General features: G+C 71.3%; 387 protein-coding genes, 18 pseudogenes and 1 riboswitch (2 of these 406 running past the window's edge). Of the genes and pseudogenes, 183 read left to right on the top strand and 222 right to left on the bottom strand.

Features of this window, described 5'->3' with window-relative positions:
• A protein-coding gene (locus AC3IYI_RS36170; protein ID WP_489407657.1) for a sigma-70 family RNA polymerase sigma factor crosses the window boundary here: on the bottom strand, positions 1 to 336 show its 5' portion. 267 nt of this gene lie to the left of the window's left edge; the window shows 336 of its 603 coding nt (coding positions 1-336); its start codon is at positions 334 to 336; the stop codon falls past the left edge of the window.
• Positions 337 to 435: 99 nt separating this feature from the next.
• Here AC3IYI_RS36170 and AC3IYI_RS36165 point away from each other — a divergent pair, with 99 nt between their 5' ends.
• Positions 436 to 1263: an alpha/beta fold hydrolase gene (locus AC3IYI_RS36165; RefSeq protein WP_489407656.1), complete on the top strand. Its 828-nt coding sequence runs from the start codon at positions 436 to 438 to the stop codon at positions 1261 to 1263.
• 14 nt (positions 1264 to 1277) lie between these two features.
• Here AC3IYI_RS36165 and AC3IYI_RS36160 read toward each other — a convergent pair whose 3' ends face one another.
• Genes AC3IYI_RS36160 through AC3IYI_RS36150 form a run of 3 tightly spaced genes read right to left on the bottom strand, consistent with a single transcriptional unit; the run spans position 1278 to position 4602 of the window.
• Positions 1278 to 2402: an acyl-CoA dehydrogenase family protein gene (locus AC3IYI_RS36160; protein WP_489407655.1), complete on the bottom strand. Its 1125-nt coding sequence runs from the start codon at positions 2400 to 2402 to the stop codon at positions 1278 to 1280.
• The gene (locus AC3IYI_RS36155) at positions 2399 to 3607 is read right to left on the bottom strand and encodes an acyl-CoA dehydrogenase family protein (RefSeq protein ID WP_489407654.1); all 1209 of its coding nucleotides are present in this window, start codon (positions 3605 to 3607) and stop codon (positions 2399 to 2401) included. Before AC3IYI_RS36155 ends, AC3IYI_RS36160 begins: the two co-directional genes overlap by 4 nt.
• The gene (locus tag AC3IYI_RS36150) at positions 3604 to 4602 is read right to left on the bottom strand and encodes an NADPH:quinone oxidoreductase family protein (RefSeq protein WP_489407653.1); all 999 of its coding nucleotides are present in this window, start codon (positions 4600 to 4602) and stop codon (positions 3604 to 3606) included. Before AC3IYI_RS36150 ends, AC3IYI_RS36155 begins: the two co-directional genes overlap by 4 nt.
• A 324-nt stretch (positions 4603 to 4926) precedes the next feature.
• On the opposite strand from AC3IYI_RS36150, the gene AC3IYI_RS36145 reads away from it, so the two are divergent.
• The 4 genes from AC3IYI_RS36145 to AC3IYI_RS36130 all read left to right on the top strand — a co-directional run bounded on the left by AC3IYI_RS36145 (position 4927) and on the right by AC3IYI_RS36130 (position 8735).
• Complete coding sequence (locus AC3IYI_RS36145) at positions 4927 to 6033, top strand: hypothetical protein (RefSeq protein WP_489407652.1); 1107 nt, start codon at positions 4927 to 4929, stop codon at positions 6031 to 6033.
• A 133-nt stretch (positions 6034 to 6166) separates the two neighbouring features.
• Positions 6167 to 7066, top strand: coding sequence for an SDR family oxidoreductase (locus AC3IYI_RS36140; protein ID WP_489407651.1), 900 nt, complete (start codon positions 6167 to 6169; stop codon positions 7064 to 7066).
• Between the two features lie 175 nt (positions 7067 to 7241).
• Positions 7242 to 7844 (top strand): TetR family transcriptional regulator, encoded by a 603-nt coding sequence (locus AC3IYI_RS36135; protein ID WP_489407650.1) that lies wholly within the window; start codon positions 7242 to 7244, stop codon positions 7842 to 7844.
• Between the two features lie 87 nt (positions 7845 to 7931).
• A complete protein-coding gene (locus tag AC3IYI_RS36130; protein WP_489407649.1) occupies positions 7932 to 8735 on the top strand; it encodes a hypothetical protein in 804 nt (267 codons plus the stop codon).
• On the opposite strand, the gene AC3IYI_RS36125 is transcribed toward AC3IYI_RS36130, so the two are convergent.
• Positions 8722 to 9555: an enoyl-CoA hydratase/isomerase family protein gene (locus AC3IYI_RS36125; RefSeq protein WP_489407648.1), complete on the bottom strand. Its 834-nt coding sequence runs from the start codon at positions 9553 to 9555 to the stop codon at positions 8722 to 8724. The two genes, AC3IYI_RS36130 and AC3IYI_RS36125, sit on opposite strands and share 14 nt — an antisense overlap.
• A 23-nt stretch (positions 9556 to 9578) precedes the next feature.
• Positions 9579 to 10343, bottom strand: coding sequence for a PIG-L deacetylase family protein (locus AC3IYI_RS36120; RefSeq protein ID WP_489407647.1), 765 nt, complete (start codon positions 10341 to 10343; stop codon positions 9579 to 9581).
• An 18-nt stretch (positions 10344 to 10361) separates the two neighbouring features.
• On the opposite strand from AC3IYI_RS36120, the gene AC3IYI_RS36115 reads away from it, so the two are divergent.
• A complete protein-coding gene (locus AC3IYI_RS36115; protein ID WP_489407646.1) occupies positions 10362 to 11183 on the top strand; it encodes an MBL fold metallo-hydrolase in 822 nt (273 codons plus the stop codon).
• Positions 11184 to 11268: 85 nt separating this feature from the next.
• Positions 11269 to 11772 carry a DUF3887 domain-containing protein gene (locus AC3IYI_RS36110; RefSeq protein ID WP_489407645.1) on the top strand — a complete coding sequence of 168 codons (504 nt, stop codon included), beginning with the start codon at positions 11269 to 11271 and terminating at the stop codon, positions 11770 to 11772.
• 20 nt (positions 11773 to 11792) lie between these two features.
• Here the strand turns inward: AC3IYI_RS36110 and AC3IYI_RS36105 are convergent, their stop codons facing one another.
• From AC3IYI_RS36105 to AC3IYI_RS36090, 4 genes are all read right to left on the bottom strand, one after another.
• A complete protein-coding gene (locus tag AC3IYI_RS36105; protein WP_489411798.1) occupies positions 11793 to 13142 on the bottom strand; it encodes an alpha/beta fold hydrolase in 1350 nt (449 codons plus the stop codon).
• A 139-nt stretch (positions 13143 to 13281) separates the two neighbouring features.
• The gene (locus tag AC3IYI_RS36100) at positions 13282 to 14208 is read right to left on the bottom strand and encodes a phosphotransferase (protein ID WP_489407644.1); all 927 of its coding nucleotides are present in this window, start codon (positions 14206 to 14208) and stop codon (positions 13282 to 13284) included.
• A 20-nt stretch (positions 14209 to 14228) separates the two neighbouring features.
• A complete protein-coding gene (locus AC3IYI_RS36095) occupies positions 14229 to 15314 on the bottom strand; it encodes an S-(hydroxymethyl)mycothiol dehydrogenase (RefSeq protein ID WP_489411797.1) in 1086 nt (361 codons plus the stop codon).
• A 309-nt stretch (positions 15315 to 15623) separates the two neighbouring features.
• Positions 15624 to 16709 (bottom strand): LysR family transcriptional regulator, encoded by a 1086-nt coding sequence (locus AC3IYI_RS36090; protein ID WP_489407643.1) that lies wholly within the window; start codon positions 16707 to 16709, stop codon positions 15624 to 15626.
• Positions 16710 to 16779: 70 nt separating this feature from the next.
• On the opposite strand from AC3IYI_RS36090, the gene AC3IYI_RS36085 reads away from it, so the two are divergent.
• Complete coding sequence (locus AC3IYI_RS36085) at positions 16780 to 17733, top strand: dihydrodipicolinate synthase family protein (RefSeq protein WP_489407642.1); 954 nt, start codon at positions 16780 to 16782, stop codon at positions 17731 to 17733.
• Positions 17734 to 18374: 641 nt separating this feature from the next.
• Entirely contained in the window at positions 18375 to 19049 is a 675-nt protein-coding gene (locus AC3IYI_RS36080) for a LysM peptidoglycan-binding domain-containing protein (RefSeq protein WP_489407641.1), read from the top strand.
• A gap of 33 nt (positions 19050 to 19082) precedes the next feature.
• Here the strand turns inward: AC3IYI_RS36080 and AC3IYI_RS36075 are convergent, their stop codons facing one another.
• Positions 19083 to 19727 (bottom strand): MerR family transcriptional regulator, encoded by a 645-nt coding sequence (locus AC3IYI_RS36075; RefSeq protein WP_489407640.1) that lies wholly within the window; start codon positions 19725 to 19727, stop codon positions 19083 to 19085.
• A gap of 98 nt (positions 19728 to 19825) precedes the next feature.
• Here AC3IYI_RS36075 and AC3IYI_RS36070 point away from each other — a divergent pair, with 98 nt between their 5' ends.
• Complete coding sequence (locus AC3IYI_RS36070; protein ID WP_489407639.1) at positions 19826 to 20326, top strand: DUF4188 domain-containing protein; 501 nt, start codon at positions 19826 to 19828, stop codon at positions 20324 to 20326.
• Positions 20327 to 20341: 15 nt separating this feature from the next.
• Here the strand turns inward: AC3IYI_RS36070 and AC3IYI_RS36065 are convergent, their stop codons facing one another.
• A complete protein-coding gene (locus tag AC3IYI_RS36065; RefSeq protein ID WP_489407638.1) occupies positions 20342 to 22009 on the bottom strand; it encodes a serine/threonine-protein kinase in 1668 nt (555 codons plus the stop codon).
• A 163-nt stretch (positions 22010 to 22172) separates the two neighbouring features.
• Here AC3IYI_RS36065 and AC3IYI_RS36060 point away from each other — a divergent pair, with 163 nt between their 5' ends.
• Positions 22173 to 22658 (top strand): NUDIX domain-containing protein, encoded by a 486-nt coding sequence (locus AC3IYI_RS36060; protein WP_489407637.1) that lies wholly within the window; start codon positions 22173 to 22175, stop codon positions 22656 to 22658.
• 13 nt (positions 22659 to 22671) lie between these two features.
• Here the strand turns inward: AC3IYI_RS36060 and AC3IYI_RS36055 are convergent, their stop codons facing one another.
• The 3 genes from AC3IYI_RS36055 to AC3IYI_RS36045 form a co-directional block, all read right to left on the bottom strand.
• Positions 22672 to 22938, bottom strand: coding sequence for a GlsB/YeaQ/YmgE family stress response membrane protein (locus AC3IYI_RS36055; RefSeq protein WP_489407636.1), 267 nt, complete (start codon positions 22936 to 22938; stop codon positions 22672 to 22674).
• A gap of 133 nt (positions 22939 to 23071) precedes the next feature.
• Positions 23072 to 23977 carry a hypothetical protein gene (locus AC3IYI_RS36050; RefSeq protein ID WP_489407635.1) on the bottom strand — a complete coding sequence of 302 codons (906 nt, stop codon included), beginning with the start codon at positions 23975 to 23977 and terminating at the stop codon, positions 23072 to 23074.
• A complete protein-coding gene (locus tag AC3IYI_RS36045; protein WP_489407634.1) occupies positions 23974 to 24831 on the bottom strand; it encodes a phosphatase PAP2 family protein in 858 nt (285 codons plus the stop codon). Before AC3IYI_RS36045 ends, AC3IYI_RS36050 begins: the two co-directional genes overlap by 4 nt.
• Positions 24832 to 25035: 204 nt before the next feature.
• Here AC3IYI_RS36045 and AC3IYI_RS36040 point away from each other — a divergent pair, with 204 nt between their 5' ends.
• Positions 25036 to 25668, top strand: coding sequence for a TetR/AcrR family transcriptional regulator (locus AC3IYI_RS36040; RefSeq protein WP_489407633.1), 633 nt, complete (start codon positions 25036 to 25038; stop codon positions 25666 to 25668).
• A 256-nt stretch (positions 25669 to 25924) separates the two neighbouring features.
• Here the strand turns inward: AC3IYI_RS36040 and AC3IYI_RS36035 are convergent, their stop codons facing one another.
• Together AC3IYI_RS36035 and AC3IYI_RS36030 are read right to left on the bottom strand one after the other, a co-directional pair.
• Positions 25925 to 26461: a TerD family protein gene (locus AC3IYI_RS36035; protein ID WP_489407632.1), complete on the bottom strand. Its 537-nt coding sequence runs from the start codon at positions 26459 to 26461 to the stop codon at positions 25925 to 25927.
• Between the two features lie 151 nt (positions 26462 to 26612).
• Positions 26613 to 27794 carry a hypothetical protein gene (locus tag AC3IYI_RS36030; protein WP_489407631.1) on the bottom strand — a complete coding sequence of 394 codons (1182 nt, stop codon included), beginning with the start codon at positions 27792 to 27794 and terminating at the stop codon, positions 26613 to 26615.
• A 252-nt stretch (positions 27795 to 28046) separates the two neighbouring features.
• Between AC3IYI_RS36030 and AC3IYI_RS36025 the strand changes: the two genes are divergently transcribed.
• Entirely contained in the window at positions 28047 to 28862 is an 816-nt protein-coding gene (locus AC3IYI_RS36025; RefSeq protein ID WP_489407630.1) for a glutamate ABC transporter substrate-binding protein, read from the top strand.
• On the opposite strand, the gene AC3IYI_RS36020 is transcribed toward AC3IYI_RS36025, so the two are convergent.
• Positions 28846 to 29841 (bottom strand): SMP-30/gluconolactonase/LRE family protein, encoded by a 996-nt coding sequence (locus AC3IYI_RS36020; protein WP_489407629.1) that lies wholly within the window; start codon positions 29839 to 29841, stop codon positions 28846 to 28848. The genes AC3IYI_RS36025 and AC3IYI_RS36020 overlap by 17 nt on opposite strands.
• Positions 29842 to 29954: 113 nt before the next feature.
• Positions 29955 to 30527: a DJ-1/PfpI family protein gene (locus tag AC3IYI_RS36015; RefSeq protein WP_489407628.1), complete on the bottom strand. Its 573-nt coding sequence runs from the start codon at positions 30525 to 30527 to the stop codon at positions 29955 to 29957.
• Positions 30528 to 30775: 248 nt separating this feature from the next.
• Here AC3IYI_RS36015 and AC3IYI_RS36010 point away from each other — a divergent pair, with 248 nt between their 5' ends.
• On the top strand, positions 30776 to 31609 hold the full coding sequence (locus tag AC3IYI_RS36010) for an endonuclease I family protein (protein ID WP_489411796.1): 834 nt from the start codon (positions 30776 to 30778) through the stop codon (positions 31607 to 31609).
• Between the two features lie 33 nt (positions 31610 to 31642).
• Here AC3IYI_RS36010 and AC3IYI_RS36005 read toward each other — a convergent pair whose 3' ends face one another.
• Both AC3IYI_RS36005 and AC3IYI_RS36000 read right to left on the bottom strand, forming a co-directional pair.
• Positions 31643 to 33313, bottom strand: a complete 1671-nt coding sequence (locus tag AC3IYI_RS36005) for a beta-N-acetylhexosaminidase (RefSeq protein WP_489407627.1) — start codon at positions 33311 to 33313, stop codon at positions 31643 to 31645.
• 266 nt (positions 33314 to 33579) lie between these two features.
• Positions 33580 to 34227, bottom strand: a pseudogene (locus AC3IYI_RS36000) (MFS transporter); the annotation flags it as partial.
• On the opposite strand from AC3IYI_RS36000, the pseudogene AC3IYI_RS35995 reads away from it, so the two are divergent.
• Positions 34216 to 34479: pseudogene (locus AC3IYI_RS35995) on the top strand (MarR family winged helix-turn-helix transcriptional regulator); the annotation flags it as partial. The pseudogenes AC3IYI_RS36000 and AC3IYI_RS35995 overlap by 12 nt on opposite strands.
• Before the next feature lie 62 nt (positions 34480 to 34541).
• On the opposite strand, the gene AC3IYI_RS35990 reads toward AC3IYI_RS35995, so the two are convergent.
• Both AC3IYI_RS35990 and AC3IYI_RS35985 read right to left on the bottom strand, forming a co-directional pair.
• Positions 34542 to 35084 carry a GNAT family N-acetyltransferase gene (locus AC3IYI_RS35990; RefSeq protein ID WP_489407626.1) on the bottom strand — a complete coding sequence of 181 codons (543 nt, stop codon included), beginning with the start codon at positions 35082 to 35084 and terminating at the stop codon, positions 34542 to 34544.
• Positions 35085 to 35093: 9 nt separating this feature from the next.
• Positions 35094 to 36080, bottom strand: a complete 987-nt coding sequence (locus AC3IYI_RS35985; protein ID WP_489407625.1) for an AraC-like ligand-binding domain-containing protein — start codon at positions 36078 to 36080, stop codon at positions 35094 to 35096.
• 223 nt (positions 36081 to 36303) lie between these two features.
• Between AC3IYI_RS35985 and AC3IYI_RS35980 the strand changes: the two genes are divergently transcribed.
• Entirely contained in the window at positions 36304 to 36960 is a 657-nt protein-coding gene (locus AC3IYI_RS35980; RefSeq protein WP_489407624.1) for a hypothetical protein, read from the top strand.
• Here AC3IYI_RS35980 and AC3IYI_RS35975 read toward each other — a convergent pair.
• From AC3IYI_RS35975 to pdxR, 3 genes are all read right to left on the bottom strand, one after another.
• Complete coding sequence (locus AC3IYI_RS35975; RefSeq protein WP_489407623.1) at positions 36899 to 37561, bottom strand: RNA polymerase sigma factor; 663 nt, start codon at positions 37559 to 37561, stop codon at positions 36899 to 36901. The genes AC3IYI_RS35980 and AC3IYI_RS35975 overlap by 62 nt on opposite strands.
• Positions 37562 to 37569: 8 nt before the next feature.
• A complete protein-coding gene (locus AC3IYI_RS35970) occupies positions 37570 to 38058 on the bottom strand; it encodes an LPXTG cell wall anchor domain-containing protein (RefSeq protein ID WP_489407622.1) in 489 nt (162 codons plus the stop codon).
• Between the two features lie 123 nt (positions 38059 to 38181).
• Positions 38182 to 39735: a MocR-like pyridoxine biosynthesis transcription factor PdxR gene (pdxR, locus tag AC3IYI_RS35965; protein ID WP_489407621.1), complete on the bottom strand. Its 1554-nt coding sequence runs from the start codon at positions 39733 to 39735 to the stop codon at positions 38182 to 38184.
• Positions 39736 to 39764: 29 nt separating this feature from the next.
• Between pdxR and AC3IYI_RS35960 the strand changes: the two genes are divergently transcribed.
• Together AC3IYI_RS35960 and AC3IYI_RS35955 are read left to right on the top strand one after the other, a co-directional pair.
• Positions 39765 to 40769: a DMT family transporter gene (locus AC3IYI_RS35960; RefSeq protein WP_489407620.1), complete on the top strand. Its 1005-nt coding sequence runs from the start codon at positions 39765 to 39767 to the stop codon at positions 40767 to 40769.
• A 32-nt stretch (positions 40770 to 40801) separates the two neighbouring features.
• Entirely contained in the window at positions 40802 to 41782 is a 981-nt protein-coding gene (locus AC3IYI_RS35955) for a helix-turn-helix domain-containing protein (RefSeq protein ID WP_489407619.1), read from the top strand.
• On the opposite strand, the gene AC3IYI_RS35950 is transcribed toward AC3IYI_RS35955, so the two are convergent.
• Both AC3IYI_RS35950 and AC3IYI_RS35945 read right to left on the bottom strand, forming a co-directional pair.
• A complete protein-coding gene (locus AC3IYI_RS35950) occupies positions 41760 to 45197 on the bottom strand; it encodes an endo-alpha-N-acetylgalactosaminidase family protein (RefSeq protein WP_489407618.1) in 3438 nt (1145 codons plus the stop codon). The genes AC3IYI_RS35955 and AC3IYI_RS35950 overlap by 23 nt on opposite strands.
• A gap of 572 nt (positions 45198 to 45769) precedes the next feature.
• A complete protein-coding gene (locus AC3IYI_RS35945) occupies positions 45770 to 46144 on the bottom strand; it encodes a YbjQ family protein (RefSeq protein WP_112451056.1) in 375 nt (124 codons plus the stop codon).
• A gap of 237 nt (positions 46145 to 46381) precedes the next feature.
• Between AC3IYI_RS35945 and AC3IYI_RS35940 the strand changes: the two genes are divergently transcribed.
• A complete protein-coding gene (locus AC3IYI_RS35940) occupies positions 46382 to 46891 on the top strand; it encodes a hypothetical protein (protein ID WP_489407617.1) in 510 nt (169 codons plus the stop codon).
• 25 nt (positions 46892 to 46916) lie between these two features.
• Here AC3IYI_RS35940 and AC3IYI_RS35935 read toward each other — a convergent pair whose 3' ends face one another.
• Entirely contained in the window at positions 46917 to 47282 is a 366-nt protein-coding gene (locus AC3IYI_RS35935) for an NYN domain-containing protein (RefSeq protein ID WP_489407616.1), read from the bottom strand.
• Between AC3IYI_RS35935 and AC3IYI_RS35930 the strand changes: the two genes are divergently transcribed.
• Positions 47245 to 48132 carry a zinc ribbon domain-containing protein gene (locus tag AC3IYI_RS35930; protein WP_489407615.1) on the top strand — a complete coding sequence of 296 codons (888 nt, stop codon included), beginning with the start codon at positions 47245 to 47247 and terminating at the stop codon, positions 48130 to 48132. The genes AC3IYI_RS35935 and AC3IYI_RS35930 overlap by 38 nt on opposite strands.
• Here AC3IYI_RS35930 and AC3IYI_RS35925 read toward each other — a convergent pair.
• The 4 genes from AC3IYI_RS35925 to AC3IYI_RS35910 all read right to left on the bottom strand — a co-directional run bounded on the left by AC3IYI_RS35925 (position 48129) and on the right by AC3IYI_RS35910 (position 51556).
• Positions 48129 to 49097: a phosphatase domain-containing protein gene (locus tag AC3IYI_RS35925; RefSeq protein ID WP_489407614.1), complete on the bottom strand. Its 969-nt coding sequence runs from the start codon at positions 49095 to 49097 to the stop codon at positions 48129 to 48131. The two genes, AC3IYI_RS35930 and AC3IYI_RS35925, sit on opposite strands and share 4 nt — an antisense overlap.
• A 4-nt stretch (positions 49098 to 49101) precedes the next feature.
• Positions 49102 to 50316, bottom strand: coding sequence for an RNA ligase (locus AC3IYI_RS35920; protein WP_489407613.1), 1215 nt, complete (start codon positions 50314 to 50316; stop codon positions 49102 to 49104).
• Between the two features lie 72 nt (positions 50317 to 50388).
• Complete coding sequence (locus AC3IYI_RS35915; RefSeq protein ID WP_489407612.1) at positions 50389 to 51093, bottom strand: Rossmann-fold NAD(P)-binding domain-containing protein; 705 nt, start codon at positions 51091 to 51093, stop codon at positions 50389 to 50391.
• A 28-nt stretch (positions 51094 to 51121) separates the two neighbouring features.
• Complete coding sequence (locus tag AC3IYI_RS35910) at positions 51122 to 51556, bottom strand: VOC family protein (protein WP_489407611.1); 435 nt, start codon at positions 51554 to 51556, stop codon at positions 51122 to 51124.
• 373 nt (positions 51557 to 51929) lie between these two features.
• Here AC3IYI_RS35910 and AC3IYI_RS35905 point away from each other — a divergent pair, with 373 nt between their 5' ends.
• A complete protein-coding gene (locus AC3IYI_RS35905) occupies positions 51930 to 52643 on the top strand; it encodes a YoaK family protein (protein WP_489407610.1) in 714 nt (237 codons plus the stop codon).
• 310 nt (positions 52644 to 52953) lie between these two features.
• Here AC3IYI_RS35905 and AC3IYI_RS35900 read toward each other — a convergent pair whose 3' ends face one another.
• On the bottom strand, positions 52954 to 53976 hold the full coding sequence (locus AC3IYI_RS35900; protein ID WP_489411795.1) for a tellurite resistance/C4-dicarboxylate transporter family protein: 1023 nt from the start codon (positions 53974 to 53976) through the stop codon (positions 52954 to 52956).
• Between the two features lie 176 nt (positions 53977 to 54152).
• On the opposite strand from AC3IYI_RS35900, the gene AC3IYI_RS35895 reads away from it, so the two are divergent.
• The gene (locus AC3IYI_RS35895; protein WP_489407609.1) at positions 54153 to 54593 is read left to right on the top strand and encodes a hypothetical protein; all 441 of its coding nucleotides are present in this window, start codon (positions 54153 to 54155) and stop codon (positions 54591 to 54593) included.
• A gap of 74 nt (positions 54594 to 54667) precedes the next feature.
• Here AC3IYI_RS35895 and AC3IYI_RS35890 read toward each other — a convergent pair whose 3' ends face one another.
• From AC3IYI_RS35890 to AC3IYI_RS35870, 5 genes are all read right to left on the bottom strand, one after another.
• Positions 54668 to 54814 carry a hypothetical protein gene (locus tag AC3IYI_RS35890; protein WP_489407608.1) on the bottom strand — a complete coding sequence of 49 codons (147 nt, stop codon included), beginning with the start codon at positions 54812 to 54814 and terminating at the stop codon, positions 54668 to 54670.
• A gap of 196 nt (positions 54815 to 55010) precedes the next feature.
• Positions 55011 to 55625: an RraA family protein gene (locus tag AC3IYI_RS35885; RefSeq protein WP_489407607.1), complete on the bottom strand. Its 615-nt coding sequence runs from the start codon at positions 55623 to 55625 to the stop codon at positions 55011 to 55013.
• 80 nt (positions 55626 to 55705) lie between these two features.
• A complete protein-coding gene (locus tag AC3IYI_RS35880) occupies positions 55706 to 55909 on the bottom strand; it encodes a heavy-metal-associated domain-containing protein (protein WP_489407606.1) in 204 nt (67 codons plus the stop codon).
• A gap of 8 nt (positions 55910 to 55917) precedes the next feature.
• Positions 55918 to 56955 (bottom strand): urease accessory protein UreH domain-containing protein, encoded by a 1038-nt coding sequence (locus AC3IYI_RS35875; protein WP_489407605.1) that lies wholly within the window; start codon positions 56953 to 56955, stop codon positions 55918 to 55920.
• Between the two features lie 91 nt (positions 56956 to 57046).
• Positions 57047 to 57562 (bottom strand): hypothetical protein, encoded by a 516-nt coding sequence (locus AC3IYI_RS35870; RefSeq protein ID WP_489407604.1) that lies wholly within the window; start codon positions 57560 to 57562, stop codon positions 57047 to 57049.
• 207 nt (positions 57563 to 57769) lie between these two features.
• On the opposite strand from AC3IYI_RS35870, the gene AC3IYI_RS35865 reads away from it, so the two are divergent.
• Positions 57770 to 58231, top strand: coding sequence for a hypothetical protein (locus AC3IYI_RS35865; protein WP_489407603.1), 462 nt, complete (start codon positions 57770 to 57772; stop codon positions 58229 to 58231).
• Here the strand turns inward: AC3IYI_RS35865 and AC3IYI_RS35860 are convergent.
• From AC3IYI_RS35860 to katG, 3 genes are all read right to left on the bottom strand, one after another.
• On the bottom strand, positions 58219 to 60171 hold the full coding sequence (locus AC3IYI_RS35860; protein ID WP_489411794.1) for an NAD-binding protein: 1953 nt from the start codon (positions 60169 to 60171) through the stop codon (positions 58219 to 58221). The two genes, AC3IYI_RS35865 and AC3IYI_RS35860, sit on opposite strands and share 13 nt — an antisense overlap.
• A gap of 127 nt (positions 60172 to 60298) precedes the next feature.
• Complete coding sequence (locus tag AC3IYI_RS35855; RefSeq protein ID WP_489407602.1) at positions 60299 to 60649, bottom strand: hypothetical protein; 351 nt, start codon at positions 60647 to 60649, stop codon at positions 60299 to 60301.
• 146 nt (positions 60650 to 60795) lie between these two features.
• Entirely contained in the window at positions 60796 to 63027 is a 2232-nt protein-coding gene (gene katG, locus AC3IYI_RS35850; protein ID WP_489407601.1) for a catalase/peroxidase HPI, read from the bottom strand.
• 331 nt (positions 63028 to 63358) lie between these two features.
• On the opposite strand from katG, the gene AC3IYI_RS35845 reads away from it, so the two are divergent.
• Positions 63359 to 63769 carry a Fur family transcriptional regulator gene (locus tag AC3IYI_RS35845; RefSeq protein ID WP_243332408.1) on the top strand — a complete coding sequence of 137 codons (411 nt, stop codon included), beginning with the start codon at positions 63359 to 63361 and terminating at the stop codon, positions 63767 to 63769.
• 102 nt (positions 63770 to 63871) lie between these two features.
• Here the strand turns inward: AC3IYI_RS35845 and AC3IYI_RS35840 are convergent, their stop codons facing one another.
• Positions 63872 to 64327 carry a MarR family winged helix-turn-helix transcriptional regulator gene (locus AC3IYI_RS35840; RefSeq protein ID WP_489407600.1) on the bottom strand — a complete coding sequence of 152 codons (456 nt, stop codon included), beginning with the start codon at positions 64325 to 64327 and terminating at the stop codon, positions 63872 to 63874.
• A 94-nt stretch (positions 64328 to 64421) separates the two neighbouring features.
• Between AC3IYI_RS35840 and AC3IYI_RS35835 the strand changes: the two genes are divergently transcribed.
• Positions 64422 to 64754, top strand: a complete 333-nt coding sequence (locus tag AC3IYI_RS35835) for a rhodanese-like domain-containing protein (RefSeq protein WP_489407599.1) — start codon at positions 64422 to 64424, stop codon at positions 64752 to 64754.
• A 109-nt stretch (positions 64755 to 64863) separates the two neighbouring features.
• Here the strand turns inward: AC3IYI_RS35835 and AC3IYI_RS35830 are convergent, their stop codons facing one another.
• From AC3IYI_RS35830 to AC3IYI_RS35820, 3 genes are all read right to left on the bottom strand, one after another.
• Positions 64864 to 65760 carry a geranyl diphosphate 2-C-methyltransferase gene (locus AC3IYI_RS35830; RefSeq protein WP_489407598.1) on the bottom strand — a complete coding sequence of 299 codons (897 nt, stop codon included), beginning with the start codon at positions 65758 to 65760 and terminating at the stop codon, positions 64864 to 64866.
• Between the two features lie 15 nt (positions 65761 to 65775).
• Complete coding sequence (locus AC3IYI_RS35825; RefSeq protein ID WP_489407597.1) at positions 65776 to 67101, bottom strand: family 2 encapsulin nanocompartment cargo protein terpene cyclase; 1326 nt, start codon at positions 67099 to 67101, stop codon at positions 65776 to 65778.
• A gap of 100 nt (positions 67102 to 67201) precedes the next feature.
• Entirely contained in the window at positions 67202 to 68614 is a 1413-nt protein-coding gene (locus AC3IYI_RS35820) for a family 2B encapsulin nanocompartment shell protein (RefSeq protein WP_489407596.1), read from the bottom strand.
• Between the two features lie 613 nt (positions 68615 to 69227).
• On the opposite strand from AC3IYI_RS35820, the gene AC3IYI_RS35815 reads away from it, so the two are divergent.
• Genes AC3IYI_RS35815 through xdhC form a run of 3 tightly spaced genes read left to right on the top strand, consistent with a single transcriptional unit; the run spans position 69228 to position 73991 of the window.
• Positions 69228 to 70727: a xanthine dehydrogenase small subunit gene (locus AC3IYI_RS35815; protein ID WP_489407595.1), complete on the top strand. Its 1500-nt coding sequence runs from the start codon at positions 69228 to 69230 to the stop codon at positions 70725 to 70727.
• Positions 70724 to 73123 carry a xanthine dehydrogenase molybdopterin binding subunit gene (xdhB, locus tag AC3IYI_RS35810; RefSeq protein ID WP_489407594.1) on the top strand — a complete coding sequence of 800 codons (2400 nt, stop codon included), beginning with the start codon at positions 70724 to 70726 and terminating at the stop codon, positions 73121 to 73123. Before AC3IYI_RS35815 ends, xdhB begins: the two co-directional genes overlap by 4 nt.
• Before the next feature lies 1 nt (position 73124).
• On the top strand, positions 73125 to 73991 hold the full coding sequence (gene xdhC, locus AC3IYI_RS35805; protein WP_489411793.1) for a xanthine dehydrogenase accessory protein XdhC: 867 nt from the start codon (positions 73125 to 73127) through the stop codon (positions 73989 to 73991).
• Between the two features lie 60 nt (positions 73992 to 74051).
• Here xdhC and AC3IYI_RS35800 read toward each other — a convergent pair whose 3' ends face one another.
• The 6 genes from AC3IYI_RS35800 to AC3IYI_RS35775 form a co-directional block, all read right to left on the bottom strand.
• A complete protein-coding gene (locus tag AC3IYI_RS35800; RefSeq protein WP_489407593.1) occupies positions 74052 to 75245 on the bottom strand; it encodes an MFS transporter in 1194 nt (397 codons plus the stop codon).
• Positions 75246 to 75283: 38 nt separating this feature from the next.
• Entirely contained in the window at positions 75284 to 75814 is a 531-nt protein-coding gene (locus tag AC3IYI_RS35795; RefSeq protein ID WP_489407592.1) for a hypothetical protein, read from the bottom strand.
• Between the two features lie 132 nt (positions 75815 to 75946).
• Positions 75947 to 77140, bottom strand: coding sequence for a serine hydrolase domain-containing protein (locus AC3IYI_RS35790; RefSeq protein WP_489407591.1), 1194 nt, complete (start codon positions 77138 to 77140; stop codon positions 75947 to 75949).
• Positions 77141 to 77282: 142 nt separating this feature from the next.
• Positions 77283 to 79100: a glycoside hydrolase family 35 protein gene (locus tag AC3IYI_RS35785; RefSeq protein ID WP_489407590.1), complete on the bottom strand. Its 1818-nt coding sequence runs from the start codon at positions 79098 to 79100 to the stop codon at positions 77283 to 77285.
• 173 nt (positions 79101 to 79273) lie between these two features.
• Positions 79274 to 80185 (bottom strand): hypothetical protein, encoded by a 912-nt coding sequence (locus AC3IYI_RS35780; protein WP_489407589.1) that lies wholly within the window; start codon positions 80183 to 80185, stop codon positions 79274 to 79276.
• Between the two features lie 186 nt (positions 80186 to 80371).
• Entirely contained in the window at positions 80372 to 81283 is a 912-nt protein-coding gene (locus tag AC3IYI_RS35775; RefSeq protein ID WP_489407588.1) for a GNAT family N-acetyltransferase, read from the bottom strand.
• A gap of 148 nt (positions 81284 to 81431) precedes the next feature.
• Between AC3IYI_RS35775 and AC3IYI_RS35770 the strand changes: the two genes are divergently transcribed.
• Genes AC3IYI_RS35770 through AC3IYI_RS35760 form a run of 3 tightly spaced genes read left to right on the top strand, consistent with a single transcriptional unit; the run spans position 81432 to position 85526 of the window.
• Complete coding sequence (locus tag AC3IYI_RS35770) at positions 81432 to 83693, top strand: MMPL family transporter (RefSeq protein WP_489407587.1); 2262 nt, start codon at positions 81432 to 81434, stop codon at positions 83691 to 83693.
• Between the two features lie 5 nt (positions 83694 to 83698).
• A complete protein-coding gene (locus AC3IYI_RS35765) occupies positions 83699 to 84880 on the top strand; it encodes a sensor histidine kinase (protein ID WP_489407586.1) in 1182 nt (393 codons plus the stop codon).
• Position 84881: 1 nt separating this feature from the next.
• Positions 84882 to 85526 carry a response regulator gene (locus AC3IYI_RS35760; RefSeq protein WP_489407585.1) on the top strand — a complete coding sequence of 215 codons (645 nt, stop codon included), beginning with the start codon at positions 84882 to 84884 and terminating at the stop codon, positions 85524 to 85526.
• A 29-nt stretch (positions 85527 to 85555) separates the two neighbouring features.
• Here AC3IYI_RS35760 and AC3IYI_RS35755 read toward each other — a convergent pair.
• A pseudogene (locus AC3IYI_RS35755) lies at positions 85556 to 86725 on the bottom strand (collagenase); the annotation flags it as partial.
• 546 nt (positions 86726 to 87271) lie between these two features.
• Between AC3IYI_RS35755 and AC3IYI_RS35750 the strand changes: the two are divergent.
• Entirely contained in the window at positions 87272 to 88153 is an 882-nt protein-coding gene (locus AC3IYI_RS35750; protein ID WP_489407584.1) for a S1 family peptidase, read from the top strand.
• A gap of 330 nt (positions 88154 to 88483) precedes the next feature.
• On the top strand, positions 88484 to 90943 hold the full coding sequence (locus AC3IYI_RS35745; protein WP_489407583.1) for an ATP-binding SpoIIE family protein phosphatase: 2460 nt from the start codon (positions 88484 to 88486) through the stop codon (positions 90941 to 90943).
• A 21-nt stretch (positions 90944 to 90964) separates the two neighbouring features.
• Here the strand turns inward: AC3IYI_RS35745 and AC3IYI_RS35740 are convergent, their stop codons facing one another.
• Both AC3IYI_RS35740 and AC3IYI_RS35735 read right to left on the bottom strand, forming a co-directional pair.
• Complete coding sequence (locus tag AC3IYI_RS35740; protein ID WP_489407582.1) at positions 90965 to 93106, bottom strand: discoidin domain-containing protein; 2142 nt, start codon at positions 93104 to 93106, stop codon at positions 90965 to 90967.
• A gap of 28 nt (positions 93107 to 93134) precedes the next feature.
• On the bottom strand, positions 93135 to 93890 hold the full coding sequence (locus AC3IYI_RS35735) for a type 1 glutamine amidotransferase domain-containing protein (protein WP_489407581.1): 756 nt from the start codon (positions 93888 to 93890) through the stop codon (positions 93135 to 93137).
• A gap of 256 nt (positions 93891 to 94146) precedes the next feature.
• Between AC3IYI_RS35735 and AC3IYI_RS35730 the strand changes: the two genes are divergently transcribed.
• Both AC3IYI_RS35730 and AC3IYI_RS35725 read left to right on the top strand, forming a co-directional pair.
• Positions 94147 to 95166 carry an AraC family transcriptional regulator gene (locus AC3IYI_RS35730; RefSeq protein ID WP_489407580.1) on the top strand — a complete coding sequence of 340 codons (1020 nt, stop codon included), beginning with the start codon at positions 94147 to 94149 and terminating at the stop codon, positions 95164 to 95166.
• A gap of 52 nt (positions 95167 to 95218) precedes the next feature.
• Positions 95219 to 95281: riboswitch (guanidine-III (ykkC-III) riboswitch) on the top strand.
• 75 nt (positions 95282 to 95356) lie between these two features.
• Complete coding sequence (locus tag AC3IYI_RS35725; protein WP_489407579.1) at positions 95357 to 95809, top strand: Ohr family peroxiredoxin; 453 nt, start codon at positions 95357 to 95359, stop codon at positions 95807 to 95809.
• 40 nt (positions 95810 to 95849) lie between these two features.
• Here the strand turns inward: AC3IYI_RS35725 and AC3IYI_RS35720 are convergent, their stop codons facing one another.
• From AC3IYI_RS35720 to AC3IYI_RS35690, 7 genes are all read right to left on the bottom strand, one after another.
• Complete coding sequence (locus AC3IYI_RS35720; protein WP_489411792.1) at positions 95850 to 97187, bottom strand: aldehyde dehydrogenase family protein; 1338 nt, start codon at positions 97185 to 97187, stop codon at positions 95850 to 95852.
• A gap of 118 nt (positions 97188 to 97305) precedes the next feature.
• A complete protein-coding gene (locus tag AC3IYI_RS35715) occupies positions 97306 to 98622 on the bottom strand; it encodes a flavin monoamine oxidase family protein (RefSeq protein ID WP_489407578.1) in 1317 nt (438 codons plus the stop codon).
• 55 nt (positions 98623 to 98677) lie between these two features.
• Positions 98678 to 99856 (bottom strand): ABC transporter ATP-binding protein, encoded by a 1179-nt coding sequence (locus AC3IYI_RS35710; protein WP_489407577.1) that lies wholly within the window; start codon positions 99854 to 99856, stop codon positions 98678 to 98680.
• 5 nt (positions 99857 to 99861) lie between these two features.
• Positions 99862 to 100791, bottom strand: coding sequence for an ABC transporter permease (locus AC3IYI_RS35705; RefSeq protein WP_489407576.1), 930 nt, complete (start codon positions 100789 to 100791; stop codon positions 99862 to 99864).
• Positions 100788 to 101609, bottom strand: coding sequence for an ABC transporter permease (locus AC3IYI_RS35700; RefSeq protein ID WP_489407575.1), 822 nt, complete (start codon positions 101607 to 101609; stop codon positions 100788 to 100790). The genes AC3IYI_RS35705 and AC3IYI_RS35700 overlap by 4 nt, the downstream gene beginning before the upstream one ends.
• Before the next feature lie 148 nt (positions 101610 to 101757).
• Positions 101758 to 102888, bottom strand: a complete 1131-nt coding sequence (locus AC3IYI_RS35695) for a polyamine ABC transporter substrate-binding protein (protein WP_489407574.1) — start codon at positions 102886 to 102888, stop codon at positions 101758 to 101760.
• 128 nt (positions 102889 to 103016) lie between these two features.
• Positions 103017 to 104222 carry an aromatic ring-hydroxylating oxygenase subunit alpha gene (locus tag AC3IYI_RS35690; RefSeq protein WP_489407573.1) on the bottom strand — a complete coding sequence of 402 codons (1206 nt, stop codon included), beginning with the start codon at positions 104220 to 104222 and terminating at the stop codon, positions 103017 to 103019.
• A 409-nt stretch (positions 104223 to 104631) separates the two neighbouring features.
• Here AC3IYI_RS35690 and AC3IYI_RS35685 point away from each other — a divergent pair, with 409 nt between their 5' ends.
• The 7 genes from AC3IYI_RS35685 (at position 104632) to AC3IYI_RS35655 (ending at position 111975) form a co-directional block, all read left to right on the top strand.
• On the top strand, positions 104632 to 105075 hold the full coding sequence (locus AC3IYI_RS35685) for a hypothetical protein (protein ID WP_489407572.1): 444 nt from the start codon (positions 104632 to 104634) through the stop codon (positions 105073 to 105075).
• Entirely contained in the window at positions 105072 to 106379 is a 1308-nt protein-coding gene (locus AC3IYI_RS35680; RefSeq protein WP_489407571.1) for an NADH-ubiquinone oxidoreductase-F iron-sulfur binding region domain-containing protein, read from the top strand. The genes AC3IYI_RS35685 and AC3IYI_RS35680 overlap by 4 nt, the downstream gene beginning before the upstream one ends.
• On the top strand, positions 106376 to 106567 hold the full coding sequence (locus AC3IYI_RS35675; protein ID WP_489407570.1) for a ferredoxin: 192 nt from the start codon (positions 106376 to 106378) through the stop codon (positions 106565 to 106567). The genes AC3IYI_RS35680 and AC3IYI_RS35675 overlap by 4 nt, the downstream gene beginning before the upstream one ends.
• Before the next feature lies 1 nt (position 106568).
• The gene (locus AC3IYI_RS35670; protein ID WP_489407569.1) at positions 106569 to 108644 is read left to right on the top strand and encodes an acetate--CoA ligase family protein; all 2076 of its coding nucleotides are present in this window, start codon (positions 106569 to 106571) and stop codon (positions 108642 to 108644) included.
• Between the two features lie 62 nt (positions 108645 to 108706).
• A complete protein-coding gene (locus AC3IYI_RS35665) occupies positions 108707 to 109882 on the top strand; it encodes an acyl-CoA dehydrogenase family protein (protein ID WP_489407568.1) in 1176 nt (391 codons plus the stop codon).
• A 67-nt stretch (positions 109883 to 109949) separates the two neighbouring features.
• Positions 109950 to 111125 (top strand): acyl-CoA dehydrogenase family protein, encoded by a 1176-nt coding sequence (locus tag AC3IYI_RS35660; RefSeq protein WP_489407567.1) that lies wholly within the window; start codon positions 109950 to 109952, stop codon positions 111123 to 111125.
• A 190-nt stretch (positions 111126 to 111315) separates the two neighbouring features.
• A complete protein-coding gene (locus AC3IYI_RS35655) occupies positions 111316 to 111975 on the top strand; it encodes a TetR/AcrR family transcriptional regulator (protein ID WP_489407566.1) in 660 nt (219 codons plus the stop codon).
• 22 nt (positions 111976 to 111997) lie between these two features.
• Here AC3IYI_RS35655 and AC3IYI_RS35650 read toward each other — a convergent pair whose 3' ends face one another.
• From AC3IYI_RS35650 to AC3IYI_RS35615, 8 genes are all read right to left on the bottom strand, one after another.
• Positions 111998 to 113401 (bottom strand): HAMP domain-containing sensor histidine kinase, encoded by a 1404-nt coding sequence (locus tag AC3IYI_RS35650; protein WP_489407565.1) that lies wholly within the window; start codon positions 113399 to 113401, stop codon positions 111998 to 112000.
• Entirely contained in the window at positions 113398 to 114129 is a 732-nt protein-coding gene (locus tag AC3IYI_RS35645) for a response regulator transcription factor (protein ID WP_489407564.1), read from the bottom strand. The genes AC3IYI_RS35650 and AC3IYI_RS35645 overlap by 4 nt, the downstream gene beginning before the upstream one ends.
• 27 nt (positions 114130 to 114156) lie before the next feature.
• The gene (locus AC3IYI_RS35640; RefSeq protein ID WP_489407563.1) at positions 114157 to 114717 is read right to left on the bottom strand and encodes a hypothetical protein; all 561 of its coding nucleotides are present in this window, start codon (positions 114715 to 114717) and stop codon (positions 114157 to 114159) included.
• A gap of 77 nt (positions 114718 to 114794) precedes the next feature.
• On the bottom strand, positions 114795 to 115568 hold the full coding sequence (locus AC3IYI_RS35635) for a cytochrome c biogenesis CcdA family protein (RefSeq protein WP_489411791.1): 774 nt from the start codon (positions 115566 to 115568) through the stop codon (positions 114795 to 114797).
• A 32-nt stretch (positions 115569 to 115600) separates the two neighbouring features.
• Positions 115601 to 116236: a TlpA disulfide reductase family protein gene (locus tag AC3IYI_RS35630; RefSeq protein WP_489407562.1), complete on the bottom strand. Its 636-nt coding sequence runs from the start codon at positions 116234 to 116236 to the stop codon at positions 115601 to 115603.
• On the bottom strand, positions 116233 to 117021 hold the full coding sequence (locus tag AC3IYI_RS35625) for a thioredoxin family protein (RefSeq protein WP_489407561.1): 789 nt from the start codon (positions 117019 to 117021) through the stop codon (positions 116233 to 116235). Before AC3IYI_RS35625 ends, AC3IYI_RS35630 begins: the two co-directional genes overlap by 4 nt.
• 318 nt (positions 117022 to 117339) lie before the next feature.
• Positions 117340 to 117903: a hypothetical protein gene (locus tag AC3IYI_RS35620; protein WP_489407560.1), complete on the bottom strand. Its 564-nt coding sequence runs from the start codon at positions 117901 to 117903 to the stop codon at positions 117340 to 117342.
• Positions 117904 to 118128: 225 nt separating this feature from the next.
• Complete coding sequence (locus AC3IYI_RS35615) at positions 118129 to 118980, bottom strand: CAP domain-containing protein (protein ID WP_489407559.1); 852 nt, start codon at positions 118978 to 118980, stop codon at positions 118129 to 118131.
• A 452-nt stretch (positions 118981 to 119432) separates the two neighbouring features.
• On the opposite strand from AC3IYI_RS35615, the gene AC3IYI_RS35610 reads away from it, so the two are divergent.
• Positions 119433 to 121460: a glycosyl hydrolase family 8 gene (locus AC3IYI_RS35610; RefSeq protein WP_489407558.1), complete on the top strand. Its 2028-nt coding sequence runs from the start codon at positions 119433 to 119435 to the stop codon at positions 121458 to 121460.
• A gap of 17 nt (positions 121461 to 121477) precedes the next feature.
• Positions 121478 to 122965, top strand: a complete 1488-nt coding sequence (locus tag AC3IYI_RS35605; protein ID WP_489407557.1) for a discoidin domain-containing protein — start codon at positions 121478 to 121480, stop codon at positions 122963 to 122965.
• A 70-nt stretch (positions 122966 to 123035) separates the two neighbouring features.
• On the opposite strand, the gene AC3IYI_RS35600 is transcribed toward AC3IYI_RS35605, so the two are convergent.
• Positions 123036 to 123815, bottom strand: a complete 780-nt coding sequence (locus tag AC3IYI_RS35600) for an IclR family transcriptional regulator (protein WP_489407556.1) — start codon at positions 123813 to 123815, stop codon at positions 123036 to 123038.
• A gap of 119 nt (positions 123816 to 123934) precedes the next feature.
• Here AC3IYI_RS35600 and AC3IYI_RS35595 point away from each other — a divergent pair, with 119 nt between their 5' ends.
• From AC3IYI_RS35595 to AC3IYI_RS35565, 7 genes are read left to right on the top strand one after another with little or no spacing between them, the layout of a single operon-like run.
• Positions 123935 to 125293: a sugar ABC transporter substrate-binding protein gene (locus AC3IYI_RS35595; RefSeq protein ID WP_489407555.1), complete on the top strand. Its 1359-nt coding sequence runs from the start codon at positions 123935 to 123937 to the stop codon at positions 125291 to 125293.
• Positions 125293 to 126216, top strand: coding sequence for a carbohydrate ABC transporter permease (locus AC3IYI_RS35590; protein ID WP_489407554.1), 924 nt, complete (start codon positions 125293 to 125295; stop codon positions 126214 to 126216). The genes AC3IYI_RS35595 and AC3IYI_RS35590 overlap by 1 nt, the downstream gene beginning before the upstream one ends.
• Positions 126213 to 127061: a carbohydrate ABC transporter permease gene (locus AC3IYI_RS35585; RefSeq protein ID WP_489407553.1), complete on the top strand. Its 849-nt coding sequence runs from the start codon at positions 126213 to 126215 to the stop codon at positions 127059 to 127061. The genes AC3IYI_RS35590 and AC3IYI_RS35585 overlap by 4 nt, the downstream gene beginning before the upstream one ends.
• 32 nt (positions 127062 to 127093) lie before the next feature.
• Positions 127094 to 128065, top strand: coding sequence for a 5-dehydro-4-deoxyglucarate dehydratase (locus AC3IYI_RS35580; protein WP_489407552.1), 972 nt, complete (start codon positions 127094 to 127096; stop codon positions 128063 to 128065).
• Positions 128065 to 129315: a glucarate dehydratase family protein gene (locus AC3IYI_RS35575; protein ID WP_489411790.1), complete on the top strand. Its 1251-nt coding sequence runs from the start codon at positions 128065 to 128067 to the stop codon at positions 129313 to 129315. Before AC3IYI_RS35580 ends, AC3IYI_RS35575 begins: the two co-directional genes overlap by 1 nt.
• Positions 129309 to 130493, top strand: a complete 1185-nt coding sequence (locus AC3IYI_RS35570) for a hypothetical protein (protein ID WP_489407551.1) — start codon at positions 129309 to 129311, stop codon at positions 130491 to 130493. Before AC3IYI_RS35575 ends, AC3IYI_RS35570 begins: the two co-directional genes overlap by 7 nt.
• On the top strand, positions 130490 to 131305 hold the full coding sequence (locus tag AC3IYI_RS35565) for an NAD-dependent epimerase/dehydratase family protein (RefSeq protein WP_489407550.1): 816 nt from the start codon (positions 130490 to 130492) through the stop codon (positions 131303 to 131305). The genes AC3IYI_RS35570 and AC3IYI_RS35565 overlap by 4 nt, the downstream gene beginning before the upstream one ends.
• Before the next feature lie 90 nt (positions 131306 to 131395).
• On the opposite strand, the gene AC3IYI_RS35560 is transcribed toward AC3IYI_RS35565, so the two are convergent.
• From AC3IYI_RS35560 to AC3IYI_RS35525, 8 genes are all read right to left on the bottom strand, one after another.
• Entirely contained in the window at positions 131396 to 132877 is a 1482-nt protein-coding gene (locus AC3IYI_RS35560) for a non-reducing end alpha-L-arabinofuranosidase family hydrolase (protein ID WP_489407549.1), read from the bottom strand.
• A complete protein-coding gene (locus tag AC3IYI_RS35555) occupies positions 132877 to 133665 on the bottom strand; it encodes a cupin domain-containing protein (protein ID WP_489407548.1) in 789 nt (262 codons plus the stop codon). Before AC3IYI_RS35555 ends, AC3IYI_RS35560 begins: the two co-directional genes overlap by 1 nt.
• On the bottom strand, positions 133617 to 134477 hold the full coding sequence (locus tag AC3IYI_RS35550; RefSeq protein WP_489407547.1) for a DUF6807 domain-containing protein: 861 nt from the start codon (positions 134475 to 134477) through the stop codon (positions 133617 to 133619). The genes AC3IYI_RS35555 and AC3IYI_RS35550 overlap by 49 nt, the downstream gene beginning before the upstream one ends.
• On the bottom strand, positions 134474 to 135520 hold the full coding sequence (locus AC3IYI_RS35545; RefSeq protein ID WP_489407546.1) for a Gfo/Idh/MocA family protein: 1047 nt from the start codon (positions 135518 to 135520) through the stop codon (positions 134474 to 134476). Before AC3IYI_RS35545 ends, AC3IYI_RS35550 begins: the two co-directional genes overlap by 4 nt.
• Positions 135517 to 136569, bottom strand: coding sequence for a glycoside hydrolase family 10 protein (locus AC3IYI_RS35540; RefSeq protein WP_489407545.1), 1053 nt, complete (start codon positions 136567 to 136569; stop codon positions 135517 to 135519). The genes AC3IYI_RS35545 and AC3IYI_RS35540 overlap by 4 nt, the downstream gene beginning before the upstream one ends.
• Positions 136570 to 136598: 29 nt before the next feature.
• On the bottom strand, positions 136599 to 137948 hold the full coding sequence (locus tag AC3IYI_RS35535) for a glycoside hydrolase family 30 protein (RefSeq protein WP_489407544.1): 1350 nt from the start codon (positions 137946 to 137948) through the stop codon (positions 136599 to 136601).
• Positions 137949 to 138038: 90 nt separating this feature from the next.
• The gene (locus tag AC3IYI_RS35530) at positions 138039 to 138869 is read right to left on the bottom strand and encodes a carbohydrate ABC transporter permease (protein WP_489407543.1); all 831 of its coding nucleotides are present in this window, start codon (positions 138867 to 138869) and stop codon (positions 138039 to 138041) included.
• On the bottom strand, positions 138866 to 139771 hold the full coding sequence (locus AC3IYI_RS35525; RefSeq protein WP_489411789.1) for a carbohydrate ABC transporter permease: 906 nt from the start codon (positions 139769 to 139771) through the stop codon (positions 138866 to 138868). Before AC3IYI_RS35525 ends, AC3IYI_RS35530 begins: the two co-directional genes overlap by 4 nt.
• 259 nt (positions 139772 to 140030) lie before the next feature.
• Between AC3IYI_RS35525 and AC3IYI_RS35520 the strand changes: the two genes are divergently transcribed.
• Positions 140031 to 140900 carry an LLM class F420-dependent oxidoreductase gene (locus tag AC3IYI_RS35520; RefSeq protein ID WP_489407542.1) on the top strand — a complete coding sequence of 290 codons (870 nt, stop codon included), beginning with the start codon at positions 140031 to 140033 and terminating at the stop codon, positions 140898 to 140900.
• Between the two features lie 167 nt (positions 140901 to 141067).
• Here AC3IYI_RS35520 and AC3IYI_RS35515 read toward each other — a convergent pair whose 3' ends face one another.
• The 4 genes from AC3IYI_RS35515 to AC3IYI_RS35500 form a co-directional block, all read right to left on the bottom strand.
• Entirely contained in the window at positions 141068 to 141928 is an 861-nt protein-coding gene (locus tag AC3IYI_RS35515; protein WP_489407541.1) for an IS5 family transposase, read from the bottom strand.
• 18 nt (positions 141929 to 141946) lie between these two features.
• Positions 141947 to 142357 (bottom strand): hypothetical protein, encoded by a 411-nt coding sequence (locus tag AC3IYI_RS35510; RefSeq protein ID WP_489407540.1) that lies wholly within the window; start codon positions 142355 to 142357, stop codon positions 141947 to 141949.
• A 4-nt stretch (positions 142358 to 142361) separates the two neighbouring features.
• A complete protein-coding gene (locus tag AC3IYI_RS35505) occupies positions 142362 to 143345 on the bottom strand; it encodes a DUF6192 family protein (protein WP_489407539.1) in 984 nt (327 codons plus the stop codon).
• Between the two features lie 595 nt (positions 143346 to 143940).
• Positions 143941 to 145233, bottom strand: a complete 1293-nt coding sequence (locus AC3IYI_RS35500) for an extracellular solute-binding protein (RefSeq protein ID WP_489407538.1) — start codon at positions 145231 to 145233, stop codon at positions 143941 to 143943.
• Positions 145234 to 145463: 230 nt separating this feature from the next.
• Between AC3IYI_RS35500 and AC3IYI_RS35495 the strand changes: the two genes are divergently transcribed.
• The 4 genes from AC3IYI_RS35495 (at position 145464) to AC3IYI_RS35480 (ending at position 153256) form a co-directional block, all read left to right on the top strand.
• The gene (locus AC3IYI_RS35495; RefSeq protein ID WP_489407537.1) at positions 145464 to 146477 is read left to right on the top strand and encodes a LacI family DNA-binding transcriptional regulator; all 1014 of its coding nucleotides are present in this window, start codon (positions 145464 to 145466) and stop codon (positions 146475 to 146477) included.
• Positions 146478 to 146486: 9 nt separating this feature from the next.
• Positions 146487 to 148706, top strand: coding sequence for a glycoside hydrolase family 3 N-terminal domain-containing protein (locus AC3IYI_RS35490; RefSeq protein WP_489407536.1), 2220 nt, complete (start codon positions 146487 to 146489; stop codon positions 148704 to 148706).
• Complete coding sequence (locus AC3IYI_RS35485) at positions 148703 to 150205, top strand: glycoside hydrolase family 43 protein (protein WP_489407535.1); 1503 nt, start codon at positions 148703 to 148705, stop codon at positions 150203 to 150205. The genes AC3IYI_RS35490 and AC3IYI_RS35485 overlap by 4 nt, the downstream gene beginning before the upstream one ends.
• A gap of 324 nt (positions 150206 to 150529) precedes the next feature.
• A complete protein-coding gene (locus tag AC3IYI_RS35480; RefSeq protein ID WP_489407534.1) occupies positions 150530 to 153256 on the top strand; it encodes a beta-L-arabinofuranosidase domain-containing protein in 2727 nt (908 codons plus the stop codon).
• Positions 153257 to 153298: 42 nt separating this feature from the next.
• Here AC3IYI_RS35480 and AC3IYI_RS35475 read toward each other — a convergent pair whose 3' ends face one another.
• A complete protein-coding gene (locus AC3IYI_RS35475; protein WP_489407533.1) occupies positions 153299 to 154330 on the bottom strand; it encodes a LacI family DNA-binding transcriptional regulator in 1032 nt (343 codons plus the stop codon).
• Positions 154331 to 154621: 291 nt separating this feature from the next.
• On the opposite strand from AC3IYI_RS35475, the gene AC3IYI_RS35470 reads away from it, so the two are divergent.
• The 3 genes from AC3IYI_RS35470 (at position 154622) to AC3IYI_RS35460 (ending at position 158707) form a co-directional block, all read left to right on the top strand.
• A complete protein-coding gene (locus tag AC3IYI_RS35470) occupies positions 154622 to 155593 on the top strand; it encodes a glycoside hydrolase family 6 protein (protein ID WP_489407532.1) in 972 nt (323 codons plus the stop codon).
• A gap of 46 nt (positions 155594 to 155639) precedes the next feature.
• The gene (locus AC3IYI_RS35465; protein WP_489407531.1) at positions 155640 to 156929 is read left to right on the top strand and encodes a glycoside hydrolase family 6 protein; all 1290 of its coding nucleotides are present in this window, start codon (positions 155640 to 155642) and stop codon (positions 156927 to 156929) included.
• Between the two features lie 335 nt (positions 156930 to 157264).
• Positions 157265 to 158707: an endo-1,4-beta-xylanase gene (locus AC3IYI_RS35460; protein ID WP_489407530.1), complete on the top strand. Its 1443-nt coding sequence runs from the start codon at positions 157265 to 157267 to the stop codon at positions 158705 to 158707.
• 98 nt (positions 158708 to 158805) lie between these two features.
• Here AC3IYI_RS35460 and AC3IYI_RS35455 read toward each other — a convergent pair.
• The 3 genes and pseudogenes from AC3IYI_RS35455 to araD form a co-directional block, all read right to left on the bottom strand.
• Positions 158806 to 159967: pseudogene (locus AC3IYI_RS35455) on the bottom strand (RNA-guided endonuclease InsQ/TnpB family protein); the annotation flags it as partial.
• A gap of 156 nt (positions 159968 to 160123) precedes the next feature.
• Complete coding sequence (locus AC3IYI_RS35450; protein WP_489407529.1) at positions 160124 to 162595, bottom strand: glycoside hydrolase family 9 protein; 2472 nt, start codon at positions 162593 to 162595, stop codon at positions 160124 to 160126.
• Positions 162596 to 162706: 111 nt separating this feature from the next.
• Positions 162707 to 163444, bottom strand: coding sequence for an L-ribulose-5-phosphate 4-epimerase AraD (araD, locus tag AC3IYI_RS35445; protein ID WP_489407528.1), 738 nt, complete (start codon positions 163442 to 163444; stop codon positions 162707 to 162709).
• Between the two features lie 143 nt (positions 163445 to 163587).
• On the opposite strand from araD, the gene AC3IYI_RS35440 reads away from it, so the two are divergent.
• Both AC3IYI_RS35440 and AC3IYI_RS35435 read left to right on the top strand, forming a co-directional pair.
• A complete protein-coding gene (locus AC3IYI_RS35440) occupies positions 163588 to 164886 on the top strand; it encodes an RNA-guided endonuclease InsQ/TnpB family protein (RefSeq protein WP_489407527.1) in 1299 nt (432 codons plus the stop codon).
• Between the two features lie 228 nt (positions 164887 to 165114).
• The gene (locus AC3IYI_RS35435; RefSeq protein ID WP_489407526.1) at positions 165115 to 166191 is read left to right on the top strand and encodes a LacI family DNA-binding transcriptional regulator; all 1077 of its coding nucleotides are present in this window, start codon (positions 165115 to 165117) and stop codon (positions 166189 to 166191) included.
• A gap of 144 nt (positions 166192 to 166335) precedes the next feature.
• Here AC3IYI_RS35435 and AC3IYI_RS35430 read toward each other — a convergent pair whose 3' ends face one another.
• The 5 genes from AC3IYI_RS35430 to AC3IYI_RS35410 form a co-directional block, all read right to left on the bottom strand.
• Complete coding sequence (locus AC3IYI_RS35430; protein WP_489407525.1) at positions 166336 to 167460, bottom strand: aldose epimerase family protein; 1125 nt, start codon at positions 167458 to 167460, stop codon at positions 166336 to 166338.
• Between the two features lie 122 nt (positions 167461 to 167582).
• On the bottom strand, positions 167583 to 168605 hold the full coding sequence (yjfF, locus tag AC3IYI_RS35425; protein ID WP_489407524.1) for a galactofuranose ABC transporter, permease protein YjfF: 1023 nt from the start codon (positions 168603 to 168605) through the stop codon (positions 167583 to 167585).
• Positions 168602 to 169702 (bottom strand): ABC transporter permease, encoded by a 1101-nt coding sequence (locus AC3IYI_RS35420; protein WP_489407523.1) that lies wholly within the window; start codon positions 169700 to 169702, stop codon positions 168602 to 168604. Before AC3IYI_RS35420 ends, yjfF begins: the two co-directional genes overlap by 4 nt.
• Positions 169699 to 171258 carry a sugar ABC transporter ATP-binding protein gene (locus AC3IYI_RS35415; protein WP_489407522.1) on the bottom strand — a complete coding sequence of 520 codons (1560 nt, stop codon included), beginning with the start codon at positions 171256 to 171258 and terminating at the stop codon, positions 169699 to 169701. The genes AC3IYI_RS35420 and AC3IYI_RS35415 overlap by 4 nt, the downstream gene beginning before the upstream one ends.
• Positions 171259 to 171387: 129 nt before the next feature.
• Positions 171388 to 172386, bottom strand: coding sequence for an ABC transporter substrate-binding protein (locus AC3IYI_RS35410; protein WP_489407521.1), 999 nt, complete (start codon positions 172384 to 172386; stop codon positions 171388 to 171390).
• A 503-nt stretch (positions 172387 to 172889) separates the two neighbouring features.
• On the opposite strand from AC3IYI_RS35410, the gene araB reads away from it, so the two are divergent.
• Positions 172890 to 174584, top strand: coding sequence for a ribulokinase (gene araB / locus AC3IYI_RS35405; protein ID WP_489407520.1), 1695 nt, complete (start codon positions 172890 to 172892; stop codon positions 174582 to 174584).
• Between the two features lie 84 nt (positions 174585 to 174668).
• Positions 174669 to 176180 (top strand): L-arabinose isomerase, encoded by a 1512-nt coding sequence (araA, locus tag AC3IYI_RS35400; protein WP_489407519.1) that lies wholly within the window; start codon positions 174669 to 174671, stop codon positions 176178 to 176180.
• A 156-nt stretch (positions 176181 to 176336) separates the two neighbouring features.
• Here araA and AC3IYI_RS35395 read toward each other — a convergent pair whose 3' ends face one another.
• A complete protein-coding gene (locus AC3IYI_RS35395; protein WP_489407518.1) occupies positions 176337 to 179261 on the bottom strand; it encodes a glycoside hydrolase family 48 protein in 2925 nt (974 codons plus the stop codon).
• Positions 179262 to 179525: 264 nt separating this feature from the next.
• Here AC3IYI_RS35395 and AC3IYI_RS35390 point away from each other — a divergent pair, with 264 nt between their 5' ends.
• Together AC3IYI_RS35390 and AC3IYI_RS35385 are read left to right on the top strand one after the other, a co-directional pair.
• Positions 179526 to 179819 (top strand): hypothetical protein, encoded by a 294-nt coding sequence (locus tag AC3IYI_RS35390; RefSeq protein ID WP_489407517.1) that lies wholly within the window; start codon positions 179526 to 179528, stop codon positions 179817 to 179819.
• A gap of 103 nt (positions 179820 to 179922) precedes the next feature.
• The gene (locus AC3IYI_RS35385; RefSeq protein ID WP_489407516.1) at positions 179923 to 181671 is read left to right on the top strand and encodes a glycoside hydrolase family 6 protein; all 1749 of its coding nucleotides are present in this window, start codon (positions 179923 to 179925) and stop codon (positions 181669 to 181671) included.
• A 144-nt stretch (positions 181672 to 181815) separates the two neighbouring features.
• Here the strand turns inward: AC3IYI_RS35385 and AC3IYI_RS35380 are convergent, their stop codons facing one another.
• Positions 181816 to 182883 carry a LacI family DNA-binding transcriptional regulator gene (locus AC3IYI_RS35380; protein WP_489407515.1) on the bottom strand — a complete coding sequence of 356 codons (1068 nt, stop codon included), beginning with the start codon at positions 182881 to 182883 and terminating at the stop codon, positions 181816 to 181818.
• A gap of 411 nt (positions 182884 to 183294) precedes the next feature.
• Here AC3IYI_RS35380 and AC3IYI_RS35375 point away from each other — a divergent pair, with 411 nt between their 5' ends.
• From AC3IYI_RS35375 to AC3IYI_RS35360, 4 genes are all read left to right on the top strand, one after another.
• Positions 183295 to 184641, top strand: a complete 1347-nt coding sequence (locus AC3IYI_RS35375) for an ABC transporter substrate-binding protein (RefSeq protein ID WP_489407514.1) — start codon at positions 183295 to 183297, stop codon at positions 184639 to 184641.
• A gap of 115 nt (positions 184642 to 184756) precedes the next feature.
• Positions 184757 to 185833 carry a carbohydrate ABC transporter permease gene (locus tag AC3IYI_RS35370; RefSeq protein ID WP_489407513.1) on the top strand — a complete coding sequence of 359 codons (1077 nt, stop codon included), beginning with the start codon at positions 184757 to 184759 and terminating at the stop codon, positions 185831 to 185833.
• Between the two features lie 4 nt (positions 185834 to 185837).
• Positions 185838 to 186734 (top strand): carbohydrate ABC transporter permease, encoded by an 897-nt coding sequence (locus AC3IYI_RS35365; protein WP_489407512.1) that lies wholly within the window; start codon positions 185838 to 185840, stop codon positions 186732 to 186734.
• A gap of 109 nt (positions 186735 to 186843) precedes the next feature.
• The gene (locus AC3IYI_RS35360; RefSeq protein WP_489407511.1) at positions 186844 to 188286 is read left to right on the top strand and encodes a GH1 family beta-glucosidase; all 1443 of its coding nucleotides are present in this window, start codon (positions 186844 to 186846) and stop codon (positions 188284 to 188286) included.
• A gap of 23 nt (positions 188287 to 188309) precedes the next feature.
• On the opposite strand, the gene AC3IYI_RS35355 is transcribed toward AC3IYI_RS35360, so the two are convergent.
• Together AC3IYI_RS35355 and xylB are read right to left on the bottom strand one after the other, a co-directional pair.
• Positions 188310 to 189521: an ROK family protein gene (locus AC3IYI_RS35355; RefSeq protein ID WP_489407510.1), complete on the bottom strand. Its 1212-nt coding sequence runs from the start codon at positions 189519 to 189521 to the stop codon at positions 188310 to 188312.
• A 13-nt stretch (positions 189522 to 189534) separates the two neighbouring features.
• A complete protein-coding gene (gene xylB, locus AC3IYI_RS35350; protein WP_489407509.1) occupies positions 189535 to 190965 on the bottom strand; it encodes a xylulokinase in 1431 nt (476 codons plus the stop codon).
• 93 nt (positions 190966 to 191058) lie between these two features.
• Between xylB and xylA the strand changes: the two genes are divergently transcribed.
• A complete protein-coding gene (gene xylA, locus AC3IYI_RS35345; protein WP_489407508.1) occupies positions 191059 to 192231 on the top strand; it encodes a xylose isomerase in 1173 nt (390 codons plus the stop codon).
• Between the two features lie 253 nt (positions 192232 to 192484).
• On the opposite strand, the gene AC3IYI_RS35340 is transcribed toward xylA, so the two are convergent.
• Positions 192485 to 193918 (bottom strand): non-reducing end alpha-L-arabinofuranosidase family hydrolase, encoded by a 1434-nt coding sequence (locus AC3IYI_RS35340; RefSeq protein ID WP_489407507.1) that lies wholly within the window; start codon positions 193916 to 193918, stop codon positions 192485 to 192487.
• Positions 193919 to 195575: 1657 nt separating this feature from the next.
• On the opposite strand from AC3IYI_RS35340, the gene chvE reads away from it, so the two are divergent.
• The 3 genes from chvE to mmsB all read left to right on the top strand — a co-directional run bounded on the left by chvE (position 195576) and on the right by mmsB (position 199580).
• The gene (gene chvE, locus AC3IYI_RS35335) at positions 195576 to 196673 is read left to right on the top strand and encodes a multiple monosaccharide ABC transporter substrate-binding protein (protein WP_489407506.1); all 1098 of its coding nucleotides are present in this window, start codon (positions 195576 to 195578) and stop codon (positions 196671 to 196673) included.
• A gap of 102 nt (positions 196674 to 196775) precedes the next feature.
• A complete protein-coding gene (gene mmsA / locus AC3IYI_RS35330; protein WP_489407505.1) occupies positions 196776 to 198341 on the top strand; it encodes a multiple monosaccharide ABC transporter ATP-binding protein in 1566 nt (521 codons plus the stop codon).
• Positions 198342 to 198344: 3 nt separating this feature from the next.
• The gene (gene mmsB, locus AC3IYI_RS35325; RefSeq protein WP_489407504.1) at positions 198345 to 199580 is read left to right on the top strand and encodes a multiple monosaccharide ABC transporter permease; all 1236 of its coding nucleotides are present in this window, start codon (positions 198345 to 198347) and stop codon (positions 199578 to 199580) included.
• Positions 199581 to 199637: 57 nt separating this feature from the next.
• Here mmsB and AC3IYI_RS35320 read toward each other — a convergent pair.
• Positions 199638 to 199763, bottom strand: a pseudogene (locus AC3IYI_RS35320) (phytanoyl-CoA dioxygenase family protein); the annotation flags it as partial.
• A 259-nt stretch (positions 199764 to 200022) separates the two neighbouring features.
• Here AC3IYI_RS35320 and AC3IYI_RS35315 point away from each other — a divergent pair.
• The 3 genes from AC3IYI_RS35315 (at position 200023) to AC3IYI_RS35305 (ending at position 202418) form a co-directional block, all read left to right on the top strand.
• Positions 200023 to 200943 (top strand): expansin EXLX1 family cellulose-binding protein, encoded by a 921-nt coding sequence (locus AC3IYI_RS35315; RefSeq protein ID WP_489407503.1) that lies wholly within the window; start codon positions 200023 to 200025, stop codon positions 200941 to 200943.
• Between the two features lie 126 nt (positions 200944 to 201069).
• Positions 201070 to 201603, top strand: coding sequence for a SigE family RNA polymerase sigma factor (locus AC3IYI_RS35310; protein ID WP_489407502.1), 534 nt, complete (start codon positions 201070 to 201072; stop codon positions 201601 to 201603).
• Positions 201600 to 202418 carry a hypothetical protein gene (locus AC3IYI_RS35305; RefSeq protein ID WP_489407501.1) on the top strand — a complete coding sequence of 273 codons (819 nt, stop codon included), beginning with the start codon at positions 201600 to 201602 and terminating at the stop codon, positions 202416 to 202418. The genes AC3IYI_RS35310 and AC3IYI_RS35305 overlap by 4 nt, the downstream gene beginning before the upstream one ends.
• A gap of 72 nt (positions 202419 to 202490) precedes the next feature.
• Here the strand turns inward: AC3IYI_RS35305 and AC3IYI_RS35300 are convergent.
• Positions 202491 to 205036, bottom strand: a pseudogene (locus tag AC3IYI_RS35300) (RICIN domain-containing protein).
• Positions 205037 to 205522: 486 nt separating this feature from the next.
• Between AC3IYI_RS35300 and AC3IYI_RS35295 the strand changes: the two are divergent.
• Both AC3IYI_RS35295 and AC3IYI_RS35290 read left to right on the top strand, forming a co-directional pair.
• A pseudogene (locus AC3IYI_RS35295) lies at positions 205523 to 206092 on the top strand (pyridoxal-phosphate dependent enzyme); the annotation flags it as partial.
• A gap of 19 nt (positions 206093 to 206111) precedes the next feature.
• Positions 206112 to 206783 (top strand): annotated as a pseudogene (locus AC3IYI_RS35290) (MFS transporter); the annotation flags it as partial.
• A 246-nt stretch (positions 206784 to 207029) separates the two neighbouring features.
• Here the strand turns inward: AC3IYI_RS35290 and AC3IYI_RS35285 are convergent.
• The 5 genes and pseudogenes from AC3IYI_RS35285 to AC3IYI_RS35265 form a co-directional block, all read right to left on the bottom strand.
• A complete protein-coding gene (locus AC3IYI_RS35285) occupies positions 207030 to 207443 on the bottom strand; it encodes a DUF7144 family membrane protein (protein ID WP_489407500.1) in 414 nt (137 codons plus the stop codon).
• Between the two features lie 264 nt (positions 207444 to 207707).
• Entirely contained in the window at positions 207708 to 207935 is a 228-nt protein-coding gene (locus AC3IYI_RS35280; protein WP_489407499.1) for a sulfatase-like hydrolase/transferase, read from the bottom strand.
• Positions 207936 to 208116: 181 nt separating this feature from the next.
• Positions 208117 to 208848: a haloacid dehalogenase-like hydrolase gene (locus AC3IYI_RS35275; RefSeq protein ID WP_489407498.1), complete on the bottom strand. Its 732-nt coding sequence runs from the start codon at positions 208846 to 208848 to the stop codon at positions 208117 to 208119.
• A 38-nt stretch (positions 208849 to 208886) separates the two neighbouring features.
• Positions 208887 to 209054 (bottom strand): SUMF1/EgtB/PvdO family nonheme iron enzyme, encoded by a 168-nt coding sequence (locus AC3IYI_RS35270; protein ID WP_489407497.1) that lies wholly within the window; start codon positions 209052 to 209054, stop codon positions 208887 to 208889.
• A gap of 74 nt (positions 209055 to 209128) precedes the next feature.
• Positions 209129 to 209299: pseudogene (locus tag AC3IYI_RS35265) on the bottom strand (SUMF1/EgtB/PvdO family nonheme iron enzyme); the annotation flags it as partial.
• Between the two features lie 674 nt (positions 209300 to 209973).
• Here AC3IYI_RS35265 and AC3IYI_RS35260 point away from each other — a divergent pair.
• The 3 genes from AC3IYI_RS35260 to AC3IYI_RS35250 all read left to right on the top strand — a co-directional run bounded on the left by AC3IYI_RS35260 (position 209974) and on the right by AC3IYI_RS35250 (position 211596).
• Positions 209974 to 210618 carry a GAP family protein gene (locus tag AC3IYI_RS35260; RefSeq protein WP_489407496.1) on the top strand — a complete coding sequence of 215 codons (645 nt, stop codon included), beginning with the start codon at positions 209974 to 209976 and terminating at the stop codon, positions 210616 to 210618.
• A 181-nt stretch (positions 210619 to 210799) separates the two neighbouring features.
• Positions 210800 to 211255: a DUF6325 family protein gene (locus AC3IYI_RS35255; protein WP_489407495.1), complete on the top strand. Its 456-nt coding sequence runs from the start codon at positions 210800 to 210802 to the stop codon at positions 211253 to 211255.
• Positions 211256 to 211290: 35 nt separating this feature from the next.
• Entirely contained in the window at positions 211291 to 211596 is a 306-nt protein-coding gene (locus tag AC3IYI_RS35250) for an SHOCT domain-containing protein (RefSeq protein WP_489407494.1), read from the top strand.
• Positions 211597 to 211714: 118 nt separating this feature from the next.
• Here the strand turns inward: AC3IYI_RS35250 and AC3IYI_RS35245 are convergent, their stop codons facing one another.
• From AC3IYI_RS35245 to AC3IYI_RS35225, 5 genes are all read right to left on the bottom strand, one after another.
• Positions 211715 to 212287: a potassium channel family protein gene (locus tag AC3IYI_RS35245; protein ID WP_489407493.1), complete on the bottom strand. Its 573-nt coding sequence runs from the start codon at positions 212285 to 212287 to the stop codon at positions 211715 to 211717.
• Positions 212284 to 212415: a hypothetical protein gene (locus AC3IYI_RS35240; protein WP_489407492.1), complete on the bottom strand. Its 132-nt coding sequence runs from the start codon at positions 212413 to 212415 to the stop codon at positions 212284 to 212286. The genes AC3IYI_RS35245 and AC3IYI_RS35240 overlap by 4 nt, the downstream gene beginning before the upstream one ends.
• A 547-nt stretch (positions 212416 to 212962) precedes the next feature.
• Entirely contained in the window at positions 212963 to 214579 is a 1617-nt protein-coding gene (locus AC3IYI_RS35235) for an MFS transporter (protein WP_489407491.1), read from the bottom strand.
• 211 nt (positions 214580 to 214790) lie between these two features.
• The gene (locus tag AC3IYI_RS35230; protein ID WP_489407490.1) at positions 214791 to 216224 is read right to left on the bottom strand and encodes a DUF2252 domain-containing protein; all 1434 of its coding nucleotides are present in this window, start codon (positions 216222 to 216224) and stop codon (positions 214791 to 214793) included.
• A gap of 152 nt (positions 216225 to 216376) precedes the next feature.
• Positions 216377 to 216703, bottom strand: coding sequence for a carboxymuconolactone decarboxylase family protein (locus AC3IYI_RS35225; RefSeq protein WP_489407489.1), 327 nt, complete (start codon positions 216701 to 216703; stop codon positions 216377 to 216379).
• Between the two features lie 557 nt (positions 216704 to 217260).
• Here AC3IYI_RS35225 and AC3IYI_RS35220 point away from each other — a divergent pair.
• Positions 217261 to 217623, top strand: a complete 363-nt coding sequence (locus AC3IYI_RS35220) for an amphi-Trp domain-containing protein (protein WP_489407488.1) — start codon at positions 217261 to 217263, stop codon at positions 217621 to 217623.
• 36 nt (positions 217624 to 217659) lie between these two features.
• Here AC3IYI_RS35220 and AC3IYI_RS35215 read toward each other — a convergent pair whose 3' ends face one another.
• Positions 217660 to 218970 carry a diacylglycerol/lipid kinase family protein gene (locus tag AC3IYI_RS35215; protein ID WP_489407487.1) on the bottom strand — a complete coding sequence of 437 codons (1311 nt, stop codon included), beginning with the start codon at positions 218968 to 218970 and terminating at the stop codon, positions 217660 to 217662.
• A 376-nt stretch (positions 218971 to 219346) separates the two neighbouring features.
• Here AC3IYI_RS35215 and AC3IYI_RS35210 point away from each other — a divergent pair, with 376 nt between their 5' ends.
• Positions 219347 to 220441 (top strand): carboxylate-amine ligase, encoded by a 1095-nt coding sequence (locus AC3IYI_RS35210; RefSeq protein ID WP_489407486.1) that lies wholly within the window; start codon positions 219347 to 219349, stop codon positions 220439 to 220441.
• A 444-nt stretch (positions 220442 to 220885) separates the two neighbouring features.
• Here the strand turns inward: AC3IYI_RS35210 and AC3IYI_RS35205 are convergent, their stop codons facing one another.
• Entirely contained in the window at positions 220886 to 221686 is an 801-nt protein-coding gene (locus AC3IYI_RS35205) for a CinY protein (RefSeq protein ID WP_489407485.1), read from the bottom strand.
• 727 nt (positions 221687 to 222413) lie between these two features.
• Positions 222414 to 223739 carry a hypothetical protein gene (locus AC3IYI_RS35200; protein WP_489407484.1) on the bottom strand — a complete coding sequence of 442 codons (1326 nt, stop codon included), beginning with the start codon at positions 223737 to 223739 and terminating at the stop codon, positions 222414 to 222416.
• A gap of 720 nt (positions 223740 to 224459) precedes the next feature.
• Between AC3IYI_RS35200 and AC3IYI_RS35195 the strand changes: the two genes are divergently transcribed.
• Positions 224460 to 225299, top strand: a complete 840-nt coding sequence (locus AC3IYI_RS35195) for a class II glutamine amidotransferase (RefSeq protein WP_489407483.1) — start codon at positions 224460 to 224462, stop codon at positions 225297 to 225299.
• A 112-nt stretch (positions 225300 to 225411) separates the two neighbouring features.
• Here the strand turns inward: AC3IYI_RS35195 and AC3IYI_RS35190 are convergent, their stop codons facing one another.
• The 7 genes and pseudogenes from AC3IYI_RS35190 to ppk2 form a co-directional block, all read right to left on the bottom strand.
• Positions 225412 to 226254, bottom strand: a complete 843-nt coding sequence (locus tag AC3IYI_RS35190) for a hypothetical protein (RefSeq protein ID WP_489407482.1) — start codon at positions 226252 to 226254, stop codon at positions 225412 to 225414.
• Positions 226255 to 226308: 54 nt separating this feature from the next.
• Positions 226309 to 226392, bottom strand: a pseudogene (locus AC3IYI_RS35185) (pirin); the annotation flags it as partial.
• A 615-nt stretch (positions 226393 to 227007) separates the two neighbouring features.
• Positions 227008 to 227262, bottom strand: a complete 255-nt coding sequence (locus AC3IYI_RS35180; RefSeq protein WP_489407481.1) for a hypothetical protein — start codon at positions 227260 to 227262, stop codon at positions 227008 to 227010.
• Positions 227263 to 227398: 136 nt separating this feature from the next.
• Positions 227399 to 228898, bottom strand: coding sequence for a pyridoxal phosphate-dependent decarboxylase family protein (locus AC3IYI_RS35175; RefSeq protein ID WP_489407480.1), 1500 nt, complete (start codon positions 228896 to 228898; stop codon positions 227399 to 227401).
• Between the two features lie 239 nt (positions 228899 to 229137).
• Positions 229138 to 231846: a pyruvate, phosphate dikinase gene (gene ppdK, locus AC3IYI_RS35170; protein ID WP_489407479.1), complete on the bottom strand. Its 2709-nt coding sequence runs from the start codon at positions 231844 to 231846 to the stop codon at positions 229138 to 229140.
• A gap of 115 nt (positions 231847 to 231961) precedes the next feature.
• Positions 231962 to 233662 (bottom strand): SulP family inorganic anion transporter, encoded by a 1701-nt coding sequence (locus AC3IYI_RS35165; protein ID WP_489407478.1) that lies wholly within the window; start codon positions 233660 to 233662, stop codon positions 231962 to 231964.
• A gap of 54 nt (positions 233663 to 233716) precedes the next feature.
• Positions 233717 to 234511: a polyphosphate kinase 2 gene (ppk2, locus tag AC3IYI_RS35160; protein ID WP_489407477.1), complete on the bottom strand. Its 795-nt coding sequence runs from the start codon at positions 234509 to 234511 to the stop codon at positions 233717 to 233719.
• 176 nt (positions 234512 to 234687) lie between these two features.
• On the opposite strand from ppk2, the gene AC3IYI_RS35155 reads away from it, so the two are divergent.
• Positions 234688 to 236370, top strand: a complete 1683-nt coding sequence (locus tag AC3IYI_RS35155) for a sensor histidine kinase (protein WP_489411788.1) — start codon at positions 234688 to 234690, stop codon at positions 236368 to 236370.
• Positions 236371 to 236378: 8 nt separating this feature from the next.
• Here the strand turns inward: AC3IYI_RS35155 and AC3IYI_RS35150 are convergent, their stop codons facing one another.
• Both AC3IYI_RS35150 and AC3IYI_RS35145 read right to left on the bottom strand, forming a co-directional pair.
• Entirely contained in the window at positions 236379 to 236879 is a 501-nt protein-coding gene (locus AC3IYI_RS35150; protein WP_489411787.1) for a pyridoxamine 5'-phosphate oxidase family protein, read from the bottom strand.
• Between the two features lie 125 nt (positions 236880 to 237004).
• The gene (locus AC3IYI_RS35145) at positions 237005 to 237331 is read right to left on the bottom strand and encodes an STAS domain-containing protein (RefSeq protein WP_489407476.1); all 327 of its coding nucleotides are present in this window, start codon (positions 237329 to 237331) and stop codon (positions 237005 to 237007) included.
• Between the two features lie 262 nt (positions 237332 to 237593).
• On the opposite strand from AC3IYI_RS35145, the gene AC3IYI_RS35140 reads away from it, so the two are divergent.
• Positions 237594 to 238301 (top strand): response regulator, encoded by a 708-nt coding sequence (locus AC3IYI_RS35140; RefSeq protein WP_489407475.1) that lies wholly within the window; start codon positions 237594 to 237596, stop codon positions 238299 to 238301.
• Between the two features lie 62 nt (positions 238302 to 238363).
• Here the strand turns inward: AC3IYI_RS35140 and AC3IYI_RS35135 are convergent, their stop codons facing one another.
• On the bottom strand, positions 238364 to 239239 hold the full coding sequence (locus tag AC3IYI_RS35135) for a universal stress protein (RefSeq protein WP_489407474.1): 876 nt from the start codon (positions 239237 to 239239) through the stop codon (positions 238364 to 238366).
• Positions 239240 to 239476: 237 nt separating this feature from the next.
• Here AC3IYI_RS35135 and AC3IYI_RS35130 point away from each other — a divergent pair, with 237 nt between their 5' ends.
• From AC3IYI_RS35130 to AC3IYI_RS35115, 4 genes are all read left to right on the top strand, one after another.
• A complete protein-coding gene (locus AC3IYI_RS35130) occupies positions 239477 to 241837 on the top strand; it encodes a phosphoketolase family protein (protein ID WP_489407473.1) in 2361 nt (786 codons plus the stop codon).
• 125 nt (positions 241838 to 241962) lie between these two features.
• On the top strand, positions 241963 to 242427 hold the full coding sequence (locus tag AC3IYI_RS35125) for a Crp/Fnr family transcriptional regulator (protein WP_489407472.1): 465 nt from the start codon (positions 241963 to 241965) through the stop codon (positions 242425 to 242427).
• Positions 242428 to 242470: 43 nt separating this feature from the next.
• Positions 242471 to 243115 (top strand): CBS domain-containing protein, encoded by a 645-nt coding sequence (locus AC3IYI_RS35120; protein WP_489407471.1) that lies wholly within the window; start codon positions 242471 to 242473, stop codon positions 243113 to 243115.
• 111 nt (positions 243116 to 243226) lie between these two features.
• Entirely contained in the window at positions 243227 to 243925 is a 699-nt protein-coding gene (locus AC3IYI_RS35115) for a response regulator (RefSeq protein WP_489407470.1), read from the top strand.
• A 43-nt stretch (positions 243926 to 243968) separates the two neighbouring features.
• Here AC3IYI_RS35115 and AC3IYI_RS35110 read toward each other — a convergent pair whose 3' ends face one another.
• Together AC3IYI_RS35110 and AC3IYI_RS35105 are read right to left on the bottom strand one after the other, a co-directional pair.
• Complete coding sequence (locus AC3IYI_RS35110; RefSeq protein WP_489407469.1) at positions 243969 to 245690, bottom strand: sensor histidine kinase; 1722 nt, start codon at positions 245688 to 245690, stop codon at positions 243969 to 243971.
• Positions 245642 to 246352 (bottom strand): cation transporting ATPase C-terminal domain-containing protein, encoded by a 711-nt coding sequence (locus tag AC3IYI_RS35105; RefSeq protein WP_489407468.1) that lies wholly within the window; start codon positions 246350 to 246352, stop codon positions 245642 to 245644. The genes AC3IYI_RS35110 and AC3IYI_RS35105 overlap by 49 nt, the downstream gene beginning before the upstream one ends.
• A 72-nt stretch (positions 246353 to 246424) precedes the next feature.
• Here AC3IYI_RS35105 and AC3IYI_RS35100 point away from each other — a divergent pair, with 72 nt between their 5' ends.
• Together AC3IYI_RS35100 and AC3IYI_RS35095 are read left to right on the top strand one after the other, a co-directional pair.
• Positions 246425 to 247369 (top strand): Na+/H+ antiporter NhaC family protein, encoded by a 945-nt coding sequence (locus AC3IYI_RS35100; protein WP_489407467.1) that lies wholly within the window; start codon positions 246425 to 246427, stop codon positions 247367 to 247369.
• Positions 247370 to 247578: 209 nt separating this feature from the next.
• On the top strand, positions 247579 to 248502 hold the full coding sequence (locus tag AC3IYI_RS35095; RefSeq protein WP_489407466.1) for a universal stress protein: 924 nt from the start codon (positions 247579 to 247581) through the stop codon (positions 248500 to 248502).
• 378 nt (positions 248503 to 248880) lie between these two features.
• Here the strand turns inward: AC3IYI_RS35095 and AC3IYI_RS35090 are convergent, their stop codons facing one another.
• From AC3IYI_RS35090 to AC3IYI_RS35075, 4 genes are all read right to left on the bottom strand, one after another.
• The gene (locus tag AC3IYI_RS35090) at positions 248881 to 249540 is read right to left on the bottom strand and encodes a universal stress protein (RefSeq protein ID WP_489407465.1); all 660 of its coding nucleotides are present in this window, start codon (positions 249538 to 249540) and stop codon (positions 248881 to 248883) included.
• Positions 249537 to 250169 carry a universal stress protein gene (locus AC3IYI_RS35085; protein WP_489407464.1) on the bottom strand — a complete coding sequence of 211 codons (633 nt, stop codon included), beginning with the start codon at positions 250167 to 250169 and terminating at the stop codon, positions 249537 to 249539. The genes AC3IYI_RS35090 and AC3IYI_RS35085 overlap by 4 nt, the downstream gene beginning before the upstream one ends.
• A gap of 606 nt (positions 250170 to 250775) precedes the next feature.
• Positions 250776 to 250904: a hypothetical protein gene (locus tag AC3IYI_RS35080; protein ID WP_489407463.1), complete on the bottom strand. Its 129-nt coding sequence runs from the start codon at positions 250902 to 250904 to the stop codon at positions 250776 to 250778.
• Complete coding sequence (locus AC3IYI_RS35075; protein ID WP_489407462.1) at positions 250904 to 251806, bottom strand: universal stress protein; 903 nt, start codon at positions 251804 to 251806, stop codon at positions 250904 to 250906. Before AC3IYI_RS35075 ends, AC3IYI_RS35080 begins: the two co-directional genes overlap by 1 nt.
• 636 nt (positions 251807 to 252442) lie before the next feature.
• On the opposite strand from AC3IYI_RS35075, the gene AC3IYI_RS35070 reads away from it, so the two are divergent.
• Together AC3IYI_RS35070 and AC3IYI_RS35065 are read left to right on the top strand one after the other, a co-directional pair.
• Positions 252443 to 253093 (top strand): CBS domain-containing protein, encoded by a 651-nt coding sequence (locus AC3IYI_RS35070; protein WP_489407461.1) that lies wholly within the window; start codon positions 252443 to 252445, stop codon positions 253091 to 253093.
• A gap of 181 nt (positions 253094 to 253274) precedes the next feature.
• Entirely contained in the window at positions 253275 to 254267 is a 993-nt protein-coding gene (locus AC3IYI_RS35065; protein ID WP_489407460.1) for an Acg family FMN-binding oxidoreductase, read from the top strand.
• A gap of 101 nt (positions 254268 to 254368) precedes the next feature.
• Here the strand turns inward: AC3IYI_RS35065 and AC3IYI_RS35060 are convergent, their stop codons facing one another.
• Both AC3IYI_RS35060 and AC3IYI_RS35055 read right to left on the bottom strand, forming a co-directional pair.
• Entirely contained in the window at positions 254369 to 254842 is a 474-nt protein-coding gene (locus tag AC3IYI_RS35060) for an Rv1733c family protein (RefSeq protein ID WP_489411786.1), read from the bottom strand.
• Between the two features lie 9 nt (positions 254843 to 254851).
• Complete coding sequence (locus AC3IYI_RS35055) at positions 254852 to 255355, bottom strand: flavodoxin domain-containing protein (RefSeq protein WP_489407459.1); 504 nt, start codon at positions 255353 to 255355, stop codon at positions 254852 to 254854.
• A gap of 348 nt (positions 255356 to 255703) precedes the next feature.
• On the opposite strand from AC3IYI_RS35055, the gene AC3IYI_RS35050 reads away from it, so the two are divergent.
• Together AC3IYI_RS35050 and AC3IYI_RS35045 are read left to right on the top strand one after the other, a co-directional pair.
• Positions 255704 to 256057, top strand: coding sequence for a CBS domain-containing protein (locus AC3IYI_RS35050; RefSeq protein ID WP_489407458.1), 354 nt, complete (start codon positions 255704 to 255706; stop codon positions 256055 to 256057).
• Positions 256058 to 256518: 461 nt separating this feature from the next.
• Positions 256519 to 256712: pseudogene (locus AC3IYI_RS35045) on the top strand (diaminopimelate decarboxylase); the annotation flags it as partial.
• Here AC3IYI_RS35045 and AC3IYI_RS35040 read toward each other — a convergent pair.
• From AC3IYI_RS35040 to AC3IYI_RS35025, 4 genes are all read right to left on the bottom strand, one after another.
• Entirely contained in the window at positions 256709 to 256843 is a 135-nt protein-coding gene (locus tag AC3IYI_RS35040) for a hypothetical protein (RefSeq protein WP_489407457.1), read from the bottom strand. The pseudogene AC3IYI_RS35045 and the gene AC3IYI_RS35040 overlap by 4 nt on opposite strands.
• 133 nt (positions 256844 to 256976) lie before the next feature.
• Positions 256977 to 258914: an APC family permease gene (locus AC3IYI_RS35035; RefSeq protein WP_489407456.1), complete on the bottom strand. Its 1938-nt coding sequence runs from the start codon at positions 258912 to 258914 to the stop codon at positions 256977 to 256979.
• A gap of 197 nt (positions 258915 to 259111) precedes the next feature.
• Positions 259112 to 261262: a potassium-transporting ATPase subunit KdpB gene (gene kdpB, locus AC3IYI_RS35030; RefSeq protein WP_489407455.1), complete on the bottom strand. Its 2151-nt coding sequence runs from the start codon at positions 261260 to 261262 to the stop codon at positions 259112 to 259114.
• A gap of 269 nt (positions 261263 to 261531) precedes the next feature.
• Positions 261532 to 263415, bottom strand: a complete 1884-nt coding sequence (locus AC3IYI_RS35025; protein WP_489407454.1) for an APC family permease — start codon at positions 263413 to 263415, stop codon at positions 261532 to 261534.
• Positions 263416 to 263633: 218 nt separating this feature from the next.
• Between AC3IYI_RS35025 and AC3IYI_RS35020 the strand changes: the two genes are divergently transcribed.
• The 9 genes from AC3IYI_RS35020 (at position 263634) to AC3IYI_RS34980 (ending at position 273009) form a co-directional block, all read left to right on the top strand.
• A complete protein-coding gene (locus tag AC3IYI_RS35020) occupies positions 263634 to 264386 on the top strand; it encodes a DUF4118 domain-containing protein (protein ID WP_489407453.1) in 753 nt (250 codons plus the stop codon).
• Between the two features lie 110 nt (positions 264387 to 264496).
• On the top strand, positions 264497 to 264640 hold the full coding sequence (locus tag AC3IYI_RS35015) for a hypothetical protein (RefSeq protein ID WP_489407452.1): 144 nt from the start codon (positions 264497 to 264499) through the stop codon (positions 264638 to 264640).
• The gene (kdpF, locus tag AC3IYI_RS35010; RefSeq protein ID WP_489407451.1) at positions 264637 to 264726 is read left to right on the top strand and encodes a K(+)-transporting ATPase subunit F; all 90 of its coding nucleotides are present in this window, start codon (positions 264637 to 264639) and stop codon (positions 264724 to 264726) included. Before AC3IYI_RS35015 ends, kdpF begins: the two co-directional genes overlap by 4 nt.
• A 6-nt stretch (positions 264727 to 264732) precedes the next feature.
• Positions 264733 to 266397, top strand: a complete 1665-nt coding sequence (kdpA, locus tag AC3IYI_RS35005; RefSeq protein ID WP_489407450.1) for a potassium-transporting ATPase subunit KdpA — start codon at positions 264733 to 264735, stop codon at positions 266395 to 266397.
• Positions 266394 to 268499: a potassium-transporting ATPase subunit KdpB gene (gene kdpB / locus AC3IYI_RS35000; RefSeq protein ID WP_489407449.1), complete on the top strand. Its 2106-nt coding sequence runs from the start codon at positions 266394 to 266396 to the stop codon at positions 268497 to 268499. Before kdpA ends, kdpB (AC3IYI_RS35000) begins: the two co-directional genes overlap by 4 nt.
• 22 nt (positions 268500 to 268521) lie before the next feature.
• On the top strand, positions 268522 to 269238 hold the full coding sequence (locus AC3IYI_RS34995) for a potassium-transporting ATPase subunit C (RefSeq protein ID WP_489407448.1): 717 nt from the start codon (positions 268522 to 268524) through the stop codon (positions 269236 to 269238).
• A gap of 123 nt (positions 269239 to 269361) precedes the next feature.
• Positions 269362 to 270051 (top strand): response regulator, encoded by a 690-nt coding sequence (locus AC3IYI_RS34990; RefSeq protein ID WP_489407447.1) that lies wholly within the window; start codon positions 269362 to 269364, stop codon positions 270049 to 270051.
• Between the two features lie 41 nt (positions 270052 to 270092).
• Complete coding sequence (locus tag AC3IYI_RS34985; protein ID WP_489407446.1) at positions 270093 to 272636, top strand: DUF4118 domain-containing protein; 2544 nt, start codon at positions 270093 to 270095, stop codon at positions 272634 to 272636.
• A 49-nt stretch (positions 272637 to 272685) separates the two neighbouring features.
• Positions 272686 to 273009, top strand: coding sequence for a hypothetical protein (locus AC3IYI_RS34980; protein ID WP_489407445.1), 324 nt, complete (start codon positions 272686 to 272688; stop codon positions 273007 to 273009).
• On the opposite strand, the gene AC3IYI_RS34975 is transcribed toward AC3IYI_RS34980, so the two are convergent.
• On the bottom strand, positions 272986 to 273234 hold the full coding sequence (locus AC3IYI_RS34975; RefSeq protein ID WP_489407444.1) for a hypothetical protein: 249 nt from the start codon (positions 273232 to 273234) through the stop codon (positions 272986 to 272988). The genes AC3IYI_RS34980 and AC3IYI_RS34975 overlap by 24 nt on opposite strands.
• A gap of 105 nt (positions 273235 to 273339) precedes the next feature.
• On the opposite strand from AC3IYI_RS34975, the gene AC3IYI_RS34970 reads away from it, so the two are divergent.
• Positions 273340 to 273900, top strand: a complete 561-nt coding sequence (locus AC3IYI_RS34970) for a hypothetical protein (RefSeq protein ID WP_489407443.1) — start codon at positions 273340 to 273342, stop codon at positions 273898 to 273900.
• A gap of 170 nt (positions 273901 to 274070) precedes the next feature.
• A complete protein-coding gene (locus AC3IYI_RS34965) occupies positions 274071 to 276044 on the top strand; it encodes an APC family permease (protein WP_489411785.1) in 1974 nt (657 codons plus the stop codon).
• 19 nt (positions 276045 to 276063) lie between these two features.
• Here the strand turns inward: AC3IYI_RS34965 and AC3IYI_RS34960 are convergent, their stop codons facing one another.
• Positions 276064 to 277425 (bottom strand): APC family permease, encoded by a 1362-nt coding sequence (locus tag AC3IYI_RS34960; RefSeq protein ID WP_489407442.1) that lies wholly within the window; start codon positions 277423 to 277425, stop codon positions 276064 to 276066.
• A gap of 233 nt (positions 277426 to 277658) precedes the next feature.
• Here AC3IYI_RS34960 and AC3IYI_RS34955 point away from each other — a divergent pair, with 233 nt between their 5' ends.
• From AC3IYI_RS34955 to AC3IYI_RS34945, 3 genes and pseudogenes are all read left to right on the top strand, one after another.
• Positions 277659 to 278006: a GntR family transcriptional regulator gene (locus tag AC3IYI_RS34955; RefSeq protein ID WP_489407441.1), complete on the top strand. Its 348-nt coding sequence runs from the start codon at positions 277659 to 277661 to the stop codon at positions 278004 to 278006.
• A complete protein-coding gene (locus AC3IYI_RS34950) occupies positions 278003 to 278986 on the top strand; it encodes a DUF1648 domain-containing protein (protein ID WP_489407440.1) in 984 nt (327 codons plus the stop codon). The genes AC3IYI_RS34955 and AC3IYI_RS34950 overlap by 4 nt, the downstream gene beginning before the upstream one ends.
• A gap of 346 nt (positions 278987 to 279332) precedes the next feature.
• Positions 279333 to 279524: pseudogene (locus AC3IYI_RS34945) on the top strand (CorA family divalent cation transporter); the annotation flags it as partial.
• A 140-nt stretch (positions 279525 to 279664) separates the two neighbouring features.
• Here AC3IYI_RS34945 and AC3IYI_RS34940 read toward each other — a convergent pair.
• Both AC3IYI_RS34940 and AC3IYI_RS34935 read right to left on the bottom strand, forming a co-directional pair.
• Positions 279665 to 280753 carry a magnesium and cobalt transport protein CorA gene (locus tag AC3IYI_RS34940; protein ID WP_489407439.1) on the bottom strand — a complete coding sequence of 363 codons (1089 nt, stop codon included), beginning with the start codon at positions 280751 to 280753 and terminating at the stop codon, positions 279665 to 279667.
• Positions 280754 to 281171: 418 nt separating this feature from the next.
• A complete protein-coding gene (locus AC3IYI_RS34935) occupies positions 281172 to 282137 on the bottom strand; it encodes a pirin family protein (protein ID WP_489407438.1) in 966 nt (321 codons plus the stop codon).
• A gap of 160 nt (positions 282138 to 282297) precedes the next feature.
• On the opposite strand from AC3IYI_RS34935, the gene AC3IYI_RS34930 reads away from it, so the two are divergent.
• From AC3IYI_RS34930 to AC3IYI_RS34905, 6 genes are all read left to right on the top strand, one after another.
• The gene (locus AC3IYI_RS34930; protein WP_489407437.1) at positions 282298 to 282666 is read left to right on the top strand and encodes a tetratricopeptide repeat protein; all 369 of its coding nucleotides are present in this window, start codon (positions 282298 to 282300) and stop codon (positions 282664 to 282666) included.
• A gap of 146 nt (positions 282667 to 282812) precedes the next feature.
• Positions 282813 to 284009, top strand: coding sequence for a methyltransferase (locus tag AC3IYI_RS34925; RefSeq protein WP_489411784.1), 1197 nt, complete (start codon positions 282813 to 282815; stop codon positions 284007 to 284009).
• Between the two features lie 87 nt (positions 284010 to 284096).
• Entirely contained in the window at positions 284097 to 284861 is a 765-nt protein-coding gene (locus AC3IYI_RS34920; protein ID WP_489407436.1) for a MerR family transcriptional regulator, read from the top strand.
• A 124-nt stretch (positions 284862 to 284985) separates the two neighbouring features.
• Positions 284986 to 285615: a DUF6230 family protein gene (locus AC3IYI_RS34915; protein WP_489407435.1), complete on the top strand. Its 630-nt coding sequence runs from the start codon at positions 284986 to 284988 to the stop codon at positions 285613 to 285615.
• On the top strand, positions 285606 to 286061 hold the full coding sequence (locus AC3IYI_RS34910) for a DUF6114 domain-containing protein (protein ID WP_489407434.1): 456 nt from the start codon (positions 285606 to 285608) through the stop codon (positions 286059 to 286061). The genes AC3IYI_RS34915 and AC3IYI_RS34910 overlap by 10 nt, the downstream gene beginning before the upstream one ends.
• Positions 286058 to 286714, top strand: a complete 657-nt coding sequence (locus tag AC3IYI_RS34905; RefSeq protein WP_489407433.1) for a hypothetical protein — start codon at positions 286058 to 286060, stop codon at positions 286712 to 286714. The genes AC3IYI_RS34910 and AC3IYI_RS34905 overlap by 4 nt, the downstream gene beginning before the upstream one ends.
• A 76-nt stretch (positions 286715 to 286790) precedes the next feature.
• Here AC3IYI_RS34905 and AC3IYI_RS34900 read toward each other — a convergent pair whose 3' ends face one another.
• Positions 286791 to 289568 carry a penicillin acylase family protein gene (locus AC3IYI_RS34900; RefSeq protein WP_489407432.1) on the bottom strand — a complete coding sequence of 926 codons (2778 nt, stop codon included), beginning with the start codon at positions 289566 to 289568 and terminating at the stop codon, positions 286791 to 286793.
• Positions 289569 to 289741: 173 nt separating this feature from the next.
• Between AC3IYI_RS34900 and AC3IYI_RS34895 the strand changes: the two genes are divergently transcribed.
• Positions 289742 to 290041 (top strand): DUF2087 domain-containing protein, encoded by a 300-nt coding sequence (locus tag AC3IYI_RS34895; protein WP_489407431.1) that lies wholly within the window; start codon positions 289742 to 289744, stop codon positions 290039 to 290041.
• Here the strand turns inward: AC3IYI_RS34895 and AC3IYI_RS34890 are convergent.
• The 3 genes from AC3IYI_RS34890 to AC3IYI_RS34880 all read right to left on the bottom strand — a co-directional run bounded on the left by AC3IYI_RS34890 (position 290014) and on the right by AC3IYI_RS34880 (position 291836).
• The gene (locus tag AC3IYI_RS34890) at positions 290014 to 290778 is read right to left on the bottom strand and encodes a metallophosphoesterase (protein WP_489407430.1); all 765 of its coding nucleotides are present in this window, start codon (positions 290776 to 290778) and stop codon (positions 290014 to 290016) included. The two genes, AC3IYI_RS34895 and AC3IYI_RS34890, sit on opposite strands and share 28 nt — an antisense overlap.
• Before the next feature lie 139 nt (positions 290779 to 290917).
• Positions 290918 to 291694, bottom strand: coding sequence for a MerR family transcriptional regulator (locus AC3IYI_RS34885; protein ID WP_489407429.1), 777 nt, complete (start codon positions 291692 to 291694; stop codon positions 290918 to 290920).
• A gap of 4 nt (positions 291695 to 291698) precedes the next feature.
• Positions 291699 to 291836: a hypothetical protein gene (locus AC3IYI_RS34880; protein ID WP_489407428.1), complete on the bottom strand. Its 138-nt coding sequence runs from the start codon at positions 291834 to 291836 to the stop codon at positions 291699 to 291701.
• Between the two features lie 197 nt (positions 291837 to 292033).
• Here AC3IYI_RS34880 and AC3IYI_RS34875 point away from each other — a divergent pair, with 197 nt between their 5' ends.
• From AC3IYI_RS34875 to AC3IYI_RS34830, 10 genes are all read left to right on the top strand, one after another.
• The gene (locus AC3IYI_RS34875; protein WP_489407427.1) at positions 292034 to 293263 is read left to right on the top strand and encodes a serine hydrolase domain-containing protein; all 1230 of its coding nucleotides are present in this window, start codon (positions 292034 to 292036) and stop codon (positions 293261 to 293263) included.
• 379 nt (positions 293264 to 293642) lie between these two features.
• Positions 293643 to 294593, top strand: coding sequence for a S8 family serine peptidase (locus AC3IYI_RS34870; RefSeq protein WP_489407426.1), 951 nt, complete (start codon positions 293643 to 293645; stop codon positions 294591 to 294593).
• Complete coding sequence (locus AC3IYI_RS34865) at positions 294574 to 295206, top strand: GAF domain-containing protein (protein WP_489407425.1); 633 nt, start codon at positions 294574 to 294576, stop codon at positions 295204 to 295206. The genes AC3IYI_RS34870 and AC3IYI_RS34865 overlap by 20 nt, the downstream gene beginning before the upstream one ends.
• 4 nt (positions 295207 to 295210) lie before the next feature.
• Positions 295211 to 296311 (top strand): radical SAM/SPASM domain-containing protein, encoded by a 1101-nt coding sequence (locus AC3IYI_RS34860; RefSeq protein WP_489407424.1) that lies wholly within the window; start codon positions 295211 to 295213, stop codon positions 296309 to 296311.
• Positions 296286 to 297320 carry a hypothetical protein gene (locus AC3IYI_RS34855; protein ID WP_489407423.1) on the top strand — a complete coding sequence of 345 codons (1035 nt, stop codon included), beginning with the start codon at positions 296286 to 296288 and terminating at the stop codon, positions 297318 to 297320. Before AC3IYI_RS34860 ends, AC3IYI_RS34855 begins: the two co-directional genes overlap by 26 nt.
• A 2-nt stretch (positions 297321 to 297322) precedes the next feature.
• A complete protein-coding gene (locus tag AC3IYI_RS34850) occupies positions 297323 to 298021 on the top strand; it encodes an iron-containing redox enzyme family protein (RefSeq protein WP_489407422.1) in 699 nt (232 codons plus the stop codon).
• Positions 298018 to 299598, top strand: coding sequence for an MFS transporter (locus tag AC3IYI_RS34845; protein ID WP_489407421.1), 1581 nt, complete (start codon positions 298018 to 298020; stop codon positions 299596 to 299598). Before AC3IYI_RS34850 ends, AC3IYI_RS34845 begins: the two co-directional genes overlap by 4 nt.
• A 127-nt stretch (positions 299599 to 299725) precedes the next feature.
• Positions 299726 to 302839: an AAA family ATPase gene (locus tag AC3IYI_RS34840; protein WP_489407420.1), complete on the top strand. Its 3114-nt coding sequence runs from the start codon at positions 299726 to 299728 to the stop codon at positions 302837 to 302839.
• Between the two features lie 64 nt (positions 302840 to 302903).
• The gene (locus tag AC3IYI_RS34835) at positions 302904 to 304577 is read left to right on the top strand and encodes a B12-binding domain-containing radical SAM protein (protein WP_489407419.1); all 1674 of its coding nucleotides are present in this window, start codon (positions 302904 to 302906) and stop codon (positions 304575 to 304577) included.
• Positions 304578 to 304639: 62 nt separating this feature from the next.
• Positions 304640 to 305326 carry a 2OG-Fe(II) oxygenase gene (locus AC3IYI_RS34830; RefSeq protein WP_489407418.1) on the top strand — a complete coding sequence of 229 codons (687 nt, stop codon included), beginning with the start codon at positions 304640 to 304642 and terminating at the stop codon, positions 305324 to 305326.
• 62 nt (positions 305327 to 305388) lie between these two features.
• On the opposite strand, the gene AC3IYI_RS34825 is transcribed toward AC3IYI_RS34830, so the two are convergent.
• Positions 305389 to 305733 carry a helix-turn-helix domain-containing protein gene (locus tag AC3IYI_RS34825; protein ID WP_489407417.1) on the bottom strand — a complete coding sequence of 115 codons (345 nt, stop codon included), beginning with the start codon at positions 305731 to 305733 and terminating at the stop codon, positions 305389 to 305391.
• A gap of 416 nt (positions 305734 to 306149) precedes the next feature.
• On the opposite strand from AC3IYI_RS34825, the gene AC3IYI_RS34820 reads away from it, so the two are divergent.
• Positions 306150 to 308471, top strand: a complete 2322-nt coding sequence (locus tag AC3IYI_RS34820) for a LuxR C-terminal-related transcriptional regulator (RefSeq protein WP_489407416.1) — start codon at positions 306150 to 306152, stop codon at positions 308469 to 308471.
• On the opposite strand, the gene AC3IYI_RS34815 is transcribed toward AC3IYI_RS34820, so the two are convergent.
• Positions 308468 to 309670, bottom strand: coding sequence for an MAB_1171c family putative transporter (locus AC3IYI_RS34815; protein WP_489407415.1), 1203 nt, complete (start codon positions 309668 to 309670; stop codon positions 308468 to 308470). The genes AC3IYI_RS34820 and AC3IYI_RS34815 overlap by 4 nt on opposite strands.
• On the bottom strand, positions 309663 to 310223 hold the full coding sequence (locus AC3IYI_RS34810; RefSeq protein WP_489407414.1) for a ParH-like protein: 561 nt from the start codon (positions 310221 to 310223) through the stop codon (positions 309663 to 309665). Before AC3IYI_RS34810 ends, AC3IYI_RS34815 begins: the two co-directional genes overlap by 8 nt.
• Before the next feature lie 399 nt (positions 310224 to 310622).
• Between AC3IYI_RS34810 and AC3IYI_RS34805 the strand changes: the two genes are divergently transcribed.
• Complete coding sequence (locus tag AC3IYI_RS34805) at positions 310623 to 312212, top strand: N,N-dimethylformamidase beta subunit family domain-containing protein (protein ID WP_489407413.1); 1590 nt, start codon at positions 310623 to 310625, stop codon at positions 312210 to 312212.
• A gap of 55 nt (positions 312213 to 312267) precedes the next feature.
• Positions 312268 to 313560 (top strand): LCP family protein, encoded by a 1293-nt coding sequence (locus AC3IYI_RS34800; RefSeq protein ID WP_489407412.1) that lies wholly within the window; start codon positions 312268 to 312270, stop codon positions 313558 to 313560.
• Positions 313561 to 313627: 67 nt separating this feature from the next.
• On the opposite strand, the gene AC3IYI_RS34795 is transcribed toward AC3IYI_RS34800, so the two are convergent.
• Together AC3IYI_RS34795 and AC3IYI_RS34790 are read right to left on the bottom strand one after the other, a co-directional pair.
• Positions 313628 to 315058 (bottom strand): dihydrolipoyl dehydrogenase family protein, encoded by a 1431-nt coding sequence (locus AC3IYI_RS34795; RefSeq protein WP_489407411.1) that lies wholly within the window; start codon positions 315056 to 315058, stop codon positions 313628 to 313630.
• A 39-nt stretch (positions 315059 to 315097) separates the two neighbouring features.
• The gene (locus AC3IYI_RS34790; protein ID WP_489407410.1) at positions 315098 to 315505 is read right to left on the bottom strand and encodes a thioredoxin family protein; all 408 of its coding nucleotides are present in this window, start codon (positions 315503 to 315505) and stop codon (positions 315098 to 315100) included.
• Between the two features lie 89 nt (positions 315506 to 315594).
• Between AC3IYI_RS34790 and AC3IYI_RS34785 the strand changes: the two genes are divergently transcribed.
• On the top strand, positions 315595 to 316242 hold the full coding sequence (locus AC3IYI_RS34785; RefSeq protein WP_489407409.1) for a hypothetical protein: 648 nt from the start codon (positions 315595 to 315597) through the stop codon (positions 316240 to 316242).
• A 12-nt stretch (positions 316243 to 316254) separates the two neighbouring features.
• On the opposite strand, the gene AC3IYI_RS34780 is transcribed toward AC3IYI_RS34785, so the two are convergent.
• The 3 genes from AC3IYI_RS34780 to AC3IYI_RS34770 form a co-directional block, all read right to left on the bottom strand.
• Positions 316255 to 317694, bottom strand: a complete 1440-nt coding sequence (locus AC3IYI_RS34780) for an aldehyde dehydrogenase family protein (RefSeq protein ID WP_489407408.1) — start codon at positions 317692 to 317694, stop codon at positions 316255 to 316257.
• 151 nt (positions 317695 to 317845) lie between these two features.
• Complete coding sequence (locus tag AC3IYI_RS34775; RefSeq protein WP_385379119.1) at positions 317846 to 319045, bottom strand: thiolase family protein; 1200 nt, start codon at positions 319043 to 319045, stop codon at positions 317846 to 317848.
• A gap of 442 nt (positions 319046 to 319487) precedes the next feature.
• The gene (locus tag AC3IYI_RS34770) at positions 319488 to 320525 is read right to left on the bottom strand and encodes a LacI family DNA-binding transcriptional regulator (protein WP_489407407.1); all 1038 of its coding nucleotides are present in this window, start codon (positions 320523 to 320525) and stop codon (positions 319488 to 319490) included.
• A 290-nt stretch (positions 320526 to 320815) separates the two neighbouring features.
• Between AC3IYI_RS34770 and AC3IYI_RS34765 the strand changes: the two genes are divergently transcribed.
• The 3 genes from AC3IYI_RS34765 to AC3IYI_RS34755 all read left to right on the top strand — a co-directional run bounded on the left by AC3IYI_RS34765 (position 320816) and on the right by AC3IYI_RS34755 (position 323601).
• The gene (locus tag AC3IYI_RS34765; RefSeq protein ID WP_489407406.1) at positions 320816 to 322066 is read left to right on the top strand and encodes an MFS transporter; all 1251 of its coding nucleotides are present in this window, start codon (positions 320816 to 320818) and stop codon (positions 322064 to 322066) included.
• A gap of 58 nt (positions 322067 to 322124) precedes the next feature.
• A complete protein-coding gene (locus tag AC3IYI_RS34760) occupies positions 322125 to 322820 on the top strand; it encodes an alpha/beta fold hydrolase (RefSeq protein WP_489407405.1) in 696 nt (231 codons plus the stop codon).
• A 172-nt stretch (positions 322821 to 322992) separates the two neighbouring features.
• A complete protein-coding gene (locus tag AC3IYI_RS34755; protein ID WP_489407404.1) occupies positions 322993 to 323601 on the top strand; it encodes a hypothetical protein in 609 nt (202 codons plus the stop codon).
• A 36-nt stretch (positions 323602 to 323637) separates the two neighbouring features.
• Here AC3IYI_RS34755 and AC3IYI_RS34750 read toward each other — a convergent pair whose 3' ends face one another.
• Positions 323638 to 324045 carry a RidA family protein gene (locus AC3IYI_RS34750; RefSeq protein ID WP_489407403.1) on the bottom strand — a complete coding sequence of 136 codons (408 nt, stop codon included), beginning with the start codon at positions 324043 to 324045 and terminating at the stop codon, positions 323638 to 323640.
• Between the two features lie 72 nt (positions 324046 to 324117).
• On the opposite strand from AC3IYI_RS34750, the gene AC3IYI_RS34745 reads away from it, so the two are divergent.
• Both AC3IYI_RS34745 and AC3IYI_RS34740 read left to right on the top strand, forming a co-directional pair.
• A complete protein-coding gene (locus AC3IYI_RS34745) occupies positions 324118 to 324807 on the top strand; it encodes a TetR/AcrR family transcriptional regulator (RefSeq protein WP_489407402.1) in 690 nt (229 codons plus the stop codon).
• Positions 324804 to 325265, top strand: coding sequence for a type II toxin-antitoxin system PemK/MazF family toxin (locus AC3IYI_RS34740; protein ID WP_489407401.1), 462 nt, complete (start codon positions 324804 to 324806; stop codon positions 325263 to 325265). Before AC3IYI_RS34745 ends, AC3IYI_RS34740 begins: the two co-directional genes overlap by 4 nt.
• Positions 325266 to 325341: 76 nt before the next feature.
• On the opposite strand, the gene AC3IYI_RS34735 is transcribed toward AC3IYI_RS34740, so the two are convergent.
• Complete coding sequence (locus AC3IYI_RS34735; RefSeq protein ID WP_489407400.1) at positions 325342 to 326193, bottom strand: TIGR02452 family protein; 852 nt, start codon at positions 326191 to 326193, stop codon at positions 325342 to 325344.
• Between the two features lie 72 nt (positions 326194 to 326265).
• On the opposite strand from AC3IYI_RS34735, the gene egtA reads away from it, so the two are divergent.
• Genes egtA through egtD form a run of 4 tightly spaced genes read left to right on the top strand, consistent with a single transcriptional unit; the run spans position 326266 to position 330837 of the window.
• On the top strand, positions 326266 to 327597 hold the full coding sequence (gene egtA, locus AC3IYI_RS34730; RefSeq protein WP_489407399.1) for an ergothioneine biosynthesis glutamate--cysteine ligase EgtA: 1332 nt from the start codon (positions 326266 to 326268) through the stop codon (positions 327595 to 327597).
• On the top strand, positions 327594 to 328943 hold the full coding sequence (gene egtB, locus AC3IYI_RS34725; protein ID WP_489407398.1) for an ergothioneine biosynthesis protein EgtB: 1350 nt from the start codon (positions 327594 to 327596) through the stop codon (positions 328941 to 328943). Before egtA ends, egtB begins: the two co-directional genes overlap by 4 nt.
• Entirely contained in the window at positions 328943 to 329776 is an 834-nt protein-coding gene (gene egtC / locus AC3IYI_RS34720; RefSeq protein ID WP_489407397.1) for an ergothioneine biosynthesis protein EgtC, read from the top strand. Before egtB ends, egtC begins: the two co-directional genes overlap by 1 nt.
• Positions 329773 to 330837 carry an L-histidine N(alpha)-methyltransferase gene (gene egtD, locus AC3IYI_RS34715; RefSeq protein ID WP_489407396.1) on the top strand — a complete coding sequence of 355 codons (1065 nt, stop codon included), beginning with the start codon at positions 329773 to 329775 and terminating at the stop codon, positions 330835 to 330837. The genes egtC and egtD overlap by 4 nt, the downstream gene beginning before the upstream one ends.
• A gap of 233 nt (positions 330838 to 331070) precedes the next feature.
• On the opposite strand, the pseudogene AC3IYI_RS34710 reads toward egtD, so the two are convergent.
• The 3 genes and pseudogenes from AC3IYI_RS34710 to AC3IYI_RS34700 form a co-directional block, all read right to left on the bottom strand.
• Positions 331071 to 331604, bottom strand: a pseudogene (locus tag AC3IYI_RS34710) (lysophospholipid acyltransferase family protein); the annotation flags it as partial.
• A complete protein-coding gene (locus AC3IYI_RS34705) occupies positions 331601 to 332434 on the bottom strand; it encodes a GNAT family N-acetyltransferase (protein ID WP_489407395.1) in 834 nt (277 codons plus the stop codon). The gene AC3IYI_RS34705 and the pseudogene AC3IYI_RS34710, both read right to left, overlap by 4 nt.
• Before the next feature lie 187 nt (positions 332435 to 332621).
• Positions 332622 to 333881 (bottom strand): extracellular solute-binding protein, encoded by a 1260-nt coding sequence (locus AC3IYI_RS34700; protein WP_489407394.1) that lies wholly within the window; start codon positions 333879 to 333881, stop codon positions 332622 to 332624.
• Between the two features lie 166 nt (positions 333882 to 334047).
• Between AC3IYI_RS34700 and AC3IYI_RS34695 the strand changes: the two genes are divergently transcribed.
• On the top strand, positions 334048 to 334263 hold the full coding sequence (locus AC3IYI_RS34695; RefSeq protein WP_243341332.1) for a dodecin: 216 nt from the start codon (positions 334048 to 334050) through the stop codon (positions 334261 to 334263).
• A gap of 192 nt (positions 334264 to 334455) precedes the next feature.
• Here AC3IYI_RS34695 and AC3IYI_RS34690 read toward each other — a convergent pair whose 3' ends face one another.
• Entirely contained in the window at positions 334456 to 334950 is a 495-nt protein-coding gene (locus AC3IYI_RS34690) for a phosphatase domain-containing protein (RefSeq protein ID WP_489407393.1), read from the bottom strand.
• A 74-nt stretch (positions 334951 to 335024) separates the two neighbouring features.
• On the opposite strand from AC3IYI_RS34690, the gene AC3IYI_RS34685 reads away from it, so the two are divergent.
• Entirely contained in the window at positions 335025 to 336122 is a 1098-nt protein-coding gene (locus AC3IYI_RS34685; protein ID WP_489407392.1) for an LLM class flavin-dependent oxidoreductase, read from the top strand.
• A 10-nt stretch (positions 336123 to 336132) separates the two neighbouring features.
• Positions 336133 to 338531, top strand: a pseudogene (locus AC3IYI_RS34680) (excinuclease ABC subunit UvrA).
• A gap of 1 nt (position 338532) precedes the next feature.
• On the opposite strand, the gene AC3IYI_RS34675 reads toward AC3IYI_RS34680, so the two are convergent.
• The 5 genes from AC3IYI_RS34675 to AC3IYI_RS34655 all read right to left on the bottom strand — a co-directional run bounded on the left by AC3IYI_RS34675 (position 338533) and on the right by AC3IYI_RS34655 (position 343295).
• Positions 338533 to 338904, bottom strand: coding sequence for a cupin domain-containing protein (locus AC3IYI_RS34675; RefSeq protein WP_489407391.1), 372 nt, complete (start codon positions 338902 to 338904; stop codon positions 338533 to 338535).
• Between the two features lie 101 nt (positions 338905 to 339005).
• The gene (locus AC3IYI_RS34670; RefSeq protein ID WP_489407390.1) at positions 339006 to 339653 is read right to left on the bottom strand and encodes a hypothetical protein; all 648 of its coding nucleotides are present in this window, start codon (positions 339651 to 339653) and stop codon (positions 339006 to 339008) included.
• 194 nt (positions 339654 to 339847) lie between these two features.
• Complete coding sequence (locus tag AC3IYI_RS34665) at positions 339848 to 340594, bottom strand: succinate dehydrogenase/fumarate reductase iron-sulfur subunit (RefSeq protein WP_489407389.1); 747 nt, start codon at positions 340592 to 340594, stop codon at positions 339848 to 339850.
• A complete protein-coding gene (locus AC3IYI_RS34660; protein ID WP_489407388.1) occupies positions 340591 to 342570 on the bottom strand; it encodes a fumarate reductase/succinate dehydrogenase flavoprotein subunit in 1980 nt (659 codons plus the stop codon). The genes AC3IYI_RS34665 and AC3IYI_RS34660 overlap by 4 nt, the downstream gene beginning before the upstream one ends.
• Positions 342571 to 342590: 20 nt before the next feature.
• Entirely contained in the window at positions 342591 to 343295 is a 705-nt protein-coding gene (locus tag AC3IYI_RS34655) for a succinate dehydrogenase cytochrome b subunit (RefSeq protein WP_383953475.1), read from the bottom strand.
• A 94-nt stretch (positions 343296 to 343389) separates the two neighbouring features.
• On the opposite strand from AC3IYI_RS34655, the gene AC3IYI_RS34650 reads away from it, so the two are divergent.
• Positions 343390 to 344268 (top strand): LysR family transcriptional regulator, encoded by an 879-nt coding sequence (locus tag AC3IYI_RS34650; protein ID WP_489407387.1) that lies wholly within the window; start codon positions 343390 to 343392, stop codon positions 344266 to 344268.
• Between the two features lie 20 nt (positions 344269 to 344288).
• On the opposite strand, the gene AC3IYI_RS34645 is transcribed toward AC3IYI_RS34650, so the two are convergent.
• Positions 344289 to 344933 (bottom strand): TetR/AcrR family transcriptional regulator, encoded by a 645-nt coding sequence (locus AC3IYI_RS34645; protein ID WP_489407386.1) that lies wholly within the window; start codon positions 344931 to 344933, stop codon positions 344289 to 344291.
• A gap of 106 nt (positions 344934 to 345039) precedes the next feature.
• Between AC3IYI_RS34645 and AC3IYI_RS34640 the strand changes: the two genes are divergently transcribed.
• Positions 345040 to 346170 (top strand): FAD-dependent monooxygenase, encoded by a 1131-nt coding sequence (locus AC3IYI_RS34640; RefSeq protein ID WP_489407385.1) that lies wholly within the window; start codon positions 345040 to 345042, stop codon positions 346168 to 346170.
• A 22-nt stretch (positions 346171 to 346192) separates the two neighbouring features.
• Here AC3IYI_RS34640 and AC3IYI_RS34635 read toward each other — a convergent pair whose 3' ends face one another.
• The 3 genes from AC3IYI_RS34635 to AC3IYI_RS34625 all read right to left on the bottom strand — a co-directional run bounded on the left by AC3IYI_RS34635 (position 346193) and on the right by AC3IYI_RS34625 (position 349888).
• On the bottom strand, positions 346193 to 348388 hold the full coding sequence (locus AC3IYI_RS34635) for a putative bifunctional diguanylate cyclase/phosphodiesterase (RefSeq protein ID WP_489407384.1): 2196 nt from the start codon (positions 348386 to 348388) through the stop codon (positions 346193 to 346195).
• Positions 348385 to 349215 carry an SAM-dependent methyltransferase gene (locus tag AC3IYI_RS34630; RefSeq protein ID WP_489411783.1) on the bottom strand — a complete coding sequence of 277 codons (831 nt, stop codon included), beginning with the start codon at positions 349213 to 349215 and terminating at the stop codon, positions 348385 to 348387. The genes AC3IYI_RS34635 and AC3IYI_RS34630 overlap by 4 nt, the downstream gene beginning before the upstream one ends.
• Positions 349216 to 349669: 454 nt before the next feature.
• Positions 349670 to 349888, bottom strand: a complete 219-nt coding sequence (locus AC3IYI_RS34625; protein ID WP_489407383.1) for a hypothetical protein — start codon at positions 349886 to 349888, stop codon at positions 349670 to 349672.
• A 153-nt stretch (positions 349889 to 350041) separates the two neighbouring features.
• Between AC3IYI_RS34625 and AC3IYI_RS34620 the strand changes: the two genes are divergently transcribed.
• From AC3IYI_RS34620 to AC3IYI_RS34610, 3 genes are all read left to right on the top strand, one after another.
• Entirely contained in the window at positions 350042 to 350332 is a 291-nt protein-coding gene (locus tag AC3IYI_RS34620) for a hypothetical protein (RefSeq protein ID WP_489407382.1), read from the top strand.
• A 39-nt stretch (positions 350333 to 350371) separates the two neighbouring features.
• The gene (locus tag AC3IYI_RS34615) at positions 350372 to 351142 is read left to right on the top strand and encodes a bestrophin-like domain (protein WP_489407381.1); all 771 of its coding nucleotides are present in this window, start codon (positions 350372 to 350374) and stop codon (positions 351140 to 351142) included.
• Between the two features lie 213 nt (positions 351143 to 351355).
• Positions 351356 to 351982, top strand: coding sequence for a hypothetical protein (locus tag AC3IYI_RS34610; protein ID WP_489407380.1), 627 nt, complete (start codon positions 351356 to 351358; stop codon positions 351980 to 351982).
• A gap of 152 nt (positions 351983 to 352134) precedes the next feature.
• Here the strand turns inward: AC3IYI_RS34610 and AC3IYI_RS34605 are convergent, their stop codons facing one another.
• A complete protein-coding gene (locus tag AC3IYI_RS34605; protein WP_389432882.1) occupies positions 352135 to 352650 on the bottom strand; it encodes a hypothetical protein in 516 nt (171 codons plus the stop codon).
• A gap of 352 nt (positions 352651 to 353002) precedes the next feature.
• Between AC3IYI_RS34605 and AC3IYI_RS34600 the strand changes: the two genes are divergently transcribed.
• Entirely contained in the window at positions 353003 to 353692 is a 690-nt protein-coding gene (locus AC3IYI_RS34600; protein ID WP_489407379.1) for a class F sortase, read from the top strand.
• A gap of 66 nt (positions 353693 to 353758) precedes the next feature.
• Here the strand turns inward: AC3IYI_RS34600 and AC3IYI_RS34595 are convergent, their stop codons facing one another.
• Positions 353759 to 354637, bottom strand: a complete 879-nt coding sequence (locus AC3IYI_RS34595; protein ID WP_489407378.1) for a polysaccharide deacetylase family protein — start codon at positions 354635 to 354637, stop codon at positions 353759 to 353761.
• A 121-nt stretch (positions 354638 to 354758) separates the two neighbouring features.
• Entirely contained in the window at positions 354759 to 358073 is a 3315-nt protein-coding gene (gene lysX, locus AC3IYI_RS34590; protein ID WP_489407377.1) for a bifunctional lysylphosphatidylglycerol synthetase/lysine--tRNA ligase LysX, read from the bottom strand.
• A gap of 85 nt (positions 358074 to 358158) precedes the next feature.
• On the opposite strand from lysX, the gene AC3IYI_RS34585 reads away from it, so the two are divergent.
• Together AC3IYI_RS34585 and AC3IYI_RS34580 are read left to right on the top strand one after the other, a co-directional pair.
• A complete protein-coding gene (locus tag AC3IYI_RS34585; protein WP_489407376.1) occupies positions 358159 to 358620 on the top strand; it encodes a universal stress protein in 462 nt (153 codons plus the stop codon).
• A gap of 181 nt (positions 358621 to 358801) precedes the next feature.
• Positions 358802 to 359527: a DUF4328 domain-containing protein gene (locus AC3IYI_RS34580; protein WP_489407375.1), complete on the top strand. Its 726-nt coding sequence runs from the start codon at positions 358802 to 358804 to the stop codon at positions 359525 to 359527.
• 29 nt (positions 359528 to 359556) lie between these two features.
• On the opposite strand, the gene AC3IYI_RS34575 is transcribed toward AC3IYI_RS34580, so the two are convergent.
• Positions 359557 to 360774 carry a CapA family protein gene (locus tag AC3IYI_RS34575; protein ID WP_489407374.1) on the bottom strand — a complete coding sequence of 406 codons (1218 nt, stop codon included), beginning with the start codon at positions 360772 to 360774 and terminating at the stop codon, positions 359557 to 359559.
• A gap of 294 nt (positions 360775 to 361068) precedes the next feature.
• Between AC3IYI_RS34575 and AC3IYI_RS34570 the strand changes: the two genes are divergently transcribed.
• Entirely contained in the window at positions 361069 to 361608 is a 540-nt protein-coding gene (locus AC3IYI_RS34570) for a sigma-70 family RNA polymerase sigma factor (RefSeq protein WP_489407373.1), read from the top strand.
• Between the two features lie 296 nt (positions 361609 to 361904).
• Entirely contained in the window at positions 361905 to 362369 is a 465-nt protein-coding gene (locus AC3IYI_RS34565) for a hypothetical protein (RefSeq protein WP_489411782.1), read from the top strand.
• Positions 362370 to 362398: 29 nt separating this feature from the next.
• On the opposite strand, the gene AC3IYI_RS34560 is transcribed toward AC3IYI_RS34565, so the two are convergent.
• The 6 genes from AC3IYI_RS34560 to AC3IYI_RS34535 all read right to left on the bottom strand — a co-directional run bounded on the left by AC3IYI_RS34560 (position 362399) and on the right by AC3IYI_RS34535 (position 370257).
• A complete protein-coding gene (locus tag AC3IYI_RS34560; protein WP_489407372.1) occupies positions 362399 to 362821 on the bottom strand; it encodes a hypothetical protein in 423 nt (140 codons plus the stop codon).
• Between the two features lie 2288 nt (positions 362822 to 365109).
• Complete coding sequence (locus tag AC3IYI_RS34555) at positions 365110 to 367071, bottom strand: DNA-primase RepB domain-containing protein (RefSeq protein ID WP_489407371.1); 1962 nt, start codon at positions 367069 to 367071, stop codon at positions 365110 to 365112.
• Positions 367055 to 367183 (bottom strand): hypothetical protein, encoded by a 129-nt coding sequence (locus AC3IYI_RS34550; protein ID WP_489411781.1) that lies wholly within the window; start codon positions 367181 to 367183, stop codon positions 367055 to 367057. The genes AC3IYI_RS34555 and AC3IYI_RS34550 overlap by 17 nt, the downstream gene beginning before the upstream one ends.
• A gap of 823 nt (positions 367184 to 368006) precedes the next feature.
• Complete coding sequence (locus AC3IYI_RS34545; RefSeq protein ID WP_489407370.1) at positions 368007 to 368567, bottom strand: hypothetical protein; 561 nt, start codon at positions 368565 to 368567, stop codon at positions 368007 to 368009.
• Positions 368568 to 368627: 60 nt separating this feature from the next.
• Complete coding sequence (locus AC3IYI_RS34540; protein WP_489407369.1) at positions 368628 to 369476, bottom strand: helix-turn-helix domain-containing protein; 849 nt, start codon at positions 369474 to 369476, stop codon at positions 368628 to 368630.
• Positions 369477 to 369504: 28 nt separating this feature from the next.
• Positions 369505 to 370257 (bottom strand): DUF6879 family protein, encoded by a 753-nt coding sequence (locus AC3IYI_RS34535; RefSeq protein WP_489407368.1) that lies wholly within the window; start codon positions 370255 to 370257, stop codon positions 369505 to 369507.
• A 179-nt stretch (positions 370258 to 370436) separates the two neighbouring features.
• Here AC3IYI_RS34535 and AC3IYI_RS34530 point away from each other — a divergent pair, with 179 nt between their 5' ends.
• Entirely contained in the window at positions 370437 to 370673 is a 237-nt protein-coding gene (locus AC3IYI_RS34530; protein WP_489407367.1) for a hypothetical protein, read from the top strand.
• Between the two features lie 190 nt (positions 370674 to 370863).
• Positions 370864 to 371118, top strand: a complete 255-nt coding sequence (locus AC3IYI_RS34525) for a DUF7848 domain-containing protein (RefSeq protein WP_489407366.1) — start codon at positions 370864 to 370866, stop codon at positions 371116 to 371118.
• Between the two features lie 787 nt (positions 371119 to 371905).
• Here AC3IYI_RS34525 and AC3IYI_RS34520 read toward each other — a convergent pair.
• A complete protein-coding gene (locus tag AC3IYI_RS34520; RefSeq protein ID WP_489407365.1) occupies positions 371906 to 372112 on the bottom strand; it encodes a hypothetical protein in 207 nt (68 codons plus the stop codon).
• Here AC3IYI_RS34520 and AC3IYI_RS34515 point away from each other — a divergent pair.
• Positions 372098 to 372997, top strand: a pseudogene (locus AC3IYI_RS34515) (tyrosine-type recombinase/integrase); the annotation flags it as partial. The gene AC3IYI_RS34520 and the pseudogene AC3IYI_RS34515 sit on opposite strands and share 15 nt — an antisense overlap.
• Positions 372998 to 373150: 153 nt before the next feature.
• Here the strand turns inward: AC3IYI_RS34515 and AC3IYI_RS34510 are convergent.
• From AC3IYI_RS34510 to AC3IYI_RS34500, 3 genes are all read right to left on the bottom strand, one after another.
• Positions 373151 to 374011: an Fpg/Nei family DNA glycosylase gene (locus tag AC3IYI_RS34510; protein WP_489407364.1), complete on the bottom strand. Its 861-nt coding sequence runs from the start codon at positions 374009 to 374011 to the stop codon at positions 373151 to 373153.
• A 120-nt stretch (positions 374012 to 374131) separates the two neighbouring features.
• A complete protein-coding gene (locus AC3IYI_RS34505; protein WP_489407363.1) occupies positions 374132 to 376195 on the bottom strand; it encodes a SpoIIE family protein phosphatase in 2064 nt (687 codons plus the stop codon).
• A gap of 7 nt (positions 376196 to 376202) precedes the next feature.
• On the bottom strand, positions 376203 to 377522 hold the full coding sequence (locus AC3IYI_RS34500; RefSeq protein ID WP_489407362.1) for a DUF6777 domain-containing protein: 1320 nt from the start codon (positions 377520 to 377522) through the stop codon (positions 376203 to 376205).
• A gap of 174 nt (positions 377523 to 377696) precedes the next feature.
• Between AC3IYI_RS34500 and AC3IYI_RS34495 the strand changes: the two are divergent.
• The 3 genes and pseudogenes from AC3IYI_RS34495 to AC3IYI_RS34485 form a co-directional block, all read left to right on the top strand.
• Positions 377697 to 378644, top strand: a pseudogene (locus AC3IYI_RS34495) (YndJ family protein); the annotation flags it as partial.
• 126 nt (positions 378645 to 378770) lie between these two features.
• Positions 378771 to 379295 (top strand): annotated as a pseudogene (locus AC3IYI_RS34490) (DUF1990 domain-containing protein); the annotation flags it as partial.
• A 35-nt stretch (positions 379296 to 379330) separates the two neighbouring features.
• A complete protein-coding gene (locus AC3IYI_RS34485; protein WP_489407361.1) occupies positions 379331 to 380794 on the top strand; it encodes a lipase maturation factor family protein in 1464 nt (487 codons plus the stop codon).
• Here the strand turns inward: AC3IYI_RS34485 and AC3IYI_RS34480 are convergent.
• Both AC3IYI_RS34480 and AC3IYI_RS34475 read right to left on the bottom strand, forming a co-directional pair.
• Positions 380780 to 381763 (bottom strand): NAD-dependent epimerase/dehydratase family protein, encoded by a 984-nt coding sequence (locus tag AC3IYI_RS34480; RefSeq protein WP_489407360.1) that lies wholly within the window; start codon positions 381761 to 381763, stop codon positions 380780 to 380782. The genes AC3IYI_RS34485 and AC3IYI_RS34480 overlap by 15 nt on opposite strands.
• 230 nt (positions 381764 to 381993) lie before the next feature.
• Positions 381994 to 382170, bottom strand: coding sequence for a hypothetical protein (locus AC3IYI_RS34475; RefSeq protein ID WP_489407359.1), 177 nt, complete (start codon positions 382168 to 382170; stop codon positions 381994 to 381996).
• 312 nt (positions 382171 to 382482) lie between these two features.
• Between AC3IYI_RS34475 and AC3IYI_RS34470 the strand changes: the two genes are divergently transcribed.
• Positions 382483 to 382845 carry a hypothetical protein gene (locus tag AC3IYI_RS34470; protein ID WP_489411780.1) on the top strand — a complete coding sequence of 121 codons (363 nt, stop codon included), beginning with the start codon at positions 382483 to 382485 and terminating at the stop codon, positions 382843 to 382845.
• A gap of 98 nt (positions 382846 to 382943) precedes the next feature.
• On the opposite strand, the gene AC3IYI_RS34465 is transcribed toward AC3IYI_RS34470, so the two are convergent.
• A complete protein-coding gene (locus AC3IYI_RS34465; protein ID WP_489407358.1) occupies positions 382944 to 384431 on the bottom strand; it encodes an SDR family NAD(P)-dependent oxidoreductase in 1488 nt (495 codons plus the stop codon).
• Between the two features lie 200 nt (positions 384432 to 384631).
• Here AC3IYI_RS34465 and AC3IYI_RS34460 point away from each other — a divergent pair.
• Positions 384632 to 385360, top strand: a pseudogene (locus AC3IYI_RS34460) (DMT family transporter); the annotation flags it as partial.
• Positions 385361 to 385567: 207 nt separating this feature from the next.
• Here AC3IYI_RS34460 and AC3IYI_RS34455 read toward each other — a convergent pair.
• Entirely contained in the window at positions 385568 to 386824 is a 1257-nt protein-coding gene (locus AC3IYI_RS34455) for a transglycosylase family protein (protein ID WP_489407357.1), read from the bottom strand.
• 213 nt (positions 386825 to 387037) lie between these two features.
• Here AC3IYI_RS34455 and gndA point away from each other — a divergent pair, with 213 nt between their 5' ends.
• The gene (gndA, locus tag AC3IYI_RS34450) at positions 387038 to 388483 is read left to right on the top strand and encodes an NADP-dependent phosphogluconate dehydrogenase (RefSeq protein ID WP_489407356.1); all 1446 of its coding nucleotides are present in this window, start codon (positions 387038 to 387040) and stop codon (positions 388481 to 388483) included.
• Between the two features lie 234 nt (positions 388484 to 388717).
• On the opposite strand, the gene AC3IYI_RS34445 is transcribed toward gndA, so the two are convergent.
• From AC3IYI_RS34445 to AC3IYI_RS34400, 10 genes are all read right to left on the bottom strand, one after another.
• Positions 388718 to 389353, bottom strand: coding sequence for an aspartate/glutamate racemase family protein (locus tag AC3IYI_RS34445; RefSeq protein ID WP_489407355.1), 636 nt, complete (start codon positions 389351 to 389353; stop codon positions 388718 to 388720).
• On the bottom strand, positions 389347 to 389709 hold the full coding sequence (locus tag AC3IYI_RS34440) for a GNAT family N-acetyltransferase (protein ID WP_489407354.1): 363 nt from the start codon (positions 389707 to 389709) through the stop codon (positions 389347 to 389349). The genes AC3IYI_RS34445 and AC3IYI_RS34440 overlap by 7 nt, the downstream gene beginning before the upstream one ends.
• 14 nt (positions 389710 to 389723) lie before the next feature.
• The gene (panD, locus tag AC3IYI_RS34435; RefSeq protein ID WP_489407353.1) at positions 389724 to 390143 is read right to left on the bottom strand and encodes an aspartate 1-decarboxylase; all 420 of its coding nucleotides are present in this window, start codon (positions 390141 to 390143) and stop codon (positions 389724 to 389726) included.
• A 96-nt stretch (positions 390144 to 390239) separates the two neighbouring features.
• Entirely contained in the window at positions 390240 to 391214 is a 975-nt protein-coding gene (locus tag AC3IYI_RS34430) for a Gfo/Idh/MocA family oxidoreductase (RefSeq protein ID WP_489407352.1), read from the bottom strand.
• Positions 391207 to 392523, bottom strand: coding sequence for a protocatechuate 4,5-dioxygenase subunit alpha (gene ligA / locus AC3IYI_RS34425; RefSeq protein WP_489407351.1), 1317 nt, complete (start codon positions 392521 to 392523; stop codon positions 391207 to 391209). The genes AC3IYI_RS34430 and ligA overlap by 8 nt, the downstream gene beginning before the upstream one ends.
• A gap of 13 nt (positions 392524 to 392536) precedes the next feature.
• Entirely contained in the window at positions 392537 to 393466 is a 930-nt protein-coding gene (locus AC3IYI_RS34420; RefSeq protein WP_489407350.1) for an amidohydrolase family protein, read from the bottom strand.
• Positions 393467 to 393478: 12 nt separating this feature from the next.
• Positions 393479 to 394168: a 4-carboxy-4-hydroxy-2-oxoadipate aldolase/oxaloacetate decarboxylase gene (gene ligK, locus AC3IYI_RS34415; RefSeq protein WP_489407349.1), complete on the bottom strand. Its 690-nt coding sequence runs from the start codon at positions 394166 to 394168 to the stop codon at positions 393479 to 393481.
• 17 nt (positions 394169 to 394185) lie between these two features.
• Entirely contained in the window at positions 394186 to 395211 is a 1026-nt protein-coding gene (locus AC3IYI_RS34410) for an amidohydrolase family protein (RefSeq protein WP_489407348.1), read from the bottom strand.
• Between the two features lie 35 nt (positions 395212 to 395246).
• Complete coding sequence (locus tag AC3IYI_RS34405; RefSeq protein ID WP_489407347.1) at positions 395247 to 396458, bottom strand: 4-hydroxybenzoate 3-monooxygenase; 1212 nt, start codon at positions 396456 to 396458, stop codon at positions 395247 to 395249.
• A gap of 112 nt (positions 396459 to 396570) precedes the next feature.
• Complete coding sequence (locus AC3IYI_RS34400) at positions 396571 to 397356, bottom strand: IclR family transcriptional regulator (RefSeq protein ID WP_489407346.1); 786 nt, start codon at positions 397354 to 397356, stop codon at positions 396571 to 396573.
• A gap of 105 nt (positions 397357 to 397461) precedes the next feature.
• Between AC3IYI_RS34400 and AC3IYI_RS34395 the strand changes: the two genes are divergently transcribed.
• Positions 397462 to 398127 (top strand): substrate-binding domain-containing protein, encoded by a 666-nt coding sequence (locus AC3IYI_RS34395; protein ID WP_489411779.1) that lies wholly within the window; start codon positions 397462 to 397464, stop codon positions 398125 to 398127.
• 173 nt (positions 398128 to 398300) lie between these two features.
• On the opposite strand, the gene AC3IYI_RS34390 is transcribed toward AC3IYI_RS34395, so the two are convergent.
• The gene (locus AC3IYI_RS34390; RefSeq protein WP_489407345.1) at positions 398301 to 399695 is read right to left on the bottom strand and encodes an NAD(P)/FAD-dependent oxidoreductase; all 1395 of its coding nucleotides are present in this window, start codon (positions 399693 to 399695) and stop codon (positions 398301 to 398303) included.
• Between the two features lie 165 nt (positions 399696 to 399860).
• Positions 399861 to 400727 (bottom strand): PaaX family transcriptional regulator, encoded by an 867-nt coding sequence (locus tag AC3IYI_RS34385; protein WP_489407344.1) that lies wholly within the window; start codon positions 400725 to 400727, stop codon positions 399861 to 399863.
• Positions 400728 to 400883: 156 nt separating this feature from the next.
• Here AC3IYI_RS34385 and AC3IYI_RS34380 point away from each other — a divergent pair, with 156 nt between their 5' ends.
• From AC3IYI_RS34380 to AC3IYI_RS34365, 4 genes are all read left to right on the top strand, one after another.
• A complete protein-coding gene (locus AC3IYI_RS34380) occupies positions 400884 to 401795 on the top strand; it encodes an SDR family NAD(P)-dependent oxidoreductase (RefSeq protein WP_489407343.1) in 912 nt (303 codons plus the stop codon).
• Positions 401796 to 401809: 14 nt separating this feature from the next.
• Positions 401810 to 402679 carry an amidohydrolase family protein gene (locus AC3IYI_RS34375; protein WP_489411778.1) on the top strand — a complete coding sequence of 290 codons (870 nt, stop codon included), beginning with the start codon at positions 401810 to 401812 and terminating at the stop codon, positions 402677 to 402679.
• 9 nt (positions 402680 to 402688) lie between these two features.
• Positions 402689 to 404215, top strand: coding sequence for an acyl-CoA synthetase (locus tag AC3IYI_RS34370; RefSeq protein WP_489407342.1), 1527 nt, complete (start codon positions 402689 to 402691; stop codon positions 404213 to 404215).
• 76 nt (positions 404216 to 404291) lie between these two features.
• A complete protein-coding gene (locus AC3IYI_RS34365; protein WP_489407341.1) occupies positions 404292 to 404747 on the top strand; it encodes a MaoC family dehydratase in 456 nt (151 codons plus the stop codon).
• A gap of 73 nt (positions 404748 to 404820) precedes the next feature.
• Here the strand turns inward: AC3IYI_RS34365 and AC3IYI_RS34360 are convergent, their stop codons facing one another.
• Positions 404821 to 405552 (bottom strand): TetR/AcrR family transcriptional regulator, encoded by a 732-nt coding sequence (locus tag AC3IYI_RS34360; RefSeq protein WP_489407340.1) that lies wholly within the window; start codon positions 405550 to 405552, stop codon positions 404821 to 404823.
• A gap of 90 nt (positions 405553 to 405642) precedes the next feature.
• Between AC3IYI_RS34360 and AC3IYI_RS34355 the strand changes: the two genes are divergently transcribed.
• A complete protein-coding gene (locus AC3IYI_RS34355) occupies positions 405643 to 407280 on the top strand; it encodes an amidohydrolase (RefSeq protein WP_489407339.1) in 1638 nt (545 codons plus the stop codon).
• Here AC3IYI_RS34355 and AC3IYI_RS34350 read toward each other — a convergent pair.
• The gene (locus AC3IYI_RS34350; protein ID WP_489407338.1) at positions 407247 to 408449 is read right to left on the bottom strand and encodes a LacI family DNA-binding transcriptional regulator; all 1203 of its coding nucleotides are present in this window, start codon (positions 408447 to 408449) and stop codon (positions 407247 to 407249) included. The genes AC3IYI_RS34355 and AC3IYI_RS34350 overlap by 34 nt on opposite strands.
• A gap of 131 nt (positions 408450 to 408580) precedes the next feature.
• On the opposite strand from AC3IYI_RS34350, the gene AC3IYI_RS34345 reads away from it, so the two are divergent.
• From AC3IYI_RS34345 to AC3IYI_RS34325, 5 genes are read left to right on the top strand one after another with little or no spacing between them, the layout of a single operon-like run.
• Positions 408581 to 410212, top strand: a complete 1632-nt coding sequence (locus AC3IYI_RS34345) for an ABC transporter substrate-binding protein (RefSeq protein ID WP_489407337.1) — start codon at positions 408581 to 408583, stop codon at positions 410210 to 410212.
• Positions 410209 to 411162 carry an ABC transporter permease gene (locus AC3IYI_RS34340; RefSeq protein ID WP_489407336.1) on the top strand — a complete coding sequence of 318 codons (954 nt, stop codon included), beginning with the start codon at positions 410209 to 410211 and terminating at the stop codon, positions 411160 to 411162. The genes AC3IYI_RS34345 and AC3IYI_RS34340 overlap by 4 nt, the downstream gene beginning before the upstream one ends.
• The gene (locus AC3IYI_RS34335; protein ID WP_489407335.1) at positions 411159 to 412058 is read left to right on the top strand and encodes an ABC transporter permease; all 900 of its coding nucleotides are present in this window, start codon (positions 411159 to 411161) and stop codon (positions 412056 to 412058) included. Before AC3IYI_RS34340 ends, AC3IYI_RS34335 begins: the two co-directional genes overlap by 4 nt.
• 5 nt (positions 412059 to 412063) lie before the next feature.
• On the top strand, positions 412064 to 413059 hold the full coding sequence (locus AC3IYI_RS34330; protein ID WP_489411777.1) for an ABC transporter ATP-binding protein: 996 nt from the start codon (positions 412064 to 412066) through the stop codon (positions 413057 to 413059).
• Positions 413026 to 413877, top strand: a complete 852-nt coding sequence (locus tag AC3IYI_RS34325; RefSeq protein WP_489407334.1) for an ABC transporter ATP-binding protein — start codon at positions 413026 to 413028, stop codon at positions 413875 to 413877. The genes AC3IYI_RS34330 and AC3IYI_RS34325 overlap by 34 nt, the downstream gene beginning before the upstream one ends.
• A gap of 32 nt (positions 413878 to 413909) precedes the next feature.
• Here the strand turns inward: AC3IYI_RS34325 and AC3IYI_RS34320 are convergent, their stop codons facing one another.
• Genes AC3IYI_RS34320 through AC3IYI_RS34300 form a run of 5 tightly spaced genes read right to left on the bottom strand, consistent with a single transcriptional unit; the run spans position 413910 to position 418398 of the window.
• Positions 413910 to 414617 (bottom strand): ABC transporter ATP-binding protein, encoded by a 708-nt coding sequence (locus AC3IYI_RS34320; protein ID WP_489407333.1) that lies wholly within the window; start codon positions 414615 to 414617, stop codon positions 413910 to 413912.
• Complete coding sequence (locus AC3IYI_RS34315; RefSeq protein WP_489407332.1) at positions 414614 to 415372, bottom strand: ABC transporter ATP-binding protein; 759 nt, start codon at positions 415370 to 415372, stop codon at positions 414614 to 414616. The genes AC3IYI_RS34320 and AC3IYI_RS34315 overlap by 4 nt, the downstream gene beginning before the upstream one ends.
• Positions 415369 to 416349, bottom strand: coding sequence for a branched-chain amino acid ABC transporter permease (locus AC3IYI_RS34310; protein ID WP_489407331.1), 981 nt, complete (start codon positions 416347 to 416349; stop codon positions 415369 to 415371). The genes AC3IYI_RS34315 and AC3IYI_RS34310 overlap by 4 nt, the downstream gene beginning before the upstream one ends.
• Entirely contained in the window at positions 416346 to 417224 is an 879-nt protein-coding gene (locus tag AC3IYI_RS34305) for a branched-chain amino acid ABC transporter permease (RefSeq protein WP_489407330.1), read from the bottom strand. The genes AC3IYI_RS34310 and AC3IYI_RS34305 overlap by 4 nt, the downstream gene beginning before the upstream one ends.
• A 1-nt stretch (position 417225) precedes the next feature.
• The gene (locus tag AC3IYI_RS34300) at positions 417226 to 418398 is read right to left on the bottom strand and encodes an ABC transporter substrate-binding protein (RefSeq protein ID WP_489407329.1); all 1173 of its coding nucleotides are present in this window, start codon (positions 418396 to 418398) and stop codon (positions 417226 to 417228) included.
• Between the two features lie 296 nt (positions 418399 to 418694).
• Between AC3IYI_RS34300 and AC3IYI_RS34295 the strand changes: the two genes are divergently transcribed.
• From AC3IYI_RS34295 to AC3IYI_RS34285, 3 genes are all read left to right on the top strand, one after another.
• Entirely contained in the window at positions 418695 to 420326 is a 1632-nt protein-coding gene (locus AC3IYI_RS34295; RefSeq protein WP_489407328.1) for a carboxylesterase/lipase family protein, read from the top strand.
• A 262-nt stretch (positions 420327 to 420588) separates the two neighbouring features.
• Positions 420589 to 421296, top strand: coding sequence for a cyclodityrosine synthase (locus AC3IYI_RS34290; RefSeq protein ID WP_489407327.1), 708 nt, complete (start codon positions 420589 to 420591; stop codon positions 421294 to 421296).
• Positions 421286 to 422470, top strand: a complete 1185-nt coding sequence (locus AC3IYI_RS34285; protein ID WP_489407326.1) for a cytochrome P450 — start codon at positions 421286 to 421288, stop codon at positions 422468 to 422470. The genes AC3IYI_RS34290 and AC3IYI_RS34285 overlap by 11 nt, the downstream gene beginning before the upstream one ends.
• A gap of 80 nt (positions 422471 to 422550) precedes the next feature.
• Here the strand turns inward: AC3IYI_RS34285 and AC3IYI_RS34280 are convergent, their stop codons facing one another.
• The 6 genes from AC3IYI_RS34280 to AC3IYI_RS34255 form a co-directional block, all read right to left on the bottom strand.
• Positions 422551 to 424317, bottom strand: coding sequence for a glycoside hydrolase family 35 protein (locus tag AC3IYI_RS34280; RefSeq protein ID WP_489407325.1), 1767 nt, complete (start codon positions 424315 to 424317; stop codon positions 422551 to 422553).
• A gap of 87 nt (positions 424318 to 424404) precedes the next feature.
• Complete coding sequence (locus tag AC3IYI_RS34275; protein WP_489407324.1) at positions 424405 to 426357, bottom strand: glycoside hydrolase family 5 protein; 1953 nt, start codon at positions 426355 to 426357, stop codon at positions 424405 to 424407.
• 97 nt (positions 426358 to 426454) lie between these two features.
• Positions 426455 to 427300, bottom strand: coding sequence for a carbohydrate ABC transporter permease (locus AC3IYI_RS34270; protein WP_489407323.1), 846 nt, complete (start codon positions 427298 to 427300; stop codon positions 426455 to 426457).
• 7 nt (positions 427301 to 427307) lie between these two features.
• Positions 427308 to 428318, bottom strand: a complete 1011-nt coding sequence (locus AC3IYI_RS34265; protein WP_489407322.1) for a carbohydrate ABC transporter permease — start codon at positions 428316 to 428318, stop codon at positions 427308 to 427310.
• A complete protein-coding gene (locus tag AC3IYI_RS34260; protein ID WP_489407321.1) occupies positions 428318 to 429595 on the bottom strand; it encodes an ABC transporter substrate-binding protein in 1278 nt (425 codons plus the stop codon). The genes AC3IYI_RS34265 and AC3IYI_RS34260 overlap by 1 nt, the downstream gene beginning before the upstream one ends.
• 201 nt (positions 429596 to 429796) lie before the next feature.
• A complete protein-coding gene (locus AC3IYI_RS34255) occupies positions 429797 to 430981 on the bottom strand; it encodes an ROK family protein (RefSeq protein WP_489407320.1) in 1185 nt (394 codons plus the stop codon).
• Between the two features lie 119 nt (positions 430982 to 431100).
• Between AC3IYI_RS34255 and AC3IYI_RS34250 the strand changes: the two genes are divergently transcribed.
• Both AC3IYI_RS34250 and AC3IYI_RS34245 read left to right on the top strand, forming a co-directional pair.
• Complete coding sequence (locus AC3IYI_RS34250; RefSeq protein ID WP_489407319.1) at positions 431101 to 433266, top strand: alpha-galactosidase; 2166 nt, start codon at positions 431101 to 431103, stop codon at positions 433264 to 433266.
• A 65-nt stretch (positions 433267 to 433331) separates the two neighbouring features.
• A complete protein-coding gene (locus tag AC3IYI_RS34245; RefSeq protein WP_489407318.1) occupies positions 433332 to 434174 on the top strand; it encodes an alkaline phosphatase family protein in 843 nt (280 codons plus the stop codon).
• A 34-nt stretch (positions 434175 to 434208) separates the two neighbouring features.
• Here AC3IYI_RS34245 and galK read toward each other — a convergent pair whose 3' ends face one another.
• Together galK and galT are read right to left on the bottom strand one after the other, a co-directional pair.
• The gene (gene galK, locus AC3IYI_RS34240; protein WP_489407317.1) at positions 434209 to 435387 is read right to left on the bottom strand and encodes a galactokinase; all 1179 of its coding nucleotides are present in this window, start codon (positions 435385 to 435387) and stop codon (positions 434209 to 434211) included.
• On the bottom strand, positions 435384 to 436445 hold the full coding sequence (gene galT, locus AC3IYI_RS34235; RefSeq protein ID WP_489407316.1) for a galactose-1-phosphate uridylyltransferase: 1062 nt from the start codon (positions 436443 to 436445) through the stop codon (positions 435384 to 435386). The genes galK and galT overlap by 4 nt, the downstream gene beginning before the upstream one ends.
• A gap of 127 nt (positions 436446 to 436572) precedes the next feature.
• Here galT and AC3IYI_RS34230 point away from each other — a divergent pair, with 127 nt between their 5' ends.
• On the top strand, positions 436573 to 437385 hold the full coding sequence (locus AC3IYI_RS34230) for a DeoR/GlpR family DNA-binding transcription regulator (RefSeq protein ID WP_489407315.1): 813 nt from the start codon (positions 436573 to 436575) through the stop codon (positions 437383 to 437385).
• Positions 437386 to 437442: 57 nt separating this feature from the next.
• On the opposite strand, the gene AC3IYI_RS34225 is transcribed toward AC3IYI_RS34230, so the two are convergent.
• Genes AC3IYI_RS34225 through AC3IYI_RS34205 form a run of 5 tightly spaced genes read right to left on the bottom strand, consistent with a single transcriptional unit; the run spans position 437443 to position 443306 of the window.
• A complete protein-coding gene (locus AC3IYI_RS34225) occupies positions 437443 to 438450 on the bottom strand; it encodes a LacI family DNA-binding transcriptional regulator (RefSeq protein WP_489407314.1) in 1008 nt (335 codons plus the stop codon).
• Positions 438447 to 440210, bottom strand: coding sequence for a glycoside hydrolase family 36 protein (locus AC3IYI_RS34220; RefSeq protein ID WP_489407313.1), 1764 nt, complete (start codon positions 440208 to 440210; stop codon positions 438447 to 438449). The genes AC3IYI_RS34225 and AC3IYI_RS34220 overlap by 4 nt, the downstream gene beginning before the upstream one ends.
• Positions 440211 to 440212: 2 nt before the next feature.
• On the bottom strand, positions 440213 to 441043 hold the full coding sequence (locus AC3IYI_RS34215) for a carbohydrate ABC transporter permease (RefSeq protein ID WP_489407312.1): 831 nt from the start codon (positions 441041 to 441043) through the stop codon (positions 440213 to 440215).
• Positions 441040 to 441972 carry a carbohydrate ABC transporter permease gene (locus AC3IYI_RS34210; RefSeq protein ID WP_489407311.1) on the bottom strand — a complete coding sequence of 311 codons (933 nt, stop codon included), beginning with the start codon at positions 441970 to 441972 and terminating at the stop codon, positions 441040 to 441042. Before AC3IYI_RS34210 ends, AC3IYI_RS34215 begins: the two co-directional genes overlap by 4 nt.
• Positions 441969 to 443306 carry an ABC transporter substrate-binding protein gene (locus tag AC3IYI_RS34205; RefSeq protein WP_489407310.1) on the bottom strand — a complete coding sequence of 446 codons (1338 nt, stop codon included), beginning with the start codon at positions 443304 to 443306 and terminating at the stop codon, positions 441969 to 441971. The genes AC3IYI_RS34210 and AC3IYI_RS34205 overlap by 4 nt, the downstream gene beginning before the upstream one ends.
• A 249-nt stretch (positions 443307 to 443555) precedes the next feature.
• On the opposite strand from AC3IYI_RS34205, the gene AC3IYI_RS34200 reads away from it, so the two are divergent.
• Complete coding sequence (locus tag AC3IYI_RS34200; RefSeq protein WP_489407309.1) at positions 443556 to 445538, top strand: carbohydrate-binding protein; 1983 nt, start codon at positions 443556 to 443558, stop codon at positions 445536 to 445538.
• Positions 445539 to 445665: 127 nt separating this feature from the next.
• Here the strand turns inward: AC3IYI_RS34200 and AC3IYI_RS34195 are convergent, their stop codons facing one another.
• From AC3IYI_RS34195 to AC3IYI_RS34185, 3 genes are all read right to left on the bottom strand, one after another.
• Positions 445666 to 446769, bottom strand: a complete 1104-nt coding sequence (locus AC3IYI_RS34195; RefSeq protein WP_489407308.1) for a glycoside hydrolase family 18 protein — start codon at positions 446767 to 446769, stop codon at positions 445666 to 445668.
• Between the two features lie 199 nt (positions 446770 to 446968).
• Positions 446969 to 448333, bottom strand: a complete 1365-nt coding sequence (locus AC3IYI_RS34190; protein WP_489407307.1) for an MFS transporter — start codon at positions 448331 to 448333, stop codon at positions 446969 to 446971.
• A gap of 468 nt (positions 448334 to 448801) precedes the next feature.
• Positions 448802 to 449683, bottom strand: coding sequence for a LysR family transcriptional regulator (locus tag AC3IYI_RS34185; protein WP_489407306.1), 882 nt, complete (start codon positions 449681 to 449683; stop codon positions 448802 to 448804).
• Positions 449684 to 450085: 402 nt separating this feature from the next.
• Here AC3IYI_RS34185 and AC3IYI_RS34180 point away from each other — a divergent pair, with 402 nt between their 5' ends.
• A complete protein-coding gene (locus AC3IYI_RS34180; protein WP_489407305.1) occupies positions 450086 to 450919 on the top strand; it encodes a hypothetical protein in 834 nt (277 codons plus the stop codon).
• A 276-nt stretch (positions 450920 to 451195) separates the two neighbouring features.
• A complete protein-coding gene (locus AC3IYI_RS34175) occupies positions 451196 to 451609 on the top strand; it encodes a peptidase inhibitor family I36 protein (protein WP_489407304.1) in 414 nt (137 codons plus the stop codon).
• Between the two features lie 152 nt (positions 451610 to 451761).
• Here the strand turns inward: AC3IYI_RS34175 and AC3IYI_RS34170 are convergent, their stop codons facing one another.
• Complete coding sequence (locus AC3IYI_RS34170; protein WP_489407303.1) at positions 451762 to 452487, bottom strand: TetR/AcrR family transcriptional regulator; 726 nt, start codon at positions 452485 to 452487, stop codon at positions 451762 to 451764.
• Positions 452488 to 452597: 110 nt separating this feature from the next.
• Between AC3IYI_RS34170 and AC3IYI_RS34165 the strand changes: the two genes are divergently transcribed.
• Positions 452598 to 453689, top strand: coding sequence for an alpha/beta fold hydrolase (locus AC3IYI_RS34165; protein ID WP_489407302.1), 1092 nt, complete (start codon positions 452598 to 452600; stop codon positions 453687 to 453689).
• A 55-nt stretch (positions 453690 to 453744) separates the two neighbouring features.
• Here AC3IYI_RS34165 and AC3IYI_RS34160 read toward each other — a convergent pair whose 3' ends face one another.
• The 3 genes from AC3IYI_RS34160 to AC3IYI_RS34150 all read right to left on the bottom strand — a co-directional run.
• Complete coding sequence (locus AC3IYI_RS34160; RefSeq protein ID WP_489407301.1) at positions 453745 to 454386, bottom strand: OmpA family protein; 642 nt, start codon at positions 454384 to 454386, stop codon at positions 453745 to 453747.
• The gene (locus tag AC3IYI_RS34155) at positions 454383 to 454931 is read right to left on the bottom strand and encodes a hypothetical protein (protein ID WP_489407300.1); all 549 of its coding nucleotides are present in this window, start codon (positions 454929 to 454931) and stop codon (positions 454383 to 454385) included. Before AC3IYI_RS34155 ends, AC3IYI_RS34160 begins: the two co-directional genes overlap by 4 nt.
• Positions 454932 to 455519: 588 nt before the next feature.
• Positions 455520 to 455576: the end of a PaaI family thioesterase gene (locus AC3IYI_RS34150; protein ID WP_489407299.1), read on the bottom strand. The gene runs 360 nt beyond the window's last position; the window shows 57 of its 417 coding nt (coding positions 361-417); its start codon lies beyond the right edge, outside the window; it ends in the stop codon at positions 455520 to 455522.

Here is a 455576-nt window from a genome sequence, read left to right as displayed (position 1 = left end):
CGGGTACGCCTCGGCGATCTCCTCGGCCAGGCCCCACAGGCGCCCTTCGAGCCACGGTGCGTCGCCCTGGTCGAGGGAGAGTCCGATCGGCGGGAGCGGGTCCTCCTCCTTGTACTTCGCCACCTGTTTGGACACGGCGGGCTGGCTCATGGCGGTGAGCTGGGCGATCTTGTCCTGCGTCCAACCGAAGCCCGCGAACACCTTGATCATCTCGGTGCGCAGCTTGCGCATCTCCTCGCCCGCGCGGATGACCTCGTTCATCTCCGCGAGCATCCGCCCGGCCTGCTCCTCCGTCAGCGACTCCGGGATCCGCCGCACGCCCTCTTCACCTGTCATAGCTCGGTTATACACCGGAACCACGCCACGGCGACATCTTCCATAACCAGGTTGTACAACCCGGTTGTACAACTGGGTTATCGATGGCAGGCTGCAGTCATGCCCACCTTTTGCGCACCCGACGGCACCCGGCTCGCCTACCACACGACCGGAGACGGCGACCCGCTCCTCTGCATCCCCGGAGGCCCCGCGGACTCCCAGTACCTCGGCGACCTCGGCGGCCTGTCCCGCCACCGCCGGCTGATCCGCCTCGACCTGCGCGGCACCGGCCGGTCGGCGGTTCCCGAAGACACCGCCTCCTACCGCTGCGACCGGCTCGTCGAGGACGTGGAGGCGCTGCGCGAACACCTCGGGCTCGCCCGGACGGACGTGCTCGGCCACTCCGCCGGGGCGAACATCGCGATGGGGTACGCGGCCCGCCACCCGCAGAACATCGGCAAGCTCGCCCTGATCGGCCCCAGCACCCGGGCCGTCGGGATCGAGGTCACCGGCGACATGCGGCTCGAACTCGCACGGCTCCGCAAGGACGAGCCCTGGTTCCCGGCCGCGTTCGCCGCCCTGGAGGCCGTCTCCGCCGGCACGGGCAGCGAATGGGACGCCCTCACTCCCTTCTTCTGCGGGCGGTGGGACAGCGCGGCACGGGAGCACCACGCCGCCGGCCTCCCGGTCAACCGGGATGCCATCGCCCACTTCGGCGCCGACGGCGCCTTCACCCCGCAGACCACCCGGGCGACGCTCGCCGCCTTCGCGGCACCCGTCCTGCTGCTCACCGGGGAGTTCGACCTGAACAGCCCCCCTCGGTCGACGGCCGAGCTCGCGGGACTGTTCCCCGACGCCACGCTCTCGGTGCAGCCCGGAGCGGGCCATTACCCCTGGGTCGACGATGCCGGACGGTTCGCGGCGGCCGTCTCGGCGTTCCTGGGGTAATGACCGCCCGCCCCCTACGGCGCCGGGAGCTCCGCGAAGTCCGCGACCAGGCCCCGGTGGTGGCCGGCCGTACCCAGGGCCAGGGAGTCGGCCTTGGCCCGCTTGAGGTAAAGGTGCGCGGGGTGTTCCCAGGTCATGCCGATGCCACCGTGGAGCTGCACGCACTCCTCGGCCGCCCGGACCGCCACGCCCGAGCAGAAGGCCTGGGCCACCGCCACCGTGAGCGGCGCGTCGGCCGCGCCGGTCGCGAGGGCGTCGGCCGCGGCGCGGGCCGCCGCGCGGGCGGAGGCCACGTCGAGCCACAGCCGGGCCAGGCGGTGCTTGATGGCCTGGAAGGACCCGAGGGGGCGGTTGAACTGGTGGCGGGTGCGCAGGTACGCCACCGTCTGCGTCAGGCACCACTCGGCGGTCCCGAGCTGTTCCGAGGCGAGCAGCCCGGCCCCCGAGAGCAGTGCCCCGGCGATGGCCGCGCGGGCGGTGGCCGGGTCGGCGAGCCTGGTTCCGGTGGCTCCGTCGAGGGTGACGCCGGCCAGGGGACGGGTCAGGTCCAGCGCCACGAGCGGGGTCCGCGAGACCCCCGCCGCGTCGGCCGGGACGGCGTACAGCCCGGTGTCGGCGAGGACCAGCAGCACGTCGGCGCAGACCGCGTCGGCGACCGATGTCACGCTCCCGCTCAGCGACCCCGCGCCGGAGTCCCGGACCGGCGCGGGCAGGGGTGCGCCGGGGGCCAGGGTCAGCGGCAGTGCGGGCACGCAGATGCGCCGGCCCGCCGCGAGCTCCCGTAGGAGGTCGGCGGACTCCGTGCTCTCGCAGCCGAGCAGGATCTCCGTCGAGAGGACCGCGCTCGTGAGGTACGGGACCGGCGCCGCGGCCCGCCCGAGCTCCTCCAGGACCACGGCCGCCTCCCGGTGGCCCGCCCCCTGCCCGCCCAGCTTCTCCGGTACGAGGAGCCCCGCCGTACCGATGCCGGCGGCGAGCACCCGCCACAGTTCGGGGTCGTGGGGCCGGCCCCCCTCGATCCGGGCGAGGACGGCCGCGGGGTCGCAGCGGGCGGCGAGCAGGGACCGTACCGCCGTACGGAGTTCCTCCTCCGTCTCGGAGTACAGCAGGTCCAGGGGGGCTGCGGCGGGAGAGCTCATCGGGCCAGGTCCTTCCACGCGAGGTCCTTGTCGTCGCGCGGCTCGGCGGGCAGGCCGAGGACGCGTTCGGCGACGATGTTGAGGAGGATTTCGCTGGTGCCGCCCTCGATGCTGTTGCCCTTGGCCCGGAGGTAGCGGTAGCCGGCGTCGCGGCCGGTGAAATCGACGATCTCGGGGCGGCGCAGGGTCCAGTCCTCGTACAGCAGGCCCTCCTCGCCGAGGAGTTCCACCTCCAGCCCGCTGATCTCCTGGTTGAGGCGGGCGAAGGTCAGTTTCATGCCCGAGCCCTCGGGGCCCGGCTGGCCCTGGGCGAGCTGCTGGCGCAGCCGCTCCCCCGTCAGCCGGGCCACCTCGGCCTCGACCCACAGCTCCAGCAGCCGTCCGTGCAGGTCGTGCGTCCGCAGCTCCGGCCGCTCGCGCCAGGCGGCGGCGACCGGGGCGATCATGCCGCCCTCGCGCGGGATCCGCATGCCGCCGATGGAGACGCGTTCGTTCATCAGGGTGGTGCGGGCCACCGCCCAGCCCTGGCCCACCTCGCCGAGGCGGTGGGCGTCGGGGATCCGGACGCCGGTGAGGAAGACCTCGTTGAACTCGGCCTCGCCGGTGATCTGGCGCAGCGGACGCACTTCGACGCCGGGGGCGGTCATGTCGCACAGGAAGTAGGTGATGCCCTGGTGCTTGGGCAGCGCCGGGTCGGTGCGGGCGATCAGGATGGCCCAGCGGGCGGTGTGGGCGCTGGAGGTCCACACCTTCTGGCCGTCCACCACCCAGTCTCCGCCGTCCTCGCCATCGGCCGCGCGAACCGCACGGGTGCCAAGGGCGGCCAGGTCGGAGCCGGCGCCGGGCTCGCTGAAGAGCTGGCACCACACTTCTTCGCCGGTCCACAGCGGGCGCAGGAAGCGCCGCTTCTGCTCCTCGGTGCCGTAGGCGAGGATCGTGGGCGCGGCCATGCCGAGGCCGATGCCGATCCGGCGCGGGTCGTTGTCGGGGGCTCCGGCGGCCTCCAGCTCGGCGTCCACGACGGTCTGCAGGGAGCGGGGCGCGCCGAGTCCGCCGAGGCCCTCGGGGTAGTGCACCCAGGCGAGTCCGGCGTCGAAGCGGGCCCGCAGGAACGCTCCGCGTTCGGTGGTGGCGGGCGGGTGCGCGCAGAGCAGGTCCCGTACGCGGGCGAGCAGGTGGTCGGCGGTGACCGCGGCGGCCGTCATCGCGAGCCCCCCGCGGGCGAGCCGGGCAGCGTGGCGTCCAGGGACGGTACGACGACCAGCCGGCCGGTGGTGGTCCCGTCGGCGAGCCGCTGCACGGCGTCCGCGGCTCCGGCGAGCGGTACCCGCTCGCTGACCAGCGGTCTGATGGAGCCCTCGGCGGCGAGCCGGGTCAGCTCGGCGTGGCAGGCGGCGATCGCGGCCGGGTCCTTGGCCGCGTACAGGCCCCAGTGCAGGCCGAGGATGGCGTAGTTCTTGACGAGGGCGTGGTTCAGCGCGGGCGTGGGGATGGTGCCGCTCGCGAAACCGACCACGACGATCCGGCCCTCGAAGGCGACGCACTTGGCCGAGGCGGTGTAGGCCTCGCCGCCGACCGGGTCGTAGACGACGTCGGCCCCGCGTCCGCCGGTGAACTCCTTGACCCGGGCCACCAGTTCCTCGCTGGTGCGGTCGATGACGAGATCGCAGCCGAGCTCCTCGGCGGCGCGCACCTTGGCCTTGCCGCCGACGACCCCGATGACGGTGGCCCCGGCGGCCTTGCCGAGCTGGACGGCGGCGCTGCCGACCCCGCCGGCGGCGGCGTGCACGAGGAGGGTCTCGCCGGCCTGGATGCGGGCCCGGCGGTGCAGGCCGAACCAGCCCGTCTGGTAGCCGATGTGCAGGGCGGCCGCCTCGGCGTCGTCGAGGGTGTCCGGGGCGGGGAGCAGGGCGCGCGCGGGGGCGGTCACGTACTCGGCGAACCCGCCGTGGGGCAGGCTCGGGTTGGCGATGACGCGGCGGCCGTCGTCGGTCTCGCCGCAGATCTCGACGCCGGGGGTGAAGGGGAGCGGCGGGCGGATCTGGTACTGGCCGCGCACGAGCAGCGCGTCGGGGAAGTTGACGTTGGCGGCGAGCACCTTGAGCCTCACCTCACCCTCGCCGGGCACCGGTTCGGGAACCTCTTCGAGGCGCATGACCTCGCGGGGCTCGCCGGGGGTGTGTACTCGCCATGCCTGCATCCGGGGCCTCCAGCCGCCGACGGGAACCACGCCTCGCGGGCATACTAAGCGGTCGCTTGCAGCTCTGTGAACCGGTGGGACGGGGTGGAAACCCGGCGCTGACCCGGCGGTGACCCGGCGCTGCCCCTGGCCCTGACCCCGTGGCGACCCGCCGGGAGCCTGCCTGGAACCCGCCGGGAGGAACCCGCGGACCGGGATCCTCCGCAACCACTCCCGTAAATCCGGCCACTTCCCGCACACCTTCGGGCAGCATGTGGCGTGCACGTGTCATGACTTAACGGGGAACAGCACATGTCCAGGGGGAACCGCCATATGAGAAGAAGCATGTCCGCGACCGCCGCCGCCGTCCTGGCGGGTCTGGTCACCGCGGCGGGCCCGGCCGCGGCCGCCGAGGCGAAGTGCACGCCGAAGATACAGGTGTTGGGGCATCTGGCGCCCGACACCTACTACCCGCAGAGCGCGTCCCAGGGGGTGCTCGACCTGGGCGCGGGCAACCTCTCCGTCGGCTTCTCCGGCAACAAGCCGGTGTACTGGACCGGCACCCGGCTCCACCGGGTCCCGCTGGCCGACTCCACCCGCACGGGCGAGGTGATCGCCGTCAACAAGAGCGGCCTGATGCTCGGCCGGGTGACCGGCGAGAGCGGCTACCTCTTCACCTACCGGGCCGGGGACGCGGCGGTCACCCCGCTGCCGGGGAGCGGCTGGCCGGACATCGAGGCCGACGTCAACGACGCGGGGTACGTCGTCTCCACCACCGCGCAGGGGATCGGCACCGTCTGGAAGGACGGCCTGAAGGTGCGGGAGCTCCCGCTGCCCGCCGACAGCGGCCCCGGGACCCGCATCAAGATGGTGACCGCCGTCAACACCGCGGGGGACGTCCTGGGGCTGGCGGAGCAGGACTACGAAGTGCCCGAGACGGGCCATCACAAGTGGTGGAACTATCCGCTGATCTGGCCCGCGGACGGCTCGCCGGCCCGGGCCCTGGCGCCGAGCGGCGGCGGCGGGTTCGACGACAGCTACGTCCAGGACATGGACGAGGGCGGTCGGGTCGTCGGCTACAACTGGCTCGGCCCGTGGTACGAGTACAAGCCGTTCGTCTGGACCCCGCCGCACACCGGCCCCGCCTCCTCCCCCGGGGTGCTGAACACGCACCCGTACGGGACCTTCGAGGCGATCAGCCCGACGACCGGCGTGAGCGTCGGCACGGCCAAGTTCCACCCGGAATCGCAGACCCTCCCCGACCAGGCGCAGCTGTGGCCCGGCACCGGGCCGGTCCTCGCGCTCCCCCGGCTGTCGGCGAACGGTGCCAGCACGGCGGAGGCCGTCTCCGACGGCGACCGGGTCGGCGGATCGGCCGTGAACGCGAACGGCAAGCTCAGGCCGGTCATCTGGACCTGCGCGAGCAAGCAGGCGTACCTGCCGCAGCCGTAGGCTCCAGCGCGTGGCCCGGGGCGGTCCCGGGGGTCGGCCCGGGGCTGACCCGGGGCTGACCCGGTGGGGTCCGCGGCGGGTGCCGGTGTCCCGGCCATGGCGATCTGAGCGTTCGCACGCTATCGATGGCGGTATGACGAACGCTCCGCGCGGTCTGCCCGCGCCCCCGCCGCTCGGTTCCGCCGCCCTGCCGCCCGGCACGTTCACCGGCCGGGCGGTGCTCGTGACCGGCGGCGGGACGGGGCTGGGCAAGGCCATCGCCACCGAGTTCGCGCGGCTCGGCGCGGATCTGGTGATCGCCGGCCGCCGGATCGAGCAGCTGAAGTCGGCCCAGGAGGAACTGGCGGCCGTCCCCGGAGCGGGCCGGGTGACGGCCGCCGTCTGCGACATCCGAGACCCCGAGCGGGTCGCGGAGGTCTTCGACGCGGCCGGGGCGGCCTTCGGCGGGGTCCCGGACGTGCTCGTCAACAACGCGGCCGCCAACTTCCCCTGCCCGGCCGAGGACTTGTCCCCCAATGCATGGCGGGCGGTGGTCGACATCACCCTGACCGGCACCTGGTTCGTGACCCGGGAGTTCGGCCGCCGCCACCTCGCCGCGGGCAGCGCCGCGTCCATCGTGAACATGGGCGCCTCCTACGCCTGGACCGGCGGGCCGGGCTACGCGCACAGCGCCGCCGCCAAGGCGGGGGTGAAGAACCTCGTCGAGACCCTCGCCGTCGAGTGGGGCCCGTACGGCATCCAGATCAACGGCCTGGTCCCCGGACTGTTCCCGCACGCGGACATGACCGAGGACATCCGGGGCGGCCTGGAGCGGGCCGCTCCGGACGACAAGGACACCAGACAGCCCGCCCTGCGGGTCGGCGCACCGCGCGAACTGGGCTGGGCCGCCACCTTCCTGGCCTCGCCCTACGCCCGCTTCATCACCGGCCACACGCTGGTGGTGGACGGGGCGAACTGGCAGCGGCGCTCGCTCGTGAACCCCGAAGTGGTCCCGATCCGCGAGCAGTTGGGGAGGGGACCTTTCATCCCGTGATGTGACGACGTGGCGAGGAAGGGCAAGGGGGAGGAGAAGGGGAAGGGAGCGGAAGGGGACGCGCGCCGTCGGGCCCGTTACGTCATTTCGGCACGATGCGCCATGGTGCGATCGTGTGGCACATTGGCCCCGTCCACAGCCCCAGCCGGCCCCATCCACTCCCGGAGGTGTTGCAGTGAGCACGGTGAGCACGGGCCGCCCGTCGTTGACGGCACGGCGCAGGGAGGCCACCAGGCACGAGATCGCGGAGGCGGCTGCCGACCTGTTCTCCGAGCGGGGGTTCGAGGCCACCACGGTCGACGACATCGCGCGGGCGGCCGGCATCTCGCTGCGCACCTTCTACCGGTACTGCCCGACGAAGGAGGACGCGCTGACCCCCGTCCTGACCGCCGGCGTCTCCACTCTGGTCGAGGAACTCGCCCTGCGCCCCGCGTCGGAGCCCCTCACCGAAGCGGTCCAGGCCGCCTTCACCACCGCCACGGCGGGCACGCGCTACGAGGGGCCGGGCCAGACGGCCCGCCTGATCCAGGTGATGGGCGGCGTCCCGGAGATCCGCATGCGCTGGCTCGCGGCCGCACGCGCGATGCAGGACCGCCTGGTGCCCGTCCTCGCGGTCCGCACGGGGCGCCCGGAATCCGCCCTGGAGACCCGTGTCCTGGCGGCCGTCCTCATCGATGCGGTCACCGTCGCCCTGGAACACTGGGCCGCCGAGGGCGGCCGCGAACCCCTCCCGGCGGTCTCGGCGCGCGCTCTGGCCCTCCTGCGCCTGGAGGAGTAGCGGGGCCGGTGTGGCCGGGCCGGTGTGGCCGGCGGAGCGAGGGCGGCGCGGCCCCGGTTGTCAGTGGTCCGGGGCACCATGGACCTCATGTCCCTCGCTGATCTGACCCTTGACCGGTGGCGCTCGTTCGACCTGCCGGACGTCCACCGGTTCGCCCGGGAAGCCGCCGACCTGGTGGGCGGCCGGGTGAGCCGTGTCGATGCCGCCCCGCACCTCGGCGGCCCGCTGCACCGGGTGCTCGTCGAGCGGGACGGGCGGGAGTTCGCCCTGATACCCGGGGGAACGGTCCGCCTCGGCTTCGACCTGGACGTCTGGGAGCCGACCCCGGAGCAGACCGCCGACTTCGAGCAGAGCCTGACCGAGGAGTTCGGGTACGGTCCCGATCTCAAGGCGCACCTCGCCGAGTTGCTGAGCCCGCCCCGGACGGTCACCCTGGCGACGGTGCTGATGGCCGTGCGGAACGAGCCGCTGAGCGAACCCCCCGCCGACACGCCCGCCGTGCTCGCGGGGCTCGGGCTGCGGATGCCCGGCGCCGACGAGTGGGAGCACGCCTGCGGGGCCGGGGCGCGCACCCTCTTCCGGTGGGGCGACACCTGCCCGATCGGCGAGCCGTCCTACGGCAGCGGCGCGGGCGGGCCGCGCTGCGAGCCGAACGCCTTCGGGCTGCGCATCGCCTACGACTCCTACGCCGCCGAGATCAGCGGCGACCCGGGCGCCGTGCACGGCGGGGACGGCGGCGAGTCCGTGTGCGGCGGGTACGGGGACCTGTGGGCCTGGCTGACGCTGGCCACGGCGAACCGCAACCCCGCGATGGCCGAGTTCGTGTACGGCCCGGAGGGCGAGTCCGCGTGGGAGGCGTTCTCCGTTCGGCCCGTTCTCAGCCTCCGGTGAAGTGCGGGGGCCGGCGCTGCGCCTTGGCGGTGTAGCCCTCGCGGGAGTCCTCCGAGGTGAGGGTGAGGGCCGCCGTCATCGCCACGCGGTCGAGGGCCGCGGGCAGGGCGGCGTCCGCGTAGGAGTCGATCGCACGCTTGATGCCCTGGACGGCGAGCGGGGCGTTGGCCGCGATCTCCGCCGCGAGTGCGCGGGCGACCGGCTCCAATTCCTCGGGCGGCACGACCTGTTGGACGAGGTTCAGCCGCTCCGCCGTCCGGGCGTCGATGCGGCGGCCGGTCAGGGACAGGAGTTTGGCCCAGCCGGCGCCCGCCTCGCGGGCGATGCGCAGGTCGCCGCCCGCGTCCACCGCGACGCCCAACTGGGCTTCGGGCAGGGCGAAGAGGGCGTCCTCGGCCGCCACCCGGATGTCGGCCATCAGGGCCAGCTCGAAGCCGAAGCCGAGGCAGTAGCCCTGCACCGCGGCCACGACGGGCTGCGGCAACCGGGCCAGGACCGCGAAGCGTTCGTGCACCCAGCGGATGCCCTCGTAGTAGTTGCGGTTGCGTGCGGCCGCCGAGGCCCCGGTGATCGCACCGCCCGGGGCCGTCACGTCGATGCCCGCGCAGAACGCCCGCCCCTCGGCCCGCAGCAGAACCACCCGTACGGCGGGGTCGAAGCGGATCCGGTCCGCCAGCAGGCCGAGCTGGCGCGTGGACTCCCAGCTCCAGCCGTTGAGCTTCTCCGGCCGGCAGAGGGTGAGTTCGGCGATCCCGTCCGCGACGTGCAGACGGATCCGTTCCTCACCCTCCGCGATTTCCGTGCTCAGGGTGTCGATCACGCGGACACCCTAGGGCGCCCCGCTCAGCGCGGGAAGACCTCGAACGGCACCGCCGGACGGCCTGCGAACCGGGCCGCCGCCTGCTGGGCGTAGCCCGTCAGGAAGGAGCGTACGTACGTCTGCGGATCCTCGTCCGTCAGCGCCGCGATGTACGCCTTGTGTTCCATCAGGGACTGCACCGACCGCTCCATCCCGGGACCGGCATCGGCCGCGTGCGTGGGCGTCGTGGTGCCGGACACCGCCACCCAGCGCACCCCGTTCCACGGCTCCAGGCCCTGCTCCGTGAGGAGTTCGGGGAAGATCCAGCGGTTGCCCGCGTCGCCGGCCGCGTCCAGTGTGGCCCGGCCGACCGCCTTGTGGTCCGGCGTGTTCCAGTAGCCGCCGCCCTCGGCCCCGCCCCACGTGTCGCGGTGGTTCATCGTGATCACCAGCTCGGGGCGGTGGCGCCGGATGGCGGCCGCGATGTCCCGGCGCAGGTCCAGGCCGTACTCGAGGACCCCGTCGCGGTGGTCGAGGAACTCCACCGTGGGGACCCCGACGACGGCCGCGCTCGCGCGCTGCTCCGCCTCGCGCAGCGGTGCGCACGTGGCGGGGTCGATGGTGTCGATGCCGGCCTCGCCGCGGGTGGCGAGCAGATAGACGACCTCGCGGCCGCCGTCCGTCCAGTCCGCGATGGCCGCGGCGCAGCCGTACTCCAGGTCATCCGGGTGCGCCACGACGGCCAGCGCACGCTGCCAGTCGGTGGGCATGGGCTCCAAGGGCGGAGGCCCGTCCAGTCGTTGGTTCATACGTCGCACAATAGGCGAATGGACACTCAGGGGCAGGTGGTGGCCCTGCTCGACGCCACCGGGTCGTTCTTCGAGCCCGCGGCCACGGCGTTCCCGGGGGCCGGCGCCGCCGCCTGGGAAGGGGCCGCGCTGCTGGATCCGGGCGCGGCCGGGCCCGAGGGCTCCTGGCGGCTGGACTTCCGGTGCTTCGCCGTGTCGCGGCCGGGCGGCCGCTGGGTGCTGATCGACGCGGGGGTCGGCCCGGCACAGGGCCCGGCGGCAGGATGGGCCCCGGTCCCGGGCCGGCTGCCCGCCGCGCTCGCGGAGGCCGGGATCGCCCCGGCCGACGTGGAGTCGGTGGTCCTGACCCACCTGCACGAGGACCACACCGGCTGGACTCAGGACGAGTCCGGCCGGCCGTTCTTCCCCGACGCGCGGTACCTCGTACAGAGCGCGGAAGTCGCGGCCCTGGACCGGGCGGACCCCGTGTGGGACTGGACGGTCGCCCCGCTGCGGGCCACCGGACAGCTCCACGAGGTGACCGGGAAGCACCGGCTCGCTCCCGGCATCACCCTGCTGCCGACCCCCGGGCACACGCCCGGCCACCAGTCGGTGCTGGTGGAGGGGACGGCCGGGCCCGGCGGCGGGGGCCGGGGCCGGGACGTGGTGGTCACCGGTGACGTGCTGGTCCACGCCGTGCAGCTGGCCGATCCGGCGGTCCCGTACTCCCACGAACGCGACCGGGCCGCCGCCCGTGCCTCGCGGGAGGAGCTCCTGTCCCTGGCCGTCCGCCACCGCGCCCTGCTGGCCACCGCCCACCTGACCCGGCCCTTCGTGGAGCCGCCGGAACCGGGTGACTGAGCACCCGGGGCGTCTGCCCGCAGCCGACGTGCGACCGCTGGGGAGGCGCCCTAGCATGAAGGGTGGCGTTCCGAGGGAGGAAGCCATGGTCCCGCGGTCGGACAAGCACATCACGCGCGGCGCGAAGCGGCGGCTCGTTCGGCTCGTACCCGCAGTCCTACTGACCTCCGGCGCCGTGCTGCTGACGAACGGATCCCCGCCCGCGGCGGCCCAGGTCCGCCTCCCCGCGGAGGTCACGGCCCCTGCTGTGACGGCGCTTCCGGGACAGACCGATGACGAGCGGCTCGCACTCGACACCCTCGACGAGGTGGTGCGGGGCGACTTCGCCGCCGTATCGGCCCGCTTCGACGAGACGCTGCGGCACCAAGCGACTCCCGAGGCGCTCGCGCAGTCCTGGAAGGACTACCAGGAGCAGTTCGGGCCCTACCGGTCGCACGGTGACCCCCAGCAGGTCACGTCCGTCCACGGGTCCGTGGTGAACGTGCCCCTCCGGATGGAGAACGGGGCCGGAGATTTCCGCGTCACCTTCAACGAAGGCGGACACCTCATCGGTTTGTACTTCCTCCGCACGGGCATCCCGGTCCCGTAACTCCCCCGGGTTCGGGGAGCTCAGGCCTCGTCGCGTACGAGCGCCAGCAGCCGGTCCAGGACGCGCGGGCCTGAGGCGCGTACCCCGTCGTGCTCGAACTCGTCCGTCACCCAGGTCTTCAGGCCGCGGATCGCCCGGGCGGTGGCCAGGGAGTGCGCGGTGTCCACGTACATGTCGTCGTGGTAGACGGCCGCGGCCACCGGAACCTCGTTGACCGCGAGCCGCGCCGGGTCGTAGAGCGGGGTCCAGCCGGTGCGGGCCAGCAGCAGTTCGGCGGTCTCGCGCAGCGGGGCGAGCGCCGGGTCGCAGTCGAAGTGCCAGGGGTGGATGGTCTCGCCGGTGAAATACAGCGGCTCCGCGCCCGCGAGGGTCTTCGCGGCGTCGAACCGCGGGTGCCCGGAGCGGACCCGCTCGGCGGCCCAGCCGATGGGCGCGCCCGGGTCCTGGGCGTAGATCGCCTCGTGGATCAGGGCGTAGAGGGGATGCCCGGCGAAGGAGAGCTGGGTGTGCACGGCCTCCAGGAAGGCGTCGGAGAGGGCGGGCCCGTCCGGGGTGGGGACGAAGGCGTCTTCCAGCAGGTAGTGCAGCTGGTGGCTGCCGTCGGACACGCCGAGGAGCAGGCCCAGGGACTGGAAGGCCTCGGCCGTCAGCAGGTACCCGCCGGGGAGTTCGGCCGGGCGCTCGACGAGGTGGGCGGCGATGCGGCGGGCCCGCTCCACGTCCATGGGGTAGCGGGCGTAGTGCGCCCGGTTCTTGCGCTCGACGCGGGGGTACGCGGCTTCGTACACCTCGGCGGCGGTGGCGTCGAGGGAGGGCAGCCCGCCGGTGATGAGGGCGGCGGCCAGCCCCTCGGGGGCGGCGCCCAGGTAGTGGGTGACGCAGAAGCCGCCGAAGCTCTGGCCGAGGACCGTCCAGGGCGCGCCGCCGGTGAGGAGCGGGCGGACGGTCTCGGCGTCGCGCACGATGGAGTCGGCGCGGAAGTGGGCGAGGTACTCGGCCTGCTGCGCGGGCCCGCCGCGCAGCGGCAGGGTCTGCCGGTTGACCGGGGTGGAGCGGCCGGTCCCGCGCTGGTCGAGCAGCAGCACCCGGAACTCGGCGAGGGCCCGCTCCAGCCAGGCCTGCCGGCCGACGAACCGGCGGGCGCCGAAGCCGGGTCCGCCCTCCAGGTAGAGCAGCCAGGGCAGCGACTCCGGGTCCTTGCCGGTGGCGACCAGCTCGCGCGCGTACAGGTCGATCCGCTCACCGTCGGGGCGGGCGTGGTCGAGCGGGACGCTGAAGTGGTGGTCGGTGAGGACGACACCGGGCTGGCGGTAGCTGCCGGCGGCTGCGATCTCGGGGTTCACGGAGGTCACGGAGGTCACGGAGGTCACGAGGGTCACGGGAGGTCCCAGGGGTCGGCTCGGTGCGGTGGTGTACGCGGCAGCCGTCCCGGGGCCGGTGGGTGAGGACGACCGGGGCGGCGGGCCCGCCCGAGCTTACGAGAGGCTTCGCCGCTCGCCGCAACCGGCGTCACGGGCTGTGGCGCCACCAGTAGCGCCCGACGATGAGTTCCTCGAGCGAGCGGAGCCTGTCCGCGGCCATGCGTGCGTGGCCGTCGGGGTTTTCCCGTGCGACACGGAGGTCGCCTGCGAGGTGAGTCGCTTCGCGCACCTCGCAGGCCGCGCGGAGGGCTTCCGCGGGAGTCGCCGTCGCGCGGGCGATGACGTCGAGGACGGTCTCCACGTGCGGGCCGCTGAACCGGGCCAGGAAGAACCAGTCGTCGGCCGGTTCTCCGTAGCGCGCCCATTCGAAATCCAGCAGGGCGCTCACGCTTCGGCCGTGCGCGAGCCAGTTACCCCAGTGACAGTCCGCGTGAACGGGGACGGCCGTGCCTGCGTGCAGTGGCGCGCGCTCGGCGATCGCCCTCAGGCCGTCGAGCAGCCGGGGAGGCACGGCTGCGTGCCCGTCGAGACCGGCGAGGCCCTCGATCTCGGCGAAGAGTGCGGCCCGGCCGGTGAACCCCCCGTGATCGGGGGTCTGCCTCAACGTCTGCTCGGCCCGGCCCGAGGGCGCCCAGCCGTGCAGTCGGCCGAGCCGCTCGACCGCCTCCTGCGCCAACGCCCGCGCGGTCGCGCCGTCCACACCGGCCATGCCCATGCCGGGGGCCTCCCCGGGCACGCGGGCGTAGCAGGCATAGCGGACCTCGCGCGTCTCCAGCCGGTGGACCCCGCTGTCGAGCAGCGGGGCCGTCAGGCCGGCGGGCAGGTGGGGTGCGAGCGCGATCTCCCTGTTCAGCCGCGCGTGGGCAGCCCCATCGATGATCTTCACGACCACGTCCGAGCCGACGTACACGTGATGGGAGCTGCTCTCGGCCGTGGCCATGGGGCCGGGGTCGCGCCCCAGAGCCGCGGCCGCGATCGCGCGAGCGACGTCGTGGGCTCGCCCCAGGTCGGTCATCAGCGGTCCCTGGGCGGAGCTCAGAACTCGACCACCGAGCGGAGGACCTCGCCCCGTTCCATCCGTTCGAAGGCCGCCTCGACACCGTCCAGGGCGATGCGCTCGGAGACGAACGCGTCGAGGTCGAGCCGGCCCTGCAGGTAGAGGTCGATGAGCAGCGGGAAGTCCCGCTCGGGCAGGCAGTCCCCGTACCAGGAGGACTTCAGGGCGCCGCCGCGTCCGAAGACGTCCAGCAGCGGGAGTTCGAGCGTCATGTCCGGCGTCGGGACGCCGACCAGCACCACCGTGCCGGCCAGGTCGCGTGCGTAGAACGCCTGCTTGTACGTCTCGGGACGGCCGACGGCCTCGATGACCACGTCCGCCCCGTTGCCGCCGGTCAGCTCCTGGATGGCCTTGACCACGTCCTGCGTACCGCCGTTCACGGTGTGCGTGGCGCCGAGTCCCCGCGCCCACTCCAGCTTCCGGTCGTCCAGGTCCACGGCGATGATGCGGGAGGCTCCGGCCAGCCTGGCCCCGGCGACGGCGGCGTTGCCCACTCCCCCGCAGCCGATGACGGCCACGGAGTCGCCGCGCCCGACGTTGCCGGTGTTCAGGGCGGCGCCCAGGCCGGCCATCACCCCGCAGCCGAGCAGCCCGGCGGCGGCCGGCGAGGCGGCCGGGTCCACCTTGGTGCACTGGCCGGCGGCGACCAGCGTCTTCTCGGCGAAGGCACCGATGCCGAGGGCCGGGGAGAGCGGGGTGCCGTCCTCCAGGGTCATGGGCTGGGTCGCGTTGTGCGTGGCGAAGCAGTACCAGGGGCGGCCGCGCTTGCAGGCCCGGCAGCTCCCGCACACCGCACGCCAGTTGAGGACGACGAAGTCGCCGGGCGCGACGGAGGTGACGTCCGGGCCGACCGATTCGACGACCCCGGCCGCCTCGTGGCCGAGCAGGAAGGGGAACTCGTCGTTGATCCCGCCCTGCCGGTAGTGCAGGTCGGTGTGGCAGACCCCGCAGGCCTGAACCCGTACGAGCGCCTCGCCGGGGCCCGGGTCGGGCACGAGGATCGTCGTGGTCTCCACCGGTGCGCCCTTGCTCCGGGCGATGACCCCTCGTACGCGATGCGTCACTGCTACCCCGATCTCGTTCACGGTCTCGTCGACTGCACCGGAGGTCCCGTCAGGGCTCCGCCGGTCCGGCCAACGTACACGCGCAGTCCCGTGTGCGGGAGTTGCCCCGCGCCCCGGTGCGGTGGGCTGCCGCCGGATCGCGGGGTGCGGCCGGGGCGCGGTACGTTCCGGTGGTGCGCAGACAGGCCTGTGAGCGCCGACCACAGCACCACACTTCACCACGCAGACCCGCTTTCGTCCCCCATCCTTCGCCGAAGCGGCGCCCGGTCAAAGGCCTGACGGGCACATCCCGACGGCCGGGCCGATGATTCAGACGGGCCGGCCGGACAGTTCGGGCGGCAGCGCCGCGCGCAGGGCCGTGCTGAAGGCGGCGACGGCGGGGTGGGCGGCGGCGCCGCTGCGGAAGGCCACGTTCGTGCGGCGCTCCATGACGAGGCGGGTGAGCACGACGGCGGGCTCCGCGTGCCCGGTGATCCCGAGTTGCGGCACCACCGCCACCCCCTGACCGGCCGCGACCAGGGCGAGCACGGTGGCGAACTCGTCCAGCTGGTGGCGGATCCTCGGCATGAACCCGGCGTCCTCGCAGGCCCGTACGGTCATCGCGTGGCAGAGCGTACCGGGCGTGGCGGTGATCCAGGGTGCGTCGGCATGCGTACGGAGCAACGCGCGCTGCCCGGCTCCGCCCACCCCGGCGGCACCGGGGCCCACGGGGCCCTCCTCCCCCACGCTCCCGGGCGCCCACGGCGTCGGTGCCCCCGGCTTCGGTGCCCCCGGCTTCGGTGCCCCCGGCGTCGGTGCCCCCGGCTTCGGTGCCCCCGGCGTCGGTGCCCCCGGCTTCGGTGCCCCCGGTGTCGGCGCCCACTGCGACGGCGTCGCCAGGTACATCGCCTCGCGGTAGAGCGGCTCCGTGGCGAGCCCCGGCTCCTGCGGCGCGGGGACGAAGTCGTACGCGTGGATCAGGGCCACGTCCAGGTCCCCGGCCCGGAGCGCGTGCGCGACCGCCGCCGGGTCGGTCTCGGACACCATCGGCTCCAGTCCCGGGTGCCGGCGGGCCAGCTCGGACAGGGCCGCGGGGACGATGGCCCGGGTCGCGGTGGGGAAGGAGCCGATCCGCAGCGCGCCGGCCAGTCCTCCGCGCGCCTCCGCGAGCTCGGCGTCGGCCCGCTCCAGCAGCTCCAGCACCGCGTCGGCGTGCCGGACCAGGTTCTGGCCGGCCGGCGTGAGCCGGACCCGGCGCCCGGTGCGCTCCAGCAGGGGCAGACCGGCCTCGCGTTCGAGGACCGAGAGCTGCTGGGACACCGCCGATGGGCTGAAGGAGAGCGCCTCGGCCACGGCGGCGATGGTCCCCCGGCGGGCGAGTTCGCGCAGGAGGCGCAGGCGTCGTACATCAAGCATCGGATCAGCTTACGGTTCAGGTAAGAAATGCGAACTGGATTCGACGCTCGGAGCGCGCGAGGCTCGACCCATGATCCAGACGCCGAGCACCGCCACAGCCACAGCCACATCCACACCGTCACCCGCCGCACAGCGCCCGTACGCCCCGCACGGGATCCACGTACCGCTGATCACCCCCTTCAGCGCCGACGGCGAGGTCGCCGCCGAGGCCCTGGAGGCGCTCGCGCACGGGGTGCTCGACGCGGGAGCCACCGGGATCGTGGCGCTGGGCACCACCGGCGAGCCGGCCGCCCTCGACGAGGCCGAGCGCGACCTCGTCACCGACGTCTGCGCGCGGGTCTGCCAGGAGCGCGGGGCGGCGCTGACCGTGGGTGCGGGGGCGAGCGGGACCCGGGCCGCCGAGGAGTCGCTCGGCCGGCTGAAGCGGTGGCCCGAGGCGCGGGCCGCGCTGGTGACCGTGCCCGCGTTCGTACGGCCCTCGGCCGCCGGGGTGCTGGCGCACTTCGAGCGGCTGGCGCGGGTGAGCCCCGTACCGCTGGTCGTCTATCACGTCCCGTACCGGACCGGGCAGCCGCTGGACGCGGCCCTGCTGCGGGAGGTCGGGGCGCTGCCCGGGGTGGCCGCGGTGAAGTACGCGGTCGGCTCGCTCGACGGGGAAGCGGTGGCACTGCTCGGTGATCTGCCGGACGGTTTCGCGGTGTTGGCGGGCGACGACGCTTTCCTGTCGCCCCTCCTCGCGCTCGGTGCGGCGGGCGGGGTGCTCGCCTCGGCCCATCTCGCGACGGCCCGGTTCGCCGAACTCGCGGCCGCCTGGAAGGCGGGCGAAACGGACCGGGCGCGCACTCTGGGCCACGCGCTGGCCCGGCTGTCCGCGACCCTGTTCGCCGAGCCCAACCCAGCGGTGATCAAGGGTGTGTTGTACGCGCAGGGCCGCATCCCGACCCCGGACGTACGCCTCCCCCTGCTGCCCGCGCGCACGGAAACGGTCGCGGCGGCACTGCGGGAACTGGCGCAGCTGCCCTGACCCCCTCCCCCGGGCGCGAGCACCCCTGACGGACGACCGGGCGGTCCGCCGGGAGCCGCTGACCGCCGTCGCCCGGCTGGAGACGGAAGCGGTCGCCTCGGCGACGGCCGGGAGCTGCGGCCCGTCCGGCTGCACCCGGCTGGTGCGGATCGGGCCGGACCGGCCCCAGGGCCCGCGGCCCGGCCGTCCGACGAGGAGAACGTGGAGCAGGACGGGGAGGGACCGGCCAGGATCCACCCCGCGACGGAAGAGGACGGCAGGACGATCACACACGAGGGCTGATTGACCCGGGATGGGCGATTCGCCACCCAACGGGCGGTTCGCCCGAATCGGCCCCACCGAGGGGCGACTTGCCCGGATTGGGCCGTCGCCCGCCGGCCCGTGATGTGAGTCACGCCGGAGGCGCCAACATCATTTCCCCGCGAGAGGTGATTCCCTTTTCCCGGTTGGATATTCGGGAATTCCCGGACCTCTTTTCAAGGTCATCCGCCGGGGCGAATGCGGGAAGTTGATCTCCCGGGCGAATTCATGTCTTGTTCCGGCCCGCCGGAACCGCCTACGTTCACCTCATTCCCGGTGGTAAGCAGCCGAATCCGGTCGCCGCCAGGGCTCTTCCGTCCCCCCACGTGAGGAATTCCGCCATGCCCGCACAGGGAAAGCACCGCCGGCCGAAGCAGCACCACGCACTCACCCGCAAGCTGGCCCTCGCCGGCACGGGCAGCGCGGCGCTGGCCCTCCCGCTGATCAGCGCGACCACGGCCGGGGCGGCCGAGACGACCATCGCCCCTACGACGTACTCCGTGGTCAGCGGCGACACCCTGAGCAAGATCGCGGCCGAGCACTCCATCGGCGGCGGCTGGCAGAAGCTCTACGAGGCCAACAAGAGCATCGTCGGCGCCAACCCCTCGGCCATCCGCCCGGGCCTGAAGCTGAACCTGAACCTCACCAAGTCCGCCGCCGCCGCGCCGGCCGCGGCCAAGGCCGCCACCGGCTACGCCAACAACCTCGACGGCTGGATCCGGGAGTCGCTCGACGTCATGGCGCAGCACGGAATTCCCGGAAGCTACGAAGGAATTCACCGCAATGTGATGCGCGAATCCTCGGGGAACCCGCTGGCCATCAACAACTGGGACTCCAACGCGGCGGCCGGGATACCCTCCAAGGGTCTCCTCCAGGTCATCGACCCGACCTTCAGGGCCTATCACGTAGCCGGCACCCCGCTGGACTCCTACGACCCGGTCGCCAACATCACGGCGGCCTGCAATTACGCGGCGGCCCGCTACGGCTCGATCGACAACGTCAACGGCCCCTACTGAGCTAGTGCTGTGACCGGAAAGGTACGCCCGGCCTCACTCCAGGCCGTAGCGCCGCGCCGACTCCTCCTCCTGTGCCAGCCGGTGCAGGGCCTTCAGTACCGGCTGGACGAGGACGACCGCGGCCACCGCCGTCTCGACCTTCTCCTCCTCGGAGGGATACGTCTCCATGAAGTCGAGGTCGCGCACCGCCGCCTGGTGCATCAACTCGGCGTACGGAGCCATCAGATCGGCGTCCCACGGATAGCCGAGCCGGATGAGGGTGGACACCGCCGAGACGAGCGAGCGGTGGACGGGGGACAGCTCTCCCACCTCACGGGCCGTCGACCAGCCCAGCGTCTCCAGCAGCCGGTCCACCTCGCGCCGAGCGGTGATCACCGCCGGATCCTCGTCGTCCGGCTCGGGCCCCTGCGGAAGCGCCCACAGCGCCGCACCTATCCGCATCGTCCGCCCCAGGGACTCGTCGTCCACGTGCGCGAGCACCTCCCGGGCCGTGGCGACCGGAATCCCGCCGACCTGGATCAGAGCGCGGACCAGCCTCAGCCGCCGCAGATGCCCGTCGTCGTAGTCGGCGGTCGTCGCGCTGACCCGACGGCCCGGAGCCAACAGGCCTTCGCGCAGGTAGTACTTGATGGTCGCCGTGGAGACGCCACTGCGCTCGCTCAACTCCGCCAGTCGCATCTCTTGAGCCTTTCTTTGGAGAGTGCCACTATCCAAGCATGACCGGACGGCACGGCCAGCCAGTGCCGCAATCCAACCAGGCCGTACCTGGAGGCAGAGTGTTCGCCAAGCCGATACCGGGCCGCACCACCGCGGCTGCCGAGGGCGACGTCGTCGTCCTGCTGCTCGGAATGCGCATCAACCACTTCTGGGCCCCGCACCACTGGGTCCCGGTCGTGCTCGCCATGCCCCGCATGCTCCGCGAACTGGCCCGGGACGAGGGCCGGGGCCTGCTCGGCCACGTCATGCTCACGGCCTCGCCCCGCACGTACTACGTGGTCCAGTACTGGGAGTCCAAGGAGAAGCTCTACGCGTACGCCGCGGCCCCCGACATGCTCCACCGCCGGGTCTGGGCGATCATCAACCGCAAGGAGCGCGCGGGCAAGGTCCGCCAGCACGTGGGTCTGTGGCACGAGACCTACATCGTGCCGGAGGGGTCGTACGAGTCGATCTACGCCGACATGCCGCCCGCCGGCCTGGGCGCGGCCACCGGTGTCCTCCCCCTGGAGGCCCGCGGCCGCCGCGCCGCGGACCGCCTGCGCCACCGCTCCGGTTCGTGAAGGCGAGCCCGGCCGTCAGCTCCGGTAGACCTTCTTGATCTTGAAGTCGGTGCCGGCGAGGACGTAGCCGCCCTGTCCGTACTCGTCACTCAGGTAGGGGCGGATCGCGGGGGCGCTCATCCAGGGCGAGACGTTGAGGTAGCGGGAGCTCGGCTTGTCGACGCCGAGCTCCTTCGTCGACTCGGCCAGCAGGGCGGGCAGGGCGTCCCAGTCGAGCGCCGCCATGTCCATGAGCGGCTCGTCGGGCTTCACGGTGCCGGACGGGCCGGTGCGTTTGGCGACGCCGCCTCGGTACTGCCAGGCGTCGACCGTCCTGGCTCCGGCCGCGGTGGGGATGTCGGCGAGCACGTAGTCGTCGTAGACCCTCAGGTCGACGAAGGTGGTGGTGCCCGTCTGCTGCTTGAGCGCTTCGACGGCGGTACGGATGTTGGCCGGGTCGATCATGCTGCCCTTGGGCGGCGTGACCGGCTTCTGCGTGCTCGCCTTCGGGGTGGGGGTGGGGGTCAGGGCCACGGCGGTACCCGGGGCCGGGGAGGCCGGTCCGGAAGCGGACGGGGTGCCCGAGGACAAGGCGCCGCCGCTCTTGCCCTCGGCGCCGCCCGCGTTCCCGTCGGGAAGCCAGTTGACGAGGCCGACAACCCCGGCGGCCAGGACCACCGCGAGGAGTCCGGCGAGCAGGGCGGACCGGCGGCGCCGGCGCGGGGCGGGCGGCGGGAGGAAGGCCGTGGGGACGGTGGGCCCGTACGGGTTGCCCGCGCCCGGAACGAACGGCGCCGGGGTCGCAGGCCCGAAGCTCCCGAGGGCGGGCGGCGGTACCACCGGAGCGGCGCCGCCGAGAGCACTGCTCGCACCGCGGAGCAGCGCTTCCAGTTCCTCGGCGTCGGGCCGCACGGCCAGGTCCCGCACCAGCAGGCGTTCCAGTACGGGTCCCAGCGGGCCGGACCGCACCGGCGCGGGGATCGGCTCGTCGAGCACCGCGACCACGGTGGCCAGGCTGGTGGCCCGGCGCAGTGGGTGCACCCCCTCGGCGGCCACGTAGAGCAGCATCCCGAGCGACCAGAGGTCGGAGGCGGCCAGCCCCTCCGCGCCGCGCGCCCGCTCGGGCGCTATGTACTCCGGCGAACCGATCAGCGCTCCGGTCGAGGTCAGCCCGGTCGCGCCGTGCAGGGCGGCGATCCCGAAGTCGGTGAGCACCGCGGAGCCGCTCGGCCGCAGGAGCACGTTGGCCGGTTTCACGTCACGGTGCAGCACGCCCTCCGCGTGCGCGGCCCGCAGCGCGGAGAGCAGGTCGAGCCCGAGGCGCAGCACGTCCGCCACCGGCATCGGCCCGCCCTCCAGCCGGTCGGCCAGGGAGCCGCCCCTGACGAGCTCCATCACGATCCACGGATGGCCGTCGGAGCCGGGCTCGGGCTCCACGATGTGGTGGATGGTGACCACGTTCGGGTGGGCGAGCCGGGCGAGGGCCCGGGCCTCGCGGACGGCGCGTTCGCGCAGTTGGACGACGAGTCCGGGCTGCGCGGCGGCGGTCGCCGGGTCCGGCGGCCGCACCTCCTTGAGGGCGACTTCCCGGTCCAGCGCGATGTCGCGGGCGCGCCACACCGTCCCCATCCCGCCGCTGCCCAGGGGCCGCGCGAGTTCGAAGCGCCCGTCGATCAACCGTCTGCCGGCCTCACTGCTGTCCATGGCCGGTCATCGTAGGCGCCACCACCGACGCCGGCGCACCCGGACCGGGACGTGGACACCACGGGCCCGGGCCCGGGCGCCGTGCGGCGTGGCCGGTGCGCGGCGTGGGTAGGGTGCCTGTCCGATGTCCCCGAGGGGCTCAGGCCCGGACGGAGGTGGAACGGTGTCCGCATGGCTCCCGCCCGCCGAGTACGTCAACACCATCCAGCGGGCGACCGGTTACGCCTGCCTCTACTTCACCGACACCGCCGGCCGCCCGGTGCAGCTCCGTGCGACGTACTCGACGGAGACCTGGCAGTGGCCCGGCGGGAACATGGACCACGGCGAGACGCCCTGGGAGTGCGCGCTGCGGGAGTGCCTGGAGGAGACGGGCATCGCCTTCGAGGGCGAGCGGAAGCTGTTGGGCACCCAGTTCATCGCCCACCGGGGCGAAAACTGGCCCGCGAACCACATCGGCTTCCTCTTCGACGGCGGCACCCTCACCGACGAGCAGATCGCCGCCATCGTCCTCGACCCCGAGGAGCACAGCGAGGTACGGGTCCGCTCGGTGCGGGAGTGGGAGGCACTCATGACCCCCTCGAACTTCGCGCGCCTGCGCGAGATCGACGCGGCCCGCCGTACCGGCACGGTGGCCTACATGGAGCACTGACCGGGGCAGCCGGTCAGTTGCGGGAGTTGCCGAAGAGGAGCCGGTAGGCGACGAGGAGGACCAGGGAGCCGGCGATGGCGGAACCCCAGGTGGCGAGGTCGAAGAAGTCGTTCTGGATCGACCGGTCCAGGAACTTCGCCGAGAGCCAGCCGCCGGTGAAGGCGCCGGCGATGCCGATGAGGGTGGTGCCGATCAGGCCGCCCGGGTCACGGCCGGGCAGCAGGACCTTGGCGATCCCGCCCGCCAGCAGTCCGAGGATGATCCAGCCGATGATGCCCATGCCCGTTCACTCCGCTTCGATGTGCGCGCCTCTTCGTGCGCGCGACGTCCGTTCAGGTCTCACACGGGGAGACGCGTGAACAGGCGGAACGGTTCTCGGCCACGCCGGAAGGAACCGTCGGCGGCCCTGCGGATCAGGCCGCCACACGGGCCAACGGCGCGGCCTGAGCCGGAACGACCGCCGTCTGTTGCGGGGTGCCCGCCTCCTGCGGGGTCCGCGTCTCCTGCGGGGTCCGCGTGAGCAACAGCACGCCCCGGGCCGCCGCGAGCGCTCCCGCCACGGCCAACAGGATTCCGAACGCGCCGCCTTGGATGCGTTCGCCGAGCAGGATCATCCCGATCGCGGCCGCGGCCAGTGGGTTGGTCAGGTTGACGACCGCGAGCGGGGCGCCCAGGCCGCCCCGGTAGGCCCGCTGGGACAGGAGCATCCCGCCGACCGCGAAGACCACCACGAGCAGGCCCACCGAGACGACCCGGACGCTGAGCAGGGACCCGCCGCGGCCACCCGCCACGGCGACGGTCTGGGTCAGGGCGGAGGCGGCCGCCGAGGCCAGCCCGGACGCCGTCGCGTGGCGCAGCCCCGAGCGGGTGTCGCTCCGCGCGGTCAGCAGCATGATCACCGCGGCCGTGGCTCCGGAGACGGAGAGGGCCTCGGACAGGGTCAGGGTCTCGTCGGGAGACGGGCCGGAGGCGGGCAGCAGGAGCAGGCCGAGGCCGACGACGGTGGCCAGGGTGCCCCGCCACTCGCTGGCCACGACCCGCCGCCCGGCGCCGTGCGCGCCCAGTGGTACGGCGGCGACGAGGGTGAGCGCGCCGAGCGGCTGGACCAGGGTGAGCGGCCCGTACCGCAGGGCGGCGGCGTGCAGGAGCGCGGCGGCGGCGTTCAGGCCCGCCGACCACCACCAGGCGCCGTTGCCGAGCAGCGCCGAGGTGCTGCGGGCGACCGCGCGGCGGGCTAGGCGTTCCTGGGCGACGGCGGCGGACGCGTAGGTGACGGCCGCGGCGAGGCAGAGCAGGACGGCGAGGAGCGTGGAGTTCACCGGACTGCTCCTACGGGCTCCATGGCGTCCACGGCTGCCGCACCGGCACCGGCACCCACACCCGCCGGAACCGGACCCGGACCCGGCACCGCACTCCGCCCCGGCACGCTCCGCCGGGTGACGAGCGAACGGCCGACCGGGCGCGGGACCAGCAGCAGGGCGGCCCCGAGGAGCAGCGTGGCGACGATGGCGTCGATCCAGTAGTGGTTGGCCGTGCCGACGACCACGAGCAGGGTCACCAGCGGATGCAGCAGCCACAGGGCGCGCCACCGCGAAGAGGTCGCGGCGATCATGCCGAGGGCCAGCATCAGAGCCCAGCCGAAGTGCAGGGAGGGCATCGCGGCGAACTGGTTGGCCATGGTGTCGGCGGCGGGCGCGGCCCGGTAGACGGTCGGTCCGTAGACCTGGCCGGTGTCGATCAGGTGGGCCGCTCCCAGCATCCGCGGGGGTGCGAGGGGGAAGGCCAGGTGGAGGACGAGGGCCGCGCCGGTCAGGACGGCCAGGACCCGGCGGGCCCAGAGGTAGTGCGCGGGGCGGCGTACGTAGAGCCAGACGAGGAAGAGCACCGTGGCGGGGAAGTGCACGGCCGCGTAGTAGGTGTTCGCGGTGTGCACGAGGGCGTCGCCGTGCAGGAGCAGTCGCTGGACCAGGCCTTCGCCGGGCAGGTGCAGGGTACGCTCGGCGTCCCAGACCCGGGTGGCGTTGCGGAAGGCCTCGTCCGTGCGGCCGGTGGAAAGCGTACGGCCGCACTTGTAGACGGCGAAGAGGCCCACGACGAGCAGGAGCTCGCGTATGAGGCGACGACGGGCACCCGGCCCCGCGTCGGCCCCGACGGGTGTGGTGTGGGAGGTCATCCCCCGGTCTCGCTTCCTGTACACGGCTACACGGCTCACAATCGACACACCAGTGTATCGATACATTCTCGTATCGATACGAGTGTGTACCGATACGCTCGCGTTCCCGTAGACTTTCACTAGAGGCAGCTGCGGTGCGACCGAAATATCTCGGCCGCGAGCAGCAGCAGAATGTGGCCACGCAGCACCGAGGAGAGCCGCCCCATGACGTCGCCGACGCCGGAAGCCGCCCCGGCCCCCGCGCGCCGCTCCAAGATCACACCGGAGCGGGAGCAGCAGCTCTACGACGCCGTCCTGGAGCAGTTGCGCGAGGACGGCTACGAGGCGCTGACCATGGAGAAGATCGCCGCGCGGGCCACCTGCGGAAAGTCCACGCTCTACCGGCAGTGGAAGACCAAACCGCAGCTCGTCGCCGCCGCCCTGCGCGCGGACCGGCGCGGAACCCTCGCCGCGGTGGACACCGGAACCCTGGCGGGCGACCTGCGCGAGGCGGCCCGCATCGCCGCCTGCACCTCCGGGCGCGACACCCGGCTGATGCAGGCCCTCGGACACGCGGTGCTGAGCGACGAGGAGCTGAAGGCGGCCCTGCGCGAGGCTCTGGTGGAGCCGGAGCTGGCGGCGTTCGACGCGATCGTGGCGCGGGCCGTTGCGCGGGGCGAGCTCGCCCCCGGGCACCCGGCCGTGGAGTTCCTGCCGGCGCAGCTGATGGGCGTACTGCGCATCCGGCCCGTGCTGGAGGGCCGCTACGCCGACGCCGAGTACCTCGTACGGTTCGTCGACGCCTGCCTGCTGCCGGCGCTGGGCGCGGCCCCGCCGGAGGCGGGCCGGGCCCCCTGAACGGGCCCCCCTGAACCAGCGGGCCGCCGTCCCCGATGACCGGGCGGCGACCCGCTCGCGCTGCCTCGTGGGGACGGTGGCAGCGCAGCCCCCGGGCCGGACGGCGGGCACTCCCTCGTGGAGTGACCGCCGACCGGTCCGTGCGGCGGTCGGCCGCACAGCCCTGCGGATCGACTCCGGGCGGACCGGCTCCGGACGCCCGGGCGGATCGACTCCGGCCCGCACAGCCCGCTCGGCTCCGGCCCCCGCAGCCGGCTCAGCTCCGGGCCGCGCCCATCGCCCGCGCGAACTCCTCCGGGTCGGCGTCGAAGCCCCGTAGAACCGGATCCATCGACCAGACCCCCGCGGCGTCGCGGGTGAAATCGGCCACCGTGACCGCGCTCGCCGCGCCGAAGCCCGTGAGGTCGTCCACGGCGAGATCCGTGTAGCCCTCCCGGATGCGCAGCCCCTTTCCCGCGACGTCGGCGAAGGTCAGCGCCGGGCCGCCGCCCGGCCGCTGGATCACCACCCCCACCACGACCCGGACCAGCTCGTCGGAGATCCGGTTCAGTTCGAGGGTCATCACCTCGTCGAAGCCCAGCCCCAGCCCGGTCCTGCTGTCCCGGTTCAGCATGATGGTGCCGTCGGGCGCGCGGCTGCCGAAGTGCACCAGGTGGACGGGCTCCCCGTACGGGTCGGCGGCGGCATACACCGCGGCGAGCAGGTCGAGATCGTGGACGGGCGCTCCCGCCGGGCTGGGATCCCACCGCAGCGCGATCTCCACCTTGGCCAGGCCCTTGCGTACTCCGCTCACCGAACTCCCCCTCCGACCACCGTGTGTTGCCCTCCCATGCTGTCACGGGTCCCGCCCCGGGGCTCGAACGACCGTACGTTCCCGGCCAGTCCGGGGGGCGGGACGACGTCGGCGGGAGGCGGGGGCGGGAGGGGGCGCGAGGGGGCGCCGGCTACCAGTTGCCGTCCTGTACCGGCTTGCCCGGCCGGGGTCCGTTCCCCAGCGGTGCGACCTGGCCGGGGGCGGGTTCCGCCCACGGAGCCTCGTCCGCGCCGAGCCATTCGCCCACCGGCCGCACCCCGCCGAGGGCGTCGGAGGGGGCGAGGTCGGCGGCGTCCTCGTCGTAGTAGTCGAACCACGGCAGCCCTGCCTTGGTGTACGCGGCGCGGTCCACCGGCGAGGGCGGCGGCTCCTCCCCGGTGATCCTTCGCCACGCGGGCGGGGTCACCAGGTGGACGAAGACCCGGGCTGCCGGCTCGGCCGCCCAGTCCTTCGCCTTGCGGTCGTCGCGGTACACCTCCTGGCGCATGGAGCCGCCGACGCCGAGCCCCATCGCGGGCGCCGCCTGCGGGACCGGCCCGCCGCCCGACCGCCGCAGCGGACCCGCGGCCGAGGCGGGGGTCGCCGGCGCCCCGGGAGGCCCTCCCACGGGGCCGCCCGGCGCCGGGGCCGCCATCGGCGCCGGCATCGCCATCGGCATCGCCGGGGGCGCTCCGTAGCCGCCGCCCGCGTAGCCTCCTCCCGGAGGACTGCCCGGCGGCAGGATCCCGTACGGTACGCCGCCGGTCCGGCCGGTCCCGGCCGTGCGCGCCCGCTCCTCCTCCCGCCACCGCTCCAGCGCCTTGGCGCCGAGCGGGAAGGCCTGGAGCTGCACGCCGCCCGCGGTCTCCTCGCCGGTGACCTGGCCCTCCACGGTGGCGCCGAGCCCCAGCGGCACCGCCACGAACTGGCGGACCGTGCCCGTGCCCGAATTGATCCCGTCCAGCCACGGCTGGCGCGGCAGCACGAGGTAGTTCTGCGGCCGGCGCCCGAGCGCGCCCGTCCACCGCTCGCCGGAGACGGCGCACACCTTGCCGACGCCGACCTGGAGCGCGGTGGGCTCCCGGGTCCCCCCGAAGCTGAGCCACATCGCCTCGCGCAGGTACACGGGGAGCATCACCCCGCCCTTGGCCAGCCAGTCCGCCGGAACCGTGTCCGGATAGTCCTCCACCCGCCGCAGCGGAAACTCCCCCAGCCCCGGGGGCAGATTGTGCGTACCGGTCTCCGGCAGCCGCAGCGTCCGCATGAACCGGACCTGCGCCCCCTCGCCCAGCAGCAGTGCGTTCCCCTCGACCCTTACCCCGCCCTTGGCCACCCGACCGGCTCCTCTCCCGCTCAGTACCGGATCCGCCGCAGGATTTGCCGCCGTTCCGGATCGTTACCCTCAAGATTTGCTCAGATGTCGTGACACTGCGCCCGACGTGTTCCTAGCTTCCTCATATACGCGTCCACCAGCCTCCGCGGTTCCCCGCGCCCCCGGCCCGGTCCCGGTGCGCTCCGCGCGCTCCCGCGCGGCTCGGCCCGCCCGCGACCCCGCGTATCCGCGTACCCCAGGAAAGAGTGCAGCATGAAGGTTCCCAAGGCCGGCGCCATCGCCGCAGTGATCGGTCTCGCCCTGACCGCATCGGCGTGTGGCGGTGACGACGACCAGAGGACCTTCTCCGTCGGCATCAAGTTCGATCAGCCGGGCGTCGGCATGCGGGAGCCCGACGGCACCTTCAGCGGTTTCGACGTGGACGTCGCGACGTACATCGCGAAGGAGCTCGGCTACCCGAAGGACCGGATCGCCTTCAAGCAGGTCCTCAGCAACGACCGCGAGCTCCTGATCGAGTACAACGAGGTCGAGATCGTGGCCGCCAGCTACTCGATCAACGACAAGCGCAAGCAGAAGGTCGACTTCGCCGGACCGTACTTCCTCGCACACCAGGATCTGATGGTCCGCGCCGACGACCCCACCATCACCAAAGCCGAGGACCTCAACAACCCGAACAAGAGACTGTGCTCGGTGACCGGCTCGACCTCGGCGGAGAACGTCAGGAAGAACCTGGCCCCCAAGGCGAGCCTCCTGGAGCTCGGCGGCTACTCCGAATGCGTCGTCGCCCTCAGGGACGACCTGGTCGACGCCATGACCACGGACAACTCCATCCTGGCCGGTTACACCGCCCGCAAGGGCAACGAGGGCAAGTTCCGGCTGATCGGGCTGAGCCTGAGCAGCGAGAACTACGGGATCGGCATGAAGAAGGGCAACACCGAGCTCCAGGTCAAGATCAACAACGCGATCCGCAAGATGGTCGAGGACGGCACCTGGGAAGCGGCCGTGAAGAAGAACTTCGGCCCGGACTACAAGTACGAGCCCGCGCCCGCCATCACAACGGGCAGCTGACGACCGTCGAGGCGGTGGCCGGGTCCGACCAGTCGGCGTCGAAGCGGGCGTTGACCACGTAGAGCCGGCCACCGTACACCTCGGCCGTCGTCGGCTCGTCGAAGCGCGGGTCGGTGATCCGCTTGACGAAGCGGGCCCGGCGGCCGTCCCCGCTCAGGGTGAACACGTCCACGGCATAGGCCCAGTTGCGTACGACGTACAGCGTCCGGCCGTGCAGCACGAGCCCGTCGCCGTTGCCCACGGAGCCGCCGTCGAGCACGGTCCGGGTGGCGGCGCCGGTGCGCGGGTCCACGCGGAACAGCGCCTCGGCGGTGTCGTGCACCACGAGCAGGGCCCGGCCGTCGGGGGTCCGCTCGATCCCGTTGGCACCCCAGTACGCGCCGCCGGGCGGAACCGGGTCCCACTCGCCGCCGAGCCGCAGGGCGCGGGGGGCCGCTCCGGGGCCGGTGAGGTCCCGGCCCGCGGGCAGGAAGTACAGGACGTCCGCGAAGGAGTCGGTGAACCAGGCGCCGCCGCAGCCGACGACGGCGTCGTTGACGAAGGCCGTGCCGGTCGCGGCCTGGTGAGTGGCCAGAACCCGCCCGTCCCGGGCGTCGACCACCCGGATCTGCCCGCTGGCGCCGCCCGCGACCAGTAGCCTGCCGTACGGGTCGAGCTTGAGGCCCACCGACATCGGCCCCTCGCCCCGGGTGATGATCCGCCCCGCGCCGGTGGCGAGGTCGAAGCGGTAGACCGAGCCGTCGAGCAGCGAGCCCGTGTAGGCCGTGCCGTGCGCGGAGACGGCGATCCCTTCGGGCTGGAAGCCCGCCGGGATCGCCAACGCGACGGGCCGCGGCAGCCAGGCCGCCTGCTGCGCCTGAGCTCCCTGCGCCTGAGCTCCCTGCGCCTGGGCGAGCGGCGCCGCCGCTCCGACGAGCGCGGCGCCTCCCAGCGCCGCGGCCGCACCGATGAACCCGCGTCGTCCTATGCTCCCCGTCATGACTGACCCTCTCAACTACCGTGCGCAACAGGTGGGTTGACCCTCACACCCCACCACATCGATTGCTCCCCGGCAGCCCCCGGTCAGGATCTTTCACAAGGGGACGGCGAAGCTCACCCCTGCGAAACCGGGGCCTTGACGCGCAGGACGGTCAGGAACTCCCGCATCCAGGCGGAGTGGTCGGGCCACGCGCGGGCGGAGACCAGCGTGCCGTCGACCACGGCCTCGGAGTCCTCGAAGGCGGCGCCGGCCGCCTTCATGTCCAGCTCCAGGGCCGGATAGGCCGTCACCCGACGGCCGTCGAGGGCGCCGGCCGCGGCGGTGATCAGGGGGCCGTGGCAGATCTGCGCGATCGGCTTGTCGCTGCCGGCGAAGGCCGCCAGGATCCGCCGCACCTCGGGGTCGTTGCGCAGGTACTCCGGAGCGCGCCCGCCGGGCACGACCAGCGCCGCGTACTCCCCCGGGTCCACGTCGGCGAAGGCGATGTCGGCGGGCCAGGTGTAGCCGGGCTTCTCGGTGTAGGTGTCGAAGCCGTCCTCGAAGTCGTGGACGACGAACCGCAGCTTCTTCACCGCCGGCGCCGCGATGTGGACCTGGTACCCCTCCTCGATCAGGCGCTGGTAGGGGTAGAGGACCTCCAGCGACTCCGCCGCGTCGCCGGTCACGATGAGGATCTTCGGTGCCATGGGCTGCTCCTGGTCGGGCTGTTCACGGTGTGGCCTCCGCAACCGTGCCCGCGGCGCCCGATCCTGCATAGGGATTCTTGCGCCAATCACCCGGACGATGGCGACACGTGACGCGCGTAGAAAATCAGGGCTCCCGACACGTGCTTTTTACCTGTAGGGCACATGACAATGTGAACCTCGCTCTGCCACCTGATACCCCGCCAATTCCCCGGGCGGGAGCGGTGCGTGTGGAGAGGTACCCCCACGTGATGAGAATCTCGCGCCTTACTCCCTGGGCAGCCGGCCTCGCGGCCGCGTCCCTCATACTGCTGCCGGCCTCCGCCTCGGCCGGCCAGCAGAACAAGAAAGCAGCCCTCACCAACGAGGCCGCCCCCACCGCGGCTTCGGCCTCCGTCGACGTCGACACCTACTACGCCACGGCCGAGGGCAAGACCGGCGCCGCGCTCAAGACGGCGCTGCACAACATCATCAAGACCCAGTCCAAGGTGACGTACGACGGCGTGTGGAACGCCCTGAAGGTCACCGACCAGGACCCCGCGAACTCCAACAACGTCATCCTGGTCTACTCGGGCCGCTCACAGGCGAAGTCCACCAACGGCGGCGACCCCAACGACTGGAACCGCGAGCACGTCTGGGCCAAGAGCCACGGCGACTTCGGCACCGCCACCGGACCCGGGACCGACCTGCACCACCTCAGGCCCGAGGACGTCACCGTCAACAGCACCCGCGGGAACAAGGACTTCGACATGGGCGGCGGCCCGGTCTCCGAGGCCCCCGGCAGCCTGACCGACGCCGACTCCTTCGAGCCGCGGAACGCGGTCAAGGGCGACGTCGCCCGCATGCTGCTCTACATGGCCGTGCGCTACGACGGCGGTGACGGTTTCGCCGACCTGGAGATGAACGACAAGGTCAACAACGGCAGCGCGCCCCTCTTCGGCAAGATCAGCGTCCTGAAGCAGTGGAACCTGCAGGACCCGCCGGACGCCTTCGAGCAGCGCCGCAACCAGGTCATCTACGACACCTACCAGCACAACCGGAACCCGTTCATCGACCACCCGGAGTGGGTCAACTCCATCTGGTAGGCAGCCCTACTGCACGGTCTACAGCCGACCGGTCTACAGCCGGTCGGCCAGGGCCTTGAAGGCCGGCCAGTCCAGGGCCGGAGTGCGGGAGTCCCAGACCTTCTGGGACAGGGCGGCGAGCGGGAGCCGGATGCCCGCCGCGACCTGGGCCTGGGTCTGGGCTCCGGCCAGATCGCACCAGACGGCGAGCCGCGCGCCCAGTATCTGCCCGGCGTACCGCGCGGGCACGGCCGCGGTGCCGCGCAGCACGAGCGGGGTCCACTGCTCGTAGATGCGCCGGCCGTCGGGGTACGTGAACTGGTTCGGCTGTCCCAGCACGTAGTAGAGGTATTCGTCGTTGAGGTTGACGACCTTGCGGCCCTCGCGCAGGTACTCCAGCGGCGGCCGGGCCCTGTTCTCCTTGCCCGTCCAGTACTCGACCTGGATGTCCCGGGCTGGCTGGACGAGCCCTCCGGTGAAGAAGCCGTCGTTCCAGGCCGCCGGTGCCCGGCCCGCCGAACGGACCACGTCCGCCCGGTCGTTCAGCCAGCCCGTCGCCAGGTCCTGCACCCGGGCGCCGGGCCCGTAGCGCTGCCGGGCGGCCGCCGTCAGCTGCGGGAAGGAGGTCTGCGGATCGCGGTAGACCAGGGCCTGATACTCGTCGGCGCCCAGGTTCCAGAGAGAGCCGGGGAACAACGGCAGGTACTCCCGCAGGAGTTCGTCCACGAGCTTCGCCGCGGCCGGGTTCGCGATGTCGACCGCCCCCTTGACCGCCCTGCCCTGCACGTCGCGCAGTTGCAGCCCGGGGTAGGCGCGCAGGACCGCTCCGAGGTGGCCCGGCGAGTCGATCTCGGGGACGACCGCGATGTGCAGCCGGGCGGCGAGCGCGGTGATCCCCCGCACCTGCGCCTTGGTGAGGTGGGGGGTGGAGACGATCTCGGGATGGGTGTCGGACTCGATCCGGAAGGCCTGGTCGTCGGAGAAGTGCAGGCCGAGCTGGTTGAGCTTGAGGTCGGCCATCTCGCGCAGCCGGTCCTCGATCCAGTCCGGGGTGAAGTGCTTGCGGGCGATGTCGAGGTTGAGCCCGCGCTGCGGTTTGGCCGGGGCGTCGCGCACGGTGCCTTCCGGGGCCGAACCGCCTCCGCTCACCTCCTGTTTCAGGGTGCGGGTGCCGTAGAACACCCCGGCCTGGTCGGGACCGGTGATGCGGACCTGCCCGTCGCGCACGGTGAGGGTGTACGACTCGGGCGCGCCGGAGCCCTTCGAGCCGAGGGCGAGTTCCACGTCGCCCTTGCGCGGGGTGGCCGACTCGGCGAATCCGATCCGCAGCTCCCCGGCCAGCAGCTTGCCCTCGTCCGCCAGGGCCGCGCTGTCGGCCGGCGGTACGACGACCCGCGCCCCGGGGCCGGGCCGCCAGCCGGGGCCGTGGGCCGGCACGTGTTCCCGTACGGCCGGGACGGTGCGCGGGGCGGTGGACAGCGGAAACGTCGGCGTCGGCGAGGGCGCCGGGGCTTTCGGGGTGGAGGGGGTGGTCGCGGGAGTGGCGGGGGTGGCGGCGGGGACCGTCGTGCTCGGCTGGGTCCTCGCCGCGGCCGGAGCCCGGGCGTGCCCCGGGCCGGACGCACCGGACGCACAGCCGGGGACGGCGGCAAGGGTGACCAGCGCGGCAACGGTTGCCGTCGCGATGACGTGGCTTCGCCCGTACTTCTTCGTCTCCCGCATCATCCACCTCTCCCCCGTACCAACGTGGCACGGCGGACGGCGCCGCGCGACCGGGCGGGGGATCAGACGAGCAGAGCGAGCGTGCCGAGCGCCGACTCGGCGAACCCGTGGTCCTGGGCCGGGCCCCGCCGCCGACGCCGACGCCGATGGCTCCGACCAGCCGGCCGTCGCGGTGGACCGGTGCCTGTGATGTGTGGCTGTGTGTGTGGGGGGAGGGAGGCGGTGCGGTACGAGGGGTGACGTGCCGGATCAGTGGTGGGCCGGGACGGCGGTGGGCGCCGCCGGGGCGCCGGCCGCGACGACCCGGCTGCTCCCTTCGCCGCCCGCGCGGATCCCGTACGCCGTTCCAGCGCGCCGGAGACCAGGGCGAGGGCCAGGGCGGAGGCGGCCAGCGCCGCGCCGACCCCGTTCGGGGCGGTCCAGCCGAGTCCGGCGGCGATGACGAGTCCACCGAGCCAGGCGGCGAGGGCGTTGCCGAGGTTGAAGGCGCCGATGTTGACGGCGGAGGCCAGGGTGGGGGCGCCGGCGGCCTGGTCGAGGACGCGCTTCTGCAGCGGCGGCACGGTCGCGAAGCCGAGGGCGCCGATGAGGAGGAGGGTGATGGCGGCGAAGACCCCGCCGAAGCCGAGGACGGTCATGCCCATCGCCAGGAGCACCTGGGCGTTGCGGAACGCGGCCGGCTCGTGGCGGATCCGTACGCCCTCGGGGCGGGGCAGGTCGGGAACGAACCGCGCGATGCCGAGCAGTCCGAGGAGGCCGAGCGAGGCGACGATCAGGAAGGTGACCCGCCAGCCGAGGTGCTGGCCGACGAGCGTGCCGAGCGGGACGCCGACGACGTTGGCCACGGTGAGGCCGGTGAACATCATCGCGATGGCTCCGGCCTTCTTCTCGGGGGCGACGAGCTCGGCCGCGACGACCACCTGCGCATGCACCAGGTCGCGGACTCGGTGGCGCTCAGCCAGAGCGCGACGACCCGGCTGGTCAGCCGCCTGGAGGACCGCGGGCTGCTCAGCCGCTACCTCTGCGACACCGACCGCCGGGGCATCTACACCGAGGTCAGCCCGGCCGGCCTGGAGCTCCTGGCCGAGGCCCGCCCCACCCACGACACCGCCCTGCGCGAGGCGCTGGACGCGGTGAAGAACACCCCGGCGGGGAACCAGGGGGACTAGGGCCTGTCGTCAAACTCCCGTCTGCCGCCCTTCGGGCGACGACGGGAGTTTGACGACAGGCCCTAGGACACGCCCTGGATCCGCTGCTCCAGTACCTGGCCCGGCCAGGTACCGGAGAGGAAGGGGGCGGTGCGGGTGAAGCCGTTGCGTTCGTAGTAGGCGACCAGTTCGCCCGTGCCGCCCGCCCAGCAGTCGACCCGCAGCAGTTGCACCCCGGCCCGCCTGGTCTCCTCCGCGGCCCGGACCAGCAGCGCGGCGCCGATGCCCAGGCCGGCGTGGCGCCGGTCGCAGACCAACAGGCGTACGTACCGCTCGGGTTCCCCGGCCGGCGGGATCATCGGCATCTTCGGGCTGGGGCCGGAGTCCAGCACCAGGGCTCCGACGGGCTCCCCGTCCAGCTCCGCGATGTACGGGGAGTTCTCGGTCGTGTAGCGCCGGACCCGCTCCACCGCGCCGGGAAGGCGCGAATGCGGGGTCGTGCCCCACTGTTCGGTGTTGCCGCGGGCGTTCATCCAGGCCACCGCGGAGTCGAGCATGGCCAGAACGGCCGGAACGTCCGCCGGGCCGCCCGGCCGGATTCGCAGGTCGTGTGTGGTGTCGTTCATCGGACGAGCCTATGCGCTCTCGCGGTGCGTGCCCGTGGCGCACAGCGCGCGGTACTCCGTGGGCGTGAGCCCGTACGCCTCGCGGAAGGAGCGGCTGAAGACCATGGGGCCGCTGAAGCCCCAGCGGGTGGCAATGGACTGCACCCGGTGGGTGGTGAGTTCGGGCCGGGCCAGGTCGGCGCGGCACTGTTCGAGGCGGCGCCGCCGGATCCGGGCCCGGACGCTCTCCCCCTGCCCCTGGAAGAGCTGGTGGAGACCGCGCACCGAGATGTTGTGGCGGGCTGCGATCGCGGGCGGGGCCAGCTCCGGGTCGCCGAGGTTGTGCTCGATGAAGGCGTGGATGCGCCGCAGGAGGACCTCCGTGCGGGCTTCGGAGGGGATCCGGTCCTCGGCGTCCAGGTGCTGTGCCAGGCAGGCCGTGGCGAGGTCGACGGCGACCGCGCCGAGCCGGGCCAGCTCCTGCGGCTCGCATTCGGCGGCGTGGTCCTCCAGGGCGGTCATGAAGGAGGCCAGGATCGCGGCGATTCCGCGGTCACCCGGGATGCGGCGGGCCAGCAGCCGTTCCAGCCGCTCGGGACGCAGCGGCAGGACGTCCCTGGGGAGCATCAGGATCGTCGCCCGTACCCGGCCGCCGTCCGCGAGCATCGTGTTGTCGGAGGGGAGCGAGGTGTCCCACAGCATGAGGTCCCCGGCCCCGACCGTGCACTCGTTGCGGTGCTGGGACATCGACGTGACGCCCGTGCGCAGCAGGGCCAACTGGTACTGCTCCGGATCACCGCGCCGGATCAGCGCGGGCGTGCGCCGCGAACGCAGCGGCGACAGGGCGAACTTGGACGCGCGCAGGGGCCCCAGGTCCACTACGGCCGCCTCGCCCTGGAACTCGGCCGGCCGCTCGCTGCTGAGGGCGGCCGGCATCACCTCGCGCGAGATGATGTCGGCGTACCAGTCGAAGCGCTCCCGCGCCGGTACCCCGCCCGACGACACCACGTGCCACATCCCGCGCCCCCTGTTCGAACTCTTCGGCAGGATCCAAGGATGCGGCCAACGGATCGCCGTCGGCGCATGGTTCGAGCCGCGTGGCGCCCCGCGGCCCGAACGGGCAGCCGCCCGCCCGCGCTCCCGTCCCCACTCCCACTCCCGCTCCCGCTCCCGTTCCCGTTCCCGTTCCCGTCAGCGGCGGCTCGGTGAAGGCGTGGGCGGCGGGAACGAAGGCGAAGCCGTGGCCGAGGCCGACGGCGGCGAGACCGCGGCCGACGTGCCCGACGGAGTGGAGGGGGCGGAGGGGGCGGAACTCGGCCGGGGCGCACCCGTACCGGGCTCCGGCGACCGCGACGGGCTCACCGTGGGCACGTACGAGGTCGAGGGCGCGGCCGAAGGCGTGAGCGGCGACGGGGAAACGGACGGGGAGGAACCGTCCGGGACCGGGCTCGGAGCCGAGCCGGTCGGCGAGGGCGACGGCGGCGCGGCCGGCGGCACCGGTACCGGGCCCGGGCGGACCGGAGCGTCCGGAGCCAGTACGGCGTACCCCAGCACCACCACCGCGGCGGCCGCCGTCAGCCCCGCCAAGGGCAGCGTGAAACCGCGCGGCCAGGCCCACGGCAGGCGCCGCACCCCGGGCCCCGGCGGCTGCGCCGGGCGCAGTTCGCGCACGGTGATCCCGGCCGCCCGGGCGTCCAGGGCCTGCCGTAGCCGGTACTCCACCGGCCGCCCGTCCGGCGCCCCGGAGGCTTCGCGCGCCCCGCCGGACGGCTCGTACGGCTCGGACGGCCCGTACGGCTCCCTGCCCGGCCCCGTAGGCGGCTCCTGCCCACCCGTCATATCCGACCCTCCAGAATCCGTTCCAGCGCGTCCAGCCCACGGCTCGCGTTCGACTTGACCGCCCCGCGGCTGATCCCCAGCGTCTCGGCGATCTCCGCCTCGCTGAGGTCGGCCCAATAGCGCAGCACGAGGACCTGCCGCCGCCTCGGAGTCAGCCGCCCCAGCGCGGCGAGGACCTCGCGGTGTGCCTCGTCGAGGACCACGGACGCCTCGGCGGAGGGTACGTCGGCGGGTGCCTGCGGGGTCCACGCGCGGGCCGTCCGGCGACGGCGCAGCACGGACCGGGCGGTGTTGACGACAGCGGTGCGCAGGTAGCCCAGTGCGTTGTCCACCTCCGAGATCCGCTCGCCGTGGCGCCGGTACAACGCCGTGAAGGCGTCCTGCACCACGTCCTCGGCGGTGCCTATGTCGTCCACCAGCAGCACCGCCAGCCGGACCATCCGCAGCCGGTGGGCGTGGTAGAGCTCGGTCACGGTGGGCGGCGGGCCGGCCCTCTCGGAGGGATGGCCGTACGTGTACCCGTGCCGGTACGGCTCCGACGGCGCGGGCGGGGCCTGCGCGCCCGAGCGCTCGCGGCGCAGCAGGAACGACCACAAGCCCCGCCGCGGCCGGTCGAAACCGGACGCGGCGGGGCCCAAGGAGGGTACGAGGTGGAGCACAGGGGTCCTCAGCCGTTGGCGCGGCGCCGCACGGTGTACAGGGTCGCGGCCCCGGCGGTGATCAGCACGGCGGCCCCGGAGCCGAGTGCGACCGTGGTGGCGGAGGAGCCAGTATGCGCGAGCTCGGGCGCGCCGGGCGAGGCGGGGGCGGCGCTGGGGGCGGCGCTCGGGACGGCGGTCGGCGTCCCGTCCGGGGCAGCGGTCGGGGCGGCGGTCGGGGACACGCTCGGGACGGCGCTGGGGGTCGCGGTCGGCTTCGTGCCCGGGGGCAGGCTCACCGAGGGCGCGGGGGCCGAGGGGGCCGAGGGGGCCACGCTCGGCGCCGTGCTCGGCGTCGCGGTCGTCGCCGGTGCGGGCGCGGCGGAGGCCGGCGACACGGACGACGCCCCTTGTGCGGCGGAGGCCGGCCCGGCCAGCGCGAGGGCCGCGCCGGCGGCGGCGACGGCGAGGACCGTCGCCCTGCGGACGGACAGCGGGGCGCGCTTCAGGTTCTTCACGGTGGTTCTCCACGGTCGGCTGCGGGGCGCGGGATCACGCCCTTCACCCCCGCACGACGCGCGAGTGCCCGGGAGGTTGCCGCCGTTCCCGAAAAACTTTTCGCGGCGCAGGCCTCCGCCCGCTCAGGCCCGGCCGGACCCCCGCGTCTCCCGCGTCGCCCGCGGCCGCCGCAGGGCCGTGCCGATGACGGCCACCCCCTCCTCGATCTCCCCCACCGGGCCCGCCGCATAGCCGAGCACCAGGCCCGGGGGTCCCGGGGTCATCCGGTGCCAGGACAGCGGCTGGGCCTTGACCCCGAGGTCCAGGGCCACCGCGGCGAGGGCCGTGTCGTCGAAGCCGCCGGCGCCGTCCGCTCCGTCGAAGGTGACCATCAGGTGCAGCCCGGCCGCCGCCCCGTGCACCCGCGCGCCGGGCAGTTCGGCGGCGATCGCGCGGAGCATCGCGTCCCGGCGGGCCCGGTGGCGGCGGCGTACGAAGCGCAGGTGGCGCTCCAGTTCCCCCGAGGCCATCAGCCGGGCCAGCACCAGCTGGGCGAGGACGGGATTGCCGAGGTCGGCGTAGCGCTTGGCCTCGATCACGGCGTCCAGCCGGCGCGGCGGGACCAGCAGCCAGCCCAGGCGCAGGGCGGGGGCGAGGAGCTTGGAGACGCTTCCGGTGTAGCAGACGGCTTCCGGGAGCAGGGCTCGCAGGGCGGGGACGGGGGCTCGGTCGTAGCGGTGTTCGGCGTCGTAGTCGTCCTCGATGACGACTCCCCCGGCCGCCGCCCAGCCGAGGAGCTCGCGGCGCCGTTCCCCGTCCAGGACGACTCCGGTCGGGAACTGGTGCGCCGGTGTCAGCACCACCGCCTGGGCCGGACCGGCCGCCAGGGCGGCGGTGTCGATGCCGCCCCCGTCCACCGGTACGGGCAGGATCTCCATGCCCCCGTGCTCCAGTTGCTGCCGCGCCCCGAGCGAGCCGGGGTCTTCCACCGCCATCCGCCGCACGCCCTCCGCGCGCAGCACCTGGGCCAGCAGTCCGAGCGCCTGGGCCACGCCCGCCACCACGACCACCTCGTCGGGGGTGGCCCGGATCCCGCGGTTCAGGGCGAGCCAGCCGACGATCGCCTCGCGCAGCGCGGGGGTGCCCTGGGGGTTCCCGTAGCCGAAGTCGGCGGGGGTGAGCTCGGCGAGGACCCGGCGCTCGGCCTGGAGCCAGGCCGTGCGCGGGAACGCGGTCAGGTCGGGCGCCCCGGGCGAGAGGTCGATCCGGCACGGGGCGGCGCGCAGCGCGTCGACGAGTCCGCCCCGGGGCCCCGGTGTGAAGGGGCGGGCCGGATCCGGGGCCCCGGACCGGGCGGGCCGGGACGGGGGCGGCCGCTCGGTCACCGGGGCGGCCACCACGACGGTCCCGGCCCGGCCGCGGCCGGCCACCTGGCCGGTCTCCGCCAGCCGCTGGTAGGCCTCGGTGACCAGCCCCCGGGAGACCCGCAGTTCGGCGGCGAGGACGCGGCTGGCCGGGAGCCGGCTGCCGACGGCGAGCGTGCCGTCGGCGATGGCGGCGCGCAGCCGGTCGGCGAGCCAGTCGGTGCGGCCGCCGGCCGGGGCCCGGCCGATGTCGAGCTGGAGGAAGTCCGACCCGGCTGTTTCCGATGGCACTGTTACGGACCCCTGGATGGCGCTCTCTTTGGACCTGTCCACGGGTCCATTGTGGGCCCAGGCTCGACGGTATGAACACCTCGCCCCCTTCGGACCCTTCGCCCCGGCAGTTGCGCGGCCTCGCCCCCGGTATCGCCGGCATGGCCCTGGTCGGCAGCAGCGTCACCGTCTCCCACTCCCTCGTGGACGCCCCGCTCTTCGGCGTGCAGGCCGCCCGTTACGCGGTGGCAGCGCTGCTCCTGTTCGGCCTGGCCCGCATCGCCCGGGTGCCGATCACGGCCCCGCGCGGCCGGGAGTGGCTGTGGCTGGCCGGGGTCGCCGCGACCGGGCTGGTGCTGTTCAACGTGGCCGTCGTACGGGGTGTCGCGCACGCGGAACCGGCCGTCATCGCCGTCTCCGTGGCCTCGGCACCGATCCTGCTCGGCGTGATCGGACCGCTGCTGGAGGGCCGCAGGCCGATCCCGCGGGTGCTGCTGGCCGCGGTGGTGGTCGTCGCCGGGGCGGTCCTGGTGGAGGGGACGGGCCGGACCGACGCGGCCGGGGTGGGCTGGGCCGCGCTGGCGCTGGGCTGCGAGGCCTCCTTCACGCTGCTCGCGGTACCGGTGCTGCGGCGCCACGGCCCGTGGGGAGTCTCGCTGCACGCGGTATGGCTGGGTGCGGTGATGCTGGCGGTGCTCACGGTGTGCGTCGAGGGGCCTTCGGAGCTCGTGTCGGTGACCCCGCGCCAGTGGGCGGCCGTCGGATACCTCGCCGTCCTGGTGACGGCGGTGGCCTTCCTCCTCTGGTACCGCACGGTGGCCGCGGTGGGCGCCGGCCGGGCCGGGCTGCTGGCCGGGGTGGCGCCGCTCGCGGCGGCCGGCGCGGGATCCGTGACCGGCGGCGGGGTGCCGGGGCCGGCGGTGTGGCTGGGCCTGGCCGTGGTGGTGGCCGGGCTGGCGGTCGGACTCCGGCCGGAGCGTGCCCCGGGCGGTCCGGCGGTCGCGCCGCCTGCCCCGCTCGCGCCACTCGCGCCCGTCGCGCCCGTCGCGCCCGTCGCGCGAAAGCCTCGTAACGCCCAGGAGTCCGCGGCCCCTTGAGCGCTCCCCGCCTTGTGGATCACAATCCGCAGATGGCAACGCCTCCGTACAGCAGCTGGATGCGGTACTTCTCGCCGACCGCCAACCACCGCCGGCTCGGGCTGGTGTGCCTCGGTGTGGGGGTGCAGCAGGGCGAGCTGCCGGTGGTCGGCCCGCGGATGCTCGACCACCACGTCGCGGTGGTGGTCTGCGCCGGCCGGGGCTGGTTCAGCCACGGCGGGCGGGCCCCGCAGCCGGTGACGGCCCCGGCGCTGCTGTGGCTGGTGCCCGGGGTCGAGCACCACTACGGCCCCGATCCGCAGACCGGCTGGGACGAGTGCTTCGTGGATTTCGCCGGCCACAGCGTGGCGGCGTACACCGACCTCGGCTACGTCACCCCCGACCGCCCGCTGGTACCGCTCAGCGGGACGGCCGGGGTGCGGCACGTGGTCGACGGGATCGTACGGGCGGCCCGGCTCGGCGGCCCCCTGCTGGAGGTGGAGGCCGCCGCGGCCGTGCACGGGCTGCTCGTCGCGCTGCGCTACGCCCGGGCCGGGGTGTCGCGGCACGGGGACACCGTGATGGACACGCTGGCCCGGGACGCGCTGCTGCCGATATCGGTGGCCGAGCACGCCGCCCGGCTCGGGATGACCCTCCCCGAACTGCGCGGGGCGGTGCGGGGCAGTACCGGGGAGGGGGTCAAGGAGTACCTCCTCGGTATCCGCCTGAGCCGGGCGAAGGAACTGCTGGCCCGCACCGACCTGCCGGTCGCCGGGGTCGCCCGGCGGGTCGGTTACGAGGACGCCGCCTACTTCAGCAGGCTGTTCAGCCGCCGGGTGGGCGTGGCGCCCGTCCGGTTCCGCCGACAGCAGTCGGCGCAGCAGCAGTCGGCACGGTGGCTCCCGCTGCCCCAGGAGCCGCTGCCCCAAGAGCCGCTGCCCACGGAGCCGTCACCCACCGAGCCGACACCGTCGGCCCCGTCGCCGCCGGCCCCGACACCGCAGGAAGGCGTCACGGCAGGTAGCCGATGTTGAGTTCCGCGACCGCCGTCCACGGATTGCCCGAAACCTCCCTCGTGGCCTTGAGCTTGACGTAGCGCGCGGTGCGCGCCGTGAAGGCGACGTCCTGCTGCGCGGTGGTGTTGGCGAAGGTGCCGGACGCGGCCGCCGGACCCCAGGTGACCCCGTCCGTCGAGGTGAGGACCTGGTAGTCGGCGATGCGCCCGTTGCTCTGCGTCTGGCGGGGAAGGTAGTGCAGGGCGGAGACGTTGTAGGAGGCGCCGAGGTCGAGGGTGATCTCGTGCGGCATCTGCGCGGTGGCCTGGTACCACTGGGTGTGCCAGATCGTCGCGCCGTCCCCGTCGAGCACGTTGGCCGCGGCGCCGTTCTCGCCCACGGTCTCCTGGCTGTCGACGGCCTTGACGCTCATCTGCGTCTGCGGGACGAGGAGTTCGCCGCCGCTCCCGGTGCCCAGGTCGTCGACGGCGAGGTCGTCGAGGATGAAGTCGGCCTCGTTGTGGGAGCCTTCGCCGGTCACCTTCCGTACGCCGATCCAGGCGTCCGTCCCCGCGGTGAAGGTCTTGGTGAAGGTGGTGGCCGTACGGGCCTGGTTCAGCGCGGTCGCCGTCTCGGTGCTGCCGGAGCCGGTGATGAACTGGTAGTCCCCGCTGAAGCCGTTCTCGTAGCTGAAGGTGACCTTGTACGAGCGGCCGGGTGTCAGCCGCAGGGTCTGCGGGAGGGTGCGGTAGACCAGCCCCTGCCGCTCCTCGTGCGATTTCAGCGAGTTCTGCCCGGTGATCACGTCGTCGACCAGCTTTCCGCTCCAGCCGGCCTGCGTGTACGGGGCGTTGCGCTGGGCGATGTGGGTGCGCGGGTCGGTGGCCGAGCCGCCGGCGCCGCCGAAGGCGAAGGGGCCCCAGCCCGCGTCGACGTTCTCGAAGTCCTCGGTGAACCAGTGGCCGTTCAGGGGGGTGCGTGCGGAGCGGACGACCCGTACGTCGTCCAGGTACACGGTGCCTGAGCCGGAGGCCGCGGACAGCTTGAGGGTGGCCGCGGACTGGCCGGCGGGGACGTCGAAGAGCACCTTCATGCGCTGCATCTTGGTGCCGTTCTTCTCGCTGCCGCCGAGGTTGTTGGTCAGCGTCGAGGAGTCGGCGTACACGGAGGCCGCCGTGCCTGCGGCAGGGGTCACGGTGAGGGTGGCGGCGCGTCCGGCCGGGGTGGAGACCCAGACGGAGGCGGCGTAGGTGCCGGGGGTGAGCCCGGTGAGCTGCTGGGAGACGGCGGGCGAGGTGCTCGCGGCCATCGTGAGCTCGTTCTGCCCGTGGGCGTTGCGGGCGACGGCGGCGCCGGTCCCGGTGACGGACCAGGCGTTCAGGTTGCCGGAGAAGAAGGAGGGGTCCTTGACGGGGGCGCCCTCGCCCCAGTTCGGGTCGGCCTGGGCGGGGGCGGCTCCGTTGGTGACGACGTAGGCGGTCCTGGCGGCGGCGCTGATGGTGACCTGCCCGCCGGTGACGGCCAGGTCGCCGACCAACTGGCGGCCGGTGTCGGTCAGTTTGTACAGCTTGGGCGAGGACCAGCCGGCCGGCAGGGTCCAGGTGGTGGAGGCGGCCTTGTCGTTCCAGTGGTAGAGCTTGCCGTCGCGCGGGAGCAGGTAGGCGGAGCCGTCGAGGACGGTCCGGCCGGCGGTGGTGATCTTGCGGGTGTTCCCGGAGGTGGTGACGGTGGTGCCGTTGGCAAGGGTGACCGTGTTGGCGGTCCACTTCACGATCGGGGATTCCTGGAGGTACTTGGTCGGCAGGTTCGTCGCGAAGGTGGTGGTGAGGAAGGAGGTGAAGTCCCGCTTGCCCTGCCAGCCCTCGTAGGCGGTGATCTCCGCGCCGCCGAGCAGCGGGTTGGCGGCGATCCAGTCGTCCTTGGTGTGGTTGGCGATGAAGCGGGCGATGTTCGAGTTGATGCCCTTGAGGTCGGTGCCGCCGTAGTTGACGTCGGTGGCCCAGTGGTGCCAGAGGGACTGCCCGGTCATGGAGGCGGGGAACTCGGTGGCGAGCTGGTAGCCGAGGCCGCCGATCTCGCGTTCGAGCTTGCGCGAGAGGTAGCCGTCGCCGTACCAGACGTCGACGTAGAGGAAGTCCAGGCCGGGGGCGGCCGCCTTGAGGTCCTGGAGCCGCCCCAGGCGCCCGCCGGACTGGCCGTCCTTTCGGGTGTCCACGTAGTACGACTGGTCGAGCCAGTCCCAGCCGAGGCCGCCGGTCTGGTGCGCCGGGTCGAAGGTGGCCGAGACCGGGTACTCCTCGGTGGCGTTGATGTGGACGCCGAAGTCGGCGTTGTAGGTGTGGCCGACGGTGGTGAGGGTGTTCAGGTCAGTGGCGCCGCCGAGCTTGGAGCCGATGTTCTTGTAGTCCATGTGGGCCGAGTCGTGGCCCTCGGAGGCGTACCCCTTGAGCAGGACGAACTGGCCGAGGCCGTCGGTGGCGAGGTTGACCCGCTTGGTCTCGTCGAGGGTCTCGGCGAAGGGATGGGTGGCCGCGGAGGCGAAGTTGAAGGGGATGCGCTGCACGACCCGGTCGGCGGTCTGCTGCCAGCCGGTGGGCGCGGTCCAGATGTCGCGGTAGGCGACCGCCGCGTCCTGCCAGTCCACGGTGGAGTCCGCGTTGCGGTCGGCCGTGATCGCGACGCGGACGTAGGGCAGGGGCTCGGTGTCGGTGTCGGCGGCGCCCGAGGCACGGTAGAGCCAGGATCCGCTCCACAGGCCGGCCCGGCGGTAGGTGCCCTTGTCGGTGACCTGCTTGCTGATCCGGCCGTTCTCGTTGGCGGTACCGCCCGAGGGGGCGTCGTAGTACGAGTTGGAATCGATGGCGGCGGCCAGCTTGCCGGTGTTGACCAGGCCGTACATCACGGTCGTGGCGGAGGCGTCGACCGGGGTGTTCGCGGTGACCGGGGTGAAGGTGTCCCCGGTGCCGGTCGTGGCGGTGTGCATCTTCGCGGTGGAGAGCGCCGCGCCGCTCTGGCTGCTGCGGACGCTGACGAGGTTGTGGCCCGGGATCGCGAAGCTGCGTACGCGCAGAGCTGCCGTGTCCTCGATCGCCGTGACCTTGAACTCCACCACCGAACCGGCCACCGAGAGCCGGGATCTGATGGTCACTCCGGAGAGGGCCAGCGCGTAGTCCACGCCGGAGGCGGAGGGGGTGGCGGTGACGGTGGGCGTGTGGGTGGTTCCGTTGACGACGATCGCGCCGATGGTGTCCTCGTTGCCGTTCAGCACGTCCCCGGTGGCGGTGCGGGTGTAGCTGATGACGCGGGGGAAGGCGCTGTCCACGCTCACGGACAACTCGGGCGAGGTGATCGTCACGGGGGTGGCCGCCACGGCGGGGGTGGCGGGCACGGCCACGACCAAGGTGGCCACGAGACCGGCCACCGCGGCTGCGGCCGGCCAGAGGGGGGTTCGCATCGGACCTCCGGGAGTCGGCGCTTCCTGGGCACAAGACCGCACACCGTGGAGGCCGGCGGTCCGCTCACTGACCTGACAGCCTGCGGACCGCGGACCGGCAGGCCCATGGACAAAGCCGAACCCCGTCGTGGACTTATGTGGCGGGTGGGTCGGGTGGGCGCACGCGCCGCACGCTCCGAAAGAGACGGTCCAGGCCGTCTCGACTCCTTCCGTCCCTCGGGGCCCTCGGAGCCCTCGGGGAGTCCGGGTACGCGGCCACGGGCTCGCCGCGCCGGATCCACAGCAGGGCGCCCGCCCGGAGCATCGCGCCCGACTCGGGCGCCCCGGAGAACGAGGCGGCGCGGCCCGGTGTCGGCAATTCGACGGCGCGAGGGCGCCGCCCCCGGCCGCCGCGCTCAGCAGCACCCGGCGGACGCCCGGCTCAGCCCGGCGGCGACTGCGTCGCCCCGGGCGAGCAGCCGGGGCAGCGCGCCCCCGAGCAGGGTGCCCGCCGCGAGCACGCCGGAGACCGCGGAGCCGGTGCGCAGCTCGGCCTCGGGGGCCTCGGGGCCGGAGTGGGCCTGGACCGAGTCCTAGGTACTCGCCGGCACCAGGACGACGGCCGTCCCGTACGCGCACACCTCGGTGCCGACGTCGGCCGCGTCGGTCACGTCGAAGCGCATCATCAGCACGGCGTTCGCACCGCGCGCCTTCGCCTGTTCGATGAGGCGTTCCATGGCCTGGTTGCGGGTCTCCACCAGGGTCTTGGTGAGGCCCTTCAACTCGCCGCCGATCATCGATTTCAGGCCGGCGCCGATCTGACTGCCCAGGTGGCGGGAGCGCACGGTGAGGCCGAAGACCTCTCCGATGACCTGCTCGACCCGGTAGCCGGGGACGTCGTTCGTCGTCACCACCATGACACCGGTCTGCTGCGCGCCAGGGCCGCCGCCGTAATCCTCGATACCCATGGCATCCACTCTGGCGGCGGCGCGCGGTACCCGCATCCGGAGGAGGGAGCCGCAGCTCCGGGGCAGCCTGGCAGCACCCCGGCCGGCCCCCGCACATTGGGCATATCGGGCTAAGTCACGGTGCGTCAGCCGGACCTCCCGGCCCTCCGTCGCCATAGTCGTCCGTGGCAACCGTCTGGTTGCCACCCCGCGCCGCGTGACGCGGCCGGGCGGACGTCTTCTCGGAGGAGCCGGCTCATGCTGAAGCCCACCAGGACCATCCTCGCCCTCACCGCCGGAAGCCTGGTGCTCGGCCTGGTCGGGGCGGGCACGGCCGTCGCGGCCGACCACTCGGAGCCCCGCGGCCCGGTCCTGACGTCGCCCATCGACCGGGACGACGACGAGGGCGACGACGACGGCCGGGACGACGAGTACGGCAACCGCAGGCACGCCCACGGCGTCGTCATCTCGCGCAGCCCGCTGACCGTCCGCAGCAGGCCGACCACCCACTCCCACAAGGTGGGCCGGGTCCACCCGCACGAGAAGCTCGCCATCGAGTGCAAGACCCGCGGCGAGCGGGTCGACGGGAACAACCTCTGGTACCTGCTGGAGGAGCGGGACGGCCGGGACGAGCAGGACTCCATGGACGAGGACCGCAAGAACGCGATGACCCCGAAGTCGGCGAAGGCCGCCAAGGACCGCGACGACCACTGGGTCTCGGCCCGCTACGTCAAGAACCTGGGCAAGGTCCGCTACTGCCGCTCCTAGGCACCGACCCGCCCCGCGGCGAAGCCTAGGGCCGCACATCCGGGCGTACGGTCCGCGGTCCCACGCACCGCGCTCCGTACGCCCGTACCCGTGCCCGAAGTTCCCGGTCCGCCGTGACCACGACGCACCCGCCGTGCTCCGCGCAGGCGGCCGCGAGCTCCACGATCCGGTCGTCGCCGCTGCCCGGCGCCTCGTCCACCCGTACACCGGGCACCGACTCGACTCCCCGGGCCGCGCCTTCGACGACGAGGACGATGTCCTCGCCCTCGTCGCGCAGCGCCAGCCGGTCCCGCAGCCGCTCGGCGGCGCCGCGCCGGTCGCGCCACCAGCCGTCCGGCACGGACCCGACGACGTTGGCACCGTCCACGATCAGTACGTTCGGCTCGTCCACCTCCCCAGTATGGCGAGCCGGTCCAAACGGGTGCCGCCCATCGGGCAACGCGGGCGTCTCCTTCCCCGCCACCCCGGACCACACCGAAGGCAGAGCCCAGTCCACCGAGATCACCCTCAGCCCCGAGGAACAGGCACTCCTGGAGCGGGAGGCGCAGAAGCGGCGCGGCCGTGCGCGGGCATTGGAGCGCTCCCGCCGGGCGACGAACAGCGCGCAGTACTGCCTGTCGAAGAAGCAGACCCGACGGGCAGGGCAGCGTGCCGCCAAGGGCTTGGAGCCCAAGGCCGTCGTCGTGCCCGGTGGTGCCCGTGCTGCCCGCGTCGATGGGGTGCCGAAGCGGGCGTTCCGCCGTGACCGGCTGTCGGTGAACTACCGGGAGCAGCACGCCCGCCAAGCCGAAGCCGCCGCCTCGAAGGCGGAACACCGCAGCCACCGCGCCCGGCAGATCATCGCCGCCCACGGCCCCGTCCTCGTGGTCGAGGACTGCGACATCCGCACTTGGTACCGGCTGTGGGGCAAGCGCCTCTCCCGGACCACCCCCGGCCTGCTCATCGCCGCCCTCGACCGCGAATGCCAGGCCGCGGGCGGCCGACTCGTACGGGCCTCCACCTGGTCCACCGCCCTCTCCCAGCACTGCCTGTGCGGCGAACGCGTAAACAAGTCACTGCGGGACCGGGAACACAGGTGCATCGCGTGCGGCCTCGTCGGCAAGCGCGACCTCGTGTCCGCCGCCCTGGCCGCGTTCGTCCGCTTCACCGACGCGAACGACCCCACCACCGCGTACCTGGACACCACCGCCCCGGCTGCGATCCGCAGCTCACCCTTTGGTGAATGGCGGACCAAGTCTTAGAAGTCGCCGTAGTTGACCTGCCAGGTGGCCAGCCCCATCCGGCGCCAGATGGCCACCACGCGGTCGCGGTCGTCCAGGGAGACCCGGACCGCGTACCGGTCGCGCACGTGCGCGTTGAACAGCTCCGCCTTGACGATGTCGTCTCGGCGCGTGTCCCCCGCCGCCCGCATCCACAGCTCGTCGTACGGGACTTCGTGCTCCCGCAGCCAGGCCTCCGTCGGCTCCCGGTGCTCCTCGCCCCGCCCGGACAGCAGCACGATGGTGTCGCCGTCGGCCCGCCGGAAGGAGTCCAGCGCGTCGCGCACCGGCGCGTTCAGGGTGTCGAGGCCGCAGCGCGAGAAGTCGTACGGGTTGCGGTCGCCGGTCATCGCGAGCGTGCCGTCGATATCGCACATCACCGCCGTGGGCAGCGCCGGGTCGGGGACGTACGGGGACACGTCCGGCTGGTCGTTGAGCCATTCCGCGGTGAGCCGCCAGCCACCCTTCTTCGCCTTCGCCTGCTTGTCGGCGAGTATCCGGATGATCTCTTCGCCGACCTGGCGCTCGCGCGCCGCGTCACGCCGCAGGCACTCCTCCACGGGCACGTCGGTGTAGTCGTGCACGACGAAGGTGGCCCGTCCCGCTACGGCCGCCTTGAGCCGCTTGGGGATGTACGAGGTCAGGTGGGTGTTGTCGACGACCACGTCGAAGCCGCCCTCGACGGCCGCGCTGACGGCCGCGTCCTGGATGTCCAGCACGGTCTGCTCGTGCTTGTACGAGCGCCCGCGCTCCGGGTCCGGCACGTCGAGCATTGCCCGCAGGTCGTCGAGGTTGACGCGGCGCATCCGGCCGCCGGACTCCGCCTGGAGGGCGCGCGCGGCGGTGGTCTTCCCGGAGGCCGGCAGACCCGTCATGACGTGGACCACCGGCAGCGCGGGGGGCGCGGCCGGGGGCGCGGGGGTCTCGGTTTCGGGTACTTCGGACACGGGTTCAGTTCTCCTCGTCGTCTCGGAAGGGGTCGGACGCCTCGGGCCGCACCTGACGCCAGGTGACCATCTCGGTCGTCCTGCCGTCGAGGCGCTGGAACAGGGCGCCGCGGACCCCGCTGTCGCGGATCACGGTCTTGGCGGCGCGCGCGAACGCGCCCCGGTCGCCGGCCAGGTGGGCCAGCGAGGCGTACGCCTCGTCGATGGCACGCTCGCGGAGCGCGGCCTCGGTCTCCAGACGCTCGATCACCGAGCGCACCCAGTGGTCGAACTCGTCGGGCACCTGCTCCAGCAGTGCGTCGAGCGGCTTGCCGCCCGAGGCCTCGATGTCGGCGACGGTGCAGTTCAGACCCTGGGCGAGCTGCTTGAGGGGCAGGCCGGCGAACCGCTGGATGCCGTGGCCGCGCCAGATGTCCCGCTCGGTCACACCGGTGAGCACCTTGTGGAGGCGTACGTACTCGGCGATCTTGGCCTTGGCCCGGACGCCCGAGGCGAAGCGCAGGACGAAGCCCTCCGCGTCGGTGCCGGTCGCGGCGGCGCCGCCCGGCAGCGTGCTGGACCCGGTCAGCGCGAGCAGCTCGCCCAGCGGCATGGCGGGCCACACCTTGACCACGGAGCCGATGCCCTCCCAGTGGCCGGCGGCCTCGGCGAGCGGCACCTCGGCGCCGTCCGCCCCGTACGCGGCGAGCAGGACCAGGTCGCGGCGGTCCCCGTAGTCCACGACGATGCGGTTCTGCGGGTACACGATCTCCGCGAGGTAGGTGGTGCCGGGGACCAGCGCGGAGGTGTCGCGTCCGTCGAGGCGGCGCTGCGCCCAGACGGCCTGCGTGCTGGTGAAGGAACCCCTGGAGGCGGCCCGCCACTTCCCGGCGTAGTGGAAGAGCACCCCGAGGCTGCCGTCGACCTTGTCGTACACCTCGAACGGCTCGCCGTCCGGCAGGGCCGGTGCGTACGGCCGGCCCGACGCGTGCTCGCCGACGTTGAAGAATTTGGGCAGCGGCAGCGCGACGACCTCGCCGGTGACGTCGTCGGCGACGAGTCCGCGGCAGATCGTGGTGACCTGGTTCCAGACCTGCTCGTACTGGGCGGTCCGGGTGTAGCTGTAGAGGGACAGCGGCAGCTGGGGGTGTGCCTTGCGGGCCACGTATCCGGCGTCGATGGCCTCGGTCAGCGCCTGTGCGGGCATCAGGTCGTGCAGAGTCAGGCGGTCCTGGCTCATGGGGTTCCTCCCGGTTCGAGATGCCCCATTCTCAGGGGCGCACGGCCCCGGCCGAAACCGAATATCCTCCCGTTACCGCAGGTCCGTCGCCCTGCGCGGGCCCTGTCCGCCCACCCGGTTGATGTCGCGGGGCCGCAGGATCCGCTGGGTGTTGGCATCCCCGGGCCCGGCCGCGGCGACGGCGATCATGGCGCGGCCGAGTGCCCGGGTCGTGGTCACGAGGTCGGGCGCGAAGCGCCGCAGGACCGGGAAGAGCGGCGCGGTGACGGCGTAGCCGGCGCGGTACAGCGGGGTCTTGGAGGGAATGCCGCGGTCCGGCTGCACGATCCCCGGCCGGAACATGTACGCCTCGAAGGGAAGCTTCAGCAGGTCGTTCTCGGTCTTCCCCTTGACCCGGGCCCACATGGAGCGGCCGCTCTCGGTGCTGTCGGTGCCCTCGCCGGAGACGTAGGCGAAGGTCAGCCGCGGGTTGGCGGCGGCGAGGGGGCGGGCGGCGGCGAGCGTCAGATCGTAGGTGATCCGCCGGTACTCCTCCTCCTTCATGCGGAAGGAGGAGATGCCGAGGCAGAAGAAGCAGGCGTCGTACGAGGCCAGGTCCGGTCCGGGCACCGACAGGTCGGTCGGATCGGCCCGGACGAGCTCGCTCAGCTTGGGGTGGGTGACGGCGAGGGGGCTGCGGCCGATGGCGAGCACGCTTTCGACGGAGTCGTCGCGCAGGCACTCGCGCAGCACGCCCCGGCCGATCATGCCGGTCGCGCCGAAGAGGATGACGTTCACGGGTCCACCCTAGGACGTGTCTTCCGGCTCAGTGGGAGACGCACAGTTCGTTGCCCTCGGGGTCGGCGAGGGTGGTCCAGGTGGAGGGGCCCTGGCTGCCCTCGTGCAGGTGCACCGCCCCCTTGGACAGGAGCCGCTCGACCAGGGCCCGCGGGTCGTCCTCGCCGGTGCGGACGTCCAGGTGGACGCGGTTCTTGACGGTCTTGGGCTCCTCGATGAACTGGAAGAGGATGCGGGGCGCCCGGTCAAGACCCTCGGGGTGGCGGATCCCCTGACCCGCCTTCCAGACGAGGACGCCCCGGTGGGTGGTGGTGTCCTCCTCGGTCGCCCGCCCGGCGGCGATCATCTCGCGGATGAACTGCTCGTCGCTGGGCTCGACTTCCCACCCCAGGGCCTCGGCCCACCAGTCGGCGAGGGCGTGCGGCGAGGCGGAATCCACGGTGATCTGGAACGTGTAAGCCATGCCGCGACCCTACCCGTGGCACTCCGCGCATCCGCGGCAGGAACGCCGTCGGGGGGCGTGGGAGCCCGGCGGGAACTTCCCTGCCGGGACCCCCGGTTCGAGGACCGGCGGGCTCACCGCTCGCCGGACTGCGGCCCGCCCCGTCCCCGCCGGACTGTTACCCGTCCCGTCCACGCCCGGCCGTGAAAGTCGCGGGCCCACCCCGGGCCCACCCCGGGCCCGCCGGGGCCCGCCGGGGCCCTGCGGGTCGCACCTCCTCACGTACGCCCGGCATCGCTAGCATTTCCGGGGACGATGCCCCCTCCGCTCTCCCTTCCCGGGTGCGCCAAGCCGCCCGTCACGGACCGGCCACGCGATGACCAGAGGTACCCCCATGACCTCCACCCCACCCCGGCGGCGCGGGATCCTGCGCCCCCTGGCCGCGCGGCTGTTCCCGCCGGACGCGGCCGGCGGCGAGTCGCCCCACGGGGTGCTGCCGCCGCTGCTGATCGCCCTCACCTTCGTCAGCGGTGTCGTCGATGCGGTGAGCTACCTGGGCCTCGGCCACGTCTTCGTGGCCAATATGACGGGCAACGTGGTCTTCCTCGGCTTCGCGATCGCCGGGGATCGGTCCCTGTCCGCCCCGGACTCCCTGCTGGCGGTGGGCGCCTTCCTGGCCGGGGCGGCGGCCGCCGGGCGGCTGCGGCGGACCACCGAGGCGGCCAGGATGTTCACGCCGCTGGTGGCGGTGCAGACGGCCCTGGTGGGCGGGGCGCTCGCTCTGACCGCGCTCGGCGCCGGGCCTCCGGGCGTCATCGCCCTGCTCGCCCTCGGCATGGGCCTGCAGAACGCCGTCGTGCACCGGCTCGCTGTGCCCGATCTGACCACCACCGTCGTCACCAGGGCCCTGACCGGCCTGGCGGCCGATCCGTGGGGGCCGGGGCCGCTACGCCGCCTGGTGACGGTCGCGGCCCTGCTGCTCGGAGCCCTCGCCGGCGGTGTGCTGACACTGCGTCATGGTGTGGTGTGGGCACTGGCCTTGGCCGTGGGTCTACTGGGCTGCGTAGCCCTCTCCCCCGGGTGGGACGGCGCCGGGCGGCGGCCGTAGGGCCGGACTCGCCTCCGGTGCGTACCGGCCGCCGCCGGGTACGTCGGGCTCGACAAGCACCCCTCCACGGCGCGCGGTTCCGCCGTCCGCCAGGCCCGCACGCCTTCCACGCCGTACACAGCGGCATTCCTGGTGGCGGCGACACCAAGGCACCCTTTCGGCGCCGGACTGTCGGCGGCGGCACTTCACCTCCGGCCTTCACCTCCGGCCTTTGGTTTCCGGCCTTTACCTTCCGGCCTTTCGGCGGCGCCGTCTCGGTGGCGCCGTCTCGGTGCAGCGTTTCCGGGGGCGACGTTTCCCGGGTGGCGCGTCACGGCCGGAGCCGCCGCCCGCCCGCTGACTTCCGCGGCCGGGCCCGCCCGCGTTCCACGAGGAACGCCACGAAGGTCAGCACCCACGCCCCGACCGCCACCCAGAGCAGCACCGCGCCGAGGGGCCGCAGCCACGCCACCCCGGTCGGTGCGGCCGCCGACAGGCAGGCGGTCGCCGTCATGCCGAGCGGGAAGACGCTCGACCAGCGCCGGATGTCGTAGCGGGGGCGAGGCCGGACCGCCTCGGCGGCGAGGAGCACGGCGTACCAGGCCAGGGAGAGGCCGAGGGCCGCCAGGGTGACGGTACGCAGCCCCGCGTGCGCCCATCCCGTCCACAGCGGTGACGCCGTGAGCCCGGATCCGGCGAGGGCGGTGATGGACAGCGCCCCGCCGGCCACCCAGTGGTCGCCCGCGCCCGAGACGACCTGCCGGAAGTCGAAGCGCACGAGTGCCTCGGCGTAGAGCAGCAGCCCCAGGCAGAAGGCGGCCAGCGCGGCCCGGCCGAGCCAGCCGCGGCCGGTGGCGGCGGCCAGGGTGCCCGCCAGCACGGCGAGCCCCTGGGTGGCCACGCAGACGAGGAACGCCGCACCGGGCATCCGGTAGCCCCAGTGCCGCAGTACGGCGACCATCAGCCCCGGCCAGAGCGCGGCGGCCAGCGCCAGCAGCCCGAGGGCCACGGGCTGCCATCCGAGGAGGGAGAGCCGGGCGCCGAGCACGGTCGTGGCGGCCACGGCGGTGAGGGCCGCCGGGGTGTCCGCCTCGGCGCGGAACCGGCGCCGGTCACCCAGGAGCCGGGCGGCGAAGTCGGCGGCGAGGACGAGCCACAGCGCGGCGGAGACGGCCAGTGCGGCGATCGACAGGGCGTCCCGGCCGATCAGGTGCAGGCCCGCCGAGATGATCCCGGCCGCCATGACGGCGGCGCCGGCGGCCGGCGACAGCTCTGCCCACCATCGACGCCACTCTGAAACTCGCACCCGCCCAGCCGACACCACGGGGCGCGTCCCTCCCGGACGGCACGCCATCACGGCGCGGGCGATGGCCCCTTCGGACGCGCGACACGCCCACCTTCAGGTGGGATTGTCCCAATTCAGCGGTACTGTCGCCGTGAGACAACTCACCATCGGGTCCACCGGTCGGGACTGCCCGCTGACGACGCACCACCGGATCCAAGGGCCCTTCGGGGCCCTACCGGCTGGGCGTGGACGACACCCTGGACGTGGTGGGCATCCACGGCTGGGGCGGCATCGTCGGCATGGTCATGGCCGGCCTCTGCGCGACCGGAACCCTGACGGGCCACAAGGGCCTCTTCTACGGCGGCTCCTGGGACCTGCTGGGCAAGCAGCTCACCGCCACCGTGATCCTCGGCCTGTTCTCGTTCGTGATGACCGCACTGATCGGCAAGGCCATCGAGGTCACCATCGGGCTGCGCCAGCCCGGCGCCATGGTGGAGAAGGAGCAGGCCTACGCCGACGTCCTCTCCGACCACCTCGAGCAGCTGTCGACCGACGGCTCCCGCGCCAAGGGGACCGGCCAGGAACCGGAGAACGCCTCCGCCCTCGTCGCCCGGCTGCGCGAAGTCCTGCTGACGAGTGCGCAGAGCGGCGCCGGCGACCGCCGGGGCGGCGACGACCGCGGCTGAGCACGGCCGCACGGCCGAACAAGATGACCCGGCCCCGGCCCCGGCCCCGGCTGCGTTATGCGGCCGGGGCCGGGTCACGCAGCCCGCCGGACCAGGTCTCCCGCGTCCAGGGGCCGCCGCCACACGATGCGGCGGCGTACGGCGTCCAGGTCGGCCCGCAGCGGACCGGGCGGCACGGCCAGCACCGGGCAGGGGGCGTGCGCCAGGCAGTACCGGGACACCGAGGGATCCGTAGACCCCCACCACGACTCGTCCCCGCAACGTGGCCGTCCTCCCCGTCCGCTGCCGCTCCGTCTCCTCGGTGGAACGGCGACGACGGGACCTTCGGCCCTCACCCGGCGGACTCCTGACGGACCCTTGACGTGGGACCCGGGGGCCCTGACGGGTCCCTGACGCGGGGGCCCGGCGCACGTGCGGTCAGCCGGTGAAGCCGAGGCCGCCCAACGCCTTCTCGATGCGCGCGCGGTGCTGCTCCTCCCAGGCGTCCAGGGACTGCCCGGCCTCCTTGGCCAGCTTGTCCAGGGCGGCGCTCAGGATCTCCTCCTGGCGGGCGGCCGGGGTGACCACGATGCCCTCCTCGTCGGCGACCACGATGTCACCGGGGTGCACGCTCACTCCGCCGACCCGGACCGGGCCGCCGAGCGAGCCGAGCTTCTTCTTGCCGCCCGGGATGGGGATGACTCCGCGGGCGAAGACGGGGAACCCCGCTGCGCGCACCTCCGCGAGGTCCCGCAGGAGCCCGTCGAGCACGAACGCGGCGATGCCGCGGCGCTGGGCGACGGCGCACACGTTGCCGCCGGCGAGGGCGTGGTCGAGGTCGCCGGATTCCACGACGATGACCGAGCCGGGCTCGGCGCGGTAGATGGCCGCGTGCAGCATCAGGTTGTCCCCGGGCTCGCACCGCACCGTGTACGCGGGTCCCGCGACGCGCGGGGCGTCCCACAGCGGGCGGATGCCGATGTCCATGACCTGCTCGCGGCCCAGGAGGTCGGCGAGGGTGGTGGGCGGAACGCCCTTGAATCCGTATGGCATGTCAGTCCTCTTCTCACTGCCGGTTCTCCCGGGCCCACAGGGCACCGTGATCGCAGGGCACCGGGATCGTAGGGCACGGATCACGGCGCGTGCTGCGCCGTGTAGCCCGCGTGGGCGATCGCCGCGATGACGGCGGCCGGGTCGACGGGCCGGTCGGTGTCCACGACGGTGCGTCCGGCCCGGACGCTCGTCGTGCTGGCGGCCACTCCCGCCAGCTCCTCCACCTCGTCGTCGATCAGCAGTCCGCAACTGTTGCAGTGCATGCCGGTGACTGTGAACTCCATGCGCTCCTTCACGAGGTGCCCTCCTGGCTCTCGAAGGTGATCCGCCCGCCGTACATGCCCATGCCGCAGCTGTACTCGAGCGTCCCCGGCTGCCGGGTACCCAGGTCGATGCCGGTGGTCCCGGTCGTGGGGAGGATCTCCTGGACGCCGAGGTCGGGGATGACGAAGGCGCGGACGCAGCCGCCCGTCCCCCGCGTCGCGACGACCAGGGTGGTGGGGACGCCCGCCTTCGCAGTGACGGCGGCCGGTGCGTACGCGTTCGTACGGGCCCGGATGGTCACGGTCTGCGTGCCGTCCGGGTTGAGCACCACCGTCCCGGCCGCCGCCGGGGCGGCGACCGCCGCCGGGGCTCCGGTGGGCCACCAGCCGCCGAGCCGCAGCCCGCTGCCGAGGGTCCACACCGCGACGAGCAGCACCACGACGGCGGTCGCCAGGGTCAGCCGCCCCTGCCACAGCCGGGCGGCGGAGCGCAGGAAGAAGCCGAGGGCGGCGAAGAGCGGGCCGGTCCCGAGGACGAATCCGGCCATGACGACAGCACCCGCGAGGGGGCCGCCGGAGGTGACGGCGAGGAGCTCGACGCTCAGGGTCACCCCGCAGGGGATCAGCACCGTCAGGAAGCCGAGTACGGCCGGGGTGCTGACGGACGTGGACCGGGCCGACCGGCGGACCCGCCGGCCCCAGGAGGCGGGCGTGCGCGGCACGAAGCGGCGTACCCAGCGCACTGCGAACATGTCGAGGGCGAACAGGACCATCAATACGCCCGCGCACAGCATCAGCACGGCCCGGGTGCGCGGACCGGGCTGGACCGCGGCTCCGATCAGGCCGAGGGCGGCGCCGAGGAGGGTGTGGGAGAGGAGCTTGGCACCGAGGAAGGCCCCGACGGGGGCGAAGAGGCCGCTGCGCTGCCACCTCTCCGCGGACCACTCGGTGGACCGGCGGCCGACGGCCCCGGCGAGCAGGCCTCCCTGGACGGCGGCGCAGGACGCGCCGCCGGCGAACAGACCGGTGGAGACACCGGTGACGAACAACGCGGTGGATGAAGCCATGGGAACGGACTCCCTGTACGTCGCAGCGGATCAGGACACGGCGAAGCACCCCGGCCGTCCGGCGAGCGGGCGGGTACGGGTGCGGGGCCCGTCAGGTCCGGCTGACGCAGAGGGAGTCGAGATCCGGCGCTCTCGGGCGGGAGCATTCCGGGGGCGGCCCGGGCCGCGGGTGGCCGTCGGCCACGGACCGCATCGCCCCTATGGCGGAACCCGCGAGATCGCCGGCCGGACCGGCCTGCACGGTGGGCGCGTACGCCGACGCCAGCGGGCAGTCCTGCCCGGAGGCCGGACAGCCCCCGTCGGTGCCCGCGCCCGCGCCGCTGCCCATGTCCATGTCCATGTCCATGTCCATGTCCATGTCCATCGTGGGCGCCCCGGCGATCGCCGGGGCCTCGGACGTCCCAGGCATCCCGGCGGCCATCCCGGCCATCCCGGCCGTCCCGGCCGGCGCAGGCGCCCCGTTCAGCGGCGGCCCGGCCATCCGCATGCCCGCCGCATGCCCCGCGGACGCGGGATGCGTGAACAGCCCGCCGCAGACGAGCAGCAGCACCGCCACGACGCCCGCGGCGACGGCCGAGGCGCGGCGAAGGGCGCGGATGGGCTGCATGTCCGTGATGCTACGACAGCCGTCCGGCCGCCTTCCGAACCGGGGCGGGGGCGGGGCGGGACGGAGCCGCCCTGTCCTGGCCTGTCCGGCATCCGTCGCTCCGGCCGCTCCGGCCGCTCCGCCGGTACCGTGTGGCCATGGAGACCTACACCACCCCACGCGTGAAGTCCGCCGGCGTCCACACCGACCGGGTCTGAGGCCCCGGCCATGGACGCGCCCCGCCACGGCGCCTGGCTCCGCGCCGGAATCTCCCGGAACGGCGGCCCGCTCCGGGAGACCGAGCACATCGTGTGGCTCCAGACCGACACCCTGTACGCGGACAGCCGCGGGTTCGCCGGAACCACCTCGTACGACGGCGCGCTGATCACCTTCCACCACGACGTCGGCGCCCCGGGCCACGACGTCGGCGCCCCGGGCCACGACGTCGGAGCCCTGCGCCCCGACGGCAACGGCCTGATCGAAACGGGCACCAACCTCGACGGCAGCACCTTCCTGGAGGTCTGGTCCCCGCTGCCGCACTCCGGGGGTCCCTCGGGATGCTGGATCGCCTCAGGCACCCAGACCGTGCGCGTGGGCGCCCACGTGGTGCACGTGGACGCCGCCGGCCACGGCACGCACCACGTCCTCCTGCCCACCGGCGACGTCCCGCCGGCGGCTCAGCCGGGCTGACCCGCGCCGGTGTCCGCGGCCCCGGTCGTACGGGCCTGCCCGCGGCCGAGCAGTTCCGCCAGGCCGCGCCGGGTGGCGGCCATGACCACGCGGTCCTGCGGCCGCAGGACGTAGCCGGGGCGCAGGTCCCACACCAGGGCGGGCCCCCCGGCCGCGTCGTAACCCGGCTCCCTGGCGAGGTCGGGGCGGCGGTTCGCCGGGGCGGCGGTGTCCAGGGCGACGACCCGCCAGGCGCCGGGCCGGAACGATTCCGCGATGGTGCGGCCCTCCAGCTGGGGATGGCCCGCCACCTCCAGCACCGCGAACACCAGCACCCTGCGCTCCACCGGGATCGCCCCGAGCACCTGGCGGCCCATCATCGCCCCGGCGAACGCGGGCGCGGCCAGATGGGAGACGCTGCGGCTCCGGGTGAGGGCCGCTGGGTGGGCCTCGCGCAGGGTGCGGTAGACGGCGGTGGCGAACTCGTCGTCGTACAGCCGCATCACCACCCGTACGTCGGGCTTCTCCGAGCGGGCGTAGAGCGCGGCCTCCAGATTGGTGGTGTCCGAGCTGGTCACCGCCAGCAGGGCGGCGGCGCGGTGGATCCGGGCGGCTTCCAGGACCCCTTCGTCGGTGACGTCGCCGAGCACGACGGGTACGTGCAGGCGGCGCGCGAGGGCGATCCCCCGGGCCCCGGGGTCGGACTCCACGCACACGACGGGGATCCCCAGCTCCCGCAGCCGCGCGAGCACCCGGGCGCCGACCTTGCCGAGGCCGAGCAGCACGACGTGGCCGGAGAGTCCGCGCGGCGGTCTGCGCAGGGCCGTGGCGGTGCGGAAGGCGCCCAGTGCCTCGAGCGCCGCCGCGACCAGCACGGGCAGCAGGAGCAGGCCGACGAAGCCGGCCAGGATCTGCAGGAGTTGCCGCTCGGTGGGCTGGTCGAGCGCGGGGTCGTTGATCGCGAAGACGTCGAGCAGGGTCACGTAGACGGCGTGCAGCGGGGTGTCCCCCGTGACCAGGGAGGAGGCCACGGCCAGGGCGCCGACGGCGGCCGTGATCCCGGCCAGTGACCAGCGGAGCCTGCGGGAGAACAGCGAACCCACCGGCAGGGAGACCTGGTTCAGCCGCCGCCCTTCCGGTGCGGCCGTGGCGTGGGAGACCGCTTCCAGTGCGACGATCCCCCGCCCGGTCGCGGCCGCCACGGACCGGGCGTCCGGGAGCAGTTGGGGTCCGCGGTCCCCGCCCAGTTCCGATCCGTCGGCGCCGGCCGGGTCCACGGCGGTGGCGGAGAGCAGGGCCAGGGTGCACAGGCCCGGGTCGGCCACCTCGCCGCGGCCCGGAGGCGTACGTTCCACCGCGCGCAGGAGCAGCCCGTCGGCCTGGACCACCTTGCTGGTGCCGGCGATGGCGGAGGCGACGAGGGCGGGGGCGGCCGTATCGGCATCGGAGAGCACGGTCGTGGCGGAGTCGAGCGCCCTCAGGTCGAGCCCGGGTTCGGCGACGAGCGCCGCCTGGTCGAGCAACTCCTCCAGGTGCTGGCCGAGTTTGCGGTTGTAGAGGCGGATGACGAGCCGCAGCCTGGGGTTCAGCCGCCGGGCCATCAGGGCGGCCCGTACGTTCGTCTCGTCGTCCTCGTAGACGAGCGCCAGCGCGGCCGCCCCGGCCACCCCGGCGGCGGCCAGTGCTTCCTCGTCGGGGGCGGGAGCCTCCAGCACCCGCAGTTCCGGTACGGGCGCCTCGCCCGCGGGGGCCCGGTCCCCGGCGGGCGTACGGATCCGCGCGGCCGGAAACCGCCCCAGCAGCGCGCGCCCGGCCCCGACCCGGGTCCGGCTCTGCCCGGCCCCCGCCCCGGGCCGTACCTCGCGGGCGGCGGGCACGACCAGCGTCACCCGCTCCTCGTACACGTCGCGGAGCTCCGCGGCCAGCCGGTGGGCGAGCCCGTCGTCCCCGCACACGACCATCAGGTCGGCGGAGTCGGTCTGTTGGTGAGGATGCGCGGCAGGAGAAGACACCGCCCCAGCATGCCGTGCCGGCCGGTCCGGCCCGGCGGCGGCCGGCCCCCTGTCGTCGCGGGCGGGCGCCCTCGCGTCAGTGGATGACGGTGAAGCTGCGCCAGGGCAGGGCCTCGGGGGCCGTGACGTTCGAAAGGGTCGTGGCCACGTAGGTGCCGTCGACGCGGTCGATCTTGCGGCAGTCTCTCGTCCGGTACAGGACGATGTCCACGAGGGTGTTGTTCTCCACGTGGGTCGCCCCCCTCGGCAGGGCGATCTTGTGACAGCCCTTGACCGAGGTGTTGCTGTAGCTCACCTCGACCGGCGAGTCGTGGCTGCGGAATTCGAGCATTCCTACGGTGCTCCGGCCCAGGCCCGAGCAGGCGGTGGCCGTCAGCAGCAGCGCTGCCGTTCCCGCGATGATGCTGATACGCCTGCTGTGGGACATGGCGCGGTCCTCGTCTGTGCGGTGATGGCGGTCCTACGCACAGACTGCCCCGGCACGGCGCGCGCGGCTTCCGATGCTCCGCCGTCCGGGTGAAACACGGCCCCGGGCCGGCCGCCGGTCACGGCCGGCCGGCCCGGGCGCCGGGATCAGACGAGGTCGAACCGGTCCAGGTTCATCACCTTGTCCCAGGCGGCGACGAAGTCCTTGACGAACTTCTCCTTCGCGTCGTCGCTCGCGTAGACCTCCGCGAGCGCGCGCAGCTCGGAGTTCGACCCGAAGACCAGGTCGACCCGGCTGCCGGTCCACTTGACCTTGCCCGTGGCGTCGTCGCGGGCCTCGAAGGTGTTCGCGTCCTCGGAGGTCGGCTTCCAGGTCGTCCCCAGGTCGAGCAGGTTGACGAAGAAGTCGTTGGTGAGGGACCCGGGGGTGGCGGTGAGGACGCCGAGCGGCGACTGCTGGTGGTTCGCCCCGAGCACCCGCAGGCCGCCCACGAGGACGGTCGTCTCGGGGGCGCTGAGGTTCAGCAGGTTCGCCTTGTCGAGCAGCAGGTACTCGGCCGGCAGGCGGTTGCCCTTGCCGAGGTAGTTGCGGAACCCGTCGGCGACCGGCTCCAGCGCGGCGAACGACTCCACGTCGGTCTGCTCCTGCGAGGCGTCCACGCGTCCCGGCGCGAACGGCACCCGGATCTCGACCCCGGCGTCCTTGGCGGCCTGCTCGACGCCGGCGCCGCCCGCGAGGACGATCAGGTCGGCCAGCGAGATCTGCTTGCCGCCGCTCTGGGCCGAGTTGAAGGACTCTCGGATCCCCTCGAGCGTGCGCAGTACCGTCGCCAGTTCGTCGGGGTTGTTGACCTCCCACCCGCTCTGCGGCTGGAGGCGGATGCGGGCGCCGTTGGCGCCGCCGCGCTTGTCGCTGCCGCGGAAGGAAGAGGCCGCGGCCCAGGCGGTGGAGACGAGCTGGGACACCGAGAGGTCCGAGGCGAGGACCTTGGCCTTGAGGGCGGTGACGTCCCCGTCGTCCACGAGGGAGTGGGTCAGCGCGGGGAGCGGGTCCTGCCACAGCAGCGTCTCGGAGGGGACCTCGGGGCCGAGGTAGCGGACGACCGGGCCCATGTCGCGGTGGGTCAGCTTGTACCAGGCGCGCGCGAAGGCGTCCGCGAACTCGGCCGGGTTCTCGTGGAAGCGCCGCGAGATCTGCTCGTAGGCCGGGTCGATGCGCAGCGAGAGGTCGGTCGTGAGCATCGTCGGGGCGTGGCTCTTCGACGGGTCGTGCGCGTCGGGTACGGTGCCCGCCCCGGCGCCGGCCTTCGGCCGCCACTGGTGGGCGCCGGCGGGGCTCTTGAACAGCTCCCACTCGTAGCCGAAGAGGATGTCGAAGAAGGTGTTGTCCCAGGCGATCGGGGTGTTCGTCCAGATCCCCTCCAGGCCACTGGTGATGGCGTCGCCGCCCTTGCCGGTACCGAAGGAGTTGGCCCAGCCCAGGCCCTGCGCCTCGATCGGGGCGGCCTCGGGGTCGTCGCCGACGCTCTCCGCCGGGCCCGCGCCGTGGGTCTTGCCGAAGGTGTGGCCGCCCGCGATCAGGGCGACGGTCTCCTCGTCGTTCATCGCCATCCGGCGGAACGTCTCGCGGATGTCGCGCGCCGCGGCGATCGGGTCCGGGGTGCCGTTGGGGCCCTCCGGGTTGACGTAGATGAGGCCCATCTGGACGGCGCCGAGGGGGTTTTCCAGCTCGCGGTCGCCGGTGTAGCGCTCGTCGTCGAGCCAGGTGGTCTCGGGACCCCAGTAGACGTCCTCGTCCGGCTCCCAGACGTCTGCGCGGCCGCCGCCGAAGCCGAAGGTCTCGAAGCCCATCGACTCCAGGGCGACGTTGCCGGTGAGGATCATGAGGTCGGCCCAGGACAGGCTCTGGCCGTACTTCTTCTTGACCGGCCACAGCAGGCGGCGGGCCTTGTCGAGGTTGCCGTTGTCCGGCCAGCTGTTGAGGGGGGCGAAGCGCTGCTGGCCGGCTCCGGCGCCGCCGCGGCCGTCGCTGATGCGGTAGGTGCCGGCACTGTGCCACGCCATGCGGATCATGAACGGGCCGTAGTGGCCGAAGTCGGCGGGCCACCAGTCCTTCGAGGTGGTGAGCACCTCGGCGATGTCCCGCTTGACCGCCGGAAGGTCGAGCGTGTTGAACGCCGCGGCGTAGTCGAACTCCTCGCCGAGGGGGTTGGCCACGGCGGGGTTCTTGGCGAGGATCTTCAGGTTGAGCCGATCCGGCCACCACTGGCGGTTTCCGCCGCCCTGGGTCGGGTGCGGAGCCCGCTCGTGCGCGACCGGGCAGCCGGCGCCGCCCTCGGCCTTCGCATCCGTGACAATTGCATCGTGGTTCTCAGACATGGGGAATCCTTCCGGACCGGACCAGGCGGTCACGGTGATCAGGAACTGCATGCGATGGAACATTTCGGGGCACGGGTACCCGGCAGCGGGCCCCGGTTTCACGGTCGTCCTGACGCCGGGCGGTCACCGTCGCGGACGGTCTCACGTCCAGCCTCGCGCTGCTCCGGACCGTTCCTGTCCCTTGGCTATCAACACAACTGATCCTACGATGGACGGAATCCAAGTCAAGAACGACACCAAGCCCGTATCCAGTCGGATTCCAGACTGTGGGCGGTAAATTCCGGGGGATCCCGCCAACCTGCCCCGCCGAACTCGAAAACGGTGAGCCGATATGAGTGACCTGCTGGAGCGGCTGCGCGAGCGTGGCTGGCGGATGACCTCCCAGCGGCGCGTGGTCGCGGAGGTGCTCGACGGTGACCACGTGCACCTCACGGCCGACGAGGTGCACGCCCGCGCGGTGGAGCGGTTGCCGGAGATCTCCCGGGCCACCGTCTACAACGCCCTGGGCGAGCTGGTCTCCCTCGGCGAGGTCCTGGAGGTCACCACCGACGGCCGGGCCAAACGGTACGACCCCAACGCGCACCACCCGCACCAGCACCTGGTGTGTTCCGGCTGCGGACTGATCCGCGACGTCCACCCCACCGGCGATCCGCTGGCCGGCCTGCCCGCGGAGCAGCGGTTCGGCTTCATGGTGTCCGGGGTCGAGGTCACCTACCGGGGGCTCTGCGCCTCCTGCGCATGAGACGGGGCCGGGCCCGCCGCACGGGGCGGCGGGCCCGGCCCGAATGCGCCCCTACGGGTTCGCGCGCACGGTACGCGAAGTGGACGTCAGCCGAGCCGGACGTCAGCCGAGCTGGACGTCGGTGTCGGGCCGGGCGACCTTGAACAGCGCCCGGGCGATCACGGCGGCGTCCGCCTCGGTGAGGTGCGCGGAGAAGTGCTTCTGGATGCTCCGCATGTAGACCGGGGCCGTCGCCCGATGGGCCTCGGCCCCCTGTGGGGTGATGACGGCCCAGGACGCCCGCTTGTCGTGGGGGTCGGGCAGTTTCTCGACCAGGCCGGCGCGCACCATCTCGTCGATCAGGCGGCTGACCCGGGTGCGGCTCAGGACCACCCGGTTGGCCACTTCCTGCATCCGCAGCCCGTGCTCTCCGGCCGCCTTGAGCTCGAGCAGCACGTCGTACCACGTCAAGGGGATCCGGCCGTCGCGCTGCACGTCGCTCTCGATGGCGCGCACCGCGGTGTTGTGCGCGAGGAGCATCGCCCGCCACGCCTCGAGTCGATCGTCCTGTCCGTTCACACCGCGATCCTACCCCCATTGCGTGCGCCCGCACACACTTGTTAAGGTGCGTGCGTACGCACTTATTGGTCCCTGATTTTCGGAGGCTGGCTCCATGGCGGTTCAAAACCTCTCCCGCGACGAGGTCAAGCAGAAGCTCGACGGCGGTAAGGCCTCGGTCGTCGAGGCCCTGCCGGAGCAGTACTACAAGGAGGCGCACCTGCCGGGGGCGCTGCTCCTCCCCCTCGACGACGTCGACGCACTGGCCCCCGGCCTGCTGCCCGACAAGGACGCCGAGGTCATCGTCTACTGCACCGGTACGACCTGCTCCAACTCGGGGATCGCGGCCGAGCGGCTCGCGGAGCTCGGCTACTCGAAGGTCTTCACGTACAAGGACGGCAAGGAGGACTGGATCGGGGGCGGCCTCCCGACGGAGTCCGGAGCCTGAGCGGCGCCCGGGACGTCACCGCGGCCCGTCGGGCCGCACGGTTGCCGCCCTGAGGGCAAACCGGTGTGCCGGGCCCGCCTGTTGGCGGGCCCGGCACCGGCGTCGGCCGTCAGACGCGGTCGGCTGCGATCAGGAGGTACTGGAAGGAGCCGTCCTTGTAGGACTCGATGAACGCCTCCTCGATACCGGTGACCAGCGAGGACGTGGCCCGCAGCTCCCAGTAGGGCAGCGTCGCCGGGGTCAGGTCGATGACGGCCTGCGGCACGAGCCGGTTGTCCGCCATGGCCCGCAGGTACTCCCGGCGGGAGTGGATGTTGCACTCGAAGTGCGCGTTGATCTGGGAGACCCACTTCGAGGGCTGGCCGTAACGCGGGTTCCAGCAGCCGGTGATGGTCACGTACCGGCCGCCGACCTTCAGGACGCGGGAGTGCTCGGCGAAGAGGTCGTCCAGGTCGACGTACATGCTCGACTCGTTGTTCCAGGACGCCGTGGCCCGCCCGGTCTCGAAGGGCGTGCCGAGCATGTTGCAGACGCGGGCCCGGACGTGGTCGTCGATGCCGAGCTCGCGGGCGCGCTGGTTGGCGAAGTCGGCCTGCTTGGCGGACAGGGTGACGCCCTCGACCTTGCAGCCGAAGCGCTGGTGGGCCATGACCATCGAGCCGCCACGGCCGCAGCCGGCGTCCACGAGGGTGTCCTCGCGGCCGACGGGGCCGAGGTGGTCCAGGAGGAGTTCGGCCTGCGCCGACTCCAGCCGGTGGAGCTCGGCGACGAGCTTCTTCTCGTACGCGCCGTCGCCGGCGTCGCCGAGGGCGGAGTGGTCGACGTCGCCGATGCCGTAGTGGTGGTGGTAGAGGCCGTCCACGTCGCCGAGGCGCAGGTTCACGGGCCTGGCCTCGTTGTTCCAGTAGCGGGCGATGTCCCCCTGGTAGGGGGTCGCCGGCCCCGGAATGATCACGGAGGCCGGGGTGGTGCCGTTGGAGCTGGTGGTCAGATCAATGCTGGTCACGAATGAAGTCCGTCCTTACCAGAAGTCGGGCAGGCTGTAGCGATAGGTATTGGTCTGGTGCCAGTAGTGGTTGCCGTCGACCCAGACGGCGACTCCCCGCAGGAAGCGCAGCACGCTCGGGACGGGGCAGGCCGCGGCCAGGGCGGCGGCCTCCGCTTCGAAGGCGTGCATGAGGTCGTTGTGGACCTCGACCGCCTTCAGGTAACCCTCCTGGTCGGAGGTCCCCTCCCGGTCGGCGATCACCACGGGAAGGTTCATGTGCCGCCCGGGGGCGGCGAGTTCCTTGGTGTAGGAGTACAGGTCGTTGACGATGGTGGCGGCGTTCCCGGCGAGTGAGATGACCCGTTGCATCGGCGCCTGGGCGTGCAGATCGGCCGGGAGTTCGTACCCGCCGACGGTGTCGGTGATGGTGGGGCAGGGGCGGAAGTTGTTGAACTGCCGCATGGCCAGGTACTCCCACACCTCGGGGACGTACTCGGTCTGGCTCCAGGCCGCCTCGGCGAGGTACCCGAGGTGCAGCCGGGCCATGTCGTGCCGGTAGCGGTCCGCCTGCGAGGTACTGGCCTGCGCGAGGAAGTACTCCATGGCGGAGCTGTAGGCGCGCCGGGGCGCGTCGGACTGGAGCGACCGCGCCCACTGCGGCTCGTACTCATTCGTCGTGTGGAGGGGGTCGATGGCGGTGTGCGCCAGCAGAAGGCGTCCGCCGAGGCCGATGGGCGAGCCGCCGTGGTCCTCGCAGTAGTAGTCGTCGACCGCGTTCTCGGCGACCATCAGCCGGGCGGCGACCATCAGGTGCTCGACGGTGGGGGCGTCCGGGTGGCAGGCCACCATGTAGCGGCCGATGTGGAAGCCGTCGAACTGGTTCTCCCAGGCGTCGGGGAACAGATCGACCTCGTCCACCGCCCAGGCCTTGATCCGCCGGCCGACCTCCTCCACCCGCACCGGGTCGGGCTCCGGCACGGGGTGGTAGTAGAGGCCCGGGATCGGGTTTCCGGCCGCCGGCGCCCCGGGCTCCGGAGCCGCCGCGGGCGCGGGGGCTCCCTCCCGGCGGGCCGGGTGCAGGCCCGCCGTGCCCAGGCCGCTGGGTCCGCCCAGGAGCCGCAGGAGGGCGGCGCTGGGGGCCGGCGGGGCGGGCGGGGCGGGCGTACTTGCCGTGGTGGGCGGGGCTGCTGATGGCGGCGGGAAGGACAGGCCGGGCCCTGCGGGCAGGCCCGGCAGTGCGGGCAGGCCCGGCAGGCCGCCGGACGCGTGGGCCTGGGCGCTGCCGAGGACGTGGGCCCCGAACTGGGCCGCGGCGCCGGGCAGGCTCGACTGCAGAGGGGAAGGCCCGGGCTCGGGCATCCGTGACTCCTTGGTGAGGTGGGTGGTCCGTCCCGGATCCCGGGCGCGCAAGACACCCCCTAGAGGGTCCGGGCTGTCGTCGTACGGGGCCTCCGGCCGGTCAGTCGCTCCGGCGGGCGATCTGCACGTTCTCCAGGACTCCGAGCGCGTCGGGCACCAGGATGGCGGCGGAGTAGTAGGTGGTGACCAGGTAGGAAATGATCGACTTCTCGTCGATGCCCATGAAGCGGACCGACAGGCCCGGCTCGTACTCCTCCGGCAGGCCGGTCTGGCGCAGCCCGATGACGCCCTGGTTGTCCTCACCGGTGCGCATGGCGAGGATCGAACTGGTGTTTTCCTTGGTGATGGGGATCTTGTTGCAGGGCAGGATCGGGACCCCGCGCCAGGCCGGGACCTGCTGTCCGCCCACGTCCACGTGGTCCGGGTAGAGCCCGCGGGCGTTCATCTCGCGGCCGATCGCCGCGATCGTGCGGGGGTGGGCGAGGAAGAGCTTGGTGCCGCGGCGGCGGCAGAGCAGCTCGTCCATGTCGTCCGGGGTGGGCGGGCCGGAGTGGGTCTGGATCCGCTGCTTGAAGGCGGCGTTGTGCAGCAGGCCGAACTCCCGGTTGTTCACCAGCTCGTGTTCCTGGCGCTCGCGCAACGCCTCGATGGTGAGCCTGAGTTGCTCCTCGGTCTGGTTCATCGGACCGTTGTAGAGGTCGGCGACCCTCGTGTGGACCCGCAGGACGGTCTGGGCGATGGAGAGTTCGTACTCGCGCGGCTTGGATTCATAGTCGACGAACGTGCCGGGCAGTTCGGCCTCGCCGGTGTGGCCGGCCGACATCGCGATCTCGGCCTCGCCGTGCTTGTTCTGCCGCTGCAGGGGCAGCGAGCTGAACCGCTCGATGTGCTCCTGGAGGTGCGGCGCCCCGGACAGGATCCCGGCGAAGTCGGCGCGGGAGAGCGTGAGCAGGGTGCCGGGGGTCTCGGCGGTGGCGGTGTAGTCCCACCGGGCGTCGGAGTCCAGCAGGGCGTTCTCGCCGAACCGGTCGCCGTCGGCGAGTACCGCGACGGAGATCTCGTCGCCGTACTTGCCCGCGGAGGTCTGGCTGATCCGGCCGTGGGCGATCAGGTGGATCTGCTCGGCCGGAGCACCCCGCTCGACCAGCACCTCACCGGCCCGGAAATCGCGCTGGACGCAGCGGCCGGCGATCGCCGCCAGTACTTCCTCGTCGTCGAAGCCGCGCAGCAGGGCCAGTTCGCCGAGCTCGCGCGGGATCACCTGGACGCGGGCACCGTCCTGGACGAACTCGATGCTCCCGTCGCCGACGGTGTAGCTCAGCCGGCGGTTCACCCGGTAGGCGCCGCCCTTGGTCTCGACCCAGGGGAGCATCCTCAGCAGCCAGCGGGAGGTGATCTCCTGCATCTGCGGGGCGGACTTGGTCGTGGTGGCAAGGTTGCGGGCGGCCGACGTGCCCAGGCTGGACTGCTTGGGCGGATCCAGCTGTGCTTCCGGGCTGGTGTCAACAGTCATCGGTCGAGCTCTCCTTCATCAGCGGGAAAGGAAGGCGAACGTCTGGGCGTCCGTCCAGATCCCGGGGAACCGTAACGGCGGAGATACCGGCCCACCCATGAAAAAACGTTGCCGTTGCTTCGTTCTAGTGATCTTGTCCCGCTCGGGGTTTGTTTGGCGGACCGATGGTTTCCAGCCGGGTCCGCGAGGCTGCCCCGCCCTGTCCGTCGCCCTCAGGGCGCCTCGATGTCGCCGGCCTTCGTCGAATCCACCAAGATGTGCTTGACCGATCAATCCTCGGCACGTAACTTCGACCGAACCTACTCGAGAGCCACTGGAAGGAGGCGAAGCCGGATGTCGACCATCTCCGTACCGCTTCGCCTCGCACACCAGACCGCCTGGGCTCCGGGTCGGGTAGCACACGGCTGCTGAACAGCCCCTTTCCCGGCGTGCCCCATCGCGGCCCCGGAAATTTTCCATCAGTCTGTCATCACCCTGCCACCACGTACGGCGCCTCTTTGCGTGCCGATTTGTCGCGCTCCGGGTCATCGAGCTGCGACCACTGAACGAGAAAGCTCCTGCACATGGCGACTAGGACAGTCCGATCGACCGCGCCCCGGAACGGGGACCTCCCGTGGTAGCGGCGCGGATCACCGTCAACGGGAAAGAAACACCGATCTCTCCGGCCGCAGCCCACACCTCGGTGCTGGATTTCCTGCGCGACCGCGGCCTCACCGGCACCAAAGAGGGCTGCGCCGAGGGTGAATGCGGCGCCTGTTCGGTGCTCGTGGCCCGGCCCGGGGTGAACAAGCCCACCGACTGGGTGGCGGTCAACGCCTGCCTCGTTCCGGTCGCGGCGCTCGACGGGCAGGAGGTCGTCACCTCCGAAGGCCTCGCCACCGTCGACGCGTCCGGCGCGCCCACCGCGCTGCACCCCGTGCAGGAGGAGATGGCCGTCCGCGGCGGCTCCCAATGCGGTTACTGCACACCGGGGTTCATCTGCAGCATGGCCTCCGAGTACTACCGGCCCGACCGCTGCGCCCATGCGGACTCGACCGCGGACCAGGCTGCGGACCCGGCTGCGGACCCGGTCGGCCACGCCGACTCCGAGCACGGCCCGAACGGTTTCGACCTGCACGCGCTGAGCGGTAACCTGTGCCGCTGCACCGGTTACCGCCCGATCCGCGATGCCGCCTTCGCCGTCGGTTCGCCCGCCGAGGACGACGTGCTGGCGCAGCGACGCGAGCAGTCCCCGCCCGAGGCCGCCACCACCGAATACACCCAGGACGACAGTGCGTTCCTGCGCCCGGCCTCCCTCGCGGAGACGGTGCGGCTGCTGCGAGAGCGGCCCGAGGCGGTGGTGGTCGCCGGCAGCACCGACTGGGGGGTGGAGGTGAACATCCGGTCCCGCCGGGCCCCTTGTGTGGTCGCGGTCGACCGGCTGCCCGAACTGCGGGAGCTGCGCGTCGAATCCGGTCACATCGAGATCGGGGCGGCGCAGACGCTCACCGAGATCGAACGCCGGCTCGACGGCAGCGTCCCGCTCCTGGCGGAGCTGTTCCCGCAGTTCGCGTCCCGGCTCATCCGCAACAGCGCGACCCTCGGCGGCAACCTGGGTACCGGCTCCCCCATCGGTGACAGCCCGCCGGTGCTGCTCGCGCTGGAGGCCTCGCTGCTGCTGGCCGGCGCCGACGGCGAGCGCGAGGTCCCCCTGGCCGAGTACTTCACCGGCTACCGGCAGAGCGTGCGCCGTCCCGGCGAGCTGATCCGCGCGGTGCGCATCCCGCTGCCGCTGTCGCCCGTCACGGCCTTCCACAAGATCGCCAAGCGGCGCTTCGACGACATCTCCAGCGTCGCGGTCGCCTTCGCCCTGGACATCGAGGACGGGATCGTCCGCAAGGCGCGCATCGGCCTGGGCGGCGTGGCCGCCACCCCGATCCGCGCCCTCACCACCGAGGCGGCCCTGGAGGGCAACGCCTGGACGGCACAGACCGTCGAGGCCGCGGCCCGGATCCTGCGGGCCGAGGGCACCCCGATGGACGACCACCGCGCCAGCGCCCTCTACCGCTCCGCGATGCTCGGCCAGAGCCTGAACAAGCTGTACGCGCAAACCACCGAGGCGGTGTCGTCATGAGCCAGTTGTCCCAGCGTCCCGAAAAGCCCGTCGTCGGGGTTTCGATGCCGCACGAGAGCGCGAACCTGCACGTCACCGGTGCGGCGCTCTACACCGACGACCTGGTCCACCGCACCAAGGACGTCCTGCACGCCTACCCGGTCCAGGTCATGAAGGCCCACGGCCGGATCACGGCGCTGCGCACCGAGCCGGCGCTCGCCGTGCCCGGTGTGGTCCGCGTACTGACCGGCGCCGACGTGCCCGGCGTCAACGACGCCGGAATGAAGCACGACGAACCGCTGTTCCCGGACTCCGTCATGTTCCACGGCCACGCGGTCGCCTGGGTGCTGGGCGAGAGCGTGGAGGCGGCCCGGCTCGGTGCGGCGGCCGTCGAGGTGGAACTCGACGAGGAACCGTCCGTGATCACCCTGCGGGAAGCGATCGAGACCGAGAGCTTCCACGGCGCCCGGCCCCTGATGGTGACCGGCGACGTCGACGCCGGCTTCGAGGACTCCGCGCACGTGTTCACCGGCGAGTTCCAGTTCTCCGACCAGGAGCACTTCTATCTGGAAACGCACGCGGCGCTCGCTCTCGTCGACGAGAACGGGCAGATGTTCGTCCAGAGCAGCACCCAGCACCCCTCGGAGACCCAGGAGATCGTCGCCCACGTACTCGGCCTGCACAGCCACGAGGTGACCGTGCAGTGTCTGCGGATGGGCGGCGGTTTCGGCGGCAAGGAGATGCAGCCGCACGGGTTCGCGGCCATCGCCGCGCTCGGCGCCAAGCTCACCGGCCGGCCGGTCCGGGTACGGCTCAACCGGACGCAGGACCTGACCATGTCGGGCAAGCGCCACGGGTTCCACGCCACGTGGAAGATCGGCTTCGACGCCGAGGGCCGCATCCAGGCCCTGGACGCCACCCTGACCGCCGACGGCGGCTGGAGCCTGGACCTGTCCGAGCCCGTGGTCGCCCGCGCGCTGTGCCACATCGACAACACCTACTGGATTCCCAACGCGCGCATCGCCGGCCGCATCGCCAAGACCAACAAGGTCTCCAACACGGCCTTCCGCGGTTTCGGCGGACCCCAGGGCATGCTGGTGATCGAGGACATCATGGGCCGGTGCGCGCCGCTGCTCGGCCTGGATCCGATGGAGCTGCGCGAGCGCAACTTCTACCGGCAGGGACAGTCGACGCCGTACGGGCAGCCCGTCCCCCACCCCGAGCGGATCTCCGCCATCTGGCAGCAGGTCCGGGACGACGCGGCCCTGGCCGATCGGGGGCGCGAGATCGCGGCCTTCAACGCCTCGCACCCGCACACCAAGCGGGCGCTCGCGATGACCGGGATCAAGTTCGGCATCTCCTTCAACCTCACCGCCTTCAACCAGGCCGGTGCACTGGTGCTGGTCTACAAGGACGGCTCCGTCCTGATCAACCACGGCGGCACCGAGATGGGGCAGGGCCTGCACACCAAGATGCTGCAGGTTGCCGCGACCACGCTCGGCATCCCGCTGCACAAGGTACGGCTGGCCCCGACGCGCACCGACAAGGTGCCCAACACCTCGGCGACCGCCGCCAGTGCGGGGGCGGACCTCAACGGCGCGGCGGTCAAGAACGCCTGCGAGCAGATCCGCGAGCGGCTGCTCCAGGTGGCCGGCACGCAGCTGGGTACGAACGCCTCGGACGTGCGCATCGTCGAAGGCGTCGCGCGCGCCCTCGGCAACGACGGGGAACTGGCCTGGGACGACCTGGTGCGCACCGCGTACTTCCAGCGGGTCCAGCTCTCCGCGGCCGGTTTCTACCGGACCGAGGGCCTGCACTGGGACGCGAAGGCGTTCCACGGCTCGCCGTTCAAGTACTTCTCCTACGGGGCGGCCGCGACCGAGGTGGAAGTGGACGGCTTCACCGGCGCGTACCGGATCCGGCGGGTGGACATCGTCCACGATGTCGGCGACAGCCTCTCCCCGATGATCGACATCGGTCAGGTCGAGGGCGGTTTCGTGCAGGGCGCGGGCTGGCTGACGCTGGAGGACATGCGCTGGGACTCCGGCGACGGCCCGAACCGCGGCCGCCTGCTGACCCAGGCCGCGAGCACCTACAAGCTGCCGAGCTTCTCGGAGATGCCCGAGGAGTTCAACGTCAGGCTGATGGAGAACGCCACCGAGGAGGGCGCGGTCTACGGGTCCAAGGCGGTCGGTGAGCCCCCGCTGATGCTGGCCTTCTCGGTGCGCGAAGCCCTGCGGCAGGCGGCCGCGGAGTTCGGGCCCGCGGGAATCAGCGTGGAGCTGGCCTCGCCGGCCACGCCGGAGGCGGTGTACTGGGCGATCGAAGGAGCCCGCAACGGCATTGCGTTCCGCGACGGGCAGCCGGCCGACGGCAGCGGAGTCCTCGCCGACGCAAGCGCATTGAGCAATGTCTGACATGAGTTGGGTCGCCGCGGTCGCGCGGTTGCGGGCACGCCGGGAACCCGGCGTGCTCGTGACCGTCGCGGCCGTGCGCGGCCACGCGCCCCGCCGGGCCGGTGCCAAGCTCGTCGTGGGACGGACCGAGACCTGGGGGTCGATCGGCGGCGGCAACATCGAGGCCGTCGCCATCGACCGGGCGCGCGAGCTGTGCGGCGCGGCCGATCAGGAGCCGGAGCTGATGGAGTTCGCCCTGAACGACAAGGTCACCGGCCGGCACGGCGTGCAGTGCTGCGGAGGAGCCGTCACCGTGCTGCTCGAACCGCTGCCGGTGGTCCAGGCGGTGGCCGTCTTCGGCGTCGGGCACGTCGGGCTGGAACTGGCGCGCATCCTGGCCCGCCAGGACCTCGACCTGCACCTCGTCGACAGCCGCCCCGACATGCTCGCCGACGAGCGGCTCGGTGTGCTCATCGACGCGGTGGCGCAGGTCCACGTCCACCACACCCCGCTGCTGCCGGAGACGGTGCTCGGGGAGTTGCCGCCCGGCACCCACGTCCTGATCATGACGCACGATCACGCCGAGGACGCCGCACTGTGCGACGCCGCCCTGCGCACCGACGGTCTCGGCTCGATCGGTCTGATCGGCTCGTCCGCGAAGTGGGCGCGGTTCCGGCAGCGCCTGGCCACCGAGGGCGGTCACGACGCCGGCACCATCGACCGGATCACGACCCCGATCGGATTGACCGAGATCACGGGCAAGGAGCCCGCCACGATCGCGGTGAGCGTCGCGGCGGACCTGCTCCGCACCTTCGAACAGGACCGCCAGTGGGCGGTCCCGAACACCATCGCCGACGTGGCGTACCCGACGGTCGCCGGCGGCGCGTGAGTCCTCGCGGGCGCACGCGCCGCCGGCGGCCGGGCCTGGCCGGGCGGTCCCGCGCGTCGCTCAGTGCGCGGCGGCCCGCGCCGGGCGCCTGAGCAGGTAGCCGGCCGCGCCCAGGACGAGCACCGCCATGCACGCGATGAACACCAGTCCCGCGCCCTCCAGCCCGAGGAGGCCCTCCAGTACGCCCACCCCGATCACGGGCAGCGAGATGCCCGTGTACGCCACCAGGAACAGCGTGGAGATCACGGCTGCCCGCTGGTCCGCGGGAGCCGCCCCGGCCACGGCGGACAGCGCCCCGCGGAAGGCGAGCCCCTGCCCGAGCCCGCTGACGAGGGCACTCAGCACCACCAGCGCCAGCAGGTCCCACCACAGTGCGCCCGCGAGCAGCGCCAGCCCGGCGAGGAGCACGACACACCCCAGCGGCAGCGAGCGGTCCACCCCGACGCGGCCGACGGCCAACTGCCCGGCGGTGGAGGCGAAGAAGGCCAGGGCGACCACCAGCCCGCTCACGGCCCGGTTGTGCACGTCCAGGGACTCCGCGAGGAACGCCGGGCTGACGGAGGTGAACACCCCGAACAGGGCGAAGCCCACGAACGCGGCGGTCGCGGCCGGCCCGAACACCACCCGCACCTGCGGGGGCAGAGCGGGCTTCTGCGGTCGTACGGTGCTCAGCGGCCGCCGCTCGCGCACCGTCTCCGGAAGCCGCAGCAGGACGACGGCCGCGCCCGCCACGAGCGCGAGGTGCACCACGAAGGGGAGGTACAGCGGCCAGGAGGCGTACTGCGCGAGGATTCCGGCGAGCAGCGGGCCGCAGCCCAGTCCGCCCATGTTGGCGGCCGTCGCGACGAACGTGGCCCGCGAGGCGCCGCCGGGCGGTGCCAGCTCCATCACGTACGCCGTGGCGGCCCCGGTGAACAGGCCGGCGGACAGACCGGACAGCAGCCGTCCCGCGTACAGCCAGGGCATCCCGTCGGCGCACAGGAAGCAGACGGCGCTCGCCGCGGCGAAACCCAGCCCCGCCAGCAGTACAGGCCGCCGGCCCACGGCGTCCGAGGCATTGCCCGCCAGCAGCAGTACGCCGATCACCCCGAAGGCGTACACGGCGTACACCACGGTCACCATCAGCGCGGAGAAGCCGAACTTCTCCTGGTAGAGCCCGTAGAGGGGGGTCGGCAGCGTGGTGCCGGCCATGCAGACGGCGAAGACCGCCCCGCCCAGCAGGCACCGGCGCCACCCTTGTCGATCTTGATCCATGCCGCTGACCGTATCCCGGCGGGAGCCCGGGGCTCGCGTCAGTACACCAGTTTGTAGGTCACGTCCTTGGGGACCGGGTCCGGTGCGGTGTCGGTGTAGAGGAGCCGGATCATGGTGAAGCGCCGCAGATCGGGATGTTCCGGCCAGGTCTGCGGATGACTCAGCGTCACCGTGACCGGGTAGGCGCGGAAGCGGCCGGCCGCGCAGTACGGGCGGCAGTCGTTCACCATGTCGGTGCCGGTGGCCGTGGCGCTGCCCGGCCCCCAGCTGTCCCACCGGAGGCCGACGAGCCGGTTGTTCCCGTCGCCACAGGCGAGGATGTACTCCGCGGGGCGCATCTGCGCCTGCGAGAAGCAGTCGACGAGCACCACCGGATCCCGTGGATCCGGGGTCCGCGCCGACGACGCGGCGCCCCCGGTGTGTGACGCGGCGCCGCCGGTGTGTACGGAGGAGGCCGCGGAGGTCGGGAGCACGGCGGCCGTCAGGGCCGCCACCGTGCACAGCAAGGTCGCCGTCCGCACCTTGCGCCGGGATGCGCGTGCGGGGCGGCCACCTGCGGAAACGTTCACGGAAGACCTTCCTTGCCACTTTGCGCACCGCCGGCACCACCGGGGTCTTCCCAGCTTCCCCCATGCGGCTGAAGCCCGCACCCGCGGGAACCGCGCGGGTGCGGGCGCCGGGTCACCGGTGCGGCCGCCGCGTCACTTGCGCAGCAGGGCGCAGACGAAGTCCTCCTGGACCTCCCGGACCTGTTCGAGCAGGTCCGGGTTGACACTCAGGGAGGTCTGCGTGGTGATCGAGAAGGTCAGCGAGCGCCGGCCGTCCGCCGTGGCCGCCGCGAGCTGCGTGTAACCGGCCGTGTTGCCGGTGTGGCCGTACACCGTTCCGCAGCGGGTGGTGTAGCGGAAGATCCCCAGGCCCGCCTCGGAGCGGCCGGGGCCGGGGGGCTGGGACAGGGCGCCGGGGATGAACCTGAACTGCTGGCGCCGGGTGCGCTCCGAGACGAGGGCGCCGCCCGCGTAGCCCCGGATGAAGGCCGTCAGGTCCTTCGGCGTCGAGACGATGCCTCCGGACGCCCAGGCCCCCGAGGCACCCACGGCCTCGCTGACGTCGATGGGCCCCTCCTGCGGATCGATCTGGTAGCCGTGGAGGAAGGGGGTGGGCAGCCGGTATCCCTGGGGCAGGCTCGTGGCCCGCAGGCCCAGGGGCTCGTAGACGAGCTCGCGCAGCAGCGTCTCGTACCGGCGTCCGGTGGCGGCCTCGGCCATGAGGGCGACGGCGATGTTGTCGGAGTTCGAGTACTCGTAGCGGCTGCCCGGGGGGAAGGAGAGGTCCTCGTCGGCGACGAACTCCAGCAGGCGACGGGAGTCGAAGCGGTGACGGGGGTCCTGGGAGATGATGTCGATGAACCCCTGGGAGTTCGAGTAGTCGGGCAACCCGCTGGTGTGATTGAGGAGTTGACGGAGGGTCACCGCATGCCACGCGGCCGGCTGTCCGGGCAGCACCTCGCCGATCGTGTCGTCGAGGTGCAGCCGGCCGCGGTCGACGAGCCGGAGGGCCACCGCTCCGCTGAAAGCCTTGGCGACGCTGGCGATCCGCATGTGGTCCGTCGCCCGCGGCGGCCGGCCGCTCTCCACGTCGGCCACGCCCGCCCGGTAGACCTCCGTACGCTCGCCGTCGCGCAGGACGGCGATGACGCCGGGGGGCCCGTCGGGCCGCTCCACCAGCTCCCGCAGCTCCTGGTGGAGGGCGGCCCCGGGGGGCGGATTTCGGTCCGCTCCGGCCTGGGCGGGCTGCACGGAGACGGCGAGAAGGGCGCCGCACGCGGCGGTGGCGGCGGCCAGGCGCAGCGACGGACGGATCCGACCGGAGTGGCCGTGCGGGCGTCGGGACACGGAGGTACCTCCCGGGGAAGACGGACGCGGTGGCCCACGATGGCAGGGGCCGTACCGGCTCCGGCGACGACGCGGCCGCACACCGGTGCGCCGTGGCCCATCCGGCCCTGACGGGCCGGCCGCCTACGGGCCACCTCCGCGGCTACCAGACGGGAATGGGCGCGGGCGCCTCCGTGCCGAGGTCCGGTGCGTCGCGGAGTTCGACGGTGGCCCCGGGCCGGTGGAGTTCGAGGATCACCAGGGTGTTCTCGCCCGCGCGCCACAGGGGACCCGGCGCGTACAGCGTCTTCTGCGGGCCGCGCTCCCAGAACCTGCCCAGGGCGAAGCCGTTCAGCCAGACCATGCCCTTGGTCCACCCGGGGAGGGCGATGAAGGCGTCGGCGGCGCAGTCCAGCTCGACGGTGACCCGGTGGAAGGACGGGCCGTCCGGGAGCGCGCCGTGTCCGAACTCGAGTCCGGACAGGTCGTCGAGGGGCAGCGGCCTGATCTCCCAGCCGAACTGGTACTGGTTGTCCAGCCTGACTCCGTCGCGGATGCCCTTGCAATCGGCCAGCAGGGGCCCGTAGTTGATGCGCCCCTGGTTCTCCACCAGGATGTCCAGTTCCGCTCCCCCGTCGGGCACGGCAACGGTCAGGGCCGCGAGCGGCTCGTCCCGTTCCAGCAGCCCGATCTCCCGTCCGTCCAGGAAGACTTGGGCCCGGTCGGCCAGTCCGTCGATGCGCAGCGCCGCCTCGGGCAGGGGTCCCCGTAGGCGGGTCCGGTAGTGGATCAGGCCCAGGGACTGGCCCGCTTCCTCCATGGTCAGCGGCTCGACGTGGTGCACGGGCTTGGCGAGCGCGTCCAGGGAGTCGGCCAGCGAGACGCGTGCGTCCACGGAGAGCAGCCGGGGAACCACGCGCGGGGGCAGAGCGGGGGGTTCGTGGGTGACGGGGCCGGTGTGGCGGCCGATGACCTCTCGGAAGAGGTGGAACTTCCGGGTGAGTTCGCCGGCCTCGCCGACGGGGGCGTCGTAGTCGTAGCTGGTCACGTCGGGCTGGTATGTGGTGCCGTCGTGGTTGGCGCCGTTCCACCAGCCGAAGTTGGTGCCGCCGTGCCCCATGTAGATGTTCACCGAGGCGCCCGCGGCGAGCAGGCTGTCCAGGGTGGCGGCGGCGTCCTCGGCGTCGCGCGTGTGGTGCGGCTCGCCCCAGTGGTCGAACCAGCCGTGCCAGTACTCCACGCAGACCAGCGGCCCCTGCGGCTGGTACGTGCGCAGGGTCGCGAGCGAGCTCTCGGGGCGCGAGCCGAAGGTCCCGGTGGTCAGGACGCCGGGGATGCGCCCGCCGAGCTGGAAGCCGTGGTCGGCGCCGTCGGTGGTGAACAGCAGACAGTCCAGGCCCCGTCGGACCAGGCCGTCGCGGAGGTGTTCCAGATAGCCGGTGTCGTTGCCGAAGCTGCCGTACTCGTTCTCGACGCCCACCGCCACGACCGGCCCGCCCCGGCTGCCGAGCAGGGGGACCAGTACGGGGGCCAGGGTGTCGAACCACGCGTCGACCGCGGCCAGGTACGCGGGGTCGCGGCGGCGGATCCGGATCGTGCGGTCGGCCAGCAGCCAGCCGGGCAGTCCGCCGAAGTCCCATTCGGCGCAGATGTAGGGGCCCGGCCGGACGATGACGTCGAGGCCCAGATCGCCGGCGGTCCGGATGAAGGCCGCCACGTCGTTCGGCCCGTCGAAGGTGAACGCGCCGGGGCTGGGCTCGTGGACGTTCCAGGCCACATAGGTCTCGATGGTGTTCACGCCCATCGCGCGCAGGCGCAGCAGGCGGTCGGCCCAGAGGTCCGGGTGCACCCGGAAGTAGTGGATGGCCGCGGAGACGATCCGGTGCGGGCGGCCGTTCCGCAGGAAGCCGGTCTCGTCCGTGGCCAGCGTCGTGATCGGCGTCGCAGTCGGCGTCGCGACCGGCGGGTGGGGTGGCTTCACGTGGGCGCTCACTTTCGGTGACTTCCGGTGGTGCTCGACTCGTCGGCCGACGGGGCTCCGGCGGAAGGAAAGCCCCCGCATAGAAAGCGCTTTCTACGGCCACGGATCACGCTAGGCCGAAGCGGCCCGGGGGGTCAAGGGAGATCGCATGGCGGCTCCGCTCCGCCGACCGGTCACCCGCCGCTGCCCGACTGGAGGAAGAAGTCGGTCTTGCGCACCGCGAGGGACTGGGCCATCGCTCGCAGGTCACCGTCGGAAACGGTGGGTCCGCCTCCGGTGAGGACCACGATGGAGCCCTGTCGTCGCGCGATGTACCGGACGGAGTTGTACGTGTCCGAGCGCCAGGTGTCGGGGGCCACTTGTTCGCAGCGGCCCGTGCCGCTCTGCGTGCTGCCGGCCTTGACCTCACACGCGTCCGGAGGCGCAAAGCCCGGCAGTTGCGGTCCGACGGTCACCCGGATGCCGCGTCGTTCCCGGTCGTCGGCGCTGGTGGGGACCGACGACGGGAGGATCAGGTAGCCGAAGGTACCGCTGAAATCGTCGACCTCCGCGAAGTACAACCGGTAGCCGTCCAGCTCGGGGGCGATCAACGGGACCCGGGAGGCGCCGAGTTCCCGCTCCCTGTACGCGGCCACCTGCTGATCGCCGAGCACACCCGTCACCGGCCACAGGAGTACGAGGACTCCGGCGAGCGCCCCCCAGCGCCACACCGAGCCGACTCCGGGAAGCACGACGGCGGGAAGCACCACGGCGGCCGCGGCCGCGTACACCGCGGCCAGGAGGAGCGGAGCGGCGAGCGAACCCCATAGGCCCGAACCACCCGCCCGGTAGGACAGGACCTCGGCCGGCACCGCCAGCAGCGCGCCCGCTCCGGCCACCCCGCAGGCAGGACGGACCCCCGCCACCCGCAGCCCCACCCAGCCGAGCAGGGCCGCGACGACGTGTACGGCCACCATCAGCATGAGGCCGAACCCCAGGCACCCCCAGCCCTCGCTCCGGCAGAAGTCCTCGAAGCCCCAGGGCACTACGGCCACCAGGATCCACAGACAGCCCAGCAACGCGCCCACGCCGGCGGGCCGGATCAACGACCGGATCGACGACCGGATCACTTCCCGGCCCCGCCACCCCGCCCCACCGGCGCCCCCGCCCCCTTGGTCCTGCGCCGTCACGTCCATGCCTGCCGTCCCCCTCGATGGAGATCCATCCGGGTGACCCATCGTGGTACCGCCGCCGTGCTCGCGCCATGAGTACGGGTACTCATTCGCCGAGCGTCAGAGGAAGTGGCCGCTGGCCAGATACGGAGCCGGTTCGGCCATGCCCCGGAGCGCGAGGTATCCCTCCTGGCCGATGTCGAGCCGCGCGGCCAGACCGACGTCGACCGCCCAGTGGTTGGCGGTGGTGATGCAGTTGACGAGCGTGTCGCCCCGGGAGGCGGCCAGGGCTTCCCACAGCAGGTTCTGGGCGGTCCGCGGCTCCGCCGCGGCGAGGAGCACGGCCCGGTTCTCCTCGTCGTCGATGTACGCGTAGCCCGGCCTGCGCAGGTCCTCGGACACGACGAGCCTGAGGCGGTCCAGCATGTACGCGTGGTCGGGGCCGTGGCCGGCCCCGCGGATCTCCTCGTCCAGCCGGTCCATCCATTCGAGGTCCTCCGGCCGGCCCTCCCGGAGCCCGCTGATCGCGGGCAGCGTGGACCGGTCGACGGTGCCGACCATGCGCATCTGCGGGTAGAGCAGGAAGCCCGCCTTCCGGTAGCGCCGGGTCGCTCCCGAGTGCACCGAGGAGGAGAACAGCCCGGGGCGGCCGTCGGCGTGCGCCAGCGCGGCGTCCATCAGCCGCCGGCCGATGGCCTGGCCCTGATACCGGGTCAGTACGCCGTAGGTGGCGAGGTACCAGATCCGGCCGCGGTTCTGCGACATGGCGAACCCGACCACGCCGCCCCCGTCGACGGCGTCCGCATCGACGCCGTCCGCATCGACCGCGACCCAGCAACCCGCGGGATCGGCCTCCAGGTAGAACCGCATCCGTTCGATCCACTGCTTCGACGCGGTTTCCGAACGGGGACGGATCTCCGGTTCGCCGACCCTTCTGCTGCTCTGGTCCGCCTCGAAGAACAGCACCGCCGAGGCTCGCTCCGCCGACGGGAGGTCTTCTTCTCGCGCCGGCCTCACCTGCACTGATTCCATTTCTGGTTCCTGTCCTGGTAGAGCTATGCACGGATGGCGGTTGGACCCGCCGCGGCGTCGGCAGGCTGATGTGTCCACCGACCGGTGGACAAGAAGTTCAGTCGGCCAGACGTCATGCCCGCCACGCCCCGCCGCGCATGATCCAAGCATGAACCGACTACCTGTCAGAATCGCCCGGTGGAGCGCCCGGCACGCAGGGCGAGCGATCGCCTGCTGGTTCTCCTTCGTCATCCTGTGCCTGGGGACCGGCATCGTCGTCGGCACCCATCAGGCCACCTCCGCGGACTTCCGTGTCGGCGAGGCCGGCCGCGCCGAGGCGATCGCCGCCGAGGGCGGCCTGGAGCGCAGGCCCACCGAACAGATACTCATCCGCTCCCGGTCCGGTCCGCCGGACGCGGCTGCGGCCGACGTGGCCGCTCGGGACGTCACCGAGCGAATGCGCCGACTGCCCGGCGTCGACAGTGTCGCCGCCCCCCTCCGCTCCCGAGACGGCGCGGCCCTGATGGTGGCGGTGGTCATGAAGGGCCCCGAGCTGGACGGGAAGAAGAATGTCGTTCCGCTCCTGGAGCAGACCGCGCAGGTGGCAGCCGCCCACCCGGGCCTGATCGTGGAGGAGACCGGCTCCCCGGCCATCAGCAAGGGGGTCAATGATCAGCGGGGCAAGGACCTGGCCCTGTCGGAGCGCCTCACGCTGCCCATCACCCTTGTCACCCTGCTGCTCGTGTTCGGCTCCGTCGTGATGGCGGGCGTCCCGTTGCTGCTCGCGCTCTCCTCGATCGCGGCCGCCCTCGGACTGTCCATGGTCGCCTCCCACGTCCTGCCCGACCCCGGCGTCGGCACCAACATGATTCTGCTCATCGGCCTCGCGGTCGGGGTGGACTACACCCTCTTCTACCTGGAGCGGGAGCGCGAGGAGCGGGCCCGCGCCCAGGGCCGGCTGAGCTCCGAAGCCCTGGTCGAGCTGGCGGCCGCGACCGCGGGACGGGCCATCGTGGTCTCCGGGCTCGCCGTGATCGTGTCCACCGCTTGCCTCTACCTCGCCACCGACGTCATCTTCTCCTCCCTCGCCACCGGGACCATCCTCGTCGTCGCGGTGGCCGTCGCGAGCTCGCTGACCGTACTGCCCGCCCTGCTGGTGAAGATCGGGCGCCGCACCGAGCGCCGGGCGGCCCGTGCCGCGGAACGCCGTGTCCGGCGCGGCGACCAGAACCCCGTCCGGCTGACCTGGCCACGCCGGCCGCGCCGTGGCGGCCTCAAGGCTCACGCGGGGACCGGACGACTGTCCGGCGCCCTGCTGAGGCCTGCCCACAAGCGTCCCGTGCTCACCCTGTGCGTGTCCGTGCTGGTCATGCTCGGCCTGGCCGTACCCGCGTTCGGCCTGAAGCTCGTCGATCCGGGCCGGGACACCTTCTCCCGGGACATCCCCGCCATGCAGGTCTACGACCGGCTCAACGCGGCCTTCCCCGAACTGGCCACCCAGCACCGGGTCAGCGCCCGATCCACCCCTGAACGCGCTGGTGAGGTCCGCGAGGCCTTGACGGAGCTCGGCCGGCGTGCCCAGAACGATCCACTCTTCGACAAGACCGCAACCGCCGAGCCGAAGATCCTGACCTCGGCCGACGCGCGGATCAGCGTGCTGGAGCTGGCCGTTCCCTTCACCGCCACCTCGGAGGAGGGTGTCGCGTCACTGACCAGGCTCCGCCAGGAGCACCTGCCCGCGACGGCCGGCGCGCTGGCGGGAGTCGAGACGGCCGTATCGGGAGACGTGGCCCGTGGCCGCGACTATGTGGATCACGAGAACGGCAAACTTCCCCTGGTTCTTGGGTTCCTGCTGCTGGTGACCTTCCTGATGACCCTCTGGGCCTTCCGGTCGGCGGTCATCGCCCTGATCGGGGTACTGCTCAACCTGCTGTCGGCGGGCGCCGCCCTCGGCGCTCTCGTCGCCACCTTCCAGGGGACGTGGGCCGAAGGCCTGCTGGGCTTCGACTCCCTCGGTGCGATCGCTTCCAGGGTCCCGTTGTTCCTCTTCGTCATCCTCTTCGGACTCTCCATGGACTACCAGGTGTTCGTCGTCAGCCGGATCAAGGAAGCGATGGACAACGGGATGACCGCCCGCGAGGCGGTGCTGGACGGGATCAGCCGATCCGCAAAGGTGGTGACCAGTGCGGCCATCGTGATGGTGACGGTGTTCGGGGCCTTCGTGGCCCTGCACCTCACCGAGATGAAGCAGATGGGCTTCTGCCTGGCCCTCGCGGTCCTGCTGGACGCCGTGGTGGTCCGGCTCATGGTCCTTCCCGCGCTGCTCCTTCTCCTCGGGGACCGGGCGTGGCGGCCGCTGCGTCGCACGCCGGCTGCGAGCGACGGGAAGAGCCACCTGCCCGACACCCGCCCGCGGCAGAACGTAGGCTGACGATCATGCTGCAACGGCCCCGGCACGGCGACCCGTTCTGGATGTGGATGCTCCACTGGTGGGACGTCCTGTCCTGGGCGGTCATCGGGCTCCTGTTCCTCCTCACCGCACTCGCCGATCTCCCTGGTGCGGTGAAGTACGGGTCGCTCGCGCTGCTGGCCCTGCTCGCCTTCAGCTACGCCTTCGTCAGGCGGCTGCCCGGAAATCCCGTCCGCGGCGGCTACGCCCACCTGATCGTGCTGCTCGTGACCCTGGCGGCCCTCTCGTACCTGCGCGACGGATACGGAGTCCTCTACACCCTGGCCCTGCCGCAGTTCGTCATCTTCGTCGAGAACCTCCGGGCGGCGATCGTCCTCAGCGGCCTGGGTGCCGCGGCGATCACCCTCGGTGGCACCCTGCGGCAAGGCTGGGGCGCCGAGAACCTCACCACGAACACCATCTCCTCCCTCGCCGTCTACGCGGTGAGCGTCCTGATCGCGCTGCTCACCCCGAGGGCGCTCGCGGCCCGCGACGAACGGGACCGGCTGCGGGCGGAGTTGAACAGCGCCCAGCTCGACCTGGCCGCGGCCCACCGGTTCCAGGGCGCGGCGCAGGAACGCGAACGCCTCGCCCGGGAGATTCACGACACCCTGGCCCAGGGGTTCGCCTCCATCATCGTGCTGGCGGAGGCGGCCCGCTCCGGCCTGGAGAGCGATCCGGCCCGCAGCGCACAGCAGTTGCTCTCCATCGAGCAGACCGCGCGGGAGAACTTCGCCGAGGCCCGGGTCCTGGTCGGGGCCGCCCCACAGAGCGGCCTCACACCGGGATCCGTCGCGGTGACCCTGCGCCGGACCCTGGACCGCTTCTCCGAGGACACCGGGCTCCACGTCATCTCCGACCTGGCGGAGGTCGAGTGTGACCAGCCGACCCGGATCGCGCTGCTTCGCTGCACCCAGGAGTCCCTGGCCAATGTCCGCAAGCACGCGGCCGCCTCGACGGTGGACGTCGTCCTCGCGCAGCGGCCGTACGGTGTGGAGCTGGAGATCACCGACGACGGCCAGGGCTTCGCCGTCGAGGACGCCCGCGGGTTCGGTCTCGGCGGCATGAGGAAGCGCCTCGCCGAACTCGGCGGGGACCTCACCGTCACCAGCTCTGTCGGCGACGGCACCCGCATCCTGGCCCTGATCCCCACGAACGATGAGGCATGACATGACGACCCCAGAACCGTCCTTGCGCGTCGTGGTGGTGGACGACCACACGGTCATGCGCGCCGGAGTCGTCGCCCTGCTGGCCTCGGAACCGACCGTCGACATCGTCGGCGAAGCCGGGGACGGCCGTGCCGCCGTGGAACTGGTCGAGCGCCTGCGGCCGGACGTCGCACTGATCGACCTGCGGATGCCCGTGCTGGACGGGGCGAGCGCCACGGCCGAGATCATCGCCGGCCCGGCCCCTACCCGGGTGCTGATCCTGACGACGTACGACACCGACGAGGAGATCGAGCGCGCGGTCGAGGCCGGGGCGATCGGTTACCTGCTCAAGGACACCACCCGCGAGCAGCTCGTCGATGCCATCCACTCCGCGTCCCGGGGCGAGACCGTCCTGGCCCCCCGGGTCGCGGAGCGGCTGGTGGCCCGGATGCGCCGGCCCGCCGTCGTGCCGTTGACCGCCCGCGAGGTGGACGTGCTCAACGCGGTGGCGGACGGGCTGTCCAATGTGGAGATCGGCCGACGGCTGGTCATCGCCGAGGCCACGGTCAAGACCCACCTGCTCCGGGTCTTCGCCAAGCTGGACGTCAGCGACCGGACCCACGCGGTGGTCGTGGCCATGGAGCGAGGACTACTGGTCCGCCGCTGACGTCCCTCACCGGGCGCGGTCGTCCTACGTCAGCCCCGCAGCGGACCTTCGCAGGTGTACGGCGAGGTGCCGGAGCTTCCGGCGATCGCGGCCGGGCCGAACCAGCAGTTCATGTCCTGGAAGTTGGTGCCGCTGCCGAGTGCGCGCTCGATCAGCCGGCTGTCGGTGGCAGCGGACATGTCCTTGAAGACCAGGTCCGGGTTGGTCGCGCCGCTCAGCGTGGCCGTCAGCTGACCCGTGCACACGAATCGCCGGTTGGTGCCGGCGGCGCCCGTGTCCGCGCACTGGGACGTGGTTCCGCTCGCCGCGGTGAGCGCCGACTGCACCTGGGACGCGGTGTCGTGGGTCAGGGTCCCGGTGGGCTGGAACACCGTGTTCGGCACGTACAGGTCGCCGACCTTGGCGATCTGCTCGTCGAGGAAGGCGTCGTAGCCGCTCTGGACGGCCGCGTCGGCGCCGAGGCGGATTCGCCAGGCGTCGAATCCGGTGACGTCGTTGGACCGCAGGAACCGGTACATGGCCTGGAGTTCGGAGGGCTTGTCCCGCCACAGGTACTCGTAGAAGGTGCCGGCGTAGTCGTAGAACCGGAAGCCGTCCCCGGCGTAGGTCGCGTGCAGGAGCTGGTCCACGGTCATCCGCGGGCCGCCGGCCGCCGTGTCCTCGATGACCCCCTGGACCAGGGACTTGCGCACCGCGACCCCGTCGTCGCGGGTGGCGCCGTCGAAGAACTCCGCCGTCCCCTCGTCCATCGCCGTGGTCCGGTCACCGCTGTACCAGGCTCCGGAGCCGAAGGTGCCCGGGACGGCGAACCGGCCGTTGAGGTAGTGGGCGTACTCGTGCCGGAACAGCTCCTCCAGGGTCAGGGAGGAGTCCTGGGGCACGCGCCGCTGGTACGTGTAGAAGGTCGCCGTGGACTCGATGTACATGCCGCCGTTGTCGGTGCTGAGACCGGTGAGGACCGGCTGGTAGGCCACGTAGTCGGCGCGCGAGGCGTAGAGCACGATGTTGAGGGTGGTGTTGGTATCGCCCGCGAGCGGCTGATCGGTGCCGAGGACGCGGTGGAACTGCGTCTTGACCTGCTTGCTCGCGTAGTAGAGCTGGTCGACTGTGGCCCGGTCGAGCGCGGTGCGGACCTTGAGTGCGCCCTTGTCGTAGGTGTACGTGTACGGGAAGAGCCGCGCCTCCAGTTCGGCCTTGCACTTCGGCGAATGGCAGGCGCCCCCGCCGGCGGCCTGGGTGGCGTTCGCGGCGGTGGCCACCCGCTCCACACGGTCGTGCTTGTCACGACCGGACGTGGACTTGGCCGGCGCGGGTTCCGCCTTCGCCGCGGCAGCGGGTGCGGATCCCGGAGCCGGCACGGCGGCGGCTTGGGCGATGGGGAGCGCGGACAGTGCGAGCGTCGCGGCTATCGCGGCGGTGAGCAGGGAGGTACGCACGGATCTCGGAGCGCGCAAGGAGGTCTCCTGACGGGGCAGCAGGGGCGGATGGGGCAGTGACGCGTAACATAGCAATGTGAAATTGCACTGAGAACCCCCCGTGCGCCATGGGCTTTTCCCGGCCCGTACGAGAGGCGACCCGGGACGGATGGCCCACCGATGACTGGCCCCATGACGGCGGTCTTGTGCGCGACGACGCACCTCCACATACTTCACTGGCAGCGCCTGTCAGGGACACGCCAATCCCTGAATGCGCCTCACAAGGCGGCCCCCAACCCCATGGGCCCCGACGCTCCGAGGAGGAGATCAGTGAGGATCACGCGCACCAGTTCCCCCACCCGCACAGCACGGCGAGCCACCTTCACCGCTGTGGCCACGGGCCTGTTGACGGCCGCCGCGCTCACCGTGCCCACCGCCCAGGCAGCCGCTCCGCAGACCTTCGGGGCGACCCAACTGGCCAAGGTCGACCAGGCCGTTCTGGGCGCCGATGTCGGCGGCACCGCCTGGTACGTCGACCAGGCGGGCGGCCGGGTCGTCGTCACCGCCGACAGCACCGTGTCCGCCGCCGGCCTCGCGAAGATCAGAAAGGCGGCGGGGGCCGAGGCGGGGGCGCTGCGGATCGAGCGCACCCCCGGGACGTTCAGCCGCCTGCTGGGTCCGGGCGATGCCATCTACGGCGGCGGCTACCGCTGTTCGGTGGCCTTCAACGTCGTCAGTGGCAGCACGTACTCCTTCCTGACCGCCGGCCACTGCGGCAACGTGGTCAAGACCTGGTACACCAACTCCGCCCAGAGCACGCTGATCGGCCCCACCGTCGGGTCCAGTTTCCCGGGCAACGACTACGCGCTGGTCCGCTACGACAACGCCTCGATCAGCCACCCCGGCGGCTTCACCGCCGCCGACGCCTACGTGGGTGAGCCCGTCAAGCGCAGCGGCTCCACCACCGGCACGAGGAGCGGAACGGTCACCGCCCTGAACGCCACCGTCCACTACAGCGGCGGCGGCACGGTTCGCGGCATGATCCAGACCAACGTGTGTGCGGAGCCCGGCGACTCGGGCGGCGCACTGTACGACGGAACGAAGGCCCTCGGCATCACGTCCGGCGGCAGCGGCAACTGCTCGGTCGGCGGTACGACGTTCTACCAGCCCGTGCCCGAGGCACTCGCCAAGTACCGGGTATCCCTCCTCTGAAACCAGCCGGCAGCGGTCCGGGGGCTCCGTCCCCCGGCAGCCCGGAAAGTGCCCGCCCCGGCCTCACGCCGGGGCGGGCACCTCGGCGGAGGGGGCCAGGAGCGGGGGGCCGAGCGGAACGGCCTTGCCTCACGGTCCATGATCAACTCTTAGCGGGCCCGCGCACGGAAGCGAAGCTTCCCCGAACGGGCCGGCTTCACCATCTGGGGGCTGACGCTCCAGGCCCGCTGACGCCTGTGGGCCGGTACCGGATGGCGTAACGTCTCTGGCCCTCGTTCCGGGCATCGACCAGCATGGGGACAGCTGGACCGGCGGACGAGATGGGCACGCATGCGCGCCACTGAAGGCAACCAGGATTATCCCTTCGCTGTCACGAACACGGCCGCGGCGCTGCTGGACGGTGCCGGGACGGTCGTCGCCTGGACGCCGGCCGCCGAGGCCCTCCTGGAGCTCCGGTCCGCAGACGTGTGCGGCCGGCCGGCACGGGAACTGCTGGCGGACGCGAGCAGCTGGGAAGCGGTTCTGGCGCAGCGGAGAGAGGGAGGGGTGGCGGGGTGGGAGGGCCGGGCCACGCTGCGGCGCGGCTCAGGAGGCCGGCTGGAGATCGGCTTCCGTGTCGTTCCGCTGAACGAAGGCACGCCGGGGAACCCGGCCCGCTGCCTCGTGCTCGGCGCACCCCTGGAGCTCGTCGCCCGATGGCGGCAGGACCACGCCTTCACGCACGAACTGTTCCTGCAGGGCCGAGTGGGCCTGGCCGTCTTCGACACGGACCTGAAGCTGCTTCGGACGAACACGCACCTGTTGCCGTACACCGGGGTGCCCGTCGACCTGAGGGGCCTGCGCCTCGCCGACTTCCTGTGGGCCGAGGACGCGCGGATCATCGACGACCGCCTGCGGGAGGTGCTGCACAGCGGGAGCCCCCTGATCGGCTTCAACGCCACCGCGCGCACCTTGGACGACGCGAGAGGCGGCCGGGTCATGACCATCCAGGCGTTCCGGCTGCAGGAACCCGACGGACGTCCGATGGGTGTGGCGGCGGTGTTCACCGACGTCACCGACCTCGAGCGGTCGCGTGGGCGCCTGGACCTGCTGTACCGCGCGACGGGAGCGCTGGGCGGTTCGCTGTCCGTGCTGCGCACCGTCGAGGACCTGGTCAAGGTCCTGGCGCCCGCGTTCGGCGACTGCGCCGCGGTGGATCTGGCGGAGACCGTTCTGACCGGCGGTGAGCCGCCCGCCGACGGGCAGCATCTCGCGCTGCCCCTGATCCGGATGGCCGTCGCCGGAGCGGAAGCGGACGTGCTGCGTAGGGGTACGTCCCGCTTCACCGCTCCTCTCGCGGCGGGCGGGCCCGGCCCGGCCGCGCCCGCGGCGCCGGAATGCCGGGGAGAGCTGGTCACCGGCCTCGGGATCCGGTCGCCGGGGCCCGGGAGCGACGATGCCCCCACGTGGGCGACCGCCGTCCCGGGTGCGCATTCGGCGATGACGGCGCCACTGTGCGCACGGGGCATCGGGTTCGGGAGGCTCACGCTCTGGCGCACGGGGGACGCTGCCCCGCTGGACGGGGACGACCTGGCGCTGCTGGAGGAGATCGCCGCCCGCGCGGCCGTCGCCGTGGACAACGCGCGGCGGTACACCAAGGAGCGCCGCACCGCCGTGGGCCTGCAGCGCAGCCTTCTGCCGCCGGCCACCTCGGATACGCCCGCACTGGAAGCCGCCGGCCTCTACCTGCCCGCCGACGCGGACAGCGGAGTGGGCGGCGACTGGTTCGACGTCATCCCGCTGTCGTCGGCCCGTGTCGCCCTGGTGGTCGGGGACGTCGCCGGTCACGGGCTGCACGCCACGGCCATGATGGGGCGCCTGCGCAGCGCCGTACGCGCGATGGCGGACCTGGAGCTGGAACCCGAGGAACTGCTGGCGCACGTCGATGACATGGTGCTGCAGGTCGCGGCCGAGGCGGAGAGCGGCGATTCGGAGGACGGTGACGCGGGCGCGCTGCCGCCCGGCGGACCGGCCGGTGCCACCTGCCTGTACGCCGTCTACGACCCGGTCACCCGAAGGTGCGTCATGGCCAGCGCCGGACACCCGCCTCCGGCCGTGGTCAGCCCGGACGGAACCGTGGAGTACGTCGACCTGAGCCCCGGGCCGCCCCTGGGGGTCGGCGGCTGGCCCTTCGAGCCGGTCGAACGCGATCTGCCCCCGGGGAGCGTCCTCGCCCTGTACTCCGACGGCCTGATCGAACGCGGAGCGGGGGACATCGACCAGGGAATGAGCGACCTGGCGGACCGCCTGCTGGCCGCGGACGTGCTCGGCCGGCCGCTGCGTCAGGCCCGGCACGACATCGTGGAAGGACTGCCGGCGGGACGGCTGAGGGACGACGTCACCCTCCTGCTGGCCCGTACCCGGGTGGTGGACGACGACTCCGTCGCCACCTGGCTGCTCGACGCCGACCCGGCGATCGTCGGCAGCGCGCGCCATCTCGTCCTGGACCAGCTGACCGCCTGGGACCTCGACGAGCTCGCCTTCAGCACGGAGCTCATCGTCAGCGAGCTGGTCACCAACTCCATCCGCCACGCCGGTGGCCCGGTCCGGCTCCGGCTGATCCGGGCGGACACCCTGACGTGCGAGGTCTCCGACTCCAGCAACACGCAGCCGAGGATGCGGCGTGCGAGGAGCCACGAGGAAGGCGGCCGCGGCCTGTACATCGTCGCCCAGCTCTCGCACCGCTGGGGCAGCCGCTACACGGCGGGGGGCAAGGCCGTCTGGTCCGAGCAGAGCCTGCCCCCCGCGTGACGGGCACCTGTGCGTCTGCCGCTACGGCGCGGCCACGGGCATGACGTGGCCCAGCAGGCCCTCCTTCGTGTAAGGCCCCTCGCAGTCGGCCCTGTTCGAGACGAAGTGGTCGAATACGGAGGGTATGTAACACCGGTAGAGGGGCAGCGAGCCCGGCACCGCCCTGGTGTACACGTATCCGACCGCACCGAGGGGCTGTTGGCCCTCGCACCCCGGGTCGGCGGTCAGCAGCGAGTGGTTCGCCACCTTGCACTCGTAGAGCCGGACCGTGCCGGGCGCGGGGTCGCGCAGCACCTTCCAGACCCCCTCGTGGGTGAACCCGGAGGGCAGGGACCGCGAGGACGCCAGGTGCCCGGCGTGGGGGCGGTAGCCGCGGACCAGCGGTACGTACGGGGTGGTGTGGCGGCCGGCGCCCTCCCAGGTGCGCAGGTAGCCCTCGGCTCCCCGCATCAGCTCGTCCACCACGTCCTGGCCGCCGGTGACCCTGATGTCCTCGATCCAGTCGGGTACGAGGCCGTAGTGGGTGCCGCCGCCGTCGGTGTTGACGTCCCAGACGCGCGAGCCGGTGACCTGCCGGTCGAGGAGCGAGCCGCCGTCGGGGCTGCGGAAGGGGTAGCGGACGGGGTCGCCGGCCGTGGCCCGGGGGCCGGGGAGCCAGGCGAAGCCGTTCATGTCGGTGCCGATCCCGTACCCGGCACCGTACGTGGCGCGCAGGGCGGCGTGCCTGCGCGCCTCGGCGGCGAACGCGGGCGCCTCGTACATGTGGCCCGTGATGAAGCCGCCCAGGCGGTAGACCCGCTCGGTCCAGCTGTCGTCCATCCAGCCGTGGGTGGAGAGCACGCCGGAGTAGCGTTCGGTTTCGAGCACGCGCAGCGCCTGGTTGGCCGCCTTGACGCTCATGTGGTCGATTTCCAGCATCATGTGGCGCTTGGTCATGCCCAGCACCGCGTACTCGCCCAGTGCGGTCAGGCCACGGCGGTTGCACTGCGCGGCGGCCTGCAAGGAGGCGCCGTACTGCGGCAGTTCGACGCCTTCCGGCAGGGCTCCCCGGATCCGGGCCTCCGCCTGCGCCTGCGCCTGCGCCTGTGCCTGCGTCTCGGAGGTGCCGGGGTCCTCGGCCGTCACGGCGGCACGTACCTCCGCATGGCCCTCGGCGGCGAGTCCGAAGCCGATCGGGTTGTCGTGCGCGGCGCCGGGGCAGGGCTCCGTGCTCCAGAAGGTGCCCGTCGACAGGAACTGGCCGACGTTGATGGCCATGCCCTGGGTGCCCGAGTCGAACCGGACGCCGCACAGGGCGTTGTCGAACTTGTGGCAGAGGAACATGCTGCGCACGCCGAGCCGGTGCAGTTCGTCGAGGCCGCGGTCGATGTCGGCCATGGTGCAGCGGGCGCCGTCCAACACCTGCTTGCAGCCGAACGGTTCGGAGGTCTCCACCCCGAGCACGACGGCGAGCTTGCCCTCCTGGATGACCTTGCGGGCCTGGCCGGGCTCGGTGACGACCCGGAACCAGCCCTTGCCGGCGCCGCCGTACATGGTGTCGACGTGGTCCTGGAGCTCGTACGTCTTCTGGATCTGGAGCCTGATCGCGGTCATCTCGTCGCAGCCGCGGTCCTTGAAGAAGTAGAGCGAGCAGATGACGCCGTTGGTGACCATGTCGTTCACCAGGATCCGCTGGCCGCCCCGCCAGGCCCGCTCCACCCAGGCGTAGTACGTCTGCTGGTGGGTGGCGGAGTCGTGGGCCGGCCAGTCGCGGAACGTCGGCCAGCCGGTCGGGTCGTGCCGGCCGTCACCGCCCTTGGTGATCATGTCGAAGAGGGCGAGGACGCCGTTCGGGTAGTGCTCGGGGCAGTCCTTGAGGGCGTCCGCCACCCCCGCCGCGGAGAAGGTCTTTCCGCAGACCAGCCGTCCTCCGAAGCCCTCGTCGGACATCAGGTGCACGTGCCCGTCGACGTATCCGCGGACCCGGCCCTGGTCGTCGGTCCCGGTGAACGGCTCCCCCGTGACGTTGACCTGCGAGTCGGGGGCCGGGCGCGCCACGGGTTCCCACCACTGCGGGCCCGCCGCCGCGCCGGCGGTCGGGGGGCCGAGCAGCAGGGCGACCAGTGCGAGGACCAGGCCGGTTAACAGGTACCGGCTTCGCCCGGGGGCTCTTCGTCGGTTCATCCCCATCCCTTTCTCCTTCACGATGCGTTCATGACATGACGTGGGCGCGGACCAGGGCCAGGTACTCGGCCGCCAGGCGATGGCAGTCGCCGGGCCACCGTGCGGAGACGTAGTTGCCGTCCTTGACGGTGAAGCCGCGTCCGGGCCGCGCGGCGGTGTCGCGGACGGGCAGCGACGGGCCGGCGAGGAAGTGGCCCGGATCGGCGAGCGCCGCGGTGACCTCCTGCTGCACGGTGGTGCGGTACGTGCGGTAGTAGCGCCCCAGCCAGAACCGGGTGAGGTTCCACCCGGTCAGCTCCAGCAGGGACGTCAAGGCCGTTGTCCGCCGGCCGTGGAGGACCGAGCGCCCGGTGGCGGGATCCTTGGCCCGGGCGGCGAGCAGCACTCCGTGGCAGACGGCTCCCACCGGCAGCCCCTGGGTGAAGACCCGGGCGAACAGGTACTGGGCGGTGGCGTCCTCGAGCAGCGTCCGCATGCCCGCGGCGTGGCCGCCGGGTACGAACAGGCCCGTGATGTCGGCCGGGTTGACCTCCTTGTACGAGGAGGGGGCGAGGAAATGGGGGTCCTCGGTGAGGTCCCGGTAGGCGGCGAGCTCGGCGCGGCGGGTCATCAGCCAGGGCGACAGCCAGGAGAAGCCGAGGTGCGTGAGCCGGGGGTCGGCGTACGCGGCCTCCCCGGCCGGGGTCGCGAACCGCACCTCGAAGCCGGCCTGCCGCAGTGCGGCCCAGGGAACCGCCGCCTCGGTGGGGTCGTAGTCTCCCGCGGGGAGCAGGAAGAGAATCACGGCGTACTCCTCTGAGCGGTGGTGATCGCGGCAGCAAGAGCGGCACGCTCCCCGAACGGGGGGCGCTGGAGCGTGCCGCTCTTGCTGCCCGAAGGCCGACCTTAGGAGCAGCCGTCGGCGCCGTCATTCACTTCGGCGGCCAATCCGTTGACTCTCCGGACCGGCGCCCGGCGTCGTCCCGCGGGCGGTGCTGACGGGGGCGGCGGCGACGCGGGCGGTGTTGACGCGGGCGGTGCATCCGCATTGACTGACCGATGTGTCAGCCATCGAGCCGCCCTCCGTCACCGCGTGCTACGCCCTCGCCGTCCTGAGCGCCACGGCGGAGGGCACCGGCGGGTCGGCCTCCTGGACCTTGCCCACGGACCGGCTGGAGTTCGGCGAGATGCGTGCCCTGTGGGACGAAGTGCTCGGCGCCGTGGGCGCCGGCCCGCACACCGGGCTCCTCGTGGGCGACCGCATCAGGCCCGAGGGGCTGCACATCCTGGGCCACCTCGTCCTCACCTGCGCCAGCCTCGCGGAAGCCGCGCAGGCGGCCGAGCGCTACCACCCCCTGGTGAGCCAGGCGGGCACGGTGACCTTGCACCGCCGGGACGGCGTCGGGCGGGTCGGTTACCGGCCGAACGTCGACCCGGAGGCCATGCATCCCCAGCAGGTGGAGGCGGTCGTCAGCAGCATGGTGCGGGCGGGCCGCTGGATCGCCGGCGACGGCTGGGCGCCCCTGGCCGTGTCCTTCGCCCACCCCCGCAGGGGCTCGGCGGAGCCTTACGCCCGCGTCCTCGGCTGCCCCGTCGCCTTCGACGCCCCGGAGACCGCGATCACGGTCGCCGACGAGGACCTCGACCGGCGCCGCCCCCTCTACGACCCGGCGCTCAACGCCCTGCACCGGGCCTACGCCGACCGGCTCCTGCACCAGCTGTCCGCGGCCGTGACCGTCGCCGGGCGCGTACGGCAGTGGCTGGAGCACGCCGCGCTCGAGGACGCGGGCCCCGAGGGCCCCGCCAAGGAGCTCAGCCTCAGCGTCCGGACCCTGCGCAGGGCCCTGCACGCGGAGGGCACGTCGTGGCGCGCGCTCCTCGACACTGCCCGCCACGGCCGGGCCGGGCGGCTGCTGGAGACCACGGACCTGCCGCTGGACCGGATCGCGCCGCTCGTCGGCCTGAGCGGTGCGACGGCCCTGGTCCGTGCCTTCACCCGGTGGGAGGGCATGCCTCCGGGGGCGTACCGCAGTCGGCACCGGCCCGCGTCCGCGGATCGCGACGCGGCCGGCCGCGGGTGAGGAGGGTCACCGCGGGCGACGCCCCGGCCGGCCGTCTCCGTTGCTAGATTGTCCGGCGGCCGACCCGAGGCCCCGGACGAGATGCGCCGTACCCGGTTACGCACGACGACGCGCGAGGTGCCGCACCAGCGGCGCCTTCCGCTGTCCGCACCCGGGCAGCGTCCTCGTCGAGCAAGATGGGCCGAACGCCATGACCGTGCCACTCACCCGCAGCCTGTACCGGACGACCGCGCACGCCGCCGGGGGCCGCACCGGATCCGTCCGCACCGACGACGGCCGCCTGGACGTGCGCCTGGCCCCGCCGCGCAAGAAGGTCCCGGGCACCACCAACCCCGAGCAGCTGTTCGCGGCCGGTTTCGCCGCCTGCTTCACCTCCGCGCTCGCGGAGGTCGCCGCCGAGTTCGGGGCGGACGCCTCCGCCGCGCGGGTGGCGTGCGAAGTGCAGCTCGGCACCACGGACACGCCCGCGGGCTACGGCCTCGCGGTGGCCCTCACCGTCAGCCTGCCCGGGTGGCGGGCGGCAGACCTCCAGCCGCTGCTGCACCGGGCGGACGCGGTCTGCCCCTACTCGCAGGCGGTACGCGGCAACGTACCGCTGACGCTCCTGGCCCTGGACGACCCCGCTCCCGCTGACGGGGCCTGAGCTCCGGCCGGTACGGTGACGGCATCCCTCGCGGCCCCGCTCACAGCATGACGTGCTTGACCTGGGTGTAGTCCAGGAGGCCGGACAGGGAGAGGTCGCTGCCGTAGCCGGAGTGTTTGACTCCGCCGTGGGGCATCTCGGAGACCGTGGTGCCGTGGGTGTTCACCCAGACGATGCCGGTGTGCAGGGCGCGGGTGGCGCGCATCGCGCGATCGTGGCCGGTGGTCCACACGCTCGCGGCCAGGCCGAAGCGCACGCCGTTGGCGAGGTGCAGGGCCTCGGCCTCGTCCGCGAAGGACTGGACGGTCACGACGGGTCCGAAGGTCTCCTCCTGCACGATCTCGTCGTCCTGGCGGACGCCCGCGACCACGGTGGGCTCGTGAAAGAAGCCGGGGCGCGGGAGCCGGCTGCCTCCGGTGACGATCCCGGCGTGGGGTGGCAGACGGTCCAGCAGTCCCCGTACGGAGGCGAGTTGGGCGGCGTTGTTGAGGGGGCCGAAGTCGGCGCCGGCGCGGAGCCCGGCGGCCTCGGCGGCGAAGGCCCCGAGGAACGCGTCGTGGATCCGGCGGTGGATTAGGAGCCGGGTGGGCGCGGTGCAGTCCTGGCCCGCGTTGTAGTAGGCGACCGCGGCGAGGGCGGCGGCGGTGGCCTTCACGTCCACGTCCTCGTGGACGATGACGGGTGCGTTGCCGCCGAGTTCCAGATGGACCCGCTTGAGGCCGGCCGCGGCGGCCGCCGCGATCTCCCGTCCGGCTCGGACGCTGCCGGTGACGGCGATCAGGGCGACCGCCGGATGGGCGGTGAGGGCGCGGCCGGTGTCGCGGTCTCCGCAGACGACGTTGAGCACGCCCGGCGGCAGGTGTTCCGCGGCGATCCGGGCCAGGAGCACGGACGAGGACGGGGTGGTGTCGGCGGGCTTGAGCACGGTGGTGTTTCCGGCGGCGATGGCCGGAGCGATCTTCCATGCGGCCATCATCAGCGGGTAGTTCCAGGGGGTGATCTGGGCGCAGACGCCGACCGGTTCGCGGCGCAGCAGGGAGGTGCGGCCCTCGGTGTACTCGGCCGCGGCGGCGCCGGGGAGGTTCCTCGCGGCTCCGGCGAAGTAGCGGACGGCGTCGGCGATCGCGGGCAGTTCGTCGTCCCTGAACTGCCCGGCGGGCTTGCCGGTGTCCCCGGTCTCGGCTGCCGTGAAAGCCTCCGCGTGCGCCTCGATGGCGTCGGCGACGGCGAGGAGGGCGCGCTGGCGTTCTGCCGGGGTGGTGAGGGACCACTGTCCGTACGCGGCCGCCGCCGCGAGGCAGGCCGCGTCCGTGTCGGCGGGGCCCGATCGCGGGGCGTGGCGGTGCACGCGGCCGGTGGCGGGGTCGGTGAGGGCCATGGTCTCGCCCGAGGCAGCGGGCTGGTCCACTCCCCCGATGTGGTTGCGCAGGGGCCCGATGTGGTGCTCCAGGGGGCCGATGTGGTGGTCCAGGGGTCCGATGTGGGGATGCAGGGCCTCAGCCACGGCGCAGGGCCTCCTCGGCGGCGGCGCGTCCGGTGCGGACGGCGCCTTCCATGTAGCCGGCCACCCACTGGTCGGATCCGCAGACGTAGAAGGGTGGTTCGTGGGTGCCGTGCCGGGGGCCGACGGCCATGACGTCGCCGGGGGTCCACTGGGTGACGTACCCCTGGGTCCACGGGTCGGTGCCCCACATGCGGATGAACGTGGCGAGCGGCTGGTACGCCTCGTCGCCGTAGAGGCGCGCTACGTCGGCCAGTAGTTCGGCGGTGCGCAGGGCGGCGGGCGTGGCGAGAAGGACGCCGTAGCGTTCGGGCGGGACGAGGGCGGAGAGGATTCCTTCGCTCTGCGGCCAGGTGCTGCCGAGGACCCCTTCGCTTTCGGAGAGGCCGCTGAGGCCCTGGTCGCGCCAGAAGGGTCTGACGTACGCGGCGGTGAACTTGGCGGCGAGGGCGTGGCGTTGGCGGTGCAGGGAGGAGAGCCGCTCGTCCGAGACTCCGGTGACGGCGACCGCGCGGAGCGGGCCGGCCGGGAGGGCGCTGACCACGGCGGCGGCGGTGAGGGTTTCGCCGCCGGCCAGGCGTACGGAGCTGCGGCCGGGCCGTCGTATCGCGACCGCCTCGACGGGTGAGCCCGTACGGATCCGGCCGCCGAGGGCCTGGGCCATGCGCAGGGCCACGGTCGCCGAGCCCTCGGCTACGCGCAGGCCCTCCCACGCCTCGTACTCGTAGTGGCCGGTGCCGGGTACGGCGGCGTGTTTGCGGAGGGCCGCGAGCAGGGAGGTCCGTTCGCAGGAGCCGTCGGCGAGGGCGAGTCGGCCGATCTCCCAGAGGCGTACGACGGCCTGGGTGGCGCCCTGGGCGCGGAGCCAGTCGCCGACGGACAGCCGGTCGACGGGTACGGCCTCGGGGTGGGACCAGGGGTCGGCGGGGTCGACGGTCGCGGCGAGCGCCGTGAACGCGGCGGTGACCTTGGCGTGGCAGGCGTCGTCGCCGGGGCCGAACCAGTGGGGCGGGTCCGCGGCGGACACCCCTTCGGGAGTCGCGCGGATGAGGGCGCCGGGCTCGGCGACGTAGCTGGGGACCAGGGTGAGGCCCAGTTCCGCGGCCAGGGCCGTGTAGGCGGTGTGGGCCCGGCCCACCACCTCCCCGCCGAGCTGGACCAGCCGGCCGTCGGGGAGGGTGGTCTGTTCGACGCGTCCGCCGACGCGGTCGCGGGCCTCGACGACGAGGACGTCGGCCCCGCCCTCGGCCAGGTCGCGCGCGGCGGCGAGACCCGCCAGTCCGGCGCCGAGCACGATGACGTCGTGGTTCATGGGGTGTGCTTCCTTCGGTCGGTGCCGGATGGCAGCGGGGCGCGGGGAGGACCGGTCAGTCGAGGACCAGGCAGTGTTCGGGGTTCCAGCCGATCTCGACCCGCTCGCCGCCGCTCCAGCGGTCCTCCATGCGGGAGCGGACGGTGTTCTGCTCCAGGACGGACACCGTGATGCCGGGAGCCAGTTCGATGAGGTAGGTGGTGGTCGGGCCGGAGTAGACGGTCTCCCGGACGACTCCGCTGACCTGGGCCATGCCCGGTTCGAAGCCGGAGAGCCAGATCTTCTCGGGGCGGATCGAGAGGCTGACCCGGCTGCCGTCGGGGACGCCGGACCGGGGACCGACGGGCAGGGCGGGGCCCTGGTCGAGGACGACACGCCCGGAGCGGTAGGTCCCCGGGACCAGGTTGGAGGTGCCCATGAAGGAGGCCGTGAAGCTGCTCGTGGGACGTTCGTACACGTCTTCCGGCGTGCCGCACTGCTCGATGCGGCCCTCGTTCATGACGGCGAGGCGGTCCGACATGGTCAGGGCTTCGTCCTGGTCGTGGGTGACGAAGAGGAAGGTGATGCCGACCTCCCGCTGGATCTGCTTGAGCTCGACCTGCATCCGGCGGCGCAGTTTCAGGTCGAGGGCGGCCAGCGGCTCGTCCAGGAGCAGGACTTGGGGCCGGTTGACCAGGGCGCGGGCGAGGGCGACGCGCTGGCGCTGGCCGCCGGAGAGCGTGGGCGGCTTGCGGCCGGCCAGGTCCCCGAGCTGGACGAGGTCCAGCATGTCGCCGACCCGTCGGCGGATCTCCGCGCGGGGAACGCCGCTGCGCTTGAGGCCGAAGGCCACGTTGTCGGCGAGCGAGAGGTGGTCGAAGAGGGCGTAGCTCTGGAAGACGGTGTTGACGTTGCGCTTGTTGGGCGGCAGACCCGTGACGTCCACGCCGTCGAGCAGGACGCGGCCTTCCGTGGGGGCGGCGAAGCCTCCGGTCATGCGCAGCAGGGTGGTCTTTCCGCAGCCCGAGGGACCGAGCAGGGAGAAGAACTCGCCGGGGGCGATGTCGAGGGTGACGTCGTGGACTGCGTAGGTGTCCGTGGTGCGGTACTGCTTGGCGACCCGGTCGAGCCGGACGGCGGGGTGCGCGTCCGCGGCGTGCGCGTCCGCGAGGTTCGCGTTCGCGACGTTCGGGTCCGCAGGATTCGGGTCCGCGGGGTGCGCGTCCGCGGGCGGATGCGGGTTGGGGTGCTGCATGGGTGTCACTTCCCGGGGAGCAGATCGAGGCCGCCTCGGCGGCCGAAGAGGCGCGGGATGGCGAGTGCGAACGCGATGAGCGCGATGGAGCCGACGAGCATCAGGGTGCCGACGGCGTTGATGGTGGGCTGGACCCCGAACCTGATGGCCGAGTAGATGCGGACGGAGAGCGGCTGCGGGTCGACGCCGGTGGTGAAGTAGGCGAGGACGAAGTCGTCGAAGACCAGGGCGAAGATCAGCACCCCGGACGCGAGGATGCCGGGGAGCAGCGCGGGCAGGGTCACCAGGCGCAGGGCCTGCCGGCGGGTGGCTCCGAGGTCCATCGCCGCCTCCTCGACCTCCGGGTTGAGGGCGGCGATGCGGGAGCGCAGGATGACGGTGACGTAGGAGATGGAGAAGGTGATCTCGGCGAGCATCACGGTGGTGGTGGACAGGGTGATGCCGAGGCCCTTGAAGAGCATCATCGCGGCGACGCCGGTGACGATCTCCGGGGTGATCAGCGGTACGAGCATGACCAGGCCGGCGAAGGAGCCGAGGCGCCCGCGGCCGCGGACCAGGCCCAGGGCGAGGGCCACGCCGAGGACGAGCGAGACGGCCATCGCGACCAGGGACACCCGAAGGCTCATGCCGAGCGAGCCGATGAGTGCGTCGTCGCGGAGGAACGCGTCGTACCAGCGCAGGCTCACCCCGTCGAAGACGGTGAGGGACTTCTGCGCGTTGAAGGAGAACAGGACGACGACGCCGACGGGGAGGTAGAGCAGCGCGAAGAAGACCGCGGTGACGGCGATGGCGAACCGGGGCCGGCGGTCGGCTCCGCGGCGCCGTCCGCGGGGGCGGCGCGGCCGGGTGGCGGGCCGTTCCGGCGCCTCGTCGGCGGGCCGGAGGGCGGTGCGCGGCGTACGGGGCGCCGTACGGGGAACGGGGCGCGGGGTCATCGGACCGCCTCCGCCTCGTCCTTGCGGGTGCGTCTCAGGTAGCCGAGCATCCCGAACAGCAGGACCCCCATCAGCAGGATGGTCAGGGCCGAGCCGAGGGGCCAGTTCTGGCCCTGGAAGAACTTGTCCTGGATCAGGTTGCCGATCATGATCTGGTCGGGGCCTCCCATGAGCTGGGCGCTGACGAAGTCGCCCATGGCGGGCAGGAAGACGAGGACGCAGCCGGCCGCCGCGCCCTGGCGGGTGGCGGGCACGGTGACGAAGAGGAAGGTCCTCAAGGGGCCGCCGTAGAGGTCCCGTCCGGCCTCGATGAGCGAGGTGTCCATGCGCTCCATGGCCGCGTACAGCGGGATGATCATGAAGACGACGAAGCCGTAGACGAGTCCGGCGATGACCCCCGGGCCGGTCTGGAGGATCTTGGTGTCGCCGTCGGCGAGGCCGGTCGCGCGCAGGGCCTTGAGCACCGGCCCGTCGTCGGAGAGCACCACGGACCAGCCGTACATCCGTACCAGGTAGTTGGCGAAGAACGGGACGACGATCGCGGCGATCAGCAGGTGTTTGAAGCGGCCGCCGCACAGGGCGATGGCGTAGGCGACGGGGTAGGCCACGGCCAGGCAGATGAGGCAGGTGATCAGCGCGTAGCCGAGCGAGCGCAGCAGGACGGTGCGGTAGGCCGGATCGGCGAGGGCGGCGAAGTTCTCGAAGTTGAGCCCGAAGCGCGGGTTTCCGAGCGGGTCGGTGGTACCGAAGGCGAGGGTGGCCACCAGGAGCAGGGAGGCGAGGAGGAAGCCGGTCATCCACAGGGTGCCGGGGAGCATGAACCAGGTCCACAGCCTCGCCTCCGCCCCCGCCCGGCCCCCGCGCGGCGGACGGGGCAGGACGGATCGACGCTGCGGATTCCGGGGACTCCGCGGGTCCCGGGGACCCCGAGGATCCCGAGGGTCCCGAGGATCAGGTCGTGCCATGTCAGCCGGCCTTCAGATCGGTCCAGGCGGCGTCGCGCAGCTGCTCGCCCTTGGCCGTGCCGTTGCGGAAGTAGAGGTCGTCCTTGAGGTCGGCCGCGGTCACCCGGCACTGGGGGAAGGGCTCCACGAGCGCCGTGTACGTGTCCTCGCTGCCGCGGACCGGCATGGGGTAGCCGATGTACTCGATGTTCTTCTTCACGTTTTCCGGGCGGAGCATGTAGTCGATGAAGAGCATCGCGGTGCCGGGGTGTTGCGCGTTGGCGGGGATGGCGTAGCAGTCGGAGTTGAGCGGGGCGCCCTCGCGGGCGACTTCGAAGCCGAAGACGGTGGGGTCCTCCGCCTGGGCGAGCATGGCCGCCATGTCCCCGCTCCACGCCTGGGTCATGTCGGCGTTGCCGTTGAGCAGGTTGTTGTAGCTGTCGCTGGAGAAGCCGCGCAGGCGGGGGCGGAGCGAGCGCAGGGTGTCGGTGACGCGCGCGAGGTCGTCCTGGCCGTCGGTGGTGAGGCCGAGACCGAGCTTGAGCGCGCCCATGCCGAGCACCTCGTCGCGGTCGTCGAGTACGAAGACCTTGCCCTTGGCCTGCTCGTTCCACAGGTCGTCCCAGGAACCGGTCAGGTCACCGAGCCGGTCGCGGCGCCAGCCGATGCCGGTCTTGTACATGGTGAAGGGCACGGTGTGCCGGGAGTGCGGGTCGTACCAGGGGTCGGCGAAGTAGTCGTAGCCGCCGAACACGGCCTCGGCGTTCTTCAGCCGGGTGTGGTCGATCGCCCGCAGCCTGCCCCCGGTGGCGAGGCGCTGGGACCATTTCGCCGTGGGGAAGATGATGTCGTACTGGTTCCCGGAGTTGAGCTTGGCGGCCATGCCTTCCATCGAGTCGAAGTTCGACTGGACGACCTTGACGCCGTACTCCTTCTCGAAGCCTTCGAAGACGGCCGGGTCGACGAAGTCGGCCCAGTTGAAGTAGACGAGGTCGCCGTCGACCTTGACGTCGATCGGCGTCTCCTCGGCCGCTTTGCCGGACGGGTCGTCACCGGACGCGAATCCGCAGCCGGCTGCCGTGAGGCCGAGGGCGGCGGCGGTGCCGGCGCGCAGGAGGGAGCGTCTGGACAGGGGGTGTGCCTCGGGGGACATGCTGGGTCCTCTCCGTAGGGGGGCCGTGGGGGGGGGACGGCGAGTGGGAAGACGTGCACGGGCGGAGGTGGGGGTGCGGTGAGGTGCGGTGAGGTGAGTAGGGGAACGGAAGGTGCCTCAGGCGCGGTTCAGTGCTCGGCGTCGGCCGTGTCGGGATCTGCGACGGCGTCCAGGTCCGCTCGGATGCGGCCCGCGAACCAGCCGACCGCCGCCTCGCGGCGGGACAGCGGGCCGGGCTCGAATCCGGGGGTGGAGAGCCCCTTCTGCACGCGGGCGACCAGCTCGACGTCCTCGTCGTTGGTGATCCAGCCGATGTGGATGTTCAGGCGGCGGGCGATGCGGGTGCGCAGGCTCGTACCGCGCCGGGTGTAGAACGCGCCGGGGACGGCCACCCGGTCCACCGCCGTCGGGATCGCGGTCCAGGCCAGGACGTGGTCGGGGTAGAAGTCGATGAGGGTGTTCGGGTAGATGACCGCGTACCGCCAGACCCGCCGGTCCGCTTCGGTGAGGCCGGGCATGGGTGCGGCGATGCGCTGGTAGAGGCGTTCGGCCCAGTTCGAGGACGGCTTGTCCCGCAAGGGCGAGGCGAACAGTGCGTAGGACTCCTCGATCTCGCAGGTGTAGCCCTGGTAGTCGAGCAGCCGCATCAGCCCCGGGTGGGCCACCGGTACGTGGTAGCCCTCCAGGTAATTGTCGACCGTCACCTTCCAGTTGGCCTCCTGCACCTCGGCTGCGGCCAGGTCGTGGATCCGGGCGCGGCCGACGGGTACCAGACCGGCCCCGGCGTAGTGGCCGACGGCCTCGGCGAGCCCGGCGCACTGCTGGGCCAGGGGCACCGCATCGGGGTCGAGGTTGACGAACACGAACCCGAGGAAGGATTCGACGCGGGCCGGGAGAAGACTGAGCGCGGGTTTGTCGAGGCAGGGGATCTGCCGTGCCTCCGGGGCGCCGACCAGGCTTCCGTCGAGGCGGTAGGTCCAGCCGTGGTAGGGGCAGCGGATCGCTTTACCGGCCGGTTCGGGGGCGGTGACCAGGCGCGTTCCGCGGTGGCGGCACACGTTGAGGTGGGCGGCGAGGGCGCCGTCCTCGGTGCGGACGACGAGCACCTCGCGGCCCGCGATGGTGGCGGCGAGCCGGGCGCCCGGGTTCGGCAGGTCGGACTCGTGGCAGACGAGCTGCCAGGCCTTGGCGAAGACGTGGCGGATCTCCTCGGCGGCGATGTCGGGATCGGTGTAGTAGCGGGCTGGCAGGGCTGGCCCGGGGACGTCCGGGACCGGCCGGCCGTCCGGGACCGGCTGGTCGGCCGGGGGCTTTTCGGGGGCTCTGGAGTGCATCGGGTGACTCCTCCGTACCGGCGGTGCGGCGATCGGTCTCGGCGAAGGGTGGCGAGACGACCCGGCGGCGGGCAGCGGGCCGGGGCGGACGCCGCGGCCTTGCTGACCGATTGGACAGTCAGATTGCTGGCTGATTTCCGCTGGGTCAAGACTTGTACGCTGACCGATCGGTCAGCTAGCGTAATTCTCGTCGCCGCACCGGAGTTCATCCTCTTCTGAGCCTTTCGTCCGGCCGGATGCAGCCCCGCCGCCCTGGCACCCGCCCGGGCTCGCACCCCCTCCACCCCCTCCATCTCCTGCCACACGCCATCGGCGTCCCTGCGGTGAGCCCCGGGCATCCCCACACCGCCCCCGGCTCCCGGCACCGGCCCGGTCGCCCACGGCACCCCCACTCCTCCCGGAGGCACGCATGAGCGGTCGTCGGTGTCTGGACTGGCTCGGGCTCACGCCCGAACCGGAGCGGGAACTGCCCGCCGCGGTCGCCGCCCTGCGCGCTTCCTCACACCGTCCCCCTACGGGGCCCACGGGGCCCACAGAGCCCGCACCCGCACCGCCGCCGGAGCTGGTGGCCTCCGAGCGGCGCCGCCTGGAGCACCTGATCCTGCGGGGCAGCCGGCGCGGCTGGCTGCGCTACCTGGCCGAAGTCGCCGCGCTGGTGACCGCCGTTGCCGACGGCGCCGGGCAGGGCGACCGCCCGGCCGCCCTACTCGCCGGCGAGGTGGTCCTCGACCACCACCGCATGCTCATCGGGCTCCCGGGAACGGGATACGCCCGAACCGCCGCGGACCGCGCGGCACTCGAGAGCGCCGTACGGACCCTGCGCTCCAACTCCCGGACAGGAAACAGCCGATGACCACGATCCGACTCCCGGCGGGGCAGCCGCCGGGCTCCGTCCTCGGAGCCGCTCCAGGCACGACCGAGGACGCCGAGGCGTACCTCGCCACCGGTGGCTACGCCGACGCCACCGGCCCGGACGAACTGCTGCACCACCTCGCCGCATCCGGTCTGCGCGGGCGCGGCGGGGCCGGTTTCCCGGCCGCCGTCAAGCTGCGTGCCGTACGCGAGCGCGGCGGCGTCCCGGTGGTGGTGGCGAACGGCGAAGAGGGCGAGCCCGGCTCCGTCAAGGACCGCTGGCTGCTGCGGGCCAGGCCCCATCTGGTCCTCGACGGCCTCGCCCGCGCCGCCGCGGTCACCGGCGCCGTACGCGGCTACGTCTACCTCTCGGACCCGGTGGCCGCCGACCGCGTCCGCCGGGCGCTCGCCGAACGGGAGCCGTGGCTGCCCGTCGAGGTCGTCGAGACCGCCCACACCTACGTGGCCGGGGAGGAGACCGCGGTCGTCCGCCGGATCGACGGCGGGCCGGCGCTGCCCACCGCCAAGCCGCCCCGCCCCTTCGAGCGCGGGGTCGGCGGCGCGCCGACCTTGGTGTCCAACGTCGAGACCCTCGCCCGCATCGCCCTCACCGCCGCCCGCCCCGGCCTGCGGCAGGCGATCGCCCGCTCCACGCTGGTGACCCTGTCCGGCGGGAGCGCGGTCCCCGTCCTCACCGAAGTCCCCTACGGAGTCCCCCTGCGCGTGCCGGCTGCCGCGCTCGGCGTCCCGGACGCGTCCGGGGCCCTGATGGGCGGACTGTTCGGCGGGTTCGTCGACGCCCGCGCCCTGGAGCTCCCCCTCGAACCCGGCGCGCTCACCGCGGCGGGCACGGCACTGGGCTGCGGGGCGATCCGCTTCCTCGCCGCCGGAGCCTGCCCGGTGAGCACCGCCGCCGATGCCGTCGGCCACCTCGCGGCGCAGAGCGCACGGCAGTGCGGGGTCTGCGTCTCGGGCACCGCGGCGGTCCGCGACGCCGTCCACGCCCTCGCCGCGGGCACGGCCGCGCCCGACACCCCCGCCCGGTTGGAGCGGTGGTCGCTGGGCCTGCGCGGACGCGGCGCGTGCGGCCTCCTCGACGCCGCCGCGGGCATCGCCGGCAGCCTGCTGACCGCCTTCCCCGGACCCGTCCGGTCCCACCTGCGGGGGCCCTGTCCACGCTGCGTCGCCGCCCTGCCCGGGCGTGGCCACGGGGGCCGCCTCACCGTGGCCGTACCGGAGGTCGCCTGCGCGGCCGTGGACGACGGGACCGTACCCCGCTTGCCCGTGCTGAAAGGAACACCGTGAACCTCCTGCTGGACTCCACCCGCTGCCAGGGCTACGGACTGTGCCAGGAACACGCACCCCACCTGGTCGAACTCGACGAGTGGGGCTACGCGAAGGTCATCGCCGTCGCCGTCCCGCCCGGCGCCGAGGACGCGGCGCGCGCCTGCGCAGCGAGCTGCCCCAACTCCGCGCTCCGAGTGGAGAAGTGACATGGGACGCGATCTGACCGCTCTCTTCGACCCGCGCTCGGTCGCCGTGGTCGGCGCCAGCGACGATCCGGCGAAGTACGGCCACGCGGTGGCCTCCCAGGCGCTCCGCGCCGACGGCCGGCGCCCCGTACACCTGGTGAACCGGCGCGGTGGCACCGTCCTCGGCCGCCGGGCGGCCCCGTCCCTCGCCGCGATCGGCGAACCCGTCGAGCTGGTGGTGATCTCCGTCCCCGGCAGCGGCTTCGAGGCCGCCGTGGAAGACGCCCTGGCCTGCGGGGCGAAGGCGATCGTGGGCATCACCGCCGGGTTCGCCGAGGCCGGCCCGGCGGGAGCGGCCCGCCAGCGCGCGGTCGTCGCCCGGGTCCGGGAGGCCGGAGCCTTGCTCGTCGGACCCAACTGCCTGGGCATCGCCGACAACACGACCGGGCTGTACCTCGCCTCGGACCGTTTCGCGCCCGGCGGCACCGCCCTGCTGAGCCAGAGCGGCAACCTCGCCCTCGAACTCCAGCTCCGCGGCGCTCCGCACGGTCTGGGCTTCTCCCGGTTCGTCTCCCTCGGCAACCAGGCCGACGTCACCCTCGTCGACCTCGTCGAGGACTGCGCCCGCCACGAGGCCACGACCGCGATCGCCGTGTACGCCGAGGACTTCGGCGACGGCAGGGCCTTCGCCGGGGCCGCCGCCGCGGCGGGCAAACCGGTGGTCCTGCTCACCGCCGGGCGCGGCTCCGCCTCCGCACGCAGCGCCCGGTCACACACCGGCGCCCTCACCACCTCGGCCGGAGTCGTGGCCGCCGCCTGCCGTGACGCGGGGGTGGAACTGGTACGCACACCACGGGAGATGACCGTCGTACTGGCCGCCCTGAGCAGCCTCCCCAGGGCTCGTGCGGGAGGGCGCCGGACCGCGGTCTTCACCGACGGCGGCGGCCACGGGGCGATCGCGGCGGACGCCGCCGAGGACGCCGGGCTCGACGTTCCGGAGCTCACCGAGGCGACCCGGGCAGGGCTGCGGACCGTGCTGTGGGAGCAGTCGGCGGTCGCCAATCCGGTCGACCTGGCGGGGATGGGCGAGCAGCAGCCCCTCTCGTACGCCGACACGGTCGGGCACCTCCTCGCCGCCGACGAGGTCGACGCCGTCCTAATGACGGGCTACTTCGGCGGGTACGCCGCGTCCGAGGGCGGCCTGGGCGGCGGGCAGGCGGGCGGCTCCGTGCTCGCGGAGGGGGAGACGCGGGCCGCCGAGAAGATCGTCACCCACCTCGCGGGCTCGCCGAAGCCCCTGGTCGTGCAGTCGATGTATCCCGGGTCGCCGAGCTGCCGGGTGCTGGCCGGGGCCGGGATACCGGTGTTCGCCGCCACCGAGGACGCCGCCCGCGCCCTGGCGGCGATGACCGGCCGGGCGGCGGGCGCGGCCCCGGAGCTCCCCGCACTGCCCGCCGCCGCCGCGCGCCTGCGGGACCCGGGGTACCACGGGGTACGCGCACTGCTGGGCGCCGCGGGTGTGCCGTTCCCGTCCGCCCGTGAGGTCACCGACGAGGCCGGAGTACTGGCCGCGGCCGGGGAGTTCGAGGGCCCGTACGTGCTGAAGGCCCTGCACCTCCTGCACAAGTCCGACGCGGGCGGCGTGGCGCTGCGCCTGGCAGACCGGGACGCGCTCGTCGGCGCCTACCGGGACATGCACGCCCGGCTCGGCCCCGGCGCGTACTCGGTCGAGGCGATGGCCGATCTCTCGGACGGCATCGAGCTGATCGTGGGTGTGAACCGCGACCCCCGCTTCGGACCGGTGGCCATGGTCGGGCTCGGCGGGGTCCTCACCGAGACCCTGCGCGACGTGGCCTTCGCGCTGGCGCCCGTACCGGCGCGGCGGGCGGAGGAGCTGCTGCGGGGCCTGCGGACAGCCGCCCTGCTCGCGGGTGTCCGCGGCCGGCCCGCCGTCGACGTGGCGGCCGCGGCGGCCGTGATCGAACGCATCACGACGGTGGCCGCCGCGCATCCGGAGATCGCCGAGCTGGAGGTCAACCCGTTGCTCGTCCGCCCCGACGGCGTCCTGGCGCTGGACGCACGGGCCGTCCTGGGCTGACCCCGTCCCGCCCTCATGCCCCGAGCCCCACTCCCCCCGTCCCTTTCGCCCCGGAGCACGCCATGGACTTCCGCTACACGCCCGAGCAGGCCGACCTCAAGGCCCGCGCCGCCGCCTACGCACACCTCCTGATGGGGTACGAGGACCAGTCCGAGGAAGCGGGCGGCCCGCTGCCCGCCGAGACGGTCCGCGAACTGACCCGCGCCGCCATGGACGCCGGCGTCTACGCGATCAACATGCCCGCCGCCTGGGGTGGGGCCGGCCTGTCCCTGCTGGACCAGGTCATCGTCGAGGAGGAGTTCGGCAAGGTCACCAACTGCCTCTGGGACATCCCCTGGCGGCCCGCGAACGTCCTGGCCCACGGCACCGAGGCGCAGCGCGAGAAGTACCTCCTGCCCGTCATCCGGGGCGAGCGGTTCGACGCGTTCGCGGTCACCGAACCCGGTGCGGGCTCGGACCCCCGCTCGTGCACGAGCACGGCGACCCGCACCGAGGGCGGCTGGCTCGTGAACGGCGAGAAGTGGTTCGTGACCTGCGGTGACATCGCCGACTTCCTGCTGGTTCAGGCCGATGCGGGCCCGGAGCGTGCCGCGACCCTGTTCTTCGTGGACAAGGGGGCGGCGGGCGTCGAGATGACTCGGGTCCCCCGGTTCATGCATTCCGCGGTGAACGGGCACCCCGAGTTCACCTTCACCGATGTCTTCGTCGCCGACGAGGACGTGCTCGGCGGTGTCGGCAACGGCTACGAGCTGACGAAGGAGTGGTTCACGGACGAGCGGCTGATGATCGCCGCCCGGACCGTCGGCGCGGCGGAGCGGGCCCTGGAGCTCGCCCGCGACTGGGCGGTACACCGCCGCCAGTTCGGCTCCCCCATCGCCGACTTCCAGCTGATCCAGGGCATGCTCGCCGATTGCGCCGTCGACATCGCCGTCAACCGCGCCTACACCCACCAGGTCGCCTGGGAAGCCGACCAGCCGCACACCGACCCCAAGACCCTGCACGCCAAGGCGTCGACGGCGAAGCTCGCCGCGAGCGAGGCCGCGGGGCGGGTCGTCGACCGGTGCGTGCAGATCTTCGGAGGCCGCGGCTACGACCGCTCGTACCCCGTCGAGCGGATGTACCGGGAACTGCGCGTCGACCGGATCTGGGAGGGCACCTCCGAGATCCAGCGCCTGATCATCGCGGGCGAACTCGTCAAGCGGGGTACGCGGGCACTCGCGCTGCCCGGCCGCTCCTGACGGGTCCCCAGCACCACCACCCGCCACCCCGCCACACCGTCACCCCGATCACGAGGACGAACACCACATGGACTTCCGCCTCACCGCCCGTCAGGAAGAGCTCCGCGACGCGGCGCGCGCCCTCACCGGGTTCATCATGAAGTACGAGCTCGACTGCGAGGAGAACAACGGTCTGCCCCCGCAGGCCCACACCGAGATCCGCGACGCCGTCCTCGACAGTGGCCTCCAGGCCGTCAACATGCCCGCGGAGTGGGGCGGCGCAGGGCTGAGCATCCTGGAGCAGGTCACCGTCCAGGCCGAGCTCGGACGGCTCACCGGCGCCCTGTGGGACATGGTGTGGCGTCCGGCCAACGCACTGTCCTTCTGCACGCCGGAGCAGCGCGAGCGGTACCTCGTCCCGGTGATCCGGGGACGGCGCCGCGACTGCTACGCGGTGAGCGAGCCCGAGGCAGGCTCCGACCCGCAGAGCCTGCGGACCACGGCGACGCGGACCGGGGACGGCGGCTGGGTGCTGAACGGCGAGAAGTGGTTCGTCACCGTCGGCGATCACGCCGACTTCATGATCGTGCTTGCCGCCGCCGGGGAGGAGGGGGCGCCGACCCTGTTCCTCGTCGACAAGGACACCCCGGGCATCGAGATGACCCGGGTGCCCCGCTGGATGCACACCTTCGTCTACGAGCACCCCGAGTTCACCTTCACCGATGTCCGCCTGCCCGCGGACGCCGTGCTCGGGGAGGTGGGAACCGGCTACGACATCACCCGCTCCTGGTTCACCGAGGAACGGCTGATGATCGCCGCGCGCACGATCGGAGCGGCGGAGCGGGCCCTGGAGCTCGCCCGTGACTGGGCGGTGGAACGCCGCCAGTTCGGCTCCCCCATCGCCGACTTCCAGCTGATCCAGGGCATGCTCGCCGACTGCGCCGTCGACATCGCCGTCAACCGCGCCTACACCCACCAGGTCGCCTGGGAGGTCGACGAAGGCGTCCTCGACCGCAAGACGCTGCACGCGAAGGCCGCCATCGCCAAGCTGTCGGCGAGCGAGGCGTCCGGCCGGGTCATCGACCGCTGCCTGCAGATCTTCGGAGGCCGCGGCTACGACCGCTCGTACCCCGTCGAGCGGCTCTACCGCGAACTGCGCGTCGACCGGATCTGGGAGGGCACCTCCGAGATCCAGCGCCTGATCATCGCGGGTGAACTCGTCAAGCGCGGCACGGGCGTGCTGCGGATGCCGTCCTCGGTGTGACCCGGAGCGGCGCTCCGGGCCGCACCCGCGCTCTGCGGCCCGGGGCGCCGCCACATCCCTCCGGCGCCCCGACGGCCGGAGCCCGGGCACCCCATGCGCGAGGATGGGGGTCCGGCGGGCGGGGCCGCCGGGGCCCTTCCACCCACCCACGCACCCCATCCGACGGGTGCCGACACGGGGAGCAGCCCACGTGACCAAGGCCGAGCGGGCACTCGAAACGCGTGAGCGAATCCTCACGGCCGCGTGCGAAGTGATCGCCGACATCGGTTTCGAGCACGTCAGCATGCGCAAGGTCGCCGAGGCCGCCGGCGTCTCGAAGGCCCTGCTCCACTACCACTTCGACACCCGCGAGAAGCTCTTCGCCGAGGCGATGACGCACTCCTTCGCCAAGACCGGTACGGACACCGGCAGCGAGGACGATTCGCTGCCGGCCGCCACCGTCCTGGCGCGGATCGTACGGAGCATGCTGCCCACGGACGCGGAGCTCCGCCAGGACTGGAAGCTCTGGCAGGAGCTGTGGGTGCGCGCCCTGCGCGACGGCACGGCCCGGGACCTCGCCGTCGACCTGTACGACCAACTGCACGCATGGGTCGCCGGGGTCGTGGAACGGGGCATCGCTTCAGGAGAGTTCACCGACTGCGACGTCGCCGAGGTAGGCACCCTGGTGCTGGCCTTGTGCGACGGCCTCGGCAACCGCCTGATGCTGGAGGACCCCCGGATCGACCTCGCCACGGCCCAGTCGACGATCTGGCGGGCGATCGCGCCGGCCCTCGGGATCGCCCCCGTCTTCCCCGAGGTCGCGCCGGGAGTCACGCCCGCAGTCGCCCCGGATGTCGCCCCGGCGCTCTGACGGCGGGGGCCGCCCCGGGCCTTCACCGGGCGCGCGGCCATCCCGTACGCCGCCGGGAGGCGCGCGGCCCGCGCCCGGACGGCAGGGGTGCTGCCAGGCCGAAGACCACGGTGATCCGGGCGCCGCCGCGGGGTCCGCGGGCGATGCGCACCGAGCCGCCGGTGACGGACCCGGCCCTGCGGGCGATGTCGAGACCGAGCCCCGAGGAGCCGGTGCTGCTTCCTCGGGAGAGGGCCTGGTCCGGTTCGGGGATGCCCGGACCGGCGTCCTCCACGACCAGCTCCACGGCCTGCGCGGTGCGGGCGACGCGCACGGCGAAGGGGGTACCGGGCGGGGTGTGCCGGAAGACGTTGCCGATGAGCGCGTCCACCACGGCGGCGACGTCGTCCTCGGGGAGGCCGACGGCCGCGGGCTCCTGGGTGAGGTCGAGGGAGCAGGGGCGGTTCTGCTGCTCCGCCAGGACCGCCCAGAAGGCGGTCCGGCTGCGCACGACGTCCGCCGCCTCGCAGCGGGGTCCGGCCGGTCCCGGGCGGGTGGCCTGGTGCGGGGTGCCCGCTTCCGGGCCGAGCATGCCCTGTCCCATCGGGCCCACGGCGAGCGGGGTGCGAGCCGCGGTGATGATGGCCCGGAGTTCCGTTTCCAGTGCGCACACGGCGGCCTCGACCCTGGCCGACTCCGGTGAGCCGGCCATGCGTTCCGTTGCCAGGTGCAGGGCCGTTAGCGGGGTGCGCAGCCGGTGGGACAGGTCGGCGACGAGCTCGCGTTCGACGGCGAGCAGCTCGGTCATCCGGTGGGCCATGGTGTTGAAGGCGATGCCCGCCTCGCGCAGTTCCCTGGGGCCCATGGGGTCCACGCGGGCGTCCAGGTTGCCCTGCCCCAGGGCCTGGGAGGCGTGGGCGAGCCTCTTGGAGGACCTGACGACCTTCGCGCCGAGGCGGTCGGCGACCAGCACGGAACCGCCGACGAGTCCGACGGCGAGGAGGAGCATGACCGCCCAGGAGGCCGTGACCCCGCGGGTCAGCTCCTGTTCGGGGACGAAGTTCTCGATGACGGCGACCTGGTCGCCGGGCAGTACCACCGGCTGCAGGCAGATCCAGCCGCCGGGAATCCGCTCGGAGATGGACTCGCGGCCCTGCTGGGCGCGTTCGAGCAGCGCCGTGGGGGCCCGGGACGCGCCGAGGGCGGGCTGGTCCGGCAGGTGGACGACCACGTACTCGGCCGCGTCCAGACTGGCGGCGGATTCCCGCAGGGCGGACGGATCCGTGGTCAGTGTCAGTACGGGGGCCAGGGCGGCGGCCCGTTGCTCGGCGGCGGTGACGCTCTGCTCCTTGACGAGCGACATCACCAGGGCGGCCAGCGGTATGAGGAAGGAGAGGGCGACCATGGACGTGACGGCGAGCGCCACTCCGGCCAGGGAGCGTCTCACCGCGGCGCCACCAGCTTGATGCCGACGCCGCGGACGGTCAGCAAGTAGCGCGGGGCGGCCGCGCGTTCGCCGAGCTTGCGGCGCAGCGACGACAGGTGCACGTCGACGGTCTGGTCGTCCACGTACGGCTCGCGCCAGACCTCGGTCAGCAGCCGCCGTTTGGAGACGACCTGACCGGTGTGGTGGGCGAGGAAGGCCAGGAGGTCGAACTCGCGGCGGGTGAGCCGCAGCTCGCGCCCGGACAGGTACGCGGTGCGTGCCCCGGGGTCCACCGCCAGCTCGCCCACGGTGGTGGGGCGCAGCGGTTCGGCCGCCGCTGACGGCACCGGACCCCGGCCGCCGTGCGCGGCATGGGCGGACGGCAGGTGGCTGGTGCGCCGCAGGACGGCGGAGAGGCGTGCGATGAGCTGTCCCCCGGAGAAGGGTTTGACCAGGTAGTCGTCGGCGCCCGCGTTGAGGAGCCGGATGATTTCCGCTTCGTCGTCGCGGGCGGTGGCCACCAGGACGGGAACGGAGGAGATGCCCCGGATCATGCGCAGTGCGTCTCCTCCGTCCAGATCGGGCAGCCCCAGGTCGAGGACCACCGCGTCGACGGGCGACTGGGTGACCTCGCGCAGGGCGCCGAACCCGTCGCCGGCGCTGCGTACGGCATACCCGTGCTCCGCCAGGACTTCGATGAGTGACTGGCGGATGCTGGGGTCGTCTTCGACGACCAGGACGCTCGGCATGGGCACACCTTAGGTGAACGCTCGTTCCTATCGGTCGCCGAAGGCCGGACCCTCGTCGGTGACGCGCAGCTGGACGGGGCGGTCGGAGACCGGAATGGTGCAGCCCTCCTGCGAACTGCAGCTCGCGTACCCGAGCAGGACGGTCGCGTCCCCGTTGCCGTCCAGGCGGACGGGCAGTGTGGTGGTGACGGGTCCGTCCGGGTAGACGGGGACCGGGGCGTCGACGCCGGGCACGCTGATCGTCCGTACGTCCGCCGCGGCCGTCAGCTTCCCGTCCGCCCGCAGGGCGCCGGTGACGTCCATCGAGGTCGGGCGGCCCACGCCCTCGACGCCGGTGGCGGGCAGCTCGGTGCTGTAGAGGTGGAACCCCTTCTCCTCGGGGGTGAACACCGCGGTCAGGGTGGCCCGCGGTGGCTGCCAGTCCGAGACCGAGAGCGTGACGGTGACCCCGTTCTCGGTGAAGCTCGTGGTGGGCGCGGAGCCGGTCTTCGCGGGCTGCCCGGCGCAGGCCGTGAGCGCGGCCAGGGAGAGCAGGGCGGCCGCGAGGCGGGCCTTGCGGGAGTGGTGCGCGTACGGGGACACGTTCATGGCTGTGCTTTCGTCAGGGGGCGGAGGACAAGAAGCGGAGGGAGGGGAAGGGGCGCAGGGAGGGGAAGGTCCGCGGCTCAGACGGCCGTGGTGTACGCCGCGCTCCACAACTGGAGCCGGTACACCAGGTCGTTCCACACGCCCGTGGCCAGCAGGACGCCGACGAGGACGAGCATGCCGCCGCCGATCCGCAGGACCCACTGGTAGTGCCGTTTGACCAGGCCGAAGGCGCCCAGGGCCCGGCGGAAGGCCAGGGCGGCGAGGATGAACGGCAGGCCCAGCCCGAGGCAGTAGGCGGCCATCAGCAGGGCCCCGCGCGCCGCGCTCGCCTCGCTCCAGGCGAGCGCCTGTACGGCGGCCAGCGTCGGGCCGATGCACGGGGTCCACCCGACCGCGAACACCGCCCCCAGCAGCGGCGCGCCCGCCAGACCGAGCACGGGCCGCCGGTGGCTGCGGAACTCCCGCTGGGTGAAACCCGGCAGGAATCCCATGAAGGACAGCCCCATCAGCACGGTGAAGACGCCGAGCACCCGGGTGACCACCTCCTGGTGGGCCAGCAGGGTGCGGCCGGCGTACCCGAACAGGGCGCCTCCGGAGACCAGGACGGCCGTGAAGCCCAGGACGAACAGCAGCGCGCCGGCCGCCATGCGGCCGCGCTGCCCGCCGCGGGCGTCCGCCAGGTCGGATACCGACAGGCTGGTCACGTAGCTGAGGTAGCCCGGCACGAGCGGCAGTACGCACGGCGAGAGGAAGGAGACCAGTCCCGCGAAGAACGCCACGGGGGCGGCGACGGCCGGCGTCCCGTGGAGGAGGGAGGGGGCGGCGTCCGCGGCGGGGGCGAGCGCCACCATGTGTGCGACCGTCGCCATGCCGGTGAGGACCGTCATGACGTCTCCTGCGCGACGCGGGTGAGCAGGGGCTTCAGTTCCTCGTCGGTGACCGCTCCCCCGATGCTGACGGCGATCCGGCCGCGGCGGTCGATCACCAGCGTCGAGGGGATGGTCTGCGGGTTGAGGAGCGCGGGCGGAAAGCGGAGCAGGAGCTCACCGGTGGGGTCGTGGAGGCTGGGGAAGCCCAGGCCGTGCGCGCGGACGAAGGACCGCGCCGCCGCACGGTCCCGGTCGCGGGTGTTGATCCCGAGGAACCGGACGCCCTGCGTACGGGTCTCCCCGCTGAGCCGCTCGAGGTCGTCGGCCTCCGCGCGGCAGGGCCCGCACCACGATCCCCAGACGTTGAGGACGACCACCTGGCCCCGGAACCCGGCGAGGCCGACCGGCTTTCCGTCCAGGTCGGCGCCCTCCAGGGCGGGCGCCTGCGGCCGGGCGCCCGTGTCCACGACCGCAGCCGCGGACATGGGCCTGACCGCGACGCTCGCGGGGCCGGGCGACTCCCCGCCGTCGCCGTCGCCGCCGTCGCCGCCGTCGGAGGCGGCGCCCGCAGCGGCGTAGAGGCACCCGGCGAGCGCCACCGCGAGGCCGGCGCCGACCAGGGCGGTGGTGCGTGGGACCGCACGTCTCATGACGCCCACTTGCGGAGGAAGGAGCCGATGCCGTCCGAGGTCAGGGCGGGATTGCCGGTGACGTGCGTGTCGGTGCGCACCGTGCCGGACGGCGAGACCACGACCAGCACGGGCATCTTGTACGTCCCGCCCGAGGGGCTGTACTTGCGCAGGAGGGCGGAGTTCGCGGAGCTGTTGCCGCCGATGTCCACCTTGACCAGGTGGTACGAGGCTCCGAGGAGCGATGCCGTCTGCGGCTGGGCGAACACCTTGTCGGCCGCCTTGCAGTTGCCGCACCAGTTGGCGCCGAAGTCGAGCAGCACCATCCGCCCGTCGGCCTTGGCCGCGCGCAGCGCCGCGTCGATCAGCTTCTGCGCGTCGGCCGAACTGTCGTAGCCGGGGCCGGGGATCCGGGCCGCCGGGGCGGGCGCGGCGGAGGTGCGGGACGGCTTGGGGGCGGGCTTGGCGGGCTGGGCGCGTGAGGGGGTGGGCGAGGCGCCGGCCGAGGTACGGGCCGACGCGGAGGCCGACGCCGACGGCGGCGTGGCGGACGCGGACGGGGACGGAGACGCCTCGGCGGACGCGGACGCGGACTCCGTCCCGGCCGGGAGGGTCTGCGACGGCTGTACGGCCGTCGCCGGCGCGGCGGCGCCGGTGGGCTGGCTGGACGGGCCGCACGCTGCGGTCAGCCCGGCGGCGATCACGGCCGCGGCCAGCAGGGGCACCCGCCCGGCCAGGGGCGCGGCGGAGCGCGGGCGCGTCGTGCGGCGGGCTGCACGGACGGGTCGGAGTATGCGAGAAGTCATGGCGAAGACACCCCAAGGCACGGTTCGGATTACGGGAAGCGCGAGACGCCTTCCGGATCGGTGGATCCGATGGCGCGACGGACGGCTCGGCGGCGCGGCGGCTGGACGGGGTTGCCGGGGCAGTCGTGCCCGGGCGCCGAAGGCCGCTCGGCTGACGTGAGCATAGGACCGCTGGGGGTCGCTGGAACCGGGTGAGCGCGATCTTGAGGTTCCCCTAAGGAACAGCTCACCTTCCGCTTCGTGAAGCTCGGGCGATGAGCGTGCACAAGGGGGTGAAACCCGTAAAAGGGGATGAGGGGGTCGAGTGGCGCGGACCGGTCAGAAGGACGTCTCGCGCACGCTGGCCCTCGCCGACGGGGTGATCGTCGCCGTGATGACCGAGCGGTGGTCCGCGCTGGTGAACGTGACGGTCAGGGTGTCGTCCGCGGTCTGCGACGTGCCGGCCTTGTAGCCCCGGCTGGGCACGGCGGAGATCAGGCACACGCCGCGGCTGCCGTAGCGCACGGTGACCTTGCCGCCTTCCGAGGGGACGGTGTGCAGGCCCGGTCCGCCCTCGTCGCAGTCGACGCGCGGTCTGGGTGGTGTCGCACGAGGCGTTCCCGTGGGGGCCTTCGCCGAAGCGGGCGCCGAAGCCGGGGGTGACGGCCGCCCGGTCGCGGAGGGCGAACCACTGGGGGTGGCGCTCGGGACGTGCGGGCTCGGGGACTGGCCCTGCGCCGCCTGCCAGGCCGGCGGCGTGTCGACGACCACGGGGGCGGACCGCGCGACGGGAGGCGTATGCCTGGTGGAACCGACCACGAACTGGACCGTGGCGAGCACGGCGGTCACGCTGGCGGCGGTGCACGACAGCCATATGAGCAAGTAGCGCGGAATTCGGGGCACGGCCCCATAGTGACCGACCCGCCGGCCCGCCCGTCACCGCCTCCCCCGTAAGAACGCGGCCTGCCGGCCCGACCCCGGCCCGACTCCGGCCGGACCCCGATCCGGCCGGGAACGCCGACGTCCCCCTGGCGCGCGAATGGCCAGGAGGACGTGTGCCGGGCCCCGCGGGGAGGGGCGGGGCGGGGCAGATTGTGAACGGCGGGTGGGAACGACGGGTGGGAGTTCTTACCTCGGCGTGCCGAAGTTCTGCGTCCACCAGGGGCCGCCGTCGCCCTTGTGGAAGCCTATGCCGATCTCCCGGAACCCGCAGTTGAGGATGTTGGCCTTGTGACCGGGGCTGTTCATCCACGCGTTCATGACCGCGGCGGCGTCCGCCTGGCCGCGGGCTATGTTCTCGCCCAGGCGGGACCAGCCGTATCCGGCGGCTTCCACGCGGGTGGTCATGGTGGAACCGTCGGGTCCGGTGTGGGACATGACGCCGCTGCGGGCCATGGTGTCGCTGTACGCCCGCGCCGCGGCGCTCAGCTTGGCGTTCGCGGTCAATGCACCACAACCGGCCGCGTCCCGCTCCTTGTTGACCAGGGACAGGACCGCGGATTCCACGCCGGACGCACCGGAGGAGCCGCCCGAACCACCGGAACCACCCGACCCACCGGAGCCGCCACCGGTGGTCGCGGCGGGCGTACGGGTGGGGGGCTTGGGCTTGACGGCCGGTGTCGATGCCGCGGGCGCCGGGCGGCTCGCCGCCGCCGACTTCGTGGGTGCGGCGGATCCGGTGACGCCGGCGGTGGGCGTCGCGGACGGCATCGCGCCCGTCGCGGACGCGGCGGCGGCGGAGAGCGTGGGAGCGGCGGGAGAGGCGGGAGAGGGGGTTTCCGCCGCCTCCCCACTACCGGAGCCCGCCGCCCCGGAGTTCGGCCCGCCGGCACGCGCTTCCTCGTCGGGGGCGGCCACCGCGACCCCGACCGCCACCGCCGCGGCCGCCGCGGTGAGGGACAGCACGATGCGCGTGCGCACCGTCTTCTTCCGTCGCGCCTCGACGCGGGACGGGGCTCCGGGGGTTCGGCTGCGGCTCATGCCTGTGGCACCTCTCGGCGAGAAGGAAGGACGGGTCCCCGAGCGTAGGCTGATGACCAGCGAAAACAGCGCCCCGGAGCCGTTCTTCAAGGTCCCTTAAGGAAGCCCGCAGACTCGGCACAGGAACGACGGTGGACCCCAGCCGCCCGGGCGGGCGGCTTCCCCCGCGGCCCGTCCCGAGCGGCCGGCGCGGCGACGGTGGCTGCCCCCGTTCCCTGTGCCGGCAGCGCTCGTCCACTGAGGGCCCCACCCCGAACCAGCCACCCCCACAAGGGCCTTCGGACACATATGTGGATCCACATCGCATGGATGGATCGAGCCCAGGGTCTTGCGCGAAGCCCTGTTCCGTTTCTACTCTCCCGGCCAATGGTTAGGAACTATTCCTAACCATTGGCCGATGCTCCACACCGACCGCTCCCCCCACTCGCGCAGCACTCACCCGAGGACGCCCGATGTCACGAGCACATCAGCAACGCTCCGCACACAGAGACCGGCGCCGCCCCCGCTGGCACCGCCCGCTGGCGGGCTTCGCCGCCCTCGCCGCCGCCATGGCGGGCCTCACGGGCGTCACCGGCCTCAGCGCCTCGGCCGCGACGGCCGCCGTCGGCGCCGCCCTGCCCGGTGCCGCCGAGGCCACTCCGGTGCTGGTATCGACCGGAAAGCCCGCGACCGCGTCCTCGGTCGAGGCGAGCGGCTTCGAGGCCGGCAAGGCCGTGGACGCCAACGCCGCGACCCGGTGGGCCAGTCTGGAGGGCGTGGACCCGCAGTGGGTCCGCATCGACCTCGGAGCCGCCCACACCATCAGCCGGGTGAAGCTCAACTGGGAGGCCGCGTACGGGAAGACGTACAAGATCCAGACCTCGAACGACGGGACGAACTGGACCGACGTCTACTCCACCAGCACCGGCAACGGCGCCACCGACGACCTGACCGTCACCGGAACCGGACGCTACGTCCGCATGCACGGCACCGCGCGGGGCACCGCCTACGGCTACTCCCTCTGGGAGTTCGAGGTCTACGGCTCCCCCGTCTCCGGCGGCTCCGACACCACCCCGCCCAGCGTCCCGGGCAGCCTGCGCTCGACGGCCACCACTGCGAACAGCGTCGCGCTCGCCTGGAACGCCGCCACCGACAACGTGGGCGTCACCGGCTACGACGTGTACCGGGGCACCACGCGCGTCGCAACGGCGGCCGGGACCTCGTACACGGACACCGGCCTCACGGCCTCCACCAGCTACGGCTACACGGTCAAGGCGCGGGACGCGGCGGGCAACACCTCCGCTGCGAGCAACTCGCTCAGCGTCACCACCCAGCCCTCGAGCGGCTCCGGTCCGGCGGTTCCGTTCGGCAGCCACACCCGCCCGTACGCCGCCGGGACGCTGAAGCCGACCGGCGCCCAGGGCACGCTCGACCAGAGGACCATCGACTACTACACCAACTGGAAGTCCGCGTTCGTCCGCCAGAACTGCGGCAACGGCTGGTACCAGGTCATCTCCCCCGACGCCGACCACCCGTACGTGGCCGAGGCGCAGGGGTACGGCATGGTGATCGCCGCTACGATGGCCGGCGCCGACCCGGACGCGAAGAAGATCTTCGACGGTCTGACCAAGTGGATGATCGACCACCCTTCGTCGGTCAACCCGGACCTGCTCGCCGCGGAGCAGGACACCGCCTGCCGAAGCGTCAACGGCGGTGACGGCGCGACCGACGGCGACATGGACGTCGCGTACGGTCTGCTGCTCGCCGACAAGCAATGGGGCAGCACGGGCACGTACAACTACAAGGCGCTCGCGGTCAAGCACATCAACGCGATCAAGAAGGACGAGCTCAACCCGTCCACCAACCTGCTGAAGCTGGGCGACTGGAGCAGCTCCGGCGACCAGTACTACTACATCTCCCGCACCTCGGACTGGATGGTCGACCACTTCCGGGCCTTCCGGACCGCGACCGGCGACGCGGCCTGGGACACGGTCCGCACCGCGCACCAGAACCAGATCACCGGCCTGCAGGCCTCCTACGCGCCGAACACCGGGCTGCTGCCCGACTTCGTCGTCAACACCAACACCACCCCCAAGCCCGCCCCCGGGCAGGTTCTCGAGGACCCGAACGACGGCGCCTACTGGTGGAACGCCTGCCGGACCCCGTGGCGCATCGCGGACGACGCGGTGACCAGCGCAGACGCCAAGTCCCTCGCGTCGGCCCGCAAGCTCAACAGCTGGATCAAGACCAAGACGGGCGGCGACCCGAACAAGATCGCCATCGGATACAAGCTCGACGGCACGCAGATCTCCTCCGGGAGCGAAGCGGCGTACTTCGCCCCGTTCGCACTGGCGGCCATGACCGACCCGGGCAGTCAGGTCTGGCTGGACGCGCTGTGGAACAAGATGCTGGCCGCCCCGATCGACACCAGCAGCTACTTCTCGGCGAGCATCCAGCTCCAGGTCATGATCACCGCCTCCGGCAACCACTGGGTCCCGTAGCCCGAGAAGGAGTTGCCATGCGAGGAATCCGAAGAATCCGAAGGACCCGAAGAAGAGAAACGGTCCTGCTGCTCCTGTCCAGCCTCCTGTCCGCCTCCTTGATCACCGTCCCCCAGGCACGGGCCGCCGACGGCCTGGTCTCGGCCGGGAAGCCCACGACGGCCTCGTCCCTGGAGACGAGCGCCTTCCCGGCCTCGCTCGCGGTGGACGGCAACACCGGCACCCGGTGGGCCAGCGTGGAGGGCGTGGACCCGCAGTGGGTCCGCATCGACCTCGGAGCCACCCACGCCATCAGCCGGGTGAAGCTCAACTGGGAGGCCGCGTACGCCAAGACGTACGAGATCCAGACCTCCGCGGACGGTTCGGCCTGGACCGACGTCTACTCCACCAGCACCGGAAACGGCGCCATCGACGACCTGACCGTCGCCGGAACCGGGCGCTACGTCCGCATGCACGCCACCGCCCGCGGCACCGCCTACGGCTACTCCCTCTGGGAGTTCGAGGTCTACGGCTCCCCAGCCGGTCCGGGCGGGCCGGTCGTGGACGTGTCGACCGCAGCCCAGTTGCAGAGCGCCCTGGCGGCGGCGCAGCCCGGGCAGACGATCCGGCTCGCGGCCGGGGAGTACCGGGGCGCCTTCGTGACCCGGCGGGCGGGTACGGCCGCCGCGCCGGTCACGCTCACCGGTCCGGCGACCGCGGTCCTGGTGAACGACGGCCCCTCCGGCACCGCGCCGTCCTGTCCGGCCCCCGGCGGCGGCTGGGACCCGGGGTACGGACTGTGGCTGTACGACGCCCCGTACTGGAACCTGACCGGTTTCACCGTCAAGGACTCCAAGAAGGGAGTCGTCCTCGACAACTCCCACCACGTCACCCTCGACGGGCTCTCGGTCCACCACGTCGAGGACGAGGCGGTGCACTTCCGGCGCTCGTCCTCGGACGGCGTGATCCGGAACTCCACGATCACGCACACCGGACTGGTCCAGCCCGGCTACGGGGAGGCCGTCTACATCGGCTCGGCCGGCTCCAACTGGGGCTGCCACGGCAACCAGGGCGGGGCGGACCGCTCGGACCGGGTCCAGGTGCTGAACAACCGGATCGGCCCGAACGTGGCCGCGGAGCACGTCGACGTCAAGGAGGGCACTACGGGCGGGGTGATCCGCGGCAACAGGTTCGACGGGACCGGGATCTCGGGGCAGAACTCGGCGGACTCCTGGGTCGACGCCAAGGGCATCGGGTACCTCATCGAGAACAACACGGGGGTCTTCGCCCCGCCCGGCACCTTCGCCAACGGCTACGAGACGCACAACCCGTCGACGACCCCTTCGTTCGCCAACGGCTGCGGCAACGTCTGGCGCGGCAACACCTCGGACCTCGGCGGTGTCGGCGCCTACGCCATCAAGATCACCTCGGTCTCGAAGTGCACCGCCGACCCGAACGTCGTGCACTCCGGCAATACCGTCACCCACGCGGGCACGGGCCTGACGAACGTTCCCGTCACTCCCTGACCCGCCGACCCGCGCCCCACCCGGCCCGGCCCGGCCCCTCGCCAGGGCGGGCCGGGTGGACATGCGGGCCTCATCTGATGCCGTGGCGCCGGAGCGTCGCGGCGAGAGCGGTGGCGTGCGCCACCACGGCCCGCGCCACGCGCTCCGTCTCCTCCTCGGTGGCGGCGTCCACCGGCATCGAGCAGCTGATCGCGTCCGAGGCCGGGATCCGGTAGTGCACGGGCGCCGACAGACAGGCGACCCCGGGGGTGCCCTGCTCCCGCTCCAGCGCCCAGCCGCGGTCCCGTACGCGCGCCAGCTCCTCGTGCAGCGCCGCGCGCTCGGTGACCGTGTTCGGGGTGAACGCCTCCAGCCTCGGTGGCAGTACGCCGTCCACCTCCTCGGTGGTGAGGTCGGCGAGGAGCGCCTGCCCGAGCGCGGTCAGGTGGGCGGGCAGCCGGCGTCCGACGCGGGAGACGGCACGGGCGTTGCCGCGTGCCTCGCGACTGGCGAGGTAGAGCACGTACGCGTCGTCGAGGCGGGCGAAGTGCACGGTGTAGCCGGTCTCTTCGCGGAGGTCCTCCATCACGGCGTGCGCGTACGGCAGGGCCGGGTCGCGGTCGAGGTAGGCGGTGCCGGAGAGCAGCGCGTGCGGGCCGACGCCGAAGGCGGAGCCGGTCTCGTCCGCCTCGACCCACTTGAGCTCGCGCAGTGTGCGGACGAGGGCGTGCAGGCTGCTGCGCGGGTAGCCCAGGCGTTCCTGGAGCTCGGAGACCGTGAGCTTGTCCTGGGAGGAGGCAAGTGCCTCCAGGATGCGCACCGTTCGCTCCGCGGATTTGACGGTGGCGACATCCGTCGCGGGTCCGGGCATGTGAACCCTCCAAATTCTGCACGGCTGTTGACCGGCATGGTAGCGGACGCTAACTTCCCCTTGCAGAGCAACCAGATCCTCAGATCCTGTCCACATATCTAGACGGGAATCATCATCCGATGCATCGCAGAGCCGCATCCACCACCCTGGCCACCTCTCTGGCCGCCTCACTGGCCGCCCTACTCGCCCTCACCACCCTCACCGCCTGCGGTGCGGACTCCGGCGCCAACGCCTCCGGCAGTGGAGACGACAAGGCGCCGCTGGAGATCTGGGTCCGCAAGCCGCCCGGCTCCCCGACCGAGAAGACCCATCAGGACCTGGCCGCCGCCTTCACCAAGGCCACCGGCATCCACGCGAAGGTCACCGCCCTGTTCGACGACTTCGAGACCAAGCTCCAGCAGGCCGCCGCGCAGAAGAAGCTCCCGGACCTGATCGTCAACGACACCGCCCAGCTCGGCTCCCTGGTCAAGCAGGGCCTGGTCCGCGAGGTGCGGCAGTCGCAGATCAAGGGCGGCGAACAACTGGTACCCAGCTCCTGGGAGGCGGCCAGGGCCGCCGACGGCAAGTACTACGGCGTACCGTTCTCCGCCCAGACCTTCGCGCTCTTCGTCCGCAAGGACTGGCGGGAGAAGCTCGGCATCGCGCCGCCCGCCGACTGGGACCAGCTCGACGCGCTGGCCGCCGCCTTCACCACCGGGGACCCGGACGCCAACGGCAAGGCCGACACCTACGGCTACGTCATCCCCGGTACCACCAAGCGCGGCTACCTGGACTGGTACTTCTCCAGCTTCCTGTGGTCCACGGGCGGCGACTACTTCACGGGCGCGGGCAAGGACCTGAAGCCGGCCGTCGACGGTCCGGGCGCCCTGCTGGCCGCCCAGCGGCTCAAGGACCAGTTCTGCGCCGACAGGAGCGTCGTCCCGGGCGCGGTCACCACCGAGACCACCCAGGCCCACCCGCTGTTCGAGACCGGCAAGGGCGGCATCTACTTCACCGGCCCCTACAACATGGCCCGTTTCGACAAGGCGCTCGGCAAGGACACGTACGAGATCCTGCCGCTGCCCGCCGGACCGGGCGGCAGGAGCTCCGTGCTCGCCGAGGGCGAGAACACCTATCTGATGGCGGGCTCGAAGAACCCCAAGGGGCAGGTGAAGTACGCCGAGTTCCTCATCGGTGCCGAAGGACAGACCGCCGGCATGGCCGGGGACACCGCGGGCAACGTGGTCCGGCTCCCCGTCAACCCGTCCGTCCGGCTGTCGGCCGTACGTCAGGACACGCGCTGGCAGGTCTTCGACAAGGTGTACCGCGAGTCCGGCCGCTACTCCCCCGTCGTGAAGGACTGGACGCCCTTCCGCCAGGCGTCCGCCGAGGCCCTCAACGGCATGGTGGCCGACTGCGGTTCGAACCCCGGGGCCGTTCTCGGCAAGCTCGCCGGCGTCTTCTCCGCGGAGCTCAAGAAGCAGGGAGCGGGATCCTGATGCGGCTGCCGGGGCGGCCGGGCAGCGGTGTCACAGCGGCGACTCCCTGGCTGTTCCTCGCCCCGGCGCTGCTGCTGTTCGCGCTCTTCAAGTTCCTGCCGATGTGGCGGGCGGTCGAGATGAGCTTCCACGAGGTGCGCCCCTACCTGGGCGACCGGTGGGTGGGCGGGGCCAACTACACGCAGGTGGTCACGGACGAGGCCTTCCTCGACGCCCTCGGGCACACGGCCCTGCTGGCGATCGGGCAGACCGGTGGCTCCGTCCTGCTCGGACTGGCGCTCGCGCTGCTCCTGGAGGGCACGGCCCGCCGGCTGTGGATCATCCGGACGGCCGTGTTCCTGCCGACGGTGACGGCGATGGCGGTGGTCGCCGAGGTGTGGCGGATCCTCTACCACCCGGCCGCCGACGGCGCGGTCAACACCCTGCTCGGGTGGCTGGGGGTGGGGCCCTCGCAGTTCCTCAACAGTCCGGACAGCGCGCTGTGGTCGGTCATGGCGGTCGGCGTGTGGCGCGGAGCCCCCTACGACATGATGATCTTCCTCGCGGCGCTGGCCGGTGTCGACCGGACCCTCTACGAGGCCGCGGCCGCGGACGGCGCCGGGGTGCTGCGCAGGCTGTGGCACGTCACCCTGCCCGCCCTGCGCCCGGCCTTCACCATCCTGCTCACCCTCGCGGCGATCCGCTCCCTGCGCGTCTTCACCGAGATCTTCCTGCTCACCAACGGCGGACCCGACGGCTCCACCGAGGTACTCATGACGCTGATCTACAAGCTCGGCCTGGAACGGAACGAACTGGGCGTCGCGGCCGCCGGGTCGATGGTGCTGCTCGCGGCCTCGGTCACGCTGACGCTCGCCGTCCGGCTGGCCCGGGCCGGGACCGGGACCGGGACCGGGACCGGGACCGGGAAGGAGGCGGCCCGGTGAGCCGTCTCGACACCGCGCTCGGCCTCGAGGAGCGGCGCGGACCGGCCGCGGCCATCGGCAAGCTGGTGCTGTACGCGTTGCTCGTGATGGTCTTCGCCGGGCCGCTGCTCGCCCTGCTGGCCAGCGCCTTCAACCACACCACCGACCCGACCTCGCTGACCCTGCTGCCGAACCGGCCGACACTGGAGAACTTCCGGGCGGCCTTCGAGCGCGACGTACTGCTGTACCTGCTCAACTCCTTCCTGGTGGTGGGCGGCGGCCTGCTGCTCCAGATCGGGGTCAGCATCTCCGCCGCGTACGCCCTGGCCCGCAAACGCTTCCCCGGGCTACGGCTGGTCCTGCTGCTGATCCTCTCCACGATGATGCTGCCCGAGGAAATCCTCGCGATCCCGCTGTCCCTGGTCCTCTCCGACCTGTCCCTCACCGGGAGCCTCTGGGGAATGATCGTCCCGGTCGGGGCCTGGGCCTTCTCGATCCTGGTCACCGCGGAGTTCATGAAGGAGATCCCGGTCGAGCTGGAGGAAGCCGCCCGCCTCGACGGGGCCGGCGACCTGCGGGTCTTCTGGTCGGTGATCCTGCCGCTGTGCCGCCCGGCGCTCGGCGTGATCGGCATCTTCGGCTTCACCATGATCTGGGACCAGTACATGCTCCCGCTGCTCGTCGCCACCGACGCCGCGCAGTTCACGCTGCCGCTCGCACTGCGCACCCTGCGCGCCGACGAACAGGTCGGCGTGGGGGTACTGCTCGCCTCGGCGCTGCTCGCCCTGCTGCCCAGCGTCATCGTCTTCGTCGTCATGCAACGGCAGTTCATGCGCGGCCTGACCTCCGGCGCCGTCAAGGGCTGACACGCCCTCCCACTCACCCCCAAGGGGAACTCATGCGCCTGCACGGGCTGCTGTCCTTTCCGCTGACCCCGTTCACCGACGTCGACGAGCACGACGAGCACGACGAGCAGGCCGGCCACGCCGGCCACGACGACAAGGTCGACCTGGCCGTCTTCGCGGAGCACCTGGAGCAGCAGATCGCCGCCGGCCCCTCCGGCCTCTTCGTGGCCTGCGGCACCGGCGAGTTCACCGCGCTGTCGGCCGACGAGTATCGCGAGGTGGTCGCCACCGCCGTACGGGTGGCCGACGGCCGGCTGCCGGTCGTGGCCGGCTGCGGCGGGGGGCCGCGCATCGCCCGCGAGTTCGCCGTGACCGCCGCCGAATGCGGGGCCGACGGGCTGCTGTTGCTGCCGCCGTACCTCATCGCCTCGTCGCCCGCCGGCCTCGTCGGCCACATCCGCTACGTCGCCTCCGGCACCGAACTGCCGATCACCGTCTACCAGCGGGCCAACGCCGTCCTCGACGAGGCCGCCGCCCTGGCCCTGCTCGACATCCCCACCGTCACCGGCATCAAGGACGGCCGGGGCGATGTGGACGCCATGCTCCGGCTGGTCACGGCCATCCGCAGCAGCGGCCACCCGCGCGCCGCCGAGTTCGGCTTCCTCAACGGCCTGCCCACGGCCGAGCTGTCCGTCCAGGCGTACGAGGCCATCGGCGTGGAGTGCTACTCCTCGGCCGTCCTCTGCTTCGCCCCCGACATCGCCACCGCCTTCCACCGCGCGGTGCGCGCCGGCGACTCCGAGGCGGTGCGGGTGCTGCTCGCCGAGTTCTACCTGCCCTTCGTCGCCCTGCGCGACGCCGCCCCCGGCTACGCCGTCGCCCTGGTCAAGGCGGGTGCCCGGCTGGCCGGGCTGGCCATGGGCCCCGTCCGGCCGCCGCTCGTGGACGCCTCCCCCGAGCACGAGCGGCAGTTGGCCGGCATCATCGCCCGGGGCCGGGCCGCGCTCGCCGGGCTGACGGTGTGATGCGGCTCGCGGAGATCGCCGAGGTCACGGTCACCCCGGTGGCGTTCCCCGACCCGCCGCTGCTCAACTCGGCCGGGGTGCACCAGCCGTGGGCGCTGCGGGCGATCGTGGAACTGAGCTGCGGGGACGGCCTGGTCGGGCTCGGCGAGACGTACGGGGACGCGCCGCACCTCGCCCTGCTCCGGGCGGCGGGCCCGGCCCTGGTGGGGCTGGACCCGTACGACACCCACGGGCTGCTGCGCCGGATCCGGGGCGTCCTGGGCGATGCCGACACCCCGGACCGGCACGGGCTGACCGGCGGGTCCAGCCCGCAGAAGACCACCCTGCGGGTGCTCAGCCCCTTCGAGGTGGCCTGCCTGGACCTCCAGGGACAGCTTGCCGGGCGGCCGGTGGTCGATCTGCTGGGCGGCCGGGTGCGGGACCGGGTGCCGTACGCGGCGTACCTCTTCTACAAATGGGCCGGCTCCGATCCGTACGGTGAGGCACTCGACCCGGACGGCATCGTCGCGCAGGCCCGCGCCATGGTGGAGACGTACGGGTTCCGCTCGATCAAGCTCAAGGGCGGGGTACGGCCGCCGGGCGAGGAGATCGAGGCGGTCCGCGCCCTGCGGGACGCCTTCCCGGAGCACCCGCTGCGGCTGGATCCCAACCAGGCGTGGAGCGTGGAGACTTCCGTGAAGGTGGCCGCGGAGACCGCCGGTCTTCTGGAGTACCTGGAGGATCCGACGCCCGGGATCCCCGGCATGGCGGAGGTGGCCCGCTCGGCGTCCATGCCGCTGGCCACCAACATGGTCGTGGTGGGGCCGGACGACATCCCGGAGGGCTTCGGGCGGCGCGCGGTCGGCGTGGTGCTGGCCGACCACCACTACTGGGGCGGGCTCCGCAGGTCGGCTGAACTGGCCGCGGTCTGCGGGATGTTCGGCGTGGGAGTGTCCATGCACTCCAACAGCCACCTCGGCATCAGCCTGGCCGCCATGACGCATCTCGGGGCCTCGCTCCCGGAGTTGGCCTACGCCGCGGACACCCACGCCCCCTGGCAGTGCGGGGTGGACGTGCTCGCCGAGCCGCTGGAGATCGCGGGAGGCTCGGTGGCGGTCCCCGACCGGCCGGGCCTCGGGGTGCGGCTGGATCCCGAGGCGCTGGCCCGGCTGCACGAGAACTACCTGCGCTGCGGCATCCGGGAACGCGACGACACCGCGTACATGCGGACCTTCGACCCCTCCTACGAGAAGAGGCGCCCCCGATGGTGACCACGGACAGCCCGGCGGACAGCCCGGCGGACAGTCCGGCGGACAGCCCGACGGTGTCGGCTCACGCCTACCCCTGGGACGTCCTGGGCGACCCCGCCTTCGCCGACCGGGTGAGGGCCGCCGGGATCGACTCCGTGACGCTGGCGGTGACCTACCACTCCGCCCGGGCCGCCACCCCCCTCCACCCCGGGCGCCGCTTCGTGCACGCCCGCCATGCGGCCCTCTACCGGCCGGTCCGGCCCGGACCGTGGAGCGGACGGCGGCTCGTGCCGGCGGGAGCCGACTGGGTGGACGGACCCGATCCGGCCGGAGCCGCCATAGCCGCCCTGGCCGCCGAGGGCATCCCGGTCAGCGCGTGGCTGGTGCTCGCCCACAACAGCCGGCTCGGCATCCTGCACCCCTCCCTCGCCGTCACCAACTGCTTCGGCGAGTCCTACCCCTACGCGCTCTGCCCCGGGCATCGGGAGGTGCGGGAGTTCTGCGCGACCCTCGCGGCCGAGGCCCTGCACGGGCTGCCGCCGGGCGCCGTGCACGCGGTGTCGCTGGAGTCCGCCGGACAGCTCGGGGCGGTGCACGCGGGGTGTCACGAGAAGACCGACGGCGCCTACCCGGCGGCGGTGCTGCGGGCCCTGTCCGTGTGCTGCTGCGGCGCGTGCCGGGAGGGATGGCGGCAGACCGGCCTCGACGAGGACGAGGTGCTCGTCCTGCTGCGCCGGGCGGCGCGCACCGACAGCCCCGGGCTCCCACGGGAGGTGGCGGACGTAACTCTGCGGGTCCGGCACGCGGCGGCGGACGCGCTGCGCGGGGCGGTCCTGACCGCCGTGCGCGAGGCCCTCCCCGGGGCGTCCGTCACGTTGCACGCGCACCCCGACCCCTGGGCGACCGGCCCCTCGCCGGGCCTCACGGACCGGGCCGCCGCCGAGGTGGACTCCCTGCTGGTGCCGTGCTGGCCCACCGAGCCCGCGACCGCGGAACTGGTCCGCCGGGCCGCCGGCCACGGCCCGGCGGTGGACGCGTACGTCACCGCCCAGCCACCAACCGACCCCGCCCTGCTACCCGGCCACGTACGGCGCCTGCGTGCCGCCGGGGCGAGCCGGCTGAGCCTGTACCACCTCGGTCTGCTGCCCGCAGGGCTGCTGCCGCTACTGGCCGATCTGGCAAAGGAGTTCCGCTCGTGAACCAGCACCGCACCCTTCTCCTCACCGGCGCCGCGGGTGGCATCGGCACCTTCCTGCGCACGAGCCTGCCCGGCTACGGCTACACGCTGCGCCTCGCGGACCTGAAGCCGGTCGAGGGGCCAGGCGGCGCCGGGTCCCTGGTCTTCGACCTGGCCAACGCGAAGGCGGTGTGCGCCGCGGTCCGGGGGGTCGACGCGGTGGTGCACCTCGGTGGAATCTCCCTGGAGGACCGCTTCGAGGCCGTCCTCGAAGCCAATGTCCGCGGGACGTACCACCTGTACGAGGCGGTACGCGCGGAAGGCGTGCGCCGGGTCGTGTTCGCCAGCAGCAACCACGCCGTCGGGTACGTGCCTCTGGGCAGCGAGACCCCTATAGGGAGCGCGATCCCCGCCCGGCCGGACACGTACTACGGCCTGTCGAAGGCCTTCGGGGAGAACCTCGCCTCCCTCTACGCCGACAAGTACGGGGTGGAGACCGTCTCGATCCGGATCGGGTCCTGCTTCCCCGAGCCCCGGACGGTGCGGATGCTGGCCACCTGGCTCAGCCCCGCCGACTGTGCCCGCCTGATCCACGCCGCGCTGACCGCGCCCGGGGTCGGCCACACCGTGGTGAACGGGATCAGCGCCAACACCCGCGCCTGGTGGGACCTCACGGCGGCGCGGGCCCTGGGCTACGAGCCCCGGGACGACGCGGAGGCGTACGCGCCGGCGCTGCTCGCCGCGCACGGCGACCTGCGCCCGGACCACGTGGACGCGCGCTACGTCGGCGGCTCCTTCACCCTGACCGACCCGCACCACCGGCCGCCCCGCTGAGCCGAACACTCCAGGTCCCGGGCGGGCTCGGCCTCGTGTCGCCGAGCCCGCCACGCCGGCTCCACTGCGGAGCCGGACCGTGTCACATCGTTAGCGCTGCAGTGTCAGCAGAGCCGGTCGGTAGGGCCATTGGCCGTAGTCGCCGCCGGAGTTGGGGTCGCGTCCCTGGTAGAGGAACTTCAGGTTGCAGGGATCGACGGTGAAGGTCTGATCGGCGCTGGTGCGGATCAGTTCGCCATGGCTGATGTCGTTGGTCCAGGTGGCGCCACTGTTGGCCTTGCCGGCGAAGGAGTTGCTCTCGGTCGCGGCCTGGGGCGTCCACGAACCGTTCAGGCTGGTGGCCGTGAACGAGCGGAAGTAGCGGCCCTGCGAGCCCCTCGCCTCGACGAGCATGAGGTAGCGGTCCTGGCCCTGGAGCTTGTAGACCTGCGGGGCTTCGAACAGGTTGTCCGCCGTATCGCTCATGATCGTCGTGTAGTTCGAGCCGAAACTGCTCGGGAAGTTCCCGATCGGCATGCTGGCCCGGTAGATCTTGCCGTTGTCACCGGCGAAGAACAGGTACATGTTCGTGCCGTCAGCGATGAGCGTCTGGTCGATGGGGCCCGTGGTGGAGCCGGTGATGCTTCCGGTGAAGAGCACCTGCTGTGAGGACCAGCCATTGGGGTTGGACGGGTCGCTCGACGTCCGGTAGGAGAAGGCGCTCCCGCCTCCCCACTGGTAGGCGAGCACCCAGATGTTCTTCGGCGCGAAGTAGAAGAGCGTGGGCGCGACGGCGGAGTTCGACATCGTGTTCTGGCTGGCCGAGGCCATCTCCGGCCAGTTGGTGAACAGGCCGAAGTTCATCGAGCCCCAGCCCGCTCCCGTTCCCGCGGCGCCGTGCGTCGTCGCATAGACGAGCTGCTTGCCGTTGTAGGGGGCGACGGTGAAGTCCTTGAGCGAGGCCCACCCGGACTTGGGCTGCGCCAGAGCGCCCGTCGAGGTCCAGCGGTAGGTCGACGGAAGAGCGCACGCGCCGGGGTTGCCGGCACCGACCTTGACCAGCTGCCACTGCTGATTGGTGCCGCCCCAGTCGTCGTACTGGACGATGTTCGCGTTGTCGGCGGTGGAGCCGCCTTGCACTTCGAGGGCCTTGTTGCTGTGGCGCGCGATGAGCCTCACGTAGCCGTCCGCGCTGTCAGCCAGCCGCCACTGCTGATTGGTCCCGTTCGCGTCGGCCCACTGGACGATCGAGGCGCCGTTCGCGGTGGACCCGTTCTGGACGTCCAGCACCTTGCCGGAGTGGCGGGACTTGATGCGGTAGTTGCCGCCGCCGGAGTCGACGAACTGCCACTGCTCCTGGTTCTGATCGTTCCGGGTCCACTGGGTGATGCGGGCGCCGTCGGTGGTCGCCAGGTTGTAGACGTCCAGGGCCTTGCCGCTGTTGCGGTTGACCAGCACGTACGAGGCGTTGGGGTCGACGGTCGCCGCGCTGGCGGGCTGGACGCTGAGGAAAGTGGCCAGGAGCAGCAAGGGCGCGAGGACGGCGAGCAGGCGTCGTCTCAGGTGGACCGGGGATGGTTGGCGAAACCACATCAGGAGAGCTCCTTCGGGGGGTGGGGGTGAGGTGACCCCGACGGACCGCGGAGCGGCCGCATCGAGGGGTCGGGGACGGGATAGGTGTGAAGGCGGCCGCACATGCCGAAGCGCTGGTGCTCCGGGCGCTCCAGGCGTGACACTGCGCCGTGGCCCAGGTGAGAGAGGTCTCCGGCCTTCAGCCGTTCCAGCTGTCGGCCGGTCGTGACGGCAGCGGCCATGGGGCCGTCACGCCAGCGGATCCACCAGGCGTCCAGGAGCTCGCTCTTCAGGCGGTGGGCTGCGATGTGGAACTCCGGCAGCCCGCCTTCGCGCAAGGCCAGGAAACCCTCGACCGCCAAGTCGCGGCGGCGGCGCGCTGCCGCGGAATGGTCGCCGGTCAGGGCTGCCGCCTTCCGGTAGGCGTGGGGATCGGCCAGCACCGGAGCAGGGAAGGTGAAGACGGCGTCGCCCGCCTCGGGAAGGCCGTCGTTCTGCATGAGCACCACGAGGCGCAGGCCGCCGTCGTTGACCAGGCGGTGGATCGTGCCGGGGGTGAACCAGACGACGTCGCCGGGGTGCAGCGGGGTGTCGGCGAAGCCGGAGGTGGTGAGCGTCTGGACGCTGCCCGCGCCGCCGGTGACTACGTACGCTTCGGAGCAGACGAGGTGCATGTGGGGTGTGCCGCCGCACAGCCCGTCGGCGGCCTCCCAGTCGTACACGGTCAGCCCGGAGATCCCCACGCCGCCGGGGAACGGGGTCACCACGGGTGTTCCGCGATGTGGCGGGACAGGCGCCCGGGGGTCCATGCGCCGTTGGCCACGACGATCCGGTAGCGGCGCGACAGGGTCTCGCCCGGGGCCAGCGGCAGTTCCTCGTCGAATGCCAGGGAGGGGTTGACGGCTGGGAAGGGCTCACTGCGGACGAACCAGTCGCAGGGGGCGTCCGGATCGTCCAGGAACAGGAGCGTGGAGGAGCGGTCGACCTCGTCGTGCGTGCCGGTGAAGGCCAGCCAGTCGCCCTGCTCGCCCATCGCGGGGCCGATCACTTCGCCGCCGGTGAATTCGCGCGGGCCGCGCCAGAACAGGCCGCAGTATCCGGCGAGCCTTCTGCCCTGTGTGCCGGGGCTGCCGAACAGCAGACCGGCGCCCCGGACGTTGGTCAGTGCGGTGGTGACGTCCAGGGTCCAGGAGTCGGCCTCGACGTCGCGGGCGGTCAGCGTGCGGCGCTCGTCGATCCAGTGCTCCCCCGCCATCGTGTACCAGGCCAGGTCCTCGGTGATCACGGCGCGGCCGTGGCCCGTCTCGGCGGCCACGGCGAGGCTGCGCATGGTGCCGAGGTTCGGCAGGTCCACGTAGCCCTGGCCGCGCAGGTAGGTGCCGCCGCCCCAGAAGTTGTGCCCCGAGAGCCACGACGCCGTGATCTGGACGCCCTTGTGCCAGCGGTGGTCGTGCGGCCGGTACCCGGTGACCACGTCGCCGGCGAGCGTGCGCACCGGATGCAGGTAGGGCTTCGGCGCCTCGAAGGGGTCCATGACCGGCTGGTGCACGTACCGGAAGAGGTCGACGCCGCGCGCTCGGACGGTCAGCGAGTCTTCGTCCTCGATGAGTTCGAAGGTCATCGGAACACCTCCGGGCGGCCTCCGTTGAGCGAGCCGTAGAACGGGTCGGCCGCGTCGATCTCTCCGCGCCGGACCGGCAGGCCGGTGATCGCGGCCTTGTACAAGGCGCTGACCAGTTCCATGGTGGGCCTGCCGAGGTCGGGCCGGATCCCCGCCTCGTAGTCGTCCAGGAAGGCCGCGAGCTGGGCGGTGTGCGAGCTGGGCAGGTCCTCCGGCGGCTCCCACTTCACGCTTTTCGAGCTGGTGGTGAACGTCCAGTCCGCGTTGGAGTAGCCGTACAGATGGCGCAGTTCGACCGTGGCGTCGGTGAGGTCGAACCGCAGGTAGCTCTCCTCGCGCGGGGAAAGGACGCTGTTGACGACCGTCGCGATGGCTCCGTTCTCGAACCGGACGAGGGCCGCGGACACGTCCTCGGTCTGGACGTCGCGTTCGAGGCGGCCGGCCATCGCGCGAACTTCGGCCCATTCGCCGAGCACCGCGAGCATCAGGTCCATCTGGTGGATGCCGTGGCCCAGGGTCGGGCCACCGCCCTCGCTCTCCCAGGTGCCGCGCCAGGGCATGTCGTAGTAGGCGTCGTCGCGGTACCACGCCGTGACGCACTGCGCGACCAGGGGACGGCCCAGCGTCCCGGCCGCGATCCGGTCGCGCAGGTACCCGGCCCCCGAGCCGTACCTGTGCTGGAACACCGCGCCCGCGACGGCGGGGCCCTCGGCGCCGCGGATCCGGTCGAGCTCGGCCAGCGACAGGGCCACCGGCTTCTCGCACCACACCCACGCCTGCGACTCCAGGCAGGCCACGGCCTGGTCGGCGTGCAGGAACGGAGGCGTGCACAGGTGCACTAGGTCCGGCCTCTGCTCCTGGAGCATCGTGTGCAGGTCGGTGTAGACCGCGGGTATGCCGTGTTCGGCCGCGAACGCCTCGGCGCGCGCGGCGTCCACGTCGACGGCGGCCACGATCTGGGCCCGGTGCGCCTGTGCCCGGAGGGCGGGAACGTGGCAGATGCCCGCGATCCCGCCCGTTCCGACGATCGCCGTCCTGATCATCCGCCCAGCACCTTCCTGATCGAGTGATAGGCGGGCTTGGGCAGCAGGTTCTCGTCGTAGGGCAGCGCCGCACCCTCACCGGGGAAGACGGAGGGGATCCACGAGTACTTGTCCGTGTAGTCCCAGATGGTGATGCCGACGCATTTCTCGACCGCCAGGCAGGCCTTGACGTAGTCGGCGTACCAGGTGGCCTGGGTGGCGAGCTTTTCCGGGGTCGCGGGGAGGTTCATCCTGATGTCGAGCTCGGTGATCGCGACCTCGACCCCGAGGTCGGCGAAGCGCTGCATGTTCTGCTGGACATCGGCGGGGAAGCCGTACTGGAGCGCCAGATGGCCCTGGATGCCGAAGCCCTCCACCGGGACGCCGTCGGCCTTCAACTGCTTGATCAGGGTGTAATAGGCGTCGCTCTTGGGGCCGATCCAGTCGACGTTGTAGTCGTTGAGGTACAGCTTGGCGTGCCGGTCGGCCTCGTGGGCCCAGCGCAGGGCGTCGGCGATGTAGCCGGGGCCGAGCGTCTTGTAGAAGAGCGATTCGCGGTAGGTGCCGTCTTCGTTGAAGGCCTCGTTGACGACGTCCCAGTGGATCACCTGGCCCTTGAAGTGCCGGACCTCCGTCTGGATGTGGTTCTTGAGGACGGCCCGCAGTTCGTCGGCGGTCCAGGCGCGCTCGGTGAGCCAGGCGGGGAGCTGGTTGTGCCAGATGAGGGTGTGGCCGCGGACCTTCTGGTGGTGGGCCTTGGCGAACGAGACGACCTCGTCGGCGGCTGTGAAGTCGAAGACGCCGCGCTCGGGCTCGGTGGCGTACCACTTCATGGCGTTGCCGGGGGTGGTCTGCCCGAATTCGCTGCCGAGGAGCTTCAGATAGGCGGCGTCGGTGAACTCGGGGTTGTCGGTGGCGGAGCCGAAATACTTGTGGTGCTTCTTGGCCAGTTCGCCGAGCGTCCTGGGGCGGGGCTCGGCGGCTGCGGGCGCGGCGGCGAGGCCGGCCGCCAGGCAGACGGCGGCGGACAGAGCGGTGAGAATCCGGGACGTGGACCTGGGAATGGGCATGACGGGCTACTCCTGCGGTGATGGTGGGTTCAGTCGAGGACGATCGTGGTCAGCGCGCGTGGGGCGAGCGTCGCCTTGAGGGTCGTGCCGTGCGTGGAGACGATGTCGGCCGGGGTGATCGAGCGGGTCTCGTCGGTGACGTAGCCGTCAGGGCGGCGGTCGTGCCCGCCGCGGAGGGAGAACTCGGCGGAGCTCTCGGTGGTCGCGGTGTTGAGGATCTCGATCACGCGGCTGCCGTCGGTGTTGCGGAAGGCCGTGATCTGCAGTCCAGGGGCGGCGTTCGTGACCGGCACGCGGACGGCGCCGGGGCGGATGAACCGGCTGAAGGCGGCCAGCGCCCAGTACCGCTTGGACACCCGGTAGTCGTCACCGGGGTTGGCGAGCTGGATGAGCCCTCGGGTCGCGCCGAGGGACGCGCCGGTCCAGTAGACGTAGGCGTTGGCGTTGCCGACGGTCAGGGTGTTCTGGATGTCGGCCGCGACGGTGAGACCGTCGTAGCCGCTGCCGTCGTCCCAGTTCTCGTTCCAGGTGGCGCCGTCCGGCGACCATTCCGACATCCACACGTGCTTGTCGGTCGGCTGTGCCACCTCGGTCGGACCGCTGTAGCGGTGGCCGGTGATGGTCCGTACGGCCTTGCCCGCCGCGGGGTCCGCCCCGATGGCCTCGGTGTAGGCGACCTGTCGGTCCCAGCCCGCGGCGTCGCAGCAGACCACCCCGGTCTTCAGTCCGGACGCGCGGACGGTCGGCCCGAGCACCTTGAGGAAGTCGACGGCCTGCTGCGGGGTGAACCGCATCGAGGCGTAGGTCGCCGTCCAGTCGGGTTCGTTGGTGAACCCGAGGTCGGTGATCCCGATGCCTTCCTGCCGGTAGAACTTCGCGTACTGGACGAGGTAGTTCGCGTAGGCCTGACGCCATTCGGGGCGCAGCTCGCCGCCGTCGTTCTCGCTTCCGTTGGTCTTCATGAAGGCCGGGGCGCTCCAGGCGTCGGCGACGAACCGTGTGACTCCGTAGTCCTTGGCCTCCTTGGCGAGCCAGACCTGGCCGCCGTCCCAGCCGTCCCAGACGTACTTCGGCGTGGCCTGCGGCCCGCCGGGATCGGCCGGCAGGATCGTCGGCATGTGGTCGTAGACCCTGTCGGTCGACGACCCGATGCCCAGGCGCAGGATCGAAAGGCCCGCGCCCTTGTCCTTACTCAGCAGCAGGTCGAGCACCTCGCGCTGCTTGGCCGGGCTGAGGCCGCGTGCGCCGTGCAGCAGATCGGCCCGCTGGAAGGCCATCGAGAAGCCGAATCCGTCTATGGGCTGGAGCTCGGCGCGGAAGTCGATGACGGAGTGCGCGGAAGCGGGGTGCGCGGAAGCGGGGTGCGCGGGGGCGGCCACGGCCTGCGCTGTTAGCGCTAACAAAATTGCGGTCGATGCGATCAGGCGTTTCACGGGGTCTCCTTGGGGGTGGAGGTCGCGCGGGACGGGTCAGCCCTTGGTGGCGCCCGCGGTGAGTCCGCCGATCAGCTGCCGCTCGGCGACGGCGTAGAAGGCGAGGGCGGGGACCATGGCGAGCACGATGTAGGCGAGGACGAGCGCGTAGTCGGTCGAGTACTGGCCCTGGAACTGCTGGACGCCGACCGGGATCGTCTGCCATTGGGGGTCGTTGAACACCAGCAGGGGCAGGAAGAAGTTGTTCCAGCTCGCGACGATCGCGAGCACCGAGACCGTGCCGAGCGCCGGACGCGCCATCGGCAGCAGGATCTTCCAGAAGAAGCGGAACTTGCCGCAGCCGTCCATGACGGCCGCCTCCTCGACCTCTGCCGGGATGGTCCGGAAGAACCCGCGCAGAATGATGATCGTCATCGGGAGTCCGAAGGCCGCCTGCGGGAGGATCACTCCGAGCGGGTTGTCGAGCAGGTCGAAATTGCGCAGCAGCAGGAACAGCGGCAGGACGGCCACCGCGAACGGGAACATCAGCCCGATCGTGAACAGTGTGTAGAACAGCTCCCTGCCCCGGAAGGCGTAGCGGGCCAGTACGAACGCCGCCATCGCGGAGACCGCCACCGTGCAGCAGGCCGTGCCGATCGCGATGCCCGCGCTGTTGGCGATCTGCCGCCAGAACATGCCGTCGGCGAGGATGCCGGTGTAGTTGCCGGTCTTCCAGTGCTCCGGCAGCCCGAACGGGTTGGTCGTGAGCTCGCCGGTGCTCTTGAACCCGGAGATCACCGCGTAGATCAGCGGCACGACGACGAACGCGCCGATCAGCCAGACCACGGCGTGCAGCGACAGGCCGCGTGCCGCTTTGCGGGCGTTCATCGGCCACCTCCCGTGGTGACGGCCCCGCTCAGGTCACGGCGCAGTACGTAGCGCTGGTAGAAGAGGGAGAAGACCAGACTGATCATGAACAGCACCACGCTGATCGCACTGGCGTAGCCGACCTGGTAGCGCTTGAACCCGAACTGGAACATCGAGATCGCCATCGTCTCGGAGGAGTGGTTGGGCCCGCCGGCGGTCATGACCCAGACGAGGTCGAAGAGCTGGATGGCGCCGATGACCGAAAGGAAGACGCTGATCCGGATCGTCGGGCCGAGCAACGGCAGCGTCACGTGCCGGAAGCGCTGCCAGGCGCCGGCGCCGTCGATGGAGGCGGCCTCGAGGATCTCGCCCGGGATGCTTTGCAGCCCGGCGAGGAAGAGCATCATGTGGAACCCGAAGTACTTCCAGGTCATGACGACGAACAGGGTCGGCATGACCGTCGAGGGATCGGCGAGCCACTTGCCCTGCAGCCCCTCCAGGCCGAGGGCGCCCGCGAGATGGTCGGCCATGCCGCCACCGGGAAGGAAGATCATCGTGAAGAGGACCGCCGTGACCACTTCGGACAGGATGTACGGCGCGAAGAACAGCATCCGGTAGACGGCCCGGCCGCGCAGCCTCTGGTTGAGCAGGACGGCGGTGAACAGCGCGAACGGCAACTGCACCGTGATCGACAGCGTGATCAGGTACAGCCCGCGCCTCAGATCGCCGAGGAAGACCTGATCCTTGAAGAGGGTGGCGTAGTTCCCGAAGCCGACGAAGTCCTCCAGGGGGCCGACCCCGCCCCACTTGAAGAAGCCGGTGTAGACGGCGACCGCGATGGGGGCGAGGACGAAGACGAGGAAGAGGACCAGAGCCGGGACGAGGAACCAGGCGACCGACGCCCAGCTTCCCAATCCGCGCAGGAGCGGCCGTGCCGGGGCGGGCGGGCGAACCGGCCCGGCGTCCTGCGTCCGCTCCTTGGTCAGTGGTTGTTTTTGATCCACGGTTTGGCGTTGTTGCGTATTTCGATGCGGGTGTTGGTCGCGCCCACCACGCTGGCATTCAGGGCGTCATCAGCAGGGCCCAACCGGACAATCGACTGTCACTCCGCCTCTACCGACTCGCCGCATGATCCCGAGCGAAGAGCAGAAGGACGTCTAGGGTGACGCCAGGAGGTGGAGCATGCGAGTTGGGCTGCACGCGCTCGGCATCGGTGACGGTGCCCGTCCCGAGGTGATCCGTTCGGTGGCCACGGCCGCGGAGACGCACGGGTTCGCCCGGCTCTGGTGCGGTGAGCACGTGGTGCTCGTGGATACGCCAGCCTCCCGCTACCCCTACTCCGTAGACGGCCGGATCGCCGTGCCAGCAGACGCGGACTGGCTGGACCCCCTGCTCGCCTTGACCTTCGCGGCGGCGGTAACCAGCCGGATCGATCTTGCTACCGGCGTGCTCTTGCTGCCTGAGCACAACCCGGTCGTTGTCGCCAAACAGGCCGCCACCCTGGACGTGCTCTCCGCCGGGCGGTTCAGCCTCGGTGTCGGGGTTGGCTGGTCGGCAGAGGAGTTCGCAGCGCTTGGAGTCCCCTTCACCGGGCGCGGGCGGCGAACCGACGAGTACCTCGCCGTGATGCGCACCCTATGGGCCGAGGACCCGGCCTCCTTTACAGGGGAGTTCACCTGTTTCGACGCAATCCGGGTCAATCCGAAGCCGCTGCGTGGAGGCAAGCTCCCGGTCGTGGTCGGCGGCAATGGCGACGCGGCCTTGCGCCGCGCGGCCAGGTCTGCTGAAGGCTGGTATGGGTTCAATGTCCCGGTGGCCGATGTCCCGGGGCGCATTGCCGTTCTCGCCGACGAGTGCGCCCGCCGTGGTCGCGCTATTGACGAGCTCACGGTCGCTGTCGCGTTGAGCGACGGCACGCCGGAACATCTCCCCGCACTCGGCGCGGCAGGCGTCACCGAACTCGTCGTCGTCGGGGCGCCCCCGCCCACTCCCGACGCGGCAGCTGTCTGGGTCGAAGGCCTCGCCCGGACGTGGATTCGCCCGGAGGAATGACAAGGTCTGGCAGCACCAGCCGCATATTCTCAGACCTGAAAGGCGTCCCCTGCAGGGCCAAGTTGGAGCTGGTCTTCATGGCTGCGCCCTCACCGGAGTGGGGCCATAACATCTCTGCAGGGCAGGTTGTGCCGGGCCCGGAATGCCCCCTTCCTGCCTGACCGGGATCAGTTCTGAGGTCGGGGCTTCCTGTCCCAGTGGTCGGTGCGGGGTTTGCTGCTGCGGGTGAGACGTCTGGTCATGAGGGTGATGAGTGTCCAGTTCAGGTGGGCTTCGGAGTGCTGGGGGAGGCGTTCGTAGTCTCTGGCGTTGCGGCGGGCGTTCATGATCCATCCGATGGTGCGCTCCACGCGCCAGCGGCGTGGAAGGACGACGAAGCCTTTGGCGCCTCTGGGCCGGGAGACGGTGCGCAGGGTGATGTTGAGGAAGGTGCGGGCCCAGTCGACGAGTTGGCCGGCGTAGGCGGAGTCGGCCCAGACCTGGGTGATCTGGGGCTGGGTGAGGCGCAGGCGCCACAGGAGTTCGCGGGCGGCGTCGCGGTCGGGCATGTCGGCGGGGGTGACCATGATCATGACGGGCATGCCCTTGGTGTCGACCACGATGTGTCTCTTGCGTCCGTTGATCTTTTTCGCTGGGTCGTAGCCGCGGGTGGCCTGGCTGACGGTGTGGGCGCCTTTGACCGACTGGGAGTCGATGATCAGGGTGACGGGGTGGGGGCAGCGTCCCAGGCCGGTACGGATCCGGCGCCGGAGCTGGTCGCGGATGTAGGTGACACAGCCTGCGCGGTTCCAGCGGGCGAAGAATCCGTAGACGGTTTCCCAGGGCGGGAAGTCCGCTGGCAGGGCCCGCCACTTCGCTCCGTTGTCGACGATGTAGCGGATCGCGTCCACGATCTGCCGGCGGGGCCACTTCTCGGGATGTCCGCCAGTCTTGGTCTCGCAGGCCGGAACGGGCAGGAGGGGTTCGATCAGCGCCCACTCAGCGACGGTGGTGTCGGAGGGGTAGCGGCGGGGCCGGAGCCTGGGCATGGAGATGGTTCCGGCCTGCTATTTGGCGAGCTGGGCGAGAGTCGCGCGGACCCCGGTCAGCTGGGCGACGACCAGCTGGGCCCACTCGTCTTCGGGGCACCGGGCCAGGTGCGGGGCGACCGTGCCGGTGATCACGCGGGTCAGGCGGCCCAGGACCTGCAGGAGCTGCTTCTTTTCGTACTCGATCCAGTCCGCCGGGTCGTCGGAGAACATGTATCCGTCGCGACGGCGCCAGATGATCGGTGTGAGGTGCTCGGCGGCACCCACGTCCCGCAGCTGCCGAATCCCCCGCATGACCTGCGATTTCTTCAGGCGGGTGGCGGCGACGAGCTGGCGGGACTGCAGGCCGGCGGGGCGGGCTTCCATCAGAGCGACGCGGACCAGGTCGCCGTAGTGCTCGGCGAGCGGCACGATCGGGCGGGAGGCCACCGGTCTACTCGCCCTTGAGGAGCCGGGCGAGCTGCTCGTCCAGGGTGAACACCCCTGCGTCGATGGCCGACTCCAGCCAGTCGGCCGCCGCCCGCACCCTGGCTATGCCCCGGCGGACAGTTTCACGCTCGTCCTCGGTGAACTCCTGCCCCCGCAGGCGCGGAACGAGCCGGCCCAGCGAGGCCACGTAGGAGTGGCAGGAGCCCACCAGGTCGAGGTACTCGATGGTGTGCTCGATCTTGCGGACCGCAGGGACCCGCTCGCGGAGCTTCTCGCGAGCCCGCTCGGAGTTGTCGAACTGGGCCCGGTTCACCAGCAGCCGCGCGGTGTCATCGCGCATCGCCTCTCGCGCGACCTGCGGGCGGCGCAGCAGGTCGGTGGTGACCTGTTTGGCGACCTCGTCGTCCCGGGTCAGCTCCGCAACCACCCGCACCCGGTCCTCTGGGCTGACCCGGGCCGCCGCAGCCGGGCGGCGCAGCAGGTCTGCGGTGACCGCGGCCGCGACCTCCTCGTCCCGCGTCAACTCGGTGACCGCCCGCACTTTCTCCTCGACCGTGACGGGGGTTTCGACCTTGTGGCCCAGCAGCCGCTTCGCGCCGTCCGGCGTCCACTGTCGCCGTCCACTGCGCTCGTTGAACGGCGGGTCATCGAGCGACGCCCACCGCTCGGCCTCGTCCACGACCGAGCCGAGAATCCGGTGGACCGTGAAGGAGATCCCCTTCCGGCGCCAGCCGGCCGGCCATTTCGCCGCGGTCCACCGCCAGGCGGTCACCGTCCGCTCCGACACGCCGATGTCGTCTGCGAACCGCTGCAGCGACACCTTCACGGTGAACTCCGGCTCACTGACCGCACCGGGCTGGGGACTGCCCCAGGCCCGCATCGGCTCGATCTCCAGCGCCAGGTCCCCGAGCGCGAACTGAGCCCCCGTGACCTGCTCGACCAGCTCGCAGCCCTCGGCCACGATCTCCTCGTAACGCCGCACGGTCACATTCCCGACCATGTCCGCCACAACCCCCACCACCCCTGCCTCGGTCCGGAGCCAGCCGCCTTCGGCAACCAAATAGGGGAACTCCGGTCCACGTCACGGGCAGCGTCCTGCGACCCCGACACGCCCGGCAGAGCGCGCACCACCGGCGCGCGAAGCACTCCGTCTCAGGCTCTCGTGCCCAGCACTCCGGCCATGCCCTGATACGCGCCGTTCGGCTACGGCGTATCTGAAACACCGTTCCGCGACGCCGCTCTCACACGGAAAGCCCTCACCCGGCACCGCGACGAGCAGTACCGGGCCGACCTCTGCCGCTCCACCCCCACCGTCCAAGACCGCCCGCACACCGGGCACGCAGCCGACTCGTTCCGCTGCAGGGCCACCACCCGCGACCGGGCTCGCTGAAGCCTGCGCCAACGTCGTGACCTGCACCGCGACGAACAGAACACCGCCCCCGTCGCCATCGACACCGGCAGCGGATCACCACACTCACGGCAGTACCGCCGACCCACCCCACCAGAGCCCACACACCAGATCATCCAGCCCGACAGACCCCAAAACCAGCCTTCAAAAACAACCACTCAGGGTGGACACGGAGCTAGGCACCCTTCGCAGCCTCGGTGATCGACTTGGTGACCTGCTCGGGCGTCTTCTTGCCCGCGATGAGGTCGGCGACGCTGTCGTTGACCTCCTGGCCGACCGCCGGCGGGTAGGCCTGGTCGAGGAAGAGCTGGAAGCCCGTCGCCTTGACCAGGCTGTCGGCCACCACCTTCCTGTTGGGGTCGGTGAGCTGGCTCTCCGCGCCCTTGACCACCGGCAGGTAGCCGTTGGAAGCCAGCAGCTTGGACTCGTTCTCCAGGACGAAGAACTTCAGGAAGTCCAGCGCCTCCTTCGGCGCGCCCTTGCGCAGCGCGAAGCCGCCGCCACCGCCGAACACGTCGGTGGCCTGACCGACCCCGCCGTCGACCGTCGGGAAGGGGAAGAAGCCCAGGTCCGCTCCGAGGTCGGCGCCCGCGTCCTTCTGCACCGATGGCCCCCACTGGCCCATCAGCTCCATGGCGGCCTGGCCGTTGCCCATGGTCGCGGCCTGGCCGCCGGGGGTGGCGTAGCCGGCGCCGAGGAAGGCGGTCTGGAACGGCTGGAGGTCGACCAGCTCCTTGAGGTGGGCGCCCGCCTGGACGAAGCCGGCGCCGGTGAAGTCCTTGGCGGTCGCGGCCTGCTGCAGCGCGGGGAGGCCGGCGACGCGCATCGCGAGGTAGGCCCAGTAGTAGTGGCCGGGCCACTTCTCCTTGCCCGCGAGGGCGATCGGAGTGACGCCCGCCGCCTTGAGCTTCTTGACGTCTTCCAGGAACTCGGCCCAGGTGGCCGGCGGAGCGGTGATCCCGGCCTTGGCGAAGAGCTTCTTGTTGTACCAGAAGCCGACCATGCCGACGTCGTAGGGCACCGCGTAGGTCCGACCCTCGAACTGGTAGGCCTGCAGCGAGACCGGGGTCAGCTCGGACGACCAGCCCAACGCCTCGGTGAGGTCCTCGACCAGCCCCGCGTCGATCTGCTGCCGAAGAACGCCGCCGCCCCAGGTCTGGAAGACGTCGGGGAGTTTGCCCGACGAAGTGTTGGCCGTCAGCTTGGACTTGAACGCCTCGTTCTCCAACGAGGTCGTCTTGATCGTGATGTTCGGGTGAGCGGCCGTGAACGCCGAGGAGATCTGCGGGAAGAGGGACTTGCCCGGTTCCGTCGTGGCGATGTTCCACCACGCGAAGGTCACCTTGCCGTCGGCCGCCGGCCCCGAGCCGGAGCCTCCGCCGCCGCAGGCAGCGGTCAGCGAGACGGACAGAGCGGTCAGGCCCGAGAGCGCCAGGAAGCTTCGTCGGCTCGGGGGTGTGCTGGCCATGGGACCTCCGGGGTGGGGAATGCGGTTCGGTTTCGAAACTGTTTCGCAACATCCTCGATTCGGTGCTGCCACAAACTAGGAACGCACGGCCCCCCGGTCAAGCCTTCTTACTGATTTCCCTTGGGCAGCAACGCACTTGGAGCTTGACAACCTGGTCGCGCCAACCGGAAACTCTTCGAAAGTTTGCGATACCTGTCGCCAGCCCAGAACGTCCGCACAGAGGAGAGAAGTTGAGCGAGCAGCGTCCGACCCTGGCCCTCATCGCCGCGGAGGCAGGGGTCTCCCAGGCCACCGTGTCGAAGGTGGTCAACGGCCGCTCCGATGTCGCACCCTCGACCCGCGAACGGATCGAGGGCCTGCTGCGCTCCCACAACTACCTCCACCCCGGCGGGCAGGCCAGGGCCCGCAGGTCAGGCCTGGTCGACCTGATCATCGGCGGTCTGGACAGCGCGTGGGCGGTGGAAATACTGCGCGGCGTCGAGGCCGAGTGCGCCCAGCGGAGCGTCGGCACCGTCGTGTCGCTCGTCCCGCCGGGCGAGGCCACGCCGTCGAGCTGGGCCGCACTGCCGGTCCTGCACCACAGCGACGGCGTCATCCTCGTCACCGCCTCGGTCACCCAAGCCCAGCGTGCCCAGGTCGAACAGGCCGGGGTGGCGCTGGTGGTCATCGACCCGATCGACCTGCCGGGCAACGGTGTGCCGAGCATCGGCGCGACCAACTGGGCGGGCGGCCTCGCCGCCACCGAGCACCTGCTGGAGCTGGGGCACCGCCGGATCGCCGCCATCGGCGGGCGCAAGGAGATGCTCTGCAGCCAGGCCCGCATCGACGGGTACCGCGCCGCGCTGGAGCGGGCCGGGATCGAGGTCGACCGCGACCTGATCCGGTTCGGCGACTTCCAGCACGAGGGCGGGTTCCAGCGCGCCCGGGAACTGCTCGCCCTCCCCGAGCCGCCGACCGCCATCTTCGCCGGCAGCGACCAGCAGGCGATGGGCGTCTACGAAGCCGCCCGCCAGGGCGGACTGAGCATCCCGCAGGACCTCAGCGTGGTCGGCTTCGACGACCTGCCGATGTGCGAATGGCTGTCACCGCCACTGACGACGGTGCGCCAGCCGCTGGAGGAGATGGGCCGGCTCGCGGCCCGCACCCTTTTCCAGCTCCTGGACGGCCAGCCCCTGGTCAGCCCCCGGATGGAGCTCTCGACCGAGCTCAAGGTCCGGCTCTCCACCGCCCCGCCCCGTCTCTAGGAGAACTCCTTGACCGAGCCCTGGCGTGACCCCCTCATACCCGCGTCCGTACGAGTCGCCGATCTGCTGAAACGGATGACGCTGGAGGAGAAGGCGGGTCAGCTCACCGGCTTCTGGGCGCTGCCCTCGGATCCGGGCGCACCGGTCGCGCCCATGGAAGACGATTCCGGCGAGTCCGCGCCCGGCCTGGACGACATCGTCGCCCACGGGCTCGGCCAGCTCACCCGGGTGTACGGCACCGCGCCGATCACCGCGGAGGCCGGGATGGAGCGGCTCGCCTCACTCCAGCGGCAGGTGACCGGATCCGGCCGGTTCGGGATCCCGGCGGTCGCTCACGAGGAGTGCCTGACCGGGTTCATGACGTTCGGGGCGACGGTCTTCCCCGGGCCGCTGGCCTGGGGCGCCTCCTTCGATCCCGGGCTCGTGCGCCGGATGGCCGCCGCCATCGGCGCGGGGATGCGGCGGGTCGGCGTCCACCAGGGGCTGGCTCCGGTGCTCGACGTGGTCCGCGACTACCGGTGGGGCAGGACCGAGGAGTGCATCGGCGAGGACCCCTACCTCGTCGGAGCCATCGGCACCGCCTATGTGCAGGGCTTGGAGGGCGCCGGGATCGTGGCGACGCTCAAGCACTTCGCCGGGTACTCGGCCTCACGCGGCGGCCGGAACATGGCCCCCGTCTCCTCGGGGCCGCGCGAGTTCGCCGACGTACTGGTCGAGCCCTTCGTACGGGCCCTGCGCGAGGGAGGCGCCCGGTCGGTGATGAACAGCTACACCGACGTGGACGGAGTCCCGGTGGCCGCCGACGAACGGCTGCTGACCGAGCTGCTCAGGGGTGAACTCGGTTTCAGCGGTGTGGTCGTCGCCGACTACTACGCCGTCTCCTTCCTGGAAACCCGGCACGGCGTCACCGGATCGCGCGGCGCGGCCGGCGCGCTGGCCTTGACCGCCGGAATCGACGTCGAGCTGCCCACGGCACGCTGCTACGGCGAGCCGCTGACCGAACTCGTCCGGTCGGGAGCCGTGCCCGAGGAGCTCATCGACCGGGCCGCGGAACGGGTCCTGCTGCAGAAGGCCGAACTCGGCCTGCTCGACCCCGACTGGGAACCCGTCAAGGCCGAGCCGGTCGACCTCGACCCGCCGGAAAACCGGGCCCTTGCCAGGCTCCTCGCCGAACGGTCTACCGTGCTGCTCGCCAACGACGGCATCCTGCCGCTGCGGCCGTGCCGCGTGGCGATCAGCGGGCCGTACGCCGACGACCCCCAGTCCTTCCTCGGCTGCTACTCCTTCCCCAACCACGTCGCGCTGCCCGGCGACCTCGGGCTGGAGATCCCGACGCTCGGCGCGGCGCTCACCGCTGCCGGGTTCACGGTCACCGCGGACCATCCGGACGTGAACGTGCTGGTGCTCGGTGACCGGGCCGGCATGTTCGGCCGGGGCACCTCCGGAGAGGGCTGCGACGCCGAGACCCTCGACCTGCCCGGCGACCAGGCCGCACTCGCCTCCGCCGTTCTGGACTCCGGGGTGCCGACCGTCCTGGTCCTCGTCTCCGGACGGCCCTACGCGCTCGGCACGCTGGCCGAGCGCGCATCGGCCGTGGTGCAGGCCTTCTTCCCCGGCGAGGAGGGCGGGACGGCGCTGGCCCGGATCATCAGCGGGGCCGCGGAACCGTCCGGGCGGCTGCCCGTCTCCATCCCCCGCCAGGTCGGCGGCCAGCCCGGCACCTACCTGCACGCGAGGCTCGGCGGGCACACCGACTGGAGCTCGGTGGACCCGACCCCACTGTTCCCCTTCGGACACGGGCTGAGCTGGACCAGCTTCACCTGCTCGGAACTGTCGGTGGATCCCATCGCCGCGACGGACGGGGCCGTCTGCGTTTCGGTCACCGTACGCAACGTCGGCGAGGTGCCGGGGACCGAGGTGGTCCAGCTGTACCTCTCGGACCCCGTGGCGTCCGTCGTCCGGCCGCAGCGGTGGCTCGCCGGATTCGGCAGGGTCGAGCTGCAGCCGGGCGCGGCCGCCCGGATCACCTTCTCCGTCCACGCCGACCGGACCTCGTTCACCGGGCTCGACCTGCGCAGAAGAGTGGAGCCCGGGGAGATCGGCGTGGCCGTCGGACGGTCCAGCGGCGATCTTCCGCTCCAGGGCTCCTTCACCCTGCAGGGCCCCGTACGACACCCGGCGGCCGACCGGGTGCTGTCCGTGCCGGTCGAGATCGTCCCGGTTCCATGACCACGTCGTTCGGTGATCCCGTCCTCGGTGATCCCGTGCTGCCCGGGTTCCGGCCCGACCCGTCCGTCTGCCGAGTGGGCGCGGACTACTACCTGGTGACGTCCAGCTTCGAATGGTTCCCGGGGCTTCCCGTGTTCCACAGCCGCGATCTCGTGAACTGGCGGCGCATCGGCTCCGCGCTCGACCGGGCGTCTCAGCTCGATCTCGACGGGTGCGAGCCCTCACGGGGACTGTTCGCACCGACGATCCGGCACCATGACGGGGTCTTCCATCTCGTCTGCACGCTGATGGACGGCCCCGGCCATTTCGTCGTCACGGCGACCGACCCGGCGGGGCCGTGGTCGGAGCCCCACTGGTTGGACGGCGACGGCTTCGACCCGTCGCTGTTCTTCGACGACGGGCCGGACGACGGCGATGGGGACGGCGACGGCGACGGCGACGGCCGGGCCTGGTTCACCGCCGCACGAGTCGTGGACGAAGCCGCGGGCCGCACCGAGATCTGGATGCGCGAATACCTTCCCCGCGAACGACGGCTCACGGGACCGGAGCACGTCCTGTGGTCGGGAAGCCACCCGGGCGCCCGCTGGTCGGAAGCCCCGCACCTCTACAAGATCGACGGCAGCTATCTGCTGCTCACCGCCGAAGGCGGCACCGATGTGGACCACAGCGTGGTGGCCGCCCGCGCCGACCGCGTGACCGGCCCCTACGAGGGCGCCCCCGGCAACCCGGTGCTCCCACCCGCCAAGGGGCCGGTCACCTGCACCGGGCACGCCGACCTCGTGCAAACCCCGTACGGCGACTGGCAGGCCGTCCTCCTGGGCGTCCGCCCTGGCTCCGCCCTCGGCCGCGAGACCTTCCTCAGCCGGATCACCTGGGACGACGGCTGGCCGCTCTTCTCCCCCGTCGACCACACCGACCTTCGCCGCCCCCTCCACGACGACTTCGCCACCCTCTCCGCCGACTGGAGCACCCTGCGCACCCCACCCGCGCGGTTCTGGACCACCGGCGACGGGCTCCGACTCCAGCTCCGCCCCGAACGCCTCGGCGAACGCACCACCCCGTCCCTTCTGGCCCGCCCCCAGGAACAGCCCGAATGCGACGTCTCCACCGAACTGCACTTCGCCCCCGCCGCACCGGACGAAGAGGCAGGCCTCGCCGTAGTCCTCGACGACGACGCCCATCTCCTCTTCCTTCGCACCACGGAGGGACTCAGCCTCCGCCACGGGCCCGAGGTCCTGGCCGGCATTCCCCTCCCCCCGGGCCCCGTTCGCCTGGGGGTCCGCATCCGCGGCTTCAGCCACACCTTCGCCCACGCGGCACCCGACGGCGCCTGGCAGGACCTCACCACCGTCGAAGCCACCTTCCTCACCCCGCTGTTCACCAGCATCCAGCTCGGCCTCTACGCCACTTCCAACGGCCGCCCCTCCACCAGCCAAGCCCACTTCACGCGGTTCGACATCACGTACCCGAGCCAGCAGGAACCGCCAGGCAGGTCCTGACGTCACTGACGCCGCGACCAGGTGGCGGTCCGCGTCCGCCACCTGCCGCCTCGGACCGCACCTCCCGCCCAGTCGACCCCCGTTGACCTCGGTGTACGTGGCCGCGCTGCACGCCGCCGGAGCGGATCGATCGCCTGGAGCAGCTGCGCGCGGTGCGCGGGTCGGCCTTGTCGCCGCCCCCCGTCGAAGGTATTGACACGCCAATTGTGAGCGTTAACACTCATGCGCAGCAGGAGGCCGCAGCACCGACCTCGCAGCCGCCGGTCGAGGCCCAACAGCCCTTGTGCGCGGCACCCTCATCTCTCACGGACCATGGAGTTCGCCATGCCGGTTCCCCCCTTAAGCCGCCGCGCCGTGATCAAGGCGACCGGCGTCGCGGCCGTGGCCGCGGCTGTCGGCCCCGTACTGAACACCGTCTCCGCCACGGCGCAGACGCCGCCGGTCAGGTCCGACGTCGGAGTGTCGACGTTCCCGTTCGACCTGGGTCAGGTCCAGCTCACCAGCAGCCGCTGGCTCGACAATCAGAACCGCACCCTGGCCTATCTCCGCTTCATCGACGTCGACCGCCTGCTGTACAACTTCCGCGCCAACCACCGGCTCTCCACCAACGCCGCGGCCCCGACCGGAGGATGGGACGACCCGGCGTTCCCCTTCCGCACCCACGTGCAGGGCCACTTCCTCACGGCATGGGCCCAGGCCTACGCCGCGGTCGGGGACGCCACCTGCCGCGACAAGGCCGACCGCATGGTGGCCGAACTCGCCAAGTGCCAGGCCAACAACTCCACCGCGGGGTTCTCCGCCGGCTACCTGTCGGGCTTCCCCGAGGCCGACTTCACCAGCCTCGAAGCAGGCACGCTGAACAACGGCAACGTCCCGTACTACTGCGTCCACAAGACCATGGCCGGTCTGCTCGACGTGTGGCGCCTCATCGGCAACACGCAGGCCCGCGACGTGCTCCTCGCGCTTGCCGGCTGGGTCGACCGGCGCACCGCCGCACTCAGCCAGAGCAGGATGCAGTCGTTGTTGGGCGTCGAGTTCGGCGGCATGAACGAGGTTCTGGCCGACCTCTACCAACAGACCGGCGACGCACGCTGGTTGACCACCGCCCAACGGTTCGACCACGCGGCGGTCTTCGACCCGCTCGCCGCGAACCTGGACCAACTGAACGGTCTGCACGCCAACACGCAGGTGCCCAAGTGGATCGGAGCCGTCCGCGAGTACAAGGCCACCGGGACGACCCGCTACCGCGACGTCGCCGCCAACGCGTGGACGATCTGCACCACCTCGCACACGTACGCCATCGGCGGCAACAGCCAGGCGGAGCACTTCCGGGCCCCGAACGCCATCTCCGGCTTCCTCGTCCCCGACACCTGCGAGCTCTGCAACTCCTACAACATGCTCAAGCTGACCCGAGAACTGTGGCAGCTGGACCCCGGCCGGGCGTCGTACTTCGACTTCTACGAGAAGGCGCTGCTCAACCACGTCATCGGCGCCCAGAACCCGGCCGACCCGCACGGGCACGTCACCTACTTCACCCCCCTCAACCCGGGCGGCCGCCGCGGCAAGGGCCCGGCGTGGGGCGGCGGCACCTGGAGCACCGACTACGGGACGTTCTGGTGCTGCCAGGGAACGGGCATCGAGTCCAACACGAAGCTGATGGACTCCATCTACTTCCACGACGGCAGCACCACCCTCACCGTGAACCTGTTCCTCCCCTCCGTCCTGAACTGGACCCAGCGAGGCATCACCGTCACCCAGACCACCTCCTACCCGGCCGACGACACCACGACGCTCAAGGTCACCGGCGGCGTCGGCGGGACCTGGTCGATGCGCGTCCGTATCCCCGGATGGACTTCGGGCGCCACCGTCAGCGTCAACGGCGTCGCCCAGACCGTCACGGCCGGTCCGGGCACCTACGCCACCCTCACCCGGTCCTGGGCCTCCGGCGACACCGTCACCGTGAAGCTCCCCATGCGCGTGGCCCTCCAGGCCGCCAACGACAACCCCGGTGTCGCGGCGATCACCTACGGCCCCGCCGTCCTCGCCGGCAACTACGGCAGCACCACACTGTCCTCCCTCCCGGCCCTGGACCCCTCCTCGATCACCCGAACCAGCGGCACCGCCCTAGCCTTCACGGCCACCACGAACGGCACGAAGGTAGACCTCGCACCCTTCCACGACGCCCAGGGCTTCAACTACACCGTCTACTGGCGGACCGACACCGCCGGCTTCCGTCTCGTCAACGCGGCGAGCGGGCTCGTCCTCGGCATCCGGGACATGTCCACCGCCGACGGGGGCCTCGCCCTGCAGTGGACCGACTCCGGCACCGCCGACCACGACTGGCTCCTCCTCGTCGACGGCGCCGCACTGCGGCTGCGCAACCTCAACAGCGGGAAGGTCCTCGGTGTGAAGGACATGTCCAGCGCCGACAACGCCCCGATCCTCCAGTGGACCGACACCGGCACCGCCGACCACCGGTGGACCGTCGTCGACGCCGGCAACGGGTACCACAAGCTTCGGAACGTCCACACCGGCAAGCTGCTCGGCATCGAAGGCGGCTCCACCGCCAACGGCGCCGCAGCCGTACAGGTGCCCGACGCGGGCGCCCCCGCCGCCCAGTGGCAGTTCGTCCCCGACGGCGCCAGGCGCATCCAGAACGTCGCCAGCGGGCGGGTACTCGGTGTGCGGGACATGTCCACCGCCGACGGCGGCCTCGCCGTCCAGTGGGACGACAACGGCACCGCCGACCATCTCTGGACGGCCGTCGTCGACACCGGCGGCCACCTGCGCCTGCGCAACTCCCACAGCGGCAAGGTCCTCGCCGTGGAGAACGGCGACACCGCCAACGGCGCCCGGATCGTCCAGTGGGCGGACAGCGGCACCGCCGACCACCGGTGGCGCCTGCGCCACGGCGGCGGCGACACCTTCAGGATCCAGTGCGCCAACAGCGGCCGCGTCCTCGGCGTCTCCGGCGCCTCCACCGCCCAGGGAGCACAGACCGTCCTCTGGGACGACAACGGCGCCAACGACCACCTGTGGCGATTCATCTGACCCGGCGCAGATCGGGCCGGCCCTGCCGGAAGCGCCCGCCGATCAGGCCGACGCGGGCAGATCGGGGGCGGACTCGCGCACGGTCAGGCGGGTCGGGAGGATCAGCGGGCTGGGGCGGTGTCCTTCGATGACACTGACCAGCATCCTGGCCATCTCCTGCCCCAGCGCCCGCACCGGCTGATGGACCGTGGTCAGCGGCGGGCTGGTGTGCCGGGCGCTCGCCAGGTCGTTGAAGCCGATCACCGCGACGTCCTCGGGCACCCGGAGCCCCCGTTCCCGCAAGGTGCGCAGAGCGCCGATGGCCATCGCGTCGGAGGCCGCGAACACCGCGTCGGGATCGGGGTGCGCCCGGAGCAGCCTCTCCATCGCCTCGGCCCCGCCCTCCTCGGTGAACTGCCCGGGCTCAACTCCGAGCAGCGGCAGGCCGGACAAGGTCAGACCGTCGGTGAACCCCTGTTCCCGGGCGACTGCGGCCCGGGCGTCCACCTGGCCGGTGATCATGACGGGCCGTCGGCGGCCCGTGCGCGCGAAGTGCTCGGCGGCCAGGCGGGCACCGCCCCGGTTGTCGGCGTCCACGTACCACGTGGGTTCCCCGATGAGCGGGAGGCCACCGAAGACGACGGGCAGATCGACCTCCTCGCCCAGGCGTCCCAGCGGATCGTCGCCCCGCAGCGCCATCAGCATGACGCCGTCGGCCCGGCGGGAGCGCAGCAACCGCTCGAACCTCTCCCGGCCGCGCGGGGTGTTGGCCAGCAGCAGGATCAGTTCCAGTTCGGTCTGCTCCAGCGCCGCGCTGACGCCGACGATGACCTCCGCGAAGAACGGGTCCGCGAACAGCCCCGGTTCGTCGCTGGAGACCGCCAGCACCACCGCTCCGACTCTGCGGGTCGCCAGGGCCTGCGCGGACGGATTGGGTACGAAATCCAGCTCGCGCACCGCCCGTTGGACCGCCTCCCGTTTGGCGCGGCTGACGTGCGGGGCGTTGTTGATCACCCGGGAGGCCGCCGTGCGCGACACGCCGGCTCGTGCGGCCACCTCGTCGAGAGTCGGCATGCGCTTGGGTGACGGCTCCATGGAAGAACTACTCCTCGGACTCACGCGGACGGCGAACGGCGAACAGCGAACAGCGAACAGCGGCCATGATTCCATCACCGCCCCGACTTCGGACCTGCACGCGGTCCCGCCCTTGGTCTCGATCTGGTAGCGCTTCCAACCAATGACGCCACACCGACCCATGGTTGTAATTCCGCGTTCAACCACTTGACACACCCTGGCGACGGCCCCAATCATCCCATCAGCGCGGTCCGACCCCACACCAAAACTGGAAGCGCTTCCACTTCCCCACCCCCCACCGGAGGAAGAACCATGCGCAAGTCCGTACGAGCCGCATCCGCCCTGCTGGCCGGTGCCCTCACCGCCGGTCTCGCCCTGATCAACGCCGGCCCGGCATACGCCGCCGACCCGACCACCATGACCAGCGGCTTCTACGCCGACCCCGACAACTCCGCCCTGCGATGGACCAACGCGAACCCCGGCGACGGGCGGGCGGCGGCGATCCGGACGTCCATCGCCAACACCCCGGCAGCCCGCTGGTTCGGGAACTGGAGCGGCGACATCGCCGCGGCCACCGGCGCCTACGTCGGCCGCGCGGACTCCTACGACAAGCTGCCGATCCTGGTCGCGTACAACATCCCCCATCGGGACATCTGCGCCGGTCACTCCGGCGGCGGCGCGGGGAGCCGCGCCGCGTACGACGCCTGGATCGCCGCCTTCGCCAGTGGCATCGGCAACCGCCCTGCCGTCGTCGTCCTGGAACCCGACGCGCTCGGCCACGAGAGCTGCATGACGGCCGCCCAGATCGCCGAGCGCAACGCCATGCTGAAGAACGCGATCGACCAGTTCAAGGCCAAGGCACCCAACACCTGGGTCTACCTCGACGCCGGGAACCCCGGCTGGGTCGACGCCTCGACCATGGCGCGCCAGCTCGCCGCCGCCGGCGTCGGCGGGGCACGCGGCTTCGTGCTGAACGTCTCCAACTACTTCACCACCGACCAGAACACCGCCTACGGCAACGCGGTCAACTCCGCCCTGGGCTCCTACGGCTACACCAAGCCGTTCGTCGTCGACACCAGCCGCAACGGCAACGGTTCCAACGGCCAGTGGTGCAACCCCGCAGGCCGCCGGATCGGTACTCCCAGCCAGCGCGGCGGCGGTGCCGAGATGCTGCTGTGGATCAAGGTCCCCGGCGAGTCCGACGGCAACTGCGGCGTCGGGGCCGGCTCTTCGGCCGGACAGTTCCTGCCGGAGGTCGCCTACAAGATGATCTACGGCTACTGAGCCCCCTCCCCTCGCCGAAAGGCCCAACCCCTACCGAAGGAACCCCGTGCGCACCCCCCTGCACCGATTAGTCCTAGCAGCGAGCGCACTCACGCTGCTCCTCGGCGCCGCCGCCCCGGCCTCTGCCGAGGCGAGCTCCGCGCCCGCCTCCCACACGCTTGCGACGAACACCCGCTTCTACGTCGATCCCGACAGCGACGCGGCCCACCAGGCCGTCACCGACCTCCTCCACGGCGACTTCGAGGGCGCCAAGTCGATGGCGAAGCTGGCCAGTTGGCCGGAGGCCGTCTGGTTCACCGACGGCACCCCGGAGCAGGTCGAATCCCGCGTACGCGACCTGGCGCGCCGCGCCGAGCGAACCCGGACGGTTCCCGTCCTGGTGGCCTACAACATCCCGCTGCGCGACTGCTCCCAGTACTCCTCCGGCGGTGCGCAGTCGGACGCCGAGTACCAGGCCTGGATCAGCGCCTTCGCCCGGGGGCTCGGCCGCAGCAAGGCCGTCGTCGTCCTCGAACCGGACGGGCTGGCCAACCTCCCCTCCGACTGCGGTCCCGACAGCGACCCCACCGGCGCGATCACCGCAGGACGCTTCGCCGACCTCAACCACGCGATCGACGCCCTGGGTCAGCAGCCGAACAGCGTCGTCTACCTGGACGCCGGAAACAGCCACTGGCGCAGCGTCGGCGACATCGCACAACGCCTCCTCCAAGCCGGCGTCACCCGCACCCAGGGCTTCTCGCTGAACGTCTCCAACTATCTGGCCACCGGCCTGTCCACCCACTACGGCACCTGGGTCTCCCAGTGCCTGTGGTTCGCCACCAAGGGCCCGGACTGGGCCAGGGGGCACGCCGACTGGTGCGCGAGCCAGTACTACTCACCCGCAGCACCGAACGACGGGCAGCCGGGAAACTCCGTGAACGTGGACGATCCGTCCACGTGGCACTGGACCGACCGGTGGTTCCAGCAGAACGTCGGCGCCCCGCCCGCACAGGAACTCACCCACCTGGTCGTCGACACCAGCCGCAACGGCCGGGGCGCCTGGACCCCGCCCGCGGGCAAGTACAGCGGCGACCCGCAAACCTGGTGCAACGCCCCGGGTCGCGGCGTCGGCGACCGGCCGACCGCGAACACCGGCGTCCCGCTCGTCGACGCCTACCTGTGGATCAAGACCGTCGGCCAGTCCGACGGCCAGTGCAACCGCGGCATCCCGGGCGGCACCATCGACCCGGAGTACGGCATCGTCGATCCCGCGGCCGGCGTGTGGTGGCCGGAGCAGGCCAAGTCCCTCGTCCGGAACGCCAACCCCGCGCTGGGGTTCAACACGGTCGTGCGCTGACCGAAGGAAATGCTTGTTTATGCTTTCAGCTACAGATCCCGCTTGAACGGCCCTCATCGAAATACTTTCGATGAGGGCCGTTCAATGAAAAGGGACTAATAGGTGCCCGTCGGGAGACAGATTCTCGAAATGCTTTCGAAACTCTTGACTTGTTTCGACGGTGTTTCCAGACTGATGGCCGAGGCAGTGTGGCCCGTCCGTGTCCGGTTCCGGGCGCCGCCCTCAGATCTCCACGCGCTCATGAGCGTCCCATTCCCGTGGACGCGGGCGTCGTTCACGCGGATTCACCATGCCGCGATCCAACCCTTCCGTGATTTCTTTCTGGAGGCTCATTCATGGGCTCACAAGCCATTCCCCCACCCACCGTCCGACGGAAGACCGGCGGCCTGTATGCGGCCCTGGTCGTCGGCGTCCTCGGCACGGCCGCCGCGCTGGTGGCGCCGCCGACGTCACACGCCGCCGAGAGCACGCTCGGCAGCGCGGCGGCGCAGAGCGGCCGGTACTTCGGTACCGCCATCGCCTCGGGCAGGCTGGGCGACTCGGCGTACACGACGATCGCCGGCCGCGAGTTCAACTCGGTGACGCCCGAGAACGAGATGAAGATCGACGCCACCGAACCCCAGCGGGGCCAGTTCAACTTCGCCGCGGGTGACCGCGTCTACAACTGGGCGGTGCAGAACGGCAAGCAGGTGCGCGGCCACACCCTGGCCTGGCACTCCCAGCAGCCCGGCTGGATGCAGAGCCTCAGCGGCAGCACGCTGCGCCAGGCGATGACCAACCACATCAACGGCGTGATGGCCCACTACAAGGGCAAGATCGGCCAGTGGGACGTCGTGAACGAGGCCTTCGAGGACGGCACTTCGGGAGCCCGGCGCGACTCCAACCTGCAGCGCACCGGCAACGACTGGATCGAGGTCGCCTTCCGCACCGCGCGCGCCGCCGACCCGGCCGCCAAGCTCTGCTACAACGACTACAACGTCGAGAACTGGACCTGGGCCAAAACCCAGGCCATGTACGCCATGGTCCGGGACTTCAAGCAGCGCGGCGTGCCGATCGACTGCGTCGGCTTCCAGTCGCACTTCAACAGCGACAGCCCCTACAACAGCAACTTCCGCACCACCCTGCAGAGTTTCGCCGCCCTCGGCGTCGATGTGGCCGTCACCGAACTCGACATCCAGGGCGCCTCGGGCACGACCTACGCCAACGTGACCAACGACTGCCTGGCCGTCCCGCGCTGCCTCGGCATCACCGTCTGGGGTGTGCGCGACACCGACTCCTGGCGATCCGAGCAATCGCCGCTGCTGTTCGACGGCAACGGCAACAAGAAGCCCGCCTACTCCTCCGTGCTCAACGCACTCAACGCCGGATCCTCTACTCCCACTCCGACCCCTTCGCCCGGTTCTGGACAGATCAAGGGCGTCGGGTCAGGCCGCTGCCTGGACGTGCCCGGTGCCAGCACCACCGACGGCACCCAGCTCAACCTGTGGGACTGCAACAACCGCACCAACCAGCAGTGGTCGTACACCGCCGCAGGCGAGCTCAGGGTCTACGGCAACAAGTGCCTGGACGCCGCCGGCACCGGAAACGGCACCAAGGTCCAGATCTACAGCTGCTGGGGTGGCGACAACCAGAAGTGGCGCCTCAACTCCGACGGATCCATCGTGGGAGTCCAGTCCGGCCTCTGCCTCGACGCCGCCGGCAACGGCACCGCCAACGGCACCCTGATCCAGCTCTACTCCTGCTCGAACGGCAGCAACCAGCGCTGGACCCGCACCTGACGACCTGCCCTGGCCAAGGGACACAGTTCCCGTATTGACTCCTCCCCTCCCTGAAGGGAGAGGATTCCTGGCTCACTTCGCCTGCGGCCCGGCGGGCGCGCAGGTCTTACAAGATCAACACCAGCCGGGTGCGAGACCAGCCCGGGCGAGCATCACGCGTGCGGAGTTCTTGTCCCGCGGGGACACAGCTCCGCACGCGGTGCACGTATACGTTCTTTCGGAGAGGGGGAGGCGGTGCTTGGCTCTCGCTCCGCAGTGCGCGCAGTCCATGGTGGTGAACGCGGGGTGGACAAGGTGCACGGTCCGGCCGTGCTTGCGGCCCATCTCGATCAGGGCCGTCTTTATGGCGCCGATCGCGGCGTCGGCGGCTTTGCGGGCCATGGTGGACTTCGCGAGGAACTTCGGCCGGAAGTCCTCCACCGCGAGGTGGTCGAAGTCGCGGACGAGACGCTTGGCCCACTTGCGGCCGGAGTCCTGCCGCTGGCGGGCGATCTTCTTCGAGACCTTCGCCGCAGCCCGGCGAGCCATGCGGTAGCCGGCGGTGTCGGGACGGTTCTTCGTGGTCCGGCGCCGGGCCATCATTCTCTGGTAGTGCGCCAGCTTCGCGGCGGCCATCTTTCCATGCTCGGCGTGGGGCAGGTCGTGGGCGTCGGACGTGGTGGTCGCGGTCTCCTTCACGCCCCAGTCGATACCGATCACGGCGCCGGTCTCCGGCAGGTCCTCGGTCACCGTGGGGACGACGAAACTCGCGTACCAATGGCCGAGGCTGTCCCTGTACACGCGGACGCTGGACGGCGGTTTGGGCAGTTCCCGCGACCACACCACCGTTACGGCGATCCCGCCGGCTAGGTGCAGGCGGCCATCCTTGAGCCGGAATCCGCGCTGCGTGTAGTTCAACGACGGCGCGGCTTCCCGCTTCCGCTTGATCCGGGGCATCTCCGCCCGCTGCCGCATCGGCAACCGGGCCTTGATGTCCTTGAGCGCCTTCGCCCGGGACTTGGCGAAGTCCCTGATGATCTGCTGCTGAGGAACGCTGCTTCCCGCACGCAGCCAGGACATCGAACCGCGCGCCACACTCAGCATCTTGTCGAGCTGGCGCGGCCCACACGTCGTCTTCGCGTCGGCCGTCTTGTTCAGGTGGTGGACCTTGCGGGAAATCGCCACGCACTCGTTCCACACCCAACGACACCGCGCCCACTCCCCCTCCAGGGCAGCAAGCGCGGTAGACGACACACGAAGCCGGTAGGTGTATGGACCCATTCCTCCCCGGGCTGAAGCCCGGAGCATCCTGGAAGAAATCAGGTGACACGCCCCGCATGGAGTGGAGCCAGGATGATCCTGGCTCCACTCCGTCGTCTGCCCGACGCGCTCCGCCCGCCGCACCCGGTCGGTGGGCGGACGGGGCGTGACGATCGTTCAGGAGCAGAGTGCACCGTTCAGCGTGTAGCGCGCCGGGATCGCGTTGGTACCCGAGTACGTCGCCTGGAAGCCGAAGCTCGCGCTGCCACCGGGTGCGAGTGTGCCGTTCCATCCGGCGTCCCGGGCGGTGGCCGCGGTGCCCGTCTGGCTCACCGTGGCGTTCCAGGCGTTGCTGATCCGCTGATCACCCGCGAAGCTCCAGCCGAGGGTCCACCCGGAGATCACCGAGGTTCCGGTGTTCTTCACGGTCACCGTCGCCGTGAAGCCGTTGCCCCAGGCGTTGTCGATCCGGTAGGCCACCGTGCAGGCGGCCGCCGACACGTCGTCGTCCGCCTCCGTCGCCGTGAAGGTCGCCGGCTGCACGCCAGGACCACCGACGGTGAAACTCGCGCTGTCCGAGGACCCGTCGGCATCCTGCGCGGCGAAGACCGAAACCTGCTGCGCCGTCGCCCAGTCGGCCGGGGTGAACACCAGACTCGCGGCCGCCGACAGGTCCTGGTCGCCGGAGTTCCGGGCCACCGTCACCGTGACGTTCTGCGCCGGCGCGGCCGAGAGCCGCACGCCCACCGGCGCCGAACCGCCCTCCGGGACCGTCACGGCCGCCGGCGCCACCTGGACGACCGGCACCGCCGGCACGCTGCGCCGCTCAGCCGCGAAAGCCGCCAGCCAGGCCAGTGAGGCGTTCCAGTTGATGGCCACCTCGTTGGTGGAGTACGAGCCGATGTCGTCCACGTAGCAAGCCGCCGGTGCGCAGCCCGCGAGCTTCTCCTTGGCCACCGGGTCCTCCAGTCCCGCGTTCGGCCCGCCCGCGAAGGAACCGGCCGGCGGGTGCGGTAGCGAGGCGTCGTTCTGGTGTGCCCAGAACCGGTGGTGCTGGTTCTCGGAGTGGCGTTCGCCGTAACCGGTGACGTAGGAGAGGTCGAGTGCGTTCCGGCCGAGCAGATAGTCCAGGGACTCCAACGCTCCCGCCCGATAACGTTGTTGACCGGTGAGCTCGTATGCGACGGCCAGCACCATCGCGTTGTTGGTGACGGAGCTGTTGGAGCCCCACACGTACCCGGTGGCGGCGAGGGGCACGGCGTAGCCCTGTCCGGCCATGGTGGACAGGTGGCCATCGGCGGCCGCGGTCAACAGGCCGCGCAGCCGGGCCACATCGGCGGCGGGCAGGGCCACGCCGGGGACGGTGGCGAGGGTGATCCGGCCGGGCGTCGCGGTGCCGCCCCACCAGAACCCGTCGACGGGCTTGGTGTGGTGCGCAGAGGAGGTGACGGCGTCCCGGTACTGCGACTCGCCGGTGGTGGCCAGGAGTTCCGCCGCCGCCCAGTAGAACTCGTCGGAGACGTCTGCGTCCTCGTACGCCCCGCCGCCGGTGTTGTCGGTCGCGAGAGCAAGCACGTTCGGGCTGGCCTTGGCAGCCGTCCAGGCGCGGCGGGCCGCGTCCAGGCAGCGCGCGGCGAACGCGGCGTCGTAGGGCGCGTACACCCGGGCACACTGCGCGGCCGAGGCCGCCAGGTTCAGCGTCGCGGCGGTCGACGGCTTGTGCAGCTCACGTTGCTCGGAGTCGAGTTCGGGCCGGGTCGGCAGGGCGGTCCACTTGGCGTCGTGCATCTTGTGGAAGGCCATCCCGGCCATCGGCTTCCCGGCCGGAACCTGCATCCGCAGCAGGAATTCCAGCTCCCAGCGGGCCTCGTCCAGCACGTCCGGCGTCCCGTTGCCACGCTCCGGCACCCGCAGCGTCGCGTCGCCGAGCGCCGCGTCGCCGCCCGAACGGCGCGCCCGCTCGAAGGAGTTGACCATCTCCCAGACGGAGATGCCGCCGTTGACCACGTACTTGCCCTGGTCGCCCGCGTCGTACCAGCCACCGCGCACGTCCAGTGGGTAGTCGCACACCCCGGCCTGGCAGGGGACGCTGGTGTCGCCCTTGTTCGGGGCGACGCCCAGGTGCCCGGCGGGGCGGGCGTAGGCGCTGCCGCCCGCCAGAGCCGCGTCGATCGCGATGCCGCTGCGCTGCTGGTAGAAGAACGACATGCTGTCGGCGCGCAGTCCGTCGTACAGCGATGCGGAGATGTCGAAGGGGTGGCTGCTCTGGCCGTCGACGACCAGGGTGAAGCCGGTGCCAGTGCCGGTGTACGCGCCGAAGTCCACCAGGTGCGTGGACTGGCCGGACGCCTGGTCGGACCCGCGCACCGTGGTGGCGCCCGAGGCGGCCACCGTGCCGGATGCGTCGCGCAGTTGCCAGGCGAGCGGGGCGGTCGCGGAGTTGGCCACAGTGGCGCGCTTGGGGCCGTCGGGCAGGTAGCCGAGCTGGTTGACCCGTACGGGTGTGCCGGCGGCGGCCGCCGTGGTGGCGGCAGCCGCGACCGGAACGGTCAGGGCGGTCGTGGACAGGCCGCCGACGGCCAGCGCGAGGCCGGCGAGCACGGCGGCCGCGCGACGTGGCACGCCGCGGGCGGAGGTGACAGGAGGCACGGTGAAGCCTTCCTCGGGGGGTGGGGGCTCATAGTGGGAGCGCTCCCAATGAAGCCAGGCGCCTGGCTGAACCGGTAGTTGAGCGACGTTTGTCCGAGAACAGGCCGCGCTTCAGACCCTCGGGGCGTGAGGGGCGTTGCCGTAGTAGGCGTCCGGTCCGTGCTTACGGGTGAAGTGCCGCTCCAGCAGGTGCTTCGGCGGTTCGGAGGCTTCCCCGAAGCGGGACCCCAGCGCCAGCGTGTGCAGTGCCATCTCCGCCACGGCCTCGCAGACGACGGCGTTCTCCAGCGCCGCCTTCGCGGTGGCACCCCAGGTGAAGGGTCCGTGCCGTGAGACGAGCGCTCCGGGAACCTCGTCGGCCCGGCGGGGGTCGCCGTCGAGCCGGGCGACGATCACCTGTCCGGTGTTGTACTCGTAGTCCCGCGCGCACTGTTCGGCGGTGAGGTCCTCCGTCACGGGGACGGGCCCGTTGAAGGTGTCGGCGTGCGTCGTGCCGAGTACGGGGATCGGGCGGCGCGCCTGGGCGAAGGCGACGGCGTGCGTCGAGTGCGTGTGGGTGACGCCGCCGATGGAGGGGAAGGCCCGGTAGAGGCACCGATGGGTTTCGGTGTCGGTGGACGGCCTGAGGTGTCCCTCGACGACCCGCCCGTCGTCCAGTGCCACCACCACCAGGTCCTCCTCGGTGAGGTCCGCGTAGGAGACCCCGGACGGCTTGATGACGAAGACGCCGGCGTCTCGGTCCACTCCGCTGACGTTTCCCCAGGTGAGGGTGGCCAGACCGGCCTCCGGGATGCGCAGGTTGGCTGCGAGGACCTCACGACGGAGGTCCCCCAGGAAGGTCTCGCTCACCGGATTTCTCCCAGGATGCCCCGGCCTTCGGGCCGGGGAGGAATGGGTCCTTGGAGTGGAGCCGCGAAGCGGCGGAGTTCTCTGCGCATCTGGTCTGACCTGTACTTTCGGTTGTTGTCAGTGGTCGGGGCTAGGTTGTTGGGATGGCGACGACCGCGGTAGTGGGGGATGCCGGGCATGCCCGGTGGACGTTCCGCGTCCGCGTGTCGTCTACCGCGCTCACTGCCCTGTTGGGCGAGTGGGACCGGTGCCGGTGGGTGTGGAACGAGTGCTGCGCGAAGTCGAAGCAGACGCATGTGTGGAACAAGGGCCGGCCCGAAGGCGAGGACAAGCGGACCTGTGGTCCGGCTCAGCTCGACAAGATGCTGACCGAAGCCCGCACCAGGACCACCTGGCTTCGCGAAGGGTCCTCGGTTCCGCAGCAGCAGTTGATCCGGGATTTCGGGAAGTCCCGGGCCACGGCGCAAAAGGACGTCAAGGACCGGTTGCCGGTGCGGCAGCGGGCGGGGATGCCGAAGTGGAAGAAGAAGCGGGAAGCGCTGCCGTCGCTGAACTACACCCGGCGCGGCTTCCGGTTGAAGGATGGCCGCCTGTACCTGGCGGGTGGTATCGCCCTGACCGTGGTGTGGCCGCGGAGTCTTCCGGCCGACCCGTCCAGCGTGCGTGTCTATCAGGACAGTCTCGGGCACTGGTACGCGAGTTTCGTTGTTCCCGCCGAGGTGCGGCCGCTCCCGGAGGCCGGGCGTGTGATCGGTATCGACTGGGGCGTGAAGGAGACCGCGACCACCACATCCGACGAGCATGACCTGCCGCACGCCGAGCACGGCAGGAAGTCCGCCGCCGGTCTGGCCCGGTATCAGCGGATGATGGCCCGCCGGAAACCGGCGAAGGGCAAGCCCGGGTCGAAGGGCTATCAGGCGGCGAAGAAACACGTCGCGAAGCTGCACAAGAAGGTGGCGCGGCAACGCCAGGACACCGGCCGCAAGTGGGCCAAGCGCGTGGTCCGCGACCATGACGCCCTGGCGGTGGAGGACTTCCGCCCGAAGTTCCTCGCCAGGTCCACCATGGCCCGCAAGGCTGCCGACGCGGCAATCTCCGCGACGAAGACGGCCCTGATCGAGATGGCACGGAAGCACGGCCGGGCCGTGTACCTGGTACACCCCGCGCACACCACGATGGACTGCGCACAGTGCGGAGCGAGAACCAAGCACGCACTCCCCCTTTCCGAACGAACCTACGCCTGCACCGCGTGCGGAGCTGTATCCCCCAGGGACAAGAACTCCGCACACGTGATGCTGGTCCGGGCTGGTCTCAACCCGGCTAGTGCTGATCGCAGAAGACCAGACCAGGCGCTGCCTGGCCTGGCTCCGGCATGCGCGGCGGGTTTCTCCGGGACCGCTGTCCGGCAGGCCCCGCGGTCGCGCATGAGTGGGCTGGACTGATCGGGGGCCGCAGCAGGCGTCGCGGTTGGCCCGCCTTGGCCGCCCCGATCAGATTGTGAGCGCTAACAAGCAGCAATCTCAAGAGGTACGAGAAGATTCATGCCCACAACATGCGATCAACGCTGCATAATGTGAACGCCAACATCTATACCTGGTCGACAATCTTCCGGTCGGTCCGAGGTGTGTGCGGGCCACGGCCGGTTCGGTACCTTGAGGGAAGGCCGCTCGATGAGGAAAGGAAGAGAGTTGACCCAGCTCCCAGACGTCTCGCGAGCGCCCACGATGACGGACGTCGCGCGCGTCGCCGGCGTGTCCCATCAGACCGTGTCACGGGTGCTCAGCGACCACCCGAACGTTAGTGCCAAGACCCGGGCCGCGGTGACTCAGGTCATCGAGCAGCTGGGGTACCGCCGCAACTCGGCGGCCCGGGCCCTGGCCACCCGCCGGACCCACACGCTGGGCGTCATCGCGGTGAACACCACGCTGCACGGGCCCGCCAGCACCGTGGCGGGAGTGCAGGAGGCCGCTCGGGACCGCGGCTACCTGACGTCCGCCGTCACGCTTCGCACCGCCACGCAGACAGCCCTCGCCGAAGCCATGCAGCACCTCGCCGGGTGGGGCGTGGAGGGGATCGTCGCCGTCACTCCGCAACGCGCCGCGGTACGCGCCCTGGCGGCACTGGAAGCACCGTGCCCCGTGGTCACCGTGGAAGGCGGCCACACCCTCGACCTGCCGGGGGTGTCGCTGGACCAGAACCTCGGCGCCCGCATGATCACGGAGCACCTTCTCGCGTCGGGCCACGCCACCGTGTGGCACGTGGCGGGCCCCCCCGACTGGCTCGAGAGCGAGGCCCGCACACAGGGGTGGGAGGACGCGCTGCGCGATGCCGGCGCCGAGGTGCCGCCCGTGCTGCGCGGCGACTGGAGTCCGCTGTCGGGATACCAGGCCGGCCAGCAGCTGGCGGGTCGGGTCCTTGCGTCACGAGGGCGGGGAGCCGGCCTCACCGCGGTGTTCGTCGCCAACGACCAGATGGCCCTCGGTGTCCTACGGGCCCTGCGGGAAGCGGGCCTGCGCACGCCCGAGGACGTGGCGGTCGCCGGCTTCGACGACATCCCCGAGGCGGAGTTCTTCCCGCCCCCGCTGACGACGATCCGCCAGGACTTCGCCTCGCTCGGCCGCGACAGCATCGGGCTGCTCCTGGACCACATCGAGGGCCGGACCGACGAGTCGACCCATCTGGTGGTGGCGCCCGAGCTCATCGTGCGCGCCAGCACGGCCCGCAGGATCGCTCCCCCCGGCGAATGACCCCCACGCGGCCGGCGGTTGGCCCCTTCCGCAGGGAGCCGGGGCCCCGGGGGCACCTCGTACGGGGGGAGCCGGCGCACGCACCAAAGCCGCTGTCCGGTGCCCCCCGGCACCGGACAGCGGCTACGGCCGCCGCCGCCCCTCTCAGGCGGTGACCGTGGTGAAGCTGTGGATCGTGGTCGACCGGTACAGCTCGCCCGGGCGCAGGACGACCGTCGGGTAGTCGGGGCGGTTCGGGGAGTCCGGGAAGTGCTGGGTCTCCAGCGCGACCCCCGCGTAGGCGTGGTACGGCCTGCCTGCCTTGCCCGTGATGTCACCGGTCAGGCCTTGCGCGGTGTAGACCTGGATGCCCGGTTCCGTGGTGCGCACCTCCATGCGGCGGCCGGATGCGGGGGCGTACAAGACAGCGGCCTGACGAGGGCTGGCTCGCCGGGCGCCCTCGAGGACCCAGTTGTGGTCGAAGCCTCCGCCGGCGAGAGCCAGTTGCGCCTCCGTATGGGTCAGGACGTCGGAGAGGCGCCGGTGCCGGCGGAGGTCGAACGGGGTGTCGCTGACCGGGCGGTGAGGGCCGTCGGGGATCAACTCGGCGTCGACCGGGGTGTAGAGGGGGGCCGCGACCTGGAGGTGGTGGGCCAGGACGTTGCCACGCCCCTCCCCTTCGAGGTTCCAGTAGGCGTGGTTGGTGAGGTTGACGATCGTCGGCGCGTCGGCGACCGCCTGGTACGACATCGTCAGGTTGTCATCGCGGTCCAGCGTGTAGGTGAGGCGCACGTTCAGGGCGCCGGGGAATCCCTGGTCGCCGTCGGGGCTGTGCAGGAACATGCGGACACCGGTGCGGTGCGCCGAGTGGAAGGGTTCGCACCGCCACAGGCGCTGGTCGAACCCGTCGGGACCACCGTGCAAGGTGTGCCCGGTCTCCTGGGTGGCGAGCTGGTGGGTGACTCCGTCGACGACGATCCCGCCGCGCGCGATGCGGTTGGCGTAACGGCCCACCGTCGCACCGAAGTAGCGTGCGGAGCCCTCGCAGGCGGCGGGGTCGCGGGGCGCGAGCACCACGTCGGCGGTGTGGCCCCAGCGGTCCGGCAGGATCAGGGAACGGAGCCGGGCGCCGCGCGTGTGGACCTCGGCGCGGGCCCGGCCGGGGAAGCCGAACCGCCACCTCTCCCCCGTTCCGTCATCGTCCAGGCGCAGGGGGCGGGCCGTCCGCGGACAGGCGGCCGTCTGCCTGGGCTCGGCGGCCTGGTCGACAGATTCGTATGCGTGTTCCATGGCGGTATTCCCTGGAAGTCGGTCCACCGGCGGGCGCGCCGGGAGGCACGCTGTGATCGCGGCGCGCGAACGCGGTGGCGCGGGCTGGTGGGCTGCGGAGCCGGGGTCAGTCGGCGGCGGGGTCAGTCGGCGGCAGGGCGGCGGCCGATCATCAGGCGTTGCAGCACGATGAACACGAGCAGCAGGGCGCCGATGACGATCCGGGTCCACCAGGAGCTGAGCGTGCCCTGGAAGTTGATGACCGTCTGGATCATGCCGAGGACGAGCACGCCGAGGGCGGTGCCCAGGACGAAGCCGGAGCCTCCGGTCAGCAGCGTGCCGCCGATCACGGTGGCGGCGATCGCGTCGAGTTCCATGCCCATGGCGTGGAGGGCGTAGCCGGAGAGCATGTAGAAGGTCAGCAGCAGGCCGCCGAGCGCGGAGCACAGGCCGCTGACGGCGTACACGGCGATCTTGGTGGAGCCCGCCGGAAGACCCATCAGGCGTGCGGAGGACTCGTTGCCGCCCAGCGCGTACACGTTGCGGCCGAAGCGCGTGTGGTGCAGTACGACGAAGGCGATCACCAGCACGGCCAGGGCGATGACCACCGGGATCGAGACGAACAGTCCCGCCGGCCCGTACAGCCTGGTCTGCGCGATTCCCGCCGTGGTGGGGTCGCTGATCGTGATGGATTCGGTGCTGATCGTGTAGCAGAGCCCGCGGGCGAGGAACATGCCGGCCAGGGTGACGATGAACGGCTGGATCTCGAAGGTGTGGATGATCCAGCCCATGAGCGTTCCGCTCGCGGCGCCGACGAGCAGGACCAGCGGGATGACGGTGGCCAGGGGCCAGCCGTGCGACTCGACCAGCCAGGCCGTGAGCATGGTCGACAGGGCCACCATGGAGCCGACGGACAGGTCGATGCCGCCGGTGAGGATGACGAAGGTCGCCCCGACCGCGACGACCAGGAGGAATCCGTTGTCGATCAGCAGGTTCAGTACGACTTGCGCGGAGAGGAAGCCCTCGTAGCGCACCGATCCGACGCTGAACATGACGGCCAGCAGGACGGCCGTGACGATCAGTGGGATACGGGTGCGGGTGCGCGGGGACACGGTCGCGAAGGGGCGGGTGAGGTGCGCGGCGGCGCTCGCGATGCCGGTACTCATGCGCGTACCTCCTGCTGCTGCGGGGTGGCGCCCGCCGCGGTGTGGGATCGGGGAGTGGTCGTCCTGCGGCGGCGCAGGACCTTGGCCCGGAAGACCGGGGACTGGACGAGGCAGACGACGATGACGACGAAGGCCTTGAAGACGAGGGTGGTCTCGGGTGGGACGCCGAGGGTGTAGACGGTGGTGGACAGGGTCTGGATGATCAGTGCGCCCAGAACGGTGCCGCCGAGGGAGAAGCGTCCTCCGGTCAGTGCGGTGCCGCCGACGACGACGGCGAGGATCGCGTCGAGCTCGATCCACAGTCCGGCGTTGTTGCCGTCGGCGCTGGAGACGTTGGAGCTGATCATCAGCCCGGCGACGGCGGCGCACAGCGCGCTGAAGACGTAGACCAGGGCGAGCAGGCCGCCGGCCCGGATGCCGACGAGGCGGCTGGCGGCGGGGTTGCCGCCGACGGACTCGATCAGCATGCCGAGTGCGCTGCGGCGGGTGACGAAGGCGGTGAGCGCGACGAGGGCGGCTGCCAGGAGGACGGCGAACGGGAAGGTCAGCCAGTAGCCCCCGCCGATCATTTTGTAGGGGGCGCTGGTCACCGTGACGATCTGGCCGTCCGTGATCAGCTGGGCGACGCCGCGGCCCGCGACCATGAGGATCAAGGTGGCCACGATGGGCTGCACCCCCAGCCCGGACACGAGGAAGCCGTTGGCGAGGCCCAGTACGAGGGCGACGCCGAGCGCGAGGGAGACGGCCGTGAGCAGGGTGGCGACGCTGCCGGGATGCGCGGCGGTGGAGATGTGCCCACAGGCGAGGGCGCCGGCGATGGCGACGGTGGAACCCACCGAGAGGTCGATCCCGCGGGTCGCGATGACCAGGGTCATGCCGAGCGCCACCAGGATGAGGGGCGCACCGAACTGCAGGATGTCGATGAGGCTGCCGTAGAGGTGGCCGTCGCGTATGCGGACGGAGAAGAAGTCGTGGTGGAACGCGAGGTTGCCGAGGAGCAGGGCGAGCAGGATGAGCGCGGGCCACAGCAGGCGGTGGCCGGCCAGCCGTCTCCCGATCGCGGCGGCCGCCTCGGCCTTGGCGGGCTGGGTGGTCATGAGTCCGTTCCGGTGGCGATGGTCGTGAGGAGGCGTTCCGGCGTGACGGTGTCGTCGTTCGCGAGGGTGGCCACCATGCGGTGGTCGCGGAGCACGGCGATGCGGTGGCTCAGGCGCAGGACCTCTTCGAGTTCCGCGGAGATGAACAGCACCGCGGTGCCTTCGCCCGCCAGGCGGGCCACGAGTTTCTGAATCTCCGCCTTGGCTCCGATGTCGATGCCCCGGGTGGGTTCGTCGAGGATCAGGAGCCGGGGGTCGGTCAGCAGCCAGCGCGCGAGCAGGACCTTCTGCTGGTTGCCTCCGCTGAGGTGGCGTACCTGCGCTTCGGGGTCGGCGGGGCGGATGTCCAGGGCTTCGATCCAGTGCCGTGCCAGTTCGTCCTGTTTCGCACGGGCCAGCGGCCTGGTCCAGCCGCGGGCGGCCTGCAACGCGAGGATGATGTTCTCGCGGACCGTGAGCTCGCCCACCAGTCCCTCGGACTTGCGGTTCTCGGAACAGAACGCGATGCCCCGGGCGATGGCGTGGCGGGGGGTGCGCAGGAGTACCTTCTTGCCCTCGATGCTCACCTCTCCGGCGTCCGCGCTGTCCGCGCCGAACAGGAGGCGCGCCACCTCGGTGCGGCCCGAGCCCAGGAGGCCGGCCAGTCCGATGACCTCGCCGGCATGGATGTCGAGGTCGTACGGTTCGATCGAGCCCGTGCGGGTCAGCTGTCGTGCCCGGAGGAACGGCTCGCCGGCCTCCCGTTCGGCCGCTTCCTCGTGGGCACGGCCGGACAGCTGGTCGAGGGTGGCCAGTTCTCCGCCGATCATGCGCTGCACCAGCGTCACCGGGGTGAGTTCGCCGATGGGGTACTCGCCTTCCATCCGGCCGTTGCGCAGGATGGTGACGCGGTCGCAGAGATCGAATACCTGGTCGAGGAAGTGCGTGACGAACAGGATGGCCACACCGCGGTCCCGCAGGCGCCGCACCAGGGTGAAGAGCTGGGCGACCTCCTCGCGATCCAGGCTGGAGGTGGGTTCGTCCAGCACGAGCACCTTCGCCGAGACGTCCACCGCCCGGACGATGGCGACCAGTTGCTGCACCGCCAGGGAATGTGAATCGAGCAGACTGGTGACGTCCAGTTCGAGGTCCAGTTCCGTCAGCAGCTCGGCCGCCCGCTGCCGCATCGCGGACCAGTGGATGAGACCGAACCGGCGCGGTTCGCGCCCGATGAGGATGTTCTCGGCGACCGAGATGTTCGGGCAGAGGTTCACCTCCTGGTAGACGGTGCTGATGCCGGCCCGCTGCGCCTGGAGGGGGTCCGTGAACGCGTGGGGCCGGCCGTCGACGACGATGGTGCCGCCGTCGGCGGGGTGGACGCCGGTGAGCACCTTGATCAAGGTGGACTTCCCGGCGCCGTTCTCGCCCATCAAGGCGTGCACCTCACCGGGGAAGAGCCGCAGGGCGACTCCGTCGAGGGCGAGCACGCCCGGGAACTGCTTGCGGATGTCGTGGGCTTCCAGGACCGGCCGCGGGCCGCCGGCGCCCGTGGGCGGCGGGGTGGACGGAGATGCCATCCGCCCTCCTCTCATGTGTGGGGTGGGGTGGGGTGGTGGAGCGGGCTCCGGTGCCAGGCGTCACGGGCCCCGCGAGCTCCGGAGGAGACGGGCCGGGCCGGGCCTCTCGCGGCACCGGAACCTGCCGCGTCAGTAGTTCCGGGTCGGCAGGGCGGCCGCGGCCTTGTCCTGCGGGAAGACGCCCTCCTGGGTCTCGACCCGGGTCGGGACGCTCTCCCCCGCCACGACCTTCTTGGCCAGCTCCATCAGCTGGTCGCCGAGCATCGGGTTGCACTCCACCACGACGTTGATCTTGCCCTCCGTCATCGCGACGAAGGCGTCCTTGATTCCGTCCACCGAGATCACCTTGATGTCCGTACCGGGCTTCTTGCCGGACTCCTCGATGGCCTGGATGGCGCCGAGGGCCATGTCGTCGTTGTGGGCGTAGAGGACGTCGATGTCCTTCTGGGACTTCAAGAACGCCTGCATGACCTCCTTGCCCTTGGCGCGGGTGAAGTCGCCCGTCTGCGAAGCGACGATCTTGAACTTGCCGTCGGCGCGGATCGCGTCGGCGAAGCCGGCCTTGCGGTCGTTGGCGGGTGCGGAGCCCGTGGTGCCCTGGAGCTCGACGATGTTGACCGGGCCCTGTTCGTTCGCGTACGCGCCGGTCAGCCACTCGCCCGCGGACTTGCCCTCCTTGACGAAGTCCGAGCCCAGGAAGGTCTTGTAGAGGGAGGTGTCCTTGGTGTCCACGGCGCGGTCGGTGAGGATGACCGGGATGCCCGCGTCCTTGGCCTCCTTCAGCACCGTGTCCCAGCCGGACTCCACGACCGGCGAGAAGGCGATCACGTCGACCTTCTGCTGGATGAAGGTGCGGATCGCCTTGATCTGGTTCTCCTGCTTCTGCTGAGCATCGGAGAACTTGAGTTCGATCCCGGCCTTCTTCGCCGCCTCCTGGACGGACTTGGTGTTGGCGGTACGCCAACCGCTCTCGGCGCCGACCTGGGCGAAGCCCATGGTGATCGCGCCGCCGGAGCCCGTCTTGGCCCCGGAGGCCGGGGTGGAAGCGGGGCCCTCGGTCGAGCAGGCGGTCAACGCCGAGGAGGCGAGAAGGGCGACGGTGAGGACGAGAGCTGCTCTGCGAGCCATGACGGGTGTCCTTTCGGGGTGTACGGAAGAGGCTCCGCACGGCCGGTGCCGGGCCGTGCCCGTGGTCATGGGCGTGGCGGGGGGCGGGGGCGGGGCGGGGGCGACCGGAACGGGATGCCCTTGAGAAGGGGCGCCGTCGCATTGTGAGCGCTAACAAGCCGGGTTCTCAACCCCTCTGCGCGCGTTACCTGTCCGTTACCACGTCACGTGGGGCAACGAGGCGGGCTCCATCCGTTCGCGAGACCGTCGACGCCGTCGCCCGGATCAGAGACCTCAACCCGCGTCGAATCAACCACACATCGAGGCGAGGCCCCGTATACGAAGGCCGCCGCGCCAAGGGGGTCTCCCACATGATCCACGCAGACCTCTTGCCTATCGACATTGTTAGCGCTCACACTGCAAGGCATCGGACCCTTCGCCGACCGTCAGGATTGTCGGACGGCATCTCCGGCTGCCGGGCCGCGCCGCGTGCCGCCCCCACGGCTCCTTCGAAAGGCACTCTGTTGACGTCACCCCATCCCCTCGCGCCCACCCCGCCTTCCGAGGAATCGGAGCAGTACACGGTCGGCGTCGACTTCGGCACGCTGTCGGGCCGCGCCGTGGTGGTGCGGGTTCGCGACGGTCAGGAACTGGCCGCGGCCGTCCACGCCTACCGGCACGGCGTCATCGACCGATACCTGCCGCAAGGCGGTGCGCCGCTGCCTCCGGACTGGGCCCTGCAACACCCCCAGGACTGGCGGGACGTACTGCGTCACGCCGTCCCGCAGGCCCTGGCGGCGGCGGGGATCGATCCCGCCGCGGTGATCGGCATCGCCACCGACTTCACCGCCTGCACCGTCCTGCCCACGCTGGCCGACGGGACTCCCCTCGCCGAGACCGAGCTCGCCGGACGCCCGCACGCGTGGCCCAAGCTGTGGAAGCACCACGCCGCCCAGTCCCATGCCGACCGCATCAACGAACTCGCCCACGCCCGCGGGGAGAAGTGGATCGCCCGCTACGGCGGCCGGATCTCCGCCGAGTGGCAGTTCGCGAAGGCCCTCCAGGTCCTGGAGGAGGATCCGCTCGTCTACGAAAGCTGCGCGCGGTGGATCGAGGCCGCCGACTGGATCGTGTGGCAGCTCACCGGAACCGAGTCCCGCAACGCCTGCACCGCCGGATACAAGGGCATCCACCAGGACGGCGCCTACCCGAGCGAGGAGTACCTGGCCGCGCTGAACCCCCGGTTCGCCGACTTCGCACGCACCCGCCTCGAATTCCCCCTCTCCGCTCTGGGCTCACGCGTGGGCTCGCTCAGTACGCAGGCGGCAGCGTGGACGGGGCTGCGGCCCGGCATCGCCGTGGCCGCGGGCAACGTCGACGCCCATGTCACCGCGGCGGCGGCCCAGGCCGTCGAGGACGGACAACTGCTCGCCATCATGGGGACCTCCACCTGCCACGTCGTGAACGCCCCCGTCCTGGCCGACGTCCCCGGCATCTGCGGTGTCGTGGCCGGCGGGATCGTCGAGGGAGCCTACGGCTACGAGGCCGGCCAGAGCGCGGTCGGCGACATCTTCGCCTGGGTGCTGGACCAAGGCGTCCCGTCGGACTACCTCGCCGAGGCCGCCGAGCGCGGCGAGGACCTGCACACCCTGCTGACCCGGAAGGCCGCCGGACAGCCGGTCGGCGGACACGGACTGGTCGCCCTCGACTGGCTGAACGGCAACCGTTCGGTCCTCGTCGACCACCACCTCTCCGGAGTCATCGTGGGTCTCACCCTCGCGACCCGCCCCGAGGACGTCTACCGCGCACTGCTCGAAGCCACCGCGTTCGGCACCCGCGTCATCGTGGAGACCCTGGAAGCAGGCGGCGTACCGGTCCACGAGTTCATCGTCGCCGGCGGACTGGCCAAGAACGAACTGCTGATGCAGATCTACTCCGACGTGCTGCGCCGCCCCGTCTCCCTCGCCGCGTCCGACCAGGGCCCCGCCCTCGGGTCGGCCATCCACGCCGCCGTAGCCGCCGGCGCGCACGCCGACGTACGGACGGCCACCGCCGCCATGGGCCGCCGACTGCCGGCCGTCTACTTGCCCGACGCCCCGCGGGCCGACGCGTACGACGCCCTCTTCGCCGAATACCGGCTCCTGCACGACCACTTCGCCACCGGTGGCCTGCTGCACCGCCTGAGGCACATCCGCGACACGACCCACACCGCGGGCTGACCCCCGCCCCCGTTGCCCGTTCCCGAATCCCCACCCGCGCGCCGCCCTCACCAGCGCTGCGGGACGTCACCTTCAGGAGTCCATGTGCCCAGCCGAACATCCCCCGCCCAGGAGATCTGGTTCCTCACCGGCAGCCAAGGCCTGTACGGGGAGGAGACGCTGAAGCAGGTCGCCGAACAGTCGCGGCAGATCGCCACCGCGCTGGCCGACGCCTCCGGCATTCCCGCGCGTGTGGTGTGGAAGCCGGTACTGACCGACGCCGACGCCATCCGCCGGGTGTGCCTCGACGCGAACGCCGACGACCGGTGCATCGGGCTCATCGCCTGGATGCACACCTTCTCGCCGGCCAAGATGTGGATCGCCGGACTGGACGCGCTGCGCAAGCCGTTGCTGCACCTCCACACCCAGTCGAACGTGGCCCTGCCCTGGGACACCATCGACATGGACTTCATGAACCTCAACCAAGCCGCCCACGGAGACCGCGAGTTCGGGCACATCCAGACCCGTCTCGGCGTACCCCGCAAGACCGTGGCCGGCCACGTCACCGATCCGGTGACGAGCGCACGCGTCGCGGTCTGGGCGCGGGCGGCCGCCGCACGATCCGAACTGGCCACCCTCAAGGTCGCCCGCTTCGGCGACAACATGCGCGACGTGGCCGTCACCGAGGGCGACAAGGTCGAGGCCCAGCTGCGCTTCGGCGTCTCCGTCAACACCTACGGCGTCAACGACCTGGTGGAGGTCGTCGACAGCGCGGACGAGACCGAGGTGGCTTCCCTCGTCGAGGAGTACGCCGACCTGTACGACCTGGCGCCGGAACTGCGACCGGGCGGCGGACGGCATGACGCGCTGCGTTACGCGGCCCGCATCGAAGCCGGCCTGCGCACCTTCCTCGAAACGGGCGGCTTCGGGGCCTTCACCACCAACTTCGAGGACCTGGGCGGACTGCGCCAGCTGCCCGGCCTCGCCGTGCAGCGGCTTATGGCCCAGGGGTACGGCTTCGGAGGAGAGGGCGACTGGAAGACCGCCGTCCTGCTGCGCGCCCTCAAAGTGGCTGCCGTCGGCCTCCCGGGCGGCACCTCCTTCATGGAGGACTACACCTACGACCTGACACCCGGCAACGAGCTCATCCTCGGTGCGCACATGCTGGAAGTCTGCCCCACCATCGCCGCCGCCAGGCCCAGCTGCGAGATCCACCCCCTCGGCATCGGCGGGCGGGAGGACCCGGTGCGCCTGGTGTTCGACGCGGCCCCCGGCCCGGCCGTGGTGGTCGGGCTCGCCGACCTCGGCGACCGCTTCCGCCTGATCGCCAACGACATCGACGTGGTGGCGCCCCCTCACCCGCTGCCCGCCCTGCCCGTTGCCCGCGCGGTCTGGCGGCCCCGCCCCGACCTGCGGACCTCCACCGAATCCTGGCTGACGGCCGGAGGACCGCACCACACCGTCCTCAGCACCGCCCTCACCTCCGACCACCTCGACGACCTGGCGGAAATGCTCCGCCTGGAACTCGCCCTCATCGAGGAGACCACGACTCCGAAGCAGTTCCGGCGCGATCTCCGCTGGAACCAGGCGTACTACCGGCTGGCACTGGGGCTGTGAACCGCTCGAAGCCCGGGGCGTCCCGCCGTCACCGGTGACGACGCGGCCGGGCTTCCGGGAGAGCGGGCGACGGATGGACGCGTAGAGGCCGGGCAGGCCCTTGCGGGCTGCCCGGCCTCGTCGTACGCGGAGCTGCTCTTCAGGCGGGGCGGGCTGTCATTCGAGCAGCTCCGCGTACGAGCCCATGGCCAGGGCGATGTCCGCCTGGGCCCAGAACCGGTGGTAGGTGAAGGCGGGCGCGGCGCCGCCGGCGAGGTAGGCCTCGATCTTCGGCCAGGCCGGGTCGTCCTGGTAGAAGGTGCGGATCGAGGCGAAGGTGGAGGCGGAGTTCACCGTGTCGCCGTTCGGCATCGTGCCGGTCCAGGTGCTGGGGATGTACACCGGGTCGTTGAAGCGGCTGTAGTCGGTCCGGGTCTCCTCGACGGAGACGCCCAGGGGGTCCTGGTGGTGGGCCCACATGCCGTCGAGCAGGGCCTTGGCGACCCGCTTGGCCTCGGCGTTGCCGGACTTCGCGGCGTAGTAGGTGAGGGTCTTGGCGTAGGCGGCGGCCACGCCCACGTCGTCGGTGTAGTCGGCGACGGTGACGTGCAGGCCCGCGTTGGCGCCGGGAGCGGACGCGTTCCAGGTGTCGGGGGCGCCGGACCACTTGAGGGTGGAGGGGATGCGGTACGTGCCGTCGGGGTTGATCGTGGTCTTCGACAGGGCCCAGCCGACCCACTTGTCGAGCACGGCCTTGGCGCCTGCGTCACCCGTCTGCTCGTAGAGCTCGGCGACCCGCTCCATGGACCAGGCCTGGAAGCCGAACCACTGGTTGGACGCCGGGTCCTGGTAGACGGGCTTCTCGTCGTAGAAGAGCCCGTGGAAGGTGGGGGTTCCGGCCGGAGGCTGCGCGTACCGCCCCTGCCAGCTGTTGGTCGCCCCGCCCGCGATGGCGCCCTCGTCGGACTGGAGCCAGCGGTAGAACTCCAGCTGCCGGTCGAGGCTGGTCGCCCAGTCCGCCGAGCCGGTCGCCGACTTGGGCTTCAGCGGGGCGTACTCGCTGAGCGCGTAGGCGGCGAGGGGGTTCTGGTAGCCGCCGTGGGCGTGACTGGAGCCGATCCGCCAGGACCAGGCGGCCGCGGTGTCGGTGGCGCCGCCCCAGGCGTAGTACCAGGACATCAGGTAGTGCGCGCTGTCCTTGCCCGTGCCGGCGGGGCAGACGGTCGGGCCGACACAGTTCCCCGCCTTCTTGAAGTACTTGTCGAACATGGAGTACCGCAGGTAGTCGCCCATCTTGGCCGCCTTGGAGACGGTCGCGGTGACCTGGGTTCCCTTGCCCTGCTCCTTGGCCCAGATGTCGGCCCAGTAGGCGGCCTGGATGGCGCGCGCGTCGGCGTCCGGGGCGTTGGTGAACTTCCACTGCTTGGCGTAGGAGGCGTCCCCGGTGAAGAGGTCGAGGTAGCCGTTCTTGCCCCCGTAGGCGAACTTGTCGCAGGTGGGGTGCGGAACGGTCTCCCAGACCGATTCCTCCGGTCCGCGCTGGAAGGTGTTGATGTACGAGGGTCCGGTCGCGGTCGGTCCGGCGGAGCACTTTCCGGGCTCGTTGCCGAAGCCGTAGACGTTGTCGACGTCCTGGAGCCAGTGCATCCCGTAGATGTCGTCCGTGCCGTACGCGCTCTTCAGCTCGCCGGCGAGCGGGTCCACGCCGGAGGCGACTCCCCCGTCCAGCTTCGCCGGGTACTGCGAGGGGAGGTCGTGCTCGGGGGCGTAGGTGGCGGGCTTGGAGGCGTTGTAGGAACCGGTCGTCGGCTGGTCGGCGTGGGTGGGGATCATGAACTTCTCCATGGTGTCCCACGCGCCGTTGAACTTGGTCCAGTCTCCGGTGATCTTCCCGTACATCGCCTGCAGCCAGATCAGATAGCTGTAGGCCTCCGAGGTCGTCTCGTGTCCGTGGTCCGGGGCCTCCACGATCAGCGTCTCGACGGAGTGGTACGGGATGCCCTCGGGCGAGAAGTAGCCGTTGGCCGGGTTGGTGATCTTCCCGTGGAGGTCGAGGAAGCGGGCGTCGTACGTGGAGTCGGCAGCCAGCTGGGCTACCGTCACCTCGACCTTGGCATGGCCGGGGGCGGTCGCGGTGAAGACGGCGGAGCCGCTGCCGGTGGTGCCGGCGGTGACCGTCACCTTCTGGGCGGTGTTCCAGTTCGCCTGGGTGAACGTGAGCGTCGCGGGCGCCGCGGTGAGGTCGGTGTTGCCCGAGGTGCGGGCGATGCCCACCGTGACGTTCGCGGCCGGCTGCTTGGACAGCTTCAGGCCGAAGGTTCCCGTCTCCCCGCGGCGTACGGAGAGCTGTGCGGGGGTGGCGACAAGTGCGGGGCCGGCGGCGACGGTGATGCCGACGGGCGCTGATTCGGCGGACGCCCCGAGGCTGTCGTAGGCCTTCGCGTAGAGGGAGTGGGAACCAGCCGCGAGGCCGGTCGCATCCAGGGTGAAGGGCGCCGTGGAGTCCGTGCCCAGCAGCGTGGTGTCGCTGTAGAACTCGACCTTGCCCACGGTGGCGCCGTCAGCCGCGGCGGCGGTGGCGGCGAGCGGGACGGGCGTGCCCGCCGTGTATACGGCGCCTGCGGTGGGGCTGGTCAGGACGGCTACCGGGGGCTGGTGGGCTCCGGCGCACGGGGTGCCGTTGACGGCGAAGGAGGTGGGGGCGGCGTTGCTCCCGCTGTACGCGAACTGGGCGCCGGCGGTGACGGCCGCGCCGGCGGCGACGGTCTTGTTCCAGTCCGCGGCCGTGACGCTGACCGTCTTGCCGGACTGGGACCAGGTGCCGTTCCAGCCGTTGGTGAGCTGCTGATTGCCCGAGTAGCCGTAGGTGAGGGTCCAGCCGTCGAGCGGGGTCGCGGACCGGTTGGTGAGGGTGAGCTCGGCGGTGAAGCCCGAGCCCCAGTCATTGGTCTTGTAGTCGACGCTGCACTGCACGGCCGCGGCCTCGGCGGTGCTCGCGCCGACGGCCGTCAGACCGAGGGGAAGGGACAGGGATACGGCTACGGCCGACGCTGTCAGCAGCTTGCGTCGGGCGTGTGGTCTGGGTGGGGGGTGTGCAGACATGCGGATGGTTCTCCTCGCGGCTCGGGGAGACGGGTGGGAAGCACGATTGCGCACAAGCTCCGACCAGTGGGAGCGCTCCCACCATGCAGAGGCGGTACGTACGGCGTCAAGACGTGTGAAGAGTCGAATGCATTCCGTCAGGAATTTACTCAACACCTCTTTTGTTTGGCGGTAGTTGACGCTACGGTCTGGCCCCAACCAGTGGGAGCGGTTCCATCAGTCGGCGCGCCGGCACAGTGCGCCCCTGCCGCAAGGACCGCCCATGTGACATCGCCGCGTCTGTCGGCGCTGCTCGGCGGAGCAGCGCCGGCCTTGCGTGACGGCGGTACGGCCGCCGCCTGGCCCGTCCACGGCTCCACCACTTCTTTCCCCAGCAAGCCACGCCGAGACTCCACACCCCGCCCCGCCCGCCGCCCGGTCCCGCCCGTCATCCGGGTTCCCCCGGTGACGGGCGAGGCCTGCGCGAACACCCGCGGTCACGCGTTCGTCCACCGCGTCATGGCGTGGTCCGCGCCCGCGCCCTCTGTGCCGCGGCTGTACCCGGACCCCTGGAACTGATCCTCAGGGACGGCCCCGACACCTCGAGCGAGGGCAATCCATCCGATGTGTCACCGGGCTGCGCACCCGCCTGCGCACCCTCAACTGAAAGGCACCCCACGAAATGAGCCGCACGATCCCCCGCACCGCACTTCTGGCGGCGCTCAGTCTGGTCACGGCAGCCGGCGCGACCGCGACGGTCTTCGGCACCTCCGCCGGCGCCGCCTCCGCCGGCTGCAAGGTCGAGTACCAGATCCCCAACCAGTGGAACACCGGGTTCGGCGCGAACGTGATCGTCACCAACACCGGTGACCCGGTCGCCTCCTGGACCCTGGAGTGGTCCTACGCGAACGGCCAGCAGGTCACCCAGGGCTGGAACGCCACGATCACCCAGTCCGGCGCCGCGGTGACGGCGAAGAGCCTCTCCTACAACGGGTCGCTGGCCACGGGCGGTTCGACCTCCTTCGGGTTCAACGGTTCGCACACCGGCACGAACACCGTCCCCGCGACGTTCAAGCTCAACGGCGTCACCTGCAACGGCACGACCGACCCGACCCAGCCGCCGACCACTCCCCCGACGACCCCGCCCACCACACCCCCCACGACCCCGCCGCCGACCGGCGGCAAGGTCGACAACCCGTACGCCGGCGCCAAGATGTACGTGAACCCCGAATGGTCCGCCAAGGCCGCCGCCGAACCGGGCGGCAGCAGGGTGGCGAACCAGCCCACCTCCGTCTGGCTGGACCGCACCGCCGCCATCGCGGGTGTCAACGGCGGGATGGGCCTGCGCGCCCACCTCGACGCGGCGCTGGCGCAGAAGGGCAGCGGCGAGATGGTCGTCCAGTTCGTGATCTACAACCTGCCCGGACGCGACTGTTCGGCGCTCGCCTCCAACGGTGAGCTCGGGCCGACCGAGATCGACAGGTACAAGACGCAGTACATCGACCCGATCGCAGCGATCCAGGCCGACCCCAAGTACGCGGGGCTGCGGATCGTCAACACCGTCGAGATCGACTCCCTGCCGAACCTGGTCACCAACGTCTCCGGCCGCCCCACGGCCGTCGCCAACTGCGACGTGATGAAGACCAACGGCAACTACATCAAGGGCGTCGGCTACGCCCTGAACAAGCTCGGTGCCATCGCCAACGTCTACAACTACGTGGACGCGGGCCACCACGGCTGGCTCGGCTGGGACGACAACCTGGGCGCCTCCGCGGAAATGTTCAAGCAGGCGGCCAGCGCCGAGGGCTCCACGCTCTCCAACGTGCACGGCTTCATCGTCAACACCGCCAACTACAGCGCCCTGAAGGAGGACCACTTCAAGATCGAAGACTCGGTCAACGGCACCTCCGTACGCCAGTCGAAGTGGGTCGACTGGAACCGCTACACCGACGAGCTGTCCTACGCCCAGGGCATGCGGACCAAGCTGGTCTCGCTGGGCTTCGACTCCGGCATCGGCATGCTGATCGACACCTCCCGCAACGGCTGGGGCGGCGCGGCCCGCCCGACCGGCCCCGGCGCGCTGACGAACGTGGACACCTTCGTCAACGGCGGCCGCTACGACCGGCGCATCCACCTCGGCAACTGGTGCAACCAGTCCGGCGCCGGCCTCGGCGAACGGCCGCAGGCGGCACCCGCCGCCGGCATCGACGCGTACGTGTGGGTCAAGCCTCCGGGCGAGTCGGACGGCGCGAGCAAGGAGATCCCGAACGACGAGGGCAAGGGCTTCGACCGGATGTGCGACCCCACCTACACGGGCAACGTACGCAACGGCAACAGCATGTCGGGGTCCCTCCCGGACGCGCCGCTCGCCGGACAGTGGTTCTCCGCCCAGTTCCAGGAGCTCATGAAGAACGCCCACCCGGCGCTGTGACACACAGCCGGTGAAGGACCCGGAGCCGTACGGAGTCGTCTGCATTCCGTACGGCTGCGGGCCGTACCGCACTCAGGCCTGAGGCCTCAGGCCTCAGAGCTCAGGCCCCAGCAGCACTCAGCAGCAGCTCGGATCCCTCAGTTCTCAGGAGGAATCCCGCACGATCAGCTCCGTGGGAAGGACCCGCCGCCGCTCCTCCCCCGACGCGGGACCGGCTCCGGACGCCTCCGCGATCTTCTGGAGCAGCAGCCGGGTCATCGTGCGTCCCATCTCCTCGATCGGCTGGCGCACGCTCGTCAGGGGCGGATCCATCAGGCGGGCCACCGTCGAATCGTCGACCCCCACGAGGGCCACGTCCTCCGGGATCCGCCGCCCGGCCTCGCGCAGCACCCCGCGCGCGCCCGCCGCCATCACGTCGGAGGCGGCGAAGACCGCGTCCAGGCCGGGGGCGCGCTCCAGGAGCTCGCGCATCGCCAGCCGGCCGCCCTCCTCGGTGAAGTCCCCGGTCGCCACCAGCGACTCGTCGGGCAGGATCCCGGCCTCCGCGAGCCCCGCGCGGTAGCCGCCCAGACGCGCGCGGGCCACGTACATGTCCAGCGGGCCGCTGATGGTCGCGATCCTGCTCCGGCCCCGCCCCACCAGGTGGGCGACGGCCGCCCGTCCCGCGCCGATGTTGTCGGAGTCCACGTAGGCGACGGGTTCGGCCTCGGAACGCCGGCCGTTCATGACGACCGGCAACCCCAGTCGTGCGATCCGGTCCGGCAGCGGGTCGTCGCCGTGGACGGACGCCAGCAGGACGCCGTCGACCCGCTGGGCGGCCAGGTAGTCCTCGAACCGCTTCCGCTCCGCCTCGGTACGGACCAGGGTGAGCAGCAGCTGCTTGTCGGCTTCGGCGAGTTCTGCGCTGACGCCACGGATCAGGTCGAGGAAGTACGGCTCCGAGAACAGCCGGGCTTCGGTCTCCGGGATGACGAGGGCGACCGCGTCGGTCCGGCTCCCGGCCAGCGCTCTGGCCGCCTGATTGGGTACGTACCCCAGCTCGGCGACGGCGCGGGCGACGGCGTCCCTGGCCTGCTCGCTCACCCGTGGGGAGCCGTTGATCACCCGGGAGACCGTGCCCCGGCCGACACCGGCCAGCGCCGCGACCTCTTCCAGGGTGGGCCTGCCGTTCTGCCGTCCGCTCACGACCCTCGAACTCCCCTCGTGCGACATCGCACTCCGCGCCGGCCGGGCCAGCTGATCAGGTGAATCAGGTGAATAAGGCACGATGATGGACCCCAACCGCGTCGCACGGCACACGTTACGCCGACGAACTCATGGGAGCGCTCCCACACTACCCCTGATTCCTCGGACTTGCCACGCCCGCCTTCACAATCCGGCGGGTCGCACCGGAGAAGCGAGGGGCAAGCGTGCGCGGAAACCTCTCTGTAATGAATCCGCGTTCATCTCTTGACACCTACACCCGCCAGGCCGCAACCTTCCGGCAGCGACGTGGGAGCGCTCCCATCCAGGGGTGCGACAACGCCCTTCACATCAGGTCCGGGCATGGCCCTCGCCGAGCCGCGAACAGCCTGTCGGACCCCCTGGCGCACAACGAGCACCACCTTGGACGAGGAGAGTGGAATGCGCACTTCCAGCAGCAGACACGGACGCCGTGCCACCGTCGCCGCGGCCGTCGCCGTCGTGACCGGTGCGGCCTTGCTCACAGGCTGCGGCAGCGACAGCGATGGCGGCAAGGATGCCGGCGCGGCCGGCGGCGAGCAGATCACGCTGCGGATCGGCACCTTCGGTTCCTTCGGCTACGACGACGCGACCGGCGCCAAGCTCTACGCCGAGTACACGAAGACCCACCCGAACATCAAGATCGAAGAGTCGAACGTCGCGGACGGCCAGAAGTACTGGGACACGCTCAAGCTGCGCCTCTCCCGCGACAGCGGCCTCGCGGACATCCAGGCCCTGGAGGTGGGCTACATCGCGGAGGCGACCGGTCCGGCCATGGCGGACAAGTGGACCGACCTCGGCAAGACCGGAGGCGCAGACGTCGGCGCGTTCCTGGACTGGAAGGTCAAGCAGGCCACCACGGGCGACGGCAAGGTGATCGGCCTCGGCACGGACATCGGCCCGATGGCCATCTGCTACAACAAGGACCTCTTCGCCAAGGCCGGCCTGCCGACCGATCGCACCGAGGTCGCGAAGCTGTGGGCGGGCGACTGGGCGAAGTTCATCGCCACCGGCGAGACGTACAAGAAGAGCGCCCCGGAGGGGACCGCCTTCCACGACTCCGCGAGCGGTCTGTTCAACGCGGTGATCTCCAGCGAGCCGGTGCAGTACGCGAACGCCAAGGGCGAGCTGGATTACGAGAACAGCCCGGGTGTGAAGAAGGCGTGGGACACCGCCGTGGCGGCGGCGAAGGGCGAACTGACCGGGAAACTGCGCCAGTTCGACGAGAAGGGCACCTGGAACGCGGCCTTCAAGAACACGAAGTTCGCCACCGTCGCCTGCCCCAGCTGGATGACGGGCATCATCAAGGACCAGGCGGGCCCGGAGAACCAGGGGAAGTGGGACATCGCCGCGCCGCCCGTGGCCGGCAACTGGGGCGGCTCGTTCCTCGCCGTGCCGAAGTCGGGCAAGCACGCCAAGGAGGCGGCCGAGCTGGCCGCCTGGCTCACCGCACCGGCGCAGCACGCCAAGGTCTTCGGCGTGAACGGCAACATCCCCTCCTCCAAGGACACCCTGAGCTCCCCGGTGGTGCAGGGCGCCAAGCTGCCGTACTTCGGTGAGACCCCGGTCGGGAAGATCTACTCGGAGGCGGCGGCCGGCATCACGCCCGCCCCGATCAGCCGCTGGGACGGCCAGGTGAAGACCTTCCTCACCGACAACGGCATCCTCGACATCGAGCAGCGCGGCACCGACCCGGCGAAGGCCTGGGAGAACGTCAAGAAGCTGGTCGACGACAAGATCGACCAATAGCGGGGGCAGTGTGACGGCCCGCCGCCACCCGCTACCTCCCCGCGGGTGGCGGCGGGCCGTCGACCGTCCGCACCCACCGCATCACTGAACGCATCGACCTGGAAGGACGCCCCCCGTGGCCACCTCCGTACGGGCGACGGGTGGCGGCTCCGCGCCGCCCGCCGCACAAGCCCCGGGCTCCAGCGCCGGCCCCGGCTCCCACAGGCAGCGACCCTCGGGCCGGAGCGGTTGGCGCAGCACGCTCTACCGCCTCGATCTGAAGGCGATCCCGTACGTCTTCATCGCTCCCTTCTTCCTCACCTTCGCGGCCTTCGGGCTCTTCCCCCTGATCTACACGGGCTGGCTCTCGCTCCACCGCGTCGAACTCGGCGGCAGCGCGCAATGGAAGGGGATGGAGAACTACACCTCCCTGGCGACCAGCGAGTTCTTCTGGAACGCGCTGGCCAACACCTTCACCATCGGCGTGATCTCCACCGTTCCCCAGCTGCTGATGGCCCTCGGTCTCGCGCACCTGCTCAACTACAAGCTGCGCGGCCGCGGCTTCTTCCGCGTCGCGGTCCTCGCCCCGTACGCCACCTCCATCGCGGCGGCGACGCTCGTCTTCGCGCAGCTCTTCAACACCGACTACGGCCTGATCAACACGGTCCTGGGCTGGGTCGGCTTCGAGCCGGTCGCCTGGGAATCCTCCAAGTGGCCCGCGCAGATAGCGATTTCGACGATCGTCACCTGGCGCTGGACCGGCTACAACGCGCTCATCTATCTGGCGGCGATGCAGGCCGTACCCCAGGACCTCTACGAGGCCGCGGCCCTGGACGGGGCCTCGCGCTGGCGCCAGTTCCTCAGCGTCACCATCCCCTCCATCCGGCCGACGATCCTCTTCACCGTCATCGTCTCCACCATCGGCGCCACCCAGTTGTTCGGCGAGCCGATGCTCTTCGGCGGCAGCGTCGGCATCAGCGGCGGCAGCGGAAACCAGTTCCAGACGCTGAGCCTGCTCATGTACGAGAAGGGGTGGGTCACCGGCGCGCTGGGTCAGGCCTCCGCCATCGCCTGGGTCATGCTGCTGCTCCTCCTGCTCATCGGCGGCCTCCAGGCGCTGATCTCCCGCTCGAACCGCAATCGCAGCCGACGCAACCTCAACCACCGCAGTAGCAGCCGCTCCGGCCACATCCGCACGAAGGCGGGGAGCTGACCCCATGGCCCGCACACTCGAAAAGACCACCACCGCCGCGGCGCCGCGCGCAAGGCGCCTTCGCTCGTCGGCCGGCCGACAGCACCATGCGGGACCGCTCACCTACGTCCTGCTGGTATTGGCCGCCCTCGTCTCCCTCTTCCCGCTGTACTGGAACCTCGTAGCCGCCTCCCACACGGGCGAGCGCGTGGTCGAGGCCCCGGCCCCGCTCCTGCCCGGCCCCCGGCTCTTCGACAACCTCGCCTTCGCCTGGAACCAGGTCGACATGGGCGAGGCGCTGGTCAACACGACCATCGTGGCCGGGCTCGTGGCGCTGTCCACCGTCCTGTTCTCCACCCTGGCCGGCTTCGCCTTCGCCAAACTGCCCTTCAAGGGCCGGGGCGCCCTGCTGGCACTGGTGGTGGCGACCATGACGATTCCGCCGCAGCTCAGCGTCATCCCGCTCTACCAGATCATCACCGACCTCGGCTGGGTCGACCAGCTCCAGTCGGTGGTCCTGCCCTCGCTGGTCGCCGCCTTCGGTGTGTTCTTCATGCGCCAGTACCTCATCGAGGCACTGCCGGTGGAGCTGGTGGAGGCGGCGAGGATGGACGGCGCGCACAGCCTGCGCATCATCTGGCACGTGGTCTTCCCCGTAGCCCGGCCCGCGATGGCGGTCCTGGGGATGCTCGTCTTCGTCCAGGCCTGGAACGACTTCTTCTGGCCGTTCATCGCGCTGACCCCGGACGGGAATCCGACCCTCCAGGTCGCCCTGGCCGGCCTCGGCGCGGGCAATCACACCGTCGACCAGGCCGTCGTCCTGACCGGCGCACTCATATCCACGCTGCCCCTGCTGCTGGTCTTCGCCGTACTCGGCAAGCACATCGTGGGCGGAATCACCGCCGGCGCCGTCAAGAACTGACGGCGTTCGCCCGGGAACGGCCTACCTCGTCGGCCTGTTCGCGCCCCGTCTTCCGGCACCGGTTCATCCGGCACGACTTCAACCACACTTACGTTGGGAGCGCTCTCCTATGACCGCGTCCGAGACCCGGCCACTCACCGCCACCCGCACGTTCCCGTCCGGCTTCCTCTGGGGCACGGCCACCGCCGCGTACCAGATCGAGGGCGCCGCCCGCGAGGACGGACGGACCCCGTCCATCTGGGACACCTTCTCCCACACCCCGGGCAAGGTCTTCGAAGGCCACACCGGTGACGTGGCCGTCGACCACTACCACCGCTTCCCCGAGGACGTCCGGCTGATGTCCGAACTGGGCCTGGGCGCCTATCGGTTCTCCGTCTCCTGGTCGCGCGTCCAGCCGACCGGCCGGGGACCTGCCGTACAGAAGGGCCTCGACTTCTACCGCAAGCTGGTCGACGAACTGCTCGCCGCCGGCATCACCCCCGCCCTCACCCTCTACCACTGGGACCTCCCCCAGGACCTGGAGGACGCGGGGGGCTGGCCGGAACGCTCCACCGCCGAGCGCTTCGCCACGTACGCGGGCCAGGTGGCCGACGCCCTCGGGGACCGGGTGAAACACTGGATCACCCTCAACGAGCCCTGGTGCAGCGCGTTCCTCGGCTACGCCTCCGGCGTGCACGCCCCGGGCCGGACCGACCCCGTCGCCGCCCTGCGCGCGGCCCACCACCTCAACCTCGGCCACGGCCTCGCCGTCCAGGCCCTGCGCGCCGCACTGCCCGCGGACGCCCAGCTCGCCGTCTCCCTCAACCTCCACGAGGTCCGCCCCCTGACCCCCTCACCCGAGGACCAGGACGCGGCCCGGCGCGTCGACGCCGTCGGCAACCGCATCTGGCTGGGCCCCATGCTGGAGGGCGGATACCCCCAGGACCTCCTCGCGGACACCGCGCACCTGACCGACTGGTCCTTCGTCCGGGACGGCGACACCTCCACGATCCACCAGCCCCTGGACCTCCTCGCCGTCAACTACTACACCCCGACAGTCGTCTCGCACGTCGCGCCGGGCGACCAGAGGCCGCAGGACGACGGCCACGGCAACAGCGATCACTCCCCCTGGCCCGGCGCGGACGAGGTCGCCTTCCACCAGGCACCGGGCGAACGCACGGCGATGGGCTGGCCCGTGGACCCGAACGCCCTGTACGACCTGCTGACCCGGACCGCCGCCCGGTACCCCGGACTGCCGCTCGTCATCAGCGAGAACGGAGCGGCGTACGAGGACGAGATCGGACCCGACGGCACGGTCCACGACCCCGAACGCGCCGCCTACGTCCACGCCCACCTGGAGGCCGTACACCGGGCGATCACCGACGGGGTGGACGTACGCGGCTACTTCCTCTGGTCATTGCTCGACAACTTCGAGTGGTCCTACGGCTACGCCAAACGCTTCGGCGCGATCCACGTCGACTACGACACCCTGAAGCGCACACCCAAATCGAGCGCGCACTGGTACGCCCGCGTGGCCCGGACGGGAGAGCTGCACGCTCCTGGCGACGCGTAGAGCCGTTCCGGTCACAGCACCAGTCAGCGGATGGGCAGGCGGGTGGGGTCGGCGATGATCTGTTGGACCGTCGACCATGCCGCACCCAGGACCGGTCCGCGGCGCCCCAGGGCGGAGGGGCGTACCGCCTCCGGGTTCCAGGGCCGGACGGTGACCCGGGCGGCCAGTTCGGCGCGTACCGACGGGAGGAGCCAGTCGGCGAGTTCGGTGTAGGCGCCGCCCAGCACGAGGCCGTCCGGGTCGATCAGGTTCACCGCCGAGGTCAGGGCGAGGCCCAGGGCCCGTCCTGCGCGGTCCAGGGCGCGCAGGGTCGCGGCGTCCCCGGTGGCTGCCCGTTCGGCGAGCAGGGCCACCGGGTCGCCGACGTGTCCGAGCCCGGCCTCGCGCAGTACGGCCGCCTCGCCCGCGTACTGCTCCAGGCAGCCGCGTGCCCCGCAGGCGCAAGGGGCGCCCTCCGGGTGGACGGGCAGGTGGCCGAGTTCGCCCGCGAAGCCGCGGGCGCCCCGGAACAGCTGTCCGCCGATGACCACCGCGGCACCGATTCCGGCCTCGGCTGAGACGTGTACGAAGGTCTCGGCGGGGTTGCCCCGGTGCCACTGTTCGGCCAGCGCCCCCAGGTTGGCTTCGTTCTCCGGCTCGGGCGCGGTATCGGGGTCGGGCCAGTGGTCGGCGGGGCGCACTGCCTGCCAGCCGAGGTTCGGCGCGTTCGCGACCAGCCCGCCCGGGGTGTTCGGCACCACCCCCGGCACGGCCAGGACGCGGCCCTCGACGCGCAGGCCGAGGGCCGCGGCCTCGGACTCCGCCTCGGCGCCCAGCGCGGCGGCCTCCGCCAGCACCTCTCCGGCCGGCCGGCCCGCGTTGGCCCGCTCCACGCGACGCCAGACCCGGGGTTCACCGCGCAGGTCCACGACGCACGCGGCGAGATGGGTGACGCCGATCTCCAGGCCGAGGCCCGCGGGACCCCGATCGTTCAGGGCCAGCGCCCGTCCGGGACGGCCGACCCGTCCGCTGGGCGCGGTCTCCGTCTCGGTCAGCGCTCCCCGACCGATGAGCTCGTCGACCATGGAGGAGACGGCCGGCCTGGTCAGGCCCGTGTGCCCGGCCACGTCCGCCCGGGAGAGCGGCCCGTGCGCGGCGACCACGCCGATCACCACCGCGAGGTTCCGCCGGCGCATCCCCTGCTGCGAGGCGGGCGCGGCCTCCGCGCCCCCGCTCGCCCTGCCGGTCCCCGTCATCGGCCCGCCCCTCCTATCGCTCTCCCGGCGGGACCTCCTGCAGGGCCCGCGCCCGCCGCAGCGTACTGGTGATCCGTTCGAGCGTGTCGTCGTCCCGGGGTACGGGCTCCAGGACCCGGCCCTCGGCGGTCCGCCAGCGCCGGGCGACGGCGTCGGCGGGCTCACCGGTGAGCAGTGCGGCGGCCTGGGCGGCGGCCCCGAGCGCGACCAGTTCCCGGGCCTCGGGCACCTGGACCGCTCGGCCGGACAGTCGCAGGACGGTCCGCTGCCAGGCCCTGCCGCGGGCTCCGCCGCCGATCAGCAGCAGGGGTTCGTCGGGGTCGGGGCTCTCGCCTCCGGCGCGCAGTACGTCGTCCAGGGCCACGAGCAGGGCGTGGGCGGCGCCGTCGTGGGCGGCCTGGAGCACCTGACCGGGCGTGGTGTCGTGGCGCAGGCCGTGGACCAGGCCGGAAGCGCCCGGGAGGTCGGGGGTGCGCTCGCCGTCCAGGTAGGGAAGCACCACCACGGTGCCGCCTCCCTCGACGTCCTCGCGGTCGCGGCCGACGAGGGCGGCGATGCGGTCGACGGCGAGGGTGCAGTTGAGCGTGCAGGCGAGCGGCAGCCAGCCGCCGAGGGCATCGGCGAAGCCGGCGACGGTTCCGCCCGGGTCGGCGGGCCGGGTCCGGCCGACGGCGTAGACGGTGCCGGAGGTACCGAGGCTCAGCACCGGCCGCCCGGGGGTCAGGCCCAGCCCGAGGGCGGCGGCCATGTTGTCACCGGTCCCGGTCGCCACCAGTGCGCCCTCGCGCAGCGGCATCCCGGCCCGGACGACGCCCGCCCGGGCTCCCGGCGCCAGGACCTGCGGCAGCAGCCCGGGGTCGAGGCCGATCCGGCCGAGGACGTCCTGGTCGTAGCCGTCCGGGCCCCACCAGCCGGTTCCCGACGCGTCTCCGCGGTCCGTCACCGCCTCACCGGTCAGCCGCTCCGTCAGGAAGTCGTGGGGAAGCCGGACGGCCGCGACGCGGTCGGCGGCGGCACGCTCGTTCGTGTGCAGCCAGGCCCATTTGGCGGCCGTGAAGGCGGCCGTCGGGACGCTTCCGGTGCGGCGGGCGAGCTCTGCCGCGCCGAACGCGGCTGCGAGTCCGGCGGCCTGCGGGGCGGAGCGGACGTCGTTCCAGAGCAGTGCCGGGCGCACCGGCCGTCCGGCCGCATCGAGGGTGACCAGGCCGTGCTGCTGGCCGGCGATCGAGCAGGCGGCGGCGCGGTCCGCCCAGCCGGTGCCCGCCATGGCCTCGCCGAGCGCCCGCCACCACTGTTCGGGGTCGCTCTCGCGGCCGGCGCCCGCGCTGACGGCGTGCGCGGCGCGGCCCTCGCCAAGGACGGCGCCGGTGTCCAGGTCGACGGCGAGGGCCTTGGTGGACTGGGTCGAGCTGTCGACACCGATCACGACACGCTGAGCAGACATGCGTTCCTCCGGTGGGGTTCCTTCTGGCGTCTCGGCATACTAATTTGTTTTTCGCCATTACAAATAGCCCTCGGCTCAGATCCGGAGCGCCTCATGACCAGCGACCCGCTCGTCCCCACTCCCGCGCACAGGTTCACCTTCGGCCTGTGGACCGTCGGCTGGCAGGGCCGGGACCCCTTCGGCGACGCCACCCGACCCGCCCTCGACCCGGTCGAGACCGTGGAGCGGCTGGCCGAGCTCGGCGCCTACGGCGTCACGTTCCACGACGACGACCTGATCCCCTTCGGCGCCGGCGACGCCGCCCGCGAGCAGGCGGTCAAGCGCTTCCGCACCGCACTGGACACGGCCGGGCTGAAGGTGCCGATGGCCACGACGAACCTCTTCACCCACCCGGTGTTCAAGGACGGCGCCTTCACCGCGAACGACCGGGACGTGCGCCGGTACGCGCTGCGCAAGACGATCCGCAACATCGACCTGGCCGTGGAACTCGGCGCCTCGGTCTACGTCGCCTGGGGCGGCCGCGAAGGCGCGGAGTCGGGCGCGGCCAAGGACGTGCGCTCCGCCCTCGACCGGCTGAAGGAGGCCTTCGACCTGCTGGGCGAGTACGTCGAGAACCAGGGATACGACCTGCGCTTCGCGATCGAACCCAAGCCCAACGAGCCGCGCGGCGACATCCTGCTGCCCACCATCGGCCACGCCCTGGCGTTCATCAACGAGCTGGAGCGGCCCGGGCGGGTCGGCCTCAACCCGGAGGTCGGCCACGAGCAGATGGCCGGGCTGAACTTCCCGCACGGCATCGCCCAGGCCCTGTGGCACGGCAAGCTGTTCCACATCGACCTCAACGGCCAGACCGGCATCAAGTACGACCAGGACCTGCGCTTCGGCGCCGGCGACCTGCGCCAGGCCTTCTGGCTGGTCGACCTGCTGGAGTCGGCCGGCTACGACGGCCCCCGCCACTTCGACTTCAAGCCGCCGCGCACCGAGGACTCCGCCGGCGTCTGGGCTTCGGCGGCCGGCTGCATGCGCAACTACCTGCTCCTGGCGGAGCGCGCCCGCGCCTTCCGGTCCGATCCGGAGGTCCGGGCCGCGCTCTCCGCCTCCCGGCTGCCCGAACTGGCCCTCCCCACCGCCGCGGACGGCCTGGCCGGGCTGCTGGCCGACCCGACCGCCTTCGACGCCTTCGACGTCGACGCCGCCGCCCGCCGCGGCATGGCCTTCGAGCAGCTGGACCAGCTCGCCCTCGAACACCTCCTCGGCGCCCGCTGAGCCGGTGCACCCAAGAGCGGGGCCGTGGCGTTCCACGGCCCGGCTCCCCTGCGCCTTGGCCGAACCGGGGCTGCAGGGATAGACGCGGGCGAGATCGACGCCGGAGACAGGATGAGGAGCCCCAGCCGATGCGCGGCTGGGGCTCCTCGGTTGCGGTGAGTATGGGTCAGCAGGTGGAGTTGCCCACGCCGTAAACCGCTCGTCTACACGTCGGCGGACCGCACCACATCGCGATCACCGTGGATCGGGCGGGTCAGCGCTGCAGGGTGAGCAGACCCGGCCGGTACGGCAGCTTCAGGTAGTCGGTGCCCTCCGGTGTGCTGGTGGGGAGGCCCTGGTAGAGGAACTGCAGGTTGCAGGGATCGATGGTCATGGTCTGGTCGGGGTTGTTGCGGACCAGGTCACCGTGGCTGACGCCCTTGGCCCAGGTGGAACCGCTGTTGGCCTGGCCCGCGAAGGGGCTGCTCTCACTGCCGGCCTGGACGGTCCACGGACCGTTCAGGCTGGAGGCGGTGAACGAGCGGAAGTAGCGGTTCGAACCCTGCGCCTCAACGATCATGAGGTACTGGTTCTGGCCCTGGACCTTGTAGACCTCCGGCGCCTCGAACAGGAGGTCCGTCGCGTCGCTCATGATCGTCGTGTACGAGGAGCCGAAATTGCCCGGGAAGTTCCCGATCGGCATGCTCGCCCGGTAGATCTTGCCGTTGTCAGCGGCGAAGAACAGGTACATGTTCTGGTCGTCGGCGATCATGGTCGGGTCGATCGGGGCGTCCTTCTGGCCCGGCGCGGGGCCCTCGGGGAGGCTGCCGGTGAACAGCGGCTGCGCGGCGGACCAGCCGTTGGGGTTGGTGGGGTCGCTGGACGTGCGGTAGTAGAGCGGCCACTGACTCCACTGGGAGACCATCACCCAGATGTTCTTGGGCGCGAAGTAGAACAGTTCGGGCGCCACCGCGGGCTCGTTCATCTTGGTCTGGGTGGCCGCCCCCATGTCCGACCAGTTCGTGAAGGGACTGAACGCCGTCGAGCCCCATGCCGTTCCGTTGGAGGTGGTCGCGTAGACCAGGTGCTTGCCGTTGTACGTGGTGGTGGAGAAGTCCTTCAGCGCGACCTGCCCGTTCGCCGGCTGCGCCAGCGGGCCGGTCGAGGTCCACCGGTAGGTCGACGGAAGGGCACACGCGTTGCTCGCCCCGGACAGACCGGTCCACTTCTGGTTGCTGCCACCGTGGCACGACCAGAGCTGCACGCCCGTGCCGTTGGCCGTACCCCAGCCCGAGACCTCCAGGCACAGCCCGGACCGCACGCCGATGATCGTGCCGTCGGAGTTCACCCGCCACTGCTGGTTCTCGCTGCCGTTGCACGTCCAGATCTGCACCGGGGCCCCGGACGTGGTGGCGCCGCCCCGGACATCCAGGCACTTGTTGCCGTACACGGTCAGCTGGCTGCTGTCCGTCAACGTCCACTGCTGGTTGATTCCACCGTGGCAGTCCCAGATGTGCACGTTTGCGCCGTCGGTCTGGCTGAAGCCCGCCACATCGAGACAGCGGCCGGAGGCAACACCGCGCAAGTCGCTGGTGGTGGCCGCCTGAGCCGGGCTGGCGACGAGCAGCGCCGCCAGCGCGGCCAGGGCCGCAACCGCGGCGGCGAGCACCGCGGACAGGCGTCTGCGGCTGGAACTTTGTCTGCGCATTGAGATCTCCTTTGTGACCGGATGAGCTGTCACACGGTTGAGGCAGGGGCGACCTGCCCTCGGCGCCTGCGGATCCGGCTGGATCGGGCACGGCGCGTCGGAGCGGCGACAAGGTGTGGCCCCTGGGGGTGGGGGACGCCGAGCATTGTTAGCGCTAACAATTTGCAGTTCGCACATCGGCGTTGGAGGCAGGAGACCAGGGGCCTGAGCGACTGTCAAGATCTTCTGCAAGAATCCGTCGGATCACTGAAGCAGAAGCAGGACGGTCAACCGCGCGGGGAGTTGGTGGAGTTGAGACCCCCGTAAGTCGGCCTCAACCCGTAACGGCCCCGCACTGCCCACCTGAAGCCAAGCGGCTCTGCCGCGGACTGGAGCGGCCTGGAAGGGGCGTGTGGTCCGCGGATCACGGCCCAGAGGACATTGACGCGGCGCCGGGCGAGGGCGAGGGCGAGGACTGCTTGCCTGTGTCCTTCACCTTCCTTCCTCTTCCGGTCGCGGTACGCCTTGGAGACCGGGCAGAAGAATGCGCTGACCTGCGCGGAGAGGTTAAGGGCCCGCTGGAGGCCGCGGTGGTAGCGGCGAGGTCCGCGCATGTTCCCGCCGACCTTCCCGGAGTCCCAGGGGACGGATTGTGGGCGGCTACCGAGTGCGGGCGACGAGCTCGGCGGCCCAGCTCTTCGCCTCGCAGGGCGGTCATCTGGTTCCGGACAGCTTCCACGGCCCGGGCTACGAGCGCGGCCGCCCCGCCGACCTTGCGGTTGCGGAGCCATGTCTCCAGCCGCCTGACGCCCATGCGGCGGATCGCGGCCGGGGTCTCCAGATCTCGGGCGCGATTCCCTCCGCCGGCTCGTCGTCACACTGTTCCCGCAGGCGACCTCGCAGACGTTGTCTTACAAAGCGATCGAGTCGCGAATCCCCATGGGCGGTCGAGTCGTCGCGGGGCTCCGGGCGGCCAGGCTGCCCAAGCCATACCGACTGCAACAGACAACGAGCCATACCCAGAGCCCCTGGGCTCCGTCGATCCCACGAATGCGCGGTCCGAACCCGCAGTAGGAACGTAAGACCGGGCAACCAACCCCGGCCGCCCAGGTCGTGCACGGCGCGGTGGCCGAGACCGAGCAGCAGGTACCGTGCCTGGTGGCCGCCTCGGGGCCCGGATCTGTTCTCCACCACAGCCATGGGACCCTCGGCCAGCTGCTGGATCCGACCGCGACGTGCGGCACGGAACTGGCGCGCCGGGCGGGGCGGGCCCCTCGAAACCCCGTCACACTCCCGTCCTCGAGCCGACGAGCCGGTCGGCGGTCGGCGGTCGGCAGGCGGGGTGCCCAGGACCAAGATCCGGTCCACTCGTGGATACGTCTCACCCCAGCCGCAGAAGCCGCCGCTTGCGGTCAGACCGCCCCGGACGCGCTCGATGCGGAGGCGCATCGCGGAGAACGGCGATCCCCGCCCCGTCGTTGCCCCAACGGCGATCCGAACAGACCCTTGACGGCACACTTGTGAGCGTTAACACTCAGGTAACGCCAGGCCGGAGCCGCCGCGAACCCGGACTTCACACAGTGCGAGGAAACGACTCCCGGCCGGCCCCGCTCGACCGCTTCCGGTTTCTCCCAACCGGGTCGCACCGTGCCGGTCGCGGAACATCACTGGAGGAACTGTGCGGAAGCTTTCAGCCGGCCTTGTCACCCTGGGTCTGACGCTGTCGCTGGCAGCCTGCGGCCAGAGTGCCAACGGCGCAGGCGAGGGTGGGGCCGGCGGCGGGGAGGCCAAAGGCGGCCTCGTCGGCATCGCGATGCCGACCAAGTCGTCGGAGCGCTGGATCAATGACGGCACCAACATGGTCAAGGAGTTCCAGGCCAAGGGTTACAAGACCGATCTCCAGTACGGCGACAACGTCGTGGAGAACCAGGTCTCCCAGGTGGAGAACATGATCACCAAGGGCGCCAAGCTGCTGGTGATCGCCGCCATCGACGGTTCCTCGCTCACCAACGTGCTGCAGAAGGCCGCCGACGCCCACGTCCCCGTCATCTCCTACGACCGGCTGATCCGCGGCACCGGGAACGTCGACTACTACGCGACCTTCGACAACCACAAGGTCGGCGTCCTCCAGGGCAGTTACATCGTCGACAAGCTCGGCCTCAAGGACGGCAAGGGCCCGTTCAACATCGAGCTGTTCGCCGGCTCACCGGACGACAACAACGCGACGTTCTTCTTCAACGGTGCGATGAGCGTCCTCAAGCCGTACATCGACGACAAGAAGCTGGTCGTGCAGAGCGGCCAGACCTCCTTCAATCAGATCGCCACGCTGCGCTGGGACGGCGGCCTCGCCCAGTCCCGGATGGACAACCTACTGAGCAAGTCGTACACCGCCGCCCGCGTCGACGCCGTGCTCTCGCCGTACGACGGCATCTCGATCGGCATCATCTCCTCGCTCAAGGGCGTCGGCTACGGCGCCGGCCAGCCCATTCCCGTCGTCACGGGCCAGGACGGCGAGCTGGCCTCGGTGAAGTCGATCATCGCGGGCGAGCAGACCCAGACCGTCTACAAGGACACCCGCCAACTGGCCAAGGCGGCAGTCCAGATGGGCGACGCGCTACTGACGGGCGGCAAGCCCGAAGTCAACGACACCAGCCAGTACAACAACGGCGTCAAGACCGTACCGGCGCAGCTGCTCCAGCCGGTCAGCGTCGACAAGGAGAACTACCAGAAGGTCCTGGTGGACAGCGGCCAGTACACCGCGGACCAGCTCAAGTAGCCCACGGAGCCCGACCGACGGGTCCGGCGACGACGAAACGGCGGTGCGACGCCCGCGGGACCGCCCGGCGCCGCACCGCCCCGACGATACGGATGCACAACCATGGCCCGACCCGTTCTCGAGATGCGGTCGATCAGCAAGACGTTTCCCGGTGTGAAGGCCCTCTCCGAGGTCAACCTCACCGTCGCCGCGGGTGAGGTGCACGCCGTCTGCGGTGAGAACGGTGCCGGCAAGTCCACGCTGATGAAGGTACTCAGCGGGGTCCACCCGCACGGCGGCTACCAGGGCGAGATCTACTTCGAGGGCGAGCCCTGCCGGTTCCGGGACATCCGGGCCAGCGAGCAGCGCGGCATCGTGATCATCCACCAGGAACTCGCGCTGGTGCCCTACCTGTCCATCGCCGAGAACATCTTCCTCGGCAACGAGCACGCCACCCGGGGCGTCATCAGCTGGCACAAGACGCTGACCCACGCCGCCGCACTGATCCGGCAGGTCGGACTCGACGAGAGCCCGCACACTAGGATCGCCGATCTCGGCGTGGGCAAACAGCAGTTGGTCGAGATCGCCAAGGCGCTCGCCAAGAAGGTCAAGCTGCTCATCCTGGACGAGCCGACGGCCGCCCTGAACGACGAGGACAGCCGCAAGCTGCTCGACCTGATCCTCGAACTCAAGGCACAGGGCATCTCCTGCATCCTCATCTCGCACAAGCTGAACGAGATCGCCCGGGTCGCCGATGCCGTCACCATCCTGCGCGACGGGCGGACCATCGAGACCATCGCGATCGGTTCCGAGGGCATCTCCGAGGAGCGGATCATCCGCGGCATGGTCGGCCGCGACCTGGAACACCGCTACCCCGATCGGCAGCCCTATTCGGCACCGGGGGCGGAGATCGGCGAGGTCGCCTTCGAGATCGAGGACTGGAGCGTCCAACACCCGATCGACCACCGGCGCAAGGTGGTCGACGGCGTCTCCCTCAACGTCCGTCGAGGCGAAATCGTCGGCATCGCCGGCCTCATGGGCGCCGGCCGCACCGAGCTGGCCATGAGCGTCTTCGGCCGCTCGTACGGGCGGTGGACCGGTGGCCGGGTGCGGCTGGACGGCCGGGAGATCCGTACCCGGACGGTGCCGGAGGCGATCGGGCACGGCATCGCGTACGTGACCGAGGACCGCAAGCAGCTCGGCCTCAACCTGGGCGACGACATCAGCCGGAACATCTCTCTGAGCGCCCTCGGCAAGGTCGCCCGGCGGGGCTGGGTCGACCGGCACGAGGAGGCGAGGGTGGCCGAATCGTTCCGGCGGACCATGAACATCAAGGCCCCCTCGGTGTTCGCGGAGACCGGCAAACTCAGCGGCGGCAACCAGCAGAAGGTCGTCCTCAGCAAGTGGATCTTCGCCGGGCCGGAGGTGCTGATCCTCGACGAGCCCACCCGGGGCATCGACATCGGCGCCAAGGCTGAGATCTACACCGTCATCGCCGAACTCGCCGCCCAGGGCAAGGCGGTGCTCGTCATCTCCTCCGAACTCCCCGAACTCCTGGGCCTGTGCGACCGGATCTACACCATGGCCGAAGGCCGGATCACCGGTGAGGTCAACCGCGCGGAAGCCACCCAGGAATCCCTCATGCGGCTCATGACCATGAGCGCGGCATACCCCGACAAGCAGGTGTGAGGCATGGCCCAGACCAAGACCACCCCAGACACCACGCCCCGCACACCGGAGCCCGGCCGGCGACCGTCGGCCGGTGCCGTACTGGCCCGAGCGCTGCGCGGCAACCTGCGCCAGTACGGGATGCTGCTCGCGCTGGCGCTGATCGTGCTGCTGTTCCAGTTCTGGACGGGCGGCATCCTGCTCCAGCCGCTCAACATCACCAATCTGATCCAGCAGAACGGCTACATCCTCATCCTGGCCATCGGCATGATGATCGTGATCATCGCCGGGCACATCGACCTGTCCGTCGGGTCGCTCGCCGCCTTCGTCGGGGCGGCCGCCGCGGTGATGATGGTCAAACACCACGCGCCGTGGCCCGTGGCGCTGGTGGCCGCGCTGCTGATCGGGGCTCTCGCCGGGGCCTGGCAGGGCTTCTGGATCGCCTATCTCGGGATCCCCTCGTTCATCGTCACGCTGGCCGGCATGCTGCTGTTCCGCGGTGGGACCCAGATCCTCCTTCAGGGCCAGTCGGTGGCGCCGTTCCCCAAGGGCTTCCAGAACATCAGCAGCGGCTTCCTCCCCGCGGTCGGCCCCCACACCAACTACCACAACCTCACCCTGCTGCTGGGCTTCGTGGTGCTGGCCATCGCGATCCTGCAGGAGGTGCGCGGACGGCGGCGGGCCGCCTCGTACGGCCTGGAACCGCTCCCGGCCGGTCTGTTCCTGGTGAAGCTCGGCGCGATCACCGCGGCCGTGGTGGCCTTCACGCTGCTGCTGGCCAGCTACCACGGGGTGCCGATCGTCCTCCTGATCCTCGGCGTCCTGCTGGTCGGCTTCGGCTACGTGATGCGCAACTCGATCCTCGGCCGGCACACCTACGCCATCGGCGGAAACGAGGCGGCGGCGCGGCTGTCCGGGGTGAAGAGCAAGCGGGTCGTCTTCCTGGCCTTCGTGAACATGGGCGTCCTCGCGGCCCTGGCCGGGATGGTCTTCGCCGCGCGGCTCAACGCGGGTACGCCGCAGGCCGGCATCAACTTCGAGTTGGAGGCGATCGCCGCCGCCTTCATCGGCGGCGCCTCCGCCAGCGGCGGTGTGGGTACCGTCCTCGGTGCGCTCACCGGCGGGCTGGTGCTGGGCGTCCTGAACAACGGCATGTCGCTGGTCGGCGTGGGTACCGACTACCAGCAGGTGATCAAGGGCCTGGTCCTGCTGGCGGCCGTCGGCTTCGACGTCTACAACAAGCGCAAGGCCGGAGGCTGACCCTGCCCCTCCCCGGCGCGGTGCCTTGCGCCCGCTCGGGGAGGAGCGCCCCGGTCGTCATGCCTGTGCCTCCGCGGGGCGGTTGGAGACCCTGGTCACCCAGCGGCCGGGGTCGAAGCCGTCGTCGCCGGTCAGCACCCGCCACATCAGGATGCGGTTGTACCGTTCCAGCCGGCCGGTCGCCGCGCGCTCGGAGCCTCTCCTCGCGGCATCCGTGCCGCCCAGCCCGTTTCCCCGCACTCCCCCGCTCAGTGAACGGAAAGGTGCGGGACACCGCTGCCCGGCCGCCCTGAAGGACCCGCCGCGCGCCTGCTTCCCACCGTCGGCAACCTTTTCGCGTCCGGCGGCGACCAGGCAGTGCACCTCGACTCGGATCTTCGAACGGACGGACATGCAGACTGCACGGCAGGCCGCGCGGCAGCGCAGGCGCAGACACAGGCTGATGCTCGGTACAGCGGTCATACTGACCGCCGCGGGCGTCCTCTTCTGCCTGGTGACGGCCATGCTCCCCGGCCCCAATGCCAAGGCCGGGGCCGGCGCCGGGGCCCGCGCTGGGGCCGACCTGGCCGCCCCCGCCGCCACCCGTACGGGAGCCACGCCCCCGGCCCCGACGAGCCCACCACCCCCGGCGGCCGGGTCGCATGCCGCGGCGACCCCGAGCGCGAGCGCCGCAGCAACCACCACGGCGGCGGCGCCCCCGCCTACGGCGAAGAAGACCCCACCGGCGGCATCCACCCCGGCACCGTCGGCAGGACGCATCCGGCCGGGTACCACCTACAAGGGCGTCGCCACCGCCTACGCCGCCGCCGACGGCAACGGCGCCTGCCTGTTCGGCCCGAGCGACGACCTCATGATCGCGGCGATGAACGCCACCGACTACGAGTCGTCCAGGGCCTGTGGCGCGTACGTGCGCGTCCGCGCCGCGAACGGCGCCTCGATCACGGTCCGGATCACCAACGTATGCCCGCTCCCCTGCGCGCCCGGACAACTGGACCTCAGCGAACAGGCCTTCGCGAAACTGGCCGAGCTCAAGCTCGGCCGTATCCCGATCACCTGGAGCCTGGTGAGCCCCCGCACGTCCGACACCCTCTCCCTCCGGTACAAGACCGGGTCCAGCGCCCACTGGTGCGGCATCCAGGTGATCGACCACCGGAATCCGGTCGCACGGCTGGAGGTACGCACCGGCAAGGGCTGGCGGAAGCTGCCCCGTACCGACTACAACTACTTCCTCTCCGCCGACGGCGGTGGGTGCGGCGGCGCGATGAGGATCACCGACATCTACGGAGAGCAGTTGACGGTCGACGGGACCGCGCTGCTGCCGAACGTCGCACAACGGACCAGGGTCCAGTTCGCCGCGCACTGAAACCTCACCGCGGCGGGGTGGCGGAGCCGGGGCACGCCGCATCGGCGTGCCCCGGCCAACCGGGCACTGGTACGCTGCCGCCCGGATGTTAGCGCACACATTTTGCGGAGGGGACGACCAACGGACATGGTCCTCGATGACGCGTCCGCGGAGTTCCACGACTTCTTCGAACGCCACTACGCCGAACTCGCCCGGTTCGCCCGTCTCCTGACGGGCGAGGCGGACGGCGCCGACGATCTGGCCGCGGACGCCCTGATCGCGCTGTGGCAGCGCTGGGACCGGCTGCGCCAGGCCGAGTACCCACTCGCCTACGCCCGTGGCGTGGTCGCCAACCTGGCACGGTCGCGGATCCGCAGCACGGTGCGCGAGCGCCGCCGGATCGCCCTGTTCTGGTCCCGCGGTGCGGAGCCGTTGCACGGTCCGGACGTGGCCGCCGTCGTGGACGTGCGAACGGCTCTCGCCCGGTTGCCGTTCCGGAAGCGGTCGTGCGTGGTCCTGCGGCATGCCTTCGACCTGTCGGAGAAGGACACCGCTCTGGCGCTCGGAATATCGGTCGGTACGGTGAAGAGCCAGACCTCGAAGGGGATGGCCGAGCTGGAACGGATGCTGGGCAGCACAGGAGCAGCCGGGGAACTGTTGGCGGGGAGGAGGAGCCGTTGAACGAGGAACTCACCGGGCGGCTGCGCGCGGCCGCCGAGGCCCACCAGCCCGACCGTGCCCGGATCCTGGCACGCGTGGAACGCGGCATGTCCGGTGCCCCCGTCCGCCACCGCGAGTCTTCGGGCGCGAGGCCCTGGCCCAGGATCGCGCTCGCTTCCCTGGCAGCGGCCGGCACTCTGGCGGTCGGCGGCTTCGCCGTCGCCGCCATCGTCCAGTCGCCGCCGGCTCGGCCGGATGTCTCGGCCACCCCCGCCGCGCCGTCCGCGCCGTCCGTGCCGTCCGGGACTCCCCGGCCGACATCGTCGACGCCATCGGCGCCCGCCACCAGCCGCCCGACCACGCCGGACCGTTCGTCCTCGCCGGGCCCCGGCCCTTCGGCGTCAGGCGCCGCGGGCTCGGCCCGGCCGGGCAACGCGCACGTCCAGGACGGGCCTCTGTCGTCGGCCGGCTCCTTGGGCACGAACAGCAACAGCTTCTGGGCACAGAGCAACATCACCCTGAAGTCCGCTCAACCGCTTACCGCACTCACCGTGGAACTGCGCATCACGCAGACCGGCGGAGTGCAGAGCACCGGCAGCTGGCGGACGCTGCCCGCCGAGGATTTCACCGTCACCGTGCAGAACGAGGGCGGAGCGGTGGTCTACCGCTGGATCCTCAAGCCGGGCCGCACGGTACCGGCCGGACAGCATGTCTTCGCCGGCCAGTACAACCACGCCGCCGGAGCACGCGAGGTCGAGCACGACGGCTACCGCGTCGACGCCGTCGGCCCCCGCGGCGCCCTCTCGGTCTGGGGCGGCTTCACCCCGGCACGGTGAGGCCGTGCCGGTTCGCCGGCCCGTGGGTGGACGGCGCGGACCGCCGCCCGCCCACGGGCCGGGCCCGGAGCATCAGGACGGGTCGCCGTACACCACGCCACGGCCGTAGGCGCCCAGGTAGAGGCGCCCGTACACGTCGGGGTCGCCGCTGATGACGTTGACGGCTATCCCGCCGAACTGGTGCTGGTCGTCGTTGATCCGGACCCAGGCCGAGCCGCCGTCGGTTGAACGGAACAGCCCGGTGACGCCCTTCACCTTCCCGCTGAGGTACAGCGCCTGGTACTGGGCACCCGGGGCCGGCTTGCCGAAGCCGACGGCGCTCGCCTGCTCCACGTTGCCGGGCTTGCCGAAGCTCGTACCACCGTTGGTGGAGTGCAGGAGTCCGTTGTCCCCGCCGGCGATCCACAGGTCACCGGCTAGGCCCGGAGCCGTCTTGAGCTGCCCGCCGCCCAGGCCGGTGGCCCGGGCGGTGAAGTGCTTCCCGCCGTCGGTGCTCGCGTACAAGGTTCCGCCGCTGAGGGCGTAGAAGGTGTTGGCCGCCGACCGGTCGGCCACGACGGCCGTGTCCTTGGGCAGACCGGAGACCGCTGTCCAGGCCGAGCCACGGCTGCCCGAATGGAACGGAGCCTGGCCCGCGGGGGTCCACACCACGGCGGCACCGTCCGCCGAAGCGGCCACGGAACCGCCGCCCGCATCGCGCACCGGCGGGGCGGCGAACGGTACCCAGCCGACTCCGCCGTCGGCCGAGTAGGCGCCGTGCTGCGCGCCACCGAGACCGACCCGCACCATGAACCGCGGCTTCGACTGGGCGAAGTCGATACCCGTGGTGTTGGTGAACAGCGGCCCGGACAGCGCCTTGGCGGGCACCTTGGTGAGGTCCTCGTGCCGGAAGCCGCCGATGTCGCCGAGCGCACTGATCAGGGGAAGACCGGGGGGCTTGATCAGTCCGAGCGTCGCCGTCTCCTCCAGGCCCTTGGCCGGGATGGTCCAGTGCGTCGCCCGCCCGGTGTCCGCCGCGGTCACGTCGTGGCTGCCCACATCCCCGATCCGGTGCCGTACAGCACGTGCCCGGAATCGAAGGGATCGATGGCCAGGGCGCCCATCCAGTGACCGATGCCGCTGCCCACGTACGGCGCTGCGGAGCTGTCCCGGACCGAGGTCGCACCGAGCGCCTTCCAGGAGGCGCCGCCGTCGGCCGACCGGTAGATCTCGTCCGAGGGCCACCAGCGGTCCAGCGTGGTGACCATCACCATGGACGGGCGCTGCGGATCGACCGCCAGGCCGGCGAACCCGTAACCGCCGCTGGACGGCGAGATGTTCTTCCAGCCCCCGGTGGACGGCGTGTGCTTCCACACCGAACCGGCCGTCACGCCGTTCGGGCCCGGCGCGTTGGTGTACGTCAGGTACAGCGAGCCGTCGCCGGACAGCACACCGTGCTGCGGCAGCTGCCCCTTCGGCTGGCCGGGCACGGCCTGCCAGGTGCTTCCGCCGTCGGTGGAGCGGTACAGCGAGGTGGTCTTGTCGGCCACCCCGACGTAGATCGTCCGGCTGCCGGACGGGCCGAAGGTCACGAACGAGAGGCCGACGCCGCTGCTCGCACCGTCCTTCACGGGGAAGCCGGCGACCTGGCTCCACGTCACGCCGTGGTCGGTGCTGCGCCAGAGGCCGTTCTTGCGGGTACCCAGGTAGAGCGTGCCGTGGTCGGACGGGTCCACCACCAGCCGCTCGCCCATGGACCGGCCGTCCTCGTTGCCGCCCAGTTTGAACGGCAGGTCGGTGCGCTGGAACGTCCTGACCTGGTCGGTGGAGCGCAGGATCGCGCCGTTGCCCGCCCAGTCGTTGGTGTAGGTGCCGCTCGCGAGGTACAGGCGGTTGGGGTCCACCGGGTCGGTCGCCAGGCTCTCGATCCCCAGCAGGTTCCAGTCGGCTCCGCCGATCCAGTCGGTCAAGGAGGTCCAGCGGGCGGCGGTCGCGTCCCAGCGGTAGGCGCCGCCGATGTCGGTCCGTGCGTACAGCAGGTCCTTGCGGGCGGGGTTGAAGACCAGCCCGGTGACGAACCCGCCACCGACGATCTGCGCGTTGTGCCAGGTGTACCTGCCCGAGCCGCCCACCTTCACCAGCTTCCACCGCTGGTTGGTGCCGCCCTGGTCCGCGTACTGGATGAGCGGCACACCGTCGCTGCTGGAGCCGCCCCACACGTCCAGCACCATGCCGCTGCTCCGGGAGACGATCTTCACCGCCGCACCGCCGGTCTTCTCGATCTTCCACTGCTGCGCGGCGTCGCCGTGGCCGGACTGCTGCTCGATGGCGGCCGCCGACTGTACGGAGGCACCCCGCACACCGAGGACCTTCTTGCTGCTGCGGTTCTCCAGCTCGTAGTAGCCGTCCCCCGTCGGCCTCAGCCGCCATTGCTGACTCGCGGCACCGGCCACGCGGCTCTGCTGCCGTGTCCAGGCGCCGTCCGACGTGTCCGCACCGGGTACGTCCAGCACCTTGTCGCTGCGCACGGACACCACCTCGTAAAAGGCGTCGGAATCCAACGTCGCGGCCTCCGAGTCGGCCTGCACGAACAGCAGGTAGGGGCCGAGCACACCGGGCACGCCCAGCGCCAGACCCATCGTCGTCCAGCGCCGGCGGTGGCGTCCACGTCTTCGGGTCGCCCGTCAGTCGCCGCAGCTCCGCAATAGGTTGCCGCCCTCCGGAGTCCTCCTTGACCGACTGGATCGGCGGAGCCGACTGGATGTCGATCGCTCATCCGCAGCACCACGCGGCGCCGGCACCCCCACCCTCGCTGATCGCCGCCGTGCCAGAACCGGCGCACCAGCACGGCTCGGCAGAGCACATTGACCACGCGATCGACCGGCCTCGTTCGAACGGCGAGCCAGTCGCAGCCATGACGGCGGTCCTGGCCGCCCTCGCCGCAGGACACGTGCCCGCACTACACGTTCCTTCTCGGCGCACGGCCGGGAACACCGGGCCTCCAGGTGGTACGACTCCTCTCGTCCTGAACTGCGTCTGCCGGCAGTAGGGGCGCCCCCGCACGTCGTCGCCCCCTCCGCGATCCGCCGGAGGGTGGAGCCGAGCGTGCTCGCGCGCCCCTCATCTTCGCCAAGCCGGAGGGCTGCAACCCCGGCGGGATCAAGGACCGGCCCGGGCTGCACATGATCCGCCAGGCCCGACTACGGGGCGATCTGCTGCCCGGCCCGCCTGTGATCGAGTCCTCCTCCGGGACTCTCGGCCTCGGGCTGACCCTCGCCGGCCTGACCTTCGGGCACCCTGTCACCGTCGTGTCCGATCCGGGCATGGAGCCCTCGGTCGTACGGCTCCTCACGGCGCTCGGCGCCTACGTCGACCAGGTCGAGACGCCCCACCCGACCGGCGGCTGGCAGGGGGCGAGGCGGGAACGGGTATCCGAGCTGCTGACGGCGGCGCCCGGCGCGTACTGCCCGGACCAGTACGCCAACCCGGACAACGTCGGCGCATACCGGCCGCTGGCCGCCGAGCTGATCGCGCAGCTGGGCCGGATCGACGTCCTGGTCGCGGCCGTCGGCACCGGCGGCCACTCCGCGGGCATCACCGCCCGGCTGCGCGAGCGCTCCCCCGGCCTTCGGCTGATCGGCGTGGACTCGATCAATTCGGCCATCTTCGGACAACCAGGGGCTGCGGGCCCAAGTACGGTCCTTCGATCCGAGCATGCGGCTGCTGATGGCCAACCAGTTCGCCATCAACCTGGGCTTCTACATGCTGATGCCCTACCTCGCCGACCACCTCTCCCAGGGGCTGGGCCTGGCCGCCTGGGCGGTCGGCATGGTGCTGGGCGTACGGAACCTTTCCCAGCAGGGCATGTTCCTCGTCGGCGGGACGCTCGCCGACCGGTACGGGTGCAAGCCGATGATCCTGGCCGGCTACGCCCTGCGCACAGTGGCCTTCGTCCTGCTGGGCGTGGTGCAGTCGCTGCCGGCTCTCGTCGTCGCCTCGGCGCTTACCGGGCTGGCGGGGGCGCTGTTCAATCCGGCGGTGCGGGCGTACCTCGCGGCCGAGGCCGGACCCGACCGGCGCGTGGAGGCGTTCGCGGCGTTCAACGTCTTCTACCAGGCCGGCATCCTGGTCGGGCCGCTGGCCGGACTGGCGCTCTTGGCTTGGGACTTCCGGGCCGTTTGTCTGGCTTCGGCGGGCATCTTCGGCGCGTTGGCCCTGCTCCAGGCACGGGCGCTGCCGGCCCGCCCGCCGGCCGATCGCAGCTCCGAGGCGGCATGGCGGTCGGTCCTGCGGGACTGGCGGTCCATCGCGGCGAACCGGCCCTTCCTGCTGTTCGCCGTCGCCATGTCGGGCTCGTACGTTCTGGCTTTCCAGGTCTACCTGGCTCCGGGGCGCCCCGCCAACAGCTGCCAGCCACGGCCTGCGGTCGCTGTCCGTGAGGGCATGACCGGCGGCCATCTTGCGGCGATTGCCCTCGGAGTGGAAGTCGTCCGCGTCCCGGTACGTCCAGCCAAGCCGTTCGGCGAGCAGCCGCGCCACTGTTGTCTTGCCCGACCCGGCGAGGCCGACGACGAGCACCAACTGCGGCTGTCCGGTCACGGTTCCGTGTGTCACGGGTGACGTTCCCGGACGTCAGTCCCTTACCGGCCGGGGTGCGACGCACAGTCCCCAAATGATGAGGGCGTCGATGGCGATGATCAGAAGCGCCCACCAAGGCGTGTAGGGAAGCCACATGAAGTTGGCGATCATGCTGAGGCCGGCCAGCGACACGCCGACGACCCTGGCCCATGTGGCGCCCTTGAACAGAGCGGCGCCGGTGAGCGCGATCACGATGCCCAGGATGAGGTGGATCCAGCCCCAGCTGGTGAGGTCGAACTTGTAGACGTAGTTGCGAGTGGCCAGGAACACGTCGTCCTCGGCGATGGCCGAGATGCCTCCGAGCAGCGTCATGACGCCGCTGAAGATCATGATGACGGCGGCGAACACCAGCCAACCGCTGCTGTGCGCTTCCTCTTGCCGGCCGGGTGCGCTCGCATGGGTCGTCATGACAGTCCTCCTTGCGTCTGGCCTGCCCGTCGAACGTTTCCGTCCGACGGTCGGATACCTCCAATCTGCCCCCCCTCGTCCGTCGGCGCATGTCGGCCGGCCTCGGCCGACGGACAGCTCAGGCAAAGGACCTCGACAGCACCAACGAGTCGACGCGGGTCCCGGACGAGCCCTTCACGGTCGGCCAAAAACGCGTTCACACCGATGGGGCGGCGCCGGGCAGCGGATGCCCGGCGCCACGGCCCCGCTGCTACTCGCGGGCCATCATGGCCTCGGCTGGGCGTAGCGCAGCCCGTTGGCGGCGAGCCGGTCGATGTTCGGGGTTTCGATGGGGCCGCCGTAGCAGCTCATGGCCCCGAAGCCCACGTCGTCGAGGACGATGTACACGACGTTGGGGGAACCCTTTGGCGCCTTCGGCTGCTCATAGGGAGCCCAGTCGGGTACTGAGTCGCGGACATCAAGGTTGATCACGCCCCGGAACTTCTGAGCCATGACCCATCCCATCTCTCGTGCAGAGCCGGTGCCGGCGTGCCCGGGATGCGCACTGGCAACTCCTGGCAGTCTGTTCGGGCCTGGGATGCGTCGCCTGCCCAGGCGGGCACTCGGGTGACCGCGTGGCCCGCAGGTGCTGCACCCTGTCCCGTGCTCGGTGACCCGCCGTTTCCCGGTCCGTTCAGGGGCCCTCGGGGTAGAGCGGGGCCCAGCTCTCTCTGACGCTGACGGTCAGCCACGCCTGCCGCGCGGCCTCGGCCAGGGCCCGCTCCGCGCCGGCGTCGTAGGGGATGTCGTCCCGGGTTCCGTCGTCGTGGTGGATGAGGAGGGCCAGGCCGTGGGGCGCCGAGGCGGCGTACGTGAGCATTTCGATGTCCCCGTTGGAGTTTCCGCAGGCCAGCACCGGGCGGCGGCCCAGTCGGCTCCAGATCTGCACCGGCTTCTCCGGACCGTCGTCCACCACACGAATGGCGTCGCCGTATACGACGGTCTGCCGGCTGTCGGACCAGCTCGCATCGGCCGTGGACCCGATGACCTGCTCGGGCCGAACGCCGTACACCTCGGCCGCGATGACCCGCATGAAGTCACGCCCGCCGCCGGAGACGATCACGGTGGCGAATTCCCTGTCCCTCAGGTGGGCCAGAAGTTCCAGCATCGGCTGGTACGCGCATGCCGTATAAGGGCGCCGCAGGACCGGATGCCGAGTGGTACGGAAGAATTCCCGCATCATCGTGGCCACCGCGTCGGTGTCCAGGCCCCGCTGCGTGGCGATCACCGCCTCGGCGAGGACGGGCAACCGGGTGTCGTCCCCTGCGTAGTGGTCCGCGACCACCGAGGCGATCCACGCCGGATCGCCCGCCAGCACGGAAGCGTACGGTTCACGGTCCGCCAAGGCGGAATCGGCCTGCGCCATCCGCCGCCACCGCTCGGTGAGGTAGTGCAGTTGTGCCGTCAGCGGAGCACGCAGCGGAAGCCCACATGGCAGGTGGCACTGTCTTCGCATTGCCCCTGGCGGGCAGCTGGGCGGTAGCGCAAGCAGTAGTTCGGGGCGCACAGGTGCGAGCCGCCCTTGGTGACGCGGTGGGGGAAGCGGCCGGCGCCGGCCGGGTCTTCGGCCATATGGTCGACTCGTGGGTTCCGCGGAGCCCGCCGCGGGCGGCGAACTCCCACTCTGCCTCTGTGGGCAGCTCCTTGCCGGCCCAGGCTGCATAGGCGGCGGCGTCCTCGTGGGCCACTTGGGTCACCGGGTGCAGCTCCCTGCCGCTGAGGGTGCTCGCACTGCCCAACGGTCGGCGCCAGCAGGCGTCCGGGGCGTAGCACCACCACTGGCGCCAGTCGTCCAGGCCCACCGGCCTCGGCGTCATCCGGAACACCAACGCCCCGGGGACGAGCGCGGCAGGGTCGGCGTCCGGATAGACCGCCGGGTCGAGCTCGCGCCCGGCAGGCGCTGCCGGTCGACGTAGTGTCCTGCGGGCGTCTCGGATGCTTTCGGTGAACATTCTGGACGCAGCCACCAGGCCGGCGGCACAGTGTTTTCTGACAGCTGTCCCACTCCTCTTCGTGGTCGGTTCCTTCGCACCACAGGGCGTGCAGAACCAGCTCCTCAGTTCCGTCCGCGCGGTTTTGGGCTCACTGGTGCCGCGAACGAACAACTGGAGCAGGTGTACCACTCCGGAACCGAATCTTTGCAGGAGGCCACCGGCGTCGTCGGGGCCTTGATGGTTCGGTGCCGGGCTGTGGCTGGGTCTTCCGCTCACGTTGCTGTGCCAGACGGCCTCGTGGTGGTGGAGCCAGCACCTGCTGCTGGGAGGTGCCGTCCGCTGGCCTCCGCTGCTGCCCGGTGCCGTGCTCGGCGGTGTCGGGGCGAGGCTGGTTCGCAGGATCGCCCCAACGGACGCCTACCTTTCGCGCATCCGCCGTGTTCATGGCTGGCTGGGTTCAACGAAGAGTCCACGCCTGCTGCGATCAGGCACTGGCCGCAACAGGATCCGGCCGAACCACGGGCGGCGTCGCGCATCGCTGAAGAGAGCGCACACACATGACACTCGACCTGATCCTCATCGGCCTGGCCATCACACTCATCCCGTTTTCGGGCATGGCCCTGATCCTGCTGCTGTCCGCCGACCGTGGCGTACGCAAGGGGCTCGCCTTCATCCTCGGTTGGCTCGCGTGCCTGGTGCTGGTGATCTCCTGCGTTCTGCTCTTCACCGGCGGATCACCGCCCAGGGCGCACACCGCCCCCTCGACCGCCGCCCTCGCCGCCAAGCTGGCCATCGGAGTCGGTCTGATCGTCTACGGCACGCACAAGAAGCGAAGGGGGAGCCGCCGCCCCCGGGAAGAACCGGCCTGGCTGGCGAGGGTGCGTGACACCTCGGGATGGTCGGCGGCCGGCATGGCCGTCCTGCTCCAGCCGTGGGGCCTGGTCGCAGCGGGGTGCGCGATCGTCATGAACGCCGACCTGTCCCACGCCGTCACCTGGCTGACGCTGATGCTCTACTGCCTGCTGGCCACTTCCAGTCTTCTGGCGATGGAGTTGTACGCGACGTTCCGGCCCGCTCGCGCCGGCGCCCGACTCCAGACCCTGCTCCACACGATCACGAGCCACCAGGACCAGGCCGTCGTCGTCCTGTCCCTGGCGGCGGGATTCTGGCTGGCGGGCAGGAGCCTCTACGAACTCACCTGAAGACGGTGGAGTACGGCCGCGGCGGCGCCAGGGCTGAGCGAGCGAGCCACCGGAGCGTGGCGGGGCGGGCCGCGAACGTGCGCTCACGCTGGTGCGGTGATGGAATTGGAGGCGGTGATGAGTTCGGTCGGCGAGGTGCGGCTGCCGCACATCGCCGGAGGACACCAGGCGAGGAGGCGGTATGAGCGTCGACGAATTCTCCGAGATGGGACCTGTCGATTACCTGATTCTGGAGTTTCCCGGTAATCGCATGACCGGCGAAGGCCTTCCTCTGCTGCTCGATCTCGTCGACCGGCACATCATCCGCATCCTCGACCTGTCGTTCGTGCGCAAGGACGCAGACGGCTCGGTCAGGGCCCTGGAGATCACAGACATGGACGGCGACGGTCAGCTCGACCTCGCCGTCTTCGAAGGCGCTTCCTCGGGCCTGCTCGGCGAGGACGACCTTCAAGAAGCCGCCAACGTACTGGAGCCCGGCAACTCCGCGGGCGTCCTCGTGTACGAGAACGTATGGGCCGCGCCGCTGGCCGCAGCCCTGCGCCGCAGCGGAGCCCGGATGGTGGCCAACGGAAGGATCCCGGCAGAGGATCTGCTGGCGACTCTGGAGGCCGTCGAGACGGGTTCCACCCGCCCCTAGCGGCCGAAACCCGCCCCACGACAAGGACACCTGCCATGCCTGGTCTACTCCGCGGGATCGCCCGCACCGCAGTCGTTGCCGGTACTGCCACCGCCGTCTCGAACCGGGTGTCGCGCCGCCAGGCCGGCCGATGGGCACAACAGGAGGACGAGCAGACCGCCGCGGCGCCGGCCCAGCAGGCCAACAGCGCTCCGGCGCCCACACCTGCACCCGCACCCGCACCTGCGGCGTCAATGGACGCCAAGCTCGCTCAGCTGAAGGACCTCGGTCAGCTCAAGGAACAAGGCGTGCTCACGGAAGCTGAGTTCGAGGACCAGAAGCGCCGCATCCTCGAACTCTGACATCGGTCCCGCATGCTGCCGCCGCCCGCCGCCTTCTCGCGCGGGCGGCGCGTCGCTGCCCGCGGGCCGGGCGGGCCGGAAGCCGCAGAGCGGTCGCCGCACCCAGCCAGGGCGAGGATCACGGTTCGCGTTCCTCCGGTGCCGATGAGGACCGGCGTCGTTCCAGCCCGAGCCGTACCGCCCCCACCATGACCTTCGCGATCAGACCCACCAGGATGAGGTCGGCCACCATCTGGAAGGTGGTGAGCACCCGTGCTGTCTGAGAAACGGGCACGATGTCACCGAAGCCGACGGTGGCGAAGACGGTCACGGTGAAGTACAGGGCGTCGATCCTGCTGAGCGGTTCGGAGAAGGAGTGCGCTCCTTGCTCTCGCCCGTACAGGAAGTAAGTGGCCGAGAACAGCAGCAGAAAGAGCGGGACGGCAGTGGTCAGCACCTCGACCGCACGCAACCGGGGGTGCGACGAACCGATGATGCTGACCGCTTGCAGGGCGAGCAGTGCGCCGATTCCCACCAGGCCCAGGAGGAGCACCGTGACGGTGCGCTGGTCGAGACCGCGGTCGAAGGGGAGCAGGAAGTAGCCGGTGGTGGTGGCTGCCACCACCACCGTTGAACGCAGGAGTGGCAGGAGCAGGCGCATGTGGTGCGGGTGAAGCCGCCGGTCCCCGTCACTTTGCGGTGGCGTGCTCATGAGGGCCGCGGCTCTTTCTCGCCGCCATGCCGACGCTTCCCGTCCGCCACGCCGGAGTCGTCGAGGAACTCGCGAACCACCGCGACGACCGACAGAACGGACAGCAACGCGGCCAGGATCACCAGCACAGCGGACAGAGTCGAACGCCTCCGATGCCGGCTCGGTCTCCCGCTGACTTCCAGCTCCGCGATACGGCGCGGCAGTGCCGCCGACTCCGTCCGCTCCGTGTCCGGAGCAGGAGTGCCGCGGGAGGGGTCAGGCCGACTCGGCCGACGTTCCATAGAGGTCTCCTGGAGGGCGCTCCGCGGGGTGGCCGCGAGCAGCGGTGCACCCGCTGCCAGTCCAGCAAAGGCGCTCCTCCCGGGTCTCGCGACCGGAGCGGTGCCGCACGTCGTCCTCAGTGGCCGCCGTGCCGGCCCGGGAGCCGGACCGCCGTCCACGGCCAGTGGGATGAAGCCTGCGCTCGGATTCGATCAGCGGATGCGGCGGGGAGAGAGCGGAGGTATGACTGAGAGGAACCCCGGCTGAACGGAGTGGAGTCAGGCGAGAAGCTTCGCTTTGGCCCGTTCGTACTCCTCCGCGGCCTGATGAATCCCGCAACGTGGGCACGGATCGTCTGCGTCGGCGCCCGCCGCCCGCCGTCCGACGCAGGTGTAAGCGAGCGCCTTGGGCTGGTTACGCCTTGATCGAGCGGGGCTGGGTCGTGGGAATGCGCTGGGTGAAGAACAGAGCGACAAGTGCAGCGAAGGCAAGGATGGCGAGTGCGGCGCGCAGCCCGTCGAGTCGCGCGGCGGCGTTCGCGTCCAGCGCCTCCTGGGTCAGCTCCTCGCTGGTGCCCGCTTCGTCAAGGGCGCTCTTCAGTTGGGCGTCGGAGAGGAAAGGCACGCCGCTTTGGAGTTCGACGGCCGCCTGGCTCTTCACACTGGCCGGGACCGCCGGATTCTGCTCCACGCTCGCGAGGAAGGAGGAAGTGAGCGAGGCGATCAGGAGCGATCCGGCGAGTGCGGTACCGATCGAGGCGCCGAGGTTGGTGACGGCGTTCTGGACACCGCCGACCTCCGCGCTGGCTTCCTCCGGCATCGCGGAGACCGTGACGGATCCCAGCTGGGAGGCGAGTGCGCCCATCCCGAGCCCGATCAGGAGCATGGGAATGGTGACCACTTCCGCTCCGGCGTCCGCGTCGAGCGCGGCCATCAGGATCACCGCACCGGCGAGCAGCGCAGTGATTCCGCTCCGTACCACTCGCCGCGGTGAAACGTCCGGGAGGAAGCGCGGGATGAGGACGGCGGCTGCGAGCAGGGTCGCCGAGAGCGGCAGGAGGCGGGCGCCGGTGGCGAGCGCGGACAGGCCCAGGGCGACGGAGAGGTAGAGGGGGACGATGAAGAAGATGCCCATCTGGACGAGGTATTGGAAGAAGAACATAGTCAGCCCGCCGGTCAGCTGCTTGTTCTGCAGCATCGCGGGGTCGAGGAGGGGTTCCTTGTGCTGCTGCACGAGGCGGGCCTCCCAGCGGAGGAACAGCCAGGTGAGCCCCATGCCCAGCAGCATCAGCCACACGGTCAGGGACATCCCGAGCAGGGCGGGTGCGTCGGGCTTGGGCTGGAACCAGCCCCACTCGTCCGAGCGGAGCACACCGTAGACGAAGCTCCCGAGCCCGAGAGCCGAGAGCACGGTACCGATGAGATCGATGCGCGGCCGTTCGTCGCTGACCGTCTCGGCGATCGGACGGGCAAGGGCCAGGATGCCCAGTACGACGAGGACCTCGCCCGCGAACACCCATCGCCAGGAGAAGTACGTGGTCGCGACACCGCCGATGATCGGGCCGACGGCGATCGCCACCGCGCCGGCCGCAGCGACCATCCCATAAGCAGCGGGACGGCGCTCCGCGGAGAAGTTGCCCGCCACCAGTGCCACGATCGCCGGCAGGATCAGCGCGGCCCCGATCCCCTCCAGGAACGACCAGCCCACGAGCAGCACGGGAAGGTTCGGTGCGAGGGAGGTGGTCAGGGAGCCGCAACCGTAGATGACGCAACCGATCATGAAGGCGCGCTTGCGGCCGATCAGCGCCCCGATCTTGCCCCCGGGGATCATGAACATCGCCATCACCAGGGTGTAGGCGGTGATGGCCCCCTGAATCCCGGCGACGGTCGTGCCGACGTCCTCGGCCACCGTCGCAATCGATACGTTCATGACAGAGCTGTCGAGCGCCATCAGGAACTGACCGGCCGCCAGTGTCGGTAGAACGAGTCGCGCCGTTGCCGGGCTCTCGGCAGTGCCTGCTCTGGATGCCATACGCGCATCTTCCCAGCCACTGCGGAAGACGATCCGCGACCCGCCCTCGGGGTCAGCCGGTTGGCGGAGATCCAGGTCACCGGTGTGTCACTTCGGGCGGGAGTCCTCAAGGCGCGAGAGGGGCAGCCCCGTACGCTGCGGCAGCTGCATTCCCCGTGCGACGGGACGATGCAGCTGCCGAGCGCGCCGCCGGCACGCACCTCACCAGCTGTCAGGCCTCCCCCGGCTCCTCCGCGGGTAGCCGGCCTTCGTGTACGGCATCGACCAGGGCCTGGTGGTCACGTTCGTTCTGGTCGGCGTATGCCTCCGCGAATGTGGCGAGTGCCCGGTCGAACGAGTCGCCGCTGCCGAGGTACGCGGCGATCGCGATGCGGTCGCCGGACCGCGCGTGCGCGCGAGCCAGGGTGAACCCGCACAGTTCGCCGAACACCTGCATGTCCTTCGGCCGCATCCTCTCGGGCATGGCGATGCCCTTCCAGTCGCGCAGCTGACGGACGTAGAAGTCGCGCTGTTTGCCGTCAATGCCCTCCACCCGCTCCCAGCCGAGGAAGATGTCGCTCGTGGCCTGCATCAACCGCTGGCCCGCGACCACCCTCTCGCCCTGGTTGCGGTACCGGCTCGCGCCGACGTGTGCGGCGAGCACCGAGGTGTCGGCCTCCTTGGCCTGAAGGAAGAGCGGGTCCTGGTCGTCCCGGCCGAGAAGGAGGAAGATCCAGCACCGGGTGCCGACGCTGCCGACACCGACCACCTTGCGGGCGACGTCCGCCAGTCGGTAGTCCGCCAGAAGCGTCCGCCGGTCGGAAGCGAGAGTGCCGCCATACCGCTCGATCAGGCCGCGGAACTGGCGCTCCAGCGCGCTGCGCTCGACGTCCGGCAGCAGGTCCCCGGCCGGGATGAGCAGTGGGGGGTCCGCCGCGATCCTGGGCCGGCCGTCGACCGTCTCGGTGAGCTTGTCGAAAGCCTGCAGGCTGTCGCGGGTGCGGGCCTTCACCATCGCACGGGCCAGGTTCTTCCGACCGCGCTTCGTTCCGACTCGGCCCGCGGCAAGGGACTCAAGGAGGTCCGCATCGATCTTCGCGTACCAGATGTCGAGGTTGCCCGTCTCCGCGAAGCGGATCATCGCCTTGCGGTACGAACGGACGGTGGAGCTCACGATGCGGGCGCGCTCGGCGTCGTCGAAGCCGTTCGCCCGGCCCGCGATCGCGAGGCTCGCCGACAGCCGTTTGACGTCCCACTCCCAGGGACCGGGCAGCGTCTCGTCGAAGTCGTTGATGTCGAACACCAACTGCCTCTCCGGGGAGGCGAGCAGACGGAAGTTCAGCATGTGTGCGTCCCCGCACAGTTGGGCGGTGAGTCCCGCGGTCGGGCTGTCGGCCAGGTCGGCCGCCATGATCGCGGCGGCACCCCGGTAGAAGCGGAAGGGGGATTCCATCATCCGGCCGTAGCGGATCGGGACGAGTTCGGGCACCCGTGCCGCGGACTGCGCGTTGAGGATCGCCAGCGGGTCCGGCCGGTCAGGAGACGGCATGTACACAGCGTGGTCCGACCGCGGCGAGCGGCGACGCGCCTCCTTGCCGAAAGCCGCGCGATCCTCGGGCGTGCTGTGACGTACAGCGCGCATCGCCGCGGTCGCGTTCTGGGACATCGCGTACCCTCCCTGCCTGGTCCTGCCGCCGCCTGGACGCCCGGCGCAGGCACGTCGAAGGCAAGGGCAGTTCTGTGGTCTTCCGTCTGATCTGTGGCTTTCCGCCGATGTCGGCCGTGCGGATCACCGAATGCCGGGGCGGGCCGCTGATCTCAGCCCTCGGCTGAAATTTCGGCATCGGCGACGGCGATCGCGATGCCGAGTGCCGTGGCGATGTTGCCTGCTGCCGTCATGACCCGGGCGGTGCCCACGATGGGCGCGATGGCGACCAGGACGTCCTGCAGCTGCTCGGCGGTCACGCCGGACTTGAGGGCGGGGTCGATGTGTGCAAGGTAGGAGATCGGCGGGGCGTCCGAGGCGGCGAGTGCCGCCAGGCGCGTGAGCAGAAGCATGTCAGGGGCCATCCCGCATCGCTCGATCGAGTCGACCGTCATGGCGGCGAGGGTGTCCAGAACAGGGGTGTCGGATGCAGTGGACATGTGGCGTGCCCTCCTGATGAGTCTGGATCCTGCGGAAGATCTGCGAGCGTTGGGAGCCGAGTTCCGCGGATGTGGGGATCCTTCAACCGTAGAACCCATCCGGCCAGGGCGCATGCCCGCGCCATGGCGGCGGGCATAAAGCCCAACGACGGGGCGCCGACTTGCAGTGAGCGCGGACGAGGGATTTCCTTCCGTGGGTGCTGAAAGCCCAGAACCGTGACGGGTCAATTTTCAGCAAGCGACGAAACCCCCCTGACCTGCGCAGACGGCGTGCGAGCTTCTCGTCGGGAACCGCCCACCGCGCACCCGGAGGTGCGCAGTGAACCTGAGAAGACGAGATTGGGAGTAGTCGGACCGGCCGCACGCGATGTGGGTTGCGCGGGGCGTTACGGGAGCCGACGACGGACACGCGTGCAGGGAGGCAAGACCGGTATCGGGACAGCGGCCGGCTCGTCTTCTGGGCGATGTACACCGCTCGCGGTCCGCGGAGCGATGAAGCGGAGGAAGGCATCTAGGGGCGGCCCGGCACGCAGGCTGCATCCGGAACGGAGACACCCATGAAGGACTTCAAGTTCGAGCAGAAGCGCTCGCTGTCACGTCTTGAGGCAGCTGACCAGCTCACAGCACTCGCAGCCGCGCTGCGGGGTAGTGGGGATGCCGAACTGGAACTCGGCCACGGAACGGTGAGCCTATGGATCCCCGACGACCTTCACAGCGAAATAGAGATCGAGATCGGTAACGGGGAGGTCGAACTGGAGATCGAGTTCAAGTGGCCGACCGCCTCCACCCGGACAGCGCCATCGCGGACGGTCGCAGGCACGGAGGAAACCACAACGCGAAAGAGCGCTCCGGCAAAGCCAGGCCGCAGCAGCACCAGCACGGGCAAAGGCGCGAAGCGGGCGGCTACGAAAAAGCCCTGAGCCGTGCCGCGGCCAGGAATTTCGGACGACGGTGTCTCAGCTCAGTGCCAGCTTCCGTAGCCGCCGCCAGTCCATGGGAGCCCTCGTCCGGGGCGCACCAGGGCGGTGGCGCGGTACCCGTACGCGCAGGGCCCTGGGATGGATCGTGCAGCGTACGGGCGTTGGCAAGGTCAGCGCCTCACCGTCGACGCCGGCTTCGATCTCGGGCTCGTCCGCGTCGATGACGACGTCCTGGGCGATCAAGGTGGTGAGACCGGGCGCGTGCTTTCCCGAAAGCAATTCGGCCGCCTGCTTGGCGCTGTCGACGTTGATGCCCAGGACGCCGAGGGCACCTGAATCCAACACCTCACGGCGTCCGAGACCGGCCAGGTCACCCATCCGGTAGGGGTTGTTGCTGATGAGCACGGCCTGGGGCCCGTCGATGACCGTGTCCGCGACGCGGACGGCCAGCCTGGGACCGCGTCGGTGGGTCAACAGGTCGGGAAGCGTGCGGAGGATGGTGCGGACCTTGTCGTCGCGGTAGGCGGGACTTTGCACCACGGCTGCGTAGGTACCGAAGGACGCGTTGTTGACAAAGGCTCGCTCACCGATGAAACCGATGTCGATGCGCAGTTCGACGCCATCTGTCAGCGCATCCAGGCAGGTCGACGGGTCGCGCCGGTCCAGGCCGAGATCGAGGGCGAAGTGGTTCCGGGTTCCGGCCGAGATCACCATGAAGGGAATGCCGTGCCTGGCGGCGACTCCGGCGACCAGGGCCTGTGTGCCGTCCCCGCCGGCGACTCCGAGGAGGTCGGCGCCGTCTTGGACTGCCTTTTCGGCGAGCGCGACCACGTCCTGCTGATGAGCTGTGTCCAACAGGAGGACGTCGGCACCGAGTGCTTCGGCCTTCCCCTTGAGGTGGAACTTCCCCACCTTTCCACCACCTGATCGTGGATTCATGATGAGGAAGGGACGCTTGGGAGGAGCAGTCCGCATCTCCGGGGTGCCGACTTGCCCGGCCTCCCTGCTGAGTGCCGTTCCGCCGACGGAAACCCCGATGGCCCACAAGGCAAGGGAAACGAGTACGACCCACAGCAGATCCGCCCATGCGTAGAGCGCCAGCACCGCAGTCGGGGCGAAGGCGGCCAAGGCGAAGGCGAGGAGCCTGACGGGCCCCCGCAGGGTCAGTGCCCACCACAGGCTCGCTGCCGAAATGGCCAATCCGGCCAGCCCGACGCCCAAGAGCGCGATGCTCTTGATTCCGGCGAACACGAGCAAGATCACCACTGCCGCGAGCCCGGCCGCGAGGGCAAGCCGTGCAGACCAACGCTGTACGAGGCGACCGCGCGCCCCGGAGTCCCTGTGCATGGAGCCTCCTGCCGGTCGGGCACGGCCGACGCGATGTGCGCGGCACGGTTTCCCGTGGCGATCCCAGTCATTGTCCGAGCACGTTCGAAGGCCTCCGGCCACCATGCCCATTGCACCACCCGGCGGTACGCGCCGCATGTTGACCACCGCCGTTGCGACGCGCAGTCTCATTGGCCGCCGGCAGCAAAGTCAGGTGGCGGGAAGGTCGGCCGTCTCAGGGTCGCGGAAAAGGCCCTGCCGCGGAGGTCCACTCGCACGGCACGGTACAAGAGTTCGACTTGCACGAAACTGACGCGAGGAGCACCGGATTGCGCCTCATGGTGTGGCAATCGCCCTTCGCCTGAGTGATCACATCTGGCACGGGGTACCACCCAGCATGATCACTGTTGGGGTCGAAGAGGAGTATTTGCTGGTCGACCCGGAGACACTCCTTCCTACCCCGCTCGTGCAGCAGGTACGGGCCACGGCCCGCCTGGCGCCCATCGCGGACGAGCGAGAGGTCCAGGACGAGCTGCTGCAGGCCCAGATCGAAGTCGCCACCCCTGTGTGCACGGCCCTCGTGGAGGTGGGAGGCCATCTCCTGCGGTTGCGCCAGGCGGTCGCCGCCGCCGCGCAGGCGAACGGCTGCCGCATCGCTGCCTCTGCCACCGCGCCGGTCAGGTCCGCCTCGCCCGTACCCGTCACCAGCACGGCGAGGTACGTGAAGATGCAGCAAGAGGCCCGGTTGCTGGTCGATGAGCAGCTGATCTGCGGGATGCACGTCCATGTGGGGATGCCCGACCGCGAGACCGGGGTGGCCGTCCTGAACCGGCTGCGTGTCTGGCTTCCGACGTTGTTGGCGATGTCCGCGAACGGGCCCTTGTGGGACGGGCGGGACACCGGCTTCGCCAGCTGGCGCACGATCATCTTCGGCCGCTGGCCGGTCAGCGGCCCGCCACCGCACTTCACGGGGCTCGCGGACTACGAAGCGCGGGCCGATGCGCTGGTGGAACCCGGGGTGATCCCGGACAGGGGGCAGTTGTACTGGCACGCCCGGCTCTCCGAGAGCTATCCGACGGTTGAGGTGCGCTGCTGTGACGTGCAGCTGGAGGCGGACGACGCGGTGATGCTCGCCGGTGTCGTTCGCGGGCTCGCCGCCACCGCGATCGCCGAGGAGAAGGCGGGAGTCGCTCTCGTGCCATGCCGACCGGAGCTCCTGCAGGCCGCGACGTGGCACGCGGCCAGACACGGACTGGGCGGCACGCTGGTGGACCCGACGGGCCGTCTACGGAGCAGCGGGGACGTGCTGTGCACGCTCCTTCGGTACATCGGCCCCGCCCTCGAAGAGCACGGTGATCACCGCGAGGTGACCTCGCTCGTCCACCGGCTGCTCCAGCGGGGAACGTCGGCCGACCGCCAGCGCCGCGCCCTGGCCGAAGCCGGCCTGCCGGCGGTCGGCGCGCTGATCACTGCTGGGGCCACTACCGCGTGAGCTTGCCGGATTGAGGATCAAGGCGCGTGGGAGCCGGCTCGGTGTAGTGCGGGACCGGACAGATCCGGTGGACCAGGAAGGCGACCGGCTTGGTTCCGGGTCGCCGTTCGCTGTCGTGGCGAGTGGAGCACGGCAGGCTGCCGTCACCACGCTGGTGTGGTCGCATCGACTCATGAAAGATCCGTTCGCGTGCGACGATCCGCCTGTGCTGTCCGCATGGGCTCCGGCCGATCGTGCGGCAGCTCGCCGTGCGGTGGCGGCTCGGGCCGCAAACCCCGCGGAGTGCGAGGTTCTGCTCGACATGCTCGGGCTGCTTCCCTACGACCAGCACGTCGACCGGGAGTCGGCGTCAGGACCGGAGCACGGATCCTGATGGCGGTCGGTGGCGGCAGCACCTTCCCGACCGCCGACCACCTCGCCACGTGACGCCAGGGGCACCCCCTGTCAGGGACAGGCGCCGGCCGGGTCATCGTGGACGAGGGCGCAGACCATCTGTGCGCCGCGCCGGTGATCTGGGTACTTCGCGAGCAGCTCGGCTTTGAAGTCGTTCCACTGGCGGGTGATCTCGGCGGTGGCCCCGGCCGTCGCGCGCCGGAAGTTGTCGCCCGTCTTGGAGCGGGCGGATGCGGGGGTGTCCTTGTTCAGGGCTCGGTTGTGGGAGACACGGCCGTCGCAGTCGGGGGGCTTGACGCCGGTGGAATCGAAGTCGGGGTAGCAGCCTGTGGCGAGCTCCGCGGGGATGCGCTCACGGGCGTCCCGGGTCCAGTCGGCGTCGTTCATGGTGCTGTAACGGCGGATGTCGAGGAACGGCGCCGTACCCTTCCGCTCCAGGCCGGGCGGGTTGTCGAGGCCGATCGGTCCGCTCGCGGGCCGGTCGCTCCAGTTGGAGTGCGAGTAGAAGTCCTCTATCTGGTGCCACCCGCGACCCAGCTGTTCGAGGACTGCGCACTTGGCCCGTCGGGGCTTCCCGTCCCAGGTGCAGTGCGAGGACAGGTCGTTCTGGTCGGCGCGTACCTTGCCGTCTGCGTCGACGAGGCCGTCGGCGGCATCGACCGCGTTGCGGAAGCGGGTGACGGATGTACGGATGCACGCGAGGAGCTCGGTGGTGGCCTCGTCCCGGGTCCGGGGATAGCCGGAAGCGTAGCGGGGGGTGAGGTAGTCGGCGTTGTCGCAGTGCAGGGGGCCGACATCGAAGTACGGCGGGCGGTCGTTGGCGTTGATCGCCCCGTCGCGGGCGTCTGCCATCTCGGTCAATGTGAGGGGCTCCCAGGGCAGTGCCGCCCGGGTGATGTCCTCGTGATTGCCACCGGTGAAGGCATGAGCGGGGCCGGTCGGCACGGTGACCAGAGCGGCCGTCAGGAGGACTGCGAGAGCTGTACAGGACCTTTGGGGCAGGCAGGACGGAATGCGGCGGGACATACGAGCCTCCAGGGTGCTGGGGGCGTGGGCGGCGGGACGGCATGGTCCCTGCGGGACCCGTTGCAGATGCGAGGTGAACGCGGTAAAAGCCTCGGTCCAAGCTCTCCTGGTCTGCACCCAAAGGGAGCCCACTCGACGGGGATCCCGGTCGATGGCTGGGACGCGGAGACCTTCAAACGTTCCCCGGCCGCGAGAGCACAACCATCCCTCCATGCTGCGCGTCGCTCGCCCGCCCCGCATTCGTGGTCTCCTCCGCGGCCCTGAAACGGGGGATTGTGGCCTCCGGTTCCAGCATGACGCCCCTCCGCGCTCGTGGCGAGCTGCCACAGCGCCCATTCGGCGTGTGTCGGATCCTGGAAGGTCGCCTCCATCCACGTGTAGTTGCCGAAGAAGACTGGTCTTGGTGACCGCGTGGGTGTCAGTGGCGCCGGTGAGTTTGCCGACGCCGCGTGCGAAGAGCACGTCCGAGGACGAGGGCGAGGACGGTGAGGACCGAGCGCAGTGCGGTTTCCCGTCTGCCGATGTGGCCGCTCGCGCGGTGACGGCCAGACGCTCAGCGAACGTCCCGTTCTTGTACTCCTGTTTGCGCTGTGGTCCGGCTGGTGCCATCGCCTGCGAGGAATTCCGCCAGTGCCAGTGCGACGAGAAGGACGAGCGCGATGCCCAGGATGACCCAGCCGGTCGGGTAGCTCCAGAGGATGACGGTGAGCACGGCTGCTGCGACCAGGATCCAGGTGATCCACCTACGGTGGCGCCGGGCGAACGGGCCGACCGGGCCGGTGCGCAGGCCCGCGTGGTCCGCTGTGGTGCGGACGGCGCCGATGCCGGAGTGCCACAGCCGCTGCACGAGCGTGGCGGAGCGGCCGGAGCCGGTGAGCCAGGCTGCCAGGGCGACCACCACTCCGAGTACCACCGCCATCCGGACCGTCGTGCGTAGGTAGTGCGTCATGGCGTCGTAGACGCTCCCGGCGGCGGGCTGCGAGACCGTGTCCGGCAGCGCGTTCAGGTAGACCACGCGGAAGACGGTCAGGGCGACGCCGAGCATCAGTGTGGCGAAGGCGAAGGCGAGCGCCGCCGAGATGAGTACGCGTCGGCGGTGACGGGAGAGGAGCACGCCGGCGGCGATCAGGAGCACCGAGAGCACGGGCAGCCAGTTGCCGGCGATCTGCAGCAGCCGAAATCCGGTCTTGACCTTGCCGATGTTGTCGGCGCGCAGGACCGTGAAGTCGGTCTTGACCTCGGGGATTTTGGCGGCCGCGGTCATACCCTCGTCGACGAGGCGTTGTTTGACCTGATCGACGACCGGTCCCAGATCAACGGTCACCGAGTCATTGTTGATCTTCACCGCCCCTCCCCCGCTCCCGGTGAGCGCCTTGTCCACCGCGGCGTGGATGCGGCGATTCGCCTCGGTCCAGATCCGCTCGAAGGTCTCGGAGGCGATGACTTCCTGCGCCTTGTCGTGGACAAAACTGGCGACGGCGCTCTCGAGGGAGTTGCCGAGTTTGCCGAGTGCCTTCTCCAGGAGGGGCCGGTCCTGGGGAGCCGCGCCCTCCAGGAGGGCCGGGACGTCGATGTGTTCCATCACAGCGTTGGTGACCCGGTTGGCCGCTGCCGCCTGGATGTCCGGGTCGGAAGCGAGCGGGGCGACCGTCTGCACGTAGCGGTCCGTGTCGCCGACCACGCTCGACGCCCACGCCGAGACGGCTGCGAGCGGGGCGAGCACACAGCCAATGACGATGAGCAGCGCCGCGAAGAAGGCTCTCCACCGGTGGTGAGGCTCCCGAGCCGCCTTTTCCGCCTCCAGTGCCGCCAGCCGGGCATGGAGCTGTTCTAGTTCGGAGTCCTGCGGGCCTGAGGCCGTACCGCCTTCGTGTGTCATGACGTGTCCTCTCCTGCCCGTACTGGTTCACCTCACAGCGGACTGCGCGCCGCGGGCCGGCGCGAGCGGTGCGCATCCAAAGGGGTGAACGGCTGTGCGAAGAGGTAGCTTTGGCGCGTCCCGTCCAGCTGCGGAGTCCGGCCTTCTGCGGCACGAATTCCTCCTGTCAGAAGCTCATCGCGCTTCCTGCCGCTGAGGATGCGCCAAGCCGCCGCCCTCGCCGGGCGCGAGCCACCGTGACAGCGCGTGAGCGCCTGGGTGGAAGCCCGCCGGTGCCGGATCCCCGCCGATGCGCCGCTCAGCATGCCCTGACGCTCGCACCAGGGAACCACTTGGCCCTACTCCTGCTCGCCACACTCGCCCTGCTTACGTCCGGAGGCCGTGCGGCCGAACGCATGCGCCCCGCCGACGGCGGAGCGGACGGCTCGGCTGATTCCAGCGCTCACGAAACCGGAGCGATCGCCGTCCGATCCGCGCCGCATGGCAAGGCGCGGCAAAACACGAGAAAATAGGGGTGGCCGGAGTGAGAGCCACCCGATCAGCGGGCACGGCCTCGCCCACAGCACGGAGGAGGCGCCACTCCATTCTCAGCGCGCTCGATGGCAGGGCGGCGGAGTGCGGTGGCAAGGTGACCGGCAAACTCATTGCAGATTCCGGAAGCCGGGGCGAGCGGGAGGAGGTCTTCCCGCAGGTTCAGGTGAGGAAAACAGGTGATCGCTCATGTGCCGATGGCTCGCTTACTCGGGAACACCCCTGCCGCTCGACACCATCCTCTACAAACCGGCCCACTCGCTGATCGATCAGAGCCTGCACTCCAAACTGGGTGTCGAGACAACGAACGGTGACGGGTTCGGCGTCGGATGGTACCCGGAGGGCACCACCGTCGGCACCCCCGCCCTCATGCGAGACGTCGGTCCCGCCTGGAACAACCGCAACCTGCGGGAGCTCGCGGACCACGTCACCTCCCCCTTGTTCTTCGCCCACATCCGGGCATCGACGGGCACGGCGGTACAGCAGACGAACTGTCATCCGTTCCGCCACGGCCGCTGGATGTGGATGCACAACGGCTCCGTCGCCGGCTTCCACGCCATGCGGCGGGACCTCGCCATGCTCGTCGACCCCGCGCTGTACTCCGAGATCGAGGGAACGACGGACTCGGAGATGATGTTCTACCTTGCGCTCACCTTTGGCCTGGAGGAGGACCCGCCGGGCGCCGTCGCCCGGATGGTGGGGCTGGTGGAACGCGTCGGCCGCGAACACGGCGTGGAGAACCCGATGCAGATGACGGTCGCCGTCACCAACGGCACGAGCGTGTGGGCCTTCCGCTACTCCAGCCAGGGCGCCTCACGGTCGCTCTTCTACAGCAGCCGGGTGGATTCGCTGCGCAAGCTGCACCCCGAAGTCACCTTCCTTCAGGAAGTGTCCGACGAGACCCGCCTGGTGGTGTCCGAACCCCTCGGCGATCTGCCCGGTGCCTGGAACGAGGTACCCGAGAGCAGCTACGGCGTCGTACATGCCGGAGCCGACGAGTTGTGCGCCTTCACCCCAGAACCGGTATGACCCGGCGCCGCATTGTCACGCGCCCCCGTCACAACCGACAGCAGACCGACCATGAAGGACACTGAAGGTCCAGCCAAGGGACTGCCCGCTGCGCCACGGAGCCAACCGTGGCCTACGGTCGTTCGAAGGCCTGGAGCGCGCCCCCGAGCGAGAAGCACAGCGCGCCGAGCATCGTCCCCCAGTTGGCGATGTCGGTGTTGACCAGGCTGCCGGTGGCAGGCCGGGTGAACGCGGCCAGCGCCGAGACCATGAAGAGCACCGACCCGAACTGGTTCACCGCAACGATCCACCAGCCGAGGCTGCGCGAGCGGAAGCAGGGCCGGGACCGATGGCAGATCTCGACGAACGCGAGATGCCCGGAAACCAGGAAGAGCACGCACCCGACCACGTCGGGAGCCCAGATCAGCCGGTTGGTCTGCTGCACCGTGAGCCCCTGCAGGAAGGAGCCGAGGAGATTGATGCCGAACACGAGCGTCCCTACGAACAGCACGAACGCGCTCAGCCAGTCCAAACGCATCGGCTCGTACCCCCACCACCTCCAGTCGGCAGTGAGTAGTGGACCACCGCCCGGGGAGTGGCGAGGTGCGTTCAGCACCTGCAAGAGCGAGGTATAGCCCCCCAAGTTGAAGAACAGGCCGCCCGCGAAATAGACCGAGGCACTCTCGACCACGTCGCCCGATCCGAACTGGGCTACGGCGGCGCCGAGGGCGAAGAGTGCTCCCCCGATGAAGAACGCGCCTGAGGCGAGGGCATTGAGTCTTCGAAGGCGGCCGAGGGCCTTTGCGTCGGTGGTCTGGGACATGATGACCGAGTCCCCCGGACCGTGGACCGACAACGCCCCACGCCTGCGCGCGAGCCGCGACTCCCACACCACCAGTTCCCCTTCAGGGCGGTGCCAGGTGAGCCGGGTCGTGAACGGTCCTGCGCCTTCGGCGCGCTGCTCAGGATGTCCCACGACCCGAGCCTAGTCCTGCGGGCAGTGCCTGCCAGGCAGTGAAACGTACTACCCCTCGCCGTAGCGTGTGCCGTTCATCCAGTCTTCGCGGGCCTGTGCGACGTCCTCTTGGGACCGGCCGATCCAGTTCCAGAACAAAGCGCGGCACACCAACGTTTTCGCAGGTCAATTGGGCCTCGGATAGCTGAAGGTCAGCAAACCGTCAGCATCGGTATCCGAGGAGTCCGGGCGCATGGCAGCCACGACACTGGCCCGCGGGATGGGCAGCTTCTTCAAATGCCCGGGCTGATCCCGGGCAGGTGGATGCGGCGGCTCTCCGCGCGGCGGCTCCTGGTCACCGACTCCGCGCCACGGGCCCTGCCGCTGGGGGCGGTTCCGCTCGCGCACCTGGCGGGGCTGCTCACCCCGGCCGTGCACGTCGGGCTCCTGGGCGCCTCCTCTCTGTTTCACGCCTGCGGGCAAGGCGGCAAGCACGCCCTGTTCGCCCCGCTGACCTGGGTGTTCACCTTGCCTTCGGTCCCATCGAAGTCGCCCTGCCCTGTTCGTCACCGACAGCCGCCATGCCGGAGCAGGGTTGCTCGGCTCCTACTCGGGCGCCTTCGAAACCGGAGCCTCATCGGCGCCCTCGCGCTGAGCGCCGCCGTACGCCTTCCCCTGTGGCCAGCCTTGCCGTCCGCGGCTTCCTCATGGACCGGGCCAGCGCCCCCGCCATCCTCGTTGGCTGCGGTGCAGTGCTGATCGCCATCGTCCCCATCAGCACCGTTGCACTGAAGGGTCGGCGACGTTGTCGTGCAGGCGGCCCTCGAGTCGGCGCAGATAGGCCAGCACAGGGCCCAGATATCCGGCCATGCAGGCGGCGCTACCGTCTTGCTTGCGCAGCTGCACAAGATGAGCCAGCGACGCGCGCGCCTGGGCAGCCATCCCCCTCGTCCGGGTTGCCAGCGTGTACCAGCCATTCCAGTTCCAGCTCCAGCAGCCGCTGCGCGGACTCATATTGACCATGGGCATGACGGAATGCGGCGAGATTGACCATGAGCAGAGCCGTGAACGTATCTGCTGTCCCTGCCGAGCGGATGTGCCCGACAAGCGCAGAAGCATGCTGGGCCAGCTCCCAGCTCCGCTCCGGCCGGCCGGTTCGCCGGAGTCAGCGGGTGGTCTGGGTGTCGGCGGCGTGGAGGACTTCACGGATCAGGAGGTCGAGGTCGTCGGTGGTGGTCCGGTAGTTGCACATGCATGCACGCAGGACAGTGCGGCCTCGCGCGGCGACGGTGGCCAGGTAGGCGCGTCCGTTGTCCTGTACGCGGCGGGCGACGCCGGTGTGCAGGGTGTCCGGCTCCTCCTCGCCCGGGTCGGCGATGCGGAAGCAGACGACCGGCCAGGGACCGCCTGCCACGAGTTGGAGCCGGGGTTCGGCAGTGATCTTGTCTCGCAACTGTTCGGCGAGCGTGAGGTAGTGCTCGATCAGGGTGGTGACGCCGCCGCGACCCAGGTGGTTGAGGGTGGCCCACAGGGCCAGTGCCCGGGTGCCGGGTCGGGTCAGCTCGATGGTGGCGTGGGATAGCCAGGGCTGGGCATCCGGTTCGCCCGGGGTGAGGTAGGAGGCACGGTGGGCGAATGCCGTGTGCAAGTGCTCCGGGTCGGGGACCAGCAGGGCTCCGCAGCCCACTGGCACGCTGAGCGTCTTGTGCGGGTCCACGGTCAGGGAGTCGACGCCTCCGATGCCCTGGTAGAGGGAGGCCAGGGCGGGGACGGCGGCGCCGAGGCCGCCCCAGGCGCCGTCGGCGTGGTGCCACATCCCGGTGCTCCGGCACAGGTCGGTGACGGGTTCGAGGGGATCGACGGCGCCGGTGGCGGTGGTACCGAGTGTGGTGATGGTGCAGAAGGGCAGCAGGCCCGCGTCCAAGTCGGCGGTGACCGCGGTGCGCAGCGCGGTGGGGTCCAGGCGGTCGTACGCGTCGGTGGGGACGGGACGAAGCCGGTGGGCCGGCAGACCGATGCAGGCGGCGGCCTTGGAGACGGACATGTGCGCCTGGGCGCTGTAGTAGAGCGTGAGGCGGGCGTGGTCGCGGTCGTAGGCGGGGCCGTCGCCGGAACCGCGGCGGGTGAGGAACCAGGTACGGGCGGTGGCCAGGGCGAGCAGGTTGGCCATGGAGCCTCCGCTGGCCAGGACTCCGCCCGTCGTGTCGGGCAGCCCGGCCAGGCCGGCGAGCATGCGGACGGTGCCGCGTTCCAGGTCCATGAGGGCGTTCTCGCCCATCCCGCAGGTCGCGTTGATGGCGGAAGCCAGCAGTTCGGCCACGAGACCGGCTGGTGCGGGTGGGGAGTTGACCCAGGCGAAGAACGCGGGGTGCCCGTTGCCGGTGGGGTGCGGCGCGATCTCGTCCCGTACGAAGTCCAGTACCCGTCCCAGTTCTTGCCCCGTCTCGGCTAGCGGCGCCTCGCGCAATCGCGTCCGGTGGGCCGGAGCCATGGGACGGGATACCGCGTTCGCCGGGAGGTCGGTCAGGTACTGGGACACCCACTCCGCGGCGAAGACGAGTTCGTCCCGCAGCGTCTTCGGGTGTACCGCGGGCAGCACCTGCCCCAGAGGTGAAACGGTGTCGTTGCACTGGGCCGGTTCCAGGTAAGGCGAGTTGTGGGCCATGGCGGCGGGAAAACCCTTCGTCGTCACAAGGCCCCAGGTCAACGCACCAAAGGACCGTGATCCTAACGAGTAGTCCCACCGGACGACACGCGCGGCAAGAAGTCGAACAGGAGGGCGGGTAACCGCTTCGGGCCGCCGCGTCCGTGGCGTGTGACGCGGCCCTCGCGTTCGGCAGGCTGTACCTCAGCGGGCGACTGAACAGCGGCGGCGAGTACCGAAGGGGATACGCGTCGGCAGTATCACTTCATTTCGTCCGCCCGGCGTTCGTGCAGTGCCGCGCGGCCGGCTTCGAGGCGGGCGACGGGGACCCGGAACGGTGAGCAGGAGACGTAGTCAAGGCCTGCGTCGTGGAAGAAGTGCACGGAGGCCGGGTCTCCCCCGTGTTCCCCGCAGACGCCGATCTTGAGGTCGGGCCGGGCGGCGCGGCCTTCGCGGACCGCGATCTCCACCAGGCGTCCGACACCTTCGCGGTCGATCGTCTCGAACGGGGAGGTCGGGAAGATGCCCTTGTCGAGGTAGGCGGAGAAGAACGCCGCTTCGACGTCGTCGCGGGAGAAGCCCCAAGTGGTCTGGGTCAGGTCGTTCGTTCCGAAGGAGAAGAACTCCGCCTCCGTCGCGATGCGGCCGGCCGTCAGAGCGGCCCTGGGCAGTTCGATCATGGTTCCGACCGGGCACTCCACCGTCACGCCCGTCTCCTGTGCCACCGTGGACAGCACTCCGGCCACCTCCTCCTTCACGAGGTGGAGTTCCTCGACCGCCCCGACGAGCGGGACCATGATCTCGGCTCGGGGGTCGCCGCCCGCCCGCTTGCGCGCCACGACGGCCTCGGCGATCGCGCGCACCTGCATGGCGACCAGTCCGGGTACCACCAGGCCCAGCCGGACCCCTCTCAGGCCGAGCATGGGGTTCTCCTCATGCGTACGCGTGACGGCGGCCAGCAGCTCCCGGTCACGCGGGGTGGCCGACCGGCCGAGCGCTTCGTCCCGCGCGAGGCGCACGGCCAGCTCCGTGCGGTCGGGCAGGAACTCGTGCAGGGGCGGGTCGAGCAGCCGGATGGTGACCGGCAGGCCGTCCATGGCGGCGAGGATTCCGGTGAAGTCTTCGCGCTGCAACGGCAGGAGTGCGGCGAGCGCCGCGTCCCGTTCCGCGTCGGCGCGGGCCAGGATCATGGCCTCCACCAGCGGACGACGGTCGCCGAGGAACATGTGCTCGGTGCGGCAGAGGCCGATGCCCTGCGCGCCGAAACGGCGGGCACGGGCCGCGTCCTGCGGAGTGTCGGCGTTCGCCCGCACTTCCAGTCGCCGGATGCCGTCGGCGTGCTCCATGAGCCGGTGCACTTCGGCGCAGGCCTGCTGTCCGGCGTTGTCCGACAGCTCCCCGCCCTCGTCGAAGTAGCGCACGACCTCGGATTCGACCAGCGGTGCGGCGCCGAGGCGGACCGTCCCGTCGAAGCCGTCAACGGAGACCATCTCGCCTTCCGACACGGTTACTTCACCGGCGACGAACCGGCGCGCGTCCGAATCCACGGACAGTGCGTCGGCGCCGCAGACGCAGACCTTTCCCATGCCCCGCGCGACGACCGCCGCGTGGCTGGTCTTGCCGCCCCGGCTGGTGAGCACCGCCTGGGCGGCGAGCATGCCCGGCAGGTCGTCGGGGGTGGTCTCCTGCCGTACCAGTACGACCTTCTCGCAGGCGGCAGCCCTGCGGACCGCTTCCGAGGAGTCGAACACCACCGCGCCCACGGCCGCTCCGGGCGACGCGGGTACGCCCCGGGCGATGACCGGAGCCGCGGCGTCGGTGTCGAACCGGGGGAACATCAGGCGGGCCAGCTTGGCGCCGTCGACCCGGTCCAGCGCTTCGTCCGCCGAGATGAGGCCCTCGTCGGCCAGTTGCGAGGCGATGCTGAAGGCGGCCTGCGCGGTGCGCTTGCCGATCCGGGTCTGGAGCATCCACAGGGTGCCGTGTTCGATGGTGAACTCGATGTCGCACAGGTCTCTGTAGTGGTTTTCCAGCTGTTCCATGTGCGCGCGCAGCTGCTGGAACGAGGTCGGGTCCAGGGTGGCCAGCTCGTGCAGCGGCACGGTGTTGCGGACGCCCGAGACGACGTCCTCGCCCTGTGCGTTGGCGAGGTAGTCGCCGTAGAGGCCTCGGCGGCCGGTGGCCGGGTCGCGGGTGAAGGCGACGCCGCTGCCGGAATCCGTACCGAGGTTCCCGAACACCATCCGCTGGATGGTGACCGCCGTGCCGAGGTCGTCCGCGATGTGTTCGCGCCTGCGGTAGAGGCGGGCACGCTCGCCGTTCCACGAGGTGAAGACGGCGAGGATCGCCTCGCGGAGTTGTTCGCGCGGATCCTGCGGGAACGTGCGACCGGTCCGCTCGAGGACGAGGTCCTTGAAGGTCTCGACGATCCTGATGAGGTCGCAGGTGTCCAGCCGGGAGTCGTCCGTGACGTGGTGCTGCTCCTTGACGCGCCGGAGCACACCTTCGAACAGTGCGCCGTCGACTCCCATGACGACACTTCCGAACATCTGCACGAGTCGACGGTAGGAGTCCCAGGCGAAGCGCTCCCGCTCCGGCGTCTTGGCCAGTCCGAGTACCGACAGGTCGTTGAGGCCGATGTCGAGGATGGTCTCCATCATGCCCGGCATGGAGAAGCGCGCTCCTGAACGGACCGACAGCAGCAGTGGATCGTCGACCTGTCCCAGCCTCTTGCCGGCGGCCCGCTCCAGCGCTTCGAGGTGTTCGCCGATCTGGCGGTCGAGGTCCTCCGGCGGCTCGCCGGTGGCCAGGAAGGCCCGGCAGGCCTCGGTGGTGATGGTGAAGCCGGGCGGAACGGGCAGTCCCATGCGTGCCATCTCCGCCAGGTTGGCGCCCTTGCCGCCGAGCAGGTCGGCCATGTCACGGCTGCCCTCGGCGAAGTCGTACACGTAGGAACCCCTGGAACCCATGACTGCCACCAGCCTCCTCGGCGGAATGGTGCTCTTGCTCCCACACTGGCTGACCGGCGCCGTCTTCCAGAGGGGCCGGACGGCCCTTCCTGGGGACACCCGGCCCCAGGTCGGCTCAGGCCTCCTCGGTCCCGGCTTCCCGGCTCCAGGCCCGGTAGGCCTCCAGAGCCGTGGGCAGGGTCGGGTAGATGCGGCTCGCGCCCACAGAGGCGGTGAGCCCGTACGCGTCCAGGTCCTCGCGGAGATCCTGTTTGACCCGGGCCAGAGCGAAGACGATTCCGCGGTGCTCCAGTTCCTGGCGGAGTGCGTCCACGGCGTCCAGGGCGGTGATGTCCACTTCGACGTTCGCCTCGGTGTTGAGGACGAACCACCGGGTCCCAGGCTCCTGTTCGTGGACGGCGGCCAGGGCCCGGCGGCGGAAGTTCTCCGCGTTGGCGAAGAACAGCGGCGAGTCGTAGCGGTAGATCAGCAGCCCCGGAACGGTCCGCGCCGTCGGGTAGTCGTCCACGTCGTGCATGCCGGCGAGCCCGGGGACCATCCCCTCCACGGCATCGTGCGGACGGGCCACGCGGGCCAGCAGCTCCACGACGGACAGCGCCACGGCGACGAGGACGCCGTACAGGATGCCGAGGGCGAGCACGCCCACGAGACATCCAACGGCCAGCAGCAGTTCGCGTCGGCGAAAGGCCGCGAGGCGTCGGAACTCGCTGACCTCGACCAGCCGGACCGCGGCATAGACGACGATGGCGCCGAGGACGGCGCTCGGCGTGCGGGCCAAGAGGGGGCCCAGGAAGAGGAGGACCAGCAGCACCGTGAGCGCGGCGAAGAGGGAGTAGGCCTGGCTCCTGGCCTTCGAGGACTGGGCGAGGGCGGTCCGGCTGGCGCTGCTGCTGACGGGGAACCCGTGGAGGACGCCCGCTCCCAGGTTCGCCGCCCCCAGAGCCAGGAGTTCACGATTGGGGTCCAGCGACTGCGGATCCGCCCGGGACGCGAAGGCCCGGGCGGTCAGGATCACGTCCGAGTATCCGACGAGGAGGACACCCAGCGCGGGGACCACCAGCTGGGTCAGGTCGCCGAGCGGTGGAAGCCCCGGCAGCGGCAGCCCGGAGGGTACGGATCCGATCACGGGGATCCCGTACCTGTCGTCAAGTCCGAACGCGGCCATCACGGCAGTGCCGAGGGCCAGGGCGAGCAGAGGCCGGGGAAGGAGACGCCAGTGCCCCGGCAGGGCGAAGAGCAAGGCGAGGGCGGCCAGGGCCAGGCAGACGGTCGGCCAGTGGACGTGCCCGACGTTCATGGCGAAGGAGTACAGCTTCGGCAGGAAGTCCGCGCCCGTCGTGCGCACTCCGGTGAGCCTGGGCAGCTGGTCGACGACCATGATCAGGGCGACACCCGCCAGGTACCCAACGAGTACGGGCCTCGAGAGCAGGTCTGCGAGGAATCCCAGCCGCACGGCCCAGGCCACCATGAACAGGAGGCCGACGACCACTGCGAGGGCGGCCGCGAGCACGGCATACCGGCCCGGGTCCCCGCCGGCGAGCGGTCCGACGGCGACGGCGGTCATCAGCGCGGTGGTCGACTCGGGGCCGACCGAGAGCAGTCGCGAGGACCCGATCAGTGCGTAGAGGACGATGGCAGGCAGCGCGGCCCAGAGTCCCGCGACCGGCGGGAGCCCGGCCACGGCGGCGTACGCCATGACCTGCGGCACCAGGTAGGCGGCGACGGTGACGCCGGCGAGCGCGTCCCGCCCGAGCCAGGACCGCTCATACCCCTGGAGGCCAGGTGGCAGCAGGGACGATCTTCCAAGCCCGGACATCGGTCTCCTCACTGACGGTGTTCCCTGCCGTGTGCGCCCGCCACCCTCCGCACTTCAGCCGTTCTTGAGGGTCGCCGCATGGTCGGGTACGGCGGTCTGCAGCTCCTTGGACGGGCGCTCGTAGCCCGTGGAAGCGGGACGGGGCGGCAGGGTCAGCGAGGGCAGGGCCACGTCCGCGTAAGGGACCGAGGACAGCAGGTGGGCGATCATGTTCAGCCTGGCGCTGCGCTTGTCGTCGCTCTCGACGACGTACCACGGGGAATCGGCGGTGTCCGTATGGACGAACATCTCGTCCTTGGCCCGCGAATACGCCTCCCAGCGGGTGAGGGATTCCAGATCCATCGGAGAGAGCTTCCAGCGCCGCAGCGGGTCCTGGGCCCGGCGGCGGAAACGCTCCTCCTGGACCGCGTCGCTCACGGAGAACCAGTACTTGCGGAGCAGGATCCCGTCCTCGATCAGCATGCGCTCGAAGACCGGACACTGGCGCAGGAAGCGCTGGTGCTCCGTCGGCGTGCAGAAGCCCATGACGTGTTCCACGCCGGCGCGGTTGTACCAGCTGCGGTCGAACAGGACGATCTCACCGGCTGCGGGCAGGTGCTCGAGGTACCGCTGGAAGTACCACTGCGTGCGCTCCCGCTCCGTCGGCGTGGGCAGGGCCGCGATCCGCGCCACGCGGGGGTTGAGGTGTTCGGCGACGCGCTTGATCGTGCCTCCCTTGCCCGCCGCGTCACGTCCCTCGAAGACGACCACGAGGCGGGCGCCCTCCGCCCGAGCCCACTCCTGAAGCTTGACCAATTCCGTCTGGAGCCGCAGCAGCTCGCTCTCGTACGCCGCCTTCTTCAGACCCATCCGGTGTCCCCTCTTCTGGTCGGCCGGTGCTCCGGTCAAGTCAGTCACCGCCGGCATCGGTGCGCAACGATGTCCCTTCCGGTCCGTCCCGTGTCGATACTCTGACACCGGACGGGGGCAGCAAGCCGGAGGAGAAGCGCGTGAGTGTGGGGGATCCGTTGACTCAGGTGCCGCGGATGCGGCTGGACGAGCTGCTCGACGAGCTCCAGGTGCGCATCGACCAGGTCCGCGGCACGCGCGACCGGGTGCACAGCCTGCTGGAGGCCGTCGTGTCGGTCGGGCGGGAGCTGGATCTCGCCCACGTGCTCCGGCGGATCGTGGAGGCGGCCGCGCTGCTCGTCGACGCCGATTACGGAGCGCTGGGTGTCATCGGCCCCGACGGACGGACCCTCTCGCAGTTCCTTACAGTCGGACTTACCGACAAGGAAATCGCCGAGATCGGGCCCTTGCCTGCCGGCCACGGCTTGCTCGGGGAAGTCATCAACCACCCCGAGCCCTTGCGCCTCACCCATCTCGGCGCTCACTCCTCTTCCTACGGCTTTCCGGCGCACCACCCGCCCATGCGGACCTTCCTCGGGGTCCCGATCCGGATCCGCGACGAGGTCTTCGGCAACCTGTACCTCACGGACAAGCGCGGCGGGATCGACTTCGACACCGAGGACGAGACGGTGATCTCCACCCTCTCCGTGGCGGCGGGCGTGGCGATCGACAACGCGCGACTGTACGAGGGCTCCCAGCGCCAGCAGCGGTGGCTCAGGGCGAATGCGGAGATCACCGGCAGCCTGCTGTCCGGCAGTTCGCGCCCGGCGGTCCTGGAGCTCATCGCCCGGCGCGCACAGGAGATCACCGCAGCGCGGCTCGCGGACATCTCCATGCCGGTGGCCGGAGCCGAGGGCCTGGTCGTCGAGTTCGCGGTCGGCGCCGACAGCGAAGCACGTCAGGGACTCGTCGTCCCCTTCACCGGAACGCTCTCGGGAGCCGCGCACCAGACCGGCCGGCCCGTCGCGTCCGTGCACGCCTCCGACGATGACCGCTTTACCGCCGATGTCCAAGTACAGGGAGGGCTGGGCCCTGCTGTGGCGGTGCCGCTGGGAACCACCGCCGGAGCGAGCCGGGGCGTCCTGCTGCTCGCGCGCCCGGTGGGCGATCCGGCTTTCGGCGAAGGGGAACTGGAGCCGCTCGTCGCCTTCGCCGGGCAGGCGGCGCTGGCCCTGGAGCTGGCGGAGCGGCGGCGGGACGCCGAGCAGATCGCCCTGCTGGAGGAGCGTGACCGGATCGCCCGCGACCTGCACGATCTCGCCATCCAGCGGCTGTTCGCCACCGGCATGACCCTGCAGAGTGCCGCTCGCCTCGTCGAGCACGAGGGGGCTGCGGAGCGGGTCGGCCGTGCGGTCGACGATCTCGACGAGACCATCAAGATCATCCGATCGACGATCTTCGGGCTGCGTACGAAGGACCGCGAGAGCGGCCCCGGGCTGCGGGCCCGCGCCGCTCGCGCTGTCGGCGACGCGGCCGCCGCCCTCGGCCATCCGCCGCGGCTGAGCATGGAAGGCCTTCTCGACACGGACGTGCCGCCGCAGATCGCCGACCACGTCATGGCGGTGCTCGGCGAGCTCCTGAGCAATGCGGCCCGCCACGCGCAGGCCACCCGCGTAGGGGTGACCCTCAAGGCCGCCCCGGGGGAGATCATGCTGACCGTCTCGGACAACGGCAGGGGGATTCCGGCGCAGGGGCGCAGGAGCGGCCTGCTCAACCTCGCCGAACGGGCCGAGGGCCTGGGCGGAACCTTCTCCGTCGACACCCCCGACGACGGAGGCAGCAGGCTCGTCTGGAGGGCGCCACTGCCCACCGGGAGCTGACGCCACGGTCACGACGGGCCCCGGGCTGCCGACGCGGGGGGCGTCCTGTCCGCCTCCAGCCTGAATCCGGTGACGAGATCGGGGCGGATCCGCAGAGCGCCGGCCATGGGGTGCGCCACCCACGGACGGAGGAGTAGCGCATAGCGGTCGACCTCGTCGGCATCGGCTACCAGGCTCGCGTAACCGGTGACGACCACGCTCCACCCGAGATGAGTGTCGGGGTCGATCGCATCCGCTTCGTAGGCGACCACCACACCGGGGACATCGGCGGGCGCCACCAGAGAGGCGAGCGCACCGTCGTCGTGGATCCGTACGATGATCTCCCCGCCCTCGACGAGGTGGTTGACCGGACGGACGGCAGGCAATGCGTGCTGTGTGAAGACGATGCGCCCCAGGGACACCGTCGCCACCAGCCGCAGGGCCTCGTCCCTGTCCAGCTCCCGCATGCGTCGGACAGTGGTCCCGTTGCGCACTTGACCGTCGGCCTGCAGGGTGCCGTTCTGGTCCATGATGCGCACCTTCGTCTCGTCCATCGGTTTGCGCCGCTTCCGGGACACCAGCCTCCCTCACGGTCAACAGGACAGCCAGGGCCGGATGGTCCCCAACCGCGCACCGGTTTCGGATACGGCCGCGCCTACGTCGCCACGAGCTGGAGCCTCCGGTCGACTCCCAGCACCCTCATGGACTTGACCAGGAGGTGCGGCACGTCGCAGAGGACGAGCCGTGCGCCCCCTGCTCGGCAGAACCGGTCGAGCCGGAGGAAGAGTTCGATGCCCGAGCTGTCGCAGAAGGAGATCCCGGACAGATTCAGGACCACGAGCCGGTGGCCCGACCCGGCGAGGTCACGCAGGCGAGGCTCCACCCGTCCCGCCGTGTGGAAGTCGAGCTCTCCGGCGAGGGCAACCCGCGCGCCCCGGTCGTCGTGGGCCACGGCCTTCAGGTCGATCAAGGCGGTCGTCATGGAACCCTCCGCGCTGTATGCGGCTCAGGCGAGCCGCGCCATTCCCCGTGCGGAACCAGTTCATGCGAGCCGAGTACACCGGGGAAGGTCCGGCCGGCCCCTCGGCAGGGCCGAAGGTCCCTTTCCGAGTGGGCCCGCCCGGCGCCCGTCGTACGGAGCGCCTGCTCAAAGAGGGCCGATCGGCCCTGTCCGTTCGGCCCCTCCGGGAGGCAGGATGCTGGAGTTCGTGCGCACAGGACGAACCCGGCGAAGGAGTTGTCCCATGACCGACAGCGGTGCCCTCACCCCCACGAAGACGCCGATCACGGTCTTCCTCCTCGACGATCACGAAGTCGTTCGCCGCGGAGTGCACGACCTGCTGGATGCCGAGCCCGACCTGACCGTGGTCGGCGAGGCAGGCACGGCGGAACAGGCGCTCGTCCGGATTCCCGCTCTGCGTCCCCAAGTGGCTGTGCTGGACGTCCGGCTCCAGGACGGTGACGGGGTGAGCGTCTGCCGTGAGCTGCGCTCGCGGATGCCCCAACTCGCCTGCCTGATGCTCACGTCGTTCGACGACGAGGACGCCCTGTTGGACGCCGTGATGGCGGGTGCCTCCGGATACGTGCTGAAGCAGATCACCGGCACCGACCTGGTCACGGCCGTACGTACCGTCGCGGCCGGCCAGTCCATGCTGGACCCGGGCGCCACGACTCGCCTGATGGCCCGGATGCGCGGTGATGTCCCCAAGGAGGAGCAGGTCCCGGGCCTCCCCGGCTTCACCGACCGGGAGAAGGAGATCCTGGTCATGGTCAGTGAAGGACTCACCAACCGCGAGATCGGCAAACGGATGTACCTCGCGGAGAAGACGGTGAAGAACATCATCTCGCGGCTGTTCACCAAGCTCGGTGTGGAGCGTCGCGTCCAGGCGGCGGTGATCGCCAGCCACACCTTGATCCCGCCCAGCCAGCACCCGGTCCCGACGGCCAAATAGTCGTCAGTGGGGGGCCGGGCGCGCCGTACGGCGCGCCCGGCCCCCCACGTTCGCCCGTCGGCTCAGTGGTGCGGCACCACGGCGACGGGGCAGGCGGAGTGGTGCAGGACGGCATGCGCCACGGATCCGACGCGTGCCCCCACGGAGGATTCGCGGACCCTGCGACCGACGACGATGAGTTGCGCGTCCGAGGATGCCGTCAGCAGCACGTGGCCCGCGCTGCCCTGCTCCACGTGCTCCCTCACGTCCACGTCGGGGTACTTCTGCCGCCAGGGCTCCAGGGCCTGGTCCAGCGCGGCCTTCTCGTAGGGCTCCAGACCGCCGAACTGGTCGGCGATCCACATCGATCCGGGGCTGTAGCCGTAGACCGGGGGCAGGCTCCAGGCGCGTACGGCGCGGAGCGGGGCCTTGCGTGCGGCGGCCGCCTCGAAGGCGATGCGCAGCACCTCGGCGGACTCCTCCACGCCACCCTGCTGGCCGACGACGACCTCGCCCAGCTCGGGCAGGGCCACCGGCCTGTCGTATGCCGAGCGCACCGAGACCACGGGGCACTCTGCCGCGGCGATCACCTGCTGGCCGTAGGAGCCCAGCAGGAATCCCACCAGGGCGCTGTGCCCACGGGTGCCGACAACCAGCATTTCGGCGCCCTTGGCCGCGTGCAGCAACGCCGGCACCGGCACGTCGGAGAGCAACTCGACGGTGAGGGCAAGTCCCGGGTACCGGTGGGTGAGTTCTGCCTCGGCTTCCCTCAAGGTGTCATCGGCGCGCCGGGCTTCGGTGTCGCGGTGCTGGGCGATCGGCTGTGCCAGCGGCTGCCAGAGCCAGGCGTGGACCATGTGCAAGGGCAGGTCGCGCCGTACGGCTTCGCGAGCGGCCCAGTCGGCCGCGGCCCGGCTTTGCGGGGATCCGTCCACTCCGACGACGAGGGTGCGCTTCACGGGTCTGTCCTCCGTACTGATGCCGGGGCATCGGGATCGGCCGGCGGGGGAAGCGGCACCGGCCGGGGGTGCCGGCGCCGCTGAACCCACCCTCGCCGCGACGGGACTTGCCCCACAGGGGCCGACAGTCCCTCACCGAGGGCCGGTCCTCCCCTCGTGACGGGGACGGGGCGAGTGCAGAGTGTCGGCATCGGCTCAGTCGACGAACGTTCCGGACCGCCGCACGGAGGAGCGGACATGACCGCTTACCCCATCTCGGAGCTCGACGCCCACTGGCGCGCCGCCAACTACCTGGCAGTCGGCCAGATCTACCTCATGGCCAACCCGCTCCTGACCGAGCCCCTGCGCCCGGAGCACATCAAGCCCCGGCTCCTCGGGCACTGGGGCACCTCCCCCGGCCTCAACCTCGTGCACACCCACTTGAACCGCGTCGTCAAGGACCGGTCCCTCGATGCCCTGTGCGTCTGGGGTCCGGGCCACGGCGGACCCGCGGTCCTCGCCAACTCCTGGCTGGATGGCACCTACACCGAGACCTACCCCGGCATCACGCGGGACACGACGGGCATGGCCGCGCTGTTCCGGCAGTTCTCGTTCCCGGGCGGCGTGCCGAGCCATGTGGCACCGGAGACGCCCGGCTCCATCCACGAAGGCGGCGAGCTCGGGTACGCCCTGTCCCACGCCTACGGAGCCGCCTTCGACCACGCGGGCCTGCTGGTCGCCTGCGTGATCGGCGACGGCGAGGCGGAGACGGGCCCGCTGGCCGCGTCCTGGCACGCGAACAAGTTCCTGGACCCGGTCCACGACGGCGCCGTCCTGCCGATCCTTCACCTGAACGGCTACAAGATCGCCAACCCGACGGTGCTGTCCCGGATCCCCGAGGCAGAGCTCGACGCGCTGCTGCGCGGCTACGGCCACGAGCCCCTCTACGTCACGGGCAGCGACCCCGTTCTCGTCCACCACGCCATGGCTCGCGCGATGGACCACGCCCTGGACCGCATCGCCGCCATCCAGGGGGAGGCCCGGTCCGGTGCCACCGACCCTGACCGGGACTGCGCGCGCTGGCCGATGATCGTCCTGCGTACCCCCAAGGGGTGGACCGGACCGGCGACCGTCGACGGCGACCCGGTCGAGGGCACCTGGCGGGCCCATCAGGTCCCCCTGGCCGGGGTACGCGAGAACCGGGCACACCTGAGGCAATTGGAGGAATGGCTCCGCTCGTACCGGCCGGAGGAACTCTTCGACGCCGACGGATGCCCCACCCCGCGGGTCCTCGCATGCGTCCCCGAGAGGGATCGGCGCCTGGGTGCCGTCCCGTACGCGAACGGCGGCCGGCTGCTGCGGCCGCTGCCGATGCCGCCGCTCGACGCGTACGCCGTCCCGGTCGACAAGCCGGGAGCCACCCTCCACGAACCGACCCGCGTCCTGGGGCGCTTCCTCACCCGGATCATGCACGACACCGCCGAGCGCCGGGACTTCAGGGTCGTCGGACCGGACGAGACAGCCTCCAACCGGCTGGACGACCTGTACGACGCCACGGGCAAGGCCTGGCAGGCCATCACGGAGCCCACGGACCGGAACCTGTCGCGGGACGGCCGGGTCATGGAGATCCTGTCCGAACACGTCTGCCAGGGCTGGCTGGAGGGCTACCTCCTCACCGGCCGCCACGGCCTCTTCTCCACGTACGAGGCATTCGCCCACATCGTCGACTCCATGGTCGGCCAGCACATCAAGTGGCTGAAGACCTCGCGCGAGCTGTCCTGGCGGGCCCCGATCGCCTCCCTCAACTACCTGCTCACCTCGCACGTCTGGCGCCAGGACAACAACGGCTTCTCCCACCAGGACCCCGGCTTCGTCGACCACGTCCTCAACAAGAGCCCCGAGGTCGTACGGGTCTACCTGCCGCCGGACGCCAACACCCTCCTCGTCGTGGCCAATCACGCGCTGCGCAGCCGCGACCAGGTCAACGTGATCGTCGCCGGCAAGCAGCCCTCCTTCGACTGGCTGCCCATCGACGAGGCCCGCACGCACGTGACGCGCGGCGCCGGCGTGTGGGAGTGGGCGGGGACCGACGACGGTACCCGCGAACCGGACGTCGTGCTCGCCTGCGCCGGAGACGTGCCCACCATGGAGGTGCTGGCCGCCGCGGCCCTGCTCCGCGAGCACCTCCCGTCGCTGGCCGTCCGGGTCGTCAACGTCGTCGACATCGCCCGGCTCATGCCGCACGAGGAACACCCGCACGGCATGACCGACACCGAGTACGACGCCCTCTTCACCACCCACCGGCCGGTGATCTTCGCGTACCACGGCTATCCGTGGCTGATCCACCGGCTCGCCTACCGCCGCACCGGACACCCGAACCTGCACGTGCGCGGGTACAAGGAATCCGGTACGACGACGACCCCCTTCGACATGGTCGTGCGCAACGACATGGACCGGTACCGGCTCGTCATGGACGTCATCGACCGCGTCCCGGGCCTCGCCGGCCAGGCCGAGGCGCTGCGCCAGACCATGGCCGACCAGCGCATCCGCCACCACGGCTGGATCCGCGAGCACGGCACCGACCTGCCGGAGATCGCCGACTGGTCCTGGCCGTACTGATCAGCGCCCATGGGTCGGGACAGGGCCCTTTGGTCCCGTCGCAGCGGCTTGCGGGGCCGGTCGGCCCCTACCTCGCGGACACCGGGCTTCCGATACTGGAAGTGGACTCGAACAAGGAGGCCTCCATGACCACCCCGTCCCCCACCCGGATCGCCGCCGCACTGCCGCCGGAATTCCGCACGCGGCTGCTGGACATCGCCCGGGAGGTCAACGTCCCGGACGGCACCCGCCTCTTCAACGAGGGCGGCAGGGCCGACCGGTTCTGGATCGTACGGACCGGCGTCGTCGCGCTCGACCTGCATGTTCCGGGCCGGCAGGCCGCCGTGATCGAGAGCCTCGGTCCCGGCCAACTCGTCGGCTGCTCGTGGATGCTCCGGCCCCGCACCTGGCGGCTGGGCGCCGAAGCGACGACACCGGTACGCGCGTACGAGTTCGACTCCGCCACCGTGCTCGGTCTGATGGACGCCGACCCGGCTTTCGGGTCCGCCGTCGGCCATTGGGTCGCAGAGGTCCTCGCGCACCGGCTGCACTCCGCCCGGATCCGACTGCTCGACCTCTACGGTCCGCACGGCAGCGGCGCCCGCATCTGAGCGGACCTGCCGATCAGCCACACCCCAGCACTGAGGAGCCACCATGCCCGTGTCCCGGTACACCGTCAGCGACGTCATGAGCCAGACGGCCGTGGCCATCGGCCGCGAGGCCTCGTACAAGGAGATCGTCGAGCTGATGCACCAGTGGAAGGTCAGTGCCGTCCCCGTGCTGGAAGGCGAGGGCCGCGTCGTCGGGGTGGTCTCCGAGGCCGATCTCCTGCCGAAGGAGGAGTTCCGGCGGGATGACCCGCGCCTTCCGGAACAGCTGGAGGAAGCTGCCAAGGCTGGGGGCGTGCTGGCCGAGGAGCTGATGTCGAGCCCGGCCGTGACCGTCCACCCCGACGCCACGATCGCCGAGGCGGCCCGCCTCATGGCCCGCAAGCGCGTGAAGCGCCTCCCCGTCGTGGACAGGCTCGGCATGCTGGAGGGGGTCGTGAGCCGGAGCGACCTGCTCAAGGTGTTCCTGCGCCCGGACGAGGAGATCGAGGAGGAGATCCGCGAAGCCGTCCTCGCCGAGCTCGCTCCGCCGGTACACCTGCTGGTCACGGTGCAGGACGGCATCGTCACCCTGCGCGGTTCCCTCCACAACCGCGCCCTGGTGCCGCTGACGGCCCGCGCGATCCGAGCCGTCGAGGGCGTCGTCGACGTACGGATGGAGCTGGACGGCGCCGAAGGCGCCGCGGCCTGAGCCGGGCGCCCGTACGCTCCGGACCGCTTGCGGGCCGCGAGGTGCTTCGGCCCGGCCCCTGAGACAATCCGTACGAGAGGTACGTAGAGCGGATCTGCCACAGGGGCGCACATGTCCGACGCACCAGCACCCCCGGTCCCGGCCGGGGCGCCCATCAAGGTCTTCCTCCTGGACGACCACGAGGTCGTTCGCCGCGGCCTGCACGACCTGCTGGACGCGGAACCCGGCATCGAGGTCGTCGGCGAGGCGTCCAGCGCCGAGCAGGCACTGGCCCGAGGGCCGGCTCTGCGCCCTGACGTCGCGGTGCTCGACATCCGCCTGCCCGACGGAGACGGGATCACCGTCTGCCGCGAACTCCGCTCCCGCATGCCGGAGCTCGCCTGCCTCATGCTGACCTCGTTCGACGACGAGGACGCGCTGCTCGACGCGATCATGGCGGGGGCCGCGGGCTACGTCCTCAAACAGATCAAGGGCTCCGACCTCGTCTCCGCGGTACGGACGGTCGCCACGGGCCAGTCCATGCTGGACCCGGCGACCACCGCCCGCCTGATGCACTCCCTGAGGGACCCGGAGACGGCGAAGGCCCCCTCGGACGCGCGGCTGGCCGCCCTCTCCGAGCGGGAGCGCTCGGTGCTCGAACTGATCGGCGAGGGCCTCACGAACGCGCAGATCGCCAAGCGGTTGTACCTGTCCGAGAAGACGGTCAAGAACCACATCTCCCGGCTGCTCGGGAAGCTCGGCGTGGAGCGCCGGGTGCAGGCGGCCGTCATCGCCGCCCAGGTGCAGGAGCACGAGAAGGATCAGCGCTGAACACTGGCGTACGCGCAGACTGGAGCCCTTCGGGAAGGGCTCCCTACAGCGGGATCCGCCATTCCAGCTTCGTCCCCTGACCGCCCTGCCCGCGCGCCGACACGGAGAGTTCACCACCCAGCCGCTCGGCCCTCTCGGCGAGATTGCGCAGGCCGCTGCGCCGGCCGGCGTCCGGGATGCCGATCCCGTTGTCCGCCACCGTCACGGCGAGTACGCCTTCGGCGGCCGAGAGGGAAACCTCTGCTCGGGTCGCCCTCGCGTGGCGGGCCACGTTGGTGAGCGCCTCCCCGATCACGGCGAGCACCTCGTCCGCGACCTTCGACGGCACGTCGGTGTCGATCAGGCCTTCCATCCGCAGGGCCGGCGCGAAGCCGAGCACCGCCGCGGCCGCGTCCACGGCCCGGACGGCGCGGAGCCGGAGCTTCGGGGGCGCTCCGGGCACCTCGCGCTCTCGGAGCCCGAAGATCGTCGATCGGATGATCTTGATGGTGGCGTCCAGGTCGTCGATCGCCCTGGCCAGCCTTTCCGACGCCTCCGGGTGCTCGACGAAACGCTGGGCGCTCTGCAGGGTCATCCCGGTCGCGAAGAGCCGCTGGATCGCCAGATCGTGCAGGTCGCGGGCGATGCGGTCGTGGTCCTCCAGCAGGCTCATCTGCTCGGCGTCCCTGCGCCGGTCGGCGAGCTCAAGGGCCAGCGCGGCCTGTCCGGCGAAGCCGGGCAACGCGGCCACCTCCGCGGCGGAGAACGATGAGCGGCCCCGACGCCTGGCCAGCATCAGCACGCCGCTCAGCTTCTCCTTGGTCCCGACCGTGACGGCGACGGCGGGTCCGAAGCCCGCCCACCGTTCCGGCTGCACGGTGATCCGTTCGTCGGTTTCGGCGTCGGCGACGGTGACCAGCCCGGTCTCCTCTTCGAGGGCGGCAGCGGCCAGGGTCCCTTCGCTGCTCGGCAGCACGACGCCGCGGTGTGCTTCGGCACCGTTCCCGAGAGCCAGCGAGCCGCTCAGTTCGCCGCCCTGGCCGACCAGATAGAAGACCCCGATATCAGCCGCGGTGATGTCCCTGGCCCGCTCCAGCATCCCTTCGAGTACCTCGCTCTCGGGCGAACCGGACAGCAGCTCGCTGGTGAATTCGGAGCTGGCGGCCAGCCAGCGCTCCCGGAGGCGGACCTCTTCGAAGAGGCGGGCGTTCTCGATGGCGATGCCGGCCGCCACCGCGAGCGTCGACAGGACCGTCTCGTCCTCTTCGTCGAAGTCGATCCCGCCCCGCTTCTCGGTCATGTAGAGGTTGCCGAACACCTCCTCGCGGACCCGGATGGGGACGCCGAGGAAGGAGTGCATGGGAGGGTGGTGTGCCGGAAAGCCGTACGAGGCGGGGTGCTCGGACAGCTCGGCGAGACGGAGGGGTTCCGGGTGGCGGATGAGTTCGCCGAGGATGCCGTGGCCGGAGGGCAGATCACCGATCCGGGCGCGCAGGTCGTCGCTGATGCCGACGGGGAGGAACTGGGCCAGCTTGCGGTCGTCGCCGATGACTCCGAGGGCACCGTACTCGGCGTCGACCAGGATGACAGCGGCTTCTACGATGCCTTGGAGCACCTGGGGGAGATCGAGCTCGCGCCCGACGGACATGACGGCTTCGAGGAGCCCGTTGACCCGGTCCCGGGTACCGCGCACCTCGTCGATGCGCAGCTGGAGCTCGTCGAGCAGTTCGTCCAGCTTCAGGCGCGGAGCCTTCGGCCCGGCCCCGGCGCGGTCGTCCCCGCCCATGCGTACCTCCAGCGGCGGCCCCGAAATGCACCCCGGGTTTCAGTTCTCACGGTAGCCCGGAGCCGCTGCCCCCGCCCGGGTGGCCGTCGCGCAGGGTGATCAGGGCCTCCGAACGCGTGGCGTGTCGTCCGGGCGGCCAGGAACCCGCCGACGCCCGTGGCAGCCGCGAGGGCGAGTGCCGACCACCCGAGGGCTTCGGTCTCCAGTACGGACTGCAGCGGCGAAAGGTAGAGAGCCGCTGCCGCGAGCAGGGCGGAGGCCAGCACGGACAGCGGCAGGAAGAGGTTCTGCCGGACGATCAGCCGGGTACGCAGACCCAGCGCGACGCCGAGCCGGCCGCTGAGCAGGGACAGGAAGAGAACGCTCTGCCAGGGCAGGCCCCAGGCCTGTGCGACCGTGCCGACGATGAGGCAGGCTGCGGTGACGACACCGGCGAGCACGAGGAGCCGTTGCCACGCGCCCGCACCGAGGATGTGCTGGCCGGGCGGCCTCGGGGGCCTGCGCATGGCCTCCGGAGCCGCCGGTTCGGCTCCCATGGCCACCCCGGTGAGGCCGTGGGTCAGGAGGTTGATCCACAGGATCTGGCCGGCCCGGAGCGGCAGCGGGAGGCCCAAGAGGGGACCGATCAGCATCACGAGGATCTCGGCGGCGCCGCCGGCCAAGCCGTAGACCAGGAAGCGGCGGATGTTGTCGTAGACCCGTCGCCGGAGGAGACGCTCGGCTACGACCGGTTGGTGGCGGCCGCCGTGATCATGGTGGGTGCCGGGGTGGGGACGCTGGCCTCCACCGTCAACCCCTTCGCCACCGTCGTCGCCTCCGACAGCGCGGGCATCGGCACGGGTGAGGGCATCCTGCTGCGGCTTGCCATGTGGGCGTGCCTGACGGCCATCGCGGCCTGGTACGTGGTCTGGTACGCCAAGCGCGTCCTGGCCGACCCCTCGCACTCGCTGACCCCGGCCACCGACGAGGACCGCGCTCTCGCGGAACAAGGTGAAGAGGAGGCCACCCTCACCGGTCGGCACCGCGCCGTCCTCGGCGTCTTCGCCGCGACGTTCCTCTTCATGATCTTCGCGGTCGTCCCGTGGGCGGACCTGGGCGTCACCTTCCTGCCGACGCTCGGCTGGTACTTCCCGGAGCTGGCGGCCCTGTTCATCGTCGCTGCCGTCGCGGTGGGCCTGATCGGTGGCCTGGGCGAGCAGGGCACGGCCGAGGCGATCACCCGTGGGGCCGGGGACTTCGTCGGCGCGGCCGTGATCGTCATGCTGGCCCGCGGGGTCACCGTGATCATGAACAACGCCGCCGTCACCGACACCATCCTGAACGCCCTGCACAGCACCGTGTCGGGTACTTCCCACGGGGCATTCGCGGTGCTGATGTTCCTGGTCACCGTCCCACTGGCCTTCCTCGTTCCGTCCTCGTCCGGACACGCCGCCCTCGCCATGCCGATCCTGGCCCCGCTCGCCGACTTCGCCGGCGTCAGCCGGTCCCTGGTGGTCACGGCGTACCGGTCGGCATCGGGCTGGGTGAACCTGATCACCCCGACCTCGGCCGTCGTCATGGGCGGCCTGGCCCTGGCCAAGATCCGCTACGACCAGTACCTCCGCCTCGCCGCCCCCTTGATGGGCACCCTGCTCCTGGCGATCGGCGGATTCCTGGTCCTGGGCGCGACGCTCGGCTGAGCCCGGCCCGGACGGGCCCCGGCCTGCGGGGGTCCGGAGGTCTTTCGGGTTGCGGCGTGAACCGGGGAGCCGGACCGCGTACCAGAGGGACGTTCGGCCTCCCGCCCAGGGCCGCCCGGACCATCCTCCCTCCGCTGCACGGAGCGGGAGGGTGGGACACGCACCGCCGACAGCGGTCGCTCTCTCACACACTTTCCTGGAGGAACACCATGTCACGTACCGTCGTCGTGGGCTTGGACGGATCACCCGCATCGCTGGCCGCCGCCGAGTGGGCGGCGCGCGAGGCCCGGCTCCGCCGCCTCCCGCTCAAGCTGCTGCACGCCGTGGAGTATTGGACGCCGCCCTACGGGTACGCGTCACTCGCCGGGGCTTCCGCCCCGGCCTCGGCCTCGACCGAGTACTGGGGCGAGCGCATCCCCCGGGACGCCTTCGAGCAGCTGACCGAGCGTCACTCCGGCCTGGACATCACCACGGAGCAGGTGGACGGGCAGCCCCTGACCGTCCTGGCCGACGCCGCGCAGGAGGCCGAGGTACTGGTCCTCGGCTCCCGCGGGCTGGGGGCGATGACGGGATTCCTCGTCGGATCCGTGTCCCAGGCGGTGCTCGCCCACGCCGAACGCCCGGTGGTCGTCGTACGGACGGGCTCCTGGATGGAGAGCGCCTACCTGTCGGCACCCGACGGCAGCGGGCCACAGGAAGGCGCCTACCGGCCGGTCGTTCTCGGGCTGGACCTCTCGCGCCCGTGCGACGAGCTCCTCGATTACGCCTTCGCCGCAGCAGCCGCGCGAAGGGCCCCACTGCGCGTGGTCCACGGCTGGAGCATGCCGCCCGCCTACAACTTCGACCGGGCGCTGATCGCCCCCGAGGTACGGGACGGCATGGCGGCCGACACGGCCACCGCGCTCGGGGACGCCCTGCGACCCTGGCGGGGCAAATACCCCGACGTCCAGGTCGAGGAGGAATCATCGGTAGGCCCGGCCGCCGCCCACCTCGTCGAGGCCTCGGCGAACGCCTCGCTGATGGTCGTCGGCCGACGGATCCGCCGCTCGGCGATCGGCACGCACCTCGGCCCGGTCGCCCACGCCGTGCTCCACCACTCCGCCACCCCGGTCGCGGTCGTACCGCACCCCTGAGGCAGTGCCGCACCGGACCGGTGGCACCGGACCGGACTGCCGACATCCGTTCCCCGAAGGGCGTCCGGGTTCGTCGTCACAGACGAGCCAACGGGCGCCCTTCGCCATGGCCGCGGCCGGCACGCTCCCCGATTGTCTGCGGGGCGGGGCTCGGCGGCAGGCGGTCGGGCCCTGCCCGTTCCGCCCTTGGCAGGGATGCCCGGCTCCCCGGACGACGCGTCCAGACCACGGCGTCGCGAGGCACAGACGGCAATCCGCCCGCGGGCCGCAACCCGAAGTGGCCCCCAGCGAGGGACACCGGGGGCCACGAAACAAGCCGCGGGGGTAGCGGCCGACGGTGTCGCCGGACGCCTTCGGACCAATCGCCGTCCCGCAGGCTCACACTTCCGGAACGACGATCACCGGGCAGTGCGCCCGGTGCAGCAGACCATCGGCCACGGAGCCGAGCCGCAGGTCCGCGTGCTCTCCGGTGGCACGGCGGCCGACGACGAGCGCGAGGGCGTGTTCGGAGGCCTTGGCGAGTTCCTCCACCGGCTGTCCGACCGGGAGTTCGTGGGTCAGCACGACCTCCGGGTACTTCTGCGACCACTCGGCCGTCGTCTCGAACAGCATCCGCCGCTGCTCCTGGAGGGCGGTTTCCTCGCCCTGGGTCACGACGGCCGGCGGCTGCCGGATCGAGAGGGCCCGCAGCCGGGCTCCTCGCGCGTCGGCCTCCTCCAACGCGAACGCCAGCGCCGCCTTCGAGGACTCGCTGCCGTCGATGCCGACGACCAGGTAGGGCGGCTGCCCGGGGACGTGCGCGTCGTCACGGGCCGAGTGGGCAGACTCCGGACCGGTTTTCCCTTCCACCTGGCGCGTGACGGTCCCGCCTGGAGCCCCGTCCGTGTGGGGTGCCTCCTGCCGCGAGGGCACGGCCACGACGATCCGGAGCCCCAGACCGCGCCGCCCGGCCTCGTCGGCCGCCTGGGCGAGGGACGGGTACCAATTCCTTCCGGGGTCGATTCCGACGAGGATCTCGCGGCCTTCGGTGGTGGTCATGACGCCTCGTTCCTGTGTTCGTCGCCGTGGCGCGGGATGAGTTCGACGGGGCAGTACGCGTGGTGCACGAGGCTGTGGGTCGCACGCCCCAGGGTGCGGCCGATGTAGCCGGGCGACCGGCGCCCGCCCATGACCAGCAGGTCCGCGTGGCGCGATGCCTCCACCAGGACGCCTGCGACCGACACGCCCTTCAGAGCGTCCGTCTGGACGATCAGCGAGGGGTACTCGTCCCTGATCTGCTCGGCGACGGCCGTCAGGCTCTGCTCATGGCTGTCGGGCACCTCGTCGGACTTGTCGAGCGGTCTCCCCACCGTGCCGACGGCCTCGAGCAGGTTCCGCACGTGCAGCAGCCGCAACGTGGCCTTGCGCAGCTCCGCCGCACGGGCTGCGTGGCGGACACAGTCGAGGTCGTGCTCGTCCCGTACGGCGGCCAGGACGACCCCGTGGTTGACCTCGTCCTCGCTCCCCCGCACGACGATCACGGGCGTACGGGCCTCCGCGGCGACCTCACCCCAGGGCTCCAGAGCATTCTCCTGAGCCACCCCCAGGGACTGGCCCGACAGCCGCGCGGCGACCCCCACCGCCCGCCTGCGGTGATAGCCACCCCCGCGGTCGATCTCAGAACGCATCAGCGCCGCCGCCACACGGACTCGGTCCAATCCCGCTGCCGCCACCTCCGCACGCGACTCCGGACGGTATGCGCCCAACGCCTTCAGCAACTTCTGCGCAGCCGACCTCAAGCCCTCCGGCTCCTTGCCCGAACCCGGCAACTTCAACAAGGACTCCGCCGCGCCCCGGATCGCGGACTCGGCGAGTACACCTGGCTGCTCGAAGGAACCGTCGCCCAGGATCCGATGCGTGTCTCGCAACAGGCCCAGGGCCCGCTCGCCGTTGGGGCCCTGGGCCTGAAGAGCCGCGGCCAAAGAATCGTCAACCGGTTCGAGTGCCGGGTCGTCCTGTCCCTGTTCCGCTGGTATGTCGAGCCCGGATCTGGCATCCCGGACTCAACCGGCCGTTGCTTGGCCGCCGTCGACGCCCTCCTCGCCGATCGGACAGAGTTGCACCATGGACGATGGCCAAACACGACAGGCAAGTGGAACCCGGACGGACAGTGGGCTCCAGCCTTCCCTCGAAAGCGAGACGCTGCCGAAGGTGGACACCTCTTTTGCGGCGTCAGCCCAGTAGTCACCCACGGCCCTCCACACGCGTGCTGCGGAAGGCCGCGGGCCGATGGGTCATGCCGCCTTCAACCGCGCGGCCTTCCCACCAAGATGGCGGATGTGGACGCCGGGGCCCGGGAAGAAGACAGTGACCCGGTCGGTGTCCGACCAGCAGACGATGTCGCGGCGTTCGGTGCTGCTCATCAATCCTCATCCCCGACTGTCCGGGTGTCGCGCGGGATGAGCTGGACCGGGCAGTGCGCGTGGTGCACGAGGCTGTGTGTGGCCCGTCCCAGGGTCGGGCCCAGGTAGGCGGGCGCGCGTCGGCCGCCCATGACGAGCAGGTCCGCGTGGCGGGACGCCTCTACGAGCACCCCGGCCACGGACACGCTCTTCTCGGCGTCGGCCCGGACGGTCAGGTCCGGGAACTCGTCGCGGATCTGGTCCGCCACAGCGGTCAGGCGTTGGGAGCGCTCACCCGCGATCTCCTCGATGTCATCGAGCATGCTCACGACGCTGCCGACGGACTGCAGGACGTTCCACACGTGCAGCAGCCGCAGCGATCCCTTGCGGATCTCGGCCTCGCGCGCCGCTATCCGGGCGACTCCGAGGTCGTGCTCGTCACGGACGGCGGCGAGCACCACACCGGTTTCCGCCCAGTCGTCGGCGCCCCTGACCACGATGACGGGCGTCTTGGCGTCTGCCGCGACCTTCAGGCCGACGGAGCCGAGCATGAGGGAGTTGAACCCGCCGAGGCCGCGGTTTCCGACCACGATCGTGCCGTTGCGGCCGGCGGCTCGGTGCAGGCTCGTGGCGGGGCCGCCGCGGCTGAGTTCCGTGGTGACCTGCACTTCCGGATACCGCTGGACGAGGGCGTCTGCCGTGGCCTGGAGCAGTTCGCTGCCGGCGCCGCGGACACGCTCGAGGGTCTGTGCCGACACGTACAGGGCCCTGCCGTCGGTGTCGGCCGCGTACACGACGTGCAAAGGGCACCCACGGCGTACGGCCTCGGCCGCCGCCCACAGCGCTGCCCCTCGGGCCGGCTGGGAGCCGTCGACTCCGACGGTGACGGTGCCGAGCTCCGAACGGCTGATGGTGCCTTCCATGATTCCTCCTCGCCCAGAACCAATCGGGGACGACTCTCACGCTGGCACTTCGGCCCCATCGCCAAGAGGGCCGCTCAGGACCCGATCGGGACCAAAGGTCCCTGTCGGGCGGACTGCGGAGGGACCCGGGGGCTGACGCCGCGGCAAGCCGTGGTGACGCCTCGTGGAAGGGCTGGTCGGTCCGGCAAGGGACCACATGGCCCCTCCCTCCGCTTTCGTCCCGTCGGCAAACCTGGAGGCGGACCACAGCCCCACAGGACCCGAGGAGTCAGAGCATGTCGCACCGCGCCGTCGCAGACGTCATGACCATCGTGAGCCGCTCTGACCTGCTGCGTCCCATGCTCCGCCGCGACGACGCGATACGCGACGAGATCACCGGCGAAGTACTCGGGCGCACGCTCCGGATGACCCCGGGCGGCGTGGCCGTCTCCGGGGTCGTCGGCGTCGACCGGACACTCGGCTTCGCCGTGGACGATCTGGCGCCGGATCCTGCACTGCCTCTCGACGCCGGTCGGGGGAGCGACGATGCCGCACTGCTGCGACGAATGCGCCGTCGACGTGATCAATCGGCTCAACTACGAGGACTACGACATGTCGGTGGACGAGCCGAAGGCCATCGAGAGGTAGGAGAAGACCGTGAGACATCGAGAACTGCGCGAGCTGATGACCCGCGAAGTGGTCACCGTCGCCGCGAACACCCCGTTCAAGGAGATCGTCCGGACCCTCGTCGAGCACCGGGTATCGGCGATTCCGGTCATCGACCCCGCCGGCCGGCCGCTCGGCGTGATCTCGGAAGCTGATCTGCTGCCGAAATCCGAGGGCCAGGGCGACTACTTCCGGTCGCTGCCGGAGCGGGAGTCCTTGCAGGAGGACAAGGCGGCAGGGCTGCGGGCCGAGGAGCTGATGTCGGCCCCTGCGGTGTGCGCCGGCCCCGACTGGAGCGTGGCCGAGGCCGCCAGACTGATGGAAGCCCAAGGAGTCAAGCGGCTGCTCGTCGTCGACGAGGCGGACGCACTGGTGGGCATCGTCAGCCGACGGGATCTGCTGCGGATCTTCCTGCGGGACGATGACGCCGTCCGCCACGAGATCGCCGGGGACGTCCTCGACCGCACGCTGCATCTGGACCCGGCCGCCGTGACCGTGGACGTGACCGACGGGAAGGTCGAGGTGCACGGAACGGTGCAGTTCAAGAGCCTCATCCCGGTGATCGAGCGGCTCTGCCGGACCGTGGACGGCGTGGTCTGCGTGACTCAGCACCTCGGCTATGCCATCGACGACTCGGCATAGGTGTGAGGGCAGTCCCGTGAACTGTCGCATCGCCCCGCCCCCATCGTCGTGGGCTGGGAACCCGTCGGTCTGCGCTCGGCACCCACACCGGCCCCGCCAGCCACGCCGTCATGCACCACGCGGCCGCACCGGCCGCGGTCGTCGCCCACGGCCGAGACCGGCCTCGCAGTCAGGAAGTCCCATGGCCACCACCCCGCACCCGGACAGCGCAACCGTCACCCGCCTCGTCGAAGACGCCGTCACCGCACCCTCCATGCACAACGCCCAGCCCTGGCGGTTCGTCTACCGCTCCGGCTCCGGGACGATCGAACTCCACGGGGACCCCGGCCGGGCGATGCCGCACACCGACCCCGACCGCCGGGCCCTCCACCTGGGCTGCGCCGCCGCACTGTTCAACCTGCGCGTGTCCGCCGCCCGGACAGACTGGGAGACCCTCGTACAGACACTGCCCGACGACGGCGACCCGTGGTTCCTCGCCACCGTCCTGCTCCGGCCCGCCCCGGCCACCGACGAGGAACTCGCCGCCCTGCACCCGGCCCTGCGGCGCCGTCACACGAGCCGCTTCCCGTTCACGGACGAGGAGATTCCGCCCGCGCTGCTCGACGGCCTCCGGTCCGCAGCCCTCCTCGAAGGCTGCCGCCTCGTCGTCCCGGACTCCTGGCACACGGAAACGCTCCTCGGCCTGGTCCACGACTCGGAGCATCGGGAAGACATGGACCCCGCCGCGCGGGCGGAGACCACGGCCTGGACCCACACCGGCACAGCGGCGGAGGCGACCCGGCCCGACGGCATCCCGGCCGAGGCGTTCGGCCCGCTCCCCTCCGGCCCAGGAGCCACTGTGCGTGACTTCGGCCGCGACAAGCCGGTACCCGGCCGGGCCTGGGCAGCCTTCGAGCAGCGGCCGCAGATCGCGCTGCTGGGCACATCGGGTGATACCCCGGAGGACTGGCTGCGGGCTGGACAGGCCCTCGAGCGGATCCTGCTCCAGGCCACCGCGGACGGCCTCGCCACCTCCATGACCTCGCAGCCCCTCGAATGGCCTGAGCTGCGCTGGACAGCACGCGATCCCCTCGCCGGCATGGGCCACGTCCAGATGGTCATCCGACTCGGCTACGGCCCCCAGGGACCGGCGACCCCTCGCCGCCCCGTCGCCGAAGTCCTGGAAATCCGGTGACGGCCCGCCCCGTCCCCGGCTGTCCCCGCTGCCTGGGCAGTAACGATGGCCGGTGAGGTGAATCGGGATACTGCGGCATTCGTTCGTAAAGGGCCGACGGATCAGTCCTCCTCGATTTCGTGTTCCTCGCGCAGCCGTCCGGACCAGTAGGGTTCCAAGCGCTCCCACTCACGGCCCCATTGCTCCAGGCTGCGTGCCTCGACATGTCGGAGCCGGACGTGGACGATGCCGACGGTGGACAGGGCCAGCAGGGCGAAGGAAGCCAATCCGACAGCCACGGCGAACGAGGCGGCCTCGTTTCGGGACGGTGGGGGCGTCGCCTCGGCGCCCGCGTCGTCGGCCCAGATCGTCGCCGTGGCTCCCAGGGGCGTGCGGAGGGGAATCCCTACGGTCTCGGTGTGGCGGTGGCCGACGGGAAACTCCCAGGCGGCCCGCGCCGTTGCCTCCGGAGTGTCGGCGAAGCGGGAAGGCGCCGCGCGTTCCGCCCGCGCCACCGTTGTCACCGTCACTCGGTGGCGGTGCGCTTCCTCCTTCTCGGCGCCGCGCTTCTCCGCCTCCCAGGCACTGAGGCCGATGAGGATTTCTCAGCAGGCGGGGCCGAGCTCGGCGCTGATGTGGTGAGCCCAGGTCCGAATCCGCTCGGGGTTGCGGAAATCGCCTCCCCTGCCCGCACGGACCATCGCCCGGGCGATGAACCCAGGTGTGCCCGCCCCGATGCTGCCGCCGAAGGTGATGTGCTCCCGCGCGCCGAGCCTCTGCATCTCCCTGGCCACCCCCGGCACCGGCGGGATGTCGTGCTGCTCGGCCGAACTGTCGACAGGACCGCTGCTAAACAGGTAGACGGCGCGGTGCTTGAGGTTGATCTCGTTGCGATCCGCGCAACTCTTGGCCTCGCCGCTCCAGTGGCCCGCGTACAGGGCGCCGCCGAGCACGACGGCGTCGTAGCCGCGTACGTCGTCCACCTCGCCCGCGCGGACGACGACGACCTCCAGGCCGTCCTCACGGAGAGTCTTGCCGATCTCCGTCGCGATACCGGCGGTCGCACCGTGCTTGGTTCCGTAGGCGACCAGGACCCGCTTGGCAGTCATGACGATTCTCCCCTGGTGTCGGTCCGCTGTTGTCCGACCTCACTGTCTCGGGGAGGTGGCAAGTGTGCTTGGGGCCATCGGCCCCCGGCTGGGGCCGTTCGGCCCGCACTGCGAAGGTCCCGGCCCTGGGCAAGGTGGCCCGCACGCGTGCCCGTCTACCCGAGGAGACCCCAGGGGGTAGGTCCCTCCTGGTCCGCCGACCCGGTCCGGATGGTCCCCAAGGTGTGCACTGGAAGGCCCTCCCGGCGCTTGGGACCCGGCGGCAGTCTGAGGGGGAAGAGCTGGAAGCCCCCGACCACCCTGAACCGCGCCAGGCGGGACAGGACCCGACGCATGCGAGGAGCAGTCATGCCCTCCACGCCCTACACCGTCAAGGACGTCATGACGACGCCCGTCACCACCGTCACGCCCACCACCGATTTCAAGGAGATCGTCGCCGCGATGGAGCGTTGGAAGGTCACCGCGGTCCCCGTCATCGAGGGTGAAGGCCGTGTCGTGGGCGTGGTATCCGAGGCCGACCTCCTCCCGAAAGAGGAATTCCACGCACACCGCCCGGGTCTCATCGAGCAGATGCGACGCCTCGGCGAAACCGCGAAGGCCGGCTCGGTCCGCGCCGAGGAACTGATGACCAGCCCCGCCGTCACCATCCGCCCCGATGCGACGCTTCCCACCGGACGCCCGCCCACGTCCACCATGGCCTGAGCGGTGGCGGGACGGCTTGCGGACGAATTGGCCGACTGCGTGAGCTGCGTGCGGATGGTCAGGACCGGCGAGCCGACATGTCCGATCACGGAGAGCAGCTTCTCCTGCGCCTACTCGGATGCCCCTTCGGGTACCGGACCTCGCTTGTTCACCACGACATCGACGACCGGACGGGACGTGAGACGGCTCATGTGGAACCCCTCCTTCACATGCCCCAGTCTGGCCTCGGCCTTCCCCCTTCGGTCAGTGCCGTCCGGCCCCGGCCTCGGGCCCATCGGGCCCCACGCGCGAGGGGCGCGGCCGTGCCCGAAGTCGTGGTCGAGGGCCCGTCGTTACCGTACGGGGCACACACCAGGCGACCGGCCGTGGCAGTCAGCGTCGAGGTGAGGGCAACGGCAGGGCGAACCAGACGGCCTTGCCCTCCGCCGTCGGGAGGGTGCCCCAGGAACTGGCGAGGCGGCGTGGAGCTGCCCGGCGATATCCACCCCGGCGACCTGCTTCGCCGTACCGGTGGCAGGCGCCCACCAGTTGTCCATGGCCTCCGGCTACAACCTCGTCGGCCGCCCGGCGGTCGTCTCGGTCCACGAGGCGACGGCCCGCCTCCTCGTGGACCGAGACGCTGGAGGACTTCCGCAGCCGGGACATCGGCGGCTAGCGCCAAGGCCGGTAGCCGAGCTCGACCACCATCGCGGCGATGACCGCCCAGACGCCGATGCCGAGCAGCCGCAAGGCATCGAGGACCGCGCCGGAGGCGATGACGGTCAGGCCGGCCGCCCCGGGGGCCAATGGGGTCGTGCGGATGCCGGGCGGGACGCCAGAAAGGGGTCACAGGAGTGAGAATCCCGCCGAATCCTCGTCCAAGCGAGGGTCCGGCGGGATTCCTGTCGGCTTTTTGGCGCCGGATCACCGATTCCGGACGTCACCCGGCGTGGACGTGCGGGCGGCGGGCCCGGTCGGGTTCGGCCTCGCGGATGACCTCGCGGGTGACGGGGGCGACTTCGCCCTGGCCGAAGAGGAAGAAGCGCAGGAAGTTGGCCATCGGGTTGCCCTCGGTCCACTCGAAGTAGATGTGGGGGCGCTGGCCGGTCTCGTCGCGTACGTGGAGCAGGAACGCGGCCAGGGCGTTGGGGATGCTGGAGCTCTCCAGGGTCAGGACGCGGTAGCGGCCGTGGAGCACTTCGCCGCGGACCCGCATGCCGGATTCGAACTCCGAGGCGTCCAGGACGGTGACCTCGACGAACATGACGTCGTCGCCGGGCGGGATGTCGTTGTCCGCGCGGATCTGTTCCTTCTTCTGCCGGTACTCCTCCAGGTCCCGGTTGTCGGGCTCGTTCGCGATGAAGCGGATCGTGCGGTTGGACGTGTCGCGGATGAAGCGCTGCGCCATGTCGTCCAGTTCCACGTCCGTGACGCGCAGCTCGAAGACGCGCGCGAGGCGGGAGAGGAGGGAGAGGGCCATGATGCCGGCGATGAAGCAGGCGCCGATCTTCACGCCGTCGGGGCGCTCTACGACGTTGACGGCGGTGGTGTAGACGAGGACCGCCGAGATCACGCCGAAGGCGATGGTCCAGCCGCGCTCGCCCGCCCGGCGGGCCGCGATGGTCACCGCGACGGCCGCCGAAGTGATCAGGACGAGGACGCCGGTGGCGTACGCCCCGCCCTGGGCGTCGACGTCGGCGTTGAAGATCCAGGTCACCAGGAAGGCGATCAGGGTGAAGACGATGACCATCGGGCGCAGGGCGCGGGCCCAGTGCGGGGCCATGCCGTAGCGGGGCAGGTAGCGCGGCATCAGGTTCAGCAGGCCGGCCATGGCCGAGGAACCGGCGAACCAGAGGATGAGGATGGTCGAGATGTCGTAGACGGTGCCGAAGGCCGAGCCGAGGTATTCGTGGGCCAGGAAGGCGAGGGCACGTCCGTTGGCTTCGCCGCCCGTCTTGAACGCGTCGGCGGGAATCAGCAGGGTGGTGATGAAGCTGGAGACGATCAGGAAGACGCTCATGATCACGGCGGCCGTGGTGAGCAGCTTCTTCGTGCCGCGGATCCGGCCCGCCGGCCTGTCGGGAGTGTCGTCAGGATCGCCCTGGACGTGCGGCATGACCGCAACACCCGTCTCGAAACCGGACATGCCCAGCGCGAGCTTGGGGAAGACGACGAGCGCGATCGCGATCATCATGAACGGGTTGCCGTGCTCGGTGGTCAGCGCCTGCGACCAGTCGGTGATGACATGCGGTTCGCTCAGCACCTGCCACACGCCGACGGCCATGACGATCACATTGAGGCCGAGATAGGTGGCCACCAGGACCACGGCCACGCCGATGGCCTCGCTGAACCCCTTGAGGAACACGGCGCCGAGCAGCGCGACCATGATCAGAGTGATCAGCACCTCGTGCCCGTGGAGGGTGCTGGTGAGGTGCGGGTTCTCCACCAGGTGCGCGGTGGCGTCGGCGGCGGAGAGGGTGATGGTGATGAGGAAGTCGGTCGCCGCGAACCCGAGCAGGGTCAGGACGAACAGCTTGCCCTTCCAGAACGTCAGGAGCCGCTCCAGCATGGCGATCGAGCCCTCGCCGTGCGGGCTCTCTTCCGCCACCCGCCGGTACACGGGCAGCGCGCCGAAGAGGGTGAGCAGGACGAGCACGATGGTCGCCAGCGGCGACAGCAGTCCGGCCGCGAGCGCCGCGATACCGGGCTGGTAGCCGAGGGTGGAGAAGTAGTCGAGACCCGTCAGACACATGACCCGCCACCACGGACGGCCGTGCGGCTGGGCCGCCGCCTCCTTCGCGGCGGGCGAACTGTTCTCGGCGGTCAAGCCTTCCAGCATCCACGCCCGCAGGCGCGAGGAGCGGGCAGGGGTGGCCATCGTGGTGGGCTCCTGTCGTACGGCAAAGAATCAGCCATCGACATCGACGGCGGAGCAAGCGTACGCAGCCTGATCACCTATGCACGCAGCTGAGCGAATCCTGACGTGTCCTTAACGCGGGCAGTCCCCCGGCGGCTTAGCGACCGGCATGGCACCCAAACCGAAGGCGTCCTCCACACGAGGAGCGGGGACGGACTTCAGCCGAGGCCGGGGATCGTGGACACCAGCAGGTCGATGAGCTTGATGCCGACGAACGGCAGGATCAGGCCACCGCGGCCGTACACGCCGAGGTTGCGGCGTAGCAGGTCGTGCGCGGAGGCGGGCCGGTAGCGGACGCCGCGCAGGGCGAGCGGGATGAGGGCGACGATGATCAGGGCGTTGAAGATGATCGCGGAGGTGATCGCGGAGGTCGGGCTGTGCAGGCCCATGATGTTGAGCGCGCCGAGGCCAGGGTAGGCCGCGGTGAACATCGCGGGGATGATCGCGAAGTACTTGGCCACGTCGTTCGTGATCGAGAAGGTGGTCAGGGCTCCTCGGGTGATGAGGAGTTGCTTGCCGATCTCCACGATCTCGATGAGTTTGGTGGGGTTGGAGTCCAGGTCCACCATGTTCCCGGCCTCCTTGGCGGCAGAGGTGCCGGTGTTCATCGCCACCCCTACGTCGGCCTGCGCGAGGGCGGGCGCGTCGTTGGTGCCGTCGCCCGTCATCGCGACGAGCTTTCCGCCCTCCTGTTCCCGTTTGATGAGGGCGAGCTTGTCCTCGGGGGTGGCTTCCGCGAGGTACTCGTCGACGCCCGCCTCGGCGGCGATGGCCCGGGCCGTCAGCTCGTTGTCGCCGGTCACCATGACCGTGCGGATGCCCATGGCGCGCAGCTCGGCGAACCGCTCGCGGATGCCGTCCTTGACCACGTCCTTGAGGTGGATGATGCCGAGGACCCGCGGGCCGTCCCAGTCGTGGACCGCCACCAACAGCGGGGTGCCGCCGGACTCGGACACCGCCGCCGACCAGTCGGCGGCCTCGGACGGTACGGTCCCGCCGCGTGCCACCACCCAGTCGCAGACCTGCGTCACCGCGCCCTTGCGGATGGCGCAGCCGGCGCCGTTGTCCCAGCTCAGATTGAGGCCGCTCATTCGGGTGCGGGCGCTGAATTCGGTGAAGCGGGGGTTGCTGAGGTCTTCGGGGGCGGCGGGCTGGAGTCCGTACTGCTGGGCCAGCGCAACGACGGAGCGGCCTTCCGGTGTCTCGTCGGCGAGGGAGGACAGCTGGGCGGCGTCCGCGAGCTTGATGTGTTCGACACCGGGGAGCGCGATGAAGGCCGCGGCCTCACGGTTGCCATGGGTGATGGTGCCGGTCTTGTCGAGGAGGAGGGTGTTGATGTCACCGGCCGCCTCGACGGCGCGGCCGCTCATCGCGATGACGTTGCGCTGGACCAGGCGGTCCATGCCGGCGATGCCGATCGCGGAGAGCAGGGCACCGATCGTGGTGGGGATGAGCGTGACGAGGAGAGCCACCAGGACGGTCGTGGACTGGGCGGCGCCCGCGTAGGCGGCCATCGGCTGGATGGTGACCACGATCAGGATGAAGATGACGGTCAGGGCTGCCAGCAGGATGTTGAGCGCGATCTCGTTCGGGGTCTTCTGCCGGGTGACGCCCTCGACCAGGGCGATCATCCGGTCGATGAAGCTGTTGCCGGGCCGCGAGGTGACCCGTACGACGATCGCGTCCGACAGGACGGTCGTACCGCCCGTGACACCGGTCCGGTCGCCGCCCGACTCCCGCAGTACCGGAGCTGATTCCCCCGTGACGGCCGACTCGTCCACCATTGCGGCGCCGTCGACCACGTCCCCGTCGGCCGGGACCAGCTCCCCGGCCTCGACGAGCACGAAGTCGAAGGGCTGGAGTTCGGCCGGGGTCACCGCCTCGGTTTCCGCGCGGCGCAGGTTGGCCCCGTACGTCCAGTGGTTCAGCCGGAGCGCGACCGTGTCCGTACGCGCCTTGCGCAGCGATTCGGCCTGAGCGCGGCCCCGGCCTTCGGCGACGGCCTCGGCGAGGTTGGCGAACAGGACGGTCAGCCACAGCCAGACGCTGATCACCCACGTGAAGACGGACGGGTGGATGAGCGCCGAGAGCGTCGTCAGGACCGATCCGACCGCGACGACGAACAGCACCGGCTTCTTGACCAGTTCGCGCGGGTGGAGCTTGCCCACGGCCTCCCGGGCGGAGGCCGCGAGGAGCTCGGGCTCCAGCACGTCTCCCTGCCCGGCGCGTTTCCGGGACGGCCGTTTGACCGGAGCCCTCGGAGGGGTTCCGAGACCCGGAGGAACGTGCTGCGCGGCGGCGGGAGCCATGAAAGGACCTTCTGGTGAGTTCGACTTCGGCAAGACACCCCTGCCGGCAGGCCTGGCAGGGGTGCGTGAGAGAGGGGTATCGCCGCCGGGGACTACTCCATGGACCCCCTCGGCCGTCATGTGAGTGATCGAGGCCCCCGGCGGCGCAACAAGCAGGAAACTACCGCCCGTTTTCGAGCTGTCCCCCCATGCACTCGGAGGAATTGGCACCGTCTTGACGGCGGCGCACGAGATGCGTCAAGCATCCGTCAGGGCTACGTCAACGCAGGTCAGCGCACGTCACCAGCGATACGGAGACGCAGTCGGCAGATGACGGCGTCGGTGTCACGGCGTACGGCGTGGGCGACGACGGAACCGCGCTGGTTCTGCAGCATCCGCTGCCACAGGTGGGCGGGTTCGGTCTCCGGGATGAGAACGGTCACCTGGGCGTCCGGGTGTGTCCGCGCCAGCTCGCGGACATACGCCGACACCGGACGGCCGAGCGACCGGGCGTCCGAGGAGACCTCGATCAGCTCGACGTCGGGCTTCCACAACTCCCAGTCCCGGCGCAGGGCTTCGGCCGACTGCTGGTCCTCGGGGGCCGGGTGGGTCACCGTCACCGCGAGGACCTCGTCGCCGAGCGAGCGTGCGGCGGTCAGGGCCTGGCAGGTCAGCTGGGACAGCCCGGAAACCGGTACGACGACCAGGGAGCGGGTACGCCGGGGCGCCTGCGGGATACGGCCGAGCTCCAGGCGCTCGCCGATCTGGGCGTAGGTGCGGTGGATCTTCTCGAATCCGAGGACGATCAGCGGCAGGGCGATGACGATCAGCCAGGCGCCCTCGGTGAACTTGGTGGCGGTGACCACGACCGCCGAGACTCCGGTCAGCAGCGCACCGAAGCCGTTGAGGGCCGCCTTCGCCCGCCAGCTGACTGGACGCTCGCCGCACCAGTGCCGGACCATGCCGACCTGGCAGATGGTGAAGCCGACGAAGACGCCGATCGCGAAGAGCGGGACGAGGGTGTTGGTGTCACCGCCGGAGAACACCAGCAGGACGGCGGATACCAGTGCCAGCCACACCACTCCGTGGCGGTGCACCTGCCGGTCCGCCTTGAGGCCGAAGACGTGCGGCAGGAAGTTGTCGCGGGCCAGCAGGCTCATCAAGACCGGGAGCCCGCCGAAGGAAGTGTTCGCGGCGAGCGCCAGCAACAGCACGGTGGCGAACTGGACGACGTAGAAGGCCGCGTTGTGCCCGAAGGAGGCGTCCGCGAGCTGGGCGAGGACGGTGACGCCCTCGACCGGCTGGAGGTGGAAGCGGGCGATCAGGACCGACAACCCGATGAGCATCACGCCCAGCAGGGCGCCGAGCGCCACTTCGGTGCGCTGGGCCCGCCGGGCGGCCGGGGCCCGGAAGGACGGCACGGCGTTGGCGACGGCTTCGACTCCGGTCAGGGCGGAGCAGCCGGCGGCGAAGGCCTTCAGCAGCAGAAGCGCACCGACCGTGGTGGCGCCCTCCCCCAGCGCGGAGGCGTGCCCGTCGGCCGAGGCGGTGCTCACCGGCCCGTGACGGAACAGGCCGACCACGACCATGGCCAGGATCGAGCCCACGAACACGGCGGTGGGGACGAGGAAGGCCTTGGCCGACTCCACGACCCCGCGCAGGTTCACCGCCGTGACCAGGATGAGCACGCCGAGGCAGATCCACACCCGCTCCCCGTACAGCCCCGGGAAGGCCGAGGTCAGGGCGGCGACGCCGGCGGTCACCGAGACGGCCACGTTCAGCACGTAGTCGAGGATCAGCGAGGCCGCCGCCACCAGGCTCGTTCGCCGGCCCAGGTACCTCTTCGCGACGGCGTACGAGCCCCCGCCGTCCGGGAACGCGGCGATCACCTGCCGATACGAGGCCACGAGTACGGCCAGGAGCGCGGCGATCGCCAGCGTGACAGGGAGGGTGAAACCAAGGCCGTACCCACCGGCCGCCGCCAGGACGAGCACGATCGACTCGGGTCCATACGCGACAGAGGCCATCGCGTCGAGCGACAGCGCGGCCAGGCCTTGGAGGGCGGTCAACCGGTGCCGGTCCCCCGCCGCTCGCGTCCGCACGCCGGTATCAGGAGGCTCCTCCGTGGCCGGAGCCCGTCCTGCCGTGGCCGACTTTCCCATGTGCATGGACATCTTCGCTGTTCCTCCGTTGGACAAAGTGAGGACAGCGTCCGGACGACGAGGCTGGATGACCAGTGCTCTTGGCGCAATCCATACGACCGGCGCCCCAGTCTTCTTGCGCTCCTTACGCCGGGCTCGGCAAGTCGTATGAGATGCGTCAAGACGTGGCCGGGGTGCGTGAACTCCCCCTGCGGCGAGGGAAGGCTTGCTGTGGGGACAGGAGGCATCACATGTCCGGGTACCGACTCCACGACCGCGCCGTCCCGCTCGCGGCGCTCGTGGCGCCCTTCCTCGTGGCGCTCGCGCTCGTACCGTTCCGCGGGGATCTTTCGGCGACGAACGAGGCTCTGATCATGGTCGTCGCGGTGGTCGCGGTCGCCGCGCTCGGCACCCGGGCGGCCGGCGCCCTGGCCGCGCTCTCGGCGGCCGCCTGGTTCGACTTCTTCCTCACCAGGCCCTACCAGCGGTTCACCATCGCCGACGGTTACGAGATCCAGACGGCTGTCCTACTGCTCGCCGTCGGGCTGATCGTCTCGCAACTGGCCGTACGCGTACGGCGCCTCCAGATGGTCGTGGTCACCGACGCCGCGCACCTGTCCAGCCTCCAGGGAACCGCACGGCTGGTTGAGGACGGCGGCTCACCAGAGGCGGTCGTCGAGCAAGTGCGCCGGGAGCTCGTCGGCCTGTTGGGGCTGCGCGCCTGCCGCTTCGAGTACGGAAGCCTCATGGGGTGCCTGCCCCGGCTGGAGCGCGACGGGAGCCTGTGGCTGCGGCGCGGCGGCCGGATCACGCAGTACGCGGACTGGCCGGACGGGGAAACCGAACTGCGGGTCGTCGGCGGAGGCCATTACTACGGCCGCTTCCTCCTCGACCCGCTGCCGGACCGGCCCCTGCCCTCCGAAGAGGCGCGCCTGGTGGCGGTCGCGCTGGCCGCGCAGGCAGGCGCCGCCCTGGACACGGCCGGCCTGTCCCACCGGGGTTGACCGGCGGTTGACCGGCCGTTCACGGCCCCTGGCGTAAGTGTGGCGTTAAGAGTTCCTTGACGGCCGTATGGACACCGTCAAGACGTCTTAACGCCGAGGTGAAGACACGGTTGTCTCGTCATCGGCCGTCTGGCCGATTCTTCTCTTCCCTCTTCATCCAGGAGCTCACGGTGGCCGATCTGGCCTTCGTCGTCACCACGGTCGCGGTCTTCGCGCTGGTGGCCCTCATCGCCCGGGGGGTGACCAAGCTGTGAACGTCGAAAACATCATCGGCCTCGTCGTGGCCGTCTCCCTGCTCGGATACCTCATCCTCGCCCTCGTGTACCCGGAGAGGTTCTAGCCACCGATGAGTCCCGTTCTCGCTGGTGTGCTCCAGCTCCTCGCACTGATTGCAGCGCTCGCACTGGCCTACCGCCCGCTGGGCGACTACATGGCCCGCGTCTACTCCTCCGAAAAGCACTACAAGCCGGAGAAGTGGATCTACAAGGCGGTCGGCGCCAACCCCACCGCCGAGATGCGCTGGCCCGCCTACCTGCGCAGCATCCTCGCCTTCTCCGCCGTGAGCGTCCTCTTCCTCTACGCCCTCCAGCGGGCCCAGGGCATCCTTCCGGGCTCGCTCGGCTTCTCCGCGATCGACCCGGACCAGGCCTTCAACACCGCCGCGTCCTTCGTCGCGAACACCAACTGGCAGTCGTACTACGGCGAGCAGGCCATGGGCCACGTCGTACAGACCGGCGGCCTGGCCGTGCAGAACTTCGTCTCCGCCGCCGTGGGCATGGCCGTCGCGGTCGCCCTCGTACGGGGCTTCGCACGCTCCCGTACCGGTGAACTCGGCAACTTCTGGGCCGACATGGTCCGCGGAGTGGTCCGGATCCTGCTGCCCATCTCCGTGATCGGCGCGATCGTCCTGGTCGCCTGCGGTGCGATCCAGAACTTCGCCGGCATCCACGAGGTCGGCCAGTTCCTGGGCGGTACCCAGCAGTGGAACGGCGGCGCCGTCGCCTCGCAGGAAGTCATCAAGGAGCTGGGCACCAACGGCGGCGGCTACTTCAACGCCAACTCGGCCCACCCCTTCGAGAACCCGGGCCCCTTCTCGAACCTCTTCGAGATCTTCCTGATCCTCCTCATCCCTTTGTCACTCACCCGCACCTTCGGGCGCATGGTGGGCAACCTGCGCCAGGGCTACGCGATCCTCGCGACGATGGCCACCATCTGGATCGGCTTCACCGCGTTGATGATGTGGACCGAGTTCGCGCACCACGGCCCCGCGCTCCAGGCCGCCGGCGGCGCGATGGAGGGCAAGGAGACCCGCTTCGGCATCGGTGCCTCCGCGATCTTCTCGGTCGCCACGACGCTGACCTCGACCGGCGCGGTCAACTCCTTCCACTCCTCCTACACCGGCCTCGGCGGCGGAATCCAGCTGCTGGGCATGCAGCTCGGCGAGATCGCGCCCGGCGGCGTCGGCTCCGGCCTCTACGGCATGCTGATCATGGCGATCATCGCCGTGTTCATCGCCGGCCTGATGGTCGGCCGCACCCCGGAGTACCTGGGCAAGAAGATCGGCACCCGCGAGATCAAGTTCGCGGCCTGCTACATCCTGATCACCCCGGCCCTGGTGCTGTGCTTCACCGCCGCGGCGATGGCCCTGCCCACCCCGGCCAACTCCATGACCAACAGCGGGGCGCACGGCTTCTCCGAGATCCTCTACGCGTACACCTCGGGTGCCAACAACAACGGCTCCGCCTTCGCCGGGCTGAACGCCGACACGCAGTGGTTCAACAGCACCATCGGCATCGCCATGCTGCTCGGCCGCTTCCTGCCCATGGTGTTCGTCCTCGCGCTGGCCGGCTCACTCGCCGAGCAGAAGCCCGTACCCGAGACCGCGGGCACGCTCCGTACCGACAAGCCCCTCTATACGGGCTTGCTCGTCGGCACCATCCTCATCGTCACCGGTCTGACCTACTTCCCGGCCCTCGCGCTGGGTCCGCTCGCCGAAGGGCTCGCATCATGAGCACCGCCACACCTACCAGGGCTCCGCACCAGGACGTGCCCACCGGACACAAGCCGGACAGCGGACGCGTGGGCGGCGGCCTCTTCGACCCCAAGCAGCTGCTGAAGTCCTTCCCGGACGCCGTCCGCAAGCTCGACCCCCGGGTGATGATCAAATCCCCCGTCATGTTCGTCGTCCTGATCGGCTCGGTGGTCACCACCGTCCTGGCGATCAAGGACCCGAACGACTGGTTCGGCTGGGCGATCACCGTCTGGCTGTGGCTGACCACCATCTTCGCGAACCTCGCGGAAGCCGTCGCGGAGGGCCGCGGTAAAGCCCAGGCCGACACGCTGCGCAAGGCCAAGACCGACTCCATCGCCCGCCGCCTGACCAAGGACGGCAAGGGTGAGGAGCAGGTCCCGGGCGCGGAGCTGCGTATCGGCGACCTGGTGGTCTGCGAGGCGGGCGACATCATCCCCGGCGACGGGGACGTCGTCGAAGGCGTCGCTTCCGTGGACGAGTCCGCCATCACGGGTGAGTCAGCTCCGGTGATCCGCGAGTCGGGCGGCGACCGCAGCGCCGTAACGGGGGGCACGAAGGTCCTCTCCGACCGCATCGTCATCAAAATCACGACGAAGCCGGGTGAAACCTTCATCGACCGGATGATCGCGCTGGTCGAGGGCGCGGCCCGGCAGAAGACGCCCAACGAGATCGCGCTCAACATCCTCCTGGCGTCCCTCACCATCGTCTTCCTGCTCGCCGTCGTCACCCTCCAGCCGTTCGCGATCTACGCGGGCGCCGAGCAGTCGATGATCGTGCTGACGGCGCTGCTGGTCTGCCTGATCCCCACGACGATCGGTGCTCTGCTCTCCGCGATCGGCATCGCCGGCATGGACCGGCTCGTGCAGCGCAACGTTCTCGCTATGAGCGGCCGCGCGGTCGAGGCCGCCGGCGACGTCTCCACTCTCCTCCTGGACAAGACGGGCACGATCACCCTCGGCAACCGTCAGGCCTCGGAGTTCGTCCCGGTCAAGGGCACGACGGAGGCGGAACTGGCCGACGCCGCGCAGCTCTCCTCCCTCGCGGACGAGACCCCCGAGGGCCGCTCGATCGTGGTCCTCGCGAAGGAGAAGTACGGACTGCGCGAACGCCACCAGGGCGAACAGGCCCACGCCGACTGGATCGCCTTCACCGCCCAGACCCGTATGTCGGGCGTGGACGTCGACGGCAAGCAGACCCGCAAGGGCGCGGCCGGCTCGGTCATCACCTGGGTCAAGGAGCAGGGCGGCGAGGTCTCCGACGACGCCGACATGCTCGCCAACAAGATCTCGGAAGCGGGCGGCACTCCGCTCCTCGTCGCCGTCAAGGACGACAAGGGGGCCCGTGTCCTGGGTGTCATCCACCTCAAGGATGTCGTCAAGGAGGGCATGCGCGAACGCTTCGACGAGCTGCGACGCATGGGCATCAAGACCATCATGATCACCGGCGACAACCCGCTGACCGCCAAGGCCATCGCCGAGGAGGCGGGCGTGGACGACTTCCTCGCGGAAGCGACGCCCGAGGACAAGATGGCCCTCATCAAGCGGGAACAGGCCGGCGGAAAGCTCGTCGCGATGACCGGCGACGGCACGAACGACGCCCCGGCCCTCGCCCAGGCCGACGTGGGCGTCGCGATGAACACCGGCACCTCGGCCGCCAAGGAGGCCGGGAACATGGTGGACCTGGACTCCAACCCCACCAAGCTCATCGAAATCGTGGAGATCGGCAAGCAGTTGCTGATCACCCGGGGAGCCCTGACCACCTTCTCCATCGCCAACGACGTCGCGAAGTACTTCGCGATCATCCCGGCCATGTTCGCCGTGGTCTACCCGGGCCTGGACAAGCTCAACATCATGGGCCTGCACTCCCCCGAGTCGGCGATCCTCTCCGCCGTCATCTTCAACGCGCTGATCATCATCGCCCTCGTACCGCTCGCCCTCAAGGGCGTCCAGTACAAGCCGACCAGCGCCGATCAGATGCTCCGCCGCAACATCGGCCTCTACGGACTCGGCGGCCTCATCGCCCCGTTCATCGGCATCAAGATCATCGACCTGCTCATCTCCCTCATCCCCGGCCTCTCCTGATTAGGAACGTGCTGATCCCGCCATGAACAGTTCCGTATCCAGCACCTTCCGCCTGATCGGCGCGGGCCTGCGCGCTCTCCTCGTCCTGACCGTGATCTGCGGGGTCATCTACCCCCTCGCCGTCACCGGCATCGCCCAGGCAGTCTTCAACGACAACGCCAACGGCTCCGAAATCAAGGACGAGAGCGGCCAGGTCGTCGGCTCCTCCCTCATCGGCCAGACCTACAACCTGCCGAAGAACGACCCGAACGACGCCAAGGAAGCCGCAAAGCCGGACCTCAAGTGGTTCCAGCCGCGCCCCTCCAACGGCCTCGGCGCCAACAGCATCAACACCCAGTACTCGCTGATCCTCTCCGGCGCCACCAACCGCTCCGCCGACAACGGGGCCGTCGACGGCAAGTGCAGCGACCAGGCGGAGGAAGGCACCCTCTGCGCCCAGGTCATCGCCGCCAAGGACGCCGTCATCACGGACAACTCCACGGCCTCCTACAAGGTCAAGCCCGAGGACGTGCCGGCCGACGCCGTCACCTCCTCCGGCTCCGGCCTGGACCCGGCCATCTCCCCCGAGTACGCCAAGCTCCAGATCCACCGCGTCGCCGAGCAGAACAAGCTCGACGTCAAGCAGGTCGAAAAGCTCGTCGCCGACCATACCGAGGGCCGGACGCTCGGATTCATGGGCGAACCCCGCGTCAATGTCCTCGAGCTCAACATCGCCTTGAAGGCGCTGTCCAAGAGCTGATGTTCCACATCGCACGGTAACGAAGCCGGCGGGGCGCCGAAGCTCCCCCAGCTACCGCTGGGAGGGGCCCAGCGCCCCGCCGGCTTCCTGCCGTGTCCGCAACGAAGGAAAGGCTGCACACCGATGACCCGGGTGCTGGTGGTGGAGGACGATCCTCAGCTCGTCCGCGCGCTGAAGATCAATCTCCAGGCGCGCAAGTTCGAGGTGGAGGAAGCCGCTGACGGCGGCACGGCCCTGCGACTCGCCGCCGCCCACAAGCCGGACGTCATAGTGCTCGACCTCGGACTCCCCGACATGGACGGCATCGAAGTCATCAAGGGCGTCCGCGGCTGGAGCAAGGTCCCCATCCTGGTCCTCTCCGCCCGTCACACCTCGGAGGACAAGATCCGGGCGCTGGACGCCGGCGCGGACGACTACGTGACGAAACCGTTCAGCATGGACGAGCTCCTGGCCCGGCTGAGAGCATCCACCCGCAGACAGGAGTCACCCGAGTCCTCCCAGTCGGCGGAGGTCTCCGTCGTCACGACCGACGAGTTCAGCATCGATCTGATCGCGAAGAAGGTGCACCGGGGCGAGCGCACCGTACGGCTGACCCCGACCGAATGGCACCTGCTGGAGATCCTCATCACCCACCCGGGCCGGCTGATCTCCCAGAGTCAGCTGCTGCTGGAGGTCTGGGGACCGACGTACGGGGAGAACACCAACTACCTGCGGGTCTACATGGCCCAACTACGGCGCAAACTGGAGGCGGATCCCTCGCACCCGCGCTATCTGATCACCGAGCCGGGCATGGGATACCGCTTCGAACCCTGATCACCCGCCCAATCCCCAGCACACAGAAGAAGAGACGGAACATGGGACGCGGCAAGCTCCGCATCTACCTCGGCGCCGCGCCGGGCGTCGGCAAGACGTACGCGATGCTCTCCGAGGCGCACCGCCGGACCGAGCGGGGCACCGACTGCGTCGTCGGCTTCGTCGAGCACCACCACCGCCCGCGCACCGAGGTCATGCTGCACGGCCTCGAACTCATCGAGCGGCGCAAAATCGAGTACCGGGGCACCACCTTCACCGAGATGGACGTCGACGCGATCCTCGCCCGGCGCCCCGCCGTCGCGCTGGTGGACGAGCTCGCGCACACCAATGTGCCGGGCTCGCGCAACGCCAAGCGCTGGCAGGACGTCGAGGAGCTCCTCCAGGCCGGCATCGACGTCGTCTCCACCGTCAACATCCAGCACCTCGAATCGCTGGGCGACGTGGTCGAGACGATCACCGGGGTCCGCCAGCGCGAGACGGTCCCCGACGAAGTCGCCCGGCGCGCCGACCAGATCGAGCTGGTCGACATGTCCCCGCAGGCCCTGCGACGGCGCATGGCCCACGGCAACGTCTACAAGCCCGACAAGGTCGACGCGGCCCTGTCCAACTACTTCCGCCCCGGCAACCTCACCGCCCTGCGCGAGCTCGCCCTGCTCTGGGTCGCCGACCGGGTCGACGAGTACCTCCAGGAGTACCGGGGCGAGCACAACATCCGCACCACCTGGCAAGCCCGCGAACGCATCGTCGTCGGCCTCACCGGCGGCCCGGAAGGCCGTACGCTCATCCGCCGCGCCGCCCGCCTCGCGGAGAAGGGCTCCGGTGGCGAAGTCCTGGCCGTCTACATCGCCGCCAGCGACGGACTGACGTCCGCCTCCCCCAAGGAACTCGCCGTCCAGCGGACCCTGGTGGAGGACCTCGGCGGAACCTTCCACCACGTCATAGGCGACAACGTCTCCGACGCGCTCCTGGAGTTCGCCCGCGGATGCAACGCCACCCAGATCGTCCTCGGCGTCAGCCGCCGCCGATCCTGGCAGTCCGTCTTCAGCCCCGGTGTCAGCGCCACAGTCGCCCGCGAATCGGGACCCGACCTCGACGTCCACATCGTCACCCACGACGAGGCCGCCAAGGGCCGCGGGCTCCCGGTCGCCCGAGGGGCACGGCTGGGGCGCTCGCGCATCATCTGGGGCTGGCTGGCCGGTGTGGCCGGACCCGCGCTCCTGACCGTGCTACTGAACCAGGTCGTCCCCGACATTGGGCTGGCCAACGACATGCTGCTCTTCCTCACCTTCACGGTGGCGGCGGCGCTGCTGGGCGGGCTGCTCCCCGCGCTGGCCTCGGCGGCCTTCGGCTCCCTGCTCCTGAACTACTTCTTCACCCCGCCCCTGCACGAGTTCACCATCTCCGACCCCAAGAACATCGTCGCCATCGCGATCTTCGTGGGGGTGGCCGTGTCGGTGGCCTCCGTGGTCGACCTGGCCGCCCGGCGCACCCACCAGGCCGCCCGGCTGCGCGCCGAGTCGGAGATCCTCTCCTTCCTCGCGGGCAGCGTCCTGCGCGGCGAGAACTCCCTCGACGCCCTCCTGGAGCGGCTGCGCGAGACCTTCTCGATGAAGTCGGTCGTCCTCCTGGAGCGCACCAGCGAAGTCGACCCCTGGACCAACGCCGCATCGGTCGGCACCGGCGCCGTCAGCCGCCCCGAGGACGCTGACGTCGACCTGCCCATCGGCGACAACATGGCCCTCGCCCTGACCGGCCGGGTGCTCCCGGCCGAGGACCGCCGGGTCCTCGGCGCCTTCGCCGCCCAGGCCGCCGTCGTGCTCGACCGCCAGCGCCTGGTCGACCAGGCCGAGAAGTCCCGCGGGCTCGCCGAAGCCAACCGGATCCGTACCGCGCTGCTGGCTGCCGTCAGCCACGACCTGCGCACCCCGCTCGCCGGCATCAAGGCCTCGGTCAGCTCCCTGCGCTCCGACGACGTGGAATGGTCCGAGGAGGACAAGGCCGAGCTCCTCGAAGGCATCGAGGACGGCGCCGACCGCCTGGCCGCGCTGATCGGGAATCTCCTCGACATGTCCCGCCTCAACACCGGCACCGTCGTCCCCCTGATCCGCGAGACGGACCTCGACGAGGTCGTCCCGATGGCACTGGGAGGCGTACCGGAGGACAGCGTCGTCCTGGACATCCCCGAGACCCTACCGATGATCGCCGTAGACCGCGGTCTGCTGGAACGGGCCGTCGCCAACATCGTCGAGAACGCCGTCAAGTACAGCCCAGAGGGGCAGCCGGTCAACGTCTCCGCCAGCGCCCTCGCCAGCCGCGTCGAACTGCGTGTCGTCGACCGCGGCCCCGGCGTCCCCGACGAGGCAAAGGGCCGGATCTTCGAACCCTTCCAGCGCCACGGCGACGCCCCGCGCGGTGCCGGAGTCGGACTGGGTCTCGCCGTCGCCCGCGGCTTCACCGAGGCCATCGGCGGCACCCTCACCGCCGAAGACACGCCCGGCGGCGGCCTGACCATGGTCATCACCCTCCCCATAGCGGGAGGTGGCCCTCCAACTCTCCCCAACCTCCCGGCTGCCGCCACCACGTAGCCGCCGTGCCCGCCTGTCCGCCCTCACGACAATTCGGAGTTCTCCAGCCATGAACTGGCAGTTGACCGGCCTCGTCCTCTTCTCCGTCACGCTGCTGCCCGTCGGCATGGCCATGGCCGCCGACCGGATACCGCCCCGCCTGCGCGGTCGACTCGCACCGGTACGCCCGCGCGGCTGGTGTGTGCTGGCGATCTACTCCGTGGCCCCGCTCAACGCGGTCCCTCGCCTTGCCGATGCTTCCCCCGACGTAACCCTCACCTGTACGGCAGCCGCGGGGGTCCTCGCCGTCACCGGCTGCCTGCTGCTGGGCATCGCCACCCACCGGCACGGCCGCCGCTCCGCGGCAGCTCTACCGGAACGTGCCGCGGGCTGAACTGACGACAGAGATCGGCACTCCTGCCTCAAGGAACAGCAGTCCAGCGATGCTTCCGTCCGTGTGGAAGGTCACGCGGAACTCCCCGGGCTGGTGTTCCATGCGCAGCGGCACGTTGACCACGGTGAATTCGCCGAATGTGACGTGCTTGGGATTCCCGGCGACTGATAGGTTCCGGCCGGACTGCCCCTGGCGGTCCGCACTTGTGATCGCCGGGCTCGCCATCGGCTGGACTCCCTGCCGTCAGGACGCCGTCAGGAATCGCGCCACCGCGTCAGAAGTCCGTCAGGATCCGGATCCTAAGGGCCCGCCCGCTCTAACGTCACACCCATGGGACGACGTTTCACGCTGTCCGCGACCGGTGCACGCGCCGAGCTCGCGGGGCCCGCCGGTCCGGTGGTGCACGACATGGATTGGGCCGGTGCAAGGCGCACGGCGATCGGCGCCGCCGCCCTGCTGCTCGCCGCACTGCTCGTGATGGACGCCGTGGCCGGCCGTCTCGACACCCCCCGCACCGCGCTCTGGACCGGGCTGGCCTGCACCCTCTTCGCCATCTTGTTACCGCCGCGAGTCTCCGCTCGGCCTGGTCTGCTGACCGTACGCGGGCTGCTTGTCGAACACAGGGTCCGGACAGATGCCCTCGTCTCGGTCCGCTTGTCCGACGGGGTGGCCCAGCGGATGATCCTGCGGGATGCCCACGGCCGCCGAGTCGAGATCGACCCGGACGTCCTCGTCCGCAACCCCGCCCTGTGGCACCGGCTCGACACGGACACCCGCAGCTCCGTCGAACGGGGCACCCTGCTGTGCGGGGCAACCGCACTGCGCCAGCTGGCCGAACGAATCGACCGTGCCGCCGCCCAAACCGTCTTCAAGATCTCCGGGCTCGACTGAACCGTCTTCGTCGCACGCCTCCGCCGCCATTTGCCCGGCCATCCACCCCTGATCCGGGACTCCTGACGCCTCCTGAACGCGCCCGGCACGCGCTGACGGCCGCCCCTGCATACGCTCGCGCCGTGCTCAACGTGACCGGTCTGCTCAAGCGCCTCGTGATCGGCCGGGCCATGCGCAGCGAGGAGCTGGGCGAGACCCTGCTGCCCAAGCGCCTCGCCCTGCCCATCTTCGCCTCCGACCCGCTCTCCTCGGTGGCGTACGCCACCCAGGAGATCCTGCTCGTCCTCACCCTGGGCGGACTGGCCTATCTGCACTTCACCCCGTGGATCGCGCTCGCGGTCGTCTGCCTGATGACGGTCGTGGTGCTCTCCTACCAGCAGGTCGTGCGCGCGTACCCGAGCGGAGGCGGCTCGTACGAGGTCGCCTCGACCAATCTCGGACCGTCGGCCGGCCTGGTGGTGGCCGCCTCGCTGATGGTCGACTACGTCATGACCGTGGCCGTGTCGGTCGCCTCCGGCGTGGACAACATCATCTCCGCGCTGCCGAGCCTGGCCGAGCATCGTGTGCTCCTCGCCCTCGGCTTCGTCGCGCTGCTGACCGCGATGAACCTGCGCGGCGTCAAGGAGTCCGGCCGGGCGTTCGCCACCCCGACATACCTGTTCATCGGCGGCGTGCTGATCATGGTCGCGACGGGGCTGTTCCGGTACCTGATCGGCGACGCGCCGGTCGCGGAGAGTGCGGCGTACGGAATCGAGCCCGAGCCGGCCGACGCGAACCTGGCGGGCTTCGCGATGCTCATGCTCGTACTCCGGGCATTCTCCAGCGGCTGTACGGCGCTGACGGGTGTCGAGGCCATCTCCAACGGCGTGCCGGCCTTCCGCAGGCCCAAGGCCGCCAACGCCGCCAAGACCATGGCGGCCATGGGCATCATCGCTATCACCATGTTCGTGGGCGTCACCGCCCTGGCCCTGATCGCCAAGGTGCACATCGTCGACGACCCCTGCCGCCTGACCGGGCTCGCCGACTGCGCGGGGTACGCCCAGCGGACCGTCATCGCCCAGCTCGCGGCCTCCGTCTTCGGCGGCTCGGACAGCGTCGGCTTCTACTTCATCCAGGCCGCCACCGCGCTCATCCTGATCCTGGCCGCCAACACGGCGTACAACGGCTTCCCGCTGCTCACCTCGATCCTCGCCCAGCACCGCTACCTGCCGCGCCAGCTGCACAACCGCGGCGACCGGCTCGCCTTCTCCAACGGCATCATCGCCCTGGCCGTGGTCGCCGGACTCCTGCTCTGGGGCTACAAGGCGAACGTCACCAGCCTCATCCACCTCTACATCCTGGGCGTGTTCACCTCCTTCACCCTCTCCCAGCTGGGCATGGTCCGGCACTGGAACCGAGAACTGCGCACCGAAACCGACCCAACCGTGCGCCGCCGCCACATGGTCACGCGGTCCATCAACGGGCTCGGCGCCTGCGTGACCGGCCTGGTCCTGGTCATCGTCCTGGCCACGAAGTTCACGCAGGGCGCCTGGCTCGCCGTACTCGCGGCCCTGGTCCTGTGGGTGATGATGCGCGGCATCCGCCACCACTACGACCGCACCGCGGCCGAGCTCGCCGTCACCGACCCGCGCGCCGAGATGGCCCCGCCGCCCCGGGTCATCGCCATCGTGCTCGTCTCCACCATCCACAAGCCGACCCTGCGCGCCCTGGCGTACGCCCGCGCCATGCGCGCGGACCGGCTGGAGGCACTTACGGTCGCCGTCGACCGCGAATCCGCCGGCGCGCTCCAGCGGCAGTGGGACGCGTATGAGATCGAGACCCCGCTGAAGGTCATCGACTCCCCGTACCGGGAGATCACCCGCCCCGTGGTCGAGTACGTACGCGACATCCGCCGGGACAGCCCGCGGGACATCGTCAGCGTGTTCATCCCCGAGTACGTCGTCGGCCACTGGTGGGAGAACCTCCTCCACAACCAGTCAGCGCTGTGGCTCAAGAGTCGGCTGCTCTTCACCCCGGGCGTCATGGTCACCAGCGTCCCCTGGCAGCTGACCTCCTCCACCCGCGCCGACCACCCGGCGGCCCGCGCCCCCGGCGCCTACCGCCGCGGCGAACCCGTCCGCGAGGAGGCGGCGCCGAAGGGCTGAGGCGGCCGCTGCCTTCGCGTCAGTCGGCTTCGGCTCGGGCCTCGACGTCCTCGATGCCCGAGGGGCGGCCGGCCCGGGCCCAGCGCAGGTAGAGCGCGCCCGCGATGAGCAGCGTGGCGGCCAGGGAGAGTACGGGCCAGCCGCGGAGCAGGTTCACGAGGAGGGTGAAGGCCACGGCCGCGGCCGCGAGGCCGTTGACCCAGGCGAGGGCCGTCTTGCGCTCCGTACGGGCGAAGCGGGTCATGGCCAGCAGGCCGACCAGGAAGCTGACGAAGACCGCGACCGCGTAGAAGAGGACGAGTTCCTGCTCCTCCCCCGCGGCGGCCACGATGATCAGGGCGGCCGCCGCGAGGTAGACGACGGCGGACCAGTACGGGGTGTGGTGGCGGTTGGTCCGGCCGAGGACGGTGGGCAGTACGCCGGGACGGACGGCGGTGCCTGCCAGCGCCTTGAGCAGGCCGGGGCCGGCCTGGAAGGAGGAGCTGGCGGCGGCGAGCAGCAGGAGGGCGCTGGTGAGCTGGAAGGCGCCGTAGAGCCATCCGGATCCGGCGGCGGCCCGGGCGATGTCGGCGATCTGGGTGGAGTCCTCACCGGGGATGCCGATGTGCAGGCGAACGGCCAGCGCGGTCAGGCCCAGGGTCAGACCGCCGACGATGACCAGGAGCAGGGCGAGCGTGCCGCGCCCGAAACGGCGGCGGTGGGTGTCGTCGAGCTGGCCGAGCTGGGCGATCGCCGTGGAGGGGGCCTCGATCCCGGTGGCCAGGGCCATGGCGACGGGGAAGGCCAGGACCACGGCCAGAGCGGCCGAGCGGCCCGGGTCGGTGGAGGCGGGGGCCGTACCGGCCGCGTGCGGCGAAACGAAGCCCTGGACGAGTACGGCGACGCAGACGAGGACGAACAGCACGGTCATCACGGCGAAGAGCAGCCGTCCGCCGTGCCCGAACCAGGTGAGCCCCGCGACGACCAGGAGCAGGAGTAGCGCGAGGGGGATCCGGAGTGGAGCCAGGCCCGGGAACAGCGCGATCACGGCACTGGCGGCGGCCGCGATGGAGATCCCGATGGTCAGCACGAAGTCGACGACCAGGGCGCCGATCGGTACGAACGTCCACCGCGGACCGAAGGCCCGCCCGGCGGCAGCGGCCGCTCCCCCGCCCTGGGGGAAGCGGCGTACGAGCTGCCAGTAGTTCGCGGTGACCACCACGACCAGCCCTACGACCAGGGCCATCGTCGGCAGCAGCAGCGCGAGGTCGCCGTGCAGGGCGCGCAGGGCTGCCTCGATGGCGTACGCGACCGAGGAGACGGGGTCGGCGATGACGGCGAAGGCGAACGCGAAGAAGAGGATGGAGCGGCGTGGGCCGCGGCGGCCGGCGGGGACAGGCACAGCAGGTTGCTGCATGGCGGTCATAGGGGGATGCCTCTCGGCGAGAGCCAAGCGCATGGACGGGCCCATGCGTATCTGACTGCCGACCAGGCTTCCCGGCACACCTGGCGTTAAAGATACGTCAGTAACTCGTCAGGAGGCAGCTGAAAACAACCGTTCCACAAGGGAGTTGCCCCTGCAGAGCCATCGACGCCTCCTCACAGAACATGAATGGTGCTAGCTTCATTAGCACCATGCTGCTCAGACTGGACACCGCAGACAGCCGCCCCCTCCACGAGCAGGTCGCAGGGGCGATCCGGCGGGCCGTCTCCGAGGGCGAGTGCGCTCCCGGGGACCGACTGCCGCCTGCCCGCGAACTGGCGAAGGCCCTGGACCTGAACACCAACACGGTCCTGCGCGGGCTGCGCACCCTGCGGGACGAAGGGGTGCTGGAATTCCGGCGCGGACGCGGGGTCACGGTCGCCGCAGCCGCCGGCCGACGGTCTCAACTGCTCGAAAGAGCACGCGAACTGGTCGCCGACGCGGCCCGCCTGGGCTACAGCAGAAGCGATCTCATCGAGATGATCAAGGAGCTGTCGTGACCGACCGGACGGAGAAGCTGAGGAGCGGGTCCCGTTGGGGAGCCGCCACCTGGGCCGTGGGGGTGCTGTTCGCGCTGGTCGGACTTCCGGTGGCCGCCGCCGACCGGCTGCCGCAGCGGCTGGCCACCCACTGGAGCGGCAGCAACCCGGACGGCTCGATGCCCCTGTGGGCGGCCGTCGTGTTCCCGGCACTGATCTGGGCGGTTCTCGTACTCGCCCTCACCCTCGCCCTCACCGGCCGGCCCGGGAGTCGGCAGGCCGCCGGGCCGTGGGCCGGAGTCACGCTGCTGTCCGGCGGGGTCGTCCTCGTCGGAGCCCAGGCGGCGATCGTGCGCGCCAACCTGGACCGTGCCGACTGGCGGGATGCCGGATCAGTAGGTGCGGGGCTCGCGATCACAGCGGCGGCCGCGCTCACGGCCGGCCTGCTCGGACGGTTGACAGGGCGGCGCACGGCCGCCGATGCGGGCCGCCCGGCCGGGGCCCTGCCCACTATGCCCATACCCGACGGGGAACGCCTCGCCTGGCTCTCCCGCACCACGAACCGCTGGCTCCGCCTGACCGCCGCACTCGCCGGCGTGATCGCCGCGGCCGCCGCACTGGCGGGGGCGGTCGGCCTGACCGGCCCGCAGTGGGCACTGATCGCCCCCTTCGCGCTCGTCTCCGTCCTGACCCTGGGCTGCTCCGCCGTACAGGCCCGGGTGACGCAGACCGGCCTGGAGGTGGCCTTCGGCCCCCTCGGATGGCCAGTGCGCCGCTGGGCCGTCCACGACATCGCCGCGGCCCGCGCGGAGACCCGTACCCCCGCCGAGGTCGGCGGCTGGGGCTACCGGCTCAGCGGTCTCGGGACCACCGTCATGCTGCGGGCCGGGGAGTGCCTGGTCATCCGGCCCCGCAAAGGACCGGAGTTCGCCGTGAGCGTCGACGACGCAGAACGCGGCGCTGCCCTGCTCAACAGCCTCGCCACTCGCAGCCATGACTGATCCAGCGCACTCTGCCTGACAGGCCGCGGACCGGCCCCGGACACGCGCAACGGCGGCGCCGGTACGTACGAACCAGTTGTTGCTCGCCGAGCTCCTCCAGCCCGCCTTGCCACTCCCCTGAGTAGCCTGTCGTGAGCGACGTTGGACGACCCCCGACCTGCAGGGCTCCTCTTGGCGAGACGTTGTCCGCTGGGGGGGAATCTGGGGGGGAATGAGGCCTCGCTGGGGGGCGGCTGGGGGGAATCGGCTGCATATACGGCGAGCAGGGCGAAAGGCTCGGAAAGGTCGATCGCTGCAGGTCAGACCGCCCGGGTAGGGAATTTCCGCAGGTCAGCGGCATCCAGGTGACGACTTCAAGAAGATCTCCTCGTGGGCGGCCATCCTCTTCGCCCCTACCCTGGTAGGGACGATCTATGGCATGAACTTCGAGACGATGCCCGAGCTCAAGTGGGCCGCCGGCTACCCGTTCGCCCTGGCGCCGATGGGTGTGGGGTGCGTCGGCCTGTACATGGTCTTCAAGCGCCGGGACTGGCTCTGAATGGGGAGGGAGACCGGCTGTGCGCAAGCACCTTCCGAAGCTGTTCGTCGCCGCGATCGGGTCCTGGATCGCGCTCATCGTGATCTGGATCCACCTCACCGAGTAGGTTCCCGCAGTGCCGGTCGCCCGGCGAGAGCGGGTCAGAGCCAGCCGTTGCGGCGGAAACCCCGGTGGATGACGAAACAGGAGACGGTGATGACTCCGAGGACCATGGGATAGCCGTAGGTCCAGCGCAGTTCGGGCATGTGGTCGAAGTTCATGCCGTAGACCCCGCAGACCATGGTCGGCACGGCGATGATCGCGGCCCAGGCCGTGATCTTGCGCATGTCCTCGTTCTGGGCGACGGTCACCTGCGCGAGGTGGGCCTGGAGGATGGATTCGAGCAGCGCGTCGTAGGAGGCGATCTGCTCGGTGGCCCGTGTCAGGTGGTCGGCCACGTCGCGGAAGTAGGCGCGGATGTCCGGCTCGATGACGGGCATGGGCCGCGTGGCCAGCTGCTGCAGCGGCCGGTCCAGGGGCGCCGCGGCCCGCTTCAGTTCCAGCAGCTCCCGCTTGAGCTGATAGATCCTGCCCGCGTCGCCCCGACCGCTGTGATCGCTGAAAACGGCGGACTCCACGGCATCGATATCACTCTGTACCGCGTCCGTGACGGCCAGGTAGTCGTCTACGACATGGTCCGCTATGGCGTGCAGGACCGCGGCCGGCCCCTTGGCCAGCTGCTCCGGCGTGGCTTCGAGAACCTCCCGCAGCGGGCCCAGAGAGCCGTGCCCGCCGTGGCGGATCGTGATCACGAAATCCGCGCCGACGAAGGCCATCAGCTCGCCGGTGTCCACCACCTCACTGGTGGCCGTCAGCTCCGCATGCTCGACGTAGCGCACGGTCTTGAAGACCGCGAACAGCGTGTCGTCGTACCGCTCCACCTTGGGCCGCTGATGCGCGTGGACCGCGTCCTCGATCGCGAGCGGGTGAAGGCCGAACAACTCGGCGAGGCCGGCGAACTCCTCCTGGTCCGGCTCGTGCAGACCGATCCAGACGAATCCGTCCCCCGACTTACGGACCCGCTGCAGGGCCTCTTCCGCCTCACAGCCACCGTGCTGCCGTACGCCGTCGACGTAGACCACACAGTTCACGACCGCACTGCCCAGCGGCGACCGCCCCGGGTGGCTGAGGTCCACGGCACGCCCGTAACTACGGCGCACCGCCTGACGGATGTTGCTGAACAGCGACACTACGACTCCTTCGGCAACGGCGGCTTCAACACCGCGCGTTGTTGACTGTCCACAACATGCCCGCGCTGGCCTGCGCGACAGTCCGCCAGCCGGCTGCAGCCTCGGACGAGAGCTCGCCCAGAGCCGTCCGAGGCAGTCCGAGGCAGTCCGAGAGTCCAGGACCAGGCGCCTCGCCGTGACGCCCCACGCCGGCCGGCGTCCCCGAACATGCGCTCCAGAAATCTAACTACTCGTCAGTAGAGTCAGCAAAGGGTCAGCATTCGTCCGACCAGACCTGACCACACCCTGCTCCACATGGGATGGGAACCCAAGATCAAGAGACCTGCCCGGAGACCTCAACTTCATCCGCCAGACCATGGGAACCGGAACGAAAGGACAGCCCTTCCGTCCGGCCTACCCATGACAACATCGGCACAGTTCAGCGCACTCTTCCCCTGGGTTTCAGGCGAGTTGGGGGTAGTTCCGGAGCCGGAATCGGAGCGCCGTCGTAGCCCTTCACCTCGCCGTAGCGGGTGCCGTTCATCCACTCTTCGCGGAAGCCTGCGATATCCTCTTGGGAGCGTCCGATCCAGTTCCAGAACATCACGATCTCCTCCTCGAACGGCTCGCCGCCCAGCAGCATCAGGCCGGCGTCCGAGACCGCGCGCAGCGGGAGGTCCGTGCGGCCGCAGCCGAGGTAGAGCATGGCGCCCGGGAGGACCGGGACGCCGTCGACGTGGGCTTCGCCCGACATCGACAGGACCGCGTACTCGAAGTCCGGGTTCAGCGGGAGCCGGGTCTCCGTGCCCGCCGCCAGGGTCAGGTCCGCGCCGACGATCGGGCTGTACGCGGTTCCGGGCGAGGTCGCCGAGTCCAGGGTGCCCAGGATGACCGTCGCCGTCAGGCCCGGGGCGCTGACCTGCGGGAGGTCCGCGTGGTGCTGGAAGTGCGGGTCCACGTCGCGGTGCGCGTCCGGGAGGGCCACCCACAGCTGCGCGCCGTGCAGGAGGCGGGCGTGCGGGCGCGGGCTCTCCTCCGAGTGGCTGATGCCCCGACCCGAGGTCATCAGGCCGAGCTCGCGCGGGCGGATCGTCGCCAGGCTGCCGACGCTGTCGCGGTGCAGCACCTCGCCCTCGTGGAGCCAGCTCACGGTCTGGAGCCCCGAGTGCGGGTGGGGCGCGACCTGCATGCCGGGCTCGTCGGCGATGTCGTCGGGGCCGTAGTGGTCGACGAAGCACCAGGCGCCGACCATGCGGCGGCCCAGGTTCGGCAGCAGCCGGCGGACCTCGGTGGACTCGCCGAGTTTGACGGTGCGCGGGCTCAGGAGCTCGCGCACGGGCTCGGCGACGACGAACCCGCGGCCGCCGCAGGTGGAGAGAGCGGGCTGGCGATCGAGATTGCTCATACCGCACAACTTAGTCCCGGCGCCGCCGCCGAGGTCATGGGAATGTGCGTACGGATCCTCGTGTTGAGCAGCCGGACGGAACGACGAGCACGGCAAGGCGGGGCAGAGCCCCCGGCTCGGCCCGGCTCGGCTCGGCAGATGCACAGTGGAAGGGATCCCGATGGACGTCATGGGTGCGATCGACGCGCAGCAGGGCTACCTGGAGCACGGGACCGCCGCCGAGCGCTGGGACCGCGGCCTGCTCTTCTTCGAGGCGAAGGAGTATGCGAACGCCGCCCGCGTTCTGCACGGCCTGGCGGCCGAGGCTCCCGAGCTGCTGGCTCCGCGGCTGCTGCTGGCCCGCGCCTACTACCACTCCGCGCAGCTCTCCAAGGCCGAGCGCGAGCTCCGTGCCGTTCTGGACCGCTGGCCCGTGGAGGACTACGCGCAGCTGATGCTCGGGCGGACCCTGCAGCGCCAGGGCCGGGCCGCAGAGGCGGCTCCGTACCTGCGGATCGCCGCCGCGATGGCCGGGGACTTCCCGGAGTAGCGGTGCCGGAGGGGTCGCAGGGGCGTACGGGACCGGGTCCGGGCCGGGCCCGCGGCGCGGCCGTGTGCCGCGCCGCCGACTCTCCCGGCCCCACCCGTGCGGGACCGGGGCGGTCCCTCGGTTAGCCTGGGGGCAATATGAACCGTCTGACCACGCCCTTCGGCTCCTACGAGCTCGCCCGCTTCCCCGAGGACCCGCGCGACCGGCTCTTCGCATGGGACGCCGCCGACGAGTACCTGCTCCGCCACCTCGAATCCGGTACGGGTGAACGCGGCCCGGTGGATCTGGCCGGCGCCGGGCAGATCGCCGTGATCGGTGACCGCTGGGGGGCGCTGACGACGGCGCTGGCCGCGTACCACCCCACGCAGATCACCGACTCCAGCCTGACCCGCTCCGCCACCGCGGCCAATCTGGACCGCAACGGCATCGGGACCGCCAAGGGCACCGTGACCCTCCTGACGACGCAGGACGCGCCGCCGGAGCGGATCGACGTGCTGCTGGTGCGGGTGCCCAAGAGCCTGGCGCTGCTGGAGGACCAGCTCTACCGCGTCGCCCCGCACGTGCACGCGGGCACCGTGGTCGTCGGCGCCGGCATGGTGAAGGAGATCCACACCTCCACGCTGCGGCTCTTCGAGAAGATCCTCGGTCCGACGAAGACCTCGCTGGCCGAGAAGAAGGCCCGGCTGATCTTCTGCACGCCCGGGAACCCCGGGGCCGCGCACCCCAGGACCGACGGTCCGTGGCCGGTGACGTACACCGTCGACCAGGACGCCGGGTCGGGCTCCGGTCTGACCGTGGTCAACCACGCGGGGATCTTCTGCGCGGACCGCCTCGACGTCGGCACCCGCTTCTTCCTACAGAGCATTCCGACCAACACGGACGGGGCCCGCGTCGTCGACCTGGGCTGCGGCAACGGCATCGTCGGCACGGCGGTCGCGGTGGCCGACCCGGAGGCCGAGGTCGTCTTCACCGACGAGTCGTACCAGGCGGTGGCCTCGGCCGAGGCCACGTACCGCGCCAACATCCAAGGACGCCTGGACCGCGCCGAGTTCATCGTCGGGGACGGCGTATCGATGCTGCCGCCCGGTTCGGTGGACCTGGTGCTCTGCAATCCGCCCTTCCACTCCCACCAGGCGACGACCGACGCGACGGCGCTGCGGATGTTCGCGCAGTCGCGCAAGGTGCTGCGGCCGGGCGGCGAGCTGTGGGTGGTGGCCAACCGCCACATGGGGTACCACACCCACCTGCGCCGCCTCTTCGGCAACAGCGAAGTCGCTGCGAGCGAGCCGAAGTTCGTGGTCCTGCGGGCGGTCAAGCGGCGCGAGCAGCCCCGCGGCGCGTGACCTGCCGGTACGCCCTGCGCGGCGCTCTCCCAACCGCCCCGGGCTAACCCGCCGGTAGGCCCGTCACCACGTCCTACACTCGGCCGCGTGAGCAGTCAGGTAGATCAGGACGCGGCCGTCGGCGGGCACTACCGCCGGGAGGAACTGGCCCGTGCGGCCGGGGTCAAGGTGCGCAACCTGCGCTACTACCAGGAGCGCGGGCTCCTCCCGCCGCCGCGCCGGGAGGGGCGGATCGCCTGGTACTCCGACGACCACCTCACCCGGCTGCGCCTGATCAACGACCTGTTGGGGCGCGGCTACACGGTCAACGGCATAGCCGAGCTGCTGGCTGCCTGGGAGCAGGGCGGTGGACTCTCCCAACTCCTCGGTCTGGAGCGGGAGATGACCCGCGACTGGGAGGAAGAGGACCCGGTCGTCATGTCCCGCGCCGAGCTGCGGGAGCTGTTCGGCCCGACGGCCTCCCCCGAGGACACCCGGCGGGCGGCCGAGCTGGGGTACGTCACGATCGACGGCGACCTGGTCACGCACCGCAGCAAGCGGCTGCTGGCGGCGACGGTGACGCTGGTGCGTGCGGGGGTTCCACTCGCGGAGGTCCTGGACGCGGGTGACTTCGTACAGACGCAGGCGGCCGCGGTCGCGGACCGGTTCGTCGCGCTGTTCAGCGCGCACGTGATCGGAGCGGACGGGCTGGAGCAGCTTTCGGCCACGCGCCTGCGGCAGATCACCGAGGCGGTGTCGGCGCTGCGTCCGCTGGCCGGCGAGGTCGTGGCCGCCGAATTCGCGCGGGCGATGGCCCGGCGGGTGGACGCCGAGGTCGCCGAGCTGCTGCACACGGAGTCTCCCGGGGCGTGACTTGGCGAGTAGGACTCGGCCGAAAGGGTACGCCCGAGCAACCTTGCCAACCCCCATTGGCACTCTTACATTCAACTCGTCGGTAACAAACAACGGCGCACAGCCGAACATAAGGGACGATCTCATGGCAGATTCCCCGAAGTTATCCGAGAGGGCCGACGATGCGGGCAGGGTCCGCTGGCGCCGGTTCGCCGTACTGACCCTCCCCGCCGTCGCCGTGACCGCCGGCCTCGGCATCGCCCTCGCCGAGGGTGCGCTCGCCGCCTCCTTTGCCGTCTCGGGCCAGCAGTTCAAGGTGTCGGCGAAGAGCCTGGAGGGCGAGGGCTTCGCCCAGTACGGCAGCGTGGACGTCAACGCCCGCGAGGAGCTCATCCCGGTGGCGGTCACCGCCATCAGGGAGGCCAAGCTCCACAGCCTCTGCCAGTCGGTGGTCACCACCCTCCCGATCATCGGCGACATCTCGCTCAACCTCACCGCGGGCCAGAAGGCCCCCGTCGAGGCGAGCAACCTCTTCGTGGACGCCACCCAGCTCTCCGGCGACGCGGTCTTCACCAACATCGAGATCGGCCGCGACGCCTCCACCCTGGACAAGGGGCCGGCGGACGCGGTGGGCATGCAGGACCTCTTCGCCCAGCAGGCCGACACCGTCAGCATCACCGATCTCCACCAGACGGCCTGGGCCACCAATGCGGGCACCTTCAAGCTCTCCGGGCTGAACATGAACATCAGCAAGGGCAAGAAGGAATGCTTCTGAGCCGCTGGCGGCGCTGGCGGCGCGGCCGGCCCTTCTGGGGCGGGCTGTTCGCCATCCTGGCCGGGGCCGAGATCTGTGTCCTGCCGCTCGCGCCCTTGAAGATCATGCTCCAGCAAGGGGTGGCGGGGATCCCGTCGGTCCTGATGGGCATCGTCATGATCGTGCTCGGCCTCACCGCCTGGTTCTCCCCGCCCCAGCGCGCCCTGGCCGGCGTCCTCACCACCCTCATCGCCATGGCCGCACTGGTCCTGTCGAACCTCGGCGGGTTCCTGATCGGCACCCTGCTCGGCATCCTCGGCGGCGGCCTGATGTTCGCCTGGCAGCCGTACGCCGCTCCGCACCCCGGCACCTCCGGGGCCGCATCCCACACAGCCGCATCCCACACAGCCACGTCCCCCACGCCGGCTCCCCCACCGCACCACGATCCCCAAGGAGCACAGCCATGAGCCGTACGCGCACCACCACGCTCGCGCTCGCCGCGGGCGCCGCGGCCGCAGCCATGTCCCTCGCCCCGGTCTCCGCCACCGCCCTGCCCTTACCCCTGGCCGGGTCGACCACCGTCACCCCGGCCGGGCACGCCTTCAAGGCCGCCCTCAGCGGGAAGGCCACCCTCAAAGCCGGTTCCGTAACGGTGACTTGCACGGTCTCCGTCTCCACGGGCACGGTGCCGGCCGCCCCCGGCAACCACAACCCGGCGGGTCCCGTCTCCTCCCCGATCTCCCCGCCCACGTACAGCTCGTGCACCTCCAGCATGTGGGGCGTGACCCCCACGGTCACCACCAGCGGCGCCTGGTCGGTGTCCATGCAGGACGGCTCCCCCGTCACCGCCACCATGACCGTGCCCACGGGCGGGCTGGTCGTCCACACCACCGGCCTCGCCGTCTGCACCGTCACCGCCGCCCCCTCCGGACCGGCGAGCGCCCCCGGATCCTGGACGAACGGCGCCCCGCCGAGCCTGACCTTCACCAACGCCTCGGTGCCGGTCACCGTCACCGGCGGCTTCGGCTGCCCGACGAGCGCGACCGCGTCCACCTTCAACGCCGTGTACAAGGTCACCGACACCACCGACCCCGCGCAGCAGATCACCGTCGCCCCCTGACGCGGACGCCCTTGCGCGAGGAGGCCCGCCGGTCCCGGACCACTCCGGAGCCGGCGGGCCTTCGTACACACGGGCCTCAGCGGTGGGCGGGGAACTCCACCACCTGCTGATAGGTGGGCCGGTTCTGCCAGTTGATCTGCGGGTGGGTCAGGCCGCCCACCGGACGCTGCACGATCGCGTCCGCACACCACTGGTTGCCCGCGGCGCAGATCCCGTCCGCCGGATACACGGCGGCGGGGGTGGCGGCCGCCGCCTGCTTGAGCGTTGCCGTCATGGCGTCCCGGCACCCGGAGAGCGAGCCGCCCCCGCAGTACGCGCGGGCCAGTGGTCCGGACACCGGACGGCCGAGGACCGTACGCAGGTCCTTGTCCACATAGCTCCACCAGCCGTACTGGAAGGCCGAGCCGGCGTGCGAACCGGTGGGCCCGTGGCCCGCGTTGGGTGCCTCGTCGATGGTGAGCGAGGCGCGCAGGGCGTCGTAGAGCGGCGCCCCGAGGCCGGGCTTGAACTCGGCCTCGACGAGCAGCGGCCACCAGGCGTCCATGATCCGGACGGCGTCCGCGTGCGCGTAGGCCTTCGAACCGGGCGCGGTCTCCTTGCGCTCGGCGCCGGCGGCCTGCCACGCGGCGAGCTTGTCGATCGCGGCCCCGACGGCCGGGTCGGTGACGGGCGCGCTGCGCAGCACGGCCAGCAGTTCGGGCAGCAGGTTCTCGGCGCGCAGGTCGGTGACGGCCGCGTCGGCCATGGCCTGGGTGAGCTTGGCGCGGGTCACGCCGCCCGCCGCAACGAGAGGTTTGACGCGCTGGTCGAGGAGGTCGCCGCGGTGGACGGATCCCATCCCGAAGCCGGCCGCGCCGTACCCCTTGGCCTGCTTGTTGTTCCAACTGATGTAGTAGTCCTGGCCGATGGACTGCGGGTGCTCGGCGGGCGGAGTGTAGGCCGCGGTGTTGGCGGCCGGGTCGAAGTCCTGCCATTCGTATGGCTGCTTGCCCTGGATGGGCAGCGCCGCGTCGACTCCGGCCGGACGCACCGGGTTCGACCCGCTGTTGTAGTAGGCCGCTTCGCGGGAGTCGGCGTAGAACCAGTTGAAGGCGTAGCCGATGCGCTGGGCCGCCTCCTGGAAGGTGCGGGCGTCCTTCACGTAGGAGGGGTCGTTGAACATCTGGAAGCCGATGATCGAGTCGGCTTCGTGGCGGTACGTGGAGCGCAGCGCGGTGTAGGCCACGGGCCGGCCCGCCACGGTCGCGCGGTGCGTGACGATGCCGTAGTGGGTGCGCCACACCTGCATCCGGTAGGAGCCGCCCGGGGTGGGGTCGGCGACGGACGACTTCCAGGTGTTGGTGTGTTCCAGCTTCTCCATCGGGGTGCACGTGCCGCGGTAGAGGTACGAGGTGCTCGTCCTGGTCGGGGCGCCGCCGCCGGGCTCGCACAGTTCGACGGCGAAGGTGTCGGTGATGTCCTGGCCGGCCGAGGTGGCGCTCCAGGCGTAGTCCTGGCCGCGGCCCAGCTGTACGTACATGCTGACGCCCGCGAAGGAGGCGCCGCGCGCGCTGATGCCCGGGCCCTGGAGCTCCTGGAGCATGAGGAGTTGGGGCGCGAGGTAGCCGGTCTGCGGGCCGAAGACGGCGACCGGGTGGCCGCTCGCGGTCTTCGCGCCGGAGACGAGCAGGGCGTTGGACATGCTCTGCTTGACCGGCCCCGGCGGGGTGGCCGCGGCGGCGGTCGCGGCCGAGCCCGTACGGTCGTACACGAGCTGCTCGGCGGTGACCGAGCCGGCGTCGGGCAGGGCCGCGCCCTGGGGGGCGGCGGGTTTCTGCGCGTAGGGGAAACTCGTCCCGTCGTGGACGGTGAGCACGGCTTCGGGGTCCTCGCGCTGGCGGAAGGACTCCCAGACCCGGGTGCCCTCCTCCAGGCCGTACGTCTGCTGCGCGGACAACAGGGAGAGCGCGGCCTGTACTTCGCCGCCTCCGCCGCCGCCGAACAGGCCGCCCACGACGGAGGCGAGGGCGATCAGGTCGGTGAGTGTGAAGGGCTTGATCTCTCCGGCGTTGGTGATCGAGTTGATGTGTCCGGTCAGCACGTACTCGCCGGGGAAGTAGCGGCCGTTCTTCGACTGCACGCGATAGGTGTTGATGCCGTCGATGTACGCCTGGGCGTCCTCCATCGCGAGCCGCCCGCGCTCGCCCTCCGCGGTCCGGATCCGGTCCACCTGGGCCTGGAGGTCCGCCTCGGTGTACGGGGCCTGCGGCCAGAACTGCTGCTCCAGGCCCTGGTTGGCGAGGGCGCCGCCCGCGAAGGGGGTGAGGTCGCCCCGGCCGACGTGCCGGAAGAGGTCCATCTGCCAGAGCCGGTCCTGGGCGGCCGCGTAGCCGGCGCCGAAGGAAGTCCCGTAGCGGGTCGTGCCCTTGATGTGGGGGACGCCGCTCTTCTTGTCCCGGGTGATGGTGACGTCGGAGCGCGGGCTGCTGGTGGACTCGACCTGGTCGGCCGGGACACCGAAGGAGGCATCGTTGAAGAACTCGTTGACCTTGGCGTCGGTGAGGCCGGGATAGCCGGCCACCAGAGAGTCGTAGCGGGCCAGTTGGTCGGAGGTGTGGGCGGGCAGCGTGCCGAACGCCTTGTGGGCGAGGATCTGGGCGAGGGTGGCGTTGCCGCTCTGGCCGGGCGGCAGGATGTCCGCGCACTGCCCTCCGCAATAGTCGGCGTAGTCGGCGATCGGGAGCGCCACCGGCGCGTCGGACGCCGAGGCGGCCGGGGCCAGCAGGGCCGCTCCGAGGGCGATGAGTGCGGTGGCGACGGCAGTTCTCGTGCGAGCGCTCGTGCGGGCTCTCGTGCGCGTGGTGGGGCGTCGCATACGTGCTCCTCCGTGGGGGGCAGGAACCGGTCACGGGGAGGGTAATGGCAGGTGCTACCACTCAGTAAGATGAACGACCGTCACTTTTCTCCGGCGCGGAAGATCCCGCGCCGGAGATGGCGCGCGGGAAAACCCGTTGCCCGGGGGCGGCCGGCCGGGCGAAGCTCCGTGACATGCCAGAAAGCACCGCAGAGACCAGCACGCGCACCCCCCGCGGCGTCACCGACCTGTTCACCGCCGGCGGCCGCCTCACGGCCATCCCGCGCAAGGCGGCCCGCCGCGAGCAGTTGCTCGTCCACCTCGCCGAGACCCTCTTCGCGGCGGACCGCACGTACACGGAGCCCGAGGTGAACGGCCTGCTGCTCACCGCCCACGAGGACTGCGCGGCGCTGCGGCGGTACCTGGTCATCGCCGGGCACCTCACCCGCACCCGCGACGGCTCCGGCTACCGGCGGGCCACCACCACCCTGTAGTAGGTCGTCAGGCGGCCGTCCTCGCCGATCACATGGAAGGCCACGGCCGGCGGCTCGTCCGTGTGGATGTACTCGCTCCCACCGGACGCCGCCTCCCACGGGAGCCGCGTCGTGGACACCACACTCGGAGCCACGAGCAGCGGCCGCCCCGCGAACGTGGTCGCCGCGCCGGTGTGGGCGTGCCCGCACAGGAACGCCGTCAGGTGCGGGTGCCGCTCGGCCAGCGCCGCCAGCCGCTCCTCGCCGAACTGCCGGCTGCCGTCCACGTACGGGATGTGCAGCGGGACGGGCGGGTGGTGGAAGGCGACCAGGACGGGCACCTCGCGCGGGGTGTCGGTGAGCACCCCGTCCAGCCAGGCGATCGTCGAGTCCTCCAGGTAGCCCCGGTGTTCACCGGGTAGGGACGAATCACACACCGCGAGGACGAAGCCGTCGCCGCGCAGCACCTGGTCGACCGGGGCCGCGGACGGGCGTTCCTCCCCCAGCAGGCCGCGCCGGAAGCCGGCACGGTCGTCGTGGTTCCCGGGACAGACGACCAGCGGATGACGGGAGCCGAGGGCCTTGCCCGCCTCCTCGTACTCCTCCGGGCGCCCGTGATCGGCGATGTCCCCGCTCACCAGCACCGCGTCGAGCTCGTACGGGAGCCCCTCCAGGTACTCCATGACGACCCGGGTCCGCTCGGCGGCCCGCTCCCCGCCGTTGAGGTGCACGTCGCTGAGGTGAGCTATCACGATCACGGGCGGTGGCTCCTTCGGTCCGGAAGCTGGGATTGTATGCCGCGGCACTTGGGGCCTGGTCACGGCCCGACGGGCCGACACGGAAACCTCCGCCGCTCGTCCCTGACCGCGGTACGCCTCCAGCGGCCACCGTAGGCCGTCACTGATGCGGGATGCCGATGCCGGCTGCCCGCAGGTGCGCCTCGACCAGCGTGTTCAGCCGGGCGATGGACGGCTCCTGGTCTTCCCGGTGGTGGTTGACCACTCCGTACCGGGCTGACGTGTCGGAGTGGCGCCGAGGCCCGGTCGGCATCTCCAGCAGCGAGCGGTCGGCCAGCAGTTTGGCGGCCAGCGCGGACGCCAGCTCCTCGATCCGCGGGTCGCCCGGATCCCAGGACATCGCGTCCAGGCCGCGCTTCGTCAACGCGACGAACTCGGGGTCGTCAAGCCCGTGTTCAAGCCTGGAGAGGAAGGCGTCGAAGACCTCCGGGACCAATGCCCGGGCCAGCACCAGGGCCTCCCGTTGAGTGGCCACGTACTCGGGGTCGAAGCCGAGGGCGGCGAGTCGGTCCAGGACCGCGCAGGCCCGGTCGGGCAGCAGGGCCCGGTCGCCGTGGGCGAGCCGGTGCAGCGTGTCGCGTCGCGCGAGCAGGTCCTCGACCTGTTCGGTGAGCCGGCGATGGACATCGTCCAGGGCGGCGGCGAACCGCTCGGGATCGGCGTCGAGCAGTTCGCCGATCTCGGCCAGGGGCACGCCGGCTCCGGCCAGGGTCCGGACCTGGACCAGTCGCAGGAGGTCGGCCGACACGTAGCGCCGATAGCCGGAACCGTCTCGCTGCGGCTCGGCGACCAAGCCGAGCTGGTGATAGTGCCGCACGGTCTTGATCGTGACGCCGACGAACGCCGCCGCCTGACCTATCGTCAGCCCGCCTGCCATCGACTCACCGCACCTTCGGATCGTGGGCGCCTGCGGTGTCGCGATCCGCATCGGCGACGGGACGGCAGGGCTCGGGCAGGATCGAGCGGTGGCCACCGGGGACCTGGGCGCTCACATTGACGTACGGGTTGCGGATGATCACACGGGCGAGGGTAGCGCGCACCGGGTCCCGCTCATCGACCAGGCCGTGGAGGCCGACACCCCTTCCAGGCCGGGAATCCTGTGATCCGCGCCGGGGTCGGCCCTTGGCCGCGATGGAAGTTGACCTTGACCTTGGGTCAGGGTGCACGCTCATCGCATGGCCACCTCGACGGGGGCCGGTAGACAAGGAGATTCATCATGAGTGCAAGCAACAGCGGCTTCTCCGAAGCAGGGCTGCGCAGGCTGCGCGAGGTGCTGGCAGGGCACGTCGAGTCCAAGAAGATTCCCGGGTTGGTCGCCCTGGTCAGCCGCGGAGGCCGGACGCACGTCGAAACGATCGGGACGATGCGTCATGAGGGTGGCGAGCCGATGCGCAGGGACACGGTCTTCCGGATGGCGTCCGTATCCAAGCCGGTCACCACGGCGGCGGTGATGGTGCTGCTCGACGAGTGCAGGCTTCGACTGGACGAACCGGTGGACCCGTGGCTGCCCGAACTCGCCGACCGTCAGGTTCTGAAGCGGCCCGACGGCCCGCTCGAGGACACCGTTCCGGCCCGGCGGCCGATCACCGTACGGGACCTGCTGACCTCCACCTTCGGGCTCGGACTGGACTTCGATCTATTGGCCTCCCCGATCAGGGCCGCGACCTTCGAGCGCCTCGACTACAGCGTGGCCTCCGGGCCGGCGCCCGACCCGGACGAGTGGATGCGCCGCCTCGGCGAACTGCCCCTGTCGTACCAGCCCGGTGAACGGTGGCAGTACGACCTCAGCAACGAGGTACTCGGCGTGCTCGTCTCCAGGGTCACGGGGCAGCCGTTGGAGACGTTCCTGCGCGAACGCATCCTCGATCCCCTGGGGATGAAGGACACCGCCTTCCACGTACCCGCCGGCAAGATCGACCGGCTGCCGCCCCTCTACGGACCCGACCCGCAGACCGGAGAGTTCCTCGTGTGGGACGAGGCGGAAGGCGGAAGGAGCAGCCGTCCTCCGGCGTTCCAGGGCGCCGGCGGCGGCCTGGTCTCCACCGTCGACGACTACCACGCCTACTTCCAGATGCTGCTGAACCACGGCATGCACGGCGGCGAACGGATCCTGTCCCGGCCCGCCGTCGAGCTGATGACGACCAACCGCCTCGCGCCCGAACAGCAAGCCGCCCGGGACTCCATGTACAGGAACATCGCCCACCTCACGGTCGGCCAAGGGCAGCAGGGCGGCTGGGGCTTCGGAATGGCGGTGCGCACCCGTCGCGGCGACTACGCGCCCATCGGCCAGTTCGGCTGGGACGGCGGTACCGGCACCACCGCATACGCCGACCCGGACAACCAGCTCACCGGAATCCTGCTCACGCAGGTCGGTATGTCCACCCCGGACTCGGCCCGCCTGATCCACGACTTCTGGACCACGCTCTACCAGGCCATCGACAACTAGATCCAACCCCATGGGGCATTGGCGGACCGCGGCTCCGCCAACCAGGCCCAGGACCGGGGATACGGGCTCGTCGCCGACTTGGACGGCAACCTGATCCCGGGCCTGGTCATCTGCGCAAGCCGACCGACAACGCAGAGAACTGTCAGTTTCCGCGCCGCGAGGGGCAGGGTCGACCGGAAAGCACCCCAGACAACTGGGATGTCCGAGGGCCTGGAACCTCGTACAGAATCGGTCCGCGGGCACCGCTCAGCTGTTCGACAGCGGGACGGTCCGGCGCGTCCGACGGTTCGGTATCGCGCCATACGAGAGAGCCACGAGTGACCGGAAGGCTCCATTGACCACTACAGCGTTTCGTCGGGCAACGATCCGATTCGCCCACATGAATGCCGGGGAACTCGTCGACCGGTCATCCGTCGCGGCCTCCACGGTGGTGGACCGGGAATGGGCCTGGGGTGGGTCCCGCGGTGCGGGAATCCGGATCTGCGTCATCGACAGCGGAGTCACGCCGGACCATCCCGAGATCGGGCCCCTGGAGGGGTCGTACGCGGTGGAACGCATCGAGCAGGACGCCGCGGGCGACGGCCGGCCGAGCTACCGGATCGTCCCGGACGACGAAGGCGACGCCGCCGGTCACGGCACCGCGTGCGCGGCGATCATCCGGCGGATCGCGCCGGACGCGAGCCTGACCAGCGTACGAATCCTGGGGCCGGGACTCGCGGGCGACGGCAACATGCTGCTGGCTGCCCTGCGCTGGGCGGTGGCCGAGCGCTTCCACGTCGTCAACCTCAGCCTCTCCTCGCGCAAAGGCGACTTCAAGGCCTCGCTGCACGACATCGCGGACGAGGCGTACTTCAACCGGGTGGCGATCGTGGCCTCGGCGCACAACAGCCCGGTCCGCAGCTATCCCTGGATCTTTCCCTCGGTGATTTCCGTCGGGTCGCACGAAATTGCCGACGCGGAGCGCATCGAGGTCAGTCCGCAGCCCCCGGTCGAATTCTTCGCGGCCGGTGTCGGAATCGAGGTCCCCTGGACGGGCGGCGGCCGTTCGTTCCTCTCCGGGAACAGTTTCGCGACCCCCCACGTCACCGGATTCGTGGCCCGCATCCTCGGAAAGCATCCACATCTTCCGGTGAGCGAGGTCAAGCACGTCCTCGCCTCCCTCTCGGACAACTTCACCGACGCGTCCGACCCACCCCGCGCCCCCACCCCTGTCACCTCGTCCGCCGTACCCGCCCCATCCGCCGTACCCGCCGCACCCGCCGCACCCGCCGCTCCCGCCCCATCCGCCCCATCCGTCGAAGGAGCCGGCCATGACGAATCCGGTGCATGACGCCCCTCTCAGCGGCCCTCCGCTGTCCCGGCGCGACGAGGTGTTGCGCTCGACCGTACGGCTGGCCCGGCTTGTCTTCGGCGCTCCCGCCTCGTCGGTCTTCCTGCACGACGCGGCGGGCGAGGCACTCGTTCTGGAGGCGATCTCCGACCCCCGGGAGGACAGCCTGGTGGGCTGGACCATCCCCGACTACAGCGGCATAGCCGGGTGGGTCTTCCAGAGCGGGGAGGCGGTGATCGCCGACAACCTCGACAACCACCCGCAGTTCAACCGGGACTTCGCGGCCTCCACCGGCCGGATACCGAAGGCCATCATCGCCGCGCCGCTGGACACCGACGGGTCCGTCTTCGGCGTTCTGGAGGTGCTCGACCCGGTGCTGGGCACGCGCAGCGCGACCTCCGTCCTGGAGTTGGTCTCGGAGCTGGCGCGCCAGTGCGCGGCGGCCCTGGTGCTGGCGGGCCCGCCGCCCGGCCCCGCCGGACGGAACGCGGCGGCCGCCGAACGGCTGACCACCCTGGTGGCCGACCTGGCCAGCACCGACGACCCGAACGCCGCGCGGACGCTCGCCTCGCTCGAGGAGATCGCCAGCGCCCTGTCATCGAGAAGGGGGTGATCCCATGCACCTGCTGGAAATCGGCGCCATCCGCAACAAGCCCGCCGCCGGCCTCTATCTGGCCCTGACCCGCCGCTGCCCGCTGTCGTGCGCCCACTGCTCCACCGACTCCTCCAGTACCAGCGAACAGCATCCCGAGACTCCGTTCCGTCGGCTCGTGGAGTCCTTCGACCACGAGACCCGGCCGGACCTGCTGCTGATGTCCGGCGGTGAGGCGCTGCTGCGGGCCGCGCTCGTCGCCGACCTCGCGCGCACCGCCCGGTCCGTGGGCTCCCGTTCGTACGTGCTGTCGGGCATGTGGTTCGCCCGGGAGAACCGGCAGCTGCCTGCGCCGGTGTCCGCGGCGATCCGCGAGGTGGACCACTTCGCGGCCAGCCTCGACGAGTTCCACGAACGCGAGGTGGGCCGGGCCGACGTCTTCCGGGCGATGCACCGCATACGCGAACTGGTGCCGCAGGTGAGCTTCCAGCTCACCGGGCGGGGGGACGACGATCCCTACCTCCAGGGCCTGGTCGACGATGTGCGCCGCGAGTTCGACGACCAAGTACCCATTCTGGTGGGCACTTTGAGTCCGATCGGCCGTGGCCGCCAGCTCGGCGGGCTGACTCCCACGCCCTCCTCCGGCGTCCCGGTCGCGCCCGTCGACCCGTGCGACCGGATCACCTGGCCGCTGGTCACCTACGACGGCACTGTCTACGCCTGCTGCAATCAGGACCTGGTGGAGCGTCGCATGCCGGAGCACCTGATCCTCGGCCACGCGTCCCACCAGTCGTGGCCCGAGCTGCGCGAGAAGTTCCTGCGCCGGGAGCTGTACCGGGCGCTGCGCGTGCTCGGACCCAGTTTCGTGGCCGCCCGCTTCTCGGACGGACCGTGCGACAAGGGCATGTGCGGCAACTGCGTCGCGCTGTCCGGCGACGCCGAGGCCGAGCGGCAGGTGACGGAGTACCTGCGCAGCGACTCCGGGCGGCAGGTGGAGGCCGCCGCCCGCCGCATGGTCGAGCAGGTGGACGGGACCGCCTTCTCGGACCGCCGCTCCGGCCGCTACGGCGGCCTGGTGTCCCTGGGATGGGAGGCGGACCGTGAACAGCCGTCCTACACGGGCTGACACCGAGGCGGTACGCAGCCGCCCCACGCTGGCGGACACCGAGGCGATGCGCCACCGTCGCGGTGAGTCGGTCCTGCTGTACATCACCGACCAGTGCCCGGTCGGCTGTGCACACTGCTCGGTGGACGCCCGCGCGGACGGCGGCAGGGTCGCCGACTGGGAGGTGTTCCACGACGTCGTCGCCGGCATCGTCGCGCTGCCCGGCCTACGGTCGGTGGCGGTCTCCGGCGGCGAGCCCTTCGCCGAGCAGCGGGCGCTGCCGCACGCGATCGGGGCGTTCGCCGACGCCGGGCTGGAAACCATCGTCTTCACCAGCGGGTACTGGGCGCGCGAGAACGGCTCCGCGCCCGGCTGGGTACAACGGCTGCTGCCGCGGATCTCCACGCTCTTCCTGAGCACGGACGGCTTCCACCAGGGCGGTGTGTCGAACCACCGGTTCGTCGGCGCGCTGCGCGCGGCCCACCGGGCGGGCTGCCGCATCGTCGTCCAGGAACTGGACACGGGCGACGGCGCGCGGGTGGCCGAGGGGCTGCTGTTGGAGGCGCTCGGCCCGCGGTGGGCCGACGACGCGGAGACCAACGTGATCACCCCCCTGCGGTACGGGCGGGGCGCGGGGGTCTTCGCCCTCCAGAGTCGGCACGAGGTGGGGGCGTTCGCGGCGTGCACCCTGCTCGGCTCGCCCACGGTTCGCTACGACGGGGTGGTGATCCCCTGCTGCAACGAGGGGCTGATCACCGGTCACGGCCCGTCGGCGCTGCGTGCCCCGACCCGGCGGCCCGAGGGCGTGGCGCAGGCGCTGACCGGGTTCCGCGACGATCCGCTGCTGAGGGTCGTGGGGCGCCTCGGCCCGGGGGCGGCGGCCGACCTGCCCGGCTTCGAGGCCCTGCGCGAGGAACGCTTCGAGAACGTCTGCGGCGGTTGCTGGAAGGCGTACGACATCGCTGGCCGCCCGGGGCGGGCCGCCGACTCCGTGACAGCACTGGGCGCGGCCCTGAGGGAAGGCGGTTGACGGTGGAGGAGCAGACGAGGTCGCAGGCGCTGCGCCGCAAGATCGGGCTGCTGATGCCGGCGGTGGACGCCGCGTCCCGGCAGATGTGGACCCATCCGCACGGCGACCAGGTGTACCTGGAGTGGCTCAAGACGCTGCACGGGACGATCCGGGCCACGGTGCCGCTGATGCTGGCAGCCGTCGAGCAGTGCACTGTCCGTCAGGACGACCCGGTGGCCGATCTGGTGGGCCGCTACCTGGCCAAGCACATCCGTGAGGAGTACGGGCACGACCAGTGGGTGGCCGACGACTACGTGGTCGCCGGGGGTGATCCCGAGACGCTGCGCACGACGCTGCCGGGGGCGGCCATCGCCTCGCTGGTCGGCTCGCAGTACTACTGGCTGCGCCATGTGCATCCGGTGGCGCTCGTGGGGCACATCGCGGTGCTGGAGGGCAACCCGCCCAGTCCCGGGCTGGCGGGTGACCTGGCGGTCAGGACCGGGCTGCCGGAGGCGGCGTTCCGCACCATCGCCCGGCACGCCCAGCTGGACGTGCAGCACCGCGACGACGTGCACCGGCTGATCGACCGGCTGCCGCTCGACCCGGCGCAGGAGGAACTGCTCGGTGTGAGCGCGCTGCACTCCATGAGGGGGTTGATCGAGGTGATGGAGGACGTCCTCGGCCGGGTCCACCGGCGCTCCCCGGTGGCCCTCGCCGGATGAGCCGCGTGCGGGTTCCGGGCCCGCTGGCGGGCCGCGACTTCCGGTTGCTGTACACCAGCACGGTGGTCTCCGGTCTGGGCGACTGGCTGGACCAGGTGGCACTGCTGGTGCTGGTCACCACGGTCTGGCACGGCGGCGCGGGCGATCTGGCGCTGGTGGTGGCCGCGAGCATGCTGCCGCTGCTGGCGACCCCGTTCCTGGCGGTGCTGGTGGACCGTCGGCCGTCGCGCCGGGTGCTGATCCTCACCGACCTCGTGCAGGCAGGGCTCACTCTGGGCCTGGTGGTCGCCCCCGGGGTGTACTGGGCGGCCGCTCTGGTGCTGGTCCGTTCGGCGCTGGGCTCGGTCGGCGGGCTCGCGGGCCAGATCCAGCTGCGGGTCTCGGTGCCGCCCGACGGTGTCCAGGCCGCCACCGTGCTGCTCCAGACGGCGATGCAATCGGTCAAGATCCTCGGGCCCGCGCTCGGTGGTCTGCTGGTCGCCTTCATGTCGCCCCGGGCGGTGTTCGCGGCCAACGCGTGCACGTTCATCGTCGGGGTGATCGCCGCCCGCGCCCTGCGCACCACGTCGTCACCTTCCCGGAGTACGGATCTGCACTATTTCAAAGAACTGGGGGAAGGCTTCCATCACGTATTCGGATCACGCCTTCTGCGTTCCCTCCTGTTCGTCATGTGCAGCCTGATGTTCGTCGTCTTCCTTTACGATTCCATGGCCGCCCTGATCGTGCCGGCGCTGGGAATGGGCACGTCCTACATCGGCTACATGGTGTCCGCCGTCGGATTGGGCGGGGTCGCCGGTTCGCTGCTCATGGGCCGTTTCGCGGCGCGTCTTCGGCCTTTCCTCACCATGGCGGGGTCGGTCCTGGTGATCGGCTGCATCATCGTCGTCATCGGATTCACCATTGTCCATGAAATACGTATTGACTCCACCATATGGCTGTGTGTTATTTTCCTTCTGGGAATCGCAAGCGCAGGAATTCTCGTCACTTTTCCCAGCGTCGTGCATTCCGAGACGCCGGTCGAACTGACCGGCCGGGTATGGGCGCTCATGAATTCCGTGCCGGCCGTACTGAACGTACTGGCCCCCGTGCTGGCCGCGGCCCTGGTCGTGTGGATCGGGCTCGGAAGCCTGCTGCTGCTGGCGGGCGCCGCCCTCCTTCTCACCGCTGTCGTGGTAGCCGTCCGGCTCGGCCGCGTACCACCCACCGCTCCGCCGCCCGTCGCTCCGCCGCCCACCGCTGCGCCATCCGGCGCGGACGACGGTGCCGGCCGGGCCGAGGAGCCGACGCCCCGCCCGGCCCCCCTGAACTCCGGTGCACCGCACCGGGAAACCAGAGCCCCGTCCGTGAAACGCGCGGGCTCGTCAACCGAGGAGATCACCATGGCAGACAAGATCGACAAGCTGGCCGAAGCCGGATTCTCCATGACCGACGCCAACGACGCCCAGCAGGCGGTGCTCAAGTCCCTCACCGAGGACGAGATCGACGTCCTGCTGAGCGTCAAGTCCCGGGTCGAGGCCGCGGGTTCGGACGTCGAGGGCCACTCGGTCTCCGACCCCAGCGGCGGCTACCTCTGGTAGTGCCGGCCCTCGTCAGGGGATCGACCCCGGACCGGTGACGTCTGGGCCGTAGCACAGACCGGGTGGTTCACGACGAGGCAAGCGTCGTGAACCACCCGGTGGTCGCTCAGTGAACGGGGAGGACAGCATGACCAAGCCCACCGGTCCCATCGTATCCACCGCGAGCCGGTGCGCCGGCTGTGGTGTGGACAACCCGTCGGCGGCCCGCTTCTGCATGGCCTGCGGGATGGAGATCGGTCTACCCGCCACTCCCGCCAGCGGCCTGCGCTTCGTCTCCGTCATCTTCTGCGACGTGGTCGGCTCCACCGGACTGGCCACCTCGCTGGAACCCGACCGGTGGGCGGCCGTCCTGGACGGCTACTTCTCCCTGGTCGGCTCGCTGGTGGAGCAGTACGGCGGCAAGGTGGAGAAGTTCATCGGCGACGCGGTCGTCGCCGTGTTCGGCGTCGAGGGGCACGGCGAGTCGGCCGCCGCGGCCGCCGTCTCCGCCGCCACCGCCATCGGGCACCGCACCGGCGAGTACGCGCGCGGCCTGGGCGAGCTGCTGCTGGGCGACTTCCCGGTGCGGTCCGCGGTCGCTTCCGGCCATGTCGCGGTCAGCGGCCGGACGTCGAGCTTCGTCATCGGCTCGGTGCTCAACCGGGCCGCCCGGCTCCAGCAGTACGCCCCCGACGACGGGGTGATCGTGGACCTGGCCACCCGGCTCCAATTACAGGACCACTTCCCGCTGCGGGCGATCGAGCCGGTCGCGGCCAAGGGCTTCGCCCGGTCCGTCCCGGCCTGGATCGTCGGTCCGGCCGACACCCAGGCCCCCGGCACGGGCACCGTCGGAAGGACCGGCCTGGTCGGCGAGCTGGCCGCCCGTATCGAGGCGGCCGCCACTGCCACCGGCCCGACCCTGATCCTCGTCGGGGGCCCCTCCGGGGTGGGCAAGTCCCGGCTGGTCGCCGAGGCGCTCGACCACTGCACCGGCCTGGCCACAGCCGTCCTGCGCTGCCCGCCCGCCGGGACCGGACTCGGTCTGCTGGCCTGCTGCCTGTTCCTGGAGGAGATCGAGAACGCCGCACGGCAGGGCCACGACAGAGTGGACGTGACGGTGCAGCTGACCGGCGCCTCCACGCGCGCCGAGCAGGCCCTGGCCCAGGACCGCGGCGAGCTGGGCCGTGCGCTCACCGCGGCATTGGACCGCCTGCGGGGCGCGCGGCCCCTGCTCCTGGTGATCGAACACAGCGAGTGGACCCCCGGGGCACTGGCCGACCTGCTCGACGAGCTGACCGCCGCACCGGGGCGGCCGGTCGTGGTGCTGCTGGTCGGGGTCTCGGCCCCCGAGGCGCTGGCCGGCCGGGAGGACCACCGGCTCACCGTGCCGCCACTCGGACGGCCCGACGCGCGGCGCCTCGCCCGCCGACTGCTCACCGCGCAGCACGACCCGACCGCCGCCGACCGCTCCCGGTCCCCCGGCGCCGGGGCCCCTGGACACGACCCGGCCCCTGCCGCCCTCCTCTCCCCCGCCGTCGCCGCCGAGGAGATCGCCTCACGGGCCGGCGGCATCCCCCGGTACATCGAACAGATGGTCGTCCTGAGCCGCTTCGCCCAGCCCGGCGACGACTGGGCGCCACCCAGCGCGCACGCCGCGCTCGGTGCCCGGCTGGACCACCTGGACACCGACTCGCGGGAACTCCTGGTGCTGCTCGCCGCCGCCGGCCGGGACCTGTCCCTGGAAGACCTGGGCGCCCTGATGGACCCCGACAGGGTCGCCGCGGCCGCGGCCTGCCTCCTCGCAGCCGGGCTGGTGGAGTCCGCCGACGCCCACAAGGGCCGCCTGGCCCCGGCCTTTCCGGTCGTGGCCGAGGTGGCACTGCGGCGGCTGACGCTCTCCGAGACCGCCGACGTGCACGCCAGGCTCGCGCGCTCCCTGGAACCGGTGGCCGAACGGCGCCCCGCCGTCGCCGAGTTGCTGGCCCGGCACTGGGAGGCGGCGCATACCGCGCTGCGCGGGGTGGAGCCCGGCTCCGACCGGACGGCCCGGGCGGCCGAGTCCGCCGTGACCGCATTCGGCGTCGCCGCCCGCTTCGCCCTCTCCCGCGGGCGGCCCGAACTGGTGCTGACGCTCACCGGACGCGCCCGCGCACTGGCGGAGGCGGACCGCGCGCAGGGCCACGACCTGGACGTCCTGGAGGCGTATGCCCTCGGCACCCAGGGAATGCCGCAGGCCGCCCTCGAACGCGTCGAGCGCGTGCTGTCGGACCCGGGCCGGGCCGCCCCGGCCGCCCGGATCCACGCCCGCCTCAACTCGCTGTACTCCCGCACCTATCTGACCGGCGACGCGCCCGCCGTACCGGACGATCCGCACTACCTCGCCGCGGTCGCCTCACCGGAGCCCGAGGCCCGGGTCGGGGCACACCTGTACGCCGGGCTCCAGTCCCTGCGGGCGGGCGACCACCCCGCCGCCGAGCGGGCGCTGCGCTCCGCGCTGCGGTCGGCCGACGGCGCCGGGACCTGCCTGGGCCTGACCGAGGTCTACGCCAACCTGGCGATGGCCCTGGTCAACGGCGACACCCCGGTCCCCGCCGCACGCGCCGACTGCGAGCGGCTGCATCAGGAGGTCGCCGGTTCCCGGCTGCTGAGCTCGGCCACCGGCGTCGCGCTGGCGCTGGTGCGCCACATGTCCGGCGACCGGGCGGCGGCCGACTCCGCGATGGACGAGGCCGAGGAGGTGCTGCGCGATCTGGGCCAGGGCACCGGGGCCGCGACCATCGCGGGCTGGCGTGCCGTCCTGGCGGCCCGGTCCGGCGACTGGGGTGCCGCGGCCGAATGGTGGACCGCCCAGGGCGATCGCTGCGCCGCCCTCGGCATGGCCCGCCAGGCGTCGCTGTCCCGCCTCCAGGCCGAGCTGGCCCGGGAGGCGTCCGGTGAAGGACGCTCCGGCGGCGCGCGGGGCGGCTCCGCGCTCGACGAGGTGGCCGTTCCACCCCCCGAGGCCTGGGCGGAGTACACCGTCGCCCTGCAGGCCCGCGCCGTACGGGCGTTGCGGGCCGACGACCCGGAACCGGCCGCGACGCACCTGGACGCCGTGGTCCGCCATCTGGGCACGGTGCGCGGCAGCGGCGCGGTGATCACACCGCTGCTCTTCAGCGCCGTCCTCGCCGGCCGTACCGGCCTCCCGGTGGCCGGGCGGGCGTTGACCGCGCTCCAGCGGGCCATCGAAGCCAAACAGGACCTGGGCGTGCTCGCCCCCTAGCGGTACGCACCGCCCCACCGCACGACCCGTCCCCCGCGAGGGAACCCCGAGAAAGCAGCCGCCCGTGCGCGTCCTCCTGCTCTACGCCAACCCCCACCAGGTCCTGCCGGTCGGCCCGTACGGACTGGAGATCCTGCGGGCCGCGGTCACCGAAAGCGGACTGCCGGTCGAGGTGTCCGTGTGCAACCCGTTCCTCGAATCGCTCGACCACACCGGCCTGTTGACCGAGGTGCTCGACCGGACCCGGCCCGACCTCGTCGCACTGTCGATCCGCAACATCGACAACGCCGTGGTCGCCTGCGACACGGCGGCCGGCGCGGACGGGCGGTGGATCGACGTGGTGGACTACCTGGCGCCCATCGCCGAGCTGACCGCGACGCTGCGCGCCTGGGACCCCGGACTGCCGGTGGTGGCGGGCGGCGCGGCGTTCACCTCCTGCCCGGTGGAGGTGATGGACCGGCTCGGACTGGACTTCGGACTCGCCGGTCCCGGTGAGGCCGCGTTCACCGCCCTGCTGGCGCGCGTGGTCGCCGACGGCGGCACACGGGGCGTGCGGAAGGTGGTCGCCGAGACGCTGTCCACGCTCCCCGGCGGCCTGGTGCGCGCCGCCGACGGAGCCCTGGGGCCCGGCCTGCGGCCGCAGCCCGACGTGGTGTCCCGGCCCACCACCGCGCTGCCGCGGATCGCACCGGAGTACGTGCTGTTCGCCAAGGCCCGGGGCATCCCCACCGCGCTGCGCAGCCACGCGGGCTGCCCGCTGCGCTGCTCGTACTGCGTCGATCCGCTGAACGTCGGCAGGGTGGACGCGCGCCCCGCCCGGGCTGTCGCCGCCGAGGCGGATCACTACGTCGAGCGGTACGGGCTGACCCACTTCCATCTGGCCGCCCCCGAGGTCAACCTCCCCTACGAAGGGGCGCTGATCGAGGTGTGCGAGGCACTGGCCGGAAGCCGCCACGGTGAAGTGATCAGCTGGCACGGCTACTTCAACGTCAGGCCGTTCTCCGAGCGGCTGATGGACGCCTTGATCCGGTCCCGCTGCGTGCGTCCGAGTTTCTCGGTGGACGCCTTCGACGACCGGATGCTGCGCGGGCACCACAAGAACTACCGGATGTCCGACGTCGAGGACACCTTCGGTCTGTTGCTGCGGCGTCGGCCGGAGTGGATGGACGTCCAGATCGGGGTGCTGTTCGGCCAGCCCGGCGAGACGGCCGCCACCCTGGAGAACGCGATCCACCACATCCGCCGACTGGCCGACCGGGGCGTGTCGGTGGGCTACTCCTGCGGGCTCCGGGTCTACCCGCACACCCCGCTGGCCCGCACCCCTCTCGACGCCGGGCACCTGTACCGGGCGGACGGGCCGCTCTCCCCGACCGGCGGCGCCGGACCCCGCACCGTCTCCGCGGCCGACCTGCTGACACCGCTGGTGTACTGCGAGCCGATGCCGCCCCGGGAGCTGGCGGCCCACCTTTCCGACCGGCTGTCCGACTGCCCCGGAGTGACCTTCATCGACGAGGGGCCGGTGAAGGAGGCCCGGCAGCCGGACTGGCTGCGCCCCCTCAACGTGGCCACCGTGCACCTCGCGCACGGGCGTTCGGGGCCCGCGGCCGAGATGCTGCGGCTGGTGCTGGGCTCGGGCGACACGCGGGCGGCGGGCATGACGCAGCGGCTGCTCCAGGAGGCGGCCGCACGGCCACCCGTCCCGGTGGGCACCGGGGGCCTCCAGACCGCCATCGCCTGACCGCACCCGCCCCGCCCTGCCCTGCCCTGCCGTACTTCCTTCCCCATCTACAGAGGACACCCATGGAACTGACCTGGAGCACGGATGACTTCGCCGTCTTCGACGACTTCCTCGCCCCAGAGGCCGCAGCCGCGCTGTGGGAGCAACTGCGCACCGAGGACTACCACTTCGTACACGGACGCCGGGACGGGGCGTGGAACAAGGTCTACGGGCTGTTGGACGGCAGTCCCCTCAGCGGGCCCGGCACGCTGAACGACCCGGAAGGCCACTTCACGGGACTCTTCGCCGACCACGCTCCGCACCCGTCCGGCGGGGCGACCGACGCCGTGGTGAAGCAACTGGCCGAGGAGACGACCCACATCGAGCCGTGGACCGGGCGGTTCGGAACGGACTGGCACGCCTTCACCTGCCGCCCCTTCCTCTACCCGCAGGGCTCCGGACTGGCCTGGCACGACGACTCCGGCGACCGGGCCGCCTCGTTCGTGCTCTACGTGCACCCCGAGTGGCAGGCGTCCTGGGGCGCCGAACTGCTCGTCTCCAGCGGAACACCCGGGGCGCGGTCCGCCGATCAGAGCGCCCACCTCACCTCGCGGGTCGGACACTACGTCGCCCCGCACCCCAACCGACTGGTCGTCCTGCGGTCGGGCGTACCGCACATGATCAAGAAGGTGGAGCCGCACGCCGGGGACCGGGTCCGGGGCTCCGTGGCGGGCTTCTTCCTGCGCCGCCCCGCCGACCGGACGCAGTGACCGGGGCCGCCCCGGCACCCGCCCGCCGCCTGGACGGCCTTTCCGCACAGTGCGGTTGGCCCTCAGGCCCGGCCGTCGCCGGGTTCCGCCGCAGGCGGGGCCTCCCCCGCGCCCCGGGCACGCCGGCGGGCCGCCTCACGGACGGCGATCACGTCGATGAGGTCGCTGACGGTGCCGAGCGCCTCGGAGGAGAGCCCCACCGCACGCAGTGCCACACTGCGCACCCCGGCGTCCCGCAGGGCGCCGAGGAGTTCGATCTCCGCGGCGATCTTCGCACCGTGCTCGTCGTCGAAGAAGTAGGAGACCGGGACCTCGAAGTGGTCGGCCAGGGCCTCCAGATGGCGCTTGGTCGGGTTGTTCCTACGCCCGGTGCGCAACTGCCACAGGTACGTGGTCGAGAAGGACACCCCCGTAGCCTCCCGGCACGCGGTCGCGACCTCCTCATTGCTGAACGGCAGGCCGTCGGGCCTGCGGGCGAGCCGGAAAAGTCCGTCGATCCTCCGACTCAGTGACGACGGCGTGGGTTCCGCTTCGGCCACTGCCTGCTCCCTTCGGCCGCCGCCCTCCAGTACGCCTACCCGCACAGGCGACTCCAAATCCGTTGATTTTCACTGTAGTTGACACCCTCGGAGTCGGCAGCCATGCTGAAACGGTATACGGATATGAAAACTGCGAAATGGTTGTTCATCTCAGATGAAACGCCTGGCTGTCCCCGCCCGCCTGGGTCCACCTCCCGGAGCCGTCCTTGACGATCCCCGCGCCCTCGTCTGCGAAGAACGCCCGCCCGTCCGCGGCATGTCCACCCACCGCGTTCCCCGCCGACATGGTCGGACGCGACGCCGAGATCGCCGCGCTGTCGGCGCTGCTGACTGATCCGTCGACCCCCGGAGTGCTGCTGACCGGTGTCCCGGGCGCGGGCAAGACGCGGCTCGCGGTCGAGGCGGCGGCCGCGTACCGCGCGTCGACCGGCGCCACCACCGTGCGCGTGGAGACCGCGACCGAGCCATCCGCAGACAGCACGGACAGCGCGCTCGACCTTCTCGCCGACCTCACCGCCGGCCGGGACGCGGGAGGGGCCCGGCCGCTCCTGCTCGTCGACGACCTCGACCGCTCGGACCACCACCGGCTGCTGCGGGCCTGCGCAGTCGCGTCCGTCGTGGTCCTCGGCACGGCCCGCCAGCCCCCCGCGGCCCACGGCCTCGTCCCCTTCCCGGTGGACCCGCTGCCCGTGCCGCTCGACTGCTCGGCGCTGGATCTCGGCGCACTGGCGCGCGTTCCCTCCGTGCAGGTGTACCTCGCCTGCCTGCGCACGATCAACCCCGCGTTCTCCCTCCAACTGCACAATCAGCAGGTCATCGCCCGGACCTGCGTCGAGGTGGGCGGGAACCCCGGCGCGCTCTGCCGCACCGCGCGGGTCGCCGCGCTGGAGAGCCCCGAGGTGGCGTGGGCCTCGCTCGGCGACCGGACCGTCCCGTACCCGGTCCACGCCGAGGACCGCGACCCCTCCGCGGCGCCGGACGGCGATCCGCGTGTCGTCCCTCCCCGGGCCGCCGACGGGACGCCGATCCGGCTGCTGGCCCACTGCCAGGTGTTCAGCGGCGGCTTCGGCCCCGAGGCGCTGCGCCACATCACGGCCGTCGCGCCGGAGGAGTTCTCCTCGGCGCTGGAGACCCTGCTGCGCGGCCATCTGCTCACCGCCTCCACCCTGCCGTCCGGCCGCCTGGACGGCACGGCCCGGTTCCGGCTGCGGCTGCCCCCGGACGGACCCGCGCGCCGGCTCCCGCCGCCCGAGGACACCGCGGCCCGGCTGGCGCACGCCCGCTACTACGCGGCCCTGGCCCGCGCCGCCGCCGACCGGATCGTCTCGGGGCACCAGCGCTCGGGCCTGATCGCCTTCTGGAGCGAGGAACGCAACCTCCGTACGGCACTGGAGACGCTGCTCCGCCACGAGCGGACCGGCGAGGCGCTCGACCTCGTCGACCGCGTCCGCGTCTACTGGCGGGCAACGGGCGGCTGGAGCACCTGGGCCGAAGGGCGCCCCCGCCCCGACCCGTCGTGGACCGCGACCGGCCACCGCGACCGGATCCGCGTCGACTTACTGCTCGGCGAGGCGGGCATCCTGGCGGGCCAGCCCGAGGCTGCCACGGACCTGCTGGACCGGATCACGGCGGATGCCGCACAAGCCGCAGGGCTGTCCGCGCGGGTGACGCGACTGCGGGCCCTGTGCGTCCTGGCCGCCGACCCCCACCGCGGCGCCGCCCTGCTCCTCGAGGCGGCAGAGCGACACCGGTCCGACGGCGACCGCCACGAGGCCCGCTACGTGTCGCTGGAGGCCGCACTCGCGGGATTCCGTCTCGGCGACACGGCGGCCGCGGCGGCCACCGCCTTGGAGGTGCTGGCCGCGGCCCAGCAGGGGCGCGACACGCTCGCCGCCGGCACCGCCCTGCTCCACCTGGCCGTCTTCGCGGCCGCGGAGGGACGCGCGCAGGCCACGGCGCACTACTGCGAGCGGGCTCTGTCGGCCCTGCGCGCCCTGGGGCCGCCGGCCGTCCTGGGCGCCATCGCCACCACGCTGGGCAGTCCCGCCCTGCCCGACGTCGTCGAACGCGCCGTCGGCACCGCCCGCGGCTTAGGCGCCTTCCACACCTGGCGCGGCGCGTTCCCGGAGGAGGCGGGGACGCCCGACTTCGCCATGGCCCGGCTGGAGGACCCGGTGCGGGAGCTGCTGGGCGAGGCCGCCTTCTCCCGCGCCCTGGTCGAAGGTTCCAAAGTGTCGCTCCCGGACCTTCTGGCCTCCCTCGTCCCGGCCCCCACCCCTCCCGCCGCCGCGCCCGCGGGCACCTTACCCCCGGACACCCGAACCCGGATCGAGCCACTGACGCCGCGTCAGACCGAGGTCTCGCGCCTGGTGGCGGCCGGTCTGAGCAACCGGCAGATCGCCCACCGGCTGGCGATCTCGGAGTGGACCGTGGTCAACCACATCCGGGACACGATGAAAAAGCTGGGCTGTTCCTCCCGAGTGGAGATAGCGAGCTGGATGCACCACTCCGGCCTGCGCCCGTCACCGGAGCCGCCCCTGTTCCTGCGCACGGCCCTTCCCCCGTCCACCCCCGCCCTGTCCGGACCGACGCTCATCCCGTCCTAGGAGCGCCCTACCCGGTGGCGCATGTGCTCCACCAGCCCGGCCACGGTGAAGGCCTCGGCCACCTGGACCAGCCACGCCACCTCCTCCTCCACCGAACAATCGACCGGGTAGGCGAGCGCGAAGTCCTGGTCCCCGCAGGCGCCGGGGCCGATCCTGGCGGACTCCAGTGCGGCGGCGATGACCGCGGCCTCGGCCATCGCCGCGCGTCCCGCGGGGGGCACGGGGAACCGGGCCAGCGCCGCGTCCGCCAGCGCGCGGGCGTCGGGGGGAACGTAAGAACGGAGTTCCAGGTAGCCGTCCCGGATTTCGATCACCCGGCGATAGAGGGCGAACTCGGACCGGCGCAGGGAGAACAGACGCACCGACGGCCAACCCAGGTCCAGGGCCGTCCCGGGGGAGACGGCCCGTAACGCCGACCACAGCGGCTCCAGGGCACGGTAGGTCCGGTAGGCCCGTAGCCACCGCCCGACCGCGGTGGTGACGCGGACCCAGCCCCCGGCGGTCCCGCCCAGGACGCCCAGCACCAGACAGCACAGACCGAGCATCCGGCCCACCGGGTCCAGCCCGGCGCTCTGCCGGTTGTCCACGGCCATGGAGACGATCGACGACACACCCCACAGGGCCCAGACGAGGCCCACCGTGACACTGGCCGTGATCAGCCGCAGGCCCGTGCGCAGCGCGCCCGGACCCAGCCCCCGGGCGAACCGGTGCACCGGGACCAGGAACAGGGCCAGGCACCACAGGCTGTAGCCGGTGAAGACCGTGTCGCTGGAGGCGAGGAGCACCGCTCCGGTCCCCTCCACGAGAAGCGAGCCGCGGCGGGTACGTACGCCGGAGGAGAGGAACAGCACCGCGCACAGCACGACGGCCGAGAGGGTGACGCCGATGTGCAGCCGTCCGGTCAGCAGTCGGGGCCGGGGCAGGCCGATTTCGATGACGGTCAGCGGGAGGAAAGCGAGGCCGGCCATCTCCAACTCGCGGCCCAGGAGGTGGGTCAGCTGCGGGAGCCACGGCCACAGCCGCTCCAGGTACATCGTCGGAGCGGCCAGCAGGACCATCGCCGCGGCCATGCAGAATCCGAAGCGGCACAGGTAGCGCACCGCGAAGGGCGAGTCGCTTCCGCCCCGCAGCAGACGCAGTTCGTAGCAGCCCAGCCACAGCGCGGCGACGGCCGGGAGGTACGCGAGCAGGTCAGACACGTGGCCGCTCGGGGCGGCTCGAGGGGGCCCCGACGAGGGTCCCGGCCCGTCCGTGGTCCCGCCCCGGCACGGGACCTTCCCTCAGCACGCGGTGCAGGATGAGAGAGGCGAGCAGTTCTGCCTCCTGCTCGGCGGGCTCGGCGTACACGGTGCGGCCCAGGACCCGGCGCACCAGGTCGGGGGAGAGTCCGGGCAGCAGCGCGCGTACGCCCGGTGTCTCGGAGGTGGGCAACCGATCGTGCCCGCAGAGCAGGTGGGCCGCCTCGTGTACCAGGATGTGCTGCCGGTGCAGTGCGCTGGTCCCCGGGGTGCACAGTATGTAGTCGGCGTGGTCGGTCGTCACCAGCAGACCGCACGGGATCGCCGCGTCCACGGCGACCGGCAGGACCTCGATCGGGCGGCCACGCCGTTCGGCCAGGAGGGCCAGGAAGACCTCGGCGTCGAAGGGGTCCGGCAGTTCCAGCCCCTCCGAAAGGGCGCGAACCCTCCGCCACAGGCGTCTTTGTGACCGGCCGGTGAGCATCAGGGACCCCTCCCACCAGAACGTCGCCACCGCTCCGCGTCTGCTGTCGTCGAGCGACCCGACGTCCCTCCCCCGGGCCGCTCAGACGTTCGCTCTGAAGGATCTGCCCGAAGCATATTTTTTGATTATATGCGCGTCCAGTCGTACGTCGACAGAGCGCATATCGCGCTCCCGTCGCGCGCCTCCCGCCCCGCCCTGTGGGCCGGGTTGAGGTTCGGAGCGCCGCTCGAGCACAGAGCGATCCGGTCGCCGGCGCGGACTGCCGGATCCGCATGCCCCTGGGAGCACACCGCCGATGGGCCGTGTGGATCAGCGGCATTGACTCTTCCAGGGGCCGACCCCTCCTCGACGGCGAGCCTTTTGCGTGAACGGGCCGCGGTATTGGCTACGAAGGAGCCAGGCAGCGGAAAAAGTACCCGGGAGAGGTGAATGGAGCAGCCGCCGGCGACCGAAGGTGCGGGGACGGGCCCTCCTCCCCTCACGACCGACCGCAGACGCCTCCTCGCACTCGCCGCCGCGTCCCTGGGCGCCGCCCACTTCCCCGGCGGCGGCGCCGCCGTCGCCGCGCCCGCCATCCCGCGCTGCGGCCTCGACGTGGCCGCGGAGAACGCCCTCACCGGCACGGCCCACTGGCGTGTGACCCGCACGGGAGCGGCCGGCGACATCGAGGGCTTCACCAGCCGGGTCAGCGTCCTGCCCGGCGAACCAGTGGACTTGCACGTATCGACCACCGCGAGCAGCTACACCATCTCGGCGTTCCGAATGGGCTGGTACGGCGGCACCCGGGGACGCCTGGTATGGCGGTCCTCACCGCTGCCCGGAGCAGTGCAGCCCCGGGCCGAAACGGACGCCGAGACCCGCATGACCCACGCCGACTGGCGGCCCTCCGCCCGGCTGTCCACCGCCACCTGGCCCGAAGGCTGCTACCTCCTGCGTCTGGAAACCGGCGACGGCCGTGCGCAACGATACGTACCGCTCACCATCCGCTCCGCCTCCACGACCGGCCGCCTGGTGATCGTCAACTCCGTGGCGACCTGGCAGGCGTACAACCGCTGGGGCGGCGCCGACCTCTACAAGGGGACCACCGGGAAGAAGGCTTCGCGTTCCCTGGCGGTGTCCTTCGACCGCCCCTATGCCGGCGGCCGGGGTTCCGGTCAGTTCCTCGTCTACGAAGCCCCGCTCGTCGCACTCGCCGAACGCATGGGCCTTGCCCTGGCCTACGCCACCGGGCCCGACATCGCACGGGACCCGCAACTCCTGTGCGGGGCGGCCGCGGTCCTCTCGCTGGGGCACGACGAGTACTGGAGCCCGGAGCAGCGGCTCCACGTGGCCGAAGCGCGGGACACCGGTACCAATCTGGCGGTCCTGGGCGCCAACTGCTGCTACCGCCGCATCCGCTACGAGCCCTCCCCGCTCGGCTCCGACCGGATCGTGGTCTGCTACAAGGACGACTACGCCCGGGACCCGGGCTACCGGCGCGGACAACCGCCGACCAACGACTTCCGGAGTTCCCCGGCGGCCGATGCCGAGAGCAAGCTCCTCGGAGTCATCTATGCCGGCTACCCGGTCGATGCCCCCTACGTCGTCACCCACCCCCACCACTGGCTGCTCGCGGGGACCGGTGCCCGGCTCGGCGAGTCGATCCCCCACCTCGTCGGGGTCGAGTACGACCGGGTCAACACCCGACATCCCACCCCGAGACCGATCGAGATCCTGTCGCACTCCCCGGTGGTGCGCAAAGGACGCCGGGCCCACGCGAACTCGGCCTATCTGACGCTGCCCGGCGGCGCGGGAGTCTTCGCCACCGGCACCATGCGCTGGGTCGAGGCACTGGACGCGGGCGGGCCCGCCGCCGCCCACCACGGCTTGGACGCGCGGGCCGGCGCGTTCACCCGCGTCGTCACCGAGAACGTCCTGCGCGCCTTCGCGCAGGGCCCGGCCGGGGCCGTCCGCCCGGCCGCCGACAACGTGGCCACCCACTACCCGGCAAGCCCGGCGGCCGCCACACCCGCCCCGTAGCTCCCCCGGCCCGACCCCGGAATCCGCGAAGCCGTGTACACCCCGAAAGGCCGTCATGCGCAGACTCCGTACCTCTCTCGTCGTCCTCTCCGCCCTCGTCACGCTCACCGCACTCGCCCCCGCCGCCCACCCCACATCCGCCCGCACACCGGGGGCGGGTACCAATATCCTCGTCGTCGGCATCGACAGCCGGGCAGGACTGTCCAAGGCCGAGAAGAACCGCCTCAACGTCGGCGGCAAAGGGTGCAACTGCACCGACGTGATGATGCTCGTCCACATGTCCGCGGACGAACGGCGCGCCAGTGTCGTCTCCATCCCCCGCGACTCCTACGTCACCTACCCCGAGGACAAGACGCCCGCTCGCTCAGGCAAGATCAATGGCGCCTACGCCATCGGTGGGGCCGCCCTCACCATCCGCACCGTCGAAAAGGTCACAGGTCTGCGCGTCGACCACTACCTCGAAACCGGATTCACCGGCTTCGAACAAGCAGTCGACGCTCTTGGCGGTGGCGTCATCTGCACGGACAAGCCCCTCCAGGACATCAACTCCGGCCTCGACATCACCACCGGCGTCCACGAGGTCGACGGCCGTGGCAGCCTCCGCTACGTCCGCGCCCGCCACATCAACAACCCCGGCGATCTCGGCCGCGTCCGACGGCAGCAGCGCTTCACCACCGACCTTCTCGCACGCCTGACCGCCCGTGATGGCCTCTCCGGCCCCCTCGCCGCCGCACGGACCGCGCGCACCCTGCTGAAGTCCGTCCGCACCGACCCGGCGACCAGCCTGGAAGACCTGGTCCGCATCGGATGGGCCCTGGGCCGGCTGAAGCCGAGCCAGAGGGAGTTCACCACGGTCCCGATCAGTGTTTTCGACCACCGGGTCCCGGGAGTCGGCTCGACGCTGCTGTGGGATCAAACCCGCTCCGACGCACTGTGGTCCGCCCTCGCCGCAGACAAGCCCATCACAGGCGACGCCCACATCCAGCCGGCATCCGGTACGCCCGCCAGACCGGAAAAGGTGCAGGCCCGCGTAGACGACGCCACTGTGGCGCCGGCTCTGCGAGCCGCCGGTTTCCAGGTCACCGACACCTCCGCGACCGCACCGGCCACGCGCCCCGCCGGCCCGCCCGTCATCCGTTACGCCCCAGGCGCCGAATACGGCGCGACCACCCTCGCCACTGCCCTTCCGGGAGCCCGTCTCGAACGTGTTCCCGGACATGACGCGATGTTCGACGTCGCGCTCGGCACCAGCCCGGTGACTGTCCAAAAGGTCCACTACGACCGCAACACCATCGAAGGTGCCCCTGCGACCGGTCACCAACTGGGCTGCATGGATGGCCGGCCTTAACCTGACGACCCCGCGGACCGGCGTCATGTTCCGACCTGCCAAGCACGCAGACCACCGACGTCTGTCCTTAACCCCGGTACGCCTCCAGCAGCCGCAGCCAGATCTCGCTGATCGTCGGGAACGCCGGAACCGCGTGCCACAGGCGCCCGATCGGCACCTGGCCCGCGACCGCGATGGTCGCCGCGTGCAGGAGCTCGGCCGCGCCCGGTCCGACGAAGGTGGCGCCGAGCAGGATCTCGCGGTCCAGGTCCACCACCATGCGGGCCCGGCCGCGGTATCCGTCGGCGTACAGGCCCGCTCCGGAGACCTTGCCGAGGTCGTAGTCCACGGCCCGGACCCGGTGGCCGGCGCGCTCCGCCTCCGAGAGGGTCAGGCCCACCGATGCGGCCTCCGGGTCGGTGAACACGGCCTGCGGGAGGGCCTCGGTATCGGCGGTCGCCGCGTGCGCGCCCCAACGGCCCGTGTCGAGCGGATCGTTGCCCGCCGCACGGGCGGCGATGACGGCGCCGGCGATCCGGGCCTGGTACTTCCCCTGATGGGTGAGCAGCGCCCGGTGGTTCACGTCGCCGACCGCGTACAGCCAGTCGATCCCCGGGACCCGGCAGCTGTCGTCCACCGCGATCCACTCGCCCGGGGTCAGCCCGACGGTGTCCAGCCCGATGTCCTCGGTGCGCGGGGCGCGCCCCGTCGCCACCAGCAGTTCGTCGCCCTCCAGCGTCTCGCCGCCTTCGAGCACCACGGTGACCGGCCCGGTCGAGCCGTCCCGTACGACGGACTCGACGGCCACGCCCGTACGGACCACCGCGCCCGCCTCGCGCAGCGCCTCGGCGACCAGTTCCCCGGCGAAGGGCTCCATGCGCGGCAGCAGCCCGGAGCCCCGTACGAGCAGGGTCACCTCGGAGCCGAGGGCCTGCCAGGCCGTGGCCATCTCCGAGGCCACCACCGACCCGCCGACGATCAGCAGCCGGCCCGGCGCCGCCCGCGCCGACGTGGCCTCGCGGCTGGTCCACGGCCGGGCGTCCCGGATGCCCGGCAGGTCCGGGACCGCGGCCCGGGTACCGGTCGCGACGACGACCGCGTGCCGGGCGGACAGCACGTGGTGCTCCCCCTCCGGGCTGGTGACGGCGACCTTGCGGACTCCGTACAGCCGTCCGTGGCCCCGGTAGACGTGGGCGCCGACCGACTCCAGCCAGTCGATCTGGCCGTCGTCCTTCCAGCTCCCGGTCCAGTAGTCCCGGTGCGCGAACACCGCTTCCGCGTCCAGTGGACCGGCCACGGCTCCCGCGAGACCGGGCACCCGGCGCGCGTCGGCCCGGGCCAGCGCCGGGCGCAGCAGTGCCTTGCTGGGGACGCAGGCCCAGTACGAGCACTCGCCGCCGACCAGCTCGCTCTCGACCAGCGCCGTGCTCAGCCCGGCGGCGCGGGTCCGGTCCACGACGTTCTCGCCGGCCGGCCCCCCGCCGAGGACCACTACGTCATACTCCACCGCTTCGCTCATCGGGCCAGTCTCACCGCACGGCGGGGGCCCGTCACGTAATCAGGCGTCCGGCGTGCCGGGCTCCTCGGCCGTGGCGCCGGCGGCGCCGGCCTGCTCGGCGGCGATCTTCGTCCGCACCTCGTCCATGTCCAGGGCCCGGGCCTGGGTGATGAGGTCCGTCAGCGCCGCCTCGGGCAGCGCGCCCGGCTGCGAGAAGATCGCGACCTGATCCCGGACGATCATCAGGGTCGGGATGGAGCTGATCTGGAAGGCGGCGGCGAGCTCCTGCTGTGCCTCGGTGTCCACCTTGGCGAAGAGCAGGTCGGGATTGGCTTCGGCCGCCTTCTCGTAGACCGGGGCGAACTGCAGGCAGGGACGGCACCAGCCCGCCCAGAAGTCGATCAGGACGAACGAGTTCTCGCTCACCGTCCGGTCGAAGTTCTCCTTGGTGAGTTCGACAGTAGCCACGGTTTTCCAGACCTCCAGAGTGCTGTGCTGCTTGTTTTCCCTGAACGAATGACCGGCCCCAAGCATTCCTGACCGCGCACAATGGGCCCATGAACCACACCGGCCCCGTCTCCCCCGAGGACGTCACTGCGGCCACCGCCCCCCACACCGTGGAGTTCCTCCGCCGGCTGTACCCCGGCGACGACCCGGACCGTGCGGCCTGGGGCGTCCGCATCGACGGTACGGACCTGCGCGCGCTCGTCGCCGAGGCCACCCGGGCCGGCTGGTCACACGAGTGGGACACCAGCGAGGAGCCCCCCGACGGGCGGGAGGAGTACCTCATGAGCCAGCATGCCCCCCTGGTCATGGCCGACGACGCACACGCGCGCCGCCACTTCCTCGGCGACCCCGACCCGGAGCGGCGCGAGCCGGGGACCGGGGCCATGGCCCTGCTGGGGTGCATCTGCGGTACGGACGAGTGCTGGCCCCTGATGGCCACCGTCACCGTGACGGCGGACACGGTCACCTGGTCCGGCTTCCACCAGCCCTTCCGCCCCGAGTGGGGAGTCCTCGCCATGGGGCCGTACGCGTTCCCGCGCACGGCCTACGAGCAGGCCCTGGCGGCTCCGGTCCGGCTCCCCGGCCGCGGGCGCCTCTACATCTCCGACGACTACTCCGACTACCCGTCCGGCGACTCCTCCGACCCCGCGGACACCGGGGGCTCCGGGGGCTCCGGGGGCTCGGGGAAGAACCCTTAGAAGGGATGCCCGCTAGAACGGATGCCCGCCCGGCGTGGCGCGGAGCGTGGTCCAGCGCAGCTCGGTGAAGGCGTCGAGGTTCGCCTCGCCACCGAAGCGGGCGCCGGTGCCGGACGCGCCGACTCCGCCGAAGGGGGCCACCGCCTCGTCGTTCACCGTCTGGTCGTTGACGTGCGCGATCCCGACCGGGATCCGCCCCGCCAGGTCCAGCCCGCGCGCCGCGTCGCCGGTCACGATCCCGAGGGAGAGCCCGTAGGGACCGGCGGAGGCCAGCTCCACGGCTTCGTCCTCCGTCGCGAAGGACCGTACGGGCGCCACCGGACCGAAGACCTCCTCCGCGTAGGCGGGGCTGTCGTCGCCGGCGCCCGCCAGCACCGTGGGCCGGTAGAAGAGGTCCTGGTGGGCGCCGCCCGTGACGAGCTTGGCGCCCTGTGCGGTGCTGGCTTCCACCAGGCCGTGGACCCGGTCCAGCTGGGACCGGTCGATGAGCGGCCCCAGGTGCACCCGCTCGCGGTACGGGTCCCCGACCGCGAGCTCCTCCGCGCGCGCGGCGAGCCGCTCCACGTACTCGTCGTAGAGCGAGGCGTGCACGAGGTGCCGACCGGCCGTCATGCAGATCTGGCCCTGGTGGAAGAAGGAGCCCCAGGAGGCCTGCGCGACGGCTGCCTCCACATCGGCGTCGCGGAGCACGACGAGCGCCGAGTTCCCGCCCAACTCCAGGTGGGCGCGCTTGAGGTGACGGCCCGCCAGCTCTCCGACGACCCGGCCGCTCGCGGTGGATCCGGTGAACGAGACCACCCTGACCAGCGGGTCGGTGACCACCGCCGCGCCCGTCCCGGCGCCGCCGGGCAGGACGTGCAGCAGTCCGCCCGGCAGGCCGGCCGCCGCGAAGACCGCGGCGAGTGCGAGCCCGCCGCTCACCGCGGTACGGCGGTCCGGCTTGAGGAGCACCGCGTTGCCGAGGGCCAGCGCGGGCGCGACCGAGCGGATCGAGAGGATCAGCGGTGCGTTGAAGGGCGCCACCACGCCCACCACGCCGACCGGTTCGCGGCGGGTGAAGGACAGCCGCGGGGCCTCGCTCGGCAACACCTGCCCGGTCGGACGCGAGGCCAGGGCCGCGGCCTCGTAGCACTCCTGCGCGGCGACGTGCAGCTCGAAGTCCGCCTTGCCGGGGATGGATCCGGACTCCCGGACCAGCCAGTCCCGCAGCTCGTCGGCGTGGGCGGTGAACAGGTCACCGGCCCGGCGCAGCACGGCCGCCCGCTCCAGGTGGGTGGCCCGCGCCCAGTCCCGCTGGGCCGCGTGGGCCCGTACGGCGACCTCCGCGACGTCGGCCGGGGCGGCCAGACCGATGGTCGCGAGGGTCTGGCCGGTGGCGGGTTCGACGACCGGGGCGGTACCTCCGGTGAGGGTGGGTCCGTCCTGCCAGAGGGTCGGATCGAGGAACGGCATGGCGCGGGGCCTCCGGATGCGGGGAGCGTGGCGGGGGGGCGGCAGCACGCGCCATCGTGCCACCCCACCGCACCGGAGGCACCAATTCTCCTCACTTGCAGAGCGGTTGCCGCCCGACTATGACCGGAAACGATCGATCACCGGGAGTCGGTCAGCGCTCCAGAACGAGGGCGATGCCCTGCCCCACGCCGATGCACAGGGCCGCGATCCCGGTACCGGATCCGGCCGCCGCGAGCTGGTGCGCCACCGAACCCGCCAGCCGGGCGCCCGAAGCACCGAGCGGGTGCCCGATCGCGATGGCCCCGCCGCGCGGGTTGACCACGGCAGGATCCAGCTCGGGCCACGCGGCGAGGCATCCCAACGCCTGCGCCGCAAAGGCCTCGTTGAGTTCGAAGGCGGCCAGATCGGCGAACCCGCGGCCCGCCTTGGCGAGCGCGCGCTCGACCGCCTCCACCGGCCCCAGTCCGAAGAGCTGGGGCTCGATCCCGGTGACCGCCGACGCGCTGATCCGGGCCAGCGGCTCCCGCCCGGTCGCGGCGAGGCCCTCCTCGTCCGTCAACAGCAGTGCGGCGGCTCCGTCGTTGAGCGGCGAGGCGTTGCCCGCCGTGACCGTGCCGGTGCCGTCGCTCCGGAAGGCGGGCTTCAGGCGCGCGAGCGCCTCCGGGCCGGAACCCTCGCGGATGCATTCGTCGCGCAGCAGGTCCACACCCGCGTACGGAACCACCTCGGCGTCGTACTGCCCGGCGGCCCAGGCGGCCGCCGCCTTGCGGTGGCTCTCCAGCGCGAAGGCGTCCTGCGCCTCGCGGGTGATGCCGTGCTTGTCGGCGACGAGCTCGGCTCCCTCACCGAGCGAACCGGCCCACTCCGCGGGCATCCGGGGGTTGGTCATCCGCCAGCCGAGCGTGGTGGACCACATCTGCTGGTGCCCGGCGGGGAAGGCGCGCTCCGGCTTCTGCACCACCCAGGGGGCCCGGCTCATGGACTCGACACCCCCAGCGATGGCAACGGAGGCGTCGCCGAGCGCGATGGCGCGGGCCGCCTGGACGACGGCTTCGAGCCCGGAGCCGCAGAGGCGGTTGACGGTGACCCCGGGCACGGTCACGGGGAGCCCGGCGAGCAGCACCGCCATGCGGGCCACGTCGCGGTTGTCCTCGCCCGCGCCGTTGGCGTCTCCGAAGACGACGTCGTCGATGCGGGCCGGGTCCAGTGCGGGCGTACGGTCCACGAGCGCGCGCACCACGTGGGCGGCCAGGTCGTCGGGGCGGACACCGGCGAGGGCGCCGCCGAACTTCCCGATCGGGGTGCGGACGGCGTCGACGACGTAGACGTCGCGGACGGTACGGATGCTCATGGAGTCCCTCCGGGGCGAGCGGGAGGCGGCGCGGCACACCGACACCGCTGTCCGGCCCGGCGCACGCTCCGCCCGCGCCCGGTGGGGCGCGCCCGAAGTCTCCGTCCCGCCGCCCCCGCTGTCAACGGCCCCCCGCCCTCACCGGGGCCCCGACCTGCGCCGCGACCCGGACCCCGCGCCTCAAACGTACAGGCCGCCCCCGGCCACACCCAGCCCCGCCGGCGTTTGAGGCGCGGGGGTCCGGGGGCAGGCCCCCGGGAACGGCGCCGCACACGACCGCGGCGCGGCCCTGCGCTTCGTTCCAGCCCCGCCGACGTTTGGGACGCGGCCACGGCGCCGCAGCCGGGACGGGCGGCCCGCCCTCACTCCCCCCGCCCGGACGGAGTCCCTCCGCGGCGGCCCCGCGCCGGGGTGCCCACCCACCCGGAGCAGAGCGACAAGCTCACGTCGAGTCCCGCGGCACCGCCACCGCAGCCATCAGGTCATGCCTGCGCACCGCCGCCGCAGGATCCCGTACCGCCTGGTCCACCAGCGCCGCCAGCCGCTCCCCCGTCGGCATCTCGATCTGCACCGTGCTGAGCCTCGGCCGCAGCAGCCGCCCGATCAGCAGGTCGTCCGCACCCATGACGGCGACGTCCTGCGGCACCCGCAGCCCCACGTCCTGGAAGGCCCGCATCAGCAGCATCGCGTACTCGTCGTTGTACGCGAACACAGCCTCCAGTCCCAGCGAGCCCCACCGCTCCGCCAGCTTCGCCGCCGACTCCTCCGAGTAGGCCATCCGCAGGGCCACGATCTCCGCCCCGGCCACGGACCGCGCGCCCTCCAGCCGGGGCGTGGAGAACAGTCCCAGCCCCTCCTCCTCCGGCACGACCACACCGATCCGCCGCCGGCCCCGCCCCACCAGGTGCTCCGCCGCCCGCGCGCCGACCTCCGCCTGGTCCATGACCAGCGCGTGCGCACCGGCGACGGCTTCCGGCCCCATCGTCAGCACCGCGCGCGCCCCGGCCCGCTTGAGCGTGGCCACGTTGTGCGGGGACAGGGTGATCTCCCCGAGGGAGAGCACCGCGACCGGCCGCAGTTCGGCCCAGGCCCGCGCCGCCTCGTCGCCGGTGAGGCCGAGGCTGCCGTACTGGACCACCGTGTAGTCCAGGCTGCGCAGCGCCCACTGCAACTCGTTGAGGAAGGTGCTGTACAGCGGGCCGATCGGCACGTGCGAGGTGGGCAGCAGGACGATGCGCGTGTGCCCGGCGCGCAGGCTGCGGGCGGCCGCGTGGGGGACGTAGCCGAGCTCCTCGGCTGCCTCGCGCACCTTGCGGCGGGTCGGCTCGCTGATGCGGACGGCCTCCGCGTTGTTCAGGACGTACGAGACCGTCGCGCGTGACACTCCAGCGAGACGGGCGACGTCCGCGCTGGTCGGGACGGGCGCCGGCGACGGTGACGGCGGCGTGGGGGGCTTCGGCGGCTTCGATGACTGTGACATTGCCGTGGCATCTTTCCAGACCGTTTGTGCCCAGGGGCTAGCGGATGGCCGGAAACCAATGCTACACAGTGGTTACACGATTCACTGACACGTGTAACCACGACGTCACCCGAGCTTCACCAAAGGTGTCTCCACACGTGCCCGTGCCGTGCCCAGTCGTGCCGCCGCCCTGCCGTGTTCCGTCGCACCCCCGCCGTCGCGACAGGGCGGCGCGCACTCCTCCCCGTACACCCCGCAGTGCAGCACCACTCCCTCCCCTCGCCCCTCACCAAACTGCCCAGGAGGGCACCGTGGCCCTTTCCTCCCCCGGCACCGGCACCGGCACCGCCGCCGCCACCACCGACGCCCCCGCCTCCCGGCGCGGCCTGCTCACCTTGCTGCTCGTCGGCAACGGCGCCATGTACGCCCTCTACATCGGCGTCGCCGGCGTACTCCTCGCCCTCCAGGTCGAAGACATCGACGCGGCGAACAAAGTCGCCAACTTCGGCCTGATCGCGGGGGTCTCGGCGATCTTCGCGACGGTCTTCAACCCGGTCGCGGGCGCCCTGTCCGACCGCAGCGGACGGCGCAACCCCTGGATCCTGGGCGGTGGACTCGCCGCGATACCGGCGATGTTCCTGCTCGGCGCCGCGGACACGATCCTGCTCATCACCATCGCCTGGTGCCTCGGCCAGGCCGTGATGAACATCTACCAGGCCGCCATCACCTCCGTGGTCCCCGACCGGGTGCCCATGAGCGCCCGCGGCAAGGCCTCCGCGGCCGTCGGCCTCGGCCTGCCACTGGGTTCGACCATCGGCGCCCTGATCGGCGCGGCCTTCTCGGACGACTACCGCACCGGATACCTGATCTTCGGCGCGATCGTCGCCGGCGCCGCCGTCCTGTTCACCACCTGCACCCGCGAGGAACGGCGCCCGGCCAAGCCCTCCATGCCGGTCAAGGCGCAGCTGGCCGCCTTCGCGAGCGCCCTGGGGGACCACGACTTCCGCTGGGCGTTCATCGGGCGGGCCCTGCTGGTCCTCGGCTACTTCGCGGTGAGCGGCTACCAGCTGTACATCCTCCAGGACCACACCGTGCTGCCCGAGGGCATGAAGCCGGAGGCGGCGGTCGCCATCATGATGCCGCTGACGAGCGTGGCGATGGTCGTCGCCACCGTCCTCGGCGGCTGGCTCTCGGACAAGTACGACCGCCGCAAGCTCTTCGTCGGCGCCTCCGCCCTGCTGTCCGCCGTCGCGCTGGTGATCCCGGCCCTGTCGACCAGCTGGACGGCCATGCTGGCCTTCGCCGTGATCAACGGCCTCGCCTTCGGCTGCTACATGGCCGTGGACACCGCACTGGTGACGATGGTGCTCCCCAAGGCGGAGGACGCCGCCCGCGACATGGGCGTGCTCAACATCGCCAACGCCGGCCCGCAGATCGTCGCCCCCTTCATCGCCTCGGTGATCGTGTCCCTGAGCGGCGGCTACACGGCCCTGTTCATCGCGGCCGCCGCCCTGGCGGTGGCGGGCGCCCTGGCGGTCAAGCCGATCCGCAGCGTCCGCTGAACGGATCCGACGGCCCACACCCCCTCACCCACCACCCCTGACGCTGAAAGGCACCACCGTGCAGCTCCACACCCACACCTGGGGCGAAGGCGACCGCATCGCCCTCCTGATCCACGGGATCATGGCCGACCACCGGACCTGGCGCCGGGTCGGACCCGCCCTCGCCGAGCGCGGCTACCGCGCCATCGCCGTGGACCTGCGCGGCCACGGCGCCAGCGGCCGGGGCGAGTACAGCCCGGAGGCCTTCGCCGACGACGTCGTCGAAACGCTCCCGGCCGGAGCCGAGCTAGCCATCGGCCACTCCCTCGGCGGCCTGACGCTCTCGAAGGCGGTCGACCGCCTGAAGCCGAAGCGCGCCGTGTTCTCCGACCCGGCCTGGCACCTGGCAGAGCTCGGCGAGGGCTTCGGTCCCGAGATGTTCGCCCAGTTCAAGTCCGCGCCCAAGGAGCAGATCCAGGCGATGAACCCGCGCTGGGAGGAGGCCGACGTGGACGTCGAACTGGCCACCCTGGCCGTCTGGGACGAGGCCACCGCCCTGAGCCTGACCCCGCTGATGGGCACGGACCTGCTGCCGGCCGCGCCGGTGGTCCCGTCCCTGGTGCAGCTGGCCGACCCGAGCTTCCTGATCTCACCGGAGCGCGCGGCGGTCCTCAAGGAGCGCGGCTTCGAAGTCCGCTCGGTCACCGGCGCCGGCCACACCATCCACCGCGACGACTTCGACGGCTTCATGGCATCGCTGGAGGGCTGGATCTAAGGACCGGCCCCTGGAGGCCTCCTCCCCACCACCTGGGGGCCTCCTCCCCACCACGCAACGCCCCGCCCTCCCCGCAGAACTCCCCGTTCGGCCGAGAGGGCGGGGCAACGCATCGCGGCGTAACGAACAGGCCGCCCCCGACCGCATCTCCCCCTCTGATTCACTCGGTTGCATGAGGACTGGAACACCCATCGACCGCACACGACGACTACTGGCGCACGAGCGGCGCCAACTGGCGAGCCTCGGCCTATGGATGGCGCGGCGCATGCACGGAGTGGGGGGACCCGACGTCGCCGTCCGATACGCGCGGGCTCAGGCCCCGATGGCGTACGGGCTGGTGTTCCTGTGCGCGATCGAGACGGTCGGCGTCTCCTTCATGCTTGCCCCTTATCCGGTCGCCCACTGGGTGATGCTGCTCGTCGCCCTCTACACGGTGCTGCTCGCACTGGGGCTGCACGCCACCGCCGTCACACGCCCTCACGTCGTAGGACCGGGCGGCCTACGGATACGGCGCGGCGCACGGCTCGACCTGCTCATACCGTTGGACCACATCGCGTCCGCCCGGTACGACCTGCGCTTCCCGAACGCGGACGACCCCGATGACGGCGTGTTGGACGTGGCCATCGCCTCGCAGACATCGATCACCATCGAACTGGCCCACCCGGTCACCCACGTAAGCCTCTTGGGCCGGCGCAAGCAGGTCCACACGGTCCGCTGCCACGCCGACGACCCCCGGACGGCGGTCTCGGCGATCAACAACCTGCTGCCGATCGACAGGTGACCTCCGCCCTCCTACGGGAAGTGGTCGTCACCCGCGTCAGTCGAGGACGGCCGTGGCTTCGACCTCGACGAGGAGATCGGGTTCCCCCAGCGCCGCGACGCCCAGCAGCGTGATCGGCTTGACGGGGTCGATACCCAACGTGGCCGCCGCCCGGGCCACGCCCTCCCCCAGCAGCGGCATCTTCTCCGGGCTCCAGTCGACGACGTAGACGGTCAATTTCGCCACGTCGTCGAAGGATCCGCCGATCTCGGCCAGGGCGGTGCCGATGTTGAGATAGCACTGCTCGACCTGAGCGGCGAAGTCCCCCTCACCCACACGGCGGCCCTCGGCATCGCGCGCGACCTGACCTGCGAGGAAGACCATCTTCGACCCGGTGGCGATCGAGAGCTGACGGTATACGTCGGGTTTCGGCAACCCGTTGGGATTGACCAGCTTCACGGCCATGACAGCTCCTTGTCGTCGGGGCGCGGGTTCCGCGCCTCTCCAAACCATAGCGCTGCTATGTATTGTAAGGACATGGCGCGCACCAAGGACCCGGCGATCCGCTCCCTCCTGATCGAGCGAGCCGCGATGATGCTGCGCACCCGCGAGCCGGTCACCCTCCGTTCGCTCGTGGCGGGAACCGGCGTATCGACGATGGCCGTCTACACCTACTTCGGAGGCATGGACGGCCTGTGGATGGCCATGCGCCAGGAAGGCTTCAAACGCCTGGCAGCCAGGCTCGACGCCGTGTCGATGTCCACGGATCCGGTACGGGACCTGGCCGCCCTCGGAGCGACCTACGTGAGCAACGCCCTAGCCGCCCCCGACCTCTACCGGATCATGTTCGACGCCGGTTTCGAGCTCGAAGACGCCAAGGCCGCGGACGAGACGTTGCACTGCCTGGTCAGCGCCGTCGAACGCGGCAAGACGGCCGGCCGCTTTCACGACGACGTCGCCCCCCTGACCCTGGCGACGCAAAGCTGGGTGATCGGCCACGGACTCGCGTCCCTGGTCGCGACGGGCCCGCTGCCGCACCAAGTCCTCACCCAGGGCGTGCCCATGCTGACCGCGCTGTTCACGAGCTCCGGCGACGCTGCCGACAGATGCCGCCGCTCCGTCGAACTCGGCTGGCGGACACCACCCGTCCCACCCGCGGAAGGACGCTCAACTGCCGGGACGCCGCCCGGCCCGCCACGCAGCAACCCGGTAACCTCGCCCGAATGACGGCACTTTCCCATCACAGCAATGGTCACGTCGAGCAACCGGGCCGCGACGGGCACACCGCGACCGCCGAGGCCGAGCCGCACGCCATCGGGCCGGTGCAGACCTCGTACGCCCCCGATCGCGACGGGGATCCCGATCCCGGCGAGATCGTGTGGACCTGGGTTCCGTTCGAGGAGAACGACGGGCGCGGCAAGGACCGGCCGGTGCTGGTCGTGGCCCGCGAGGAGAGCGGCACGCTCCTGGCCGTGCAGCTGTCCAGCAAGCGGCACGACCACGACCGGGAGTGGGTCCCGATCGGGACCGGACCGTGGGACAGCGCGGGCCGGGAGTCCTGGGTGGACGTCGACCGGGTGCTGCGCGTCCACGAGGACGGCATGCGGCGCGAGGCCTGCGCGCTGGACCGGGGCCGGTTCCAGCTCGTCGTCGACCGGCTGTGCGAGCGGTACGGCTGGCGCTAGTGCTGTGGCCGGCTGAGCCGAGGCGTGACCGGCGGACGGCCGCGCCTCGGCATTGCCGCTCTACCGTTCGCACCGGTCAGGGCAGCGGCTTCATGAGGTCCGCGAGCACCCGCTCGAACGTCTCCCGCGTCTGCGGCTTGCGGTCGAGCACACCGAACACCACCCGTTCGAACACACCGGCGAACCGCCCCGCCAGCAGTCCCCGGAAGGCCTCCGCCACCTGGGCGGGGTCGTTCTGGAAGACCCCGCACCCCCAGGCCCCCAGCACCAGCCCCCGGTAGCCGTGCAGCGCGGCCACCTCCAGCACCAGCTCCGCGCGGCGCGCGAGCGCGGCCGGGAGCTCGGGCTCACGGTCCGGCTCCTGGCGGCGGATCGTGCCCGCGTTCGGGGCCGGCGAGGTGAGGAATCCGACCCGGAAGGGGGTGTCCAGCAGGTTGCCCCGGTCATCACGGAAGACGGGGACCCCGGGCGAGTGAATCACCCGGTCGGTGTAGAAGGTGCTGACCTCGGCGCGGTGGATCTCGTAGTACTCCGGGGCCTCCAGGAGGGTCTCGTACAGCGCCGAGGCGCGGCAGAGGGCCTCCTCCTGGGCCTTGGCCCCGCGGACGTAGCCGCCCCCGGGATTCCGGGCCGAAGCGAAGTTCAGGACGGCCACCGGAGCGTTCCCGGGGTGTTCCCGGTGTTCCCCGGCGAGCCTGCGGGCGGCGACCGTGCTGCTCTCGCCGGTGACCTCGACGACGGTCCGGTGCGTATCCCTCGAGGCCGGCTCACCTGGAATGACCCGGTTTGGGCCATATATCCTGGTTTCCGCCTTGGCCTCCGCCACGGCGGCGGCGAGCGACACCTGCCGTCCCGACCGCGTCCGGTACCCCCCGGCCGCCACGATCTCCGCATTCTCCCGCGCGATCTCGCGCAATCTGCCGCTCATGCGGCGATCTTCGGCGCTCCGACAGGGCGACCGCAATGGATTTGTGCCCCAAGGGACGGGTAGGCACGGGTGATGTCACAGCCGACGACAGGAGACGAGGGCCCCGTCATGCCCCAGGACTCACTCACCCGACTGACCGAACCCACCGCCGAGGAGCTGATCCACGGCATCTGCTTCAAGACCGGACCGCCCCGCCTGCTGGGTGCGGAGCTCGAATGGCTGGTGTTCGACGCCGAACGGCCCGGCCGGCCCGTTTCCCACGAACGCCTCGCCGCCGCGCACGACGCGGCCCGCGCCCTGCCCCTCGGCTCCCGCGTCACCGTCGAGCCCGGCGGCCAGCTGGAGCTCAGCTCGGCCCCCGCCTCCTCCCTGACCGGCTGCGTCGACGGCCTCCAGGCCGACCTGACCGCCGTCCGGAGCTCCCTGCGCGAGCAGGGTCTGGTCCTGCGCGGACTGGGCCAGGACCCGCGCCGGCCGCTGCGGCGGATACTGGCCAGCCCGCGGTACGAGGCCATGGAGACCTACTTCGACCGCACCGGCCCGGCAGGGCGCGCCATGATGTGCGCCTCGGCCTCCGTCCAGGTGTGCGTGGACGCCGGTCACGAGGAGCCCGGCCCGCTGGGCCACGGCAGGCGCTGGCGCCTCGCCCACCTCCTCGGTGCGGTGCTGGTCGCCTCCTTCGCCAACTCCCCCGCGCACGAAGGCCCGTACGCCGGCTGGCGGTGCGCCCGCCAAGGGGTCTGGGGCGACCTCGACACCCGGCGCTGCCTCGCCCCACCCCTGGAGGCGGAGCCGCGCGGTGCGTGGACCCGGCAGGCGCTGGACACCGAGGTGATGTGCGTGCGGACGCACGAGGAGGGTGCGCCCTGGGCGGTACCGCGCGGGCTGACCTTCCGCGACTGGCTGCGCTCCGGCGGCGGCCCCCGCCCGCCGACCGCCGGGGATCTGGACTACCACCTGACGACCCTCTTCCCGCCGGTACGGCCCCGGGGCCATCTCGAGCTCCGGATGATCGACGCCCAGCCCGGCGAGGACGGCTGGCTGGTCCCGGTGGCCGTCGTGCACGCGCTGTTCGACGACCCGGAGGCCGCGGAGACCGCGTACCGGGTGGCGAAGGGGCTGGCCGACTCCTACGGCGCCCAGCCCGCGCCGCGCAACCCGCTGTGGCGCTCCGCCGCCCGCAACGCGCTGGCCGATCCGGAGCTGCGGTCCGCCGCCCGCGCCTGCTTCCGGGCCGCGGCCTCGGCGCTCCCCCGACTGGGAGCAAGCCGCCACGTCATCGACACCGTAGGCGAGTTCACCCACCGCTACGTGTCCCGCGGCCGCTGCCCGGCCGACGACCGGACCGAGCCGCAGCAGACCCGGCGGCGCCCGCAGCACGCCGGCGAGGAGGCACGCTCATGACCGCCGAACCGGAGCTCCTGCGCGAGCGGGCCGCCGCCGCCCTGACCGCGGCGCGCGTCCGCACGGCCGGACTCACCGACGCCGTCACCGAGGCGGAACTGACCGCCCAGCACTCCCCCTTGATGTCTCCGCTGGTCTGGGACCTCGCACACATCGGGAACATGGAGGAGCTCTGGCTGCTGCGCAACGTGGCCGGCCGCGAGTCGATGCACCCCGAGATAGACCCGCTCTACGATGCGTTCGAGCATCCCCGTGCGGAGCGCCCGAAGTTGCCGCTGCTGAGCCCTGACGAGGCCCGCCGGTACGCCGCCGAGGTCCGCGGCCGGGTCTTCGACCTGCTGGACCGCACCCCCCTGGAGGGCACGGCCCTGCTGGACGGCGGCTATGTCTTCGGGATGATCGCCCAGCACGAACAGCAGCACGACGAGACGATGCTGATCACCCATCAGCTGCGGCAGGGCGCGCCGGTGCTGGCGGCGCCCGACCCGGAGCCGCCGCAGGGGCCGCCGCCACCGGCGGGCGAAGTGCTCGTGCCCGCAGGGCCGTTCACGATGGGAACCTCCACGGAGCCCTGGTCCCTGGACAACGAACGGCCCGCGCACGTCCGCGAGGTCGAGGCGTTCTGGATCGACACCGTTCCGGTGACCAATGCCGCGTACCAGGAGTTCATGGCGGACGGCGGTTATCACGAGGAGCGCTGGTGGGAGGCGGCCGGCTGGGCGGAGATCCGCCGGCACGGGATCGAGGCGCCGCTGTTCTGGCACCGCGAGGGCGGCAGCTGGCTGCGCCGCCGTTTCGGCGTCACCGAGCCGGTACCCGGGGCCGAACCGGTGCTGCACGTGAGCTGGTACGAGGCCGACGCGTACGCCCGCTGGGCGGGGCGGCGGCTGCCCACCGAGGCGGAGTGGGAGAAGGCCGCCCGCCACGATCCGGTGGCCGGGCGCTCCACCCGCTACCCGTGGGGCGACGCGGACCCCACGCTGAAGCACGCCAATCTCGGCCAGCGCCACCTGCGGCCGGCCGGAGCGGGCGCCTACCCGGCCGGGGCTTCCCCGCTCGGAGTGCGACAGCTCATCGGCGACGTGTGGGAGTGGACGGCTTCGGACTTCCTTCCCTACCCCGGCTTCCGGGCGTTCCCCTACCGCGAGTACTCGGAGGTGTTCTTCGGCCCCGAGCACAAGGTGCTGCGCGGCGGTTCCTTCGCCGTGGACCCCGTGGCCTGCCGGGGCACCTTCCGCAACTGGGACCTGCCGGTGCGCCGGCAGATCTTCTCCGGGTTCCGGACCGCGCGCGGCGCCGGCTCCACAGGCTCCGCGGCCTCCACAGGCTCCACCGGGACGGCCTGATGTGCCGTCACCTCGCCTACCTCGGGGCGCCCGTGAGCCTCGGCCGGGTGCTGAGCGAGCCCGAGCACTCCCTGGTCCGGCAGTCGTGGGAGCCGCGCCGCCAGCGTTCCGGCACGGTCAACGCCGACGGCTTCGGCGTCGGCTGGTACGCGGAGGGGGACCCGGTGCCCGCCCGCTACCGCCGGGCCGGGCCGATCTGGGGCGACCTGACCTTCAGCGACCTCGCCCGGGTGGTCCGCAGCGGGGCCGTGCTGGCCGCCGTACGGGACTCCACCCGCCCCGGGGCCGATGGGGAGGCGGCGGCCGCCCCGTTCGCGGAGGGGCAGTGGCTGTTCAGCCACAACGGGTCACTGCGGGACTGGCCGGACGCCGTGGCCCCGGTCGCGGCCGGGCTGCCGCCCCGGGAGCTGCTGTCGCTGGCCGCCCGGACGGACTCGGCGCTGATCTGGGCGCTGGTCCTGCACCGGCTGCGGACGGACCCGGACCTCGGTGCGGCGCTGGCCGGGACAGTACGGGAGCTGGCCGAGGCCGCGCCCGGATCCCGGCTGAACCTGCTGCTGACCGACGGCCGGGCCATCGCGGCGACGGCCTGGGGGGATTCCCTGTGGTACCTGGCCGACGCGGCGGCGCAGCGCACGGTGGTGGCCTCGGAGCCCTACGACGACGATGCGCGCTGGTGCGAGGTACCCGACTGGACCCTGCTGACCGCGACCCGCACCCGCGTCGACCTCGTCTCCCTGAAGGAGCCCCCCGCCGGCGCACCGCACGCACCACAACCACCCCACGCACCGCACGCACCGCACGCACCGCAGCAAGGAGACGAAGGCAAGTGAACGACTTCCAGCTGACCCGCACCCTCGACGAGCACGCCGCCGAGACGGCGCTGCGTACGGATGTGCACGACGGGCTGACCCGGTCGCCCAAGTCGCTGCCGCCCAAGTGGTTCTACGATGCCCGGGGCAGTGAACTCTTCGAGGAGATCACCCGGTTGCCCGAGTACTACCCGACGCGCGCCGAGCGGGAGATCCTGCTCGAACGGGCCCGGGAGATAGCCTCGGTGAGCGGGGCCCGCACCTTGGTGGAGCTGGGTTCCGGATCCTCGGAGAAGACCCGGCACCTGATCGAGGCGCTGCCCGCGCTGGACACGTACGTACCGGTGGACGTGAGCGAGAGCGCGCTGACCGGGGCGGCCAAGACCCTGCTGGAGGAGCATCCGGGGCTGCGCGTGCACGCGTTGCTGGCCGACTTCACCCGGGCGCTGCGACTGCCGGAGTCACCCGGGCCCCGGCTGGTGGTGTTCCTGGGCGGCACGATCGGGAACCTGCTGCCGCCGGAGCGGGCCGTGTTCCTGGCGGACGTACGGGCGATGCTGTCGCCCGGGGACGCCCTGCTGATGGGGACGGACCTGGTGAAGGACCCGGCCGTGCTGGTGTCGGCGTACGACGATGCACAGGGGGTGACGGCCGAATTCAACAAGAACGTACTGGCCGTCGTGAACCGGGAGTTGGGCGCGGAATTCCACACCGCCGACTTCGAGCACGTGGCGGTGTGGAACCGGGAGCACGAGTGGATCGAGATGCGGCTGCGGGCCCGCAGGCAGGTGGTGGTGAAGGTCCGGGCACTGGATCTGGAGGTGCCCTTCGAGGCGGGTGAGGAGATCCTGACCGAGATCTCGGCGAAGTTCCGTCAGGAGGGGGTGCGCAGGGAACTCGCGTCCGCTGGACTGGAGTTGACCCATTGGTGGACCGACGCGTCGGGCCGCTTCGCCCTGTCGCTGTCGGTGGCGGACGGCATCGGCGCCGACGGCTGGGAGGGTACGCCGGGCAGCAGCGGCGGCGCCGCCGGGCGTGACACGGGTACCGGCTCGGCGAGTTCGGCGAGCACGGCGGCCTGAGCCGCCGCCGCGAGGTCCCGCCGGTGCGCGTACCGGCCCGGCGGGATCCGCGGCAGCAGCCACACCTCGGCGCGTACCCCGCGGGCCCGCGCGATCCGCCACAGGGAGGCGGTCAGCGGATCGTCCCCGACGAAGGCGGGCGCCCCGGACGGCCCCCCGTCGTCGAGCAGGTAGCTGATCCGTACGGGCTGCACGGGCACCTGCGCGTACAGCGCGGCCTGGAACGCGGCCCGCCGGAAGGGGCCTTGGGCGCGTCCGCACCAAGTGGAGCCCTCGGGGTAGACGGTGACGCGGTCGCCGGCATGCAGGGCCCGGGCGAGGGCGTCGACGGTGGTGGGCAGGGTGCGCAGGCGGTCGCGTTCGATGTAGAGGGTGCCGGCCTGCCGGGAGAGCGGCCCGAGGACCGGCCAGCTCCGGATGTCGCTCTTGGCCAGCATCCGGGAGGGCAGGACGGCCGCGACGAGCGGGATGTCCAGCCAGGAGATGTGGTTGGCGACGATCAGCCGGCCACCGCCGGGGCCGGGGGTCCCGTGCACGGTGATCCGCAGGCCGAAGGCGCCCAGCAGCGCGGCGGCCCAGGCCCGTACCACCACGTGCCGGGGCCGCTCCGGCAGCAGCCTCAGCGGCGGGGCGCCCAGGATCGCGAGCAGGATCAGGGCGACGGCGCCGGTGAGACGCAGGACCGCGCGCGGCACGCTCGCGGTGCGCCCCTCGTGGCCGGCGCAGACCGCGGGAGTACAGGGCGAGGTCGGGAGCCAGGCGCTCATGCGGCCGGGGCGAGCGAGAGGAAGTGCTTGAGGTAGCGGGGGTTGGTGCGCCGCAGGGAGAGCAGGACGTACAGGTCGGCGCAGCCGAACTCGGCGTCGAGGGCGGGCTCGCCGCAGACCCAGGCGCCCAGGCGCAGGTAGCCGCGCAGCAGCGGGGGCAGTTCCATCCGGCCGGGGAACTCGATGCCTTCGGGGTCCCAGGGAAGGTGCGGGGTGACCCGGTACTCGGCGGGGGCGAGGTTGCGGGTGAGGACGTTCTCCCGGGTGGCGGCGGCCAGCACCCCGCCGTCGGAGAGCGGTATGGAGCAGCAGCCGGCGAGCCAGTTGTGCCCGGAGCGGTCCATGTAGCGGGCGAGGCCCGCCCAGATGAGGGCGATGACGGCGCCGTTGCGGTGGTCGGGGTGGACGCAGGAGCGGCCCACCTCGACCAGGTCGGGGCGGATGGGAGCGAGGGCGGAAAGGTCGAACTCGCCCTCGGAGTAGAGGCGTCCGGCGACGGCGGCGCGTTCGGGGGGCAGCAGCCGGTAGGTGCCGACGACCTGCTCGGTCTCCTCGTCCACGACGAGGAGGTGGTCGCAGTAGGCGTCGAAGGCGTCGGAGTCCAGGCCCGGCTCCGGTCCGTCGAGGCGGGCGCCGAGCTCGCCGGCGAAGACCTGGTGGCGCAGCCGCTGGGCGGCGCGCACCTCGTCCTCGTTGCGGGCGAGGCGGACGGCGTAGCGGGGTGCGGGGGTGTCCTCGGCGTGCGGGGCGGGCGCCGCGGAAGAGGTGAAGGCGGAGGCGGAGGCGAAGGAGGCGGGAACGACGGACGGGGACAGGGGGGCGATGGTCATGACGGCTCCTGGTCCGGCACGGGAAGCCAAGCCGGCGGGTGTGTGGCCTGGCTTCTTTACTTCTTCCGTGACCGGCTGGATTCGACATGGCCGCTTCGCGGCCCTTGGATGTGCGGACGCTGAACTTGCCGGGCGGACCCCTCCGGGGCCCTCTCCCGCCGTCCTCACCGCCCCCGCCCGCCCCAGGTCAGCGGTCGGAGCTGAGGACCTTGCTGATGCTGTCGGAGGCCGTCTTCGCCGCTTCCCGGGGGTCCTGGCCGGTGAGGACGGCCGTCATGAACGGCTTGATCGGGTTCTCGGCCTCCACCTCGGCCCAGCGGGGGGACTGCGGGGTGGCACGGCCCTGGGCGGCGCCGGGGGCCATCGCCGTGGCGCCGTCGTTGCCCGCGACCACGTGCGCGAGGGTCGTCTTGTTGGGCACGTAGCTCATCGTGCGGGCCAGCTCGGTCTGCCACTTCTCGCTGACCAGGGCCGTGATCACGTCGACGGCGTGTCTACGCTGCCTCGTCTTCTCGGGGATGATCAGGTCCGAGCCGCCGGTGAAGACCGAGCCCACCTTGTCGGCGGTCTTGCCGGGGATCGGGAAGAAGCCGAGCTTGCCCTTGAGCTGCGGGTTCGCGGCCTCGATGGCGGCGGCCTGGCCGGGCGGGGCGATGATCTGGGCGATCCCGCCGCGGGCGAAGACGTCGGACTGCGGGGGCGTCTCCTCGTCGGCCTCCTTGGGGCCGTCGCCGAGGGCCTGGAGCTGCTTGTAGAACTCCATTCCGGCCAGGGCCTTCTCCTCGTCGAGGGTGCCGTGCCACTGGCCGCTGCTCTCGACGGCGAGCTCGCCGCCCTCGTCCCAGACGAACCCGGCGAGGACGTACCAGTTCTGCCCGGCGAGGTAGATGCCCTGCTGGCTGCCCTTGTCGAGCTTCTGGGTGGCCTGGATCCACTCCTGACGGGTCTTGACCGGCGTCTTGACCCCGGCGTTCGCGAAGAGGTCCTTGTTGTAGATCACCACGCGGTTGGCGGCGTACCACGGGACGCCGAACTGGGCGCCGTTGACCTTTCCCGGCTCGGAGAGACCCTTGAGCCAGTCCTTGCCGTCCCACTCGCGCAGGGCTTCCAGGGTGAGCTCGGAGACGCCGCCGCCCTCGACGTACTGGGCGACCTGGGTGTTGCCGACCTCGATGACGTCGGCGCTCTCCTCGCTCGTGCCGGCCAGGACGGCGTTGACCTTGTCGCCGATCCCCTTCCACTCCTGGATCTTCACTTCGAGGTCCACGCCCGGGTGTTCCTCCTCGAAGGTGCTCGTGAACTGACCTATGAACGCGTCGGAGGCGCTGCCCTTCATCAGCCAGAGCGTCACCTTCTGCGTACCTCCGCCCGACCCGGGAAGACCGCAGCCGGTGAGGGCGGTCGCGGCCGCGAGAGCGGTGGACACGGCAAGGAAGCGCATCTTCACGAAGGTCACCTTCTGGGGGATGGATCGCAGATGGCTTGAAATTGGCATAGACCAATGGGTGGGTCAAGGGGGTATCGCTATGGATTGTTCACGCAAAGTTCGCGGACCCGGACTTACTGGGGCACCGTAGAACAAGGCAACAGCCACCCAGTGTCGGGAGACCCCCATGTCCAATCACACGTACCGGGTGACCGAGATCGTGGGCACGTCCCACGAGGGCATCGACCAGGCCATCCGCAACGGCATCGCCCGCGCGGGCGAGACGCTGCACAATCTCGACTGGCTTGAAGTCGTGCAAATCAGGGGTCACATCGAGAACGGCGAGATCGCGCACTACCAGGTGGGGATCAAGGTCGGCTTCCGTCTCGACGGCGAGGCCTGAGGCCCGCCCTCGGGGCTCAGCGGGCTCCCGGGCGCCGGCGGACTCCCGCAGCCCTGCGGGACTCGCGGGGCCCCGCGGGCGCGGCCGGAGCATAGGGCCTGGCCGGAGCGTCGGGGCGCGGCCGGAGCGTCGGGCGCGCCCTTGGAGCACCCGAGCCCGGCCGGGCCGCGCCGCGGGGCACCGGGGCGGCCCTCAGGTGCGCCCCTCCCCCTCCTGCGCGTCCTTGAGCTCCGGCGCGTCCGCCGCCCAGTCCGCGAGGACCACGCGGAATCCCGCCGCGCGCGCCGCCTGGCAGACCAGCTCGTCGTCGTCCACCAGCATCCGCACCTCGCGGCCCCGCGAGATCCGCCGGAGGACCTCCAGCTTGGTCGTGCGGGCGGGCCGCCGGTCCTGGTTCCCGCGCATCCACAGCCGCCCCTCGGGCAGCCCGCTCCGCGCGAGCCAGTCCTCCGTGTCCGCGCGGCACCGCTCCGGGCGGCCGGTGAGGTACGTGACCTCGCAGTCGGCCGCGCTCTCCACCGCGAGGGCGATGCCGCGGGCGAGGGGCGGATCGGCCGGAGCCGCGCCGAAGAACCCGCTCCAGTCGCGCGGCCGGCGCTCCAGGAAGTGCTGGCGGTGGGTGGTGTCGGCCAGGGTGTTGTCGATGTCGAAGACGGCCAGGGGCCTGCGGTTCTGAGTCTCGGTCACCCCGTCAGCCTAAGCAGCGACGACCTCCGGACGGCCGCCGGGAATCCTGGCGCCCTCCGCGCGTTGATCCCTGTGTGATCCGCACACTCTCGATACTCGACCGGTCCCGCACCCGCGAGGGGCACCCCGCCGCCCAGGCCCTGCGCGACACCGTGGAGCTCGCGCGCACCGCCGAGCGGCTCGGATACCGCAGGTTCTGGGTCTCCGAGCACCACAGCGTGCCCGGGGTCGCCGGATCCGCGCCCACGGTGCTGGCCGCCGCGGTGGCCGGGGCGACCACCCGGATCCGCGTCGGCACCGGCGGTGTGATGCTGCCCAACCACCAGCCCCTGGTCGTCGCGGAGCAGTTCGGGGTCCTGGAGTCGCTGTTCCCCGGCCGGATCGACATGGGGCTCGGCCGTTCGGTCGGCTTCACCGGCGGGATCCGCCGCGCGCTGGGGCGGGACGCCGCCGACGCCGACCGGTTCGAGGAGCAGCTCGCGGAGTTGCTGGGCTGGCTCGACGGCTCCCAGCAGGCGCACCCCGAGGTGCACGCCCGCCCGGCGGAGGGGATGCGGATCCCGGCCTACGTCCTGGCCACCGGCGAGGGGGCGGGGATCGCTGCCCGCGCCGGGCTGCCCCTGGTCGTCGGGGACCTGCGGGCCCGGGCGCGGGTCGCGGAGATCATCACGGCGTACCGCGAGGAGTTCCGGCCCTCCCCCTGGGGTGCGCGGCCGTACGTCGTGGCTTCCGGGACGGTCGCGGTGGCCGCCACCGCCGAGGCCGCCCGCCGGATCCTGGTGCCGGAGGCCTGGGCGGTCGCGTACTCCCGCACCCGGGGCAGCTTCCCGCCGCTCCGCCCGGCCGAGGAGGTCGAGGCCCTCGCCATGAGCCCCAAGGAGCGGGAGCTGTACGAGGGCGCCCTCGCCGGGCACATCCACGGCACGGAGGAGCAGGTCGCGGCGGAGCTCTCCGCGGTCGCGCAGCTGACCGGGGCGGACGAGCTGCTGGTCACGACCTCCACGTACGACCGGACGGCGCTGCTGGACTCCCTCGGCCGACTCGCCCGTCTCACCGGCCTCACGGAGCGCGCGGACGGGCGCTCGGGCAGGCAGGCGGACGGGCACGCGGCCCTCGCCGGTCAGCCCACCGCTCAGCCCGCCGGGGAGCAGCCCGCCGACTCCGGACACTAAACTAGGACGAATGCACCAGCCCGCCACCCCGCACGCCCACGATCCCTACGTCCGCGTCCGCGGCGCCAGGGAGCACAATCTGCGCGGGGTCGACGTGGACATCCCGCGGGACGCGCTGACCGTGTTCACCGGGGTCTCCGGCTCCGGGAAGAGCTCGCTGGCCTTCGGCACGCTCTTCGCCGAAGCCCAGCGCCGGTACTTCGAGTCCGTCGCCCCGTACGCCCGCCGCCTGATCCACCAGATCGGTGCGCCGAAGGTCGACTCCGTCACCGGGCTCCCGCCGGCCGTCTCGCTGGAGCAGCGGCGCTCCTCCCCCGGCTCCCGGTCCTCGGTCGGGACCGTGACCATGCTGTCCAACTCGCTGCGGATGCTGTACTCACGGGCCGGCTCCTACCCGCCGGGCGCCGAGCGACTGGACTCCGACGCCTTCTCCCCCAACACCGCGGCCGGGGCCTGTCCTTCCTGTCACGGTCTCGGCCGCGTGCACCGCACCAGCGAGGAACTCCTCGTCCCGGACCAGGGGTTGTCGATCCGTCAGGGCGCCATCGCCGCCTGGCCGGGTGCCTGGCAGGGCAAGAACCTGCGCGACATCCTGGAGGCCCTCGGCCACGACGTGGACGCGCCCTGGCGGGACCTCGCGGCGGCGGACCGCGAGTGGATCCTGTTCACGGAGGAGCAGCCGGTGGTGACGGTGCATCCGGTACGGGAGGCCGACCGGATCCAGCGCCCCTACCAGGGCACGTACATGAGCGCCCACCGGTACGTGATGCGCACCTTCGCCGACAGCAAGAGCCTCACCCTGCGGGCCCGTGCCGAGAAGTTCCTGACCGATTCGCCGTGCCCGGTGTGCGAGGGCAGGCGACTGCGTCCGGAGGCGCTGGCCGTGACCTTCGCGGGCCGCACCATCGCGGAGCTGGCGGCGCTGGCGCTGACGGAGCTGGACGGGGTACTGGCCACCGCGCGCGGCGGCGGCGAAGCGGCCCGCGTGCTCAACGAGGACCTGCGCTCCCGGATCGGCCCGGTCACCGAGCTGGGGCTGGGGTATCTGAGCCTGGACCGCGGCGCCCCGACCCTGTCGGCGGGCGAGCTGCAACGGCTGCGGCTGGCCACGCAGTTGCGTTCGGGGCTGTTCGGGGTGGTGTACGTGCTGGACGAGCCGTCGGCGGGGCTGCACCCGGCCGATACGCACGCGCTGCTCGGCGTCCTGGACCGGCTCAAGGAGGCCGGGAACACGGTGTTCGTGGTGGAGCACGATCTGGACGTGGTGCGGCACGCGGACTGGCTGGTGGACGTCGGCCCGCTGGCCGGAGAGCACGGCGGGCGGGTGCTGTACAGCGGGCCGCCGCAGGCTCTGGCGGCGGTGGCGGACTCCGCGACGGCCCGGCACCTGTTCGGGACCCCTCCGGATCAGGAATCACGCTCGGGGGCGGCGCGGAAGGCGACCGGATCCGTCCGGCTCAGCGGTGTCGACCGGCACAACCTGCGCGACCTGGCGGCCGAGTTCCCGCTCGGGTGTTCACGGCGGTGACCGGGGTGTCGGGGTCCGGGAAGTCCACACTGGTGGGCCAGGTGCTCTCGCGGGAGGTCCACGAACGGCTGGCGGAGCCGGGGTTCGCGGTACGGCGGCTGGTGGAGGTGGACCAGAAGCCGATCGGCCGGACCCCGCGCTCCAACCTGGCCACGTACACGGGGCTGTTCGACGTGGTCCGCCGGCTCTTCACGTCGGCGCCGGAATCGAAGGCACGCGGCTGGAAGGCGGGCCGCTTCTCCTTCAACGTGCCGGGCGGGCGCTGCGAGTCCTGCCAGGGCGAGGGCTTCGTCTCGGTGGAGCTGCTGTTCCTGCCCAGTACGTACGCACCGTGCCCGGAATGCGCCGGGGCCCGGTACAACCCCGAGACGCTGGAGGTCCGTTACTCGGGGCTGAACATCGCCGAGGTGCTAGCCCTGACGGTGGAGTCGGCGGCCTCCTTCTTCGCCGGGGTCCCTGCTGCGGCGCGCAGCCTGGCGGCGCTGTCGGACATCGGCCTGGGGTACCTGCGGCTCGGGCAGCCCGCCACCGAGCTGTCGGGCGGCGAGGCGCAGCGCATCAAGCTGGCGACGGAGCTCCAGCGCGTGCGCCGCGACCACACCCTGTACCTGCTGGACGAGCCGACGACGGGGCTCCATCCGGCCGATGTCACGGTGCTGCTGCGGCAGTTGCACGGCCTGGTGGACGCCGGACATTCGGTGGTCGTCGTGGAGCACGACATGGCAGTGGTGGCGGGCGCCGACTGGGTCATCGACCTGGGGCCCGGCGGTGGCGGGGACGGCGGCCGGGTGGTGGCCGCGGGCACCCCCGCGGAGGTGGCCCGCGCCACGGGCAGCCGTACGGCGGCCTATCTGGCGCGGGCCCTCGCCGTGCGGGGATAGTTCAGGAGCCGGGCGGCTTGGCGAAGACTCCGTAGCCCTGCCAGTCCAGGACGACGCACTGCTCGTCGCCGAGCACCCAGGCGTCGTGGCCCGGGTCGACCTGGATGAAGTCCCCGGACTGCACCTCGACGCTCTCGCCGCCGTCCATGACGATCTTCATCTTGCCGCTGATGATGTAGCCCACGTGGGCGGCCTCGCAACTGTCGGTCTGCGCGATGGGCTTGATGTGCTCCGACCACTTCCATCCGGGCTCGAACACGGCCCGCCCGACAGGCCCGTGGTCGGTGTCGACCAGATCGAGCCTGCCCTTGCCGCCCTCGAACTGACGTGTCTCATCGGCGGAATCGAAACCCTTGCGCACGATTCCAGACATGATCGTCGACCTCCCGGCACACGACTGCCCCGAGTCCACTTCTCAGAGTACGCCCGTACCGCGCGGTCCTCGCGGCGTCCCGGCGCGGCCGTACGCCATCGCTACGCGTCCCCCTGGAGCAGGTGCTGCGGAAGCTCGCGGAAGGTCCAGACGCCCTGCCTGCGGGTGAACATCCACACCAGGTCGTAGCGGTCCGGCCAGGCGGCCGGCAGGCCCAGCACGTCCTGCGCTCCGAGGCCCCGGATCAGGCGGGGCATCCCCTGGTGCTCCCAGCAGACCAGGACGGGCATCCGGGCCGCGAGCACCGCCCGGGCCAGGGCGGGCTCGGCTCCGACGGCGAATTCCGCCCGGACGGGCGTACCCAGCGCGGTGGCGAGCGTCTCGACGGTCTGGCGGCACCGCGCGGGCGCTCCCGCCTTGCCGCCGGCCGCGAAGACGGCCCCGGGCCGGGGCAGGGCGGCGCCCCGGGCCGGCGGGAAGAGACTGGGCAGTTCCTGGGCCCGGCGCCGGCCCCGGACGGCGAGGAACCCCGGGTCCTCGTTGCCGTCGTCGTCCTCGCCGGTGTCCCCGGCGTACGGCTTCTCCGCGTGCCGGATGACCATGACCAGCGCGTCCTTGGCGGCCTCGGGGCCGGGGCGCGGCGCCGGAGGCCGCTCCTCCCCGGCGCAGCCGGCCGCCGCCAGCGGGGCGAGGGCGGCGGCCAGCACGGTACGGCGGCGCGGGCCGGATCCGGCGGGGGCTTGAGGCATGCGCCCACTGTCACCCATGCCCGGGAGGGCGACCGGTCACGGCGCGACGGGGGCCGCTGCGATCATCCGATCGGCGGACGCGTCGGGGTCGTGACCGGAGGCGTCGTTGCCGTGCGCGCAGACGTCGTTGCCGTGCGCGGATCGTCGGGGTCGGGCGTCGGCGACCCCGGACGAGTGCCAGTGAAGTCCACAGGTCAGCGGGGGCCTCGGCGGACCGCCCGCAACCACTCCTTGTTCATGGCGGCGATCGACGGCAGCGGGATGCCCTTCGGGCAGGCCGTGGCGCACTCTCCGGTCAGGGTGCACCCTCCGAAGCCCTCGGCGTCCATCGTGGCCACCATGTCCAGGACCCGGGTCTCGCGCTCCGGCGAGCCCTGCGGGAGCACGTTCAGGTGGTTGACCTTGGCGGAGGTGAAGAGCATCGCGGAACCGTTGGGGCAGGCCGCCACGCACGCCCCGCAGCCGATGCACTCGGCGTGCTCGAAGGCGTAGTCGGCGTCGGGCTTGGCCACGGCCGTGGCGTGCGCCTCGGGCGCGGCGCCGGTCGGGGCGGTGATGTAACCGCCGGCCTGGATGACCCGGTCGAGTGCCCCGCGGTCGACGACGAGGTCCTTCACGACGGGGAAGGCCGAGGCACGCCAGGGTTCGACGTCGATGGTGTCGCCGTCGTCGAAGGAGCGCATGTGGAGCTGGCAGGTCGTGGTGCGCTCGGGCCCGTGGGCGTCGCCGTTGATGACGAGACTGCACGCGCCGCAGATGCCCTCGCGGCAGTCGTGGTCGAAGGCGACCGGGTCCTCTCCGCTCAGGATGAGGTCCTCGTTGAGGGTGTCGAGCATTTCGAGGAAGGACATGCCCTCCGAGATGCCGTCGACCTCGTACGAGGCCATCGCGCCGGGGGCGTCGGCGTTCTTCTGGCGCCAGACGCGCAGGGTGAGCTTCATGCGTAGCTCCGCTGGGTGGGGTGGACGTACTCGAAGACGAGGTCTTCCTTGTGCAGGACGGGCGCGGCGCCGGTTCCGGTGTACTGCCAGGCGGCCGCGTACCCGAACTCCTCGTCGCGGCGGGCGGCTTCGCCGTCCGGGGTCTGGGACTCCTCGCGGAAGTGGCCGCCGCAGGATTCGGCGCGGTGGAGGGCGTCGAGGCACATCAGCTCGGCGAGCTCCAGGTAGTCGACGATGCGGTTGGCCTTCTCCAGCGACTGGTTGAACTCCTCGCCGCTGCCCGGCACCTTGATCCGCCGCCAGAACTCCTCGCGGATCTCGGGGATCCGGGCGAGGGCCTTGCGCAGGCCCTCTTCGGTGCGGGCCATCCCGCAGTACTCCCACATCAGTTCGCCGATCTCCCGGTGGAAGGAGTCGGGCGTGCGGTCCCCGTCGACGGCGAGCAGCTTGGCGAGGCAGTCGCGGGTCTCGCGGACGGCGGCCGCGGCCTCGGGGTGGGTGTCGTCGACGGTGCCTGTTGCGGCCTCGGTGTGGCGGCGGGCCAGGTAGTCGTTGATGGTGGAGGGGAGCACGAAGTAGCCGTCGCCGAGGCCCTGCATGAGGGCGGAGGCGCCGAGGCGGTTGGCTCCGTGGTCGGAGAAGTTGGCCTCGCCGATCGCGAACAGGCCGGGAACGGTGGTCTGGAGGTCGTAGTCGACCCACAGCCCGCCCATCGTGTAGTGCACGGCGGGGTAGATCCGCATGGGGACCTCGTACGGGTTCTCCGCGGTGATCCGCTCGTACATGTCGAAGAGGTTGCCGTACTTCTCGGCGACCTTCTCCTTGCCCATGCGGCGGATGGCGTCCGCGAAGTCGAGGTAGACGCCCTGGCCGCCGGGGCCGACGCCGCGGCCCTCGTCGCAGACGTTCTTGGCGGCGCGGGAGGCGATGTCGCGGGGCACGAGGTTGCCGAAGGAGGGGTAGATCCGCTCCAGGTAGTAGTCGCGTTCGGCTTCCGGGATGTCGGCGGCGGGGCGGGTGTCGCCCTTGGCCTTGGGGACCCAGATGCGGCCGTCGTTGCGCAGGGACTCGCTCATCAGGGTGAGTTTGGACTGGTGGTCGCCGGTCCGCGGGATGCAGGTGGGGTGGATCTGGGTGAAGCAGGGGTTGGCGAAGTACGCGCCGCGCCGGTGGGCCCGCCAGACGGCGGTCGCGTTGGAGTTCATGGCGTTGGTGGAGAGGTAGAAGACGTTGCCGTAGCCACCGCTCGCGAGCACGACGGCGTCCGCGTAGTAGGTGTCGATCTTTCCGGTGACCAGGTCCCGGGCGACGATGCCGCGGGCCACGCCGTCGACGGTGATCAGGTCGAGCATCTCGGTGCGGGCGTGCATCTCGACGTTGCCGGCGGCGATCTGCCGCGAGAGCGCCTGATAGGCGCCGAGCAGGAGCTGCTGCCCGGTCTGGCCGCGGGCGTAGAAGGTGCGGGAGACCTGGACGCCGCCGAAGGAGCGGGTGTCGAGGAGGCCGCCGTACTCGCGGGCGAAGGGGACGCCCTGGGCCACGCACTGGTCGATGATCTCGACGGAGATCTGGGCGAGGCGGTGGACGTTGGACTCGCGGGCGCGGAAGTCGCCGCCCTTGACGGTGTCGTAGAAGAGGCGGTGCACGGAGTCGCCGTCGTTGCGGTAGTTCTTGGCCGCGTTGATGCCGCCCTGGGCGGCGATGGAGTGGGCGCGGCGCGGGGAGTCGGAGAAGCAGAACTGGACGACGTGGTAGCCCTGTTCGGCGAGGGTGGCGCCGGCGGCGCCGCCGGCCAGGCCGGTGCCGACGACGATGACGGTGTGCCCGCGCCGGTTGGCCGGGTTGACGAGCTTGGCCTCGAAGCGGCGGCGGTCCCAGCGTTCGGCGATGGGGCCTTCGGGGGCCTTCTCGTCGGCGATCGGGTCCCCGGTGGTGTAATCGGCGTAGTGCACGGCCTCGCTTGCACCAGCGCTCATGCTCGTGTTCTCGCTCATGGTCAGCTCACCACTCCGGTCATGACGGCGACGGGCACGGACACGAAGCCCGCGAAGAGGACGAGGGCGAGGGCGTTGGCCAGGAACTTCAGCGTCCTGTCCCGCCGGGCGTTGCCCGCACCCAGGGTCTGGGCGGCGCTCCAGAAGCCGTGGCGGACGTGCAGTCCGAGGGCGGCCATCGCCACGAGGTAGATGGTGTTCCCGTACCAGGTGGAGAAGGTGGCGAGGACGTTCTCGTACGGATGCCCGGCCCAGGCCCGCTCGTTCACGGTCAGCGTGGTGAGGTCGAGCAGGTGCCAGACGATGAAGAGGGCGAGGATGATGCCGCCCCAGCGCATGGTGCGGGTGGCGTAGCTCGCGCGGCGGCGCTTGTGTGCGTACTTCACCGGCCGCGCCTTGATGTCGCGGCGGCTGAGCTGGTACGCACAGACCCCGTGCGCGACGACGGCCGCGAGGAGGGCCACGCGGACGATCCACAGGGCCCACTCGTGGTGCAGGAAGGGCGAGCCGAGCGTGCGGAGCCAGTGCGCGTAACCGTTGAATTCCTCCGCCCCGAAGAAGATCTTGAGGTTGCCGAGCATGTGCACGACGAGGTAGCCGAGCATGATCAGGCCGGAGACGGCCATCACGGACTTCTTGCCGACGGAGGAGTCCCAGAGCGTGCGCGTGGTGGACGGCCGTCGATCCGTCCGCGTTGCCAGAGCCATGACAGTGACGGTAAGGACGAAGGTCCCGAAAGGTCCAAGACATGGCAGAGCTGAAGTCGATAGGCTCAGGCTATGTAGGCGCTAGCCTGGGGACATGCAGTTTCAGCAGCTGGTCTACTTCGTCGCCGTGGCCGAGACCCGGCACTTCACGCGTGCGGCGGAGCGCGAACACGTGGCCCAGCCTTCCCTGTCGCAACAGATCAAGGCGCTGGAACGGGAGCTGGGCGCCGAGCTCTTCAGCCGGGCGCGCGGGAACATCACGCTCACCGATGCCGGCGAGACCCTGCTGCCGCTGGCCCGGCGGATCCTCGCCGACGCGGACACGGCGCGGCTGGAGGTGCAGGAGCTGGCGCAGCTCCGGCGCGGCCGGATCCGGCTGGGCGCCACCCCGAGCCTGTGCACCGGCCTGCTGCCGGGCGTGCTCCGCGCCTTCCACGCCGCCCATCCGGGGATCGAGCTGCTGATCGAGGAGAGCGGTTCGCTGGACCTCGTACGGGAGCTCGCGCGCGGCTCCCTGGACCTCGCGCTGATCGCCCTGCCGCTGCCCCCCTCGGCTCCGGCGCTGACCACGGTGGAGCTGCTGACGGAGGACCTGGTGGTGGTCTCCTCGGCGGCCCTCCCGCCTCCGGCGGGCGGTGGTTCGCTCACGGTGTCCGCGCTGCGCGACGAGCCGATGGTGATGTTCCGGCACGGCTACGACCTGCGGGACCTGACGGTGGCGGCCTGCCGGGCGGAGGGCTTCGAGCCGGTGTTCACGGTGGAGGGCGGCGAGATGGACGCGGTACTGGGCTTCGTCCGCGCGGGGCTCGGCATCGCGGTGGTCCCGGCGATGGTGGTCGACCACGCGGGCTCGGGCCTCCGCGCCACCCCCCTGGCGGGCTCCCCCCTGCGCCGCACGATCGCCCTGGCCCACCGCACGGACGTGGCGCCCCCGCGGGCGGCCCGGGAGCTGAAGCGCATCCTGCTGGGCTGAGGGAGCTCAGCCACCCGACGTCAGGACCGGCGGACGGGCAGCGCCCGGTCGAGGCCGCCTGACAGGAGGGCGAAGGCGCGCTCCGCGTCGGCCACGGCCGCGGGGTGGGCCTCGTCGGCGCTCTGGCCTGCTTCGATGCGGCGCCAGTTCTCCCGGCCGAGCTCCTGACGGGCCGCCACCAGGTATCCGGCCGCCAGGCGGGCGGTGAGCGGGTCGACCGCCTCGGCCTCCAGGACCGCACCGAGCAACTCCACCTCGCGGGCGGTGTAGTGGGCCAGCCGGGACTCCAGGCTGGCGGTGCCGTAGAGCAGCCGCTCGAAGGCGAGCACGTTCGGGTGGTCACAGAGCCCGGTGATCGGGTCCCGCTCGGCGAGCGCCGCCAGGAAGTGGGTGCGCACGGCCGCCACCGGGGTCTGTCCCGCAGCCCGGTCGCGCACGATGCGCGCCGCCTCGTCCTGATGGTCGGCGAAGCGGTCGAGGACCAGGTCCTCCTTGCTCTGGAAATAGCGGAACAGCGTGGGCTTGGAGACCTCGGCGGCGGCCGCGACATCGGCCACCGAGACGGCGTCGAAGCCCCGCTCCAGGAAGAGTTCCAGCGCCGTGGCCGCCAGCTGTTGGCGCGTACGGAGCTTCTTGTTCTCGCGCAGACCCTTCGTGTTCTCCATGGGGCCAGCCTAACACGAATGAGTGACCCGGTTAGCTTTGTAACCGGGTTGCATTTTCTGGCGGGAGCCGCTTTCCTTGAACCACCGACGACGAGGGGGACCTCTCATGACTGACGCGATGGACGCGATGGACGCAATGGACGTACGGGATGCAGTGGGTGCAGCGGATGGCGCGGACGTGCTGATCGTCGGCTCCGGCCCGACCGGGCTCACGCTCGCCTGCGACCTGGCCCGCCGCGGCATCGCGGTGCGGATCGTCGAAGGCCGCTTGGGACCGCACCGCGAGTCCCGGGGCAAGGGCCTCCGGCCGGACAGCCTCGAATTCCTCGAGGAGCTCGGCGCGGCCGACTCCTTGAGGGGCAAGGGACGCGAAGGCGTGGTGCTGCGCAAGTACTTCGACGGAGAGCCCGTGAAGGACACCGCCGTCGGCGGCGGCCTGCTCATCGGGCAGTGGCAGGTGGAGGAGACCCTGCGCGACCGGCTGGCCGAGCTGGGCGTGCGTGTCGAGTACGGGTCCCGGCTCGCCGGAATCACCCAGGACGCGGACGGCGTCCGCGCGCGGCTGGAGGACGGCACCGTGATCCGGGCCGGCTATCTGGCGGGGTGCGACGGCGGGCACAGCACCACCCGCGGACTCCTCGCTATCCCCTTCGAGGGGAGCGGGGAGAAGGAACCGGCGATGGTGCTCGGGGATGTCAGGGCGCCGGGGCTCAGCCGCGCGTTCTGGCACCAGTGGTTCACGTCGGACGGGGGCGGGATCCTGCTCTGCCCGATGCCGGGGACGGACACGTTCCAGCTGCAGGCCGCCCCCGAAACGGACGCGAGCGGCGGCGCGCTGCCGCCGTCCCTGGAGAGCTTCCAGCGGCTCTTCGACCGGCACGCCCGGATGCCGGGGATACGGCTCACCGAGCCCACCTGGCTCTCCTCCTGGCGGGTCAACGTCCGCATGGCACCCCGGATACGCGAAGGCCGGGCCTTCCTCGCCGGGGACGCGGCGCACGTCCACCCCATAGCCGGCGGACTGGGTATGAACACCGGCATCCAGGACGCCGCCGCCCTCGGCCGGACGCTGGCCGCCGTCCTCTCCGGGGCGGCCGGGGAGGAGGCGCTCGACGCCTACCAGGCCGAGCGGCTTCCGGTGGCCGCCGAGGTACTGGCCGACACGGCACGGCGCTACGAGCGGGTGGTGGCTGCCGTCCGCGAGCCGGGCCGGGGGACGGAGGCGGGCCTGGACTGACCCCGGCCGGCCCGGCCGGTGCTCAGAGGGTGGGGCTGGGGACCGCGTCCGCCAGGGACAGGGTGTGGATGCGGTCGGCGGCGCCCGGGCGGGCGTAGTACCAGCCCTGGGCCGTATCGCAGCCGAGGGCTCGGAGCTGGGCGGCCTGGGCGCCTGTCTCCACGCCCTCGACGGTGACGGCGAGTTCGAGGCTGTGGGCCAAGGCGACGATGCCCTCCACGATCTTGACGTCGACCGGGTTGGCCGGTTGCTGCTGCATGCCCTTGGTGAAGGAGCGGTCCAGTTTCAGCACGCTGACGGGCAGGCGGCGCAGGTTGGCCAGGTTCGAGTAGCCGGTGCCGAAGTCGTCGAGGGCGATGTCCACGCCCAGGGCGGCGAGCCGGCGCAGTGGCTCGAGGAGTTCGTCGTCGGCGCCGATCAGGGCCGACTCGGTGACCTCCAGGCACAGCGTGCCCGGAGACAGGCCCGAGGACTCCAGGACCCGGATCGTGTCGGCGACCAGGCCGGGGTGGTGCAGCTGGGTCGGCGACAGGTTGACGTTGATCCGCAGGGTGGCGCCGCCCTTCTGGTGCTGCCAGGCGCGGGCCTGGCGGACGGACTCCTCCAGGACCCAGCGGCCGAGCGGCACGATCAGCCCGGTGCGTTCGGCGAGCGGAATGAACCGGTCCGGGCCGAGCACCCCGTGCTGCGGGTGTGACCAGCGCACCAGCGCCTCGGCGCCGTGCACGCTGCCGTCGTGCATGTGGACCAGCGGCTGGTACTCGATGAAGAACTCGCCGCGTTCCAACGCCGCCGGGAGGGCGTTGGTCAGGCCGTGCCGGGTGATGGCGCGTGCGTCGGCAGCGGCGTCGGCGAACTCGAACCGGTTGCCGCCGGCCGCCTTGGCCCGGTACATGGTGATGTCGGCGCTGCGCAGCACCTCCGCGGGGGTGCGCTCGCGGGCCGGGCCCTCGACGATGCCGATGCTGCCCCGGACCGTCAGCTCACGGCCCTCCAGCCGGATCGGGACGGAGAGGGCGGACAGGATCCGGACGGCGAGTTCGGTGGACTTCTCCTCGGTGTCGGGGCCGGTGGTCAGCGCCACGAACTCGTCGCCGCCGAGCCGGGCGACCACCTCGCCCGGTCCGGTCGCGCAGCTTTGCAGCCGGTCGGCGACCTCCACCAGCAGCCGGTCGCCGGCCGAGTGGCCGAGGCTGTCGTTGACCGCCTTGAAGCCGTCGAGGTCGAGGTAGCACAGGCCGAAGCGGGCGCCGCCGGAGCCGCCCAGGGCCTTCTCCAGGCGTTCGAAGAAGAGGGTCCGGTTCGGCAGGCCGGTCAGGGCGTCGTGGGTGGCCTCGTAGCGCAGGCGCAGGTTCAGCAGCCGGCGCTCGGTGGTGTCCTCCATCAGGGCCAGCTGGTACTGCGGCACGCCCTCGGCGTCGCGCAGCAGCGAGACCGTCAGATTGGTCCACAGCACGGTCCCGTCGTGCCGGTAGTACGGCTTCTCGACGCGGTAGCTCTCGCGTTCGCCGCGCACGAGCTCCCCGTACATCCGCCAGACGTGCGGGGTGTCGTCGGGGTGGCTCCACTCGCTGACGTTGCGGCCCCGGACGTGGCCGTCCATGCCGCCGAACATCTGGAGCAGCGCGTCGTTGATCTCCAGGACGTTGCCCTCCAGATCGGCGATGCCGATCCCGATGGCCGCGCCCTCGAAGACCGCCCGGAAGCGGGCCTCGCTGGCGTGCAGCGCCTGCTGGGCGTCGGCGCGGGCGGTCAGGGCGGAGCGGGCGATGGCCTCCTGCTCCTTGAGGGTGCGCTCGCGCAGGGCGCGGGCGAACCCGGCCGCGATGCCGTGCTGGAGCCGGGCGCAGCGCGACCGGTACTCCTCGGTTCCCTCGACGCTCTCGGCGTCGGGGCCGTCCGGACCGCAGTACAGCACCAGGTAGGACTCGACGACTCCGAGCGTGCCGGCCAGTGCCTCCGGGTCGGTGCAGTGGACGGCGACGAGCTCCTCCCCGACCCGCTGGCCGACGGAGGAGTCGAAGGGGCGGGCGCGCAGGGCCTCGACGAGGGTGCGGGTGAGGGGTACGAGGTGGCGTTCGAACTCGCCCCGGGTGAGCGAGGTCGCGGTGACCGGGAAGATCGCCCTCCCCCAGATGGTCGCGAACCGCCCGATCCGGTCCTCCAGACCGCCCTGCGGCGCGGCCGGGTCGTCCGCCGTCTGCGTCGGCAGTCTCACGCCTTGCGTCCCACACCCGCGAAGCCCGAGAAGGCGTAGGGGTCTTCGTCCACGGTCCCGCCCTCCGTCCCGCCGGTCGTGTCGGGCCGCCAGTCGGGCATGGACACCAGGCCGGGCTCGATCAGGCCGAAGCCGTCGAAGAAGCGCCGGATCTGCTCCCCGTCGCGCATGACGAGCGGGTTGCGGATCTCGCGGTAGACGCCGACGGTTCCGCTCGCGGCCTCCTCCGAGAGCGGGATCCCCTCGTACGAGGCGTGCGTGAGGATCAGCAGGCTGCCCGGGGCCAGCGCGTCGCGCAGTTGGGCGACGGCGGCGTAGGGCTCGTCCGCGTCCTCCAGGAAGTGCAGGACGGCGACCAGCATCAGGGCGACCGGGCGGCTGAGGTCGAGCCCCTGGGCGACCTCGGGAGCGGCCAGGATGTCCTGGGGCTTGCGCAGGTCGGCGGCGACGACCCCGGTCCGCTCGCTGCCGGCCAGGACGGCCTGGCTGTGGGCGACGGCCACCGGGTCGTGGTCGACGTAGACCACGCGCGCCTCGGGGCTGGCGGCCTGGGCGATCTCGTGGACGTTGCCGAAGGTCGGGATGCCGGAGCCGATGTCGAGGAACTGCGTCACGCCCTCGGCGACGGCGTACCGGACGGCACGGCGCATGAATGCCCGGTTGGCCTGCATGATCTTGGGCAGGCCCGGCATGAATTCCATGGCCCGACGGGCCGCCTGCCTGTCGACCTCGAAATTGTGGGAGCCGCCCAGGTAGTAATCGTAGATACGGGACACGCTCGGCACCGATATGTCGATGCCTGGCGGGGCCCAGGAGGGGCGCTCCATCGGGGTCTCCAAGCCTTAGTCCTGCAGCGGTCCGGGCGGATCGGACTCCTGTCCGAGCCGAATGTACTGATCATTGCCCAACGGAGCGAGCGAAAGCGGAAATTGGCGATCCGTTCTTCGTCACACGCCAAAGACCGGACGGACGACGCCCAAGGAATGATCGAAACCGACAAATACCTTTTGGGAAAAGGTCGGTGAACGATCGGACACGATGCAGATCTGGCTCAAACCTCCATAGCCAAAGCCTCACCCGTTCAGGCGAACCAAGGTCAACCTTCCCGCGCGCGAGCGCGCGCGACCCCATGATCCCCGGGTGAAAAGAGCCTCTTCCAGGCGCCTGCTGGCAGTCCCGGTCCTCCTGTGGGCGGCCCTGTCCGCGACACCGGCCATGGCCGATAGCAGCGCATACGCGACGATCGACGTCGGCGACGGGGCGAGCGCCGTTCGGCCCGCCTTATCCGCCTTCGGCAGCGCGACCGGGGGTACCCGAGGTGGCGGACGTCACGGCGACCAGGGCCGCCGGGGTGATCACGGCAACCAGGGCAAGCAGGGCGGCCGGGGCGATCGCGGCAACCAGGGCGGACCGGGCAACCCCGGCAACCCCGGGCACGGCAAGGGCCCCGGCCACGGCAAGGGCCACGGCGGGCACTGCCACGGTCACGGTCACGGTCACGGCGGCCACCACGGGCATCCGCCCTGCCCGCCGCCGCCTCCACCGCCGTGTCCTCCCAAGCCCACCCCGCCCCCTCCGCCGCCACCCCCGAAGCCGACGCCCACCCCGACGCCGACACCGCCGCCTCCACCGCCCCCGCCCGCTCCGAAGCCGGTGCCGAAACCCCCCGAACCGGCCCCGCCCCCCGCGCGCCCGGCCCCCGCTCCCCCGGCCCCGAAACCGGTCCCGAAGCCGGTCCCGAAACCCGTCGCGGAGCCACCCGCGCCGCCGGCGCCCGCGCCGCCCCGTGCGATCCCCGCGGCCGCGCCCAAGAAGCCGGTCGCGCGCCCCGCCTACCACGCGGCGGCCCGCAAGCCGGTCGAGCGCCACATCTCACCGGTGACCTTCACCTTGATGACCGCGGCCCCCGCGGTGCTCGCGATCGTCGCGCTGCGCCCGCGCTAGAGCCGCCGCATTCCACCCCGTAATCGATTGGGAGTCATCTTGTCGGAATGGCTCGTCCTGTCCCTCGCGATGGCCGCGGCGTGTGCCGTGGTGCTGTCCATCGCCTTCTTCAACCAGCGCCGGATCGGTGAGGACGACGATCCCAGCGAGACCCCTGACGTCATCGAGTACATGACGATGATGATCGGCGTGATCTACGCGATCGTGCTGGGCCTGGCGATCGCCGGTGTCTGGGAGGGCCGCGGGGCCGCCCAGGAATACGTGCGCCAGGAAGCGCAGGCCCTGCACGAGATCAGCGTCCGCTCCGAGGTCTACCCGGCCGACGTGCGCAAGAAGATCAGGTCCGACGTGGACGCCTACGTGACCCACGTCGTCGACACCGAATGGAAGGTGATGGCCGAGAACGGCGAGCTGACGGACCGCAGCGGGGAGCTGTTGGAACGCATCCGCCGCGATGTGACGGACTACGAACCGCAGACCGACCACGAGGGCCAGGCGTACCAGCCGCTCGTGGACCAGGTCGCCTTGGTCGACGACGCGCGCAACGCCCGCGGCCTCGGCGCCGGGGCCACCATGCCCGGGGTGGTCTGGTTCGGCCTGATCGCCGGGGCCCTGGTGACGGTGGGGCTGATCTTCACCCTGCAGATCAGGCGCTCGTTCCGGGAACTGCTGCTGGCCGGGCTGTTCAGCGCGCTGATCGCGTTCCTGCTGTTCCTCATCTGGGACTTCGACGCCCCCTTCGGCCGGGGCATCGCCGCCACCGCCGAACCGTTCCTCTCCCAGTTCCCACATCTGGGCCTCGGCGGCTGACACGGCGTCTCGCCGGCCGGGCCCGGCAACCCGGGGACGGTAAACCGGGGACGGGCCTCCCGTCCCCGGTTCGGCCTACCGCCATGCCCCATTTGCCCGTTCCTGATCGCGGGTGACCGCGCCCGGACCTAGCGTGGCGGACATCGAGGCGCACGACCCCCCACGTGCGGAAACCGTTCCGCGGCTGCTCCTCGGGGATCCGGAGAATCCACCATGGGCGCGATACGCACCTCCCCTTCAGCCCTGTTGGGCGCCGCCGCGGCGGGCGCCCTCCTGCTCTTCGGCGCGGCGGCCGCGCCCGCCGCGCGTGCGGCCGAGGCCGCACCCATCACCTCCTTCGGTTTCGCCATCACCCCCTCGACGGTCGCCCCCGGCGGCCAGGTGGTGCTGTCCGTCACCGGCTGCAACGCCGCCTTCGCCACCGTCTCCTCCGGCGTCTTCGACACCGTGAGCATCGACCGGGGCAAGACCGCACGGGTCACCGTGGACCGGGACGCGCGGCGCGGAGCCCAGTACTCCGTCTCCTTCACCTGCGCGGGCGAGACCGGCTCGGCCGACCTCACCATCACCGGCGGCACCGGCAGGCCCACGACCAGTTCCACCGTCGGCGCCCGTAGGACCGCGAGCGCGAGCGCGGCCACCGGTACGAGTACGGGCACCAGCGCCGGCACCGGTACGGGCGCTTCGCGCGGCGCCGCCCTCGGCGTCCGCGGCGGCCTAGGCGGCAGTGTGGCCGGGCTCGATCCCCTGAAGCTCGGCGCCGGCGCGGGGCTCGTCCTCGGCGGGCTCGTCGGCCTCGGCTACGCCCTGCGCCGACGCGACATCCGCCGCATCCACTGACCACGCTGCACCACGGGCCTGTCTGCCCCCCAGCCCGATCCAACGCGATCCCCACGAGAGCTCCATCTCCCCCAAAACGCCGGTCGCCCCGTGTCCTGGCCAGGACACGGGGCGACCGGCGGTTGTCCGGGCCGACCGGGGAGGTCGGCCGGTCAGGCCCGGCCGCGGATCGGGCGCCGACGGCGCATCACGTGGGCACCGGCACCGAGGGCCGCCGCGCCGACGAGGCTCGCGCCGATGGCGGTCTCGGTGGTGGACGGGCCGAGGGAGCCGCCGATGCCGCCCTGGGCGCCGCGGCCGTCCAGGATCGTGAAGCGGTGCGTGGCGACCAGGCTGTTGTCGTGGCACTTGACCGACAGCGTGTGGTGTCCGGGCGAGGCGTGGTTGAAGATCCGGACGGTCGCGAAGCCGATGGAGCCGGCCGACAGGTTCGTCTGCGGAAAGTTGCCGTGGGAGAAGACGATGCCGCCGTGGCCGCAGCCGGCCGCGCTGACCTGCATCGTGGAGCCCTGGTGCACGGAGTACGGGTTGACCGTGACATTGCTGGGCCCGCCGTTTCCTCCCGAGGGCGGACCGCCCGCAGGGTTCGCGGAGGCGAAGGGGGCACTGAGGGCGATGGCGGCGCAAGTGGCCGCCGCGGTCACGGTAAGGGCGCGGAGAACACGCATGGTGGAACCTCCAGCGGGAAGCGCCCCGGAGCGGTGGCCCGGGCAGATCGACGAGAACGCCTCCCATCACGAACCCTCGGTCCGGTCCGCAACCAGCGCATTTCCGCCTTTGGGCCGCAAGGTTGAGCGACACGCCGATGCGCGGACGCGTTCGCTGACGGATCCGCAGGTCACGACCCGTCAGGCATTTATGTGACGATTACCTGGATGGGCGCACCCCTTCCGGCCCCACCACCCGTTCGCCCTTCCCCGATCGCCGTCCCGCACGCACCGCCTTAGCGTGCGTGAAGTAGGGCGTGAAGGGGTGGGACAGGAACGCGGGTCGGGACCCCCGCGTCGGGAAGGGAGAACCATGCTCGAGGACGAGAGTGAGAGGCCACCGAGGAGGCGCTCCCCCTGGGGTGCGATCGCGCTGGTCATGCTCACCGGCCTCGCCATGATGCGCAACGGAGCCGAGGCCGGCGACGGACCCCCGCAGCCGGCCGCCGCCGCGGCGGTCAGCGCACCGGCCGGGACGGCGGTCGGGCCGGAGGCCCACCAGGCGCCCGGCGAGCCGCCCGTGCCGCCGCCGGACATGGAGGTGCTGGGCCACTCGTCGGTCCAGCGCGTCCGGATCCCGTCGATCAGCGTGGACGCACCGGTGATGACGGTCGGGCTGGACGCGCAGGGCTGGATCGACGCGCCGCCCCCGCAGGACAAGAACCTGGCCGGCTGGTACCTCAACGGCATCTCGCCGGGCCAGCGGGGTTCGGCGGTGATCGTGGGCCACGTGGACAACGCGCAGGGCCCCGCGGTCTTCTACGGACTGGGCTCGGTCCAGAAGGGCAGCCGCATCGAGGTGGCGCGCTACGACGGCCGCACGGCCGTGTTCGAGGTGTACGGCGTGGAGGTCTTCTCCAAGAACACCTTCCCCGGATCCCGGGTCTACGGGGACACCGGACACCCGGAGCTCCGGGTGATCACCTGCGGCGGCGGCTACTCGAAGGGCCGCGGCTACGACGGCAACGTCGTCGTGTTCGCGCGGATGGTGGAGGCCCGCTGACCGGCCCGCGCGGCGGCGGACGACGACGCCGCCGCGCGGGATACGGCCCCCTGCGGGGTACGGCCCTCAGCGCGGCGGCAGCTCCGGCAGCGTCATCCTGAATCCCCGCCCGAGCAGGTGCGGCAGGTAGCTCGCCAGCGCCTGCACGCTCTGCGAGCGGTTGCCGCCCGCGTCGTGGTTCAGCACGATCACCCCGGGTGCGGCCTGCTTGAGGACCCTCGACACGATCGTCGCGGTGCCCGGTTCCTTCCAGTCCAGGGTGTCCACGGTCCAGGCGAGCGGTTCCATGCCGAGCTCCGCGCCGATCTCGAAGGCGGCCCGGTTCCAGGCCCCGTAGGGCGCCCGGAACCACTGCGGAGCCGTACCGACGGCCTGCTGGACGACCTCGCTCGTGCGGCCGATCTCGGAGGCCAGGGCCGGCCGGCTCAGCTTGGGGATCAGGGGGTGGGTCCAGGTGTGGTTGCCGATGACGTGTCCCTCGGCCACCATCCTGCGCAGCAGGTCCTGGTTGTCCACCGCCATCTCCCCGCAGACGAAGAACATGGCCCGGACGCCGTGGCGCGCGAGGGTGTCCAGGATGGCCGGGGTGTAGCGGGGGTCGGGGCCGTCGTCGAAGGTGAGGGTCATGGCGCTCGCCGTGCTCGCGTGGGCGGGCAGTTCCAGGATCGGCCGGGTCCGTACGGCGGGCTTCGCCGCGGGCACGCGTTCCGGGGCCCCTTCGGAGGTCATCGGCTCGAGCCGGTACGGGGATCCGCGCGGGAACTGCGGCCGTGCGCCGGGGGCTCCGGTGAGGGGTCCGGGCCCTGCGGCTCCGCCGGGTACCGCCCCTGGTCCGGCGCCTGCCGCGGGGGTCCCCGCGCCCGATGTCGGCAGATCGGTTTCGCCGCCCGCCAGCAGACCTGCGGCGGCGGCGACTGAGAGGAAGACGGCGGAACGCAGGAGCATGCGTCGCCCTACTGTCGGCTCGTCATTTTTCATTACTACTACGTATCAACGACATCGTCGCAGATGTCGAGAGGCGCGGACACGCCCCCGCGCGCTCACCCGCCCGGAGTAGTCCCGCCGATCAGCCGCGCCGCACCAGCGGGAACGGCAGCGTCTCCCGGATCGTCAGACCCGTGAGGAACATGACGAGGCGGTCGACGCCGATGCCCAGCCCGCCGGTCGGCGGCATCGCGTACTCCAGCGCGTCCAGGAAGTCGTTGTCGAGCTCCATCGCCTCCGGATCCCCGCCCGCCGCCAGCAGCGACTGCGCGGTCAGCCGGCGCCGCTGCTCGACGGGGTCGGTCAGCTCCGAGTAGGCGGTGCCCAGTTCGGTGCCGAAGGCCACCAGATCCCAGCGCTCCGCGAGCCTGGGGTCCTTGCGGTGCTGCCGGGTGAGCGGGGAGACGTCGGTCGGGAAGTCCTTGTAGAAGGTGGGCAGCTTGGTCCGCTCCTCCACCAGCCGCTCGTACATCTCCAGGACCACGTCGCCCCGCGTGTCGTCGGGCGCGTGCGGCACGGCCGCCCGGTCGCAATGCCTTCTCAGGACAGCCTCCTCGGTGTCGGCGTCGACCTCCTCGCCCAGTGCCTCGCTGATCGCCCCGTACATCGTCTTGACCGGCCAGGGCCCGGAGATGTCGTGGACGACGAGCTTCCCGTCCGGTCCGGCCTTGTGCGCGATCGGCGAGCCGAAGGCGGCGGTGGCGGCGCCCTGGATCAGCTCGCGGGTCAGGTCGAGCATCACGTCGTAGTCGGCGAACGCCTGGTAGGCCTCCAGCATCGTGAACTCGGGGTTGTGCTTGTAGGAGACGCCCTCGTTGCGGAAGGTGCGGCCCATCTCGAAGACCTTCTCCATGCCGCCCACGCACAGCCGCTTCAGGTACAGCTCGGGCGCGATGCGCAGGTACAGGTCGAGGTCGTAGGCGTTGATGTGGGTGCGGAACGGCCGGGCGTTGGCCCCGCCGTGGATCTGCTGGAGCATCGGGGTCTCGACCTCCAGGTAGCCCCGGTCCAGCAGCCCCTGCCGCAGGGCCTGGACGGCGCTGGAGCGGGCCCGTACGACGTCGCGCGCGTCGGGGCTGGCGACCAGGTCGAGGTAGCGCTGGCGGACCTTGGCCTCCGGGTCGGCGAGGCCCTTGCGCTTGTCGGGCAGCGGGCGCAGGCACTTGCCGGTGAGCTGCCAGGAGCCGACGACCACGGACAGTTCGCCGGCCTTGCTGGCGCCGACCTCGCCGCTCGCGACGACGTGGTCGCCGAAGTCCACCTGGGAGGTGAAGGTGTCGAGCACGCTGGCGCCCGCCTCGTCCCGGGTGAACATCAGCTGGATGTCGCCCGACCAGTCCCGCAGGACCGCGAACACCACGCCGCCGAGGTCGCGTACGACCATCACGCGTCCGGCGACGGTGACCGGCGAGCCGGTGCGGGTGCCGGACGGGTAACCGGGGTGCGCGGCCTTGAGCTCGGCGACGGTGTGGGTGCGCTGCGGGATGCCCACGGGGTACGGGTCGGTGCCGGCGGCCCGGATCCGCTCCAGCTTGTCGTGCCGCACCCGGACCTGTTCGGGCTGCCGCTCGGCCCGCGCGGCCTCACCGTCCTGCTCCCCTACGGATTCCAGCCCGAGGGATTCGATGGGCGGCAAGCCCGCCGTGGTGGCGGGGGCGGTGAGCCCGCGCGGGTGGCCGTTGCCCCAGAGGGTGCGCATGCTGGGCACGGAGACGAACCCCTCGGCGATGCCGGAGGCGAGGCTGACCCGGGCGAGCGAGCCGGCGTCCTGGAAGCAGAGGAACCGCGGGTACCACTCGGGGCCGTACTTGACGTTCGAGCGGTACAGCGCCTCCAGCTGCCACCAGCGGGAGAAGAAGAGCAGCAGCTTGCGCCACACCTTCAGGACGGGACCGGCGCCGATGCGGCCGCCCTCTTCGAAGGCGGAGCGGAAGACGGCGAAGTTGAGGGAGATGCGGCGCACGCCCAGGCCCGGGGCGGCCGCGCAGAGCTCGGCGACCATGAACTCCATGACCCCGTTGGGGGCGGCCCGGTCGCGGCGCATCAGGTCGAGGGAGATGCCGTCCTTGCCCCAGGGCACGAAGGAGAGCAGGGCGATCAGCTCACCCTTGTCGTCGAAGGCCTCCACCAGCAGGCAGTCCCCGTCGGCGGAGTCCCCGAGCCGGTCGAGGGCCATGGAGAAGCCGCGTTCGGTCTCCGTGTCGCGCCACTTGTCGGCCCGGTCCACGATCATCTGCATCTCGTCCTCGGAGAGGGCGGAGTGGCGGCGGATGACGGTGCTCGCTCCGGTGCGCTTGACGCGGTTGACGGCCTGGCGGGTGACGCGCATGTCGCGGCCGTCGAGGTCGAAGTGGGCGACGTGCAGGATGGCCTCGTCGCCGAGCTGCAGGGCGCCGAGCCCGGAGCGGGCGTACGCGGTCGCCCCGTCCTCGGAGGCGCCCATGACGGCGGGCTGCCAGCCGTAGCGACGGGCGACGGCGAGCCAGGCGTCGATGGCGGGGGTCCACGCGGCCGGGTCGCCGACGGGGTCGCCGCTGCCGAGGCAGACGCCGGCCTCGACCCGGTAGGTGACGGCGGCCTTGCCGTTCGGGGCGAACACGACGGCCTTGTCGCGCCGGGTGGCGAAGTAGCCCAGGGAGTCGCCCCGTCCGTAGGCGCCCAGCAGCGCCCGGATGCGGGGCTCCTCGTCCCCGTGCAGGGCGGCGGTCAGCCGCTGGGAGCGGAAGAGGGTGGCGGCGGCGTTCAGCAGGGCGAGGGCGCCGAAGAGGCCGAGCAGGAAGTAGAGGGGTCTGGCGGGGTGGCCGTCGAACTGCCGGGCCGAGAACAGCCCGCCGAAGACCTGCTTGGCGGACCAGTCCAGCCACTGCCCCTTGGGCAGGGTTCCCGGGAACAGCGCGACCAGGCCCCAGCCGAGGAAGACGGCCGCGAGGAGACCGAGGCCGAGCACGAGCATGGCCCGCCACAGGGCCCCCGGCCGGGAGGCGGCGTTGAACTCCTTGCGCGCGGCGATCAGGATCGCGAGGGCGGCGACCGCGAGGGCCATGGAGGAGAAACCCACCGCGTAGTCCTCGGCGGCGATGGTCAGCACGTCGACCAGGACCAGGAGGGCCAAATAGGTGACGACGATCCACCAGGCGACCTTCTTGCGCATGCCGAGTGCCGCGGCGAGGAGGAAGAGGAAGACGGCGTAGGCGAGGTTGGCGCTGACCGGTACGACGATGGCGTCGAGGAAGCGCACGATGGGCCGCAGCAGGCGGCGCAGCGTCGGGGAGAGGGCCAGCAGGGCGCAGAAGAGCCCGAGCGTTCCGAAGAACGCTCCGAAGGCGTCGGGCACCCGGTTCAGGAAGCGGCTGCGGCTGCCGCGCGTCCCGCGCGTCTCCTCCACGGTGGCACTCATGGTTCGCACTGTAAGGAGGGCCGCGCCCCTTCGCGCGGTGAGCCGACCCGGCCCGATCCGAAAGAGACGGCCTAACCTCGGAAGGGTGACGGAGCACGTGGGTACGGGATTCGAGCGCGGTACGGACGGTCCGAAGGTGATCCTCGCCGGGGTGGACGGGTCGCAGTCCTCGCTCCGCGCGGCCGCCTACGCGGCGGGCTTGGCGCGGCGGCAGAACGCGCTGTTGGCGCTGGTGTACGTCCAGCCGGTGATGCCGGCCGGGGCCTCGCTGGGGGCTCCCGTGTCGGAGGCCACCGAGGAGATCGCGCAGGAGCTGGTGGCCGAGATCCGGGAGTCCGCGGAGCGGCTGAAGGGCGTCTACGACGTCCGCTGGCAGTTCCACACCTTCCGCGGGGACGCGTACGCCGGGCTGGTGAGCGCGGCGGAGGAGCTGATGGCGGACGCGGTGGTGGTCGGGGCCTCCGAGCAGGCCGGACACCGGATCGTGGGCTCGGTGGCGATCCGTCTGGTGAAGGCGGGGCGCTGGCCGGTGACCGTGGTTCCCTAACCTCTGCGAGCAGTAGGGTCCACCAGGTCACAACCCCCGGGGCACCGATTTACCCACGCAACCGAACGCCGTAGACGGCGGGCTCGGGCATGACGTATGTTCAGGCGGCTCCGGGCCGCCCGTCCGCCCGTCCGCCGTTTGCTTGTCACACGTCACACAGTTCCCGTGGGGGTACTTCGTCATGTCCTCGAGCACGCCCGCTCCGTCACCGTCCCCGTATCCGTACCCGCCGTCCCAGCCCGCCCAACTCCTGCGCTCCCCGGACGCGATGGCGAAGGCCGCGACCGTGCTGCTGATCGTGGGAGCGGTGGCCCATCTCCTCTCGACCGGCTTCAACCTGCACAAATGGCAGGTTCAGAAGCAGCTGATCGCCGATCCCGCGGGCCTCGACTACGACAACCTCGGCTCGATCGACGGCCTCGACGCTCTGGTCGGCTTCCTCCAGAGCTCCACGACGCTGGGCACGGTCGTGGTCTTCATCATCTGGTTCCACCGGGTGCGCTGCAACGCCGAGGTGTTCCGCCCCGACGGCTTCAGTCAGAGCGCCGGCTGGGCGATCGGCGGGTGGTTCGTCCCGATCGCGAACCTCTTCCTCCCGTACCGGACGGCGCGGGAGACCTGGGACGCCAGCACGCAGCACGCCCCTGACGGGTCCTACCGCCAGGTCTCGGGCGCCCCGGTCGTGGCCTGGTGGCTCACGTTCATCGCCGGCTGGATCATCAGCAAGGTCGCCTCATGGAAGTACGCGAAGACGGTGACGCACGAAGGGCTCCGCGACGCCTCCCTCCTCGGCGCCGTCGGAGACCTGACCACCGTCGTGGCCGCCGTGCTCGCCGTCCTCTTCGTGCGCAGACTGACCGTGATGCAGGGCCTCAAAGCCGCCCAGGGACCGAACGCCGCGGTCTGAGGCGTTCCCGGGCCGAGGTACTCCCGGCCCTACTTCGCCATCGTCAGCCCGTCCTTGGCCGCGCCGCGGCCGAGGACGGCCTCGGTGATCTCGTCGCGGGCGTTCTCGTAGTCCTCGCGGCCGGGCGACTGGGCGAGCGCGGCCGGGAGGTTGACGACCCGGCCCGCTGCGAGGTCCATCATCTGGGGGACGAACTCGGCCTTGGTGACCTGCCAGCGCTGCCCGGGAGCGGCCGGCGGGGCGAAGGTGAAGCGGCCGATGGAACCGTAGTTGCCGCGCATGTCGCGGGCGCCGCTGTAGTTGAACATCTCGCCCGCGACCTGGTCGCCCATGCCGTAGACGATCCAGGTGCCGTTGACCTTCTCGTACGCCTGCGGGATGTGGGCGTGCGTGCCGAGGATCATGTCCACGTCGGGACGGCCGGCGGTCTGCGAGGCGGTCAGCGCCTTGCCTAGCGCGAGCTGCTTCTCGTCCGGTTCGGTCTGCCATTCCGTGCCCCAGTGGAGGCTGACGAGGACGACGTCGGCGCCCGCCTTCCGGGCCGCCCGGGAGTCCGCGATGATCTTCTCCTGCTCCATCAGGTTCACCGCCCAGGGCTGGCCCTCGGGCATCGGGTAGCCGTTGGTGTCGTAGGTGTACGCGAGGTGCGCGACCTTCGCGGAGCCCGCCGCGTACATCGTCACTGTGCCCGCCTCGGCCGCCGTGCGGGCCGAGCCCGCGTGCTTCAGACCGACCTTGTCGAACCGGTCGAGGGTGCGCTTCAGACCGGCGCCGCCGCCGTCGAGGGTGTGGTTCGAGGCCGTGGAACAGCCGTCGTACCCGGCGTCCTTGAGGCCGTCGGCGACCTGGAGCGGGGACTGGAAGGCGGGGTAGCCGGTGAACGGGCCGCCGTCCGGCCCGTAGATGGTCTCCATGTGGCAGAGGGCCAGGTCGGCGGCCGAGACGATCGGCTTGACGGCGGAGAACATCGGCCGGAAGTCGTGGCCGTCGCCGTCCGCGTCGGAGGCCGCCTGCCGGATGACCGACCCGTGGGGCAGTACGTCGCCGCTCGCGACGAGGGTGAAGCCCTTCTTCGAGCCGGTGGCGGGGGACGTCGTCGATCCGGCAGCACCCGGGGGCGCTTGAGCGGAGGACGGGGCACCGGCGAGGCGGGCCGGTGCGGGGTCCCCGCCGGCCGAGCAGCCGGCTACGGCCGACAGCACCACGGCGGTCAGGAGTGCGAGGGCGTGGCGGGTGCGCGCGGTCATCTGTCCCGGCTCTCCTTGACTGGATCTACTTGTATGACTATCTGATCTTCCGTCAATCCATAGAAAGAGACGCCTGAAGTCAAGGAACGGCTCCGTCGCCCGGCCGCACACTCACCCCAATGGCCGTTCGGCGCGCCGTTCGACCGTTCACCGCCCCGCGCGCCCGCCCACCGGATGACCCGGGTGCTTGGGCGCACCGTCCGGGCGGGACGGTTCCGGGCGGGCCCGGTGCAGGTCAGGGTGGATCCGTCGACCTCGACCACCCCCGCACCGACCCCCCGGAAGGAGCCTCCCGTGCCCCTTGCCCCCACCCTGCGACACACCGATCCCGAGGCGCTGGCCGAACTCCAGCACGAACACGGACGGGCCCTGTTCGGTTTCCTGCTGGGCCTCACGGCCGGGGACGCGCAGCGCGCGGAAGACCTCGTACAGGAGACCCTCCTGCGCCTGTGGCAGCATCCGGAGGTTCTGGGGAGCGACTACGAGTCCCTGCGGCCCTGGCTGTTCACGGTGGCCCGGCGGCTCGCCATCGACGCCCGCCGGGCACGCCTGTCCAGGCCCCTGGAGGTGACCCCGGAGGGGCTCGACCAGGCACCGGCGCCGGGTGACGCGGTGGCGGGCTCGGTGACCGCCATCGACGTACGGCGGGCGGTGGGATCACTGGGGCCGGAGCACCGGGACGTCCTGGTGCAGGTCTACTTCCAGGACCGCTCGGTGGCCGAGGCCGCGGCCGAGCTCGGCATTCCGGCGGGGACGGTCAAGTCCCGCACGTACTACGCTCTGCGCGCCCTGCGAAAGGGCCTCCAGGGCTACGGGTACGGGCTCGGCGCCTGAAGTCGGGGGCCGGCCGGGTGCCGGTGCCGGGGGTCGGTGTCGGGTGTCGGTGTCGGGTGTCGGTGTCGGGTGTCGGACAAACGCGTCAAAGAATGGCTTGAACACCCGCGAAGCGGACACGAACCGCATCGAAACCGGCAAAGGACCGTTCAAGTTGAGTAAACATCCCCCGCTTCGCGAGCTTCGCAAGGAAGGCTCGGCGCTGACGGCGGGAAGACTCGACGCGTGCGGGAGAAGGTGGAACGGTGCGGCCCGAGGGTACGAACGGCACCAGTGACGGTGGGCTCGCGGTGCCCATGGCATGGCTCTACGCGGAGTACATCGCCGACGAACTGCTGCGCACGGGCCGGTTGATCCCGGTCAGCACCCTGGAGTTCCGCGCCGGACGCGACACGCTCGCGCTGACCATCTACCTCTCGGACGCCGCCGGCGAACTCTCCGGGATCAGGGTCGTCTCGCAGCTCGACGAGTGGATGTCGCTGACGGCGTACGGGCATCCCTGGCGCGACTGGGTCCACACCCGGTTCCTCGCGCTGGGCGAGGAGGCCCGCGAGCACGGCCGGGGCGAGGACCCCGACCTGGAGCTGGCCCGGGTGGCCTGGCGCTGGCTGGACCACACGGAGCTGTTCGCCACCAACCTCGACCCGGGACGCCACGGCCACGCCGACACCCCGCCGGGCCTGGACGAGAACGCCCGGGTCTGGACCCCGGCCTGGCAACTCGGGCTCCCGCTCGGGCACTTGGCGATGCATCTGTTCTGAGCGCACGTACGCCGCCGCGGCCCGTCCCGCTACTCCGGCCGGCGCGGCCCCGGCGGCCCCGGCGGCCCCGGCGGCTCCGTCGGGTCGGCGACCAGGCCGGTGAAGTCGGCCTCGTTGCGCTCGGCCCGGACCACGTACGCCCGGGCGACCCACCACAGCACCGGGTAGACCAGGACCCCGAGCACGATCCAGACCAGCGGGCCCGACGCGACCCGCGGGAGCAGGAACAGCAGGGGCAGCAGGCCCACCAGGAGGGCGAGCGCGGCCAGGGCGCCGAGTCCGGCGCGGAGCTGGCTGCGCATGAGGGCCCGTACGTAAGTGGCGCCGAGGGTGGTCTGCTCGGAGATCTCGGAGCGGGCCGGCGTGTGCGCGGGGGCCCTGCGGCGGCTGTCGCGCGGGACCCCGGTGACGACCTCCCGCCGGGGCGGCTGCGGCTGCTGCTCCTCGGCCATGGGCCGGAGTCTAACCGGAGCCGGGCCGCCCGGAACCCTCCCGGGAAGGGCCCGGACGGGACCCCGGAAGGGACCGGGGCCTACTTCAGCAGCTTCGACAGCCGCCGGTCGGCGAGCGGCTTCCCCCCGGTCTGGCACGTGGCGCAGTACTGCCACGCGCAGAGGAGTGACCTGCGGGTTCTCATCAGAACACGTTCTGACCTGGGTGTTCTTGTTCACTGGTCATAACCAGAGATCACCGGGTTTCTCGGGGTGATGTGACTCGCATGTGACCTGTCAGCGCGTTGTCCTGACGTGGTTGTGAGCGCTGGTTCGGTAGGTCGCTCAGGGTCAGTCGGGCTCTCAGTCGTTCTCACGCAAGATTCCTTCACGAACTCTGACTCAGAACACACTCAACTCCACATAGACCAGAAGGCGTTGGGTGATACGTGGGTTGAGTGAGGTTCGAGGGTGTCGGTTCGGGTGTGTCAGTGCACCGATCGCAGACGTAGTGGTCACTCGTATAGGTGTCTCAGGCTCAGTCATTGCTGCATCATCATGATTCGTTTCATTGATCAAGAATTTTCTCGTTTAAAAAATCTCTCGACCAAATCAAGGTTGAAACTCGGCCCACTAGGGACCCCTAACAAGCCATGGGATTTTGAGGTGATTCCGTTTTGAGGTACCAAGCTGGCGCTAGGCGGTGGCAGCTCTCTCAAAGAATAAATCCCACCACATATCGCCATAACCAAAGGAGAAATATGCCCATGAAGAGAAACCGCCCCTCGCCCGAGGGGTCCTGTGAAGGAATTGAGTTCAACAGGGCTGGGCTCCCTGTGGACTACTTCGAGGCAAGGGAGAATTACGGACCACTCAGGCGCTGCCCCAGATGTCGCCGGTCAAAGCCTGAGCCCTTATTCACTCCGTTCGCCTGGAGGAATAGAGGACAGTACTGCAAGAAATGCAGAATCGAGGATTCGCAGGACCGGAGAGACGAGATCAAGCCCTCATAAACCGGCGAATGCTGCTATAATTGAGGGGCAAGGTATCCTTCACCTCCCGGGTTGATTCCTCCGCATAACAGGAAAGCAGTAGGCTTGACGAGTCCCGGCTTAGGTCACTTACTGCTTCCCTCTCCTTGAACAACAAAGCCGCCAGCTCACTAATGGAGCTAGGCGGCTTTCTTCATGTCCAGAGCGGGCTAGTCCCGATCCTCGCTCTTACGCTGCCAGGCGTTAATCTGAGCGGCATCAGCGCCCTTGTGGCGCGTATGCACCCGAGCGGCTGCCTTTCTCTGGGATTCCTCAGCGGCGGCCTCCCGAAAGTGACCATCATTCCATAACCTCAGAAGCTCCTCATTTTCTCCAGCCGATCGCAGGCTGCGAAGGTACTCTAACGAGTACTGCGGTACGTCATCCCTATTTGGATCGTGATATTTGTTGGTCATCAAAAGATTCCTTTCTGTTAGTATTCTTTCCGCTGAACCTCACCCGTGGCCGGGCGATAGGTGACACTCTTCGTACCCTTGTTTTTGGTCTTAATCGTTTCTCCTTCAGGCAGTACACAGTCAGTGCCCGTCCGGATCTTGGCCCCGTCCCAGCTTCCCCGGTCGCGTGGCGCGTGGAAATGATTATCGCAGTGTGTAATTTCGGCCCGGTCCATGTCTGCCTGTGAGAGAGCATCCGGGCTCTCAGCTTTGGGGAGTAAGGACGAGAGGTTCTTCCAACCGTCGTTCGCCATGCTCCCGTCCCGTCTCACAGGAACCAGGCCGGACGCTGCGACCTCAAATACGTCCGTGCCGGTCACAGCAGCCCATGTGGCAGCCCAGCGAGGCACCCTGTGCGCCTCATCACCTCCTATCGCGCCGAGATAAGAGCTGTACGAGCCATCTGAGGTGTCGAAGCGATTCAGGAACTGCCACGTCGTGGCGTGAGGGCCGTCGATCACGACGTTCCCATCCCACGTCACTTTCGTTTCGCCAACTGGCGCCCCGGGCACTGACAGCCGCTCCGGCCCCCGCTCACCCCAAGGCCACTTGAATCCGTCTGGCAACGCCACGGGAATAGGGGACTCTAGTTCACTGTCGGTCATTTTTTCTTCCTCATGCTCTCTTCGAAGGCTCGATGGATGTCATCGCAGTCGAGCCGGTCGAAGTGCTCCTGCTTCTCCGCATAATTGGCGAACACCTTCCTGCAATCTAGGCAGAAGATACAGCCTTCGTCGCAGATAACCGGCATGTGGGTTCCGTCTGCGTTGGTACATTCCTTCATTTCTCATCGTGTCCATAACCGCCCTCGTGGTTGTGTGGTCTATGTGGATAGGTAGTACCTGTGGGCTCGCCCCTGAGACTCTGTCTCGCGGCGGACCTGCCCTCTTGCTTCGAGTAGGTTGAGCGTTTGCTCCCGGGCAGCTTTCCCCCCAGTACCCATGACCTCAACAATTGCGCGCTTTGAGCATCCTGGGTTGGAGCGGACGAAGTCCAGCGCGGCTTTCTCCCACGTCTCATCCCGGGATATCACGTGAGCCGGCTGTCCTAGCTGGGCAACCCTTTCGAACCGAAATACGGGCTGATCGGGGTCGGTCGAGTCGAGTACGAAACGGGCTACGACTCCCCTATCGTCGGCGTGCCGTTGGATCTGTCCGTTCCTGTCCTTCCCGGCCAACTTGAGTTCAAGAATCCCGCAGAGGCCAATACCGAAAGGCCGGATGTTCCGGGCCAGATATGCGGCTCCCGTTAGGTTTGCCCGCTTGGCCTGGCTTCCGATAGCGTACGACCCTCGCGATTCCGCCGATTTTGTGACGTGGTCAATCAGGAGCACAGAGCTGCCTGAACGCTCGAAAGGCAGGACAAGTTCTTGATTCCACAGAGTTACTTCCCCCTCGTCACGGCCCGAAAGACCGAACTGTGAAAGAGCTGTGGTGACTCCGTCGATGATCACCAGATCGAAATTCTGAGAGGTGAGGCGAGACAGCGCACCGGAGCTAGGACGGCCATCCGGTGTGACGTAGGCAAACCTCTCGATTAGCGCGGAGTGTGGAACCCGGAACGTCTCGGCCAGTCGCTCCCGGATCACGCTGACAACGTCGGACTCGTAATCGACGTACAGAACCCGCTTCCCCGCGCTCAGGGCCTGCGCAACGGCTGCCTGAGCGGCAAGAGACTTGCCCCAGCCAGACTCCCCCGCGATCGAGTGAGAGCGGCCAGGGTAGAGCAGGGAGATAGTCCCGCCCTCACAGTTCATCAGGGTGGGCATGAGAGGCGCGTAGGTGCCCGCAAGGATGTCTTGGACCGGGACGGCAGCCCAGGAGTCACTAGGGGCCCCGTGGGGCCTGTGTGCGGCTTCTGATGACACCCCTGTCGGGACGTGCTTGGCCATGATGCGAGTGACATCTCGCTCTAGGCGCTCGACAGTGCCGTAGTGATCAAACAGCGGGCTCTGGCAGATCCATCCAATCACCGATGCCGGATCAGCACCGTGGTCCGCTAGGGCCACTGTGACGCCGTAGGCAGCCTCGGATCTCTTCCCCGTCGGCACACCCTCGCAGAGGTGTGTCCGCACCCATCCCGGAACGTCGGCGGGCAGTTCGTCGAGAGTGGGTAACGAGCCGTCCCAGGCTGCTGATTCACCCTGTGGTGCCGGAAGCATCCATGAGCCGGCGTTCGGCTCTGGCAACCGGGTCAGAAGCCAATCGGGGTCATAGACCGCGTCGGCATCTAGGTAGACGATCGAGGGACGGTGCCCGTCGGCAGCAGGCTTGCTGTTCACGCCTAAAGGCAGCCGCAGCAACTGTCCCGCGTCGAAGCCCGAACGATCGGCAGACAACGCTTCCGCAGCGGCGGCGTTCAAGCGCTGCAACTTCTCAATGTCAGTCTCTAACTGGCTCAATAGCCAGTACACGTGAAACTTACCGGGGCTGGACTCGATAACTAAGGACGGCAGCACCGTCCCCCTGTGTAGCAGGCATTCGAGTGTCATCGGCTCATCCAGGTCTGCCCAGACACAGAACGCCCCTAGGACGTTCTCCCTACGACGGTTCTGGCCTGCCCCAAAGAGTGCCGGGCAGAAATACACATCCTCACCGGAGGGTGCATCAAAGCTGAACGACCCCTCATATTGCGGACCGATCTCAACCCACACCGTCGGGGTGTATGGCTTACCGAATACCAGCGCCCCATGGGCGGCCAGTTCGTCGGGTCTCCACACCAGGTTCAGGAACGTGTCGGTTGCGGCGTTGCCCGTCAGTTGCAGCAGTTCAGGACGCTTCGACATCTAGTCGCCCCGCTCTTCCGACGCGCGCTAAGTACTCGCGCACCGCTGCCCTGACAACCGATGAGATCGGTCGATCTTCAGCGGCTGCAATTTCCGCTAGATCCTTGATCATTTTCTCCTCCAATGAGTAACTGACCGGCTTCTTCATACCCTTTTCCATTCGACTCTAATTTCATGAATGATAACTTACGTGGGACTCTATTAATGGTACCATATAAATTACCACATTCCCCTCCCTGATAAACTACCGCCGGAAAGTAGGAATGAAACCGCGATGCGGTTTCTATGCATGGGTACACGGCCTCGCCCCCGCTTATTACATAAGCGGGGGACGGTAGGACGGTTATGTACGGCGGGGTGTCCCGGACGACCGTCCCGGGGGTGCCCTGGGGGGTGGGACGGTCAGGACACCCCATCTGGAGGGGTGTCCCGGTCAGGCGTCCCGGACCGTCCTCGCGGCAGTCTGCGGAGCGCAAGAAGCCCCGGCCGCGTCGAGCGAGGTTCCGGGGTGCATCCATGGCGTGTGGGACTCAGAGCCGATCAAGGTTCTGCGGGTGCATCCTGGTGGGCCACATGTCATGAAGCTGTTTGACTGACATTACCCACCACGCAACTCACCCAAACCGGGTGATCGCGTTATAAACACACAGCTATCACCAGACTCCGGAGCGCGACCGCCGGCTTCGTCAGACTCCGCTGCCTATCGGCTGAGCCGGGTCAAGAAGTCACTCACGAATTTTTCGACCTCTGCGAGACTCTTGGTCTCCTCCACACCCAGCCGGTCGATGTGCCTGACTCCGGCGTTTTCGAGGAGGCGCGTCCGACTTCGGTCAGCGGAAGCTCGATTCCTGTGATGCGGTCCATCGATCTCGATGACACCCGCGTACCCGCGATACGTGATCAAAAGATCCGGTTGGAGGGTGACGCCACGGACTCTACATGCCACCGAGGGGCATGATCCCGATGGTCTCGTTGTCCGGGAGCTCCGCCTGTCGCTTCTTGAGGACCCGGTACACGTCGTGCTCCCACTCGTTCGTGAAGTGGAGCTTGTCTTCAACCGGATGGCGCGGCTCCAAACGCGGCGACCGAGCCTGATTCGTTGGCTTCGGGCCGTTGGCCACCTGGACCTGATTCCGCCAGTCGGCACCAAGCCGGGGAACCTGTGGACGGACGTTGAGGACATCAATCTGCTTGCCAGCCGGCTCCAGAACGGCGCGCATGATCTCAGCGATCGCCTCCAACTCCGACTCGCCATAGGCGGGGTAGTCACGAGCAGCCACCACCAGGACGATCTTGTAGCCCTCGGCGCCCCACTCCGTGTTCCACAGCCGGATCTCCAGGGACAACACGCCTGCGAGCAACTGGGCCCTGTCGGTGTCTCCTTGATGCTGAGCGACTACGGCAGCGGTGCCGAGCAGCCACTCCCCGGCGACAGGAATGTTCTGTGGGGCATCAAGACTCAGCGTCAGGTCAGGGGAGAGCAACTCTTCACTCATAACAGCAGATTGTCTCACCCACCGCTGACAGCGGGAGAGTGATCCTTCGTGTGGAGCGAGCTACTTTCTAGCGCTCAGACGGACCCGGGTGATGATCCTCTGGGCTTCCGCGCCGAACACGGCTGCGGAGTGGAACGTCTCCCAGACCCTGCGGTAGAGGGCGATCGTCTCCGCATCGTCCAGCCACAGTTCCGCATGCCAGTCGTCGGCAATGACGAGATGGTCATCGAAGATCCAGAAGGGGTTGCCTGGTGGAAGCCTCAGAACGGCTTCGTGCGGGACGATCCCCAGCTCCACGGTGTCCATCCCCACGACCCCCAGCAGACGGTCTAGCTGGGCAGCATGGACTGGGGGAGGGCATAGCTGCGCCCGCAATGCACCCTCCCACATGACCAGGCGCAGGCGCTTGCCCGACTGGTAGAGCCACTCCTGCCGCTTCATCCGGACCCTCACAGCCTCGTCTGCGTCCCGGGGAGAGTTCTGGAGAGCGGCGTACTGCTCGAAGATGCAGCGGGCGTAGTCGGCGGTTTGGAGCATCCCGTTGACGGCGTTGTTTTCCCAGACGTGCATGGTGCTGGCGTTGGAGACCACTGCGTTCCATGTCTCCTGCACCGGGCGGTGTCCCCCGGCAAGCTGACGCCGCCATGACCGGATGTGGCTCTCGAAACCCCTCAGGCGCCCGTGCAGCTCCTCGTAGGCGTCCGGCTGGCCCGTAGCCTCGGCCCACTGCCGGAGATCGTCAGGCGTCGCCGTCTGGCGCCCGTTCTCTAGCTTGGAGATCTTGCTCTGCCCCCAGCCGAGCCGTTCGGCCAGAGCAGTACCGGCGATCTTCCCGTGTGGGCTTGACTCGCGCATCTCGCGCAGGCGCAGCCCGAGGGCCTCGCGGGCCTTCTGATAATCCGTGCTCACCGGTACCTGCTCTGTCTAGCCGTTCCGCCTACTCGCCCGCAGTCAGCCCTGCCGCGAACCTCTCGTACGAGACCGCGTGATGCCATGCCGCGTCCCTTGCCCGCGTCCAGCGGATGACCTCCGCGGGTTCGGTGATCATCTCAACGTCAACGAGGTTGTCCGACTGGTCGAAGCGCAGCACGGCAACGAGCCGGCTGTCGAACAACCAGGCATCCTCCGATGGGAGTTGCAGTCGGTCGGCGTCCTCGCGGCTGAGGTTGCGAATGTCCTCGCCCAGAGTGCTGTTCCGCTTCGCGTTATCCATCAGGTAGAGCTGGCCAACCGTCGGCGGGTTGTCCACGATGCGCACCCGTTCGACCCGCTTGCCCTGCGCCGTCTGCGGTGCGATCAGATCGCAGTACGGGTCTTCGGGGTCCCACTGTGCCGCTCCGGCCTCGATGAACTGCCGGTACGTCTGGGTGGCTTCATCGCTGGCATACCTACTTCGGGTCTCCAGTCGCCACGCGGTGTGCTTGAACGTTCGGAACAGGTTCTCGAACTCGTCCAGGTCGATGATCCTGGCCTCTCGCGTGGCGTCCCTGGGCGCCCAGTCCACCAATAGTTCGCGCGGAACGACGATGGCGACCTCCCCCTCGGACATGTGCTGAAGCTGGGCCACGTCGTCGGGATCTGCCAGCGGGGGCCCATGGACGATCACCTCCCGGCTGTCCACGTCCTCGTGAACCGAAGGGCATCCGGTGCCACCGCTGCCCGTGCCGTTGAACCGCAACCTGCGTGCCATTCGAGATCACCTCTCGCAGAGGAAGGCCGTCCCGGTAAGGGTGTCGGCCGCCGCAGCCGAATGTCGAGGCATGGCGGGACCACGCATGAGAATAATCGAGAATAATCTCAAAGCGACCCAACTCCGCTTCCCTAGCGTTCCGTTCATCACCACGACGACGGGCGACGGCGGAGGTCGGCATGGCTGTGACCACAACCAAGAAGCAGAACGGGACTTGGAGCGGCTTGTGGCAGCAGAGCCCGCAGCGCGACCCGTTCCCTAGGCCCGACGCTGAGCCGGCCCCCGGCTGCGACGAGTGCGGCCGTTTGGTCAAGCTGCGTAGGGCTGCCCGCAAGGAGCACGACGGCAGCACCGTCGTGGATACGAACATCCGCTTGCGGCTCCACTCCGAGGGCCACGGAGCGCAGGGATCGTGACGGTGCCCGTGTCGGAGTTGGAGCCGGTTCCGGTGACCGGATGCGGCGTCTGCGAAGCGCTCGGAAGGGAACGTGCGGATGCACGGCGTGCGGGCGACCGCGTGGAAGTAGCGAAGATCAACGCCGAAGTCAGAAATCACCCCCACGGCCGAAGCAAGTCCGGCAGTCGTAGGCGACGCGAGGAGCGACCGTGTCCGTCCGATCAGTCATGACCTTCGTCAAGCACGTGATCAAGCGGCACCCGGATGCGGAGACGACCGCCACGGCTCGTTGCGTCCATCCCGAGTGCGGCTGGGAGGCAGCCCCAACCAGCAGCGCGAACGAGTGCGCCGACTGGGCCATGGAGCACACCGGCCGCACCAGGCACGGGATCTTCGTTCGCACGTTCTCGGAAGTGGCCGTAGTCGTCCGCGCAGACACGGCCGGGCAGGAAGCATCCAACTAGGTTTCCGCCCTCTCTCTGTGATCGCGGCGGCGCGAGGCAGCCAGAGAGGCGGAGGGACACCTCCCTCGGCCGGGATGCGTTCGAGTCGCCCCGGCTGGGGGACACCAGCCCCGGTTAGCACTCACCTCTGGTGCTAACCGGGGTCTCTGCATGCGCTGACTCAGAACCCCGCCCGAGAACGAGCCCAGAGGGGCGCTCACGGCGCACTGAGCAGGTCCAGGCCCCACGGGAGTCGCGGCGGGTGCCCCCAGGGCCCCTGGCAGCCATCCCTGGGCCATAGGTACGAAGCTCTCCGTCCTGGGCTCCGCGAGCCACGCTCAGGATATAAACCCGCAGGTCACCGCCGATTCGACCTGAAACCCTTACCACCTCTCGCTCGCTTGATACCTCAAATTAAATATCGCGTCTCAAATCAGCTATTTCGAGTTTCCGAGCGGCGGCGAAACCTGACCATCGGTGAATGATCGAAACGACGCCTGCGAACCCGGTTTCAGAGGAGAGCAGAAGGCGTAATGTTCAAGTATGGAGTTCATTACGCACCACTGGAGATCACCGCATGGGGAACGACACACTTTGGACACCGGACCAGCTAGCCGTGTACCTGGGAATTTCGGTCCGTTCGCTTTATAATTGGAAGTACAAGGGATTAGGGCCCAAGACCGTAAAGGTCGGCTCACGTCTCAGATACCGCTGGGGGGGACATAGAGGCTTGGTTAGACGCCGCCTCTGCGAGCGATAAGGCAAGAACATGAGCAAGGCCCAGGTATACGACCGGTGGCACCTTTCCTCACAGGCTGCAAAAACCGACATCACCCCGTGTGACCACTCCACAAAAACCCGAATCCTTTACCCGGCAGCCAGCCACGGGGCTGGAAAACAATGGCAGGTGCGCTACCGCGACCATGATGGCCGCCAGCGCAAAGAACACTTCGACAGGAAGATCGACGCGCAGAAGCGTGCGGCGGCGATACAGGCCGACATGGACCGGGGGCACTACATCGATCCCCAGGCCGGGAGGGAGACTCTGGAGTCTGTCACCGAGCGATGGTTGGAAGCGGCACTGCACAAGGCTTCCACAGCAGAGAACGCGAACAGGGCGTTCCGTATCCACATCAACCCCCTGTTGGGGCATCGGCCGGTAGCGAGCCTCAAACGGTCCGACATACAGACATGGGTGCGGGACCGTTCCAAGGTGCTGTCCCCCAATACGCTCAAGAACACATTCGGCTACCTGAGGGCAGCGCTTCAAAGCGCCGTGCTGGACGGGATTATCGGCAAGGACCCGTGCCAAGGTGTGAAGCTTCCGTTCGTACGGCGGGATGAGGTACATCCGCTGCGCCCAGAGGTCGTCTCAGCGCTTGTAAATGGAGCTCCGGAGCGCTATCGGGTGTCCTTGCTCATCGCGGCTGCCACGGGTTTGCGGCAGGGTGAGTTGTGGGGTTTGGAGCTTGACTCTGTGGACTTCACGAAGGGGGAGATCCGGGTGCGGCAGCAACTTGTCACCTCGGATCGGGGCGAGTCTTACATCAGCACGCCGAAGAGTCACCACTCCATCCGGACAGTGCCGGTAGCTCCTCTCGTACTGCGGGCGATCGAAGCCCACTTGGAGCGGTTCCCCTTGTCGCCTGTGATGATCAAAGATCGAACGGACCCGCGTAAGACGATCGAGCGCAAGGCGAACCTCATCTTCCTGAACGGCGACAATCGTCCGATCCGTCGGGGTCAGTGGTCCCACCTCTGGAAGGCGACCCTGACACGAGCGAACGCGTGGCTGACCGAGTCAGGGGCCGAGTTCGAGGTTCCTGAAGCTGCCACCATGCACGATCTCCGGCACTTCTACGCGTCGCTTCTGATCAAGCACGGGGAGTCGATCAAGGTAGTGCAACGAGCGCTGGGCCACGCCAAACCGTCGATCACTCTCGACGTGTACGTGCACCTGTGGGACGCGGCCGAAGACACCACCCGAGACGCTGTGACCCGAGGTCTGGCGCTCATGGAAAGTGCCCCCGTTGTGACCTCGGAGCCCAAGCAGCTACTTGAGAAGGCGGGAAAGACGCCTGTCAGCAAGGATGTTCCCCCCGGTCTGGCACGTGGCGCAGTACTGGAGCGAGGAGTCGGCGAAGGAGACCGAGCGGACGGTGTCCCCGCACACCGGGCAGGGCTCGCCCGCGCGGCCGTGGACCCGCATCCCGCTCTTCTTCTCGGCCTTGAGCCGTCCGGCGGCCACCCCGTGCGCCCGCTCGACGGCCGTGCACAGGGTCTCCTCGACGGCCGCGTACAGCTGGTCCACCTGGGCCTCGTCGAAGGAGGCGGCCAGTTTGAAGGGCGAGACCTTGGCGTGGTGGAGGATTTCGTCGCTGTAGGCGTTGCCGATGCCCGCGATGACGCTCTGGTCGCGCAACACGCCCTTGATCTGCCGCCGTTCCCCGGCGAGCAGCGCGCCGAAGGCCTCCCGGTCGAAACCTTCGCCGAGCGGGTCCGGGCCCAGCCGGGCGATGCCGGGGACCTCCTGCGGATCGCGGACCACGTACACGGCGAGCCGCTTCTGGGTCCCGGCCTCGGTGAGGTCGAACCCGCCGCCGCCCTCCAGGACGAGGCGCAGGGCGAGCGGCCCCTTGCCGGGGCGCGGCGGCCGGTCCGGAACGGTGTCGATCCAGCGCAGCCAGCCGGCGCGGGCGAGGTGGGTGACGAGGTGCAGGTCGCCGATCCGCAGGGCGAGGAACTTGCCGTACCGGGCCGTGGCCCCGGCCCGCTGCCCTTCGAGCGCGGTCAGGGGCGGGTCGTAGGTCTTGAGCACGCTCACGGCGAGCGGGAGGACGCGCTCGACCACCCTCCCGGCGAGGTGCTCGTCGAGGAACTCCCTCAGGGCCTCGACTTCGGGCAGCTCGGGCATGCCCCCAGCCTGCCGTGGCCGCGGGGGGAGCGCGACCCGGGGACGGCCGGGGACGGGGGCCAGAGGACCCGGTTCGATCCGGTCCGGGTGTGGCTGCCAGGTCCCGGCGGTTCCCAGGGGTCACGGCATCGTGAACTCGCACCATACGCACTTGCCGCTCCCCCGCGATTCCACGCCCCAGACGTCCGCCAGCCGGTCCACCAGCATCAGCCCGCGACCCGAGACCCCGGAGTCGCCCGCCTCCCTGCGCCGGGGCAGGGCGCTGGATCGGTCCTCGACCTCCACGCGGAGTCTGCGTTCGGGGCCGGCCAGGACGCGCAGGGTCACGATCGCCGGGCCGTCGGTGTGCATGAGGGCGTTGACGATGAGCTCGTCGGCGATCAGCTCGATCTCGTCCGCCCGGTCCCGGGCTCCCCACGCCCGCACCGCCGCGCCGATCATGTGGCGGGCCAATACGAGGGCTTCCGGATCGCCGGGGGCCACGTGCTGCTGGAGCCGGCCGCCGGCCTGCTGGACCTCCTCGGCGTGGCGGCGGAGCAGCAGCAGTGCCATGTCGTCGTCGCCGCCCCGGTCGTCCACGACCTCGCACAGCCGGTCCGCGAGCTTGGCCAGGTCGGCCGGTCCGGTGCGGACGAGGGAGGCGAGGAGCCGGACGCCGTCGTCGAGGTCGGCTCCGGGCTGTTCCACCAGGCCGTCCGTGCACAGCAGAAGCGTTTCCCCGGGCCCCAGTTCGACCGTGGTCACCGGATACTCCAGCAGCCCGAACTCCGCCGACAGCCCCAGCGGCATCCCGCCCTCCAGGGCGAGGCGTTCGCAGCCACCGTCGTGGGTGCGCAGCAAGGGGTCGATGTGGCCGGCCCGGACCAGTTGCAGCACGCCGGTCGAGAGGTCGGCCTCGGCGTACGTGCAGGTGGCGAAGCGGTCGGTGTCCAGCTCGTGCAGGAAGACGGAGGCCCGGGCCATGACGGTGGCGGGCGAGTGCCCTTCGGCGGCGTAGGCGCGCAGCACGATCCGCAGCTGGCCCATGACCGCCGCCGCGTGCGTGTCGTGGCCCTGGACGTCGCCGATGACCGCGCCGACCCGGCCGCCGGGCAGCGGGATGACGTCGTACCAGTCGCCGCCGATGTCCTGGCCCATCTTGGCCGAGCGGTACCGTACGGCGATCTCGGCGCCCGGCACCGAGGGGATCCGGCGCGGCAGCATCGCCTGCTGGAGTCCCTCCGCCAGATCGTGTTCCTGCTCCAGCAGCATCGCCCGCTGGAGGCTCTGCGCGATGCTGCTGCCGAGCGCGACGAGCAGGTTCCGCTCCTCCTGGGTGAAGCCGTCCTTGTCCCGGTAGAGCAGGCCGATCGCGCCGATCGGGCGGGCCTGGGCGATCAGCGGCAGGTAGGCGGCCGCCGAGATGTGCATGGACGAGATCTTCGCCCAGAGCCCGGGGTAGCCGGCGGCGAACTCCGCCGCGGAGTCCAGGAAGCGCGGCTGGAGCGAGCGCACCACCTCGCTCATCGGGTACTGCTCGTCGATGCGGGTGTAGCGGGTGCCGGGGACGAAGCTGCCCGCGGGGCCCTCGGCGACGAGGTGGATCCGGCCGGCTTCGACCAGTCCCATCACCATGCCCATGGATCCGAGGCGTTCCAGGCCGTGGGCGTCGCCGAGCGCGTCGATGACGTCCTGGACGGTGCGGGCGTGCGCGAGCGCGGCGGTGGTGCTCTCGACCACGGACGTCTGGCGGCGCCGCTCCTCGTCCAGGCCGAGGCGTTCCGCCGAATGACTGAGCTCCTCGGTGGCGTCGCGGACGATGCCGATGATCCGGTACGGGCGGCCGTCCGGGCCGCGCATGACCCGTCCCTGGGTGTGCGTCCAGCGCAAGGCGCCGTCGTGGCAGCGGATGCGGAAGTAGGCGCCGTAGCTGTCGACCCCGCTCTTGAGGGCCGAGGAGACCAGTGCGTCGAGCCGGGCGCCCTCGGCGGGCGGGACGCGCGGCGCGAGGGACCCGGGCCGGCCGTCGTATTCCTCGGGGGTGGTGTCGAAGACGTCGAGGGCGGCCGAGTCCATGTGCATGAGACCGGTGACCAGGTCCCAGTCGAAACTGCCCATGCGGTTCAGCGAGAGCGATCGGTCCGGATGTGCGGGCCAGTCCTCCGGCAGCGATACGGCGGTCGGCACCGGTCCACCATGACACACGGGCCGGTCAGGCGCTCTCCAGGTACTGGCCGTCGTACGGGGCCGAGGGCTGCTGCTCGGGGACGGAGTAGGGGTCGGCGTACGGGTCGGAATAGGGGTCCGCGTAGGGGTCCGCGTACGGATCGGCGTACGGATCGCTCGGCTGCGGCGACGCCCCCTCGGGGCCCACCAGGGTCCCCGGGTCGCCCGGGGTCTGACCGGGCAGGTCGGAGGGGAGGTCGGTGGGTACGTCCGAGGGCTGGTCGGTGGCGGGCGGCGGGGCCGTCGGCGGGCCTGAGGGGATGCCGGACGAGGGCTGGTCGGGGGTCACCGGCGTGTTCGGGGTGTTCGGGGTGTTCGGGGTGTTCGGGGCCGTCTGCGGAGAGCTCGGCGGGCAGTCGGCCGCGTTCGGGGCGGGGCTGCGGCCTGGGCTCGGCGGGCCGGTGGGCGGCTCGGTGCGGGCGAGGCTGTTGCTCTCCGGGGTCCGGCACGGGTCGGCCGGCGCGGTGTCGGGCGAGGTCGCGGGCCCGGCGGGGATCCCGTCGGCCGGGTCGTAGGGGGGCGGCGTCTGCGGGGTGCGGTCCTGGGCTCCGTCGTCGCCGGCCGTGCGCTCGATCCAGGTGTTGTCGGCGATGTTGACGATGACCAGGTTGTTGATCACCTGCATGGTCGGCTCGATGACCACGACCTGGGTGGGCTGGTAGCCGCTCCAGGGCTCCCCCTTGAGCACCGGCGCGCCGGGGGCGGCGCGCGGCGCGAGCAGCGGGTTTCCGCAGGCGCAGCGGACGCGGGGCATTCCGTGGTCGTCCACGAGGACAGCGGTGCCGGCCTGGAGGACGGACTGCAAGGCGTTGGCGTTGCCGCCGACGAAGCCGTGGTTGGTCACCCGGGTGTCGGCGCGCAGCACGACCGGGGTGAGTCCGCGCAGGAAGTCGGGGATCTGCTCCTGCTCCACCCGGGAGACCTCGGCGAAGGCGCGGGCCTTGGCGTCGTCGGCGGTCAGGGACTGGACCTGTGCCTCCACGTCGCAGCTGCCGAGCCGCTGGGTTCCGCCGTACAGGCCGGGGGTGGCCGCGTTGACGGTACGGATGCCCTGGCCGGTCGCGTTGGGCAGCGGGGGCTGGACGGGGGCCGATTCGCCGGTGGCGGAGGAGGAGGTGAAGGGGTCCGGGCCTGCCGAGGCCACGGGCTGGAGGTGGACGTCCTGGCTTTCGGCGGCGGGGCCCTTGGTCCGCCCCTCTTCGCCGGAGGCCCCGCAGGCCGCGGCGAGGAGTCCGAGGACGGTGAAGAGGGCCGCTCGGGCCGGTGCGTGACGACGCGGCGCCTGACGAGGTGTCGGTGCGTACACGTTGCATCTCCCTTTTCGCCCCGGTTGCTCCCTCTTGTCTGCCGCATGTCCGAGGTGGCCGCAACCGGAGATCACGCACTCGACCCTCTCTTGAACATGTTCAAGAGAGGGTCTAGGCTCACGATCGTGAGTTGAACGCGTTCAATGCGTTCGTTCCTGGGAGGGGGATCCGCGGTGACCGTTCTGGTGAATCTGATCGTCGCCCTGGGCATGCTCTACGTCGTCCCCGCCGGCCTGCGCCTGATCGATCCGGTCCGGTTCGGCCGGACGGCCCGGCTGTGGCCGCTGTTCGCGGCCCCCGGAGCAGTCTGCCTGTGGCTGCCCCGGGGAGCCCCGGCCACGGCCCTCGCCGTTCTCTACGCGACGGCCACGCTGACCCTCGCGGTACGGGCCGTGGTCCCGGCCGCACGGGCCGTGGTCCCGGCCGCACGGGCCATGGTCCCGGCCGCACGGGCCATGGTCCCGGCCGCACGGGCCATGGTCCCGGCCGCACGGGCCTTGGTTCCGTCGGCGCGGAAGCCGCCCCGTGCGGGCGCGCCCGGGCGGGCCCTCGGACCCGCCGAGGTGGCCGTGCTCACCGCACTCGTGGCGCCCTCGGTCGCCGGGACCGCCCTGGTCGCCGAACGCGCCGGATACCGGCTCTTCGGCTTCGGCCTCGACATCCTGGCCCTGACCGTGCCGCACTTCCACTTCGCCGGTTTCGCCGCGGCCCTGGTCGCCGGGCTGGTGTGCCGGACCTCCGCCGCCGGAGCCCTCGCGCGCTGGGCGGCGTACAGCGTGCCGGCCGGGACGGCGCTCGTGCTGCTCGGCTACTTCATCGACGACTGGGCCGAGCTGGTGGGCGCGGTGACGCTGACCGGCGGCATGTGGGCGGTGGCCCTGCTGACCTGGCGGGACGTCCGCCCCGGGGCCGCCGTGCGCGACCGGCTCACCGGCGCGCTGCTCGCGAGCTCGGCGGCCGTTCTGGTGGCCACCATGCTGCTCGCCCTGTGGTGGGCGCTCGGCGAGGCCACCGGGATCGCGCATCCCACCCTGACCTGGATGGCCGCGACCCACGGCCTCGGCAACGCCCTCGGCTTCGGCCTCTGCTCGCTGCTGGCCTGGCGCCGGCTGACCGCCCGCCCACCCGGGCCGCCCGCGGGGGCCTCCCCGCCCGCACCGCTCGCCCCGCCCACACCGGCAACGCCGCCCGCACCGGCCGCCCCCGCCCGCACCTGCCGCCCTGCCCGACCGAACGGAGATCCCGGCATGACCCGCCTCATCGGCGAAGGCCGCAGCACCTTCAACTACCCCGACCGGGGCGCGACCGCCCGGCGCCCGCTGCCCGCCGGGTACAACTTCACCCACCACCGCACCCGGATCGGGTCCGGGCAGGCCGCCTTCGACGCCGCCGGGGCCGCCGTCACCACCTTCCGCGCGCACCGCGCCTCGGGCATGCGCGTCACGGCCGGAGCCTTCCCCGTCCGGCCCGGCGACCGGGTCGTGGTCGGGATCGGGATCGGCCCGGCGCGGATCGACGCCCCGTGCGAGGTCATCTGGACCGCGTACGAGCCCCGGCGGACCGGTTTCGCGTACGGGACGCTCACCGGGCACCCCGAGTCCGGCGAGGAATCCTTCGTGGTGGACATGGAGCCGGACGGCTCGGTGTGGTTCGAGGTGACCGCCTTCAGCCGCCCGGGAAGCTGGTACACCCGCCTCGCGGGCCCGGTCGTCCCCTTCCTCCAGCAGGCCTACGCCCGCCACCTCGGGCGGTACGTGCGGCGGCTCGCCGCGGGCGCCCGGCCCGCCCCTGCCCGATACTGGAGGGGATGGACTGGTTCACGGCGCCCGGATACTGGCTGGGACGGCTGATCTTCCAGCGGGCCCTGGCCGGTGTCTACCTCGTCGCCTTCGCCGGGGCCGCCCTGCAGTTCCGGGCACTGATCGGGGCGCACGGCATGCTGCCCGTGCCGTACTACCTGCGGTACGTGCCCTTCCGGCGCGCCCCGAGCCTGTTCCACCTGCACTACTCCGACCGGTTCTTCGCCGCCTGCGCCTGGACCGGGGCCGCCCTGGCCGCGGCGCTCGCCGCGGGGGCCGGCGACGCGGTGCCGCTGGGCGCGGCGATGGCGATGTGGGCGCTGCTGTGGCTGCTGTACCTGTCGATCGTGAACGTGGGGCAGACCTGGTACTCCTTCGGCTGGGAGTCGCTGCTGCTGGAGGTCGGCTTCCTGGCCGTGTTCCTCGGCAACGCGCGGGCCGGGCCGCCGGTGCTGGTGCTGTGGCTGCTGCGCTGGGTGGTCTTCCGGGTGGAGTTCGGCGCGGGGCTCATCAAGATGCGGGGCGATCCCTGCTGGCGCCGGCTCACCTGCCTGTACTTCCATCACGAGACGCAGCCGATGCCCGGTCCGCTGAGCTGGTTCTTCCACCATCTGCCGAAGCCGCTGCACCGGGTGGAGTGCGCCGCCAACCACGTGACCCAACTGGTCGTGCCCGTCCTGCTGTTCACCCCGCAGCCGGTGGCCTCGTACGCCGCGGGCATCATCGTGGCGACCCAGCTGTGGCTGGTGGTGTCGGGGAACTTCGCCTGGCTGAACTGGATCACGATCACGGCGGCCCTGCCGGCCTTCGACTTCAGCGCACTCGCGGGCGACCCGCCGCCGGCCGCCTCCCGGCAGGGGCCGCTCTGGTACGTGGTGCTGGTGTGCGCGATGACCGCGCTGGTGCTCGTGCTGAGCCGGCATCCGGTGGTCAACATGATCTCGCGCGGCCAGGTCATGAACCGCTCCTTCGACCCCCTCCACCTGGTCAACACCTACGGGGCGTTCGGCACGGTGGGCCGCATCCGCGAGGAGGTGGTGGTGGAGGGCACCGCGGACCGGCGGCCCCGGGAGGACGGCGCGTGGCGGGAGTACGGCTTCAAGGGCAAGCCGGGTGACGTGCGCCGGATCCCGCGCCAGTTCGCCCCGTACCACCTGCGCCTCGACTGGCTCATGTGGTTCGCGGCGCTCTCCCCCGGCTACGCCCGCGACTGGTTCGGGCCGTTCGTGGAGCGGCTGCTCGCGGGCGACCGGGACACCCTGAAGCTCCTCCGCTCCAACCCCTTCCCGGACGCGCCGCCGCTCTACGTCCGGGCGCGGCTGTACCGCTACCGGTTCACGACCTGGCGGGAGCTCCGCGAGACCGGGGCGTGGTGGCACCGCACGCTGGTGCGCGAGTACTTGCCGCCGACCCGGCTCGCGGAGGCGTCCTGGTCGGAGCCCCGGCCGGGACCCCGGTCAGAGCCCGAGTAGCGCCGCCTCCCGCTCCGCCGATATGCCCTTCATCGGCCGGTCGGCCCGGTGGGGGGCGACTCCGCCGAGGGACCGGAGCCAGGTCCAGGTGTCGGCGACGGTCTCCTCCACGGGGCGGCAGACGAGGCCCGCCTCCAGGGCCTTGGTGACGTCCCCGCCGAACATGTAGTCGTGCAGCTCGCCCTCGGGGAGGTAGATGGGCAGCTCGACCCAGGGCTCGATGCCTGCCTTCTCGATCACCGCCGAGTCCGTCCAGCGTGGTTCGAACCCGGCGCCGGTGGCGGTGGCGCAGGCCTCCAGCAGGCTGCCCATGGTGGCGTGGCCGACGGGGGAGACCAGGTTGTAGGCGCCGCCGAGCCCGGCCGCTCCCGCGTCGAGGGTCCAGCGCGCCAGGTCGCGCACGTCGATGTACTGCAGCTGCAGGTCACGGTGCCCGGGGGCGACGAAGGGGCCGCCGCGGGCGACGCGGTTCAGCCACCAGGGCAGCCGGCCGACGTTCTCGTACGGGCCGATGATCAGCCCGGCGCGCACCAGCAGGGCGCGGTCGCCGAAGGCGTCCAGGGCGGCGAGTTCGCCGCCGCGCTTGTCCTCGGCGTAGGCGGTGGAGTCCGCGTCGGGCGAGCCCTCGACCACCGGGCCGCCCTCGTCCAGTCCGACGGGGGCGGGGTAGGAGTACACCGAGCGGCTGGAGATGTACGCGTACCGGCCGACCCGGCCGTGCAGCAGGCGGGCGCTGTCGCGGACGGCGGTGGGGGCGCCGCCCCAGGTGTCGACGACGAGGTCCCACTCCCCCTCGGCGAGGGCGTCCAGGCCGCCGGGCGCGGTGCGGTCCCCGTGCAGGGCCGTGGTCCCCGGCGGGGGTGCGTGGTGCCCGCGGTGGAAGACGGTGACTTCCCACCCGCGGCTCAGGGCGTCTTCGGTGATCGCGCGCCCTACGAATTCGGTTCCACCCAGCATCAGCAGCTTCATGCAGGTCAGCCTGCCCGGGACCGGGGGTGCGCGGAACCCTTGATCGCCCACAGCGATGACGCCCACGGCGTACCGGTAGCGGGAACTTCCAGGCGCCGTCCGGCATGGAGCGGACCCTGCCACCGGTCCCCCGAGGGGAGCTTCCCGACGGCTGATCAGCCGCGGGAAAAGGCCGCCGCCCGTCGCCCCGGGGCTTCACCGGGACGACGGGCGGACCGCACCGTACGGGTCTAGTCGATGCCGGGCAGGATGTGCGGCTCCGCGAGGTCGTCCTCGTAGCCGGCGAGGCGGATCGGAGCGGACCGGGCCCAGACCTCCAGGTTGCCGAGGGTCTCGGGGCGCTTCACGCTCCGCGACCCCGTCCGTTCTCTGGGCGCCTGGTCCGTGGTCGTCAGTTCTGGCGTCACCGCGCACTCCTTTGTGTCGCGTAACCCGGCGGGCGAACCGCGCGCGGGTGCGGGAAGAGGGGGTTTCCGGACGCGGTGGCGCCTTGCTGGAGCGAGTGCCCGTGTGGGGCTCTCATGGCGATCAGAGTACACATATGAGCGCACCCCCGCTCGATGGAAAGGTAAAATCCACTCCGGACAGCTTGTTTTCTCCACGAGTTCATCACCTTGCACGGCGGCGCGTCGTGTACGGCTGATCTGCTCGACGGCGCCATACGGGTGATACGCGGTCGGGCGACGGAAGGAACGACAGTGGCGAAGTCCGAAGTGCCGGTGGTCGTCGCAAGCGTCGGGGAACTGATGGACCTGCTGCGGGGCGGGCACGGCGACGGCCATGGGCTGCGAGTGGCGGCGCTGCTGCGCCGTTCGCACCCCTTCGATAAGGAACTGCAGGTCGCGGGCCTGCTGATCGACCACCCGGCGGAGGCGATCCGCCCCCTGCTGGGCGAGCGGGTGGCCCGGCTCGTACGGCTCCAGGGACCCGGCGCACCGGCCCCCGGGCCGGACCCCGACGCGGAGTCCCTCGGTCACGCGGCCGAAGCGGGCCGGTCCGCGGGCCTGGACGCGGGCGTCCTGGAGGACTGGCGCCCGGTGCTGGAACTGGTCGCCGCGGGGGCCTACGGCGGCACGGCCTGAACGGGGAGCGCCCCCGGTCCCCCTCTCGGGGAGGGGAATCGGGGGCGCTCATTTGACGCGGGTCAGGTGGCGCGGGGCAGGTGCCCCGTACGCGCGGCCTACCAGTTGGCGGGTGCGTAGTCCTTGAGGAAGACGCCGTACAGGTCCTCGCCGAGCTCGCCGCGGACGATCGGGTCGTAGACCCGGGCCGCGCCGTCGACCAGGTCGAGGGGGGCGTGGAAGCCCTCCTCGGCGAGGCGGAGCTTGTCGAAGTGCGGGCGCTCGTCGGTGATCCAGCCCGTGTCGACCGAGGTCATCAGGATCCGGTCGGCCTGGAACATCTCCTGGCCGCTGGTCCGCGTCACCATGTTCATCGCGGCCTTGGCCGCGTTGGTGTTCGGGTGTCCCGCGCCCTTGTAGCCGCGGCTGAAGACGCCCTCCATCGCCGAGACGTTCACGACGTACGCCCGCCCGCCGGCCGCCTTTCGGGCGGCCTCGGCCATGGCCGGCCGGAGCGCGCTGATCAGGATGAACGGCGACGTGTAGTTGCACAGCTGGGTTTCGAGCAGCTCCACCGGGGAGATCTGGTCGATGGTCTGCACCCAGGTGTTGCTGTCGACGACGTCGGGCAGCAGGCCGCCCGCGTCGATGGCGGTACCGGCGAGGTGCCGCTCCAGGCTGGCGTTGCCCGCGACCAGGGCCAGGTCGGCGACCTTCTGCGCCTCCAGCCCGCTCACGCCGATGGGCAGGGCCGCCAGGCCGTCGACCGCGCCGGAGTTGAAGGCGCCGATGACGTGGTGGGCGGGGAGCTCGCCGGCCGGCAGCGGGGCGCTCTCCGCCTCGACCAGCGCCGCGTACGCGGACGGCAGGCGGCGCACGGTCTGCGTCGCGTTGTTGATCAGGATGTCGAGCGGACCGCCCGCGGCCACCTGGTCGGCGAGCGCCACGGACTGGGCCGGGTCGCGCAGGTCGATGCCCACGACCTCCAGGCGGTGCATCCAGTCTGCGGAGTCCTCCATCGCCTTGAAGCGGCGGATGGCGTCTTTGGGGAAGCGGGTGGTGATCGTGGTGTGCGCGCCGTCGCGCAGCAGCCGCAGCGCGATGTACATGCCGATCTTCGCGCGGCCGCCGGTGAGCAGCGCGCGCTTGCCGGTGAGGTCGGCGCGGGCCTCCCGCTTGGTCCGGTTCACGGTGGCGCAGTCCTGGCAGAGCTGGTGGTAGAAGTAGTCGACCTCTACGTAGCGCGTCTTGCAGATGTAGCAGGAGCGAGGGCGCTGGAGGATTCCGGCGATCCGGCCGGCCTCTGTGACAGAGGAGGGCAGCAGGCCCTCGGTCTCGTCGTCGATGCGCTCGGCGGAGCCCGTCGCGGTCGCCTCGGTGACGGCCTTGTCGTTGGCGGTCTTGGCGGCGCGGCGGTCCTGGCGGCGACGCTGCTTGACCGTCCGGTACAGACCGGCGGTGGCGCGGCGGACGGTGATCGCGTCCGGGTGGTCGACGTCGAGCTTGTCGAGCTCGTCGAGCACGCTGAGGCAGAGGGCCAGGCGGTCGGGGTCGATGCCGGGCCCGAAGGCGTGGCCCTGCTCCTGGCTGTCTTCGGTCACCGTCATACCCGCTGCGTTCCTTGATCAGTCGTCCGCCTCCGCCGGATGCGGAAGTCCCCAAAAGGGCTAGTGTACGGATCCCCCACGCGGGAAGACAAACGCACTCCCCCGCTCCCGGCTACTGCGTTCGGAGTACGCCCAGGGACGTAGTCGTCCCCGCCTCTAGGGGGAGGAATAGCTCTCCGGACTCGGGCATTGTGACTTTTATGAGTGCCCTAGCGTTTTCGGTCCTGCTGTGCCTGGTGTCCGCCGTGGCGTACGCGGCCGGCGCGATCGTCCAGGAGCGGGTCGCGTCCGGTACGACGGGGCTGCCGTACGCCCCGGTGCGCCGGCCCGCCTGGTACGCCGCGATCGCGCTGAACGGCCTCGGGGCCCTGCTGCACGTGGTGGCGCTGGCCTACGGGCCGCTGAGCCTGGTGCAGCCGCTCGGTGCCCTCACCATCGTCTTCGCGCTGCCGATGGCGGCCGTGTTCGTACGGCGGCGGGCGGGGGCCGCCGCCTGGCGGGGGGCCGTCCTGGCCACGGCCGGGCTGGCCGGGCTGCTGGCCCTGACGGGCGGCGGCGGGCGGGCCGAGCAGTCCCTGTCGGGCGGGGAGCAGAGCCTGCTCCTGACGGCGACCGGGGCCCTGGTGTCCGTACTGTTCCTGGCCGCGCGCCGGGTGCGGCGGGTCACCGCTCACAGCATGCTGCTGGCCACGGCCGCGGGGGCGGCCTTCGGGATGGCCTCGGTGTTCACGAAGTCGGTCGCCGAGAGCTTCGCCCCGGACGCGCTGGTCACGCTGTGGCCGGAGCTGACCGCGATCGCCGCGCTGGCCGCCACCGGACTGCTGCTGTCGCAGGCCGCCTACCGGGGCGCCGGGCTGACCGCGCCGCTGGCCACCGTGACGGTGGCGAACCCGGTGGTCGCGGCGGCGGTCGGCATCGCGCTGTTCGACGAAGGCTTCCGCTACGGGGCGGCCGGCGTCGCCGCGGCGCTGGTGAGCGCGGCGGCGGCGGCGACCGGGCTCGTCCTGCTCACCATCGCGCCCCGGGAGACGGGTGCGCTCGCAGCGTCGGAACCGGCTACGACTCCGGCCGCGACGGCGGCTCCGGCCACGACCCCGGCTCCGGCCCCGGCCGCGACCGAAGCCGGGACCCGGAGCTCAGATGGAGACTCCGTGGGCCCGCAGGTACTTCAGCGGGTCGATGTCGGTGCCGTAGCCGGGCCCCGTGCGCATCTCGAAGTGCAGGTGCGGCCCGGTCGTGTTGCCGGTCGAGCCGGAACGGCCGATCCGCTGCCCGCCGGAGACCGCCGAGCCGGTTTTGACCGAGAGCGCCGAGAGGTGCGCGTACTGGGAGTACCGGCCGTCGGTGTGCCGGATGACGACCTGGTACCCGTACGCACCGGCCCAGCCCGCTGAGACGACCTGCCCGCTGCTGACGGCCTTGACGGTGGTGCCGGTGGCCACCGGGAAGTCGATGCCGGTGTGGTAGCCGCTGGACCAGGCCGAGCCGGAGACGTGGTAGGCGGTGCCGAGGCCCGCGTCGACCGGGGCGCTGAAGGCCCCGGAGGGGGTCTGCGGCTTTTCCGCCGGCTTCTCGGCGGGCTTTGGGGCCGGCTTCCTACCGGCCTGCTCGGCGGGCTTCGCCGGTTCCACCGGCTTCACGGGTTCGGCCCTGCGCGGCGGCTTCTCCGGATTCGGTGCGGGCGGCGCGGCCGTGACGCGCAGGGTGAGCCGCTGCCCGGGGAAGATCAGGTCCGGATCTCCGCCCACGACGGCCCGGTTGGTCGCGTACAGGGACTGCCAGCCGCCCTCGACGTGCTGCTCGGTGGCGATCTCCGACAGCGAGTCCCCGGCGGCGACGACATAGGGGTCGGGCAGGACGGAAGTCCCGGTCGGGCGGGGCGTCGTGCTCTGCGGAGCAGCCTTCGGAGCAGCCTTCGGGGTTGCCTTGGGAGCGGCCTGAGCCGCGACCTTCGGAGCCGTCGCCTTCCCCGGGCCCGTCGCCTTGCCCTGCGCGCCGAGCGCGGGCGCCGGGCCGCTGCGGCTGAGTCCGGCCTGCTTCCCGCAGACCGGCCAGGCCTGTGGCCCCTGCCCCTTCAGCACCTTCTCCGCCACGGCGATCTGCTGTTCCCTGGTGGCCAGATCGGCGCGGGCGGCGTACGCGTTTCCGCCGAAGGCACGCCAGGTGCTCTGGCTGAACTGGAGTCCGCCGTAGTAGCCGTTGCCGGTGTTGATGTGCCAGTTGCTCGTGGATTCGCAGGCGGCGACCTTGCTCCACGTGTCCATAGAGGCGGCGTGCGCCGTGCCCGCTCCGATCAGGGGCAGCGCGATCCCGGCTCCGCCTGCGGTGACGACGAGCGAAGCACGGTTGATGCCGCTCGGCTGATACCGGCGGTGCCGGCCCCGTACACCCATGGGAGCTACCCCCGTCGAAGACATCAGGAACCTCGCAACCTAACGCCACGACCGGAGCATGACAAGGCGCACAACACAACGCGTTCGGGCGGAAGTTGGTTTCGCGCCGAATGGAGGACACCGGTAAGGATCTCCATCGCGGTAGCGTCGGTGTTCCTGCATTCCGCCGCACATCGAATGCACTGTCGACGCAGCACTCAGGAGCGCACGCACATGACCAGCAGCACGGCCCAGATCGGCGTCACCGGACTCGCGGTGATGGGCAGCAACCTCGCCCGCAACTTCGCCCGCAACGGATTCACCGTCGCCGTCCACAACCGCACCACCGCCAAGACCACGGCGCTCGTGGAGGAGTTCGGACACGAGGGCTCCTTCGTGGCCGCCGGCTCGGCGAAGGAGTTCGTGGACGCGCTGGAGCGCCCGCGCCGTCTGATCATCATGGTGAAGGCCGGCGAGCCGACCGACGCGGTGATCCGCGAGTTCGCCCCGCTGCTGGAGCCGGGCGACGTGATCATCGACGGCGGGAACGCCCACTTCGAGGACACCCGCCGCCGGGAGAAGGAACTGCGCGAGCAGGGCCTGCACTTCGTGGGCGTCGGCATCTCGGGCGGCGAGGAGGGCGCGCTGCTCGGCCCGAGCATCATGCCCGGCGGATCCGAGGAGTCCTACGCCTCGCTCGGCCCGCTGCTGGAGAAGATCTCCGCCAAGGCCGCCGACGGCACGCCCTGCACCTCACACATGGGCCCCGACGGCGCCGGGCACTTCGTGAAGATGGTGCACAACGGCATCGAGTACGCCGACATGCAGCTGATCGCGGAGGCCTACCACCTGCTGCGCGAGGTGGCCGGCTACTCCCCCGCGAAGATCGCCGAGACCTTCCGCGCCTGGAACGAGGGCCGGCTGGACTCCTACCTGATCGAGATCACCGCCGAGGTGCTCGCGCACACGGACGCCGCGACCGGACGGCCGTTCGTGGACGTGGTCGCCGACGCCGCCGAGCAGAAGGGCACCGGCCGCTGGACCGTGCAGATCGCCCTCGACCTGGGCGTGCCGGTGTCCGGGATCGCCGAGGCGGTCTTCGCCCGCGCCGTTTCGGGCCACGGGGAGCTGCGTACGGCCGCGCGGGGCCTGGCCGGCCCGCAGGCCGAGCCGCTCTCCGCAGGGGCCGCGGACGCCTTCGCCGCCCAGGTGGAGCAGGCCCTGTACGCCTCGAAGATCGTCTCGTACACGCAGGGCTTCCACCAGATCCAGGCCGGCAGCGAGGAGTACGGCTGGGGTGTGGACCCGGGCGCCGTGGCCTCGCTGTGGCGCGGCGGCTGCATCATCCGGGCCGCGTTCCTGGACCGGATCCGCGCCGCGTACGACGCCCGTCCGGAGCTGCCGAGCCTGCTGGCGGACGCCGGCTTCGCCGATGAGATCGGCGCCGCGCAGCACGACTGGCGCGAGGTGCTGGTCGCGGCGGTCCGCCAGGGCATTCCCGTACCGGCCTTCGCGGCCTCGCTGGCCTACTACGACGCCCTGCGCTCGGAGCGGCTCCCGGCGGCCCTGACCCAGGGCCAGCGCGACTTCTTCGGGGCGCACACCTACCGGCGCACCGACCGCGAGGGCTCGTACCACACGCTGTGGAGCGGCGACCGCTCCGAAGTCCGTACGGACTGACGCGGCAGGCCGATCCGGCTCCGCGTCAGCTCCACGGCTCCGGTGCGGGCTGTGGCGCGGGGCCGGGCAGCGGCGGAACCGGGTCGGGTTCGGGCACCGGACCCGGTGTCGGCGGCTCGGGCCGGGGCAGCGGCCCCGGATCCGGGAACGGATTCGGCACCGGGACCGGGTCGGGAACGGGAGGCTGTGTCATACCTCCAGCCTCCCCCGGTCCCGGTTCCGGCGCCCGCCGGGCTACTTCCCCAGGGCGCCCGCGAGGCCGGACGCGGGGCTGGACAGGACCGGCACGGTGGTGGTGACCAGGGCCTCGGCGCCCGCCATGGAGACCTGGGCGAGGACGATGGCGTCCGCATCGGCCACCGCGTCCGCCGCGGCGGCCACGAGGGCGAGACAGCCGGCCGTGTCGCCCGCCGCGAAGCGGTCCCAGGCCCCGTCGACCAGCCGGGTACGGACCGACACCGGCCGGCCGGCCCTTCCGGCCTCCTCCTCCAGCAGCTCCACCGTCGGGGCGAAGGTCGACTCCACGGTGGCCAGTACGAGGATCCGCGGCCCGGTACGGACCGCGGCGGCCGCCAGCGGGCGGTCGACCCGGAGCACCGGGACCCCGAGCTCCCCGGCCAGCGACTCGGCGACGGCCCCGATCGAGGAGCAGGTGACCAGGACGGGCCCGCCGGAGCCCGCCAGCAGCTCCCGCACGGCCGGAGCCTGCGACGCGGGCCCCAGCGCACGGGCCCGCTCCAGCAGCTCCGGCACCACCAGGTGGCGCAGGACGGCGCCCGGATGGTGCCGGTCGCGCAGGGCGTCGAAGACCGGCACGTGCACGGGCGAGGTGTGCAGCAGGGTCAGGCCCGGGGCGGCCGGCGTCACCACAGGTCGGAGTCCGAGTCGAGCTGCGCCTTGGCGGCGGCCACCACCCCGGCCGACGCCTCGGGCGCCTGCTCGGGGTGTTTGGCGGCCCAGCTCGCGGCATACGGGCAGAGTGGGACGACGGGCACGCCCTCGTCGGCCGCGATCCCGTAGAAGGTCTTCACCAGGTTCCCGGCGATCCCGCGGCCCTCGTGCCCCGGCTCGACGATGGTGTGCACCGCCACGAGGGCGTGGGGCGCCTCGGCGAGCACGAAGTAGGCGATGTATCCGACCACCGCCCCGTCCTCGACGGCCAGCAGCCGCCCGGACGGGCGGTCGTCCACGATCTTGATCGATTCGCTCGACCCGGTCTGCGACATCGTCGCGACTCCCCTCAGACAGCCACCGCGTGGGGGCTGCGCTCCTGGTCCGTTCCCGGAACCGGGGCGGACGGATCCACACCCAGCTCGATGATGCGATTGTCGCCGTCGACATGTACGACACGCGGCTCGAACACGCGCGCCTCGGCGTCTTCCATCTGCCCGTAGCTGATGAGGATGACCAGGTCACCGGGGTGCACCAGGTGCGCGGCGGCCCCGTTGATCCCGATGACCCCGGATCCGCGCTCGCCCTGGATGACGTAGGTCTCCAGCCGCGCCCCGTTGGTGATGTCCACGATGTGCACGAGCTCGCCGGGCAGCAGATCCGCCGCGTCGAGGAGATCGGCGTCGATGGTCACGGACCCGACATAGTGCAGGTCGGCCTGGGTGACGGTGGCCCGGTGGATCTTGGACTTGAACATGGTGCGCAGCATGAAGAAACTCCTGATTTGTCTGCTCCCTGCCTGATCTTTCCAGGTCAAGGGCGGTCTCCGCAGCCTAGACGGAAGTTGCCAGTGGAGCCAGAGCCCTCAGGGGACCGGGATCGTGGCGAGCTGCTCCTCCAAGGCCGCCAGCGTCCGGTAGCAGGCCATCACCTGGGCGATCGAGGCGTTCGGCTCGCGGCCCTCGCGGATGGCTGCGACGAACTCGCGGTCCTGCAGTTCGATGCCGTCCATCGAGACGTCGACCCCGCTCACGTCGATCGGCTCGTCCTTGCCGGTGGCCAGGTCGTCGTAGCGCGCGACGTAGGTGCCGGTGTCGCCGATGTAGCGGAAGAACGTGCCGAGCGGCCCGTCGTTGTTGAACGACAGCGACAGGGTGCAGAGGGCGCCGTTCTGCGCGCGGAGCTGGATCGACATGTCCATCGCGATGCCGAGCTCGGGGTGGATCGGGCCTTGGAGCACGTTGGCCTGCACGATCGGCGAGCCGGTCTGGTACGCGAACAGGTCGACGGTGTGTGCGGCGTGGTGCCACAGCAGGTGGTCGGTCCAGGAGCGCTGCCTGCCCAGGGCGTTGAGGTTCGTGCGGCGGAAGAAGTAGGTCTGCACGTCCATCTGCTGGATGGTGTAGTCGCCGGCCTGGACCCGCCGCCGTACCCACTGGTGGCTCGGGTTGAAGCGCCGGGTGTGCCCCACCATCGCCACCAGCCCGGCGCGCTGCTGTGCCTCCAGGCACGCCTCGGCATCCCCCAGGGAGGCCGCCAGCGGGATCTCGACCTGGACGTGCTTGCCCGCTTCGAGGCAGGCCAGCGTCTGCTCGGCGTGCAGCGGGGTGGGCGTGGCGAGGATGACGGCGTCGATGTCGTCCATCGCCAGCACCTCCTCCAAGGTCGCGACGCCGCGGCCGATTCCCTGCTCCGCGGCGAACTTCCGGGCGCTTTCAAGGCTGCTGCTCACGACGGCGGCCACCTCGACGCCTTCGATCCGCCCGAGCGCGGCCGCGTGCTTGGCTCCGAAGGCTCCGCCTCCGGCCAGGGCGATCCGGATGGTCTGGTCGTCAGTCACGGCACTCCTTCGCGGCGGACTCCTGGGTCCGCGGGTGGTTCTCCACAATGAGGTGGCCGACGGCGGTGTTGGACGCCGGCACATGGTAGAAGCGGTGCTTGAGCTCGATGTCCCCGGACCCATCGAGGTCGCTCATCGCCCCGCGGGCTATCAGCCACATGACCAGCTCGATGCCCTCCGAGCCCGCCTCCTCCACGTATTCCAGGTGCGGCACCTGCGACAACCCGACCGGGTCAGCGATCAGCCGGTCGAGAAAGGCGTTGTCCCACTCCCGGTTGATGAGGCCTGCGCGCGGGCCCTGCAATTGGTGGCTCATGCCGCCGGTGCCCCACACCTGCACCTTGAGCGGCTTGTCGTAGGACTCGATCGCCCTGCGCAGCGCCCGGCCGAGTTCGAAGCACCTGGCGCCCGAGGGCACGGGGTACTGCACCACGTTGACGTGGAACGGGATCACCCTGCACGGCCACTTCTCGACGTCCCCGAACATCAGCGACAGCGGGACCGTCAGGCCGTGGTCGACCGTCATCTCGTTGACCAGCGTGAGGTCGAAGTCGTCCCTGATGAGCGAGTGCGCGAGGTGCGCGGCCAGGTCGGGGTCGCCCTCGATGCCCGGGACCGGGCGGGGACCGTAGCCCTCGTCGGCGGTGGCGTACGCCGCGCCGGTACCCAGCGCGAAGGTCGGGATCAGCGACTGGTCGAACGTGGTGGCGTGGTCGTTGTAGACCAGGAAGATCACGTCGGGGAGGTTCTCCTTCTCCCACTGCTTGGAGAACTCGTAGCCCTCGAAGACCGGCCTCCAGTAAGGCTCCCCGGTCTTCTGGTGGTCCATCGCCGCGCCGATCGCCGGCACGTGCGAGGTGAAGACCGCGCCGGTGATCGTGGCGTGCTCGGCCGGCGGTACCGGGTCGGCGTACGCCGCTTCCAGGACGGCGTGGTCGATCCGGTTCCCCTCGACCGGTCGGCCACCGCCGACCATCATGGCGCGGTACTCCTGCTCGGTCATGCCGGTCATCGAGCCCGCCATCTGCTGGAACGACAGCCCCAGCGTCGCGCCCCACTTGGCCAGGAAGTAGATGTTCCCGCCCTCGCGCATCGCCGCGTTGAGGTCGCGGTCGAGCAGCGCCTGCTTCTGCTCCTGCCGCAGTGGCCACGCGTCCAGGTAGGCGCGCTCGTCGGCGAGGTAGAGCGCGCGGTTCTCCGCCGTCATCAGCGACATGCAGAACTGGTTGAGTTGGTACCCCTTCGCGGACTGCTCGGTGTCGAAGATGGTCGTTCCCGGAACGAGCTTGTAGGTCTTGTCCAGTGACATGGTCAGCCTCCGATCATGCGGTGGTTCGGTCGGCGTCCGGCCAGTAGAGCCGCATCGGGTTGTCGACGAGGAGCGCCCGCTGGAGCTGCGGCGTCGGCGCGATGTGCGGGACGAAGTCGACGAGCAGACCGTCGTCGGGCATGTGGCCGGTGAGGTTGGGGTGCGGCCAGTCGGTGCCCCAGAGCACCCGGTCGGGGAACTCCTCGACCACGCGCCGGGCGAACGGAACGACGTCGCGGTAGGCCTGCTGCTCCCCGTCGAGGGCGGGCGGGCCGCTCACCGACAGCCGCTCCGGGCAGGTCACCTTGCACCAGATGTCCGGCCGCGCCCGCATGAAGTTCAAGAACGCCTCGAACTCCGGGCCGTGCGGGTCCTTGGTGACATCGGGCCTGCCCATGTGGTCGATGACCAGCGGTACCGGGATCGAGAGGAAGAAGTCGCGCAGGTCGGCGAGGTCGGCCGCCTCGAAGTAGAGGACAACGTGCCATCCGTAGGGCGCGATCCGCCGGACGACCTCCCACAGGTCCTGCCGTGGAGCCGCGTCGACGAGCCGCTTGACGAAGTTGAACCGTACGCCGCGGACACCGGCCTCGTGCAGCTCCCGCACCTGCGCGTCCGAGATGTCGGGCCGCACCGTCGCGACACCCCTGGCCAGGCCTCCCGAGGCGCGCAGGGCGTCGGTCATCGCGCCGTTGTCCGCGCCGTGGCAGGTCGCCTGGACCACCACGTTGCGGGCGAAGCCCAGATGGTCGCGCAGCTCGGAGAGCTGCTCCCTGGACGCGTCGCAGGGGGTGTACTTCCGCTCCGGGGCGAACGGGAACCGCGCCCCCGGGCCGAAGACGTGGCAGTGCGCGTCTACGGCGCCCTCGGGCACCTGGAACCGCGGCCGGGTCGGACCGGCGTACCAGTCCAGCCAGCCGGGGGTCTTCTCGAAGGTCGTCATTTCCGGTCCTCCTCAGTCCTCGTAGCGCAGCCCGAGCCCGGCCAGCGGGCCACGCATGCCGTACAGGTCCAGGCCGAGCTCGCCCGCGCGGAACCGCGCCCGCTTGCCCTCCTCGGCGGCCTCGCGCCCGGCCGAGGCCTCGGCGACCTCGGCGGCCCGCTCGCGCGGCACCACCACGACACCGTCACGGTCCGCCACGACGACATCGCCGGGCCTGACCAGGGCGTTGGCGCAGACCACCGGCACGTTGACCGACCCGAGCGTGGCCTTGACTGTGCCCTTGGCGTTGATCGCCCGGGAGAAGACCGGGAAGTCCATCTCCTCCAGGTCGGCCACGTCGCGCACACCGCCGTCGATGACCAGGCCCTGGCATCCCCGGGAGCGGAAGGAGGTGGCGAGCAGGTCGCCGAAGAAGCCGTCCTCGCTCTCGGTCGTGCAGGCCGCGACCACGACGTCGCCTTCGCGGATCTGCTCGGCGGCAACGTGGAACATCCAGTTGTCACCGGGCTGCAGCAGCACGGTCACCGCGGTACCGCACATACGCGCCGTGGGGTAGACGGGGCGCAGGTAGGGACGCATCAGGCCCACCCGGCCCATGGCCTCGTGGATCGTCGCGACTCCGAAGGCCGACAGTGCGGCGACGGCCTGGGGATCGGCGCGGGTGATCGATGTGTGGACGACACCTATCTCGGTGTGTTCCATGCTTCTTCTCCTGGGATTCAGTGGCCGGCCGCGGCGAGGCGGGCGGCGAGGCGGGGGTACACGCGCAGGGCGTTGCCGCTGTAGACGGCGGCGCGTTCCGCATCGGAGAGGTTCGAGGTGGCCTCGACGTACCGCTTCGTGTCGTCGAAGTGGTGACCGGTGCGCGGGTCGATGTCGCGGACCGCGCCGATCATCTCGCTGGCGAACAGGACGGAGCGGCTGGGTATCACCTGCGTGAGCAGGTCGATGCCGGGCTGGTGGTAGACGCAGGTGTCGAAGAAGACGTTGTCCAGCAGCGTCTCGGGGTCCGGTCGGCCCAGCGCCATCGCCAGGCCGCGGAAGCGGCCCCAGTGGTAGGGCGCCGCCCCGCCGCCGTGCGGGATCACGAACCGCAAGGTCGGGAAGTCGGCGAACAGGTCGCCCTGGACCAGCTGCATGAACGCCGTGGTGTCGGCGTTGAGGTAGTGGGCGCCGGTGGTGTGGAACGCCGGATTGCACGACGTGCTGACGTGGATCATGGCGGGTATGTCGTACGCGGCCATCGCCTCGTAGACCGGGTACCAGCTGCGGTCGGTCAGCGGCGGCGCGGTCCACTTGCCGCCCGACGGGTCGGGGTTGAGGTTGACCGTCACCGCGCCGAGTTCCTCGACCGCGCGGCGCAGTTCGGGCAGGCAGGTCGCGGGGTCGACGCCCGGCGACTGCGGCAGCATCGCGCCCATGGCGAAGCGGTCGGGGTAGAGCGTGCAGACCCGGTGGATCAGGTCGTTGCAGATCCGCGCCCACACCGAGGAGACCTCGAAGTCGCCGATGTGGTGGGCCATGAAGCTGGCGCGCGGGGAGAAGATCGTCAGGTCGCTGCCGCGTTCGTCCATGAACCGGAGCTGGTTGCCCTCGATCGCATGACGCAGGTCCTCGTCGGTGATGACCAGGTCGTCGGGATCGGGCGCGTGCCCGGCGGCGCCGATGGCAGCCACCTGCCGGTCCCGCCACTGCGCCAACTGCGGCGGCGCGGTGGTGAAGTGACCGTGACAGTCGATGATCATGTGTTCTCTCCTGCTGGTCGTCGGGGTCGTCGAGGTCAGCCCTGGGAGCCGGCGGGCCAGCCGGTGTACTGCTCGGCGAGATAGGCGCGCCCGGCCCGGGTGCCCACCACGTTGTCGAGCTCGCCGAGCTGGCGCCGCAGGTCGAACGGGGTGCCGCCGGGCGCGGTGTGCAGCAACTGGGTCATCCAGGAGGAGAAGTTCTGCGCCCGCCAGACCCGTTGCAGGGCGCGCGGCTGGTACTCGTCCAGCGCGCTCCCGCCCTCGCTGCCGAGTGCCCGCACCAGGACGTCGGCCAGCACCTTCACGTCGTGCAGCGCGAGGTTGAGCCCGCGGGCGCCGGTCGGCGGCACCGTGTGCGCGGCATCGCCCGCGAGCGCCATGGAGCCCCAGCGCATCGGCTCCTGCACGAACGAGCGGAACCGCAGCACCGTCTTCTCGAGGATCGGCCCCTCCTGGAGACGGAACCCGTCCTGACCGGCCACCCGGGCCTGGAGCGTCTCCCAGATGCGATCGTCCTGCCAGGCGTCGACGGACTCGTCGGGGTCGCACTGGAAGTACATCCGCTGAACGGTCTCGGTGCGCTGGCTGATCAGCGCGAACCCGTGCTCGGACTGGGCGTAGACCAGCTCGGGCGCGCTCGTCGGCGCCTCGGCCATGATGCCGAACCACGCGAAGGGGTACTCCTTGGCGTAGCGCACCCTGCGGTCCTCGGGCACCAGGTGGCGGCACATGCTGCGCGACCCGTCCGCACCGACCACGTACCGTGCCCGGATCTCGTGGCGGGACCCGTCGGGCGCCGTGTAGCGGACCCGGGGAGCGTCGGTCGTGATGTCGAGGACCTCGGTGTCCTTGACGCCGAAGTGGACCGTGCCACCGTCGCGGTCCCGGGCATCGGCCAGGTCGGTGAACACGTCGGTCTGCGGGTAGAGCCACACCGACCGTCCCACCAGCTCCTTGAAGTCGATGCGGTGCGGGCGACCACCGAACCGGAGCTCGACGCCCTCGTGTTCGTGGCCCTCGTGCAGAACCCGGTCGGATACGCCGGTCTCGACCAGGTCCCGGGCCGCGTCGGCCTCGAGGATGCCGGCCCGCTGCGTGGTTTCGATCTCGCGCCGGGAGCGGGTGTCGATCACGATCGTCTCGATCCCCGCGCACCCGAGCCGGTGGGCCAGCATCAAGCCGGCCGGACCACCACCGACCACGGCGACGGGGACCGAGGCAACGGTGTCGACGGTGGCGTCGGCCATGTCATCTCCTGAGCAACTGCGAACGTTCCGAACACCCCGAACGTTGGCATCCGGAGCCGCCGCCGGTCGCCGGTGTTTCCGTCAGGCGGAAGCCCGGAAGCCCGCTCGAAGCTCAGACCGTCGCGTGCGCGCGTCGGCCGAGCTCGTCGGAGATCCCGTGGACGGCCCTCAGGAGAGGCTCGCGCAGCCCGCGCACATTGCTCGCACCGCTCGCACCGCTCGCACCGCTCGCCGCGACGACGATCCCCAGAGCGGCGCTGACGGGCCCGGTCCGGCCGATCCGTACGGGCGCTGCCACCGCGACCGTGTCCTGCGAGAGCTGCCGGTCACTGATGAAGACCTGTTCGCGGCGGATACGGTCCAGTTGCGCGCGCAGCGTCTTCGGGTCGGTGACGGTGTGCGGGGTCCAGGCTCGCAGCGGCGATTGGAGGACCTCCTCCTGGATGTCCCGTGGTGCGTGCGCGAGCAGCACCCGGCCCATCCCGGTGGAGCCGATGGGGAACCGGGTTCCGACCGTCGTCAGCAGCTGTACCGACCGATGTCCGGTGATCCGTTCCACGAACACGAGCTCGGTGCCCTCGCGCACCGCGAGTTGGATGTTCTCGTGCGTCGCCTCGTAGAGGTCCTGCATGAACGGCAGGGCCGCATCGCGCAGGATCTGCGTGCGGGGGCATCCCGAGGTGATCTCCCAGAGCCTCAGCCCGACGTGCCACGCCCCGTCCTCCCCGCGCTCCAGCGCTCCCCATTCCGCCAGCTCCGCGACCACGCGGTGTGTGGTGCTCAAGGCCATACCGGTGCGCTGAGCGATCTGTGACAGGGTCTGCGACGGGTGTTCGCGATCGAAGGCCGAGAGGACCTTGAGGACCTTTCCAGCCGCAGTGCTCCGGGTTGTGCTCACGCGGGCAGTCTCGCAGACGGGCGCCCCGCGGCCCGACCGGGCGCCGTACGATCTGCCGGACACCAAGGAGACAAAGTGAACCAAGAGATCTCTGGGCTGTCCTCGATGGCGACGCGGCCGATAGTGGGCGAGCTTTCCGAACACTTCCGGCTCACTCACGGGATTCGGGTGCGATTCGATTCCGCCGGCGGGGTCGAGATCGCACGGCGGGTGCGCGAGGGTGCCGAGGCGGACCTGCTGGTGCTCGCCGACGGAGCACTGGCCGAGTTGGAGGAGGAAGGGCACCTCCTCGGGGGTACCGTGCGTCCGCTGTGGGTCTCCCAGGTCGTCGCCGCCGTGCCGGAGGGGACACCGGTTCCGGCACTCGGCTCGGAATCCGACCTGCGAGCCGCCCTTCTGTCCGCCAACAGGGTCGCCTACTCCACGGGCCCCAGCGGTACGTCCCTCATCGAGCTGATCACCCGGCTGGACCTCGCCGACACGCTCGGGGACCGGCTGGTCCAGGCCCCACCGGGGGTGCCCGCCGGCAGCCTGCTGTCGTCCGGCCAGGCCGACCTGGCCTTTCAGCAGCACAGCGAACTGATGGGCCTGCCGGGCGTCGTCGTCATCGGCCCGCTGCCGGGCGACACCGCCATCAGCTCGGTGTTCAGCGGGGGCGTCCTGACCGCCGCCGCCCAGCCGCGCCGTGCCCGCGAAGTCCTGGACCTCTTCGGTTCCGACGCGGCGTCACGGATCGCCCGCGCCAGGGGCATGCGCAAGCCCGGGGAGTAGCGACCCGTCGCGACCGGTCCACGACGTACGCGACGACGTACGCGACGACGAACGGCATGACGAACGCCCCGGCCGGGAAATCCGGCCGGGGCAGGGCGACCAGCAGGGACGAACGGGCGTCCTCCTGGTCCATGACCGCTCCGGGGAACGGGACGTGTGGTGGGGCGTGGGCGTCAGCTGTCGAAGCCGAGGCCCAAGCGGTCGAGGCCGCGCAGCCAGAGGTTGCGGTGGCCCTCGTTGAGGTCGGCGCGGGCCATGGACCACTTGGTGATGCCGATGCCGAGGGACCGGACGGGCTCGGGCGGGAACGGCAGGGGCTTGCGGCGGACCATCTCCAGGTCGGTGCGCTCGGTGCGCTCGCCCGCCAGGAGGTCGAGCATCACCTCGGCGCCGAAGCGGCTGGCGCCGACGCCGAGGCCGGTGAACCCGGCGGCGTAGGAGACCTTCCCGTGGTGACTCGTATCGAAGAACACACAGAAGCGGGTGCTGGTGTCGATGGCTCCGCCCCAGTTGTGCGTGAAGCGCAGACCCTCCAACTGCGGGAACGTCGTGAAGAAGTGGCGGGCGAGGGTGGCGAAGGTCTCGGGCCGCCTGTCGTGTTCGGCGCGGACGCGCCCGCCGTAGTGGTGGACGGCGTCGTACCCGCCCCACAGGATGCGGTTGTCCGCGGAGAGCCGGACGTAGTGGAACTGGTTCGCGCTGTCCGCGAAGCCCTGGCGCCGCGTCCAGCCGACGGAGGCGAGCTGCTCTGCGGTCAGCGGCTCGGTCATCAGCGCGTAGTCGTACACGGGGACGGTGTACGGGCGGTGGCGCCGGACCAGGGAGGGGTAGGCGTTGGTGGCCAGCGCGACGCGCCGCGCGGTGATCCGGCCGTAGGGGGTACCGACGCCGATCACGGCCCCGTGCTCGGCGAGCGAGGTGGCGGGAGTGTGCTCGTACATCCGGACGCCCAGGGCGAGAGCGGCCTTCTTGAGTCCCCAGGCGAGCCCGGCCGGATTGACCATGGCGACGTCGTCCTTGTTCCACAGGCCGCCGAGGAAGGTCGGGGAGTCGATCTCGGCCCGCATTGCCTCGCCGTCGAGCAGGACCGGCTCGGCTCCGTGGCGGGCGGCGGCCTCGGCCTCCTCCGCGAGGCCGGCGAGCTGGTACGGCTCGGTGGCCACGACGATGGAGCCGGTGCGCTCCCAGTCGCAGTCGATCCCGTGGCGCTCCACGGCGTCCTCGATGGCCTGGAGGTTCTCCCGCCCCAGCCGTTCCAGGAGGTCGATCTCCCCGGGCCAGCGCTGGAGGCCGTTGTGCAGGCCGTGCGTGAGGCTGGACTCGCAGAAGCCGCCGTTGCGGCCGGAAGCGGCGCCGCCGGCCTCGTCCGCCTCGATGAGCACCACGTCGGCGGAGGGGTCGCGCTCCTTGGCGAGGAGGGCCGTCCACAGGCCGGTGTAGCCGCCGCCGACGACGAGCAGATCGCAGGTGGTTCCACCCACGAGGGCGGGGGTGGCCTGCGGGCGGCGGGGGTCGTCGAGCCAGAACGGGCGGGGCTCGGCGTCCCTGAGCGAGGTGAGGGCGTCCATGGGGGTTCCTTCGGATCGCGGAGGCGCCCGAACGCACGGACCCTCCGAGGTGCCGCCCATGAGACCCTTCGCCGCACACCAAGGTCAAGGGTGTTGACATAAGGGCACCCGGCGCCGCCTGAGCCGGGTGGCCCCGGCTTGCCGGGCCCCGGCTTGCCGGGCGGCCTACGCCTCCGGTTCCCAGCGGTCGAGGATCTCCTGCGCGATCCGCCGCGACCCGGGGCCGAAGCGCTCGGAGAGCTCGCGGAACAGCACTTCGGCGGGCGCGGCGGGCCACCGTTCGGGCAGGTGCTCGGCGGGCAGGTGCGGGTCGCCGCGCACCAGGTCGAGCCAGTCGGTGTGCAGCAGGAGCAGGCGGCCCAGGTCGTCGCGCGCCTCGGCGGGCGAGGTACCGTCGCCCCAGCGGGCGAGGAAGGACCGGTAGCCCTCGGCGATCGCGTCGACGTCGAAGGCGCTGTGGAGCAGGGGTCCGGCCTCGGTGGGCGCGGCCGCCTCTGCGTGGAACGCCCTGATACGGTCCCCGAACCCGAGCTCCTCCACGAGGGGCGCGACATCCACGCGTCCGGGGGCGATCCACAGACCGTTCTGCAGCGGACCGAAGCCCGCCCAGACGAGCCGGGAGCGCAGGTCGTGCCGTTCGCGGCGCCAGGACTCGGGCAGGGAGAAGCCGAGCAGGGTCCACGTACCGTCCCAGGCCCGGTTGACGGCGCCCGTCCGCTGGACGCGCTCCTCCCCGTCGGCGAGCACCGCGGCCGCCCGGGCCGTGAGGGAGAAGTACATCCGGCGCCCGCGCCGGTGCCGTGCGAGCAGGCCGCGGCCGACCATCCGCGTCAGGGTCGAGCGGACGGCGTCCTCGCCCACCTCGACGCGGGCGAAGGCGTCGATCACGCTCGCCGAGGACAGGGCGGTTCCGGTGCCGAGGACGTGGATGCCGAAGAAGGTCAGCATCAGGGACTGGGGGCGGGCCGGGGCGCCGGGGCCGGCCGCGTCGGGCTCGGCTTCCGGCTGCCGCTTCGGGTCGGGAGGGGTCACGGGGACAGCGTAGGCGCGGGACCCGCCCACCGGGACCCATATTCGGCACTTCATTGACCGCAGACAAAATTATGCCTAGCTTTGGCGCGACCGGTGCGTGCCCCAGGCCGCGGCTCTCCGCGTCCCGCACCCGGATCACGGGAAGGACCCCCTCTCATGGCTCACTTGGATCTCTCCGGCAAGGTCGCCGTCGTCACCGGCAGCGGCCGTGGCCTCGGCCTCGCCTACGCCCGCTCGCTCGCCGCCGCGGGCGCGGCCGTGGTGATCAACGACGTGGACGCCGAAGCGGCCGACGCGGCCGTGAAGCAGATCACCGAGGCCGGCGGCCGCGCCGTCGCCGAGGTGGTGCCGGTCGGCTCCACCGAGGCCGCCGAGGCCCTCGTCGCCCGCGCGGTCGACAGCTACGGCCGGCTCGACGCCATGGTCACCAACGCAGGCGTCCTGCGGGACCGGGTGCTCTGGAAGATGACGGACGAGGACTTCGACACCGTCGTCCAGGTGCACCTGCGCGGCACCTTCACCTGCGTCCGCGCCGCCGTCGAACAGATGCGGGCCCAGGGCGAGGGCGGCCGGATCGTGGTCGCCGGCTCCCCCGCCGGGCAGCGCGGCAACTTCGGCCAGACCAACTACGCCGCCGCCAAGGCCGGCATCGCCGCGATGGTGCGTACCTGGGCCATGGAACTGGCGCGGGCCGGCATCACCGCGAACGCCGTCATCCCGGTCGCCGCGACCGCGATGACGCAGACCATCCCCGCCTTCGCCCCGCACGTCGAGGCGCTGGAGCAGGAGGGCACCGCCTTCCCCGACAGCCTCCGCAAGGGCGAGGGCTTCGGCACGCCCGAGGACGTCGCGGGTCTGGTGTCCTTCCTCGCCTCGGACGCCTCTGCCGGGATCACCGGCCAGTGCATTGGCATCGGCGGCGACAAGCTCGCCCTGTGGTCGCACCCGCAGGAGGTGTCGGTCGCGTACGCCGACGGCGGCTGGAGCGCCGAGGCCATCGCGGCGGCCTGGCCGCTGACGGTGGGCCGTACCCCCGAGACCTTCGGCATCCCCGCCCCGCAGCTGTAAGGAGCAAGCCCGTGCTGAACCCCGACGACCTCGTCGCCATTGACGTCCACACGCACGCGGAGGTCTCCGCGAAGGGTGGCGCCTCGCTCTCCTCCGCGCTCGACCAGGCTGCCGGCGCCTACTTCAAAGCCGAGCACCGCCATCCCACGCTGCCGGAGATCGCCGCGTACTACCGCGAGCGCCGGATGGCGTGCGTGGTCTTCACCGTCGACGCGGAGTCGGCCACCGGCACGCCGCCGGTGCCGAACGAGGAGATCGCCGAGGCCGCCCTGGCGAACCCGGACGTGATCATCCCCTTCGCCGGGGTCGATCCGTACAAGGGCAAGGCGGCGGTCCGTCAGATCAGGCGTCTCGTCGATGAGTTCGGGGTCCGCGGCTTCAAGTTCCACCCGAACCTCCAGGCGTTCCACCCCAACGACCGGATGGCGTACCCGCTGTACGAGGCGATCGAGGACGCCGGTGCCATCGCGGTCTTCCACACCGGCCAGACCGGCATCGGTGCGGGCGCTCCCGGTGGCGGTGGCATCCGGCTGAAGTACTCCAACCCCATGGACGTGGACGACGTCGCCGCGGACTTCCCCGGAATGCGGATCATCCTCGCCCACCCGTCCTTCCCGTGGCAGGACGAGGCGCTCGCGGTGGCCACGCACAAGCCGCAGGTGTACATCGACCTCTCCGGGTGGTCCCCCAAGTACTTCCCGCCCCGCCTGGTCCAGTACGCCAACACCCTGTTGAAGGACAAGGTGCTGTTCGGCTCCGACTATCCCCTCCTCTCACCGGACCGCTGGCTGGCCGACTTCGCCGAGCTCCCGATCAAGGACGAGGTGCGTCCGAAGATCCTCAAGGAGAACGCGGCCGCGCTGCTCGGTCTCACCGGAAGCTGAGGGGCAACCATGCGAAACCAGGGCATCGGCTCATGGCCCGCCCGCCGCAGCAGGAAGACTCCCCGGCGCACCGCCCTCCTGCACGAGGGCCGCGCGGTCGGCTACGCCGAACTCCACGACCGCTGCACCCGCCTCGCCCACGCCCTGCGCGGGGCCGGAGTCGGGCGCGGGGACCGGGTCGCGTACCTCGGCCCCAACCATCCCGCGTACCTGGAGACCCTCTTCGCGACCGGGATGCTCGGGGCGGTCTTCGTGCCCCTCAACACCCGTCTCGCGGCGCCCGAGTTGCTGCACCAGCTGAACGACTCGGACAGCCGGGTCCTGATCCACGCCAGGACACCGGAGGGGCGGGTGGCCGAACTCGCGGCGGGCTCGGACATCTCCACGCTCCTCGCCGTCGACTCGGGGCCGGGACTGCAGTACGAGGACCTGCTCGCGGCCGCGTCCGCGGAGCCGGTCGACGAGGAGGTGGGGCACGAGGACGTGTGCCTCATCATGTACACCTCGGGCACCACGGGCCGCTCCAAGGGCGCCGTCCTCACCCACGGCAACATCGTCTGGAACAGCCTCAACGTGCTGGTCGACACCGATCTCGCCGGGGACGAGGTGGCCCTGGTCTCCGCGCCGCTGTTCCACACCGCCGCGCTGAACATGAGCTGCCTGCCCACCCTCCTCAAGGGCGGCACGGTGGTCCTTGAGTCCTCCTTCGACGCGGAGCGCAGCCTGCGGCTCGTCGAACAGCACCGGGTGACCTGCATGTTCGGGGTACCGACGATGTACGACGCGATCGCCGCCTCGCCCGGCTGGGCCGGCGCGGACCTGTCGAGCCTGCGCACCCTGCTGTGCGGCGGAGCCCCGGTACCGCTGCGCACCGCGCGCGCCTATCTGGACCGTGGCCTGGCCTTCGTCCAGGGGTACGGCATGACGGAGACCGCGCCGGGAGCCCTGGTCCTCGACCGGGCCGATTCGCTGGCGCACGCCGGTTCGGCGGGCGTGCCGCACTTCTTCACCGACGTACGGGTCCTGCGGCCCTCGGGCGAGGACACCACGCCCGGCGAGGAGGGCGAGGTGGTGGTCTCGGGGCCGAACGTCACCCCCGGCTACTGGAACCTGCCGGAGGCGACGGAGGCCGCCTTCCTCGACGGGGGCCGGTTCCGCTCCGGCGACGTGGCCACGGTCGACGCCGACGGCTACGTGCGGCTCGTCGGCCGCCTGAAGGACATGATCATCTCGGGCGGGGAGAACATCTACCCGGCCGAGGTGGAGGACGCCCTCCTCGAACACCCCGACGTGGTCGAGGCGGCCGTCATCGGCGTGCCCGACCCCCGGTGGGGCGAGGTCGGGCGGGCCGTCGTCGTGCTGCGCGCGGGTTCCGCCCTCACCGCCGCGGAACTGCTCGCCCGTCTGGAGGGCCGGCTCGCCCGCTACAAGATCCCGCGAAGCATCGTGCTCGCTCCCGAACTGCCCCGCAACGCCACCGGAAAGCTGCTCAAGGACCCGCTCCGGGCACGCTACGGGACCGGCGCCGGCGCCTGACCCCGTCCCGGCGCCCCCTCACCACGTTCACCGCCCTGCCCACGTTCACCACGCTCACCAGTCAAGGAGCACCACCATGCCCGTCACCGTTCACGGAATCGACGAGATCAGGAACCAGAGCGGAGCCGACCTCGGGCACAGCGCCTGGGTCGAGATCGCCCAGGCGCGGGTCGACACCTTCGCCGACGCCACCGACGACCACCAGTGGATCCACGTCGACCCGGAGCGCGCGGCCGCGGGTCCGTTCGGCGCCGCGATCGCCCACGGCTATTTGACGCTCTCCCTGCTCATCCCGATGTGGAGCGAGCTGCTCGAGGTCGAGGGTGTGTCGATGAAGGTCAACTACGGCCTGAACAAGGTGCGTTTCCCCGCCCCCGTGCGCGTCGGCTCGAAGATCCGTACGCACGGCCGCATCGCGTCCGTCGAGGACGTCAAGGGCGGCGTCGAGGTCGTCGCGGACCTGACCGTGGAGATCGACGGCACCGACAAGCCGGCGTGCGTCGCCCAGGCGGTGTACCGCTTCTACGCCTGACGTACGAAGTGACGAGGGGCGGCCGCCCGGAGCGGCCGCCCCCTTCCGCATGCCGAGGGCGCGTCAGCCGCCGTCAGTCGCCGTCAGCCGCCGTCAGTCGCCCTTCAGCCGCCGGGAGGATGGCCGCCATCGCTCCGAGCATCAGCTCCAGGGCGAAGGGGTAGCCGCTGTCGCGCATGTCGGCGGCGAGCAGCGGGAAGGTCGCCGCGATGTTGGGGTGGGTCTCGGGCGACAGCCTGCCGTACACCGCGTGCCAGACCTCCTCGTCCGAATCCCGCGCCGGCTCCGGCAGGGCGAGCGCGGCGGCGTCCTGGGCGGCGAAGGCCAGGGCCTGATCGACGAAGGCGTGGTAGATCCGCACGGCGAGGGCGTCCGGGAAGCCCCCGGAACGCAGGATGCCGAGGATCGTCTCGACGGCCCGGGTCTCGTGCGGGCGCCCTGTCGTGCGGTGTGCCGTGAGGAGCGCGGCCTGAGGGTTGGACTGGTAGGAGGCATGGATGCGCAGCCCGATGGTGCGCAGGTCGGTCCGCCAGTCACCGGTGGCCGTCCAGCCCTCCTGGGCGCGGCCGATCAGCTCGTCGGAGAGGGCGAGGAGCAGGGCGTCGGTGTTGCGGAAGTAGCGGTAGAGGGCGCTGGGATCCGCGCCGAGCGCCGCGCCGAGCCGGCGTGCCGAGAGCGCCGCCGCGCCGTGCTGGGCCACCAGGCGCAGGGCGGTCTCGATGATCAGCCGCTCCGAGAGCACGGCTCCCTGCTTAGTGGGGCGTTGGCGCTGGCGCCTGCCTTCGGGAACCACCCGTTCTGACATGCCAGGACCTTACGTCAACACCATTGACGTGTAAACGGCCGCCCGATTCTATGACCCCACCAACCGTCGCCTCATGTACTGGAGCTCCGTATGGACAAGGCCGATCTGGTCTTCACCCGCGGCCCCGTCTTCACCGTCGATCCGGCCCGCACCCGGGCGACCTCGCTCGCCGTCGTCGGCGACCGGATCACGGCCGTCGGCCACGACGAGGTCCGGGCGCTCATCGGCCCCCGCACCGAGGTCGTCGACCTGACGGGCAAGCTGCTGATCCCGGGGTTCCAAGATGCCCACGTCCACGCCGTCTACGGCGGTACGGAACTGGCCGAATGCGATCTGACGGGGACGGTCGGCGTCGCGGAGTACCTGACCCGGATCCGGGCGTACGCGGACGCCCACCCGGACCACGCGTGGATCACCGGCGGCGGCTGGTCGATGGAGAGCTTCGACGGAGGCCTGCCCACCCGGCAGCTGCTGGACTCCGTACTCCCGGACCGGCCGGTGTTCCTCGTCAACCGGGACCACCACGGCGCTTGGGCCAACACGCGGGCGCTCGAGCTCGCCGGGATCACCGCCGCCACCCCCGACCCGGCCGACGGCCGGATCGAACGGGAGCCGGACGGCCGGCCCAGTGGAGTGCTCCAGGAGGGCGCCACCGCGCTGGTCTCCCGCCTCGTGCCCGCCAGCACCCCTGCCGACCGACTCGCAGGCCTCCTGCGGGCCCAGGAAATGCTGCACTCGCTCGGGATCACCGGCTGGCAGGACGCGCTGCTCGGCGTGTTCGGCGGCAAGCCGGATCCCTCGGACGCCTATGTGAGCGCCGCCCGGGACGGCTCGCTCACCGCCCGGGTGACCGGCGCGCTCTGGTGGGACCGGGACCGGGGCGCCGAGCAGATCGAGGAACTGGTCGCACTGCGGGAGAAACTGAGCCACGGCCGCTTCCGGGCCGGCTCCGTGAAGATCATGCAGGACGGGATCGCCGAGAACTTCACGGCCGCCATGACCGCCCCGTACCTGGACGGCTGCGGCTGCGCGACGGCCAACACCGGCCTCAGCTTCGTCGAGCCGATGGCGCTGCGCGGCTACACCACCGCACTCGACGCCCTCGGATTCCAGATCCACTTCCACGCCCTGGGCGACCGGGCCGTCCGCGAGGCCCTCGACGCCCTCGAAGCCGCCGTCGCCGCCAACGGCCCGCGCGGCAACCGCCATCACCTCGCCCACCTCCAGGTCGTGCACCCCGAGGACCTCCCCCGCTTCGCCCGGCTCGGCGCCATCGCCAACATCCAGCCGCTCTGGGCCGCGCACGAACCGCAGATGGACGAGCTGACCATCCCCTTCCTCGGCCCCGAACGCGCCGCCTGGCAGTACCCCTTCGGGGATCTGCTGCGGGCCGGCGCCACCCTGGCCGCCGGGAGCGACTGGCCCGTCAGCAGCCCCGACCCCCTCGAGGGCATCCACGTCGCCGTCAACCGCAAGGACCCCGAGGCCGGCGCCGGCAGCCGCGTCTTCCTGCCCGAACAGCGCCTCGACCTCGCGACCGCGCTGGCCGCCTACACGGCCGGCTCCGCCCACGTGAACGGCCTCGACGATGCGGGCAGCCTGCGCCCCGGCCACCTCGCCGACCTGGTCGTCCTGGACCGCGACATCTTCGCCGCGCCCCCGGAGGAGATCGCCGAGGCCCGGGTGGAGCGGACCTACGTCGGCGGCAGGCTCGTCCACTCCGCCTGAGGGTCCGGCGCCGGCCGAGGGTCCGGCGCCGCCGGGAGATCCGGCGCCGCCGGGAGATCCGGCGCCGCCGGGAGATCCGGCGCCGCCTGTGGCTCCGGCGCCACCTCAGGGCGCCGTACCGAGGAGGCCCGTACGTCCAGCCGGGTCGGCACGAGCACCCCGGCCGACTCCCGGCGGCCGTCCTCCAGGACCGCCACGAGCAGTTCGATGCCGGCCTCCGCGACCGCCTCGGGCCGCAGGCTCAGCGTCGTCACCGGTGGTTCGGTGTGCTCCGCCGTCACGTCCTCGCTGACACAGACCAGGAGCAGATCGCCGGGCACCTCGTAGCCCTGGCGTCGCGCCGCCTCCAGGACGAGGGGCGGGCTCGCCTCGGCCATGACGAAGAGGGCGTCGGGGCGCACCCGGCCCGGCCCCTCCCCGTCACCCGCCAGGGCGGTCTCGACCGCCCGTACGACGGGACCGTTGCCCGGGTCCCCGGCGAGGACGATCCGCTCCGCCACACCGTGCGCGGCGCACCAGTCGCCGTAGGCGGCGAGGGCGCCCGCATGGAACCGGGTGGCGCTGTCGGGCAGCACCAGTGCGGGCCGCCGGGCCCCTTGTTCCAGGAGGTGGTCCATGGCCGCGCACACGGCCGGCCCGGCCTCGACGTCCACCCAGTACGCCCCCGGCCGCCCCTCGACGGAGCGGTCGCTGAACACCGGGATCCGGGCGGCGAGCAGATCGTCGACGACCGGGTCGTCGGTGACGGGGTCGGCCACCACCACCGCGTCGAGCGGCAGGCCGGCCCACTCGCTCTGCAGGGAGCCGGCGGGCAGCAGCACCACGGCGTAGCCGCGCTTGAGCGCGGTCGCGGCGGTGGCTCCGGTCAGCCTGGCGAAGTACGGAGATTCCAGGAAGGACCAGGGGGTGTCGGCCAGCTCCCCGACCATGTATCCGATCAGCCGGGCCCGCCCCGTGCGCAACTGGCGCGCGGTGGCGTTGGGCCGGTAGCCCATGGCGCGTGCGGCATCGCGAGCCTTCTGCCGTACCTCGGGAGAGAGCCGTCCGGTGCCGTTGAGCGCCGCCGAGACGGTCGTCTTGGACAGTCCCGCCTCGCGGGCCACGTCGACGAGCCGGACGCGTCGGGCGGGCTGCGAGGCGGCTCCGTCATGCCCTGAAAGATCGGTCATGGGGTTGATGCTGCCACCCTCGTGACCTGCGCAAAACCGTTCCCGCAAACCCTTGTGCGGGAACGTTCCCGCATTAATACTCGCTCCATCCCCCAGCGCCCGTCACTACACCCGTAAAGGGGTGGGTCTGCATGCGCACGCCCAGGACCATCACGCTCCTCGCCTGTACCGCCGCACTCGCGGCCGCCAGCGCCTGTTCCGGCGCCTCGACCAACCAGTCCGCCGACGCCGGCGGCTACCAGGTCACCGCCACCTCGCCGCCCGCGCAGGGCTCCCTGGACTCCTTCACCTGGTCCCTGTACGCCGAGCCCTACACGCTCGACTACGCCCTCGCGTACGACTACCCGCCGAACACCGTGCTCGCGAACGTCTGCGACCAGCTCCTGCGGGTCTCGCCCGACATGAAGATCGAACCCGGTCTCGCGGTCAAGTACGCCCAGCCCGATCCACGGACGCTCGTCTACACCCTGCGGCCCGACGTGAAGTTCCACGACGGGACGACGATGACCGCCGACGACGTGGTCGCCTCCCTAGGCCGCCACATGGACCCGGAGACCGGATCGCCCTGGAGCTCGGCGTTCAAGAACGTCACCGCCATCGAGAAGACCGGCCCCCTGGAGGTGACGCTCCGGCTCTCCCGGCCGGACATCCTCCTGCACGAGCTCATGGCCGCCTCCCCCGGCACCATCGAGAGCGCGGCGACCCTGGCCAAGGCCGGCAAGGACTACGGCACCCCCAAGGGCACGGTCAACTGCACCGGCCCGTTCGCCCTCGAACGGTGGACCCAGGGCGAGAGCATCACCCTCAAGAAGAACGCCGACTACTGGGACCGGTCGCTGACCCCCAAGTCCGACCGGGTGAAGTTCACCTTCATCGAGGACCCCGCCGCCCGGTCCAACGCCTTCCTCTCGGGCACGGCCGACGGCGGGTACATGGTGCCCTCCGCCTCGTTCGCCCAACTGCGCACCAGCGGCAAGGGGAGCGTGCTGTTCGGCCCCAACAACGCCGCGGCCAACCTGGCCGTCCTCAACTTCCAGGGCACGCTCGGCGACCTCAAGGTCCGCCAGGCCCTGTCCCTGGCCCTCGACCGGAAGAACATCGTCAAGGCCGCCGCCGGCGGCATCGGCATACCGGCCAAGGCCCCCGCCGCACGCGGCGCCTGGGCACTGGCCCCGGAGAAGACCGCCGCGCTCTACGACACGCTGCCCGAGCCCGTGTACGACGTCGAAGCAGCGAAGAAGCTCGTCCAGGAGGCGGGAGCGACCGGCCGCACGATCATCCTGGCCACCAGCACGCTCGCGCCCGAGATCAGCGTCGTCGCCAACGCCGTCCAGGCCGCGGGGCGCCAGATCGGCCTCGACGTCCAGCTCAAGGTCGTCCCCCCGGAGGCGTACAGCAGCATCTTCGTCGACCCGAACGCGCGCGCCGGCCTCGACCTGGTCATCACCAACGGATACGACAACACCCCCGACCCGCTGGAGTTCTACCAGTACCTGCGCACCGGCGACTTCGGGAACTACGGCAACTGGACGAACACCGAGTACGACGCCGTCTTCGACTGGGCCAACGCGGAGCCCGACCCCGCCGCCCGCGCGAAGCGGACCGCCGAGCTCCAGCGGATCGCGCTGCGCGAACTGCCGATCATCCCCCTGTACGAGGCTCCCTACTCGGTCTTCCTCGGCAACCGGGTGACCGGCGCACCGACCGGAATCGTGCAGCTGTACTACCCGTGGGCCGCGAAGATCGGGGCCCCGAAGCGATGACCCGCTACCTCGTCGGACGGCTCCTCGGCCTGGTGACGGTGCTGTTCGTGACCTCTCTCGTGGTCTTCGGCTCCCTTCACCTGGCCCCCGGCGACCCGGTGTCGTTCCTGCTCCACGGCCGCCCCGCGACTCCCGAGGCCGTGGCGGCCCTGCGCTCCCAGTACCACCTGGACGATCCGCTGCCCGTGCAGTACGCGAAGTGGCTCGGCGGTGTCCTGCAGGGTGACTTCGGGCGCTCCGGGCAGTACCACCAGGACGTCACCGAGCTCATCGGCTCCCGGCTGCCCGGCACCGCCGTGCTCGTCGGGTACGCGGCCCTGCTGGTCGCCGTACTCGGCGTGGCGGCCGGCATCCTCGCCGCGCTGCGCCCGGGTCCGCTCGACCGCGCGGTGCTCCTCGGCACCGGCGTGGCCACGGCGACCCCCTCGTTCGTCACGGCCATCGCGCTCGTGTCGCTCTTCTCCGTCTCGCTGGGCTGGTTCCCGGGACCGGGCGGCACCCCCGTGGGCTTCTCGGACCGGCTGTACCACCTGACGCTGCCGGCCTTCGCCCTGGCGCTGACCTTCGCGGGTCTGCTCGCCCGGGTGACCCGCTCGGCGATGCTCGACGAACTCGGCCGCGAACACGTCGAGGTGGCGCACGCCCGCGGTGTGGCAGCGCGGACCGTGGTCCGCAAGCACGTCCTGCGCAATGCGCTGGGTCCGGTCGTCACCGTCGGCGGCACGATGCTCGCCGGGCTGCTCATCAGCACCTCGATCGTCGAGACCGCCTTCGACGTGCCCGGGCTCGGCTCCCTGCTCGTGCAGTCGGTGTCCGCCAAGGACTTCGCCGTCGTCCAGGCGATCACGCTGCTCAGCGTGGCGGCCTTCGTCCTGGTGAACCTCGCCGTCGACCTGCTCGCCCCCCTCATCGACCCCCGGCTGTCCCTCCGGGGGGAAGGCTCCCCATGACCCTCACCACCCATTCCGCCGCCTCGCCGGCCGGCGCGGCGCCCCCGCCGCTGCGCCGCCGGCCCGGCCTGCGCTCCCTGCGCCGGCTCGGCCAGGGCCCGATGTTCACGGCCTCGGTCGCGGTGCTCGCCGTACTCATCCTGGTCGCCGTACTCGCCCCCGTCCTCTCCCCGTACGACCCCGAGGTCCTCGACCTCTCCTCGCCCCTGGCCGGAACCACCGGCGAGCACCTGCTCGGCACCGACCAGTCCGGGCGGGACATCCTGTCCCGGCTGCTCCACGGCGCCCGCACCGGTCTGCTCGGGCCGCTGCTCGTCGTCGGCGTCTCCACCCTCCTCGGCGCCCTGCTCGGCGTCGTGGCCGCCTGGCGCGGCGGCTGGGCGGACTCGGTCCTGTCCCGCTCGATGGACATGGCCTTCGCGATCCCCGGCCTGCTGCTCGCGATCCTGCTCGTGTCCGTCGTCGGCTCCGGCATGACCGCGCCGGTGATCGCCATGTCGGTGGCCTACACGCCGTACGTGGGGCGGCTGGTGCGCGGGATCGCGCGCCAGGAGAAGGCCCGCCCGTACATCGAGTCGTACCGGGTGCAGGGTTTCTCCGGCTGGAACGTGTGCCTGCGCCACCTGCTGCCGAACATCGCCCCGACCCTCTTCGCCCAGTCCGCGATGAACTTCGGGTACGCGCTGATGGACCTGGCCGCGCTCTCCTACCTCGGCTTCGGTGTGCAGCCGCCGACCGCCGACTGGGGAGCCATGATCAACGAAGGCCAGTCGGCCGTCCAGCAAGGGGCGATGCTGCCCGCCCTGGCTCCCTCGGCGTGCATCGTGCTCGCCGTGGTGGCGTTCGGCATCGTCGGCGAGGGGCTCGCCGACCGGATCGCGAGGCGAGAACGGTGAACGCCATGACCGAGGAGAGGACACCGGCCGCCGGCCCGCCCGTCCTGGAGATCGACGGGCTCGGCATCCGCCTGCCGGACGACAAGGCGGCCCGGCCGATCCTGGACGGGGTCAGCCTACGGGTGCTGCCCGGAGAAACGGTCGGCCTGGTCGGCGAGTCCGGCTCCGGCAAGTCGGTGGCCTGCCGCAGCGCGCTCGGGCTGCTGCCCGCCGGCGCCCGGACCAGCGGACAGGTCCGGGTCGCGGGCCGGGACGTACTCACCATGAACCGCGCCGAGCGGACCGAACTGCGGGCCAGGCAGGTCGCGATGGTCTTCCAGGACCCGCGGGCCTCCGTCAACCCCCTGCGCCGGGTCGGCGACTTCCTCACCGAGGGCCTGCGCGCCGCGGGAACCCCCGCCGCCCAGGCCACCGCCCGGGCCGAGGAACTCCTCGACGCGGTCGGCATCCGCGACCCCCGGGGTGCACTGCGCCGCCGTCCGCACGAGTTCTCCGGCGGCATGCTGCAGCGGGTGGTCATCGCCGCGGCGCTCGCGTCCGAACCCGCCCTGCTCGTGGCCGACGAGCCGACCACGGCCCTGGACGTCACGACCCAGGCGGAGATCATCGCGATCCTCACCCGGCTGCGGGCCGAGCGCGGCACGGGCCTGCTCTTCGTCACCCACGACCTCGAACTGGCCTCCGCCATCTGCGACCGCGTGTACGTGATGTACGCGGGCCGGATCGTCGAGACGCGGGGCACCGACGAGCTGTTCGAACGGCCGCGCCATCCGTACACGGCGGGCCTGCTCGCCTCCACCCCGCGCATCGAACGGGGTTCAACGGCCCCCCGGCCGATCCCCGGCCGCCCCGTCTCCCTCGCCGAAGCACCCCCGGGCTGCGCCTACGCCGCGCGCTGCGCCCACGCGCTGCCGCGCTGCTCCGAGGAGACACCCGTACTTGCACGGTACGGCGACGGCCTCGCCGCATGCCACCGCGCCGACGAAGGGATCACGCTGTGACCGTCGCGACCACCGCGCCGCAGGAACTCGTCGTCGAGGGGCTGTGCAAGCGGTACGGGAACCACGCCGCCGTCGACGACGTGTCGTTCACCCTGGCACCGGGATCCTCCCTCGCCCTCGTCGGGGAGTCCGGCAGCGGCAAGACCACGACGGTCCGCATGCTCGTCGGGCTGGAGCGCCCGGACGCCGGCACCGTACGCCTGGGCGGCCGGGACCGTTCGGCGCGGGTCCGCAGCCGGGACGAACGGCTGGCCCGGGCCCGCGAGATCCAAATGGTCTTCCAAGACCCCTACCTCTCGCTGGACCCGCGGGTGACGGCCGCCGGATGCGTGGACGAGGTGCTGCGGCTCCACACCCGGCTGGACGTCGCCGCCCGCCGGGCCCGGGTCGCCGAACTCCTGGACCAGGTCGGCCTCGGCGAACGCGAGGCCTCGGCGCTGCCGCGGCGTCTCTCCGGCGGGCAGCGCCAGCGCGTGGCCATCGCGCGCGCCCTCGCGGTGGAACCCAGGGTCCTGGTCCTCGACGAGGCGGTCGCGGCGCTCGACGTGTCCATCCAGGCACAGATCCTCGAACTGCTCTCCACGATCCGCCGCGAGGCGGGCATCGGCTACCTCTTCGTCACCCACGATCTGGCGGTGGTCCGGCACATCGCGGACGAGGTGCTGGTGCTCAAGTCGGGGAGAATCGTGGAATCGGGCCCGACCGACCGCGTACTGGACACACCGCAGCACGCCTACACGCGTCTGCTGCTCGATTCCGTACCCCGACGCGGCTGGGATCCGGGCGCCGCCATGTCGGGGCGCCGGGCACTCGACTGACCGGCACCCGTGCGGCCCAGGCGGCCGGCCGGTCAGTCGACCCCCAGCAGGCGCCGCAGGTCTTCGGGACGGGACGCGAATTCTGCGCCGGTCGCCTGGTGGACGATGACTCCCTTCTGCATGACTGCCACGTTCCGGGCGACGGAGAGGGCGAGGCCGAGGTTCTGCTCGACGAGGACGACCGACATGCCCTGCGCGCTCACCTCGCGGATCACCTCGCCCACTTGGGCGACGATCGCCGGCGCGAGGCCGTCGGACGGCTCGTCGAGGAGCAGCAGGCGCGGATTGCCGAGCAGGGCCCGGGCGATCGCGAGCATCTGCTGTTCTCCTCCGGAGAGCTGGTCACCGCGGTGCCCGAGCCGTTCTCCCAGCCGCGGCAGCAGGTCGAGGACGCGGGCCCTGGTCCAGGGTCCGCGCGCCGGGCGGCGCGAGGCGATCGTCAGGTGTTCGTCCACGGTCAGCGGGGCGAAGACCCTGCGCCCCTGGGGAACGACGCCGACCCCTGCCCGGGCGATCACGTCGACACGGGCTCCGGCGAGCTCCCGGCCGTCGAGGCCGACGCTGCCCTCGTAGGGGCGGACGAGCCCCATGACGGTGGAGATGAGGGTGGTCTTCCCGACTCCGTTCCGCCCGAGGAGGGCGACGGTCCCGCCCGCGTCGAGGTCCAGGTCCACACCGTCGAGGACGACGCCCCCGGCGTAGCCGGAGCGCAGCCCGCGGATGCGCAGGAGCGGGTTCACGAGGTGACCTCCATGGTGCTGCCCAGGTAGGCGCTCTGGACTTCGGGGCAGGCGCGCACCTCGTCCGGGGAGCCGGTCTTCAGGTGTCTGCCGAGGTGCATGACCGTCACCGTGTCGGCGAGTTCGAAGACCATGTCGAGGTCGTGCTCGATGAGCAGGACGGTCACCTCCCCGGGCAGGGCGGCGATCAGTTCGGTGAGCCGCGCCGTCTCCGCCGGCGACATGCCGGCGGCCGGTTCGTCCAGGAGCAGCAGGCGGGGTTCGGTCCCCAGCGCCACGGCGACCTCCAGCTGGCGCCGCTCGCCGTGCGAGAGCTCGGCGGCCGGGAGGCCGTGCCGGGTGGGCAGGCCCACCCGGTCGAGCAGTTCGTGCGCCTGCGCGATCGCCGCGGCTCGGGATGCGGCTCGGGAAGCGCCCCGGGAACCGGTCCGGCGTACCACGGCGAGCAGCACGTTCTCCAGCACGCTCTCGCGCAGGAAGAGGCTGGAGTGCTGGAACGTCGCCGCGACGCCCAGCCCGACCCGGCGGTGTACGGGCAGCCGGGTCACGTCCCGTCCGTCGACGAGGATGGTTCCGGCGGTGGCCGGCAAGGTGCCCGAGATCAGGCCGAACAGGGTGGACTTGCCCGCACCGTTCGGGCCGATGATCGCGTGCCGGGCGCCCGGCCGCACACTCAGGTCGACCTCGTCCAGGGCGCGGAAGGATCCGAAGTGCCGGGATACCCGGCGCAGTTCCAGTAGACCGTGATCTGTCACGCCGTCCTCTTCCGGGTGAGCCTGTGCGGGATCCGTACGCCGGCCAGTCCTCGGGGCAGCGTGTAGACGGCGATGACGAAGAGCAGTCCGAGCAGCAGTGGCCCGCGTCCGGCGACGGCTTCGAGGTTTCCGAGGTAGTCGCGGGTGAGCCAGACGAGCGCGGCGCCGGCGCAGGCCCCCCGCATCGAGCCGGAGCCTCCGATGACGACGGCCAGCAGGGCCAGTGCGGCGATCTCGAAGCCGGCGTCGCCGGGCGAGACGAACCGCTGGACCGAGACCCACAGGGCCCCGGCGGCGCCGGCCAGTGCCCCGGCGCCGCAGTAGACGGTCAGGGCGTAGCGCTGGGTGGGGTAGCCGATCGCCCGCATGCGGGGCTCGTTGTCGCGGATGCCGCGCAGGGCGAGGGCGAACGAGGTCGAGCCCAGGCGGGAGAGCGCCGCGAAGAGCAGCAGGAACACGGCCAGGACGTAGAAGTAGACCAGCCCGTCGAGCTCCAGGGCGGGCATGCCGGGCAGCGGTACGACGGGCGGGATGCCCGACATCCCGTCGGTGCCGTTCGTCAGCGGCTTCCAGTTGACGGCGGCGCTGTAGACGATCTCGCCGATGGCCAGCGTGAGCATCAGGAACACCACGCCCCGGGCTCGTACGGCAAGCCATCCGGTCGCTGCCGCCACCAGCGCGGAGACGCCCGCGGCGATGAGGAGTTGGAGGGGGCCGATGTCGGTGATCCGGGTCGCCGTGATCGCCGCCGTATAGGCGCCGACGCCGAAGTAGGCGGACTGGCCGAGGGTCGGCAGCCCGGTCAGGCCGGTGAGCAGGTTCACGCTCAGCACGAGGAGGGCGAACACCAGGATCCGCGACAGGGTGCCGATCGCGTACGGGCCGAGCACGAAGGGGGCCAGGGCGAGGGCTCCGGCCACGGCGGTTGCCGACAGCCGCCGCCGTGTCGCGGAGCCGGCGGCCCCGAACGGGCTCATGCGCGCACCGCCGACGGGAGGAGACCGCCCGGGCGGACCACGAGGACGAGCAGCATGGTGCCGAAGAGCAGGAAGGGTGCGTATGTGGGGAGCAGCGCCACCCCGAGGGTCTGCACCTGGCCGATCAGGAGCGCTCCGGCGAGTGCGCCGCGCACCGATCCGAGGCCGCCCACGACCACGACGACGAGGGAGAGGACGAGCACGGTCTCGTCGACGCCCGGCCCGGGGCCCAGGATCGGCGCCCCGAGGACTCCACCGACTGCCGCCAGGGCGGCGCCCGACGCGAAGACTCCGTAGAGCACCTTGCGGATGTCGACGCCGAGCGCGCGGACCATGTCCCGGTCGGCGACGGTGGCCCGCACGAGGGCTCCGAGCGAGCTGCGCTCGAAGACGAGGTACACGAGGAGCGCCAGGCCGGCCGCGACGGCGATGAACACCAGCCGGTAGACGGGGTAGGCGTGGCCGAGGAGGCCGACCGTCCCGCGCAGGGCCGTGGGCGGGTCCGTGGGCAGGACGTCTCCGCCGAAGGACGCGGCGAGGAGGTCCGCGACGATGAAGGTGATGCCGAGCGTCAGCACGGCTTGGTCCAGGTGCCCGCGGCGGGCCAGGGGCTGGGTGAGGAAGGTCAGCGCGGCCCCGCCCGCGGTGCCCACCAGGGCGCCCGCCAGCAGGGCGAGGAGGAGACCCGTCAGGGTCCCGTCGGACAGGGCGTAGGCGACGTAGGCCCCGGCCAGGTAGAGCGTGCCGTGCGCGAGGTTGAGCACGTCCATCATGCCGAAGACCAGGGAGAGTCCGACCGCGATCGTGAACAGCAGCAGACCGAAGGCGACTCCGTCGATGACGCTGACGAAGTTGCCGTCCAACCATCCGGACATGTCAGCCGCCCAGTCTGCCGAGCTCGGCACCGACGGTGTTGACGCCCTGCTTGACCTCACGCAGGTACCAGGGCTGGACGGGCGTCCCGCCGCTGTTGAACCGCCAGGTGCCGCGCGGGCTGTCGATGTCCCCCACGTGGGCGATGGCGGCGTTGACCGTTTCGGAGGTCACCGTGGAACCGGCCGCCTTGATCGCCTTGTCGAGGACCTGCGCCGCGTCCCATGACGCCATCGCGTACGTGGTCGGGGCCGCACCGTAGGCGGCCGTGTAGGCCGGCGCGAACTGCTTGTTGGCGGCATTGTCCAGGTCCGCGCTGTAGTTGAGCGCCGTGAGGATGCCGTTGGCCGCGTCTCCCTGCCCCTTGAGCACGCCGCCTTCGGTGAGGAAGCCGGGTGCGTAGAGCGGGATCTTGCCGGCCAGTCCGAAGTCCCGGTACTGCTTGACGAAGTCGACGGCCGCACCGCCGGCGTAGAAGCAGAAGACGGCCTTCGCACCGGACTTCTCGATCTGCGCGAGGTACGGCTGGAAGTTCTTGGTCTCCGGGAACGGCGTGTAGACCTCCTCCCCCACCATCGTGCCGCCCGCCGGGAGGAAGGTGGACTTGAAGCCCTCCACCTCGTCCTTGCCCGCCTGGTATCCCGCGGCGATCAGGAAGACGGGTCCGCCGGCCCGCTCGGCCACGTGCTTGCCGAGCGCCTTGCCCGGCTCGTCGTTGACGTACGAGGTGCGCCAGATGTACGTGGTCCCGGTCAGTGTCGTGGGTGAGGCGTTCGAGCCGACGAGGGGGACCTTTCCGGTCTCGAACAGGTCCTTGACCCCGTTGATGGTGGCCGAGCTGACCACCCCGCTCACGGCGAGCACCCGGTCCTGCTTGACCAGCTTCTCCGCTGCCGCCTTGCCCGAGTCGGCGCTCTCCCCCTCGTCCGCGACGACGATCTCCACGTCACGGCCTCCGAGCTTGCCGCCGTGCTGTGCGACGTAGAGCTCGAAGCCCTGCTTCATGTCGTCGCCCAGCGCCTTGTAGGTCCCCGACCGCGGGACGAGGAGCCCGATCTTCACGGGCCCGCTCTGCTTTTCCTCGCCGGTCCCGAGGCTCGCACCACCACATGCCGTGGTCAGCAAGAGCGCCGTCGATGCGGCGACCAGACCAACGGGACGAAACCGACCTGTCATGGGAACTCCATACGTAGTCAACCGGCCCTGAAGGGCGGGATGTTGCTGATGAGGCCGCCGTGGGGAGTCCCAGGCGCAGAAGATCCGGCACTCAGGTCCAGGCCTGACCTCCGGTCGAAGTGACACGTGTCTATCGTGCTTTTATGACGCCCGTCAAGACCACGCAAGATAAGCGCCCGCGCCCGCCCCGGACCCCTTGACCCGCGCCCTGCACATGGCGCAATACTGACCCTCGTCAACTTCTCGCTATAGATATTTCGGCGACGGGCCCAAGATCAGTCAGGGAGTGAAGCACCATGACCGACGATCCATCACGGCGCAAAGTCCTTAAGAACAGCGGGGTGTTGGCAGGCGCCACACTGCTCTCCGGGGTGGCGGGCGGACGCGCCGCACAGGCTTCCCCGCGCACGGCGGCCGAGTCCTCGCCCGTCGTGACACTGCCCTCGGGCCGACTGCGCGGGGCCACCGAAGGTAGTCTCGCCGTGTTCAAGGGCGTGCCCTACGCGGCGCCGCCGGTCGGCGCCCTCCGATGGCGGCCCGCCCAGCCCCACCCCGGCTGGCAGGGCACCCGCGACGCGACGGCCTTCGGCCCGAGCGCCCCGCAGCCCTACCGGGAGGGAGGCGACCAGGTGCTCGGCACCCACGGCTCGCCCCCCTTCGACGAGGACTGCCTCACGCTCAACGTCTGGACGCCCGGAACCGACGCCGCCAAGCGGCCGGTCATGGTGTGGATCCACGGCGGCGGCTTCATCTCCGGATCCGGATCGATGCCGGGCTACTCCGGCGAGACCTTCTCGCGCGACGGCGACATCGTCGTCGTGACCGTCAACTACCGCCTCGGACCCCTGGGTTACCTCTACTTCGGCGAGGACGGAGCCTGGGGGAACTTCTGGCTCACCGACCAGCTCGCCGCCCTGCGCTGGGTACGGGACAACATCGCCGCGTTCGGCGGCGACCCCGACGACATCACCCTCGCCGGCCAGTCCGGCGGCGCCCTGTCGGTCGCGGCGCTGGCCGGTGTCCGGCCCAAGGGCCGCCCGCTCTTCCGGCGCGCCATCCTCCAGAGCCCGCCGCTCGGGCTGAAGATCCCCACGCGCAGCGAATCCCTTGAACGCACCGCCGCCTTCCTGGACATCCTGGGGGCCGCGAACGTGACGGAACTGCGGGCCGTGCCCTGGCCGCGCCTGATCGCCGCCACCCTCGAGATGTTCGGGCGCACCGGCCGCTGGGGCTACTGGTCGACCCCGTTCCTGCCGGTGCTCGACGGGGTCACGCTGGACCGCGACCCCGCCGACCTGCTGCTCAGCGGAGCCGGGGCGGACATCGACGTGATGATCGGCTGGACCAGGGAGGAGGCCAACTTCGCCTTCGCACTGAGCGCCCCGTACGCCGCCGCGACCAGGGAGCAGGTGGTGGCCAGGGCGCGGGACACCTTCGGAAGCCGGGCGGAACAGGCGTACAGCGCGTACGAGGAGGCCCGGCCGGGCGCCCGCCCCGTGGACGTCCTGATGGACCTGATCACCGACGAGCTGTTCCGCATGCCCGCCGTGGCGCTGGCCGAACGGCGAGCGGCCCGCGGACGTCCGGTCTGGGCGTACCAGTTCAACCTTCCGACGCCCGCGCACGGCGGCCAACTCGCCGCCGCGCACTGCCTGGAACTGCCCTTCGTGTTCAACAATTTCGACAAGTGGTCGCAGGCGCCCTTCCTGGCGGGGCTGAACCCCAGGGTCCGTGACGGCCTCGCCTCGACGATGCACGCCTCCTGGATCTCCTTCATCCGTACCGGGGAACCCCAGCACCACCGCATGCCGCCATGGGGTCGCTACGACCAGGAAGCCCGCACGACGATGGCCTTCGACTCGGTCACCAACGCCGTCGGCGACCTCGCGGGCTACTGGCGGCGCCTGCACCAACCGGCAGGACGCTGACCGTCAGCCCCCTCGGGGGTCACCGCCGTGCGGCCGGTGACCCCCTGCACGTAGACGACCTAGGGGCGGCCGGACACCCGTTCGGCCGCCGGAAGGTCCGCTCGCCGCTCGTAGCCCCGGGCAACGGTGCTGTCCAGCAGGTGAGTTACTTGCCGGAAGGCATAGGACGGTGCGCACCGTTCCGGTACCTTTCCGTCACGTAGCCGCCACACCAGGGGCACAAGGCCCCACGGGACTTGCGGCGCGAAGGACCCGACACCTGTTGACGACAGCGACCGAAGTCTTCACAGTCCGGCCGTACACCCCGCACTGCCAGGTGATCCACACCGAAGGCGATCACGCCGTGATCGGCATCTCGCCCGGAAACAGCTACTTCTCCGCCCAACGCGTGCTCGACCTCGCGGAGTGGGGCATGCGCAACTTCTCGCAGGTCGATCTCATCTACACCGACCTGCACGTGGCCGAGATGTACGAGGCCCTCGGCTACCCCGAGGACGAAGCCCGGCGCAAGGCGGTCAAGAACCTGCGCGGCGTCCGCGCCAAGGTCAACAACGCCGCGGCGGAAGCCGACCCCACCGGCATCCGGTTGCGCGCACGCCCGATGTCGGCCCTCACCGACATCCCCGCGTACCGCGCGCTCCACAGCCACCTGTACAACCTGCTCGACACCGACCCGGAATTCCGCAGCACCTGCAATTCCCTGGTCGACGCGTTCCTCTCCTCCAAGGTGCTGGGCGGCAAGACCGCCACCACCCGGCAGCGCGAGGTGTGCCTGGAGTACGTCTGCGCCGAGGCGCCGCTCTTCCTGGACACCCCGGCCATCCTCGGCGTGCCGTCCTCCCTCAACTGCTACCACCAGCTCCTGCCGATGGCGGAACTGCTCTACTCACGCGGCTCCGGCCTGCGCGCCTCGCGCAACCAGGGACACGCCGTCATCACCCCCGCCGAAGGAGCACCCGATGTCCACTGAGACCCTTCTCGACTTCCCGTTCTCCGCGCGCGGCGACCAGCTCCCCCACGAGGTCGAGGAGCTGCGCGACCAGCCGGTCAAGCGGGTCCGCACGATCGCCGGTGACGAAGCCTGGCTCGTCTCCTCCTACGAGCTGTGCAAGCAGGTCCTCGAGGATCCCCGATTCAGCCTGAAGGACACCTCGGCCCCCGGGGTGCCCCGCCAGTACGCGCTGACGATCCCGCCCGAGGTCGTCAACAACATGGGCAACATCACCGGTGCCGGCCTGCGCAAGGCCGTCCTCAAGGCGATCAACCCCAAGACCGACGGCCTCACCGACTGGATGCGCGACCACGCCTCCACCCTCGTCGACGGCCTCCTCGCCCACGGGGCGCCGGTCGACCTGCGCGGCCAGTTCACCAACCCGTACGCCGAGAACCTGCACTGCCGCATCCTCGGCATCCCGCAGGCCGACGCCCCACGCCTGGCGTCCAGCCTCGACATCGCGTTCATGAACTCGGCCTGCCCCGTCACCGGTGCCAAGCTCAACTGGGACCGGGACATCGCCTACATGGTCGAGCGCCTCGACGATCCCGCCACCACCGGGCTCGTCGCCGAGCTGGCGGCCCTGCGCCCGGACCCCGAATACGCCCACCTCACCGACGAGATGCTCGCCACGGTCGGGGTCACCCTGTTCGGCGCCGGGGTCATCTCCACCATGGGCTTCCTGACGATGGCGGTCTTCTCCCTCCTCCAGAACCCGGACGTGTGGGAGCAGTTGCGGAAGTCTCCGGAGAAGATCCCGGGTGCGGTCGACGAACTCCTGCGGGTCAACCTCTCGATCGGTGACGGCCTGCCCCGCCTCGCCCTCGAAGACGTCACCCTCGGGGACGTCGAGGTGAAGAAGGGGGAGCTCCTCCTCGTCCTGGTCGAGGCCGCCAACACCGACCCGACGGTGTTCAGCGACCCCCACGTCGTCGACATCGACCGGGAGAACGCCGCCACCCACCTCTCCTTCGGCGGCGGCCAGCACTACTGCCCCGCCACCGCCCTCGGCAAGCGGCACACCGAGATCGCCATCGAGGTACTCCTGGAGAAGATGCCCCGCCTCCAGCTCGCCGTGCCGGTCGACCAGCTCGTCTGGCGCACCCGGTTCATGAAGCGCCTCCCCGAGCGGCTCCCCGTCCTCTGGTAGTCGGGCAGCGGGCCGAGGGGACCCGTCCGGACCTTCCGGGCGGGGCCCCCGGACCGCACCTCGGCGGGGCGGCCGGCGGGTCAGTCCTCGGTGCCGCCCAGGTCGGGACGGTCGCGCAGCTCCACCGTGCGGGTGGCCGAGGCGTGCAGTTCGAGGACGGTGATCTCGTTGCGGCCCGCCCGGAGCACCGGGGCGGGGACGTACAAGGTGGCCTGGGCGCCGCGGGACCAGTATCGGCCGAGGGCGAAGCCGTTGATCCATACGCTGCCCTTGGTCCAGCCGGGCAGGGCGAGGAAGCCGTCGGCCGGCTCTTCCACGTCGGCGCACCCGCGGTGGAAGGCGGGGCCCACCGGCGGCGCCGCCGGGTCGAAGGCACCGAAGGGCATGCCGGCCAGGCCGGCGGGATCGTCCAGGGGCAGGGCCCGGCTGGTCCACCGCTCCGGGGCCCGGCCGTTGACGAGGACGCGGCCGAGGAGTCCCTTGCGGTCGTGGATGCCCGGCCCGTAGTTGACCCGCCCCTGGTTCTCCACGAGTACGGACAACCGGGCTCCGGGGTGGGGGACGGTGAAGGCGAGGGCGCGCTCGCCGCTCTCGCGCGCGAGTACGCCGACGGGCTGTCCGTCCACGAAGACCTGCGCTCTATCGCGCACGTCCTCGACGTACAGCACGGCCGGGCCGCCGGCCGCCAGCAGGGTCTCGTACAGGACGAAGCCGAAGCCCTCGCCGAGTTGCTCCATCGTGAGCGGCCGGTCGCCCTCCACGGGCCGGCCGAGCAGGTCTGCATGCTCCAACAGGGATGCGGAATGGGTGAGTTCGAGCAGCAGCCCGCGGTCGAGCTTCGGGCCGGGGGCGGGTGGCGGACCGTCGGGGACGGGGCCGTACTTCGCGATGACCTCACGGAAGGCGGTGTACTTGGCCGTGGGATCGCCGGCCTCGTCCAGGAGCGCGTCGTAGTCGTACGAGGTGATCGTGGGGCGGTACGTCCCTTTGTCGTTCGCGCCGTTGGTGAAGCCGAAGTTCGTTCCCCCGTGGAACATGTAGATGTTCACGGAAGCGCCGGCGGCCAGCAGCCGGTCGAGGTCGTGCGCGGCGTCCTCGGCATCGCGCACCGCATGGGGTCCGCCCCAGCGGTCGAACCAGCCGATCCAGAACTCCGAGCACATCAGGGGTCCTTCGGGCTGGTGCCTGCGCAGCTCCGCGAGCCCGGCCTCGACCTTGCTGCCGAAGTTGACGGTGCTCAGCACTCCTTCCGTGCTGCCGCGCGCCAGGTCCGCGGGCTGGTCGCAGGTGAACAGGGGGACGTCCACTCCGTGCCGGCGCAGCAGCCCGGCCAGTTCGGCCAGGTAGCCGGGGTCCTGTCCGTAGGCCCCGTACTCGTTCTCGAGCTGGACCGCGAGCACCGGGCCGCCCCGGCTGCCCAGCCGGGACAGCAGGGGCGGCAGGAGCGCGCCGAGATAGTCGTCCACGGCCCGCAGGAAGCGCGGGTCGCTGCTGCGCAGTGCGATGCCCTCCTCGGCGAGGAGCCACGAGGGCAGGCCGCCCCCCTCCCATTCCGCGCAGATGTACGGGCCCGGGCGCAGCAGGACGTACAGGCCTTCGGCGGCGGCGAGGTCGAGGAACCGGGGCAGGTCGAGGCCCCCGTCGAGCCGGAACTCCCCGCGCCTCGGGGCGTGGAGGTTCCACGGGACGTAGGTCTCGACCGTATTGAGGCCCAGTCGGCGTGCCTTGTGGAGCCGGTCGGCCCATTGCTCCGGATGGACGCGGAAGTAGTGCAGTGCACCGGAGACGATGCGAAACGGCCGGTCGTCGAGACGGAAGCCGTCTGCGGCGATCTCCAGTCGGGGCATGCAGTGCGCTCCTCGGGAAGGGGAAGGGGATGGCGGGCCGGTTCTGGGACCGGTCAGTTCAGTGGGCCGGTCACTTCAGCGGGCCGGTCACTTCAGCGGGCGGCACAGCAGCGCATCGGGGACACCGCCGTGGTTCCACTTCCAGGTGTAGGCGACGCCCGCGAGGTACTCGGTGTCGGAGCACTGGCCCTTGTAGTGGCCGGGCGCCCAGTCGCTGGCGTTCGAGCCCCCGGTGGCGGGGCGGTTGTCCCCGCGGTCGAACCAGAGCGTGCGGCCGGTGGTGGGCAGGGAGGCGGCGGCGGGGGCACACAGCAGCGCGGACATGGCGTTGCTGCGGACGCTGTAGCCGATGGCGAAGGTCTGCGCGGGGCACTGGAGCTTGTTGTATCCGGCGGCCCAGTCGCCCCCGGTGACGTACCGCTCGTCCGTGACCGCGGTCCAGGACCCGGCGCCCTTCGGCGGCCCGCCCGCGTCGGTGCACAGACCCCGGCTGCTGCTGCGGGCGAGGCCGGTCAGCCGCTGGGAGTCGGGGCAGTTGCCCTTGCGGTTGCCCGGGGACCAGTCGGCCTTGGCGAGCATGGTGGCGGAGACGACGTAGTCCGCGTGGTCGAGGTCGAGCATGTTCCAGTGGCTGACCGGGGCCACCGCACCGGTGCGGCCGGGGGTGGAGACCAGCCGGTTCCAGTCGTCGGCGCGCCAGTCCCCGCCGTCTTGGATGCTCTGGCGGGCACCGGTGGTCCCGTACGACAGCAGCGCCCAGGTGTCCATCGGGGCGCCCGCGGCATTGGTCCAGCCGACGAGCGGCCAGATCGCGAAGTCGGTGTCGTTGGCCACCAGGATGTCGGTGAAGCGGTGCAGCCAGGCCCGCTCCTTGGCGTTCTCCGGGCCGCGGCCCCCGGCACCGAACTCGCTGATCCACACCGGGGCGGTGAAGTGCTGCCCCTCCCGGGTGACGAACAGCGCCTGGTCGTCCACCACTTGGGCGAGCTGCTCCGGGGTGAAGTCCTCGTAGCGCGGATCGTTCGTGGAGCCGGGGCCGCTGCCGGCACCGGTGTTGGCCGGGCCGGTGTAGGCGTAGAAGTGGGCGGCGTAGACGAGCTTGCCCGACTCGATCAGCGTGTGGGAGAGGTTGGCCACCGGCGTCAGCATGGGCCGCCCGTGCGGAAGTCCGGCGAGCGGGATCCCGTACCAGTTGATGCCCTCCATGACGACCAGCGTGTCGGGGGCGGCCCGCAGGATCCGGTTCCCGGCCTCCTCGAAGGCGGCGTAGGCGTCGTGGCTGTCGTACCAGCCCCAGTTGGGGTCGTCCCAGGTGTCGCGGCGCACCTCGTTGCGCAGGTCGGCGCCCACCACCCGCTTGTCCGCCTTGTAGCGGTTCACCATGAACACCCAGTCGTCCAGCCACTGCTGGGTGCTCTGGCTGCTGTTCCAGCGCTCGTTTCCGTCCAGGCCGCAGCAGAAGCGGGCGGTGGTGGTGTGGTTGTTGAGGATGACGGCGAACCCGTCGGCGGTGAGGGCCGCGATGACGGTGTCGAGTACCTGCAGGGGGGTCTTGCCCTTCAGCTGCGGGTTGGCGGCGACCGCGGCGTCCGGGACGGGTGTGGTGTCGTGGACGAGGGCGTTGGAGAACGGCAGCCGGATGCTGTTGAGGCCCAGGCTGTGGAAGTCGGCCAGGATGGCGGCCACGGGCGTCCGGTCCAGGCCGAGGGGCATGTTGTGTGCCGCTATGCCGTGCATGTGGCTGGCGGGATCGTTGATGTCCCCGCTGCCGGTCCATGTCCCCTGGGCGCCCGCCCAGTTGCCCGCCTTGAGCTTGAAGCGGTTCCCCGCGGCGTCGACGATCCAGCGGCCCCGGGTGCTGAGCGGTGCGGTCCAGGAGGCGGCCAGTTCGGGCCCGGTCAGGACGGTGGGCGCGGCCGGGGCGCCGGCCGCACCGGGTGCGGCGGAGGTCGCGCCGGCCGCCGTGGTGGTGCCGAGGAGCAGCGCGGACAGCACGGCGAGTGCCGAGACCGCGCGTCGGAGCAGTGGTGTGCCTGTCACGTTGGATCCTTCGGAGAGGGAGGATGTGCCGTGCCGTGCTGGTCAGTGCTGGTCAGTGACGTGCTGGTCTGTGATGTGCTGGTCCGTGCTCTGCCGTTCAGCCCTTGAGGCCGCTGGTGGCGATCCCCGCGACGATGTAGCGCTGGGCGACCAGGAACATGACGACCAGGGGGACGATCGTCACGACGGCTCCGGCGAACAGGCCGGGCAGGTTGATGGTCTGCGAGGTGAGGAACGTCGACAGGGCGATCTGGGCCGTCCAGGCCGACGGGTCCTGTCCGATGACCAGGGGCCACAGGAAGGAGTTCCAGCTGTCGATGAACGCCAGCGCGCCGAGCGAGGCGAGCATCGCGCCCGAGTTGGGCAGGGCGATCCGGCGGTAGAGGCCGAACCAGCCGAGCCCGTCCAGCCGTCCGGCTTCTTCGATCTCGGCCGGGAACTGGAGGTAGAAGTTGCGGAACAGCAGGACGGCGAAGGGGTTGAACAGGCCGGGCGCGATGATGCCCCACAGCGTGTTCACTCCGCCCAGGGAGCCGACCACGACGAAGGTCGGTACGAAGGTCACCGAGCCGGGAATCATCAGCGTGGCGACCACCAGGGCCAGGAGGACGCCGCGCCCCGGCACCGGGATCCGGGCGAAGGCGTAGCCGGCGCGGGAGGCCAGGAGCGTGGAGACGGGGGCCGTGATGAGGGCGATCACGGTGGAGTTCCCCAGTGCCCGGCCCATCGACAGGGTCGGGTCGTCGAAGAGCGCGGTGAAGTTCTCGAAGTGCATCGTCGACGGCCACCAGGTCCAGTGCGGCGACGTGATGCCCTGGGCGTCCATCAGGGAGCCCCGCAGCATCAGGTAGAAGGGCGTCAGGAAGGCCGTCGTCAGCAGGCCCACCAGCAGTCCGCGCGCGCAGAGGCGCAGCGCTGCGGACAGTCTCGCCGCGGTCGTCACGTGCGGCTCACCCCTCGCTCCTGCCGAATCCGGTGAAGCGCCCCTGGATCAGGGTCACTCCGACGATGAGCGCGGTGAGTACGAAGGCCCCGGCCGATCCGAGTCCGTAGTCCTGGCTGCCCATCGCGGTGTTGTACAGGTAGCCCAGCGGCGTCTGGACGGGGGCGGAACCGGTCCCGGAGAGCCCGCTGTTGAAGAGGTTGTAGAACTCGTCGAAGGCCTGGAACGCGGCGATGAAGAGCAGCATCAGCACGGCGACGGACGTGTTGCGCAGCATCGGCAGCGTGATGGAGCGCAGCAGCCGCAGGCCGGTCGCGCCGTCGAGGGCGGCTGCCTCGTAGAGCTCCTTGGGGATGCCCTGGAGTCCGGCCAGGAAGAGCACCATGTAGAAGCCGACCTGGAGCCAGAGCCGGAGGGTGACCAGCACGATCCAGTACAGCGGTGGTGAGGTGGTCTGCAGCCAGGGGACGGGGTCCATGCCGAACCAGCCGCCGAGGGTGTTGGCGATGCCGGCCGGAAGCCCGTTGAACAGGCACATCTTCCACAGGAGCGAGGCGGCGACGTAGGACACGGCCGCCGGGATGAGGAAGACGGTGCGCAGCACCGCCCGCCCCCGCCGGATCCGGTGCACGAGCAGGGCGAGCCCGAGGGAGGCGGCGAAGGTGACCGGCACGATGAAGGCGGTGAACAGCAGGATCTGCGTCAGGGAGCCGCGGAAGGCCGCGTCGGAGAGCAGGGCCCGGTAGTTGTCCAGCCCCACCCACCGGCTGGGAGCGATGGTGCCGCGCGCGTCGCTCAGGCTGAGCAGGAAGCTCCAACCGATGGCGACGTACTTGAACACGCCGAGGCCGATCAGCATCGGAGCGGTGAGCAGCGCGAAGGCGATCCAGCCGGAGCGGCCCGCGCGGGGGCGGCCGGCGCGGGCCGCCCCCGCGGTGGGCCGACCTGACGGTCCCGACCGCCCGGACGGTCCGGGCCGCCGCCCGGACCGCCGTGTGGTGTGCGGTGCGGACAGCATCAGCCGCGCTGCTTGTCGATGGCGCCCTGGGCCGCCCTCACCGCGTCCGCCAGGACCTCCGCGGGGTTGCCCTGCCCGGCGGCTATCTTGGCGGCGGCCGCGCTGAAGGCGCTGCTCACCGCGGTGTCCCAGGTGCCCGGGTTGGACTTGCCGTACTTGGCGGCCAGTTCCACGGCCTCCTTGGCGGCCCCGTCGGTGAGCTTCGCGGCCCCCGCCGCCACGGACGTGCGGGGCGGGACGTGGAACCCGTAGCTCTCGGCCCAGTCCTTCTGCAGGTCCGCCTGCCGGATCCAGAGCCACTGGACGAACTTCTTCGCGGCGTCCACGTTCCGGCCCTTGGCGTTGACGCAGCTGGTCCAGCCCCCGACGCGCACTACGGGGGTGCCCCCGGCCTTGAAGGCGGGCCACGGCAGGACGCCGAAGTCCTCGCCGAGCGCGGTCTTGACGGCGGGCATCGCCCACAGACCGCACCACTGCATCGGAACGAGGTTCTGGGTGAAGGCGGACGGGTCCCACCAGTCGGTGGTGAATCCGAGGAGCAGGGACTTGTCCTCGTGCAGGCGCTTCAGGCCGGTCAGGGCCTCCAGTGCCTGCGCGGAGCCGAAGGCCACCTTGCCGTCGGTCACCAGGTCGCCGCCGTTCGAGCGGACGGCGAGGATCGGGCTGTCGCCCAGTCCGTCGTTGCCGAGGAACAGCCCCTTGCCCGACTTGGTGGTGAGGGCCTTGGCCGCCAGGGCCAGCTCGTCGAAGGTGGTGGGCGGGGTGATTCCGGCCTGGGACAGCACGCTCTTGCGGAAGTACAGCATCATGACGTCGTCGATCATCTTGACGCCGTAGAGCTTGCCGTCGACGCCCACACCACCGATGGCGTTCTCGTTGAAGTCCGCCTTGTCGCTGCCGTAGATCTCGTCGAGGGCGGCGATCTGACCCCGGCGGGCCAGGCTCTCGCTGAAGTCGCCGATCTCGAAGACGTCCGGGGCCGCGTCGGTGAGCAGGGTCGCGTTGAGCTTGGCGGCGTAGTCGCCCGGGACCCAGGTGACCTTGACGGCGATGTCCGGGTGGGCCTTGGTGAAGGCGGCCGCGTAGCGCAGTGCGGCCTGCTGCGTGCCGGCCTCGCCGTAGGCGTGGAACCAGACGTTCAGGGTGGTCTCGGCCTGGGAGGAGGCACCCGCGTTCGGGTCGGTGGAGCAGGCGGTGGTCACCACCGCTCCGGCGACGATCATCAGTGATCCGCCGAGAAAACGCCGTCGGCTAAGCTCGGTTCTGTGCGCGCTCATGTCGCATCCTTCCGTGAGGGTAGGCGGGATGTGGGTGTGTCGGGCCCCGGTCGGTGCCCTCCATCAGTGCTTGCCGGCAGTGAGGGGCACCGGCCGGGTGAGCCGGGTGCTGCGTTACGAGTGCTGCGTTACGAGTGGTGCGGTACGAGTGGTGCGGTACGAGTGGTGCGGTACGAGTGGTGCGGTACGAGTGGTGCGCCGCTACGGGAGTGCCGCGGCGGCCGTGCTCGGCGGGAACAGTGCCTGGACCGCCACCGCGGCGGCTCCGCGGGCCCACTCCTCCCAGGGGAGCGGGCGCAGGGACAGGGGGCATTTGACCGCGGCCCCGAAGGCGTGCGCCGCGTAGGCGGTCTTGATGTGCTGTCCGAACAGGTCGTACGTGCCCGCTCCCTCGCCGCTGACCACGACGCGTTCCGGGCCCACGAGGTTGACCAGGGTGGCGATGGCGACGCCGATGGCGCGGCCCGCCCGGGCGAAGGCCTCGCGTGCCACGGGGTCACCGTCGCGGGCCAGCTCCACGGCGTGGTCGAAGGCGAGGTCGGCCACACCGGTCCCGCGGCGGACCGCTTCGAGGATCGCGCCGCTCGAGGCGATGGCCTCGACGCAGCCGACCGCGCCGCAGCGGCAGCGCGGGCCGGCCGGGTCCACGCAGACGTGCCCCAGTTCCCCGGCCACACCGTAGGCGCCGGTCACCAGCTGCCCGTTGACGACGAGCGCGGAACCGATCCCCGCGCCGATCGTGACCAGCGCGAAGTAGCCGGTACCGACCCCTTCCCCGAACCAGTGCTCGGCGATGGTCAGTGCTTTGACGTCGTTCTCGACGGTGACCGTCAGACCGGTGGTACCGGACAGGGTCTCGGCGAGCGGTACGTCGCGCCAGCCGAGGCGGCCGGAGAAGCGGACCCGGCCGCCGCCGCGGTCCACGTCCCCCGAGACCGCGATGCCCAGATGCCGGGTGCGATCGCGGAACACGGGCTCGGTGTCGAGCAGTTCATCGACCAGATCGGTCAACAAGCCTGAAATGGCGGCGGGTTCATGACTGTCGAGGGTTCGTTCGGCCGTGGCCCGGACCCGGGCCCGCAGATCGCACACCACACCGAACAGCCGGTCGTCACTGATCTTCACTCCGACGAAGAACTCCCGGTCCGGGGTGACCGCCAGCGGGTTGACCGGCCGGCCGGCCCCGGGAGCGGTGCGCTCCGGCGGGAGTTCGTACAGGTACCCGTCGTCGATGAGCGGCCTCGCGGCCTTGGTGATGGCCGTCGAGGAGAGCCCGGTCCGGCGCGCGAGCTCCACCCGGCTGAGCGGACCCTCGGCCAGGAGCAGGGCGAGGACCGCCGTTTCGGCCGGGGCGGTGACCAGTGGCAGCTCTTGGTTTCGAAACACGGGTGCAACGTAGAGCAAATAAATAACTTCGTCCAGTATTGATTTCGACCCCGGGTCCGCCCTAGCCTCTGGCCAACTCTCCGCCCGTACAAGGGCCTTCGACCTCAGGGGACCCCTTCGTGCCTGCCGCACTCCCGCTCGCCACCTTCGACCCCGACTCCGGCCTCGCCGTGCTCCGCACGCCGAACAGCGTGTACGCACTGCGCACCGGCCCCGACGGCAGCCCGCGGCACTTGTACTGGGGCGCACCGCTCGACACCGCCACGCTGTCCCTGCTGCCGGAGGCCGCCTCCCCCGCCGCGAGCAGCTTCGAGGCCGGGGCCGCGGCGGACGAGCTGGCTCCGCAGACCGGAGCGCGGTTCGGTCCGGCCGGCCTCCAGGTCCGCTTCGCCGACGGAACCAGCGGCGCCCAGTGGGAGTTCGCCGGACACCGCGTCGACGGCGGCGACCTGCGGCTCTTCCTCACCGACCGCCGGTACCCCCTGCGCGCGGAGCTCTGCTACCGCGTCCGGCCGGGCAGTGACGTCGTCGAACGCTGGGTGGAGCTCACGCACACCGGCGCCGGGACCGGGACCGGAGCCGATGCCGATGCCGATGCCGGGAACCGAGCCGAAGCCGGTCCGGTCACCGTCGACCGGCTGGACTCCGCCTCCTGGACGGCGCCGGCACTCGCCGACTACCGGCTCAGCCACCTCACGGGCGGCTGGAACAGCGAGTTCCAGCTGCACCGCGACCGGCTCCCCGTCGCCGAGACCGTCCTCACCAGCCGCCGCGGGCTCACCGGCCACCACGCCAGCCCCTGGCTCGCCCTCGACGACGGCACCGCGGCCGAGGAGCGGGGCGAGGTGTGGAGCACCGCCCTCGCCTGGAGCGGCAGTTGGCGCATCACCCTGCACCGCGACGCGGTGGGCCGCACCACCTGGACGGGAGGGTTCGGCCACGAGGGACTGCGCTGGACCCTGGAACCGGGGGACAGCCTGCGCACCCCCGTGTTCGCCGGGCTCTACACCCCGCACGGCTTCGGTGCGGCCAGCCGGGCCTGGCACGGCTACGTCGCGGACCACGTACTGCCGGAGCCCGGGCGGGAGCGGCCCGTCCTCTACAACTCCTGGGAGGCCACCGGCTTCGACGTCGACCAGGCCGGCCAGATCAAGCTGGCCCACCTGGCCGCCGGGCTCGGTGCCGAACTGTTCGTCCTGGACGACGGCTGGTTCGGCGCACGGCGCGACGACCGGGCCGGGCTGGGCGACTGGACCCCGCGCCCCGACGCCTTCCCCGAAGGGCTGCGCCCCCTCGCCGACGAGGTCCACCGCCTCGGGATGACCTTCGGTCTGTGGGTGGAGCCGGAAATGGTCAACCGGGACAGCGCGTTGTACCGCGCCCATCCGGACTGGGTCCTGCACTCCCCCACCCGGGAGGCGACCGAACTGCGCCATCAGCTGGTACTGAACTTCGCCCGGCCCGAGGTCGAGGCCTGGGCCCACCGCACCCTGGACGGCCTCGTACGCGACCACCGGGTGGGCTGGCTCAAGTGGGACGCCAACCGCGCCTTCACCGAGGCCGGCTGGGAGGGGAACCCCGATCCCGACCGGCTCTGGATCGACCACACCCGGGCCGTCTACCGCATCATGGACCGGCTGCGCGCCGACCACCCGGGCCTGCGCATCGAAGCGTGCGCGGGCGGTGGCGGGCGCGCCGACCTCGGCATCCTGGCCCGCACCGACCAGGCGTGGACCTCCGACAACACCGACCCCGTCGACCGGATCGCGATCCAGGACGGCTTCAGCCAGCTCTTTCCGGCTCGGACCATGGCCGCGTGGGTCACCGACAGCCCCAACGCGGTCACCGGCCGGCGCACTCCGCTGCGCTTCCGCTTCCACGTCGCCATGTCCGGCGCGCTCGGCCTCGGCGGGGACCTGACGGGCTGGTCCGCCGAGGAACTCGACGAAGCCGCCGCGCTCGTGGCCCAGTACAAGCAGATCCGCCCGCTGGTCCAGTACGGGATCCAGCACCGCATCAAGGGCGGGGACGGGGTGACTGCCGTCCACTACGCCGCCGGGGACGGCGGCGAGCACGCCGTGCTCGCCTGGCGGCCCGCGACCCGGTTCGGCCACCGGCCCGCCCCCGTCAAGCTGCCCGCACTCGACGCCGGCGCCCACTACCGGGACCCGGACCGGGACCAGGTGCACAGCGGCGCCGTCCTGGTCCACCGCGGCATCGAGCTCTCGCTGCCCGCCGGGGACTACGCGAGCCGGCTGATCCGGCTGCGCCGCATCACCCTCTGACCCCTGCGTCACCACGACCCGTACGCAGAGACCCGCACCCACTCACAGACACCTTGGACCGCACTGTGCACACTCAACACGTTCTGGTCGTCGGCATGGACGGCGTTCGGCTCGACCTGCTGCCGCAGCTGGACACCCCCCACCTCGACGAGATAGCCGACGCGGGATTCCTCGCTCCCGTCGAGATCGACGAGGCCACACCCACCATGTCCGGCCCCTGCTGGTCGACCATCGCCACCGGGGTCACCGTCGCCAAGCACGGGGTGTGGGGCAACCGGCTCGACGGAAACCGGCTCGACGTCTTCCCCGACTTCACCACCCGCCTGGCACTCGAGTGCGGCCGGCGGACCTTCGCCGCCGGCGGCTGGTCCCCCCTCTTCCTCGCCCAGCAGGGCGGCCCGCTCTTCACCGCCCCCAGCCGGCTGAGCTTCATCGCACCCCGCGCTGACACGCCGGAGGCCTGGGAGGAGGCCGACGAGGCCGTGACCGCCGAAGCGGCGCACGTACTGGGCTCCGGGGAAGAACTCCACGCCTCCTTCGTCTACCTCGGCGCCGTCGACGAGACCGCCCACTTCCTCGGCTGCGGCAAGGAGTACCGCCGGTCGATCGAGACGGCGGACCAACGCCTGGGCCGCCTCGTCAAGGCCGTGCGCGACCGCCCGGGCCACCCCGGGGAGCAGTGGACGGTCATCGTGGTGACCGACCACGGGCACCGTGACGAGGGGGGCCACGGGGGACGCAGCGAGCTGGAGCGCACCGCCTGGGTGGCCGCGTGCGGCCCCGGTCTGGCCGCCGGCGTGAGTCCGCCGACGGTCGGGCTCACCGATGTCGCCGCCCACGTCTACGCCGCCCTGGGCATCGGCCTGGACCCCCACTGGACCCTGGACGGGGCCCCCTTCACCGCCTGAACGGGCGGGCCGCCGGGGCCGGGGCGCCGGGCTGCTAACAGCGCCCCCGCTCCGGCTCCGGCTCCAGACGCCGCGCGCCCGCCGCCGGGGTGATGGTGAGGAGCCGCGGGAGCCGATGGCCCGCCGCGCCGAAGGCCGCCTTGACGGCGCCGCCCACCGCGTCCTCGCGCCCCGCCTCCACCAGCGCGATGACGGAGCCGCCGAAGCCGCCTCCCGTCATCCGGGCACCGAGTGCCCCGGCGCCCAGCGCGGCCGTCACGGCGAGGTCGGTCTCCCGGCAGGAGACCCGGTAGTCGTCGCGGAGCGACGCGTGACCGGCGTTGAGGATCGGGCCCAGGGCGGCCGCGTCGTCCGCCCGGAGCCGGGCGACGGCCTCGGTGACCCGGCCGTTCTCGGTCACCACGTGACGGACCAGCGGTACGAGTTCCACCGGGAGCTCGGCCAGGGCACCCGCGAGGTCTCCGGCGGGCAGATCCCGCAGGGCGCGCAGGCCGAGCAGCCCGGCCGCCCGTTCACAGCCCGCGCGCAGGGCCGCGTACGCCCCGTCGCCCAGGTCGTGGGAGACCCGGGTGTCGATCACGAGCAGTCCGAGCCCCTGGCCCGGGAGGTCGAGGGGCACCTGCCGGTGGTGCTCGGGGGTACGGGCGTCGAGGTGGAGGGCGGCATCGGTGGTGCAGCACACGGAGGCCATCTGGTCCGTGATCCCGCAGGGGACGCCGGCGAAGGCGTTCTCCGCCCGCTGGGCGATCCGGGCCAGTTCGGGCCCGGGCAGCCGCAGTCCGTACAGCTCGTCGTAGGCGACAGCGACCGCGCATTCCAGCGCGGCGGAGGAGGAGAGGCCCGCACCGGTGGGCACCGTGCTGTCGAAGTGGAGGTCCGCGCCACCGACCGGGTGGCCCGCCTCGGCGAGGGCCCAGACCACTCCGGCCGGGTACGCGGCCCAGCCCGGCGCGGGCCCGGGGGCCAGGGTGGCGACGGACAGTTCGGTGATCCGGCCGTCGCCCTGCGCACTGTGCAGCCGCAGCCGGCCGTCCGTACGGGCGCGGGCGGCGAGCAGGGTGGTCTGCGGGAGGGCGATGGGGAGGGAGAACCCGTCGTTGTAGTCGGTGTGTTCACCGATCAGGTTGACCCGGCCGGGCGCAGCCCAGATCCCGTCGGGGGAGCCGCCGAAGAGCTTCGCGAAGCCGGCCGCGGCCTGCTCGGTCCGGTTCACGCCAGGGCCTCCCGCAGTCGTCGCGCGGCCGTCTCGGGGGCCACGTCATTGATGAAGGCTTCCATCCCGGACTCCGTCCCGGCGAGGAACTTGAGCTTGTCGGGGGTCCTGCGGATGGTGAACAACTCCAAGTGCAGGGCCAGTTCCTCCCCGCCCGTGCGGGGCGCCTGGTGCCACGCGGAAATGTACGGGGTGGGGGCAGGTACGTGCAGCCGCTCCGCCTCCCGCTCCGGTACGGGGAACAACCGGTCGAAGCGGCGCAGCAAGTCGAGGTAGATGTGGGGGAATTCGGCCCGCTCGGCTTCGGTGAGGCAGGTCAGGTCGGGGACCCGGCGGTGCGGGTAGAGGTGGACCTCGTACGGCCAGCGGGCGGCGTAGGGCACGAAGGCGGTCCAGTGCTCCCCGGCCGTCACCACCCGTTCGGTGGCGGTGCGGGCCCCGGAGAGGAGGTCTTCGAAGAGGTTGCGGCCGGTGGCGGCGCGATGGGCCTGCGCGGCGGCCGTCATCTTGGCGGCGCGCGGCGTGACGAAGGGGAAGGCGTAGATCTGGCCGTGCGGATGGGCGAGGGTCACCCCGATCTCGGCTCCCCGGTTCTCGAAGCAGTACACCTGCTCGACACCGGGGAGGGCGGAGAGTTCCGCGGTGCGGTCGGTCCACGCGTCCAGCACCAGCCGGGCGGCTGCCGGGGTGAGGTCGGCGAAGCCGGCTTCGTGGTCGGGGGTGAAGCAGACGACTTCGCAGCGTCCGGCGTCGCCCGCGAGGGAGGGGAAGCGGTTCTCGAAGACGGCCACCTCGTAGTCGGCGGCGGGGATCTCGCTGAGCCGGCCGTCCCGGGAGGGGCAGAGCGGGCACTCGCCGGCGGGCGGGTGGTAGATCCGGTTCTGGCGGTGGGAGGCGATGGTGATCCAGTCGCCGGTCGCCTCGTCCCGCCGCAGTTCCGGCCGGCTGTCCACCGGATCGATCGGGCGCAGGTCGGGGGCGTCGCGCACGGCACCTTCGTCGGTGTCGAAGTAGATCAGTTCGCGGCCGTCCGCGAGTTTCGCGAGGGTCTTCTTCACGTAGCGAGAATAAACAGACTCCAACATGTTCCACCACCCCCACACCGGATTTCCCCCCAGACTCCAACAACATTGCCGTGTTATCTTGCTGCCTTCTGACCGATTCGCCGATTCCCGGGAGCGACCCGTGGCCGAGCAGGCTGCCCAACTGGCCCACCAGCGACGCGCTCTCATCCTGGACGCGGTCCGGCGCGAAGGAGCGGTGCGGGTGGCGGACCTCGTCGGGCAGTTCGGCGTCTCGGACATGACCGTCCGCCGGGACCTGGACGCCCTCGCCCGGCAGGGCCTCGTGGAGAAGGTCCACGGCGGAGCCGTCGCCCCGGCCGGGGCCAGCGGGCACGAGCCCGGCTTCGAGGCCAAGTCGGATCTGGAGGGCGACGCCAAGGCCGCCATCGCGGACACGGCCGCGACCCTAGTCGAACCGGGCAGCGTGGTCGCGGTCTCGGGCGGCACCACCGCGCACGCCGTCGCCGCCCGCCTCCTCGGGGTCCCGCGGCTCACGATCGTCACCAACTCCCTCCCGGTGGCGGAACTGGTGTGGGCCGACGGCCGCAGCCGTGGGGGCGACACCCCCACGCTGCTGCTCACCGGCGGCTCCCCCACTCCCTCGGCCGCCCTGGTCGGACCGCTCGCCGACCTGGCGATCGGCTCGCTCCACGTGGACCTGCTCTTCCTCGGCGCACACGGGGTGGCGCAGGGCGCCGGGCTGACCACCCCGAACCTCATGGAGGCCCAGACCAACCGGGCCCTGGTCGCCTCGGCGCGCCGGGTCGCCGTCGTGGCGGACCACAGCAAGTGGGGGGTGGTGGGGCTCAGCGGCTTCGCCGCGCTGCACCAGGCCGACTGGTTCGTCACCGACGCCGGCCTGCCCGCCGCGGCCCGCGCCGCCCTTGCGGAGGAAGTGGGCGAACTCCTCGTCGCGGGCGAGGAGCGGCCCTGAGTCCGGGCGCCCGGATCCGGCCGGGGGTACGGATGCGACCCGGGGTACGGATCCGGATCAGGCTCCGGGCTCCGCGGGTGCCGGTCCGGTGGTCGCCCGGATGACCAGCTCGGGGTCGAACAGCAGCTCCCCCGTGGGCACGTCCCGGTTGCTGACCAGCGCCAGTACGCTGCGCCCGACCTCCAGGGCCAGCCGGTCGGCGGGCTGGCGCACCGTGGTCAGGGGAGGGTCGGTGAACTCGGTGATGGACGAGCCGTCGTACCCCACGACCGATACGTCCCCGGGCACCACCCGGCCCTGCCGACGGATGCCCCGGATCGCCCCGAGGGCCATGTAGTCGCTGGCCGCCACGATCGCGGTGGCGCCCAGGGCGAGGAGCGGGCCGACGGCGGCCTGGCCGCCCTCCACCGTGTAGGACTGGCGGATCACCCACCGCTCCGGCTCCTCGATGCCCCGCTTGGCCATGGCCTCCAGGAAGCCCCGCACCCTGCGGTCCGCGGGCTGGTTGCCGGCCGGGCCGGAGGCCATCCCGATCCTGCGGTGCCCCAGCCGGTGGAGGTGGTCGACGGCCAGCTCCGCGGCGAGCGCGTCATCGGTGGAGAAGACCGGGGTCGCCACCCCGTCCGCGAACTCGCCGTTGATGCCGACGTACGGGACCCGGCGCTGGCGCAGCAGTTCGTACGTCTCGGTGTCGGCGCCCTCGACGGTGTTGGAGGCGGAGAGGAAGACGACGGCCGCGACGCCCTTGTCGACGAGCGCGGAGATGAAGTCCCGCTCCTGGACCCCGCCCGGGAAGGCCGGGCACAGAATGGTCTTGAGTCCGTGCGGGGCGAGCGCCGACTCGATGCGCTCGGCGACATCGGCGAAGAACGGGTTGGATACGAACTCGGTGATCACCGCGACCAGTTGGCCCTGGGTCTGCCGTTCGTAGCCGACTTCCGCCATGGCCTGTTCGACCGCGTCCCGGGTCTTCTTCGACACGCCCTGGCGTCGGTTGATCACCCGGCTGACGGTCGCCTCGCTGACCTGGGCGCGAGCGGCGACCTCGGTGATCCCGACCTTCATCGCGGTCCTTCCGTGATCGTGAGCGATACCAGACCGCCGCGCGGTACCACCAGCGAGCGTGCCCCCTCCGGCAGGTACGACGGCGGACCGTCCATGATACGGCCGTCGGGCCCGTGGACCACTCCCCGGATCCGGCCGCCGCCGCCCAGCACCTCGACCATCACCCGGTCCCGGTCCGAGCCGTTGACCAGGTCGAAGCGGCGGTACGCGGCGAAGTCCAGCGGCACGACCCGGTCCCCGTGCACGCTCAGCAGGCAGTGGTCCCCGGCGCTCGCCCGCACCAGCGGGTACAGCTCGTCGGGCCGGCCCGGCTCCACCTCCCCGTCCAGCAGCAGCTCCCGGTGGAGCCGCCACCGCCCCAGCCAGAACCCGACCGCCTCCCGGTGCGCCGTCGGCAGCCTGTCCAGCCGTACGGAGATCTGCGGCACCGAGTGCAGGGCACCGATCAGCTGCCGGGCCACCGCCTCCACGGGCGCCTCGGGCGACCACAGGAGCATGTCGCAGTGGACGGCCCCGCCGACGGCGAGCAGTGCGGTGTCCAGGGTGCGGACCCGGTTCGCGGTGGCGTCCGCCGGGCAGTCGAAGGAGCGCAGCATGTTGCCGAAGGGGGCCATGCCGGGGCCGGTGTAGGGCTGGCGCAGTTCCAGCAGCACGCCGGGGCGTACGGATTCCAGGGCCGCGCGCAGTTCCGTCAGCAGGGTCACCATGGCCACTCCGACGTCTCCCGCGCCGTCGCCCGCGTACACCATGGCCTGCTCGAGGAAGTCGAGCTTCAGTCCGTCGAGCCCGTACGCGCGGACGAGCCGGGTGCAGAGCCCGACGACGTGCGCGCGCACCTCCGGGCGGCGGGGGTCGAGCACGTGCGCGCCTGGCACGGTGGCGGGGGCGGGCGCGCAGGAGGCCCAGCGGTCGTGGCAGGCGGCTGCGGAGCCGAGCAGCAGGGGCGCGACCCAGGCGAGGTAGCTCAGCCCGTGGGCCCGGACCCGGGCCACGTGCCCGGCGAAGTCGGGGAACTTGACCCGGTCGGGCTCCCAGTCCCCGCAGCCGGCGTAGCCGCGTCCGTGGCCCCCTTCCTGCCAGCCGTCGTCGAGGATCAGTGCTCCGCAGCCGAGTCCGGCGGCCAGTTCGGCCTGGGTTTCGACGGCGGGGGCGCTGACGTCCTGGTTGAAGGCGTACCAGGTGGAGTAGACGGGGGTGCGGGCCCCGTCGGGCACCGGCGCGGGGGCGAGCGCGGCGTCGAACCAGGAGCGCAGGGCCCGCATGGCCCGTGCCACCGAGGGTGAGCGGGGGACGAGCAGGATCCGGTGGGCCCGGCGCGCGGCGGGCAGGCGGAGGTGGACGACGTGGGTGTCGTTCTCCTCGGAGACCCCGAAGCGGAGCGCGGCCTCGGGTACCGGGTCGGTCGCGGCGAAGGTGAGGAGGGTGGCGCCGCCGTGGTCGTAGAGGCAGCCGGCGGCGTGCCCGTCGACCAGCGAGACCCGGGAGCGGCCCTCCCAGTCGGCGAGGAGGGTGCGCCGCCAGCCGCCCTGCGGGTGCCAGTATCCGGCGGCGTCGCCCAGCGGCACGGAGAAGCGGATCTCGACGGGGGCGCCGTCGGCCCGTACCTCCAGCATCCGCAGCCCGTCGGGGAGTTCGGCCAGGGTCCAGACCGGGTGGACGCCGGGGGCGTGGGCGAGGACGGCGAGCGAGACCCCGTCGAGCAGCGGCTCTTGCGGGGCGGGCGCCAGCCCCGCGGTGGTGACGGGCTCGGCAGTGGTCACGGTCACTCCTTCACGGCGCCGGCGAGCAGGCCGGACACGAACTGGCGCTGGAGCGCGAGGAATACGAGGGCCATCGGGATCGCGGCGGCCGCGGTTCCGGCGAGGATCGCTCCGTAGTCGGTCTCGTCGAGGCCCTGGAGGGAGGCGAGGGCCACGGGGACGGTGAAGGTGGCACTGTCGCGCAGGACGATCAACGGCCAGATGAAGTCGTTCCACTGGTACAGGAAGAGGAAGATGGCCAGGGCCGCCAGCGCCGGTTTCATGGGCGGGAGCACCACCTTCCAGAACAGCCGCAGTTCGCCGCAGCCGTCCATGCGCCCCGAGTCGAGGAGTTCGTCGGGGAGCGCGGCCATCGACTGGCGCATCAGGAAGATGCCGAAGGGCAGGGCCAGGTTGGGCATGATCACGGCCTGGTACGTGCCCAGCCAGCGCAGTTCGGCCATCAGCTGGAAGAGCGGTACGAGGGTGACCTGGGCGGGGACCACGAGCCCGAGCATCAGCAGTCCGAACAGCGGCTCGCGGCCGCGGAAGCGGTACTTGGCGAAGCCGTAGCCGGCCAGCGTGCAGACGGCGCCCGCACACAGGGTGTAGATCACCGCGATGAGCAGGGAGTTGAGGACCACCCGGCCGAAGTGCGCGGTGTCCTGGAGCGTGTGGAGGTTCTCCGCCAGGTGGCCGCCGGGCAGCAGCGGCGGCGGGCTGTCGAAGATCTCCCCGGAGCTGTGCGTCGCGGCGACCACGAGCCAGTAGAAGGGGATCAGGACGGCGGCCAGGGCGATGGCGAGTCCGGAGGTGAGCAGGATGCTCCTGCCGCGATGTCCGGCGGTGGTCATGACTTCTCCCCCAGGAAGCGGAACTGGATCACGCCGAGGAGGCCGATGAGCACGGCGAGGGCGTAGGCGATGGCGGAGGCGTAGCCGAAGTCGAAGTACTTGAAGGCGTTCTGGTAGACGTACACCCCGATGGTCAGGGTGGCGTTGTCGGGGCCGCCGCCGGTGAGCACGTACGGCTCGTCGAAGATCTGCAGGGTGCCGATGGTGGACAGCACCGTGGTGAGCAGGAGCGCGGGCCGCAGGCCCGGCAGGGTGACGTGGCGAAAGGAGCTCCAGGCGCCGGCCCCGTCCACGGCCGCGGCGTCGTAGAGCTCGGCGGGCACGGACTGCAGGCGGGCGAGGAGGATCACCGCGTTGTAGCCCGTGTAGTGCCAGGTGAGTGCCAGGCCCAGGGAGACCTTCGCCCACAGGGGGTCGGTCAGCCACGGCGACGGGTCCAGGCCGAGGAGCCCGGTCAGCCAGTTGACCAGGCCGTAATCCTTGTTGAGCAGGACGGAGAAGACGATCCCGTAGGCGACCAGGCCGGTGACCATCGGCAGGAAGAAGCCGAGCCGGAAGACGGCGCGGGCGCGCAGCGTCGTGGAGTTGAGGGCCACGGCGAGTCCGGTGGCGAGGGCCAGCATGACCGGCACCTGGACGGCGAGGATCACCGCGGTGTTCTTCAGGGCGGTCCAGAACAGCGGGTCGTGGAGCAGCCGCGTGTAGTTGTCCGCACCGACGAACCGGTCGGTCCCGCCGACGGACTTGTGGAGGCTGATCACGAAGGACCGGCCGATGGGGTAGAGCTTGAAGGCGGCGAAGAGGAGCAGCGCGGGCAGGACGAAAAGGTACGGGGCCGCGCGCCGGCGCGCCCTCGGCCGCCGGGCCGTCCCGCGCGCGGGGACGGCCCGGGCCTCGCTTCCGGTGAGTGTGGTGGAGGTGGCGGTCACCGGGAGACCTTGCGTCCGGTCTGCCGGCCGAGCTGGTCGGCGGCCTCGCTCAGCACCTTCGCCGGGTCGGCGCCGCTCAGCAGCACCTTGGTCTGGGCGTCGGTGACCAGCTTGAGGGCCCGTGCGTAGTCGGCGGTGTAATTGAAGGCGGACGAGGGGGCCTTGAGCGCCTCGAGGAAGACCTCGCCCTTCTTCTGGCCGCCGAAGAAGACGGACGGCTCGTGGAAGACCGCGTCCTCGTACGCCTTCATCAGGGCGGGGGCGATCCCCTTGCCCCGGTAGATCTGCACCTGGGAGGCCGGGCGGGTGAGCACGAACTCGATGAAGGACCAGGCGGCGGCCTGGTGCTTGCTGCCGCCCGCGACGGCCAGGTGGGTGGAGTTGACCGTGGCCGCGGTGGAGCCGCCCCGACGCACGGCCGGGGGCAGCCGGACCTTCCACTTGCCCGCCTCCTGGGGCACCTGCTCCTCGATGATGCCGCCGAACCACGTGGGCATGGGCAGCACGGCGGCGGTCCCCTGCTTCAGGGAGCTCATCAGGGCGTTCCAGCCTCCGGCGAGGTCGCTGACCAGGCCGGCGTCGTTCATCGTCTTGATGAGCGTCATGGCCTTCACGGCCTCCGGGGAATCGAGCGTGATGTTCCCGGCGAGGTCGAAGTAGAAGGCGCCCTGGAGCTGGAGCAGCATCTGGAAGAAGTTCGCGGCGTCGGCCTGGGAGGCGGGCTTGTCGATGCCCAGCAGGTGGGCGCCGGTCTTGCTCTTGATCTCCTTGCCGGCCTCGATGGTCTCTTCCCAGGTCTGGAGGGCGCCGGCGTCGACCCCTGCCTTCTCGAAGAGGTCGGCCCGGTAGTAGAAGCCCGCCGAATTCGCCTCCCAGGGAAGGGCGTTGACGCGCTTGCCGTCGGGAGACACCGTCTGCCACATGCCCTGGGCGAACTCGTCCCGGTAGGCGTTCGCGCCGAGCGGGCCGAGGTCGGCGAGGCCGCCGGGGAACTTCTCCACGTAGCCGGGCAGGTAGTCGACGCCGATGTGCGGGACGTCGGCGAGCCCCTGCCCGCCGGCCGCGAGCCCGGTGGTGATCTTGTCCCAGATCGCCGGGTTGCCGATGTCCTCGACCGTCACCTCGATCCCTGGGTACTTCTTGTTGAACTCCGGGACGAGGGCCTTCATTTCGGCGGCTGGCCCCTGCCAGGACCAGACCGTGATCCGGCCCTTTTCCTTCTCCCCCGCAGCCCCTCCCTGGCTGCCGGCGCCCTCGGCGCCGGTGCCGGAGCAGGCGGTCAGGCCGGCGAGCGACCCTGCCCCCACGGCGATGGCCCCAACCGTCCGCAGCACTCTCCGACGTTCCAGTTCCATACCTGACCCACCCCTGCTCGCACCGTTGCGGAAGCCGACTGGCCAGGACTGTAGCGACGCCTACTTCTCACTTGCAAGAGTTCGATGAAATCTTTCAGTTTGATCGTGCACTGGATCCTGAAAAGACCATTGCAAACCCTCAACCACGGTTGCTAGCGTGCCGCCCGCTCCTCCCGCTCCGCCGGTCCTGCCCGCCCTGCCCGCCCCGCCCACACAGAGGAGAACCCGATGACGCGTTCCCGCGTGCCACTCCTGACCGCCCTCGCCCTGCTCCTCCCACTCACCCCGCTCGCCCTCGGCGGCGCGGCCGCAGCCGCGCCCGCAACCACCCCCGCACCCGCCGCGCCCGCCTTGCTGACCGTCACCAACCCCGGCTTCGAACAGGGGCGCACCGGCTGGCGGTTCACCTCCGGCACCGGGGTCGCCACGAACTACCCGCACGGCGCGGCGCGGCTCGCCTACCTCGACGGCGGGGCGGGGAAGAAGGTGTCCCAGACCGTGACGGCCACGGGCCCGGGGACGTACGACATATCCGCCTGGATCGCGACCGGCGGCCCGAACGGCCGCTACACCGCCCGCGTGAACGGCGCGGTCGCCGCCACGCTCACCCTGCCCAGCGCCTCGAACTACCGGCGCTACACGCTCAGCCGGATCGCTCTCACCCCCGGCGACACCCTGGAGATCGCCTTCGAGTCCGGGGACGCCTGGGTCAACGCCGACGACGTGATGCTCTCCCCCGCCTCTCCCGCGGACCCTCGGGTCAGCTCCTCCGACCCGAAGATCGTCGAGATGTTCGACTGGTCCAAGCGCAAGGCCAACAGCTGGGTCCACCTGCCGGGCACCCGGGGCCCGCTCAACGTGGACGAGAACCGCACCGGTGGCAGCGGCAACGGCACCTACGCCGCCTCCTACTGGGCCGGCTACGCCAACCGCAGCGGCTACTACTCGCGCGACATGGCCCACCAGTTGTCCGGCGCCGGCGTGCTCGCCCTGCACGCCGAGAACAAGTCGATGCTCCGCTCCTTCGCCGCGTCCGCGACCCCGGAGCACAAGTACTACCCGGCGTGGGCCTTCAACTTCGACACCTCGACCTACCTGTCGATCGACTACAAGAGCCCGACCGACTTCGTCCGCGAGGTGCCCGCCACCTTCGAGCTGGTACAGAAGTCCGAGGAGGCGTACCGCTGGAGCGGGGACCGCGCCTACCTCGACGATCCGGCCCTGTGGAACTTCTACCGCCGCGCCACCGACGAGTTCGTCACCCTGCACGACGGGCTCAAGGACAACGGCGCGATCGAGGTGGCCGAGGGGACCGGCCAGGGCATCTTCCAGGGCACCGCCAGCTACAACGAGCAGAGCAGCGAGCCGCTCGCCGAGGCGGGCGACGCGATCGGTTCCCAGTACCAGGCGTACCTGGCGATGGCCTCGCTCGCCCGCTCCAAGGGGGACGGCGCGCTCGCCGACCGGTACGAGACCAAGGCCCGTGACCTCAAGGCGTACTTCAATTCCACCTGGATCGGGGCAGGTTCGGGCTCCGCCATGGTGCGCGGCTACACCACGGACGGACGCGCCCTGACCGGCTGGGGCAAGGAGAACAGCTGGTTCATGCCGATGAAGCAGATCATCGACCCCGGTCCCCGCCGGGAGGCCTACCTGGACTACATCGACCAGCAGGCCTCGGGCCCGGGCCGCCCCTCCAACATCGAGGCCCTCACGTACCTCCCCGACACGTTCTTCCGGAACAACCGCAACGACACCGGCTGGAAGTGGATGAAGGACGTCTACGACCACAAGGACATCCAGCACGTGAACACCAAGCAGGGCACCAACGGGGACTACCCCGAGGTCTCCTTCACCCTGCTCGGCCAGACCGTCGAAGGCCTGCTGGGGGTCACCCCCGACGCACCCGCGCACACCCTGAGCAGCGGGTCCCGGCTGCCCTCGGGCATGGACTGGCTGCGGATCGACGACCTGCGGATCGGTGACTCGGCCTTCGCCCTGCGCCACGACGGGGCGACGAAGTCCACCCTCACGCACACCTCGGGCACCTCCCCCTACACCTGGGAGGCCCGCTTCCCCGGCACCCACGCCACCCTCACGGTCGACGGAGTGCCCCAGCCGGCCCGCACCAAGGTCGTGGACGGGGTGACGTACACGTACGCCACCCCGACGGTCGCCCCGGGCCGCACGATCACCGTCCAGGCGGGCTGACACCGGATCAGACCGCGGGCCCCGACCCCGGCCCCGACCCCGGCCCCGGCCCGGACCCCGGCTCCACCCCTCAGGCGCACCGCGGATCGGTCCCGGTGCGCCTGGGGGGGCAACGCGCCGCCGCCGGTCAGCTCTGACGCAGGGGCGGCATCGGGAGCGGGATGGAGTAGGCGGTGGCGCCCGCGCCCACCCCTCCCTCACAGGTGTTCGGCGGCAGGGTGCCCGTCCCCCGGGTCGAGGGCCTCTCGGCTGCCCAGAACATGAAGCCGAGCAGGCCGGCCGTGGTTCCCGCGCCGTGCGGCGCCGCGGTCTGGGTGAAGGAACCGGTGGACTTCTGCAGGGAGTTCGCGAAGGCGGTGCACTCGGGGAGCGACTTCGTCTGGTCGCTGATGTAGAGCCCCGCGGTGAACTTGGCCGGCGCCAGCGGCAGTACGGGCGGCGAGTAGGTGGGTTTGCCGTCGAGGTGTTCCTGCCAGTTGGCGATCGCGCCGGAAGTGGAGGGCTGGCGGGCGGGGACCATGGCGTTGGCGTAGTCGAGCACCGGGGCGTCCGTACGCAGCCAGTCGGCGGTCGCCTTGCGGTTGATGCCGATCAGCCAGCGGTCACCCGCGGCGGTGTCGATCGTGAGTCGCGCGCGGTGGTCGGCTCCGGAGGCGTCGTAGGGATGGCGGGACCGGTAGGCGTCGATGAAGGTCTGCAGGCCGGCCAGGTTCGGGTTGGTGTTCTGCTCGTAGTCGATCTCGATGCCGACACCGAGCCGGGTCGCGGCCTCGGCGGCGTTCAGGCCGAGCTGCGAGGCGTTCTCGGTCAGCGCCGCGTCCCACTCGTCGGTGTAGGTGATGCCGCCGATCGAGAGCATCACGCGGATGCCCCGCGAGGTGAAGTACTGGACGATCTCGGGGGTCATCCCGCGCGGGAGCCCGTCGACGGTGATGGCGTCGTTCGTGCGGTGCAGCAGCTTGAGCGGCTCGACGAAGCTCAGGACGACCAGGTTGACGGAGGGGCGGCCGTCGCCGCGGTCGATGAGCCAGTGGTTCATCGAGTCGAATTCCGCGACGGTGCGGGCCGTGCCCCAGGTGCACGCGTCGTTGCTGCAGTGCCAGGCACCGTAGATCTGCGGGCCGGTCGCAGCGGCGGTGCCGGTCGCGGCGGCGGCAGTCGCCGTCGCGGCGGGGACGGGGAGGAGGAGTGCGAGGAGCAGGACGAGAACACCGAGCAGTCTGTGACGCATCAATGCCTCCGTGGAGGGAGTGGCCCGCGTGGGGGGTGGCGGCCGCCGCCAGGGTGGCAGGTACAGACCAACTCGACAAGAGCATGCGCGCCCCGCCGCGCGGGAAGGGCGCCGGCGCGCCGCGGTGGACCCAGCCGGCACCCCGCTTTGACCGGGATGCCGGCGTGGCGCCCGCCTGCCACCGCCCGTGGCCCGGCCCTCATCTGCGGCGGTCCGGTCGTGTCCTGCGTCGGGAAGCGGTGGGGGTGGTGGTCGGCGGAGGCCCGGTCGAGCCGACCCGCGCCGGTTTGCTCGGCGGGGCCGGGCGGGCGGAGCGGAGGGGGGTCAGGAGGCCCGACGCGGCGATCAGCAGGCAGAGGGCGCCCGCGGCCAGGCTTGTCGACGGGATCCCGTGCCGGGCCGCCAGGGCGGTGAGCACGGCGGCTCCCACCGGCCCCGAGGCGTTGTGGACCGTCCAGAACGCGGAGGTGACCCGCCCGAGCAGGTGGTCCGGGGTGACTTCCTGACGCAGGGTCATGGAGCAGATGCCGCCCACGGTCAGCCCGAACATCAAGAGGGCGGCCATCGCCGCGATCACGGGCACGCTGCGGCTGACCCCGATGCCCGCCACGGACAGGCCGATCAGCGCGACCGAGCCGAGCCAGCACGGGCCGAAGCCGAGGGTCCGGCGCAGCGGCCCGGCGGCGAAGGAGGCGCAGACGATGCCGATGCCGCTCACGGCCATCACGTAGCCGACGGTCGCCGGGGCGCGGTCGAGGTCGTCCCGGAGGCGGAAGATCAGCAGGTCGGTGGCGCCGAAGGTGACGAAGGTGAGGAGGGTGAGCAGGATCGTCAGCGGGCGCAGCAGGGCCTGCGACCACAGGAAGCGGAAGCCGGCCACGAACACCTCGCGCAGCGAGGTGCTCGTCTGCGACGGCCGGGGCGTAGCCGCATCCCCCCGTGTGCCGAAGCGGACCCACCGCAGGCTGACCGCCGAGACGAGGAAGGTGGCTCCGTCCAGGGCGAGCGCCCAGGACCCGCCGACCCCCGCGACGAGCAGGCCGGCCACGACCGGGCCGAGGAGGGTGCCGAGGGCGAAGGTGCCCATCAGCCGGCCGTTGGCGGCGATCAGGTCGGCCGGTTCGACCAGGGAGGGCACGGCGCTCACGTAGGCCACGTCGAAGAGCGTCTTCAGTACGGTGACCAGCGCGGTCAGCACGTACAGCAGCCAGATCCGCGGGCCGCCGAAGGACCACACCAGCGGTACGGAGCCCAGCAGCACCGCCCGCGCGAGGTCGCAGCCGATCATCAGGCGGCGGCGGTCCACCCGGTCCACGACATGCCCCGCGAAGGTTCCCGTGGCGATGGCGAACACCCCGGAGAGGGCGGTGATCAGGCCCATCCCGACCAGCGAGCCGGTGACTTCGAGGACGAGCAGCGGCAGCGCGAGCATCGATACCGAGCCGCCGAGCACTGACAGGGCCTGGCCGAGCCAGAAGACGGTGAAGGGGCGGTTGTGCCGCAGTCCGCTCCGCGGGCCTGTAGGTTCCAGGTTCCGATGAGATTTTCCAGCCTCTTCTGGCATCTGTCCGCCATTTCGGTCAGTCAATCTGGACGAACTCCCGTTCCCCTCTTCGCCTGTGACGGCGGTTTGAACACGGATTCAATCTCCGAGCGTGCGCGTGCCGTGCGACGGTGAGGACGTCGACACCGGGACAGTAAGTGACGGGATCCCGGTCTGTCATTCGCCTTTCCAGGGGTGCACACCATGGAGCCTGTCCTTGGTTCGGTCTCCGTAAGTCTGCGGCGTGCGGATGGTGGCACGAGTGAGTCCCGGGCTTGGACGACCGCCCCTGCACCGCCGCAGCAACCCGGGGCTTGCCAGCGCTCCACACCGTCCGGGATGAGCCTCTGAGCCGCCACGGCCGACAGCATGCGGCCACGTGCCGGCCGCGCAAGGACACCGTGTACATCGAGGACGCCCCCCTGGGGCCCACACGAGACTCCTCTTGCGGTCGAAGGGCAGCGGCTCAAGCTGCGTCATGCCGCTGGACTACACGCGGCCCTCCGCGGTTTCGACGTAGGCGCGCACGAGAGGGCTCTCGGCGTTGGTGCGCCAGACAAGGGCCCAGCGGCCCATCGGCGCGTCGTCGATGGGGAGATACTTGACACCGGGCCACGGGTAGTAGTCGGCAGCCTCGGCCTGGATCGCTTGGACCACTCGTCCGGCACTGACGGCGTTCAGTGTCTCCTGCCAGGTGGCGATCTTGGCGCCTCGTCTGATGGGGCGTCCGCTGGGCGTATGGAAGGGAACCAGCGCCTCTTCCCAGTACGCCGGAACAGGATGCTGGGACGAGGCGACCTCGTAGTCGCCGAAATCCTCCATGCGTACCGAGTCCCGCTTCGCCAACGGATGCTCGGATCCGACGAGGCAGACCAGAGGACGCTCACTCAGGACCGGGCCCACGGTGAGGTCGCCTTCACGGACGGGGAGCCAGAGCAGGGCCAGGTCGACCTCACCGGAGCGCAGCCCGGCGAAGGGCGTCGTGGGCTGGACCTCGACGAAGTCGAGCTCTGCGCCGGGATGGTGGCCGCGGAACAGGGCATTGGTGGCGGTGAGGATCTGGGCCAGCGCCCCCATCGTGCCGATCTTGAGTGTGCCGTGAACGCCGCGTGCCGCCTCGGCCGCCGCGGATCGGGTGCCGTCCAGGATCTGCTGGTAGGCGGGCTTGAGCTCCGCGTACAGGCGCGCTCCGATGGAGGTCAACTCCACCCGGCGGCTGGTGCGTCGAAACAGCGCACCGCCGATTCGCCGCTCCTGCTTGGCGATCGACTGGCTCACCCGGGCCTGGGTCACATGCAGGCGCTCGGCGGACCGCCCGAAATGCAACTCCTCAGCCAGGGCTAAGAAGATCTCGATGTCTCGCAGCTCCACGCGTCCCCATCCCGGTGCTTCCTGCGCCCGCCGCCTGGACAGACACCGGACCCGATCCGCGCTCGGCGCCCGGATCGATAAGCGAAAGGTAATCGACGGCCTTCGCAGACGGCTGTTGATCCACCTTTCCGGCGCTGACACCCTGAAGTGGCCGCCCGATCCGGGCGCGATCACCATCGGGAGGGGCGTCCGAAGCCTGAGGGATTCACTTGCCTTTGAAAATCATCGACACGGGGGGATGTTGTGGGGTTGACGCGTACGGGATCGCTACTGGTGGCGGCGCTTGCTGTGGGGACAGGGGGTTCGCTGACGTTCGCGTCGGGTGCCTCGGCGGCCTCTCCGGAGTTCACGTATGAGGTGACCCGGAGGGCGGAAGGCTATCGGGACATTCCCGGTACGGACGTGGTGTTCACCGCAGCGGCGGGTGAGAAGTCCTATCTGTGGTCCCGGAACCTCTCGGTCGCCAGCGACACCCCACTGGGCAGCGGGGACAACATCGGCTCCACCGTTGCCGTGCGCTGCAAGAACTCCGACGGCACCACCCTGCCTGCTTCCGCGGAGGCAGGTGCGTACTGGGCTACGAACCAGGTGCCGCCGGGTGAGAATTCGGTGGCGCCCGCGCTGCGCTGGGTGTTCACAGCGCCGACGGCCGGGACGTACAACTGCCGCCTGTCGGTGACCAGTTACTCCAGCATCATTCAGAACGGACGCAGCGTGACCATGCGGGTCCCGGCGGGCGCGGAGCTGGCGCGCGCCGTGTATCCGTCGGCAGCCCGCTGGACGCTTCCCGCCAATACCACCGTGATCGCGCGTGGAACGACGCACACCACGCTCGGCTACCCATACATCCCCAGCGGCGGCGACACCATCACCGTCGTCCAGGACGCCGCCCTGACCACCTGCGTCGCCGGCTCATCGATCTGTCAGGGCGGATCGACCGCCAACACCGGCACACAGGCCGAGACCTGGATCGAGGCGCAGCCACAAAACCCCGACGGAGCCAAGTGCGGCGAACCGATCAAGTCGGCGGTCGGCAAGTGGAACATCTCCAACGCCAAGCACCACCAGACCGCCACGAACACACTGCGCCTCACGAAGTCCCAGCTCGGCGGCTGCACCCAGATCCGCATCACCCTGAAGATCAAGAACGTCGACGGAAACCCCGTCAACCTGCACACCGGCTACGCCCCCGGCCAGATCGCCGCCACCCACGGACTCGCCTTCACCACACCATAAGCAGCCCGGATATGACGCGCGCCGGTCCGCGCCAGCGCAGCAGAAAACTGTTGCGCTACGCGAAGCACCGGCCCCTCGCCTCTCCCGCGCTTCGTCTTGCTCTCTCCGATCGCGCCTCCGCCCGCCACTGGGTCGCCCCCGCATGTCGGCATGCGGCACCCCATGGCGCGCCCTCGCGGCCGAGCCCTCTTGAACGTGCCCGGACTACAGCCGGGCAACGACGGTGCCCAGCACGGGCGCCGCCACATGGCACACCGTCAACCACAGGAGAAACCCGTGAACTTCATACGGAAAACGGCACTCGCTCTGTCGGCCGTCGCGCTGACAACCGCCGGCCTGGCAGCCACCGCGACCCCGGCCGCAGCAGTGGGCGGCTGCGCATCGGGCAAGCTCTGCCTCTACGAGGACCGGTTCTACGTCGACATGGACTTGTCGTCGTCCAGCACCAAGGCGTGCTTCGCTCTCGGCCACTACGGAGAATCCGGCTTCTACGAGGGGATCGGCTCCTACGTGAACAACCTCTCCGTACAAGTCGAGGTCTACTACTACAACGGGTCCCCGGATAATCCGTACACCCACGAGGCCACGATCCGTCCCGGGGGTTTCAGCAGCGACACCTCAGCGGTGTTCCGCTTCGGATGGCGCGGCGCGGTGTGCACCGGCGGCGTCAACCCGAACTCCGCGCTCTAGACCGGCTGCCCGGCCTGCCGCCAATGATCGTCGGGGCAGGTCGGGCTACCACCCGGCGGTGAAGCGGCGCGCCCGTTGAGGCCCTCTCCGCCGAGGACGGCGTCCGGGCGTTGGGCCGGTGAGTGCTCAAGTACTGGCAGTTCCAGACCAACTCACGAGGGGATCAGGGCTGCCACCCCATCGAGGATCCGCTCCAGGCCGAAGGCCAGCGGGTGCCCGCCGTGCGGAGCGAACGCGCCCGCCCCGATCGCCTCCATCAGGGCGGGGAAGCGGTCCTCGTGCCGCTGCAGGACCTCGGCCGTCAGGTGCGCCCACTCTTCATTCGCCGCCTCGTCGTGGTCGACGTACTGCTGGGCGATATTGCGAATATGGCCTACGAGCAGCAGGAACGTGTCATGCCGCTGGGTGGCCGGCAGCCCCGTTCCGGCCAGTGCGGCCAAGGCTGAGTCGAGCCAGCCGAGTTGATGTGGGCCCATGATCTGACGGCGCATGCCGGTCGCCGTCAGGATCCATGGGTGGCGGCGGTACATCGCCAGGCACTGGTGGGCCCACTCGGTCAGCTGCGGGCGCCAGCCGCCGGGGATGTCGGCAACCGCGGCCGGGGGGCCGATCGCGAGGTCGACCATCAGGTCGAGGAGTTCCGTCTTGCCCGGAACGTACCGGTAGAGCGCCATCGCGGTGACGCCGAATTCCTTGGCTACCCGCGCCAGCGAGACCGCGTCCAAGCCCTCCCGGTCGGCGATCCCCATAGCCGCCTCCGCGATCCGGCCCGCGCTGAGCGAGGGCTTCGGGCCCCTGCTCGGCAGTTCCTGCTCGCCCCAGAGCAGCGCGAAGCCCGCCTTCACGCCGGCCTGCTTCCCGACCTTCTTCGTGGCCACCCGCGACTCCTCTGTCGATCCCGTTGACACCTCACCCTAACTGTTTATAACGTATATCCAACCGCTTATGACATATACAGTTTCCTCGAACGGACACCCCGGGAGTCGTCATGATCGCCACCATCGCCGCCACGTCCGCAGCCGTCCTCCTCGCCGCACCCGCAGCCGGTGTCCTCGGCCACCGCGCCCTCAAGCGATCCCGCAACGCCTCACTGATGAAGATCGACACCCCGAACGGCATCGACGAGCAGGGCTTCGTCCGCATCGGCGGCATCGAGCAGTGGATCTCAGTACGCGGCGAGGATCTGGCCAACCCGGTCGTCCTGGAACTGCACGGCGGCCCCGGAGCCTCGACCGCGATCTTCGGACCCCGCACCAGGTCCTGGGAGAAGCACTTCACGATCGTCCGCTGGGACATGCGCGGCGCCCTCAAGACCCTCGGCCGCAGCGGTCCCGAAGGACAGGGCGAAATGACCTTCGCCCGGATTTACGCCGACGCGATCGAAGTCACCGACCACATACGCACCCGCCTGGGCGCCGACAAGATCGTCCTGCTCGGCCAGTCCTACGGAAGCGCCTTCGGCCTGCGACTCGCCCGAGAGTTCCCCGAACGCTACTCCGCATATGTCGGCACCGACCAGAACATCCACGACGCCGGCCGCGACGACTCCGTACACCAGGCCCTGCTCACCCGGCTGCGCGCGGCCGGAAAGCGTAAGGAACTGGCGGCAGCCGAGGCGCTCCACCCCGATGAGCAGCGGTGGACGCCCCGCGAGCACGCGATGCACGCCAAGCTGCTGGCCACCAGCGACCCGCTGACCCTCGACACGATGAAGAAGGTCGTCATGGGGTCCCTGTGGTTCTCGCCGCGGCACTCGCTGCGCGAACTGGGGCGCTTCATGAAGGGCATGACCATCTCGGAGCAGATCACTCACGCCACCGCGGGGTCCGACGACTGGGCGGACGGGACAAAGTTCGAACTCCCCTTCTTCATCGTTCAGGGCGAGAAGGACGTGCTTACGTCGCCGGAGCTCGCCCGCCGCTTCTTTGACGACGTCCAGGCGCCCGTCAAGGGCTTCGCGCTGATCGAGGACTGCAGCCACTTCGCGGCGTTCCGACGGCCGGAGCGGTTCCTGGAATTTCTGCTGGCCCATGTGCGTCCGGTGGTCGTCAGCGCGTCGGCTGCTGCAGCAGGCGTCTGACCGGGGGCCGGTCAGACGCCCAACCGTCCGGGCCGCATTGTCGACCGACCGCGCCCTACTCCTCCGTCCCCCGCCCGAACGAGATCTCCACCCGTCGGTTCTTCTTCCGGCCCTCCTCGGTGGAGTTGTCCGCGATGGGGTCGTCCTCGCTCTTGCCGACCACCTCGTAGGCGATCCCGGATGCACCCAACTTCGCGGCGAGCGCCTTGTGTACGGCCTCGGCGCGCTTCGTGGAGAGGGCCTTGCCGTGGGCGTACGTCCCCAGGTTGTCGGTGAAGCCGCGGACCGTGACCTTCTCCGGGCCGTTCTCCCTGATCTCCTCGGCGACCTCGGCGATCCGGGCGTCGGCGCGGCCGCTCAGCTCCGCGCTGTCCTTGGCGAAGAGGACCTCGGACTGGAGGGTCAGCTTGATGTCTTCGTTTGATTCCTCGCGCCCCGAGTCGCCGGACAGGTCTCCGGAGGCCGAGAGGATGTCGACCACCACCGGAGGGGCCAGCTCCGCGCCCTCCTTCAGCTCCAGGACCTCGGCGTGCGGATCGACCGGGACGGGCGGCGGCTCGGGCGAGGCGCTGGGCGAGGGGTCGGCGCGGGCCGCGGGGGCGTCGTGCAGACCGAGGAAAGTCGTCAGGCATACGGCGGTGAGTGCGCAGGCCGCGAGCCGGGCGGCCGCGGTGCGTGCCGTCGTGGCCGGCCTCACTGCGCGACCGTGATCTTGACGGGGGCGGTGCCGAAGGTCGGCATGGCGAAGTCGACCTCCGTGGTGCCCTCCGGCGGCGCCGGGAACTGGACGAAGACCGGGGCCTTGTCGCCGGGCTGGAAGACCGTGTGGAACTGGTTGCACAGGCAGTTGCCCTGGGTGTCCCGCAGTGGGTAGTAGCGCTTCTTGCCCTTGAGGTCCGCCAGGGAGGCACCCGACGAGGAGTAGCCGTTCTTCAGCGACAGATCGTTGCCGCCGGTCCAGTGGTCGGGGTTCAGCGCCGCCTTGCCGTCGTTGCGCATCTCGCCGCGGACGGTCACCACACCGCCCTCGTACCGCTGCACGGAGTCGATGGTGAGCACCGCGCCGTTCGCGCCCTTCATCTCCAGACCCATGCCCTTGGGGTCTGCGGCGGCCGGCTTTTCGGCGGCCGGCTTCTTGCCGTCCGGCGATCCGCCCGAGTCGCCACCCCCGCACCCGCTCAGCGAAAGCGTTACGACCGCAATGATTCCGACGGCGGCAACCTTCGCCCCGACTTGCGCCACAGCAGGCCGACTTTGGCGCCCAAGACCGGTCCGACCCTGCATCTCACGCATCATGCTTCCCCCTCGTTCCCCGTCCACTGCAACGCGTTGCGCGGTAGCGCATGCGAACCTGCGCCCCGGTGACAGCATCGCACACATGAATCTCCGCAGAAGCCCGGGAGAAGCCTTCCCGCCCTGGGTGTACGGCAGTTGACCCGGTGTCCAACAGCCGCGAGCGTTTCCCGTGAGGAGAGCTCGGCAACTGGTCCGAGGGGGAAGAGCGAGTCATGGCAGCAGCCCCTGATCGACACGGACCGCGGCATGGACCTCGGCACCGCCTACCCCCACGACCTCTCGATCGCGGCCCGAGCTGCCTGCATCCGGTCGCTGCGCCGGCACCTTTGATTCAGGTTCTGACCGCGACGCGCAAGCAGACAGGTGCGATGACGGTGACCGCAGTACCGGTGTAGGTCAGTCCAGAGCTGTTTCGCGTCCGGATTGGTCAGCCGACCTGGACACCCCCACATGGCATCACGATGGACGCGCCACGGAATCCGAGGTCACGGCTGTGGCATTGGCCAGGGGAATCTGGACCCTACAGCGGGCCGCTCACCCCAGCAGGGCGTAGACGGTGGAGGCCTTCGCGGCCGGTTCATCGGCGCCCTC

It is taken from the genome of Streptomyces sp. GL_148, assembly GCF_057834205.1.
The sequence above is the reverse complement of the archived record's forward strand: the minus strand, read 5'-3'. Positions and strand labels throughout refer to the sequence as shown.

Coding starts and splice junctions, on each gene's coding strand:
- AC3IYI_RS36165 (WP_489407656.1), top strand. CDS start 436: ATGCCCACCTTTTGCGCACCCGACGGCACCCGGCTCGCCTACCACACG.
- AC3IYI_RS36160 (WP_489407655.1), bottom strand. CDS start 2,402: ATGAGCTCTCCCGCCGCAGCCCCCCTGGACCTGCTGTACTCCGAGACG.
- AC3IYI_RS36155 (WP_489407654.1), bottom strand. CDS start 3,607: ATGACGGCCGCCGCGGTCACCGCCGACCACCTGCTCGCCCGCGTACGG.
- AC3IYI_RS36150 (WP_489407653.1), bottom strand. CDS start 4,602: ATGCAGGCATGGCGAGTACACACCCCCGGCGAGCCCCGCGAGGTCATG.
- AC3IYI_RS36145 (WP_489407652.1), top strand. CDS start 4,927: ATGTCCGCGACCGCCGCCGCCGTCCTGGCGGGTCTGGTCACCGCGGCG.
- AC3IYI_RS36140 (WP_489407651.1), top strand. CDS start 6,167: ATGACGAACGCTCCGCGCGGTCTGCCCGCGCCCCCGCCGCTCGGTTCC.
- AC3IYI_RS36130 (WP_489407649.1), top strand. CDS start 7,932: ATGTCCCTCGCTGATCTGACCCTTGACCGGTGGCGCTCGTTCGACCTG.
- AC3IYI_RS36120 (WP_489407647.1), bottom strand. CDS start 10,343: ATGAACCAACGACTGGACGGGCCTCCGCCCTTGGAGCCCATGCCCACC.
- AC3IYI_RS36115 (WP_489407646.1), top strand. CDS start 10,362: ATGGACACTCAGGGGCAGGTGGTGGCCCTGCTCGACGCCACCGGGTCG.
- AC3IYI_RS36110 (WP_489407645.1), top strand. CDS start 11,269: ATGGTCCCGCGGTCGGACAAGCACATCACGCGCGGCGCGAAGCGGCGG.
- AC3IYI_RS36100 (WP_489407644.1), bottom strand. CDS start 14,208: ATGACCGACCTGGGGCGAGCCCACGACGTCGCTCGCGCGATCGCGGCC.
- AC3IYI_RS36090 (WP_489407643.1), bottom strand. CDS start 16,709: ATGCTTGATGTACGACGCCTGCGCCTCCTGCGCGAACTCGCCCGCCGG.
- AC3IYI_RS36085 (WP_489407642.1), top strand. CDS start 16,780: ATGATCCAGACGCCGAGCACCGCCACAGCCACAGCCACATCCACACCG.
- AC3IYI_RS36080 (WP_489407641.1), top strand. CDS start 18,375: ATGCCCGCACAGGGAAAGCACCGCCGGCCGAAGCAGCACCACGCACTC.
- AC3IYI_RS36075 (WP_489407640.1), bottom strand. CDS start 19,727: ATGCGACTGGCGGAGTTGAGCGAGCGCAGTGGCGTCTCCACGGCGACC.
- AC3IYI_RS36065 (WP_489407638.1), bottom strand. CDS start 22,009: ATGGACAGCAGTGAGGCCGGCAGACGGTTGATCGACGGGCGCTTCGAA.
- AC3IYI_RS36055 (WP_489407636.1), bottom strand. CDS start 22,938: ATGGGCATCATCGGCTGGATCATCCTCGGACTGCTGGCGGGCGGGATC.
- AC3IYI_RS36045 (WP_489407634.1), bottom strand. CDS start 24,831: ATGACCTCCCACACCACACCCGTCGGGGCCGACGCGGGGCCGGGTGCC.
- AC3IYI_RS36040 (WP_489407633.1), top strand. CDS start 25,036: ATGACGTCGCCGACGCCGGAAGCCGCCCCGGCCCCCGCGCGCCGCTCC.
- AC3IYI_RS36025 (WP_489407630.1), top strand. CDS start 28,047: ATGAAGGTTCCCAAGGCCGGCGCCATCGCCGCAGTGATCGGTCTCGCC.
- AC3IYI_RS36020 (WP_489407629.1), bottom strand. CDS start 29,841: ATGACGGGGAGCATAGGACGACGCGGGTTCATCGGTGCGGCCGCGGCG.
- AC3IYI_RS36015 (WP_489407628.1), bottom strand. CDS start 30,527: ATGGCACCGAAGATCCTCATCGTGACCGGCGACGCGGCGGAGTCGCTG.
- AC3IYI_RS36010 (WP_489411796.1), top strand. CDS start 30,776: ATGAGAATCTCGCGCCTTACTCCCTGGGCAGCCGGCCTCGCGGCCGCG.
- AC3IYI_RS36005 (WP_489407627.1), bottom strand. CDS start 33,313: ATGATGCGGGAGACGAAGAAGTACGGGCGAAGCCACGTCATCGCGACG.
- AC3IYI_RS35990 (WP_489407626.1), bottom strand. CDS start 35,084: ATGAACGACACCACACACGACCTGCGAATCCGGCCGGGCGGCCCGGCG.
- AC3IYI_RS35985 (WP_489407625.1), bottom strand. CDS start 36,080: ATGTGGCACGTGGTGTCGTCGGGCGGGGTACCGGCGCGGGAGCGCTTC.
- AC3IYI_RS35960 (WP_489407620.1), top strand. CDS start 39,765: ATGAACACCTCGCCCCCTTCGGACCCTTCGCCCCGGCAGTTGCGCGGC.
- AC3IYI_RS35955 (WP_489407619.1), top strand. CDS start 40,802: ATGGCAACGCCTCCGTACAGCAGCTGGATGCGGTACTTCTCGCCGACC.
- AC3IYI_RS35950 (WP_489407618.1), bottom strand. CDS start 45,197: ATGCGAACCCCCCTCTGGCCGGCCGCAGCCGCGGTGGCCGGTCTCGTG.
- AC3IYI_RS35945 (WP_112451056.1), bottom strand. CDS start 46,144: ATGGGTATCGAGGATTACGGCGGCGGCCCTGGCGCGCAGCAGACCGGT.
- AC3IYI_RS35940 (WP_489407617.1), top strand. CDS start 46,382: ATGCTGAAGCCCACCAGGACCATCCTCGCCCTCACCGCCGGAAGCCTG.
- AC3IYI_RS35920 (WP_489407613.1), bottom strand. CDS start 50,316: ATGAGCCAGGACCGCCTGACTCTGCACGACCTGATGCCCGCACAGGCG.
- AC3IYI_RS35910 (WP_489407611.1), bottom strand. CDS start 51,556: ATGGCTTACACGTTCCAGATCACCGTGGATTCCGCCTCGCCGCACGCC.
- AC3IYI_RS35905 (WP_489407610.1), top strand. CDS start 51,930: ATGACCTCCACCCCACCCCGGCGGCGCGGGATCCTGCGCCCCCTGGCC.
- AC3IYI_RS35900 (WP_489411795.1), bottom strand. CDS start 53,976: ATGGCGTGCCGTCCGGGAGGGACGCGCCCCGTGGTGTCGGCTGGGCGG.
- AC3IYI_RS35885 (WP_489407607.1), bottom strand. CDS start 55,625: ATGCCATACGGATTCAAGGGCGTTCCGCCCACCACCCTCGCCGACCTC.
- AC3IYI_RS35880 (WP_489407606.1), bottom strand. CDS start 55,909: ATGGAGTTCACAGTCACCGGCATGCACTGCAACAGTTGCGGACTGCTG.
- AC3IYI_RS35875 (WP_489407605.1), bottom strand. CDS start 56,955: ATGGCTTCATCCACCGCGTTGTTCGTCACCGGTGTCTCCACCGGTCTG.
- AC3IYI_RS35870 (WP_489407604.1), bottom strand. CDS start 57,562: ATGCAGCCCATCCGCGCCCTTCGCCGCGCCTCGGCCGTCGCCGCGGGC.
- AC3IYI_RS35865 (WP_489407603.1), top strand. CDS start 57,770: ATGGACGCGCCCCGCCACGGCGCCTGGCTCCGCGCCGGAATCTCCCGG.
- AC3IYI_RS35860 (WP_489411794.1), bottom strand. CDS start 60,171: ATGGTCGTGTGCGGGGACGACGGGCTCGCCCACCGGCTGGCCGCGGAG.
- AC3IYI_RS35855 (WP_489407602.1), bottom strand. CDS start 60,649: ATGTCCCACAGCAGGCGTATCAGCATCATCGCGGGAACGGCAGCGCTG.
- katG (WP_489407601.1), bottom strand. CDS start 63,027: ATGTCTGAGAACCACGATGCAATTGTCACGGATGCGAAGGCCGAGGGC.
- AC3IYI_RS35845 (WP_243332408.1), top strand. CDS start 63,359: ATGAGTGACCTGCTGGAGCGGCTGCGCGAGCGTGGCTGGCGGATGACC.
- AC3IYI_RS35835 (WP_489407599.1), top strand. CDS start 64,422: ATGGCGGTTCAAAACCTCTCCCGCGACGAGGTCAAGCAGAAGCTCGAC.
- AC3IYI_RS35825 (WP_489407597.1), bottom strand. CDS start 67,101: ATGCCCGAGCCCGGGCCTTCCCCTCTGCAGTCGAGCCTGCCCGGCGCC.
- AC3IYI_RS35820 (WP_489407596.1), bottom strand. CDS start 68,614: ATGACTGTTGACACCAGCCCGGAAGCACAGCTGGATCCGCCCAAGCAG.
- xdhB (WP_489407594.1), top strand. CDS start 70,724: ATGAGCCAGTTGTCCCAGCGTCCCGAAAAGCCCGTCGTCGGGGTTTCG.
- xdhC (WP_489411793.1), top strand. CDS start 73,125: ATGAGTTGGGTCGCCGCGGTCGCGCGGTTGCGGGCACGCCGGGAACCC.
- AC3IYI_RS35800 (WP_489407593.1), bottom strand. CDS start 75,245: ATGGATCAAGATCGACAAGGGTGGCGCCGGTGCCTGCTGGGCGGGGCG.
- AC3IYI_RS35775 (WP_489407588.1), bottom strand. CDS start 81,283: ATGGAATCAGTGCAGGTGAGGCCGGCGCGAGAAGAAGACCTCCCGTCG.
- AC3IYI_RS35770 (WP_489407587.1), top strand. CDS start 81,432: ATGAACCGACTACCTGTCAGAATCGCCCGGTGGAGCGCCCGGCACGCA.
- AC3IYI_RS35765 (WP_489407586.1), top strand. CDS start 83,699: ATGCTGCAACGGCCCCGGCACGGCGACCCGTTCTGGATGTGGATGCTC.
- AC3IYI_RS35760 (WP_489407585.1), top strand. CDS start 84,882: ATGACGACCCCAGAACCGTCCTTGCGCGTCGTGGTGGTGGACGACCAC.
- AC3IYI_RS35745 (WP_489407583.1), top strand. CDS start 88,484: ATGCGCGCCACTGAAGGCAACCAGGATTATCCCTTCGCTGTCACGAAC.
- AC3IYI_RS35740 (WP_489407582.1), bottom strand. CDS start 93,106: ATGAACCGACGAAGAGCCCCCGGGCGAAGCCGGTACCTGTTAACCGGC.
- AC3IYI_RS35725 (WP_489407579.1), top strand. CDS start 95,357: ATGACCGTGCCACTCACCCGCAGCCTGTACCGGACGACCGCGCACGCC.
- AC3IYI_RS35720 (WP_489411792.1), bottom strand. CDS start 97,187: ATGGCCCTCACCGACCCCGCCACCGGCCGCGTGCACCGCCACGCCCCG.
- AC3IYI_RS35715 (WP_489407578.1), bottom strand. CDS start 98,622: ATGAACCACGACGTCATCGTGCTCGGCGCCGGACTGGCGGGTCTCGCC.
- AC3IYI_RS35710 (WP_489407577.1), bottom strand. CDS start 99,856: ATGCAGCACCCCAACCCGCATCCGCCCGCGGACGCGCACCCCGCGGAC.
- AC3IYI_RS35705 (WP_489407576.1), bottom strand. CDS start 100,791: ATGACCCCGCGCCCCGTTCCCCGTACGGCGCCCCGTACGCCGCGCACC.
- AC3IYI_RS35700 (WP_489407575.1), bottom strand. CDS start 101,609: ATGCTCCCCGGCACCCTGTGGATGACCGGCTTCCTCCTCGCCTCCCTG.
- AC3IYI_RS35695 (WP_489407574.1), bottom strand. CDS start 102,888: ATGTCCCCCGAGGCACACCCCCTGTCCAGACGCTCCCTCCTGCGCGCC.
- AC3IYI_RS35690 (WP_489407573.1), bottom strand. CDS start 104,222: ATGCACTCCAGAGCCCCCGAAAAGCCCCCGGCCGACCAGCCGGTCCCG.
- AC3IYI_RS35685 (WP_489407572.1), top strand. CDS start 104,632: ATGAGCGGTCGTCGGTGTCTGGACTGGCTCGGGCTCACGCCCGAACCG.
- AC3IYI_RS35680 (WP_489407571.1), top strand. CDS start 105,072: ATGACCACGATCCGACTCCCGGCGGGGCAGCCGCCGGGCTCCGTCCTC.
- AC3IYI_RS35670 (WP_489407569.1), top strand. CDS start 106,569: ATGGGACGCGATCTGACCGCTCTCTTCGACCCGCGCTCGGTCGCCGTG.
- AC3IYI_RS35665 (WP_489407568.1), top strand. CDS start 108,707: ATGGACTTCCGCTACACGCCCGAGCAGGCCGACCTCAAGGCCCGCGCC.
- AC3IYI_RS35660 (WP_489407567.1), top strand. CDS start 109,950: ATGGACTTCCGCCTCACCGCCCGTCAGGAAGAGCTCCGCGACGCGGCG.
- AC3IYI_RS35645 (WP_489407564.1), bottom strand. CDS start 114,129: ATGCCGAGCGTCCTGGTCGTCGAAGACGACCCCAGCATCCGCCAGTCA.
- AC3IYI_RS35640 (WP_489407563.1), bottom strand. CDS start 114,717: ATGAACGTGTCCCCGTACGCGCACCACTCCCGCAAGGCCCGCCTCGCG.
- AC3IYI_RS35635 (WP_489411791.1), bottom strand. CDS start 115,568: ATGGTGGCGCTCGCCCCCGCCGCGGACGCCGCCCCCTCCCTCCTCCAC.
- AC3IYI_RS35630 (WP_489407562.1), bottom strand. CDS start 116,236: ATGAGACGTGCGGTCCCACGCACCACCGCCCTGGTCGGCGCCGGCCTC.
- AC3IYI_RS35625 (WP_489407561.1), bottom strand. CDS start 117,021: ATGACTTCTCGCATACTCCGACCCGTCCGTGCAGCCCGCCGCACGACG.
- AC3IYI_RS35615 (WP_489407559.1), bottom strand. CDS start 118,980: ATGAGCCGCAGCCGAACCCCCGGAGCCCCGTCCCGCGTCGAGGCGCGA.
- AC3IYI_RS35610 (WP_489407558.1), top strand. CDS start 119,433: ATGTCACGAGCACATCAGCAACGCTCCGCACACAGAGACCGGCGCCGC.
- AC3IYI_RS35605 (WP_489407557.1), top strand. CDS start 121,478: ATGCGAGGAATCCGAAGAATCCGAAGGACCCGAAGAAGAGAAACGGTC.
- AC3IYI_RS35600 (WP_489407556.1), bottom strand. CDS start 123,815: ATGCCCGGACCCGCGACGGATGTCGCCACCGTCAAATCCGCGGAGCGA.
- AC3IYI_RS35595 (WP_489407555.1), top strand. CDS start 123,935: ATGCATCGCAGAGCCGCATCCACCACCCTGGCCACCTCTCTGGCCGCC.
- AC3IYI_RS35590 (WP_489407554.1), top strand. CDS start 125,293: ATGCGGCTGCCGGGGCGGCCGGGCAGCGGTGTCACAGCGGCGACTCCC.
- AC3IYI_RS35580 (WP_489407552.1), top strand. CDS start 127,094: ATGCGCCTGCACGGGCTGCTGTCCTTTCCGCTGACCCCGTTCACCGAC.
- AC3IYI_RS35575 (WP_489411790.1), top strand. CDS start 128,065: ATGCGGCTCGCGGAGATCGCCGAGGTCACGGTCACCCCGGTGGCGTTC.
- AC3IYI_RS35570 (WP_489407551.1), top strand. CDS start 129,309: ATGGTGACCACGGACAGCCCGGCGGACAGCCCGGCGGACAGTCCGGCG.
- AC3IYI_RS35560 (WP_489407549.1), bottom strand. CDS start 132,877: ATGTGGTTTCGCCAACCATCCCCGGTCCACCTGAGACGACGCCTGCTC.
- AC3IYI_RS35555 (WP_489407548.1), bottom strand. CDS start 133,665: ATGGACCCCCGGGCGCCTGTCCCGCCACATCGCGGAACACCCGTGGTG.
- AC3IYI_RS35550 (WP_489407547.1), bottom strand. CDS start 134,477: ATGACCTTCGAACTCATCGAGGACGAAGACTCGCTGACCGTCCGAGCG.
- AC3IYI_RS35545 (WP_489407546.1), bottom strand. CDS start 135,520: ATGATCAGGACGGCGATCGTCGGAACGGGCGGGATCGCGGGCATCTGC.
- AC3IYI_RS35540 (WP_489407545.1), bottom strand. CDS start 136,569: ATGCCCATTCCCAGGTCCACGTCCCGGATTCTCACCGCTCTGTCCGCC.
- AC3IYI_RS35530 (WP_489407543.1), bottom strand. CDS start 138,869: ATGAACGCCCGCAAAGCGGCACGCGGCCTGTCGCTGCACGCCGTGGTC.
- AC3IYI_RS35520 (WP_489407542.1), top strand. CDS start 140,031: ATGCGAGTTGGGCTGCACGCGCTCGGCATCGGTGACGGTGCCCGTCCC.
- AC3IYI_RS35515 (WP_489407541.1), bottom strand. CDS start 141,928: ATGCCCAGGCTCCGGCCCCGCCGCTACCCCTCCGACACCACCGTCGCT.
- AC3IYI_RS35500 (WP_489407538.1), bottom strand. CDS start 145,233: ATGGCCAGCACACCCCCGAGCCGACGAAGCTTCCTGGCGCTCTCGGGC.
- AC3IYI_RS35485 (WP_489407535.1), top strand. CDS start 148,703: ATGACCACGTCGTTCGGTGATCCCGTCCTCGGTGATCCCGTGCTGCCC.
- AC3IYI_RS35480 (WP_489407534.1), top strand. CDS start 150,530: ATGCCGGTTCCCCCCTTAAGCCGCCGCGCCGTGATCAAGGCGACCGGC.
- AC3IYI_RS35475 (WP_489407533.1), bottom strand. CDS start 154,330: ATGGAGCCGTCACCCAAGCGCATGCCGACTCTCGACGAGGTGGCCGCA.
- AC3IYI_RS35470 (WP_489407532.1), top strand. CDS start 154,622: ATGCGCAAGTCCGTACGAGCCGCATCCGCCCTGCTGGCCGGTGCCCTC.
- AC3IYI_RS35460 (WP_489407530.1), top strand. CDS start 157,265: ATGGGCTCACAAGCCATTCCCCCACCCACCGTCCGACGGAAGACCGGC.
- AC3IYI_RS35440 (WP_489407527.1), top strand. CDS start 163,588: ATGGCGACGACCGCGGTAGTGGGGGATGCCGGGCATGCCCGGTGGACG.
- AC3IYI_RS35435 (WP_489407526.1), top strand. CDS start 165,115: ATGAGGAAAGGAAGAGAGTTGACCCAGCTCCCAGACGTCTCGCGAGCG.
- AC3IYI_RS35430 (WP_489407525.1), bottom strand. CDS start 167,460: ATGGAACACGCATACGAATCTGTCGACCAGGCCGCCGAGCCCAGGCAG.
- yjfF (WP_489407524.1), bottom strand. CDS start 168,605: ATGAGTACCGGCATCGCGAGCGCCGCCGCGCACCTCACCCGCCCCTTC.
- AC3IYI_RS35420 (WP_489407523.1), bottom strand. CDS start 169,702: ATGACCACCCAGCCCGCCAAGGCCGAGGCGGCCGCCGCGATCGGGAGA.
- AC3IYI_RS35415 (WP_489407522.1), bottom strand. CDS start 171,258: ATGGCATCTCCGTCCACCCCGCCGCCCACGGGCGCCGGCGGCCCGCGG.
- AC3IYI_RS35410 (WP_489407521.1), bottom strand. CDS start 172,386: ATGGCTCGCAGAGCAGCTCTCGTCCTCACCGTCGCCCTTCTCGCCTCC.
- AC3IYI_RS35395 (WP_489407518.1), bottom strand. CDS start 179,261: ATGTCTGCACACCCCCCACCCAGACCACACGCCCGACGCAAGCTGCTG.
- AC3IYI_RS35385 (WP_489407516.1), top strand. CDS start 179,923: ATGAGCCGCACGATCCCCCGCACCGCACTTCTGGCGGCGCTCAGTCTG.
- AC3IYI_RS35380 (WP_489407515.1), bottom strand. CDS start 182,883: ATGTCGCACGAGGGGAGTTCGAGGGTCGTGAGCGGACGGCAGAACGGC.
- AC3IYI_RS35375 (WP_489407514.1), top strand. CDS start 183,295: ATGCGCACTTCCAGCAGCAGACACGGACGCCGTGCCACCGTCGCCGCG.
- AC3IYI_RS35365 (WP_489407512.1), top strand. CDS start 185,838: ATGGCCCGCACACTCGAAAAGACCACCACCGCCGCGGCGCCGCGCGCA.
- AC3IYI_RS35360 (WP_489407511.1), top strand. CDS start 186,844: ATGACCGCGTCCGAGACCCGGCCACTCACCGCCACCCGCACGTTCCCG.
- AC3IYI_RS35355 (WP_489407510.1), bottom strand. CDS start 189,521: ATGACGGGGACCGGCAGGGCGAGCGGGGGCGCGGAGGCCGCGCCCGCC.
- xylB (WP_489407509.1), bottom strand. CDS start 190,965: ATGTCTGCTCAGCGTGTCGTGATCGGTGTCGACAGCTCGACCCAGTCC.
- xylA (WP_489407508.1), top strand. CDS start 191,059: ATGACCAGCGACCCGCTCGTCCCCACTCCCGCGCACAGGTTCACCTTC.
- AC3IYI_RS35340 (WP_489407507.1), bottom strand. CDS start 193,918: ATGCGCAGACAAAGTTCCAGCCGCAGACGCCTGTCCGCGGTGCTCGCC.
- mmsA (WP_489407505.1), top strand. CDS start 196,776: ATGGCCCGACCCGTTCTCGAGATGCGGTCGATCAGCAAGACGTTTCCC.
- mmsB (WP_489407504.1), top strand. CDS start 198,345: ATGGCCCAGACCAAGACCACCCCAGACACCACGCCCCGCACACCGGAG.
- AC3IYI_RS35315 (WP_489407503.1), top strand. CDS start 200,023: ATGCTCGGTACAGCGGTCATACTGACCGCCGCGGGCGTCCTCTTCTGC.
- AC3IYI_RS35310 (WP_489407502.1), top strand. CDS start 201,070: ATGGTCCTCGATGACGCGTCCGCGGAGTTCCACGACTTCTTCGAACGC.
- AC3IYI_RS35285 (WP_489407500.1), bottom strand. CDS start 207,443: ATGACGACCCATGCGAGCGCACCCGGCCGGCAAGAGGAAGCGCACAGC.
- AC3IYI_RS35280 (WP_489407499.1), bottom strand. CDS start 207,935: ATGGCTCAGAAGTTCCGGGGCGTGATCAACCTTGATGTCCGCGACTCA.
- AC3IYI_RS35275 (WP_489407498.1), bottom strand. CDS start 208,848: ATGGCGCAGGCCGATTCCGCCTTGGCGGACCGTGAACCGTACGCTTCC.
- AC3IYI_RS35270 (WP_489407497.1), bottom strand. CDS start 209,054: ATGGCCGAAGACCCGGCCGGCGCCGGCCGCTTCCCCCACCGCGTCACC.
- AC3IYI_RS35260 (WP_489407496.1), top strand. CDS start 209,974: ATGACACTCGACCTGATCCTCATCGGCCTGGCCATCACACTCATCCCG.
- AC3IYI_RS35255 (WP_489407495.1), top strand. CDS start 210,800: ATGAGCGTCGACGAATTCTCCGAGATGGGACCTGTCGATTACCTGATT.
- AC3IYI_RS35250 (WP_489407494.1), top strand. CDS start 211,291: ATGCCTGGTCTACTCCGCGGGATCGCCCGCACCGCAGTCGTTGCCGGT.
- AC3IYI_RS35245 (WP_489407493.1), bottom strand. CDS start 212,287: ATGAGCACGCCACCGCAAAGTGACGGGGACCGGCGGCTTCACCCGCAC.
- AC3IYI_RS35235 (WP_489407491.1), bottom strand. CDS start 214,579: ATGGCATCCAGAGCAGGCACTGCCGAGAGCCCGGCAACGGCGCGACTC.
- AC3IYI_RS35230 (WP_489407490.1), bottom strand. CDS start 216,224: ATGTCCCAGAACGCGACCGCGGCGATGCGCGCTGTACGTCACAGCACG.
- AC3IYI_RS35225 (WP_489407489.1), bottom strand. CDS start 216,703: ATGTCCACTGCATCCGACACCCCTGTTCTGGACACCCTCGCCGCCATG.
- AC3IYI_RS35220 (WP_489407488.1), top strand. CDS start 217,261: ATGAAGGACTTCAAGTTCGAGCAGAAGCGCTCGCTGTCACGTCTTGAG.
- AC3IYI_RS35215 (WP_489407487.1), bottom strand. CDS start 218,970: ATGCACAGGGACTCCGGGGCGCGCGGTCGCCTCGTACAGCGTTGGTCT.
- AC3IYI_RS35210 (WP_489407486.1), top strand. CDS start 219,347: ATGATCACTGTTGGGGTCGAAGAGGAGTATTTGCTGGTCGACCCGGAG.
- AC3IYI_RS35205 (WP_489407485.1), bottom strand. CDS start 221,686: ATGGCAGACGCCCGCGACGGGGCGATCAACGCCAACGACCGCCCGCCG.
- AC3IYI_RS35200 (WP_489407484.1), bottom strand. CDS start 223,739: ATGACACACGAAGGCGGTACGGCCTCAGGCCCGCAGGACTCCGAACTA.
- AC3IYI_RS35195 (WP_489407483.1), top strand. CDS start 224,460: ATGTGCCGATGGCTCGCTTACTCGGGAACACCCCTGCCGCTCGACACC.
- AC3IYI_RS35180 (WP_489407481.1), bottom strand. CDS start 227,262: ATGCCCATGGTCAATATGAGTCCGCGCAGCGGCTGCTGGAGCTGGAAC.
- AC3IYI_RS35175 (WP_489407480.1), bottom strand. CDS start 228,898: ATGGCCCACAACTCGCCTTACCTGGAACCGGCCCAGTGCAACGACACC.
- ppdK (WP_489407479.1), bottom strand. CDS start 231,846: ATGGGTTCCAGGGGTTCCTACGTGTACGACTTCGCCGAGGGCAGCCGT.
- AC3IYI_RS35165 (WP_489407478.1), bottom strand. CDS start 233,662: ATGTCCGGGCTTGGAAGATCGTCCCTGCTGCCACCTGGCCTCCAGGGG.
- ppk2 (WP_489407477.1), bottom strand. CDS start 234,511: ATGGGTCTGAAGAAGGCGGCGTACGAGAGCGAGCTGCTGCGGCTCCAG.
- AC3IYI_RS35155 (WP_489411788.1), top strand. CDS start 234,688: ATGCGGCTGGACGAGCTGCTCGACGAGCTCCAGGTGCGCATCGACCAG.
- AC3IYI_RS35150 (WP_489411787.1), bottom strand. CDS start 236,879: ATGGACCAGAACGGCACCCTGCAGGCCGACGGTCAAGTGCGCAACGGG.
- AC3IYI_RS35145 (WP_489407476.1), bottom strand. CDS start 237,331: ATGACGACCGCCTTGATCGACCTGAAGGCCGTGGCCCACGACGACCGG.
- AC3IYI_RS35140 (WP_489407475.1), top strand. CDS start 237,594: ATGACCGACAGCGGTGCCCTCACCCCCACGAAGACGCCGATCACGGTC.
- AC3IYI_RS35130 (WP_489407473.1), top strand. CDS start 239,477: ATGACCGCTTACCCCATCTCGGAGCTCGACGCCCACTGGCGCGCCGCC.
- AC3IYI_RS35125 (WP_489407472.1), top strand. CDS start 241,963: ATGACCACCCCGTCCCCCACCCGGATCGCCGCCGCACTGCCGCCGGAA.
- AC3IYI_RS35120 (WP_489407471.1), top strand. CDS start 242,471: ATGCCCGTGTCCCGGTACACCGTCAGCGACGTCATGAGCCAGACGGCC.
- AC3IYI_RS35115 (WP_489407470.1), top strand. CDS start 243,227: ATGTCCGACGCACCAGCACCCCCGGTCCCGGCCGGGGCGCCCATCAAG.
- AC3IYI_RS35110 (WP_489407469.1), bottom strand. CDS start 245,690: ATGGGCGGGGACGACCGCGCCGGGGCCGGGCCGAAGGCTCCGCGCCTG.
- AC3IYI_RS35095 (WP_489407466.1), top strand. CDS start 247,579: ATGTCACGTACCGTCGTCGTGGGCTTGGACGGATCACCCGCATCGCTG.
- AC3IYI_RS35090 (WP_489407465.1), bottom strand. CDS start 249,540: ATGACCACCACCGAAGGCCGCGAGATCCTCGTCGGAATCGACCCCGGA.
- AC3IYI_RS35085 (WP_489407464.1), bottom strand. CDS start 250,169: ATGCGTTCTGAGATCGACCGCGGGGGTGGCTATCACCGCAGGCGGGCG.
- AC3IYI_RS35080 (WP_489407463.1), bottom strand. CDS start 250,904: ATGAGCAGCACCGAACGCCGCGACATCGTCTGCTGGTCGGACACCGAC.
- AC3IYI_RS35075 (WP_489407462.1), bottom strand. CDS start 251,806: ATGGAAGGCACCATCAGCCGTTCGGAGCTCGGCACCGTCACCGTCGGA.
- AC3IYI_RS35065 (WP_489407460.1), top strand. CDS start 253,275: ATGGCCACCACCCCGCACCCGGACAGCGCAACCGTCACCCGCCTCGTC.
- AC3IYI_RS35055 (WP_489407459.1), bottom strand. CDS start 255,355: ATGACTGCCAAGCGGGTCCTGGTCGCCTACGGAACCAAGCACGGTGCG.
- AC3IYI_RS35050 (WP_489407458.1), top strand. CDS start 255,704: ATGCCCTCCACGCCCTACACCGTCAAGGACGTCATGACGACGCCCGTC.
- AC3IYI_RS35035 (WP_489407456.1), bottom strand. CDS start 258,914: ATGGCCACCCCTGCCCGCTCCTCGCGCCTGCGGGCGTGGATGCTGGAA.
- kdpB (WP_489407455.1), bottom strand. CDS start 261,262: ATGGCTCCCGCCGCCGCGCAGCACGTTCCTCCGGGTCTCGGAACCCCT.
- AC3IYI_RS35025 (WP_489407454.1), bottom strand. CDS start 263,415: ATGTCCATGCACATGGGAAAGTCGGCCACGGCAGGACGGGCTCCGGCC.
- AC3IYI_RS35020 (WP_489407453.1), top strand. CDS start 263,634: ATGTCCGGGTACCGACTCCACGACCGCGCCGTCCCGCTCGCGGCGCTC.
- kdpA (WP_489407450.1), top strand. CDS start 264,733: ATGAGTCCCGTTCTCGCTGGTGTGCTCCAGCTCCTCGCACTGATTGCA.
- kdpB (WP_489407449.1), top strand. CDS start 266,394: ATGAGCACCGCCACACCTACCAGGGCTCCGCACCAGGACGTGCCCACC.
- AC3IYI_RS34995 (WP_489407448.1), top strand. CDS start 268,522: ATGAACAGTTCCGTATCCAGCACCTTCCGCCTGATCGGCGCGGGCCTG.
- AC3IYI_RS34990 (WP_489407447.1), top strand. CDS start 269,362: ATGACCCGGGTGCTGGTGGTGGAGGACGATCCTCAGCTCGTCCGCGCG.
- AC3IYI_RS34985 (WP_489407446.1), top strand. CDS start 270,093: ATGGGACGCGGCAAGCTCCGCATCTACCTCGGCGCCGCGCCGGGCGTC.
- AC3IYI_RS34980 (WP_489407445.1), top strand. CDS start 272,686: ATGAACTGGCAGTTGACCGGCCTCGTCCTCTTCTCCGTCACGCTGCTG.
- AC3IYI_RS34975 (WP_489407444.1), bottom strand. CDS start 273,234: ATGGCGAGCCCGGCGATCACAAGTGCGGACCGCCAGGGGCAGTCCGGC.
- AC3IYI_RS34970 (WP_489407443.1), top strand. CDS start 273,340: ATGGGACGACGTTTCACGCTGTCCGCGACCGGTGCACGCGCCGAGCTC.
- AC3IYI_RS34965 (WP_489411785.1), top strand. CDS start 274,071: ATGCGCAGCGAGGAGCTGGGCGAGACCCTGCTGCCCAAGCGCCTCGCC.
- AC3IYI_RS34955 (WP_489407441.1), top strand. CDS start 277,659: ATGCTGCTCAGACTGGACACCGCAGACAGCCGCCCCCTCCACGAGCAG.
- AC3IYI_RS34935 (WP_489407438.1), bottom strand. CDS start 282,137: ATGAGCAATCTCGATCGCCAGCCCGCTCTCTCCACCTGCGGCGGCCGC.
- AC3IYI_RS34930 (WP_489407437.1), top strand. CDS start 282,298: ATGGACGTCATGGGTGCGATCGACGCGCAGCAGGGCTACCTGGAGCAC.
- AC3IYI_RS34915 (WP_489407435.1), top strand. CDS start 284,986: ATGGCAGATTCCCCGAAGTTATCCGAGAGGGCCGACGATGCGGGCAGG.
- AC3IYI_RS34910 (WP_489407434.1), top strand. CDS start 285,606: ATGCTTCTGAGCCGCTGGCGGCGCTGGCGGCGCGGCCGGCCCTTCTGG.
- AC3IYI_RS34905 (WP_489407433.1), top strand. CDS start 286,058: ATGAGCCGTACGCGCACCACCACGCTCGCGCTCGCCGCGGGCGCCGCG.
- AC3IYI_RS34900 (WP_489407432.1), bottom strand. CDS start 289,568: ATGCGACGCCCCACCACGCGCACGAGAGCCCGCACGAGCGCTCGCACG.
- AC3IYI_RS34895 (WP_489407431.1), top strand. CDS start 289,742: ATGCCAGAAAGCACCGCAGAGACCAGCACGCGCACCCCCCGCGGCGTC.
- AC3IYI_RS34885 (WP_489407429.1), bottom strand. CDS start 291,694: ATGGCAGGCGGGCTGACGATAGGTCAGGCGGCGGCGTTCGTCGGCGTC.
- AC3IYI_RS34875 (WP_489407427.1), top strand. CDS start 292,034: ATGAGTGCAAGCAACAGCGGCTTCTCCGAAGCAGGGCTGCGCAGGCTG.
- AC3IYI_RS34870 (WP_489407426.1), top strand. CDS start 293,643: ATGAATGCCGGGGAACTCGTCGACCGGTCATCCGTCGCGGCCTCCACG.
- AC3IYI_RS34865 (WP_489407425.1), top strand. CDS start 294,574: ATGACGAATCCGGTGCATGACGCCCCTCTCAGCGGCCCTCCGCTGTCC.
- AC3IYI_RS34860 (WP_489407424.1), top strand. CDS start 295,211: ATGCACCTGCTGGAAATCGGCGCCATCCGCAACAAGCCCGCCGCCGGC.
- AC3IYI_RS34845 (WP_489407421.1), top strand. CDS start 298,018: ATGAGCCGCGTGCGGGTTCCGGGCCCGCTGGCGGGCCGCGACTTCCGG.
- AC3IYI_RS34840 (WP_489407420.1), top strand. CDS start 299,726: ATGACCAAGCCCACCGGTCCCATCGTATCCACCGCGAGCCGGTGCGCC.
- AC3IYI_RS34830 (WP_489407418.1), top strand. CDS start 304,640: ATGGAACTGACCTGGAGCACGGATGACTTCGCCGTCTTCGACGACTTC.
- AC3IYI_RS34820 (WP_489407416.1), top strand. CDS start 306,150: ATGGTCGGACGCGACGCCGAGATCGCCGCGCTGTCGGCGCTGCTGACT.
- AC3IYI_RS34805 (WP_489407413.1), top strand. CDS start 310,623: ATGGAGCAGCCGCCGGCGACCGAAGGTGCGGGGACGGGCCCTCCTCCC.
- AC3IYI_RS34800 (WP_489407412.1), top strand. CDS start 312,268: ATGCGCAGACTCCGTACCTCTCTCGTCGTCCTCTCCGCCCTCGTCACG.
- AC3IYI_RS34795 (WP_489407411.1), bottom strand. CDS start 315,058: ATGAGCGAAGCGGTGGAGTATGACGTAGTGGTCCTCGGCGGGGGGCCG.
- AC3IYI_RS34785 (WP_489407409.1), top strand. CDS start 315,595: ATGAACCACACCGGCCCCGTCTCCCCCGAGGACGTCACTGCGGCCACC.
- AC3IYI_RS34780 (WP_489407408.1), bottom strand. CDS start 317,694: ATGCCGTTCCTCGATCCGACCCTCTGGCAGGACGGACCCACCCTCACC.
- AC3IYI_RS34775 (WP_385379119.1), bottom strand. CDS start 319,045: ATGAGCATCCGTACCGTCCGCGACGTCTACGTCGTCGACGCCGTCCGC.
- AC3IYI_RS34770 (WP_489407407.1), bottom strand. CDS start 320,525: ATGTCACAGTCATCGAAGCCGCCGAAGCCCCCCACGCCGCCGTCACCG.
- AC3IYI_RS34755 (WP_489407404.1), top strand. CDS start 322,993: ATGAGGACTGGAACACCCATCGACCGCACACGACGACTACTGGCGCAC.
- AC3IYI_RS34750 (WP_489407403.1), bottom strand. CDS start 324,045: ATGGCCGTGAAGCTGGTCAATCCCAACGGGTTGCCGAAACCCGACGTA.
- AC3IYI_RS34745 (WP_489407402.1), top strand. CDS start 324,118: ATGGCGCGCACCAAGGACCCGGCGATCCGCTCCCTCCTGATCGAGCGA.
- AC3IYI_RS34740 (WP_489407401.1), top strand. CDS start 324,804: ATGACGGCACTTTCCCATCACAGCAATGGTCACGTCGAGCAACCGGGC.
- AC3IYI_RS34735 (WP_489407400.1), bottom strand. CDS start 326,193: ATGAGCGGCAGATTGCGCGAGATCGCGCGGGAGAATGCGGAGATCGTG.
- egtA (WP_489407399.1), top strand. CDS start 326,266: ATGTCACAGCCGACGACAGGAGACGAGGGCCCCGTCATGCCCCAGGAC.
- egtB (WP_489407398.1), top strand. CDS start 327,594: ATGACCGCCGAACCGGAGCTCCTGCGCGAGCGGGCCGCCGCCGCCCTG.
- egtC (WP_489407397.1), top strand. CDS start 328,943: ATGTGCCGTCACCTCGCCTACCTCGGGGCGCCCGTGAGCCTCGGCCGG.
- AC3IYI_RS34705 (WP_489407395.1), bottom strand. CDS start 332,434: ATGACCATCGCCCCCCTGTCCCCGTCCGTCGTTCCCGCCTCCTTCGCC.
- AC3IYI_RS34695 (WP_243341332.1), top strand. CDS start 334,048: ATGTCCAATCACACGTACCGGGTGACCGAGATCGTGGGCACGTCCCAC.
- AC3IYI_RS34675 (WP_489407391.1), bottom strand. CDS start 338,904: ATGTCTGGAATCGTGCGCAAGGGTTTCGATTCCGCCGATGAGACACGT.
- AC3IYI_RS34670 (WP_489407390.1), bottom strand. CDS start 339,653: ATGCCTCAAGCCCCCGCCGGATCCGGCCCGCGCCGCCGTACCGTGCTG.
- AC3IYI_RS34665 (WP_489407389.1), bottom strand. CDS start 340,594: ATGAAGCTCACCCTGCGCGTCTGGCGCCAGAAGAACGCCGACGCCCCC.
- AC3IYI_RS34660 (WP_489407388.1), bottom strand. CDS start 342,570: ATGAGCGCTGGTGCAAGCGAGGCCGTGCACTACGCCGATTACACCACC.
- AC3IYI_RS34655 (WP_383953475.1), bottom strand. CDS start 343,295: ATGGCTCTGGCAACGCGGACGGATCGACGGCCGTCCACCACGCGCACG.
- AC3IYI_RS34650 (WP_489407387.1), top strand. CDS start 343,390: ATGCAGTTTCAGCAGCTGGTCTACTTCGTCGCCGTGGCCGAGACCCGG.
- AC3IYI_RS34645 (WP_489407386.1), bottom strand. CDS start 344,933: ATGGAGAACACGAAGGGTCTGCGCGAGAACAAGAAGCTCCGTACGCGC.
- AC3IYI_RS34640 (WP_489407385.1), top strand. CDS start 345,040: ATGACTGACGCGATGGACGCGATGGACGCAATGGACGTACGGGATGCA.
- AC3IYI_RS34630 (WP_489411783.1), bottom strand. CDS start 349,215: ATGGAGCGCCCCTCCTGGGCCCCGCCAGGCATCGACATATCGGTGCCG.
- AC3IYI_RS34610 (WP_489407380.1), top strand. CDS start 351,356: ATGGGCGCGATACGCACCTCCCCTTCAGCCCTGTTGGGCGCCGCCGCG.
- AC3IYI_RS34605 (WP_389432882.1), bottom strand. CDS start 352,650: ATGCGTGTTCTCCGCGCCCTTACCGTGACCGCGGCGGCCACTTGCGCC.
- AC3IYI_RS34600 (WP_489407379.1), top strand. CDS start 353,003: ATGCTCGAGGACGAGAGTGAGAGGCCACCGAGGAGGCGCTCCCCCTGG.
- AC3IYI_RS34595 (WP_489407378.1), bottom strand. CDS start 354,637: ATGCTCCTGCGTTCCGCCGTCTTCCTCTCAGTCGCCGCCGCCGCAGGT.
- lysX (WP_489407377.1), bottom strand. CDS start 358,073: ATGAGTGCCACCGTGGAGGAGACGCGCGGGACGCGCGGCAGCCGCAGC.
- AC3IYI_RS34580 (WP_489407375.1), top strand. CDS start 358,802: ATGTCCTCGAGCACGCCCGCTCCGTCACCGTCCCCGTATCCGTACCCG.
- AC3IYI_RS34575 (WP_489407374.1), bottom strand. CDS start 360,774: ATGACCGCGCGCACCCGCCACGCCCTCGCACTCCTGACCGCCGTGGTG.
- AC3IYI_RS34565 (WP_489411782.1), top strand. CDS start 361,905: ATGGCATGGCTCTACGCGGAGTACATCGCCGACGAACTGCTGCGCACG.
- AC3IYI_RS34560 (WP_489407372.1), bottom strand. CDS start 362,821: ATGGCCGAGGAGCAGCAGCCGCAGCCGCCCCGGCGGGAGGTCGTCACC.
- AC3IYI_RS34555 (WP_489407371.1), bottom strand. CDS start 367,071: ATGTCGAAGCGTCCTGAACTGCTGCAACTGACGGGCAACGCCGCAACC.
- AC3IYI_RS34550 (WP_489411781.1), bottom strand. CDS start 367,183: ATGATCAAGGATCTAGCGGAAATTGCAGCCGCTGAAGATCGACCGATC.
- AC3IYI_RS34545 (WP_489407370.1), bottom strand. CDS start 368,567: ATGAGTGAAGAGTTGCTCTCCCCTGACCTGACGCTGAGTCTTGATGCC.
- AC3IYI_RS34535 (WP_489407368.1), bottom strand. CDS start 370,257: ATGGCACGCAGGTTGCGGTTCAACGGCACGGGCAGCGGTGGCACCGGA.
- AC3IYI_RS34530 (WP_489407367.1), top strand. CDS start 370,437: ATGGCTGTGACCACAACCAAGAAGCAGAACGGGACTTGGAGCGGCTTG.
- AC3IYI_RS34510 (WP_489407364.1), bottom strand. CDS start 374,011: ATGCCCGAGCTGCCCGAAGTCGAGGCCCTGAGGGAGTTCCTCGACGAG.
- AC3IYI_RS34485 (WP_489407361.1), top strand. CDS start 379,331: ATGGACTGGTTCACGGCGCCCGGATACTGGCTGGGACGGCTGATCTTC.
- AC3IYI_RS34480 (WP_489407360.1), bottom strand. CDS start 381,763: ATGAAGCTGCTGATGCTGGGTGGAACCGAATTCGTAGGGCGCGCGATC.
- AC3IYI_RS34465 (WP_489407358.1), bottom strand. CDS start 384,431: ATGACGGTGACCGAAGACAGCCAGGAGCAGGGCCACGCCTTCGGGCCC.
- AC3IYI_RS34455 (WP_489407357.1), bottom strand. CDS start 386,824: ATGGGTGTACGGGGCCGGCACCGCCGGTATCAGCCGAGCGGCATCAAC.
- gndA (WP_489407356.1), top strand. CDS start 387,038: ATGACCAGCAGCACGGCCCAGATCGGCGTCACCGGACTCGCGGTGATG.
- AC3IYI_RS34440 (WP_489407354.1), bottom strand. CDS start 389,709: ATGTCGCAGACCGGGTCGAGCGAATCGATCAAGATCGTGGACGACCGC.
- panD (WP_489407353.1), bottom strand. CDS start 390,143: ATGCTGCGCACCATGTTCAAGTCCAAGATCCACCGGGCCACCGTCACC.
- ligA (WP_489407351.1), bottom strand. CDS start 392,523: ATGTCACTGGACAAGACCTACAAGCTCGTTCCGGGAACGACCATCTTC.
- AC3IYI_RS34420 (WP_489407350.1), bottom strand. CDS start 393,466: ATGACGACCTTCGAGAAGACCCCCGGCTGGCTGGACTGGTACGCCGGT.
- ligK (WP_489407349.1), bottom strand. CDS start 394,168: ATGGAACACACCGAGATAGGTGTCGTCCACACATCGATCACCCGCGCC.
- AC3IYI_RS34410 (WP_489407348.1), bottom strand. CDS start 395,211: ATGATCATCGACTGTCACGGTCACTTCACCACCGCGCCGCCGCAGTTG.
- AC3IYI_RS34405 (WP_489407347.1), bottom strand. CDS start 396,458: ATGGCCGACGCCACCGTCGACACCGTTGCCTCGGTCCCCGTCGCCGTG.
- AC3IYI_RS34395 (WP_489411779.1), top strand. CDS start 397,462: ATGGCGACGCGGCCGATAGTGGGCGAGCTTTCCGAACACTTCCGGCTC.
- AC3IYI_RS34390 (WP_489407345.1), bottom strand. CDS start 399,695: ATGGACGCCCTCACCTCGCTCAGGGACGCCGAGCCCCGCCCGTTCTGG.
- AC3IYI_RS34380 (WP_489407343.1), top strand. CDS start 400,884: ATGGCTCACTTGGATCTCTCCGGCAAGGTCGCCGTCGTCACCGGCAGC.
- AC3IYI_RS34370 (WP_489407342.1), top strand. CDS start 402,689: ATGCGAAACCAGGGCATCGGCTCATGGCCCGCCCGCCGCAGCAGGAAG.
- AC3IYI_RS34365 (WP_489407341.1), top strand. CDS start 404,292: ATGCCCGTCACCGTTCACGGAATCGACGAGATCAGGAACCAGAGCGGA.
- AC3IYI_RS34360 (WP_489407340.1), bottom strand. CDS start 405,552: ATGTCAGAACGGGTGGTTCCCGAAGGCAGGCGCCAGCGCCAACGCCCC.
- AC3IYI_RS34355 (WP_489407339.1), top strand. CDS start 405,643: ATGGACAAGGCCGATCTGGTCTTCACCCGCGGCCCCGTCTTCACCGTC.
- AC3IYI_RS34350 (WP_489407338.1), bottom strand. CDS start 408,449: ATGACCGATCTTTCAGGGCATGACGGAGCCGCCTCGCAGCCCGCCCGA.
- AC3IYI_RS34345 (WP_489407337.1), top strand. CDS start 408,581: ATGCGCACGCCCAGGACCATCACGCTCCTCGCCTGTACCGCCGCACTC.
- AC3IYI_RS34340 (WP_489407336.1), top strand. CDS start 410,209: ATGACCCGCTACCTCGTCGGACGGCTCCTCGGCCTGGTGACGGTGCTG.
- AC3IYI_RS34335 (WP_489407335.1), top strand. CDS start 411,159: ATGACCCTCACCACCCATTCCGCCGCCTCGCCGGCCGGCGCGGCGCCC.
- AC3IYI_RS34330 (WP_489411777.1), top strand. CDS start 412,064: ATGACCGAGGAGAGGACACCGGCCGCCGGCCCGCCCGTCCTGGAGATC.
- AC3IYI_RS34325 (WP_489407334.1), top strand. CDS start 413,026: ATGCCACCGCGCCGACGAAGGGATCACGCTGTGACCGTCGCGACCACC.
- AC3IYI_RS34310 (WP_489407331.1), bottom strand. CDS start 416,349: ATGAGCCCGTTCGGGGCCGCCGGCTCCGCGACACGGCGGCGGCTGTCG.
- AC3IYI_RS34305 (WP_489407330.1), bottom strand. CDS start 417,224: ATGTCCGGATGGTTGGACGGCAACTTCGTCAGCGTCATCGACGGAGTC.
- AC3IYI_RS34300 (WP_489407329.1), bottom strand. CDS start 418,398: ATGACAGGTCGGTTTCGTCCCGTTGGTCTGGTCGCCGCATCGACGGCG.
- AC3IYI_RS34295 (WP_489407328.1), top strand. CDS start 418,695: ATGACCGACGATCCATCACGGCGCAAAGTCCTTAAGAACAGCGGGGTG.
- AC3IYI_RS34285 (WP_489407326.1), top strand. CDS start 421,286: ATGTCCACTGAGACCCTTCTCGACTTCCCGTTCTCCGCGCGCGGCGAC.
- AC3IYI_RS34280 (WP_489407325.1), bottom strand. CDS start 424,317: ATGCCCCGACTGGAGATCGCCGCAGACGGCTTCCGTCTCGACGACCGG.
- AC3IYI_RS34265 (WP_489407322.1), bottom strand. CDS start 428,318: ATGCTGTCCGCACCGCACACCACACGGCGGTCCGGGCGGCGGCCCGGA.
- AC3IYI_RS34260 (WP_489407321.1), bottom strand. CDS start 429,595: ATGAGCGCGCACAGAACCGAGCTTAGCCGACGGCGTTTTCTCGGCGGA.
- AC3IYI_RS34225 (WP_489407314.1), bottom strand. CDS start 438,450: ATGAAGGTCGGGATCACCGAGGTCGCCGCTCGCGCCCAGGTCAGCGAG.
- AC3IYI_RS34215 (WP_489407312.1), bottom strand. CDS start 441,043: ATGACCACCGCCGGACATCGCGGCAGGAGCATCCTGCTCACCTCCGGA.
- AC3IYI_RS34200 (WP_489407309.1), top strand. CDS start 443,556: ATGACGCGTTCCCGCGTGCCACTCCTGACCGCCCTCGCCCTGCTCCTC.
- AC3IYI_RS34195 (WP_489407308.1), bottom strand. CDS start 446,769: ATGCGTCACAGACTGCTCGGTGTTCTCGTCCTGCTCCTCGCACTCCTC.
- AC3IYI_RS34190 (WP_489407307.1), bottom strand. CDS start 448,333: ATGCCAGAAGAGGCTGGAAAATCTCATCGGAACCTGGAACCTACAGGC.
- AC3IYI_RS34165 (WP_489407302.1), top strand. CDS start 452,598: ATGATCGCCACCATCGCCGCCACGTCCGCAGCCGTCCTCCTCGCCGCA.